Origin of the sequence: Bacillus cereus group sp. MYBK227-1, assembly GCF_051916325.1 — a bacterium.
GTDB classification, from domain to species: Bacteria; Bacillota; Bacilli; order Bacillales; family Bacillaceae_G; genus Bacillus_A; species Bacillus_A cereus.
In genome coordinates this window covers 1-461,373 of record NZ_JBQAGK010000002.1, presented here as the reverse complement: position 1 = coordinate 461,373, position 461,373 = coordinate 1, and the positions used below count along the sequence as shown (strand labels likewise).

Genomic DNA, 461,373 nt, shown 5'->3' with positions numbered 1-461,373 from the left:
GGGGTTAAAAATATAATAATAAAGTCGTTTGAATATCTAAATTTTATTCAACAAAAGCACCAACCTAAAACGGCAGTTAACGCTTTGATGGCCATGCCCCCTGCATTTTCCTTAATTGAATAATTTGGCCTGTATGATAAGCATCATGAAGCATGATGTCCAGTAATTTACCTTCAAGTGAATTTTGTTCAAGCTCTCTTTCAGAAATTGCACTTAATACCTGTCTTAAATTACGCTGAGCATTTTCAGAGCGTTCAACGACTTCCTTCCATTCCGTATCATTATTAGATTGCTTAGTCAGATAAAAGGTGTCATTACCGTCAAGATTATGTGTCCATTCACGTCCTTCCAAGTTTGCAGCAAGTCTTTCTTTGTAATAAGTGAGATGATTAACATTCTCCCAAATGGTATTCGTTGTCTCTCCAGCTGGTTTCCACATAGCCTGTTCAGCTGTAAGTCCTTCTATAGCATGTTTAAACGGTGCATACCAACTCTCTTTATCGAATGTTGAATCTAGTTTATTTAATAACAAGTCAATTCGTTTCAAAGTAATTTCCTCCCTACACAGTTCAAGTTTTAATACACTTCCTCTAACTCTGTAGAGATTCTACATTTTTAAATAAACTTCCTCCTAATCCCACTCCATAAACTCATCCGATTATGCAATTAAAATGACTCATATTTTTTCATTTTACACGTATACTAGCGACAAAAAAAGAAGAGGCTGTTCCCAAACAGCCTCTTTCATCTATTTAGGAAGTTCAACCCGAACAGTCGTCCCTTCCCCTTTCTTGCTATATACCGAAACGGTCCCTTTATGCAGTTCAACAATCTTCTGCACGATTGATAACCCTAAACCGCTACCTTCTACGTTTCTTGCTCTCGCTGTATCCACCTTATAAAAACGATCAAAAATACGATCCATTTCTTCTTTTTCCATACCGATTCCGTTGTCTGATATAGAAATTATAACGCTAGACTCTAACTCTTCCACGAAAAACTCAATCGTTCCACCATCGTTTGAAAACTTAATGCTATTCGTGAAAATGTTACTCCATACTTGATGAAGTAAGTTTTCATCACCTTGAATTGTAATGTCCGGCACATCAAATTCAACGGCGATATCTTTTTCCCGCCATTTCCATTCAAGCATAAAAATGACGTCTTTAATTTGTTTTTGTAAGGAAAAGTCTTTTATTTGTAAAACCTTTTCCTCCTTATCTAATGAAGCGAGCGTAAGCAACTGTTTACATAAACTAGACATTCGCTTACTTTCACCTTCAATAATTTGTAAGTAATGATTTCTTTCTTCCTCACTCATCTTTTCTGTTTGCAACGTTTTTGAAAAACCTTGTATGGAAGAAAGTGGTGATTGAAATTCATGTGAAACGTTCGAAACGAATTCTTGTCTCATTTCATCTAGTTCTTTAATACTTTTCGTCATCTTTTGGAAGCTTGTAGATAACGTTCCTATTTCATCTTTTCGTTTTACGTCTAATTCAATTTTATATTCCCCACTTGCAATTTTTTGCGTAGCCTTCGTAAATTTACGGATTGGGCGAACGATATAACCTGCTGCAATCGCTATAAAGATAATGCTTAATAGTACGATAAACCCAAGTAATACCGCTAAGAAAATTCGCATTTCGCCAAATTGGTTCTGAATGTCGGGGCGAATAAATAACGCGTACTGTTTATCACCGTGCTTTACCGGTACACCAACACTATTTATTAATTCATTATCGAAAAATCCTGTAATAAAAAGACGCGTTGGATACGTAGAAACACCATTAAACGTTTCTCCTTGCAATACTTTATGAACAGTAGCATCGCTAATAGACGTCTTACGAAACGCATTACCGATACGCTTTCCATTCTTTTGATCATCGACAATATAAATTTCATACCCTAACTTTGCAATAGAATGCAAATACGTCTCTTGATTTTCTTCACTTTGCTTTTCATATAACGATTTAACTTCTTCCGCATACTTTAAAATCTTTTCACTATTATACGGTTTTAACTTCACTTGATAATATACGTTCGTTAATAAAAAGCCGATAATACTACTAAGTAGCATAATGCCGACCGTCATAAATACAAATCTAGAATATAGTGATTTCATCTTATTTCAACTCCAACTTATACCCGAGGCCGCGCACCGTTGTAATTTGAAAATCATCCGTTCGTTTTGAGAAACGATCTCGGAGCCTTTTCACATGAACATCAACTGTTCGTTCATCTCCTTCAAAATCCATTCCCCATACTAATTCAATTAGCTCTTCTCTTGAAAATGTTCTCCCAGGATAACTAGCTAATTGTGATAATAATTCAAATTCCTTTAACGGAAGTAGAATCGTCTGTCCGTTACACTTCACCTCAACACCTTTACGATCAATTGTCGTTCCGTGGAGTGTAATAATGTCTGCACTCAGCATTTGATAACGGCGCAGCAATGCTTTCATACGGAAAATCACTTCAGCTGGTTCAAATGGTTTTACGATATAATCGTCTGTGCCAGAAATGAATCCTTTTTCTTTATCCACTAACTGGTCTTTCGCCGTTAATAAAATAACAGGAATATCATGATACTTCCGTATTTCTTCACATAACGTATAACCATCAACAAACGGCATCATAATGTCTACAATCGCAAGATGAATATTTTCCTTCTCTAATACTTCTTGCGCTACCTTTCCATCTTCTGCCTCAAAAACTTTAAACCCCTCTTTTTGTAAATGATAATGCAATAACTCTCTTATATGTTTATCGTCATCAGCTAATAAAATATGTATCATCTTCATTAAACCCTCTCTCGTTCATCCTTCTACATCACTACATTAAGAAACAATTGGATTTTTTGCAAGAAAAAGAAAAAGAATCTATTTTGAAAAAAGATTATTCAAAATAGATTCTCACGTTTTAGTATTAAGATTATTTTAATCAAAAACAATTTTTAAGCCTTCGAAATATCAACAAATCCTTCTCCGAACACATCACGAACATCGTGTATAGCGATGAAGGCAGCCGGATCTGTAGTTTGAACAATCCGCTTTAGCTTCACTACTTCTTGCTTATTAATAACAACATAAAGAATTTCCTTCGGAGTTTTCGTGTAATAGCCATGCCCTGAATATACAGTAACCCCTCTGCCCATTAAAGTAGTCACCTTCCCGGCAATTTCATCTGGTTTATCAGAAATAATTGTAATGGCCTTTTTCGGATTTAAACCTTCAATTACAAATTCCATTACTTTCGTTCCTACATATAGCATAATAATTGTCAGCATCAGTTTTTCTGCACCAATGATGAAATAAGATGAAAACGCAACGATTAAATCGAAGAACAGTAGACCATAGCTAATACTCCAGCCTAAATACTTATGCGTCATTCTTGCTAAAATCGTAGTACCTGCAGTTGTTCCACCAACGCGAATGATAAGACCAATACCACACCCGATAAATATTCCACCGAAAATGGCATTTACGAGCATTTCATCAGAAGCAATCGTCCAGCCTTCTGTTAAATGAAGAAATAGCGAGTTAGTCACTACAGCGATAATCGTATAAATCGTTGTAATCTTATTTAAAAATTTATAACCGACTATTAACAAAATCGCATTTAAAATTAAGTTAACTAAACCTGGTGACCACTCAAATAAATAGTACGTAATAATCGTGATACCTGTTACCCCGCCCTCACCAAACTCGTTCGGAATAACAAATAAATTGACACCTAACGCAAAAAGAAATGCACCGATAATAATAAAAATAATGTCTGTCGTTCTTTTTTTCATACAGTACCTCACTTCTTATGTAAATATTTATTCTGCCATAAACTCTCACTATTATATCGTGGAATATTCAAATCGAACAGTGGTTTGTTTTTATTTTAATATAAGATAAAAAATCAACATTATTTATTATGTACTGCAAATAAAGTTTTGATTTCACCCGTAATTTACTCTTAAAAAGAAATGCTGAACATTGACTTGCACAAATTTCAAATAAAAAAGTACCCATCTAATTGTCATACACAATGATAATTAGATGGGTACTGCATGATACATTTAGTTTTTACATGTATTGTTTGGAGAAAATTGCAAATAACGACTTATACTCGCCTTATTAAGACCAAATCCATACATCATCATTATTTTCAACGTTCGTCTTTGCTTCATGAACTTTTTCAATATGGTCAACTGTGTTCCAGTTAATAGAACTTCCGCCCCACCCTACATACTTCATATCAATTTTCACTTTCTCACCCACATTAAATACTTGTCCCTTTGTTAAGAAAACATCAATAATATCTTTCTTCCCATTTAACGATGGATACTCAACTACAACATATTTAGTAGCACCGTCTCCCTCATCTTCCATCGTTCCTACTTTTGATACTTCTCCAATTACATAATTAGGTGAGCCATCTTCTTTCATGTGCATACCTAACTTGTTTGTTGTATTTTCAACTGCAGTTGCAACCATATATTCTGTAAAATTACGCATCATAGATCCAGTAGCTTTTACTTCATCTCCTACTTTCACGTTTGAAAGTGAATCAATATACACACTAACAGGTTCCTCATATTGCTTAGATTTTACAACAATCACACCGTTATCTACTTCTACTACTCGTCCTTCTAACGTCGAGAAATTCGATTCAATAGAAGCTGCACTCGCTTTTGTTAGTTCTAATCCTGGTACATTTGTTCCTGATAATGCTGCGATCCCTAAAGCACCTGCTAAAATTATTTTTTTCATACCCATATGTAACATCTCCATTCATGATGATTTTATTTTTTTGATTGGTATCGACCAACCTGTAATCATTATAGTTACAGGTTATAAAAATAACAACCGTTTTCCTCATGCAATGATGCATACTGTGATTTTCAAATATAAATTTTAGCAAAAAATATTTGTAGATTATTCCTATATTCAGCACTAATACTAAATTCTCAAATTACAGCAGGTGAACTTATTGAAGGCGGAGAAACTAATGTCATGTACAATGTTCTTCAACTCTACGGTTTGTATAGCCGTAGTTCATTACATTATGTAGGAGCGGGATTCATATGTTAATAAAACCAAAGAGATTACAGCCAGGAGATATCGTAGCGACAGTAAGTCCTTCGTGGGGAGGAGCAGGTGATGCTGAAATAAGATGGCGATATGAGCAAGGAGTAAAAAGATTAGAAGAAGTTTTTAGTCTTACGGTTATCCCAATGCCAAATAGCTTAAAAGGTAGCGAATACCTTTATAACAATCCAGAGGCTCGTGCGGAAGATATAATGACAGCATTTAAAGATACACGCGTGAAAGCAATTATCGCGAATATTGGCGGTGAAGATAGCATCCGGTTACTTCCCTATATAGATTTTAATGTGATACGCGAAAACCCGAAAATTTTTATGGGGTACTCTGACGTTACTATTACACATTTATTTTGTCATAAAGCAGGGCTTTCCTCTTTATACGGTCCAGCAATTCTGACCGATTTTGCCGAAAATGTAGAAATGGATCCATACACAATTGAAATGGTAAATCGTACCCTCTTTTCAAATGAAACGATTGGCGAGATTCAACCAGCTCATGAATGGACAAGTGAGCATTTAGAATGGATTGAAATAAATAAGGATACAAGACGTACGATGCAGCAAAACAATGGATATGAGGTACTTCAAGGCTCTACCACTGTACAGGGGCGCTTAATTGGTGGTTGTATTGAAGTATTGGAATTTGCAAAAGGAACGGAACTTTGGCCTGAGAAAAAACATTGGGAGAATAGTATTCTCTTCTTTGAAACTTCTGAAGATCATCCAGAACCAAGTTATATAAAATATTGGTTACGAAATTATGCAGCACAAGGTATTCTGCAAAAAGCAAAAGGAATCATTTTTGGTAAACCGAAAGATGAACAATACTATGAAGAATATAAACAGGAAATATTGCAGGTTATGAAGGAACATAACTTAGAAGATTTGCCGATTCTTTATAATTTAAATTTTGGCCATACTGAACCGAAGTTTATTTTACCTTACGGTGCAATGGCAGAAATTGATTGTGAGAATGGATCTTTCTCTATTTTGGAGAGTGGTGTGGAATAAAGGAAAACTTTAAATAAGTTTAGCCATAAGTTTTATAATTTTTTTTCATTTTAGGGTGTATTTTATTTTGATGAGCTTGATAGCAATATGACAGGACTCAAATAAATAAAAACACTCCTATGAGATATGACAGTGAATTGGTACTTTTTAAATGATATGGAGATTACTTATCTAATGATAAAGGGGGATTTACGTGTATGGAAGTAACATTTACAGTAAGTAAGTGGGATGAAAAACCAATTGATGATAATAAAAAAGATTTCCCTATTAATATTGCTCATGTCGAATATGATATTGATGGGGAATTAAAAGGAAAGGCTTTTGTTGAATACTTATTATATTATTTAGACTCAAATATAAATGATGGTCACTTGGCTACGGCTAAAATTTCTGGATTTTTACACTTTGAAGGGATTTATAAGGGGCAACAAGGGACATTTACAGCTATAGAGCAAGGAATATTTGATAAAGGAAATTTAGATTCCCCAGGAACAATTATTAAAGCTACCGGTAACTTAGAAAACCTGAGAGGATCCTATAATTATCAGTTTACAGGTCAAACTAGTAAACTAATTTTAGAGTTTGAATTTTAGTAAAATATCCTATAATTTAGTGGAAAGGACATTTCTTGTAATACTAGGAATGTCCTTTTTGTTGACGAGCTTATTCAACTATTTTCTAATAGTTAAGAAAAGAACAGAGTATACGTTATGGAGGGAATTAAAACGCTAAGCCTGGGAGGCATCGGGGGCCCACTTATTCATTACTTTTCCTACCAATCAAAGAATAATGCCTGAAAAGCTCCCCTGCATTACTTCTTTTCCAAGTTGATTCATACATATAAACATCGTAATTATCTTTGGACGTTTTTTCATCAGGTTCTAATTGTTCAATGCTTACGTCACAACGAATGGTTACTATTAATTGGTGACTTTCTATTAAATGAAAATCGCCTCTTATAGAGCGCAGTTTTACTTATGTTCATTCTTATGCAAATTCTGAAGCATATTCTTCGTATGTCTTTAATGTATTAAGCAATCGAGCTGATTCAATCATGATTTCGTTCGAGGAATCAGTTACACAAATGACAATAAATCGATTATCATCTCTATCTCCAAACACCCCTTCTGATTCAAGTTCCATTAACACATTTAACGTTTCTTTCAACAGTGTATGTACTCGTATGTTAAAGTCATCTTCGACGATATTATGATATTTCTTAATAATTTTGTTCACTTCATCAAACGTTCCAAAATCGTTCCATTCGCTCCACTCAACAGCTCCGTATCTATAATAATTGTATATAGGGTCCGATTTATTAACTTTGATTAGTCTTTCTTTATTTGCCACTGGTCCAATGCTATTGACACAATCGTCTGTTAATATGGAGTACCCGTATATTGTGTCAACACCGCATCTTGTTAAAAGTTCGTTATAATGACAACGAATTGCATTTTTCAATTCAACATAAAAACTTTTTTGCAGCTGCATTTTCATCGTATTTCCTCCATTTTTTTGTAGCGACCTGTTGTTACATATTTCAATCTTAACATTAAAATCAACATTAAACGTTTACTGAGCCAAAATAAGAAAAACCGAAACTAAAAATCATTTCGGTTTTTCTAACTAAAGAAGTCTATTTATTTTAAAGAATGAACAAACAACCCACTACGCAGTTTCGGTTCAAACCACGTTGATTTTGGCGGCATGACTTCACCGGCATCTGCGATTGCTAATAAATCTTCCATAGATGTCGGATATAATGCGAATGCTGCTTTGTATTCGCCGCTGTTCACAAGTCGTTCTAGTTCTTCTAGCCCCCGTATTCCGCCAACAAAATCAATGCGTGAATCAGAACGCGGATCATGTATTTCAAGCACTTGGCTTAATAAATGGTCTTGCAGAATAGATACATCTAAACCTCTAACAAGATCATTCGCATCAAACGTTTCCTCTTTCACTGTGAGCTTATACCACTTCTCATTTACATACATACCAAATGATTTGGGCTCATTTGGTTTATACGGAGAAACAGGTGCTCCTTCTACATAAAAGTACTGCGTAATTTGATTTAAAAACTGTTCCTCTGATAAGCCATTTAAATCTTTCACAACTCGGTTATAGTCCCAAATCGATAATTCATCATGAGGGAATAGAACCGATAAGAAGAAATTAAATTCCTCTTCTCCTGTGTAATTTGGATATTGTTCTCTTCGCATAAGTCCTACTTTTGCAGCTGATGCAGAACGGTGATGCCCATCTGCAATATAAAGATTAGGAATATCTTCAAATGCGTTTACTAAAGTCGTAATTACATCTTCATCTGCAATCTTCCACGCAACATGCTTAACACCGTCTTCTGCTGTAAATGTATAAATTGGCGCATGTTCTTCTTTCCAGCTTCTAATTAAATGCTTTACTTCATCTTTTGTACGGTACGTTAAAAAAATCGGACCTGTATTTGCGTCACACACATCTACGTGGCGAATACGATCTAGCTCTTTTTCATGACGTGTTCTTTCATGTTTTTTAATTGTATCATCTTCATACTCATCAATAGATGTACAAACGACAAGGCCTGACTGCGTTCTTCCTTGCATCGTCAGTTCATAAATATATAGCGCTGGCTCTTCATCTTGTATGAACACTTCTTCTCGTATAAATTGCTTTAAATTGTCTCCCGCTTTTTCATACACGCGATCATCATACGGTGACAGTTCAGGATCTAAATCAATTTCTGCTTTATCAACATGCAAGAAAGAATATGGATTCCCTTTTACAACTTCCCTTGCCTCTTCACTATTTAATACGTCATACGGTAAAGCTGCCACTTGTGCCGCTTTTTCCTCTACTGGACGAATGGCCCGAAACGGTCGTATTTTTGCCACATTCCTCTCTCCTTTACACAATCATTCGAACGGCTACAACACCTGTAATTTTGCTTATATTTTCTACAATATTCTCTTTTATTATATCATCAATTCCGTTATCGATATCAATCATTGTGTATGCCCAAGAATGTTTACTACGATTAATCATATCGGCAATATTAATATGATGTTCCGCTAAGCATCCTGTAATTTGCCCTACCATATTCGGGACGTTTTGATGCATAATTGTAATGCGTTTCTTTCCGATATACGGCAGCTCAACATTTGGATAGTTGACTGAATTACGTATATTTCCTGTCTCTAAATATTCACGTAATTGACGTGCTGCCATTACTGCACAATTTTCTTCTGATTCAGACGTAGATGCACCAAGGTGAGGCGTCGCTGTTACATTTTTCATCTTTATTACATTTTCATTCGGGAAGTCCGTTACGTAATGTGTAATAATATCTTCTTCTAATGCTTTTTGAAGAACCTTTTCATCTACAAGTTCTCCTCTAGAGAAATTAAATAGACGCATCCCTCTTTTCATCTTCTCTACAGCGTGTTCCCCAATAATCCCCTTCGTTTGATTCGTAAGAGGAATATGCAATGTAATATAATCACATGTTGCAAAAATTTCATCAAGGCTAAATGCTCTTTGCACATGTGTAGAAAGACGCCAAGCTGTTTCAACTGAAATGTAAGGGTCATATCCGATAACATCCATCCCTAACGCTAACGCATCGTTCGCAACTAAAGCACCGATTGCGCCAAGTCCGATAACACCTAGACGTTTCCCTGCAATTTCTGATCCAACAAATTGTTTTTTTCCTGATTCAACAAGCTGTGGTACTTCTTCACCCTCTAAGTTTTTCGTCCAACTTACACCATTAATAATGTTACGTGAAGACATAATAAGACTGGCAATAATGAGTTCCTTTACAGCGTTTGCATTTGCCCCCGGCGTGTTAAATACTACAATTCCTTTTTCTGTACATCGCTCGACAGGAATATTATTTACACCAGCGCCAGCTCTTGCAATCGCCTTTAAGTCTTTTGAAAACTCTTCTTGATGTAAAGAGTAGCTACGAAGCAAAATTCCATCTGGATGATTGATTCTATCTCCTACTTCATAACGTTCTTCAGTAAAAACTTGCAAACCTTTTTCTGCAATTTGATTTAACGTTTGAACACGAAACATATCCCCATCTCCCTATCTATTCTCAAGCTCAAATTCCTTCATATAATTTACTAATTGCTGTACGCCTTGTACTGGCATCGCATTGTAAATACTAGCGCGCATACCACCGACTGATCGATGCCCTTTTAACGTAACAAGTCCTCGTTCTTTCGCTTTTTGTAAAAACTCATTGTTCAGCTCTTCTGACGGTGTTGTAAACGGAATGTTCATAAGTGATCGATACGTAGGATCAACTGGTGAAGTAAACAATTTTGATTCATCTAAGAAATTATAAAGAAGTGAAGATTTCATTCTATTTTGTTCTTCAATCGCAGATACTCCGCCTTGCTCTTTCAACCACTCTAGTACAAGTTTCGTTACGTAAATACTAAAGGACGGCGGTGTATTATATAAGGAGTTATTTTTACTGTAAGTTTCATAATTTAACATTGTCGGACAAGAGCCATCTGCTCCCCCAATTAAATCTCTTTTTATAATAGCAATCGTTAAGCCCGCAGGTCCTAAATTCTTTTGCGCCCCCGCATATATAAGACCAAACTTCGAAACATCATATCGCTCTGATAAAATATTTGAGGACATATCCGCAACGAGCGGCACTTTTTCTACATGTGGAATGTCCACATATTTTGTCCCCTCAATTGTATTATTCGTTGTAATATGTACATAATCTAGTTTTTCATCACTTAATAAACCGTCCAGTTTAGGAATCGTAGTAAACTTCTCTTGCTCGGAAGAAGCAATCACTTGTACTTCCCCAACTTTTTCGGCTTCTTGCAATGCCTTTTTAGACCATGAGCCAGTTAGTACGTATCCAGCTTTTTTATACGTATTCATTAAGTTCAACGGTATCATAGAGAATTGTAATGACGCACCGCCTTGTAAAAATAAAACTTCATACTCATCAGGGATGCTCATTAATTCACGAAGTAAGTTACTCGCTTCCTCTATAATACTTTGAAAATAAGAAGATCGATGACTCATTTCCATAATAGACATGCCTGTCCCGTTATAATTTAATAGCTCCTTTTGCACTTTCTCTAAAACTGGCAAAGGGAGTATTGATGGTCCTGCTGAAAAATTATAGACTCTCTCCATTACCCTCATAACCTCCCTATTTCTCATCGGATTATTTTTTAAACTTTCTGAATTATAACCTAAAATATAATATGCGGTCAATTTGTTTTCTATTATTAAGGCGCAAGACGCGATGGAATCGCTTGCAAGTGCAGACTTTTTTATGGACATATAAAAAAGTGTTAAGTACATAATCGTACTTAACACTCTAATAATGAAAGAATAATAGCTAATCGTTCGTAAAGAACCGATCAAAAATTTGATAAATAGCAGAGAGACCAATGAGCCAATAAATAGTGTCCACAAGCGCCGGCATAGAACCAAACCATTTCTCAACTACATTGTAATCTAACGCTACAAATAACCAATTCAAACCGCCAAGAATCACCAAAATTACTGTAAGGTAAGACAAAAATTTCATTATGATTGCCCCCTAGGTGATAAGATGGTGAAAGGCCTTTCACTAGAAATATATGTAGTAAACTTTAAAACTTACCTATTTTATAAAATTTATTTTCTGTACCACCCGTTAATAACTGCCTCTGCTTCTTTACTATGTATTTGATACGCATGTGTACTATCATTAGAGCCAATAAACCAAATTGAAAAACCTTTAAAATATGGTTTCGGTTCTAATACATCGCGGTAAGCACGCCATCCATTTAATTGCACATCCTTCGAAAACACATTTGAAACATCTGGATTCCATGGATTTTGTAATCCAAGTTCACGTGCTGGAACGTTAAATCCACCGAAGTAAACTGGCTTTCCTGTTGCATTATGTAATTGTTCCAATTGCTGAACAACATTTTGCCCACGATTATATACTGTTGTCGCAAATAAACTTTGCTTCACTTCTTCATATGTTGGATTTCTTTTTCCTGAAACTTCAAACCAACTGTCTATGCTAACAATATCCACCTTTTTTAAATACGGGCGATTGATTTTCTCTTTAAACTTCGCTTCATAAGAAGGGTCCCAGCTTGCTGTTAACCACCAGTTCATTTGATACAAAACATTTCCTTTATACTGATTACGAACAAAATCAATTGTATCGCTCCAGTATCCTTCTGCATACTCCATATTCACGAAATTAGAAGCAATCTTTAGTCCATACACATTGTATTTACTTGTAATGGAATTAAAAATATCTTGCAGAATAACCGTCTTCCAATTCCAGAAGAAATCATTAATGTTACTTGGGTTCCATTCTGTCTCTCCAACATTCCCCTGCTGAATATACGGGAACGGTTCCACTATAACTTGAATATTACGCTTTAATAATTCTTGAATTAAAATAATAGCTTGTTGCTTTTGCGCTTGATTAATTACCATGTTCGTAGAAGTCACATTTGGGATATCTACTTGAATCGGTACATTTACTGTATTTAAATTTAAGCGCTCTACATCAGCTAACACTTTCGCTACATTTCCAACTTCCCATACTGTTACGTTTCCTGATTTGATTTTTCCAGATTGAACAGTATTTACATCTGCCTGTACATTTCCTTGAAAACAAAAAGAAAACAACATAAGAAACACTCCTAAAAAACTTATTAAACTCTTATTTTTCTTCACAACTTTCCCCCTATAATTTTTGGCTTTCTTGATTATTTTATACAACGTTTCATATATATTCCACAAAAAACCCAATAAATTTTTATTGATAAAAATGCTATTCATCCTTTATTCACATCTTACTCATACTAAGCTCCTAAAAATAGTAAGATAAATAAAAAAGGAACGGATTTCCGCTCCTTTTTTATCTTTTTACAATTATCAATCCATTTCCCTTTTAGGCTCTACCAACATGATATGGGATTCCTTTTCAGTGAAAGGTTTATGCTCAACGCCTCTCGGGACAATAAACATCTCGCCTTTAGAAATTTTCACCTGTCCATCACGAAAATCGATGAACATCTCCCCTTCAAGCACAATAAATAGCTTATCTGTATTAGGATGCTCATGCCATATAAAATCTCCATTAGCTTTAAAAAGCTGAATTTGATCGTCATTCATTTCACCAATCACTTGTGGATACCAATAATCGTTAATTTTAGATAACTCGTCATTTAGTTTAATAGGTTGGTAATGGATAATAATCCCTCCTCACTTTCAAATTCCACTATATTACAGTAATATAAGTAAAAAAGTCGTTATTACGCTTAAAAAGAAAATGCTCCGGCCAGAACTTTTCATTCAGATAGTACAAAGGAGTGATTTCAATGAAAGTACTTTCAATCCAATGTTTCCTTTAACTCTCCATAAGTATAGAACAGTGATTTTCAAATAAGAATGGACCCCTGTTGACATTAGTATGGATTATTGATGAACTTCTCGCGATATTTAGTAGGCGAAATGCCAACTCGCTTCTTGAAAACTCTACTAAAATAAAAAGGGTCTGCGATTCCAACAGCCTGCGCAATTTGTTGTACAGGCACATCACTTGTACATAACATTTTTTGAGCCATCTTTATACGATAGTTCAATAAATATTCTGCTGCCCCCATACCTGCATGCTTTCTAAACACGTAAGAAAGACGGTTTCGATTAACATTATTTTGTTCTGTAAGTGTATGAATTGTAATATCTTTATAATAGTATTTACGAACGTAACTAGATATTCGTTCGAATAAAGTATGCGACTCATAATTGCTTTCTCTATTGAAAACACTTAATAAAGCTTCATTCAACGCTTCGCGAAACAGCATTTCGGTCTGAAACATCGAAATGCCTCCACGCTGATTATATACATCCCAAAGACGCATAAGTAATTCGACAAGACGAGGAGATTGTCCTGTTAATAATTCAAAATGCTGATGAGTAAAGCCAGAGTCTTCTCGTTCTGAATTGCTTATCCGATATAAAACAAGAATATATTCCCAGTTTATTTCACCAAGCATTTTATGGGCTAATGTCATTTTTGCACCCCCATGTATAACTTTTCCTGGGGAAAGAGTATACGGCGTACCATTAAATTGAAATTGCGTCTTCCCTGTAATTGGAAATACAAATCCTGGGAAAGAATCTGTAGACTCAGCAAAAGGCACACCTGGATTTTTAGCATAACGATATACTCCTTCTACTCGGAAAGGAGTATTGGCAAGATACTCTGCTAACTCATTCACGTCTAACTTCACAATACACGCCTCATTTCAATAATAGTTTTCTTGTAATTCGCGAGATTAATTGGTGTACATTCTGGGAAACGCTAAACTAAAAATAGTACATACAACTTAACAAGATCTGGTTATTAACCTATAAATATATTGTTTTTCATTTATTGACCAAAGTATCCTCCCTATATTATTGATAATGATTTTCATTGTAGTTTGATAAAAAAACATTTGTCAAGTTGGCTGGCCTAGAAAAATGATGAAACAAGGGGGATAGAGGAACAGTTCTGTTGCAAATAATACCTAGTCTTTGTTAACTAATTCCCCTCAAAACTGGAATGATCATGTTAATAGTTGTAATGACTTTATTAGTTACAGCACTTACAGCATGTGGAAATAATCGTAATCCTGAAGAAGTTGCTACAGCGTATTTCGAAGATGGAAACAGCCTACTATCAAATTAAATGATAGTAGGCTGGCTGTTAAAATTATTTAAGAACTGGGTTATGTTCTAAATGATAAGCTTTCATTATCAAAAAGAGTATTACTAGTTCCCTCCACAAACAAAAACACCCTATCACTTCGGTTCTAAATTTAGCACCTTCCCCTCTATCCCCTCCGTATTCAATGTAGTCGTATGATACGTGCCATTTACCCAACCATCTATTTGATCATGATACCAATCGCTTCTAAAATGGCCCCACTGTCCTGGCCCTACGATATGATAACCGTTTGACATATCTTTCGTATCAATAATGAATCTCCAAGACGCCCCGTGATTTACAATGCCGTTTTCGCCGTAACTCGCTGCTTGCACGGTAACTTGGCTCCCACCAATCGGAACTGGTTTCTCACGATTAAAAGCGAGTAATGCTAACATACTCGATGATTTCGAAATTGGATGTGTAAAAGCGAGTTGATGGTAATCGCCCCACCTCCACTCTCCAATATCGGGTCCATATTCCTTCTGCAATTTCTTCATTACATTCTCGTACGATGTATGCACAACTTTTGTGAAACCTCCGTACTTCGTAAACCAAACGCTATTTTCTCCCGCTACTTCTTTTCGAATCAATTCATCAACAACTTGTGACTTCCCTTCAAATAACTTCATTACATCTTTCGGTATTTCTTTTGAAAATAACGTATTTGAAATCTCTTTCATTAACAAATGGAATATTAATGGTGCCGCTTCATCTTTACTATCGTAAAAATTCCACTTTGTTAATTGGTCTACGCCTTCTTTCTCTACCTCATTTAAAGATGCTTTATTTAACTCTTTTAAAAATATAGGAGTAAACTCTTTCCCATATAAATTCTTTTGATCCATCTGTAACTCTTCTAAATCTTTCACCGTATACTTTTCCTTCTCTTGCAAAAATTCTTGAATACGCATTTGCCTATATGGCTGCGCCCACGTATTGCTAATATGATACGGATAATCATCATCAACAATTTTATTATTCGCAGTTGAAATAAACCCTTGTTTTGGATTAATTACTTTTGGAAGTTGATCAAACGGGATATACCCTTCCCATTCATATTCATCTGTCCATCCTGGAAGAGGTAAGCTACCATCACCTTTTTTACGCACTGGTATATTTCCATTCGCTTTATAAGCAATTGTGCCGTCGTTTGATGCAAACACAAAGTTTTGGGTTGGTGTATGAAAATCTTGAAGAGCGGTTTCAAACTCATTCCAGTCTTTTGCTTTGTTCATATTTAATACAGCTTTTAACTCAGCTGACGGTTCTAAAGCTGTCCACTTTAAAGAGAATACTGTTTTCGTTTTCTCCTTCCCCTTATCCGCAAACTCTGAAATTACTGGTCCATGCCTCGTAATCGTAACGTTATAAGGAATTGTCTTCCCGCCTTTTACTTTAATAGACTCGTCTACAACGGTAGCTTTCTCCCATTTATCGTTATACAGAAATTCATTTTCATTATTAGGATTTCTCTTCTCAATATATAAATCTTGCACATCAGGCCCTGTATTCGTAACACCCCACGCTATTTTGTCATTGTGTCCTAATATAACACCTGGTACTCCAGCGAAAATAACGCCACTCACATTTAAACCTTTCATTTCAAGTCTCGTTTGATACCAAATAGAAGGCGTCGCAAGAGATAAATGAGGATCATCTGCTAAAATCGGCTTACCTGACGCACTCTTCTCACCGCTCACAACCCAGTTATTACTACCGTTAAACTCCGGCGGAATTATTGTTTTTGAAAAACTTTGTGCTACGTCCACATTTGTATTTTTCAGTTCAGCTAGCAATCTAGGAGCATCTTTCGGATATGCAGGAAATAGCTCATTCGCTTGCTCTTTCGGAAGATTTTTCAGCGCCCAATATCGAAATGCCTGTCCGTGCCAATGTCCTCCTAAGTCAAACGCCATATACTTCCCAATCGTTAAAGTATCAACAATTGACCACTCAGCAGGTTCATAACCTAATATAGTAAACTCAACTGGTAATTTCTTTTCCTTTTTCGCCTCACGTATAAAAGCGTTCACCCCATCAGCAAATGACTGCAGGGCATATTTCGCTTCTCCATTATATTGACTAACTGAAGCTTCGGCCGCTCGCCGTAAACCGAGTGTTCGAAACAATTTATCTCGTTCAACAGCTGCTTCCCCAACAACTTCACTTAATATACCAGAAGCTTGTCTTCTACTTAAATCCATTTGAAACAACCGATCTTGCGCTTGTACATATCCTTGTGAAAAATATAAATCATGTGCATTTTCCGATTTAATATGCGGGACACCTTTACTATCACGCTTCACCGTAACAGCGTGTTGTAAATCCTCTAGCTTTATCGTTCCATCTATCTTTGGCATAGATTTCAGCGTATATATGTTCAAAAAAATCGCAGCGGAAATAACTAACAAAAAAACGATACTACTAGCCCAAATAAAAATTCTTTTTCCCCTTTTTCGTTTCTTCTTTATAACGACTTCCATATAACCACCCCTTTCTCACACTATTCGCTTCTATAGTAAAAGAACCTTTTAGACTAGAAAAAATCCTTATCCAAACTATGGATCATACGAACCAAATACTTCTCTCCTATGCATTCCTTCACTAAAATCTACTCGTCCTTTCTTACACCAATTCCTCAAAATCCCCTTCACATAAGCTAACGTTTTCTTATTATTTTCAAACGCAATTTTAAGTGCCTCTAACACTTTCTCTCCAGAAAGTCTTTGTATCCAATTCTTCAATTCCTTCACAATATATGGGGATAAACTACTAATATTTTGTTCATAAAACTTATAAACTTCACTATTTGGAACGTCCTCTTCTATGGTTTCCACCTCTATCTCTTCCGCTTCTTCTTTCTCTTCAATAACTACTTGTGAACTACTATTATCCTCTTCTTTTGGCATACCAAAATGCTGCAGTACTAATGGAATCTTGTATTCTTTTTCAAGGCATTTACGTAAAAATATATGTATGAACTCATTACTTTTTATAGTCTTTAACTCACGTAATACGCACTTCTCCACATTCGTATTTGAAATAGGGTTATAGTGTAACCAATTTATTATGAATACCTCTTTCGTTTCCGTATCATATAGAATCTTTCCATACTCAACAAACCTGTTTAGCAACTTCTCAACAGTCTCCATACTATAACCTGTTTCAAGCTCTGCCACACGCTTCGGTAATATGTAGATACCACATTGCTTCGTTTTCGTACCAGTTAACAAATATATGTAAAAATAACGCTCCTCTGGCGTTAAATCTAATATGAATTCATCTTGCCAAAAGTTCACCTGCACATTACGGTATACCGCCATATGTTTCCCTCCACTCTTTGCTAGTAAATAGGAAAATTTTAATCCTTCATTATAAAGATAGGAATGCAGGAATGGTTTTGGCATTCGAATTACAATTTTTTTTACTACTACAACACCGGTTTCATTTTTTCGCGCTTGTTTTGTTCTTGTAGTTGTTTTTGTTTTTGCTTTTGTTTTTTCTTAGTGATTTATTACTTGGTAGGGGCTTATGAGGGGCTTGGAAGGGCATTCTACATTACAATCTATCAAATACAATTGTTCTTCCTACTAAATAGGAGCTATTCCAAATTATTATTTTGGATAGCTCCTTTCAAATTCTTCTTATTTTTTACTTCTACCAATGTCAGCTTCTACATACAATTTCTTCTGCTATTTGCGGGCAGTAAAACTCTCATTTCAAAATTTGGTGAATAAACTGCTTGATGTAAGTGCGAGTGGCCCTCACTGATTAAAGTTTCCTTTTATTTTTGCATTGAATCTAACATCTTCACAATAAAGGCAGCCGCCTGACCACGAGTTGCTGTGCCTCGAGGATCAAACTCATTATTTCCAATACCATTAACTACCTTTAAGCTGTATAATCGTTGAACCGATTCTTTGTATGTTATTAAATGCTTATCTGTAAATGGTAATGCTACTAACTCACCTGTAATTCCTTTATATCGTAATGCTTTGTCAATCATAATAGATACTTCTTCACGAGTAATTGGTGAGTTAGGATCAAAAATCCCTTCACCACGACCATTAATAATTCCTGCACTTGCACAACGTTTAATACCGTCATGAAGTGATGGATGTGCCTCATTGATATCTACAAATGACTTATTTCCCTCTGGTAGTTTAAGAGCATTCGAGATTAATTTCGCAAACTCCGCTCTCGTTACATTTCGATATGGAGCAAATACACCATTGCCTTCGCCTTGCATAATACCTAGACTGTTTAATTTACGAATATGCCCTTCAAACCAGCCACCTGTAATATCATCTTTTGGTTTTTGTACTTCTTCCTTAGGCTTTTGTACTTCTTCCTTTGGTACATTGTAGTTAATTTTAATCCAACTTGGGTCATAGAAAATCCATTCTCCATTACCTACTTTATACCAACCATTTTTAACCGCTAATACTTTGTAACGATCTCCGTTTGAAGCTTTACGTACAACACGATGTTCAATGCCCGCATCACTACGTACATTGATGCCACTACCATTTACCACTAGTTCCATGCTAGGTTCAGCTGGATTATTTTCATTTGGATTAAATGAGTCATTTTTATCTTGTAAAGACGTATCAATCTGCGCATTTATATTTGCATACCACTGAATTCCTTGTACGAAACCAGCCCAATTACCTCGTGAAATTAAAATGTCAGGACATTTTTTCCCGCTCCATTGTTGATGCTTGTATATATGATCTGCACCAATTCCTTCTTTGTTCATTAAATAACCTGCAAGTCGTTTTGCATTTTCTAACGCTTTATTGTAATCACCGTCTTGGTTAACCGCAATCTCGATACCGATAGACTCCCTGTTTCCTGAACCATCTCCATCTCCTGCATGCCAACCATTTTCGTTTGTTGGTAAGTGTTGATAAATTTGTTTATCATCTACAGTAAAATGCCATGAAGCTGTTCGGAAAGTGCCTTCAGTTGCTTGCTTGTATAAATATTTCGCATGATTTTCAGCATTAGCACCAGCGGCTGTATTTGCGGTCTCATGGATTGTAATGTAACGTGCTTTCATCGGATTCGCAGGACGAATATCAGGATTTCCTGCTGGAACAATCCACTCCACAAATGGAACTCCTGCAAGTGTTCCATATTTCTTCGTACTCTGTGCACTATATTGAATACCTCTTGGCTTTGCAACAGGTTTCATTTGACGATCAGATCCATCATTTCGACCATCTACAGATTCAAATGCCTTTTCAATGTTTGAAATAGCTTCCTTTTCTGCTACTTGTCCCTTCTTAGCATCTTGCATTTTGTTTAATTCTTCTGTTTCATCATGTTTATGCTTATATTCTTCTAAAAGCATTTTTTCATTTTCAGATACTTCTGCTTCGTTAATTTGTACATGATCAGGAACTTCCAACTTGAAATTAGAATAATTTAATCCGCTCGTTCCGTGTTCTCCTTGGGCAATATTAAGTTGATCAGTTTGAGATTTGTTGATCTCTTCTGCTGATGCTGATAAAGGTACGCTCCCTAAAATCACTAGACTTGTTGATAGTGCGATTACTTGTTGTTTAATTGTCTTATTCATTATTATAATAAATACATACACATTCCCGCCGTGTATGTATCTCAACCTCCCTTTATTGTCACATTAATTTTTTAAAATATGAATCTACTATGTACTTTTAATTCGTTTTCTTTTTATTCATATATTTAAATTACCATATTTTATACCCATTAAGAAAATATTTATATGTCATCCCTACAGATGAATTTCATCTAACATACTTTTTATAAAATTCATCAACAAACATTATTTTACAACTAATTACAAATACCGTCAAAATAATCAATTTAAACTTAGACAAATAACTGGCATACAATTTCATAATAAGAGATCCTATACTATCGAAATACATCTATTACAAATTCCCTTTAACGTTTTCAACAATCTCATTTATCGTATTCCGATCAAACTTATCACTAATTTCATATGACTCACGATCTCCTACGAATTGCACGCCTACGATATCATTGCGATCCTTACCGTATTGCACTTCAATAATAGATCCTCGCTCTATTTGTTTCCAAATGAGACCTGCTTCATCTTTATTATCTAAAATAATGCAGTCTTCAATATTTTCATCAATCCCAATTAATTTATTATCATCCATATATCCAATCTCGTATTGTTGCCGTTCTTTCGCTTTGCCACTTACTAATATACCTTTGCTACCATATGAGTAATCCATATAGTCCTTTTTCTCCGTTTGTACCGCTTTCGGCTTTTGTGCTTCAGTTTTTTCAGCAGCCCCACAACCTGTAATAAGACTGATTGGGATAACCACTATTAATACTAATCTAGTAAATTTTTTTATCATTTGTAACCAACCTCATATATTTAATGCAAAACTCCATTTATTACTCTATTAAAGAATAACATGATACTAATTAAACAGAACGAAAGATAACATATTATTTACATACCCACACTTTAATGAAGGACCAGGCCATTTAAACCTAGTCCTACATAACTTTAACTTTGCTTCACATACTTAATTGTATGAAATGACGTCTCATTAAATAATTGCAAGTTTTCCCCATCATAATCTTGAACTTTATATGCTATTTTCTTTTTTTGAATTGTATCTTCTACACCGTCTACTAAACGTTTATTGAGATGTAAATAGATTGTAAAAGCTTCCTTATCATATTCCCAAGTGCCTTCAATATAATTCTTTTTATTTGGATACTCACCTTTACCATACGTTTCAAATGTCTTATCACCTTTTAGAATAAGTGACATAATGAAACCGTCTGTTCCTTTGAATCCCCAATTACCGATTAATTCCGTACCATCTTTCACATTCTTCATAACGTTATCCGTATTAATTCCTGCTTTCTTATCTAACTCTTTCAAATCTTTCACAGATACTGTACCGTCACCGATTTTAATATCCCCTTCAAGATCTTTGAATGCCTTAAGCCAGTAAATATCTCCTTCTTTCACTAACTTTTCGGATTTCTCCATTAACTCTTTATCAGTCTTATCGCCTTTTTCTCTTTTTTCTTTTCGGGTGAATACTTCATTTATTAAAGAAAAAGACTCTCTAAAATAACCAATTGCTTTTTCAAAATCCTTTTGTTGATTTACATACTCTGCAGGGGGATCTATCGACTCAAATTTATCTAACACTTTATTTAATTCTTTCACACTATCTACTATATCTGATTTCTTTTTCTTACCGTCAAAAACCTCTCTTGTAATATTGTTATGCTCCGCAAACAACTTATCAAACTCTACCCCTAATTTATACACTTTATTAGGATAGTCTTCCTTTGAAACTTTTTCTTTCTTACTATTAGACTTCGATTCTTTTACTTTAGACTCTTCCGTTTTCTCCTGTTTAGAAGTGTTCGTTTTCTCAGAAACTCCACAACCAAATAACAACATGACCGGAACTGCTACCCCTAGTAGTTTCTTTGCATTCATGACTGATTTCTCCTTCTACTTGAATAGATTACTCTTACTATACCCATCCTCTTTTTTTATCTTGTAATTAAAGTTACAACTGCAATAACTCCTAAAATTGGTCCCCAATATTCCATTTTTATAAAAAATAGCGAGTGTTTTTTGTTAAACATAACTTTTTCACCAGTTTCGGCATCTATATAAACTTTACCATCTGGCTTATTAATATATTTACCTAAATACCAAGACATAACCCCTGATATAATAAACATTACCGCCATTGGCCAACTATGGTCTTGAAAATATGTAGCGTCCCCCGTTATAGATCCAAAGATAGCCTTACCCAAAAGAGTATTAATAATTACAATAATTGCGACTAAAAAACCCCAACCAGACCAAATAATCATCTATTTCTCCTCCTAAAGCGTACAACTTTGTACTTTATGTTAATTTGAACTGCAAACGAAAATGTTTAAAAAACCGAATATTCAGACGTTGATAATTATATTTAGCTTACATTCGATTCTAACTTTAATGTCCTAAATGCAAATGAACCAGATATAATTTGTAAAATTGTCGGAATAAGTAAAAAGAATAATGACATAAACAACATAACTATAGGAATCACAATCATACAAACTCCATAAACTTTATTATTAACCTTGTTTACTAAACACGATAAAATGAACAATCCTATTTGAACCGTTAAAATAATAGAGTAATAAGCTAAAAGTTCGTAATCAACACCTTCCATAATATTAAACGCTACAACTATTAATATTATGAAAATAATAATTCCCAAAATGCCACCAATTAAACCTAATACAAATTCAGGTGTTCTTTTCAATTCAATCCCCCTTTTTTGAAAAACTAACAACTTGTATATTTTTCCCATTCACCATCATACCAAATATTTATTGGAAAAACTATACAAATCATTTTTATTCTACTGTACTTTACTTCTAACTATAGATAACTTGTAGCAGTTACAAAATTAAAACCTTCACAATTACTTACTGAATTGTCCTATTGAAAATTATAAATTAAAACGATAGAATTATAGGATTTATTTAATTTAACTACTTCCTTAATTCGAGAAAGTATTTTATCATCATATGAACATCCCGTTAATAACATAGAAATGTCATCACTCGCTTCTTCTAACACTTCCTTTTCAATAAAATCTTCATCTACATCAATCATATCAATATTAAAATCAACAAAAAATCTTGCTGGTATAGCGTCTCCTTCTTCATCATACGTAACATCTATATATGTATCCAACTGATCTTGCGTTTGCATATTACCGAACCATATTGAAACCATTCCGTGTACTTCCATTAATAGCGTCCTCCATTATGAATATATATTCTCATTCAACTTACGCTTTAAAATTCATGATTTTTATAAAAACCATTTCTTCTTTCCTTTCAGTCAAATAGGATTATTCGGAAATTCATTGTCATACTTATGAATTAGCGCTTTATCATTTTCATCAATTGGTACTTCACCTAAGTATTTATGTTTCCAAATAATCATTTGATCACTAAAACTATATTCTGTTTCGAGCCAATTGGTATAATCGAAATGCATGTTAAATTCCCCACTATGTTCCAGAGACATTGTAAAAGAGTACCAAAGCTCTTGCTGATTATCTTTGAAAACATTTCTTAATTCCTTACTCAATTTATATAAAAAATCTTCTTTCCTTTCAAACTCCTCTTCATCAACTTCGTATTTAAAAGGAATTTCTACACTATACTTATAATTTTCTTTATTTCTGAAGTTGTTATAGAAAAAGTAAGTTCCCCCCTCCAGCTTCTGATATTTGTGCATAAAAATAAAATTTCTCCCATTCTTCTGGAATCATGGCATGAACCGTTTCCGCTATCTCTCTATATAATCGATTCAATTTTATTTCCAATTGAATACCCCCTATTTGATTTTCATCATTCACTTTTTCTATATTATACCACCCTTTTAATTAGCTCTTTATTTCATCTAAAATTCAAACCAAGTTTCGATACTTTTAGAAAGTAGACATACCTCTTGAATACAATTAGTATTAAAATAAGAAATATGAAAGACTTAAAAAGGCTCTTACATGAAGGAAGGAAGTGCACAGCTATGGATTTTAAAACAGTTATGCAAGAACTTGAGGCTCTAGGTAAGGAACGAACGAAAAAAATATACATATCTAACGGTGCGCATGAGCCAGTATTCGGAGTAGCTACAGGTGCTATGAAACCAATCGCTAAAAAAATAAAATTAAATCAAGAGTTAGCTGAAGAGCTTTATGCCACAGGTAACTACGATGCTATGTACTTTGCAGGTATTATTGCCGATCCAAAAGCTATGAGTGAGTCTGATTTTGATCGCTGGATAGACGGGGCATATTTTTATATGCTATCCGATTATGTGGTGGCAGTAACTTTATCAGAGTCAAATATCGCACAAGATGTTGCTGATAAATGGATTGCAAGTGGGGACGAGCTTAAAATGTCTGCAGGCTGGAGTTGCTACTGTTGGCTATTAGGAAATCGCAAAGACAATGAGTTTTCCGAAAGTAAAATTTCCGATATGCTTGAAATGGTGAAAGATACAATTCATCATTCTCCAGAACGAACAAAATCCGCTATGAATAATTTCCTAAACACCGTGGCAATTTCATATGTACCACTACACGAAAAAGCAGTCGAGATTGCAAAAGAAGTTGGTATAGTTGAAGTCAAACATGATAATAAAAAAAGCAGTTTGCTAAATGCTACAGAGAGTATTCAGAAAGAACTTGATAGAGGAAGACTAGGTTTTAAGCGTAAGTATGTAAGGTGTTAAAAGTATGAAGGTGTCAATCTAGGAGAGATTGACACCTTTTTAGTGGACATTACTAGACTAACGGAGCTGCAAGTTAAAGGGAACCAATCATTCATCTCCCACTATACATCTCAAACTTCTTCTTTCAATTTATATACCCTATCTCTTTTCTCATCATCTTTGATAAAAATAAGTTTTCCTTCTGTAACAAAACCTTCTAATAGTAAACATACTTGTCCATATGCTTTAGGCTTATTCGTAGTGAATCTTTCATCGGGTATTTTACCAGATCGTATTAATCGTTCACATAGCTCAAGCGCACTTATTTCTTCAGAATCAATTAATTCTAAAATATCTTTTTCTAATGGTGATAAAGGGGCTGGTACCTTACATACCTCAGCTCCCTCCACCTTTTCTTTTTCTTCTTCAAATAAATCTTCAAATGAAATTTGATTCATTACATCTTTTCCTTTCTAACGATTGATTTGTATAACATGAACTGAATCCTATAGCGTATTTATTATTATGTATTACTTACCTTTTTTCATAAATCTCAAACTCATGTACATCGTTTCATATAGTATGTTTTGATTATACCAAATATACGTTCTGTCTTCTATTGTAGAATTTTTATAACAGAAATGAAAGTAATAGTGAACATTTTTCTTCTCTTTAGTTGTATAGAAAACTATGTAAAAAGTTTACATAATAAAATTATAGTTATTTGTTAAATTTCTACGCTAATACGCAAAAAAAACACTCGTTTCCTTTAATCGACAATCGAGTGCTTTAAGTTCATCTATTTTTAAGTACATAAATTTATAAATTTTGTAGTAACAGTATGACACCATTTATATGTCGTGACAACGACTATGTTAACACTTACGAGTTTGTATGAGTTCGTTAGTTTAATATACATTCCATATGTTTATATTCATCGCCAAATAAAATGATATTTTACTTTATTTTCCATTCTATCATTGCACACAGTACTCCATGATGGTACAACCATGATGGAGTACATACTTTCAAAAACCTTTTATTTTTTCTATCTACTTCACATATACTTTATTTTTTATTCATATATACTTATGCGTATTTAAATTTAGCACCACGAACTTTATTATATCCGTCCATAAAATATAATTTAGTATAGTAAGGTTTATAAAATCACTATAACTAAGCTCATTTATTTACTGTAATGAGTTTTTAATGTTTATTTATATTTTAGGAATATCAATTATATTTCCTGGTGACTCATTAATAAGAATATCTGAAATACTTGGGTTCCTTTTTTTTAACTTGAATATTTGAATTTTTGTTAATTCAGGGCTAAATGATATATTTTGTGTTTTAAACTCCAAATTCATAATTTTATTTTGAAGTTTTAATATAAAAACCTTCCATTCTTGTAATGGAGAATTCGAAACTTCCTCCGGACTTTCTAATAGTCGATATCCGTCTGCATAATGAAACATTAGTAATCCCGTTCCTAAGTCACAATCTTTATTTTCAAGAATTGCATTTGGTATATCAAATCCACTATTCCAATTATAATTTGCTGCAAAACAATGAAGGATTATTGGATTATCTATATTCTTTATTCGGCTAATTGTATCCTCGTTATTTGTATTATAAAGTAATTCTTCAAGCAAACTAATATCTTTATTTTCCATTACACCTTACCACCTTACTGATATTTACTTATTTTGTATTTCCAATTGTTTTAGCTTTCTTTCCCAAAGTTCCACTGTTGCACCTTGGCTTGGGTACAATGGTAAACCATTCCCCTGTAATTTCCTTAAATTTTTTTGCAAATCATATACCTGTTTTTGTAAACTAGCAATACTTTGGTTAATATCCATTTTATTTAATGCTCTTGCAACTACTTCATTGTAAACAGAATGATATCCTCTATGTCTAGCCATTGTACTTATATTATCATCTGGTACTCTTAGAAAAATACCGTTTGATAAGTCATCAAAGTTCATACCTATCTTTTTAATTACAAGATTATCTGCCATTTCAGAAGGAATAATATGCTGTGCTTGATATCCACTCCATTTAGTTGAACGTTTAAGCCCCATTTCTGTCATCATATTTTTTCCTAATTTAGTAGAATTCCCTCCTGTTACAATACCCGGAGTACCAGGAATAATCCTACTACCTTCACCCGCATCCTTAACCCCACCACTCTCCAAATTCGAGATCCTATTCTGAATACTCGCCTTTGAGGCATTATGGGCTTCTTGGAATTTCCCGCTATAGTTCGTTCCAGTTCTAGCGACACTTCCATCTGGCAGTATTTCTACACCTTTAACGAATGGGGTTACGGAGTACACACCTTTTGCTAATGTATTTTCAATTATATAATACTAGTAATTTCTGTTAACCTTAATTCATAAAAATAATTTTTAAACATTTATAACATGCCTATCTAATAAAAAAGCGCTTGTTGTCTTTCGTAGACAATCAAGCGCTTTAAGTTCATTTGTTTTTAAGCAGCATAAATTTATAAGTTTTGTAGTAACAATATGACACTTTTTATACTTCCTAACAAATACTATGTTAAAACTTACGAGTTTGTACGAGTTCATTAGTTTCATATACATTCCATGTGTTTATATTTATCGCCCGGTAAAATGTCATCTCGCCTAAGCTCGTACTTTATTTTCTATTCTATCATTGCACATAACACTCTATGATGGTACAACCATCATAGAGTATTTACTTTTTTAACAGTTTATTTTTTTCATCCATCTTCTGCTTTAAATATTCAGCAATTTCAGTTTGCCCAAATTCTCTAGCATATTCATATGCATCCAAATTCTTAATACTCTCTCCAGTATATCTAATTGAAATATCTATTCCTTTTTCAACTAGAAACTCAACTACTTCTTTATGCCCACCATAAATTGCTCCAAATAATGGATTTCTGTTCGCTAAGCTCACATCTAATTCTGCGCCGGTCTCTATTAAATACTTTACTATCTCCAAATCCCCCTCTCCTGCTGCCACTCTTAAAGGGGAATCATCAAATATATCACCTTTTGTATTAACATCGATTCCTTTATGGACTAAATATTCCACTATTCCAAAATATCCTTTCTTTGCTGCAACATGTAGCCATGTACCAAATAGCGTCATCGAATGTAAAATTCTGGATTATCTCCTGTTAAACGTTTTACTTCATTCTATAAAATTTAAAAGTTAATACAATTATAAAATTATAATTCTCTTTAAAATTTTCACGTTAAAACACAAAAAAGAACTCTGAAATGAACCCAAAAAGTGTCTAACTTTTTGGGTTCATTTCAGAGTCGCTGCACGACACCAGAAGAAGTAAAACCTTATCAAGATGAATCGATCAATTTACTCATGGCGATAAACCTTTCATGGCTCTACTTTGCGTTATTATGGTGTTTGTTATTTTCATGTCTGTTAAAGTTATGGGTATGTTCGAAGCGTTAGTGATAGTCACAAAGAGCAGGTTAGTTCCTTAACCAAAAACATAAAAGAAGAAAGAGGTATTCATTACAAACTACTAGTAGAAGAACGCAAACGTTCAGATAGACGAGAAAGAGAATTGTTCATAAACTTAGAAAAGAACACAGAACAATTAGAAGGTATTACTACTATCCTTAAAAAAGTTCAATTTAGTTATGCTAGCTTAGAGAATAAAATAATGCAAAACTTCAAGTATCTTGAAAGTGAAATTGAAAATGTAAAAATGCAAGTAACCAAAAAGGAAGGCCACGAATAATTCCTGGCCTTTTTGTTTTCTAAACCTAAAAATCTCTTTAAGTTTATAGACTTTGTATCAAAATTGTAAAAACCTTTTATTCAAAACCGATAACAATCCATTCATCTACAAAATTCCAAAAGTGAACATTATATTTAGGCTGACTCTTAGCTGACCAAAAAGTAGCATTGTTATTCTTACAATTTTCATAATCTATAGCTATGTAACTCCCCATACCATTACTAAAGAATCCAAAAGATGTTTTTAAATTAATCCTTATCGGTTCTTCCAATTCATCTATAATCCCCCACTCTAAGACATCATCCCCAAAGTAAGTTATAGCTTCTAATGGCATCAATCCCATCGATTCACTTGTGTAATCATAAAATCCATTATGAACATTTTCGTAAAAGTCCCTAATAGATTCAGGAATTTCTCTCCATGAAGATTCTAATTCCTCATTATTAAAACTATCTTTAGGATTTCTTCCTTCATAATATAAATCTTCTCCACCTTGATTTTTTATTGTATACAAGATTGAATAGGTGTCCTCACTTACCATCAGTTCAATATCCTCAAGGTATTCTGATAAGTAAGCAATAGTATTAGATAAATTATTATTCACATATTTTTTCCATATACTTAAAATTTTCTTGATTCTCTTTTCTCTATCATGTTTACTAAATACTTCCACCCATAAATCAGGAATTAAAGATGCGTTTATATTCTTAAATTCATTTGCATTAATCAATTGAATATCTTCATTATACTCTCTTAATATATCTAACTTAGAACTCATTTTTTTCCCATCCTTTTTAATATTATTTTATATTATTCTTTGTTAAAATCATCAATTTGTTTTTGCAATATTCTTTCAAGCTGTTTTTCTCTTGTAATCATCTTGCTCCTAAAGTCAGGACTAACTTCTATCTCATCTGGTGTTCTCTTTTTATAATGTGTCCATTCTTCATACGATTTAGATTGCTTTGAAGTGTTTGCAGATTTACTTAATCCTGTAAAGTTTTCTGGGTTATTTAATACTTCTAACTGTTGTTTTTCTGTTAAATTACCAAAACCATCCATATTTGCGATTCTGTCCATAGACACAATATGATCTGCTTCTAGTGAACCTATAAAAGTTTTTCCAGGAAGAGCTTGATCTTCCGTTTCTATCTTTTTATTGTGGCCTTTATTTACTTGTTTTCTTATTTTTGCCGTCGTTTTTTTTTCTTAATGCTTCATATTCTTCATCTGTAATCTTTCTCTCACCGTACCTAGGAGGAATTCCACTTTCACCCGTACCCTTAACCCCACCACTCTCCAAATTCGAGATCCTACTCTGAATACTCGCCTTTGAGGCATCATGGGCTTCTTGGAATTTCCCGCTATAGTTCGTTCCAGATCTAACGACACTTCCATCTCGCAGTATTTCTACACCTTTAAAGATTTGGGATACGGAGTCCGCACCTTTTGCTAATGAATTTTCAATTATATAATACTAATAATTTATGTTAGCCTGAATTCATAAAAAATATTTTCTAAAAATTTATAGCATGTCTATCTAATAAAAAAGCACTCGTTGCCTTTCGGAGACAATCAAGTGCTTTAAATTCATCTGTTTTAAGTAGCATTAAATTTGTAAATTTTGTAGTAACAGTAGTATGACACCTTTTATATGGTAACAAGTAATACATTAATACTTACGAGTTCATTATTATTGTGTCCTTTCCATGTCTTTTCAATAAAATATCATCTCGCCTAATTCTCACGCTTTTCTTTCTAATACAGTTGTAAAAATAAAAAATTCAATAGCCACTACGTTCTCCTAACGTTGCCATTGAATTCCTTTACTAAGCATGTACCTTTGTCAGCGTCCAAGTAACCAATAAAATAGGCACATTTCTCAATTTATTTTTCTATTATCAACCCTCCCAAATCCAAAACATTTTTATTATTTCGAATTCAGGAGGTGACAAGTTTAAATGCATTTGTAGTAACACATGGTGTTATTAAAATTGTACGTGGTCAAAAATAGCACATTCTAGATGGTTATGCAATCTTGATATTAACTTATAAGAAAATCTTGATCGGATTCAAGGGTGAAGGCATACAATCCTTAGGTCTATCTATAATATTTGATACACCTTTCTTGAAAAGGAATTCTATCATCAAGCAACACCTCTTCTTGCAGGATTTTTGTTATATTCTCTATTTTCCCAATGAATAATGCATAAAAGTCGCCTGAATTTGGATATAAAAACAGACCAAATCCCTTTGGTGACAGTATTTTGTTGGCCATCTTGATCTTATCGGGTAAAAATTCATAATTAAATGCTTCTAATCTCTCAAGTTCTTCTTGTGTTGCTAATTCAATTTGGTGGGCAAATTCGTAATCAAGAATAAAATTGACAATTTCTTGGTATTGCTCACCTTTATAGTCAACGTATAAAAACTGTTTCGTTGTCAATCCATATTTTAATAGGTCTTCATGTAAGTCATAACTTCCTTGTTCCTTCAAAAATGTTTCCAAATCCTTGCTATCAGGAAATATAATCTGCGCTATCCCTTGATCAGGCATCTTAGCTTCCTCCCTTTTATTGAAATAATTCTCCATGCTTGTTAGGAATATATTCCGGATAGTTTTCACGATAAAATTGATCGATCATCTGAAGTACGGGATCCCATTCAGGATATGACTCATGTTCCCCAAATACCATTCTAGCTTCTGGAGTATTCATCAGAAAATTATCGATTTGAGTAGGTACTGGCAACCCTAGTTGTTTCCTTACATGGATTAAAAATAATATTTCAAAAGGATAAAATCCGTATCTGAAATCACCAAATTCACCTAGCTGTCCGATTTCAGAAGCTAACGCAGAATGATACTGAGACATTATCGAAATTAGATATTCTATTTCTTCTAAGTCACGAGTCGACCAACGTCCTAACACTTCATCATATATATTTAGGTCTTCAGGGATTAAATCGCATCGCAGTTCAGTTTCTTTAAACTTATTTTTCACGACTAGATGCAATTTTTCATTTGTCCCCATGATGGTTTTATTTCTATACTGCAAGTATAGCTCTAGCAAAAACCAAATATGTCTATTCTCTTCATTAGCATCTATTAAATGTCCACCGAAGTGATGAACCATAAAATCATATAATATATTTTCTTCTTTCTCCCATCCATACATTGCAAAATGAACTAATGTGAGGACGACTTCTTTAAACGTATACCCCAAAATCATCTTTGGATATCTGATTTTATAAAGATCTTGTCCCATGCACTGGTAAAATAAGACTTTCTGCATGTTCTTTAATCCTTCTACATTGTTTCCACCGCTTATCAATACATCGTTTTTCCATAGTGACAAGTGATATGAGAAAATTTTGCTTAAATTTATTAGTAGGATATGATCTTTCTCTGTTTCATTTTGCTCAACAATTTTCTCAACCTTACTTCTACTGACATTATATTTATCTTTAACATCTTCAAATTTGATTCCATCCACAAAATTTTTGCTATATCTTTTAAAAGCCATTTCTAACTTTTTGGGGTTCATCATTGCATCCTCCCTATGAATTAATCTATTTTCTTATTCCAGTCCTTTACCTTTAACTCATCAACACCGAATCCAGTATCAGTAATCTTTATATCTGTTTCAACTCTAATAAAATCGAATTGTAGATCCGGACTCTCCTCCATCAGATTCTCTAAGTTATCTCTAAAATTAGCATACCTAGGATCATCGCTGTTAACCATGTCTTGAAAATAAGTATCTCCACCCTTTTTCTGTTTATCCGAGTAACTAAAACTAGCGGAATCTGATGCCTTTGATTCAATAATAGTTAACTTTGGCGGCGGCCCTTTCGATAGGAATGCTGCATCTATACCATTTCTCCCCACTTGGAACAGATCGGAAACATCTTTACCTAAATCACTGTCTCTAGCTACTATTTTTGTCACTTCTTCCCCAAAATCACCTTTATCATGAGAAAAATATTTAGAATTATCGATTTTTCTTTCATACTCCTTTGCAACCTTCAAGTCATAATGATCACTAATAACATCTTTCGTATCCAACTTGTTGGCCAATTTATTTTTTTCTCGCGTTAATCTTTTGACTTCTTTGTCATTTCCCTCTATTTTCAATCTATTTATTTCTTTATCTAACTCTTTAATTTCTTTTGAGATATTGTCTGAAATGTTACTGCCATAACCAACTTTACCCGTACCCTTAACCCCACCACTCTCCAAATTCGAGATCCTACTCTGAATACTCGCCTTTGAGGCATCATGGGCTTCTTGGAATTTTCCGCTATAGTTCGTTCCAGATCTAACGACACTTCCATCTGGCAGTATTTCTACACCTTTAACGAATGGAGTTACGGAGTCCACACCTTTTGCTACTAGACCTTTAATGAAATAGTCCGCATCATTAATCTTATCTACGGTTTTCCAGCCTTGTATTTTTAAATTTTTTAATAGATTATTTTCCTTAAGCGATTGTACCACATTTTTACTCAAATTTGGATTAAAACCAGGCATTCCTTCTTTGAATTTTAATAATTTCGCTAAATCAGCTAATTCACTTGTGCCTTTGAATGCTTTTACTCCTTTTCCTACTGCTCCAACAACTGGGATTGCATCTAATCCGCCAAAAATGATGTTTCCTACCCGCTCTTCTTGGCTCAATTTCCGGTGTGTTCCCCAGTCTTCTCCGTCGATACCGCTTTTTATTTGTACACCTCCGTATACTACTGCGGCAGCGGCCCCGAGTGGTGGACAAAGGATTGTTGTGATGATGATCCCTACGCCTATTCCTATGTCTCGCACCATTTCTAGTTTTTTCTGTTCATCTTCTATCGATTTGTATTCAAATCCTCGTGTGGATGGGACTACTTTCTTGTATTCTTCATAATTTAATTTTGCATCTGGATTTTGTTTTTTTAGTTCTTCGTACTCCGCTCTCAGTACGTTATCAAATGCAGGTGAATCTTTAAAAATATCTTCTACTGTTATTTTATCTTTCTTCTTCTGTATTGTTTGTGGTACACTTCCGTAGCCCGCATGCGCACCTGGTAATACTGTCGTTGTTGTAGAGCCAATTCGGTTATTTGTTTCAAAACTGAGAATAGATGTATCTCTCATTTTTTGAGCGAATTTATCCATTTCTACTAAAAAAGGTTTATCTATATGTTCAGACACCAATCGCCCTGCTTCTCCGCAATATTTTTGTAATGTCGTATAACTATCAAGTAATTCCCCGATTTTTTGCGATTGATCTTTAGGATTAAAATGTATACTACCATCCGAGTCTAAATCTCGTATTCTTCCATCAATTCTTTTTAATGATTCATTTGCTTCCCGTAATTTCATGAGTGCATCTTTTGTAATTCGATTCATACCATCCCCCATGTTTTGCCATGGTTCAGGTCTATATTTCACATCCATCTCGTTTTCATCCCCCCAGCCGTATGGTGATTTCTACAACTTACTTAATATTTCACGTAATTGTTCGTCCTTTTCAAGCATTTCTACACATACATTCCCTACAACTGTCGCTGACCTAGAATAGTGTTCAGCCAATTCTAGTGTTTTGTGTAATATATCAGGATATTTTTCAATTACTCTCATCGCTTCACCTTTTTGATAAAAATCACAGCTTAATAAACTCTCAATATTCGTTCCAATGACGTCTACATGGATTTTATATATATTTTCTAACTTCATTACTATATCTAGTAGTTCTTGAAAATTAACTAATACTTCTTCTCCACCACCAGAACCACTATCCCCCATTGATACTTGCATTATTGAATACCTCCTAACGAGAATTGTCTCGGGTCAATTAACTTTTTATATGGCATTTTTAACACGTCATACAATTTCTTATTAACCGCATAGAGGCTCACCCAGTCATATCGATTACGATCTACATCTATTTGAACGAAATCTTCTCCTTCAGTGAAATATAAGAAACATTCCCATTTTCCTCCTCTATTACTTCGAGGCCTCGTATACGTTTCTATCGCTATAACGTTTTTATTTGATAAATCTTTTTCCTCAAATGTTTGTTGTTCTTCTTCTGTCATTCTCTTTGAGAAAAATGTATCTTCTATTTCCCTCGGTTCTCTCAATAAGAAAGGGATGCGTGTTAATAAGGAAAAATATACGTCTGGCTTTGGTATGTAGTCGATCTCGTATTTTTTATTTGGTTCTATTTCCGTTAATACAGCCACTCGGTCTTTATCCTCTTTCAAAAAGCCAATTAATACATTATTCATTCTCGTGTATTCATGACAACTTTCATATTCCTTTAATAGTTCAATTATTTGAAAAGCTGCAGGGGTAATTCCATTTTCACTTGTAAGTAGGCCTTTTTCTTTTAAACTCGTAGTTGCTTTCGTGACACATTCTGCATCAAGTAAAATAATTGCGTCACGGTTTGGCAATCCAAATATATCGGTAACCCCAGCTGCACCTGCGAGAACATATAATTCAGCAGGTGCAAAACTCATTTCTTTCCCCATTCTTTTATCCCTCGTTTCTCCATCACAGTTGTTTTATCGCCCTTACTTCCGATTTATCTCCGTACGTTTGAATGCTTTTATCTAACTCTTTCAAAGCTTTCGTATGTCCTTCAAATGCCTCTACCATTTCTGAATTATATTGAATGATCAAATCAAGATAACTTAAAAATGCATCTCTCGTTTTTCCATTCCATTTCGCACCTGTGACATATGCTTTTAAGTCTTTCGCTTGGTTTAAAGAATCCTTCATACCATTTTCAATGTTTTGTGCGTAAGAAATGGCACTTGCAGTGTTACTTCCTATAATTTCAACCTCTTTACCACTCATGTTGGTTCCCTCCATTCTTTGTATGCTTAATGGATAAGTTTTTCAAATTCCTTTTTCTTTTCTTCAAAAGCCTTGGTCGCTGCAGCGTATGCTGACGCTTTCTCTGATTCTGCTTTCGCTTTATATTCCAAATACTTTGCATAAGCTGTACTTTTTGCAGATCCAACATCGCTTAATGCACTTTTAAAATAGGATAATACTGTATTTAAGTCTTCATCCTTTTCATGACGTTTTTGTTCAAATTCAACTGCCGGAATTTTATTAGCTTCTAAGCCATTACTTTTACTCTCATACTCTCTCTTCGCTGATTCAGCCTCTTGAATGAATTGCTTTAACTCTCTTTCTTTATCTTTTAAATAATCATGTAAATCATCATACCGATCTCGTTTCCTCGCACTTTCTGTAAAACCAGACGCATTTAAAAAAGCATTGTATAATTCATCTAACATCTTTCTCCCCCTTTAGCGCAATAACTATGTAGTTAAATTCGTATATTTAAACATGAATATTCATTACATTAAGAATTAACAAATAATTATTTTTACATATTGCTATTTTATCAAAGGGATTTTAACATTTCCATATTTTATGAATGGCTTTCGCATTTTTCTTCAATAAAGTGAAACTTTAATCAATATGACTATGTATTTATGTGCAAAAATAATAAAAAACACTGCCAGGCGCAGTGTTTTTTATTACTACCTTCTATCCAATTCATTCATATTAAATTCTTGCTTGAGAGTAAGACCCATTCTTTCTTATTTCATCAACAACTATTTCTGGATAATCCCAATGAAGCGTACGAGTAGACTCCCGGATTCGTTTTACTATTCCTTGGGCTGTTTTATTTTTATATTCATTCCAATATTTTGGCTCAGTCGCTCTTAAAAGAACGATAGAAAAAGGATCTGATATGAATATCAGATCCTTAACTTTAATTTCTTAATACATACATCTTTTTACACGATAACTGGTTCATACGTGCTCAAATTATCATACTCAGTTTTTACAATACTAGGCGGAAGGTTAACAGATCCTCAGATTCACCTTTTCCTGTAGCAGTGCATAATGTTTAATAAAATTAAAGCATATTTTTACTTACCAGACTTAATTTTTTCGTTATATTCTTCTAAAGTTAACCCTTTTTCTTTTAGATAAACAGCAACTTCTTTTCCTACATAACGATAGTGCCATGGCTCATACTTAATGCCAGTAATATTCTCTTTATCTTTTGGATAGCGGAGAGTAAATCCATATTCTGCAGCATTCTTATCTAACCATTTGAATGCATCGGTAGTTTCAAATTTTGCATTTAAATCTTCTACAGTATTCTGCCATTCAACTGAAATAATGTCTAACGCTAATCCAGTATGATGTTCACTTGCACCAGGATACTGAAGATATTCCAATGCCTTAGCACTAGCCTCTTTATCCGACAAGCCTTGAGATTTATAGCTTTTAACTGAAGCATCATAATAAGTTTGTTGTAATTTTATAGCTCGATAACCTGATCTTAAATAAAGATTGATTCCCTCTTTTTTTGCAGCTGCTACCATATCCTGATAGGAAGTTGCAATTCTACTATCTATTTTCATATTTGGCTTCGCATTTTGGGTGATACTTGTTAATTCAATTCCTAGTTCCTTTGATAACATATGCTCTCTATTTACAAGGATAATTCTCCAATCATTAACATCAGAGATAGGTAAAACATCTTTTTTCTTCGCATGTATTTCATTTTTATTTTTATCGTTATTATTAGTAGTTGCCTGAGATGTTTGCTTTCCACTACAAGCAGCAAGACTCCATCCCATTGCTAATACCAATGCTAAAATTATAAATTTTTTAATTGTATCTCATTCCCTTTTTGTTTATTAGTCTTTATACCAATTTCCCAACACGTCTCTAGGAATCTCCTTGAAATCCTTCAAAGAAACGGGGCCGACAAATTTTTTAATTCCATGTTTTTTAGAATTTTCATCCGAATAATCTTTTAAAAATTGAATTTTAAATTGTTTCTTACCATCAGCATAGTCGGTTACTGTCGGTACGATTGCCGCTTGTCGTATACCAAAAGTTTTATCTTCATACTTAACAAATTGTACATAAGATAATCCTCCAACTAATGTTTCTAATTTTTCTTGCGCAGAAATAAGATTTCCAAGAGAATAATAGATTAGCGTTTCATGTCCATCTTTATTTTGTTTCCACTCAATTGGTTGAATTACATGTGGATGATTTCCAATTACTACATCTACACCTAAATTTGTTAAATATTGAGCAACTTCTTTTTGTTGCTTTGAAGGTGTTGAGGTATATTCTACTCCCCAATGCACCATAACAATCACCATATCAGAGCTACTCTTTGCCTTTTCCACATCATTTTGTATCGCTTTTTTATCAATTAAATTTAAAGCCCAAGACTTATCAGCTGGAATTTTAATTCCATTCGTACCATATGTATAATTGAGTAACGCAAAACGAATACCATTTTTTGTAATCGTTTTTATTTCATTACGCTCGTTTTGACTCTCATTAATACCTACCGGGATAACATCCGGATATTTCTTCCAGTATTCTCTTGTATTCGCAACACCTTTAATACCCATATCCATAGCGTGATTTGTCGCTTGCGTCACTATATTGAATCCAGTGTCCACTAAAGATTGGCCTACTTCTTCAGGTGTATTGAAAGTCGGATATCCTTGTACTTTTAAATTATTTCCGGCAATCGGAGTCTCCTGGTTCACGATAGCAAGATCACTTGATTTAACAGCTTTTTTGATATTTTCATAAATATAATTATAATCATATGAACCGTCTTTTTGTTTGCCATCTTTAATTACTGCGTCATGATATAAATTATCACCCGTTGCTATTAAATTCACAACCGATTGTACTTTTTTATCTTCCGTAAAATTAGGAGACTGTTGGATAGGACTTTTATCTACCCAATTTGGTGCTTTTAATGATGTATCTATATTGGATTCAGCCGGTGGTAATGAAGCTTTAGATGTCTTAACATCAGTATTACCACAAGCGGTTAAAAGCACTAAAAAAATAAGACATACTAAAAAAAACTTTTTACTTCTCTGTAAAGTATCTAACATGTGATCCTCTTTTCTGTTTTATTCCTTATAACTAGTTCTAACAAATCATTCTTTACAACAACGTATTTGGGTTTTACCCTTAATTATGGAAGGACACTCTGTTACACCTGCTTCGGAATATACTAATAATTGTTTTCCGCTTTCTAGCAATCTATCGATTCCATCAGAAATGATAGATTGCTAGAAAGACATAATCCATCAGGATGTCGACTAGTTTGATATACCTGTTCCAATTGCAGTAACTCGTTTAATATTTAAACAAGATGGGAGAATCGTTCATATAGCCTCTTCTCTCGCTTTATGTTTAAAGTGCCTCCAAAAAAAGGGATCGTTGCTGTAACCCTTTACATAGTGCGAAATTTTTGCAACTAATTTCTTTCATTCAAGCGACAAACATTATACCGATAACAATAAGTAAGACCCAAGAACTTATTTTACCAATATACGAAAAAAGTAGCAATCTTTTGCCCCATATAAAGAAGCCAATTAGGAGAAATGAACGAGAGATTCATTCTATTCAATTCCTTCATTGATTAATAAAAAAACAAGCCACCCAACTATTGGATGGCTCTATACTATAAAAAGAATTTGTTATTGGATTACTTCAATTTCCCTTCAAAAACAATCTTCCTACCGCACGGCTCAACTACTGTTTTGCCGTCTTTCTTTACTTCATGAAAGATTGGCTCTTCCATACGACGAGACGGAGCGTAGCCTTCTTGCTCCATACGTGCTAAGCAGTCTGTAATTGTTTCATTTTCAAGTACTTCAAATTTCTTTTTATTAGGTTGTTTTGTCATGCCCTAACCTACTTTCTATTTTTCTTGATGCGAATTGATTTTTCATGTAGACCATATATAACATTGCGAGAATTCCCATTATAATCATAACCGCAATAAAAAAGCTTGTATACTGTATTTTTTCTATAAATACGCCACCTAATACAGGTCCCATAATACTTCCTAAACTAAAAGCGATTCCGGATAATATATTACCTGCTGGCAATAAGTGTCTCGGTAATAAGTCAGTCATAAATCCAAGCCCTAAAGAGAAGCACGATCCAATAACCATACCCGCTAAAAGCATGCAGACAAAGACGATCCAGTAATATTGATCAAATACGGCGGCAAGTAGAAAAATGCCCGTACTTATGCTAAACGTCCACGTTAATATACGGTCCCTTCCGTATTTGTCACTTAATATACCGAGCGGAATTTGTGTAATAATACCCCCAACTGCAAATGCTGGTAATAAGAAGGATACATCTGAAACAGACCACCCTTTACGAAGTGCGTATACTGGTAAGTTACTGTTTAACATTGCTTCAAGTACGCCATATGCAAGTGGTCCCAGCAGTGCAATCCATCCTAATCCAACAACTTGTTTATAACGAGAAAATGATGATTCACTCTTCACTTCTCTTTCATCTTGCGCTGGGAATGCATTTTTTGTTGGAAGTAGTAAAAGCCAACCTATTAAACAAAGTATAGTAGATATAATAAATGGTGTTGCAAGACCGTACTGCACAGTGCTTGCTAAATACGGACCAACGGCAAAACCAATTCCGAAGAATACACCGTATATCGATACTTGTCTCCCTATTTTACTTGGGTCTGATGTCGTCGTAATCCATGTTTGTGTTCCGACATGAAGCATATGATCTCCAACTCCAACTAGAAATCTAAGGATAAACCATACCCAAAATGAAAATGTTTGTGTAAAAAAGAATAATGAAATAATAACGAGAAACCCACCTATAACAATAATCGGCTTCATTCCAAACCTTTGCATCGGTTTTTCAAGAAACGGCGAAATAACTAATATCCCAATGTACAATGCCGTCGCATGAATACCATTAATACTTGAACTAACCCCTTCTTGTTCAAAAATCATTGCAATGGCCGGTAAGAGCATTCCTTGTGACAAACCCGAGATTGCTACAATCCCAACCATAATCCAAAAAGTAAAACGCATTGACATCCTCTGTCCCTCTCCTTCTCACGCTTCCACTTTTCATTATAAACTGTTTCTTCAAATGCGTGTACGAATATTCGCAATAAAAAACAAGCTAAAAGAATGAACCTTTTAGCTTGTTATCTTATCCTTCCCAAACTTGCGCTTTCACATTGTAATGAAAGTGTTTAAAATATGGATTTTCATAAAATGAAGGTCCATATAAGTAATGTTGCATATGAGCTGTTAGTGGCTGCTGCATTTGTAAAGGAACTACAGCTGGTGAAACTTGCATATACATCGGATCTATCATTATTTTTGTATAGATATGATGATTATATGGCGAATAAGCGATTAAGGATGGTTTATGCATTGATAATCTCCCCTTATACATACAAATGTTATAGTATATGCAACACTTCTCATTTCGGGGATTATTTCTGTTCTAACCAATCCTCTACATGTTTTATAAATACATCTAAACAATCAATAAACGGCGAGTGTCCGCAATCTTCTAATACCTTCAACTCTGCATTTGGCAAATGTTTCGCTAATTCCTCACCGACTACTTGCGGTACGACATAATCTCTATCACCTTGTATGACGAGTGTTGGCGCTTTAATACGATGAATTTGTTTACTTCCCTCTACAACCCCATTATGTTCATCTGAAATATTAAATGTAATGAGCGCATAATTCACATCTACGAAATTACGTTGCGTTAACATATCATCTAAATACTTTTCATAACGATCCGGTTCAGGTTGATTATGTGTATATATTAATAGATTCCATACTGTACGGTAATATAGTTTGTTCATATTTTTTATCGCATCTAATACTGGAGCGATTTGTACTGGATCTTGCGCAATTTCTTCTTTCGTCTTTACTAAACTTGATACAATCGGCTGCCCATTCGTATCTTTTTTAAAGATTGGGTATCCTTTCATTCCTACTGATTCTACTAAAATTAACTTTTCTACAAAAGTTGGGTGATTCGCTGTAAATTGCATCGCAACGCCACCACCCATTGACCAGCCCATTAATAAAAATTTCTCTAGCTTTAACTCGTCAATAAATAATTTTACATCGTCTGCAAAGTCTTGTAATGAATCTATCGACTGATTATACGTTGATTGTCCAAACCCTCTTAAATCAAGAGCGTAAATATGGTATTGATCTTGCAACTTTTCAATAACTAAATCCCAATGTTGTGACGATGTCATGTTCCCGTGAATGAGTACAAGAATATCTGTATTTCGCCTTCCAACTTCCTGATATGCAATCGTTTCTCCGTTCGATAGTGAAACAAACTCCATTGTTGCAGGCTTAATCATCACAAGTTCCCCCATTCTATTTAATAGAAAGAAAATTCTTTACTTAATTAAAGAATAGCACTTAGAATATACGTTCGCAACATAAAACCTATAAGAATTTTTTACATAAATCAACATGTCTATTACTAGACAATTATTATAAAAAAGTATATAGTTAGCTAGGTAACTAATTTGAAAGGATCAACATACATGGACGAAAAACAACATTTTTTTCACATCGTCAGCCAGACTTCTCGAAAGTTTACGAAGAAATTTAATGAACGTGTATCTCCAACAGGGTTATTTAGTGCGCAATGGGCTGTTATTTTCCGCATTAATCAAACTGGTTCTTGTACGCAAACAGAATTGTGCCAGTATTTAAATGTTGAATCACCAACGATGACTCGTACGTTAACACGTATGGAAACGATGGGATGGATTATTCGTACAGAAGGTAAAGATCGCCGCGAGAAGCTCATTTCTTTATCCGAAACAGCGATAAAGATGATTCCAGTATGGCAAGAAGAAGTTGATACTTTCGAAGAAAAAACGCTAGAAGGTATTAATGAAGATGATTTACATCAAGCATTTCAAGTGTTACAACAAATTATTAAAAATTTAGATTAAATTGGAGGGATGACGATGCAAAGTGAGAAACTTTGGACGAAGGATTTCCTCGGAACTTGTTTTAGTAGTCTATTTCTTTTCTTAACATTTTACATGCTTATGACTACTCTGCCTGTCTATGTCATAGACGGCCTAAAAGGAAAACCTGAGGAAATTGGTTTAGTTGCAACTGTGTTTCTTATTTCTTCTGTTTTATGTAGACCATTCACAGGAAAATGGCTCGATGATTTAGGAAGAAAGAAAATATTATTTATTTCACTTTCATTATTTTTAGCCGCTACTGTTATGTATTTCGGTGCGCAAAGTTTATTCTTATTACTTGCCCTTCGCTTCTTGCACGGTATTGGGTTCGGGATGGCAACGACAGCTACTGGTACGATTGTAACTGATGTTGCGCCAGCTCATCGACGAGGCGAAGCGCTTGCATATTTCGGCGTATTTATGAGTCTGCCGATGGTAATTGGTCCTTTTTTAGGTTTAACAATTATTTCTCATTTTTCGTTTACAGTATTATTTATCGTTTGTTCCGTATTTTCATTACTTGCATTTTTATTAGGACTACTTGTAGATATTCCGCACGAAGCACCTGTTAGCAAACAAAAACGTGAAAAAATGAAATGGAAAGACTTAATCGAACCATCTTCTATTCCGATTGCACTTACAGGATTTGTTTTAGCCTTTTCTTATAGTGGTATTTTATCCTTTATTCCTATTTATGCGAAAGAACTCGGTTTAAGTGAAATTGCAAGTTACTTCTTTATTTTATACGCACTTGTTGTTGTCATTTCTCGTCCATTTACAGGAAAGATTTTTGATCGCTTCGGTGAAAATGTACTCGTTTACCCTGCTATCATTATTTTCACAATCGGAATGTTCATATTAAGCCAAGCACAAACTTCATTTTGGTTCCTTGGCGCAGGTATGCTAATCGGTTTAGGTTACGGGACATTAATTCCGAGTTTCCAAACGATTGCGATTTCTGCCGCTCCAAACCATAGACGTGGTTCTGCGACAGCTACGTATTTCTCATTCTTTGATAGTGGTATTGGTTTTGGTTCTTTCATTTTAGGTATTGTCGCAGCGAAATCCAGTTATCATAATATGTATTTTATCGCAGCTATTATCGTTGCGTTCACTTTACTTTTATATTATGGATTACACGGACGAAAACAAAAATTCAAGAAACAACCTACAGACGGAAAAATTTCCGCTTAACGTTAATAAGGAAAGTAAACTTCCCCGTTTACTTTCCTTATTTTGTATTTCTTTCAAGACGAGCGTATACTTATAGTAGAAATAAAAAGGAGGGCCATATATGAAACTAAAAAAATCTCCCCTACTCTTACTTATACTAACATTCATATTTGTAATTACAGGGCTTGGGTTTACTTACTTCAAACAAAATAAAACGACCCCATCAAAACATAATGTGACAAAAGAAAACTGGTTAAATGACCCTTACTTACGTTGGTCGTACACACACATGAAAGAATTCACTTTAGTTAATGACGTAAAAAACAATCCTGACCAAATTGCTCACTTCCCTTCCGCATTGCAAAACTTAGACGATTTTGCTGTGGAGCGTAGATTCGGAAATACAACTCCTCTAAAAAAACTTTTAGATGATAACAAAACAGATGCTTTTGTCGTTGTACATAATGGACAACTTGTTTACGAACGATATTTCAATGGGTATAAACAGAATGAACCTCATGGTATGGCATCATTAGCAAAAGTCTTTACCGGGGCAATTATACAATCTCTCGCTGAAGAGAATCGTATCGATTTAGAGAAAACAGCTGACACTTACATAAAAGAATTAAAAAACACACCGTTCGGTAATGCCACACTTCAGCAATTAATGGACATGCAAGTTTCAGCTGAATATCCTACTCATGGATATGAGCAACCTGGGCTAGAAAATCAAGATGCACAATTATATTTAGCTAGCAATATTTTACCCCGCGGCAAAAATTACGACGGTCCGATGAAAATTTATGATATGTTACGGGAAGCCGAAGAAACTGCACCGCCTGGTTCTTCCTTTTCTTACAATAACGGATCAACAGAAACGCTCGCTTGGATTATTAGAACTATTACTGGTAAATCACTAGCTGAAAATGTAAGCGAACGAATTTGGTCTCAAATTGGTATGGAAGAAAACGCGTATTACGTTACAGATGAAACAAAAGTAGAACAAGCTAGTGCTGGATTAAATGCAACTGCTAGAGATATGGCGAGATTCGGGCAATTACTATTAAACAACGGGGAATATAACGGAAAACAAATTCTCCCTTCTTCTATTACAGAAAGTGTAAAAAATGTACAAGAAGATGAACTTGAAATTAGTAGTGGCGCTTCTATTTCTTATCATAATCAATGGTGGATTCCCCACAATGAACAAGGTGCTTTTGAAGTGTTAGGTAGTTACGGACAAACACTTTACATCGATCCGAAAGCAAATATGGTAATCGTTCATTTCTCTTCTAACGCAACGCCAAGTAATGAAATACATTCGACTTACTCAAATATGTATATTGATATTGCACATCATTTAGAAAAGCTTCCACAGTAGTGGAAGCTTTTTCTTATTTCGGTGTTTTATTTGAATCCATTATATTATTCCAGGTTTAAAAGCATTCGTAAATCTACTATACTCATCATGGTTATTCATCATTAAACTTTTTATTAGCAATCCAATAAAACGTTACGAAGAGTGTCAATAAAATCCATACTATAGTTAGTAATCCATTGATTATTGCGTTTGAATTTACTCCCCCCGTGACTAACATTTCCATTGCATACTTACTCATACTGGCTGGATTAAGCTGATCCATTATTGGATTCAAACCGACGATTACTCTACAAGCTAAAAGGAAAACAATTGAAATTAATGCAATCATACCTTGACTTTGAAAAATAGCACTTATCATTGTTGTGAAAGATACGATAAAAAGAACCCAAATTAAATAAAATAGTAATCCAGTAATTAGGTGTGCGAATGGAACAACAGTAAAAAGATAATTTACATATATATAAGAAGTAACGAATCCAATTGTTACACTAAACGCTACCATTAAATAGTTCGACACTATTTTCCCACCTACATATGAAGGAACAGTAACAGGCCTTGTTAAAATAAAGGCCAACATACCATTAGCTTTATCTGTTTGAATAGCACCCATCATAGAAATCACTAGAATCATAAGTCCAAGCTGATCAAACTGGGATCCCAAAGTACTCGCTAATACTTCGCCCCCTTTTTGCGTTGCCATACTCGAATCAATGGTAATTCCCTGTCCTCCACCTAACGCTTCTAAAATTGATGGCAAATAATGAGTTACTATCGGTTGTGTTGCGCCTAAAAATATAAAAACAATTGGTAGCCAAATAATCTTGAAATCACGTAACATTTGAACACATTCTTTTTTTATCAATACAATTGAGTTATTCATTTTTGCACCACCAATTTCAAGAAGATTTCTTCTAAAGTATCGTTGCTCATTTCAAATTTAACGATGTTCACTTTATGTTCGAGTGCATTTTGCAATAACATATTTTTATTTATTTCAATGCTTTCAACCTTCACTTTGATTTTAAGCCCAACCACTTCAACGTCCTTCACATACGGTAATTTTTTTACAATTTCAATCCACTTTTGATCTTTAGCTGTTATTTCAATCATTAATTTATTTTCACTATTACGATGTAAAAGTTCCGTAATCGTTGTATCTTCTATTTTTGTTCCATCTTTTATAATGACAAATCGTTCACAGATTTCTTCCGCATCGCCTAATATATGGGTTGATAATAAAATGGTTGTATCTTTTTTTATTTCTTCAATTAAATTCAATACTTCCCGTCGGCCGATTGGATCTAATGCGGATACCGGTTCATCCATGACAATAAGTGACGGTTTATGCAATAATGCTTGTGCAATACCAAGTCGTTGTTTCATTCCACCAGAAAATGTACTAACCTTTGCGTTTTCTTCGTCCTTTAGTCCAACTTTCTCCAAAATCTTTGGAATCGACTTTGACAATTCTTCTTTTTTCAATCCCGAAAGTTGGCCCATAAAGGTAAGCGTTTCTCTCGCTGTCATCCAATGAAAAAAATTAGGATATTGCGGTAAATAACCAATTTCACTTTTCATTTTTGATATTTTTATCCCATTCAATAAAACTTCACCAGCAGTTGGATGAATAATATCCGAAATTACTTTTATTAATGTGGATTTCCCTGCTCCGTTCGGTCCAATTAATCCGACGCATTCCCCCGCTTGCAGTTCCATCGAGAAATTATTAACCGCAATTTTTCTTTTAAATACTTTTGTTACATTTTTAATCTCTAATTTCATAATTTCTCACTATCCTTTCTCCCTATAACGAAGTAGAAAATAGGTCCCAATACATTAATGAAAAGAATAATGAACGTCCATACAAGTACATTTTTTCTTGTTTTTCTATGTCGGTATAAATCAATGAATGCAATGAAAACTAAAAGTACCCCCACTGCAATAACTGGCAATATAATGGGTAGAAAAGTCATAATATCAATGTCTTTAAGATCATTCAATCCATAATGTAGTTGCATTATTGTCATTCCTCCCTAAATTCATTCTCATTATTGATAATGATAAAACATAAACGAATGAATTGCAAACTTTATTCTCATTATTTATAATGAGAATAAAAATACATAATAAATAAGGTGAGCGAATGAATAATAAAGTTGAAATTTTAATGCATCCGGTAAGAATGAAAATTTGCCAAGTGTTAATGAGAAATAAGGAAGATGGGCTAACACCATTAGAAATGGTAAAAATCATTAAAAATGTACCACAAGCCACACTATATAGACAGCTACAAACTATGGTTGATTCTGGTATCGTCCATGTAATTAAAGAAAAAAAGGTGAAATCTGTTTCTGAAAAATATTACGCAATCAATGAAGAAGATGCAAAAATTGAAGGAAGTGAATGGAAAGGATTATCTGATGATGAAAAGTTAAACTACATTTCCTATTATCAGTTATCACTTATGACACAATATCAAAGTTACCTTAAGAAATTAGAGGAACAAAACAGTCAAGAAGATACTGCTACTTTTTCTGTAGTAGAATTAAAGCTAGATGAAGAACACTTTGGAAAATTTCAAAACGAACTTAACGAATTAATGATTAAATACTACAATAGCCAAAGTAAAGGCGACGAAATAGAGACTCCGGTTCGGACTGTCGCTATTACAATTATTCCAGAAACTTAAATTTACTCGATATAAAAATGCAAATCAATAATTTGAACTAAATCCTGAAAACAGGATACCTCTCAAAACACCTAAACCATCTGCTTCCTATATTCTCTTTAGGGGCTAGGTGGTTTAATTTTTCTTGAATTCACACACAAATGTAGTAATGAATGTATTACTTTTGTTATCTTTTATAAGTAAAAAGCTTCATCTTTTTAATGAAGCTTTCTATCACTTTATTAAAAAGATAATAAATTAATCGTTTCCTTTAAAACACTTCCCTTACAAAGATTGTCTGTTCATATTGGTCGAAAATTTCTTCTATAGATGAAAATAAAGTTTCTTCCGGGATGATGAACTTTATTTTTTGACCATTTTTTAACATGAAGGAAATCGTTCCATTATCATTAAAACCTGTATGAAACGTTCCTCGTTTATTTAATAGTACCTCTTCAATTATATTTATTTCAATTGAAAAGTTATTCTTTAATTGCAAGAGTTCATGTACATCGCCAGTATGTATTTTTGCATCTATTTCAGTTTCTAAGTTTAATTGTTTTTTCTCAATTTTTTTGAACCAAAACAAAAACAATAGCTCTGAAATACCAGGTAATTGTTTTTTATAAGCATGTCGGCTATGAAACTGTCCGCCAATCTTTATAAAATATATACAGTCACCTGTAATAAAAACTTTATAATATATATCTGCCGTAAACATTTTAGGCTTTAAAAGATAAAAACTTTTGATCATAATTCCCCCATCAATTTTAAATGTATTTGTATAAACATTTTTAGCTAGATTTGTGCTAAAACATATTTCTCATGTAATGCAACACTATTGTATTGAATCTCCTCTCCCTTTGCAACAGTTGCTTTGAAGCCAGCTAGTAACCTTTCTCTATACTATCCCTATAAGTGCTACCCCATTTCCAACCGTTTTTCTTCTAGTATATTAAAAGCAGAATTTGATACGAGGCTCTATATCAATCTATCAATAAATTACCACTCTGTAAATATCTGAATTTTCTTTACATTGAAGGTTATCTCCTAAACAACCTCGAATAATTGTAATACATATACATAAGGAGGTTGATCTATTTTGTTTCGTTCCTTTACAAATGGTTGCGTCGCCTTAGTGCAACGCTTCTTGCCAGAACCGTTTATTTTATCATGTTTACTAACTGTTTTCGTTATCTTCTTTGGTATGTTTGCGACTCACCAAACACCTGTAGAAATGATTAATCACTGGGGTAATGGAATTTGGGGACTCCTCGCCTTTTCTATGCAAATGGCACTTGTACTCGTGACTGGATCTGCTTTAGCAAATGCTCCTCTTATTAAAAAAGGATTAACGAAAGCTGCCAGACTACCAAAAACAACTGGACAAGGCATTATTGCCATTTCAATTGTAAGTTTACTCGGTGCATACATAAACTGGGGCTTTGGAATTGTTGTATCTGTTTTATACGCAAAAGAAGTGGCAAGGCAGCTGGACGGATTAGATTATAGACTAGCAATCGCCTCTTCTTACTCTGGATTTCTCATTTGGCATGCCGGTCTTTCTGCCTCTATTCCTCTTACGTTAGCAACAGGCGGTGAAACGTTAATTAAAACGACTGCTGGAAGTATTAAAGAGGCGATTCCAATAACAGAAACGTTATTCTCACCATACGCTCTCGTTCCAGTTATTATTTTTCTCATTACGATGCCTCTCATTAATAAAGCGATGCATCCAGATGAAAAACATACGATTACAGTAGATCCTAGCGTGTTCCATGAAGAAGCTGCTGCTCAAGAAGTAGAAAAAAATACGTTCGCTGAAAAGATGGAAAATAGCATTATTATTACACTTTGCGTTGGATTGTTAGGTCTCATTTATATTTTCAATTACTTTTATACGAAAGGTTTTAACCTTACTCTCGATATCGTGATTTTTATGTTATTAATTGCAGGTCTTATTTTCCACCGTACTCCGATTCAGTATATTCGTGCTTTTTCAGACTCTACGAAAAGTGCTTCTGGCATTTTACTTCAATTTCCGTTTTACGCAGGAATTATGGGCATGATGATTGGAGCAAATAGTGAAGGACTTTCACTTGGAGGAGCTATTTCTAATTTCTTTATTAGCATTTCAAATGAAACGACTTTTCCGCTCTTTACATTTTTAAGTGCTGGCATTGTTAACATTTTCGTTCCATCTGGCGGCGGTCAATGGGCTGTGCAAGCACCAATTATGATTCCAGCTGGCGCTGAACTTGGTGTACCTGCTGCAAAAACAGCAATGGCAATTGCATGGGGCGATGCTTGGACGAATTTAATTCAACCTTTCTGGGCATTACCAGCATTAGCGATAGCTGGTTTAGGTGCTCGTGACATTATGGGATTTTGTGTTGTGAACTTACTATATGCGGGTTTTATCATTAGTCTATGCTTCTTATTTATTTAAACGAAAAGCTAGTTTTATACTAGCTTTTTTACATAATAAATCACTTATTTCCCATGAAATTTATAATCTTCTCCCACTCTAACTCCGTAAGATGTAATGACTCAAATGCAAAAAAATCTTCGCACACTTTTTCAATTAGATGTGGATTTTCCCTCAAAAAATTCCACTGTAATACTTTAGGAAGAAAATGCATTTCATATTCTTTACTTCCCCGTACTACCTGATCAACTTCTCTTTCACAAATTCCTCTTATTAAATAATCATTTCTTAACTCTATTTGAATTTGCTGAAATGTTTCGCTGCATTTTTTCAATTGTAGTAAACACGTAACATACTTCCGAAAAAGTTCGCCATCATACTGAACACAGTTTATAATACGATCGACTTCATTCATAATGCACGAGCCTTTTCTTCTATTTGTAATAACCATTTCTCACGCTTTGATACTTTACTCGTTTTCACAGATTGAAACACTGACCGTTTTATATCGCGAATGCCACAAAAACGTAAAATACCTCTCTTCATCATAATCCAATCTGCTGATCGATATAACAATGCGACGTACCATAGAGGCGAGTCTAACGTATTAATAACCCATGCTTTTTTCCCTTGCAATAATCCTTTCGGCAGAGCCCCTTCATATTTATAAGCAAATCCAGCTACGAAAATACGATCGATAAATCCTTTTAAAATTGCTGGCATCCCCCACCACCATATTGGATAGATGAATAGAAGTGTATCTGCTTCTTCTACTAACGTTCTATACCGAGCTGTTTCCTCTTCATTTACTAAATCGCGTCTTTTCTTCTCTTCATTAAATACGAGGACTGGATCAAATTGTTCTTTGTATAAATCAAGTACGGTCACTGAATGATTTGTTTCCTGTAGTCCTTTTTGCACATGATTGAAAATCGCCGCGTTAAAACTTGAAGGGTTAGGATGAGCATATATAATTAGTACGTTCACTACAAAACAACTCCCTCTATACGTTAAAGTTTCCCCTTCTTTAATAACTTCTCTACAATTTGTACGTTTTTCGAACTTTGCAACAATCGATTTAATAATATAAGTAACTCTTCTTTTTCTAAATCTTTCAGTTTCTCTTTAACTGCACTCTCACCAGCACCTTGCATATCATAAACAACTGCCACCATATGTTTACAATAATTTTCATAGGGACACTCACAGTTACTTTCTGAAAAATCTTCGAGATCGATAACTACTTCATAATTTCCTGCATTTCCAGTAACGAAAGCAAACACTTTTTTATCTTGTATTTCAACATCTTCTACATGCCCATCTTCATAATATTCATATCCCTTATCTACAATGTACTTTGGGATCCATTTCGTTATATCTTTTAATAAGTAAGCGTACATAATTGTACCCCTTCCTTTAATTCCCTTTTGACTTCAAAAATCCTGCATGTTATTCTAATTACTGTTAAGTAGCAAGTCTACGTGACAAAACGACTGACACCTATTCGGCGAAGGTGTCTCTTTTCATTTGCAGCCGATATGAATTGCCTCTTTCAGGCACATTCAATTTTTGACACTACACACTCAACACCATTCCCTGTATCAGGCTGCTTTAGCAGTCTTTTACTCTACATACTCCGTTATTTTAAGAAAAAAAGAGAGCTTAGCTCCCTTTTCTCGCCTTATACAATACCCCTTTTTCAGCATAGAGATATTCATCAGCTAATGTAATTTTCCCATCCAGTTTTAGTTCGTCTAATAATCTTGATAAATAAAATTGATGCAACATCTTTTTCGTGAATTTTCCTTCATGATGCGAAACGATATGTTCTTGAATATCTAACAATGATATCGGCTTATCTTGCTCTATCATATATTCATAAACTGTACTACGCAGTTTTACGTATTTTTCGAGTGTCACAGTAATGCGCAACCCCTTTCTTCTTAATATAAATTTTCGTAATCGGTTTTTTTGCAATAAAAAAACCTCTCCGATAAGAAGAAGTTACGTATATATCTTCGTCTTATCTCCCAGAACAAATATGTTCTGCTGGAATTAGCACCTGCATCGCGGTTGCTGGGTTTCATCGGGCCAGTCCCTCCACCTCTCTGGATAAGAAAATATTCACTTAATTCTTACTATACGTAATTCCACTTTAATTGTCAAACAAATATAATAAATATAACAAATTATATTTTCTTCCTTACTGTTCATACTACCCATATACGAACATGCAAGGAGGATTATGAAATGCATCAAAATGCTCGCGGATATGTACAAGATTCTTTTCAATCATTACAAGAAGCTAAAAATTGTTTAGAAGAAGCGCTCGAAACAGTTGAAAAAGATTTTAATCGCGCTCGTATTGAACAATCACTTTATGCTGTTGAACAAGCTATTCAACGTTGCGAGTACACCGTTCACATTTTAGAAAAAGATTAAAAACTTCCCATCAATTGATGGGAAGTTTTTTCAAATGGCATACTTCATAATTATTGCCGTTATGATTAAAAAATATACAGAATTAGCAATTTCTAAAATTCCTACTTTTATAATAGAAATTTTTTTGCCATACAACACAATTGCTCGAATGACACTTGGTATAAAAATAAGAGAACACCACGGATTAATCACAAATATGATTATCGTTAATACGATATGATATCCCCAAGATATAAGACGATACTTCGGGTTATTTTTTTCACGAATCATCGTTTTCACATAGAACGTACTACCTAAAAAGTATAAAAATGAAATAAGCGCAATGAATAATGCTGTATGATCGATTTGCTTCATTGAAAAGGAATAACTAATTAACCCACCGATACAAAACACAATAATCGCACAAATATCATTTAATAGTGCTCTTTCATTTTTTTGACGAGCGTAATACATATTCACTATAAATAATGGAATCATTACTATTACGAATAAAAGAATTCGCCACTCATATAATAAAGAAATCATCCCAAATAGGAACGCAATAAGAAAATAAATAATGGCGACTTGTAAAAACTCTTTTTTTCGTCTTTGCTTTATGTACGTAAGAAATGGGTACGTAGCTAAATAGATAAAGAACCACGCTAAAAACAATGGAATATGATAAATAGTAGGTTTCCCAAGTATGACACTTAATAAAAAAGGAATAACAAGCATGGCCCATGCACCATGTTGCTTCGGAATAACTAACTTCATTAACTATACACCTCCCTTTTGAAAAAAGTTCTCACCTACAATTATACAAATAATTTTATATAATAGCGGATGCATATTGAATCGATTTTTTGACAAAAAAATGCTCCTTACATTATGTAAGAAGCATGAAAGAGGCAAACGAATATGTAAGTCGCGACCCTACCTTATATGAGTATGCTTTTCTATGTCACGTTATGCTCATCTAATATACCGTATTTCTTTTTAAATCTTGTAAGAATCGTAATCCATGAAGTACTAAATAGTAATAAGAAAATAACATTCGAAATCGCATGGCTCAAATCAAAGTAAAAACTTGCGATATAATACGAAATGACAGTTTCCCATGTTGCTTCTCGTATAAAACCGAGAAGGCCCCAGAAATTCATAATCCAGCCAAATAAAAAGCCAACAATTACTCCGTAAAGAAGTCTTCCCCATAGCTTTTTCATAAAAAATGTATTACGAAGTAAACCTGCTATAAAACCAATCATGCCCCACGAAAACATTTGCCACGGTGTCCATGGACCTTGTCCTAAAAAAATATTAGATACGATTGCTGCTGTAGCACCAATCATAAAACCAGTTTCACTTCCAAATACAATTGCAGAAACGATAATGACAAAAGAAGTTGGTTGTACACTTGGTAAAATAGAAAATGGCACCCGGCTTACTGCTGCAATTGCCGCTAATACAGCAACGAGAACAATTTCACGTGAAACAAACGCCTTTCTTTCAAAACGGATATAGAAAGGTAACATAATAACCGCTAATAGAAACAAACTACTTAACATGTAATAACCGTCCATAACAAGTGTCGTAAAGAGTAATGTGCCGATTATTACTGCAAAGATACATATTATGAATGCAACATATTGTTTGGACAAGCTTCGTACACATCCTCCCATGTTAATGCATATGGCAATTCGTTTCGAATGAATCGATTAATAGATGTTGTATAAAAGAAGTTGCCGCTAAAAAATTCTTTCGGTGCATCATTCATAATGACTGTTCCATCAAATAACATCATACATTGATCCACGTATTTCGCTGCAAACTCAATATCATGCGTTGCCATTACAATTGTTGTACCTTCTTTTTGCAGCTTCCTAAATAGTTCTCCTACTCTTTCTTTCTTCCATGGATCCAATCCCTTTGTCGGTTCATCAAGTAATAATAACGTTGGCTTTGATAATAACGTTGTACATAACGCAAGTAATTGTTGCTCTCCTCCGCTACAATCATGCGGATGGCGTTCTTTAAGCGAGTGCAACCAAAACTGTTTTAGCGTATCTTCTGCTATTTCTTTTCCTTGTTCTCCATATAATTCACGCGCACGTTCATAAACCTCGTCCCATACTGTATCAAATGTAAAATGGTAATACGGATGCTGCGATACATACCCAATACTTTTAAACCGTTCTTTCGAATCGATTTTATGTATCACTTTTCCGTTACACTTTACTTTTCCTCTTCTCGCTTTTTGTAATCCTGCTAAAATCGTTAACAGTGTAGACTTACCTGTACCGTTCTTCCCAACGAGCGCTACCCATTTTCCTTTTTCAATCGAAACTGATAAATCACGTAAAATAAGCGGACTATTTTTTTCATATTGGAACGAAATATGCTCTGCGCTTAAAATTACCTCTTGCTTTTCACTTTGTGCTATTAGGTCATTTACATATGATATCGCTGCAAAATCATTCATTTTCATTTGCGCCTCTCGCACTGTAAACGGAATATCTCTCACATTCCACTCTAAAAATAGCCTTGGAATTTGCGGAATAAATGGACGGAATGTTTCTACTCCCCACATATCCGTAATAACAATTTTAGGACTACCATCATACATAATACGGCCATTATCCATACAAACAACGCGTGTTGCAAGCGGGATAACTTCATCTAAACGATGTTCACTTAAAATAATCGTAATTCCAAGTTCTTCATTAATCCGTTTTAATAATCCTAAAAACTCTTTTGCAGCGATTGGATCTAACTGCGCTGTCGGTTCATCTAATAATAGCAATTTCGGCTGCATAACTAATACCGCAGCTAAATTGACAAGCTGCTTCTGCCCACCAGATAACGTGTGAACAGATTGATGCAATAAATCTTGAAATCCTAAAAAGCTAATAAGCTCTGCTATTCTTTTTTGAATAATATGTGATGGTAATCCGATATTTTCTAAAGAAAATGCTAATTCTTGAATCACTGTATCCATAACAATCTGGTTTTCTGGGTTTTGAAATACCATCCCAATTTCTTGGGCAGATAACAAATCAGCTACTTCCTCTATTAAAACACCCTCATAAAATATCTCTCCAGAACGCGTACCAATTGGAAGTAACTCCTTTTTAAAATGTTTTAATAACGTCGTCTTCCCAGATCCTGATCCTCCAGCAAGTGCAATAAACTCACCTTTTTGAACAGAAAGAGAAATATGCTGTAACGCTTTTTTATTTTCATCAGCATATACAAATGATAAATTGTTTATTTCTGCATGCGCCACCATATCCATTCCCTTCCTTCCATCATAATTGGTAAACTAATAAACAGTGTAAATAATACAAACATCATTCCATCGTATTGCTGGAATAAAATAGATTCGACTTTCGGATAAATAATCAATTTCCCTCCGCCATAATTACTACATACAATAGCAGCTATAAATAAAATGATTAAATAACTGAGCGTATACCAATCACGCCTTTCCATTCTATAGCGAATATACGTCGTACGCTTCGTTACACCAAATCCACGAGCTTGCATAGAATCTGCCGTCTGCAGTGCATCTTCTAATGAACAAATTAATAATACTTGCAGCAATTGCATACCATTTTTGACGCGTTCTATTATCGAACCTGAATCTACCTGCACACCTTTCGTTTTTTGGACGAGTGTGATTTTCTTTAATCGCCTTATAAACAAAGGAATAAATCTCACTGTAATCATCGTTAACAATGCAACTTTCGGTGAAATTCTTGAAAATAAATATAAAAATTTATGACTGGAAATAATATCATTGTATGACGCAAACGTAAACATAACTGCAACTAGTAATAACCCCATTACTATTCCAAACATAATCGCCTCAAGCTTAATACGGCTATCACCTAGCCAAAATAACGTAGTTCGACCTCTATGCGTTAATAACGAATTAAATAAAATCACCATAAAAAAGAAAACAATTGTGCTCGGTAACATCTTTCTTATCTTTTCGCTATTTCCTTGCATCACATTTAACATAATAATTAATACTATTGCTCCAATTAAAAAAAGAGGATGAAGACACATCGTACATAGTATCATCACCCCGATATAATAGAAAAAATTCACAAAAGGATGTAAAGAAGAAAAACTTATTTTCATAGCCCTTTACCGAATGCCTTTCTTATTGTAATACGTATACCCACTCAATTGTATCGCCTGGTTTTACCGTAGCTACACCAGCACTATGGTTTGGAAAAGCACCGTTCACACGATATTTCCAACCACTAGTATCCGAAATATCTTTTTCATATAAATCATTAATACCTTTTACATAAATACTATCTCTAGATCCGCTTGCATCAACATCTAATCCTGTACGTTGCAATACTTTATACACTGTATCGCCTTCTTGTACATCCATCTTTTTCGCACCCATTATATATCCGTTATTTCCTTTTACCGAGATTGTTACTTGTTTTGCTTGTGGTTTAGGCGGTTCTGGTTTCGGTGGTTCTGGTTTCGGTGGTGCTGGAAGAGTTACGTCTTTTCCACCTTTATTCGGATCTTCTTTTTGCTCCTGCTTCGGTGTTTCTTTCGGCTGATTCACAACCTTTGCTTCTTCTTTTACTTCTGGTGCTTTCGGTTGTTGTTTCTCTTCTTGTGCTTGTTGCTGCTCTGGTTGCTTATTTACAGCCGGCTGTTCTTTCGGTTGTTCCTGTTGTTTCTCTTCTTTCTTTACCTCTGGTTGTGCCTGCGACTTTTCCTCTTTCGGCTTCTCTTCTACTTTTTGTTCTTGTTTCTCTTTCTGTTCTTCTTGCTGCTTTTGCTCTGATTCAGCTTGCTTTTCTTCTGTTTTTTCTTCCGGCTTCGCTTCATCTTTTTGTTCTTCTTGTTTCGCTACCTCTTCTTGCTTCGGTTCTACCTTCTTCTCAGGCTTTACAGCTGCCTCTTCACATCCGGCAAGTAGCCCGAGCGAAAGCAGTAAAGAAATGAACCATTTCACCTTACTCATCCTATCTCTCACCTTTCATACGAAAATTAGGAGCAAATAATTGCTCCTAATTTTTTGTTAAGCTGCTTTACGTCTCCATAATACATATGCAGAAGCAATACATAATACACCCATACCTACTTCTGTTGCTGCACTATGAGAAGATGCTCCTGTTTTTGGTAGACTGTTATCGTTTCCGATTTTTTTATTCTTAACCGGTTCGTTATCTACAACTACTTTTAGATTTTCATCTTTTGTTTCTTGTTGTACTTGTTTTTGTTCTTTCGGTTCTTCAATAACTTCTTTTTCTACTACATTATTTTCTGGTTCAACGACCTTTTCTGGCTCTTCAATCGGTTTTGGCTTAATTACATCACCAGCGTCTACATTAGACCAATCATAAATAGATTTTCCCATTTCCTTAAATTGAAGTAATGCTAAAAGAGCCTGTTCTGTAGCCATTCCGTTACCATTTTGATCACTTGGTAACCATTTAAATTCACCATTTGAAAGTTGATATGATAATAGGTTTTGCATTGCCTTATGAAGACGATTTTGATCTACATCTTTAACAAGCGATAATCCAATAATTGCTTGCGCAGTACTATTTGAATTTTCTTGTCCATCAGCTGAAAAACCGCCATTTTGCAGCTGTTCGTTATATAAATACGCAACAGCTTTTTGTATAGCTGGTTTCACATCTGATCGCTCTTGATAAGGAGCTAATGCTGATAAAACCATACCTGTTACATCAACGCTACTAGCACTATCTTTACTACCTGAACTATTATAAGTCCATCCACCGTCTGTATGCTGATTATTTAACAGTGCTTCCACTAGAGCAACTCTGTTCCATTTTGATTCAACTGGAATCTCATACTTTTTCGTATCAAATGCAAGTAAAGCAAATGCATAACCTGTAACAGAATTCACTTTATCTGACTCATACAATTTTTGAACTAAATTATGTCCACCTACATTTTTAGGGTCTGCACTCATTGCATTCATCATAATAATTGTTCTAGCTAAATCTGTCGCTGAAAAACGATTAATGCGCTTTTCTACTTTTTCAGTTACTGACTTAACATAATTTAATTTTGCCTCAATTGGCACATTCTTTCCAGAACGAGAAAGCGCTACAGCTACCCAGTCACTTTCAATTCCATCTTGTAACATCTTATCTGATGTTTTAGAAATGGCTTCGTTTAATTGTGCACTTGGATCTTGAATGTTCTCTTGCTTTGGTTGTTCTGGTTTTTCATCATTTGTTTTTGTACCATCTGGTTTTTCTTGTTTTGAACCATCCGTCTTTGGTTCTTCTGGTTTTTCTTGTTTTGGATCATTCGTCTTTGGTTCTTCTGGTTTTTCTTGTTTTGGATCATCCGTCTTCGATTCTTCTGGTTTTTCTTGTTTTGGATCATCCGTCTTTGGTTCTTCTGGTTTGCCACCGTTAGTTTCTTCTGTTTTACACGTCCCGAACTTATCTAACGTTTCTTTCAATGTTTCCTGGCTTATATTGCTCCAGTCTGAAACAAAGCGAAAGACAACAACATCTCCAGATTTTAATTTATAACTATCTGCTCCGACTTCTGCAGACTTATCATTTACATCATATAGCCAAGCACTTGTAGCCCCGGCCATTAAACCATCGATTCCTTTTACATATGTTCCAAACGACATCGTTTCAGATTCTACTTTGTCCCCCATGACCTTTTGCAGCAAACTTAAAGCTGTTTCCCCATCTTTAATTTGCTCTTCTTTCGGACATAACATAATGCCCTTTTGTGATTCCCCAATAATTGCAAGTTTTGCTGTATTTTCTTCAGCAAACGTAATATGTACTGTATTCGCAAAAGAAACAAATACAAGTGTCACTGCCATTAACGACGTAAGCAGCCACTTTTTCAACATTGCCATCCCAAAATTTCCTCCCTTACTACCATTTACACAAAAAAAGGCCCTTCAAGGGCGTGCGATTGACACTCTCTTTTTGTAAGTGTCGAACAAAAATGTACAACACCTCCTACCCGCATTATTCGCGGCTATATTTGTATAGGAAAAATAATTTTGTTTATGAACGTATCATTGTGATAACATTCACTTTTCTTGGCACAACTTACTTCCATTTAAGTTATCGTAAAACGATAAACCTATACATTCTGTAAATTTTAAATTTCTGTATTATTTTACTATTGACAAAGAATTTTGTCCATGCTTTATCGGATTTATTTTCTAAGAATAATAACTTATTAACTCTTAACGATGTAAACTCTTTTCACTAATAATGACGCCATCTTCATCCGCATAGACATATTCATTTGGATTCCAATCCACTTGTCCAAAGTGCAATGAAATATTTCGTTCTCCTTTTCCTTCTTTCACACTTCTATTTGGCATCGTTCCTAACGCTAAAATACCAATATTAATATTCTTTAGTTCACTAGAATCACGAACATACCCATTCACAATAATTCCTGCTAGCTTTCTTTCTTCCGCAATAGCTGCCAAATTATCACCAAGTAACGCACAATTCGTAGACGCTCCGCCATCAACAACTAATACTGTTCCTTCTGGTAATGTTTGCAATCCTTCCTTCACTAGTACATTATCATCTTTCACTTTTACAGTTGCAATTTTCCCGTGGAATTGTTCTTTCTTCCCAAAAGACCGAAAAGACTGGCGACATATTTGTAATTCCTTTTCAAATTCATCACATAGATCAGTAGTTTTCCACATCTTGTTCCCTCTTTTCCTTTTTCTTTCTACATAACATATTCTTGGCTTATTATCGTTTCCCTGTCTAATATTGCAATAATTTGTACGTGCGGGAAAAGGATATAAAAACTATTGCCTTAAGAAGCTACCTTTATTATAATCTATTTCACAGATTAAATTCAGAATATTAAAAATTAACCAAGTGAAGAAGGAGGGATTTTATGCAAATACAAACTGAGGCAAAAAAACAACCTAGTAAACCAAAGTTTAAAATGCCTGATGCGTACGTACTGCTATTTTTTATTGCCTTACTTTGCGCCATTGCTACTTATTTCGTTCCTGCTGGAGAATTTAAAAGGGTTACAAACGGGACCGTTACAACGACAATACCAGGTAGCTACCATTCTGTTCCGCAATCACCTGTAGGATTTGTTTCTTTTTTTACCGCTATTGAAAAAGGAATGACACTTGCTGCTCCTATTATCTTTCTAATTTTATTTACAGGTGGAGCCATTGCAATTCTTGAAAAGACAGGTGCCCTTGACGGTTTAATCTATCATGTTATTAACAAATTTCGTAATCAGCAATTACTTTTCATATGTATTGTCGCCGCACTCTTTTCCATTCTCGGAACGACTGGCATTATCGTTAACTCAGTTATCGGCTTTATCCCTATCGGCATCATCGTTGCCCGCACATTAAAATGGGACGCTATCGTTGGCGTAGCAATTATTTATTTAGGCACTTATGCTGGTTTTAATGCTACTATTTTATCCCCCTCACCTTTAGGCATTTCACAAAAGATCGCAGAACTTCCGATGTTTTCGGGAATTGGTTTACGCACAGCAATTTATATATCTTTTTTACTTGCTACCATTCTATATATAAATTGGTATGTAAAGCGCTTGAAAAAATCGAATAAAGGAAGCATCCTTGGCGACAACTGGTTTCCAAGTAACGCTCTTTCAAGCGAAAAAGAAGCAGAGAAAAAGGAAGTTCCTTGGACGATACGTCATAAATTAATTTTACTCGTTTCAGCTTTATCATTAATTGCATTTTTAATAGGCGCTTTTCGTCTGCATTGGACGGACGCAGAAATGACCGCTACTTTTATTTTCATAGCAATTACAGCCGGAATAATAGGTGGCATGAAAGCAAACGATATCGCTTCTACTTTTCTAACTGGCTGCCAAAACCTTATCTATGGTGCTTTAATTGTCGGAATGGCTCGCTGTATTTCAGTCATTTTAGAACAGGGCAAATTACTTGATACTATCGTTAACCAGCTCGCACAGTCTCTTGAAGGACAAAGCCCTGTATTTGGCGTTATCGGTATGTACGTAAGTAGTGCTGCATTACATTTCCTTATTTCATCCGGGACAGGAGAATCGGTTATTTTTATTCCGATATTAGCTCCATTAGCTGATTTCATGCACATTACACGCCAAGTTACAGTACAGGCTGTTATGCTCGGAGAAGGTGTAGTAAACTGCTTAAATCCAACTTCCGGTGTTTTAATGGGCGTTCTCGCAGCAAGCGGGATTTCTTATGGAAAATGGATTCGTTTCATGGCTCCACTTGCACTCATTTGGTTTATCATTGGACTTGTTTTTCTTATTGTTGGGGTGAATATTGAGTGGGGACCTTACTAAATACTTAACTAGATAAATAAGTACTATCGTTCCATATAAATATCTATTCTATTTCCCTCACTAGTCCTATAAAAATCATTTATTCTAGTAAAAATATAAGAAGGGATTGATCATAATGATCAATCCCTTTTATCAAAATATAATACCTTTAAAAATCTTAGTTCCAGATTTTATTTATCCATTCTGGATGATCAATAAAAGGATTGCGGTTATGTTGATATTTTGTAAAAATCACTTCATTACGCTTTCGCTCTAAATCATCGACCGGGTCTTGTTCATTCCATTTTAATAAAACAGATAGTTTCCCCATGTATGGATCTTTATTGTTATTCACTTTTTCATTTAGTTCTAAATCTATTTCGCCGTTGTCCCCCTCGTAACGAACAGCCATATAAAACAGCATTCTAGCAATATCTCCTTTTACACTATCACGAGGTTCCCAAGAATCACTATCATATTTACATTCTGTCGCTTCAGAATGATTTACACCACCGTTATCAAAATCTAGATTTCCACGTGAACTATTTACAGATACATCCGTCGCTCTTAAATGATGTAGATCTGTTCCAGGTCCTGCAGTCGTTCCAAAGTCACCGTGAGATTTTGCCCAAACATGCTCTCGGTTCCAGTTATTTACTCCTGATCCATTCGTAAGTTTCCCTTGCGAACGACCAGTATATAAGAGTATCACATTATTTTTATTATTTGGATCTTCATCAGTATCTCTTAACGCTTCCCAAACCGCACTGTATGATAACTTTGTATGATTATCAATAATATTATGCAGTTCCTTCTTTAATTCTAACCCCGTTTTTCCTATTGCGTTATTATAATATGTATCGTCATAATTTTTTACAATAATCTCCTGTGCTGATGCAGGAACCACTTCACCGTGTATAGTATCTGTGAATGATAGAGATGCAGAACCTAAAATAAAAAATGAAGATAGTGTAACCATAGCGATCTTTGTATTTCGAAACTTCATATACCCATTCCCCTTTAAAATATAATTTAAAGCTATTAACTAAAAAGTGCTTTCTAACCCCCGAAACCTTTTAGAAACCCATACCCCTTTTCTGTTTATTTAATACAAGACTCTATCCAGTCTGTATCACTTCTAAACTTTTTGTTTATTCACATTCCAAACAATTTCACTTTTTACAAGGAATATCCTTTTCTTATAAAGATTATTAACATATTCTTTACAACTAAAAAGTAGTTTAATATTAACTTATAAATTTAAATTTATTTATGCAATAATGCATATTTGATAAATACTTTAAAAAACAGTTTGAATAAAATGCATTCAAAGAAAACCGTGCCACAAAACAGATACGGTCTAAGACAGAAATAATAAAAATTAAGATGATAGCTCGACTTTTCCCTTTTCCATAACTATCTTTATTTTTGTGTAAAACCTTTCTTTCTCTGAATAATACGTACAAAAATAGATTGGATACCATGTAGGCACCAATCTATTTTAATTAAAGAAACTGTGTCAATTCTGAGTTCACAACACGTTGTGCAGTAATAATAACATTTTCAGCTGTTAGTCCATAAACACTATATAGTCCACCAGGTTGATTAGGAACAATTTGAACTTCATATTCAAATGCTTGTCCAAGAGCAGGATGAACTAAACTTAGAGTTGCAAAAGTAGAAGCATTAGAATTCACATTGAAGTTTACCTGTTCAATTAATACTAATGAACCGTCAAGTCTAAAAACTCTAGCTACTCCAGTAAGTGGGCCCGCAGTACGGTTAAGGATCTTCACCCTAACTTTATTTGCATTAGCAGGTTGATTTCCTACGTTTTCAATTGGTCCTGTAGTAAGAGCCATATAACACCACCTCCATTATATTATTATTATATTCAATGATTAACATTAATGTTATAGTCTAATTACCTAATTTATTTAAAATAAAATAATGTTCGTTTTTATCTCGTTAATTAATAAAAACGAACATTTTATAATGAATGAATTCGCAAAAAAATAAATTCATATACTAAACTAAATCAACCTACAACAACCGTTTTTTTTACAGACAATTACTCTTCCTTCCGACTTCCTCACTTTCGCCTAATATTGAGCCGGGAATCTTACTACCCGCATGTTGCGAGTTAAAATGTGTATCCAGCCAATTCACAATTATTTCTTCCAACTCTGGATGAAGTGGCTTTCTTGCCCCTTCTTCATAATTCTTTTTAAAATCTAATGCTTTAAACTCACCTTCAAAAACTTTCAAACTATGATCCATATTTTTTATTACATGTACTTCAGAATCACCCTTCACATAATCACCGATCCGCTTCGCTCTTTCAGGATCAGCCTGAATATCTTTATCACCAGCGATTGCTAATACCGGGCACGTTACTTTCATTAAATCTTTATAAATGTCATGCTGAAAATGCTCTCTAAACCACTTTGCGTTCATCGGTTTAAAACCAACTTTAATCGTATCTTTTTCTGTATTCATCATTTTCTCTTTTATTTTTTCCATTTGCTTCTCTCCACGTTTCTCTACATTGAGAAGGCGCATTAGTTTTCCTTTTATTCCTTTCTGCGCTTTTAATTCTTTATAAGCAATCTCTCTTTGTCTTTTCGAAGCCTCTTCTAATGATTCCGCAGCTCCGGTAAGAAGGATGAGCCCATTAACTGGTGTTCTTGCATTGACTACTGTTGCCAACATACACCCTTCACTATGACCAGCTAAAATGATATTTTCTGGATTAACAAATGGTTGTTCTTTTAAATACGTAATCGTAGACTCTATATCACTAACTAAATCCCACATTCCAGTCTTCAGAAATTCTCCGTCACTCTTTCCTACTCCGCGCTTATCAAAACGGAGCGTCACTACACCCAGCCCCGCTATTACATGCGCTAAATCTTTATATATGTTCGCCTCAAGCTTTAGCGGTACGATCGTTCCATCACGATCAATCTCTCCAGATCCCGCGATAATGACAACAGCCGTATACTTCCCATCAGCTTTTGGCTTTGTAATCGTACCTTGTAAAGTACACTCACTATTGATCGCTACTTCATATTCATCAAAAGTCATCATTTTGTCCCCCTATTCTTTTATATCCAATTTAAATTTCAAACTCGTTATTATATTTTTATACTCTCTTACATCTTTCATTGGAGCGAAAACTGGATTCTCTGCAATACTTTGTAACATGCTTCGCTTTATAATCTCTTCATTTCTAACTGTTTTAGCGCCGAGCGGAAACTCTGCAAACCATCCATCAATCGCATCAAAATAGGAATCTCCATGTAAATGCAGGCTATTTACTGTAAAGCTAGCCGCACAAACCGCTACATATTTCCGTAACATTTCTAATGCTCTTTCAAAATTACCTTGCATACAATATACTTGCGCAGCAGCATAGTATACTTTTAAAGTCATATTAGGATGTAATGTTTCTATTTCATATATATCTATTAACATGAAAGCTCTATTTAAAATTACCTCTACCTTTTCAGTGCTTGAGGCATTTACTACTACATAATTCGGTATTGTCGCAACGAGTTGTATTAAATGTTGGTACATACTAATTTGCATTATTTCATTTGCCTTTTCAACATTTCCAAGCATTTGATACGCTTGTGCGATTAGATCTTCCGCTGGAACGTTAGGTCGTATCGTTCCGCCAAGTAATTGAAGCACCTCATTTGGTTTATTGAGTATAAGATAGCAAGTTGCTTGAAACGATACCGCCTCTTTCACAAGAGAAACATCGTCACTTTCTTCCTGTACCCTGCTAAAGAGAGACATTGCCTCTTCTAACATTTCAATTCTTTTATCCGTATCCTCTGTTAACATATGGTGATTAATAAAAAGTAGTCCCATTTGAAGTAATAACGGAAAACAAGAATAATATTTTTTGATTATTCCTCTGCACTCTATCATTACTTCATCAAATGGTTCTTCACTAAAAGCTTCCGCTAGTCTATGATATAAATCCTTAATATCTTCCTGCTCCATTTGTGGTGTATAACTAATTAGTTCATCAATACTTATGTTAAAGTACGATGCTAACAGTGGTAAAAATGTAATATCCGGATAACTCTGCCCTGTCTCCCATTTGGAAACAGACGCCTTCGTAATACCAATATACATCGCTAACTCTTCCTGCGTAATTCCCTTTTCTTTTCTCTTATCCGCAATTATTTTATGAATGTTTATCTCCTTCACATCATCACCTCATACTTTTATTATATGCTTTTATTTCACACAAAATATGGATTTAAAGTCGACTTTCGTTAACAAAATCAACTGTTAGGAAACATCTCTCTAAAATGAAAGGCAGGAACATATTTGATATGTTCCTGCCTTTTTATTGTGGGGTACCGATACTAGCACTCTAGTTAAGATTTTGAAGTGCTGCAAAATCAAAAATTTTATCTCACCACAGTTTTCTATGAGAATCTAGTGAACAGCTTATTTACATAACTTTCGTTAGCGGAAGTCATTTTAAAATTCTATGTGTCGATTTTTTCTTTGTCCTTACGGATAAACCACCATATTAAAGCTACAAATAGCACGAAAAGCGGTATTATTTGAATAAAGAAAAATCCTTTCCAAAAATAAAGTGGATTATTATATGTAAATTCTGTTGACGCCTCATGTGTATAAGAAACAAACGAACCTACCAAATAAGCCATTGGAATTGTAATTAGATTTATCCCTAGAAAGATCATTATTAATGATAAGTTTTTATCTTTAATTTTTGGTGAACCAGACTTGATAAATAAAAATGTTGCAGTGCCAAATATAAGAAAAAGTGGTATTACATAAAAAATTCCCATAACATCCCTCCGTGATTTTAATTGTACCATCAGGAAAGACAACTTTGTGCAAATTTGTATGAATAGGGTATTCATGCGGGGTTAACATAACGCATCATTATCAGGATTCAATATATCTGGAATCCTATAAAACTCCCCTCCAGTAAAGCAATCTGGAGGGGTTCATATTCACATAATCAGTGAAAACGGAAGTTATGAGGTAATTTAACTGTGCTAGTATTTACTTTATGTTTGGTGGTTTTTTATGGGACAATAGACTTTTAAAAATTTCTTTATGTTGAGGAACTAACTTTTTTGGTAGATTTTTGAGTGAAAAAAAGTGATTATTTAGGGATTCGCTACTCGATTCTAATAGTTCTCCTTCAAATTCATAACAAGTGAACAAAACTTTGAACACGGAAACTTGATCGCCATTTGAAAGTGTTCTTTCGTATTTAGGTCCAGAGTGGATATCGAAAAATTCCAGTTTCCCTAATTCAAGTCCTGTTTCCTCAAATACTTCTCTTCTTGCTGTATCTTGTATGGTTTCTCCTAACTCCATAAAACCACCTGGGTGACCCCAATATCCGTTATCTGTTCGTTTTTGTAGTAATATGCGATTTTCTCTATCGAATACAATTACTCCCGCGGAGACCATAATCACTTTTTCATGACCCACCATATTTCTTAAATAGTTAATGTAATCCATATATGTCCCTCCCTTACTTTTTTCTTTCATTTCTTTTTTCGGCAACATCTATGTAATAAATAGTAGTTTCTAAAGGCATTATTTAGAAACTACTATTTATTATTTTACTATTTAAAACAAGTAATTTATTGTTTGATTTTGGTTGTATATTCTATACATATCAGGTTAACATAACGTCTCATTATCAGTAGCATGGAAAAAGGAGAACCTTCTTTTTTAGTTCTATGAATCTATACATATTCTATACATTCCTATTCTGGTATTGTTTTATGGTTCTTGTTTGTTACTGGATTAGCTAAAAAACTGTATAAAATCTTGCATACTCTTATGCGTGGGTTTTTTTAAAAATACTAGCATCCCCAATATATGCTTTCTTATGGGTATTTTTTGAAACCTCATTAAAACACTCTCCAGACCTTTGGCTATCTTTAAGAGTAACTCTTGTTTATTTAAATTCCTTGTAAGGAGGCATTGTCCTCCTCCCAAAGCCAAACAAATGATTCATATTATAGTCTATTTCAAACTGAATATTCGATCTTTATCCATTTTAATATAGGTATGTAAATAAAAGGGATAATCAGCCCCATAATGGACTAACTATCCTATAACTTCTTATCTAAACTTAATAAAACTAAAACTTCTTTCCCTATGTATCATTACTTCGTTACCTCTCCAAACTGCGCTCTCGTCACTTTCGCCAAGTCATCTACTTTAAGCTCAATTTGTATACCAATTTTCCCGCCACTTACTATCATCGTTTCAAGTGATTGGGCACTTTCATCAATACATGTAGAAAATAACTTCTTCATTCCGACTGGTGAACAACCACCACGAATATATCCTGACACTTTCGTAATATCTTTAACAGGAATCATTTCAATTTTCTTTTCACTTACTGCTTTTGCGGCAGCTTTTAAATTTAGTTCCTCATCTACCGGAATAATAAACACATGATAATTTTTACTATTCCCTTGAGCGATTAACGTTTTATATACTTCTCTCACTTCTCGTCCAATTTTCTCGGCTACTGATACGCCATCAATTTTCCCATCGTCTGGATCATATGACATCATCGAATATTCAATTTTTTCTTTATCTAATATTCGCATCGCATTTGTTTTATCTTTTTTCATAGTGATCTCCTTAAAAGGTTATTTCATATTATTAAGTTTTATTATACACCCTTTTCCATTTCTCCTACATAACTTCACGTATATTTCAAAACTAAAAATATTGATAATTCAAAAATCATCTGATATAATTTGGAAAAACTTACGTTAAGGAGAGATTTGCAATGCTAAATTTTAATACTTCTTTCCAACTTCATCATCAAACGTAACGCCGTGTATCCGAAGAAAAATTTTTCTTCGTGGGTACAGGGCTTTTCCTGTTGACCCACGAAGCGTTCATAAAGCTATGTGGGTATTTTTATACCTGCATAGCTTTTTTTAATTTGAAAAAGGAGTGATTATGATGGAAATGAGAAATGTAAAAGGAACGAAAGACTATTTACCAGAGGAGCAAGTGCTGCGAAATAAAATTAAAAGAGCTTGTGAAGATACGTTTGAACGATACGGATGCAAACCTTTAGAAACGCCGACGTTAAATATGTATGAGCTTATGTCTTACAAGTACGGCGGTGGCGATGAAATATTAAAAGAAATATATACACTTCAGGATCAAGGAAAACGTGAGCTCGCCTTACGATACGATTTAACTATTCCATTCGCAAAGGTTGTGGCAATGAATCCGAACCTCCGCCTCCCTTTTAAACGTTATGAGATTGGGAAAGTATTTCGAGATGGGCCAATTAAACAAGGAAGATTTCGTGAATTTATACAATGCGACGTTGATATCATCGGTGTTGAGTCTGTCATGGCAGAAGCTGAACTTATGGCTATGGCGTTTGAGCTGTTCCGAACGTTAAACTTAGAGATAACGATTCAATATAATAACCGAAAATTGTTAAATGGTATTCTTCAGGCCATTAACATCCCTACTGAGTTAACGAGTGACGTCATTTTGTCATTAGATAAAATCGAAAAGATTGGGATTGATGGTGTACGAAAAGATGTATTAGAGCGCGGGATTTCTGAAGAAATGGCTGATACGATATGTAATACCGTATTATCTTGTCTAAAGCTTACTATCGCTGACTTTAAAGAAGCTTTCAATAATCCACTCGTTGCCGATGGAGTAAACGAATTACAACAATTACAGCAATATTTAATCGCTCTCGGAATAAATGAAAATACGATATTTAATCCGTTTTTAGCGCGAGGACTCACAATGTATACAGGTACCGTATATGAAATCTTTTTAAAAGATGGATCAATTACATCCAGCATCGGTAGCGGAGGGCGATACGATAATATTATTGGGGCATTCCGCGGTGATAATATGAACTATCCAACAGTCGGTATTTCATTCGGTTTAGACGTTATTTATACAGCACTGTCACAGAAAGAAACGATATCATCTACAGCGGATGTATTTATCATCCCGCTTGGGACAGAATTACAATGCTTACAAATTGCCCAGCAATTACGTTCTACCACTTCCTTAAAAGTCGAACTAGAACTAGCAGAACGCAAATTAAAACGTGCCCTTAATTATGCCAATAAAGAGAATATCCCTTATGTGCTTATTATTGGGGAAGACGAACTTAGTACAAACACTGTTGTGTTGCGGAATATGAAGGAAGGTAGTGAGGTGAAGGTTCCGATTTCTTCTTTAAGTAATTATTTATAATACGAACCACCCTCGTTTGGGTGGTTTTTCTATTTTATAGATACCTAACAATTAGTTTACATAAAATTATTATAATCTATTAAAAATACAAATAAACAATATCCAATTACCTATTATTTTTGGTAATATATAGATACGAATTGTTTTAGGAGGATTAACTTTGAAAACCTACATTCAAGCACTAAAGTGGACTACAGGGATCTATCATCTTTTATTACTTCCTTGTTATTATGTATTTCCAAGTCTTGTTAACCTATATGGGTTACCTTTACTACTATTGATTGTTTTACATATCAATACTATTTTATTAGCTAAAAAAGAAGGCATGAATACGTACCCTCATTATATCGGTATTATCGTTACTCTAGTTGCCTTCTTTCCTTATATAGACATCTTTCTACATATGATAGCAGCCATTTTCCTTTTATTAGATGCTGCTTCTACGAATGCAAAAGAAGTGTATGATTCATAACAGGATGAAATGAAACTTTAATCAGTAGAGTTTTGAAGTCGGTTAGCAAATTGCAAAACTTACACAATAACTTCATTGCTAACACCCAAAAAGGATTTACTTTTTAAGTAAATCCTTTTTTAAATTCCCCTCCTTACTCCAGAATAATAAAAGAATATTCTGTTTAATTTTTATAAATTTCTAAATATTTATAATACATTCGAATTAACATACATTTTAGTTATGTAAAAAATCTAAGTTTTAAGGAGATGAATCCATGCTTAAAAAGTTGGTAGCAGGTGCATTATTAACTGTTTCGTCGTTAACTGGAGGAATGGGATTAGTATCAGCTAGTACCGAAAAAGATTATACGATTTCCTCTTTCGAATATGTAACTGTAGATGAAAAGACTGTTGATTCGTTTAACAAATTGAGTGCTCCATCAAAGGAAGACGTAAAAATAACGTTAGTTCTACCGAAACAAAATCAAAATGGAGACTGGTTATCTTATGGATTTTCGAGCAAAGAAAGTTTAGAGTCTTTTATTGAAAAGGATAAACAAAGGTTGAATCATTCAATCACTCTCCTTGGTGTTGGAGGAAGCGGACCTGGTAGTACAGACTTCTATAAACTCACAAATCAAGGTAGCGAGTATTTTTCTCTAAGTAGCGGTTATAAAAACTTGTCTGCTAGTTGGCAAAATCAAATTGTTTCTGTACGTACAGCAGCTCCTACTGCTAGCTATTCAACAACACTATGGGAACATACTTCTACTGACGGATATGGAAAAGGTGTTGTTTTTAAACATGCTGATTGGTATGGTCAAACTGCAAACTTAAATAACTTTCCAACTTCAGCAGTTGAAGTTAAAAAGTAAAAAATATAGAAATAAAAGGTGTTTTCACGTATGGAAACACCTTTTATTTCTACAACTATTTCACATAACTCGTCTATATCAATTTCAACTCTTAACTATTATTTTTCGTATTCCTATTCTCCAAAACCTTCTCCATATTATGAGTTGCCCATTCCATCATTAATAGAATCACTGGACGTAGTGATTCACCAAGCTCAGTTAACGAATATTCAACTTTAGGTGGCACTTCACGGTATACTTCACGATGTATAATGCCATCAGCTTCAAGTTCTCTCAGCTGCAGCGTTAACATTCTTTGTGTGATATTTGGTTTTAATCTTTTTAATTCATTAAACCGCTTTGTACCATCTAATAAATGATACAAAATTACCCCTTTCCATTTCCCTCCAATCACCTCAACCATAGCTTCAACTGGACAAGAATATTTATTTAAAAATGGGTAATTTATATTATTTTCGTTTGGACAATCCATAATAAATCCCTTCCCTTAACATTAGTATCTTTTTTGATACTATACCACATAAATGTGCGTACTTGTATCTATGTTACTTTAAAAATATAATTTACTTACAAAAATAAATTCATGAAAAGAGGAACTTTTATGACAAATACAAACGAAATTACAAAAGAAAAGATTATGGAGGCTTTTCATTTCAGACATGCATGTAAAGAATTCGATCCTATGCACAAAATTTCAGAAGAGGATTTCAAATTCATTTTAGAAACAGGCAGATTATCTCCTTCTTCTTTTGGATATGAGCCTTGGAAATTTATTGTCGTACAAAATAAAGAATTAAGAGAAAAACTACAACCGTATTCATGGGGCGCTGGTGGGCAACTTGCAACAGCTAGTCATTTTGTTATTGTTCTTTCAAGAAACATTAAAGATATGCATTATGATGCAGAGTATATTAAATATATGATGAACGATATTATTGGATTGCCTGAAGACACTCAAAAAATTAGATATGAATTCTTCAAAAAGTTCCAGGAAACAGATTTTAACTTATTACAATCCGATCGTGCTGTATTTGATTGGGCATCCAAGCAATCTTATATCGCTTTAGGTAATATGATGACGAGCGCAGCTCAAATCGGTATTGATTCTTGTCCAATAGAAGGATTTGATAAAGAGGAAGTAGATTCTTTACTTCGTCAAGAAGGCATTATACAAGGCGATAATCTTGAAGTATCAGTTATGGTTGCCTTTGGTTACCGTAAAGAAGAGCCAAAGCGTGATAAAACAAGACAGACTATGGATACAATTGTTGAATGGATTAAGTAATATAGCACAGACAAATAATGCTCCTAATAGCTGTATACTCATACTAAAGAAGAATGAATTGTTTTCTTACGTATGAATTTGGTTTTTCATGGAAAGATATGTTAGTATGTATACAGTTTGAGTGCTCTATTTTTAGAGTCGAACAGGAGGAGAATGAATATGTCTGATATTGAAGTTGGCGAAGTGTTTACTCTTAGTGATGAGAATAACGAAGAGCAAGAAGTAGAAGTACTTGGAGCGATGGATGTCGAAGGTGCAGAATATATTGCAGTTGCCTTTGTTGAAGATATCCAAACAGAAACTGAGGAAGACATTGATATTTTCTTTTTAAAAGTAGAAGAAGATAATGAGTTTTCATACATTGAAAATGATGAAGAGTTTGATAAAGTATCTGCTGCGTTTGAAAAGATTTTGGATGAGCAAGAGCAAGAATAGTATGAATGAAAAACACGAGGGCGGATGCATATCCGCCCTCTTTTTATTTATTACTCATCCAGAGACTCACGCAGTAATTGCAGTACATCTTTCATCGCAAAAGGTCCATCTTTTTTAACATGCTCTGCAAATTCTGAAACGAGACGTAATGTTCTCACACTTTCGATTGGATGTTCTCCTGATGCACTTTCAGCTGAAAGCATAACTGCATTCGTCCCGTCCAGTACAGCTTGAAACACATCAGTCACCTCTGCTCTTGTTGGAATAGAATGATCTACCATAGATTGAAGCATTTGTGTTGCTGTAATGACATATGTATTCGTTCGATTACATTCCTGAATCATCATTTTCTGTAAAAGCGGAATGCATTGATACGGTAACTCTACTCCTAAATCGCCCCTTGCAATCATAATTCCATCTGCTTCTTTACATATATCTTGAAAATTCTCGATTGCTTCCATCGTTTCTATTTTTGCAATTACATTAGGTGACGTTTCTTTATACTGTTGTATAAAATCTCGTATTTCTTTTATATGACTAGGTTTTCTTACGAAAGAACACGCGATAAAATCAACATTCTCTTCTAAAAGAAACTGAATATCTTTTTTATCTTTCTCTGTAATAGCTGGTAAACGAACAGCCGCATCTGGTAAATTAACTCCTTTATGAGATGAGATATTGCCACCTGTTTTTACCTTCGTTTCTATTTTGTCCGTACTTATCTTTTCAACAATTAATTCAACTTCTCCATCATTAATTAAAATTCTACTGCCTACTTTCACATCATTCGCAATTCCTTCATAATCAACACTCGCTTCTGTATTACTCCCTGTAACTGGTTGTGTATGTAAAATAAAAGAATCTCCTGCCTGAAGTGTAATTTGCTCTCCCTTCACTTCACCTAATCTTATTTTAGGACCTTGTACATCACCCAAAAATTTAATAGAGTCATCTAATGATTTCACTAAACGAATGATGTCTTTATGACTTTCATGCGTGCCATGCGATAAATTCAGTCGAACAATTTTCATACCATTCTTTATTAACTGTGCTAATGTTTCTTTATTATTACTTGCGGGTCCAATTGTACAAATTCGATCGATTGTCATTTTTTTCACCATCCTTTTTTTAATAAGTTTCCCATATGAACTTAAAAATAACAGAGATTCTGACATGAATAGATTTAAATTTACATGAATTTCATAAAATTAAACCTGTATCCCTTGCTGGCTAAGCATTAGAAGATATATTCGCTTTTTTGCAAATGAAGACATGTTGAATCGAAAGTAAAAGAAACGTTAAGTATGGGATAAACCATTGAGAGTTTCGAAATTTTTATATATTGTATGAATTGAGTTCGAACTCAAAAATTTAAAAAGGTGGGAAAATTAGTGAATATGAAAAAATCTTTATCGGTGACAACTTTAGGGTTAGCGGTTTTAGGTTTTGGTTTTACTAATAACGCAAGTGCTTCAGAGGTCGATACTGTAGACAAGCAGCCCGTTTTAGTTGACTTTGATACAATTCAATCAACAAAAACATCTAGTGTTCCTAGTTTGACTATTGCAGCTGCACCTAAGAATGACTCTAACATTAGCGTATATACTCCCTTTTTTGGTAACCCATATGCAGTTGCTAAATCGAAATCAACTACGACCGAAGACTATGTTTATGCAAAAGCAAGAACTTTCAATGGCGATGGCTCATTAGTGAATACGAAAAGTAATAGTGCAAAAAAATCATCCTTTGTAAGTGCTACAGCGACCAACACAAGCATTTATTATGGAGATGATTACGCTATCGGTAATCATACCTATAAATTAAGTGGTTATAATGATGTGAATCACGAAACAAAAGCTTTCTGGTAAGAAAGAGAAAAAAGATATGCATCTTGCATATCTTTTTTCTATAATATTTTACATATATTGAGGTGCTATTTATGAAACAAATATATATTATTAGCGGTGTTTTACTTATTTCATTACTTACAATTTATATTTTGTTCAATACTTCATTCATACAACCTCATCCACCTTCCATAGAAAATAAACGAGAGCAACAAACCAATACTATTTCTTACGGATTGAAGGATAATCAAGGCCAACATATTAACAATGGTAGTACAATTACTAGTGAGGATAATAAAATTAATGTAACATTATCATTCGTACATACTATTAATGAAAACCGAAAATATGGATTAATTGTTCTAGAAGATTACGAACAAAAACCTTTTAAAATAGAAGATACTACTACTGAAATATCACACTATTTTTTTGATATGAAACCAAACAGTTCAATTACTACGAAAATCTCTTTACACACTTCTCCTAATGCAAGTGAATTAACCTTTTTAATAATTAAAAAACCTGAATACAAATTAAAAGATAATAACTTAAATAAAGCAGCTATTTTAGAAGATATTCTAAGTATGCGATATTCAATGCATCCTCTTCAGAAAGAAAACGAAAAAATAAAACTCTCCCTTATAGATCCAGATGCTATTCTAAAAGATGGTCTTTACGAACCATTATTTGTTACGAACCGTGAAGAGAACTTACAAACTGTCTTCTTTGAAAAGGAAGGCAAGCAATTAATTTTATCAAACGGTAATGAAACAAATGATGAAATGACTTACGCAATCGTGGCTTTTAAAGATTGGAAACAAGTTGAAATATTTAACAATAGAAAAGTCGTTTATACTAAGGTTGCACCTGAAACGAGGCAAATCTTTAATTTCACATTACCTTCAGTGGATCAGGAAAGTAATTTGCAACTCGTCGCTTTTCCATTTCCTTATAAAGTTAGCGAAGAAGATTATATCAGTCAACAAGCATTCAGTTCCTTTCGCATCGTAATTGAAAATAGAAATAAATAAGTTATACTATGCACATTACAACAACCTAAAAAAGGCCTACTCACACGAGTAGGCTTTTGAAACTATGAAAGTTTCGTCAATAACTGATTTAAATCTTTTTTCGTTTTCGTCGTTAATGATTTCATTTTATTAATATCGATTTTTTCTTTCTCCGCTCCTACAATTAACGGATACATACTTTGACCGATTGTTTTAGAATCCGTCGGATGTGATGCTTCTAGCTCTTTTTCAATCACATCCCACTTTTCATTAATTTGTTTGCCAAGCTTATTCACTGTTTCCAATTTTGGATTAGCAGCTAACTGCTTGTCCAAGCTATCAATTAATGCTACAACTTCTTTAACATTCGTTTTCACAGCAACACTTTTCTTCGGATCTTTCGTTGTCTTTCCGTTATTGTTTGTGCTTGTACTTGTGCTTTGATCTGTTGTTTTCCCGCTAGTCGTTTGATCATTCGTTTTTCCTGTCGTCTCTTTTTCTTTTGTTTTTACATTTTCGTTTTGAGTTGACGTTTTGCCGTTACTTTCTGTCCCTGATGATTCTTTCGTATTTTTTGCATCCTTATCTGTTTTTTCATTTGAAGAAGTATTTGTTTCTTTTTCAGTATCTTTCGTTGTTTTTGACGCTTCATCTGCACTTGTCGTTTTTGCTTCTCCATCATTTTGCGCAGTTACTTGCTCTTTCTTTTCCGTTTCTTTATCTGATGAAGGACTACAAGCTGCCATAGTAAGCATTGTACCAATTGTTATCGATGCGATAGCGACCTTTTTCATTTTCATATAAATCCCCCTATGTTTTACATAATTTATCCTCCCCTTTACGATTCGATTCCCCCTTAAAAAATCCCTTTTCATAGGAATTATCATCTTTCCGACAGTAATCTTCATAATAATACGTACAAAAACTGATAAACTCATTTTAATATTCGAGTTTCTTCTACTTCATTTTTCTACTCGCAAGTAAAAGAAAAAGAGTATATTGTCACATTAAGAATTACTATCTTCATATGACGATATACTCTTCTATCAAATTTTTATCTTTCTTGACATTTTATTTATACAAAAAAATAAAATTTTCTTTCGTTTTTTGTTTCTCAACATTTGTTAACATAATATTTTTATGAGTAACCACCATTCGAGTGAATGACTTGCCCAGTAACCCATTTCGCTTCTTCACTTACTAAAAAAGAAATTAAGCGCGCAGCATCCACCGGTTCTCCTACTTTACCTTGTGGGAACTTCCATACTAAATGATGCTTCAGCTCCTCTGTAATCCATCCTGTATTCGTCGGTCCTGGATCTACAGCATTCACTGTAATCCCCTTCTCCATCGCAACTGGTGCTACTGACTTTGTAAATGCTTCAATTGCCCCTTTCGTTGCTGCATATGCAAGTTCATCTGGCATTGGACCTACTGACTGTCCCGAAGTAAGATTAATAATACTCCCGCCCGTTTTAAGTGAATAATGTTTTATAAACAATGAACTTAATAGCATAGTAGCCCGAACATTAACTGTATAATGTTTATCCAACTGCTCTACATCTAATTCCTCAATCCTCGTATGAGTAGAATATACTGCATTATTAACTAGAATAGATGGATCACCTAACCGTTCTGATACCATATAAAACAAACGATTTGGCGAATAAGACTGCGATAAATTGATTTCTGCCATTTCACATCGAACATCGTAACTTTCAATTTCCTTTTTCAGCAAAAAGGGTTCTTGATCACTCATTCCCCATGGCATCGCTTTATCATACTTTGGCCAGTACGTGAAAAAAATGTCTATCCCTTTTTGAGCAAGCACCTTGCATACAGCTGCACCAATTCCATTCAGACGAGTTGCCCCTGTTACAATTGCTATTTTCTTCACCTTTTTCTCCTCCATCTATACACAGATCCCCTGCATGAATACAGAGGATCTATCTTCTTATTGAATATTTGACAGTATACGTTCAGCACCTAATTTTAACATTTTAATAAAGATATAATTTACAATCGTAAACATTACAAATAAAACGATAAACATAACCCACAGTCCGACATGAAGGAAGAAGTATAATACACTTACTCCCCCCACAATAATTAAAGCTATTAAAATATTAGCTAAAAAATTCCATAAAGTTGTATATCGACTTTTAAATAATTTCTGCTCTGTATCCCAATGAATATCTGCAGTTTGCGCGTCCCAGCGTGTTCCGATTAAATTAATTAATAACAACCCGTTCGCACTTAGTAAAAACCACAGTATCATAAAGACTGGAGAAATCCCAGCTACAACTGCCATCGTAATACCGAATACTGCTAAAATGATCACATTAATTAACCAAGCAGTGATTGCTTTCGCAAAAAAGATATCCGAAGCCTTTACTGGTAAATAACGATTCACAAACCAAGAGCTTCCATCTCGTGAAAATGACGTTGTTGCAATGACGTTACTCCCCATTAAAAATAACGATGCACAAAGGCCAACACCAATTGCAAATCCCGTTGTCTCTGGATTGTTAATATACTCTGTAATAAACTTTAAATTTCCATCTTGCACAAATAAAATAAAGAACAACATAATTGGCATAACGAAAGTTTGTACAATGCAATTTAAGAAAAATTGTGGTGTACGGAATAACGTTTTAAATTCTTTTTTCACATACGCTTTTAAATGCGAACTTTGTACTGTTGATTTCTGTAAACCTTCCGCCGAAATAACTTGTTTCTTTGCTGTACTCGTTGAAAGTCCAATAACCCCTTTTAAATATGTACGCTCTGCTATGTAATAAAACAACACAAAGAAGACAAATGAAATAACTGCAAAGATTATTACATATAAAGGTCCCTTCCAATTTGCATTTTCTACTAATGCTACTGCTCCAAAATATGTAGTTGGAAAATAGTTTGTCATTTGTACTAAAAGAGAAGACTGGTTGTTTGCAAGGTAATCCGCAATTGCATCTTCAGAAAACGAACTTTTATTTTTCCACTGCAAAAATACGTTAATTCCTACAATAAATAGTATACTTACGATTCCAATAAATATATTTCCTCGGTCTTTATTTTTCGCTATATTTGTATACCTCATAATAACTGTCATCAGTAACGAAGCTAGTACTAACGGCACAATTGGGAAGAGTAAGTAAATGAAAATCATATATATGTAATATGTAATAAATGCGCCACTTTTTAAACCGTACGTAATAAAGATCGGTAATAAAATAAATGAACTCATTACGTATTGTGTAATTAATACTGTTAAAAATTTGGCTGAAATAATTTGCGCTGGTTTTAATGGTAATGGTAATAACATTTCAATGTCATTGCTGTAGTAAAATACAGTTAAAATGTTCGTAATACTCATTAAAAATACCCATATACTCGCAATCGCAAGTCCCATTGCGATAATCATTCCTGGATCTTGCCCTAAATGTATCATTCCCTCATACATTGCATGCGTGATAGAACCAAACAGTAAAAAGCCGACAAATAAAATAGCTGCAAATGAAAATACATACGCCCATCGCTTCTTCTTATCTGTTATAAAATCTGCATAATTTAATTTCAATAATACTTTCGTTAACGTCCAAATTTTACTCATTGCCCGTCATCTCCAAGAACATTTTTTCAAGTGATTCATTGGATTTAAAATGATCTCTCATTTCATCTAAATTCCCTTTAAACTGAAGGTTTCCCTTATTAATAATCGCGACGCGGTCACATAATTTTTCTGCCACTTCTAATACGTGTGTAGAGAAGAATACAATCTTTCCTTTATCCGCATGTTCTCTCATCATTTCTTTTAAAATATATGCAGATTTCGGATCAAGCCCAGTTAATGGTTCATCTAAAATCCATACATCTGGCTCATGTACGAGCACACCAATAATAACGATTTTTTGTCTCATACCGTGCGAATAACTTTGAATTTGATCAGATAAAGCATTATAAAGATCAAACTTCTTCGCTAAAGACTCTATTCGTTCTTGTCGTACTTCTTTCGGCACTTCATACATATCGGCCATAAAGTTTAAATATTCAATTCCTTTTAATCGTAAAAACATATCTGGACTATCTGGTACATAACCAAACGTCTTCTTCGCTTCCATCGGCTCTTCCATAATATTTTTTCCGTTAATCGTAATAGTCCCTTTGTCCACCCCGTGAATACCAGTAATCATCTTAATTGTCGTTGATTTACCCGCACCATTCGGTCCTAAAAATCCAAAGATTTCGCCGCTAGGTACAGATAAACTTAAGTCTTTTACTGCATAGGTAGACCCATTATAACTTTTTGACACATTCGTAATTTCAATCATTCCATCCAATCCTTTCCTTAATTACCAAATAACTATATTGATATTATAGCATAGTTCTATTTTAAGATTTTTACATTTTTCAGTATATTTAACCTTTAAAATAAATATACACCCCTAATCCAACAACTAAAACGACAGCTAGTATAATATAAATCATTGTTAAGCGTTTAATATTCCCCTTTGTCGCTTTGCTATAATTTGCATCACCATTCCGCCCAATTAAAACCGTCGCAATGACAGTAATCACTACAAGTAATACAACGATCATGATCCAAGTTAGCATTTCTTCCTCCCCCTCCTTACAACCATTTTACAATATTATCCTCTTTATTTCGCAGCATATTTCCTCTTTTTACTATTATTATGAAGCAAACTGGAAAACTATTATTACCATTCCTATCCATATGTGATATATTTATAACATAACGTGATTTATTTCTAACACTATAAGGAGGAACTATCATGAAAACAACTTGGATAAAATATTTAGGATTTCTCGGTTTCTTCGGTTTCCTCGGATTTTTTTATGAAAAAGGATTGTTTACTATGTTCTGTTTCTTCTCCTTTTTCACATCGTATAGAACAGTTCAACACGATGAACTGTTTGAACAAATTGTCAATAAATCGTGTCGCAATGCATTTATCGTTACGTTACTAACTACCACAATCATTATGTTTATTGAAATGTTATTTCCAAACCCTACGCTACAAGAGATTGATATCGCTCTTATTTTCGGCACACTCATTCTTACATTCGGCTTTTCTATGTTCTTTTTCGATAAACCAATTGATGAAATGGAAGATGCACCATGGCGTTCGTAACGAGAATAAAAGAATACCGTGCCAAATTGAACATGACACAAGAAGATTTAGCGAAGAGCGTTGGTGTGCGACGTGAAACAATTAGTCATCTCGAAAAAGGTAAATACAATCCTTCCTTACAACTTGCTCACGATATAGCGAAGGCATTACATAGTACGATTGATGAGATTTTTATTTTTGAGGATAAATAAAAAATACCGTCATTCTTTCCAAGAAGAATGACGGTATTTCTTATTGATTATCCATATAAAACCGCATGAAATACGCCTAATAGTAAGTATTGATCCTCCATGTAATCTCCATCATATACATTCATCTCAATGTAATACATATCTTCCTCAAGACGAATATTCCAATCTGCAATTACATAGCCTTTTCGTAATAATTTTCCCATTCCAAATGAAGTTTTATGAACAACATATTCTTCTGCCTTATATGTAAAGGTAAATAAGAAATTTGCATCCAATAACTTTCCGTCACATACAAGTATTTCATGCTCTGCATCATGATTATCTTTGTACATTACTAAAATCCTTCTTTGGCGCTGCCTACTTACATCCTTTGCAATGACGCGAATATTGTCCTTGCTATCCTTTATTTCATAAATAATATTACTACCAATTTTCGGAATAAAATCCAGCACTCTCATCAGCGTATTTTTATAATAGCCCCTTACTACACCTACTTGCTCACTTCCATTATAAACCTCTATCGGTGTCGTATCTGCTTTGCTATCACACGGTCGTTTGTAAGAGAGCTGCATCATTCGCTCTCCTCTTAAGTACTGATCAAACGTCACAGGATATTCTATCATGCGCAGTTCTTTATTTAACTCATACAAATAGCGTTGAACACTCTCTATTAATGTTGTAGTAGCTATACGCTCTTGAAGTTCAAATTCTTGCCAGCTGGAAAAAACATTCCATTGATTATGATCCTCTTCATAGAAGAAACCAAGAATTACCTCTTCACGGTCAGCCGTTTCATATTTCATAGGCACGTTCTGCCCATGTTGAACTTGTTCCATCCACTGACCTAAATAAATCCCCAGCTCTGCAACCTTCATACATGATTTTTGAAAAAATACGCTGTCACTCGCGCAAATCGTTACATCTCCTTCGATAAAGCCCTTTGAATAAGCATCATACCGTGGCTCATCCTTCTGCGGGAGATTTTTGTCTAACTCAAATAAAAACGTTAACATCCTTTATTCACCTCTAGTTGTTACACTAATCATACATGACATCGCATCACGCTAGGAAACTATTTATATACGCATATTTAATTCACGCATTATAACACGTGAATGACCTTGTATAGTAGCTCTATTTTTTTGTTCTATATCTTAGTATATGAATTTATATGAGCGATTTTTCAAATATATCTATCGCAACTTACAATATATCAACGATTTTTCAAATATATCTATCACAACTTACAATATATCAACGATTTTTTCAATATATCTATCACAACTTACAATATATCAACGATTTTTTCAATATATCTATCACAACTTACAATATATCAACGATTTTTTCAATATATCGATTTTTCGACAAATATCAGCACAATTAAAATGAAGCTACCTTTTCTTCCGCCACTTCTACAATTTCTAAAATTTGTAGAAGACTCTCCATTTCATAAGTCGGATTAACACTCGTCTTATTCTCTTTCAAACTCGGATTATACCAACACGTATCAATGCCGTAATCTTCTCCGCCTTTCATATCAGAAGTTAACGAATCTCCAACCATGAGTACGCTTGATTTATCTGTAATCCCAAACTTTTCAAACGCATAATCAAAAATCTCACGTGCTGGTTTTTGATGACCAACTTCTTCAGAAATAATAATGTGATCAAAGAAATTACATAAAGGCGAATTTCCGATTCTTGATTGTTGCACCTTCGTATATCCATTCGTAATAATACCTAACTTGCAATCTTGTAGATTTTCACATAATTGTACTGCGCCTTCTATAAGATGTACTTCTTTCCCTAAGTTTTCAAGATATACATCACTAAATTGCTGTGCATCTACGTCTATATTATGAAGTGCAAATAATTGTCTAAATCGATCTACTGCTAATTCACTTAGCGTAATCATTTTATTTTCTAAATCTCTCCATAATCCATTACTAATCTCTTTATAGCTTGCAAGATAATCATTATACCCTGTAGACATACCAAACTGTACAAACGCATTATGTAATGCGTGTCTTTCCGTTTCAGGGAAATCTAATAATGTATCATCTACGTCGAATAATATAACTTTGTATTTCATGATGTTCTCCTCAATTCCTATTTTAAAAGCTTCGTTCTCATTGCTTATAAATTTTTATATATTTCGTGATGAAGCGCTTTAACCCGCTCTTTATAGAATACACCTTTATCTTTTATTTTCAAATGTGCTATAAATAAGTTTGCTAGCATGACTGCTGTATCTAGTCTATAAAATAAACTAACAATATGAGGAGTAACATTAAAGATACTATCATTCTTATATCCATCTTTAAATTCATCCCAACTAACCTCATTTGTTTCAGCTATTCTCATAAGCTCCAGCAATGGATGACCAATTAAAGCGTTATCCCAATCAACTATTGCTTTAACTTCTCCATTATACCCGATTAAATTGGCTGGTCGAATGTCCATATGTAATAAACATTTTACATGATCTGCTGTACTAAGAATATATTCAATTGTTTTTGTATTCGGAAGATTAATTTTACAGTCCGTGATTGTATTAAACCCTTCTATCCGTTTCACAATTCGTTCTGCTATATACTTACTAATGGGCTCTCTAATATTTTGTTTGTAATACAAACCATCAATTGGCATACTATGAAGCTTGCTTACTAACTCCCCTATTTTGCATGCGGAAATTGGCGTACGATCAGCATACACACAATCCGAAATTAAAAAATCAAGTTCGGTTGAAAGATGCAATCCGTGTATCCTTGGTACTGGAATACCTTTTGAATGACAATACTTAGACAGCTCCGCTTCCTTTTGCAACGAAATCCGACTGTTAAATAAGTCTTCATTTATATTTTCCACTTCTCTTTCCCACGGTACTCGAAATGCTAAAGACCCCTTTTCTGAATCTCCTTGAAAAACAATATTTTGCACTCCCGTTCCAATCACCTTTAAATCTTGAATAGCTAGTTCCTTATACTCTTGACTTAGTATTGTTGCCAGCTTTTCTCTTAACCCCTCTGCTTTTACACGTGTATGAATCATTTTATCCCCCGATTCTTAAGTTCTTTTCATCCATTTTCTCCTCGGTGCACAACATCCTCATTAACAAAATTATAGCAACAATAGTAAAAGGAGGCTAATCCGCTCAGCCTCCTTCTCATTATTAATCTTCTAGCAATAACTCTTTCATTTCCTCTAACGACTCTTTCGTAAAGCCAAGAGCCCTTTCAGCGTATGCTTCAACTGATCCGTATTGCTTTTGAATTTCACCAATCGCAGCTTGCAAGTATTCAGCACGTGCTTCAAACATTGCACCTAATATTGCTCTGCTCTCATCGTTTTGTAATTTCGCACCTAAAAAGGCCATCATTTTTTCATTTAACTTTTCACGGAATCCGTTACTTAATAAGTAATCTTCCATTACTGTTTTTTCCGGTATACCTAGTAAAAGTAATAATAATGCTGAACCAAATCCAGTACGATCTTTTCCAGCTGTACAGTGGTTTACTAACGGTAAGTTTTCCGGGTTTTGCGCTAAGTTTAAGAAGCTCACGAATGCCTCGTTGCCACTTACGAAATCTTGATTCATTTTCACAAGATACTCACCTGGTTTTCCTAACATAGAAAGGTCACCAACTTGGAAAAACTCATTTATATTTAAGTCTTTCGCTAAGTCTTGCATAACTGGTAAGCACACTTGACGAGCACCTGTAATTTCTGGATTCGGCTTATGCTTCACTTCAAAGTCTGTACGGTAATCACAAATTAACTTTAAGCCAGACTTTTGTAAATACGCAATATCCCATTCTGTTAGTCCTGCTAATTCTTCAGAACGGTATAATTTGCCCCATTTCACTTTACGTCCATCTGTCGTTTCATATCCTCCCATATCACGGAAGTTAAACGCGCCTTGTAATGGCAGTCTACGCTCAGCTACTGTTACTGCTTGTCCATTACTTCCTACTAATCTAAAATATGGACGTTCATTTTCACTCGGGTTTTCAATTGTATATGATAATTCTCCATTTACCGTTGCAAGTAATTCTCCAGTTTCTTCAATATGTTCTGGTGAAGTACTCCAATAAATACGAACTTCTTCTATATTATTTTCCCATTTTATTTGTAACGTATTATCTTCATTTCTCTCTACAGTTGCTTGTAGCCAATTTCTTTGCTGCTCCATTCTTTCACCAACGCTTTCTCTTATAATCGAATCTCACTCTATTGTATTATACAAATATCTACTTTGTCGTTCTCATTTTTCTTTTTATCTTACAAACAGGCAAAAAGTTCTTTTACTTGTTCAAAATTTGTACATGGATTACCGCGAAATACGTATGCGATTTGTTCATTACCTAAATCTTCGTATACAACTGTTCCGCGATTAGGGTGCGAATAAAACTCTAACCCGTTTATAATTTGTTTTGGGCCATAGTTCATTGTCCATGAAGAAATAGGATAATACGCTTTGTTTTTATGTCTACAAACCCAAAGTGCATATAGTTTATTAACTTCGTCCCAGTATACATACTGCGTTTCGTCATTTCCGAAACCGACCGATTCAAGTTTCCAATTTAGTTTTTCATGAATTAACAAATTTACATAGGATACGTCATCTGGAGCATTCCACTCTCTACATCTTCCTATCTCACCCATTTCACTTCTCTTCGCTTGAAAGCTTAATAAGTGAAATGATGTATGTAATATCGTTTTCCCAAGCTCCATATTTACTGGTTGTAATTCAAATAGAAATCGTTCCATTTCGTCTTGGTTTACATATCCATGATCAACAGAAATTTCAACTTGTGTTTTCCATATAGATGTAACGTAACTTTCTTTTCCTTTATAATTTACACCTTTCCAATACACAAGCCCTTTATATTGAAAACAATCTCCTTTTGCTTGAGAAATACAGCTATCCGGAAATACTGGTTCCATTATATCGAGAAAAAATTCCTTTACTCGAAACATCCCAGTTGGAGTAACAACCTGAAACCAAAAAGTTCCCCACTTTTCACCTTCATAACGTTCTGAAACTTTTTCAACATTCCAGCCTTCTAACAATACATTTGGATACAATAACACGAATGAATGCATGGATTGCTTTAACATATATAGTCCCCTCCCGCTATACGAGTTCGAGAGTATACATCATTCATCCTCCTAAAACTTTCTCACATATCTCTCAGTTGAACTAAGCAGCTGACATCCGTTCTTTTCAAAAACATCCTTCATCCACTCATTTTGCATATTTGTCTCACCAATATAATAAGATGCACCTATTTCCTTTAAGACAAACATCGCACCTGCAAATAATGCGGCTTCATATCCCTTATTACGCACATTTGGAGTAACTGCGAAGTACATAAGTTTTCCTTCTTCTAACGTACCTCTTTCAATATGCGGGATTACAATTCCTATCGGCTTTTCATCGACACTCGCTGTTAAGCAATGTTCTTTCCATTGCTCACCAATTTCTTCTAGCATCATATGCACAAATTGATCATGAGCGACTGGTTCTCCCGTTGCTTCATTCCACAGTGAATAAAAAGCCTCTTCTCCAACTTCTTCAATAAGCTTAAAATCAATTTCACTTTCTACATCTTCTACTTCGTATATATCTTTAAATACAATCATGTTTTCCGTAACATATTCAAATGAATACGTTTCAAAACATTTTTTATACACATCATAATTTGGACTTTTTGAAGAGATTTCAAAATGTAGTTTTTCTAATCCATCTTTTTTAGCTTCAGCAACGTAATATTGCACCATCTCTTCTAATTGCTCTTCTGTAAAAACCTCTGCATTATTTTCTTTTATCATAATAGAAGAAGCACTTCTTCTTATTTTAAAATGTTTTTCTAACTGTTCTATCGTCGTCATATTCTTCCCTCATCTATATCATACTCGAATTTCTAATCGTTCTCCTTGCATGAGCAGGATTGTCCTTGAATATATAGAATACTAGAAAAGATCGCATCTTTAAAGTGCGGAGGAGGTTCTCCATTGGATATTACAGCATTGCAACAACAGTTAGAGCTTATACAACAAAATGACTACACGCAACTGCAACATATAGACGTAAATGAGTTAACTTTGAACATGCTTCAGTATATCGGAACGACTGATAGCTACGTTCGTTACCAACTTATATATAAATGTTTTGCGCATTTCATTCATCATGAATTCCTTATGGACGATCAGCTGAAATTACTTCTGCAAACTTGTTTAAGTGATGAGTATTTATATTGTGACATTTACTCCCCACATACAGATGGGGTTTTCACACGTTCTTACACTGTTTCGTTAATTGCGTTAATACTCCAATTCGCTAATTCGCACTACTTTTGTACAGAGGAGGATATCGAAGAAATAAAAAATAAACTCATTACATACACAAACTTAGAAACGGATTTTCGGGGCTATATTGAAAATAAAGGATGGGCTCATTGTCTTGCTCATGTATCTGATGCCTTTACTGAAATTGTTCATAATACGTATACAACTTTTGAATGGTACGAAGAATTAATTCATTGTTTATTAAATAAAATCTTTATTCCATCTGACCTTTTTCATAATAACGAAGATGAACGCATTGTTACTCCATTACTAGCAATGCTGTATCATGATTTTCCTCAGAACGATTTAATTTCTATTATTCATAAAAAAATAAAAAGGCTTCCTCAAATTAGAAAACGCCTTTCGCTTAATGAGTATTGTATTTTATGTGCCAATATTAAAACCTTTTTACGCACATTATTTTTCAGAACGAAAGATGACCATAACTTAGCCTTTACAGCACGTAAAACAGAAAGAATGTTAAAAGAACTTCCTAACTATTATTAAATACAAGGAGCAATGACATGGGTTATATTGAAGATATGAGAAATCTAGTAGGAAATCATCCACTTATTCTAATAGGATCACACGCCATTATATTAAATGAAAAAGATGAAGTATTGCTGCAGCTCCGTACAGATTTTAACCGCTGGGGCATTATTGGCGGTGCCTTAGAATATAACGAAACGTTAGAAGATGCTTTAAAACGAGAAGTGTTTGAAGAAACTGGACTTATTATTAAAAATCCAGAACTATTCCGTACATACTCAGGACCAGATTTCTTTCAAATCTATCCAAATGGCGATCAAGTACACGGTGTACTCGTTGTTTATATTTGCCGCGAATTCCACGGTGAGCTTGTATGCGACCATACGGAATCGAAAGAACTACGCTTCTTTTCACTTGATGAATTACCTAATAATCTTCCTCCTGTTATCGAGAAGATTATTACAGATTATCTAAAAAAATAAGGGAACGCTTAACGTTCCCTCTCAAATCCAATCCGTTTTTTAATTTCTGCTAAATTTATCTTCGCAATAGCGCGTGCCTTCTCAGCACCGTTTTCTAATGCTTCATATAATAAATCCGGCTCATTCATATACATTGCGTACTTTTCACGAGGTCCAGCTAACTCACGATCTACAACGCGAAACAACTCTTTTTTCACATCGCCCCATCCGATTCCAGTCTCATATTTTTCACGTAATGACTGTACTTCGTCTTCTGTCGCAAACTCTTTATATATCATAAATAATGTTTCTAATTCTTTCGGTTCATTTGGAAGTGAAGAGTCTGTTTTGATTTTAAATATTAACTTTCGAAGTTTTTCTTGCTCTGCAAATAATGGGATTACATTTCCGTAACTTTTACTCATCTTCCTTCCATCAAGACCAGGTAAAATAGCTCCTTCTTCTTGTATGACATACTCCGGTAGTGTAAATGTCGTGCCAAATGTATGATTAAAATACGTCGCAATATCTCGCGCGATTTCAATATGTTGAATTTGGTCTTTTCCAACTGGTACATGAGTAGCTTGAAATAATAATATGTCAGCTGCCATTAAAATCGGGTACGTGTATAACCCCATATTCACTCCCGCATCGACCTCTAACCCTGCTTCTTTATTTTGCTCCACCTTCGCTTTATACGCATGTGCACGGTTCATAAGACCTTTCGGAGTTAGGCAAGCTAAAATCCAAGCTAATTCTAGAATTTCCGGTACTTCTGTTTGCCGATAAAAAACAACATCTTCCCCAAGTCCAAGCGATAACCAAGTAGCTGCTACCTCTTTCGTATAACTGCTGAACTTTTCTGAATCATGCACAGCATTTAATGCATGATAATCAGCTATAAAGTACAATGCTTTTCCTTCATTATTCTTTGACATTTGTAATGCAGGTTTAATCGCACCAATATAATTTCCTAAATGTGGATAACCTGTCGGCTTAATTCCTGTTAACATTATTTTTTCACTCACACTAACTCCTCCTTTCGCAAAATAAAAAGAGCCCCTCATCCTTAAAAAAGGACGAGAGACTCCCGCGGTACCACCTTAATTAGCTATCATTAGCTCACTTCATACTTCAATAACGTGAAGTAACCGTCTTTACCTACTCATTTCAGTTAGAAGCTCCAGAGTCCATTCCATATTCATCCCTTACTGATTTCCACCACACATCAGCTCTCTAAAAAGTTTCGAATATGTACTCTTCTCTTTCATTGCTTTTTCGTTATTTTTTACAGTTTATCACATTTCACTTCCAAACAAACCCTAATTTTCTATTTTATATAGCAGGAATTTCCACTTCAATTGTCTAATATTATATAGGTTTGTTGAAATATTCGAAACAACTTTGGAGGTTTTTTCATGGTAAAATATATATCAATTTTAGGTTCAACAGGATCCATCGGCACATCTGCATTAGATGTCGTTTCAGCTCATCCTGAACATTTTAAAATCGTCGGTTTAACCGCAAATTATAATATCGATCTTCTTGAGCAACAAATCAAAACGTTTCAACCTCGTATTGTAAGCGTTGCGACAAAAGACTTAGCAGACAAGCTTCGTACGCGTATTTCAGCAAATACAAAAATCACAAACGGGACTGATGGCTTCATTGCAGTAGCTACTCACCCTGATTCAAATCTTGTATTAAGCTCTGTTGTAGGTGTTTCAGGATTACTTCCAACAATTGAAGCATTAAAAGCGAAGAAAGATATCGCTATTGCTAATAAAGAAACTTTGGTTGCAGCTGGACATATCGTAACTGAACTAGCGAAACAAAACGGATGTCGCTTAATTCCAGTAGATAGTGAGCATTCAGCTATTTTCCAATGTTTAAAAGGAGAAAATAATAAAGAGATTGAGAAGTTAATTGTAACAGCTTCCGGTGGTGCTTTCCGTGATAAAACACGTGATGAAATGCAAACATTACAAGCAAAAGATGCTTTAAAGCACCCAAACTGGTTAATGGGCGCAAAACTAACGATTGATTCTGCCACATTAATGAATAAAGGGTTCGAAGTAATGGAAGCGAGATGGCTATTTGATATTCCATATGAAAAAATTAATGTAATGATTCATAAAGAAAGTATCATTCATTCTTTAGTAGAATTTATTGATGGATCAGTTATGGCACAGCTCGGTGCTCCTGATATGAGAATGCCGATTCAATATGCGTTTCACTATCCTACTCGGCTACCTTCTTCCTATGAAAAATTAAATTTATTAGAAATCGGTAGTTTACATTTTGAAAAACCAGATTTAGAGAAGTTCCCTTGTCTACAATACGCATATGAATGTGGCAAAATCGGTGGTACTACTCCCGCTGTATTAAATGCAGCAAATGAAATTGCGAATGCGCTATTCTTAAAAAATGAAATTGCCTTTTTCGATATTGAAAAAACAATTTACAAAACAGTTGAAGCTCATCATAACGTAAAAGATCCTTCACTAGATGCTATATTAGAAGCGGATCAATGGGCACGCCAATATGCAAATGAATTGTTAATAAAAAAGCGCTAAAACAGTTCCCACTGTTTTAGCGCTTTTTTTCACGTATTCAACTTAACAAATCTATAACCGTGTGTAACTAACACTTTTAATATCGCATATCCTGGAATGGCCAAAATAATGCCCATAATCCCGAATAAGTTTCCGGCAGTTAAAATGATAAAAATGATAGTAATCGGATGAATATCTAACTTTTTACCCATAACTTGCGGAGAAATAAATTTACCTTCTGCTAATTGTACAACCATCATAACGATAATTACTTTTAACACCATTGCTGGCGAGTCGATAAATGCGATAATTAACGCTGGTGTAATCGCGATAATTGGTCCTACGTACGGAACGATATTTACAATCATCGCTAAAATCGCAAGTAATACCGCATATTTAATACCAATAATAAGATAACCAATTAATAGCATAATACCGATAAATAAGCTGACGATAATTTGACCTCTAATATACGAGCTAATCGCATAATGCATATCATCTAGTATTCTCATTGCTGCTGGTTGTCTTTGCTCTGAAATAAACTTTAAAAAGTGATTCGGCAATTGCTCACCATCTTTTAAAAGATAGAACAATATAAATGGAACCATTACAAATGTCAAAACAACCTCTGTAACAGTACTCAAAAATCCAGTTACATTCCCAGTTACTGATGATAATGACTTTGTAAAATCAACTGTGTATTCTTTTACCATATTCGCAACATTAATATTTAAATTCTCCTGAATTTTACCGAGTAAATTACTTTCCCCGAATCTACGTGCTGCTTGTTCAATCTCATGGCCAAAATACGGTAAGTTATCAATTAATGCATCAATTTGATCTTTAATAATAGGGATAACCGTTACAACTAAAAATACAAATAATCCTAGTACGATTAAATATATGGAAGCTATCGATACGATTCTTGAAACACCTTTCTTTTCTAAAAGCGAAACGAATGGATGCAAAATATAAAATAGCACGCCTGCTAATAGTACTGGGAAGAAAATTGTTTTTAAAAATACGATAAACGGTGTAAAAACAAATGATATTTTTGTTAGCAATAAAATATTAATGAACAATAACGCAAATCCAAGTAATACCGCCAAATAATTTTGTTCTCTAAAAAACTTTCTTAACTTATCTCTTTTTCTTATATTTATTTTCTCCAATGAAACCACCTCTTCGAATGATGAAAAGCCCTTATTCAGGGCTCTTCATCATAATCTATATCTCTATTTCCTTGCAGCTTTCACTACAAATGATACAATAAGAATTAACACGATTGCACCTAATAATGCCGGCACGACATGAATCCCACCAAATGATGGCCCAAAGGATCCAAATAATCTACCACCTAACGAAGCACCTAATAAACCTGCGATAATATTTCCGAACATACCACCTGGGAAATTTTTACCTGTTATAGAACTAGCAATTGCACCTATAATAGCACCAACTATTAATGTGATAATCCATCCCATTTTTAGTCCTCCATTTCTATTATAGTTTGTATGATTCAATACAAACATATGTATTTATCATTGCTAATCATATTTCACTATAGAAATATATTTACTACTATTTTACATATGGAGATACATATATTATATGCAAAAAAGAAAAATATTGTCAAACTCACCCATAAAGCAATTATATTCATATACCATATTTAAAGGAGGCTTCATTGTCTATGATTCTTAAGTTAAATTCCACTTCTTTTGAAGTAGCAACATCCATTTTACAGGTTCAAATTCCAGCTTATAAAGTTGAAGCAGACTACTTAAATAGTACTGCCATACCTCGTTTATATGATACTGTAAACGATATTCAAAATTGCGTTGAAACATTCTATGGATATTTTTCTGAAAATAAACTTGTCGGTTTTATTTCTTTTGTACAAGAAAAAAAACTAATCGATATCCACAGGTTAGTTGTATCGCCCAATTTTTTTCAAAAAGGAATCGCAACGAAACTCCTAATTTATATATTTAACATGTTTCCCTCTTCAATGGCATACATTGTACAAACAGGTAAAGCGAATACCCCTGCTATTACTTTATATAAAAAACACGGATTCATTACAGTATCAGATACAATACTTCCTGACGGTATGATTCTTACGCAATTAAAAAAGACAGAATACACAAAATAATTTGACTTGTTCGCTCCTTTATGTTATTTTTTACTTTATAAAACCTTTTGCTGAGTCCAAATTTTGGAGCGGGGGAACCATTTTTGTAGCTATGCTACTTGGGGCGAATCTTTTTTAAGTAGGGAAACTCTCACTTCCCGAGTCCGACAGCTAACCTCGTAAGCGTAATGGGAGAGGAAGGTGCTTTTTGCCTATGTTACACATTTTGCCTCCTTAATTATAAATATGGGATCGATATCAAATAGTCACCTATATTTATAGAAAAGGAGAATGTATTATGTTACGTTTATCTGATCACGCAATAAAAATGATGGAGCAAAGACTCCGAATTGAAAAACAACGCACATATCAAGCAAATAAAGTTGTAGATAACTTACATCACAAATACTTCTTTCAGCATATTTTTCAACCGAAAAGATAAAGAAAATGTTTATTTAATATTAAAAAACACAAGGTGTGTCTTACAAAGACATTCCTTGTGTTTTTTATATTCTTTATAAAATTCTCACTACATTTAAGCTTGCTGTAATCGCACCTGCTATAGTAGTCACATGCCCTACACCTAACGGGCCATTTTGTAATATTAATGTTGAATTGGCACTCGTCACATTCACAAGAAGTGTATTTGAAATGGCTGGTTCGATTACTACAGTTGATGTCGTTACGTTTTGTATAAAACTCCCTGTTAGTTGCGTTCCATTTAATAGCAATCTAACAGATACTGTCTCATTCCCACCATTTGCATCCCCTTGAAAATAGTAGCTTACTAAATATATTCCTGGCGTCGTTACTGTGACTGTCGTAGCACTAGTTAAAGATACACCAGTTCCATATACAGTGGATCCAGAATTAATTGGGATGTTGGCATTTGCTGCAATTGTGCTTGTTGATGTAGAAAAGAAATATCCGCCACCTGTCGATATAGCAGATGATCCTGTTGCTCCAGTTAAGCCTGTTGGACCCGTGGCACCTGTTGGGCCCGTTATCCCCGTTACCCCTGTTGCTCCAGTTATTCCTTGTATGCCTTGTATTCCGGTCGGTCCTGTTGCACCAGTCACTCCAGTCGCTCCGGTTGCTCCGGTTGCTCCCGTCACACCTTGTGGACCTTGGATTCCTTGGATTCCTTGTGGACCTGTTGCTCCCGTAGGGCCGGTCGCTCCCGCCTGCCCCGTTACCCCTTGTGGACCTTGGATTCCTTGTGGACCTTGAGGACCCGTTGCTCCCGTCTGGCCGGTTGCTCCCGCCTGCCCCGTTGCTCCTTGTGGTCCTTGAATTCCTTGAGGACCTTGGGGACCCGTTGCACCAGTAGGTCCGGTTGCTCCTGTTGGACCAGTTGGGCCCGCCTGGCCAGTTATTCCTTGTAGACCTTGAGGGCCTGCCTGACCAGTTGGGCCTTGTGGACCTTGCACGCCTTGTATCCCCTGAATTCCTTGGGGGCCGGTTGGACCAATTGGACCTTGTATTCCCTGAATTCCTTGAGGACCCGTTGCTCCCGTCTGGCCGGTTGGGCCTTGTGGACCTTGCACTCCTTGTATTCCTTGAGGACCGGTTGGGCCTATACTTCCTTGTGGTCCCTGAATACCTTGTATTCCTTGAGGACCAGTTGGACCGGTTATGCCACTCGGACCTTGTACGCCTTGCACTCCTTGAGGACCGGTTGGACCACTCGAACCTTGGATTCCTTGTAGCCCCTGTAAACCAGTTGGACCGGTCGCTCCCCTTACTCCTTGCTCACCTTGTATGCCTTGTAGACCTTGAGGGCCGGTTGGACCGATTGGACCCTGTGCCCCTTGCACTCCTTGTGGACCAGTCGGACCGGTTGCTCCTACCGGTCCCTGGATTCCTTGTAGACCTTGCGGACCAGTCGGACCGGTTACTCCTTGTATCCCTTGTGGACCTTGAATGCCTTGATCACCCGTTGGACCCGTTGCCCCCATCGGTCCCTGTACTCCTTGCAAACCTGTTACACCAGTTGCTCCGGTCGGTCCCTGTATTCCTTGTACCCCTTGAATTCCAGTCGCTCCTGTTGCTCCGGTCGCTCCTGTTGCCCCTGTTGCTCCAGTCGGACCAGTTGGACCCCCTGGTGATCCTGCTGGACCGGTTGGACCAGTTGGACCTCCTGGTGGACCAGTTGGACCGGTTGCTCCAGTCGGGCCAGTTGCAGAACCTGTCGGACCAGTTATCCCAGTGGCTCCTGTTGGGCCGGTTGGACCTGGATCACCTTGTAAACCGGTTGGACCAGTCGGACCGATTACACCTTGCACTCCTTGTATTCCTTGTATTCCTGTTGGACCTACCTGCCCCATTTCTCCCTGGGGACCTTGTAAACCTTGAACACCAGTTTCCCCTTGTGGACCCATTGGTCCTTGCTCCCCTTGAATTCCTTGAGAACCAGTTGGCCCTGTTGGACCAATCGGACCCTGTATTCCTTGTATTCCGGTTACACCTTGTAAACCACTACCTCCTAAATTACCTTGCACACCTTGTATACCAGTATTTCCAGTTGGTCCAGTCGGACCAATTTCCCCTTGCACTCCTTGTATGCCTTGTATTCCTGTTGGGCCGGTTGGACCGATTTCTCCTTGCATTCCTTGTATGCCTTGTATTCCTGTTGGACCGGTCGGACCGATTGGGCCAGGAATTCCTTGTATCCCTTGAATACCAGTTGGACCAGTCGGACCTCTTTCTCCTTGTATTCCCTGTGGGCCTCGTTCTCCCATAGGTCCTTGATTACCTTGAGAACCTTGTGGTCCAGTTAAACCAGTTGGGCCGGTTGGACCATTTTCTCCTTGCACCCCTTGCACTCCTTGTATTCCTTGTGGGCCGGTTGGACCGATTGGACCTTGTACGCCTTGTATTCCTTGCGGTCCAGTTGGTCCACCTAAAGCACCAGTTGGACCAGTTGGACCAGTGGGCCCCGTAATACCTGGCGGTGGAAAAGGAATAGGTGCTTGAAACTTACTACACTTATCTTGATTCTTCACAAGCATCTCCCCCGTTATAACTAACGTATCAAACTATTTTTAATACATTTAAACTAGCTGTTATCACACCAGATAATGTCGTTACATGCCCGATAGCTAACGGACCATTTTGTAAAGACAAAGTTGCATTTGAAGAAGTAACTTCAATGACCATCGTATTCGAAACTGCTGGTTCTAATATAAAAGTACCTCCTGTAACATAAAAAATAAAACTCCCTGCGACTTGTGTTCCATTTAAAGTAAGCCTCACTGAAATTGTTTCATTTCCGGCCGTTGGATCACCTTGAAAATAATAGCTTACTAAATAAATTCCCGGCGTACTTAACGTTACAGTTGTTGCATTTGTTAAACTGACATCAGAACCAAAAACTGTAGATCCAGAATTAATTGGTATTAACGCATTCGCTGCAATTGTACTCGTTGAAGTAGAAAAGAAATAACCGCCCCCACTAGGTAAACCAGTCGCTCCTGTCGCTCCCGCTATTCCAAAGAAACCTATTGAACCTGCACTACCAGTTGCTCCTGTCGGTCCCACCACGCCACTTGGGCCCTGACTACCTTGTGCTCCAACTGGGCCTATACTACCACTAGCACCTGTCACCCCACTTGCTCCAGTTGGGCCTTGCAAACCTTGAACTCCTTGTATACCTTGTATTCCTTGCGAACCCGTTGCACCTGTATTACCTGCCGTTCCCGTTATTCCTTGTATTCCCGTAATCCCTTGAACTCCTTGCACACCTTGTGGTCCAGTTGCCCCGGTTGCTCCAGTTGCCCCAGTTTCACCCGTTGCACCTGTAATTCCAACATTTCCTTGTGGACCTTGGGGCCCTTGACTACCTTGCGCTCCTTGGACTCCTTGAGGTCCTGTTATACCAATTTCCCCTGTATTTCCTTGGGGGCCTCTAATTCCTTGTGCACCTGTTGGACCGATAATTCCTTGCACACCTTGTATTCCTTGCACTCCTTGCGCTCCTGTTGGACCCGTTATTCCTTGTAATCCTTGAGGACCTTGCAAACCGATAGCTCCAGTCGGTCCTATTATTCCTTGCACTCCTTGAGGACCTTGGGCACCTTGTGTACCTGTCAATCCGGTAGTCCCTTGTATCCCTTGAACACCTTGAGGACCTTGTGTTCCAGCTGCTCCTGTTTCCCCTTGAATTCCTTGTACGCCTTGGATTCCTTGTGCTCCAGCTGGGCCGGTTGCTCCTCGGATTCCTTGTGCTCCTTGAGCTCCTTCCGCTCCTGTAACACCAACTGGACCAGCTATCCCTTGTATTCCCACCATTCCTTGTGCACCTGTTGGACCTATCACACCTTGAATACCTTGAATACCTTTAGGACCTTCTGCACCAGTTGGACCAGTTACTCCCAGCGGACCTTGTATTCCTTGAGAACCTTCTGCACCCGTTGGACCTGTTATACCTTGGTTACCTTGAGGACCTTGTGCTCCTTGTACTCCAACTGCTCCAACTACACCTTGGGCACCTTGCGCTCCCCTTACACCTTGATGACCTGTTGGACCGGTTATACCTTGCACACCTTGCCCTCCAATTGGACCTATCCCTCCGCTTACACCTGTTGAACCGGTCGCACCCGTTGGACCTGTTGGACCTCCTGGTGGACCCGGTGGGCCAGCTGGTCCAGTCACCCCACTAGAAGGGCCAATTGGACCGGTCACTCCCGTCGGACCGCCCGGTGGTCCTTCTGAGCCTTGAGTACCAATACTACCTGTCGCTCCCGTTATACCTCTTATTCCTTTTATCCCTTGAAAACCCGTTGCTCCCGTTATACCTTGTATTCCTTGCACACCTTGTGGTCCTTGTAAACCTATTGCACCTGTTATCCCCTTTATTCCACTTATACCTTGGGCACCTTGCATTCCAGTAGAACCAGTTGGACCCACTTCCCCTTGTATTCCTTGAGCTCCTTGCGGGCCTTCCTCTCCAGTAATTCCTTGTATACCTTGGAAGCCGTCTTCTCCTTGTATACCAATAGCCCCTTGCTCTCCTTGTATTCCTTGAACACCTTGAGGGCCTTGTGGACCAGTTACACCCGAGACTCCAGTTACGCCTCTTTCTCCCTGCATTCCTTGTGCCCCTGTTTGTCCTCGCTCACCTATTTCCCCTTGTATTCCTTGTATACCTTGTATTCCTTGACTACCAGCAGGACCCGTAGCTCCTTGTATTCCTTCTAATCCTTGTACTCCAATATCACCAATTAGACCTTGGTTTCCGATTAATCCTTGAGCACCTTGGAGACCAGTTGGGCCAGTTATACCTTGCTCTCCTGTATCACCAATAACTCCTTGTATTCCTTGTGCTCCTGTTGTCCCTCGGGGACCTTGTATCCCCCTGATACCTTGAGGACCTTGGGGCCCAGTTGCTCCCGTCGGTCCAGTCACCCCTGTAGGACCAACAGGACCTTCATGCCCTCCAGTTGGACCGATTGGACCACTATTACCTGTCGGACCCGTTGCTCCTATAAGCGGAAGAGGCAGTGCCACTCCAAATTTTTTGCACTTTCTATGATGACGCACAACAATCCCCCTTCCCCAAAATAATTACACCTTTTATATGAAATGCATTTTTATAAGAAAAGTACACCTTTGACCTCATTTTTTTAAAATAAAGAAGCCTATCATTTCATCTATTTGAAATCATAGGCTTCTTTTATAAAAACACTTTACTTTCTAGCTTTAATAATAAAAGTAGTCGGCACCATTCTAGCTTTATATAAAGAATAATACTTCGTAGACGGCTCAGCTAGTTCTCCATCAAACGAGCTTGATGGTTCAGGCTCTTCTATTCTCTCAATTTTAAATCCCACTCTATTTAACTCATTTATGTATGTACTTATTTTTCTCTTATATAATGTCGCTTGTACATTTTCTCCTTTAAATGTTTCAAACGTAATGGGCGTTTCCTCATGATAAGAAGACTTTATAGCAACTTCTTCCGTACCATACTGTAAGTTTGAATATACCGGGTGCTCCCAACTAAAAATAAAACTTCCCCCTGGCTTTACATATGAATAAATCAGTTCCAACGTTTTTCTTAAATCCGAAGTCCAACCTAATGCATAAATGGAATATACAATATCAAAATATCCTTTCGGAATATCGCCTTCTTCTTCCATTGCTCCACATATTAACTTTGGATTCCACGACTGTAACGTTTCATGTGCCGTTTCAATTTGTGTTCTCGAAAAATCAAGTCCCCACAATTCTTCTGCGCCATGTTCCGCCATATACTGCAACGAATGTCCACTTCCACACCCAATATCAAGTACCTTTTTATCTTTAATTGAATCGAACAAATGAATCTCATCTTCAGATGCCGTATACGGTCCGTATTTCGGTAAACAATCCACTTGAAAAAATAAGGTGCAACTGTATCCCAACACTTTTTATTTAAAGCTAACATTTGCGTACCTTTCATATTTTACATTCCCCCATCCATTTTTCTTTCTCTAATATTAATTACATATCATAACCAGATCGCCCTTTTCTCTTCGCCCGGTAGTTTTTCACTTTCGCAATCGTACCGCATGCTCTTCCTCCTTCTTCTCCAGCATACATACCGCACCATCTTTTACTTCCATTTCGCGAATGATCATAAAATACCCAGCGACAATCTGGACATGCTTTTAACCTTCCCCATACATTTTCTTGAATTGACATTAACACAATGCTTAACACTTTTGTATACACATTCTCTTCATATACCGGTTCATATGTAATACCTTTCATATCATCCTTTATATGTACATGAAATGGGTATTTCTCTAACCATTTTTGCAATGATCCTTCGCCTTCAATTGTCATCCGAATATCTTCTCGAAAACCTCTTAATTCCTCTATCGAATGAAATGGAAACTCTTCATCAAAATATTCTTTCATAAAAAGCTTTATGTCTTCTTCTGTTTGCAGCAAATCAATTGGCTCTCTCGTATCGTTTGGTATTCTCCATGTATTTAAAAATTCCCGAATATATTCTAGTTCATTTGGAGCGTTTTGATTCAATTCGATCCACCTTCTTCTTAAAATTTACTTTTTTCTGACTTTATGTATAATTATAGTATAAAATAGTTAACCATCAAATGATTTTACTGGTTACATAATTAGGAGGATTTCTATGAAAAGTTTCTCAACACCGATACGTTTCATGCTTATTTCTTCATTTTTTATGTCTTTTGGGTATTTTGCAGTATACGCATTTTTAGCTATTTATCTATTAACCTTTCTTCATTTTTCTGCTGTCCAAGTAGGAACAGTGTTGACGGTTATGACAATTACATCACGAGTTATCCCATTATTCTCAGGGTTAATTGCTGACAAAATAGGCTATATCATTATGATGATAGCCGGTTTATTTTTGAGAGGAATCGGATTTATCGCTTTAGGAATATGCTCTGATTTCTATACAATTTCTATTTCTTCTGCACTTATTGGCTTCGGAACTGCATTTTACGAACCTGCTGCGCGCGCCATATTCGGTTCACAACCAGCTCATTTGAGAAAAAATTTATTTACATATTTAAACCTTAGCTTTAATTGCGGTGCAATAATCGGACCAATTGCAGGAGGGTTCATACTCTTACTTGATCCAATCTATGCCTTCTCTCTAACAGGATCACTTATGCTGTTATTTGCTTTTATCTTTTACTTACTTAAAAATCACTTCCAAGTCACTACTGAAAACACGTCTATTACATTAGGAATACAGGCCATCTTACAAAACAAGTATTTCCTTCTGTTTTCCTTTATCATGATTTTCTTCTATATTATGTTTACTCAACTTACTGTCGCACTTCCACTTCATATGAAAAACATTAGTAGTAGCAATCAACTTGCTACACTCGTTATTACGATAAATGCGATAACAGGCGTCATATTTATGGTATTATTCCGAAAATTATTCCACAAATACAACACACTTTCAATTATTAAATACGGTGTTTTATTAATGAGTATTTCCTTTTTACTCATTCCTTTATTTCAACACCCATATTGGCTCTTTATTTGTGTAATTTTATTTACAATCGGTGAAACACTCGTATTACCTAACGCTGATATCACTATTGCAAATTACAGTAATGAATCATATACAGCCACTTTCTTCGGATTTTATCAACTATCACTCGCATTTGGTTTTATCATTGGTAATTATACCGGTACATCTTTTACATCCAACTTAAGTGGAATGTATACACCATGGCTTATTTTTGGCGGAATAGGACTTATTGGTTTTATTTCACTACATATTTTGAATATAAAAAAAGTGGCCTCTAAAGAGGATATACACCTATGTAATACAAGCGACCTATAACGAAAAAGATTCGACCATCATCTTTGACAGTCGAATCTTTTTATTTTTCATATTCAAGGTGATTATGTCTTTTACAACCAAATAAATAGCAAGCCCCTATATAATCAGTTTCAAACTCTAATCCTGGAACGTATCCAGATTTGATACGTTCTACCATTGTTTTATAACAATTATTCTCTTCTGTATATTCCTCAATTAACTCTTTCTTATCATTTTCTGTCCAGTTTTCTTCTACTTCTTCATTCTGAACATCTTCTATTTCTGCTGTTTTCGCTTCGATACATTCCCGTATAACTTCATTTATACGGGAGAAATTATTCGTTTTATATAGAGCATACACAAATCTACCAATCCAATTAGGACTTTTCCAGCATTCTTTATATCCCTTTTCGAACCATTCAATTGCTTCTTTATAGCAATTCAACTCAACATATAAATCTGCTACATTAATTTCCCCTAAAAAATTATCAGATTCCCTGTTAAAAGTATCTAACTTCTCTTTTGCTTCTGTCGTTCGTTCTAAATCAATTAAACATTTTACATAGCTATACATGATATAGTCCGAATCCCCTGCAACTCGCAAGAAAAAGTCTGAAGCTTTTTCCAGCTCTCCAAGGTTATAATGCGCTACAGCTACATTATGATATGCTTCATCCGATGGTTGAATCGAAATAGATTTTTGTAATACTTCCTTCGCTTCTTCCCACTTTTTTTGTTTTATATAAATTTCCCCTAAGATGTTATAGGGAAAGTATGAAGAAGGATTCAACTTAACAACTTCTCTTATTAATTCAAGAGCTTTCTCATCATTCTCTTCCTCATAAAAGTACATCCAAGCCAGATTATTGAGAGATTGTACATCTCTAGATTTATGTACTGCTTGTTGAAATAGTTCCATTGCTTCCTCATATTTATTTTGTTCAAACATTTCAATTGCCTTCTCATTAATGTTCAAATAACTACCTCCGAAGTGAATGAATTCATCTATTCCCTATCATTATTGTAAAATGTAAAAATTGTAATTTCTATAAAAAAATTTCTTTCTCTCGTCTACATTTCGATTGAAATAGAAGCTAAAACACAAGAATTTACAACAATCAGTAAATTCTTCAATCTCCCTTAAATTGGATATACACCCTGTTTTAATTTACATATTATGGTACAATTAGGGGGGTACTAACTAAACATTTACGCTCCGCACTAGTAATCTAGCAATACCAAAATCAAAAAACACATAGAATCGGAGGGGATGTTATGAAAAAGAAATTACTTGTTCTTCTATTCACTGGAATCATATTATCAGAATGTTCAACTATAGCAGAGAATTCTTTAGAAAGCGGGAAAGGCAGTATGGAATTATTAACACCAACGATCACAGCAAAAGATAATGAATTAGAAATTAAAACTAAAGGCATTGATGAAAATAAAGTAACTTTTATTTATGTTGCTGATAAAAAAGTGTTGGAACAAAAACTAAAAAATGGTGAATCCTACAAACTTAACATTAAAGATATCGAACACGCTCATAGGACGGACTACAAACCAAAAGTTCAACTTTTACAAACGAAAGACGATGATGATGATGGAGAAATAGTAACCTTCAAACAAGTTAGATATACAGTTAAAAACTAATTTTAAAGTTGTTTCATTATAAATGTAACAAAAGAAAATATACTTTTAACAGTAGATAAATATAGGGGGTGCTAACATGAAAAAACGATGGATTTCTTGGTGGATTGGTAACCTATTTTGGATTATCGTTTTTGGAATATGGGCCGCTATTATTTGGTTACGAGAGGTTGATGGTGCTGGTGTTATTCAAACACCTGAAATTAAATCCATATCACTTATCGTTATATTAATCGCGTTTATCATACCGGTATTTTTTCAAGTTATATGGCTAATCATTAATTTGAGGATGAGTAGAAAAAATAATTATACGATTTAGTTTTTCAATTAACAATAAAAAAGAGAGGAATCTACATCAAAATAGATTCCTCCCTTTTACATTTGGACTTATACTGCACTTTTAATGCAGCACTACTCCTCTTTTTTACGATGCATGTTCATCTTTCTTCTTCATTAACGCTCTTTTCTTCATCGCCTTCGTTAAATATCCACCCTTAAACGAGCGAATTTCATACGAAGACATAAACGCTTTCGGTGCAATTTCATTAATGATTTCTAAAAGCTCTTTCTCTCTAGAACGCTTTGCGACGATATCTAAGCGATAACGTATAGAATTAATACCTTCGCCTTCAAATACTGTAACGCCAAATCCAGAGTGACGTAACTCATCTACTAATTCATTACAACGGTCTAGTAAACTAACTTGATACGTAATATAACCAATTGCTAATTTATTCTCTATATAACCGCCTAATAACAGTCCCGCACTAAAGCCAATGACATAGGCAACGATGTTCATCCAATTTGATAAATCTTGAAACACAATACCTAAACTGACAATGTAAATAGCTCCTTCTAACAATCCAACACCAGCAGCGGATCTTGTTTGATTCTTTACAAGCAAAATCGTACGGATTGTTAAAATTGGAACGTAAATAATTTGAAGCACAAAAATAAGTAGCGCTTGTAACATTGGTATCCACCTCTTTCAAAAAGTCTTTTGTCATAATAACATACATAACCTTTAGAAATCGATGGGTTTTTAATTTTTTTTTTATTATTTTTCATACTATTGAAAAACGCAAAAAAGAAGCGTATTATATTTGTCGTTAATTTGATTACTTGTATCATATCGCTAAACTAAAAAAGGAACCTGATTAGGTCCCTTTCATCATAGCTCTATGTTTTTTGAAGCATGTTCTCTTTGCTTCTCTTCTTCTTTCACTAACTGCATATTTGCATAAGCTAAATTTGCAATCATTAAAAAGTGACCACCTAAAATACCTGTACCGAATGCCCACATTTCCATTTCATGCTCAATTTCATACATGATGATAGCTCCTAAAATAGCAGCTGCAAATCGGTTTAAAACTCCTAATCCAGGAGCCTTTTTCTTCATTACGATACTTTTTCCGAGTTTCTCCACTCTGCGAGCTAATAACCAAAGACAATAGGCGCTTACTGCTAATCCAATACCGAACCCTGTCACTTGTTTTCCAAACGGAGTAATCGTCCACATAAGTAGTAAACCACTAAAGATCACATACAATTGTAATCGATATACACGTAAGGCTTCTTGAATCAAAATATCCGCTCCTAAGTTCTCATTTTTTGTACTTTAGAAGAAAAGCAGCAACTTACACAGTTGCTGCTTTCTCTTCTTCTTGTTCTTGTTCCATCTTACGAATTTCAACACGTTTAATTTGGTAAGCGTCTTTTTCTAACACTTTAAATTCATAACCTTCCGCCTCAACGTGTTGTCCTTCTTCGATTTCATGATTTTGCATCATAATCCATCCACCGATTGTATCCACATCATCTTCTTCGATGTGTAATCCAAATAAATCTTTCACTTCTGAGATAAGCACTTTTCCATCAACAATAATATGTTGCTCGTTCACATGTTGAATTGGTGGTGCTTCATCTTCATCATATTCGTCACGAATTTCGCCGACGATTTCCTCCAAGATATCTTCAAGCGTTACAATTCCAGCTGTTCCTCCGTACTCATCATATAAAACAGCCATCGGAATTCGCTTCTTCTGCATTTGAAGTAATAAATCGTGAATTGGAGTCGTTTCCATCACTTCAATAATCGGACGCATATACGAGCGAATAGATGATAAATCTTTTTGATCCTCGGTCATATATCGAATAAAGAAATCTTTTACGTTGACCATACCGATAATATCATCTTTATCTTCTCCAAAAATCGGATAACGTGTGTATCGCTCATTTTGGATTACTTTCATGTGTTCTTCTACTGAATCTTCCAGGTAGAAACCAACGATTTCTGTTCGCGGTACCATAATCTCTTTTGCAATACGATTATCAAATTCAAAAATATTATTTACATACTTGTATTCAGCTTGATTAATTTCGCCACTTTCATAGCTATCTGAAAGGATAAGACGTAATTCTTCTTCTGTATGAGCTACTTCATGTTCTGAAGCTGGCTTTAAACCAAATAAACCAGTTATCACACGAGCTGAACCGTTCAATACCCAAATAAATGGATACATCACTTTATAGAACATCATTAATGGACCTGCCAATAATAACGTTACCCTTTCAGCCTTTTGAATTGCCATCGTTTTTGGAGCTAATTCTCCTACTACAACGTGTAAATACGTCATAATCATAAAAGCAAGACCAAATGTTAATACTGATGAAATAGAAGGATTTAAGTTCCATTTCTCAAATAACGGGTGTAATAACTTTTCAATTGTCGGTTCACCTAACCAACCTAATCCCATAGCTGTAACTGTAATACCTAATTGACAAGCAGATAAATATTCATCTAAATTTGTTGTTACCTTTTTCGCTGCTAAAGCACCGCGTTTTCCTTCCGCAACAAGCTGATCGATACGGCTTGAACGTATCTTTACAATCGCAAACTCTGCTGCTACGAAAAATCCAGTAAATGCGATTAAAATCGCAACCATGACTAAATTAAATATTTCCAATGAATCCCCTTAGTTAAAAAACTAAGGTGTCCACCTCCTGTATACTATAATGTTTTCTTATTTGTTTGTTAGAAAACATAGCCCGATACAAAAATTAAAGAGGTCGGATTTCACTTATTCTATAATAATAGAGCAAGTGTCTGTATTAAAGCTGTCGTTTGACCTGATAAAGATTTCGATATTTTTTCACGTTGTGAATCAGTCAATTCATCTAAAAGCGGTTTTAACTCAGTAAGCTCCACTTCTAATCGATGAATATGGTCTGTCACTTCATTCACTTGTTTCGAAACGTGTTCATTGATACCGAGCAGCTTCTTCTTCTCCTCGATTTTCTCTTTAATCTCACAAAGCGGCATATGCATTTCTTTGCACTTCTCAATAAATTGTAATGTCTCAAATGCTGTTTCGTCGTAATAGCGATAATTAGATTGAGATCGCTCCGCTTTTAAGATACCTAGATTCGTATAATAATCAATCGTTCGTTTCGACACGTGAGCCATGAGAGCCAACTGTCCGATTCGATACACCTTCCCAACGATCTTCCCCCCTTGTTTATATTACTTACATCATACAATACATAAACTGTACAGTCAAACGTGACGGTTTATTATTCACAATTTATACAAAATTCCAATCTCCTCCTATGATGATTCAATACGAGTAATCTACACTTATACAATAAAATTACTAAACTACTACCTAATCACTACATTATCTGCCACTTTTAACCTTTCTTATTTAAAAGCATATCCTACTAATAATGATTGCTTGTATAGGAGGGAATTAATATGAAAAAGACAATCATTTCTCATTTTTATAATGAAGAATACCTACTTCCATGGTGGCTTATGCATCACACGAAAATATTCGATCACGGCATTTTAATTAATAGAGGGTCTACAGATCGTTCCGTAGAAATTTGTAAGCTATTAGCACCCCACTGGGAAGTACGAAATTCAAGATTTCTTGAGTTTGATCCAACTAATACTGATATTGAAGTGATGGAAATTGAAAGAGAAGTTTCAGGTTGGAAAATCGTTTTAAATACTACTGAATTCTTTTGTTGTAATAATACTGAAGAATTTTTTTCATCTCTTCATACACTAGGCCAAAACATGTATGCGATTAGAATGATTTTAATGATAGATAATCATAATTATAATTATTCAAAGCCTAGATATTCTATCCCCTTAGTAGAACAGCGATACCACGGTGTCTTCCCTTATAACCCAAATCTCGGATGTGCTTGGAGATTTATTCACAATCATCTAGACGGTGCATATTTACCTGGTAGACATCATTCGCGGCACGGATATATAATTTATGACTATCCTTCATTTATTTTAAAATTTTATTTTAGCCCTTGGAATGAACAATCAAAGGCAAGAAAATTACAAATTACACCTACCCTTTCAAAAAGGGGTGTTCAAATGGGACTTCAAACACATTACGGTCAATCTCCTGAAGTACTGGACATACGTTTTTTAGAGCTTAGTAACCTAACACAAGACCTCCGTCATAACCCTGAATATCAAGAATTATTTCCAAAATTCAAACCGTAATATTTTCTGCATCGTCATCACCTCAAACATTTTCATTCACTTAATCAAAAACAATCTCATTTGCATAAAACATGAATACTGTATAAATAATAAATTTTTATTTTAGGAGGAAAAAATGAAAGCTGTTATTCTTGCTGGTGGGTACGGTACAAGAATTGGGGAAGAAACACATTTAAAACCGAAACCTATGATTGAAATTGGAACAAAACCCATTCTATGGCACATTATGAGTTTGTATAGTCATTACGGGATTACTGAGTTTATTATTTGCTTAGGCTATAAAGGATATGCAATTAAAGAGTTCTTTCTAAATTACAACTTACACATGTCTGATTTCACAATACAGTTAAACGATAATACAATTACTAGCCATTCTCATCGTGTAGAACCATGGAAAGTTACACTAATCGATACTGGTGTAAATACCGAAACGGGTGGCCGAGTGAAAAAGATTCAAAATTATGTCGGAGACGAACCTTTCTGCCTCACTTATGGTGATGGATTAAGTAATGTAAATATAAAAGAACTTATTACATTCCATAAAAAACATGGAAAATTGGCTACTGTTACTGCCGTACAACCTCCTGGTAGATTTGGTTCTCTCATATTAGATAAACAGTCTGTAACATCTTTTCAAGAAAAACCATTAGGTGATGGCGGATGGGTTAACGGTGGATTTTTCGTTTTAAATCCTGAAGTTTTCAATTACATTAGTGGAGATAAGTCTGTTTTTGAAACAGACACTTTAGTTCAGTTAGTAAACAAAAATGAATTGGCCGCATATCAACATTCTGGTTTTTGGCATCCGATGGATACATTGCGCGATAAAAATAAATTAGTCGAGCTATGGGAAAGTAATAACGCTCCATGGAAGGTTTGGTAATATGGCTTCATCATCTTTTTGGAATAAGAAAAAAGTATTTATTACGGGACATACTGGATTTAAAGGCTCATGGCTCACCCTTTTCTTAACTTCTTTAGGTGCAGAAGTAGTAGGCTTTTCTTCTCATCCCCCATCCATTCCTAACATTTTTGAACAAAGTAACGTAGCAAAAGAGTGCACGACAATGAAAGGCGATATTACAGATTACCATTCTTTATTTCATGCCATGAAGCAGCATAAACCTGACATAATATTCCATTTAGCAGCTCAGCCAATCGTAACCGCTTCATACAAAAATCCTATCGATACATTCAAAACGAATGTTTTAGGTACTGTCCACGTGCTAGAAGCAGCAAAGTCCGTCGAAAGCGTACGTGCCATTATTAATGTGACAAGCGATAAATGTTATGAGAATGACGGTAGTGGCGACCGAGCGTTCGTGGAAAATGACCGACTAGGAGGTTTCGACCCTTATAGCGCTAGTAAAGCTTGCGCTGAATTAGTCGCAACATCTTATCACAAATCTTTTTTTCACACGAATACTACTTCGCTTGCCTCTGTAAGAGCAGGTAACGTTATTGGTGGTGGTGATTGGGCAGAAGATCGATTATTCCCTGATATCATTCGGGCATATTTGCACAATCATACTTTGTGTATTCGAAACAAATATGCCGTCCGTCCGTGGCAACATGTTTTAGATCCTCTACATGGCTATATCCTTTTAGCTGAGAAACTTTGGAATGATGATAAATATGCAGAAGCGTGGAATTTCGGCCCAATGAATGAACCTAACAGAACCGTTCATGATGTCATTGAATCTGTAATAAAATTATGGAATAACCCACTAACAATCATTTCCTCCTCTACAAATACTCCTTATGAATCACCTGTTTTAACACTCGACAGTACAAAAGCAGTAAATAAACTCGGCTGGACTCCTAAGTTATCAACAGATGATGCTATCGCTTGGACTGTTGATTGGTACAAAAAATATGCATCTGGTGAAAATATAGAATCTTTCACACGACAACAAATCGATGCATTCAAAAATTTATAAGGGGGCTATAAAATGGAACAGAAAAAATGCCGTTTTTGCCACTCATTACTAACCAACACTTTTTTAGATTTGGGCGTTTCCCCTCTTGCTAATTCATTTGTAGCTCCTGAAAGCTCATATAAAATGGAACCTTTTTATCCGCTGCACACATTTGTTTGTAACTCTTGTTTACTCGTACAACTAGATGAATTTGAATCCCCACAAAATATTTTTCATAACTATTTATACTTCAGCTCTTACTCCTCAAGTTGGCTACTACACGCTAAACAATACGTAGAAATGGCGATTAAGCGTTTCAACTTAACGAAACATTCAAAAGTGATTGAAATCGCAAGTAACGATGGGTACTTATTACAATACTTTAAAAAAGAATATATCGAGACATTGGGAATTGAACCCGCGAAAAACGTAGCAGAAATTGCTATCAAAAAAGGAATTCCTACTCATGTAAATTTTTTCAGTAATGACTTAGCAAAAAAATTGCCACAAGCTGATTTAATCGTCGCAAATAACGTATTAGCACACGTTCCGAACTTGCATGATTTTGTCGCTGGTTTAAAAACACTATTAAAACGTGATGGCACGATAACAATTGAATTCCCGCACTTATTAAACCTTATATCTTTTAACCAATTTGATACCATCTACCATGAACACTTCTCCTACTTCTCACTTATAAGCCTTCAAAAAGTTTTAAGTTATCATCATTTACAAATTGTTGATGTAGAAGAACTTTCAACGCATGGTGGTTCCTTACGGATTTTTGTAAACCATCTAAATGCCCAATCAACTATCCATTCCAATGTTACAAAATTAATTCAAAAAGAAGTCGACCACGGGTTAGATACTTTAGATTACTATCTCCTTTTTTCTAAACGCATCGAACAATTGAAAATAAATATTTTAAAGTTTTTTATTGAAGCGAAAGTTTTAAACAAACAAATTATCGGTTACGGTGCTCCAGCTAAAGGAAACACCCTTTTGAATTATTGCGGGATAGGTAAAGAATTTCTAGCTTATACAGTAGATAAAAATCCTCACAAACAAAATCTCCTTTTACCAGGAACTCGTATTCCAGTAAAATCTCCAGCAGAAATTAAACGTACAAAACCGGATTACATTTTCATACTTCCTTGGAATTTGAAAGACGAAATTATGAAAGAATGCTCTTTCATTCGTGAATGGGGCGGTAAATTTTTAGTGACGGTTCCAGAAGTTGAGGTGATCGAGCCATGAAGAAAGTTGTTGTAACAGGTGGTAGTGGCTGGATAGGTAAATATGTTGTACATTCACTTATACAAAAGGGATATGAAGTGCACGCCACGTATAATAAAAATAACCCCTCTCACCTCCCTTGCCATTGGCATAAAGTAAACTTGCTTCGCGATGACGAAGTAAAACAATTCATTTCGGATGTTCAGCCTAGCCATCTCATTCACCTTGCTTGGGAAGCAGTGCCACCAGCATGCTATGTATCTATTAATAATTACTATTGGCTAAAGTCTAGTATTTCATTGATTCAACACTTCACAACATGCGGCGGAAAGCGTGTTGTCGTTACAGGTACTGGCGCAGAGTACGAATGGTTTAACGGCGTATTATTTGAAGATTCATCGCTCCTTTCCTATAAAACCCCGTATTCTTTATGTAAAAATGCACTGCACTCCTGGCTAGAAACGTATGCACAACAAACAGGCCTCAGCATGTGTTGGGGCCGCATTTTTCATATGTATGGACCTCACGAACAAGGTAATCGGCTCGTTTCTAACATTATCACTTCCTTATTAAAAAATGAGGAAGCACTATGTACACATGGAAAACAATCGAGAGATTTCCTCCATGTGAGTGACGTCGCTGACGCTCTCGTAACAGTATTAGAACATGGCGTTACAGGCACCATCAATATCGCTTCAGGTCAATCTGTACAAATTAAAGAACTAGCTTCTATCATCGCTAAAAAGATAGGAAAAGAACATTTAATTAAACTAGACGCGATTCCTTTCTCTAAGGATGAACCTTTATTCGTCGGCGTTAGTGTAGAACGTTTAAAAACTGAAGTAAACTGGAAACCAACATACGATTTAAATACAGGAATAGAAGAAACAATTTTATGGTGGGAATCATTTATACAAAAACATAACGATATACGTCACTAAAACGTAAATCCTTCGTTCCTCTCGCTAATTCCTTATACCATTCTTCTAATCTTTCCGGCGTAATAATATGGTGCGTCCCCATTCCCCCATGCTTACTAGCTTCAGAAAGAGTCGGACCAATTTGTAACTTTCTCTTTCTCATCACATCGTTCCACGGACTAAATCCAAACCATAATATACAAGCAAGAGGTGGATAAATCATCGATTCATGCGCAGATAAATGTCTTCCAACCGTATAACTTCCATGCTCATGATTATGAATAAATCTACCTCTTCTCCATAACGGCCAATCTTCTGGTAAATAACCATGAAATCGCTGTTTCATTAAAGGTATTCCAAAGTTAAGGTCAGGATAGTTGTAGTTAGGATCATCAACCATAATAAGCCCGTCCAGCCAATACATCCTCCCCCCCAATTCATTTAGCGATTTCCAAAACTGATTTTTATCTTGCACGCAAAGAAACTCAGTCGTATTTAAAATCATTTTCCATCCTTGTACTTCTTGTTCTATCCTCATCACTTCATGATCTGTCGCATATGCATCAAACTCTGGATTTACAGAATCTCGCACCTCCCAATGCGGTGCGAATTTTTTACAAATCTCAACGGAACGATCTGTTGAACCTTTATTAATTAAAATACCATGATCAAAAAGTTTCGTATGATGCATAAGCCACCATGGCAATAAATACTCTTCATTGTAAAAATGTGAAATAACGGTTGTAGTTATAATAATCTCCTCCTCTTTCTCTATTAATCTACTTTTTATCCTACAACCAATATACTCATAAGCAAAAATATGTTTCCTAATTATTGATCAAATATTATTATTAATATTTTTGTAAGTTTTCCTTTGGTACCCAGCCCTTCTCACCATCTCTTCCTTCGCACCAAACCCATTCATTCAATTCTTCTAATCCGATCAATCTTTCTCCAATATTCACATTTAATTCTTTCGCAGTATATTGTTTTATAATAATTCCTGTTCCATTCATATCTTTTCTTATAATTTGCTCCGGAACCCATCCTTTCCGGTTATACTTCTCTTCGTGACAAAACATCCAGTTTTCCCAGTTTTCCGGACCAGCGTAACTCTCTATCATTTTCACTACATCCCCCTCTTCTAAGCGAATTGGATTAGGATAATTGCTAACATGTGATTTTATAACGATATATTTCATAACAACCTCCAATAATCAGAAAATTAAGTTATAATATCATTATAACTTAAAGAGGAGGAATGCACTCATGTACTACAACACTTCATTCGAAAACGATCAACCTGTAGGCCGTCTATAAACTAAGACGGGCTTATAACACATACACTATGCCTCGTCTTAGGGAACTCATATTACCCTAAAAATAGACGGAGGTACTTCAAATGAAACAAACAATTTTAGGAGCTATATGCTTATCACTAGCAGCAAGTATATGGGGCGGTATGTATGTTGTTAGCAAATACGTACTCGATTTCATTCCACCACTAACACTCGTTTGGCTACGCTTTATTATCGCTTTTGTTGTTTTATATGGCATTTTGAAACTAGCTGAGAAAAAGCAAAAGAAAAAAGTAACCATTCGCAAAAAAGATTGGCTCCTATTCGCTTGGATTGGATTTATCGGCTATTTCATTTCGATCACATGCCAATTTATCGGAACAAAATTATCCGACGCTCATACAGGCTCGTTAGTTACATCAGCTACACCTGCATTTATGATTATATTTGCAGCGCTCATTTTGAAAGAAAAACTAACTGCTCGTAGACTTTTATCTACTATAATAGCGACAATCGGTGTCATTATCGTAATCGGATGGGATATTGAAATTGGCTCCTATTTTATTGGAACAATCATTTTAGTTGGAGCCGCTATTACGTGGGCTTTACTATCTATTTATGTAAAAATCGCTTCAATCCAATTTTCATCCTTAGTTATTACAACGTACGCAATTTTCTTTTCACTCTTTTTTATTACACCTTTTATGATATGGGAGCTACAAGCGGCCTCTATCGGAACAGTAAATACGTACGTAATATTAGGCGTATTATACTTAGGAATCGCCTCAACAGCAGGTGCCTTTTCCTTTGGAATAAAGGATTAGAATTACTGGATGCAAGCATAGGTTCCTTATTTTTCTTCTTCCAACCTATCGTTGGATCGTTACTTGGTTGGCTCTTATTAAATGAAACATTAAATAGTAACTTTTTTATTGGTGGTATTCTTATTATATGTAGCGTTTTCATTACTACTTTTGAAAAGAAATAAAAAGCAGGCAGAGATTCTTAGTCTCTGCCTGTTCGCATTATTGGATCTTGGTCGTGAAAACCAATACAAATCGGTATATTATTTTGCACTTCACTACGTACACTTATAAAACTACACAGCGTTTTAGCAATTAAATATAAAGTGATACCAATTGCTTTTTCACTTGTGTCAAAGCCATTTTCATTATACATATCCGCTAATTCTACAGACTCCGGTCCCTCAACATCATATGTCCATTCAGAAGCCCAATCATCAGCCTCTTCTTCAAGTGGAGCATACTCCTCACAAATATAAAACTGACTAGTCCACTCGTTATCAAGGTCATACTCAAAATAAATCGCTTTTGCTTCTTCAGTAGTAGCCATTTCTACAGCTGCATCCAAACCTACTCGAATACTTACCTTATATGACTCTACATCAATTACTTTAATTCGTTCTGCATATTCTGTAGACGCCAACATGCAACAAATATCATAATACTTCGCTTCTATTTGCTCTACTGCTAACGAAAAGACATCCTCTTGCATCTCTTCTAAATACTGAAATATATCCACACTAAATACTCCTCACTCTTTACGCACTCCAATGCGATGGACGGGACAATAATTTCGGTAATTTCGTATGTTTGTCCCCTCTAGCAGCATTAACTTGAACTTGCGTCAGAAAAATACTATTAGTAAAATCAGCCCCGCGAATATCTGCATCTCGCAAATCTGCTCCGATGAGATCTGCTCCTCTTAAATCTGCACCATTTAAGTTAGCCGCAATTAAGTAAGCTCCTCTTAAATTTGCACCTTGTAAATTTTTCTTTTTCAGATTCGCTCCCATAAGGTCTGCTCCGCGGTGAATGATTCGTTTCTTACGCGCAGTATTCATTTCCTTCCATACTAATTCGCTCGTTTCTAAAAGAAGAATGTTCACCTCTGCCCTATGCATTGGAACATTTATTTTCATTAACTCATCTGGATTTAAATTCGAAAGTCGCTCTGTCTCCTCAATTGCGGTCTCCAGCTCTTTATGAATTGGCTGTGTTGCCTTTAAAAGAATCGCTTCATTCAAATACCAAAGCATTTCATGAAGTTGATGCATAACCGGAAAAGCATCGTACATTTTTCTTGCATGCTTTGCATCTTCCCTCCAATCAATCCCTTTAAACGTACCCTGAGAAATCTTCTGCCCAGCACCGAAACACTCAAATACTGTACAACCTTTATAACCTTTTCCTCTAAGATTTTTATGTATACTACATTTAAAATCTGATTGTAAGTTGGAACATGGTTTACCACCATCTTTATTCACTGCAAAATCTACCGATGCTGCAAACGGTAATGCAACGCAACATAGACCGAAACATTTTTCGCAGTTTGCTTTTAAATGATCGTTATGATTAGTCAAAATCTATACCCCCTGTTGTCTTTTGACTATTTCATAATATTCCAACTGTAATAAATAATCAATTTTAAAATAAACCAGCATCTTTCGTTTCAATTCATAAATTTATCATTCGATTTCCTTTCAATTGAAAAGGACTATTTCTATTTAATGAATTATAATTAAATTATAAATTTTCTAACTAAAAAGGAGACTTATTATGGCACTAGAAATGAAAACAAACTGTCAAATTTGCGATCAATCGCTCGAACAAGATTCTGAAGCATACATTTGTGTATATGAATGTACATTTTGCGCACCATGTACAGAAGAAAGACATAACGTTTGTCCAAACTGCGGCGGCGAATTAGTACGTAGACCGAAAAAGAAATAATAAAAAGCAAAGCGATATCGCTTTGCTTTTTATTATTTTCTGAGTTTATGAAATTATATCGAATACAACTTAAGCATTTACAAACTTCACACAAACAGGCTCTGGCACAACAACATCAGATTGTAAAAGTGTTAACTTACCTGTAGATTCATCTCTTGAAAATAACACAAGATTATGTGACTTTTCATTTGTAGCAACAAGGAACTTTTCAGTAGGATCTAATACAAAGTCTCTTGGCCAATTTCCTTCTGTAGATGTATGTTCAACAAATGTAAGCTGACCTGAATTTTGATCTACGCTATAAACAGCGATACTATTATGACCACGATTACCTGCATATACAAAACAGCCGTCAGAAGAAATATGAATCGCACTTCCTTGATTATTTTCATCAAACTCTTCTGGAACAGTAGAAATATACTGTAATTCTGTAAAGGATCCTTCTGCAGGATTATAGGTTAACACAATAACCTCTGAACTAAGCTCCGTCATCACATATGCATACTTTCCATTCGGATGAAAAGTAATATGTCTTGGACCACTTCCTGGATTTACAGATAAACGATTCACTTCTGTTAATGTACTATCTTTTACTTCATACGTAATTATTTTATCTATCCCTAAATCAACGCCCACTACATATTTTTCATCAGGAGTGTACCCCGCGTAATGTGCATGTGGTTTTTCTTGTCTTTCTTTATTCGGACCTGAACCTTCATGTGCCATAATAGATGAAGCAAGATTTACAGTTCCATTTTCTTCATTTATTTCAAAAGACTCAATCGTTCCTTTATGGTAATTCGCTGTAACTACTGTATGATTTCCCCTATCAACACTAATATGACAAGGAGAAGCACCTTCTACTACTTGTCTATTTTTCGCTTTTAGTTCTCCAGTATGACTATCAATGGAATACGCAGCTACACCGCCAGATTCGCCTTCCTTAACAACGGAATAGAGATATTCATTATTTCGGTTAATCGTTACATATGTAGGGTTATCCAGCTTAGCGGCAAGTGTTACATTACTAATTTTTTTTGCTTCTACATCTAGCGTAAATTTATATATTCCTTCGCTATTTTCTTTCGTGTAAGTTCCAACATATCCAATAAACTCTTTGTTATCCTTCATTTTCATAACCCTCTCTCCCTATATTTTTCGTTCATCATGCTTCTTAAAATATTTTATGTTGAAAGAGTATCCTAAAAAATCGGAGTACCTCTTTATACGTTACCATATTTTCTTGGTAAATAGCTTTTAAACCCACTTTTTTTGATACGCTGCTATACTTTCATATTCTTCTTCCAATTGACGGGACAGACGGATATAGATTGGCGTTAAATCTTTATATTTTTCCACACTTTCCATGTTTGGCTCATGATGGAAATCTGCACCTACCATTTCAGAAACTACAGATAATGTATCTATTTCACCTAAACTATATAAACCGAGGATTGCAGCTCCTAAGCAAGAGCTTTCGAAACTTTCCGGAACATATACGTCTTGATGGAAGATGTCCGCCATCATCTGTCTCCAAAGCTCCGACCTTGCAAAGCCGCCTGTCGCTTGAATTTTTTTCGGTTCGCCAATTAACTCTTTTAAAGCGAGAAGAACCGTATATAAATTATAAATTACTCCTTCTAAAACAGCACGGATAAGATGTTCTTTCTTATGATGCAATCCGAGTCCAAAGAAAGATCCTCGTGCATTTGCATTCCATAAAGGAGCTCTTTCCCCTGCTAAATACGGGTGAAACAATAAACCGTCAGATCCAGGATTCACTTTTGCTGCTATTTCAGTAAGTACTTCATATGGATCTTTCCCTAAACGCTTCGCAAGTTCAATCTCTGAAGTACCCAATTGGTCACGAGCCCATCTGAAAATCATACCGCCGTTATTCACTGGTCCACCGATTACCCAATGGTCTTCAGTTAACGCATAACAAAAAATTCTACCTTTTGGATCTGTTACAGGACGATTTGTTACAGCACGTATCGCACCGCTTGTACCAATTGTAACAGCCACAACGCCAGGATCTATTGCATTTACACCTAAATTAGATAGTACTCCATCACTCGCTCCTACTACAAAAGGCGTAGAAACAAGTACATTCATCTCTTTGGCAAGCTCTTCATCTAATCCTGTTAAACTGTGCGTTGTTGGAACAAGTTTAGAAAGCTTTTCATCTGTAATTCCCGCAACATGTAAAGCCTCTTCATCCCATTTTAAAGATTTCAAATTAAACATCCCTGTTGCTGACGCTATAGAATAATCAATTACATATTCTTTATATAACTTGTAAAAAACATATTCTTTAATAGAAATGAATTTATAACTTTTTGCGAATAACTCTGCCTGCTCATTCTGTAGCCAAACTAATTTCGAAAGTGGTGACATCGGATGAATTGGTGTCCCAGTACGAAGGTAAATTTCATGACCATTCATATCATTCTTTATTTTCTCCGCCCAGCTTGCACTTCTATTATCTGCCCAAGTAATACATCCCGTTAATGGATTCCCCTTTTCATCTACGGCAATGATACTATGCATTGCCGAACTAAAAGAGACACAAAGAATATCACTTGGCTGTACACTACTTAATCGTACAGTTTCTTTAATCGTATTTATTACTGCACGAAAAATTTCTTCTGGGTCTTGTTCCGCTGTTTCAGGCGTAGGAGAATATAAAGGATATTCAATTCCATGACTAGCAATAACAGATCCATCAGTAGAAAATAGAACTGATTTTGTACTAGTTGTCCCAATGTCTACACCAATCATATATTTTGAGCTCACCATTTCTTCCTCCTAACAAAAAATTGTTACAGTATCCCACCATAAAAATACATTCCTTTTATCTATTGATAACGTTGTATGCCACAATTATCTAAATAGAAACATCTTTATCTTAAACAAACATATCGAGTAGTAAAACTCCTCCAAAAGCGATAAATGAAAGTAACGTTTCTAATACTGTCCATGTTTTAAATGTTTCTTTCACTGTTAAACCTAGGTATTCTTTTACCATCCAAAAACCAGCATCGTTTACGTGTGAAAACATTAATGCTCCTGCACCTGTTGCAATAACGAGTAACTCTAAGTTCACACCTGTTGTATTTTCAACGATTGGCGAAACGATACCCGCTGCTGTTGTTAAAGCGACTGTCGCTGACCCTGTTGCAATTCGAATTAATCCTGCTACTATAAATGCTAATACAATTGGGGATAGAGCTAAATGCTCAGACATTTGAGCAATAGCATTGCCTACACCACTATCGATAAGAATTTGCTTAAATCCCCCGCCGGCACCAATAATCGCAACAATTGAACCGATTGGTAATAAGCTATCTTCTGTTACCTTCTTAATAGCCTTTTTATCGATACCTTGGCGAAATCCAAGAAAATAAAACGCTGCAAAACATGCAATCAATAGTGCAATGATAGGACTACCGATTAATGTGACAGTCTTCATCAAAGTAGTAGAAAGAGGCACATAAGGAGCTGCTGCAGCTAAAACCATTAACATAACAGGTAACAATATAACTAAAAATGAAACTCCTATTCCTGGTAATTTCGTTGATTTTGTATTTACACGAATCAATTCTGGCTCATTTTCAGGAATTACACGTTTGTGAATCCATTTCGCAAATATAGGACCTGCAATAATCGCTGCAAAAAATGTAATAATGAGTGAATACATTAGTACCTTCCCAAGATTCGCTTTATAAATACCAATTGCTACAATTGCCCCTGGATGCGGAGGAACAAGGCCGTGTACGACAGATAGCCCAGCAATTGCTGGTAATGCTATCAATAAAATATTTTGTTTCGTTGTTTTATGAATTGAAATTACTAACGGTAGTAATATTAAAATACCTACTTCAAAAAACACCGGGATTCCAATAATAAAACCTGCAATTAACATAGCCCATGGTAAGTTTTTTATCCCAAAGGATTTTATAAAGAACTCTGCCACCTGCATTCCAGCACCTGACTCTGCCATCATTTTCCCTAAAATTGTACCTAATACTAAAATACCTACTAAATGCCCGAGAACACTTCCGACTCCCGTTTCATAAGCACTCACTATTTTATCCATTGGCATTCCAGACATAATTGCTAAAAACAAACTTGCAACCGTTAAACTAATAAACGCATGCCATCTCCACCACGATACCCCTAAAATAACAATTACAATTGATAATAATGTAATAATTAAAAGGTACATATTCATACTCAATCCCCCTTTATGTAAACCCTTTCATAATTACTATATAATGAAAAGAACCTATATAGTTCTTACTTGAGTAAAAGATACCTTTACATATTGCTATACGTTTAAAAGCATCTTCACATTATAATGATTTATATAAAAAGAATCTCCCTTATTAGAGATACACTATAACTCATCTCTCTAATAAGGGGATTTCTCTTTCATAATTATAATGTTATTGTGATAAACGCTTCGCGCGATCAATTTTTCCTTTTTTAAAAGTGAATGACACTTTCATCTCTGCTTTTTTCACGTAGTAAGACTACAAAATCAGGATCCAGTTTAAACGATGAAGTTACTTAGGATTTGTCCTCTCATGAAAAGCAATTTTCGGAAAGCACCTTCACTTTCATGCATTATAATTTAGGAGCTTTCGCCCAATCCGCAGCAAATTTCTCAATACCTTGGTCTGTTAATGGGTGCATAGCAAGTTGCTCGATTACTTTATAAGGGATTGTTGCAATGTGAGCACCTGCCATCGCTACACGAGTTACATGATCTGGATGTCTGACAGAAGCCGCAATAATTTGTGTATCTAATTGATGAACATCGAATAATTCAGCAATTTTAGCAACTAATAGTACACCATCTTCAGAAATATCATCTAAACGTCCTAAAAATGGAGAAACGTACGTTGCACCTGCTCGAGCAGCTAAAAGTGCTTGGTTCACAGTGAAAATAAGTGTAACGTTCGTTTTCACACCTTTTTCAGTAAGATAGCGACAAGCTTCTAATCCTGCTAGCGTCATTGGAAGTTTTATCGTGACGTTTTTATCGCCACCGTTAATTTTAATTAATTCTTCTGCTTGAGCAATCATTTCTTCAGCTGTAACAGCATCTGGCGTTACTTCTGCCGAAACAGACTCAACTTTAGGTACTGCCTGACAAATTTCTGCGATACGGTCTTCAAACTTAACGCCCTCTTTTGCTACTAAAGAAGGATTCGTTGTAACACCAGCTAAAACTCCAAGTTTATATGCTTTTTTTATGTCCTCAAGATTTGCAGTATCAATAAAAAATTTCATGATCAATTCCCTCCAGTTTTTAAACGTTGATGAGTTACATGTTTAATATGCTTATCCCGTAAAAGCCCGATTGATGTGGAATAAAGCCCCTACTTATTAAAGTTTCACTTTATTTCTTTTCTACTGCATGTCCGCCAAATTCATTGCGCAGAGCTGCTACAACTTTTCCTGTAAATGTATCATTGTCTAATGAGCGGTAGCGCATTAATAGAGACATTGCGATAACAGGAGTTGCTGTTTGAAGGTCTAATGCTGTTTCTACTGTCCATTTTCCTTCACCAGAAGAATGCATAACACCCTTAATTTCATCCAGTTTTGCATCTTTAGAAAATGCATTTTCTGTTAATTCCATTAACCAAGAACGAATGACTGAACCGTTGTTCCATACTCTTGATACTTTTTCATAATCGTAGTCAAATTCACTTTTCTCTAGAATCTCAAATCCTTCACCAATAGCAGCCATCATACCGTATTCAATTCCGTTATGAACCATTTTTAAGAAGTGACCACTACCAGCTTTTCCAGCATATAAGAATCCATTTTCTACAGCAGTATCGCGGAAGATAGGTTCAACGATGTCCCAAGCTTCTTGATCTCCTCCGATCATGTAACAAGCACCATTACGAGCGCCTTCCATTCCACCAGAAGTTCCTGCATCCATAAAGTGAATGCCATCTTCCTTTAATTGCTCATATCGGCGGATAGACTCTTTATAATGTGAATTACCAGCTTCAATTAGAATATCTCCTTTTGATAAAAGTGGTGTAACCTCATCAATAACAGAATCAACAACAGCGTGTGGTACCATTACCCAAAGAATTCTTGGTGATTGTAATGACTGAACAAGTTCACTTAAACTAGATGTACCCGTTGCCCCGTACTCTTTCATTTCTTCTACTGCGCTCGTATTTAAATCAAATGCTACTACTTCATGTTTATGATCCATTAAATTTTTCCCTAAATTTAATCCCATTTTACCTAACCCAATTAATCCTACTTGCATAATATAATTCCTCCTCAAATCATCTTTTATTAAAAATCCATATCACTACAATCTGGAATACCTTTCAGCACTGAAATGTTAGTATGTACAGAAAGGTATTCACAGTCATAGCTTAAGAATTCAACACATTTTTTGTAATTTGAACAACATTTTCTGTCGTAAATCCAAATAGATTCATGACTTCAGTTCCAGTTCCTGAAGCTCCAAATGTTTCAATTGATAGTACTTTTCCTTCTTGTCCTACATAACGTTCCCACCCGAGAGATACACCCATCTCAAGAGATACTCGTTTCGTTATAGAAGACGGAAGAACGGATTCTTTATATTCGTTCGATTGGCGATCGAATAACTCCCAGCTCGGCATTGCAACGATGCGAACAGAAACTTGTTCTTCTTCTTCTAACTTTGCTTTCGCACTAGCAGCTAAGGATACTTCAGAACCTGTCGCAATTAAAATTACATCCGGATTTTCATTTGTTTGTGTTAATACGTAAGCTCCTTTAGAGAGATTCTCTATGTTCGCTTTCGTTTCATTAAACACCGGTAAATTTTGACGGCTCAGTACTAAAACGACTGGACCATCCGTTTGCTGTAAAGCATACGCCCAAGCACTTGCTGTTTCATTTGCATCTGACGGACGGATAACTGTTAAACCAGGAATTGCTCGAAGCGCTGCCAATTGTTCAATTGGTTCATGCGTTGGACCATCTTCTCCTACAGCAATCGAATCATGTGTAAATACGTAAGTAACAGGTAAATTTTGCAGTGCAGCCAGTCGAATCGATGGACGAAGGTAATCATTAAATACAAAGAATGTACTTACGAAAGGTTTTACTCCTCCGTGGAGAGCCAGTCCATTCGCTGCCGCGCCCATTGCATGTTCACGTACACCGAAGTATATATTTCGTCCAGCATATGATTCTACTGCATATACTGCTTCACCTTTTATATCTGTCATCGTAGAATGAGAAAGATCCGCACTTCCACCGAAAATAGAAGGAATCGATTTCACATAATGCTTAATAGCTTCCCCACTTGCAACACGAGTGGAAATCGTTTTTTCAGTATCAAAAGATAGAATGTCTTTCGCTTCAATTAAAACATCACCTGTAATCGCTTTTTCTAATTCATCTGCTAGTGCAGGATTCGACTCTCTGTATGAGTTGAACTGCTCATTCCAGTCATTTTCTTTTTCAATACCTTTTTGTTTCAGTTCATTAAAATGAGCTGTTACTTCTTCAGGCACAAAGAAGTCTTCCTCATAGTGCCAACCATACACTTGTTTTGTCGCTGTCGCTTCTTCTACTCCAAGCGGATTACCATGTGCTTTGTTCGTTCCAGCAACTTTTGGACTTCCATAACCTATAATGGTTCTAATTTCTATAAGAGTAGGTTGATCCGTATTTTCTTTCGCTGATTGAATAGCTTTTGTAATAGCATCGACATCGTTTCCATCTTCAACTCTTACATATTGCCAATGTACAGATTCTGCCCTTTTCTGAATATCTTCAGAGAAAGCAATGCCTAATTCACCATCAAGTGAAATTTCATTTGAATCATACAGTACAATTAACTTGCCAAGTTTCATATGTCCTGCCATTGACATCGCTTCATAAGCGACACCCTCCATTAAGTCACCATCTCCGACTAAAGCGTACGTATTGTGATCTATAATAGAGTGACCATCCTTATTGAACTTCGCTGCTAAATGCGCTTCTGCCATTGCCATTCCGACAGCATTAGCAATCCCTTGTCCTAACGGGCCTGTCGTCGCTTCAACTCCAGGAGTATGACCAAACTCAGGATGTCCTGGTGTTTTACTATTTAACTTTCTGAAGTTTTTCAAGTCATCAATTGAAACGTCATATCCAGCTAAATGAAGTAAGCTATACAGTAGGCTCGATCCGTGTCCCGCTGATAAAACGAATCGATCACGGTTAAACCATTTCGGATGATTAGGATTGTGATTTAAATGATTCGCCCATAATGCATAAGCCATCGGTGCTGCTCCCATCGGAAGACCTGGATGACCTGAATTTGCCGCATTAATAGCATCAATTGATAATGTACGAATTGTATTCACTGCTAATTGATTTATGTTTTGTGTCATAGTAATCGTCCCCCTACATGCTTTCATGAAAGAAAGTACTTATTTTTCCGTCTCTTGATCTAACCACCATTTAAATCCACTTTCTTGCAATAATTCATTAGACGCATCTGGACCATATGAACCAGACTCATATTCATGAAGTGGTAATAAGTTCTCCTCGAATGCTTCAAGAATTGGTTGTACCCATTCCCATGACAATTCAACTTCTCTCCAATGTGCAAAGAATGTAGCGTCTCCACTCACCGCATCATGAATGAGTCTTTCATACGCTTCAGGTACTCCCACATCCGCTTGCTCACAAGTAAAGTTAATACGCATCGGTTCAATTTCTCCATTTTTCAATGGATTTTTACTATTTAACTGTAATGAAACGTTCTCACCTGGACTAATTTCAATTATTAATAAGTTAGGTGCTGCATTTGGATTACTATCTTGATATTGCTGTTTTAACGTATTTTTAAATTCGATTACAATACGAGTAGACTTTTCTTTCATTCGTTTACCTGTTCGTATATAAAATGGAACGCCAGTCCAAAATGGATTATCGATCCACAGGCGAGCAGCAACAAATGTGTCTATGTTAGAAGAAGGATTTACTCCTGGCTCCTCTTTATACGCTACAACTTGTCCGCCTTTTATTTCTCCTGAAACGTATTGACCGCGAACGATATGGTTTTGAACGTCTTCTTTTTTCACTTTACGAAGCGTCTCCATTACCTTTCGCTTTTCCTCTCGAATTTCACATGCATTAACCTTTTCCGGCAGATTCATAGCAGTCATCATTAATATTTGTAACATATGATTTTGAACCATATCTCGAATGGCTCCTGCCTGGTCATAATATCCTGCCCTTTCTTCAACCCCAACTGTTTCACTAGCTGTGATTTGTACATTCGCTATATGTTCTTTATTCCAAATCGACTGGAGAACAGGATTTGCAAATTCTAGCGCTTCAAGGTTTTGAATCATCGGTTTACCTAAATAATGATCAATACGGTATATCTCGTCTTCTTCAAACGTGCGACTAAGCTTATCATTCAGCTCACGAGCAGATGCAAGGTCGTGCCCAAACGGTTTCTCAATCATCAGGCGTTTCCATCCATCTGTTTTATCAAGTCCGCTTTCCTTAATATTTAAAGCAATCGTCTCGAAAAATTCAGGAGCAACTGAAAGATAGAACATTCTATTACCTTTTATATGTAGTTCTTCTTCCCTTTCACGAACGACTTGTAATAATCTCTCATAGTCTTCCGGCTTACTCACATCTAATGGACAATAGCGAAAGTTATCTAAAAAAACTTCGAGTTCTGGAGTACCTTCTTCTCTATGACGGGAAAACGTCTCTATTGATTCTTTTATTCTTTCTTGAAAATCCACATGAGATACTTGACGTCTCCCAAGCCCGATAATGGATATTTGCTTTGGAAGCTTTTGATCTCTATATAAGTTATATAGTGCGGGGTAAATTTTGCGTTTCGCTAAGTCCCCTGTCGCTCCAAATAAAACAAAGGTCATTGATTCCAATTTCAGTCCCCCTCTTGTTGTATAATCCTTGTCAATATTTTAAAAATGAATTGTACAGAAGCCCCTGTTTTTATAAAAAAAACAAAGAGTTATCAAATTCCAATTCCTTTTATACCTTTCGCTTTCTAATTGTCCCCAATATTAATAGTGGCAATTCAAAGCACTTCTACCACAGATTACTTATTTATCGAACTCAACAAACAAATATATATCCGATTACTTTTAGTAATTAAATAATCTTATGTCTAGTATATTAACCATATAAATTATTATCGTCAATAAAAATGTCTTGCATTACATACTATTTATTTCGTAATGCTTTTCTAAGTGTATTCCTAATTACCATTCATTTTCAAAGATAATGATTGATATAACAAATGTCAGTTTCATCAAAATCTTCAATCATTTTTCCGTTAAACTCACGAGCAAACGTTACATGATAACCAAAAGGCTTCTCTATAATAAGACGGTTCAATCCTTTTGTAGCCCACAATCCACTTTCCTTAATATTTAAAGCAATGACATCAAATACTTCTGGTATAACAGATAGGTAAAACATTGCGGTTTTCAGGAATGTTTAATTCTGTTTCACGCCTCTTTACAAGACGCAACAAATCTTGATAGTCCTCTATATTCGCTGTATTTAATTGACAATAACGAAATGTGCTAATAAATTCTTCTACTCCTAATTCATCATCAGTAGATCTTCTAGAAAATGTAGCAAGGGATTGTTCTACCTTTGTTTGAAATTCCACATCTGACATTACCCTTCTGCCGATACCGATAATCGAAATAGATTGTGGTATATTTTGATTACTAAATAGCTTATATAAAGCAGGATAAATTTTGCGTTTCGCTAAATCCCCTGTCGCTCCGGATAAAGTGAAACTTTAATCAGTGGGGGTTTTGTTCATCCCCACTGATTATTAGTTGAACCAATCGGGCTTTTACAGGCAGTTGCCCCCACCTAACTTCTATGATATCGCTGAATTTTGAGGTGGGGGTCTTACTGCCTGTTAATGCGGGGTAAAAGAAATGTCATTGAATCCATTTGTTCTCTCCCTTTTAAAACAATTGCTAGAATAGAATATATAAGTTCATTCGCTACTTAGCACAATACTGTCTCTAAAACCTCATACTTTACCAATGTTTCTTCAATACAATTTTCCCAAGAGCACGTTCTGACTCACTTATGTGGTGTGCTTTTTTTACACCTTCTACATGTAAAGGCAACACATGCGTGACAACAGGTTTAATCTTCCCGCTCTCAATTAATTCTGTAATAAGAGAAAGTTCATATCCGTTAGGTTCAGTAAATATATGGTCACTCTCAATATTTTTCTCTCTTGATATCTCGGTTTGCGGAATTTTCATACCTTTCGGACCATAAATAGACGCTAACTTTCCATTTGGTGCAAGTACTTTATAACTATTCTTTAGTACATCCCCACCTAACACATCAAATACAATATTGTAATTATGCAAAAGCAAAGAAAAGTCTTCCGTTTTGTAATCGACGACAGTATCAGCGCCTAGATCCTTTACAAATTGCATGTTTTTCGTACTAGTCGTAGTTGCAACATATGCACCGAAGCTTTTTGCTAGTTGAATAGCAAACGTACCAATCCCGCCAGATCCAGCATGAATTAAAACCTTATTACCCTTTTGAACATTAGCGAATTTTACTAAACTTTGCCAACTTGTCAAACCTACTAGAGGGATTGATGCTGCTCCCTCAAAAGATAGATTTCTCGGTTTTTTCGCTACATACTTCTCATCTACAGCCACGTACTCTGCATAAGTACCATTTCGTTCAATATCTGGACGACTATATACTTCATCCCCCACTTTAAATGCGGTAACGTTTTTTCCTATAGCAGCAACTACACCTGCAACATCCCATCCTAAAACGAGCGGGAAGTCATAAGAAATTACGTCTTGAAGTAAACCCTCACGTATTTTCCAATCCACAGGATTTACACCAGCTGCATATACTTCAATCAGTACATCGTTGTCTCCCAATAGCGGTGTCTGCATTTCAATCTCTTGTAGTACACTTTTATCTCCATATTGCATAAGTCCTATTGCTTTCATTCTTTTCACTCCTTTACAAGGCTGGGAAATGCGGTAGCACTTCTTCTCCTAGCTCATCCAATACTTCGTCAGCTGGACGTTGACCATCAAATAGAGCAAGGAATAAATGATTCACACCAATACTTTTATATATATCAAGTAATTCAATTAGTGCCTTACGCCCTGTACGGTAACCTAAACGTATCGGTGTAGGACGTTCATATGGATCTTCAGATAAATCTAAATGCATCGGTTGTATAAATGGTTTGAATACATCTGGATGATAATCCTCTACTAGTTCTCTCCATTGTCCAATTGCTCCCGCCTGATGCACCGGACTACGTGGATAATACATCCATCCATCTCCATGTTCAGCAAACCATTCCATATTTTGCTGACTAAAACCTGTAATAAAGGTTGGAACACGTTTAGACGGTTTTGGAACTAAATTCGCACCATGAACTTCTCCTAGTGTCGACTGGATAGACGGGAAGTTTTTATACAAAATTTCTTCCAAGTAAGCAAATGCTTCTCTAAACTTTTCACCTCGTGTTTCATGACTAACACCTAACGCTTTGAAATCGGCACGTCTGTCACCGGATGAAACGCCAAGCATAATTCTTTCTGGAAATAGTTGATCTAATGTAGCAATTTCTTTTGCTACACGCAATGGATGACGAAGTGACAACACTGTTGCCGACGTTCCAAATGCGATTTTCTCTGTCTTGCTTGCTAAATACGTCAAATAAATCATCATATCGTAAATTTGACCTGTTGCAGGATCACCAAAATCAGGGTCTTGCAGCAATACATCGCGAAGCCATACACCTGTAAAACCGTATTGTTCCGCTTTTTGTACTAACTCTACTTGTTTTTCCATCGTTGGAGCATGAAACTGATAATTTTCAATCGGAATGTGAACTCCTAACGTAAGTTGATCTTTCGCAAACATACGATTATATCCAAAATGGTTCGCAAACTTTTCCATGTGTTTCACTCACTTTCCCTCATTCATATAAACCTATACTTTTCATATTTCTTCTCAAAATTTATAAGCAACACTGCAACACCACATTGTTGCCGATTGTAATCGTTATAACTTTCTTTGTGCTACGAGTGTTATTATAAATCGGCCATAACATGAATAACAGTACGTACTTTAAAGTGATGTAGGCACTTTAAAGTACCTATACTAAGTGAGTAGTAATAAACATAATGAATAAATCGTGCTGCAAAAATAACATCTATCCTTTCTTCAAAAAACTTTACAGTTGCTTTTGCAAGTACGTTACATGATCCCACGTACTTTCCTCTTCTTTATATAAAATGCTCAATATCCAAATTCAAAATATTATACTTATTTTTCGTACTTTGCTATGCTATAACCACAAACAGGAGGTATAAACTATGAAAGCACAAATTATCCATTCTTTTGGGGGTTCATCTGTATTTCAATTAGAAGAAGTTTCAAAACCAAAACTTTTACCAGGTCATGTTCTAATCGATGTAAAAGCAACAAGTGTAAATCCAATCGATACAAAAATGCGTAGTGGTGCCGTTTCAGCAGTCGCTCCTGAGTTTCCAGCTATATTACACGGCGATGTAGCTGGTATTGTTATTGAAGTAGGAGAAGGTGTTTCGAAATTTAAATGTGGGGATGAAGTATACGGATGTGCCGGAGGTTTTAAAGAAACTGGAGGTGCACTTGCAGAATTTATGCTTGCTGATGCACGATTAATCGCTCACAAACCTAAAAGTTTAACAATGGAAGCAGCAGCTGCTCTACCATTGGTTGCAATTACAGCTTGGGAATCTTTATTTGATCGTGCAAATATTAAATCAGGTCAAAATGTGCTCATTCATGGAGCTACTGGTGGCGTAGGACACGTAGCCATTCAATTAGCTAAATGGGCTGGTGCTAAAGTTTTTACAACTGCTTCTCAGCAGAACAAAATGGAAATAGCCCATCGTCTAGGAGCCGACATAGCAATTAACTATAAAGAAGAATCTGTTCAAGAATATGTGCAAAAACATACGAATGGCAACGGATTTGAAGTTATATTTGATACAGTAGGTGGCAAGAATCTCGATAACTCTTTCGAAGCTGCTGCAGTCAACGGAACTGTCGTAACAATTGCAGCTCGTTCAACCCATGACCTCTCTCCTTTACACGCAAAAGGACTCTCTCTGCACGTTACTTTTATGGCGTTAAAAATATTACATACAGATAAACGTGACGCTTGCCGGGAAATTTTAACTAAACTAACGCAAATAGTAGAAGAGGGACACCTTCGACCATTACTAGATTCGAAAACTTTTACGTTTGATGAAGTTGCACAAGCACATGAATATTTGGAATCAAATAAAGCAATTGGGAAAATAGTGTTGAAAAACGTTTGGTAACTTTCACTAAATAATACAAATAACAGCGGGATTGCTTCGTCTTATCTTTTTCTTAAGAAATGCCACAACGCTAAAAGCTTTCCATCCTTTACAACAAGTAAAAAAGAACAGCCGAATTTTTCTTATAGTAGAAAATCCGGCTGTTTTCTTATCACAATTTGCTTTTTGTATATTTCTATTAATGAGTAAAATACAACTTATTTGTCTTACCATCTTTACTTTCTACAGAATACTATGTTGTTTTTAATTTATTAAAATACACTACGTACTAATCCCCCGTCTATTCGCAACGCGGAACCATTAATCGCTGAAGAAAGTGGGCTGCTTAAGAAAGTGACAAGATTGGCAATTTCTTCTGGACGAATAAGTCTTTGAATAATAGAGGTTGGTCGATTCTCTTTCATAAATCGCTTCTCAGCTTCTTCTATTGTCAATTGCTCATTAGGATAAAGACTATTTAACATAGTCTCCACTCCTTCCGTTAAAGTCGAACCAGGCATGATAGTATTAACAGTCACATTCGTTCCTGTCGTCAGCTCAGCTAAACTGCGAGAAAGTGAAAGTTGCATCGTTTTAGTCGCACTATAGTGAGCCATTTCTTGAGATGGCATAATAGCTGCTTCGCTAGCAATAAAGATAACTCTTCCTTCTTTTCTTTCAATCATTTTTTTCAAGTACGAGCGAGTAAGTCGAACACCACTCATAATATTGACTTCAAACAATTTAAACCAATCTTCATCAGGGATATCAAAATATTCTACAGGTTCAAAAATTCCTAAGTTGTTAATAAGAATGTCTACTTCAGGGTACTTTTCAATCACGTTTTGGCACCCTTGTTCTGTTCCTAAATCAGCTACTACAGGTTGAAGGATAGCCTCCGGATACTGCGCTCGAATTTCGTTTATCGTTTGATTAACATTTTCTTCACGGCGTCCATTAATAAGTACAGTAGCTCCTTCCGCTACTAATGAAGTGGCAATTGCTTTTCCAATGCCTGCCGTAGATCCAGTAACCAGTGCTGTTTTCCCTTTTAATTGCATATGCATATAGATCCCTCCAAATTCATGTGCTACATGATTGACTTACGTTGGAATAAATAATTACGTTTATATTGTGGTTCACTTCTCTTATCTTTAACAGAAAATAAGCAGATCCACCCTTTTTTCGAAAGAGTATAAACGAAAATTATGTAGCTATTGCACTCTGTACTGAATTAAAAATCGAAATTATCATCATTTAGATCTACTCGATAATTCTGATTCTAATCATTGTCATGTTAAAAAATCACATCAACAGCAGAGTAAAGCTAAAACCAACCAGTAAATACCATTATGATCTATATTAACTAGAAAGAAAATTACGCACTTTAAAGTTCCATAGGAACAAAAAAGTGCCCTATATACTATAATTTCTAACTTTTTATATTTACTAACGTAGTATCCTTTTCTATCATAAAAAAGAGTGTAAAATTACACATTCTTACATACAGTTATAGGATTATTTTTTATCCTAATTAACTAAAAACCATATAACATAAAGTGAAACTTTAATCAGCCCGACCCCCACCTAACTTCTTTTCTTCCGCTGAATTTTAGGGCGGGGTCTTACTGCCCGGCAAATAGCGGGATAACATTCAAAAAAACCTTGCAGAAAAATTCTACAAGGTTTTTGTCTATATATACAAATTAATCACTATATTAAAATGAAAGAATTTATAATTCATCACAATAATATTAAATATAAGCTGCTTTAAAGGCTTGTTGGACAGCTTGTACTTCTAATGAGTCTTTACCATATAAGTTCGTTGCTACATGAATACAAGCTTCTTTTAATTCTTTAAAGTCAGAAGTCATATTTAATTCATCCGTATTTGCATAATAGAAAATATCAAACATTTTATCTTCTCCAATGCCATGTACGTTTACTCCATTATGGTTTCCACCACTAGCAATCAAGTAAGCTACTTTATTAATAATGCTAGAGTTCGTGTGTACACCACCATGATCGTGGTCAGCATCAATAGGTAAGTTATTATAATGTCTATAGTCCTCCGGATATCTAGAAGAGATAGATGATGGGTTTTTCATATCTCTAAAAATACGACCAGATTGTTCTCCCATTGTCCAATTGAACTTTCCGTTATTTGCATACTTTTCAACTGCTACTCCTAAAATATCAGATAACGCTTCATTAATTGCACCAGCTTCTCCTGCGTACTCAAGTCCAGACTCATTTCTTGTAACCGCGTGTGTAAATTCATGTCCTGCCACATCAAATGCTCTAACAATTGGATCTCCATATACCAGCATAGCCCCATTACTAAATGCATTAAACCACTGCTTAGGATTCCCTTTATTCGTACCATTTGTGTTCCAACCATGAACGACAGAAATTACTTTTTGTCCGTTATTATCAAAGCTGTTACGGCCATATTTTTCTTGATAAAAATCATATACTTTCGTTGCTAAATAATGGGCACTAACTGCTTTAGGATCTGTAAAATTTGTAGAATTACTTGTTACTAAATCATCGAGATAACCCCATACATTTCTTCTATAATTATTATAATCTTTATAATTAGCAGTATATGTTTCAATTCCCTTACCACGAGAATAATCTGCAAGCATGTACGTTCCATCACTTCGCTGCGTAATTCCAAACGTACGATTAATACCTAAGTCATCTTTTCCTGTACCTGTTAATTTTGAAGGATCTTGTGATTTATTTACTGTCGCAGATTGGACAATACTACTATCTACTTGTATACCTAATTTTTGAACGTGTTCTTTTAATAGATTACCACCAAAAGCATCAATTAATACTGTACCAGATACATATTCAGGTGTAGATGCACTAAAAGTAATTTGATATGCGTTTGTAGCTTTATTTGTATTTTCATCTACATATACTACTTGTTTAATTTCTGGTTCTTCAATAAATGTAAGATCATTTCCATAGATGTTAAAAAGCTGTTTCTTTGCATCCTCTTCTGATAAAGTAATAGGTTGTTTCAAATCTTCCTGTTGTTGTAGATCTTGGGCACTATCCCCCGAAACGCTCGTAAGTACACCATCATCATTAATATGTGCTGTTAGTTGATATCCGTATACATCACGTCCTTCATACGTTTGTTGAAGACGTACCAATGTAGTACCATCATAAGATTTACGACTTTGCGTAACATTATAATTAACTTTGGATTCCGTATTAACTTGCTTTGATGATAATGCTTGTTCTGTTTTTCCTTTTAGTGCATCCTTTGCTACATTTTCTGCCGAATTTTGAGAAGGTGCTGTTAAATTACCTGTTCGGAACGTATCCTCCTTTGTGTCCACTTTTAAATCTTCTGTTGCCGCATGTACTCCTCCATAAGGCATAATCGCCGATAACACCACTCCTGTAGTTAAACCTACCTTTACGAAATTATTCATATTCTTACTCCTTTATAATCTTATTATTAAGTTAAATAAATGTTTTTTTTCAAAATTGGAAACATAGATATTTCAAACTATCTATGTTTATCTACTGTTTATGAATTGTGATTCCTCATAATATAGATAGATTGCGTCTTTACTTTTAGATTCATTTCATTCCTCAAAAATTACTCATTATATAAGCTATCTTTATATTTATTTATATACGTTATTTTTTGTGGTTCTGATAACATATTTATCGCCATCCACACATTCTTTTTCATTTCTAATTTTTGCATTGGTATCTCTTTTAAAACCGGATTACTTATAATTTCTTCCATTTCTTCATCAATTCTTTTCATAAGATTTTCTTCTGGATTATTTTTTAAATAAGTATTTTTCAGTCCCCATTTTGTCATTATAAATTCATTTGTTTTATTCATAGGATTAATAATAGTAGCTTTACTAGTTAATCGTTTTTTTATTTCATCATGATAGATTTTAATTTTATATCCTTCTTTTAGTGGAATAGTATCTTTTACAATCGTTACATTTGTCCCTTCCATTTCCTTCGTATAAATTTTTTCACCTTTCTCATTAAACACCTCTATTGATGCGTATTTTTCATCTGTATAATAGCTATGAGGCGTTTTAGTAGTAACCGTAAAAACAGCCCGCTTTTGCTCTAAGTCTGTATTTAATTCGGCAAACTGATCATCTCCTAATCCTAGGAATTGAATCGTTTCATTTACCAAATTGCTCACTTTCATTTCGTTAACATCAATCGTTAGACTATTATCCTTTTCCTTTACATAGGCATAATACGAACGGAAATGATACATTCTATCCATTTTCTCACCTGAAATTTCAACCGTATAAACCCCATTTGGTACGTCTTGTAAATTGATATCTGCTGTTTCAATTGTTTTTTCTTGAACAACTGTATTCCCTTCTTTTAATTTAATCTTTCTTCCTTTCAATGTATCTATTTCATTTGTATTTAAATGGATATGCAAATTCCCTTTTAACCCAAGTGAAGCAATTTGCTGATTCGTAACTATTTCAAAGTTAGAGTTTATCGGAATATCAGGATCAACTAGAGCTCTCGCCTTAGCTAATTGTGATTCAGGCACTATATACGCTAAAGAAGTAATTGCCGGATAACCTTTCGCCCTATTCATCTCTATTTGTTTATGATTAAGCTTAAAGCCCCATCTTTCAAAAACGGGTGTAAAATCAACTTGTACATTCTCGCTATAATACTGATTCATTAAATCCGGTAAAGAATAATCCCCCTTTTTGAAAGCAGCATTGCTAGCTAGTTTTCGATAACCTTGATACATTTTTGCAAAAGCTTCATCGCCAGCTTTTTGTTTCGCCATCGTTAAAAGAATAAGTTTTTGTCGCAAATCTAAATCATCATAATTTTTATTTTCTTTCATTAAAGCATTGTATAAATTCCGTTCTACCTGTTCCTTCTTCCCAAAATTAAATAACCAACCAACTTGATCTGCTTTTTTGCCGTATTTACTATATTGATATTGAACACCAAATAGATTATTAGAAACTTCTCCTGTAAATATTCCTTGATTATCAAAACCAGCTTGGTATCCATGAGCGATTTCATGTAAAGTTCCCCAACTTAGTTTATCTAACCACATCTTTGTACTATCTGTACTATTGGCTGTCCAATTTGCGCCATAATAGGCACCGCCAGCACCAGATATATCTGCTTTTAAGAAATAACGATTTTGACTTTTTTTATTTTCAACCGTTGAGCCATCTAAACCAATAATTGAATCATACATCGCAAAAATATCTTCATAATATGCAATTAACTCATCCAACGATTGAAAATCTTTTAAAGATCTTACTAACTCTTTATCTTTTTTAGGTACAAATAATTGAAAACTCTCCCCTTGAATTAACGCATACTCTCCATCAAATTGATCCCATGTACTAAAAAATTGAGATACACTTCCTTGTTGTTTATAAATGGGAAGGGGTTTAGTAGCACTTTCATTCCCTAGTTGGTACTCAAGTACAGCGTGCTCTTCACCATACGGAGTATCTATGAAAGGAACTAAAGGCGTATCACCTTGAATGGTAATCCATTCATTTCCTACTTGTATGGATTTTTCATTTTTAGAGTCATTAGACAATAAACGTAATGTTAATTTGTCTTTAAAATTAGGATTCGTTTGTCTTACCTTTAATGGTGTATTTCTCTGCAAAATAAATCCTAAATCTTGTCGATCGTGATATTTACCCTTACTTATGCCCGCCTGAAATATCCAAGTAGGCTCTTCTAAACTAGTAATTTCTTTTACATTTGTTCGTTCATCAGCATGTAAGTGTATATTTCCTATGAGGAAAAACATTGTATACATGATGCCTATAACAAGTAGCCTTTTCATTTACATATCTCCTTTTCTATTTTTTATATACAAAATACAATAAAACCCTCCTTCTTTACTTATAACTGTCGTCAGTAAGTTACTTATTAGTGTAATTATTATAGTTACATTAGCTCATGATTATCAATCATTAAATATATGTAATTTTGCATATATGGATATAAAACCGAAATTTTTGAAATACCGTGAAATGATCCAATATTATTTCATACATTATTCAATAAAAAAACACACGAAGCCCCTTAAGTCTTCATGTGTTTTCATACATGTTATTACATTTGTAATTGAATAAATTATCTTATTCTGTAATATTAAATTTTGAAACCAGTTCCGTTAATTCTTCCACCTTTTCTTTCATTTTGTTAGATTGAATTGATATTTGTTCAATTGATACAGCTTGTGATTGAATTGATTTTACTGTTTGAAGAGTCTCTTTTTTTACATCCGTTGCAGTTTCAGAAACTAGCGAAAGAGAAGCATTTACTTCTTCTGTACCAGCAGACATCTCTTCTGTCGCTGCGGATACTTCTTGAATTTGACTTGTAATCTTATCAATATCTCTCATAATAGACAAGAAGGTTTGATTCGCTTTGTGGGCAGCTTCTTTTCCTTCTACTGCCTTCTGTTGGCCTTTTCGCATGACATTAACTGTATCTTGAGTATCTTGTTGAATGGATTTTATTAAATGATTCACTTCCTTTGCAGATTCTTTAGATTGCTCAGCCAAGTCTCGAACTTCTGCGGCAACCACTGCAAATCCTTTCCCATTCTCTCCAGCACGTGCCGCTTCAATAGCGGCATTTAAGGCAAGAAGATTCGTTTGTTCGGCAATATTAGTAATTGCAGCGAGAGCTGTATCAATCTGTTGTGTACGTGTAACAAGTTTATTTATTACTTTTGATGTTTCCTCGACAACATCATGCACACTATTCATTTGAAGAATAGAGTGATTTATCACTTCACTACCGATATTTATTCGTTCTGTAGTCGTTACTGCTACCTCAGCGACTACTGCTGAAGATTCAGCTACAGTTTGCACCCCTGTTGTAATTTCTTCCATTGAGGATGAGCTCTCCTGAATACTAGTTACCTGTCCTTCTATTTTTGTTTTTACTTCTAAAACAGTCTGTACAACCTCATTTGAAATACTAGACGCTCGATTTGTATCTTGTAATACGCCCTCCGTAGTAGAAATAACCTCTTGTGTTGTCATCTTAACATTCGCAATTAATTGTTGAAGGTTATCTAACATACTATTAAAAGACTGAACAATATGCCCTAATTCATTATTTGCTTTATAAGGAGTACGTGTTGTTAAATCTCCAGCTGCTACTTTTTCCATATCATTTTGTAGTAACACAAGTGGTTTTCGGATAGTTAATTTAATAATATATCCAATTAATATAATTATCAAAATTGCTAAAAGCGAAATACTAACAAACATTATCATTGTATTTTGAGCACTATTATTATTTTCCTTCTGTAAAAGCTCTGCATTATTACTATTATATAAAATTAATTCACGAATTGATTTTATTGATTTTTGCATATTAGGTTCAATCTCTTTTAGGTAATATGCATATGCTTCCTCATTATTAGATTTCCCTAATTCTTGCGCTTTCTTCATTTGAGTTCTTAATTTATTAAATGTTTCATAAAACGTGTTATATAATTCTTTTTCTTTAGTAGAAATAACTTTAGCCTCAAACTGCTTTAAAAGATAATCATTTTCCTGACGAATTCCGTCCATTTCTCTTATTAATTCATTCATTCTTTTTTCATCTTTTGATACCATAATTTCCATAAAGTTCATATTAACATGATAAAAATTAGATTCTACAATACCAATCCACTCAATTGGTAGTAAATTATCCTCATACATATTAGAGGAAGTACTTTTCCCTCTTTCTAATCCCCAAAACCCTATTAGGGATAATACTATACATGCAATACTTGATATAGTTATTAATATGTTTAGTTTTGTACCAACCTTACTGTTTCTTAATAATTCCAATTCACTTTCTCCATTCTAATATATAGTTTAAGTAATGTATTTTATACCAAGAATCCAAAAATTACGATGTTTATTTTGTAATATGCAATTTTGCATATCATCCACTACTGATTCAAAATAACCTAACATTGTAATTTTGGTTTTCCAAAAATTCATGATTATGAACACACCCTATTAATTCTTGAACTTCTCATCCAAAATATCCAAAAATATTGTGGCACTAGGGGAACCCATCATTGATGTATAAATTACACTACCATACAAGACTAGCTTAAAAATATTTTTCTTATTGCTCATTTTTCTATTTCCTCTCTATTAGAAGTACTCCTAGCACATCACACTAATAAAAACGATAGTATTAAAAAATAAGGAAAGACATAACACCTATGTCTTTCCTCTAAAATTGTAACACTCAATATACTCTTAGCTCTATTTGATTTGCCAGTTAAATCCTCACATTTCTTTCTTTATAATATCTCCTAACTCCGTCCAACTTGTAATCCGCGGGATATTGAGATGTTGATTGTAAGAAGTAGTTTTTGCATACACATTTATCGGTTTTCCTATTAACGTTTCTAAGACTGCCGGCTTATCATCAAAGAAATAGTTTAATTTTATTTCTTGTATGAAGTGTATTTTTTCTTCATCCTTCATTCCATAGAAAAAGCGATCTTCATGTACCGGAAAACCTTTTTCTATTAACCATTTTTTTGTTTGCTCTCCATGTTCTTTAGGCCGTGCTGTTATATAGTATATTTCATGTCCCTGTTTTTCTAATTCTTGTAATGTCTCTACTGCATATGGAAACGGTGAACAAGAAGTATAATAAATCTCATCCAGCAAACTATTCCACATATGACTGCCTTCCTCCGAAGTCATGCCAAATGCTTCATGAATTTCAATTGTTTTTAAAGAATGAAATACATCCAATCCTACTTTTTTGTTTAATTTCTTATTATATAAATGAAAAGCATGCTGCCTTAAATCAATTAATGTATCATCGATATCAAATCCAAACTTCACTCTTCATCGCTCCTTTCTGCAATCCATTTATCGGAACATATAAGTAGCTTTTATTCTCCTTATATGTTCCGATATTCTGGATAGCCAATAAATCTATAATCTTTTCCAACCTGGGTAAATGATACATCCTTAAATTCAATTGCATCTTGCATTTTAGTAATACCAGTCCCCTCTACAAAGCTAGGCGCCAATCTGCCCCCAATAATTTTTGGTGCGACATATAATATAAGTTTATCCATCAATTTATTTTCAATAAACGAAGCATTTACCTCTCCACCACCTTCAATAAGCAGGGAGGAAACTCCTTTTTGCCCTAAAACATCAAGCATTTCATGTAAGTTTATATGCTTTTCTCCGCTAGTAACAAATACTTTAACTCCTGCATTTTCTAATGCTATCTTTTTTTTCGCTGCATGATTACTTGTTGTAAATATCCAGGTAGGAGCTTCTCCATCTGTAACAACATTAGCTTCCATCGGTATGCGTAATGTCGAGTCCAATATTATTCGAATTGGATTTCGTCCATTTGGAATACGCGTTGTCAATGATGGATTATCCTTTTGAACAGTATTCGCTCCTACTAAAATAGCCGCATTTTCGTTTCGTATTTGGTGTACTTCTTGTCTTGCTTCTGTAGATGTAATCCACTTACTATCCGATGAAGACGTAGCGATTTTACCGTCTAATGTAACTCCTGATTTAATCGTTACAAATGGACGCTTTGTCAAAATATATTTATTAAAGACTTCATTCATTTTTTTAGATTCTTCTTCACACACTCCTACAAGTACTTCAATACCTGCATCTTGTAGAATTTTAATTCCACGTCCAGAAACAAGCGGGTTTGGATCAAGTGTAGCAACTACTACCTTCTTAATTCCTGCTTGTACAATTGCTTCAGCACAAGGCCCTGTTCTACCATGATGAGAACAAGGTTCAAGAGTTACATAGATTGTAGCACCACGTACCTGTTCTCCAGCCATACGTATCGCATGTATTTCGGCATGTGGTTCTCCGGCCTTCATATGTGCTCCGACCCCTACAATTCGATTATCATTTACAATTACAGATCCAACCAATGGATTTGGAGTCGTTTGTCCCTTCATAGCCTTGGCATTTTCTAGTGCTAGCTTCATATACAATTCATGCTCAAGCATGTAAGTGTCCCCCTTCAAAATGTCCAGAACGCTGAATCTTCGTTTGCAAATATTTCTCATTAAACTCTGAGATATCACCCCATAACGGTTCACGACTCGTAACATTTAATCCAGCTTTTTGTAACGCTTCTAATTTTTTTGGATTATTTGTAATAAGTTTTACAGGTTTTGAGCGTAGCGCTTTTAATACTTCAATTGTATCATCATAGTTTCGAACATCATCTTCAAAGCCTAGGTTCAGATTAGCTTCTACTGTATCTAACCCATTTTCTTGCAAGAGGTACGTCATTGCTTTACTAAACAAACCAATTCCTCTTCCTTCATGATTCGCTAAGTAAAATAAAGCACCTGAACCATGTTCTGTAATCATTTGTAAAGACTGCTTTAATTGGAATCCACAGTCACAACGTTTACTACCAAAGATATCACCGGTGTGACAAATACTATGCATACGAATTAGGGCATCTTCAGAATTCTCAAAATCACCATATACAAGCACACTAGATTGCTGCATATCAGCTAAATTAATAGATGAGAGTTTTTTGATAATTCCTTCTACACTATTTGTAACCTCACTACATTGTAACCAAGAATACCATTGGAAAATTTTAGTCTCCCCATATAAATTAATTGGCAATTTGATAGGTCCTACTAAATAAATATCCTTTCCATCTTGATGTATAAATTGAATTTTATCTTCTAACATATGAATTGTATCTGTTGTAACCATTAGGTACCTCCTAGTATTGAGAATCTCTAAAAATTCTCTTCCATTGTTATATTTTTTATTGTTTAACTTACACAACGTAAGTGTTTTTACAGATGCTATTCTTTTTTCTCTCAGCTTATATGCAATATGTATCATTACAACTTTGGCCATTTAAAGAAAAGAGTTTTAGTTACATAAAACAACTTAGTTACTTTATGTAAGTGAGTATACATTCGTAATTAATTTACGTCAAGTAATTAATTATAAAAACATTTGTTACTAATAGTAAGATGTTATATAATTTGTTTTAGGAGGTGAAGGAAAATGAATGATTCTACATTATGCCCTCGCTTTGAAAAAGGAATGAAATTTTTTAGCCAACGATGGACAGCACTAATTATTTACCAACTTTTTTCTGGATCTCAGCGCTTTTGTACGCTTGAATCTTCTCTTCCTGTTAGCGGAAGATTACTTTCAGAAAGATTGAAAGAATTAGAACTAGAAGGAATTGTCGAACGTAAAGTCTTTCCTGAGACACCAGTTCGTATAGAATATTCTTTAACTCAAAAAGGATTTGCTTTAGAAGCTATTATTCGCGGAATAGAAGAATGGTCACAGGAATGGATAGAACTTGAGGAATAACATAAAAGCTTTTTCGTATATAGTTTTAAGTAATCAAATTACAGATACCTATTATTAAAACGCTAGTTTTTCAAGCATTTATGAAAAGCTAGCGTTTTTTAATGAATAAAATAAAATAAAATAAAATTTAAGAAATGAAACAAGATGATCAAACCGATCACCTTGTTCCTTTAAAGATTAAAATAGTGATTTTAACAACTTTTATTAATACATACTCGATTAACAGAAATAATAAATAGAATTTTTGTAACTAAACAGTTTTATTTTCGCAATACAGTTAGCTTATCCCGCTATTTGCGGACAGTAAGACCACCACTAATTAAATTTCCATTTTATTGCATTTGAATATTACTTATGAAATTTCACACGCTCTTCAAGTGGTTGGAATTCTTTTTCACCTGGTGCAGCTGTTGGATTACCAAATGGCATTTGTGCAATTAGTTTCCAATTAGCAGGAACATTCCATTCTTGTTTTACCTCATCGTCAATTAATGGATTATAATGTTGTAAAGATGCCCCTAATCCCTCTGCTTCTAAACCTGTCCACACGACTAATTGGTGCATACCTGATGCTTGGTGTGACCAAATTGGGAAGTTTTCAGCATATGCAGCAAATTTTTCTTGAAGCGATTTAACGATAGCCTCATCTTCAAAGAATAGTACTGTTCCATAACCAGCTTTAAAAGAATCCATTTTTTGTTGCGTTCCTGAGAAATCTCCATCTCCAACTACTTTTCTTAATGTTTCAGTTGTAATATCCCATAATTTATCATGAGCTTCACCAAATAATACAACTAATCGCGCAGTTTGAGAATTGAAAGCTGATGGAGTATATTTCACAGCAAACTCCACAATTTCTTTAATTTTTTCATCCGATACTTGTACCTCTTTGTTAATTCCATAATAAGTACGTCTTTCTTTCAGTGCAGTATAGAAATCTTTTGTCATAATTCATTTCCTCCTAAGTTTTAATATTCTTCAAAATGATACATTGCGAAGATAATATGAGTTGAAATGAGTTCATTTTTGAACCATTGAACACCATAACACCAATTGCTAGTCATTCTGAATCTAAACCACTGCTTCTTGCTTCAGTTTCCCTAAAAAAACACTTATAGCATCATTGATACAATCTAGTGATCATTCGGTATTATTTTACCCATTCTCTATTCATGTATCCTGCTTGTTTCATATTTACACAAATATGAAAATAACCTTAAATTGCTGGTCAAAAAAGCCAGGTAGCATGAATAACACATTACCTGGCTTTTTACATTTTTAATTTAAATTCAACTAAACATTACCAATGAATAGTAGTAAAAACTATACCTGTCACTTATTTAATAATTAACATCTCATAAGGATGTTGTTCCATAAAACTATTCTCCCAAGGAATCTCTAATGATGTCCAATTTGAACCACCGTCTACTGACTGATACACTCCTTTATTGCTAAACAGATAAAACGTTCCATCACTTGTTGCCTTTAATACTGGTATGATTGTGCCTTTAGGAGTTGGTAAACCTACATTCATTTCTGCCCAAGACTGATTTTTTTCTTTCTTATAAATAAATGATTCACAATTTCCATTATTGTAATCATGCGCTACGTGTGGATTTGAAGATGTCGCGATGATAATATTTTCTGGATCATTTGGGTTAACTGCCATTTGATATGCGTAATGATGCTTTAGCCCACTACACATATAGTTCCACGTCTTACCTCCATCATTACTCTCCGCATACTCTTGACCTGGTTCTTTCAAGAATGAATCACCTAACACCCCGTATAAACGATTTGGGGCATTGCGATGTGATGTAAGAATGTGAATATCTTGAGGATAGTTCCCCTCTTTTTCCTCAGTCCATGTCTTACCTCCATCTACACTTTTAATTAATCCCCCAACCTCAATAGTCGTATAAATAGTTTCTGGATTATTAGCATCAATTTCAATATGTTTTACATGGTGTGTATATGTTCTTTGAGGAAAGAACCATGATGAATATGATGGCATTTGTCGATAATCAGTTAGCAGCTCAAAACTGTCTCCTCCATTTTTGGATACGAACATTGCGCTCGGTTCAGTTCCTACATATACAATCCCGTTACCGTCATCCCCCTTCTCTGGAGATACAGAAACTGCTGTAATAGCTCTCATATGAATAGCATTTGCTGGGAACACTTCACCAAAGGAAGGTAACGCACCAATCGCTTCCCATGAACTTCCTCCATCTTTACTTCTCCATAATCCCCTGTCAAAGGTACCACAATACATTCTTTCTGGATCGTATGGATCTGAAGCTAATGCAACCGGATTCGCACCTACAAACTGCGATTGGACGCTCCATGTTGAGTCTTTTTTTTCTGCAATTACAAGTTCTCTATCAAACGCTAATATGAATTTTTCCATTACTAAAATCTCCTCGCTTCATGAATTTTCTACTATGTTATTTAAATTTTGAACATTACAAGTTAAGAGGTGTATTTTGTATGCTATAGCATACAAAGGATAAATTTTATAAGCAATATGTGATTAAAAACTTACATTATATAATTTGTTAACTTCACATCCGTATGATGAACAAGATGTCCTGTTAACTCATATAAGTCCATATGCCACCTCTAAATAAATCGTAATTTACATGCTATAGCATATATAATATAGAATCCATTATTTTATGTCAAACTTTAATACTGTTAATCAGTTCTTTAGCTCGTCTAAAGTAATTTAAAAGTCATAATATAAACAGAAACATTTTATAGTCTATTCAATAAAAAAAGAGTGCAATTTTTGCACTCTTTTTACTCATTTCTATTAGAAATCAAAGTTATCAGGATCTGGACCAACGCGGTGATTTTGATTTAATGCATCGATTTTTTCCATATCTTCTTTCGTTAATTCAAAGTTAAATACATCTGCATTTGCAATAATGCGGTGCTCTTTCGTTGATTTTGGAATTGTGATCACTTCATTTTGAAGGTCCCAACGTAAAATCACTTGTGCTGTTGTTTTACCATGTTTCTCAGCAATAGCCTGTAATGTTTCATTATCTAATAATTGACCTTGCATAAGTGGTGACCATGCTTCCATTTGAATACCTTGTTCTTTACAGAAAGCTTGTAATTCTTTTTGTGTTAAACGAGGATGGTATTCTACTTGATTGATCATCGGCTTAATTTCTGCATCTTTTATTACATCTTGCAGATGGTGAATTTGGAAATTACTTACGCCAATTGCACGTACACGCTTTTCTTTATAAAGTGTTTCTAACGCTCTCCATGTATCTTTATATTTCCCTTCTACAGGCCAGTGAACAAGATATAAATCTAAATAATCTAGCTTTAATTTTTTTAAGCTCTCTTCGTATGCAGCAATCGTTTCTTCATATCCTTGATCTGCGTTCCATACTTTTGAAGTAATAAATAATTCTTCTCTTGAAATACCAGTTGTTTCAATACCGGCACGAATCCCCTCACCTACAGCTGCTTCATTTCCGTAAATTGCAGCTGTATCAATGCTGCGGTATCCTGCTTTAATTGCTGATTTAATCGCTTCTACAAGTTCTGGTCCTTCTTCTACTTTAAATACACCTAAACCAAACCAAGGCATTTCCACACCATTACTTAATACTGTTTTACTTTGTAAGTTTTTCATTTTATTTTCTCTCCTTTTATTTTACTTGATCTCTTTTTTCTAATGTCATGCTCCATGCTGTTAAAATAACAGCACCTACTACCATAATGCCGCCTACCCAAGCTGTATGAATTAACCCTAACGAGTTCGTTACAATACCGCCTAAATAAGCACCAAGAGCAATCCCAGCATTAAACGCCGCAATATTAATTGCCGATGCAACATCGACAGCACTCGGTACAAATCGTTCAGCTAACATTACGACATATACTTGTAACCCTGGAACATTCATAAATGCGAATAGCCCCATTAAAATAATTGTGATTAACCCAGCTACCTTAAATGGTGCCGTAAATGTTAAAACAAATAGTATAATCGCTTGAATAAAGAACATGTAGAATAGCGCTCGAATTGGATTATGATTCGATAATTTTCCGCCAATCACATTCCCTATCGCAATGGCGATTCCATACACTAATAAAATGATAGTAACCGTATTTGCTTTAAATCCTGTTACCTCTTGTAATAACGGAGATAAATACGTAAAAGTTACGAATGTTCCCCCATATCCTAATGCAGTAATAATGAAAACTAGTAACAGTCTTCCGTTCGTAATCAGTTTAAATTGATCGCGGAATGATACAGACGCACCTTTTTTCATATTAGATGGAATGAGAATACTATTTGCAATTAAGGCGATAATTCCAATTACTACAATTGCTAAAAATGATGTTCTCCAGCCAAATTGTTGACCAATAAATGTTCCAATTGGTGCACCTGTAATAGTTGCAACTGTTACACCAGTAAACATAATCGCAATCGCGCTAGCTCGTTTATTTTCTGGGACAAGTGCCGCAGCAATTGTTGAACCAATTGACATAAACACACCATGCGAAAGTGCAGAAATAATTCGCGCAATAAGTAATACAGTGAAGCTTGTTGCTACCGCTGCGATTCCGTTACCAATAATGAAAATAATCATAATCCACATTAATAACGTTTTTCGTGACATATTAGCTGTTAATGACGTTAATACTGGAGCCCCAAACGCTACGCCTAACGCATATAAAGAAACTGTTAAACCAGCCGTTGTAACCGACACATGTAAATCTTCCGAAATAGATGGTAATAAACCGACACTAACAAATTCAGTTGTCCCAATCCCGAACGCACTAATTGCTAACGCTAACAACGCAAATATACTTCTTCGATTCGTCTGAACTTCTGAAGACGATGCTGTATATGAATTCAATTGAGTTTCCCCTCTTCCCTATAATTCCTATCATAATAGTGCGATAAAAAGGCCCTTTTATCTTCTAAAAAACATATTTAATCTCTACAAACGCTATTATGAATGGTTTCATTCTTTTTTTAAAGAACGCACTTTAAAGTACTATAGGTACTTTTTAGTACCGTAAAGCTTGTCTCTCTCTTACATGTACTATTATGAAATATATTCAATACAATGAATAGTACGTACTTTAAAGTGCTGTAGGTACTAAAAAGTAACATAGTTAGTTACCAGTACCGTAAAGCTTGTTTCTCTCTTACATGTGCTATTATGAATGATAATCACCCTAATAAAAAGTACGTACTTTAAAGTACTATAGGTACTAAAAAGTAACATTTATATAACCTAGCTTATTTTGCTCAAAAATTGAAATCTACATTCCATGAAAAAGACTTTCAAATGAAGAAATACACTTTCCCGTAGAGGCAACTTTAGAGAATATTACTTAAACATATAAAGGATCATGTTCATTACCACAGACAAATAATAAAAAGGCAAAAACGAACAGAAATGTGTTCATTTTTGCCTTTTTTATTTAATGATTAAAATGTACGACTTTTAGAAAGGAAATCTGCATTAGCTCCTGTTACACCACTTTGTCCCCAGTTCCCTGGAATCATTTCACGAATAAGAATTAGCACTTTATCCAAAGGTGCATGAGTATATTTAGATGTTACTTGTGTAAGTTCGTTTACCCACTTATCCTTTGTCTCTTGATCAAATGTATTCCATATATCAACCTTAATAATAGCCATTCCATTAACGTTACGACCTAGTGTATCGTAAGACTCTTTTGTCTCCCAATCGGACACCCTACTTTTCACAGCAAAGGTAGCATCACTTGCTACAGCCCCAGCTTTCCCCCAGTTTTCTTTCTCAAGTTCCGTTATCAACACTTGAATTTTGTCAGGGACAATTTTTAATAGTTTTATTGTAAGTTCCGTTACACTATAAATAAATTCCTTCTTTTCTTCTGTTGACATGGTTGGCCAAGTATTTAGCTCGATTAATGGCATAGTATTGCCCCCTAAATTTAATTATCTATTGACTAGTTACAACTATTGGTTCAAATGATTTTTAACTGCTCTTACTACCAATTCGTGATCTTCTTCTGGTGGTAATCCTGAAACTGTTATCATTCCAATAACCCCTACGTTTTTTATCCTGATAGGAAAGCATCCACCAAACGCAGCATATTCCGAAGTATCTAAAAGATATTTTTCATTATATGAAATTCCAGTTATTTCACTTTGTATCTGCATATAATACGAGCTACGATCATGCAGGGAAACGACTCGTTTTTTACGCTCAATCCATTTCGTATTTTCCGCATTTGTCCCTGTCATCTTGAAATGAAATAATTGCACACCATTTTTCGTTATATCAACAGCAATCAATTTCCCCTCTCGCTTTGCTGTTTCAACGATAAATAAACCTAGTTGCAAGGCATCTTCATTTGTAAAAGAGGAAAATTGAAGCGTTTCCTCCTCTTTTAAAATTTGTTTACTTATTTCATTCAAATTTGAAGTGCTCATATCTTTAACCTCCATAATTGTTTTATGCCACACCGACATTTTTTCGAAATTATTAGGCCATATAGTACAACCCTTCAATCAATCTGATTCTAAATAAACTGCTGTAACATCGTTGGTAACTAGTAGTACCGTAAAGCTTGTTTTCTTCTTACTGGTGCTATTATGAATGATATTCAAAGTTATAAAAAGTACGCACTTTAAAGTGCTATAGGTACTTTAAAGTACTATTCTACTTATCCCTATCTTACAGAGACTATTATGAAATATATTTAACATCTTAAAAATGTATGTACTAAAGAATAATATTTTTAATCACTAACTTTTTTGCTCAATGGTTGTAATTCATCAGATACAGAAATAGACATACAAAAACGCCATCCTTTCCTATAATTTTAAAGAAAGAATAGCGTATTCTTTTCAAAAATGAGTTCTTTTATTGAGAAACTTTGATTCTATATCATACATAAAAGGGCAACCAGTGCTAAAACAGCTGGAAGTCCTTGTTTCACAATAATTGATTTATTAGATGTGAAACCTCCGAAAATAGCTGCTACCACCACACAAATCACGAAAAATAATTGGACCATATAACCAATTGGATTGATTCCAAGTACAAGTCCCCAAATGAGACCAGCCGCTAAAAATCCATTATATAAACCTTGGTTTGCAAACATAATGGCTACGTTTCGATCTCCTTCTAAATGCTTCGGTAATTTGAAAGCACGTTTCGCTACTTTTGAATTAATAAAAAACATTTCAAGGATCATGATAAACAAATGTTCTAATGCTACGATCCCGACTAAAATAGCTGCGATTATTTCCACACTATTCTGCCCCCTACACTCTCTATTCTTTAATATTCTCTACATTTTTTTGCATCTGTAATAGAACATGAATAAGTATTTTGCGTTCTTCTCCACTGATATTTACGAACATTTCCTTCATAAAATGTTCCTTTTCTTTCTTGTCAAAATATTAATTGATATATCAATTATTGATACATCAATTAATATACATCTCTCTTTTTATTTTTGCAAGTTTTTTTGCTCAATTGGTTTTATTTTGTTCTAGCAACTTTAAACCAATTCAAAACATCAGTTCGCATTTCTAGAAATCATAATTACTTTAAGTTCATTCTGACAATCATATTTAACTAAATATATAAAAGAATTGAGTTATATCTCCATCAATTTATAAAAATTAATTTTTTCTAAAAACAGATACTTTACGTTTTTTATAGTAATAAAAATCATTTTTTTGTTTCAGAGGCAATCCATTTTGTTAGCCTGATGGGCATAAGATAGCACCCATATGGAGAACCAATTATCTTTCAAGAAGATGGCTAGAAATCTGGAATTGGTACAGGAGTTGCCTACTTCCCCGATTCAGATGGTACTAATTTAGAGCTAATTGCTCCAAAAGGGCCATTTAGACGTGACTAATTAAAATATATTAATACTGAAAAACCACCTTTATGAGAGGTGGTTTTTTGTTGCTAATAGTGAAGGTTAATATTGAGGTCTGATTGATACCTATTCCTTTTCCACATCTTTCATCATACCATCGAAAGAATAGTCTTATAGCTATTTCAAATATTTCGGCAGTACTATATTGCTAGCAAGCTAAAATTTCATGGTACTCCCCAAAAACTCTGCTGAATCATAACCCAAAGTTCCTTTTATCATTTCAAGGTAATTCGAAATTCTTAAGTTGTTGGGCACGGGGTACAGCTGAAAAACAGTGTATATTCATTAACTTCAAACTAATTTTGATGTAACAAAATTGTATTTATACCTTTTTAACAAATTCAGATTTTAATTTCATAGCTCCAAAACCATCAATTTTACAATCAATATTATGATCTCCATCAACTAATCGGATACTCTTTACTTTTGTACCAATTTTTACAACTGATGAAGTTCCTTTTACTTTAAGATCTTTAATTACTGTTACAGAATCACCATCGTTTAAAATATTTCCATTTGCATCTTTAATTACCTTTGTATCTTCACTATTTTCAGCTTCTAATTCTAAAGTCCACTCATGAGCACATTCTGGACAAACAAAAAGATTCCCATCTTCGTAAGTGTATTCTGAATTACATTTTGGACAATTTGGTAAATTAGACATATTTTTATTTCCTCCACTCGTTTTCGTGTATTCTATTAAATAAATATTATTTTTAATTTCCCTTTTCCGTTTAAATATACGGAAAATATTCTCTTCTTACTGTTTGATACTTATTTGTTGAATGTATAAAAAAACTACTTGTTCACACCTTGTAAAAAATCTTCTCTACATTCTCCAAAGCAAACTTTCTTCTTCTCTATTTTTTAATAAAATGATGAAAAAGTAGATGAAATCAAACAAACTTTGTATGTGAAGTGAAATTTTTAAAAATCTAATGCATTTACTTTATTCTTTATTGTATTGATTTCCTGAGATTGCTGAGAAAGCCCTGTACACTCATGAAAAGCAAAATGCTTACACCCTATACATTTTTTTGTATTCAGATGTCCTAAAGCACAATTAATTGCTTCCCCGGTATGATCAAAAAAGTTTTCTTTCCCAATCTCAGCGTACAATCCATTCTTATCTAGATTGGCTTTTAGCTCTGATTGAATTCCAGAAATAAGAAGTACGCCACCTTGTTTTTTGAAGTGCTGAACAATATTCCTAAAGTAAGACTCTCCTGTGGTATCAATAAAAGGAACTTTTCCCATACGTAAAATTAAAACTTTAGGTTTATAATGAATAGTCGCTAAAATATTTTGTTCAAATGTTTGAGCAGCCCCAAAGAATAATGGGCCTTCTATTGTATAAATACTAATTTGTGGACAATCATGAGCTTTATTTACCACATGCGATAACAATTTTTCATTCTTTTTTGTATGATCAGGAAGCACTTTAGATATAACAAGCATATTACTCATACGTTTTGTAAACAAAATAACAGCTAAAATAAGACCGATCTCCACAGCTGTTGTTAAACTAGTAAATACAGTAAGTAAAAATGTTACTAGTAATACAAGGGAATCTCCTGTCTTCATTTTGAGTATGTGATAAAAATGTTTTTGTTCGCTCATATTCCAAGCTACCACCATTAAAATGGGAGCCATACTAGCAAGAGGAATATGTGAAGCATATGGAGCTAACAGTAAAAGTGTCAATAACACAAATCCCCCATGAATAATACCCGACATCGGAGATACAGCCCCACTCTTAATATTAGTCGCTGTACGAGCAATTGCTCCAGTTGCTGGAATCCCGCCAAATAACGGGGTAACAATATTTGCAATCCCCTGACCGACAAGCTCTTTGTTACTGTTGTGTTTACTATTTGTCATACCATCTGCCACGACAGCGGATAAAAGCGACTCAATTCCACCGAGCATCGCAATAACAAATGCAGGACCAATTAACTGTTTTATACGTTCTAATGTGATTTCTGGTATATCAAACTGAGGAAGTGTATTTGGAATCGTGCCATATGCTGTACCAATAGTAGGTACATGACCTGAGAAAAATACAGTTGCAATTACAGTTGAAATAACAACACCTACTAATGAACCAGGCACTTTTGGTAAAATCTTTGGTGTTATGAGTATAACAAAAAAGCAAATCAAAGCAGTTATAACACTATAAAAATTGGTAGTACTGATATGAGTGAAGAGTTCCTTCAAATTCGCTAGAAATTCCTCATGCTTTTTTATACCTGTTAAACCTAAAAAACTAGCAATTTGTCCCGTAAAGATAATAACAGCAATACCTGAAGTAAAGCCAATTGTTACAGGACGTGGAATAAACTTAATTAAAGAGCCTAGTTTGAAGATTCCCATAAGACATAAAATAATTCCAGCTAACAAACCCGCGAGTAGTAAATTTTCGTATCCATAGGTAATTACAACTCCTAAAAGAATCGGAACAAAAGCACCTGTAGGTCCTCCAATTTGATACTTCGAACCACCAAACAGTGAAATGAGTATTCCAGCAATACAGGTTGTATAAATCCCATACTCTGGCTTAACACCAGAGGCTATAGCAAAAGACATAGCAAGTGGAATCGCAACAACTCCAACAATCATTCCTGAAAGAAGATCCTTTTGAAAATGTGCTAATGAATATCCTTCAAACCTTCCTGTAAATAACTTTCTCATTACAAACCCTTCTTTTCTATTTTTAATAGATCTGGATTACAAATGTATTTCTCGGTCCCTTATACAGAAAATTGTCCTTTTCACAAAAATAAAAAACATCCTAATATTTACTATATGTTTTACTTAAATGACACTCCAATTCACCTATATCTCCACCTTGTTGTACATAGAATTTCAATCTTTCTGCTAAACGTTCTCCGGCTCGACTATCTAGCTTCTTCGTATCAATAAACGATCTAATCCTTACCTTATCTGGAGTAATATCTCTACGAAACATTTGTCCTGGAATTTCACTCCAAAAACGATTCCATTCATCCAGTAATCCTATTTGATCAAATAAAAAACCTTGAATTCCACATAACCAAGCTGTACAAGCAGTATTTCTTTTTCGACATCCAACTCCATCTTGTAAATGTTGGCATGAAAAACAACAAGAATTTCCACTTTTTATACAAACTTCACAAACGTAATGAGCTCCTAATGAGCGAAATGTTTCAATCCCATGTTGGATGATATCTTCTTTCTTAACCTCAATACTCAACCTATCCCTCCTTGGCCATCATTTCACTTTCTGCTTCATCTAGCTCTTCTAACATTGAAATCGTATCGATTAAATGGTTGTTGAAAATCTTCCGTGCAACCACCAATAAATCCACAATAATAGGGTCTCGTAAAGAATATAAAACTCTTTTTCCATCTTTCCTACCAACAACAATATTTTTTGAACGTAGTACACTTAATTGCTGAGAAACAGCTGAGCCTTCCTTATTTAAAATATCTTGAATTTCGTTTACGCTTTTTTCACCTTCTGACAATAATTCTAAAATACCTATTCGCAAAGGGTGTGCTAAGGCTTTAAAGAAATCTGCTTTAAATTGTTGCATTTCGTTTCCCATTGAAATCCCTCCGTTACTTTTCCTCAATTTCAAAAAGTATCATATACATCTTCAAATGTTTGAATATGTATATGATACTTTTAAAACCTCGAATTTTCAATACACATTTTACAATATTAAATAAGCATCAAATAGAGAAATATACTATTCAAATTCAGGTTCAAAATTTATTATCCAAAATAAAAGCGCCTAACATATTAGGGATATATAATACGTTAGGCGCTTGATATTTAAAATTTTTCGATTTAGGTCTTGATAACATTGGATGAGTATATGACCAAAACGCTAGATGACTAATATGAATAAACTTATTTGTAAAATTAATTCCTTAGAATATTTTAAGAGCAAGTTTTGAAAAAAACTATTCAAAACTTGCTCCTTATTTTCTCAGATCCAACTATTTTGATACTAAAACCAACAGTAGTGAATTAAAATAATGACTTAATACTTGCTAAAACTGTAAGTACACCTACAATAATAACAAATACGTTGCTCATTTTCCCTTTGTATTTAGCTAGTACTGGCACTTTTTGAATCGCATACATCGGTAATAGACATAAGATAGCAGCAACTAAAGGACCGCTTAGAGAATCAATAAGTCCAAGAATACTTGGATTTGTATAAGCAACAAACCAGCATGATAATACAACAAAAGTAAGAATTATTGTCTTAATTGTTTTTTCTTCAATATCTTTTCCACGTGATTTACCAAACTTAATAATCATGTCACGCATTACTTCAAATGCTCCTATATAATGGCCTAGGAAAGACTTTGTAATAGCCACAAAAGCAATAATTGGAGCTGCAATAGTGATTACAGGCGAATTAAGCTCATTAGCAAGATATGAAAGAATTGATAAGTTTTGTTCTTTTGCCATTTTTATATCATCTGGAGTCAAGCTCAATGCGCTACTCCAAACGAAGAACATAACAACAGCGAATGTCATGATATAACAAACCTTTTGTATTTGCGCACATTTAGCATCAGTGGCTTCGATTCCATACGTAGCTCTCTGTTTCACAACAAATGATGAAATCATAGGTGAATGATTAAATGAGAATACGATGATTGGTAGAATCATCAATATCGTCCCAAAATAGCCTGTTCCTGTTGAAGCAGTTGAAACAGCTGAAAAACTAAGCATTGACGTATTCCACTGTGGAATTAAAGATATTGCGATAAACAGTAGAGAAACTATGAAAGGATACACTAACATACTCATTACCTTTACAGTAATATCTTGACCAAAATTCAGTATAGCGATAAGACCAAGAACTAATACAAGTGATAAAATAGCTCTTGGAGGTTCTGGCATGTGCAATTGATGCACGATAAAACTACTTGCAGTGTTTGTAAGCGCAACCGAATACATTAGTACGATTGTATAAATTGAACCGAAATATACGATGTTAAAAATGATACTCGCTTTATTTCCGAAATACTCTCTAATTGTACCTGTGATCCCCTCATCAGCAGAATTAGAAGCGTATATCATTTTAGCAAGTGCCCTATGTGAGTAGTACATAACTGGATATGCAAGCAATGTAATTAGTAGTAAAGATAATAAACCACCTGAACCTGCATTAATCGGTAAAAAGAGCACCCCTGCTCCAATTGCAGTTCCAAATAGACTGAGTGCCCATGTAGTATCCTGCTTATGCCACTTTTTCGGATCTGCATATTGCTCATTTTTTAGTGCGGTATTTTCAGCTTGAACTTCTATTTTCTTTGCAGTATTCCCGTTCATATAATAACTCCCCCTTGTATCTATTCCTGCATCTCTCTTTGCACCTAACAAATATTCCCTTTTTGGAAAATGAATTCCTTACAAGTTGCCCCACATTGTATGTCCTTCATCATAATGAATCCAAATTGAAACATTCGCTAATTAGCGTCCTAATATAATTGTTAGCGTTCACAAAAAAGTTTACTCGTAATATCCGCTCTTTATATAAAGAACCCTTAAGAGAACAATATAGAATAGACTTCATAAATACGTTGCAACATTTCTAATAACAGTGTATTACTTTAATGGTTTCTCTTTTTTACTTTTAACAGTAATTTTAGCTAAACCGGCCTCTCTTCATTTGCGAGGCATTTCTTTCTCAATTCTATACATTACTTTCATAACTTCGGTAGCACTGATGATATTGCTCACACAAGCCACTGAAGCACATTACATACATTTCGCCTCTAATCACACACCTTTCTTACTAATAATCGCATTTTTTATATTTTCTCCAGAGATAATAAAATTTCTCTCGACGCCCTCATTATAACGTGTATATTTATAAAATTAATATTTTTATATTTTCAGAAATATTAAAGCGGAATAATTTTATATGGATAATATTTTACAGTTAGCATGTAGCCATTGTTTTTATCGCTTAAAGCTGAATTAGTTAGTAAAAAAATACAATAATACATTGTTTTTCTAGGTGACTTATTATAAAAATACTTATATCCCCTTTTATCAAAAAATTTTATTTTAAACATAAAAGATATTCTAATAAATAATTAATGTAGGTAAAAAGAAAAAAATCCCAAAATACAAAAACCAATTTTAGGATATATATTATTAATATTGAATTCATATACAATTTAAAAAGCTACACTGAGCAAAAAACAAAAAAGCTGCCCCATATGGACAGCTCATTTACATAATTCTCGTTATCAGGAATACACAAACAAATCACTTCAATATCATCTTAATTGTAGTTTGTTCGGCTCTTCTTCAGGGATATCTCTATGCTTGTAATGAATCGTTTTTACATCATTTCCTTTTATGCGAAAAGTAATTGTGTCCCATAAGGCGGATTGTGTGCACCCTCAAAAGTTTAAATTTTAAAATCCCTCATTAACTAGCTCTTTTATCGAGTTTAATTTTGAAGAAAGCTCGATAAACCATTCTTCATCCCCTGTTAATAATGCAAGATCTATAAGATAAAGGATTTGTTCCTTATTTATTACCTTTGATTCAGGGAGTTTGTTAACGTGTTTACTAAAGAGTAAAATCGCTTCGTTTATTGTGTACTGGCCGTCACGTTTCACAATACTAACTGTAACTATATCCTCTACATCATCAAGTGATACAATATAACCAACTATTAATTCACCTTCATTTGATATTCCACGAACCCAATCTCCTACTTTTAAAACATGATTATTATTTGACATCATACCGTTTCACCTTCCTATAAATATTTTTTGTGACGATAAAAAGATATAAAAAGATATAAAAACAAATTATACTGTAATATTTTTCATTACATTTAAGTGTTAAGAACTCACGGCTATATAATAATTAAGCCGCTTAACGCTCTTGATTGATAAGGTCAACAACTTCTTTCATTGTATAATTCTTTAAGTATTCACCTAGATGCTCTTCAGCACCTAAGAAAATAGCGAAAAGAACTTTTCGCATATTCGAACCTACAACACACTGATTGTTTGATTCTGGACACTTCGGCTGCAAAGCACCTTCAGAGGTTATCTGATAAATATGCCAAAGATTAATTTCATCTAAATCGCGAGCGAAAATAAAACCGCCACCAGTCCCCTCTTTCGATTGTATAAACTTATGTTTTTTTAACAAACTTAGTACTTTGCGAATGCGTACTGGATGAACACCTGCACTTTCTGAAATAGCATTACTTGTTGACATCCGGTCTGGCTGTAAAGCTAAATAAGTTAAACTGTGTATGGCCAAGGTAAAGTCGCTGTTCATGATTTTCCTCCTACGATTAAAAATATTGTTTCTCATATATTAACATACTGTAGCCATAAATATTACAGATTGGTTAGAACGTTAAAACATGTGGAATGCTTCTTGCCATAAAAAATTAATTCCCTTATATTCTATCCCGTCCCACCTATATCTGATAACTTCATTTAGCTTTTTAAGTTAAAAAGAAAATTAAACACTCCACTGTTTCTTCACTTGTTCTTCTGCCAACTGTTCAATTTTTGTCCAAATCGTATCTTTACTCACAATAACATTTGTTTGATAATTTCTATCATTATAATTAACTGTAACACATACTTCAATCATCTTCTGCTTCCTCCTTTCAAGAAAATTTCTTATTTATATTTAATACCTGAAAAATTTTGAATTTAGTTATAATCTCTAGCATATAACTTCATTTTTTTAAATAATTAAGTTTAAAAACCCCACTGTTTCTTCACTTGTTCTTCTGCCAACTGTTCAATTTTTGTCCAAATCGTATCTTTGTTCACAATGACATTTGTTTGATAGTTTCTATCTTTATAATTAACTGTAACGCATACTTCTATCACCTTCAGTTTCCTCCTTTCAAAAAATTTCTCTTTCATACTATTACTTATTAATTAGCCAACTTTTGCAGTTCAATGTTTAAAAATGTTCGGACACTACGTGGTAAAAATTTGCGAATTTCTTCTTCGTTAAAACCAATTTGCAATCTTTTTTCGTCCAGCATAATCGGGCGACGCAACATTAGTGGATGCTCAATTATTAATGTATAAAATTCATTTAGCGAGAGCTCATCAATATTTATATTTAAGTCCTGAAAAGTTTTGGATCTAGTTGAAATAATTTCAGTAGCCCCCTCTTCAGTTAAACGAAGAATCGATTTAAGCTCATCAACTGTCATAGAATTTGATACGATGTTTTTTTCAATATAATCAATTTGATGCTCTTCAAGCCATGCTTTCGCTTTTCGGCATGAAGCACAGCTTGCTGTTGTATATAGAATTACCATATTTAACTCACTCCTTTAATGTTATTAAACGTACATTTTAAATATCGCTTATTGAAATGTATTAAAAAAAATTACAGTTTAGAATCAAATTCACATAATGTTAATTATTCAGCAATGTTTCATTTATCTCTATTATTCATGCTACATTTTACAGACGTTAACAACTCACTTTTAAAAATCTTACTGTAATTTTAAACTTTACAGTTCAATTAATCAACTGTTAAGTCTTGGATTAATTTTAATAACACAACAAATTATTCTCATGTAAAATTCCCCATAGCATGATGGCTCCTTCAAAGCACATTTCACGCATTTCTTGCTTACAAGTGCTATTATGGATTATACTCATCCTAATAAAAAGTACGTACTTTAAAGTGTTATAGGTACTAAAAAGTAACATATGCCTTTTTAAGTGCCGTTCTGCTTATTTCTCTCTTACATCGGTTATTATGACCGATATTTAGCACAATAAATAGTACGCACTTTAAAGTGTTATAGGTACTAAAAAGAAATAATTTTAGTATTGCAACGGATGTAGGCTCACAACTGTAATCTAAATTCATCAAAGGAGTTTTTTTATGAAGACATACAATATTCCTGTAGAAGCGACTTTAGAAGTTATTGGCGGAAAGTGGAAAGTTGTTATCCTTTGTCATTTAAAAAAAGGAACAAAAAGAACGAGTGAATTAAAACGTTTAATGCCTGGTATTACGCAAAAAATGTTAACGCAACAATTACGGGAACTAGAAGAAGATGGTGTAATCCAAAGGAAAGTATATGACCAAGTACCACCAAAAGTAGAGTATTCTTTAACGGATTACGGTTCGTCTTTAGGAGCTATACTCGATTCCCTCTGTTCCTGGGGAGAAGTTCATCTTGAAAAAACCGGGAACACATCCATGCTGATTACAGCAGATGAATCATAACTGTAGAAGACATAAAATAGGTTGAGACAATGCTTGCCTCAACCTATTTTATGTCTCTTTATAATTTTTTTGCCGTAATGACTGTTTCAAACTCAAAGGTTTCCGGTAGATGATCTGCATAAGAATATTCAAAAGTTCGTCCATCCGTTAAGTAAGCTACTTGCTCAACTCGCATTAGGAAATCCTGATTTGTTAAGTTCATAAACTGCTTTTCCCTATCATCTGGACGAATCCCTTTAACCCTGACAACAGATGTCCCTACTTCAAGACCAAGTTTATTTTGAATATGTGAGTATATCGACTCCTCTAAAACAGAAGCTTCAACACCTGGGATAACCGAAATTGGCATCCATGTATGCTCCATAATCGTCGGAATGCTGTGAATGATGCGGAGGCGAATGATTTTATAGACGAAATCACCAATTGAAACTCCCAATTTCTCAGCAACTACTTCATCAGCACCTACAATCGCAAACTCGATAATTTTACTTTCTACCTCACTACCGTAAACAGCTTTCGTACCTGTTAAAGTTTGAATCATTCGTGCCTTTTCCTGCTGATGCCAATCTTGTACCACTGTTCCACTTCCACGCCGACGGATAATGTAGCCGTCTCTTACTAATAGATCCAGCGCTTTTTTAATCGTAAGTGCTGAAACATCGAATTCTTCAGCAAGGACGGAGCTACTCGGAATTTTTTCGTTGATTTTATATTCACCGTCTAAAATTTGCTGTTTAATCTTTTGATAAATGCCGAGGTATTTTACTTGTGTTGATCCGCTTGCCATTTCCATACCTCCTTTATACTGCAAACTCTCTTCTATTCATTCAAATGTAAAGCCTCAAGTTTGTAAACTGAAGGTGATGGGGCAGCAAATCCATTTTCCAAGATTTCAATATTCGTTACTGCTTCTTCATCTTTCACAAGTTTTGGTGCACCATTTACAATTGTGTCATACGCTGCATCATAGAAACGACCGTAATCACCAAGCGGCGTTTTAATTTGTTTTTCAATCCAGTCACCATTTGCATTACGATACTTAGCAATTCCATAATACATCGGCGAATCTTCACCAAATCCTGCACTCTCAGGCATAATACCCGCTTTCAAATCATTTTCCTGCTGATCTTCACCGTATTTAATAAAAGAGCCATTTGTTCCATGAACGATAAAGCGTGGATAATCTTTTGCTACGATATGGTTCGTTTTCAGCTTAATCTTCAACTGATTTCCATAATGTAGACCAACATCGAAATAGTTATCAACCGCACCTTCCACTTCATTATTACGAATATCGTATGTCACTGTATTTGGACGGCCGAATAGTGAAATCATGCGGTCCATCGTATGAATACCTAAACTGTAAAATGAACCTTCTTCTTTTGGAGCTTCATGAGTGATTGAACCAGGACGGAAATAATCAATATGTGATTCAATCTCAATAATATCACCAAGGAATCCTTGTTCAACTACTTGCTTTACAGCTAAAAAATCACCATCAAAACGGCGGTTTTGATAAGGCATAACGACTACACCTTTCTCTCGTCCTAATGCTAATAATTCTTTGGCGTGTTCTACTGTATCGCAAAATGGTTTTTCAACGATAACTGATTTTCCGGCTAGTATAACTTTTTTTGCTAATTCATAATGCGTATGTGCTGGCGTACAGATCGTCACGACTTGAATTTCTTTGTCATTCAACAATTCGTCCAAATCAGTAGTGAAGTAAACACCTTTTTCCTCATATGGAGCCGCTAATTCTTGATTTATTTGACGTACAAAAATCGTTTTTACTTTTATATTATTACGTGTCTTTAGATAAGGTAGGTGATAACGGTTAGCTGATTTTCCAAATCCAATAAAGCCCATTGTTAATGTCATGTTCTTCAACTTCCTTGCTCATAAATTTTCGTTTCTACATTTATTATATATTTTTTCTTTAAAAGTATATAGTTTTAATTTTAAAATTATATACTAAAAAGTCGAGATAGAAATCATTTTCTGATTCCCATCTCGACTTTACGTTATAGACTTATATCCTATCATCATTTTATTTATACTCAATGACTTGAGAGCTACTTGGTTACATGCTCTTATTCATACATATACGAACGTGTCATCGGAATTGTATCATTAATCCCTTTTGTAAATACAAATTGATGTAAATCAATATTACCTGTAAAGAACGAAGCTGCACATGCATTTAAATATAAACGCCACATGCGGATAAATCGCTCATCTTTCGTTTTACGAACTTCCTCTAGTACGTTTTCAAAATTTCGAGCCCAATGTTGTAATGTTTTTCCGTAATGTCTACGTAAGCTTTCTACATCCACAATAAAAAATTGTTCGTTTGTCATGTTCGTGATTAATTCATTCACAGCAGGAACATACCCACCAGGGAATATATATTTTTCAATCCAACCATTCGTAGCACCACCATTAGCCGGAGAAGTAATGCAATGCAGCAGAGAAATCCCGCCATCATTTAATAATTTGTTAACTGTTTCAAAGTATTGCGTAATGTTGTCTTTTCCTACATGTTCGATCATACCTACACTAACAATTTTATCAAATTTATGATTCTTAATATCGCGGTAATCAAGTAAAGATACTTCAACTAAATCCGTAAGTCCCTCTTGTTTAATTCGCTCAGAAGTCTTAGCATATTGTTCCTCACTTAACGTTACTCCCATCGCTTTCACACCGTACTGTTTAGCGGCAGCTGTAATGAGTTCACCCCACCCACAACCGATGTCTAATAGCGTATCACCTTTTTGAAGGTTCAACTTTTTCAAAATATGATTCACTTTATTATGCTGCGCTGTCGTTAAAGAATCTTGCTCATTTTGGAAATATGCACAAGAATATGTCATTGTTTCATCAAGCCATAATTTATAGAAATCGTTCCCAATATCATAATGATGAGCAATATCATCTTTATTTTTTTGTTTTGAGAAATTCCATTTACTTTTGAAATATTGCAACTTACTATCACCTAAAAAGCTATCCTGCCTTTTATAAATAGATTGAATTGCTTTTTCAAGGTTACCCTCTATTTCAAGATCCCCATTCATATATGCTTCACCGAATGCAATAGAAGGATCCTTAGCGATTTCTTTTTTTGAAAGTGGCTTATGGAATGTTATGTGAAATTGAGGTTCCCCTTCGCCATATTGGATTGTTTCTCCATTCCAAAGTGTAATTTGAACTGGATCTGAAAACAGATTTTTGAGTATTTTTTTATAAAAAAGTTCTTCAACCATAAAAACATCTCCTACTAAAAAATTGAACAAAAAACTATACTAGTTAATAAGTCTTTTTGAACATAGCTTAAAATCGTTATTGTACTGACTTCTTGCTACGAGTGTCATTATAAAACGGTTATATTATGAAGCATAGTACGTACTTTAAAGTGATGTAGGCACTTTTAAGTACCCATGACTGAAACAGGTCCTCAAAAATTTTACTTTTCATCATAACAACTTTCTAAAGTTTTAAAACGAAAAACACCACCTCGTCATTAGGTGGTGTTTTCAATATTACATATAGAGATTTCACTTAACTTCTGTGTTTTTTCTATCTATGCATCGTTCTCCCCATGCGGTTAATTGATTTAATACATTCTGTAAAGACCACCCATAATCGGTTAGGGAGTATTCTACTCGAGGGGGAATTTCTTTATAAATTTCACGTGTAATCACACCATCTTCTTCCAGCTCGCGTAGTTGCTGCGTTAACATTCTCACAGAAATTTCAGGAATCAAACGTTGCAACTCACTCGTTCGCTTCGTCCCTTTCGTTAAGTGACATAAAATAACGACCTTCCACTTTCCCCCGATAATTTCTAAAGTTGCCTCTATCGGTATATTGTATTGTTTCACACGATCTCCCTCCTTTTTTCTAAATTTCTTCTCTATTGTTGCGTAAAAACAAATAATTTTCTATACGGCACATTTTAGTTCCTACAGCACAAAAAAGTACCTATATTACAAAAAAGTAATTATGCTGCGTAAAAATCTCCCTCTATACAAAAAGAAAAAACGAACGTATTCTCGTTCGTTTTTTCTTTCTTTATTCAGCTGCTGTTATAAGCATAGATGTGTTCCCATTCTTTTCAAGATGATTTTCTCCCCAGTTACAAAGAGTATCGAGTATAGAATCTAAAGAATGACCGTAATCAGTTAAAGAGTACTCTACTTTTGGTGGCACTTGGTTATACACTTTTCTCTCGATTACACCATCTTCTTCTAATTCACGTAATTGTTGCGTTAACATCTTTTGTGTAATACCAGACATTAATTGTTTTAATTCGCACGTTCTCTTTTTGTCTTTCTTTAAATGACAAAGGATAACTACTTTCCACTTTCCACCGATAACCTCTAAAGTTGCCTCTACAGGAATATTGTATGTTTTCATATAAAAATCTCCTTTAATAATTTTATAAGACAAATAAGCTAAAATATTTAAATATTACTTTTAAGTATCTATAGCACCTTAAAGTACGTACTTTTTACCCTGTTAAACATGTTTCATAATAGCATACGTAAACAGCAGATGAGTAGTACGGCACCAAAAAGTACCTGTATTACTTTTTAGTATCTATATCACTTTAAAGTACGTACTTTTCATTATGTAAAATACATTTCATAATAGCATTTGTAAGAGTTGAGTGAGTCATGCAGTGTTAGAAATTACCTGTTAGTACCTTTACTTTAAAGTGAGTATTTTTCTCATACATTTTGTCAGACGATAAAATGACATGTTTTCATTTTCACATCCATTCACAATGAATAAATATTTTTCAAATACATTTTAGGAGGATATCTATAATGAGTAAATTACTAAAAGAAAAAATCGGATTTGGTACAGCACCACTAGGAAATATGTACCGTAATATCCCAGAGGAAGAAGCAATCGCTACAGTGGATGCTGCTTGGGAGAATGGCGTTCGTTACTTTGATACAGCTCCACTTTATGGATCTGGCTTAGCGGAGATTCGTCTTGGTGAAGCACTATCAAAAAGAAATCGTGATGATTACTTTTTAAGTACGAAAGTAGGTCGAACTATTTCGGATGAATTAGAAGATCCATCTGCACGTGATTTAGGTGAAAAAGGCGGGCTTTTCGAATTTGGTCGCAAAAATAAAATGATCAATGACTATAGCGCAGATGCAACACTTCGTTCTATCGAGCAAAGTTTGAAACGTTTAAAAACAGATCGTCTAGACTTTGTTTTCATTCATGATTTAGCACAAGACTTTTATGGTGATGCGTGGATTTCACAATTTGAAATTGCTCGAACAGGAGCATTCCGTGCGCTAACACGTTTACGTGAAGAAGGAGTCATTAAAGGCTGGGGGCTTGGAGTAAACAAAGTAGAATCAATTGAACTTATGCTTGATTTAGAAGAAGCGAAACCAAATATATCCTTATTAGCTGGTCGCTATTCATTATTAGACCACGAACGTGCATTGCAACGAGTAATGCCTGCATCTGTAAAGCATAATATGGATATTGTTGTTGGTGGCCCATATAGCTCAGGTATTCTTGCTGGAGGCGCTCACTTCGAATATCAAAAAGCATCGCCAGAAATTATTGCAAAGGTTGAGAAAATCAAAGCTCTTGCAGATCGTCACGAAATCAGCATCAAAGCTGCTGCACTACAATTTTCACTAGCCAATCCAGCAGTTGCTGCTGTTGTTCCTGGTGCAAGTAAACCGGAACGAATTGTAGAAGACCAAAAAGCCTTAAATACAGTAATTCCAGCAGCATTCTGGGAAGAAATGCGCGAACAAAAATTAGTAGCACCTAATGCACCACTACCAATCAACCTAAAATAATTTGAAACCTTAATCAGTGGGGTCATCCCCACTGATTATTTGCTCGCAAATATCGAGATAAAAAGGAGCGTAATGAACATGGCACATACTACTACATCTATGGAAATTTTCGGTTCACCTGAACAAGTATGGCAATTAATCGGAGGTTTCAACTCCCTTCCAGACTGGTTACCTTATATACCTAGCAGTAAATTAACGGAAGGCGGTCGTGTACGTCATCTAGCTAATCCAGATGGCGATACAATTATAGAACGCTTAGAAGTATTCAATGATAAAGAACGCTACTACACGTATTCAATCATGAATGCACCGTTCCCAGTCACTAATTATTTATCTACAATCCAGGTGAAAGAAGGTACTGAAAGTAACACATCGTTAGTAGAGTGGTCTGGTACATTCACTCCTGTTGAGGTTAGTGATGAAGAAGTAATAAATCTGTTTCATGGTATTTACAGCGATGGACTGAAAGCATTACAGCAAGCATTTCTAGATTAATTTACTAAAAACAATGAAAAGCAAAGCGATATCGCTTTGCTTTTTTTATAAAATCCCTTTTAACTTTTCACCAATTAACTTCGCTACATACTCATAACCTTCTGGCCCAAAGTGTAATCCATCTTTTTCATCATTTTCTACAAACCTTTTATAATTCAGTTCTTGAATCATTTCAGCATACAAATTTAGAAAATAGCTTCCTGTTTCTTTTGCCACTTCCTCTACCACGTCTGCATACTGACAGAGCACTTCATTTGTTCTATTATGCTGCCTCTCTTCATCAACTGGCGCAGGGCTAATAAGCAGCACTTTACCTGACGAAATATGGTTCACAATCTTCTCTAAATTTTCTTTGTATGCTTGTAATGACACTTGAGAAAAAGAAACTGCATCATTCGTACCAAGAAAAACTGTTACGAAATCTGGTTTATATGATATTACATCTTCTTCAATCCTATTTAACGCATCGAATGTATTATCACCTGGAACACCTGCATTCACTACTATCCAATTCGGAAACATCTCTTGCAAACGTGGTGTTAATCTCGGCATTCCATCAAAAAATGTTTCATCAGCTGTAATACTATCTCCAAAACATACTAACGTTTTCATTAAGCTACTCTCCTTTTACGTATGAAACAACTTTCCTTCTATTGCTTTTATATATCTGTCAGCAGAACGTTCAACTGCCTCATTTGCATTTTCTTTTACTACTCGATGAAAAGCGTTGTATAAACGATTAAACTGTAACGGCTTCACTCGATTCACCATTTCTTCCACTTTCCTCGCTGGTAGTGGAATTAAGTTTGGATAGCTGTACATGAAGCTTACCCACCGCTCATCTGCTACAACTTGAATAATATCACCTGTTAACAAAATCCCTTTTCCATCATTACCTTCTTCCCAATGCAATACAGAACCACCACTAAAATGTCCTCCAAGACGATGTACAGTAAGCCCATCAGCTAATTGTAAAGACTCACCAGACCAATAAATAATACGACTACTCGGACGCATCACCCACTCTTTATCATCTTCATGTATATAAATTGGTACATCAAATGTCTCTGCCCATTCTACTTGCGTTGAATAATAATGAGGATGAGACAATGCAATCGCATCTAATCCGCCAAGCTCTTTTATTTTCGTAATTGTCGTTTCATCTACATACGTAATACAGTCCCACAGTAAACGATATGACTCTGTTTTCACTACAAATGCCGTTTGACCGATCGCAAATCCTGGTTTTGTCGTAATACTATAAAGTCCATTTTCCTCTTTAATTATTTCATTTTTATATGTATCATCTGTTTGCAAATTTTCTAAAGTCGTCCAAGACTGCCCTTTCGGATTCACATACTGCCTTTCTTCATCACAAATATGACAACTCACTGGTTCTTCTACACTCGCTGCATACTGCACGCCACACGTTGTACAAACGAAATTTTTCATCATAATTCCCCCTATCCCTAAATTTTTATTAAGCTGCTTTTTTATGTTCAATTAATAAACTTATAAAAGTAAGTAAATAGACAAATGTAACCGATAATGGAATTACAGTAAATCCTTTTTCGCTTCTACAACATTCATCTCACCATCTCCCCTAAAAATATTTGTACTATAAAGTCACCTCAACCTCACCCATCCAATAACGCCAAGCTGCTAAATAATCTTCTAAATCTTTCGGGTGGTGCCGTAAACATGTATCTATACGCAAATATAATCCTATGACTATCTCTTCATATAAATCACGGTCATTTTTATGAAATACACATTGTTTCATCGCATAACCAATCGTTTCTTTTGTTAAATCTTCCGGAGTTGAACAGAACGCATAAATTAAATCATATATAGGATCTCCTAACATTGGTAAAGGATCAATTACACCGTGCAGTTTATTCTCTTGAAATATAAAATTATGAAATCCAAGATCACCATGCAATAAAAATGGCTGATTTATTCCAGTCCCCCTACTTGGACTATTTGCTAACTTAAAAACCGTTCTATACGCTTCCTCACTTATGTAACGTCTTACATTTTCATGAGCTTCCATCACATTTGTCGTTAAAAATTCATTCCAAGATTGAACTAGGTTTTCTTTCCATCCCCAGCCATCAATCTCTGTAGCTACTTCATACTTATTGATAACTTCCTTTACAAGTTTACAAAGAACGCTCCGTTTATGGCCTAGTTTGCAAAAAGTTGTGCCCTCAAGGAATGAGTAAACAATATAGCGATTTAAAGGTTCCTTATAAAAAAGCTTTGGAAATAATTCATCCTTTTTATAAAACTGAAGAAAATAAGCTTCTTCACGTATGACATCCGATTCATTCAACTTTACAACGTATTGTTCATCTAACAAATATATAGTACTTGTTGTTCCCCCGTTTAACACTTTTACACTATTTGGATAATGTGAAATCACTTTCTCCTTAACTAGTTGTGCAGTGATTATTGAAATATCCATTCTCTCACCCTTTAACTCCGAATATTCCCTTAATTCAAAAGACAACTTTACTATTATTTGACAAACATAAGGGAATTCCTCCTAAAAATCTTAATATAACAAAAGATAATTTTATCTCATTGCAACTGCGTCTTTCAATATTCCATCATATAGTTCATTCCATTGATGGTAATGCGATGTAATTTCTTCACTCCAAATGTTCTTCATTTAATCTAGTAATTTCTATTGAATTATCTCTTTCTTTTAACTTATGAGCCAAACTTTCTACACCAAACACTTCTGTAAACGTATGACTGCCTACAATTAAATTAATCCCTTTAAATTTCGCATGTTGCACTGTATATAATGTTTTTTCACCTGTTATGTACGTGTCACACCCTTTTTCTAATGCACGTTCAATCAAATTTGTATTGTTTCCTGCACCGGTTAAAATCGCAATCCGTTTTACTGGTTTATCGTGATTTCTCCAGCTCTTCACTTTCTCTTCCATTCTTTCTTCAAGTTTTCCAACTAAGTTTGAAAAAGGAATCGCTTCTTTATATTCTCCTATTCCCGGTAGTTCTTCTTCCTCATACGTGGAATATTCCAGTATTGTATCTATCCCAATTCCGTTAAATAACGATGTACATGTGCCAAACTTTACAAAATCTAACGGCAAATGAACCCAAAAATGATTTATTTCATATTGCTTCAATTTCTCAATACAAGCCTCTTCCATACCAAATAAAAAACTCCACGGCGCATGATGTGTAACTATCATATCGACTCCATTTCTATACGCTTCTTCAATAGTTTCTAACGTTAAATTTGTTGTGTAACCGATTTTGTGAAATTCATCTTTACTTATATGAGTAAAACCATATTCATCATCGCCGTATTTATGAAGATGCTCTCCAAATAGTGATGTTATATGTTCGTTAAACTGCTTTATATTCATTTTATTTCTCCTTTCATTTACTTTTATATTTCAAAAATAAGGAAATACTAAATAAAAACGTTACATACATATAGGAGGACACCATGAAACCTGAATTTTTAAAAGCTGTACATGATGCCATTGGAAACGTCGAACATATTCATATAGAAGAAAGCGGTGCTGACAGCTTACTTATCCATCATGATGATGCACAGCAATTACAACAAGTCGCTAAAACGCTAGAAAATAACAATTTTCGCTCTGCTTTAAGAACAACTGGAGATGCTTCGTATATTGAAGTGTTGAACAGATAATGAAAGTCCGGATGTATGCCGGGCTTTCTTTTTTATATTAAAACTTCAAACTCTTTCACATACACCGCTGTTCCAGCAATATCTATTTGTAACTTTTCGTTTTCTATCCCTTTCGTTACATAAACAGTTACACGACCATCTTTATTTATTTCCTGTCCTTGCTCAACGATTAAGTCCAATTCATGTTCAAAATCTTTCTCTAAATACTCCGCATAATACGCTCCCATTACACCTGAAGCTGTTCCTGTCACTGGATCTTCAATCGTCCCAGCATAAGCTGACGAGAAATGACGGCCATGCATTTGTGCTAGTTCATCATAAGTTTCTAGACAAATTGGGTGAATAGAAGCATTAGGTATTTCTTTTAATACCGATGGAAATGCAGCATTATTAGGTTTCATTCTCTCACACGCATCTAGATTTTTAATCGGCACAATTACAGTCCAGTTTCCTGTACTTCCATATACTATCGGTAAACTTACATCTAAATCATTTACTTCTAAACCAATACTATGAGCTAATTCTTCTTTTGAACCTGCAAAATCTTTAAACTGAGGTGCTGTCTGCCTCATTTTAATAAAGGTTTCTCCATTTTCATTTACACCTATTTGTATCGGTAAAATCCCTGCCTTCGTTTCAATCGTAAGGTTACTTTTCTCTTCTAATAAACCTTTTTCGCGCAAGGCATATATCGTCCCTACTGTCCCATGACCACATAAATCCATTTCAAAACCAGGTGTAAAATAGCGCATTCTTATATCTCCTACTTCTGAGGAAAGAACAAAAGTTGTTTCGTTATATCCAACTTTTTCAGCAATAATTTGCATTTCCTCTTCCGTTAATCCATCTGCTTCTAATACAATACCTGCTGGATTACCCTTATTTGGTTTATTCGTAAATGCGTCATAATGAAATACGTTTATAGTCTTCATTTTCTTTTCCCCTTATTTGTCCATTTCTTTATTTTTATAATCAATAAGAAAATTGATCTAACCAACTTTCATAATCATCATTTTGGAACGGACGGATCATCAGTCTCTCTGTCTCTACCTGTAATAGCGGCAGCTTCATTTATATCTCTTCCCTCAATTGTTTTTCGAATATTCTTTATTATCTTACACAAAATACAAAATCTAGTAAATCATTATGTTTTTAATACATAAAAACCCAGTCATGCCTTATACATAACTGGGTTCTCCATCGTTTTATAATTTTCTATTTCACAAGAACTACATCTCGTAATTCCCTCTTCAACACTTTTCCTAAAGCGTTTTTCGGTAACTCGTCTATGAATACTACTTCTGGTATTTTATAACTTGCTAACTTCTCCTTACAATACTGAATAATACTTTCTTCTGTTAATGTTGTTTCGCCATCCTTCACAATGTAAGCTCTTGGAACCTCTCCCCAAAAGTCATCTGGAACTCCAACTACTGCAACTTCTAAAACACCTTGTATTTCATGAATAACATCTTCTACTTGATCTGGATATACGTTGTCACCACCGCGTATAATAACGTCTTTATATCTTCCCATAATATGCAGGAATCCATCATCATCTATCATGCCAGCATCGCCCATGTTAAACCAGTTATCTTTTACTACCTTCTTTGTCGCCTTTTCATTATTCCAATACCCTTTAAACATGTATGGACTTTTCACATGAATCTCTCCAACTTCATTTGTTGTTAGTTCATGTCCTGTTTCCGGATGAACAATTTTCACCTCTACATTTTTCAAGGTCTTTCCTACAGAAGACATCTTTTCTTTTCCCATCATTGGATGCCATGAGGTTACAACCCAACCTTCTGTACTACCATAACCTTGCACCATATATATTCCTTTTTCCATATATTTTTGAATGAGTGTTTCTGGCACTTTTGTACCACCGCTTTGTGCTACTTTAAAGGTTGAAATATTACGTTCTTTTTTATTTAATTCATCAAGCATGTAACTATAAACAGCAGGGAACGCAAGCATCGTAGTAATTTTCTCTTCTTCAATCTTATCCCAAATAAGAGTAGGATTCGAATCAGCTAAGAAAATCATCGTAACGCCATGATAAATACAATTTAAAATAGAAAGCACGCCACTCATATGGAACAATGGATGCACAGATAAAAAGCGTTCACCTGCTTGGATTTCTCTTTGTCCCGCAATTTCAGCAAAATAGTGATGTAAGTTTTTATGTCCAATTACACATGCTTTCGCCTGTCCAGTCGTTCCTGAAGTAAATAAGTAAATGGCGTCGTCTTCTTCATGAACTTCTACGTTCGGTTCTGTCGTTGGCTGTTTTTGCAGCTCTAATTCAAATGAACCAAAACCTTCTTTTGTCGTTTGAATTACATAAGGAATTTCTTTAACAGCATCAACATTTAATAACACTTCACTAAATTCTTCATCAATAACTAACACTTTTAATTTCGCTTCTTTTACAATTGTTTCTAATTCATATACAGTAAGCTGATGATTTAGCGGAATAAATACCGCTCCAATTTTTAAACTTGCCATCATAACGCTTGGAAATGGGTGATTATTTTTGCATAGTATTCCTATACGATCTCCTCTTTGCACACCATTATGTAACAAATAATGTGCAAGCTGATTTACTCGTTCATTATATTGCTGAAACGAATATCTTTTCTTCCCTCCTACAAGCGCTTCCAAATTTGGTGACTGCATTGCTCTCTTTTGTAATAATTGTCGCATCGTTCTCAAGTAAAACTCCCCTTTATATATGTTAGTTTTTTTATTTTACCAGATTAACTATTAATTTACTAAAGATTACACTTAGTGAATATAAGAAGAATATAAAATAGCCATTTACTTCACAAGTAAATGGCTATTTTTCATTATATATTAGAATACTTCTTGTTCATTACATATTGCACATACTCAGGTGCACTTTTATCAATCTCTTCATCACTTAGTTTATATTCTGCACCATATAAATAAAAGGAAGGTATAAATTCCATACCTGTATATAGGCATGTAGCTTGGAATGGTTTCGTCAACTCATCCATTGTAATCCCACTATTTTCATAGTCTTTTTCTAATCCACCTATAGAAATAGCTACACCAAATTCTTTCCCCTTCACTTTATCTCCTTGTGATCCGTACGCAAATCCATATGTTAATACATCATCGAACCATTTTTTTAATAATGGTGGTGTGCTGTACCAGTAAAGCGGAAATTGAAATATATATCTGTCATGTTCTACTAATAACTTTTGCTCTTGTTCAATATTAAACTCCCAATTTGGTGCCACCTTATATAATTCATGCACCGTAATTTCACCTGAATGTTTCTCAAGTTCTTCTATCCATCTTTTATTAATTTTTGATTTTTCAATATGAGGGTGTGCTACAATTACAAGTGTTCTCATCATTTTCCAGCCCCTTTATAAATTAATCAATCCTTTACGTATTAGTATGAATGAGTTACATATAATTGAAAAGTACGTACTTTCAGGTACTATAGGAACCTTGAAGTACCTTTGGAGGTGTTATATGAATCAAAATGATAATTGCCCAATTGCAACAACACTCGATGTAATCGGTGGAAAATGGAAAGTTCATATTTTATGTATTTTGTCGGATGGAAAAATGCGAACAAATGAAATTAAACGAGAAATCCCAAACATTACACAAAAGGTTCTTACACAACAACTTCGGCAACTTGAAGCTGATGGGATTATCTATCGTACCGTATATCAAGAAGTACCACCAAAGGTTGAGTACACACTAAGTGAATACGGAAAATCTTTAATGCAAATAATGGATAATCTGTTTGAATGGGGAAAAGATCATCAAATTAAAAGATTACATGACTAAAAAAGCACTATATACTTTGTTTAATCCTCTACGTTCATATTTTTTATTTCTATAAAGTTTATTTTCATCATTTTTTAGCTAACTTGTTTTCTTAGATTGATGGACGTGACCCCACATCCATCAATCTAAAAAGATACAATTAGAAAAATGAGATTTCTATAAAGTTTCGCATATAAACACTACTTCCGCCTCATTAAGCGCTCGCTCTACTTTTTCTAATCTCAATTGTACGTAAGCTATAAAGAGGCACCCCTAAACCGAGAATTTTTTCATTATTAGACGCATTAGAACCTAAGGTAATAGTAGGTACATTTAAACCCATAAACCTTTCACTCCATTCTATAGGCATATAAAAAGATACTCCTTAAAAATAAAAAACGCTATTCTCTCTGTAAAATCATAGAAAAGAATAGCGTTTTTTATTTTGAAATAGAAGTCATTATTTAAACTAAACATGCTAATATTGATTTTGTGCGATTGTCAGTTACCTCATAATAAATTTCTAATCCTTTCCGAGTACCTGTAACCATTTTAGCAGCTTTTAGTTTAGATAAATGTTGACTAATTGTACTTTGAGGCATTTGTAAATCCCCATACATTGTTGTTACATTAGTAGGACCTTTTGCAAGCATTATTTTTACTAAAGATAGACGAACTGGATGCGCCAATACCTTTAACACCTCAGCGATTTCTTGAAACATTTCTTTTTTTTCTTTCATCTTATTTCTCCCCTTTTATATACATATTTATGTTATCCATATATATAATTCGAAGGTATATGCGTTTTTGTGTCCGTCATTTAAAAAAAATATAAAAAAACTTTAATCCGAAACTAAAGGATTAGTTTAACATAATGTCTCACTATTAATGATGAATAGGAATCTCGTTATAGAAGCAGCAGTTTTTATGCTACAACTCTACATTCAACTAACTAAAACTAATGAAAAAAAGAGCAGATAGTCCGCTCTTTTATGATGCCTCCTTATGTTCCGTGGAATGTTTAACACTCCCCAGTCTCTTTAGTTTATTCCACCCTACCGCTACTCCTCGAAGCGATGAGAATATAGATTTAATGACAACATAAGTCATAAATTGACGATAAATAAAACGTTGTAAAATTAACCATACTAATGGTTTCGGATTTTCTTCCTCTAATTTAAATGCGAACAGAGAAGCGAAAAGATCCATTAAAAAGAATACAAAATAAAATCCTAAAACTTTTACCGGATTACTACTAAATAGTCCTATAATCATTAATATATCTGCAAAAGGAGCAATGAATTGCAGAACATATTGGAATAACCACATGTTAGGCAGTGCAATAAACCCTAACGTTTTATGTTTTGAATTACACAACGCTTTTCGATGTTTCCAAAGACATTGAAGTGTACCGTATGACCAACGATATCGCTGTTTAATGAGACTTTTCACATCCTCAGGTGATTCCGTAAAAGCATGCGCTTTTTCTTCATATACAATTCTATGCCCTTGACGTAAAAATGTAATAGTAAGATCGGTATCTTCTGCTAATGTATCTTCGCTTAAATATCCAGATTCAACTACATTCTTCTTGCGCCACGCCCCAATAGCTCCTGGAACGACTGTAATACAATTTAACTCATCAAAAGCTCTACGTTCTAAATTAAACCCTGTAATATACTCAACATGTTGCCAAGTAGTTAACAAATTCCGTCTATTCCCCACTTTGACATTACCTGAAACTGCAGCTACATTCTGATCTTCAAAGTGTCTAACCATTAAAGAAATAGCGTCTTGCGCAATAATAGTATCCGCATCTAAAGTGACAATGATTTCTCCTCGCGATTGTTGAAACCCTAGGTTCATTGCCGATGATTTCCCGCCATTTTCTTTCTGAATGAAACGAACTTTAGGGTGTTTATAAAATGTTTCTTTCATTACTTTTGACGTACCATCTGTCGATCCGTCATCCACAACAATAACTTCAAATTCTCTATAATTACTATTCAAAATTGAGTGAATCGTCTTGGCTATCACCTTTTCTTCATTATATGCCGCTATGACAACACTAACAAAAGGTTGATAAGACGAATTAATATAGCGAGATAACGTTTTTCTTTTCTGCTTCCATGCAAAATAAATTAAGAATAAAAATCGAAAAATCCCTAATCCAATAGCAATATAAAAAATAGTAGTTAATATATGTTTAAAGTATCCCGCTCCTGAAAAGACAGCTTTATTGTAAAGTAAATATTGCTTCCCCTCAGAAGAAACAGGAGGCATAATTTCATCTCGTTCTTTATTCATTAAATCTGAAATTGTTACAAAACTATATCCATGCTTTTTTAGGTCTTTAATAATGATTGGGAGCGCCTCTACTGTATGTGTACGATTCCCTCCCGCATCATGGAGAAGAATAATATTTCCCTCTCCCTTATAAATGGGATTAAGAGCACGCTTTACTAATTCATTTGTTGATGGTGTTGCCCAGTCTTCGGGATCAACTTTTTCCGCTACCATTGTATAGTTCATATTTTGTGCACGTAAAATAGGCAATATTTCATTTGAGGAATCCGGGTTAGCATCCGCTTCATATGGCGGTCTAAATAAAACCGTAGAATGTCCAGTTACTTCCTGAATTAAACGTTGCGTCGTATTAAGTTCTACTTTCGTTCGTAGTAAAGACGTATCAGCTATGTTAGGATGCTTGAAAGTATGATTGCCAATTTCATGCCCTTCATCGTATATTCTTTTTACAATACTAGTATTTAGTTGTGCGTTTTCACCAAGTACAAAAAAAGCAGCTTTTATTTGATTCTCTTTTAATATATCTAAAATTTCTGGCGTATATTTCGGGTCTGGTCCATCATCAAATGTTAATACTACTTGTTTCCCATTTGGTTTTCCATATCGTTGCACTTCATATGCAGATGGTAAGGATTGATATACTTCATCTGTAAGGTAACCATCTTTGCCTACTTTAAAATCTCTCAATCCATTTTTTCTTTCATTCTCAATCTGTAAAATTTCACCTTGTCCAGAATAATTTACTTCATCTAAACTATTGATTTTATGTAATACATTAGGATTTTTTTGTACCTCAATCGGATTTTTTAAAACTTTCCATATTGTAGGATCTTCTGCTCCTAATCTCCATAGCGCAAATCCATTTGCATTATTGTCCATTGCGATTTTCACTTGATTATAGAGAGTAACGCCATCTAAGAACCAAGCAGTATGTTCTTTCTCTCCTGTTTTATATCTAAAATAAGGGTTCCCACTACTCTTATCCCATTGAATTTTCATATTTGAACCTTGAGCCATTGCCATAACTTCTGAAAAAGTTAATGATTTCACTGGTTCTTTACTATTCACTTCCCAATCATATCCATAGTTACCGAAAGCAACTATAAGTTTATTAGACGGAATATTCAGTTCTTTCAATGTATGTTGGAACCACTTATTTGAAGCAATTGGTCCTGGTTCCCCGGCTCCATAGTGCTCATCGTACATCATTACAATCATTCGATCTATTATTTTTGCTAACGCACTATAATCAAAAGCCTTATCATTAGCTGGAACATCTTGTGTAACGAGCAAATCATGTTGATGAAATTCCGTAGTAAGTTCTTTCATAAAATTTGTTAAGTTTTCTCTATCACTTTCAGGTACGGCCTCAAAGTCAATATTAATTCCTGAAAAATGATTCTTTTTAACTTGGCTTACTAAATCATTAATAAACTTTGTCTTTACATCATTTGAGGAATTCAGTAACTTATGAATTAGCCCACTATCAGGACCAGAAGCTTCCTCAGTATAATTAGTAAGCAAAGGCATAATCTTCACTTGATTTTTTTCTGCCAACTTTACTATCTCAGGTTTGATTTCACTTCTAATCGTTAAATCTGCTTTTAAATGATACCACTCTGGTACTAACGTAGTTAAGGAATCGATATTTTCTTTTAAAGAAGCGGTACTATTTTCATCCCAGTTTACATAAAAACCATACACTTCTTTAGGTTGTTTACTATCCTTCGGCGGATTCACCAAATTTTCATTATCCTTCGTTCCGGTATTTGGGTTAAATTCTTCCTTCTTTAACTGCTGATCACTAAGTTTTTGATTAATTGGTACAAGTTTAGTATCTTGTTGTACAGCGGTATTCATATTTGGAATTTCTGGTGTTGAAAAAATACTTTGAAAGAAAAAATAAAATACAACACCTACACTAACTATTGAGATACATAGAAACGAAATAAAGGCTATGTTTCTCCTTCCTTTCGGATCATAAAAAACAGGTTTTTCTTTATCTTTCTCTTGTTGAATGTTTTTCTCCATTATATTTTTCACATACTCCTTCTTAATAGAACTATAAAATAATAAAGTGCAACTTTAATCAGCCCTCACCAATTGGGCATTTACAAGCAGCCCAACTCCCACCTAACTTCTTTGCTCCAGCCAAATTTTGAGATGGGAGTTTTACTGCCCACAATAGCGAGAGAAATCCTTTTAGCTTTGAAATGAATCTCTCACTTCCATATTCTATTGATTCTTCTTCTCATTCCCTTGCTGGTGGCCTCTATTTTCTTGTTGAGACCCCCTACCGTTGTTCCCTTGCTCGTTTCCGTCATTTTCTTTCTGGGATCCTCTTCCATTGTTCCCTTGCTGATTCCCGTTATTTCCTTGTTGAGGATCTCTTCCATTATTCCCTTGCCCATTTCCATTATTCCCTTGTTGAGACCCTCTTCCGTTGTTCCCTTGCTCGTTCCCATTATTTCCTTGTTGAGACCCTCTTCCGTTGTTCCCTTGTCCATTTCCATTATTCCCTTGTTGAGACCCTCTTCCGTTGTTCCCTTGTCCATTTCCATTATTCCCTTGTTGTGATCCTCTTCCGTTGTTCCCTTGCCCATTTCCATTATTCCCTTGTTGTGATCCTCTTCCGTTGTTCCCTTGCCCATTTCCATTATTTCCTTGTTGAGATTCTCTACTGTTATTCTCCTGTTGATTCCCTCTATTTTCTTGCTGAGATCCTCTTCCATTGTTTTCTTTTATTTGCTTCGATGGCTGTCCCTCTGTTTTCTTTTGTTCTTTCTGCTCTTGCTTTTCATATTTTTTTTCTTTTACAGGAGATAAATCCATTGATGCATCAGGAGATGACTCCGGCTGTGATTGCACCTCTTCTTCATTTTCCACCGGATTAGGCGGCGTGGCAGGAGGAGTAAGCGATTTGTTTTTCTCATTCTCTTGCTTTATATAGACACCTGTGCCAATTCCAGCTTTTCTAGCATTCTCTCGTACTTGCATCGTGCTACTTTGATATTCAACTGTAATATGTTTTAACTCATATTCTTTCTTTAATTCTTTCATTGCCTTTTCCAAAAGTGGTTCTAGTGCCTTGTCCTTTGCAACAGCTGTTAGCATAACTTGCTTATCTTTCGTTAAATACTTATCCTCTTGACTTTGCTTTATAATAGTACGTATTACTTCTTGCAATTGTTTATTTTCCCAATGCTTCAATTCTTTTAAAATACGCCTTCCATCATCATTACAAGCCTGCAAATCTATAACACGAAAATCCTTTGTTACGCTCACCTCTAAACTTGGATTTATATCAACTGAGACGTAAGCAAATACTTTTTCTTCTGGTTGGTTGTAGAAAAACAGCACTGCAAATAGAAAACAAGCAACAAGTATTGATGCAGGTTTTAGAAAGGAAGGGATCGAAAAATACGATGCTTTTTGTTCTTGCTCATCAAATGAGATTTCCTCCCCGATCATGCAAGAATCCCCTTTTCTTTTACACGTAATAAACTCTCCATTTGGTGTTAAAACAACTACGCTATGCTTTTTTATATCCATCACAATTCCTTTATTCATCATGCTTTTCCCCTCTTATGTAATCCAGAATATATGTATAGTTGTTTGCAAAAATAATACACATTGCAATAATGTATTTTCTATGTCGTTCCAACGTTTTACGACTTACCCTAACACGCGGTTCAATATGTTTAAGCGGTAACTTTTTCTTTCGGAACAGCTCTTCCATCATTTCCTCTTCTTTTATAATAATTTTTACAATTTCTATTAAGTGCTCACGCGTATCACGATGCTTAGGAGATTCTTTAGCAAGCTCTGAGAATGTGATTTTAAACTCAGCTAGCACACTTTGAAAATGAAGAATTTCCTCCTTACGGTTACTATTTTCCATCTCTTTCATATACTCCGTAAGCGACACTTGCATTTCTAACATTTCCTCTTGCTCATCTTCTTTTAAAAAGACAAAGTTATGTTTAGACTCCTTACGTATATAGTCAATTACATCTCTTTTTATAAGAAGATCAGCAAACGCTAAAAAGGATTTTCCTTTTGTATAGGAATACTGTTCAATTGCTTCGTTAAATGCAAACAATCCAATGCTATATTCATCATCCTGTTCTGTAATATATCGGCGGCAGACAGATGAGATTGATTTTCTAATAAAAGGCTGATACTGTACGATAAACGCTTCTTTATCTTCTTCGTTGTTTTGTATGTTACATACGATATCTTCTATTTTCGGTTTTCTTAAGATCTTCATTACTAAACTCAACACTTGTAATCTCCCAGCCTCCTTCAAATAGCAAAATGGCCACTACACAAGTGACCATTTAACCAGATTTTCTTGGTACTTTTCTTCGGTCTTGTTTTCTTGCTGTTAGTTATATTTTTAGAGTCTAACGTTTTCTTAATGATTTTTCCTTTTCTCTCGGCACTACAGTTAGGTTTGTATTTTTATCTACTTTCTTATTTTCTACCGTTCGTTTTGCTTATTCTTTTTCTATTTTATCTGCAATCCTTGAATAACTCTCCTCTATACCATTGGTAATTTCATCCTTTTATTTTGGATGCCCACCTAATCTAGTAATTTTATTAATGCTTCTATATTCTTTCATAGTCATTTTTCTTCTATTTATTTTCTTCACTATACATATTCGGAGGAATACATAGTTTTATGGGGGTCAAAAAATATTTTTATAAAAAAATACATATTTATTTCAAAAATAAAAACCACCAATTTGAAAAAGGATAATCAAATTGGTGGTTTTCTTATAATATCTATTAAATTAAGTTGGATTCTCATTATATCTAAAAAAGTACTAGCTATCCTCTTCTGATTTTCTCCATTTTTATCTTTCTTGGTTATCATAATATGTCTTATCTGCGTATTTTCTATCATTTCCTTTTAGATAAGCTAAAATTACTTTCGGATTTTTAAGTAAAGTCCAGTCTCCATATGTATCAAATCTTCTGCATGAAGTTATCATTCCATTTTTAATAGTACCGAATTTCTTATTATTTTTCTTTCCCCACTCTTTTAAACGTTTAGCGAAATCTGCATCTTCTGCCATAAGCATGTTTTCATTAAATCCGTTGATTGCCATAAAGTCTTTTCTATAGCACCAAAAAATCCCTACAGATATAGCTCCGTACTTAAAAAGTAAGGGGATTATGATTAACATTGCGGAGAGAAATATTCCTAAAGATATTCTTTCAAACTTACCATTCACCCCACCACCAATGTATGTACCTGAAGCTAAATATTTATCTACATTAAACAACATAGACTCTGTCATTATCGTATCAGCGTCTATAGTAACGATTATTTCTCCACTAGCTATTTTAGCCCCTGCATTTCGAATTTTAGATAAGTTTTTATCGTTATTTTTCAATGTAACACAATTATAAGATTTTGCTATTTCCTCTGTTTTATCTGTACAACGATTTAAAACAACTATAACTTCCGTTTGCTCTTTATATGCCTCTGATGCCTTTGCAATTGAATCTAAACATTTTCTAATGTACTTTTCTTCATTATGCGCAGGAATTATAATAGAAAACTTCACATCTTTTTTCAAATTAACTCCTGAAGATTCGTTTGTCTCAGTCATAATATTACCCCCTTATTTTATAAGGTAAATATCTACTATACATAAATTATATTAATATTTATTAGGTTATATTATAGAAACTGACGGTAAAGAGGCTCTTACTGTCGACGTTCAAAAGCAAGACGTACAGCAAGCCCCGTTAAAACACTTGCCATAAGCCAACGCTGTACTCGTAGCCACGTCGGGCGTATGCCAAACCATTTTGCAATTTTACTTGCTGTACATACAATTACAAGGTTAACCATAAAGCTAACAGTGATTTGCGTAAGCCCCAAAACTGCACCTTGAAAAAGCAACGATCCCTTCTCTGGATCTTCAAATTGAGGTAGAAGTGATACATACAAAATAGCAATCTTTGGATTCAGAAGATTCGTCATGAGTCCCCTCAGAAATAATTTCCTTGGTGGCTCATTAGAAATCATACGAGGTTCCATAATAGATGTAGCACCCGGTTTAATCGAATTCCAGGCGAGCCAGAGCAAGTAAGCAGCACCTGCCCACTTTACTGCTTCATATACAGCGGGAACAGCAACGAATAGAACTGTAAGTCCAAACATAGTTGCGATTATATAGATTACAAATCCGAGCATGATGCCCAATAAAGAAATAAATCCCGCCATACGTCCTTGCGTAATGGAACGGGAAATGAGGTAAATCATATTAGACCCAGGTGAACAAACCATGCTAAGCGAAACAATTGCAAAAGCTACCAATGTACTCAAGCTGACCATAAACCTTCCCCCTTTATTTTACATAAAATTTCCTATTGTACATTTTATCATGATTGAGGAGAGAAAAGATTAATATAAAACGATGCAGCTAAGTAATATTATCGGATCGAATGTATTGTAATCACATACTTCTCATTCTCTTAAGTAAGGATCTAAGAGTACCCTATCCATAGAGCTACTAAAACCACTACAAATAAAGCAAAACAACATGTGGTATTTCGAATCCATTTTTGTATATCACCAAAATACCTTTCTATAAATATAGCGTTGGTAGTAAGCATAAGAAATAAAACAAAGAAAGGCAGCGAGGTATAGGTCCATTTTTATCTTCATGGCTGGAATTATACCCCTTACCAAACTTCTAAATAAAATGTATAGCTAAGTAGTTACCTTATTTTTCAAAAAATTCTGATTATTTCTTTTTCACTTCTTCTACAAATTCCCATGTCTCTCCGTTATCTTTTGATTGATAAAGTGCACTACTATCGCCATTGTAGTCTCCATCTGCCCCTTGTCCAACTAACATATTAAAAACCCCATCTTTCTCATATGGCATACTAGGTGAATCAAAAGGACTTATTGTGGACTGTGTATGATCTAATTTCACTTCATGCGGCGGATATTCTACCTTTTTAAAAGATACTCCCCCATCATCTGTGCGATATAACTCTCCTTCATTACCAGAAGGCCTAATTGCTCCTAAAAACCCAAGTTTATCATTTATAAAAGTGATTCCTGATACACTACCAATCCCCCCATTAAATGGGTCTGGATTGATAACCTCCCATGTTTTCCCTTCATCACTAGTCTTGCTTAATGAATAAAAGGCGCTCCCTAATGCTTTATCTGTCATATTTAGTTTATAACCAACTTCTTTCGATAGGAAAAACTGTTCTTTTTCATTCTTTAAATCTTGTTGTTTCTTCTCTTTAAGCATATCTTCTTTTGGAGGCGTCTTTGATTTACTCCAACTTGCGTCACTTATTAAATTATATCTAGCAGGGACTAGCTCTTGCTCTTTTCCAGGGACAAATATAGATACAGTATATCCAATGATATCAGAAGCTGCTTTTTTAAGACTCTGTCCCTTACCATCCTCAGTAATATTAATAATTCCCTCTGTATTGGATCCCCAATTTCTTTTTCCATAATAAATCAACCCATACTTACTTTCATTCCATTTTCTAACCGTTTGCTTAACTGGAATCGCCTTAACCGTTTCAATTAAAGGTTCTACTAATTTATCATCATTATAATCAGGCTTTGCGTATCCGTCTCGTATTATAGTAATATCTTCTGACTTCTTCTTATTATAAGAGATTAAATAAGTTTCTTCTTTCCCATCATCATTTTTCCCATAAACAAATGTATCAAACGCTGTGATTGTTCCATCTGAATGAAATGTAAGATCAAAATCAGTTGCCATATACAATTTCTTTGGCAAAGGATATTTTTTATTTATATCTTCAAAAATACCTTCTACTCCAGACTTATATATATTATTATGTTTAAGTTTAACTGACCTTTCATGTTTTAACTTTTCTATAAACCATGCCAATTTACCATTGTAATTTATTGCACTTTTATAAATCTGCATCCCATAAAATGATGTAATTGCAACAATAATGATAATAGAAATGGATCTCCATGCTATTGAATTTGTTAATTTTTTAGATTCATATTCTCTATTTTTTATCACCCGCATTGTAGTAAATGTAGTTATGGATATAAAAAGTACTATACATAATAACAAAATGTAAATATTATAATTCATTCTTCCGTACTTACAGTATAAGGCCAACTCATAACAAAAAATTCCGTATACAATTATTAGTATTGGATTTGTTACTAATGACAGAAGTATCCTTTTTGTATTTTCTCTAAATATAGAAACCACCCCTAATTACATGAATTACTGATATTAAGTATACTTTATTGTAAAGTAACAAAAAAGCTATTTAATCTTGCCGCAAAAAATACAATAGACATCTTTCTATTAAAGCCGTTTACAAATCTAGTTGTTTCATAGACAATGGATTTTTGAGTGAATACTAAAGTTGCTTCATTTATACGAATTACAAATCCAAGCATGATGCTCAATAAAAAAAATAAATCCTGCCATACGCACCTACGTAATGGAATGAGAAATAAGATAAATTAAAATAGGCTCACCATAAACCTTCCTTCTTTATGTTACATAAAATTTCCTATTGTACATTTTATCCTGATTGGGGAGAGAAAAAATTAATATAAACCGATGCAACTAAGTAATATTATCGAATGTAGTGTAATCACATATTTCTCATTCTCTTAGGTAAGGACTAAAAATAACCTATCCATAGAGCTACTAAAACCACTACGAATAAAGCAAAGCAACATGTAATATTTCGAATCCACTTTTGTATATCACCAAAATACCTTTCTATAAATATAGCGTTGATAGTAAGCATAAGAAATAAAACAATGTAAGTAAAAGATCCCAATTTATCGTTAAATTTTTCATTAGTAAATGTACTTACATGAAGGAATAGAAAAACAAACGTTACTATGAATAGCTCAAATAATCTTTTTTCATTCAATCTGCCACCACCTTACAGCAATTCCCTTTTATTCCATTTTATCAGAACATACTGTGTAGCAGCACATGAATATTATATTCATGTTAAAAAGGCCAACAATCCAAGATTGTTAGCCTCTACTTTCCATATTCGCACCTTTTATCACTTTACTTCCTAACAACAGGAATCCACATTTCACCAAATACTAAGCCATTTCTCTGCCCCATTTCAACCGTTGTATTCGGTCCACCAACATAGGCAAAATCCTTTGCTTCTGGTAAAGCTTGACCGAAGCCGATGCCAGTAAGCTTATTACTTAGCTCTTCAGCCGTTTTGTCTTCCCCTTTCACTACTAAGTATTCTCCCCTCGGAAACTGAATCACTCTAGATTCTTCTTCTATTTGTGCTTCTGTCATGACACCCGCATAATACATCATTTTGTTATTCACCGCTTCGCTCACGGAAAAAATGTATTCATTTGTAGCTAAAGCTTTTAAAGTGTCCAGCCTTCCATCTTCTTTAACAGCCGACCAAAAGTCTTCCTTTTCTTTATTTATTCCAGCAAAGTCTGTGTATTCACTCTTAATTTCAGTTCCAATACCTAACACAATAAAGCTATCTTTTTCTTCTATAGTATAATTTTTCATATTCAAAACCTGCCTCTTTTTTTATTAATCAAACGATTTATCTTTTCATCTGATACGTTTATAATACCTTTAAACCATGTCAAAAAATGATACTGTTTAGGAGACTAAAATGAAAAAAGTTGAACGGATTAATACAATTATGCGGTATATCAACAACCGCTCTCACTTTACAATTTCTGAAATTATACAAGAATTTAACATATCACGGTCGACAGCTATTAGAGACATTAGAGAAATTGAAGCTATGGGAATGCCACTTGTCACTGAAGTTGGGAGGACCGGGGGATATTTTGTTATGCACAACTCTATCCTGCCCGTTGTTCGCTTTACTGATAATGAAGTGAAAGCTCTTTTTATTGCCTTTATGGCTACGAGGAATCAACAACTTCCCTACCTAAAGAGTCGTCAATCTTTAGCCGAAAAACTACTAGGACTCATCTCAGAAACCCAGCAAGATGATCTCGTTCTTTTAAATCAACTCTTGCTTTTCCAAGGGACTAACCCTCATAATCCCGATCTACTTGAGCTTTCTGATCTCCCCCATCCTATGTTAGAAAAACTCATTCAAATCCTTCTTTTGGATAACCATTTATTAATTACTATGAAAGAAGATGAAGAAATCAAAACTTATCCAATTTATCTATTGCACCTTTATCAAGAAAAAAGCCATTGGATCATTGAAGGGTTTGACTTAAAAAAAGAAAAGAAGATGATGTTTCCTGTCGATGATCTCATTAATATCGAACCATACACGACGAACAAAAGGCTAAATAAGAAAAAGATTTTAGAAAAACTAAGTAAGAAGGACGAAATAATCAACTTGGTACTTGAACTTGGACCAAAAGCAATTGCCCAGTTCAAAAAATACCATCCTTTAAAAATTTCAATATCTTATACTAATCCTTACCAATCTACAGCTATTTTAAAAACTTTTATCAATGTTAACAATCCCGATGAAGTGACGGAAATAATAAATTGGCTGCTTTTTCTAGGGAAGGATATTAAAATCAAAGAAATACCCGATGAAGTATTAGCAGATTTACAAAAACGAGTGTGCTTATACATTCCATAAGCAGCGAGCCTCAAATATTAAGCTTTATCACTGGATAATTATCCTATTTTTAAATACCATTTCATTTACTACAATGAGAGCATGATAAATAATAAAAGCACGGAAAATCTCCCGTGCTTTTCTAAATATATATTATTCCTGAAGGTTTCGTTTATCACGTTTCTTACCCTAACTGACGTTTAAATGCTTTACTGGCGAAAAAGTAAGAGATGACCATTATACCTACGCACCAAGCGAGCGCAATCCAAATATCGTTTCCAACAGTTCCTTCATATAAAAGAGCACGAATCGCATTCACGATTGAAGTTACAGGCTGATTCTCTGCAAACGCACGAACAATTTTTGGCATCGTTTCGGTAGGCACAAAGGCCGAACTAATAAATGGAAGAAAAACTAGCGGGTACGAGTAAGCAGTCGCCCCTTCCATAGACCTCGCTTTCAATCCTGGAATGATAGCTAGCCATGTTAGCGCCAGCGTAAACATCCCAAGTATCCCAGCTACCGCGAGCCAATCTAGAATATTAGCACTGGAACGGAAACCCATTAAGAGTGCAACAAGAATAACCACCACGATAGTAAGTACATTAGCAACCAGAGAGGTTAGAACGTGAGCCCACAATATCGATGAGCGCTTAATAGGCATCGTAATGAAACGTGCCATCAGCCCACTCTTTACATCCGTAAAGAGTCGCACGGAAGTGTAAGCTACACCGGATGCGATAGCCATTAGCAAAATTCCCGGCAATAAATAATTAACGTAGTTTTCCGTTCCAGTTTTTATTGCGCCGCCAAACACGTAGACAAATAATAGCATCATCATAATCGGTGTAATCGCTACTGTAATAATTGTATCCGGACTGCGCATAATGTTACGCATTAAACGACCTAGTAATACACCTGTTTTACTTTTCATTTACATCTCCTCCTTTTTGCCAATGATCGAAAGGAATATTTCTTCCAATGTCGGTTGCTTCTCGATATACTCCACTTTTGCTGGCGGGAACATCTCTTTTAGTTCAGCAAGAGTACCTGTCGTAATAATTTTTCCGCCATGCAAAATAGCGATACGGTCTGCCAGTTGTTCTGCTTCCTCCAAGTACTGAGTCGTAAGCAAAATAGTTGTACCGCTACCAGCAAGTTCCTTGACTGTATCCCACACTTCGATTCGCGCTTCAGGATCAAGTCCAGTCGTTGGTTCGTCAAGAAAAATAACTGCTGGCGCCCCAATCAAACTCATCGCGATATCAAGCCGGCGCTTCATCCCGCCTGAATACTGATCTGTCCTTTGGTTTGCCGCATCAGTCAGGCTAAATCTTGCAAGTAGATTGTCAGCAACTTGAGCGGGATTAGAAACACCACGTAATTTGGCGATCATTATCAAGTTTTCCCTCCCTGTCAGCATACCGTCTAAAGCTGCAAACTGCCCTGTCAAACTGATACTTTGACGAACATGATCTGGTTGACTCTGTACATCAAATCCACAAATACTTACTTCACCGCTATCTTGCTTCATTAGTGTCGAAAGGATGTTGACCGTTGTCGTCTTTCCCGCTCCATTTGAGCCTAGCAGCGCGAAAATTTCTCCACGCTGCACCTCAAAATCTACCCCTTTTAAAACTTCCTTGTCTTTAAAGGATTTTTTCAAGCCTTTTACAGAAATCACTGCATGACTCATACTTTTTTCCTCCCTATAAAAATGTTTTGCGAAGACTATTTATTTACCTCTATCTATTTAGTATCACTGATATTCTGTATTACTTAGTACCGAGTTAAAAATATAACTGAATAGCTATGATGGCAATTCATATGTGTAACCAGCTAATCAGTCGGTACTACTTATTCCATTTATTTTTTTCTCAATTTCTTCATAATACTTTCATTCAAATCTTCACGATACTTGGAGACGTAAGTTTTAGCATTTGCCACTAGTTCGTCAGCAAAAGAAGCCACGTCATCCCCAGTAATGTCAAGCACTTGTCTTCCTTCCGCTGCACCCGCTTCGAACAAATCGATTAATTCATACTGTATGTGTAACATATCCATCCCGTTACCCGCTGAAAAATTCCACATGTAGTTTTGAATTTTCTTAAATACAAATTGGTAGTCCTCTGGCAGAGCCTCAACTCGTGCCATCATCATTTTGTACTCTTTTTTATCACCAATTAACTTTTTAAACATTTCTAACATCTTATTTTCCTCCTTTTTTATAAAACCGAACAAGAAATTCTCAAAATATCGGCCGAAACATTTTATCTTATGAACCTATTTTGACTTCAAGACGTTAATTTTTGACGATACAAAATCCCATTTTTCCCAAAACAATTCAAGCTCCTGGCGGCCTTCTTCATTTAATGAATAAAACTTACGAGGCGGTCCCATATCTGATGGTTTCTTTTCAATATTCACAAGCTTTTTCTTCTCTAATCGTACGAGGATGGTATACACCGTACCTTCCACAACTTCGGTAAACCCAAGATCATTCAGGTGGCGGGTAATCTCATAGCCATACGTTTCACGGCGACTAATGATTTCCAGTACACAGCCTTCCAGTGAACCTTTCAGCATTTCAGTTAAATTTTCCATGTCCTGCTCCTCCTTTACCCCCTATTCTGTCTGACTTATATTCAGTATCACAGAGTACTAAGGCGAATTTTTTACTGAACAGTTTTTGTGAATCCGAACTATTCAGTATCACTTATTACATCTACATTGTATGACTAAGTAGTTGTGGATGTCAACTTTATTTTCAAAAAAAATAAAAATCCGCTTTACCCTAACCGGATACAGCCTACTTTTTTTATTGTAAGGACCATCACACTAGCAAAACAGAACTGATTCAAAGTGTAATTTAAATCAGCTCTGTTTTATTGTTTTTATACCGATATATCTTGTTTTTTCACGATACAAATTGTTTCTCACTACCATTCCCATTGCATATAAAGCATAAAGGCAAGTGCGGTCAGAGAAAATTTCCAGAGATTATCCGTACATGATACGAGCCCCCAAAATACAATTCTGTTAGAAATCTGTTCTCTATATTCTCTTTTATTTTATTTCTGATAGTTGATTAGCAACACTATCTAAAAATTTTTCTACCTTTTCTTTTGATGTATCCGGCGCATGATAACCGATCGTAAATGTAAGCCTTCCATTATAAGAGCTTGCTCCCATTGAAAAGAATGGTGCATACATAATAGGTGATGCCATATACCCGTCCTCAGCTTGAATTTGACCAAACTGAATAGGTTCCTCAGCAATCACTCCCAAATTTGTCAGTAATGGCAACGCCATCCCCATCTGTACAGCCTGTTCATATTGCTGATTATACATTTCCTTCACTGTAGATAGCTTCATTTCTGCCAGTAACTCCATTCCTGCTGCTGAAGAAAGACCTGGATTTTGAGACTTTATTTTATCCATTGATTGTTTAACTCGAACAAGAGTCTGCTTAAATGTTTCATCGTCTTCCATTTTAATCACTGGCATTTCCATACCGGATAAGTTGCAAATAGCACCAGTTGTATTATTAGGCAGATATCGACGTAAATCAATTGTCAAACCAATCATTTTTTCTGCAGTACGAGGTTCTGCATACACAGTGAAATGTGATAAAACTCGGAAGTAAGCAGTCATGATTACATCATTCAAGGTAACCTGTTGTGCTTTTGTCCATTGGGTTAAACGTAGAGTTTGCTTATGGCTCAATCGCCGTACGGACATTTGGGGAAATTTATTTTTGTTAGGTTGAGATGGAAAAGACCATAACGATGCCTGTTGTTCTTGGTTAGGACGATACGCACTTTTTATGTCCGATATTCCAGCGTATTTGAATACATGTGATTGATCTCGACAACTCTCATTTCCCTCATCAAATTCCTTTATAATTTGCTTCTTAGACCGTCCCAATGAAAGGTGAGTATATATTGTTCCAAGCAATTTTATATATTCCTTGACTCCTGCACCATCTGAACATAGATGAGACAATTTCACAACTAACATATCTATTGTAGTGCCCCGTAATAATTTCGTTTGAACCATAGGCCCCTGAATACGATCACCAGGTTCCTTAATAAAATCTATTGCCATTATTTCAAGTTCTTGATTATTTCCTTCTGCAAAAAAGCAAATAGATGAGTTAGTGTCAGATGAATGTTCCTCCCAGTAAGGAATATCATTTTCTACAAACCGGCTGTTCAAAACTGGTTGCAATTGCAACGTTATCCTTACTGATTCTTCAAGTATTTCCTTGGATATACCTACAGGAAAATAAAGAACTGCATTAATTTGTTGATCTGCAGAATAAAGACCTAATACATAATTCATTCGATCTTGTGGTGTTACTGAATACTTTCTTTTCTCCATAATTCCGTCCCCCTTTAGGACTTTTTGTATAACCCTATTTTCCATATGCTTGTAATTTTTCTAGTCATTTTTCTTCAAGAGCTAATAACGCTTATTTTTCGAATTTTTAACGAAATCATCTTCTCCGTATTGGTTTCATTCTTTTTACAGGTGATATATTCATTATTTTATTGTTATCAACACTGCCTAACCTTACAATAAAACCAAACGAAAATAAATTAAGTTTACATATACATAAACATTTTATTATAACGTCTATAAATTATCAATACAGCAAATAAATCATTTTTATGTCTGTCAATAAAAAACAATATATTCAAGGTCCACTTCATAATAAAAGATTGATGTGCATGTAAATGTACCCATATCACTTTCAAAATAAGAATGAGAATTTTTTCAACAAAAATAAGATGCAGTTATTGATTTTACAGTAAAAAAAGCCCCTCCATTTTGAAAATGCGCAATCAAAATGAGTAGGGCTATTTCCAATTTAAATTTTATAAAAGAATGATTATCATAAATAATATTTTACTTTTTAGTCTACCTTATTATTTTCAATCCATTTTCCTAATAAATGAATGGATTTTATTCCTATAATTTGAGGTGGTATCGTTGGTTTTTAAAAATAGAAAGCTTATTTTCAAATCAAATGAAAAAGAGGTAAAATTATAGATATTCATGTAGAAATTTCGTTTTGGGGATACTTAAAATCTTAAGGTGATGGGCATGTGGTGTTATACTTTAAAAGCTCTATAAATTTTATAGATATAGCGATTTTCTTTATTAATAATCATTTGTATGTGTGTTTACTCACACACATACAAATGATTTATAAAGCCACAATTAAGTGAAAACATCTTTTCCGTTACGATAACATCATAGCCATGTCTTCTGCTGCATTTGTAATTAGTTTTAAACCAAATGTTTCTTGTAATACATCAAGCACGCCAGGTGAAATAAATTCAGGAGCCTTTGGACCGATGCGAATATCTTGAATTCCAAGACTAAATAGCCCGAGTAAAATGGCAACCGCTTTTTGTTCAAACCATGATAGCACAATACTTACTGGCAATTCATTCACTTCACATTGGAAAGCATCAGCTAATGCAGCTGCTATTTTCACTGTAGAAATGGAATTATTACATTGTCCTAAGTCGATGTAGCGCGGAATCTCGGTACCAGGTACAACACCGTAATCCACATCATTAAAGCGGAATTTCCCGCAAGAAGTTGTTAAAATAACTGTTTCTGGCGGAAGTGACGTTGCTAATTCACGATAATATTCTCCACCTTTTCCCGGTGCATCACAACCGGCAATAACAAAGAAACGCTTTATCTTCCCCTCTTTTACTGCATTAATAATTTCCGGAGCTAATGATAATACTGTATTATGATGAAACCCTGTTACTAACTGTTCATCCGACTCCATATGTACTTCTGAAAGTTCTAGTGCTTTTTGAATCAATGGTGTAAAATCATCATTTTCAATTTTTTGTACACCCTCTAAACCTGCAATGTCATATGAAAAGAATCGATCAGAGTATGATCCTTTAATTGGCATAACACAGTTCGTTGTAGCTAATATGGCACCAGTAAATTTTTCAAAAAGGCGTCTTTGATCATACCATGCCTTACCGATGTTTCCTTTTAAATGTTTATATTTTTTCAGTTGCGGGTATCCGTGTGCTGGTAGCATTTCAGAATGCGTATAAATATTAATGTCTTTTCCTTCTGTTTGCTTTAATAGTTCTTCTAATGCAAATAAATTATGGCCCGTAACTACAATTGCTTTACCTTCTACACGATTTTGTGTAATTTGTACAGGTTCTGGCACACCAAAATGATTCGTATGTGCCTCATCTAATAATTCCATCACCTGTAAAGCTGATTTCCCCACTTTCATAGCCATATCAATATGCTCTTGTTCGTTAAAATTAGAATTTGTTAATGTCATATATAAAGCTTCTTGTGTTGTAGCATCTACAAATCCATCCGTATACCCTAGCTGAGCAGCATGTGTGCGATAAGCTGCAATTCCTTTTAGCCCAAACACAATCGTATCTTGTAGACTCGCAATCGTTTCATTCTTGCCACAAACACCCATTACTTTACATCCGCCTGTTGGCGTTTGTTCACATTGATAACAAAACATATCATCCCACCCTCTCCCAATCATTCATTACACCTTAAGCATAATACCCATTGAAAAAAAGTGATGTGATATCAATCACAATAATATATAAAGATTTGTGACAGTTCATATTGTTGACATAATACTTTTATTGACATCCAAAAAATATACATTAGTGTGCACACATCTTTCGATACTTTTAAATAGCTAAATAATTAATTTGGAGAAATATATACAACAAAAAAATTTTTTTGAATCCCTTATACAAATAATTGCAATTCATCTCATATGAAAATAGCGTATTTTTTATTTTAAGGAACTATCATTTTTTTATTAAAGCCTTCATTGTAAACCTCTTTATTTACAATACATTTACACTATCTTAACATTACTTACATTATTTATATGATATATTTATATAGAAGCTACTTAAGAAATTTCATATACATTTTATCTTTATGATCTCTAATCTAATCAATAAAAAGATCATGTTATATTTTTATAACAGGGGTGAATTACGATGACTGAAACTTTAAAAACACTTATAATGCTTGATGCTACTTACGTTGTTATTGCAATTATGACAGTACTAGTATTTGTATACTTGGAATTAAAATCTCAGTAATATATGCTGACGTAATCGACAGATTCAGCATTTAAATATAGTTAGAAGAAAGAAAGGAGAAAATTATTTCTCCTTTCTTTTGTATTTCTACAATTTCTTATTTTAATAAATCCAATGTATGTAAAAGTAATCCCTTGTCTCCTACTTCTCCATGACCAGGTACTACCGAATTTATATTTCCATATCGCTTCAGCACATTCTCAATCGATGTAGACCATTCATTTACATACGCATCCGCAACATTTCCTAAATCTTTAGCTTCCGCAGATTTTACTAAACAGCCTCCAGCTAAAGTTTGATATTGTGGCAACCAAACAACAATATTATCTTCTGTATGTCCTTTCCCTGGATAGAACGTTTCTATTTTTGTATTGCCAAACTTCAAACTCGTAATTATTTGTAAATCTCCAAGCGGCTCTTCATATCCACTGTTCTTTGCTAGTTCTGCGGTTAATGCTGTACTATGCGCTTTAATTCCTCTTTCTTTCAACGTTTTTATTCCGCCAATTCGATCAGCGTGCGCATGTGTAATAATGACATCCGTTATGCGCTTCTGAAATTTCTTTTCTACCATTTCCATTAGTTCCTTCGTTAATTTGTTATCCCAAGAAGAATCAACAAGCACTAGTCCTTTAGTAGTATTAAGAACTAGACCGTTCGAAGGAACTGCTTCTCCATTAAAATAACCTAACTCCGTATGAACCCATACATTCTTGTTTAACTGAGATATTGAAATGGTTCCCGTCTCATTTTTTATTACTGTTTTCTCTACCTTTTGTGATGCTTGTACAGAAGAAATTGTGCTAACAAATTGAATTGTTCCTAGTAAACCTACACATAATCCTACTTTTAACAACGTATTCTTTTTCATGTTATCAACCCTTTCTTTCAAGCTAAATAGTTATTACCTATATTAGACAATTTATCTCAAATGTTTGTTCCATATAATTGGACACTTTATAATCGCGGCTTATGTAAATACACGCATGGTGCAGTAAAAAAGATCACCCAAATGGATGATCTTTTTTATAATTTATCAACATATTGCTTCGCTTCTAGTAAGGAAAAACTAAAAGCTTCTCTTACTCTCTTAACTGCTGTAATTTTTTTGCCTTCTTCTACAAGCTGGCGTAGTTCTTTATTAATTTCAGGTTCTCTTTCTATAATTCCCATTTCTTTCGTAATTAATTGTAATCTATCTTCAATTCTCTTTAAACGCGCATCATTTTTCTTTTCAATTGTAGTTAATTTTTCAGCGATATAAATGAAACCAACAGCTACTATCAGTATAACCATCCAGAATTCCATGAATGTTCCCCCCTTACTAACTTTCATTTACTTTATTCCACTAACTTATGTAAATTTTACCACAATACACATTTAATGTATAATATCACTATATCAAACTGTTAATAAAACCTATTATTTTAGGGGGACACTTTATGAAAAGATTTTTAAATACGTTACTTCAATTTGTAGTTCTTTCAATCGTGCTACATTTGTTATTTGATATAGTTGGTTGGCTTGTTTTCAATGCACCAATTAAAAACAAACAAATCATCATTTCTTTAATAACAATCTCATGGGTTATGTACATGTACCGAGACAAATTTTTTCAAAAGTTCACTTCAAACTAACTAAAAAAGAAAAATACTATTCTGTCTTTAAAGAAAGGAGTCACCATGAACTTAAAAAGTAGCAATATATACGAGAAAATGAACCAATATTCCGTTGCAGGTTTAAGCCTCGCTGTTATATGTAATGGCAAACTAGATGAAGCGACTGCCTTTGGAACACTTGAAGCTGGAACAACTAGAGCTGTTACTACAAATTCTCTCTTTAATTCTTGTTCTATCAGCAAATTCATCACTACAATGCTCGTACTAATGTTATCAGATCAAGAAATCTTGCATTTAGACGAAGACGTAAATGATAAACTCACATCTTGGAACATTCCTACTAATCTATTTACTTCACAAAAAAGCATCACTTTGAGAAACTTATTAAGCCATCAATCTGGACTCATTGATCCACCTAATAGTTTTGAACATTATACACCTGCAAAAGGCTTACCTAATATGTCTGAGCTCCTTTCCGGTAAAACACTATATTGCCCCGTACCTATAGAGGTAACTTATAAACCAGAAAGTGAATTTCACTACTCAGACGCAAACTTTTGTATAATCGAACTACTACTAGAAGATATTACAGGAAGATCATTTAGTCAGTTATTAGAAGAACACATCTTCCAGCCATTACAAATGAAAAATAGTACACTTTTTTCTCCAAAAGACATAGATAAAACCGATGTTTTTGCTTGCGGACATAATAAAGATAGAACTGTAACAAATGAGAAGTATCCATTTTATCCATTCGCAGCTGCTTCAGGTATTTGGACAACACCAACTGACTTATCAGCTTTAGTTATTGAAATCATTCATTCCTTACAAGGAAAGGGCAAACTAAAACTTTCTCAAAAATTAGTAATAGACATGATTTCTCCTCAAGGTTGCTCAAAATGGACTGGATTAGGTTTTTTTCTAGATGATTCTAATGAAGAATTACAGATTTATTCACTCGGATGGGGCGTTGGATTTCAATGTATGATGGTTTGTTATCCATACTGCGGGAATGGTGCTGTTATTATGACTAATTCCGATTTAGGTGTTCATCAAATGGAAGGGATCATTGGTGAGGTTGTAAAAACGTTATCCTTATAATGAAAATAAAGAAGCTGTTCCTTCCAGCTTCTTTATCTATATAACATTTTTCGCAACAATTTTTATATGTTCTGGTGCGATAATCTCCGTTATACTTTCTTGGAAATCTTCCCGCAACATTTCTTCCAAATGTTCTAACTGCACTTCAACATGAGTGCATTCTAAATTATGTATATTTAACAGTGCATAATGATCTTTTTTCTTAATTACTAAATATTGATTTTCCTCTGTCACAAGTACAGAACCTAATCGGACTCCTAGTAAGCGTTGATCATCAAACTTCATAATTACTTCTCCTTCCCTCATATAAACAAAATTACAATGAAAATAATTACATTTATGGAAAAACACACTTATTTAGACTATATCATAATTTACTAAAATAGAAATATCTTTTTCTGTTTTAATAAAAATCCCTATTTTTTCATATATTTCGATACAAAAAACTTTCTCAACATTAAATTTGAATTTTCAGTTTTTAATCCTATGAAAATCTATTATAATAAAGTTAATAAATGTTTGACCTCTCCTAATTCATGTACATATGGATGATCAGTAGTTATTGCTACTGATCTATTTTTTTGATTTCAGAAAGTACATACTCTGCATCCTTTCCTACACCACAAATAAGTGCGGAACCCCTTTGAGATTGCCATGGTAAACCGATATAATACAATCCTTTTACTGGACTGATTCCCTTTATATGATTAGGAAATCCTTTCTCATTCACTGCCTGTTCAATTTCAATCCAATTATAATTTTGAACAAAACCAGTTGACCATATAATGCTTTCTGCACTATAAGTATCACCATTCTGAAACATAATGTTATTTCTTGATGCACTTACTACTTTTTCTTGCAGTTTGATTGCTCCATTACGAATAAGTTTCTTACCTTCAAAACCGAAAATAGGGTCCTTTCTCTTCTGAAACCATCTTCCCCTCTTTGTATTTATTTCAGCGTACAATAAACCCACTTTTTCTAGCAGATTAAAAATACTTTTTCCAAAAAGTTGTAACGGTAAAAACGTTAAAGGATGACTAATAGACACCGTAACTTCATGAGTCTTTGCCAGTTCTACTGCAATTTGCATTCCTGAATTCCCACCACCTACTACTAGTACTTTTCCCTTAGGAATTTGTGATGGTGATTTATATTGTGATGAATGTATTTGAAAAATATGTGATGATAGATTTGCTGAAACTGAGGGAATAAACGGTTGCTGAAAAGCACCTGATGCGATAATAACTTTTTTCGTTTGTAAAATTTCTGTAGGAGTATGTAATTCAAATATTTCTTTTTCTTTCTTTATTTTTAGAACTTCCGTTTGTAATTGTACCGGTAATTGAAAATGTCTTGCATATTCTTCTAAATAAGTTGCAATTTCATCTTTATATGGAAATTCATTTTTTTCACCTATTAACGCCATACCCGGCAAGCTACTGTAAGACCTTGGGGTAAAAAGCTGCAAAGAATCATATCGATTTCTCCATGAATCACCAACTCGTTTTCCTGCCTCAAGTAATAAAAAATTATGCCCTTCTTGCTTCAAGTAATATCCCATTGTTAATCCAGCTTGACCCGCCCCAATAATAATTAGATCTTTCATTCTAATCCCTCCTCTTCTTAAACGCATGAATACTTGTTCATATATTCATACGTTTCCATAATCATAACATTTTCTTTTTATATGATTCAATATCTACTCAAAATAAAAAAGAGCAGTTCACTGCTCTATGAACTACTCTTCATTCCATTTCTACAATTTTTCCTCGTATAGTGTAATTCTATTTGAAAACGGATCAATTACGGTTAATTCAATTGTACCCCAAGGTGTTTTTTCTATATTCGGCTTCGAATAAGCATATTCTTTACTTAATACTACAGAATGATAATCCTTTACATCATCTATTTTGATCCGAATCGCACCACCTGGTGAGGCATCACCATGATGTTCTGATAAATGTATCACAGCATCCTGTAACGAAATTTGCAAATATAATGGCATATTTTCCTCATACCGATGTTCCCAATCCAGTTTAAATCCTAAAAAACCTAAGTAAAATAGTTTTGCTTTTTCAATATCAAAAATTCTAAATATAGGTGTTATCATTTATACTCTCCTCCTATTTATAAACATCTGCTGCCAATTCTCTCAAAACTTCCACGTTTACTACTTCAAAACAACCATCATTCTTCTTTATTATCTCTTTATCACAAAAAACATTTAATGTGCGCAACAAATGCCGATAGCTCGTTCCTAACAATTCCGCTGTTTCCGTTAAATTCCCACTAAATACAATTCTATTTCCGTGCTGTACTGCCCGTTCTCCTGCTGCTAACATGTAACTCGCAAGTCTATTTTCAAGAGGATATAGTAAATTAATTGTACTATTTTTTGAAAGCCGATTTAACTTATGCGCTAACGATCCGCAAATACATCGTAAAAATTTCGCATCATTAAATAGTTGATTTCTCACTTTCCCTAAAGGCAAACCAACACAATATGAATCTGCCATCACTTGTACGTTTGAAGTTGTCTTTTGAGAATGAATTAACTCCACATCTCCTAACAGCTGCAAGCTATCATAAAAGCATAATAATACAGATTTCCCGTTACTTAATGTATTAAACGCTTTCGCTTTTCCTTCAACGAAGAAAAATAAATAATCTATCTCTTCATTTTCTCTACAAATAAACTCATTCTTTTTAAAAAATATAAGTTTCATATATGGCTTCATATCATGACTAAAAAATGAATCAATATTATTTTTCTTCATATACTCTGCTAATTTAATAGAATTACATACTTTCTTCATAGTTCCCCACCTTTACAACTCATCCCCATTGTAATCAAAATTTTCTTCTTCCACTATGACATATGTCATAACAATACACAATTTCAGCATGATACAGTCATTACAAATATGAAATACAAAGGGGATATTACATTGTATAACTTTCTTTCTGTCTTTATTGGTGTGCTCATCGCCGTTATGCTTCCATTGAATGGAATTTTATCTGAGTTAATTGGCAAGTACACAGCAAGCGTGGTCATTCACCTTGTCGGTTTAATTGCAGTTATCTTCATTTTAATCATAAACAAAAATAAAATTCGTTTCGATAAAAGTATTCCACTTTTTTTATATAGCGCTGGAGCGATTGGAGTATTCACTGTTCTTTTTAACAATATAAGTTTCTCCGTCCTTGGTGCTTCTATTACGATCGCATTAAGTTTACTCGGTCAATCTATTGCTTCCATCGTTATTGATCATTTCGGCTTATTAGGAATGAAAGTTGCAAAGTTTGAAAAGAAAAAACTAATTGGATTATGTTTCATCTCTTCTGGAATTATAATCATGACAATTTATTAATGGGGGCAAGAAAATGTTATATATTACGATCGCTATTTTAGCTGGTGTTTCTATCGTTGTTGCTAGAATTATTAACGCGAATTTAGCAAAGGAAATTGGAAACTGGGAAGGCACGTTTTTCAATTATATTACTGGATTATTTTTCTCTATGTTATTTTTAATTTTCAGTTCAGATTCATTGTATATCCCTATTCATAAGTTGCAATCTATTCCTATCGCCGTATACTTAGGCGGATTAGTAGGAGTTATCGTTATTTCATTATCCAACTATATTACTCCTAAAATATCAGCCTTTTATTTAACATTACTCATCTTTATCGGACAATTATTTGCGGGGACTATTATTGATTTCTTCCTGACAAATGAACTCTCAATTGGTAAAGTTATCGGTGGCATTTTCGTATTAATTGGGCTCACTTACAATTTACTCATAGATCGCCCGATAAAAACTGTGAAGCATAACCAAGTTCAACTATAATACTTTACGCTTACCTATCATATATTAATAGAAAAGCTCTTCACACGAAGTAATAGAGAGGAGAAAATCCTATTAAAAAAATTATTTTATTGCTAGGTAGCGTATTAATTATTTCTGGAATTGCATGGTTTATAAACTCGGGAAAATCTATTCAAGATCTCTATACTGCAAATAAGCCGAAAAAGAAAGCTACTATTATTTCAAGCTCGCGAGATCCAAATGAGCCCTCTGTTTTTTTAGGTAAACAGGAATTAAAAGATATACATGTCGAATCAATTAAAACAAAACAGGATATCTTTCTCACAAAAACAGATGAATTAAAAACGTTTATTAACAGTATGAATACCGCAAAAAAAGGTAAATTAACATTAGATGAAGAAGGATCAGACTTAATAGATTGTGATATGTGGATTACTTTCGAGGATGGAACTTATAAAAAATATTTCATATGGGTAGTTGATCATCACAGCAGCGAAGTGATGATTGCTCAGCAAGATACTCCTGATGATGTAAACCTTACGTACTATCAGTTAAACGAAGATAGTTCAAAAAAAGTTTATAATTTATTTAAAAAAATTATTTAAACGAAAAAGTCATGAGCACGCGAACTCATGACTTTTTGCACTATATATACTCAGGGAACACTCTACAACCCTTTTCCTGCTCTATATCATGACCAAAGAAAACAATTGGTTTCTCTTTCGCCACAACTCCTTTTAAACGTTTAATTGAAGATAAAGCTAATTCTGGATCAAATCCTGCGAACGGCACTTCATCTTCAAAATTCTCTTTCGTGTACGATGCATCAATTGTTAATAAAACTGAACCGGATTGCTCCGTCTCAATGAATAGCGACTGATGGCCTGGAGAATGACCTGGCGTATACAATAATTGAACACCTGGTACCACTTCATAATCCCCTTCAATAATTTTGTAGTTCAAATGCGGTAATATACATTCTTTCATATATTCTTCTCTATGAAGTGCTGCCTCATATTCCGTTCGCTGCACAATAATCGGTGTATTTGTAAAAGCACCGTTTCCTCCTGCATGATCAAAATGTAAGTGAGAACTAATAATATATAAAAGGTCGTCCGGCTCATACCCTACACGCTTTAATATATTCACGATTCTATCTTCTTCAGTCATTTTCGGTAAAATCTGTCCTTCAACAAATGTACCGTTAAAAAGCCCTTCATTATTAACTGCACTTTCTGGCATACCTGTATCTACTAAAATAGGCCCCTCTTCTGTCTCCAAAAGATAACACCATACAGGTAAGTTCAATAAATTCCCCGGCGCGAGTGTACCATTAACAGAAGAATGATCTAACATACAACGACCTGCTGGGATGAAATAAAGCTTCTTTACTGTCATTATGTATCCACCTTTACATTTAGTTTGGGATAAAGTAATACAATAAAAAATTCTTCTTTTTAGAAATAAACTCCTTCTAGACTATCAGTACAGCTTACATAAAAATGAAACATTAACACCGATTAACGCTGAAAACTAAAAGAAAGCACATGCACTACTTGAAAGCGGGCACACCATTGGGAAAATCGTATTAGAGAGATTTTAATCATGATAGTGACAGATAGTATGTGAAACTATATTAACGATTTTTCGAATATATCTATCATAACGTACAATATATCAACGATTTTTCAAATATATCTATCATAAATCAAATTATATCAACGATTCGTCAAGCTATATCGATTTATCGACAAATAGCAACAATAAGAAAAGGCTGTTCCAGATGAACAGCCTTTTCTTTATTTACTTGAAATCTCTTTATTATTTTGAACGTCTAACGGAGCTCGCTTTCCTATTCCGAAAGCATAGAAACTAATTGTAACGATAGCTAAGAAAATAATACCTACAACTAATGAAATACGAGTATCATCGTTAAACCACATTCCGATTAATACCATAATTAAAAAGGCAATCGTTAAATAGTTTGTTACAGGAGCAAATGGCATTTTGAATGGATGATCTTTCATCTCTGCTCCCTTTTCTTTTCTAAAATTAATTTGACTAATTAGAATGACAAACCATGGTACCATACCAGGAAGTACACTCGCACTATATACATATACGAATAAGTTTTTCGGTGCGATGTAACTTAAAACAACACCAACCGCCAGACCGATAATTACGCCAACTGTACCAAATAAAGGTACACCATTTCCAGAAAGTTTCGTAAAATATTTCGGTGCTTGTCCATTTACACCTAACGTATAAAGCATACGACCAGCACTATAAATACCACTATTACAACCAGACATTGCTGCTGTAATAACAACAAAGTTAATAAGTCCAGCTGCTGCCGTAATACCAACTTTCGCAAAAGTCGCTACGAACGGGCTACCAATTGTACTTAATTGATCCCACGGATACACAGTTACAATAACGAAAATAGCACCGATGTAGAAAATTAAAATACGCCAAATTGTACTTTGAATCGCTCTTGTAAGTGTCTTCTTTGGATCCTTCGCTTCACCAGCAGTAATACCGATTAATTCCACACCTTGATACGCTCCAACTACAAGTGATAATGCAAAGAAGAATCCTGAAAAACCACCTGTAAAGAAACCGCCATTTGACCAAAGATTAGATATGCCAATCGCTTCTCCGCCGTTACCAATTCCAAAGAAAATAAGGCCAAATCCCGCAATAATCATTAATAGAATCGTAACGATTTTAATCATCGCAAACCAAAATTCAAATTCACCAAATGACTTAACTGAAATTAAGTTAGCTGCACCAAGAATAACCATTGCGATTATACCTGGTATCCAAGCTGGTAAATCCGGGAACCAATATTGCATATATGCTCCAACCGCGATAATTTCTGACATCCCAACGATAACCCACTGGAACCAGTTACTCCACGCTGTCATATAACCAGCTAACGGGTGAATATACTTATGACCGAACGTCGCAAATGAGCCTGTACTTGGCTCCATATACAACATTTCTCCCATGGCACGCATGATGAAGAAGATAAAAATACCTGCAATGGCATAAGCAAGCATTACTGACGGACCTGTCCATTTAATTGTGCTGGCTGACCCCATAAACAAACCAACACCAATCGTTCCGCCTAAAGCAATCATTTGAATATGACGTGCTTCTAAACCTCTTTTCAATTCTTTGTTTGCCACTTCACTTCCCCCTCTTAGATGATTCATAGCCGCATTTTAACACAAGATGCTTTCCCCTAATTCCTTTCGGCCCTGAAAATGATGAAGCAAACGTCATTTTACACTAGCTTTAAAGCTATCCTAAAATCGTTTTGCGCTCCTAATAAAATTCTCAAAACCTTTCATCTTCCAATATTCTATAAATCTTAAAATTACTTACCTTATATTAATTCATTAATCTGAAAAATTCAATTATTTTTTCAATAAATTATTATACATAAGTCTGATTAATTTTTAACTAAATTAACAATAAAATACATCTATTCAATATGATTCCGGCATGAATATTATTACAATATAAATAACCGAGGAAAGTATATCTTCCTCGGTTTCATATGTCAAATACTTCAACCTTTATAGTTAATAACGTAATTTCCCACACATTCGATTTATATACCAATGAGAAATTTAATATATTAATAAACTACTAACTTCTTTACACCAGCCAAAATATAAAAGAGTCTCATTAAAAAATGAGACTCTTTTACAATTTCATATTTAAATCGATTTCGAAGTTTGCTTACCAAAGATAAATACCCTAGTAAACACTACCATTATAACTACAATAACCAGAAAATAAAGTGGCATCACTAGTAACGAGCCTGTATGCAGCTGACTCATTCCCAAAATTGTCATCGTTACAATTACATAGTACCCTAAACTAAACAATGCACCTGCTGTACCAATGACATCTTGAAAATCTACTAACGCTAAACTTAAACAGTTAGGTAACGCTACTCCAATCCCTAATAACAATATAAACATTGCTATTAAAAATACAACCATATATATTACATTCGGATTTAATCCAATAAACGTAATAACAGATAAAAGGATAGCTCCCCCTGTCATTACGAGACAACCGATATATATAATTTTCTCTGGTTTATAAGTAGCAAGTAAACGTTTTGAAATTTTCGCTCCAACAATAGAAGCAGATGCAACAACAATTCCTAGAAATCCATACATACTAGGCGATAATTGAAAATATTCAATAAAGATAAACGGCGCTTCTGCATAATAGCTAAATAAAACACCATTTGCTCCTCCAATTAACAGCCCATATGTTACCACTTTCGGATTTGTAATTAACCTCTTCGAGACTGAAAATACATTTATTTTATTCGTTACTGAGACCGTTTTTGTTTCAGGGAGAGAAACAAACGTATACAGAAAAATACCGATACTCATAACTACTAAACTTAAAAATACTATTTTAAATCCAAACATTTGATCAAGAAAGCCACCAATTAACGGTCCTATCGCTGGTGTAAAAGCAATGACTGCCGAGATTTGAGCAAACATAACATGCCGCTTATGCCCTTCTACACTTTCCCGAAGAATCGTTTGTGTAACCACGGATCCTGCACTTGCTCCAAACGCTTGAATAAAACGACTTATCAATAAAACTTCAATGGAACTTGCAATATAGCATAAGAAACTCCCAGCGCCATATACGACAATTCCAAGTAACATCGCCCGGCGACGACCAATTATATCTGATAACCACCCAATAAAAAATACACCTAACGCAAAACCAGCAAAATACACACTAAGTGTTAACTGCACCTCATTATTACTTACATGTAACGCCTTTGAAATGTCTGGTAAAGACGGTGTGTAAATCGTTTCACTAATTTGCGGAAATGCGACAAGAACAATCATTAACAAAAGTGATGGTACTGAGACTTTTTTCATTTTTCATACCCTCCTATAACTTTGAAAATCTCAGAAATAAAAAGACTTTCCTTAGCTACGGAACAGGAGGGGCCATTATAGAAATCCGTTCATAAAACAACAAAGAAAACACCTCAATTACGTATGTTAATACTTATAGGAGGGTAATATTAACATCGATTTTTAAATATACTTTTTCAATTATATTACATACTGCGTTTCTTTTACTAGTGCTCGGCCTTGGAGGATTGTTAAAAAGATAACTTGATGCAGTCACCTTTTTATGGAATAATTAGAAATAGTTTGAATTCGTAAGTTTAATTATTAAACGATAGACTAGCATATTTTAATGTCACAAGCTTACAAACTGGAGGCCTTTCGTAATGATTGAAATTTTAAGGACAGTAGTAAACTTTCTAATTTCTCTATTCTCAGGAGAATTACCATTTGTATATTATGTATGGATTATTACCCTATTCCTAATTCAAATAACCCAATCTACTCTAAACTATAAACTCTTTAACAAGAAAGGCAATTTCAGCACTTATATATCGGAAGGATTACTTGCTTTTATTATTTTATTGTTTGGAGGAATATTAGTATCTAAGTTACTTGCTTACATAATAGACGATCCTACTATTAGTATGACGAATTTAACACATTATTTTGTTTCTCTTATCATATTAACTATATTTGTCGTAATAACCTGTGTTAAAGACTTTATAGAGACATCTATAAAGAATAAAAATATATCTCTTTTGAGCTTTTTAGTAATTTCCTTAATAACAAGCATACTTTCATTCAAGTTTTTATCACCTTTAATTGAAGGTTCTTTTTCTCTTTCTAAATCTTTTATAACTACTTTAATCATTCTTGTAACTATATCAATCCCTCTATTAATTTCCTTAGAGGATAAGTATGCAGATGAAGGGGAAACGGAAAATTTATAGCTTCTCATTTACATAAAAGAAAGAGGGAGCTCCCCTCTTTCTTTTAAATCATCCCTTTTAATATTAATCCTAAAACTGACATTATTATCGCACTAATAATAATTCGCAAAATCCAAGTTGTGTTTGTACTTATTTTTTCTAATTGCTTATTGATTGTTGCTATATCTTTCTCATTAATAGTAGTACGCGTTTCTAAAGCACGAATGTCTCTCATAATTTCTTTTTGCTCCGCCTTGAGACTGTCAATTTTAGCGTAAACATCTTCCATATATTCACACCCTCTGTTCATCTTAATAGAAAAATCTATATATATTATGAGACAACCCTCTTACCTGTGAATACATTGCGTACATCCGCGTACCAAATTATTTGTACAATCTAATTGAATTATTCATATGTTTCCTATCTTCTATATAAATCAGCGTTAAGATAAATTAAAAAAGGAATCCCTTGTTTATTTAACAACAAACAAGGTGCAATCCAACATTCGGGAGCACCTACGATAATTTCTATTGTTTTCATATTTACAACTCCATATAATCAGTATGATTTTCTGAAGAAGCCACTTTTTGAACTGTTTAAAGTATACTAATATGAATACGAAATAGCTGTATTGATAAACTCTCTAGAACAATAAATATACTGGCTGAAACGGATCTATATCCAATATTTTTTCCAGTAACATGAATGGTTATTTCTGATAAATACGTTTGTATATCATTGTTTTCAAAAATTTCATCCTCAACCTTTACAATATCTGCTTCACAATCTACTTCTTTAAAAGTTTTCAATAATTTTGTTTCCAATAAACTACAATCAAAATTCTCATCTTTTATTACGGCAAATTTAACCTTCATATCGATTTCCCCATTTTTAACAAACTAAAATCATTAAATCAATATAAATATATATTATTCTATTAAATAATTCAAAATATACGCTTCTCATATACATTATTAAAAATCAGTTCTAAAGAATTAAATGCAAAAAGAAATTACATATACAAATCCCCTATTTCAACTTAACTTTGTGTAATAATGCATATTTCAAATACATTATTTCCTTTCACTCATACTTTTATCATTGAGTTTTTATTCACAAATTCGTAACACATATATATGAGTTATTATGCTAAAATTAGTTTATTCACAAGAAGAAGTTATTCTTAATAAATCAATCATTTTTAATACCCTGTTTAAAGCCTTGCCCCCCTGCAAGGCTTTTTCCTATTTAACTAGAGTAGTAGTTTTCGTTATGCATCTCTCCCCTTTGTTCCTTACCCTACAAATAATACTGAATGTTTATTTTACTTTTTCAACATCCTTACTCGCTCTGTTCGAGAGCTCTTTACCAAATATTCAATCTAATGATAAAATTGACCAAATTAATATTTTCGTCCATAACTGTATCAAAAAGTACACTAAAGAAAAAATAGCACTCTCACGATTAAGTAAACGCGAGCTTTTTTCTTCTATCTACTTACTATTTAAGGTTAATAGTTTAGTAACAAGATTTAAAAATTCGACTTAAATTTATTAATGAATGGAGAGGTTTATATGAAATTAAAAGACAAAGTAGCAATCATAACTGGTGGTGCAAGTGGAATTGGCGAATCTACTGTTCGTCTTTTTATCGAAGAAGGTGCAAAAGTAGTTATTGCTGACTTTTCTGAACGTGGAAAAGAACTATCAGATGAATTGAATGCACATGGATATAATACATTATTTATTAAAACCGATGTAACAAAAGAGGCAGATATTAAACAGCTAATTCATGAGACAGTAAGTACATACGGTAAATTAGATATTATGTATGCCAATGCCGGCGTTGCTGATGATGCACCGGCAAACGAATTATCCTATGAAAAGTGGAAAAGAACTATTGATATTAATTTGTCTGGGGTATTCCTTTCTGATAAATATTCGATTGAACAATTTCTTAAACAAGGTACAGGTGGTGTCATCGTTAACGCTGGTTCGATTCATAGTTTTGTTTCATTACCTACACCAACAGCATACTCCTCTGCAAAAGGTGGTGTGAAACTATTAACTCAAAATTTATGTACTGCCTACGCTAAATATGGAATACGTATTAACGCGGTGTGCCCTGGTTATATTGACACCCCTTTACTAGGTAGTGTTAATCCTCAACAGAAAGAATATTTAGCTTCACTTCATCCACAAGGCAGACTTGGAACACCAGAAGAAGTCGCTAAAGCTGTCTTATTTTTAGCAAGTGATGATGCTAGTTTTGTTAACGGCACAACACTTCTTGTTGATGGAGGCTACACTGCACGTTAATTTAAAAATTTTGAAGCACCCTAAAAAATATATAGTCTTCAACAAGAAAAAGCGCCATCACAAGTGACGGCGCTTTTTCTATGTAAGAGCAACTAGAAGATATCCTTCTAGCCTACTCCCATTTATAAGTCCAAAACTGTTCAAGTTGCAGCCATTTTAATGTTGCTGCATCTTTGTTTTTTATTTTTGCATGCGTGTCTTCAAGCATTGCTTCTGTTTGTGAACGGTGCGCACCTAATGCAGTTAATTTATGATCAAATACTTCACTAATGTTATTTACAACATCCGGTTCTCCTAATACTGCTTCACGATTTTTCGTAATCGCAACAGCATGAATAACTGGGCGCTCTTCTTTTGGCATACGTGATACAGCGCGAACGACAGCGCGGCCAAATGCATTATGATCTGGATGTACACCGTGCTCTGGATAAAATGTAATAATTCGAGATGGATTTACTTCTTGAATGATTGCTTGAATTTTGTCAGCAACGAAATCAACATCTTCAAATTCTAACGTTTTATCATGGAAGCCAAGCATTCTTAAATCTTTAATACCCATCGCTTCACAAGCATCTTTCAATTCTTTCTTACGGATATGTGGAATCGTTTCACGGTTAGCGAATACGTTCTTACCCATGTTACGTCCCATTTGTCCTAGAGTACCACATGCATATGTTACAGGTACTCCTTGATCTGTTAATAAGCGAATTGTCCCTCCCGCAGCATATGCTTCATCATCTGGATGCGGAAATACAACAAGTACATGTCTCTCCATAAGTTTCCCTCCTTCTTACTTAAATGGTGTTAAGCTTAACTCAAGTGCAACTGCTAGACGACCTAAATTATCATGTCCAGCTAATAATAAACGCTCTTGATCGTCTACTTCCCAGTGCGTAATACCTTCAGCATATACCCAACCGTGATCCATTTTCAGACCAACTCGGTATGGATTTGTTCCAGTTATCTTCCCGCGTTCAAAACGGATAATCGCATTTCGAATGAAAGCACCAACTGTCATCATCTTTTCATTTATGTGTGATGCATACGCTCCGTTTGTCGTTTCTAAATGAATATATACATCTTTATTTACAAAACGTTCAATTTCATTTTGAATAAGAGAACTATCTTTTACTATTTCCATCGGAATTCACCTCTTTAAACCATTTTACGCAAAAACAATGTAAATTGCTATCTCTATATTAGAGGACAACGCTCACTTTTCCTAATAATTTGCACTGTGTTTTTTATATTTTTTATATGATATGTAAAAAATAAATTTTTTCCTTCACTTTGTTAAATAGTTTTCTTTCTTTTTTGAATTTGCTACAATATATTTTATCCCGTATTATTGCAGCGAGATACATTTCGACAATTGAATACATAATTTAAAGAAGGTGACATGATTGGAACAGTCAGCACATGAAGTAGCAAATTGGCAATATTATTTTACAATTGCCGTATTTTTAATCACGTACGGATTTATTATTTCTGAGAAATTGAATCGTGCTGTAATCGCACTATTCGGTGCTGCTATTATGATTATTTTTGGAGTTGTAGATTTACATACTGCTTTCACATCACATATTCAATGGGAAACGATTACCCTTTTAATTGGGATGATGATTCTCGTACATATTACGAGTCAATCGGGCGTCTTTGAATTTGTGGCCATTAAAGCGGCAAAAGCAGCTGGTGGAAAACCGATTCGCATTTTATTATTACTATCCCTATTAACTGCTGTCGGATCAGCATTTTTGGACAATGTAACGACTGTTTTATTAATCGTTCCTGTTACATTATCCATTACACGTATTTTAAAAGTAAATCCTGTGCCTTATTTGATTTCAGAAGTGCTGTTTTCAAATATAGGCGGAACAGCAACATTAATCGGTGATCCACCTAATATTATGATTGGATCAGCAAACAAGCATTTAGACTTTAACGCCTTTTTACTTAACTTAGCTCCAATCGTAATTATTATTTCTATCGTGACACTTGGCATTATTTACTTCATGTATCGTAACAAACTAAAAACAACACCTGAACAAATCGAAAAACTAATGGCATTAAACGAAAAAGATTACATTAAAGATCAAAGCCTCCTTTTAAAATCTATTTCGATTTTAGGACTAACTATTTTAGGCTTCGTACTTCATTCGATTATTCATGTAGACGCTGCCGTTATAGCGATGACAGGCGCTACACTTCTTATGTTAATCGGCGTGAAAGAACATGATATTGAAGATGTATTTGCCCACGTTGAATGGGTAACCATTTTCTTCTTCGCCGGACTATTCGTTCTCGTTGGCGGGTTAATTGATATCGGACTTATCTCTTCACTTGCAAAAGAAGTAATCGGCGTAACAAACGGTGACATCGGATTCGCAGCTATACTTATTTTATGGGTATCTGGCATCGCATCTGCGACAATCGACAACATCCCTTTTGTCGCTACGATGATTCCTCTTATTCAAGACTTAGCTACAGGACTCGGACTATCTGTCGATTCTCCGCAAATCGAAGTACTATGGTGGGCGTTATCTCTTGGAGCTTGCTTAGGAGGAAATGGAACGCTAATCGGAGCATCTGCAAACGTAGTCGTTGCTGGTATTGCAAAACGTGAAGGACATGCTTTCTCTTATATGGACTTCTTAAAAATTGGTTTACCATTAACTATTGTTGCACTCTTGTTATCACATGCTTATATATATTTACGTTATTTAATGTAAAAGTTGTATTGCATGAAATTATATCGTCAAATCCAAAAGGTTTGCAGCATCGTGCTGCAAACCTTTTTTCATCACCAAAATATACCGATAATTGCTAACCCACCTAAAATCATACCACCAATTTGTCCGACAATTGTTGGTGATAATTGAACACCTTTTCTCACTTCAACAACTGGTCTTTCGTGCCTTAGTTGCTGCACTTCGCTTTGCAGTTGATGTACACTTCCGTGTAACTCTTTAATTAGTTCCTTTAATTCAGCGACCTCTTCATTTACTGGTTTTGCTTTTTCTAAATTCATTTTACATAACTCCTTATAAATTCAATCAGTTCACTGTAAATTTTCGCCAATTATCATTATATCTCCTGCATACTACATATATAATATTGAATGTATTCGCTAATCTTGCAACCCTATCCATTCATCCCGCAATATCCCCATAATGATACGATCAAAACACTTCCCATCTCTTTGAACCGCTTCTCTCATACACCCTTCCATCTGAAAACCTATCTTTTTATACAACGCAATGGCTGCTTTATTATAAGAAATTACATCCAGACCGACGCGGTGTAAATTCAATTCATAGAAAGCATACTTTAAAATAAGATGTATTGCTTCTTTCCCATATCCTTTTCCTCTATCATTCGCATCTCCTATACCAATGGCTAATAAACCTGTTCTGTTATTCCACTCTATACCATGAATCGCCACAAAACCAATTAAGCGATCTTCTTGAACTGCCCTTACCATGAAAGAAACACTATTCGATCTTCGTCCTTTTAATAACCCATCACTTGCTATTTCATTTAAAGATTGCGGGAATGCTACATCTGTATCAACATTTCTTAAATACTCACTATCTTCTTGCCACATAGCCATTACTTCAGCATCTGTTTCTCTCATAGCTGATAATTTAATCGTTTTATTTCGAAAAAGATTCATTGTCATTTCAAACTCCCCCTTTTTTAATAACGGGGATACTTATTTTAGCCTATTTATCCCCTTGTTCCATAAACTGTTTCATAAACGGGATACTTACAATAAGCACTGACATTGGCACATCTCCTCCATATTGAATTAACTTCATTGTATAATTTTTTATTTATTCTAACAATAACAGAAAGGCCCTCCAAATTTTGAGGGCCTTTCCTAATAGCAAAACTATATTATTTCGTAAACATTTTCTCCGCTTCATCCATTGCCATTTTGTTTCCTAAAGCAGAATAGTCAAGCCATGGTTGATCATTGATAATGTATACGTGCTTGCCTTTAACTGCTTTTAAGTCTTTCCAAATTGGTGTTTCTTGAAGTTGTTTAAATGCTGCTTTTGCTTTATCATCTCTATTTACAACAACGAAAATCGCATCTGCATCAAAGTCAGGTAATACTTCTTGTGAAATGACTTCGAAAGGACGGTTTCCATCAATTTTCTCTACACCATTTGCAGGCTGTAACTCTAAGTCTTGGAATAAAATTGGTCCCATCGGTCTTTTCGTACTAAATACACGCAATTCTTTTGCAGTAACGCGAATTGCCATTACTTTTTCATTATTACCTAGCTCTTTATCTATTAAACCTTTTACTCGTTTTGATTGCTCTTCGTAATCTTGAATATATTTATCTGCTTCTTTCTCACGGTTTACAAGTTTACCAACTTGTTTTAAATGCTCTCTCCACGTACCTTCATCTAAATTGAAAGAATGTGTTTTTGCAATTTTTTCGTATTTCGCTACATCTTTACCAGCATATTTTTCATCAACATAAATGTCAGTTGGCTTTAATTGAAGTAACGCTTCCATATTCGGATCTGTTACAACACCAAGCTTCTTCGTATCTTTCAACTTCTCTTTAGCGTGCGGTAAGAAATCTTTTAAATCTCCACCAATAACAGAACCTACTGGTGTAATTCCTAATGCAAGTAAATCATTTGTTAAATGAATAGACATTGAAGCAATTTTTGGGTCATTACTTTTTTCCGTTTTTTTCGTTGCCTCTTCATTAGCTTTCGTTTGACCACATGCTGCTAATACTAAAATACACATCATGCTAAATAAAATAGTAAGTTTCTTTTTCATATGTTCTCCTCTTTGAAGTATTTATTTTGTTTTTGTAAGTAAATAAAGAAAATACGGTGCTCCTAAAGCTGCCACTACTACACCAGCTGGAATAGAGTTTGGCTCAAATATAGAACGACCTATCGTATCTGCTAGCACTAAAATAATCATTCCGATAATGCCAGCTAAAGGAAGAAAGTGTTGATATGTAGTACCTACTAACTTCCTTGCGATATGCGGAGCAACTAAACCGATAAAACCAATTCCTCCTGCCATCGATACACTTGTGCAAGATAATCCAACCGCTGTAGCTAAAAGTAATAACCGTTCTTTTTGAACAGAAACACCAAGCCCTGCTGCTACACTATCACCTAGTGACAATGCATTTAACGTTTTAGATTTTATCCATGTATACGGGGTTAGTATGAAAATCCAAGGTAATAATGCAAGGACATGAATCCAATCCCTTCCCCACACGTTACCAACTAACCATCTAGAAGCGAATGTATACGTCTCATCATTTAACTTGAGAGAGAAAAATAACGAAATCGCACTAAATCCAGCTGAAACAGCAATACCAACGAGAATAAGTCTAATAGGAAGTAAACCTTTTGACCGATCACTCGCCAGTATAATAATTAAAAATGCAGCTAGTACTCCCCCGCCAAATGTAAATAACGGTATTAAAATCGATGCATTCTCATTAATAGAATGAAAGAAAGTAACGAATATAATTAGCCCGAAAGATGCACCTGCATGTAATCCTAAAATACCAGGGTCTGCAAGTGCATTACGTGATAACCCTTGCAAAATCGCACCGGAAATCCCAAGGCCAATACCGGCTAACATCGTGATTATTATTCTTGGCATACGATAATCATATAGCACGGTTGCACTCTCAAAATCACCATAACCCAAAAGTGTTTCAATTACTCTAAGTGGTGCTATACTCAGTGTCCCTGTATTTAAACTAATTAAAATTACAGCGATACTTATACATCCGAAGATTGTAGTTACAGTAATAGCTCTCTTTTTATCCGTGTTAAAAAGATCTTTCACTTATAACTCCCTCCCAACTTTACGTGCTATATAGAGGAAGAACGGAACTCCAACAAGAGCTACCATAATCCCTATCGCAAGTTCCTTAGGAGGATTTACTGTTCTTGCCCCTAAATCAGCTACAACTAATAACATAGCTCCTAATAATGCTGCCATAGGAATAATGAGTCTATAATTAACACCAACTAATTTTCTAGCAATGTGTGGGATAACTAGTCCCACACATCCAATAGAACCAACAGCTGAAACAGAAACACCTGCCAGAATAACTACTATAATCATCCCTAGTATTCTCGTTCGGTTCGTTTTCACTCCTAAATTTGTAGCAACATCATCCCCCATTGATATGAGTGAAATAGATTTCCCTAACACTATTGCAAAAATAATCGTTATAAGAATAATAGGGACTAAAAATTTCAAGTGTTCCCACTTAACCCCTGCAACACCACCAGCATACCAAAACGCTAAATCTTGGCTTAAATCATAATAAATCGCAACACCTGAACTTAATGAATGTAAAAGCGCTGCCATAACAGCTCCAGCAATCGTTAACCTCATTGGTGTTAACCCACCTGATGTTGCTGATCCAATAACAAAAATAAGTACTGTACTTAAGACTGCTCCAATAAAAGAAACAATCATTAAATAGGAATACGGCATATGCGGAAAAAAAGCAAAACTAAGTGCTACTACAAACATCGCACCTGCATTTATTCCGAGTACACCTGCATCAGCTAAAGGGTTTCGTGTTACACCTTGCATAACAGCACCAGCAACCGCAAAAGCTGCCCCTACAACTGCTGCTCCAATTACTCTCGGGAGCCTTAATTCATAAATAATTTGGTGCTGTGTTAATTTCGGATCGTAATTCAAAACCGCTGCCCACACCGTTTGTAAATGAATATCCTTTGCACCAAATGAAATGGCTAAAAATATAGATCCAATTAAACATAAAATTGTTAAGCTCATGAAACATATGAACTTAATATGTATCCAGCGGTTACTACCAGCATGTACAGTAGACTTATGTAACATGTTTCATTTCATCCTTTATATTCAGTTGTTTTTTATAATTATTTTTTATTTGTAATTATTATTGATAATAATTATCATTTTCATTTAGATATTATATCCCCACTTTTTTTAAATAGCAAACTATTTTTTCACTTCGCTAAATATTAAAATACTCATTACAATTCCCTTCCAAGACTTACAAATACACGCAAAATAGACTACTGAATTATTTTTTAAATTATAGTATACTTATTAATTATTTTGATTTTTCTAATAAAAATTCCAAAGGTGACACAATGTTCTATATAAAACAACTACTACACTTCACTTACGAGCAAGCTTTATCTTGCTTATTCCCAGTCGTTATTTTCTTAACACTAGCCCTTTCAAAAATCGTTTCTATTCCAGGGTTATATCGCTATGATTTCATACTCATCGCATGTCTTCTTATGCAGTGGATTATATACAAGACTGGACTTGAGACGAAAGACGAATTAAAAGTAATTACTGTCTTTCACCTCATCGGCCTTTTACTAGAAATATATAAAGTTCATTTCGGTTCATGGAGTTATCCTGAAGAGGCGTATTCAAAGATTTTTGGAGTTCCGCTTTACAGCGGCTTTATGTACGCAAGTGTCGCAAGTTACATATGCCAAGCGTGGAGAAGGTTACATTTACAAATGCATCATTGGCCGAAAGCTATTTTTACCGTGCCATTAGGAGCAATGATTTACTTCAATTTTTTCACGCATCATTTTCTATACGATTTTAGATGGTTCTTAACTTTACTTCTATTCATCGTTTTCTTTCGGACATTTGTGGAATTTTCATTACGAGGCTTTACATATAAAATACCACTCGTTCTCTCCTTTTTCCTTATCGGTTTCTTCATTTGGATTGCAGAGAACATCGCAACATTTTTCGGAGCATGGCAATATCCAAATCAACGGGAAGCATGGAATCTCGTTCACTTAAGCAAAATTAGTTCATGGTTTTTACTCGTTGTTATTAGCATTATGATTGTCACGCAGCTCAGACATTTGAAGGAATCAAAAAGATAATGCTGATTATGTAAAAACAGTTAGCCCATCACTCATTAGAGAGTGATGGGCTAACTGTTTTTAGTAATATTTTTTAAACCGTCCTTATCAAGGGAGTTATAATTTACAAGAGTATAAGCAATTACACATTATGAACTGCTACTAGCAGAAGATGTTGCTACAGATGAAGCGGCAATCGTTGCCATCATGGCTGCCTGTTGTGCTTGTATGAGGACTTCTATCATTGTTTGTAAACCTGTGTTAGTAGCTTTACTTTCCTCACCTTTCTGACTTACGAACAGTTGAATAGCAATAAGAATAGTTGTATCTGTATGCCAACGGAACAATTTATCCCCCTGCAATTTTTCAATAAATGCTCGAATAGAATGAATCTCTTTTTCTCCGTCCTCGAGTAACGCTAGTAGCCCGATAGCTGGGTAATGCATCTGTTTTACTTTTACCTTTTCTTGCTTTAACAAATTCCATATATTTGTGCATTTTGCAACTAATAGTTCTTCCCTGACCTCCTTCTTTAATGAAAGAATATGACTCAAAAATTGAAGATCATTCCCTTTACGCAAACCAGCTGTCGCTAGTTTCTGATAAAGACGTTCCACTCGGTCCATAAGTGTTTCTACATGCTCTGATTGTCCTGCTAATAAAACTGCGAGCGGATAATCATTTGTACTTGTAAGAAAGAGATGATCCTTTTTCATGCGTTTATATACTTGCATCGAACGCTGAATGTGCGCGCCATGCTGTTCATCTTCTTCTGTCAAAAGCACAGCTGCTGCGAGATAAGTAAATATACTCCGGCTAAAGCCACCAGTGACCAATTGTTCATATAAATCTAAAAACGTCCGAAAAGCTTTCTTATAATCTGTAAAGTGAATATCTAATGTTGCGGCCACTACAAAACGATGATAAGACTTTAAGTATGAAAACATCCCTACCTGATTCTTAATATAACTACTAATTTCTAAAAAACGTCCGAGATTAAACAATTTATCACTACCTGCATACATAGCAGCAATCATCATTCCTGTTCGAGAATCACTCGTTTTCCATTTTAGTTCTCCCTTTAACTGTACATATGTATGTTTATATTGCTCCAACTTTTGCTCTAATGTAATCATAGTATTCACTCCTATTTCTAGTTCTTCTCTATCATTATACGTATATTCCATATTTAGGAATACTATAATTAATAATCACAACATAAAAAATTATAAAATTCTCTAATCCTTCAAGAAGTTATACAAAAAAGGTAGATAATAATTTATCTACCTTTTTTGTATATATTATTTAACATTACAACTGTATTGCTTGTTATATGCAATTAAGACTAAAGAGCTTTAATAATACGTTCCATCGCCTTCATTTGCCCAATATGATCAGCTTCATGATAAAGCATCATACCGTAAAGCTCCCCTACTGTTTCCAATCCTAGGAATGGCTCTGGCAGTTTATTTTCAAATGCTTCTGCTGGAATTTCGTTAATACGTTTTGCTTGTTCTTTTAATTGAGCCGTTAACACTTCTAACGATGGTCCTTCTGTCGTCCATTTAGATGGTCTTGATCCATATCCAAACATACCTGGATATTCAGTTGGCAATTGTTTAAATTCTCTTCCGAACATGAAAGTCTCTGCTGCTGTTAACACGTGACCGATATGCCAACGAATTGTATTGTTAAAACCCTCTGGCTGCGTATCCACAGTTTTATCATCTAACGTTTCCATAAATTTAAGTAACGCCCCGCGCGTTATTTCAAATTGTTTTAAACCCACTAGTCTATTCATTTTATCGTTCCCCTTCTTGATGTACAATTTATTATGAACTAAGAATGTTCAATTTATTAAAGTTTCACCTTGTTTAATCTATCAGAAACAAATAAGAAATACATCTAATATGCTTATTAAAAATAATAAAAAGGTTCACTCCTCGTAAATATAGAATTACTTACTATGTTAATAAAAGAGGAGTGTACTTGCATGTTACATATTTTAAAACAACAATATAATCTTATTAGCTCTACAAGAGAAACTCTATTTTCGTTTTTGGAAGAAATCCCAGTAGAAAAATTACATAGCACAGTTTCTAATTTCGGAAGCGGTAGCATTATAAAGACTCATATTCATGTAGCCGATTGCTATCGATACTGGCTTGGATCATTCGCATTCAAGCAAAAAAGAGCAGATTTTTCATTTGCTAGCGATTACGAAATTGAGCATGCAAATGTGGAAAAAGTTCGCGCTAGATTTAAGTTAGTAGATGAGACTGTACAACGTTTTTTAGATGAATACAATGACCGTTGGCTCGAAAATATAGCAAATGAAGTGAAATGGCAAAAAGAACCTTGGAGCACAACTCCGCTATGGCTTTTAACTCATACGGAGACGCATGAATTTCACCATAAAGGACAAATTGTATCTATGGCTCGTCACCTTGGATATACTCCTCCTGATACAGACCTTAGTTAATACATTCGTGTTCATTTAAAAGCGGAATGAGCAGCAAGAATAATAGTATGATCAAAAAACTCGTTGATACATTTTGTTGTGTATAAAACATTTATTATTTGTTTTAGGTATACCATGCCATTATAAAATTCATGTAACATCGAATTAAGATTCATATTTTTTATGTAACTCATTGAAGAAAGTTAAGTATTTATACATTCAATTACTAACTAAAGGAGAAAATTATAATGAGATTAGAGAGCGAGAGAATTTATTTAAGGCCTCTTTGTCAGCTAGATGCTCCTATTATATTAGAAAGTACAATGGATGATGAAATAAGATATATGACTGGAACTAAGTCCACTTTTTCATTGGAGCAAATTACGAAACATATAGATCATATAAATAATGATTCAAGTCGCTATGATTTCGCTATTTGTTTACAAAGTACTGACAAGATGATTGGAGAGTTGTCGATTTTAGATATCGATGAGGAGAACAAAAGAGCAGGATTCAGAATATCAATGCTTTCAATAGCATTAACAGGACAAGGCTATGGAACGGAAGCTATTAAAATAGTTTTAAGATTTGTTTTTGAACAACTATCATTAAATCGTTTACAGTTAGAAGTATTTAGCCATAATTTACGCGGAATTAAAGCTTATGAAAAAGTTGGTTTTGTAAAAGAAGGAACCTTACGTCAATCTTTATTTTATAACGATACATACTCAGATGAAATTAGTATGGCCATACTTAAAAGCGATTATATAGAGAGACCTTTGTAAATGGATGCACTTAATCTATTAAACAAATTTAAAGAACCTTACCACAATAAAATGCAGTAAGGCTCTTTCATTTTTATATCAAATAACAGCTCTTAAAACATGTATAATCGTATTAATACCAAATAGTCTCCGCATAATTATATGCATCACTATTCGGAATTGCATGTTTCCCCTGCGCTTGCGCCTTTCTTGGATCTAAATCATATACCATTGGCGTATAGCATGATGTTTGCCCTTTATTTACAACACCATTTCCTCCAGCACTTCCGCAAGTGTAGGCCTTTCCATCTGTTTTTCTAACAATCCTTGCATCAGCTTCGTTATTATAAACTGCCGAGCGGGTTACAGTAACTTTTGCCCACGCTGTTTTACACGTCGTGCTAAATTTTAATTCTACATAAGAATTTGAATCAATCCACTTCTTTTCTTTCGTTACTGCAGATTGATCACAGCTGTTATAGTAAGGACTTTTCCCATCATATGAATGATCTTCTGCGTATACTTTATCGCTATTAGTCGTGCTAAACATACTAGTTACAATGAGTAAAGATAGCAATAAACATGCACTCGTCTTTTTTAAAAGTTTCATATCATTTCACTCCTTTCTTAATAACGTGCTGTTTTTCCGTAACCGTTATTAAACGTAACTGCTTCAGCATCTGCTGTGTATCCGAAATCAGCAGTTAAATCAAATACCATTCCTGTATAAGTGCTCGTTTGACCTGTTTTTATTGTGCCGTTCCCCTGATTAGAAGTAACTGATTTTTGGAATACACCATTTTTGTATTTATTCACAACAGCGTACGCGTACACTCCTCCCGAAACAGCTGGTGCTGGTTGATCTAAAACAAACTTAGCCCATGCTGCATGACATTTATTACTGTAACGTAAATACACTGTCCCTACTTTTTTACTACCTTCATATACAGCTGTAGATTTTGCATTAAATCCATCTGCATCACACGTCGTACTTCCCCCGTATACTTTCGTTGTTGCTGGATTTTTCCCGTCATAATAACTGCTTAAATCAGTAGCTGCAAATGTACTTCCTTGGAAACTAAATAATACCCCTACACTCGCTGCACTTAACACACATACTTTCATTAGCTTTTTAAACATTGTAAATCTCCTCCCTCAAAATAAGTACGTTTATCTATCCCCTATGTACGCCCCTCCTTTCATGCTGCCTAGAGGCATCTTACAGAAACGAATAAAAGTTGTAAATTCCCTTACGATTATTGGAATATACAAAGAAATTTACTTATCCTTTTAAGAAAAAAAATTGAGAAATACAAATTTGAAGACATCCTTTATTTCAAACATAAAAGAACCGATACTTGTTACATGCAAGCATCAGTTCTTTATACAAAATTGCCATTTTTTCTTTTTATAAAATAAATATTTCTCCACTTAATCCGTTGTAAAGAACTCCCTCATTACATCAATAAATTGCTGCAGTGGCACTGTCATCCATTTGTCTTTATGCCAAGCGATTTGCGTATAAATCGGAGAGATTGTATTTTCTAAATGTAACTCTTTTATCGTCCCCTCTCGTATATCTTTTTCTACTACTATTGCTGGTAAAACGGCTATGCCTAAATCTGCAATAACACATTGTTTAATTGCTTCAACACTAACAAACTCAATTTTATTTGCTGGATATACATCTTCCCAGCGAAATAGCTCTTCAAATAAAGTCCGATACGAGCAGCCTAATTCTGTTAGTAACAGAGTTTCACTCTCTAAATCTTTTATAGAAGCAGTAGTCTGTTCAAGTAAACGATGTGTAGGAGCAGCTACTACTTTTAATTCTTCTTTCATAAGCGGTTCCACATGTAAAACATCTTCTGTTTTACACTCATCCAAAATAAATGCAAGATCTACTTTTCCCTCCATCAATTGTTCCTTCGCATCTTTATTGGAATGTGCTGGTTTAAATATAAGTTTTATTTTTGGGAATTGTATTTTAAACCTCTTTAATATAGACGGCAGTCTGTATGTACATTGACTTTCTTGTGCACCAATTATTAACGTACCTGCTATTTCTTCATCATCTTTCACAGCCATTTTCGCTTCGTTACTGAGTGCAATCATCTTGTCGGCATATAGTTGAAACTTCCTACCTGCTTCAGTTAAGAAAAGACGTTTTCCTAATCTTTCAAATAAAGGTGTACCAAGCTCAGCTTCTAACGTTTTAATTTGCGCTGTCACGCTCGATTGAGCAAAGTTTAATTTCTTCGCAGTTTGTGTAAAGTTCAAAGTATGTGCCGCTACTTTAAATGTAATTAACTGTTTTATTTCCATTTATCATCCCTCTTTTCAATCGATATTTCCGATTGATTCCATCGAAATAATCCTCTTTGTCTATTGATATTTGTATTGTATGATAAAGAACATCTATAAACAATATAAATGGAGGTATTCCATATGAAAGCACTTTGTTTCGAAACATTCGGAGACGCTAATGTTCTACACTATAAAGAAATACACGATCCAATCATAAGTCCAAATGAAATTCTTGTCCGCACGAAAGCAATCGGATTAAACTTCGCTGATATTTATAGACGCCGCGGCGATTATCATCTTGCTGGCAATCCGCCTTATGTATTAGGTTATGAAGGAGCTGGAATTGTTGAAAAAGTAGGAGCTGACGTTACTACTATCAACCTAGGAGACCGTATTGCATTTGCGGACGTCCCATTTGCAAATGCAGAACTAGTTGCCGTTCCATCTGAAAAAGTAATCCCACTACCAGATTCTATTTCTTTTGAAACAGCCGCTTCTGTCTTATTACAAGGATTAACTGCACATTATTTAACGCAAGATAGCTATCAACTAAAACAAGGTGATATAGCTTTAGTACACGCTGCAGCTGGTGGCGTCGGTCAACTTCTTATTCAAATGATTAAACTACAGGGCGGAACAGTAATTGGTCTTACATCATCAAAAGAAAAAGCAAAGATAGCTACATTAGCTGGTGCCGATCACGTATTTTTATATACCGAAGCATGGCATATGAAAGTACTTGAAATGACTAATGGAACTGGAGTAAATGTTGTGTATGAATCAGTAGGTTCTACATTAGGGGAAAGTTTTAACGCTACTAAAATTGGCGGTACTGTCGTATTTTACGGAATGGCTGGTGGTAATCCTGCGCCAGTTGATCCGCGTATGCTTATGGATACTTCAAAAACTTTAACTGGTGGAGACCTTTGGAACGTGCTTACCACTTATGAAGAACGTAAAAAACGATCTACTCAATTATTCGATTGGATCGCAACTGGAAAATTAAACATTTCAAATCCTACTACATTCTCTTTACAAGACGGTGCTCTTGCTCATGAATTATTAGAGAGCCGTAAAAGCACAGGGAAGATTTTATTAATCCCATAATTCACAAAATGAAAAGGAAGCTAGATTTCTCTACCTTCCTTTTCTTATTTCTATTTGAGATTTAATTATATTTCCACACTTTCTTTCCCTTTTGCAACATAACTCATATCTCCAACCGACTCGACTGTGTATGTTCCATCTTGATATACAATTTTCGTCACACTAGCATTTTCCACTCCAAGTTTTGTTTTGCTACTGTCTAACATTTCTATTAAGGTAGTAATCAAAAGCCCATGAACGACAACTAAAACGTTACCGCCACCATTTCCAGCAGCTTCTTCACTAATTTTATCTATCTCAGCTTTTATGCGAGTAGAAAATAATTCCCAATCTTCCGCCTGTTTTGTAGGATCTGCTACTCTAATAAGATTAATCACTTCTTGAATAGAAAACTTCATAAGTTCTTCTGGTGATGCAACGCCTGCAGCTTTTCCAACAACATCCCACATATTCTCAAGTTTTTCACCTTCAAAAATACCGAAATTTAATTCTCGCAAATCTTTTCTTTGCTCAAGTTTTAATTTTGATTGCTCACTATATTTTAATACTAAATTAGCAGTTTCAATTGCGCGGCCGCTATCACTACTATATGCATTCATAAAATGAATATCTTTTAATCCTGTCCCTAAATTTGTGACAACTTCAACACCTTTTTCTACTAATGGAGAATCAGCCCAACCTTGCGCGCGATGATTCGTATTTAATATTGTTTTACCGTGTCTTGTAACATATAACGTAACTGCATTCTCATTGCTATCTGTTTCTCGCTTATTCATTTCATTCTCTCCCTTTACGTTTCTATATCAATTTTACCACCTCAATTATTCATTGAGCAAAATATACGTCAGTAGATCCGCTTAATAAAAAAAGCTATCTTTCTGTATATCCATACAAAAAGATAGCATCTTTTATGATTACATTTCTTAACCGTTACTCCTACTCAGCAAAAGCACTCGAATATTGTACAATTCCTTTTACACCTCGAAGAGCATTTTCTGTTAATTCCATTATCATAAATACCTCTTCAGGCACTTCAAACGGTGCTTTTATATTCCACTCACTTGCTTTCTTAAAACCAAATTTCGGGTAGTACTCTGGATGTCCCAATACTACAACTGATCCGTATCCAAGTTCTTTCGCTTTTTCTAATGCAGCTACAATCAGTTTTCCACCAATTCCTTTTTTCTGATGACCCCTAGCAACTGAAACTGGTGCAAGCGCTAACGATTCTACAGAAGTTCCATCTTGTTCTATTGTAATTTTCGATAACATAATGTGACCAACTATATCTTCATCTACCGCAACAATTGATAACTCTGGAACAAACGCGTCACATTCTCTAATACGTTTTACAAGTTCATGTTCTGTTTTATCACTAAATTCTTCCTTTAAAAATGCTTCTTTTACGACTTCTTCTGTTTTTCTATAATCATTTTTTTGTTCTTGTCTAATCGTTACCATTTTAACTTATCCTCTATTCTTTCTTATCTCTTTTTGAATTTTACGCAGTGCTTTTTTCGATCCGCGCTCAATATCGTGTTGCATTTTTCTTTCTTTATAATCAACAAATAGTGTATTTAAATCGTATCCTTCTGGATATAACTCCTTCGCTGCTACTTCTAAAGTAATACGTTTTACATTTACTTCAACGAATTCACCGTTATAATATACAACAACGTTATAAAAATTATCTTTTTCCTTATAGATGATACCAAAATCATCATGATCCAATAAATTAACACGATCGCCGATTTTGTACTCATAATGAGATTCTCTTTTTTCTTGTACGAATTTCGGTTTTCTAATTTTACTTTCATTCACTTTTTCTAAAGCGTACTCTTTATTTCCCATGTACTCTTTCGCCCTTTTCAGTACATGTTCTTTTACGTTCATTTTATTCGCAATCCAAAGTGCATTACTTTCTCCTGATTTTCCGATAACTAATTTATAAAGCGGCTCTAACGTTTCACTATTAAACTGCATCGCTGCATTCATAAAGTCATCATGCATTTCTGAGAATCGTTTAATTTCTCCGTAATGCGTACTCGCAACGGTAATACATCCCGCAAAGTACAACTCTTCTAAAATAGAAATTGCAAGTGCTGCACCTTCATTTGGCTCTGTACCGCTCCCTATTTCATCAAATAAAAGTAACGTATTATTATTTGACATCCTCATAATCTCAGAAAGATTTTTCATATGAGATGAAAATGTACTTAGTGCGTTTTCGATACTTTGATTATCACCAATATCTACAAATACATTTTCAAAAATAGCGATTTCTGTCCCTTTATCTCCTGCAATATGAAGACCTGACATTGTAGCTAATGTTAACAATCCAATCGTTTTTAACACAATTGTCTTTCCGCCCGCATTCGGCCCTGTAATAATTAAACTACGATACTCTTGACCAATTTTAAAATTCAAGGGTACAACTTGCCCTGTTAAAAGCGGATGCTTACAATTCACTAAATGAATGTAGCCATGATCATTTAACTTCGGTTCTATTCCATCAATCGATTTACTAAACTTCGCTTTCGCAAATACCATATCATACTGACTAATTAGCTCCATGTTAATCTTTATACTATAAATATTTTCTAATACCATCCCTGATAAAGTCGCTAAAATTTGATATTCTTCAACCGCTTCTTCTGCTTTCAAACCTGCTAGTTCTGCATTCAATTTCGTAACCGTATGCGGTTCTATAAATACAGTAGAACCTTTTGCCGAGGCTTCAATAATACTTCCGGCAACTTGGTTTTTATAGGAAGATTTAATTGGAATCGTATAACGGTCATCCTTTTTACTAATAAAGAATTCCTGAATGAATTTCTTATTTGCACTACTATTTAAAAACTTCGTTAAACGTTCTTTTATTTTCCCATCTACAGAATCGATATTATTTCGAATTCGTTTTAACTCTTTACTTGCAGCTACATCAATACTATTTCCTTTAATTGAAAAGTTAATTTCCTCTTCAATACTTTTATATTCAGTCATTGAATTTGCATAAGAAGCTAATACTGGTGCAAAAAATTCTTTATCTAACATAAACTTTTTAATCTTTCTACACCCACGTAAAAAGTCTGAAACACTCACTAATTCTTCTGGATCTAAAATCATCCCTTTTTCTAATTTTTGAATTGTACTAGCAATATTAGAAATGCCGAAGAAAGGAACATGCCCTTCTGCATCTAATATAGCTCGTGCTTCTGTCGTTTCATTCAACCGATTTCTCACTACTTTTATACTCGTACTCGGCTCTAATTTGTTTAATAATTCCTTACCTAATCCACTTACACAATAAGATTTCACTATATCCTTTAATTCGTTATATTGTAACTTTTCAAAAGTCATCGTATTCATTTTGTTTCTCCTCACTATGATTGATTTTTATCATAAATGAAGATACCTACTCATTAGATTCCAATGAGTCATATATAAAATTCCATAATTATACAATAAAAACATATACAAAAAAGCTGCGGGGATACCGCAGCTTTTACATTTACAAGGCATGTGTAATAACGTATGAGGAAATAAGCCATAAAAAATAGATGGCAGTCCCTTATTACACGCTTTATAAAGTATTGTAGGTATCTTCATAGGTTTTGAAATAAATGCATGACAAAATTAGGGGTATGATGTACATAAAAATCCCCTGGTCTTATCCGATTTATTTCATTAAATTTTTCCTATTTAATACCTACCGCACTCACAAAAAGCACCTCTCATTAATTTATATTATAGTCATTGAAATCTAATTTATTGAAATCATCATACTATATGTTACGTGAGAAGTAAAGGTGTCATACTTTAGTAGTACGTAACTATAAATTTCAATATTGCTTAAATTAGGTCTATATTCGCTGAAGAGAAATTATAAGAAGCGCCTCCGCTATTGCGAATGTCATTTACTTCCCCAAATACATTTAATAATTATGACAAGCAATGATAGGAGGTTTACTATATGAATGAAGAGTATAGTATTTTACACGGACCTGCTCTGGAACCAAATTTAATCGGTCCCACACTACCATCAATTCCACCATTTACATTCCCCACCGGACCTACTGGAATCACAGGACCTACCGGCGCGACAGGTTTTACCGGAATTGGAATAACTGGTCCTACCGGGGTTACAGGTCCTACCGGAATCGGAATAACTGGTCCTACTGGGGCTACAGGTCCTACCGGAATCGGAATAACTGGTCCTACTGGGGCTACAGGTCCTACCGGAATCGGAATAACTGGTCCTACTGGGGTTACAGGTCCTACCGGAATCGGAATAACTGGTCCTACTGGGGTTACAGGTCCTACCGGAATCGGAATAACTGGTCCTACTGGCGCAACCGGTTTAGGGATTCTTCCCATATTTGGAACAATAACTTCTCAAGTAGGAATCGGTTTTTCAGCAGTAGTTAATACAAATATTAATTTTACCATTCCAGGACCTGCTAGTGGAACTACCCTAAATCCATTAAATAATTCTATTACAATTGATACCACTGGCGTGTACTCTGTATCCTTTTCAATTGTATTTGTAATACAAGCTATATCGTCTAGTATATTAAATCTTACAATAAACGATTCCATTCAATTCGCAATTGAAACGCGAGTTGGTGGTGCTTCTGGGGTGAGAGCTACATCCGCCAGAACTGATTTACTACCTTTAAATCAAGGGGATGTTCTTCGAGTACGAATAAGAGAAGCCACGGGTGACATTATATATTCCAATGCCTCTCTTGTTGTTATAAAGGTCGACTAGCTCTTTTATTACAATAAAGATTTATGAAAAATAAAGTGAAACTTTAATAAGCCCTCACCAATCGGGCTTCCCACAAATAGCGGGATAAATATGCACAATATAAAAAGAAGAGGAAAACTTATATTTCAGTCTACCTCTTCTTTTTCATCACCAAATTATTGTTGAACATATATGGAAACTGATCCTCCACTTACTTGGAACTGCCCCCATCCGTCCTTATTAATTGTTACAGTATTTGTTTGATTACCCGTAATATCGTACCATACTTCCCCTGCGTTATTCTTTCCAACATCCATCCACTTCGCCCCTCCTGGTCCATCAGAGATTAATGTTGCTAAACCAGAATTAGCATGTACACTATCACCTTCTCTTGTCCAGCCAATCACATCCGGATGATCAAAATAATCACGCTGCGTACCATATGCAAAGTTTTTTCGTGCCGTCAAAATCGGATCAATTTTGTCCTTTAACGCTGGAATTTCATAGTTACTATTTCCTTTTGTACCATAGTAATCACCATAGAAAACAGAAGGATACCCCTCTGCACGCGTTAAAATAAATGCATATGCCAGCGGTTTGAACCAAGGGCTCACTACAGATTCCAATGACTGACCAGGCTGTGAATCATGATTTTCAACTAGAGTAACCGCAAGTGTAGGATGATTCGCAACTACCGTTCCTTTTAAAATATTTCTCATATCATAATTTCCATTTCCTGTTGAAGCATAATGAAAATTATAATGAAGTGGTGCATCGAACACAGATTGATTATAATTAACCTTCGCTAAATAATTATTTAAAGTCTGGATATCATTTTGCCAATATTCAGCTACTGTAAACATTTCTTTCCCTGTTTGCTGTCTAACGTGATTTACCCAATCGCGCAAATATTCATGATCAATATGTTTAACAGCATCTAAACGAAAACCATCTAAATTTAATTCATTCGCATACCACGTTCCCCATTTTTTCATTTCATTCGCAACATCTGGATGATCAAAATCAAGATCCGCATACATCAAATAATCATAATTCCCATTCTCGCTAGACACTTCCCAGTCCCATGCTTTACCTATGCCCCTAAATTTATAAATTCGGTTTAATTTCCTTCCTTCATCCCAATCCGTTCCATCAAAATGATACCATTTCCATTTGAAATTAGAATAAGAATCTCCACGCCCTGGAAAGTTAAATCCCGTCCACGCACTAATTTCATAATCACCTGATACTTCATTATTTCGATTGTTCGGGTCTACCTCAACTGCTGTGACAGTTTCTGTATAATCAGCCCCACCTTTATGATTCATAACTACATCACCGTATACATCGATGTTTTTCTTATGTAAAGCGTCAATTGCAGATTTCAATTGTGCTTTCGTCCCATATTTCGTCCGCACTGTTCCCTTTTGATTGAATTCCCCCAAATCATATAAATCATATGCTCCATATCCTACGTCATTTTGCGTAGTTCCTTTATATGCAGGTGGTATCCAAACAGATGTAATTCCTTTTTCCGCTAAATTTTCAGCATCAGTACGCAAACGATTCCAATGGTTTCCATCATTCGGAGCATACCACTCAAAATACTGCATTAACGTTCCATTGTTAACTGTGTCTGCATATGCTTTACTCCCCTCATATATACTAGGTAAAAACATAACAACCGACAATCCGACTATTGTTATTCTTTTAAACATCTGTACACCATCCCCTTCCAAGAAAGCGTTTGCGTATTTTATCAGAATTATTATAATATTCGTCCCACCGTTAGTAAAGTAGCAATCTCTCACTCTCCCATATTATTTTTAATCTAATTTCAAATATTCAACGTAGTTTTAATTTCACATCCTATTCAAGATTGTTTACAATTTACCTATAAAAGCATAACGGAGGGATTTCGATGACAGACTTTCAAAAACAATTTTTCGCACGATTACATATAGAAGAAAAAGACACAGTTTTATTTGAAGATTTATCTAACATTATGTACGCAATGGCACAAACTGTTCCTTTTGAAAACTTAAATATTCTCGAAAAGAATTTTAAAGAAATATCAAAAGAAAATTTGAAAGAGAAAATTTTAGTAAATAACCGTGGCGGTCTTTGTTATGAACTCAATCCTACTATGTATTACTTCCTGAAAGATTCTGGATTCGATGTTCATCTCGTTTCAGGAACAGTTTATAACGCTGCAAACTCCATATGGGCTGTTGATTCTGGCCATATCGCAACCGTTTTAACCCATCATAATGAACTTTATTTAATTGAAGTAGGATTCGGATCATACTTACCTCTTGCCCCTGTCCCTTTCTCAGGTGAAGTCATTCACTCTGCTACAGGAGATTATCGTATTCGTAAAGAAATGACCGAAAAGGGAAACTACATTTTAGAGATGCGGAAAAACAATGAGTTCTTGGATCAATCTGCTGCTGATGATTGGACGTTAGGCTATGCATTTTATATAGAAGAAGTGGATGAAGAAAAAGCAAATACAGCACAAAAAATTATCGTTGAACATGAAGGATCACCCTTTAATAAAGTACCTCTTATTGTAAAACTAACTGAAGATGGGCATGCCTCTTTAACGAAAGATAGCCTTACAGTAGCGAAAAATGGTAAAAAAACGAAAGAAACCGTTACAGACATGCAATATACAAACCTTTTACATTCAAAATTTGGAATTACACTATAAGTATGTAAGCCTTGTTATTTTAGCAAGGCTTTTCAATTTTCAGCAGGGATTTTTTGCAATTTGTTGTATTTCATAGTTATATAGAAATATAACTACATGTTTAGAAAGGAAATGATTATGACAGAACTTAAAGATCGATTACAAGTAGCTGATATAGAAAAATGGGATTTAACAGACATTTACCATACAATTGAAGATTGGGAAAGTGATTTTCATAAAATTGAAGTATTAACGAAGGAATTACACGAGTTTAATGGCAATATTCACGATGGCAATAGTTTATTAGCTTATTTAACGAAGAGTGAAGAAATTTCTAGCATAATATCTTTAATGTTCGCTTATGCACGATTACAATCTGACCTTGATACACGCGATACTGACGCACAATCTCTTGTCGATAAAGTATCACAATTACACGTGAAAGTAAGTGCAGCTAAATCTTTCTTTTCCCCCTTCTTACTTAGCATAGACGAAAGCACATTACATTCTTACATAGAAGAAACAGAAGGCTTACAATATTATAAAGAAGACTTATTTGAATTATATCGTTATAAAAAACACGTATTGAATAAGGACCAAGAAGCAATTTTATCACAGATGGGTGAAGCTCTTTCTTCTCCACAGCACACATTTGGTATGTTAAACAATGCAGATATATTATTTGGTGAAGTGACGACTGACGATGGAGAAAAAGTGAACTTAACACGCGGAATGTATGCAAAGTTAATAGAAGATACGAATCGTGAAAAGCGTAAAGAAGCTTATAAAGCATATTACAAACCATATGTTCAGTTAAAGAATTCCATCGCATCTACTTTATCCGCTGCTATTAAAAATAATGTTACTGTTTCGAAGCTAAGAAACTATCCATCAGCGCTAGAGAAATCATTATTTGGCGATATGGTTCCGAAAGAAGTATATGAAAACCTAATTGATACAACGAAAAAAAACATTCAAACATTACATACATACAATGAAATTCGAAAAGAAAAATTAAACGTAGATGAACTAAGACAATACGACTTAGGCGTCGATTTAGTAGAAGGTGCAAAACAAGACATTCCATATAGTGAAGCATTTGACATTATGATTGCATCACTAGCTCCTTTAGGAGAAGAATATATTGAAACATTAAAAAGTTTTAAAGATAAAAGATATATAGACGTAAGGGAAACACCAGGAAAACGTTCTGGTGCTTATAACTTTGGTGTATATGGTGTTCACCCTTTCATTCTTTTAAATCATCACGATGATTTAAACAGCCTGTTCACTCTTACTCATGAATGCGGACACGGTATGCATACGCACTATTCACATGGATACCAACCAAGAATTTCTGCACATTATTCTATCTTTGTCGCAGAAGTCGCTTCAACAGTAAATGAAGTGTTATTAATTCACTATTTATTAAAAGAAGCAAAAGAAACGAACGTACGTAACCATTTAGTTAACCATTTTATTGAGAAATTTAAAGGTACTTTCTTTACACAAATTATGTTTGCAGAATTTGAAAAAATCACACATGAAATGGCTGAACAAGGTAAACCATTAAATGCACAAGTATTCAGTGAAATTTATGAAAAGCTATTTAAAGAATATAACGGTGATTCACTTGTATTTGATGAAGAAGTAAAATACGGATGGGCTAGAATCCCTCATTTCTATCGCCCGTTTTACGTATACAAATATGCAACTGGATTCGCATCTGCCATTCAAATCGCTGATAAACTATTAAGCGGTGATCCGAATGCTCAGAAAAATTATATTGAATTCCTGAAAGGTGGAAGTTCTGATTATCCACTAAACCTATTGAAAAAAGCTGGTGTTGATTTAACTACGCCAGAACCGATTGAAAGTGCATTGAAACAATTCACTCAACTTGTTGAGGAGTTTTCAGCATTATAAAAAGCATGCAGAGTATATGCTCTGCATGCTTTTTCATTTGAATTACTCTATTCTATATGCTGCTGCGTCACACAGTGAATCATACCACCATACGCATACAATTCATTCACATAAATACCGACAATTCTTCTTCCTGGAAACTGACCTTCAATAATTTGCAGCCCTAACTTGTCATGTTCATCACCATATACAGGAACTAATACAACTTCATTACCAATATAAAAATTCAAATATGAACCCTTACAGTCTGCTTCTTTTACCACTTTTCTTGTTACTGGTACTGGAATGAGCTGAAATGGCTTTCCATCTATATTTTTCGCTTGTCGTAATTCTTGATAATGCTTTTCGTACGCCTCCAAAAGGTATGGCTCTCCTTCACCGAAAGGATCATATTCATACAGTATCGTATTTTCATTTACAAACCGTGCCGCGCCATCAATATGATAATCCGTATCTTCATCATAATTATCTTCTCCGCGTATACCAGTTATCCATATAAAATTCGTTACTCCTAAATATTTCGTTAATTCCATTTCAATTTCTTTCTGACTTAGTGTGGGATTTCGATTTTCATTTATAATAGACGTTTTCGCCGCCATTAAGGTCGCGTTTCCGTTTATCTCAATTCCCCCGCCCTCTAGACAGACACTAGATTCAACTTTTGGAATGCGATACATTTCACTTATTTTATTCGGAATATTAGCGTCTTTTTCGTACGGATATTTATTTCCCCAACCATTAAATATCCAGTGCGTTAGGCAGCGATTCCCTTCCTTATCCGTTACAAAGATTGGTCCGTTATCTCTTATCCAAATATCATCAGTTTCTTGAATTAAGAAATCAATTTTATCCATATTTACATTAGCTTCCATTAACTTCGATTGGACATGTATTTTCTCTTCTTCATCACATACAACAATATGGACATTTTCTCCATAGTGAAGCTCCTTTGCCATCGATATCCAAATATCATCTAACTTAGCTCTATAACCTTCACCTCTATGTGCTTTATCATGTGGCCATTGGAGCCATGTACCTTCATGTTTCTCCCATTCCGCAGGCATATAAAACAAACTATTTTCTATATTTCTCATACGTGTTCACCCCTTATATGAATGTACGTACAGTCTATACTTTGACATCGTGTTAAGGTCAACAGGAATATCTTCATTTACTTGTAGCAACTTTATAAGGTGACTCTTTATTTCGCCTTTTTATTATGATAAATTGCTTTCGTACGTAGAATAAGGATTGACATAATGTTAATGTCAATCCTTATTCTCATTCTATTTTCGTAACTAAAAAACAAATTTGTGTCACATACTCTTCTGCTAAATAATCACATTCAGGTCCCTTTATATAAACCTCATATGGCGAATTAACTATTACATACCCATTTTTTTCAACCCATTCTTCTAACGCTATATAAGCGTAACCTATATAGTCGTAACTTCCATAATGCATAGTAGTAACGATTTGATGTGGACTTAGTTTTTTCATTTCATATTCTTGTACTACATCTTCATCATTCCCCTGCATAACCGGGATTCTTAATTCAATATCACTGTTACTTGGAATATATTCTTCATCATAAAAGACTGCAGATGGCGAACCGACTATTTGAAAGTTATTTTTTTGTACCTCTTCATATAAGTCATAAAAATAATCATCTATATCATCTATATCTATTTTTACTCTTTGAGTAATTATCGTTACTTCGTTCCTCATTCCCATTAATATATCGTAACTTCTATGGCGAGCAATATTTAGACTACTATTCACCATTACCATTTCATTCATTTCTGAAATAACCTGTAAATTTTGCTTCACTTCATGAGACAACTCGATAATTTGTGATTGTATATGTTGAACAAACGAATCTTGATCCGATGACTGCAAAACAATTTTAATTTTTGGAAGAGGAAATTTATACTCCCTTAACTTTTTTATTTTCAATGCTACTTCCAGCTGCTCTTGTTCATAATACCTATACCCATTAACCGGATTCACATATGCCGGTTTTAATATCTCCTCTTTGTCATAATGTCTTAACATCCGCGTACTCATTTTACAAATCCGAGAAAACTCAGCGATGGTATACATATCAATACTCCTTGAATATATTTTCTTTTCATTACTTATTTATTAAAACCAATCAAAAATCTTCTTCATTGAAAAATCTTCATTCTGATTTTTCAATCTTCTCATTTTCGAAGGTAACAAATGGCTTGGACAATACCACGTTAAACAATTCATTGCACCTCCCATTGTTGATATTTCTCCTACATGAATTTGAATAACTTGCTTCTCCGTATACTGTTGAATATATCGTAAAACTTCCTCATCTTTGGCTAGTCCAAACTTAGGAACATAAAGAGCATCACATGATTCTAACATATTTATATACAACCCTTTTGCTGATGCTATCTCTTGATCATATTGTCCTTTCTCTGTATATGATGAAGGAACAACTATAAATTCAGCTTCTGGCATTTGTTCTTGAATAATCTCTTGAACACTATATCTAAATTCATGATCTCCTAAAAAATCACTAATAAACATTGTATGTTCATCAATAAATTTAACCATTCCGTCTGCGTGTGCTAGTACATCCCCTTCTTCAGCAGGAATAATAATAACTCGACTCACATCTAAATCCCATTCTAACTGCTCAATAATTTCCTCTTCTGTCCAATCATCGTTATCATCAAATATACGTTCTGTTAATATTACGGTATCTTTTTATTCCAAATAAGATTACCACCATCTAATATTAATGGGGATTTCACATATTCAAAGTCATTCTTTTTCAACCATTTATTAAACTGTTGATCTAAATATCGCCCTTGATCATCTGGCAAATAATTTGGTCGATATTTAAATTTAACTAGATGATTTGTGACAACCGGTGCAACATCTCTTAGCCAAATATCATCATACTCAAAACAGCTCGTATGAAAGTCTTGTTCTTCAACAGATAAAGATATAAGTTGATCCGCAATTGATTTCTTTTCATTTAAACATTCATTAAAGTAAATCAAGTCTTCATAAAATGGTTGATAATATTCATTCGATTCGTCTGGTATTGCAGTAAAAATAATCCCATTATGTTTTTGTTCCATATTATTTACCTCGCTTTTTAATAGTAGTTACATAACTGATTTCACAAAGCCAACTATTCCTCAATTCATTTCTCTTTTCATTACAACTCATGAACCGCGTATATTTCATGAATGGATTATAGCATGGAGAAATATTATATATTTATATAAAAAATATAAAGCTGACGTTAAGCCTTAAATTGACTCTTGACAAGTTTTTTAAATAACCTATTTTAAAACAACAATAAATGATTAAATGATTTTTGTATCAAGATTCAAACCCATTACTTCTAATAGATCGTTTTGATTATATAAATTCACTAAATGCGCTTCTACTCCTATACAAATTCCTTCTAGCGGAAGATCATTTGGATCCTGACCAAAGGGATCTTCAATTTCAACCCCTATTGCTTCAATACCTATGAATGCAAAACTTATAAATGTAAACTATTTTGATTATTGTAATGAATCATATTTACAAAAACCTCTTTCTCTATTAACCTTTTATTCTTTTAAATCATGAAAGTATACAATTAAATAATAGAATCATAAACCCTATCATTATGAGGCTGGTTAAGATTATTTCTTTCAATACCGTTACTCCTTTTTTGCAAAAAGATAAAATATCTTATTTAATTCAACAACAAATGTTTACTATTCTAAATCCCGACGCATCATTTTAGAATTCGCAATGAACAATGCACTAATTAATACAAAGATTGCACAGGCATATAACAATAAATCTAACGGACTATCGTGATCTATAATGATGAGACGCACAATAGCTGTTATACCTATATATATAAAATATCGTAATGGAAAATGAAAATTCATTTGAAAATACTTTATAATCATTACGATGAATTCAAAGTACAAAAAGAATACGACGATACTATCAATTAAATGATAACTAGATTCATTACCATCCAATTTCAGTTCTTGTATAAACTGAATGACTTCTTTCATAAGAAACACACTTAGAACAACCCCTAAGCAAATTAAAGCTACATTTAAAATGTACTGTAAAACGATAGGGAAATACGAAAACACTATTTTAAAATTCTTTAACACAAACATTTTTCTCCTTTACCATATAAAACGAAAAGCGAATATACACTACAATTCATTCATCATTATATTTAAATTTATTTTTATAAATAATAAGGAATGACAAAATAGGTAATAAGATTCCACCTATTTTGTCTATATAGCAGCACAACGAAATTACAATTAATTACTTCAATGCAATTGGTTGTTGTTGTGTCACACAATGTATCATACCGCCGTTTTTATACAACTCCCTCACATCAATACCGACTACTTTACGATCTGGGTATAACTTCTGAATCGTATCGTTTGCGATTTTATCATTCGGATCATTATAATTAGGCACTAATACAACTGTATTCCCAATATAATAATTGATATACGATCCCTTATAATCGAGAGTTTTTCCATTCTCTAAAGCAACCTTTTCTTTACTAAGCGGCAAGTATTCATACTTATATTTCTGTCCTGAAGCATTTTTGGCATCTAACAATGTATCCATATCTTTATTAGATAAACCCCATTCAGCTAGGTCATCTTCTTTCATCGTTACAATGGTAGATTTATTATGGAATTTAGCAAATCCATCAATATGAAAGTCCGTAATATCTAAATTAGGTACTCCGTCTAACCAAATAAAGTTTGATACCCCAAGGTCACTTATATATTTTTCAATTTCCTTTTCTGATAAATCAGGATTTCTATTTTTATTCGTTACCGCACTTCGAGTTAATAAAGCAGTCCCATTGCTGTCTAATTCAATTGCGCCGCCTTCAAGGACAAATTTCCCCCAATCAATTCTTTCAATTCCTGATTGTTTACTAACATTCTTACGTATTTGAGCATCATTTTTATAAGGTGTCTTCTTCCCCCAACCATTAAATGCTGGATCTAATATTTTGAGATTTTTGTTGCTGTCATAAACAAAAATTGGTCCACTATCCCTTGCCCATACATCATCAGTAGGCGCGATAAAGAAATCAATCTTCTCCATATTTAACCCTTCATCTGTTAAAAGCTTATTGATTCTCTCCTTTTCTTCCTGGTCATATGCAACAATGTGAACTTTCTCACCCTCAGTTAAAGCACTTGCCATCTTAACCCAAATAGGTTCAACTTCCTGCTTATACTCTTCACCATATGTGTATTCATGTGGCCATTGCAGCCATGTACCTTCATGTTTATCTTTTTCATCTGGCATCGTATATTTCCCAGCATTTTTCTGTACCTCTACTTTTTCTCCTTCTTTCCCTTTAACATTTTCATTGTTACCCTCAAAAGAGCATCCACTAATAATCGTTGTAGATAATGTAGCTATTAAACAAAACTTTATTGCTTTTTTCATTTTTCCAACCTCCTGTTCTTGTCTCCAATACTGTAAAGCTTCACATAGTGTGAAGCTCAAGCTTTTTTATCAATGTAAAAATTACCAATTGTTCTTTGCATTACTTATCATTTAACTACCTATTTAGATTTATTCAAATGCCAATCACCTTTTTTACCTATTTATCCCGCCATTTGTGGGCAGTAAGACCCCCACCTCAAAATTCAGCGAAAGCAAAGAAGTTAGGTGGGGCCCTGCTGATTAAAGTTTCACTTTATTCAGTAAGTAAAACTTTACAAAATAAAAAAATCGGTATTGATAATTACATATCAATACCGATTTTTTTATAATTACTTTCCTTCTATTAAATCATTCGCCATTTTCCTAAATTCTTGATTAAATGCGTCATTCATACCATTTTGGACGTTAGAAAATAATATGACAAACGTTCGTTTATCCCAGTTAAAATTATTAAAAGTGTTCCAGCCAGCTAATACACCGTGGTTATGATAATAATCTGGGTAAATATAGAAACTAAATCCATATTTTCTTGCAGGTGATGCAGAAAACATATCTGATACACTTTGTTTAGAAAGTAGTTTACCATCCATAATAGCTTCATCTAATTTTTTCATATCTTCAACAGTCGTATACATTTCACCACAACCATACAGCCAGTTCATTTTTAAGCGCGGCGTGGCTATTAACTTATTATCTTTTTTCGTATACCCTTCTGCTAAGAAAATATCTTCTGGAAGTGTTGCGCCCATTCCAGATTCATTCATTTCAACGGGAGTCAAAATATTTTCTTTCACATATTCAGCAAGTGGTTTATTCGATATTTTTTCTACAATATATGCAAGCACCATATAATTATAATCTGTATATTTCCATCCTGTCCCTGCTGGAAATTGTAACGTTTGTGCCCCAATCCACGTTACTAGTTTTAACCGTGATGCTGCGTCAACACTACCTTGTCCCTGTTCTGGTAATCCAGACGTATGTGTTAACAAGTTTCGTAACGTAATGTTTTTATCTGCCGGAAACGATGGGATATATTTATTTACATTGTCTTCAATGTTCAACTTCCCTTTTTCTTTTAGTTGCATAATAGATATTGCAACTACTGTTTTCGTAATAGACCCAATGCGATATTTCGTTCTTGGCGTTGTTAATACTTGATCTTTCACATTCGCATAACCGTAGCCTTTTCGTAAAATTACATGACCTTTACTTGCTACAAGAACACTCCCATTAAATCCTTTATCTTTTAAGTACTGATCTAGTTTTCCAGCTGCAATTTCATAACGCTTTTTCTCATTCGCATCAACTTCCTGCTTAACATCTTTTTGCTTACTATTTACATTAGAAAATGCCTTTGTATCATATTTTTTTCCTTTATTTGCATGTATTAGTGTAACAACACTTCCACAAAAAACAGCAAAAATAAAGAAAACGATTAACCATTTCTTTAACATACTAGGAACCCTCTTTTATCTAGTTTCACTTAACGTACATCCATTCTATTTTATATCTTTTAATTATCAAGTATATTATAATATTATTTAATATTCACTCTGTTAAAACTAGATTCCTTTTTCTCATTTTCAATTTTGACTACTCTCTATTGTATTTCTTTCTTGCAAAATTTCCAACATACAATCGGATGCATTACACTATAATTTCAAATTCTTTTGTAACATTTGTTACATACTAAAAAGAATGGAGATGTAATATGAAAAACACCGATAAACGCAATCGTTTAGATGATAAGATGTTTCATTATCGGATAACAAAAAATAACATGGTATTAATTGAATATTACAGAAAACAGATTATGGTATTAAAAGGAAATGATGCTGAAAAATTTTTAAATAAAATAAATCATGCAAATAACGATAAAGAAAAACAGCTAATTATGGCTAAAATTACAGGTAATTTCAAAAGAGGTAATGAACGAAATTGAAAACGAATCTCATTTACATTTTGATTATACAACAAATAAAAAAGAAATGTCGCTCATTCAACATTTCTTTAGACTTTCTTCATAAAAAATTTACATTGCTAACATTCCTTCATTTTCTATACTTCCTATATAAGCTAACCGCTGAAATAGTTAGTAATACAACTATGCATAACCACGCATACGTATATCCCTTCTTATCTACAATATAACCAAATAAAGCAGGCGCAGCAATAATGGCAATTTGATTTAATGTAAGTGCAAAACTCACTGTCATCCCTACCGATTCTTCACTTGCTGATTCCGCAACTTCAGTTATGAAAAGGCTAAACCATCCAATTGCAAAGAACCCTAACAATGCACTTACACCATACAATACATTCGTTATTGTATGTATGCTCATTACTAATATTAGAATGAAGAAAATAGAAATACAAACAGTTATAAATAAGAGGGTACGCCTATTCCCCTTATAAAATAAATCACTAGTAGCTGCTAATATAACCCTACCAACCATTCCAGAAAAGAACATAACGGAAAATACTTTTCCAGCTAAAATTGGCGTGATTGATTGTTCCAATACTAAAAATTTTATAAAGTGCGCAACTAACACCATTTGCAATGAAATCATACAAATGCCAGTTATATAAATTGCATATAACTCTTTTTTACACATCACTTCTTTTAACTGCATCCAAAAAGAAAGTTTACTACGTTCTTGTTTAACTTTCTCTTGAATATATGGTTCCTTATAAAATATAAAAAATAAAAACCCTCCAATTATACAAATACATGCAATACTATTTACCGCATAGGCCATATTATATTTTATTGTAAGAAACGGGATCAATACTCCCGCTAATGTACCACCAATCGGTATACCGACTTGTCTAATCCCCATCGCTAACCCGCGATTTTCTTTTGAGAACCACTTCATTATCACCTTACTTCCTCCTGGCTGCGAAACACTATAAAACGTTCCTACTAATAAAAGTACAAAGAGTAACCCATTAAATCCATTGACCATATTAGTGAGTAAAAACGAACCTCCTAGTAAAAATGAACTTATCGAAATTAACAACTTTTCATTGTATTGATCAAGTAGCCGCCCGACAAAAAGCATACAAAATAGCGGTCCTATATTTACAACACTTACTAACAATCCAATCTCCGTATTCGTAAGTGCATATTCTTCTTTCCAAAATAAAGCAAACGCTCCAACACCATACGTTATAAGTGTCGCTGTTGTTTGAGCAACCGTCGCAAAAATTAACATAACCCACTTATAAGTACTATTCACCCTTTCTTCCATTAACACAATAATCCCTCCATCCCCTTCCATTGTATGAAAGTTCTGATATCATATAAAATAAAGATTTATCATGTAATTCATCAAAAAAAATGATACCTTTTCTGGAGGGATGATACTTGGATATAAAAGATTTAACTGTATTTTACGAAGTTGCGAAAGAAAAAAACATATCTCACGCAGCTAAAAATTTAAACTATGTACAGTCTGGCGTAACAATGCGTATGAAACAACTAGAAAACGAATTAGGTGTGCCTTTATTTTACCGAAACGGAAAAGGTGTAACTTTAACTTCTAACGGTGAGATTTTATTAACATACGCCAAACAAATTATCTACTTAATGGATCAATCTGTTAAAGCAGTTCAAAGTAATGGGATCGAACCAAGAGGCACTTTAAAAATTGGATGTACAGAATCTACAACCGCTGTAAGACTTCCATCTATATTAACAGCCTATTATGAGAAATACTCAAAAGTCGAATTGATTTTAGAATCAAATACGACGGAACAATTGATTAGGCTTGTACTAGAACGAAAACTGGACGGAGCGTTTATAGCTGGCTCTACTCAGCATGCTGAACTTCATACAAATATATTTCGTGAAGAAGAATTAGTTCTCATTAGCAAAAAGCCTTTATCTTCCTTTAAAGACATAGGAGACATGAATTTACTTGCATTTAGTCATGGGTGCTATTATAGAAATTTATTAGAAGATTGGCTTCAAGAAGAAGGAATTTCACCTAAGCGAGTATTAGAGTTTGGAACAATTGAAGAGATTCTCGCATGTGTAAAATCAGGTATGGGCATAGCAATTATGATGAAGTCTATTTTAAGTGGTCATAAACATGACGTATCATTCAATCCTTTACCAAATAGCTTCAAAAAAGTTCCTACTACTTTTATTACTAGAAAAGATATATATCACTCTGCTGCATTACAAAAATTTATGGAGATGACTCACAATGCGTGAAAAGAAAATACGTGGTATGAACCGAAAAACAAACACTATGATACAGCGAATTGAGGAACATACAAAAACGTTCCCTTCTACTTTCTATAACGATGAATATTGGAATATGCTATTGCCAGTTTCGCAAGCTTTTATTGACTCTCGTAAAACACCTAGAAAAGTAAAACGGTTATGTATTCAAACCTTATTAAATCAAGCAAATCATTTAATAAATATGAAACCGAGCGATACACATACATATCGAGTTGTTGTTTTGATTTCTATAAATAATTTGTGGGATTCGCAAATCATTATATTTAAAAATGAGGACTATTTTCATAATTTCTTTAATAGAAATAGTGAATTTCAAAAATGGATTCTTCTTTCAAATGAAATTGATTTTTGGGAGACATGGGAAATGTCAGTTTGTCATTCCTTCAAAACGCTTCACTTTCAAGAAATTATTTATGATGCAGATGAATGCTATGAAAAAGAGATTCTGTTTATTGGAGAGTTAGATTAAAAAGGGTATACCTAAAACACTGGTATACCCTTTTCCACTTATTTTTCCTTCAATACACTATGTAATCGATCCGGATAATTTGTAAACATTCCTGTAGCACCCCATTTGATTAACAGTCTCATATCTGGTTTCTCATTAATTGTATAAGGGTGAATTAACAGTCCATTTTTCCTAGCCATTTTCATATATGACTCATCAATAATTAGTTCCCCGTTATCATTACGTAAGTTTGGTCCAATACCAGCTGCATACTTTTTAATTTCTTGAAAATCATCATTTGTTACACTTTTCGGTTCATGTGTAATGCCAGACCATTCAACAATTTCATTGTTTTCATTTGGATAATACCAAAGCAATTGAACTAACGGAATATTTTCATTCATACTATGAATCTTTTTCAAACTATCTTTACTAAATGATTGAATCATAACACGGCTAGAAGACATGTTTTGGCCTACTAAATTATATTTTTGTAACAACGCCAACAATTTCTCTTCCATTCCTGGATACACATCTGGTGATTTTGTTTCAATATAATACTTCATACTTCTTCCATACTTTTGGAAGATTTCTTCAAGAGTTGGAACCTTTTGCCCAACATACTCTTGCTTAGCCTTTTCTGGATACGCTTTATTAAACCATGATCCAGCATCTAAACTCTTTATTTCACTTAACGTTTTATCGCGTACTTCGCCTGTTCCATTTGTAGTGCGATCAACTGCTGTATCATGCATTGCAATTAATTGGCCATCCTTTGTTAATTGGATATCTAACTCTAAATAATCCGCTTTCATTTTTTTCACTAGATTATAAGAAGCAAAAGTATGCTCAGGTGCATGTCCACTTGCTCCGCGATGTGCAATATTTAAAAACTTATTCGCATTCCCCTCATGCTTTCCTTCTGCCTTTGCATGAACAGCTCCCCCAGCAAAGATGCTTCCCGTCATAAAGAAAATAACTAAAACGCTAATAATCTTTCTCATCCTTCTAACCCTTCCTACGTTGCAAATTTCAACAAGCTAATGAGATTTACACGAAATAGAAGACACACTTTCATTATTTTTATAAACCTATATTAAAATTCCACTCTTATAAATATACTTTCTCTATATTATTAATATAAAAAACTAGTATTATCCTATTTAATTCCTATAGCCCTCCTTTTCACATGTAACTCCCTATTTTGTACGGTTCATTCAATAAAAAAAGCCATAAATTATTTAGGCTACACTCCTGTATCCCTAAATAAATTTATGGCTTTTCTCAAATATCTCCGGCCTCTATTAACTTGTCGAATTTAATCATATCAAACCTATTGAAATTTGTGAATATTTTTTTCAGTAGAGTGAAGCACATAAAACAATATTTCTGTAGTTACTTAAAAATCACATAATAAATTTCTCATTACCTCTTCCGATACTATATCTGGATTTACTACCGTTTTTTCCGAACGCCATCCGATAAAGCCATCTGGTCTAATTAATACAGCACCTCCATTCTCTATACCATATAATTTGCTAAAAATATCTTCTGGAACAACAAAGTCTCCACTTAAGCCAACACGATACCCTTTTATATTTATTCCTAATTTAGCTGAAACAGCATGTGCTGCCTCAGCCCAAGAACTATTTTCTACTCCTGTAAGTAATACAAAACTGTTACCGAATAAGTCTAATGTAGAAACTTTCTTCCCTTCATACGTTCCCCATAAATGTGGCGCTCGCGTTCCAGGTCTTCCGTTCAACTCTATGCTATCCATTCTATGCGGAGTGACTGAATCATCTATAATTGCCTCTGAACAATACTGATATCCAACTGTAACAGCTAAACCATCCATATTATTCAAACTGCCTTCCTCTCTATTCGCAGCACGAAACAGTAAACTACTTGCATAAGCTGTCGTTAATTTTGCAACAGAGTGTCTCTCTTCATGATATGTTTCTAACAATTTTGGTTTTGCCTTCCCTTTTATAACAGCCGCTAATTTCCAAGCTAAGTTATGCGCATCTTGTATTCCTGTATTTGAACCAAATCCGCCTGTTGGCGGCATAATATGTGCTGAATCTCCAACTAGAAAGACTCGATTTCCTTGAAATTTCATTGCTGTACTTTCGGCCGCTTCCCACGGTAAAACACTTAATATTTCTGACTCAACATTTGTACTTCCAATTGCTATTTCAATAATTTGTTTACAACGTTCCATCGTGAAATCCTCTGGTCCCTCTCCTTTTAATGGATCGTAGGCTACATGGTAAATCCATTTTTTCACGTTATCTACTGGGATCAGTGTACCAAGAACCTCTGGATGAAGTACCATAGAAAAACCGAATGCGTCTCCTTGTATAAACTCACTTAAGTCTGCTTCAAAATAAATATTCATATAATAGCCACCAATGGTTCCACGCCCCTCAGTTTTAATCCCTAACTGCTCACGTATTTTACTTTTCACTCCATCTGCTGCAATTACATAGTCACAATGTATGACACTTTCTTTTTCTGTTTCACGATTTCGAATCTTTGCTTTTACCCCGTTTTTATTTTGTTCAAATGAAACTAATTCATGATAAAAAGATAGTTGCCCGCCTAATGTTTTCGCTTCTTGTAACATCATCTCTTCTAAAATAATTTGATAACACGCAGTTTGTTTTGATGGACTAATCTTTTCTATTTTTTGAAGTAACTCTTCATCGTTTCCGTATTGTGTCGCTCTCATTTGTTCCAATTCTTCTTTATTCGCCTCAGCTATTGTATAAACCGCTATTCTTCCTCGGCAGTTCTCTAATGCTTTACCTGCCAATTTAATTCTTTTTTCCAAGCCTAATTCTCGAAATAACTCCATTGTACGTAAAGTAAGACCGCCTGCTTTCGGATGAATGGCAGTAGACGGATGCCTTTCAATAAGTAAGTACTCAATGTTATGTTTTGCAAGAAATAACGCAGACGCTAACCCAGATAATCCCCCTCCAACAATTAAAACTGGTACATAATTCGATTTCATATATTTCCCCTCCAAATCATTGTTCTGAGCTCAGTGACATAAATATAATCAAAAAAAACATTAAAATATAGACTTATATTTCATTTTGAATTATCATATAGATAGATTACGCCCCAAAATTCCTTTTACCTTTTCATACATCTATAATCCACCTGAATTGTGTCTGTATGAAAGTGTAAAACAAAAGAACGTACTTTACGTTGAACCATGTTCTATCGTAAAATTCAAAAATAATACAAACATTATAAGCGGTCGTAACCTTATGGATTATACAAGGTTACGACCGCTTATTTTATTGTTACATCATTTTTTGTTTTTAAAACCTCATCTATTGTGTTATGTAGTCCTTCCAATCCCTTTTCTATCTCCCTATAATTTTCAACAATAAAAAATTCATTCGTCTCGATTTTCTTTCTCAATATTGCACCTCATACAACAATCATGTAGCATTACCGTATCGAAGTAATGGTTCATCATCTTAAACCTTTCGACTAATTACCTGGAGGCAAAGTGATTGAAATGAATAAACAAGAACAATTAAATATTATAAAAAAAGATTTTATTGATTCTCAAAAAGTATTATTGGCAATTGGTGATGAAACGCGTCAAGCTATTTTATTAGTGCTAATGGAAACGGAATGTCAAACAGGATTACGTGTAGGAGAAATCACGAAGCAAACACACCTTTCCCGTCCAGCAGTATCACATCACCTTAAGATTTTACGAGAAGCTGGCATTATTTTAATGAGAAAAGAAGGTACAAAGAATTTTTATTATATTGATATACGTACAAAATTAGGTTTATTAAAAAATCTTGTATTAGATATTGAGAAGCTATTGCAAAACTTTTATTAAAACTTGGAGGTATAAGAAATGAAAGCAATGATAATTGATAGATATGGAAAAGTCCCAATGCGTATGGCAGAGGTACCTACTCCTGAAATAAATGAGTATGAAGTGCTCGCAGAAATTCATGCAGCTAGCATTAACCCAATTGATTTTAAAATACGCGACGGAAAAGTAAAAATGTTACTGAAATATGAAATGCCCCTAATCCTTGGTAACGACTTTGCCGGTGTCATCACGAAGGTTGGATCAAAAGTAACTCGTTTTAAAGTTGGTGATGAAATATATGCTCGTCCAAGAAAAAATAAGATTGGTACTTTCGCGGAGTATATAGCCATTCATGAAGATGATATAGCTTTAAAACCGAAAAATTTAAGTTTTGAGGAAGCTGCTTCGATTCCACTCGTTGGCTTAACATCATATCAAGCATTACATGACATCATGCAATTACAAAAAGGACAAAAGATTTTAATTCACGCCGGATCCGGTGGTGTTGGTACTTTCGCTATTCAGCTAGCAAAAATAATGGGTGCCATTGTTACAACGACTGCTAGTGAAGCTGGTGCGAATTTAGTAACGTCTCTTGGCGCAGATGAAATTATTAATTACAAAACAGAGAAATTTGAAGATATACTAAAAAATTATGATGCCGTATTTGATACAATCGGCGGTGCAACACTTGAAAAATCATTCAATATTATAAAAAGGGGAGGAAACATTGTTTCCGTTTCAGGCATGCCGAATGCTCGCTTCGGTAAAGAATTTGGTTCAGGATTCTTTAAAACTCTCTTATTTTCATTAGCCAGCAAAAAACTTACTGCACTTGAAAAAAAGCATAATGCTCAATATTCATTTTTATTTATGAAGCCAAGCGGGGATCAATTACGTACTATTGCAAACTATATTGAAGCCGGAAAAATTAAACCGGTAATCGATCGAGTTTTCCCTTTTGAAGATGCACAAAAAGCAATGGAATATTCAGAGTCTGGAAGAGCAAAAGGAAAAATAATTGTAAAAATTAAATAATAATAAAACCTCCATTTTCTTAAAATGGAGGTTTTAAATTTGCTGTTAAATAGACATAGTGCAATGAAGTCCTTACAATAGATTGCAAGGGGAAATATTATATTATACTTTTAGTTAACTTTACAAAGAATACATACGTACAAATACATAACTTAAAATACAAAAAGGAGGAGATACAATGACTAAAAATAATGAAACAGGTTGGAATTTAGATAATAGTTATACGACTTTACCACAATCATTTTATACAGAAATCCCCCCTACTCCCGTAAGTTCACCGGAGTTAGTTAAACTAAACCATTCATTAGCGATATCTCTTGGCTTGACCCCTGAAGAACTGAAAAAGGAAGCTGAAATTGCTATTTTCGCTGGTAATGCACTCCCAGAAGGAGCTCATCCATTAGCTCAAGCATATGCTGGTCATCAATTCGGACATTTTAATATGTTAGGCGACGGTCGTGCTCTTTTAATTGGCGAACAAATTACTCCTTCAGGTGAGCGTTTCGATATTCAACTGAAAGGTTCTGGCCCTACTCCCTATTCACGCCGAGGAGATGGCCGTGCTGCACTCGGTCCGATGCTACGTGAATATATTATTAGCGAAGCAATGTATGCACTCGATATTCCAACTACCCGCAGTTTAGCAGTTGTCACAACCGGTGAACCAACCTATCGTGAAACAAAGTTACCTGGAGCAATTTTAACTAGAGTAGCTAGTAGCCATATTCGCGTCGGTACATTTCAATATGCTGCAGCTCGTGGTTCAATAGAGGACCTGAAATCACTAGCTGACTATACGATAAAAAGGCATTACCGAGAAATTGAATCTCATGAAAACCGATATACTGCATTACTACAAGAAGTCATTAAAAGACAAGCCAGTCTTATCGCAAAATGGCAACTTGTTGGATTTATTCACGGCGTAATGAACACTGACAATATAACGATCAGTGGCGAAACAATTGATTACGGTCCTTGTGCATTTATGGACAATTACGACCAAGGAACTGTATTTAGCTCTATTGACACACAAGGTCGTTATGCATATGGAAATCAACCATATATGGCCGCATGGGATCTAGCACGACTAGCTGAATCTTTAATACCAATTCTGCACGAAGATGAAGAAGAAGCATTAAAAATCGCTCAAGACGAAATTTCGAAATTTAGCGTACAGTATGAAAAACAGTGGTTCCTTGGAATGAAAAAGAAATTAGGACTATTTAGCAACGAAGAACAAGATCACTCACTTATTAAGCAACTTTTAAAAATGATGGAGAAATATAAAGCGGATTACACAAATACATTCCGTTCATTAACTCTTGATGCTATCGAAAATACAGCTCTATTTGAAAGTCCTGAATTTAAAGAATGGTACAAACTGTGGCAATCTCGATTAGACAGACAAGAACAATCGAAAGAAAACGCCTACGAGATGATGAAAAATAATAACCCATCAATCATCCCGAGGAACCACCGTGTAGAAGAAGCATTAGAAGCAGCTGTTACAAATGACGACTATAGCGTAATGGAGAAACTTCTTGAAGCTTTATCAAACCCTTATGCGTATTCTACAGATCAAGAAGAATACTGCGCTCCGCCTGCACCGACGAATCGCCCTTATCGTACTTTTTGTGGCACTTGATTAAAAATTTGTTTTTATTTTAACCCAAAAATTTATTAAGTTAACTATTAATCACAAACTTAAAAGTTGCTTTCAATATTGAAAGCAACACATTTAGTATCCAACCTTAAACAAGTCACAAATTATAATTTGTGACTTGTTTAATTACCCACGTTCAATAGAAGATTTGTTTTGCAGGCATCGTTGTATCTTCAGAGACAGCATATGGATTTTCATTAGGTTTTATAATTATAAACGTTCCACCATATCCACTTTGAGCTAATTTATTACAAAGACCTTCTACCATAAAACCCCATAACTCCAGCTGCTATTCCCATTATAGATAATCCAAGTTTTTTCTTTATTTCAATGCTTCTTTTTCAAATATTCTCTTTTTTATTTCATAACTCATAAAAAAATACTTTTCTGCTTTTTCTATATTACCTACTTTATGAAACTCTAATGCCAGACTTTCAGTATATTCGTGAATATACTCCGATAAATTCTTTCTTTCAAAGTAAGAAAAACCTTCGAGAATAATTTTTTCTATTTTTTCTACCTCTAAATGCTGACAAAATCCCTTTAGAATTAAAAAGTGATATCTATATTCATCATTTTTTAATTCCTCACAAACCTTCAATCCACTTTCAATTAATTCCTTCGCTTTTTCTATTTCACCTAATTTATAATATTCTCTTGCCTCTAAAAAGATTGCCTTATAATGAGTAGGCATTTTTTTAGAAACCTCAGATAAGTGTCTAATTGCTAAAACTGAAAGATTTTGACTCGCATACAATAAACCTAAATTATGTCTGATTCTTAATACTAACATTTCAGCATCATTTTTTTGTAAAATGTTTATTGCTGACGCAATATATTCCTCACCTTTATCATGCTGCTTTAATTCCGAAAAAGATAATCCTAATATATTTTCGCACAGCGCTATGTTCACTTCATACCCTGCTTGTTTAACAAAGATATCTCTTGCTTTTGAAGCGTATTCAATAGCTGAATATGCGTAATGCAAGTGGTATTTTAATATAGCAACTCTATAATTAAACTCTGCATATTCAATTTCATCTGAAATATGCTCTAATAACCCTTCAGCTTTTTCAAAATAGTTGCTAGCTTCACTATAATTAGTAAGAATTGTATAATGAATGGCTTTGAATAAATAATAATAATAATTAGAATATTCATCATTTGGTTTAGGCAATGCATCTATTTTATCAAAAGCTTTTTTCAAATTACCTAAACCATCTATTAACACTTTATATCGAAATTCTAACAGATAATAGTGAAATAAAACCTTTACATCTGATTCGATAATATAAAGCTTTTTATCGATCTCCCCTTTTAATTTTTTTGCTTCACTTATACGTTGAGCTCTAATATCTCGATACCAATCATTCAGCATCTTAGTAATTAATTCATTGCCAGTGATTTGTATATTCATCAAATCCACTCTCCTTCTTTTAATTATCATAAAAATAACATAATTCGATTATTTATATCTATCTATATATATATTCCTCAACAATTGAACGAAATTCATTCACTGAATTTCGTTCAATATTTTAATAAATCCGCTGTAAATATGAATACTTTTTCTTATAACCTCTGAATATGAGTATCCTTAAAATCCGTCTCATATTTCAATCCATATCCAAACATTCGATCCATTCCAATATGTGCTGTCCATATTAAGCCAATCATTATAACGGTATCTATCTTAAAATAGACACCTATTAGAACAATTAATATGGATATGATATATGTGTGACATACATTATATATTTTCGCACCAACGTGATTATTAATCCCATATGCTAACATTGATAGATCCGGCGCTAAAAGGAATACAAAAAATATAATCCAACTAAACTCATATATCGAATACATATAAATCGTGGCTAAAAATACAACCATTCCTTCAAAATGTACAATACGTTTTTGCATTATTTATCATTCCTATTTTTCTATATTTATTGATACATTTTCATCGCTGAAAGTGTTCTTTGCATTTTTTGACCAGATGGTTGCTAATATTGGCCCTGCAATGTTATGCCATACTGCCGCTAATACACTTGGGAGTGCAGCAGCCGGTCCAAAATGCAAAATACTTTCCAGCTACATTACTTATCGCTTCTAGTACTTTCATCCACTCAGCCCCTATCTTTTAATTGAAACACCTTATTCGGATTCAAAATATTTTGCGGATCAAGAGCTTTCTTTATTTTCTCCATTACAAATAATGCTGCCCCATGCTCTTCTTCTTGATACTTTCGTTTTCCGATTCCAACGCCATGTTCTCCTGTACACGTTCCTCCTCGTTTAAGAGCATACTGAACGATACTTTCATTTATTTCGTCTGCCTTCTTCACTTCCTCTTTATCATTTGTATCAATCATTAAAAGTACATGGAAATTCCCATCCCCAACATGACCGAGAATACCGCCAATAAGCCCTACTTTATCTAATACCTCTTTCGCATGTTGAATCGCTCCAGCTAATTCCGAAATTGGCACACATACGTCTGTACTCATTAGCTTTTTACCAGGATAACTATGCACGTAAGAGTACGCTAAGTTATGTCTTGCATCCCACAGTTTATTTCTCGCTGCTGTTTCCATCTCAAACGCAATTTCTATACATTTATGATCAAGAACGATTTCTTTCGTAAATTCAATATCTTGCTTTAACCCTGCTTCATTGCCGTGAAACTCTAAAAACAGTGTCGGTTCTTCTCTGTAACTTGTTTCATTGTAATGATTTACTTGTTTCATAGATAATTCATCAACGAGTTCAATTCTCGCGATTGGAATACCTGCCTGTAATATGTTAATTACAGCTTCTACTGCATCATTTATAGTTGGAAACGATGCCCTCGCAGCCATAACATGTTCTGGTATACCGTATACTTTTAAAGTTAACTCCGTGAAACATCCAAGTGTTCCTTCTGAGCCTACGAAAATACCATTTAAATGATAACCTGATGATGACTTTGCCGCTAAATTCCCGGTATGTATTACTACTCCATCAGCAAGAACGACTTCTAAATCTCGGACTTGATCACGCATTACCCCATACTTTACCGCTGTCGTTCCGCTCGCATTTGTAGCAGCCATTCCTCCTAACGTTGCATCAGCTCCTGGGTCTACACTAAAAAATAATCCATACTTTTTCAATTCTTTATTAAGTTGAGAGCGCGTCACCCCTGGCTGTACTCTCACAAGAAAATCCTTTTCTCTTATTTCAAGTATTTTGTTCATAAGAGAAAAGTCCATTGTAATTCCTTTTTCGTAAGGAATTACATGTCCCTCTAAACTGGACCCTACTCCAAATGGAACGACAGCTGTTCCGTGCTGACTCGCTATTTTCATTATCGCGCTAACTTCTTCGGTCGTTTTTGGAAAAACAACTACATCAGGTAAACTACTAACATGGTAAGATTCATCTTTACTATGTAACTCTCGTACTGTCATATTTATTACTACTCGATCTTCAGGAAGTATGCCTTTTAATTCATTTACTACATGTTCAATTATTATTTCCATAATCAACTCTCCTTTTTAAATTTAAAACAAGTATACCATCTTTATACAAAATAATTAGAAAAATGAGTTTTTTAAACCTAAACATACAAAAAAGAACCTGCAGCACACGCTACAAGTTCTTTTTCACTACATTTTAAACGATTTCTTTACTAACAACATAAACCAAATTAAAGTAACTGCCATCAACGAATGAGAAAACCCTACAATATAAGTTAACCCTTTAAAGTCAGCTCCATTTAACTGAAGAAGCCCTCTCGCTGCTAGCGAACCTAACATTAATGTTAATGCAATGTTATGTAAAACAAACCACTTATTAAACCCTTTCACTTCATGAAACGCGAATACTTTTGCTAATCCTAAAGCAATTAAAAAGAAGAAAAAGCCAAGTACAAGTGTATGTGTATGCAAAAGATTTAACAAAGTAGATCCTAAAATCCCTTTATACTTACCATACTCCCTAGCGAAAATCCCTGATAATAAACCGATAATCAAATACGTAAACGATGCATTATATAATTTCTTCATTATGTACCTCCTTGAGTAGAATGTGTAGTGTGTCATATTTAGTAATAATGATAGTTATATAGTAAAAACTCCTAGTCACCTAGGAGTCATTGTATAAGTATCTCACTCTTTACAATCAATCCTAATTATAAAATATCTCTCTATACAAAACAAACGAACTTTATGTGAACAAACACCCCCATTAAAATATGTTGCATTTTTGTTTTACACAATCCATACTAATTGTTATAACTTTTTAAAGGTGGTGTAATAATTGATAGTTCTTGAAACCGAACGTCTAAATCTTCGTTGGTTTGATATAAAAGACGCTTCTTTTATTCTTGAGTTAGTAAACGATCCTGCATGGATTCAGTTTATCGGTGACAAAGGGGTTAGAAACTTAGAAGATGCAAAAAATTATATTGTAAACGGTCCCATCGATATGTATAACAAACTCGGATTTGGCCTTTACTTAGTAGAACGAAAAGAAGATCTCACTCCACTTGGTATGTGTGGCCTTATTAAAAGAGATTCATTAGAAGACGTTGATATCGGATTTGCCTTTTTAGAAACATTCCGTTCAAAAGGATATGGCTACGAGTCAGCTTCTGCGATAATCGAATACGGTGTACAAAAGCTCGGCATGAAACGAATTGTAGCAATTACTTCTATAGATAACATTGCCTCAGGAAAGCTTTTAGAAAAAGTAGGATTACGATTTGAGAAAATCATTTCAGATTCAGGAGAAGATTTAAAATTATTTGGGTATAACGCATAGTAAAGAAGGTCGCCTTGAATGGCGACCTTTTTTACTACTTTACTGATCTCGTAATAATACTTTTAGTTACATTATAGTTTTGCAGTAATTCTTGTGATTACCACTATCCCTTTCATATCACATTTTTGGAAATTCATAGAAATAAAACTTTCACTTCTAAATAAATTATATTAATATATTAAACAAAGGAAGTGAAAATAAATGGGACAACCGCTATTTTTATTAGTTCTTCAATTCATTGCATTTATATTAATTATTTGTATCGTATATGGAATCTTGTACAATACCGTATTGAAATTAAATATGCCCAAATGGACTGCACATATAGTAGCTACGGTATTTTCACTTGGTATCGCCTATCAAGCTTTTATAAATTTCATTTGAATAACCTTTTTAGCAATTACTTCTATTGTTGATGCAGTAAAGCTTTTAGAAAAGCAGGATTGCAATTTGAGAGGGTTATTTCAAGATCAGAAAACGTAACCATTTTTTATAAAGTCTTTCCAGCGCAAAATAGTGAAGAAGTTAGTTCCGCTGAAAGTGTGTTTGCATAAAAAGAAATGAATTTAATTGATGCTACAAAAATTTTATTTTAATTCTGGTTCTATTGTTTGGAAGCGTTCTAGGGTACCATTTGTGTGGACTTTAAAAATTTTCATTTGCGCACCAAAATGTTGCGTTAAGTAAAATGTATCACCAGTTATTAAATTTCCAATCTTCCAATCAGGTTGATATGTACTTTCCATGGAACTTTCTAAATCCCCAATCATTATTAAATTGATATATAATGAAGATGAACTACTCAACATTTTCGTTAAAGATAGTCTATCAACCTCTAACTACCTAATGAACTCAAGTAAACACATCTTCAGTCATTTTAAGAGGTACAAAAGGCAACCTTTCGGGTGATTTTTGTATAAAAATTCTATTTTTTTATATTCGATACCAACCACGAACCTTTTTAAAATAATAGTATCATTATGTCTCCTTTTTAGAGATTATTTTTAATTACCTTGAATTTTTGCACCAGAACCGGAAAATCCCTGACTACTCGAAATATCAACTATCAGGTGCTAATATTCAATAACGCGTACTGAAAATGATTAAACATTTTTATAAACCAGTGGAACATTTAAGAAATCAATTTTTCTCTTATCGAAATTTAATTAGCTTACAGTAATACAGTGGTCATATATTTTTAAGAATAACGGAAGAATATATAGAAATTGCTACAGAAATGTGAAGTTTAATTAATTTAGGAGGAACAAACTTGTTTAATCAGCTTGTAAAAGTTATACCGAATTTATTTACGATTGGAAATTTATTGTGCGGTGTTTTCTCAATCACCTTGAATATGAGTGAATATTTAGGAGCAGCCTCCATTCTCATTTTCTTTTCAGCTGTTTTAGATTTTCTTGATGGAAGAATTGCAAGAAAATTAAAAGTGAACAGTGAGTTTGGCGTAGAATTGGATTCCTTAGCTGATATTGTTAGTTTCGGCGTCGCTCCTGCGCTTTTATTTCATACGATAGCAACACCTTCTATTTTAACTTCTTTGGCATTTATCCTATTCCCAACAATGGGTGCTTTAAGATTAGCAAAATTTAGTATTAAACCAACTATTGGATATTTTAAGGGATTACCTATTCCAGCTGCAGGATTATCATTGGCTGGTATGGCATTGTTTTCATATGGTAATGCATGGATTACTTTAATCCTCGCCCTCTTAATGGTAAGTCCCATTAGGTTTAAAAAATTTTAATGAAGGTCACGCCCAACGCCATTAAGGAGCATTTTAAATGGATTTAACGCGTCAATAAGTATAAAAAAGCGGGACAATAATATTAAATTAGGTGCCCTTCGAAAAATTAAACCCTTGTATTTATGGCTATTGGGTTAATCCATCGATATGTTATTCTGAAACGTCAGTCCACTTTTAACAGGAGCTCCCTTTATCAAGAGAGCTCCTGTTCTTATTTCTTCTTCTTTTCTGTCGGTTGGCTTTGTTTAGCAAAATTAGATGAATCATCAAAATTCGGTTGCTTTTTACCAGCATTATTACTTCTACCTTTTCCCATATGTAATGCACCTCCCCTCCCCCTTACTATTCCCAATAAAAAAATTCTCTTGCATCCAAGAGAATTTTAAATTGGGTTCTTATTGATAATACCTAAGTACTTCCAACACTGCCATTCCATAAAAGATGGATCCAATGTTAAATTATTTAATGCTAAAACAAATATTACATTTTCATATTTAACTGGATAATCAATTAATAATCCTAATGTATTTCCTGAATCTGCGCCAATTATGATTCCCTTTTCTAACACGTCATCTATAACTTCTTTTAATTATTCTTACCTAGCATATAATATTTTCCTACACATTGAGATTGCATGTTGTATAAGGAAGCCCTTCTTCTTTCCATGCAAGAAATCCTCCCTTTAAATTCACTACTTCCTTTATACCAGCTCTTTGTAAAATACTAGCTGCTATAGCGGAACGTAATCCGGTTCGACATTGCAAAACTATTGGAAAATCTTTCGGTATATAATCTAGTTGTTCAAATAGATTACCTAAAGTGATATGTATTGCATCATGAAGGTGTCCTTCCTCCCACTCTTTTTTACTACGCACATCGATAACCTTAACGCTTCCACCTTTTATATGCGGATATAATTCAATCGATGTTTTTTCTTTGTAACTTTCAAATCTATCAAGTCTTTGTATTACTTTTAAGGGTGCAAAAGCAATAATATTATCTAACCCAATAGATTCAAATTCTCTAATAACTGCCTCTACTTTAACCTTTTCCTCATCTAGAATTATTAAAGTTTCTTTTTTATAATCTAATAACCATCCACACCAAGTTGTGAAAGAATTGTTATAAGGTATGTTAATTGACTTCTCGATATGACCTGCAGCAAAACTCTCTACATCCCTTATATCAACTATTTGATAAACGCTCTTCAAAATTTCTTGAAGTTCTTCTACTGTATTAATAGCAGTACTTTTTCTCTTCTTACGAATTGGCGGACCATACTTATTTAAATTCTTCATTAATGAAAAATACTTTGGAGGCTCTGGCTGTCCCGTCAATAAAGTCGATATAAAATCACTTTCTTCATTACACCGAAATGCCCAATTGAACATCTTTTCATAACCTAATGTAGAAGTTGGAATTGCTCCTAATGCTTTTCCACATGCGCTTCCCGCACCATGTGATGGCCATATTTGCAAATAATCAGGAAGTATTTTTATTTTTTGTATAGAATCAAATAATTGTTTCGCTCCTATTTTTGCAGTATCTTTAATACCGACTGCAGTTTCTAATAAATCCGGTCTTCCTATATCTCCTACAAATATAAAATCACCTGTGAATATTCCTATCGGTTTATCATTCGTATAATTATTTTGACTTGTATCAGTTACTAAAAAAGAAATACTTTCAGGCGTATGCCCTGGGGTGTGAATTACATTAAATTTTATATGACCTACTTTAAACTCTGTGTCCTCTCTAACCAATTTGTATCGACCTTCGTTAAGATATTGATATTTCCAATCACAATCTCCTTCATCAGATACATATAAATTTGCATGGTAAAGATTAGAAAGTTCTCTAGAACCAGAAAGAAAATCAGCATGAATATGAGTCTCAGCCGCAGCAATTACTTCCATCCCCTCTTTCTTAGCAAATTCTATATATTGTTCTATATAGCGACTAGGATCAATAACGATTGCTACGCCTTCTTTCTGACAACCGACTAAATAGGAAGCATGTGCTAATTTTTCATCATAAAAATATTTTAAAAGCATAGCTATTCCCTCCAATTAGTTATTTCAAATTAATTTTCAATTTTTGTAACCACTTTTTATCTTCTCCTATAGAATCCCTTTCAACATTAAATTCCAATACATATATGGCAACATATATCTTTTAAGTAAAAACATACTATACCGTTCTTTCGCTTGATTAAATGGAAACGTTTCTTGAGGCTTATGTTCATAGTTAAATTCAGCAAGTATAAGACTTTTATATCCTGTAACAATCGGACATGATGTATATCCATCATATTTAGCCTGTAAATCTCTTCCGCTAAGTACGTCCATAATATTTTGTTTTAAGACGGGTATTTGTTTTCGAATTGCTGCTCCAGTTTTAGAGGTAGGTAAATTGGTACAATCTCCAAGTCCAAAAATATTTTTATATTGCACATGCTGCAAAGTATAAGGGCTTATATCTACCCACCCCTGATGATCACTTATCTCACTCTCTTTAATAAAATTAGGTGGCCCCATTGGCGGAACAACATGTATCATACTATATGGTACGGTTTCTCTTTTTAGTGTTTGCGTATCTTCAAAAATTGCCTCTCTCTTTTCGGCGATAATTTCCACTAGATTTTTATTATAATTCGTTATAATTTGCTTTCTTTCTAGTACTTGTTCTAAAGTATTTGCATATCGTGGAACCTGAAATATGTTATTGTTTGCAGAATAAAATATTACTTTACTTCTGTTTCTTACACCACTATTACAAAAATACTCCTCTGCTAAGTACATAATTTTTTGTGAAGCACCACCGCATTTAATAGGAGTATTAGGGTGGGTAAAAAGCGCATTTCCTCCTTTAAATTTTTCGATTTCTCTCCAAGTAGAATCAACATATGTATAAGAATAATTGCTACATACCCCATTAGTGCCAATAGACTCTTTTAAGCCTTTAATACTGTCCCAATTTATTTGGATACCAGCTGCTACAATAAGAATTTCATACTCAAGTAGCAGTCCGTCATCTAAAAGTATCTTATTTTCAGATGGAAATAACTCAACAACACTTTTAGGGATCCACGTTGCCCCTTTTGGAATAAGCGATTCCTGATTACGCATCGTACTTTCCTTTGAAACAATTCCTCCCCCCACTAAACTCCATAGTGGCTGAAAGTAATGTTTTTTTGATGGATCAATAATTGCTATACTTTCTTTCAATAGGGGTACATTTCGTAATAAATGTGCAGTAGAAGATAGTCCTGCTGTCCCAGCACCAATTACAATAATTTTATAACTATCTCTGGTCTTCATTATCCTCTTCCTATCTAAAATTGATTTTTAAATTAACTAATTAGTAGCCATTTTTTCATCGTAGTAACATGATTATAAGTTAAAAACACCATAGTTTTATCTGATTTAAATGAAAATTTTGTTAATTTTACCATCAACATTACTATATGCGTAAATCCCCTATGTTACTTCCATATTTTAGTTTTAATATTAAAACTATATATTGTTACATAAAATAAAAATAATGCATTAAAATACTTTTCATGAATCGGGATAAGTAATGTTTAAAAAATAACATCTAACATCTTAGATGTTACAATAAACAAATTCACATACTTCACAAATATGAAAAGTATTAAATATCACTTAAGTTTCGTTACCTTTTTTCTATATATATTGATAAAAACTTGTGAAATTTTATCGCATTATGCAAGACATTTAATATCAAATATATTACTTTTACTATGAACTAAATGGTTTATAGGACTTTTCTAAATAAACAAGGTGCTAAATTAATTTTTAAGAAGCCATTATCATTACATTTATCTAAAAATTAAAAAATATATGTGGATTGATATCATCTTAAATACATATATAATTACATTTAATTTTCTGACACGATTTCACATAATTCTTAAACTGATTTTTTTACGTGCATTATGAAAAAAAATGCACCGTGTCAGTCTTTAAAAGATTATATATCATAACTTTAAGAGAGGAAGGAAAACTATGAAGATGAAAAGAAAAATCTACTGGTTAAATGCTAAACAATAGATTTTTCTTTTTTATCTAAGGATTGTTTTAAAAGAACAACAATTTTACTACAGTAATCAAGAACAGTTTTCTAAATTAAGTCACTGGAGAAAATATAACTCTGGCGCAATATCCCTACCAGCTTTCATTCCAATAGTAACTCCATGATATAACGTCAAAGATGAAATCCCTCAACTTAGGTATTTAACTTTTTAAATTTATACAAATGTCTTAGCTCTATGTACTGTGATATATAGGTCCACATCAATATGTTATTGTATCATATACTGAACAGATAATTTAAATTACTTTTATAAAGGATGATGAGGATGAACCTAGAAGATATACAAAAATCCTATGGCGTAATTGTAAGTTTAGGAGGATTGTGTCAAGTCACCAACCAAATCAAAAGACACAATTTAAGAACATTTTCTGGACCTTTAGATTGGTTTTATTATCCATCACTTTCAGATGTAAACAGATTACTTCAAAATCGATTTAAAAAATTTATGAAGTTGGAAAATATGGTTATAGAAGGTTCAGAAAGTTACGGTCTTATTGAATCAGAATTTGATAATCAAATTAAATGGGCAGAACGAATTACCTACTGTATAAAGGACACTTATTATAATTGTTTTTCAATGCATGATTTTCCTATTAATTCAGAAAAGGATTTGAAATCAACCTATCCTTCTTTTAAAGCTAAATTAGACACTAGAATTAACCGATTCCTTGAAAAAATAAATAGTAGTGAATCCATTTTATTCATTAGAATTTGGGGAAATCGAGATGAAGCGGTTGAATTACAAAACGTATTATCTAAAATTACAAATAAGGATTTTAATATTCTTATTGTTAATTTCAAGGAGGGTATATCTAATATTGTTGAACAAAATTGGGGAATATCGAGGGTTTGTTCAATTGAACTCCCACGTTATCAGGATAGATGGGAAGGTGATGATTCCGATTGGGATGTTATTTTAAACAAAATAACATTAACTTAATAATTTTCTTCTTACTTTTAACATGATTTGGCCCGTAAAATAAAATAGGTGTAGAGAAATAAAACTCCTGTCTAATTGATACACACTTAATTAACAAAACGTTCATATAATAATTAGTAAGTCCTTCTTTATTGAATAAATAGTTCTTTACAAAATTAGTTCCATCACTAGAGCACCTTTATGCGGTGCTCTTTTTTGAATTTATAAAATGTAAAAATAGTTGTTCCATTTTCCTTCAAATGGTTAATTCCTTTTGTTATTCTTCTGTTGATTTCTGTAAAATCATTTATGCGATCAGCATATTCTGCTTATGTAGTGCATTCACAACTACTTACTTCCATACTTTATCTTATATTTTGTCTTCTTGGATATTTCATTATAAGCTTCTTCAATTCCCTTGATTTTCTTCCCCTTCTTTTATCTTAAGAACAAACAATTTCTTTCATTAATATTAAATAAACTAAAGCATAGATTTTAAAAGAACCTAATTTACATATAATTAATGATAAACTACAATGTGTATTCTCCACGTTTAATCAGCATCTGAATTATAAATCTAACATATTTTTTTAGTTGATTGTCATTATGGTACAACCGTGTATACATTTACCAAACAAACTACATAGTTTAAATTAGTAAAACATATAGAGAGGAAGGAAATAAATCTATGAAAGTCATAATTTTGTGTGGCGGAAAAGGGCTTCGGATGCAAGGAATTTTAGAGGACATTCCCAAACCATTAGTTCGAGTTCAAGGAAAGCCTCTCCTCTTGCATATAATGAATTGGTATAGAAAATATGGACATTCTGATTTCATTTTGCCCTTAGGATATAAAGGTGAGAAAATTAAGGAATATTTTATGGACTTTAGCTGGAAAGAGAATGACTTTAGTTTGAATTTTAAAACCAGTCAATATACGCTACTTCAGAAATTAGAAAATTGGAATATACACTTTATAGATACAGGAATTGATACAATGACCGGGGCAAGACTAAAAAAACTTGAATCCTTTGTACAGGGTGAAACCTTTTTATTAACTTATGGTGACGGATTAGCTAATATAGATATTGATCAACTAATAGCATTCCATAAAGAAAAAGGAAAAATTGCTACATTAACTGGAATTAAAAAAAATAGTCAATACGGCCTATTGGCGGTCGAAGATGGAATTGCTATTGATTTTAAAGAAAAACCATTACTTGATGAAGTAATTAATGGTGGTTTTTTTGTATTTAACAAAGAAATATTCAATTATTTAAGTAATAATGATGATTGTGTTCTAGAAGAAGATCCTCTTCGAAATTTAATAAAAGACAATGAGCTCGCCGTCTATGAACACAATGACTTTTGGGCTAGTGTCGATACACCTAAAGATTTAAAAACTGTAAATGAAAGTTGGAATCCAAATAAATTTTAGTGGAGAGGACTGAATAAATATTGAACTCTAATGATAAAAAAATAAGTTTACCTCGATTGTACATCCCCTCTAATGAGAAAATAGTTAACCCACTTTCAACAGGAATTAAAGCTTCAAATCTCTCCAAAAAAAATACCCAAAAAAGAATTAATCCCCAATTCTATAATCAACAACATGATCTAAATAATCATTTCTGCGTCATTGTAGGTAGTGAGTATGTCTTGAAAATTATTGCTTTACAGCAATCATTAATGCAGTACTCAGAAAAATTCACATTGTGGATTTGTTGTATAGACCCTTTTGCATATTCACTATTAAAAGAAATGAGTTTAATTAATGTAAACCTTTTACAAGTTGAAGAATTAGAAGATCGTGAACTAAAAGCAATTAAGAGAAAAAGAAAAGTAAATGAATATTGTTGGACTTTAAAATCTGTCTTAATAGAATATTTATTGGTCAATTATGATTTACCATCTATTCTATATTGTGATGGTGATTTATGTTTTTTCTCTGACCCTAATATTATTTTTGAGGAATGGGGTGACCATTCTATTTTCCTAACCCCCCAAAGAGATCGGGATTGGGTAGAAAAAATGTATGGAAAATATCAGGCTGGTCTAATTGGATTTAAGAATGATCTCTATGGACTAAAAAGTGTAAGATGGTGGAAAAATAAATGTATAGATTGGTGCAGTGCCGAGGCTGAGGAGGGAAAATTTGGCGACCAAAAGTATTTAGATTATATCCCTATTTATTTTCCAAAAGTAAAAATTTCAAATAACTTAGGTATAAATGCTGCGCCTTGGAACTGTATATATAATAACGATTATAAAATTGACAAGACTAAAAATGATATATTTATTGAAAACGACAAACTAGTTGTTTACCATTTTGCATGTATTACTATCTTTACTGAAAATGATTTTGATCTTTGGTCTTTGGGAGAAATTTCAATACCCAATAATATATTAAACCATATTTACACTCCGTATTTAGAGAGAATTCAATTTGTTTTAAAGCAATTAAAGGATAAATTCAATAAAGATACTAAACAATTTTTAAGTAAAAAAGATATAAATAAAGCTCAAACTTTATATAAAGATTCACAATTAAGAAGAAAAATGAATCAATCCAATCATTTTATGAACTTTTCCATGATTATAAGTAAAGAACGATTAATTCAAGGATTGACCTCTTATTATTCCTTAGAAAATTTCAACGCTAAATTTACTGTATGGATCTGTTGTATGGATGATCTAACTTATCAAATATTAGAGAAATTAAAATTAAAGCACGCCATACTAATTCCGGTAAAAGAAATTGAAAATCATGAACTCCTCAGTATAAAAAATGATAGAAGTTTACAAGAGTATTGTTGGACATTAAAAGCGCCCCTATGTCTACATGTCCTTAGTCTTTATCCGGAAGTTGATCACATTATATATTGTGATGCTGATATGTATTTCTTTACAGCACCTAATATCATTCTTGATGAGTGGTGGAAATACTCTGTATTCCTTTGCCCTCAAAGAAGCTCTACTGAAATTGAAAGCATACACGGTATATACCAAGCTGGTTTAGTAGGCTTCAAAAACGATCAAAATAGTAAAGAAATTTTAACATGGTGGAAAGATAAATGCCTCGAATATTGTAATAATCATTATGATGTTGAAATGGATAGATGGGGTGATCAAAAATATTTAAATCACATTCCTAACATCTTTTCTAATATAAAAATCATGACTCATAGAGGTATTGATGCAGCACCTTGGAATGTCATTTTAAATAGCAGTTCTATATCCAAAACAGATAATAAAGTTTTTATTGATCAAGATGAATTAATAGCTTTTCATTTTGGAAGTATGCAAATTATTAATCCAAATGAGTTCGATTTATGGAAACACGCAACTTTAGAATTACCTCCAGCAGTTTTAGATTATATATACATTCCTTATATTGAACAATTGAATAAGACATGTCATACCCTTCATAATACTTTTCAAAAACCTTCCTCCTCTTTATTTGCTGATCAAATTGATACAACAACAATAAAAAATTATTTTAAATACCCCTCCCCTCATCACAATTAAGACTGATACTTTCCTTATTTAAAAATAAATCTATTTATTTCAGCAACTAAAAATACATCTTAATAAAGGATAGATTATCACTATGATTGCTTCATTTAAAAATAAAACTTTCCTTATTACTGGTGGATACGGTTTTATTGGTTCTCACTTGGCACGAAGACTTTTAAATTTACAAGCAAAAATTGTTCTTTTCATAAGAACACCATCAAACTCTTGGAGACTAAAGGATATTCTAAAATATATTGAAACCTATGAAATAGATATACGAGATAAAAAACAAGTACAAGATGCAATAAAGAAAATTAATCCCGATTATATCTTTCACCTGGCAGCCTATGGTGTAAATTCTGCCCATACAGATTACATCCATGCTATAGAAACAAATGTTATAGGGACTTGTAACATTATTCAAGCAGCAAAATTGGTGAATTGTAAAAAAATCATCAATTTTGGGAGTAGTTCTGAATACGGTAACAAGATGGAACCTATTCATGAAAATATGTTACTAACTCCTGTGGATATCTATGGAAGTACCAAAGCTGCTGCTACTATACTCGCCCATCAAATTGCTAGCGAAAACAATATTAATCTTATAACATTAAGACCTTTTGGCATATTCGGAGAAGGCGAAGAGCCGCATAAAATTTTTAGCTATATAATCTTGCGAGTATTACAAAACAAAGATGTAAATTTAACTTTATGTAATCAATTAAGAGATTATTGTTATATAGAAAATGTAATAGATGCCTGTATCCTAGCAGTAGAAAATACTACTGTACAAAATGAAATTTTTAATATTGGGAGCGGCACTATTCACCCCTTGAAACATTATGTAGAATTATTATTCAAACATTTGAAAACCAATTCCAGACCAAATTACGGTGCAATTTCCTCTAGAACAAATGAAAGATGGGTTCCTGAAGCGGATGTGCAAAAAATAAAAAACTCTCTTTCCTGGGAACCTAGAATTAATATTGAAGAAGGAATTATAAAAACTGTTAATTGGTATAAAAATAATAAACATTTATACCTAACCCCCTAAAAATAGGGTACTAAAGGAGGTGGACTAATTGTTAAACCAAAACTTTAATAATGCTTTTTACGGAAAAACAATTTTAATTACTGGACATACTGGTTTTAAAGGTTCTTGGTTATCCCTATGGTTGAATGAATTAGGTGCTACTGTAATAGGATATTCATTAGATCCTAAAAATAAGAATGATAACTTTAACATTACTAACCTTCAAAATAATATAATTGATATTCGTGGAGACATTAGAGATTTTAATAAATTAAATAAGGTTTTTACAGATTATAAACCTGAAATTGTATTCCATTTAGCTGCCCAACCTCTAGTTAATTATTCATATGAATATCCTAGAGAAACATACGAGGTAAACGTTGTAGGGACTATGAATGTACTAGAGGCAATTCGATTACATGAATCAGCTAAAATAGGAATTATGGTGACAAGTGACAAGTGCTATGAAAATAAAGAATGGCCTTGGGGTTATCGTGAAATTGACCCTATGGGCGGCCATGACATATATAGCTCAAGCAAAGGATGCTGTGAACTTTTAATTTCTTCCTATCGAAATTCTTACTTTTCAGAAGAAAACTTTTCTCAACACAAGAAAATAATTGCAAGCGTTCGAGCTGGTAATGTAATTGGTGGTGGTGATTGGTCAATAGATAGAATTATTCCTGATTGTATACGAGCATTAGAATCAAACAAAAACATTATTATTAGAAACCCTACTGCTATTAGACCCTGGCAACATGTACTAGAACCTTTAAGCGGGTATTTACTCCTTACAGAAAAAATTATAAATAATGGTATCCTTTATTCAGGAGCATGGAACTTCGGGCCATCCCTAAGCAATATTGTTCCAGTAGAAAAATTAGTGACCAGTTTACTAGATATTTGGGGCTGCGGGGATTGGACAGCAGAAAATATAGGTCCAATAAATTTTCATGAAGCAAATTTACTAAATCTTGACATTAGCAAAGCAAAATTCAATCTTAATTGGCAGCCAAAATGGTCCCTACAACAGACTTTAGAAAATACAATAGAATGGTATAAACATTATAATTCTTACACCAGTTCTGAGATGATAAATCTATGTATTAGCCAAATCAAACAATATTGCATGCTTTGAACTACTCCCACTTACCCATACTTGCTGTGAGTTCCTTATGGAGGGAGTCTTCTTGGTTAAAATAATAAAAGATACATTAATTTTTATAGTCTAAATTATAAACCTACTATACCTAAAATTATGTGATTGTCCATTAACAAAGATTTTATTTCTTCGGTTATTTCAAATCAACTATTGACATTATACTTAAGAATAAAGGAATCACATATTTTTCTAGTGATTCCCTTGTTCTGAGAAAATAATGTCTTGCTTTAACGACAATACAGTATATGCGATTATTAATTTATTTGTTCTAGTTATGAAAAAATCTATTCCTGTCAAAAGAGCTTTCTTCAAAGAAAAACTTCCTATTTTCTTCTACTTATCCTACCCGAAAAGTAACCAAGATGAAAATTTTGATAATTATATCTACTATTATAGAATTATCCCCTTCTTGTAGCTATTCCACTAAAGTTCATGCTTATATATTGATTCTCTGATTTATTTTCACCAATGTTGATGAATTCATGCATTGCTTATTCTATACACAAATTGCTTTTTGAATTATCTTTTCAGAATAAGTAAAGAAGGCTTTCTCTTTTATGCACTTCTTTCCTACCAGTCTTTAATTTGCCTTTAATCAACAATAAGAACAAATCTTCAATATAGTACATCTTCTATAAAACAAAACCATAAGTAAGATAATTTCACTATTACAAATAATGAGATGTTCTGTTTCACCTTTTTACATTATCTAAAAAAGAACTTGTAGGAATTCTTACAAGTTCTTTTTTTGTTTTCTTTATTCTCTTCTTATTTACATACGCAAGATTTATATATTTGGTGTTGATACATATTATATGTATCCGATAAAATAATTTAAAAATTAATACGTAATTGATCCGTTTTAAGAAAAGGAAATTTCATAAATCTTCAATCACAGTTTCTAAGTTCACCTAATAGAACGTACAAAGACTCATATCATCTTTTGATAATTTTTGGATGTTTTATTCTAAGTATATTCGACACGAATTGATTATTTTTTATGAATTTTCTTGAAAAACATTGTAATATCACTCCATTTTTTCTTCTATTTTGTTATGATGTTTATAATTAAATTGGATTAGGATTTTTTTAGAAAATGGGGGCGTATATTATGAGTGTCTCAGTAAAAGGAAATGAGCAATTAACCTCTCTATTGAACGACTGGTATCGATCTATGCTATCTCAGCAAGTTATAAAAGCTACTAATCTAAAAAAGAAAATTGATGAAAAAATTAATAAGTTAAGCATTGAACCGAATCAAGAGCATCAGGATCAAAATTTGTTACTATACTATTCACTACTCGAATTTCGTTACAAGGTCTTAACAGATAGCCTTGGTATTCAACAAAATAGTTTTGATACTATTAGCGATTATGATATGCCTACAGATCAATTTCTACAATTCTATTATCATTTTTTCAAATCCATTCATTCCACTTTTATATCAAATTATACTGAGGCAGAGGAACATTATAAACTAGCAGAAAAAATATTGGTAGCTATACCAGATGAAATTGAACACGCCGAATTTTACTATAGAATTGCTACTTTCTATCACCATACCTATAACAATCTCGCTTCTATCGAATACGCAAATAAATCGAGAGCAATCTTTTCAAAGTACGAAGGTTATGAAGTAAAAACAGCCTTTTGTAATAGTTTGCTAGGTGGTTGCTGCATCTATTTAAAACAGTACGAACAAGCAGAAGAATATCTACATTGCGCAATTGATTTACTACAAAAAAATAGGGAAGAAGATTCCTTGTTATACGTAAAAAATACTATGGGGTGGCTGTATTCTGATCAAAGTATGTCTACTTTAGCTATTCGTCACCTTTCAGAAGTAACAGAGAAAATCCCTACACACTTCAAGGCCATCTTCCTACAAGCTAAGGAACATTATAAGTTAGGAGAACAATCAACGGCCAGCCAACTCATTGATAAGGGACTACAGATTTGTAGAGAAATTCATAACGAAGAATACACACACCACTTCTCTATTTTAAAAAAATTAAACGAAAATATTCCATTGGAAGAATTAGAAAAAATCATTCAAGAAGGAATCTTATACTTTGAGGAAGAAGAATTATGGGAATATGTTGTCGAATACGCCGAATTATTTGCCACAAAATGTAGACAATTAGAGAACCACCAAAAAGTAAGTGACTATTTCCATATTTGTTATCAAGCAAGACAAAAATCAATCGCAAAAGGAGTGTTAAAATAATGAAAAAAATTAGCTTATTATTATCAGGCATTGCTTTTATTGGGGTATTAACGGTGGGAATTTTTCAGTTTTCTAAAACAGATCAGCTTGCTACTCATGGGCATTATCCTGCTCCTTCATATAGTGTTGGCGATTATGGTGGTGCACCACCACAAATTTAATGTACATGTATTTAAAACCCTCCAAATGGAGGGTTTTTAAATGGCTTATCTGCTTGTTCAATACGCATAGAGAGTACAATACTTATTTACTATGTTATAAGATTTTTCATTTCCACTCTGTAACAAGATTCTAGCATTCTCTCCTAGAATCTCAACTTAAATCTTAAATCCACCAATTAACTCTTGAAGTTCTTCCGCCATCTGTGCTAATTGTATTGCTGAAGAATTTATCTCTTCCATAGAAGCATGTTGTTCCTCAGATGAACCAGCTATCGTTTGCATACTTGAAGAATTTTCTTTTACAGCCATAGCTATTTGATCAATCGATGTATCAACTTTCATTGCATCAGTTGTCATTTTATTTGATAGTTCTACCATACCATGCACTTTTGATACAATATCATTTGCAGATTTTGAAATCTCATAAAAACTTTGTTTTGTATCGTTCGCAACTTTAATTCCCGACTGTACTTCTACTCCCACTTCATTCATAGCTTTTACAGTCTCATGTACGTCTGCTTGTATTTCCTTAATTAAGCTTCCAATTTCCATCGAAGATTCGGATGATTGCTCTGCTAGCTTCCTAACTTCATCGGCAACAATTGCAAACCCTCTCCCCTGTTCCCCAGCTCTTGCTGCTTCAATCGCTGCATTTAATGCTAATAAATTTGTTTGTTCCGCAATATTTTGAATCGCTTCTAATATACTGCCAATTTGCTGTGATTTCTTATCTAATAATTTTATGACATTATCTGATTGAGAAACAGAGTGATGGATAGACTGCATTTGTGTTACAGTTTGTTCTACTAATTGTTCACCTTCATTTGCTTTTTGTTTAGTGTATATGGAGGAAGTCGATACTTCAGAAGCATTCTCAGCTACGTATTGAATATTTCGTGTTACCTCACCAATTAATTCAGCTCCAGACTCAACTTCATTATTTTGAACCTCTGCACTGTTCGAGATTTCTTCCATCTCTTTTGTAATTTGTTCTGTCGCAACACTTGCTTGCTCTACACTAGCAGTTAGTTCCTCAGAAGACGCAGCTACATGTCCTGCAGATGTGTTAATTTGAGAAATAATATTACGTAACGACTCTGCCATTGTATTGAAACTACCACCTAATTGACCAAGTTCATCCTTTGAACGAATATCTATTTTCTCGGTTAAATCTCCTTGACTAATTCTTTGAGCTGAAATGACTAATTGTCTTAGTGGAGTAATTATAGATTTGAGTATGAATAGAATTACAATTCCACCTAACAATAATGAAGCACCTATTATAGTGAGCGTTTTATAAAAAATAGGATTGGTAGCTTCTTCAATTTCTTTCGTAGGCATTACGCCAGCTATTTTCCAACCTGTTTTTTTATTTGTCTTAAAGCTTATGTTTCGATCTTCACCATTGAGGCTATAAGTAATTTCTCCATCTTCTGTCTTGTACAATTCATCCACTAAAGTTTTATCTAATTTCTCTCCAGGTTTTAGTGATGGATGAACAACTATAGTTTTATCTTGACTAACTATAGATACAAATCCTTGCTTCCCAATTTTTATCATTTTGGATGTTTTTACGATATCTTTAATATTCAAATCTACGCCAATGACACCACTTTTATCTGCATTCTGCTTTGCAATTGCAATTACCATATTTCCTGTAGACTTTGATTTATATGGAGATGAAACAATAATCTCTCCATCTGCTTTTACTGCATCCTTATACCAACTGCTTTCTAGCGGATTAAACCCTTCTGGTATTTTTCCAACAGGTGCATGAATAAATTGATTGTTACTGGATGCCGTATAAATCGTTTCTATCTCTGGATGTAACTGTATATATTGATCAAATTTATTCTGTACATTTTGCGATTGTTCAGGATTATAATCCCCTTGTGTGAGTACCTTTGCAAAATGAGTGATATCTGTATGCTTATTTTCTAATTCATCATCAACAATCTTATCTAAAATACTTATATTATCTTTTGCTGATTGTAGAATTGTTTCATTAAGATCTGTTTTTGATTTATTATAAGATGATACTCCTACGATAAGGCTTGGTATAATTAATATTGCTATAAATGCCATAGACAACTTCGTTTTAAGCTTTATTTGCCCCAATCTTTCTTTTATATTAAACACTAGCTACTTCTCCTTTTCATTTTTACCACTTATATAGTTTATTTAAATTTTTCTCCTTTACTTTTCCACATTCATTTATGGTACCATTCGAAATGAAACCACAATTACATCCTATTATCCACACTTTATAATTTAGAGATTTAATTTTCACAGACAGAGTTTTATCTTTCCTCCTTTCGAATATGTTATTTTTCTAGATTCAGCAATTATTAGACTACGAATTATTCCAAATAAACTTGATGCAACATATACTTCATTTAAAAAATAATTATTGGATTTGTTTGGATAAAAATCTAGTTTAGCGCTAATCCAATCGGATGAAATTCTTACCATAATACATTCACTAAACATAAATAAGTAAATTTATTTCTTTTAATACTTATATTTAACTGCCTTTTAACCATTCTAACTGTATTATTTCATCGTTTTATCTATTTATTACAACCACTTTTGTTTTATTGAATCACTAAACTATAAATTCTAAATAGGAGAATAAAATAAATTAGAGAATTACATTGTAACACATATATATAAGTTGTTAATATTAAAATTTAAAACTTTACTATTTTTCATATGCAATATTACATGCGAAAAGCCATAATTTTTTTGTTATACTATGCATGTGGATTTTTCATCCAAAATCCACCCAAACGCATATTTATGTATATGCCACCCTAATTGATGAAAGTGAGAAGAGTGTTTATCATTTTTCTCACTTTTTTATTTAGGCTCTGTTAATATTGATTATTGATAAAAAGTATTAAATAAGGGAAGACACCTTAGAGTTGGTGCTTCCCTTATTTGTTGATTATTCAAATCTAAAATAGGTATTTTCTAAACCTATTCTTTGCTTTAATGTTCTGCCCAAAGCATAATTATTTGGTAATTCTTTTTCAATGACACAAATAATATAATCTGCTTTTCCTGTTGTTAAATTAGTTAGTTGTAAGTAGTTAGTGTTGTCGTAGATATAAGAAATAATATATTCATAGAAATTATTTTCTTTATCTTCTCTATTCATACCAACATTGTACAACCTAACTCTTGCTCCTACCCAAATTTCCTCATCATCATCAACATTACTTAAAGGCATCCATTTCGAGTTATCCAATATTTCACCCTTTTCTTAATTCATTCGTTTATACACGAATGTTGCTAGACACAAACTATCATAAGCATCCGTCATTTCATTGATTAGACGACCACCAACAGAGAAAAAAGACTCAACATAGCTTTTTACCCATTGAAACACTTGCTCTTTTAGTTATTTTTACATTTTGAATCTACGAAAATGAATTCCCTTATAAAAACTCTAACAGAGAATGTTCCCTCCAAATTTCACCTAGGGAATTATTTGTTTTCCAAAAAACCTACCAACATCTTTATCAACTCATTTTAGAATATTTAAACAATAATTCCATATACATTACCTGCATAAATTATTCATTTTCTTTTATATAAGACCTACCTTTTTACTTTTGGTAGATTATTAGACATTGGATTATTATACATAAACCCCAAAAACATGCGGTATTTTGTAGAATTTTGTCTATCAATATGTATGTACACCCTTTTGTAGTGGATATAGACTGTGAGGTGTAAGGAGATACCTTACAAAATAATAAAAAGGAGATTATAGAATGAGTAGATTAACAAAATTCTCAAAGTTAGTATTTGCAACTTTAATCGCGGGAAGTAGTCTAAGCACCTTTGTTTCGTCACACAGTGTACAAGCTGACACCTTAGATCCTAATTACCAAGACAATGTAAAATTCATACCACCTTCTAGTGCTAGGCCAAAATTGGAACAAAAAAACACTATTGTTCCAGAAGCAAAAGTTGTTAAAAACCATTATGTAAAGTACTCTAAAGCACATTTCCAAACTAAAGAAAGTATACCAAAAGAGATTTATTATTCTTCAGAAGGCTTTAAGGGCTATATACAGGCAAGTACCGTTTGGGATATGGGAGATCATTTCGCAACACTATATTCCGGAACCGTTATTCGATGTTAGACTTTTAATTCATTCTCCCCTAATGCTTAAAATGATTAATAACTCACTGCCAATACTTTAATATCTATTGTTCATAAAATAAACCACAAAATCTTTCGATTTCATGGTTTATCAAATATAAAGATAATGCTAAACGAATACTCTAACATTACCTTCCCCAAAGTTAATTATAGAGTATTTTCAAAAAAAAGACACTCTTGTAGTGTCTTTTTTATAGTATTTTAAAAAGAATTCCACCTACTAACACCTTTTTGTTGCGCCTATTCGTTTATTTCAATATGATATTTTTCCATCTCGTATATGCAATAGACAATGATAGCTAAACTCCAACTGACACTATAATAATTATGTGTGTAGAAGTCATAGCCCGCTTTAATACCTTTCTCTATTACAACTAATGTAAATCCTAAAGCCACCCATCTGTTAATTTTCATCTTTATAAACGTTAAAGAGATAATTATTAAAAATAAAATATTTGTAAGATGATTTATCATTAGCTCATATTTTTGAATGTATACTGCCATTATACAAGCAACGATATTAGTCGCAATGCCAAAGGCAATCACCGCTCCCCAAACCCTGTCCGAAAGTCCCACTCCTGAGTCAGTCCCTTCCTAAACAAATATCCCTTTCTTTAATTCGTTCCTACACCCTATTCAAGATATGCTAAATTATCCTTGTCTGATGAATATCTATTTATCTTTTCATATAGAGCAAACAAAATTTCTACTCATAATTTTTTCTTTATTAGACAAACTATGTCTAAGCCGTTTGAACTAGCGGCTTCACTCTTCTGGTAATGGGATAGCACAATTTATTGAATTGACTAACTCATTCAACCCACTGGCACCGGCAGGCAACAAAATAGTTGTCTGCCATTTTCATGTATACTTTTTCTAATTTCATTTCAAACCAAGTGTGTGCTGTACTGATTTCAAAAGGACAGAATTTCATTTTTTAAAATGTAAAAAAGATAAGGTCCTGTCTACTTTTGGTATAGGACTTTTTCTTTTCACACATACTATTTTTGAACCTGTTTACCAATACGTGTCCTAATGGTGTCTTGAATTCCTCCTAAAAAGGGTTGCAGATACGACTGCATGCCCTTTTATTTACGTTGCTTCTCTATATTGAATAAAATAATTAAAAACTAAAAATGTAATATTACATATTTTTTCTGTTCAGATTATGTTAGGATTTACTTCGTAGTCGAATTATAGTTTCGTATCTAATTCAGCAATATGTGAACTGTTTACTTAAAGAAAAGACACCCAAAAGGTGTCTTTTCTTCTTTTAATCTAAAAAACATTTTTTCTTTTCAGTAAGATCCAATTATCCCTCTAACCTAAACCTCATAATTAAAGGCAATTTAATCATGGTACTCAAGAGTTTTCATACATTTCAATATACCTATATCTTAATTTAAAATCACATTTCCAGCACTATATTTGCTTTCCTACAGATTTTCTGTCTTGTTCTTAATTCTGTCAAAATCCTCATGTAGCTATACAAAGAATATATGCTACTATGATATTAAGAAACTATGCGTTCCCTTAACCCTGTATCCGGCCCTGTATTTATTACAGGGTCTTTGTTTATTTTATTTACTTTTATTGGCTTATAAGGGTTAATACACAACCAATTTCAATTAAAATTGTTTAAATGTTAGTTAGAATTTGAAATAATATATCTATTAACTTTTTTAACAAATGTAATCTAATATTAAATTTCTAAATCTATACTGTACTATACACCAGTTAACACTATATAAATAGTATTAACTATCTTAATTGAATATTAGTAATAGTAAGTATAAATATTATCAATTTACTACATCTTACATTTATGTAAAAATAAATACATGTTAAGCTTTTTCAAAATCTTTCCCCTAATAAAGATTTGAAGTAGCATTTCATGATTCTCCTTACTGTTAATATGCCTTGAAAAAGAACCCTATAGGGTTCTTTTTCTTCTCATTATAACCTCAGTAAGTCCATGCAAAAAGGACTGCTAGTTATTAGAACATTGCTTCATTTTCAAAGAAACAAAAAAGGAATCCTTTACGGATTCCTTTTTGCAATGCACTCTTTTTCAAATGGTACATTTTGTACCTACTTTTAGTATACCTTATAATCCCTATAAGATAAATAAGATTAAATTGAATTTACTTCATTTATTTTCATAAAAGTATATAAATCTATAAATTAATACTACTAGGTTCACTTCCAAAAGGTTTGTATTTTTTCAATAAAAAGAATACATTATACTTCTTTATAATTTTACACTTTAGGTTTATCTGTTAATGCAGTAACAATCCTATCCACTAAGTCTTCTGGCATCCATTCATGATTTATATCATTCGTTTCATTTGTCCCTAAAGAATCAATAAACTTTTTAAACTTTGGAAATAAAACAATAGAAGTGATCCAATGTATCGTATGATTTATGGAGAAGAAATGAAAAGCTCCTTGCTTTTCACCCTCCTGTAATATTTCTTTTAACTGTTCAAAATTACCTATGAAATACGGTTTAATCTTTTCTAATCGTGCACTTTCCTTAATAATCTCCTCATATGCCAATGATCCAATTTCAGGGTTCTCTTTTATATGTGTAGTAAAAACCGTTAAATAGTCTCTAAGGGCATTGATAGGATCAAATTGATTCTTCTCAAGAAAATTGGGTAGCTCATTAGCAAGACCATATTTCTTAAATACCTCATAATATAGGTTTTCTTTCCCGTTAAAATAGTAAGAGGCCATAGCAACATTCACTTTCGCTTCTTTTGCAATTTCTTGTATGCTCGTACCTTCGTAGCCACGCTCTCCAAATTTTTTCTTAGCAGCCTTTAAAATATTTTCCATTGTCTGCTCTCGAGATTTCCCCATTTCACACACCTCAAATAGTATATATTTCACTTCAAAAACCCAATAAGGACTTTGAATAGAGTATCTTTTTAATGAAATTTAATTATATATTTAAAGTGGTAACTTAACAACCGATGAAGTTCTGATTACTTTAAACAATATCCCCTTGCGTAATATCAATAGCTTTCAAATACTTTACGCTCTTTTCTAATCGAGTGAAAGTCTGGACAAAAAACATCTAATATTATCTTAACTTCGTGTGCAAACAAAAAAATAATAAGGACCAAAGTTTATCTATTTTATAGATAAACTTTAGTCCTTTCATTACATTATACAGATTTAAAATAAACTCGTATATTGATGAGATAATTATCCATCAATCGGCCATCATTTACTGACTAGATCTGTTTAATCTCGATATAAGGTCCTTTAATGTTTAATTTGTTAATATCATTAGAGATATTGCCTACAGTTGATTTTTCATTAAAAGTATAGACCTTTTCACCATTTACAAAGATACCCCAATTTTTATCTTCGTAACTGATACCATAACCAGCATTGCTAGATGTAGCTTTAAGTTGATTTCCATTCATTGAAAGAGATAATTTCCCTTTTCCTTTGTTAAGTTTATCATTCACGCTGTTGATACTATTCATTTGTTCTTCAAGGGCTTTTTGGTTATCAAGAGTAACTTGATGGTTTTTCCAGTCTAATTTATAGTGGTTCGTAAAGAATTCATTATATGTATCTTTATTATTTGTTCCCCACCATTTTGAACTTACCCATTCGATATTGTACTGATCTGAAATTCTACGATTTGTTATTTTTAAATCTGATGTAGTTTCTGTTTTATCAGCAGTAATAACCGCTACTACGTTTGGAGAAAAACCATATCCTGTTAAAGCTGGTACTGTATCTTTTGAAACAAAATTATTCGTTCCTTCATTATAACTACGTGATTTCATAAATAGTTGATTACCATAGAAAGTATTGAATGAATCACGATTATAAATTCCCCACTCTGGGAAGTTAAATGATTGGAATCCTACTTTCCAATTTAATTTTTTATCTGTGTGGGTCTCTAATACCGTTTTATAATCTACTTGATCATAAGATACACTTTCTTTCCAAGCAAAGCTACCTGTGATACTTGCATCGGCATTTGGCCCTTTATCATTTACTCCTACTTTAACACTTCCACCAAGTGTATACCCTACCTCCGAAGTGACCTTTGCTGAAGTCATTGTATTAACTGGGGCAGCTTTATGGAATTGAGCACTATCACCACTTGTTATTTCTGCTTCAGTATGATAGGCTGATGGCCATTTTAAACCTGCGTTATAGTATCCGCTATTAATTGTATATTTAGCATCTATGTTACTACCATCAGTGGTAACAATTGCAATCTTTTTATCTGCGTAAGGATCCTCAATAAAAGAAACCTTTATTGAATTTTTGATATTTTGCTTCATGTCATAAGTAGTTTTAAAACTATTATAGACCTTCCCACCATTTTGAAGATTTTCTACAGTTCCTTTAGAATCTGCAAATGCAGATGTTGCTTGTAAACCAAATGATCCAGACATAATAACGGACGCTACCGCAACGCATTTAGCTATTTCTTTTGCTTTTTTCATACAGACAGCCACTCCTTCTTAAACATTTAAAAGATATAAATATATTATTTCTAGTTCACAAAAATAGAGATAGATTCATAGCCATACAATATAGAAATTCATTAACTTTTATGACACTAACTAAAAACACATATTTCACTAATCTTCCTCTCACTATTATTGATAACTATTATCAACATTATTAAAACATAAAATAACGATTTAAACAACAATTTTAAATACAAATTTAAAATTGTTGTTTAAAAAAATTAAAAAAATTATAGAATTCTTCATTTCGAGAATTACTATATTTTCAATTACTTATTACAGCCTATATTCAGATACATTATTTCCTTTCCATTCATAATAATCTAAAATTCCTTCATAAATGGCTTCTGCTGCAATTTGTCTGCCATTTTCCGTAGATAATTTACTGTAATCAATACCATTATCTATAAATGCCAGTTCCGTCAACACAGCTGGCATGTCATTTTCCCTTATAACATGAAGGTCTCCATGTTTAACTCCTCTGTCTCGTGTTTGAAGTGCCTCTATTAAACGTGTTTGAATTTTTTCCGCTAAAACACGACTTTCTTCCACATGAGGATTTGTTTTTTCAGATTTAGAAGATTTATAGTAATATGTTTCTGTCCCTTTTGCATTACCATTAAAAGCATTTGCATGTACGCTTATAAAGATATCACCCCGATTTTTCTTAGCAAATTTAACACGTTCCTGTAAAGAACTTTTTTGATCATGTCCTGGTCTATTATCAGATTGACGAGTTAATAAAACTGTAAATGGTGTATGCTTTTCAAGTAATTGTTGTAGACGTAAAGAAGTGTCTAGTACAATCTTACTTTCAGGTAATCCCTTTGTGGATTTCCCAGGATCTTCGCCACCATGTCCAGGATCAATAATAATTGTTTTGCTTTCTAATGGGTTTTTTTGACGATGTTGCATCATATCTGTTTTTGCAGTAAGTTGAGCAGCTTCAGCACGTGTTATAAATCTATTTGGTTGCCAACCGTTCTCAGTACCATTGGAAATTTTCAAACCGATTAAAATATTGGCATATTTTTCTCCCCAATGCCCTTTTAAATCTTCAAATTTAACCTGCTCATTATGATTTGGTGTGCTTTGTAGTTTATATGCATTTACTAGCATCGTAGCCATAGCAGCGCGAGTTACTTTTCCGGATGGATTGAAGATTCCATTACCCTCACCTTTAACAATACCAGCTTTTTCAGCAGCAGCAATATACGGAGTCGCCCAGTGGTTTTGTGAATCTGTAAATGATGGTTTTGCATTAGAGTCAATTTGTAGACCTAAAACTTTTGTCATAATTTTTGTAGCCGAAGCTCTGTCTAATGAGTCATTTGAACCGAAAGTTCCGTCTGGATAGCCATTCAATACCCGTTTATCAACTAAATAATTAACGGATTTGTCCGCCCATGCAGGAACATCTGGGAACTTATGAGTATTTGCAAATGTATTAGATGAGTAGGATAATAGACTTCCAGCAAGAATTCCTGTAGCAATTAATTTGTATTTCAAAATGTAACACCTCTATCAAGTTATTACAATTTGGTAAATATATCATTTATAATTAATCTTTAAATAATACGACCTTGAATAAAGAATAGATTAAGTTCTTTGCATTACTATATAGCAGATAATGAATTTAAAATCGAACTATTACTCCAAAAATAATCCTCGGACATACACTTATAGATAGAGATTATTAAATATAATTACCAACATTGTGTAACCAGTATAGTTACTCATATATATGAGTGTCAATTAAAATAACCTTACACTTTTGTAAGATAATCACCTTAATAGTAAACCAAGTAATTATTAAATAATATAAATAGTTACTACATATAATAAAATAATAATCTTAAATTTTGAACAAAAGCTAATTATTTTGATAGAAAAACAACTTATAATAACCACATTTTTAACAATGCTTTTGAATCCTACTTTACTCTATAATTCTCTGTTATATCCCAACGTGAATGCTCCTATACTATAGTCAATTGCTGCAATGAATACTACAACTTATAATATTGTATTCCCTCAAAAAACATCTCTAGAAGCCACCTAAAGTAGCCTTTATTAATACACCCACACAATCCATCTTTTCACTCCCTTAAGACATCCTCAAATTTTACAAGGAATGAAAAAAGAAGAGGGATACCTTCCCTCTTCACCAAAAAAATTAAAAAACACCTTAATTTATATCCCCTGCCCTTTACAATCTCACGTCTATTGATAGCCAGTTTAATTCTTCAATTCTATTTTCGTAGATCCATATATTCTTCTAAAGTCTGTTTTTGTTTATATATAGTTCTTAACAGAAAGACTGTATATCCTTCTATTTGTTTGACATCATTAAAATGCTCACAGATATAAATAAATTCTATTCCTACATATAGATAAAAAATCTAAAAATTTATATAATAAGATTAGAAGTGTAGCATATTATTATTGAAGGGTCTTGGTATAATGCTAGGCATTAATGTAAAAAAAACAAATGAAGAGTTAATTATTTCATGGCAATTGGCGGAGATTACAATTCCATTACGTGATGTGATTGAGGTTACCGAAGATGCTACCTATGCTGGTGTTGAAGAAGTAGATGTAATACGTATTGGAACAGCTTATGGGACAACAGACCGTATTTTAATTAAAACAGTAAAACAAAATTATGTATTATTTACTACAAATAAAGTTGCTATTTTAAATGCCATTCACGCTTAAATATAGGAGTCTTCTTGGCTAAAATGATAAAAATAAGCACATCTTGTTATAAAAACAGATGTGCTTATTTTTTAATTTCTATGCATTTTTACGTTTTAAGAAAATCACTCCACCAACAATTAACAGTAATGCTCCTGCAGCCATAGAGATCCAACTTGTAAGATTAGTACCTGTTTGCGGTAACCATCCAATTTTAGATTGAATTTCTTTCTTAAGTTGTGGTTGTTCTTTTACTTGCTCGTTAGGTTGCTCTGGTGTTGTCGTATTTTTACCTGAATTTGGCTGTTCTGGTTTTGGTTGTTCCGATTTTCCCTCTTTAAATTTCACTGTTTGTCCCTTATCTTCAATTTCAGCGTGAATAGCTACTAATATATTATCTTGATACAGTTCTTCAAATACTACTACTTCTTTACCTTGTAATGCAGAAGCATTGAAAGTGAAATCTAATGTGATAGAACCATTCTTCTCTTTAGCAGTAAACTTAGATTCTACTGTTACTTCTTTACCATCAACTAATAATGGCTTGTTTGTTGCTTTATCCACTAGTTTACCTTTTACTACGTACTCTTTACCCACGATTAAGTCTTTGTATTCCACTTTATCTTGGATTGTTACAGATTTAGAAGCATCTAACTCTTTAGAACCATCAGCTTTGTTTGTTGCTGTCGTTTTTACTGATGGCTTAACGAACTTAACTGTTTGACCTTTATCATTGATATCAGCATGTGTCGTAACAACTTTTCCGTCTTTCAATAACTCTTCGAATACTACTACTTCTTTTTCTTCTAAACCAGTTGCATCAAAAGTGAAATCTAGTGTAATAGAACCATTTGCTTCTTTTGGTGTAAACTTCGTTTCAGCAGTTACTTCTTTACCATTTACAACTAATGGTTTATTAGTCTCTTTATTCATTAATTTACCTTTTAAAGTATACTCTTTGCCTACTTGTAGGTCTTTGTATTCCACTTTATCTTGGATTGTTACAGACTTAGACGTGTGCATTTCTTTTGTACCATCTGTTTTATCAGTAGCTTTTGTTTTTATTGAAGGAATCTTTTCATCTTTGACAATGTGTTTAATGATTTGACCATTCTCTTTAATTTCAAAAGAGAACGTTTCTTCATTTAATACATAACCTTTTGGTGCAACAGTTTCTTTATATGTGTATTTTCCAAATGGTAACTTTTCAAATTTAGCGATTCCTTTATCGTCTGTTTTTCCTTTTACTACTTCTTTTCCTGCTTCGTTATAAATCGTAAATTCTGCATTTGGAAGCTTGTTATTTCCATCAGCTACATCTACCTTTGTAATTTCTAGATCACCTTTGATAAGATGATTAACTGCCAATAGCTCAATAATCTTTCCATGTTCCTTTATTTCGAACATAATCGGTTCTTTAACAAGAACGTAACCATTTGGAGAAGCCTTTTCTACAAATGAATATTTACCATACGCTAAATCTTTGACGTTAATCTCACCATTTTTATCTGTCTTATATTCCCCAACTACTTTTCCACTTGCATCTTTTAGCTCGAATGCTGCACCTTCTAATTTTTTACTAATATCTTCATTATCTACTTTTAGTAATTTTACACTACCTTTCACTTCGGTATTTTCCACTGTAAAAGTAAGTGTTTTATTGTGCTCTTTAATTTCAAAAGGATACTTTGTTTTATTTCCAATATATCCATTAGGTGTTTTTGTCTCTAAGAAATAATATTTACCATACGTAAGACCTTCAACGTTTGCAATTCCATTTTCTTTTGTTACTACTTTTTTCACTTCTTTTCCATCTTCAGTGAAGACTGTGAATTCAACATTTGGTAAAATCTTTCCTGAATCACTAAGCTTTTTAATTTCGATGCTACCTTTTACTTTGTTATTTACTATTTGGACAGCTCCTGTTTCTCCTGTCTTAACTTCAATAGTTTGTGGTTTATCATCTGAAACATAGCCTGTTGGTGCTTTAATTTCTTTTAATGTGTAAGTACCAATTGGTAAGTTGTTTAATTCTGCCATACCATCAGCACCAGTCGTGATTTTTCCGACTGATTCATTATTTACATTAAAGACCTCAAATACTGCACCAGCTAAAACTTCTCCATTTTCTCCAACCTTTTTAATTTTTAAAGAACCAGCTGCTTCCCAATTTACTGCAAGATCACTACTAAGCTTTTCTTCATTTCTCTCTAATAGTACTGTAGCATTCTGAACAGTATCCGTACCACGGTAAGCAATTGCTTGAACTTTAGTTAAATTAGCAGCAACACTTAAATTAAATTCACCCGTTTTTGTATTCTTAGGAATTTGGATACGAAATTTTTCTCCAACTGAAAGCTGATCTTTCACTTCTCCATTTTCACTTACAATTCTAACTCCATTAGGTGCATTTTTCGCTACTACCTTATAAGAACCACTCTTAGCATTTGTTTGTACTGAATATAGATTTGTTTCGAAGAATTCACCCTTTAATTCTGCTTTTTGCTTTTCAGCAGGAATCACATTCATAAAAACATCTTGAGTCTCTTCACTATTATTAGCATTACTAATAATAGCCTTAGCTGCTTTTTCAACATTTTTATTCTCATGTTTTAATTCATTTACATCGAGTTGACCTAATGCATTCCAAACCGCAAGTTGCGTTGCATAATGCGCTTCATTTTTATTAGCTACTCCCAGCTGTTCAGCACTTTTTTGCGGGAAACCATTTAATAAGACTCTATATACTACATTATCTGTTTTCCCCATTTCAGGAAGATCTTCACCATTTGGTGATTTTAATCCAAGGGTTAAGCAATAAGCAATTTGACCACTTGAATTTTTAATCATTTCAGTGCGAATGTACTTACCTAGACTATTACTATAACTCCAGTCCATTGAATATTTCTCATGCGTCATAACCTCTGCACTAGCCCTAGGTAAAAATACATTAAGGAATAATGCCAGTACTGATAATAATGTAAAAACTCTTATAATGACTTTCTTACCCAATTTTGTAACCTCCCTAGAATAAATTAATCCGAGTATATATCGCAATATCTAAAACATTCACGATCGACCCATTTATCATTATAAAACAATAAATTACAAATATTAAATAATTTTAATGAAATAGTCAAAAAATTTACACATTTTATTATTTATCAAGTTTTTTAACGAATTTACTATATACAAATTCTAAAACACGCCTACAATTTAAAAGACAAATATGTATGTTAAATATATAAATAGCAATTCCTTTACTCCAGTTATTAAGCTTTCCCCTATTAAAAATATCCTCTTCATTTTCTTGTTAACCTGAGTAACTTATACACCTCTTCTAATCTATTACACTCCTCCATTTAAATATAAAGGTGACTTCTCGTTCAAAGAATAAAGTGAAACTTTAATCCTCCCGATTCCCATCTAACTTCTTTGCTTTCATTGAATTTTTGGGCAGGAGTCTTACTGCCCCAAAATAGCGGGATACATTATGCAATATTGCATTTGATAATCATTTTCATTGTAACTATAATGATTACAGGATTACTATTAATCCAATATTCTACATGGAGGTTTTATTATGTTTAAAAAAATTATTGTATCTTCTATGGCGCTTACTATGTTCGGTGGAGCTGCAACTATGCTAGAGGCACCTACTGCTCAAGCAGCTTCTTATAACTCAACGTCATCCTCTTACTTTGATGTCACTCCTGAAGAGGCCGTGGCTTTCTATCAATCTCAAGACTATAAAAAATTAAAAGTATTTTTGGATGACTTTGAAGCAAGAAACCCTTATACTCCAGGTGGAGGCTACGCTCAAGGGAGTGTACGTATGCAAAAATTTAACGATGCTCTTAGAGATGCAAAATTAACAAATGTCTACCAAGAATTTATTAGAATCTCATACTACAATCATTATCCAGAACCAAAATAATAACAACGGATTAAATGTTTATTATTTCTATAACTTAGCCTAATTTTAAATGTATAACCTAAAAATAATTACTAAAACCACTCATATAAGGGTGGTTTTTCTATTTCCCCATATAATTTAGCGGAATGTTACATCATCTTTATTTTAATATGTTTTATAGTAGACATTCTCTAGTTGACACAATCTAGTAGGTTAGCAATGGGAATATCAAAATATATTTATAATTATTTTCTGTTTAATAGCAAAAAACGAACACCCTCTCCCAATTAGATAAGGTGCTCGTTTTCATTTTTATCGGTAATTCTCAATTCAATTTAGCTTCTTTCCAATAAGTAAAGATTAAATTAACTTAAAAACAAAGCGTTTTAAATTTAATTCATAGATCTTACTGAAACTTGGAATTGCCCCTTAGAACCATCATCATTTGAAACGTAAATTTTATATGTTCCATTCGGTAATGGAGATAAAGCATTCCGTACATTTGTAACATTAATTTGTTGTTCTCCAGGTTTTATATAACCACCAACAATTAGCTCTGTATTTGGACCTTTTACACTATATCCCATTGTATTTTGACCATTATTTTTCATAGAGAAGCTTAAGTCAGTACTCCCATCATATACGAAAGAAGTTACAGCCTCACCACTATAATCCATTGTTTGAGTTAATAATAAGTCTGCAGAAACATGTTCAACTACATGAATTGGATCATTCGTTTTGTGCACTTCTTCAGCATAAGTATTATTCCCTAACACAACAAGTGTTAATGCTGAAACTACTCCACAACTAAGCACTAGTTTATTTAACTTCATTTTAAGTTCCCCCTTGATGTTTGTATTCTATTACCATCATACATCCTTTTCCAAGTGCGTTTTTATGTAATAATTCATATCTATAAACCTATATATCTTAACTTTTAACCTTAATAGTTATTGAGAAACCCACATAGATAAAACTACAATATTACGCTTCATAAAAAACTTATAAATTTTAAAGTCTTTTTCTAACAAAGTTTTATACGATTAAGTACCAAAATACTCACATAAATAGCATTTCTATTTCAGATAAAATGTACTAATAAAATTTTTCTAAAATTTCACTTTGTAATTTGATATATTCCATGTTAATATAACGAAGGCTACAAAACAGGAGTCACCACACATATCATTTTTACAGAATATTCATACTTAAAGAACCTTATTTTATCAGTAACTCAATCCAAATTTTACCTATAAAAAACAGTTTATAATTTCATATGTACATAAATTCAAATAGACTTTTTCTATTTTCCTTATCAATTTTAATACGAGTAATATACCAGCATGTTTTTCAATTACTCTTCCTTTTTTAAATAAAAAGTCTACTAATACTAAACATCTATGTCCAACTCATACATAATTCTACTTACAAACTATCGGAGATGCAAAACTATGGGAATTTCTACTCTTTTATTAAATACCTTTATTATAATAATTTGTATCCTTAGCTATCACGTATTCTGGCTAGAGTTTAAAGAAAAAATAACATGTAATAATATGTTATTTTCTATCCTTTCCTCCATTGCTATTATTTTTTGTATGACTTTTCCTTTTCATTTACATGTGGGATTTATTTATGATTTACGTTTTATTCCTATAATATTAGTTTTTCTATATGGAAATACAAAAAACATTGTTTTTATAGGAATTTTATATCTTTCTTATCGGTTTTACTTAGGCGGAAATGGCGTTCTTCCATCATTTATTATCTTCACTATTATTTTTGGTATAACAATGCTCTTTCGTTACTTATTACCTATGTATGTTAAAGAAAAAAAAGTATTATTAAGCTTACTCCTTATTTTAGTATGTACAACTTCACTTTCTATTTGCGGTATTGTAACTCAAATACATACAGGAGGGAAAATAGACTCTACTCTCATAGAATTTTTATTAAATTACATAATCATTAATATTTTCACAGTATTATTATCAGTTTATTTAATAGAGGGAATGATTGAGAAATATAAAATGAAAGAAAAGCTACAACGAGCTGAAAAATTTTATATAGCTAGCGAACTAGCAGCGTCAATTGCACACGAAATCCACAATCCACTAACCACGGTACATGGATTCACTCAATTATTAAATGAAAAACATGCCTCTAAGCTATCTCAGGATCAATACTTAGAAATCATGTTAATTGAAATGCAGCAAATACAATCTACTATTAATAACTATTTATCTTTAACCAAACCACAGAACACCCTAAAAGAGAAAATAGATATTAATCACATTTTAAATCAAGTGAAAGATACTATTTCACCACTCGCTCTATCATACAAAGTTGAAATCAAACAAAATAGTACAGATTCCTTTTATATAAATGGGGACCCCGAAAAATTCAAACTCTGTCTAAACAACATCATCCAAAACGGAATTGAGGCTATGAAAAATGGTGGATTATTACAAATAAATATACAAAAAGTAAAAGGAAATATCATAATTGATATTATTGATTCAGGAATTGGGATGTCATCTCAACAAATAAAACGAATTGCTTTGCCATTCTATTCAACAACAGAAAAAGGAACTGGGCTTGGTACTATGATTGCTTATAGTATTATTAAAGAATTAAACGGAGATATAGAGATAGAGAGTAACTTAGGTAAAGGGACACGCTTTTCTATTAGTATCCCCTGCTAATGCGACAAAAATTTTCTGTTTAGTTAATTAAAAATAATAAGGATCAGAGCTTATCTATTGTTACAGATACACTCTGATCCTTTAGTTTAACTACATTAAACGCACTTAATATTTATAACTTTTCTTACATCGTGATGAAATACTAGTTCATCGATTTTATCTCATTTACTGATTAGATTTGTTTAATGTAAATATAATATCTCGCGATACTTAATTTGTTATTATCATTAGGGACATTTCCTACAATTGTTTTTCCAATAAAGTACAGACCTTATGCCATTCATTGAAAAAGACAACTCCCTTTTTACTACTTTACTTCCACCGTATAATTCCCTGTTCCACCACTATACTGATACACATGTAAATAATACTTCCCTGGATACGTGTAGTAACTACCTACTAGTTTATTCCCTTGTTGCTGAGCATACGTAACATAATTATTTAAATCTGCTTCAGAATAAAGTACCCAGTTCATTCCGATATTATTTTCATTCGTTACGTTAATTTGAAGGTTTTTAGCAGTCTCCACATTAATTTCAAAGAAGTCACTTGTATCGCCATTTCCTAAACTAGCACGTAAAACTTGATTTAACTGCAGTTTGTTTGCTGTTTGGAATGAGTTATTCGGTTCTTTTTCTACACTGTTATCTTCTTTCTTTTGAACAGTTACAGTCGCTGTAGCAGTATTAGTTGCTCCTTTATCGTCTGTTACCGTTAATTTCGTTGTATACGTTCCTTCTTTTGTATATACGTGAGTTGGATTTTGCTCATTACTTACTGCTCCATCACCAAACTCCCATTTATACGAAGTAATTTTCCCGTCTTCATCTTTTGATCCGTCGCTTTTAAATGAAATTGCTTCATTTACATTTCCACTATACGGACCGTTTATAACTGCAACTGGTGCTTTATTCTCTGCACCTTCTTCTGTATTAATACCGTGGAACACAACATCATATTCAAATTGTCCTGATGCATTCACGCGATAATTTACGAAGTATGCTGTTACTGTTTTATAGCCTGTCCATTCCTTTGCACTTAAACGTTTTAAAGTATCATTAACGTTTTGTGTAATTGTTTTCCAATCTTCATATTCTCCTTTTGCTGCAGTTCCTGTATATGTTCCTTGTAGTGTGAATGTATTAAAGAACTGTGATTTATTTTTCTTCACTGATACATTTTTCAATTTTGCTTCCGCCGTTATTTCTGCCGCAATATCTGAAACTGGTTTCGGTGCATGATTTGCTAAATAATCGTCTGATACTAATGGCACGTTATATTTCTCACGATTATCAACTAGCATTTGCATATAGTCTTGATATTCTTTATTTAAATTCGCATCTTTACTTAATGTAGAGCGATATGCATCATATGCTGTTACATCATTTTTCCTAATAAGATCATGTATTTTATCGAACATATCATATCTCTTATTGTACATATACGATTGTAAAACAAAGGAATAATTATAGAAATCCCACGTTCCATACTTTGCATTTAACGTTCGCTCTGCCGTATAACGCTCTGCTGGATTTGAAGATAATCCTCCTATAATACTCTTTCTCGGTACAACATTATCCGTTCTCGTTGCCCCTGCAAAAAATTCAGCATTTCCTTCTTCAAACCAAGATAATCTTTCATTTTCATATATTTTTCCTTGTCCCCATAACCCTGGTACTTCATATCTACCTTGTAAATAATGCGTGAACTCGTGCCGGAATAATTCTTCTAAACTATAAATACTTTCTTCTGGCGTACGCTCATAAGTAAAGAACGTACCTGTTCCTTCTATATAAAGACCACCGTTATTCGTTTCATAACCGTACAATTGACGATTAAATTGATATTCTGCTGGGCTATTATAAATAACCATCGTTAGTATATCATCAGGATTTCCATTTTCTAAAGGTTGATCACTTTCAACCGTACGATGGAATTGTGCCTTCACTTCTTTTGCCGCCCAATATAAACGTTTTACTTTTTCTTCTGTCACTTTATCTCCAGCTTTTAAAACAATTGCCCCATCATCAAACGTATACGTTTTTGGCAAATATTTTTTCTTTCCATCTTCTCTTATTTGATCTAAATTCACCACTTTACCATTTGCATCTTTTCCGCCATAATTCGTTGCGATTTGCTCAGCAGCTACGAAATATTGCTCCCCTAAATACGGATAAATTTTCATCGCATCTGTTACAACTTGTAACCCTTTCGTTCCTGTACTATGGAATGTACCGAGTCTACCTGTATAATAAATGCCATTATTAATAAGCCAACCGTTTTTTGCTGTAATCGTTCCCATTAATGCAAAACGACTTAGTTCATTAATATAACTATCTATTTTCTGATACCATACTGTATCTTTCGGTGCTTTCCTCGTATCGTACAAATACGATTGAATGTCGTAATCAACACCTTGCATAATATCGTAAATAGCATTTCCAGCTGAAAGATTATCTACTAATGTAGAAAAATTATCATTATATTGTTTGAAAATTTTTGCAGCTGATGTTATCGTTTCCACATCACTCGAAGCGTTTCCTATTAACTTTCCGTATGATGATACCACTCTATTTTGCTCTAATGTACTCAGCTTGAAATTTGAATTGTTAGCTATCGCTTTTAATGCAGGTAAGCATTTATCATGATAACTCCGTTCATTTAATTTACTAAGTTCCGAATTATAAAATCCTAAATAAAATCCTGAACGCAATACCTCCACTAATGTCTCAATCCCTTTTGAATCATCCTTCGTATAGGCTTGTCCTTGCTGCTTCAATTTATCAATAATCGCCTGCATCCTACTATCATTTTGATAGAATGCTAGACTGTCTGTATTAAACTGAAATAGCCCCGTAATTTGCTCCCAATCAATTGTTACAAGTAAATCTACTAACTGCTGATTGCTTAATTGATTTAATTCAGCAATTGTATAAGTTTTCGCTACAGCTAATTGCTTACTTTCTTTTTTCACCTCAGGTGGTCTTTGTGATAAATCGGCAAATTGTAACCTTTTCTCAAAAGACTTGCTTTCGAGCACTTTCGATGAATGAGCTAATTCTTGTACTGGTAGTTGTACACCGACTGGCTCCATTTTGAGCACATTTCGATAAGAAACTTGCTCTCCCTTGGTATCTTCTGCCAAACTGACCCCTTGAAAACTCCCTAACATTAAACTAGCAAAACTTACCCCTACTAACATTTTCTTTGAATAGCCTTTCATGCTCTCCCCTACCTTACATTTATAGTGTCCCGCTCCATTATTTTACTATTTTCACTTTTTGTCCTGTATTGAGAAAAAATAAGGTAACGTTCACACATGTATCCATTCCATGTAAAATTAACGCTTGACTTTCCGTGCATTTTATATCAAAAAAGATAGATAATAGCAAAATTTCTGCTACATCTATCCTCGTTTTCAACACTATGATTTTAACTTTATAAACGTAACTTCCGGTAATGTTTGCATATGCTGAATAAACTCATTCTTTTCTTCTGACGATATATTTTTCAGCTGCATTCCTACCTTATAAACAGTTTCTGTACCTTGCTGTGAAGCTTCCACCTCATATGAGAGTATTGGGATGCCTTTCACTTGTAGTGTTTCTAATATTTGTTGTATCGCTTCATGTTTATTTACAAACATTTGCACTGTTATATTTTGTGGAAATAGAAATTGCACCTTAAAAATACGACTTACAATTTCTAAACCAATTAAAACGAGAATCGTCGCTCCAATGCCTACTACATACATTCCCGCTCCAATTGCTAATCCTATACCGGCAGTAGCCCATAAACCAGCCGCGGTAGTTAATCCTTTCACCGCCTGCTTTTGAATAATAATTGTGCCTGCACCTAAAAAACCAACTCCACTAACGACTTGTGCTGCAATCCGACTTGGGTCTAGAGACGTATGCTCTTCATACACAATATCTGAAAAGGCATATTTCGAAACAACCATTATTAACGCACTTCCTACCGCTACGAGGAAATGAGTCTTTAATCCAGCTTCTTTCGATCGAATTTCTCTTTCAATACCAATCATTGCTCCTAACAAGCCAGCAACACCGATTCGTATAATAAAATCAAAATCTACACTCACGGGCACTTCCCCCTTTCATTCATTATAGATAGATAAAACAAAAATTATCACAAACATCCATTTATCACCATGAAAGAATACCACTAAAATACACTTAATACTCCGACTGTTTTATGTTAATATTTTAAATATTAACATAAAACAAATAACTCCTGATTTTAAACCTTCACTAATTTTCTAAAAAACCAAAGGTGGATTGCATGAAATTAGGTTGAGAAATTCCAGAAAACGCTTTCATTTTGTTTCATAATTTTTTATAAAAAATACATAAATAAAGGAGCTTACTAACAATGAACGTCTCGTTACTTACACCTACTACTGATTTACAAGAAGAATACTTAGATTTCTATAACGAATGGAAAGATAGCGGTGAAACAATGATCCCGTGGGTTATCTCAAAAAATCCTGCCAACTTCCCAGCTATGGTTCAAGAACTTCTCGATGCGCATAACGGAATAAATATCCCTGAAACTTGGGTACCAGACTCTACATATTGGCTTGTTACAGATGAAAATAAAATTGTGGGAGCTGTTAATATACGTCATAGTTTAACCGAACATTTATTTAACGCTGGCGGTCATATTGGTTATGGCATTCGCCCTTCTGAAAGAAGAAAAGGTTATGCTACGAAGTTACTAGCATTATCATTAGAAAAAACGAAGGAATTAGACATCACGAAAGTACTTGTCGTTTGCGACGCAGTGAATACCGCTTCTGAAAAAACGATTTTACATAACGGCGGGCTTCGTGATGATGATTTCACTGAGGAAGATGGGAATGTAGTAAGAAGATATTGGATTGAGCTATGAATGATCACAAATAAGCGAGAAAGTGATTATACACTTTCTCGCTTATTTTACACTGCTTCTATTTCAAACTGCACTGTAATACCACTTGGATCTACCACCACAAACCCATTTGTAGTTTCATTTATTTCATGTTGTTTTTCTATTAATCTTTCTTTCACTTCATCTAACGCTTCTTTATACGGTAGTACAATCGTATACACCTTTAGCCCAGTTGCATGTACTGGTGGGTGTGGATTGTTTACTCCGTTCCACGTATTTGCACCAATATGGTGATGATATCCCCCTGCTGAAATAAATAAGCAATCCTCTTCACGCTGTTGTACTTCAAAACCTACTGTTTCCACATAAAATTCATGTGATTTCTCTACATCAGCTATTCGTAAATGTACGTGCCCAACGACAGTATTAGCAGGCAAACCATCAAACTCATAATCAACGAGTGTTGCCAATTCTTTTAAATCAAGTGGTGTACTTCCTCCTGGCCCTTCTCCCCATTGATCACGCGGACGGTCTGCATAAATTTCAATACCATTCCCCTCTAAATCTTGCAAATAAAAAGCTTCGCTATATGTATGATCACTTGCACTATTAAACCTTGAAATTGGTAAAATTTCATTTGAATATGTATAACGCCCTTCTTGCTCATCCGGGCTGTCAATTACATTCTTATTACGAAGAACCCCAAATAGCGCAGAAGCAAAAGCTTCACGAGTCGGAACTAAAAAGGCTACATGATATATACCAGTCGTACGCGGTTCTTGCAGTACCCCGTCCTCTAACCTTTCAAGAACAAGTAACGCGTTCTTTCCACCTTTTCCAGATAAATATGCTTTATTCCCCTCTCGCTTAATTACCTCTAATCCTACAACATTCTCATAAAAAGCAATTTGACGCTCTAAATCTTTCACTTTAAATTCAACATGACCAATACGTGTTTTCGGATGAATTTTTACCATGAATAACTTCATCTCCTTATCCCTATATTTTCCCATTACATATAACCGTTACTATGAAGGATACAACTAAAATCATCCTATGTAAATAAGAAAAGTCAGAATTCACATACATTTTTATTTTCATAATAAAAAGCCATCTTTTCTAACTTTTAGAAAAGATGGCTTTTTAACTCTTATCTCATTTTATGTACTTCAGCAACTAGCTTTCCACCCTGAATGCCCATATAAAGCTTCACAGGTGCATCATTCGTATTTTCAAATACTAAATCTAAGTATGGATATGCAATTGTAGCATCTCTTCCTTGTGGAACATAACCTACCGTTTTAGAATGTGTAGTTCTCTCCACCATTTTCAGACCAGCTTGATCTGCTGCATTGTATAAAGTTGAAGATGTTTGACAAACACCACCGCCATATCCATCTACTAATTTACCATCAACTATTTCTTTCCCTAATTGATATCCTTTATCTGGTGTTGTATCACCGATTAATGAATTAAAAGAGAAACGGTCTCCTTTTGCTAACACAACTCCATTTATGCTCGCTGCTGACAAACGAATATTCTCAATACGGCCACCTGTTGAACCACCTAAGTTCGTTTCATATCTACCAATTACCGTACCATTTCCTTGCGCATCACTTAATGTTGCGACTGGTTTTTTCTCCACGATCGGCAACTGATACGTAGCATCCCACATACCAACATTTAACAATTTATCTACTAATTCTTTTTCCATTAATTCATAAGAAGGTTTTCCTTCTTGCCAACTTCCATCAGGTGCTATACGTGAAGGAACCATTTTTTTGTCGACGCTTTTTCCAACCTCACCAACAACCTTTGTTACAGACTTTTTAAATTTCGCTTCATCATCAAAATAGCCTAAACTAGATAAATCTAATTTTTTCACTTCAGTACCAGTTCGACCATCAACTAAACTAATAGTATCCTGCACTTCTGCTTTAGCCTCTACAGTATGCCCACCAATATCACTTACCAATGCAACATCACTTACTTTTGCACCACAGCCACTCATTATAGCTACACATAACACCCCAACCAATATACCCTTTACTTTACGGAACAATATACTCTCTCCCTTTCCCCAACATCACTATTATGTATTTATTTCATTTTTATGTATGTTTTGTTACAATCATTTTACAATATGTTTATAAAATGTTACAAGTTATTTTTCACTCTATATAAATTACTCTTTTCTTTTATAAATGTCTATACATATTTACATAAAAGTTTGAGTTTGATAGAATTGTAACTTTTATGTAAACTCTCTCTTTTATCCAGTATATACCATTAAGCAAAAGAAATACAAATCAAAAACCCTCAAGCTATTTTTTATAAAGTGAAACTGTAATCAGTGGGGGTTTTACGGGCATCCCGACCTTCTTTGTTTCTGCTGAATTTTGACATGGGGGTCTTATTGCCCAGCAAATAGCGGGATAAAGAGAAATCCCGTCAACATAAATAGGTATTTGCCGTGCCACCACTCCGCTTTTGCACATACATTATGGTGAATTCAACCTATTTTAAAGAAATGGAGGATGTTATTATGTATCCCTACAATCCATATGATCCATATAATCAATATGCGTACCAACAACCACAGTATGACTTACAAACACAATATCAATCTTATATAGATCAAGCAGAGCACACGAATCCATATGACCAAAATAGACAATTCCAACTTCCAATCTCTTTTCCTGGCACTGGAAATCGTCAATTAGAAAGACGCGTAAATGAGCTTGAACAAAGAGTTCGTCAACTAGAAAATACAGTTGAGCGCCATACACGTAGACTAAACCGCTTAAACCAACGTTTACGCACAGTAGAAAACAGACTAAACATTCCATTCGCAGCATTAGAAGACGGATTTTAATCGAGAAAATAAAGATTATATAAAGGAAGGGGCTTCCCCTTCCTTATATAAATTGACGAAAGTTTTTTCCATCTCTATACTGATAAGAGTTAATGAAATGAAACAAGGTGATAAATATGGATTTTGAAATAAATTATCTTTCCTTTTATGTTGTACAAGTAGAAGGAAAAGGTGAAGCAGTTGATAAACGCTACAAACATTTTCAAACTTTAGACGCTGAAGAATATGAAGATAGTTCCTTAAAAGAATTTTTGAATGGTGAGTTATTAAAAATATCGAAGCGAAAAGTAGAACGTCATGCAAAAACAGAACAAGCCCCAACAAAAATTGGTCGCTTTATTGTAGAAGAAGGGCACGAACTTGATTCAAACCCTCATTACAACCTTTTTAATCGTATTCGCTTTGCAGAAACAAAGGACAATTTTAAAGATATGAGCGAACCTCTCGTTTATACATATCTTGACACAAGCGCTGTACGTGGTGGTGTATTTTTAATTGCTCAGGCAAAACTACGCAAATACTTTGATGATCCATTCGTATTCGTAATGAAATGCGACTTTGAACCAAAGGTTGCTTCTATTTCTGATGAATCAACACTGATTCGTAACGTTGAAATGGCCATCACAACAAAGAATATGAAATCTATCCAATATCCGTACATGCCTGAAGAAGGTATGGTTGAAGTAGGCGAACTAAAAATACACCAAGCATCACATGCCCGCTACTTTGAAGACTTCTTAAAATTCGTCGAATACGAACGCTCTATGCCTGAAATTATGAAAACACAAGTAATGGACATGGTATACGACCAAATTGAAGATGTATTTGAAGAAGGTACGGAAGAACGCGAACAATTCGACCAAGCGATGGAAGTATGGGCTGCCAGTCCGAAACGCGAAATTATGGAACAATTTTCAACCGAAGAAGTAATGGAAGCAACTGCTCAAATCGTCGAGCATGCTCCTGAAGTCGAATTAAAACTAAAAGCAGATCATATCTCTGTGAAGGCCCTGCTTGCTGATTTCGGGGATCAAATACATATTGCGAAGGTAAATGATCGATATGTACTTATGATTGAAGCAGACACACTTACATTTGAAAAAGGCTTCTCTCCTATTGAGTTTCTGAAGCCAGATGAGCTGCAAGATGTGATTGAGCGGATTGAGAATAAGCAGCAGTATTCGTTTGATCCGAGCGGTATTGAATAAAGTGAAACTTTAATCAGTGGGGTTTTGTTCATCCCCCACTAATTATTAACCCTCACCAATCGGGCTTTTACGGGATAAATACTTCCATATAACTGTTGTTACTGGGCGCTTATAATAAGCGCTCTTTTGTTTATATTAAAAACCGATTCTACTAAGAATCGATTTTTCTGCTTTATAATAAAACATGTTTATTTTCAAATTTTTTTGATGCAAGATGACATTTGTTGCAGAATCAAATACATCCCTTCCTTGTTATACAAGCTTATTTCCATTAGAAATATCTACTTCAATATTTCTATTTGACCAAGTCCTTCTATAAGTTGTTAAGATGCAAATTTCACTTTACTACCTCAAATTTATTGTACTCGTAAAAAGATAATTGAAAACGATATTCCGGATGTTCTCTCACCCAATCGTAGGCTTCTTCTAAAATTTCCATTTTGTTTTGCAAGTCATTAAGTTCACTACATTCGTCCCTTTTCTGTTTGCACAGAGGGCAGAATCCATTCACTATTTCCGCACTCGTCGCCCTAATAGTTTTACTTTCTAAATCAACTACTAGACGAAGAATAACAGAATGCTCTTCTTTTGTAGTCACCTTCATTTCAGCAATCCGATCCTCATTCCAAAAGACACCGTTTAATTCCATCTTTACTGTGACATCTTTAATATCCAAGTCTACCACTATCACACCTCCCTTGTACAAAGCTCAATCTTACTCTTCTATTTTAAACTTTAATACACCACAACTTAAAGAGATATTAAGTTTTTTCCAATTCTTCTTTACTATGAAAGAAAGTGTAGTTAATGCTAATTGTGTGGTAAATATTATCCCAAAAACTAAAACAGTTAAAATGTTAAAGATTGTTTCCATTAAACTACACTCTTTTCTTTATATATATATTTATTTTATTAATACGGTTTAAAGCTCTTATTACGTCTTAACACTCCCAAAGCAATTATAATGCACAATCACAACAACAAGTTGATGCCTATTTAATATCAATACGCTGTTATTACATGTATGTAGTTAGAGGCGGAGGAGAAATTCATTTAACCTCTGTATTCTCCTCCATCTCAGCCAAATACCTAATCTGCCGTTCCGCTTTTCTCACTGCTGTACGAAAATGTTTTTTCAGGAGTTCTACTGTATTTTCACTTATATAATATCTTTCCGTTATACTTTCCCACGTGTCACTACTTTCAAATGTACTCCATTCAAAAGGGCGTTCTGTATTTTTCTTTAGTTCTTTAAATACCCATTTTCGCATCTTTTTTTTCGCTTTTTCTGTTAGTTTTCCGTTTTTTACAAGTTCAAGTTCACCATGTCTTTTGTATCGCTTATTAATATCTCTCTCGCTATATACTTTAAGAAGTATATTTGCTGTATTTTCAGCATCTGCTAAAGCACGGTGCTGTTTTCCTTCCCACGTTAAAGCGAGCTGTTCTACCGCAAAGTGTAAACTTGGCGTATGTTCAAACAATTCCTCATATGCTTGGAAAACAAATTTTTGCAAATCAATTCTATTTTCTTTTTCTATACTTGGGCATTCAACACCATATAATGTACAATCATGAGATAGAAAGCGATAATCTTCTTTTCCCCATGAAACAAATATAGAACCTTCGCCGATGAACTGAATAAATTTCTCTATAATTTGAGGGAATTTTTCTACACCCATTAAATCTTTTTTCGTAATACCGGTTAATTTTGTTGTATGACGAGTTAATCGTGCACTTGGTTTTACTAACTCCGAAAATTCTTCAATTATCTTCATTGTACCTATTTCTATTTTTACAGCTCCGATATCAACTATTTCTGATGGATCTTCTGATTTATACGGTCTGAAATTCCTTTCAATATCAAACACAATGAAATGTGTAGCGTTTTTCAATTTATTTACCTCTTTCTAAATTCCTTTTCACACAAACACTTTATTTTCAGTATTTATTTATTCATGTACTTTATACAAAAATACTCCGAATAAATAAATGAAAATTCAGTCTTGTTATGATATGTAAGTAGGAGGACATCTATAAAAATGCAAAAAAAAGAAGGGCGAGCCCTTCTTTTTTCAAAAATTACTTCTTGTTTACGTTAGTAGCTTGAGGTCCACGGTTACCTTGTTCTACTTCGAAAGTAACTTCTTGACCTTCTTCTAAAGTTTTGAAGCCTTCGCCTTGGATAGCTGAGAAATGAACGAATACGTCTTCTCCGCCTTCAACTTCGATGAAACCGAAACCTTTTTCTGAGTTAAACCATTTTACTTTACCGTTTTGCATGAAAAAAATCCTCCTACAATGTACCTATATGTACATATTCATTTTCAACCACCTTACAATAATAAGCCAGATATTAAAAAACTGCAACCCCTGAGGAGATTTAACATTGCTATCCTCCTCGGAAGTTACAGCTCATTTAAATCTCTATATTATTAAAAGTAAAATGGTTTAAATATACTATATCATATCAATATAATAAAAGTAAAGTTTTTTTCTTAAATTATTTTTTGTTCCCACTGCATTGCTTTTAATTCACCTGATCCGGCTACTACATAACCATCTTTTTGATTAACAATGCGCCATCCGTGCCCTTTAACTGAATCACATACTGTAACAATACCTTCTTCAAGAAGCACACGGCACACACTACTAATCCCCGCCTTATTTTGCGTTGAAGTTGTATATAAAACATGTTGATCTACACTTAAGTCTAAATAACTACTTGCTTTCTGCTCACTTTGACATGTATGCCAATATATTTTTTCACTTGCAATACTTTCATCTATTTTACAATAAGAAATATTTCCGCTAACTCCCTTGCACGATCCACTTGCCGCTACTAAATAAGAATTGTGTAAAGTCAACGCAGAGATCATTTGATTCATCGCAATTTTAATCCTCTTTAATTTACGTGTCTTCAAATCAAAGAGCCAAACACCACCATATTTAGCATGTATTTTCGTACCAATAAATAAGTAATGTTTATATAAAAATAATGATCGAATAGACGGTGCCGCACTGCCATACTCAAGAAACGGATGAATAGTTTCCCATGTCAAACCGAAATTATTAGAAAGATACAGCGTTTTTTCTCCATGAGCAACAACAGTTCCTTGTACATTGCTACATACATTCCAACTCGTTGCTTTTGTTGGAAAACGCTGAATTGTCCAGTTCTCTCCACCATTCATACTGCGAATAAAAATCCCTTCGTCACCTACACCATAAACTACATTATCTTCGCTATGTAAATCCCTAATTCGTTTTTGAAAACCATTTAAAATTCGTTTCCATTCTCCGTCTTGTTCAACAAATAAGCCATTATATGTAGTAGCTAACAGCAGTTTTCCATCTCTTAACTTTGTAATAGCAGTTGCACTTAACATTGTCTCCACGTTGACACTCCCATTCTTAGAACTTCTCAGCAAATGCAATTGCAAAATTACTGCATTTTTCAACATCCTCTTCATCTTCTGGAGCTAATTCAATTTTCAGCCCTTCTTGTACAAGCTCTGCACCGCGTTCCACAAGACGTTCTTCAAATATCGTTACCGCTTCACAAAACAGTTCATACGCTGTATCACCCGATCCGAATACCGCTACCTTTTTCCCAGCTAAATCTATATTTTCTAAGTCATCATGAAAATCTTCCGCTTCAAATGGTAATTCACCATCGCCCCACGTATAAGATCCTAAAATGATTCCATCATAAGCTAATAATTCTTCAGCGTCCATGCCTTCCATTTCTTGCAATACTACTTCATGATCAAAAGCATCTAAACTAACTTTAATTAAATCAGCAATACTCTCTGTATTTCCTGACATACTTGCATAAGCTATTAAAATTTTTGCCACTTTGGCATCCCCCTCTAACAATAAATGATTCTCATTCTCATTATATTAATAATGATAATCAATTTCAATTGATTTTTTCTACTTTTATTTACATTTCACATTACTTATTTCAAATAAGGTGAAACTTTAATCAGTGAGGGTATTCATCCCCCACCTAACTTCTTTGTTTCCGCTGAATTTTGAGGCGGGGGGCTTACTGCCCGGCAAATAGCGGGATAAAGTGAAAGTTTAATGAGTCCTCACCAATCAGGCTTTTTCAGACAACCCACAAAGAGCGGAATAAATAAAAAAGCACAGATGACTATACAATCATCTGTGCTTTTTTATTATTTTTTAAAAATACCAAAAGGCTTTCCTACTGGTAAAACAACTTTTCCGAAGTGTGTATTTAACACTGCTGCAGCTGAACCGTAGAAAGATAATAATGAAATAAGAAGTTCAGAATATGCTGCTAAATTATGCATTGCATGCGGCATAACACCTAAAGTACTTAATGAAAGACCGATAAATAAGAAATCAATAAGGACGAAAATCATAAATAATACTTTATGTGTTTCCATTGCACCAATTGTCATAAAGATTGTGAAAATCAAATATCCGATAAAGGCTACACCAAGCTGTTTTGAATCTGCAGCTTGTGCTAATTTTTCGCCAAATACTCCAAGTTGAATTAACCAAGTCATTCCAACACCTAGCCAAAATAGACCGTACGCACCGAATGCTGTTGTACCGAATGTATTGTTATGCTTTGCATCATGAATGCAAGCAAAGATTTGTGCAAATCCTCCTAAAAAGATTGCCCACGGTAATACAAGTGAAACGCCATCTGTTAAGCCTAACTTTTGAGATGATGCTACAAGTGTTACCATCGCTAATCCAAATAGACCAATTCCAGATGGATCCGCTGTTGTCATTTTCACATGATGTGTAGTAGTTTGATTGCTCATATAAACCTCCTGATTATAAACATACTCGAATACAATACTTAAATCAGAAGACTATGTCAATGGTTTTTTTTGTATGTTGTCAGACGTTATATTTTATAATGATTAAATATATTTCTGACCACTTCATAAGGTTTTATATTCACTTTTCCAACTCGTTTATCGGTAGCCATAACGGAATATAATTTCCCCTACCTTCCAGCTGAAATTCCTCAGCTGTTCCGCTTCCGAACACTCCGCCTGTAATATAGGCAGCATAATAATATTCATTTCCTTTATATTTTACCTTTGCAATAAGGTGCTCCACTTGTATATGTACCCCTAATTCTTCGTATACCTCTCTTTTCGTTGCCTCTTCAGGCGTTTCACCTTCCTCAATCCCTCCGCCAGGAAAAACATAATATCTTTCCTCTTCTCGAATACGTTTTATAAGAGCGATTTTTCCTTCCTGTACAATGATAGCGGCTCCGCGATTTCTTATCATTTTATTACCTCAATACGAATCGCAACTGTTCCCCACTCTTTTTCTTGTTCTTTCGTATATATTTTGTATGTACTTTCTAACATTTCCTCTAAACTATCATTTTCACAATCCAATAATTTTTTATCGATTTGTTCATATATAGCTTTAAAGCTCTCGTATCGCTTTATTTCCGTTACTTTTACCGTCATCATTTCTGTTGTCTTAAGATTCGTAAATACGATTTCATCGTCTTTGTTTATTAGTTGACGTTTTTTATCGTATAGGCGTACTTCATATACTTTTTTCCCTGATCGAATTGACTGAAACGGTTTATTATATAAACCCATTTCGTATCGCATACATCCCACTCCCTTTTGTTCATTTCACCTATTAATACAGTTCACATTACTACATCTTGCATATAATATTCCATACGTATCACTTAATTGAGAAAGGAGGCTGAAGAAGCATGTTATATTTAAATCAAAAACCTGAATATAATAAATATGATATTGGTGATTATACTTATAGTAAAGTAGGGCCAACCATTTTTTCTTGGAACGATGAAACAAAATTGAAAATAGGTAAGTTTTGTTCATTAGCAGAAGAAGTCGTTTTCATACTTGGCGGTGAACATCGCGCAGACTGGATAACAACTTATCCATTTAATGCACTTTTTGATGAAGGAGCACATATTACTGGTCACCCTTCTTCAAAAGGTGATATCGTAGTTGGCAATGATGTATGGATTGGTTATCAATCCTGCATTTTATCTGGTGTTACAATTGGTAACGGTGCCATTATTGGTGCAAAAAGTGTTGTTACAAAAGACGTCCCTCCATATGCAATTGTGGCTGGTAATCCAGCAAAATTTATTCGATATCGTTTCCCGCAAGAAACAATTGACAAACTAGAGAATCTTGCATGGTGGGACTGGGACATTTCTGTTATAAAAGGAGCTATTCCATTACTACTTTCCGACAAAATCGACGAATTTTTCACCTCGCCCGAAAAAGAATCTACATGATTAATGAAGAAAGAGCATCCTTCTCTTACAGGATGCTCTTTCTTCATTTATTTTTTCTTTATTTGCAAATGATCACACGGAGAACATTGAAAAGGAATTTTCCCTAAGCAATTAAGATTCGTTTCGCAAATTTGTTCAATCGTTGGAACAAATGGAATGACAACTATGTTACTTTCTACTATTTGTGTAACAGGTGGCAATACTGTGCCTACTTGATGTTCAAAACGAATACTCGCTTGATTTATATAATTTCCTGAACCATTTGGCGCGCTCTGTACTGCTACTTGGAACGAAACTGTCCTTGCTTCACCAGGATTTAAACTTCCGATAAGAAATCCTACTGCCGGGCTTACATTCGGCACTGGCGTATTATCAACCGTTACACTTCCAGGAACAAATCGAACACTACTATCTAACATATCTTGAAAACGAATATTTTGCATTACAGTATCACCCGTATTTGTGATGACTGTCGTAAACGTAATGACATCTCCAATTGTTGCTACCTGTAAATCTGCCGTTTTTACGACTGTCGTTGAGACATTTTGAGGAATAAACGGGATAACAACTGTATTACTATCACCTTCAACTACTACTGGCGGCTCATTCGGATTTACAGTTGCAAGCCCATTCGCTGTAGCAGTATTTGTAACTAAATTATTTACTTGCCCTCCTATTATTACAACTTGGAAATTAATAATTGCTGCATCATTTGGCTGAAAATCACCTAACGGAATACCAGTATTCGGATTAGCAAATGGAAGAGGTACATCATTTACCGTTACCGTACCATTTATAAATAGCGTATTCGGATCAATGATATCTGTTAACACAATATTGGTCACAGGAACTGTACTATCATTTATAACAGCGATTCCGTAAGTGACAACATCCCCTATCATTGCTACTTCAAAGTTTGCTCCTTTTGCAACAAATAAGATTGCAGTATTTACCGTCACTATAACTGTATTGCTTGTATCCATCACTGTAACTGGCGGCTCCCCTGGTACTAAAATATATTCTGCTAACGCCCCAGCAACGTTCACTACTGTACCACCATCCGGAAAACTTGTAATCGTAGCTTCATATGTTACAAGTGACGTCTCACCAACTGGTATGTCAGGTATCGTAAATCCAATCTGCGGATTTAACCCCGGTTGCGGAACCCCATTTATCGTTACACTATTTGGAACGAAATCAGCTTCCTGAGATAGCACATCGATAAATTGAACATTCATTGCATCAGCAGTACCAGTATTTAATATACGAACAGTATACGTTACCGTTTCTCCTACACCAACAACTGAATGGTCTACTTCTTTTAGCATATCTAAGCTACCTCTATTTACCGGCGTAACCGTCGTATTACTTGAATTTGTAATTGTAGACGGAGGTTCTCCTGGAATCAATTCGAAATCACCCGTTACTCTTGCTGTATTCATAATGCTACTAGAAGGCGGAACTGCGATTACATTTACTTCAAATGTAATTAATACACTATCCCCTACTGCAAGATCAGGCAATGCAAAGCCTACAAATGGATCTAAACCTACTTGCGGAATCCCATTTATTTGTACACTTCCAGGAACGAATTCTAAACTAGGTGATGGAACATCGATAAACTGAACATTCGTTGCTGTTACCGTTCCCGTATTTGTAACTTGCACACTATACGTTAACGTATCTCCTAATCGTGTCGCTTCTTTATTTACAGATTTTATAACGCTGAATCGTCCTCTATTCACTCTAGTTATCGTCGTATTACTCGGCTCTGTTACTACAACTGGTGGTTCTCCTGGCACTAAAGTAAAGCTTCCTGTTATATTTGCAACGTTCGTAATTGTTCCTGATGACGGGATGTTTGTAACTGTCGCTTGAAACGTCACTATAACTGTTTCACCAACTGGGATATCTCCAACTCCAAATCCAGTAATCGGATTTAAGTTTGGTTGCGGGGCTCCATTTATCGTTACACTATTTGGTACAAATGACGCTCCTGCTGAAATGGTATCAACAAACTGAACAGCATTAGCTGTTACTGTTCCTGTATTTGTTATTTGAACCGTATACGTTAATATATCTCCAACGAGAGTAGCAACCCTATTTACTTGTTTAATAACATTAAATTGCCCTCTATTTACAGTTGTAAGTGTTGTATTGCTCGGCTCTGTTACTATAACTGGTGGTTCTCCTGGTACTAATACAAAACTTCCAGTTACATTTGCCGTATTGGCAATTGTTCCGTTTGATGGCGCACTAACAACGGTTACTTGGAAGATGACTTCTACACTTTCACCTGGATTTATATCTGGAAGCGGGAATCCGTTATTCGGATTGAATCCAGGTTGTAACACACCATCTATCGTTACACTGTTCGGCACGAATGCTATAGAGGAAGGTAATACATCACTATATTGAACATTCGTTGCTGGCACTGTTCCTGTATTTTGAACTACTGTTGTATATGTGATTGTATCGCCTACTGCAACAACCGGCTGACTCACTGATTTTAAAACATTCAAACCAGGCTCATTGATTTCTGTTAATGTCGTATTACTTGTCGTTGTTTCCGTAATAGGCGGTTCTGTTTCACTTACAGCAAATGTAGCTGTAACGTCTACAAAATTAACAATCGTTCCACCTTCTGGTATGCTTGTAACCACTTCCTGATATGTGACAAGTACAAAATCATCGACAGGTATATCTGGAACTGTAAAACCAATGAAAGGATCTAATCCTGGTGCTGGTACCCCGTTTATGCTCACACTTCCTGGTACAAATGCTACACCCGCGGAAGTAGTATCGATAAATTGAACATTCGTCGCTGGCACTGTTCCGAAATTAAAAATCAATACATCATACGTTAATATTTCTCCTACCGTCGCTACTTCTTTATCTACTAGTTTCAATGGAAAAATAAACGCTATATTAATTGTCGTAACGACTAAATTTGTTAATATCGTTTCCGTAATCGGTGGTTCCTGCGGATTTGGTTGTGAAGTAAATGTAACATCTGCATCATTTAATATGACTTCATTATCTGGAATTTCTGTAATCGTCACTTGGAATGTGACCTCAATACTTCCACCAGCGATTAATAATGGAGTAACTGTAAATCCTATTTCTGGATTTAAACCAAGTTGCTGCACTCCACCTATCGTTACACTATTGTCAACAAACGTCGTTCCTTCTGGTATGACATCTTGGAAGAACACATCTGTAACAGGGATAATTCCTACGTTTGAAATGAGCACAGTATACGTTAATACATCCCCAACGGCCCCAGTTGCAACATCAACTGTTTTTGTTGCAGTTACTTCACCAGGAGGAGGTAACGGTATTGTAACTACCGTTGTATTACTTGAATTCGTTGTTGTTACAGGTGGCTGTAAAGGATTTAATAAGAAAGTGGCTGTAGCAGATGCTGTATTTAATACTGCTCCACGTGTAGACGGTGCAACTACCGTAACTTGGAACGTTACTGTCAATGATGTTCCAGCTGCAATATTAGGAAGCGGGAAACCAACATTTGGGTCAAATCCAGGTTGTGGCGTTCCATTTATCGTTACACTATTTGCTACAAAAGTTGTTTCTAAAGCAATTGGATCAAGGAAAGAGACATTCGTTGCTGTTACTGTACCGTTATTTCGAATAACAACAGAATACGTGTAAGTTTCTCCAAGTGCTGCTTGTTGTACAGATGAAGATTTTTGTATATTTAACTGTGCTGTGTTTACTTGCGTCACTACAAAATTACTATTTGTAACAGTCGTTATTGGAGGGTTTGCTGGATTTATAAGAAAACTTGCAGTAACGTTCGATTGGTTTCTTATATTTCCACCGCTCGGAACACTCGTCACTGTAACTTGAAACGTAATCGTAGCCGTTTGCCCGACCGGAATATTTGGTACCGGGAAACCTAGCATAGGATCCGCGCCTTGCTGTACGACTCCATTTATCGTCACACTATTTGCTACAAAGGCAGTACCAGACGGAATTGGATCTTGAAAAACAATATTCGTTGCAGGAACAGTTCCTGTATTTTGAATAAGAATCGTATACGTTAACGTATCTCCTACACCGGCTTGTAGTGTATTTACACTCTTCATTACATTAAGTGATCCTACATTCACTCGCGTCACAACAATATTACTAATCGTTACAATTGTAATTGGTGGCTGGAGAGGACTTACTTGGAAATCAGCAGTGACATTCGCATTATTCGGAAGAACTCTATTTGGTGGTACACTCGTGATTGTCACTTGAAAAGTGACCGTCACCATTCCTCCTACTGGAATATTAGCAAGTGGAAATCCAGTTGTCGGGTTTAAACCTGGTTGAGGCGTCCCGTTTATTGTTACACTATTCGCTACAAAAGTGGTTCCAACTGGAATCGGATCAAGGAATGATACATTTGTCGCTGTCACCGTTCCACTATTTTGTATACGAACTGTATACGTTAACGTATCTCCTACACCGGCTTCAGTAGCACTTACACTTTTCATTACATTTAACCCTGAAGAATTCACGATCGTCATAACAGTATTACTTGGTACTGTTACAGTAATCGGCGGCTCTGTTGGATTTACAAGGAAATCTCCAGTTACATTCGCATTATTTACAACATTATTCCCTTGGGGAATTTCATCAATTAATACTTCAAATGTAACAATAACACTGGCGCCAGTAGGCAAATTATTTAATGGGAATCCAAGTTCTGGATCTGCCCCTTCTTGTAAAACACCATTCACAACTACACTATTTTCAATAAATAATGTCCCTTGGGGAATTGAATCTTGGAAAAATACATTCGTAGCTGGTACACTACCTGCATTTATGACTTCTATTGTATATACTAAAATATCCCCTACTGTTGCAACATCCGTATTGACTGCTTTCACAACTTCAAAGTTTCCTGATTGTACTGTCGTATTCACAACATTACTCGGTACATTGATTGTTACTGGTGGTTCATTCGGATTCACTTGAAAGCTTGCTGTTACATTTGCTTGATTTAAAATATCTTCATTTTCTGGATTCTGTACAATTACTACGTCAAATGTGACTACAACCGTTTGAGCCGCAGGAATATTCGGAAGAGAGAATCCTGTATTCGGATTTAGTCCACTTTGCTGTACTCCATTAATTGTTACAGAATTTGCAACAAATGAAACAGCAGAAGAAATAGGGTCTTGGAAAAATACATTTGTTAACGGAACATTCCCTGTATTTTGAACGGCAATTGTGTATGTTAAAGTGTCTCCTACTGCCGCTTGCGTTGTATTCACTTCTTTTATTACATTTAAACCGCCTGTATTAACTTGTGTCACAACTGTATTCGTTTGTCTATTAATCGTTATTGGTGGCTGATTTGGAATAACGACGAAATTAGCAGTTACATTTCCGCGATTCGCAATTGTGCCTCCTGATGGCGTTGATGTCACTCGTACTTGAAAAGTCACTGTCCTACTTCCGCCGGGAGATATATTTGCTACTGTAAACCCAGTCGCTGGATTTACCCCAGGTTGTGAAACCCCATCCACAGTCACACTATTTGCTATAAATGTCGTTCCAATTGGTATTGGATCTTGAAAAATAACGTTCGTTGCAAGTACATTTCCTGTATTTTGAATTGTTACCGTGTACGTAAGAACATCGTTAACCGTTGCAAAAGCTCTATCCACTGTTTTTCTCGTTGTTATATCAGCTATATTAATTGTCGTAACTACAGTATTACTTGTCGCTTGCCCTGAAACTGGTTGTTGACCAGGCACTGGAGTAAAGGTAAATGTTGCACTTGCACGGTTTGGAATTGGATTGACAAGAGGGTTCGATGTTACTCGAACTTGAAAGCGCACTACAGTCGTTTGCGAAGCATTAATACTTCCTAGATTAATACTACTTGCTGGATTCGCTCCTGGACGCGCTACTCCATTTACCGTAACGCTATTTGCGACAAATGTTGTTCCAGCAGGGATACTATCAACAAAAATAACATTGCTCGCAGTGACATTTCCATTATTTGTGATATTAACTGTGTACGTTAATACATCATTAAGCGTTGCCGTCTGTAAATCTACAGATTTCTGCATACTTATAGTTGCTTGATTCACTGTCGTTTGTACTGTGTTTGAAGAAGACGTACTTGTAATAGGAGGACTACCAACGAAAGGACGAAATTGATATGACACCATTGCACGATTTAAAATAGGATTGGGATTCGGGAATGATATTATTCGAACTTGAAATGTAACAATTCTTTGCGTGTTATTTGGGATTGTACCTAAATTAATTCCATTAGAAGGGTTTGCATTCGGCTGTGTTACTCCCCCTACCGTAACACTACCTGCAACAAACGTCGTTCCGTTCGGAATACTATCACGTAATACAACGTTTTCTGCACTTCCTGTTCCTGTATTTGGGACCGTAATCGTATAAGTGAGAATATCCCCTACCCCTGCGACTGTTCTATTAACTGATTTAACAGGATTAATAATTGGACCTGTTGCATCAATTTGAACACCAAAACCAGCTGCTGCGTATCCATCTCCATTTGTAACAAATCGAACCGTTGCTGATGTTTGACTGTTTACTAAAGATGAGGAGGCATCTACATTCGTAATATCCCACCCTTGTCTTCGGACGGCCAAAGCTACCCCTAACGGCTGATTCAAATCTCCAAACGTGCCGCTCGTATCTAAATTTCCACTATCATTACAAATTTGTGACTGAAAGAAATTATTCGCAGGATTTCTCGGTCCGAATAATGCAACTGTAGCATTTGCATTCGGCCCAAAGCGAAGTTGATCTCCAACAATGTTAGAATCACCTTCTTGAGCAGTTACGAGCACTCTTCCTGTAACAGCTCCTGTTGCCGGCGTAGCAAAACCTGAAATTGTAGCATCAACTGGCGGGGATGAAGCATCGATAATTTCTTGACCTGCATATACTGACAAATTTCGAAGTGGTAAACTTGCATTTTGATACACAACCTCAAGCGTCCATCCAGCTGAACGACTGATTGTCGGGTCGGCTGAAGTTCTTGCAGCTGGCACAGCACCCGTTGTATATGTGCCTGCTCCACCTGCACTAACAAGATTTGTTACATTGGCAGAGCGAGCATAATAAAACTGATTTCCTACTGAACCTTGCTGCGCGGTAGCAGGATCTGGCGTAACAGAAAACGTCCCTGCTGGCGTTGTAAATGTAATGTTATCATTTAAAAATGGTAACACATCTTCCGTATCAGTCCGGAAAGTACCAGCCCAAACTAATTCTGCATATAATACACTGCTTCCCGCTGGAAGATTTAAAATTGCACTTGAAGAATTCAATTGCCATTCATCTGTTGTCCCTGCTGGGAACCCTGGTACTTGCAATGCTGTATTTACTGTCGTAAACACAGCAAGTGTACCAAAAATATTACCTGGTGCAGGTGATGTAGGGCTAAGTCCCAGCGTATTCCCAGTAAACGTGACGGCACCAGGTACTGTTGTCGTAAACCTATTTATAAAAGGCACACAATCATCTCATTTCAATTATAGTAAAAAGTGCTCTATACTATAAAATGTAGACAAACTATACAATGTACGTTGTCCAACAAAATTCCGCACATATGAGAGGGGTTTATAAAACTATGCGCTACGTTATCATAACAGGAACTTCACAAGGTTTAGGTGAGGCAATCGCTACGCAATTATTAGAAAAAAATACAACTGTCATCTCTATTTCTAGAAGAGAAAATCAAGAGCTTACAAAACTTGCAGAGCAATATAACAGCAATTGCATTTTTCATTCCCTAGATCTTCAAGATGTACATAACTTAGAAACTAACTTTAAAGAGATCATTTCATCTATTAAAAAAGACAATGTATCCTCTATTCATTTAATTAATAATGCGGGTACAGTTGCACCTATGAAGCCAATTGAAAAAGCTGAAAGTGAACAATTCATTACGAACGTTCACATTAATTTACTTGCACCTATGATTCTTACATCTACATTTATGAAACATACGAAAGACTGGAAAGTAGATAAACGCGTTATTAACATTTCATCTGGTGCAGGAAAAAACCCTTACTTTGGCTGGGGCGCTTATTGTACAACGAAAGCTGGTGTAAATATGTTTACACAGTGCGTAGCAACTGAAGAAGCGGAAAAAGAATATCCAGTAAAAATCGTCGCTTTTGCACCTGGCGTTGTTGATACAAATATGCAATCACAAATTCGCGAAACAAATAAAGAAGATTTCATAAATTTGGACCGCTTCATTGCATTAAAAGAAGAAGGAAAACTATTATCACCTGAATATGTTGCGAAAGCTATTCGTAACTTACTAGAAACTGAGGACTTCCCTCAAGGCGAGGTTATTAGAATCGATGAATAACAAAAAGGCGTGCTAAAATAGCACGCCTTTTTGTTCTACTTCTCTAAAAATATAAGCACAGACTCCGCAATTTGCTCATAACCAATTTCTTGATAAATTTTATTCGATGTCGGATTCGCTAAATCAGTATATAACGTAGTCGTCTTGTACCCTTCATCTAACATATGTTGACTAAGTGCCGCTACACACTTAGATGCGTATCCCTTTTTCCTTGCTTCTTTCGGCGTATATACAAAATTAACTGTTATATTATTTTTAGTTGGTCTCGTTTTTGCAGCTACAGAAACGAGTTTCCCATCCACTTCCAAACCAAACAGTCGATTTGTAGTTATTAATGTATATGCAGTTTGTTTTGCTTCTTCTTTCGTAGTAGGAAGCTTTACATCTTCACAAAATTGATATATCCACTGTTCTATTAATGGTAATTCATCATTATTTACCGCTCGAAAAAGTCCATTCGCATTACACTTCTTCTTTACTCTGTTCAACTCATACACACCTTGCTCCATTGCAACATTCATTTTCTTATTTTCTAATACCGCAATCTCTTCCGCTAATTTCTGTACAATTTTCTTATTACCGATCAATCCAGGAATATCCGGATATACTTTCGTTAACTCTTTTGCAAGTTCCTCAATAGCTACTCCCGAAATTTCAGAAGTTGCAACAATGATTTGTTTCTTCTCTTCTGTTTGCAGAAATACAACCGCAATGTCTTCTCCTTGTTTCGCTATCCCCATAAATATCGGTTCTTGAACCATTTGTAATACACCTAATATGAGATTGTTTTCCTGCTCATTCTTTTCTAGAAATGGTGTAACATCTTCTTTAAAATGAAAAATCTCTTCATATACATGTAATTGAATCATCGACAATCTCTTCTCTCTATTTATATTTTAATTAAGTATTGGCGATTAATTCATTAAATCCCTCTTTTACGATTCAATAATATTCAAAGCTAATGTATTCAAGGCATTTTCAGCTTGTAAAATTCTCTGTTTTTCCTTTTCAAATACATCTTCTTCTTTTCGAAAGGACTCTTTTCGATTTTTAATCATACGCTTCATTTCTTTTTTACTCGGTCCACCGTATACATTTCTTTTTTGAATAAAAGCTTCTGGCGATATAATTTCTTTCCACTCTTTTTCTAATAAATTTATTTTAAAATGTTCTTGCAAATACATATTTACATCTTTGAAGTGTAATTCATGTAGTTCTTTTTTCTGCTCCAATGACATATTTGCAATAGCACTTGCTGCATGATGAGCATGCCGAAATGGAATTTCATAATTTTTCGTTAAAACATCAGCGAAATCCGTTATCGTTATTGCATGTTTATAGGAACGACTTTTTAACGTTTCTTCTTCTACTTTCATCGTTAGGATCACTGCATTCATCATACAAAAAACACGAATCGCCTTTTCAATCCCTTTATATAAATATGGCTGCAAGTCATCTTCCGTATCGACAATATCACCAAATGGTGTATTATGAATCATTTGAAATACTGTAAATGCTTCTCCTAAAGCACTACTCGTAATTGCACGAGCGTGTTCAATTGAAACCGGATTTCGTTTTTGCGGCATAATACTACTAATTTGTACATATGGCTTTGCAACAGTAATACCGTCATATTCTTTCGTTGCTAACAACAAAAAGTCATGAATCCATCTACTCGTATTCGTCATCATTACCATAAGTAGCGAGCTAACTTCTAATAAATAATCCGCTCCGGCAACAGCATCATATGAGTTCTCAATTACAGTTGTAAATCCAAGTAGATGAGCAACTCGTTCTCGTTTAATCGGGAAACTTGTTGTAGAGAGTGCAGCCGCCCCCATTGGAGACTGATTTAAAAGCTGGTACGTTTTTTTCATTCGTTCTAAATCTCTTTGCATCGTATCATAAATTGCTAACGTATAATGACCAAATGTTGTTGGCTGTGCCGGTTGTGTATGTGTATAAGCTGGCATGATCGTTTCCTTATGATCATCAGCAAGTTGCAGTACACTTTCTTGCAATAGCAAATAATGTTCCATTAATCGTAATATATACCGCCTTAAACTCATGCGATACATCGTTACACCCATATCATTTCTACTTCTACCAATATGCATATTACTTACAAAATCGCATTTCGCTTCTTGAGAAATTAAATGTTCGATTAAAAAAAAGAGGTCTTCATGCTGCTCTGTATATACCAATTTATCTTTTGGTATTCGCTCTACTTTTCTAAGTGCGTTTAATATAACTTTAGCTTCTTCTATTTTTATTAAACTTTCTTCAGTCAGCATCGTAATATGTGCTTTATGCACTTGAAACATATCTTTCAATAAGTAATTTCGTTGAAAATCAAATACATGTTGCAATACACAATCCACATATGTTTTTCCAGGGAAATCAGCGCCTTCACTCTTTATAAACTCTTCCTTACTCTGTTTCATCACCTTTTCCCCTCTCACCTAAGTATTACTACCCATCATACCCATTGATAGAAAAAAAGTGCCTGTACATCAAAATAAACTCGGTGCTCTCTGCACCGAGTTTATTTAATAAAAGTCGCATCATACTTATCACTTTGCAACACTTGGAAATGTAAGTTTGCTAAATGTTTCCGTATTTCTGCACTATCGTCTTCATTTAAATTATTCGCCAAAAACACAATCTCCGTACAGTTTCCACGTTTATCCATAGCGTAAACTGCTTTTGTAACCGTCCATGGTGTATAACCATTCTTTTGCCCAGCATGTCTAAATGTTTTACGGTATTTCTTGGCACTCATGTCTGTTTCAACGATATTTGCCCACACTTTTTCTTCAGCTTCTGTCAAGCCACCTTTATGGTTTGCCTTTTGAAGTAATACCATATAATCATTTGCAGAAGCTGCTGGTAATCTATCTGACCAAATTTTGTCGTAACGTTCCTCTAAATAAAGCGGAATTTCCTTCTGTAATAATGGTCCCTTCTTCTTTAAGCGTTCATGAATAATCATCGCATATTCACGATATTGCTCTTGAGACATTTCTTTTAACTTTTTCTCTATTTTATATTTTGGAACATGTAATTCTTTATGCAAATATCCCGGGATATACAAAGATGAAACGATTGGAAATAGTGGTTGATGTGCAGGAAGTGATAAACTTTGTAAATTTCGATTGATGTTATCTAATCCTAACAATTCCATTAAGTATTCAGCATTTGCATTCGAACTAAACTTAACCATTCCTTTTGCCACTTCTTCTAAAGAAACCGCTCCTTCAGTTATCTTGCCCGTTTTCTCCAAATACTTTTGCCATCTATCTTGTGCACCACCATCTGTATTCGGCACATAATAGCGATTCACATCATTAATCGACACGAAACTAGAAGAATCAATTTTCCCTTCAGTAACTTGTTTCGTATATTCAAGCGCCACAATTAATTTCATCGTACTAGCAACTGGCAATACAACATTTGGGTTTACAGAATAAACAACTTTATCATTTCTCTTTACTAGAAGCGCACTATTTTTTTCATCTTTATGTTCTTCAATAAAAGATGCAATATACTGTGCATCATCATTATTTGAACTCCACACTTTTTTCACTAAAAAGTTACCCGATATTAGCAAAACAAAAATACCCACAATTACTGCGCATACTATAGTTTTTTTCAAGTAAAATTCCTCTCCTATTGTGTAACTCTTCTCTATTTATCATTTAAAAACAAAATAATGGAGATGGTCATTTACATAACCATCTCCATTATTTTAACTTGTATGCTCCTATTATGTCTACGTCATAAATTTCACAAAATCCTCAAGAAACTTTTTATAATGTAACGACCAACCAATTCGCACCCAATTTTTTAATGCTTTTGCATCAGGTTGAGGCCGAAAATCAGCAATACTCTCTCCTTTTGCAATTCCAGCTGTATCTACATCGACACGACGATATACATAATCTAAAAGGGATGGATTTGCCGCAACCATCATTGTAACGACGTCATGTACTGGACTTCCTTTTATTTTCGGATTTAACTTTCTATAAGCTTTATAATAGTACGTAAATATCGGCTCGATTAACTTATTAAAACTCGTTTTAGAGTGTTTCGTAATATATTTTACCATTTCCGGTGTAATAATTGCTTCAGATGTAACGTTAAGTGGCACTAATGTCACATTTTTGGCATTTTGCATAACTAATTGTGACGCAATGGGATCACCATGAAAATTCGCCTCTGCGACTGGTGTTACATTGCCAGGCATTAAGAAAGCACCGCCCATTATATAATATTCTTTCACATACTTCATCATCGGCTTTTCTAAAATAAATGCTGTCGCTAATGTTGTTGATCTACCAGCATCGACTATTATTAATTCTCCTTTATATTTTTCAAGAAGATCAAAAAATGTACAAAAAGGCTTTATATTTGGTGAAAAAGTTTTTGGAGGTTTAATTGGCCCTAAACCGTCTGTCCCATGAATTTCTGGATAATACGTCGTAATATCTCCGGATAAAGGAATTTTCGCACCATTAATAACAGGTATATCTTCCCGTCCTGCCATTTGCAATAAATATGCGGCATTACTTGTCGCCTTTTCTTGTGTTACATTTCCATATCCCGTTACTACACCAACAATATCAATATCAGGATGCAACAATCCATACATAATTGCTAAAGAGTCATCAATTCCTGGGTCTCCTAAAAATAACACTTTTTTCATCGACCTCAACTCCATCCCCTCAGTTGTTATTAATTTATGAATAACCGTGGATATACAGAATAAAAAAAGAACAAATTCATACGAAAAAACGCAGTCTTATAAGGACTACGTTCTTCAGCTAACCTATACTGTTTTTTTTACAGCACTCATACTTCCAATAACATAAGCGATAAACGCAAAACAAATCGGGAAGACAACTGTATGTATACCGAACGGATTTGGATAGAAAAGATGAATACACATATATGAGCCTACCCCAACTAAAATAGACGCAAGCGCTCCTGTAGCATTTCCTTTCCTCCAATATAACCCTAATACGATTGGCCAAATGAATGCTGCTTCTAATCCACCGAAAGAAAATAAATTTAGCCATATTAAAAAATCTGGTGGTTTAATCGCCGCTGCATAAACGAGTAGTCCTACAATACCAGTAATCCACAAACTTCCTTTTTTTATCGTACTGTCTGCTGCATCTTTATTTATGTAATTTACATATATATCTTTAATAATTGACGAGCTTACAAGTAATAATAAAGAGTTTACTGTAGACATAATCGCTGCCATCGGTGCAGCTAAGAAAACTCCAGCTAACCAAGGAGGTAACACTTCCATCGCAAGTAGCGGCATTACTTTATCTGGTACCGTTATACCTGGAAGTACTACTCTTGCAAATACACCAGTTAAATGCATACCGATCATAATTGTGCCAACGACAACGGTTCCAATTATTAAAGCTTGATGCATCGCTTTTGAATTTTTATAAGACATGGCACGCACGCTAATTTGCGGTAAGCCGACAACGCCAATTCCAATTAAAATCCAAAATGATGTAACATATGATTTCGTTAAACTGCCATCTGCTCCGAATGGTGTAATTAACTTTGGATTAATTTGAACAAGTTCCTGCATAATCTTTTCAATTCCACCACCAGCAATGACAGTAGCAATTAAAATGATTGTCGTTCCAACTAACATAATGATTCCTAATAATGTATCTGATAGAGCAACTGCACGAAATCCACCAATTAATACGTACACAAGTACAGAAAAAGTAAATAAAAATAGTGCTGTTGTATACGATAGACCAGTTAGTGACTCGATTAATCGTCCACCACCGACCCACTGGGCTACTGTCGCTGAAAATAAAAAGATAATAATACATAACGCAGAAAGTATAACAACTGCTTTATTATTGTATCTCCCTTTTAAATAATCGATAAGAGTAATTGCTTCCATCTTCCTAGCGATAATTGCAAACTTTTTACCGATAACCGTTAAAACGATATAGCCTGTTACAACTTGAATCGCAGATAACAGTACCCATCCAAGACCCATATTGTAAGCAATACCAGGGCCACCAATAAAGCTACTTGCACTACCGTACGTAGCAATCATTGTCATCGCTAATAATAAACCGCCTAGCTCACGCCCACCAAGAAAATATTCTTGTAAAAATTTATTATGAGCAGTTGCTTGCACACGTCTTGAAGCATATACACCAATTAAAAATACAACGATAAACGAAATTATCATTGGAATGATTACATACCAATTCATCTATTATTCCTCACTTTTTTCTTCCTCATCGAGTGAAATATCTTGAAATACAAAACGAACAACTAAACTAAGTAAAATAACCATAACGATAAATCCAACGATACAGCTATAAAAAAACCATGCGGGAAAACCTAATACATATGTATATTCATTCGGATTTTTACTACCAAGCCCATAAGCAAATCCGTACCAAATTATAAAATTAATAATAGCAAGTCCAAGACCAATTAACGCTTCTCTATGGGCTATTCGAAAGCGTGGATCATCATGATAATCTTTCATTTTTACCCCTCCTCTCACGATGTATTATTGTACCATTGTTCTTCTAGTTTTTCCTACTAGAAAGCAAAAACAAGCAGGATTTTTTATAATCATATAGAAGATTCTCTTACATTACATATTTTTTACAATTGTAACACAAATGAAATTTGAATTTTCAGTATTTATTAATTATGATTTTAATTAGAGGCTTTCCATCTAGTTTCCACATCCTTGATTTCGGAATAAGCGCCGTCTCGTACTGCGTTTACATTATATTTTCAAGGGGGTTATACAATGAGTCAACTAGCTGTAAATCTTCATGAAAAGGTAGAGAAATTTCTTCAAGGTACAAAAAAGTTATATGTGAATGGATCTTTCATTGAAAGCGCTTCCGGTAAAACGTTTAAAACACCTAACCCAGCAACTGGTGAAACACTTGCCGTCGTTTCTGAAGCTGGTCGCGAAGATATTCATAAAGCTGTAGTCGCAGCTCGTATGGCTTTTGACGAAGGTCCTTGGTCTCGTATGAGCACCGCTGAGCGAAGCCGTCTCATGTACAAGTTAGCTGATTTAATGGAAGAACATAAAGAAGAGCTTGCACAGCTCGAAACATTAGATAACGGAAAGCCAATCCGTGAAACAATGGCAGCAGACATACCACTTGCAATTGAGCATATGCGCTATTACGCTGGATGGGCTACGAAAATCGTTGGTCAAACAATTCCTGTTTCCGGTGATTACTTTAACTATACACGCCATGAAGCTGTTGGTGTCGTTGGTCAAATTATCCCTTGGAACTTCCCGCTTCTTATGGCAATGTGGAAAATGGGAGCAGCGCTTGCTACAGGATGTACAATCGTTTTAAAACCTGCAGAACAAACTCCACTATCTGCTCTATACTTAGCTGAATTAATTGAAGAAGCTGGATTCCCGAAAGGTGTTATTAATATCGTACCTGGATTCGGTGAATCAGCTGGACAAGCTCTCGTTAATCATCCACTCGTTGATAAAATTGCATTTACCGGTTCTACTCCTGTCGGTAAACAAATTATGCGACAAGCATCCGAAACATTAAAACGCGTTACACTTGAATTAGGCGGTAAATCACCAAATATCATATTGCCAGATGCTGATTTATCTCGCGCGATTCCTGGTGCACTTTCTGGTGTTATGTTTAACCAAGGACAAGTATGCTCTGCTGGATCACGCTTATTTGTTCCGAAGAAAATGTATGATAATGTCATGGCTGATCTCGTCCTCTATTCTAAAAAACTAAATCAAGGTGTCGGTCTTAACCCTGAAACAACAATTGGCCCTCTCGTTTCCGAAGAACAACAAAAACGTGTAATGGGCTACATTGAAAAAGGGATTGAAGAAGGCGCTGAAGTACTTTGCGGAGGAAGTAATCCATTCGATCAAGGCTACTTCGTTTCTCCTACAGTATTCGCTGACGTAAATGATGAAATGACGATCGCAAAAGAAGAAATTTTCGGTCCAGTTATTTCTGCAATACCGTTTAACGATATTGACGAAGTAATTGAACGTGCAAATAAATCACAATTCGGCTTAGCGGCTGGTGTGTGGACAGAAAATGTTAAAACAGCACACTATGTTGCAAGTAAAGTACGTGCAGGTACAGTATGGGTAAACTGCTATAACGTCTTTGATGCAGCATCTCCATTTGGAGGATTTAAACAATCTGGTCTTGGCCGTGAAATGGGATCTTACGCATTAAATAACTATACAGAAGTAAAGAGCGTTTGGCTTAACTTAAATTAATGAGAAAGAACCTGACCTACCTGGTCAGGTTCTTTTCATTATGTATTCCTTTAAACTTGCAGTCCTCCGCTCACATTTAATACTTCACCTGTAATATAAGATGCGTATTCTGATGCTAAAAAGGCTGCTGCGTTCGCAATATCTTCTGGCGTTCCAATTCTACCAACTGGAATAGCGCCAACCATCTTTTCTTTCACTTTATTTGGTATCGTTTTGGTCATATCTGTATCCATAAACCCCGGACAAATCGCATTACAAGTAATACCGAAACTTCCAACTTCTTTCGCTGCTGTTTTCGTTAATCCTACAACTCCTGCCTTTGTAGCCGCATAATTTGCTTGACCTATGTTTCCTTCTCTACTAATTGAAGATATATTAATAATGCGTCCATACCCTTGTTGTCTCATGTAAAGAAGCGCGGGTTGCATACAATAAAAAACTCCAGTTAAATTCACTTGTAATACTTGTTCCCAAGCAGATTTCTCCATTTTATGTAACATTGCGTCTCTTGTAATTCCAGCATTATTCACCAAAATATGTAATGTACCAAATTTTTGAACCGCATATTCAATTAACGACTTTGCTTCATTTTGATTACTCACATCACATCGATATGAGCACACTTCATATCCTTCATCTGATAACTCACGTGTCGTTTTTTGTAGATTCTCTTCATTTACATCGCTAATTAATACTTTCGCCCCTAGTTTTGCATAAACCCTTGCAATCTCTTTTCCAATTCCCTGTGCAGCTCCTGTTACAACAGCTGTTTTCCCATTTAAAAACTCCATTCCTATCCCCCATTTCTATTACTTATACTGTATATTTCGGCTCCTTGCTTTCCAATTCCTCTTTGTATAAAAAAGTCTATTTGTGTCAAACTAACTTTGCAACGTCGCATAAACGCAAGGAGATTGTGTCGAATGAACAAAAAGAATTTCAAACAAAGCAAAGCAACTGATGGCATTGATGTTGAGTTCTCTCGCGAACTCGCTGACCACAATGACTTAGAAGCAAACGCACGTGCAAATGCCGCTGATGCACGTCAAAAGCGCCAATCAACCGAAAAATAAGGTACATCACAACCTTATTCTTTTCAAAAGGGACCTACTACCCAACAAAATAAACCGAGAGACATCTCTCGGTTTATTTTCTATATTTTTTTGCATAATGAGCCAAAGTAAGCAATGGATATATATGAGCATAACTATGATAACGAATATAAAACCCACCTGGTAAACCTGTTCCAGTAGGATATTTTTCATTTATATAAGAGTTGGAGAGCAAATATGAAATACCTTTTCGAATGACTGGCGTTTCTTTATCATAGTAAGAAATGAGGGCATCTAACGCCCATGCTGTTTGGGATGGTGTACTAAATGGCAAAGTAACAAATCTTTTTTCCACACTACTTTGGCAAGATTCTCCCCAGCCACCATCTTCATGCTGTATATGTTCAAGCCATAAAGCTGCTCGTTTCACTGATGGATCGCTAGATGGTATTCCTAGTGACCGTAAACCAGTCAACACTGCCCACGTACCATATATATAACAAATTCCCCATTTCCCATACCACGATCCATTTTCCTCTTGTACATTCATTAACCAATTTATCGCACTTTGTTTTTGTTTCTCGGGCAATTCATTTTGCGTATACGTTCCGAAAAATTCTAATACTCTTCCTGTAATATCTGGTGTAGAAGGATCTGTAATCATATCACTTGCATTTTCGATTGGTAAATTTGCTAATATACGGCTCGTTACCCCTTTTTCAAAAGCCCCCCAACCACCATCATTATTTTGCAATCCTTTAACCCAATTAACCGCTCGCTTCCAAGCAGTGTCTACATTTTCGTTCCCTCTACTTCGCGCCAATGCTCTTAACGCAGCAGTTGTATCATCAATATCTGGAATCGTCGTATTCACATCCGAAAAGCCCCAACCACCCGGGAAGAGATCCGGTGCATGTACACTCCAATCTACTTTCTTCGTTTGCTGTTTTCTTAGTAAATATGCTGATGCATTGTGAATCACTTTACTTGCTTTCGGAACTTGAGCTTCTTGCAAAGCATAACTGAGTAAAGCTGTATCCCATACAGTTGATGGAGAGTTTTGCAAATGGCTCCCTCTCTCCATCTTCCATATATAAGATGTGATTCCCGTTATAGCTTTTTGAATAATTGGTGATTGAATAGAATGTCCTAATGCAAGTAAAGCATAAATCATATAAAACGAGGCAGTTGCGTAGCTATATAATGTTCCATTTTCATCAATACGCTCTTTCATAAAACGTTCTACTTCCTCATATCCTTTATGATGCAAAGAAAGTGGATACGTTATAATTTTCTTCACGTCACTTACTAACGTTTGAAAAACTGGAGACCGATCCTCCCGAAACCATTCTCCGCCCCCGCCTGCAATGTGATTTAAATTTGGCAATAACTTTTTCCCTACTCGAAATCTTTTATTTAAACACAACATCATCGGAATTAAATGAATACGTGCTGAGCTACTCAGTTCAAAAATACTGAGAGGGGAATCATTCTGCAGAAACATAATTGGTGTTGGCAAATGAAAGAGAGAAGGATATTCATATTCTCCATGAATCGCTAATAAAAACTTCGTCATAAAATGAGCACGCGCTACCCCACCGCGCTCATTTATAAACATTTCCGCTCGCTTCATATTCACATCTTCTTTTGTATATTTTTCCGATGCAAGTAAGGCAGCATAAGATTGAATTGTAGCAGATAAATTACCACCCACTTCATCTTCATACAATTTCCATGTTCCTTCATTTGTTTGGAGTGATGCTAATCTTTTTACAAACGGTTCTATCTCTTTATCTTTACCTAATAATTTTAATAAAAAAATCATATGACAATCTGTTAGTGGCGCTCCTTCAAAACAAAACCGCCACGTACCATCTTGCCGTTGCATTGTTTGAAGTGCAGTTGTTCTTCTCGCTATTTCTTCATGCACTTTTTCATATAATAACAAGTTGCTCACCCACCCTTTCGAAATCCGTATAACGATATTCAAAAAGGTAGCTGAATATGTATAAAAACAAAGAAAAGCAGAACATATAAAATGTTCTGCTCATAAACAATACCCTACTCCGACAATAATCCCTAATAAAGCACCGACTACTACTTCATACGGTGTATGCCCAACAAGTTCATTTAACTTCTTATATTCTGTTTCTCTACCGTGAAAAAAGTCATTCAATATTTTTGCTTGTTTACTTACTGCAAGCCTTACTCCTGAAGCATCATACATAACAATAATGGCAAAAATTGTAGCAACCGCAAACATCGAGCTTTCCACACCTTCCACTACTCCAACTCCTGTAGCAAGCGCTGTAACTGTTGAAGCATGAGAACTTGGCATCCCACCTGAAGCAAAAAACTTTGCAAAATCAAATTCACCTGTTTTAACTAATTTGAAGACTACTTTCGTTAATTGTGCTAAAAACCATGAAATTACAGCTGCCATAAGCGGATCATTATGTAAAATTGTTTCCATGTTCTCAGCTCCTTACTGACTATAATGGAAATTCTATATAATATAAGTATAAAGAAAAATGCGTAGAAAATACTACGCATTATGATACTTTTGCTGATTTATTTTTTATAAATTTCGGTTGTTTCTGCACTAAAAACTTAGTCTTCGCTACCGAGAATACAAATAATGCAACCCATATACAGAAAAATGCAATCATATGAGTAGATGTGAAATGTTCACCAAATACGAATACACCTAAAATTAAGCTAATTGTTGGTGCAATATATTGTAAAAAACCTACCATATAAAGCGGAATAAGTTGGGCTCCTTTTGCAAAATAAAAAAGTGGTAGAGCTGTAACAATACCTGCTCCTATTAATAGTAATGTCGATAACATTGAAATAGATCCAAATGAGCCGAAACCATGGGCGCCTGTCATAACAAGGTAAATGATTGCAAGCGGTGTCACTAACATCGTTTCCATCGTAAGTCCAATTGTAGCATCATAGTTTAACAGTTTTTTCGTTAATCCGTATAATCCAAATGAAAAGGCAAGTGAAAGAGAAACCCACGGAATAGATCCGAAACGCACTGTTAAAATGATAACCCCCACTCCAGCTAAACCAACTGCAACATATTGCCAGAAGTTTAACTTTTCCTTTAAAACGACTGTACCAAGTAAAATACTAATAAGCGGATTAATATAATAGCCAAGACTCGCTTCAATAACATGATTATGATTAACGGCCCATATGTAAACAAACCAGTTTCCGCTAATCAAGACTGAAGCTATTGTTAATGACATTAATAATTTAGGTCGTTTAAAAAGATTCACAAATTCCCCAATAAACTGACGAAACCTCTTCGTAACACCTAATACGAGTAACATAAAAACAAATGCCCAAACGATGCGGTGTGCTAATATTTCATCTGCTGGAACTTCCTCAACCCATTTCCAATAAATCGGTAGGATTCCCCACATCGTGTAAGCACCAGCCGCGTATAGTATCCCTTTTTTTTGCTCTGCTGATTGACTCCCCATCTTCCTTTTTCTCCTCTTCTCATTTTTTCTCCATTATACGGTCTCACATGCTCACTTTACCAATAATCAATCTGCATTTCTTTCGACATTTCTCATACAACGAATAATAAACATACCGTTATTACAACAAGTAACGGTATGCCGAAAACAAATTTCTTTTTATGAGTTTTATGATGAAACATATACATGCCGATCCAAGCTCCAACTGCTCCTCCAGCTGCCGCCGATAAAAACAACGTACTTTCTGGCGTTCTCCACTGTTTCTTCTTTGCTTTTCGTTTATCAAGCCCCATAAGGCTAAAAGCTATAACGTTAATAATAAGAAAATAAATCCATTTCATCGCTTTCTCTCCTTATGAAAAATTCGATTAATAGTAACACGAAAAAACGACGGAAACAACTGAAGAACTCTTTTTATCCAACTAGTTTCATTCCTTTTTCTTAATTAGTTACCTTCATATTTACATAACCAACTAAAATCGCAGTTAAAGCATTTAATATAGAAAAATGTTATGAGTAGAATCTTATATTTCATTACATTCATCCACTACCATATCATCAAAAAAATTGCTCTCAATCACTTTCTCATCAAAACGAAGAACTACAATTAGCCCTACATATAAAGAAACAAAATTTAGAAACCATTCCCCATTCTCATCTTTCTTAGCTAAGCATTTAAATATCTCTTGAAATTGCATACGCTCGTCTGCAGCAACAATGGGACGTACACCAAAATATTTCAATACAAGATTCAGCTTCAGCTGTACGGATAATGATAAAATATATTTTAATAGCTTCGTATACTCTGCACTATCTTTTTGACTATACAACTTCACAAGCTTTGGATGTAAATTCGAAATCGATAATTCCTCGTCAGTCACTCTAGTTACTTCTATCGTTTCAATCATCTTTTTCATATCCATCACATTCACCCCTTCTGAAAAAATTCTAAAGCCAAAGAGTACTTAATTCAAAATGTACAACAATTGTGCGTTTCTCGTCTCTCGTTCTTCCTCACTGACTAAATCATACTTTTTTAGGAGGTGAAAAACATCATTTAATAATTTCTGTGAATGAATACCTTGCAAAAAACTCTTTAACTCTTTAAAGATCCCTTCAGGTAAAAAATTCTTTTGACTTTCAAGCTTATTCATCACATCTTCAATAGAATGATCAATGTTACATACCATACTAAACTTCCCTCTCTATCCTCTATAAATAATATCCTCAGCTAACGATGTAAACACTTCTCCAACAAGAGAATCTTCATCATATACAGATGAACCATTATTTTCTTCACGTTTCGCAAAAGGTATTTTGGCAATTACTTCTGTTTGCAATTGTTCTGCAAGCATTTCGCCGCCGCCTTTTCCGAAGAGATAATTTTTCGATCCATCTTCTTCTTCATAATAAGCCATATTTTCCACAATACCTAAAATCTCATGCTTCGTATGTTTTGCCATTACACCAACTCTTGAAGCAACGAATGAAGCTATATTGTGCGGAGTTGTAACAATTATTTCTTTCGCTTGCGGAATCATCGCTGCAACATCAATCGCAACATCTCCTGTACCTGGTGGTAAATCAAGTAATAAATAATCTAATTCTCCCCAGTGCGTATTCGCAAGGAAATTTTGAATCCATTTATTTAGCATCGGTCCGCGCCACATCACTGGGTTATTTCCTTCTGTAAAGAATCCCATCGACATGATTTTAACACCGTGACTAATGACTGGAATTGCCGTTTGATCAATCATCGTTGGTTTCTTATTCGTTTCCATCATAGCTGGAATACTAAAACCATATATATCTGCATCTAATATCCCCACTTTTTTGCCCATACGAGCTAGTGCAGTTGCAAGATTAATTGTCACCGTTGATTTTCCAACTCCGCCTTTTCCGCTCGTTACAGTAATAAAACGTACTCCTGAATCCGGGCGAAGCATGCTCGGCATACCAGTTTCTGTTCTAGTATTTCGCTTTAACTTCTCTGTTAAAGCTGCACGTTCTTCTTGTGTCATAGAACCAAATGTTACCTCCACTTTAGAGGCACCAATTGCGTGAAGCGATTCTTCAATATCTTGTTGAATTTTTGCTTTTAACGGACAACCTTGGATTGTTAGTACTACTTCAAGTTTAACCTCTGTTCCGTTCATTTGTATATTTCTAACCATATTTAATTCTACAACACTTTTGTGTAACTCTGGATCCTCTACATGTTTTAATGCATTCATTATTTGTTCTTGAGTAAGCATAGAACTCATCCCTTCTCTTATTCTAATTTATATACAACATTTTCTTGGCACTTCATCTGGTGAAAAAGCTTATTATCCCCCGCTAACGGGTGGGATTAATGCGACTATATCTCCGGCTTTTATCATCTCTTCATTTATTACAAACTCTTCATTAACAGCCACCATCACTTTATCCAGCGATTGTAAACAATAGCTGGCTTTGAGCCATTCTTTTAATTGCTGCACTGTCATTTCTTGCTTTTCTGAAATTACTAATCGATCCGATCCAACTTCCTCACGCAAATTTGCAAACAGTAAAATTGTAATCATTTTTTCATTCTTCCTTCTTTGGTTTTCCTTCTGGATAAGGTGTGTTTTCAAGTTGATCTCCAACCCACATCGTTCCATCTTCCCAAAATTCTTTTTTCCAAATTGGAACGATTCGTTTTATACGTTCAATCGCGTACTCATTCGCTTCATAAGCTACTTTACGATGCGGTGATGAAACTGCAATGACTACCGCAATATCCATTATTTCTAGCCGCCCTACACGGTGCGTAATTGCTACTTTTGCATCCAGCCATCTTTCACTAATTTCTTCACCAATTCTCATAAGTTGTTTTACTGCCATCGGTTTATATGCTTCATACTCTAAATGTAGCGTTCGTTTTCCTTTTGTTAATTCTCTCACCGTACCAATAAATGTTGTAATCGCACCTGCTTCCCTTCTTGCGACTTTATTCGTTACTTCTTCAACTAAAATCGGTTTATCTACAATCTCAAATAGCACTTGTCCCATTAAAACCACCTCTCACTTTATGAAATGTCCAAGGCCATTCACTACCTTCGTTATCTTCTAATAAAAGAACATCGACAAACATATCTTTTTTATATCCTCTTGTCCCGCCCGGCAATACGATAAACGCGTTGGATTCTGCCAATGAAGAAACTGAGCTAGATTTATCAAACCCTGATGGATAAGCGATTAATTTCCCCTCATCATATTGCAATTTTGCTCGTACAAATCTTGTAAATGGATTCGGTTTTAGAAAATCTTCTCCTAATAACGCTTTTTCTCTTTTTAAATGTACTTTTTCACTAAACATATACGTCCGAATACACGGTCTTACGAATAATTCAAACCCTACGTAACAAGCTGATGGATTCCCTGATAAACCAAATAATAACTTGCCATTTAATTGTGCTACAGTCGTAACACTTCCTGGTCGCATTGCAACTTTATTAAAAAGAACAGATGCACCTAACTTTTCGTAAATAGCTGGTAAATAATCATAATCTCCTACTGATACACCGCCCGTTGTAATTAACATATCTACTTGGCCAAGCGCTTCTTTCACAGCTGTAAAACACGTATTAAAATCATCACTAAACTTCCCAAAATATTTTACTCTTCCGCCCGCTCTTCGAATTTGAGACAATATCATGTACGTATTACTGTTTCGGATTTTCCCTGGCTGTAATGAATCATTGACATCCAGTAATTCACTCCCAGTCGCTAACAGTCCAATTACAGGCTTTCTCGCAACTGGTACTTCACTATAACCGAATGTAGCAAGAAGAGCTGAAATACCTGGATTAATGTACGATCCCTTCTTTGCAAGAACTGTTCCTTTACGAGCATCTTCACCTTGAAAAGAAATATTGTCGCCCGTTTTGAATGATCGCTTCACTTCCATATAATTGTTGCCATTCTTCTCATATTAACGAGTCAGCTCTAACATAACAACCGCATCACACCCATTCGGAATTTGTGCTCCTGTCATAATTCGAACTGCTTGAAATGGACCTACTTTCTCATGGAATAGCGATCCTGCACCAATTTCACCCACTACTTCAAATACAATTGGCGTTTCATAACTTGCTAAATTAGTATCTTCTGCTCGAATAGCAAATCCGTCATACGGCGAACGATTAAATGACGGTACATCATGGTCAGCTACTAAATCCTCTGCTAATATACGTCCATAAGCTAATTCAATTGGTAATAGCTCCTTTAAGCCCTTATCAGCAAATCCCATCACTTTACGAACAGCTTCTTCAACCGTAATTGGCACTCTTCTTTCCATTGTTGACATCCTCTCTATTAACCGAATACGCGATAATATAGTTGTTTCGCTTTCGAAATATCATTTGTACCATGAATAAAAACACGACCATCCCGAAAAAAAACGATGCGGTAATCATCGAATTGGCAAGATAGTAAATACGGATTCCGATCTACTTTTCCCAGTTTTTTTAATACTTTTTCTATATCATCAAAATTGTATTTCCTATTGTCTACTGTTCTAATTTGAACTGTATTTCTTCCGCATAAAACAGCTGCTTTCGTTTGATTTTCGTATGATAAATAAGGATAAGTTCGATTCAAACCGCATGAGAGACAAGCGTCTGTTTTTATTTTCCCTAATTTTATAAAATGATTTTGATTACTCCATATATCAAACATGAAAAATGTTTTTCTAATTGCTGAGAAATCTTCCACTAAAATTTTGAGCGCTTCTGCCACTTGATATGCTGCGACGATTTGAACAGTCGGGCTAATAATCCCAGCAGTATCACACGTCACACCTGTAACAGGGATATTTTTCAGCATACAATGTAAACACGGTGTCTCTTGCGGAATAATTATATAACTCATACCATATGATCCAACGCAAGAACCATATACCCACGGAATATTATGTTTTTGTGATAAATCATTTATTACAAATCGAATATCAAAATTATCTGTTGCATCAATGATTACATCTACATTTTTTAATAGACCTTCCATATTTTCTGAAGTTGCATCCATTACGAAAGCATGTATTTGTACTTCCGAATTAATTTGTTCTAGCCGATTTTTTGCAGCAATTGCTTTCGGCATTTTCTCTCTCGCATCTTGTTCAGAGTACAATTGTTGCCTTTGTAAATTACTCCATTCAACGTAGTCACGATCGATAATCGTCAACTTACCAACACCTGCACGTACGAAACTTTCGGCACTTGCACTTCCTAATGCGCCTGCCCCTACAATTAACACATGTTTATTTCGAATTTTTTCTTGTCCTTTACTCCCAATTGGTTTGAACAACTGTTGTCGTGAATACCGATCAGCCATTACATACCCTTCCTCTCAAGAACTCTATTTCATATTAGAATGTTGTTTCTGATAACAAGCAAAGTAAGCAAAACCAACAAACCCAGCTCCTCCAATTACATTTCCGATAAAAACAGGAACAAAATTTTTAGCCAGATCCATCCACGTTAGATGACCAGCAAAAATAACAGCGGAAATGACAAACATATTTGCTACTACTTGCTGAAATCCAATCACTACAAATGCCATAATTGGAATCCAAATTCCGATGATTTTCCCGACAAAATCACTCGTCCCGTAAGCGAGCCAAAGAGCAAGACAAACGAGCCAATTACAACCAATTGCTAAAATCAAAGTTCTCCCAAATGATTCATGTAACTTCCCTTCCGCTATCGCTACCGTTTTATTTAAATACTCTCCCTCTGTTAATCCGCCAAGATGTCCAAAGCAATACGCAACGAAAATTGCCCCAATAAAGTTCATGAGAGTAATCCAAACCCAGTTATTCAGTACACTTATCAATGTAATTTTCTTTGCATAAAGCGCCATAGACAGTGACATCATATTTCCCGTAATTAATTCTCCTCCTGCTAATACTACGAGCATGAGTCCAACAGGAAATACTGCTCCTCCTAAAACATTCACTAGACTTCCCCAGCGCTCAGGTAAATTCCCTAAAACTCGAATGTTAAGTAAAAAACCTATCGCAATAAACGCTCCTCCTAAAAAACCGAGAATAAGCATCGCTGGCAATGTCTGTCTTACTTTTTGAACACCGGCCTCAATGACAAGCTCAGCAATTTGTTCCGGCTTATGAAATGCCATTACCCATTCCTCCATTTTCTCCAAATAAAAAAGCAGCTTCAAAAAACCTCCTCAAAATAAAGGTTTTTGAATGCTGCTTAATTTCTCTGCACATCTTTTACAGAGATATCAATCATCACTTTTACTATAAAATAGAAAATCCACAACTCTTGTAAATTTTCCATTTTTCACTATGACGCTAGCTATATATATTAACCACCGATATGTGACATTTCAATTTTAGGTATTGTTTTCTTATTTGTATGATTTAAGCGTTCATCTGAATAACGATCTTCCCTATTATTCCATATATCGCGTACTACATCTGTAATGTCCTCATCTGTATGTTCAGAACGAAGCAATTCTCTTAAATCATTTCCTTTAGAAGCAAATAAGCAAGTATATAATTTTCCTTCTGCAGAAATACGAGCTCTCGTACATGATGAGCAAAAAGAATCTGTTACTGATGAAATAATACCTATTTCCTCATCGCTTCCTATATAACGATACCTAGTAGCCACTTCACCAGAATAATTTGCTTCTATCCGTTCTAACGGCATAACTTGATGAATCGTATCTACTATTTCTTGTTTAGAGACGACCTCTTTTAAATCCCAACCATTATAATTTCCAACATCCATATACTCAATAAAACGAAGAATATGCTTATTTTCCTTAAAATATTGCGCCATCTGCAAAATGTCCTGTTCGTTTTTTCCCTTTTGAACGACCATGTTTATTTTAATTTTCATTCCAACTTCAGCTGCAGCCTGTATTCCTTCCAGAACCCTTTGCACTTTGCTCCTATTACCATTTAAATAGAAAAACCGCTCTTCTTCTAAGGAATCTAAGCTAACTGTTACACGTGATAGTCCCGCCTTATATAAATCAGGAGCAAACTTTTTAAGTAACGATCCATTGGTTGTTAAACCGATATCTTCTACACCATCAATTTTATTAAGGCGCTCAATAAGCTTTGGAAGCCCTCTTCGAAGTAACGGTTCTCCGCCTGTAATCCGTAATTTTCTCACACCTAAAGAAACGAAAATACGTGTTATCCTTTCAATTTCATCAAAAGATAAAATTTTATCATTAGACAAAAACGAGTAATCAGGACCAAATATTTCTTCTGGCATACAATATCGGCAGCGAAAATTACAGCGATCAGTAACTGAAATACGTAAATCCTTTAACGGACGTTGCAACTTGTCTAATGTAACTGATTTCATCTTCATTGCCTCACTTTTATTTTATATTTAAAACACGTTCTGGATGGGTATATACATTTAAGGAGTGATTACGAATAAATCCTATTGTCGTAATACCTAAATCTTCCGCTAGTTGCAAAGCTAACTCAGTTGGAGCTGATTTTGATAGTATAATTTCACAACCGATTTTTGCAACTTTCAATAATATTTCCGAAGAAATACGACCACTAAAAACAATGATTTTATCTTTTATAGAAATATCGTTTCTTAAACAATAACCGTAAATTTTGTCTAGTGCATTATGCCTACCAATATCCATTCGGCTTAAAATAATACCATTAACATCACATAAAGCTGCATTATGAACCCCACCAGTACGATGAAACGTATCCGCAGATTGCTGCATTTCTTTCATTAACCGAAAACAATCATCGGCAGCAACCTGTACATGGACACCCTTCATTTTTTTTGCACTTAGTGCATCATTTGCAAAAACAAACCCTTGCCTACTCATACCACAACAAGACGTAATATAGCGTTTATTTTGCATTTGTTCATAATACGGATTTACTTTTGTCGTTGTTATATGCACAAATCCTTCTTTCTCCTGCACCCATACACTATCAATGTCTTCATACTTCCGAATGATTCCTTCAGACGCCAAGAAGCCTATTACCATATCTTCTATATATTCTGGAGTACTAACCATTGTAACAAACTCCTGTCCGTTCATTTTAATGGTGACAGGAAACTCTGTTACAATGCTGTCCTCTATATGTATAAATGCTCCTTGTTCATAACGAAAGATTTCTCTTTCTACCTGTATCGGTTTCACGATCAGTATCCTTCTCTCACGTTATATTTTTATCAAAAACAAATACAGAAACTGCAATATCTTCTTCTACTTTCATATCTGAAAACAAATTCACTAATTTCGCTCCAACAAGTTCCTCCAAATGTTCACGGGAATTCGCAGCATACACTTCTTGAATCATTTTCGTTCTAGCCATATGAACCATTTCCGCACCGTCCATCGTACTTGAAATAAATTTTTCAGTAGGTGTTAAGTTTCCATAAAGAGTCGCTATAGCCATATTTTCCGCAAAAACAGTATGAATTCGTTCTGGTCCTTTTCCGAAAAGTTCCTTTCGAAGTTTTCGTATCATATCATTAAATTCATGTACTTTTTTTGACATACAATTATACCTCCCAAAAGCCTCATTTTACTCTATTATATATTTTACCAAAATGAGCCTTCCGCCCAAACTATTTCCTACAAATATTTGGGCGGAAAGGTTCACTTCATGAAGTTTATTCGTCTTTTAACCCTTTCCCCATACCTTTTAAGAAATGAAGCCCAAACCCGATAGCACGGTTAATATCTGGGTCTTTCAATACTTTCATAAGATCGAATACCCCTACTTTTTTATTACTTTCTAGATGTTCATTACCTTCTTCTAGCCCGACTAATAAACTACCTATAAGCTTTTTCGTAAGTTCTGGGTCAAGTTCAGTTAACGCACCTGCAGCGCCCATCATATTATTAATTAAATTTGTAACAGGCTCACGAGTTACTTGACCTAGAACAATTTTCGCAATTGGTTCTTTCGCTTTTAGCATTGAATTTGCAGCTTCTAGCATTCCAATGTCATTTAATTCCCCTACTATATTAAACATCTGATTTAGAGCTTCTTCATTATTAGTTAGAAGCTCTTTTAAATCATCTAACTTTTGCTGTTTTATTTCTTCCTCAGTTAATTCTTGTTTTTGAATCATTTTTATAGGTGCAGCCATAGTTTTCTCCTCCTACTTATCCGTTAAATGCACATACCCTGGACGTGCCCACTTACGATGTACCTCAATTCCAGCTTGAGGGTGACGTTTTTTATTGCGTGGGTTCGCTTTTGGCATCGGATTTTCGCCATCAACTTCTAATACTTCCATACGTACTTTTGTTTGTTTATACGCAGGTGTATTCGTACGTACATCCACAGCAGGACCTGTTAAGAAATTAATTGCCGTTTCGTTATCTGTAGAGTTCATCGGTAAATATAACTCATTCGCTTTTACACGATCTGTAACGAGTGCACGTAATTTTAATGCTCCAAAAGGAGAGACAAGACGAACTAACGAACCTGTTTTTACGCCACGTTCTTTTGCAAGGTCTGGAGAGATTTCAACGAAAACACCAGGTACTTTCGTTTGAATACCTGTTGATTTATTTGTCATATTCCCTTCATGGAAATGCTCAAGCATACGACCGTTGTTAATGTGAAGGTCAAACTCAGCTGGAAATTCAACTGGACGTACCCAGTCAGCAATCGCAAAACGAGCCTTTTTATCTGGGAAGTTAAATCCGTCTTGGAACAGAAGTGGTGTATTCGTTCCATCAAAACTTCCCCAATGGAAACTGTTCCATCCTTCAAGCACTTCATAGTTCGCTTGCGAGAACAATGGTGATAAACTTGCCATCTCAGCAAAGATTTCACTTGGGTGGCTATAATTCCAGTTTGCACCTAGTTTATTCGCAACTTCCTGGACGATCCACCAGTCTGGTTTCGCATCTCCTAGCGTAGGAAGAACTTGATATAATCTTTGGACACGGCGCTCTGTATTTGTGAAAGTACCTTCTTTCTCAAGAGATGGCGCTGCTGGTAATACAACATCTGCATATTGAGCAGTTTTAGAAAGGAAAACATCTTGCACAACGAAGAAATCAAGGCTCGATAACACTTCATGTACATGATTTGCATTAGAATCTACAAGAGCCATATCTTCTCCGACAAGATACATTGCTTTCATTTTTCCTTCGTCAATTGCGTGAAGCATTTCGATATTATTAAGACCTGGTTCACTATCAATTTTCACTCCGTAAGCAGTTTCAAATTTCGCACGTTCCATTTCGTTAGTAACGTGCTGATATCCTGGAAGCCATCCTGGTAAAGTACCCATATCACAAGCACCTTGTACGTTATTGTGGCCTCGAAGTGGGTATGCGCCTGCTCCTGGACGACGGTAGTTCCCTGTTGCAAGAAGTAAGTTTGAAATTGCAGCGGAAGTATCAGAACCACCTGTATTTTGCGTTACCCCCATACCCCAAAGGATACATGTACCATCTGCATCACGAATCATTCCAGCCATTTGAATAAGCGTTTCTTTTGAAATGCCTGTTACTTCTTCTGCATATTCAAGTGTATATTCCTCTAGGCTTTCTTTGAAATCTTCAAAGAAGTTTACATTCTCATTAATGAATTCCTGATCATGCCAACCTTGATCAATCATATATTTCGTAACAGCCATTAACCAAACTTGATCTGTTCCTTGTTTTGGACTAATAAAGACATCTGATCGCTCTGCCATTTCGGTTTTACGAAGATCAGCTACAATTAACTTTTGTCCGTGTAATTTATGTGCACGTTTAATACGTGTAGCTAGAACAGGATGACCTTCTGTCGGATTACATCCTACAATAATAACAAGACCAGATTGCGCAATATCTTTAATCGTTCCGGCATCACCGCCCATACCAATTGTACGGAACAAACCATCCGTTGCTGGTGATTGGCAATAACGTGAGCAGTTATCAATATTATTCGTTCCAAATACTTGTCGAGCTAATTTTTGAATTACATAATTGTCTTCATTTGTAATTTTAGAGGAAGAAATAAATCCGATAGAACCTTTACCGTACTCTTCTTTAATAGCGCCTAATTTATTTGCAACTACATTCAGTGCTTCTTCCCATGTAGATTCAACAAACGTTCCATTTTTACGAATTAAAGGTTTTGTTATTCGTTCTTTAGAATTTACGAAATCCCAACCAAATTTCCCTTTTACACAAGTGGAAATTGCGTTAACTGGTGCATCTGAAGATGGCTGTACTTTAAGAATTTTACGCCCCTTCGTCCACACTTCAAACGAACAACCTACACCACAAAATGTACATACTGTTTTCGTTTTCTTCGTACGAGTATCACGCATGGCCGCTTCCACTTCTGATACCGCAAAAATACCGCTATATCCAGGCTCAACTTCTTTAATTAAATCTACCATCGGTTCAAGAATATCTGGTTTTAATCCCGTCATAAATCCAGCTTCACCGAGCATCGTTTTCTCCATTAAAGCGTTACAAGGACAAATCGTTACACATTGACCACAGCTAACGCATGAAGAATCATTAATATTTACTCCTTCATCCCAAATAACTCGTGGGCGTTCCGCTTCCCAGTCTATCGATAACGTTTCATTTACTTGTAAGTTTTGACACACCTCAACGCATTGACCGCATGCAATACATTGATTAGGATCATAGCGATAAAACGGATGCGTCATATCAACTTCACTTACATCTACTTTCGGTTCATACGGATATTTTTGATGTTCAATTTCCATTAATTCTGCTGTATTATGCAGTTTACAGTTCCCATTGTTGTTGTCACATACTGTACAGTATAATAAATGATTTTCTAGTAACCGATCCATCGCCTCTGTTTGTGCTTCTTTTGCGCGAACAGAAGCACGTTCAATGTTCATACCTTCCGTTGCTATCGTCGAACAAGAACGCATTAACTTTCCGTCAACTTCTACAATACAAGTGTCACATGTTTGAATAGGATCTACTTCTGGCACGTAACAAATTTGCGGATGTTCAATCCCGTTCTCATTAATAACACCCAATATCGTTGAACCGGGCTCCGCTGTATACTTTTTTCCGTCAATTGTAATATGAACCATGTTGTTATTCATGGTCTTTCCCCCTTTTTGAGAATAAAAAAACTCCACCACGAAAATATACGCACCACATTTCGGCACGTTATTATCATGGTGGAGTAGTTTATTAGCACATCTTGCTAAAATACCAATCCATTTATTCATAAATAAAACGATAGAGTCATAACAGGTCATATCACGATTCCATCTTTAACACTATAATTATAGCGTTAAAGTTAAAAATATACAATATAAAATTTAAACTACGCATATGTCAGCTTGTAACTATCCATAATAACCCATATAAAGTGAAACTTTAATCAGTGGGGGGTTTTCTTCATCCCCCACTGATTATCAGCCCTCACCAATCGGGATAAAACATAACAAGGAGTAAGCGAACAAATGGGGTCTTTTAATAAATGGATTCGTGGTGAAAAATCTCTTTCTACCCAAGAGCAAGCTGATTACGCATTAAATAAATCTATCTCTTCTTCCCTTTCCCTTAATTTAAAGCACTTGTCCAAACTGTTTAGCGGTATTCCAGAATTAATAACACGCACTTTTCCATTAAAAAACGGACAGGAAGCTGCACTCATATATATGGAAGGACTTGTAGACAAAACTGTTATTAACGTAAACATTCTTCGTCCTCTCTTATTTAAAGAGTGGAATGAAGACGATTTTTGGAAAGCCTCTGTTTCTATCGGAAATATTAAAAAAGTTCAACAGTGGACAGACATTGAACAATCTCTTTTACACGGCAAAAGTATTTTATTTATAAACGGACAACTATCCGCTTTAGAGCTCGATACACAAGCGGCACCAAAAAGGAGTATTGAAGAACCTACAACAGAGAGCTCCATAAAAAGCTCACACGAAGGATTTAATGAAGTAGCGAGCGACAGCCTTGCACTTATTCGTCGATATATTCCAAATCGCGAACTGAAAGTGAAGGAATTCACTGTTGGTGAACGAGCTACTTCAAAGGTTTTTTTGCTTTATCTAGCAGATGTTGCGAACGAAAATGTCGTAAAAGAAATGGCATCCCGTATCGAGTCAGTAAAAGTTGATGCGATTCTTACTACTGGTGAATTAGAGGGGTTTGTTGAAGATAATTCATTTACTCTCTTTCCGCAATTATCAATAACTGAACGCCCCGACACAACAGCACATCATATTCTTGATGGGCGAATTGCCGTTGTTGTAGATCGCTCACCAGGCGTATTAATAGGACCTATGACCTTTTCATCCTTTTTTCAGACGATAGATGATTACAGCTTCAGACCTATGATTCCATCTTTTATACGACTCCTTCGTTTCACTGGGCTATTTATTGCAATATTTGCTCCTGCTCTTTATATTGCTATGATTTCCTTCCATTATGAAGTGATTCCGCTCAAATTGTTGTTAACGATTGGAGAATCTCGAGCCAAAATTCCTTTTCCTCCCATATTAGAAGCTTTATTAATGGAATTAGTTCTCGAAATGCTCCGAGAAGCAGCGATTCGGCTTCCTGGACCTGTTGGGCAAACAATCGGCGTCGTAGGAGGAATTGTAATTGGACAAGCTGCCGTTCAAGCTGGGATTGTTAGTAACGTTATGGTTATCGTCGTATCAATTACTGCGGTTGCCTCCTTCATTATTCCTAACTTAGAAATGTCAGCAGGAATTCGGCTTCTTCGATTCCCAATGATGATAGCCGCCTCTTTATTTGGCGTCATTGGAATTATGGTTGGGATGGCGATCATTATTATTCATATACTTTCTATGGAATCTCTCGGTGTTCCTTATGGTAGTCCTTTTTCTCCGTTATTTGCTTCGGATTTAAAAGATACCCTTGTACGTTTCCCATGGAAAATTATGAAGAAACGGCCACTATCTCTACAATTAAAACAAGATAACCGGCAAAGAGATGTTGAGGAAAAGGAGGATAATAAGTGACAAAACGTGCAAAGAGGGAGATTAGTTTATTTCAATACATTTTAACGATTAGTGGTGTTCAAGTAGGATTCGGTGTCCTTACACTTCCGCGTGAAGTTGCACAAGGGGCAAATACAGATGGCTGGATGTCTATTATTATTGGATGTGCTCTCACTACTTTAGTCAGTTTATGTATTGTGAAAATTATGGAAAATCATCCTGGATATACTTTACTCGATGTGCTAACTCGTTATCTTGGGAAGTGGCTAGGAAGAGTAGGAATGATTTTTTGGATTTTATATGCTGTCCTTGCAGCTATTTCCTTAATTTTTTCCCTCTTATACGTTATTCACATTTGGATTTTACCTAGAACTCCAATGTTTTTAATTATGATTTTACTATCTATTCCAATGTTAATGCTAGCATGTAAAGGCGTTCTTATTATAAGTCGCTATGCTGTTTTCACTGTATTTTTCACACTATGGATGCCTTTTCTATTGTTTATTCCGCTTAAAGATGGGCATTGGATTTATCTTCTTCCTCTTCTTAAAGAAGGCTGGATACCAGTTTTAAACACAGTAAAATCAACTATCATTGCGTTTCTCGGATTTGAGTTTGCATTTGTCCTTTATCCTTATCTCAGTAATAAATCATCTGCAAAAAAAGGAATTGTTCTTGCGAATTTGATTACGCTATTTATTTATCTTCAAGTCACCTTTGTCTCTTTTGTTTATTTTAGTCCAGATGGTATAACAAAGTTTTTATGGCCGACTCTTTCTCTTGTTACACCGTTTCACTTCTCATTTCTTGAGCGATTTGAAATTATCTTTTTGTCATTTTATCTCTTTATTATTTTTGATTCCTGTATTCCTTATATTTTCACTGCTTCAGATGGAATTAATCAATTTCTTAACAAAAAAGGCAGTTCATTACCTATTTATGTTTTATTATTCGGGTGTATTTTCATCTTATTCTTTTATATCCCTTCTTCTTATCAGATAAGTGCGTTGCGGGAATTTTGGGGAACTGCTAGTTATTTTATCGTTTTTCTATTCCCAGTCGTATTTCTCTTATACATGACACTTTATCAGCATTGGAAAAGGAGAAGAGTTTAAATGAGGCGCTTTATTCATTTCACTATACTTTACTTTCTCATAACCTTTTTAACAGGCTGTGGAGATCGACTCGACTTAGAAAAACAATCGATTTCATTAATTTACGGCTTTGACGCAAAAGCAAAAGGAAAATTAATTGTGTACCACGTGAATCCTATTTTTAATGAAGACGTAGAAAAAAAGTACGAAACACATGAAGCGAAAGTACGTACACCTCGAGAAGCAAAAGCAACGTTTAATAGCTCAAGTGGCGGTTTAGTATCTACAGAAAAGTTACAGCTCATTTTATTTAGCACAAATTTTTTAAAACAAGAAGGGGCTATGCCTTACCTTGATGTTTGGTATCGTGATCCTAAAAACACTGGAAACATGCGCATGGTTGCAGTAGACGGTCCAATTTCTTCAGTTATATATAATAACTTTAAAGATAAGCCTGCCCTTCCCGAGTATTTAACAGATTTAATTAATACGAACAAACTGTACAATCGGACCGTTTTTACGACATTCCATGAATTTCACAGGCAAACGTTTAATAAAGGTATAACACCTGCTATTTCAGAAATAAAAAAAGGTAAAAAGGATGTTATCGTTACTGGTTCCGCGCTATTAACTTCTCGCGGAATTTATAAAATGTCATTAAATCGTTATGAAAGCGCCCTTCTTCTTTTGTTACAAAAGAAAGCGAATACACCGGTTTCGCTTACATTGAAAATCCCTTCTACTTCAGTTGAAAGTAATAGTGATTTAAAAGATACCGATGGCGGCGATTTCGTAACAATAAATGTTCTTAGCATGAATCGTGATATCCATACAGATTATAGCGATAACCACTTCAAATTTCATGTTAAAATGGATTTAAAAATTGCTGTCTCTGAACTTACATTCAATATGGATATAGACAAAGATAGAAAGAAATTAACTTCTCTTATTACAAAACAACTAAACAAAGATTTGAACGATTTAATCCACAACATTCAAAAACAGCAACTTGATCCATTCGGATTTGGTGATTATGCGAGAGCGTTTCAATATAAAGAATGGAAACAAGTTGAAGATGATTGGCCGAGTGCCTTTTCAAAAGCTAATGTGAAAGTGGCACCAACTATTAAAATTTTAGAAAATGGGATTATTAAATAGAAAAAACACGCTACTTGTTCTTATATGAATAAGTAGCGTGTTTTCATTTCCATTACAAGTATTATTTCAATGGACTATACTTTATTTCTATTTCTAACATTACTATGTTTTTTAGCATATACAAAATATATGAAAACACCTACTATAATCCATGCAACAAAACTAATTAAAGTAAGCTTAGAAAGGTTCAAAGCTAAATATATACAACTTACTATCGAAACGATAGGTAAAAAAGGTACTAGAGGAGCACGGAATGGCCTCTTCATATTAGGATGTGTCTTTCTTAATACAATGACAGCTATAGATACAAACACAAACGCTGTTATCGTTCCCATATTCACTAAATTAGCTAATAAATTCAAATCCACTAATCCCGCTAATAAAGCTGCTAGTATACCTGTAACCCATGTATTAAAAAATGGAGTTTGTAAACGTTTATGAACACTTGAAAGTCTTTTTGGTAACAATCCATCTCGACTCATCGAGTAAGATACACGAACAAATGCAAACATAGCTACTAACAGAACTGTTGTTAGCCCTGCTATCGCTCCGACCGATAACAACCCAGCAATTCTATCTTCTCCTACAGTGCGCAACGCATATGCAACCGGATCAGCAACATTTAATTCCGTAAACGGAACCATTCCAGTTAACACGAATGAAACACCTACATATAGAACCGTACAAATGAACAAGGAAACAAGTAGCCCAATTGGCACGTTACGTTGTGGACGCTTCACTTCTTCTGCGGCTGTTGCAACTGCATCAAATCCTAAAAAAGCAAAAAATACAGTAGCAGCGCCTCCTACCACACCGTGAAAACCAAACGGTAGAAATGGTTGCCAATTCTCTGGTCTTACATATTGTGTCCCTACAACAATAAATCCTACAATAACAGCCAGTTTAATAATAACCATTATATTATTTATTCGTGCACTTTCTTTTGCACCACGGCTTAATAAAAATGTAACAACTAAAATAATAAGAACTGCTGGTAAATCAATGATTCCACCCTTCCCCATTCCTGGTGCCGAAGCAAAAATCGTAGGAATGTGAATATTAAAACCTAGTAGCAATGACTGAAAATATGCTGACCAGCCTGCTGCAACCGCAGAAGTCGCTAATAAATACTCCAGCATAACACACCAGCCAACTATAAATGCAAAAATCTCACCTAGTGTCATATATGTATATGAATATACACTTCCCGAAACTGGAACTGTAGATGCAAATTCAGCATAACAGAAAGCTACACATGCACATATAATTGCCGCTAATACAAAAGATAATACAATCGCTGGACCAGCATGTTTCGCTGCTACAATACCAGTTAATACGAAAATACCTGTACCAATAATTGCTCCAATTCCTAAAAGAGTTAGATCAATCGCTCCTAAAGTTTGATTCAATACTTTTTTCTTTTCTTCATCCATTGCTTTCTTTATGAAAAGACTCATTCTTTGAAACCTCTTTTTCAAGTTTATCTCTTACTTGTTACATTCTTTATTACTGTTCTATTTTAAAAATAAAAATATACATAGTTCACTTCCCCTATAGACTTAGTAACCCACCTAAAAAAACAGAAAAATCAATCTCCTTATGACATATTGAATTTTCAAAATATTAATGGTACAAAAAAACCATTAAGAATGCTGATTGAATTTATCATACAATTAATTATATTGTCAATAATAAATCAATCAAAAATAATCGGTTGATTATGTATCAAATGTTATTTTTATACATAATTATTTTCTCAAAAACATTGTTGTTTTCCACCTTAATATTCATACACATTTTATTACATTGATTTTCATACAATTTTCATTGCATACAATGCAATGAAAATCATAATAACCTCAAATGAATTATTATTTAAAAATAATAATTCATTTGAGGTTATTTTACCATTTTAATACTAACAAAAAAGTGCAGATTTTCATCTGCACTTTTTTTATTCTTCCGCTTCAGCTTCTGCACTACTAGTTTCAAGATGCTCCTTCTGAGCTTCCTCTTGCAGCTCCGCTGAAATCATCCCATAATAAAGTTCCGGATATAACCCAAATATTTGATATACACTTCCTAAAAACGGCATCAGAATCCCTCTTTTCTAAAGTTGTCTTGCCACTTTTAAGGATTCCCTTTTCATTCATTATACATTCGTTTTTGACATTTCTTCTTCATCTTGAACACCTAATAAATTTTGCCATTTTTTATACGGAGCGCTATTTGGATCTACATATCCTTTTGCATGCGAGCGATCCCACAATTGTTTAATAAACATTTCTTTCTCTTTCTTTGCCACCATATCGGCACCTGTACCGTAATAGTTCTGGAAATACAACTCGATTTCATCAAGGAATAGTCTTAATAATTCATCTGATGTTTCTTCTAACGTCGGATCATACTTCGCTTCACGGTCATACATTAAAATCATATCTAAAAGATTGTGGACATGTTCTTTTCTAAGCCATCTTACATCTTGGGCTCCTAATACGAACGGATGTGTATATAAATGTCCACCTTGTATCATCGCCTTTTCTTGCTCTTCTTCAAATCGTGACAAGATGTTTTCATAAATAAACGGATTATGAAGCAACGCTCTGTGTAATTTATAACTTTCGCTTGAAATATTTTTCCCCATCGACTGAATTAAAAAGCTACGGCCTACACCGTTATATTGATACACAAACTGTCCATCAACAGCAACTAAACTAATCCAGCGATACATATATGCGTATAGTAATGCACGATTACATTTATCATAATCTAATTTTGTTTGAGTCGCGTTTAAATCTGGCATAAAGGCTGGTAAGTGCCAATACTTATCTAAATGCGGCGTTAAACTAGATTTTTTACTATTTAATTTGTTTACACGGCGATAATACGATTGGAAATAGTCACCTTTATCATTCATAAATCCATTTGAAATATGTCCTGATGATAATTTAGGAAAGTCTTGCAGCGATAAGCCGTAATGCGCTCGATAACAGATCACTTCAAATGGCGAAAAGGCTTCATGTACTGTATCTTTTTCTTTAAACATTTCTTGAATTAATTCCTCTTGCAACTCTTTCTTTAAAGAAGGATGTATACCCCAATATTGTAATTCCCTATGATGAGCAACTTTCGGAACGAATGGACTCGCTAAATGGAACAGGTCTTCAATTTTTTCACGAACGTATTCATCGCGATCACTTTTCTTATAATCTGCTTCTTTTCGCAACGCTTCAATAATATTCAGTTCTAATTTATCACGATAGCGTACTTGCAGTTCGTCATAACAATAGCTCAGTATATGTTCTCGGTAGAAATCCTCTACCTTTTTCGACTGAATCTCTTCTGTTTTCGCATCACGACAATATTCCCCGTACAAACTCATATAAATTTCCGCTGATATATCTTTCGGTAGTACACCTAAATTTAAATGTTGCTGCATATCTTGCCATATCTTTTCTTGCAGCTGTTCCTCAGCTAATACATATACATTCGTCGGGTTTGTTTTCCCTTCAAATTCCTTACTGCGCTTTTGGATTTCAAACAGTAAATTTTCACGTGTTTCATGTAAATTATCAAAAAATCTTTCCCAATATTGAATCATTTTATTAACTGCTTGATATAGCGATTGATATACAAGTTCTAATAGCATTTCTTTTCGATATTCATTTAATTTGTGTACATATTGCGTTACGATGTCTTCAAATTCTCTTTTGAATAAACGTTGCTGATTATTAATCATTTTTCCGAACCAGCCTTGTTGTTGAGCAATTTCTACTCGGCGTACAGCCGTTACCGTTCCATCAATATTACCCACATTAAATTTTTTATCGTAATTTTGAATTACATTACGCTTTTGTTCATTATTTTCATGTAGTCGATTCATTTTTTCTACTAACTGCTTTCGAATTTCATATAACATAAAACGTGCTGCTACTGGGTGAACGGGATCTGTTTTCTTTAAAAACCATGTATTTAATTGATAGGACTGCCCTTCAGAACCACTTGGTGAAAAGCGGTCTGATTCAATCATGTCATATAAAAGTGTCGTTACATGTTCATGTACCCGGCTCGGAATCGCATACGCATATAAACGAACCGCATGATCCACTCTTGCCACTTCACCCTTCATTTGTTCCATCATTTTCAGTTTCGTAGCTGAAATTTTACACTCATGTTGCAGACGATTTAATTCCTCATCTTTTTGCACCGTTCGTTGTACATAACTTTCTACAGCTTCTAAAAACAGTTTTGATTTCGCAACTCCGAGCTTACCACCCTCTGCTCCTTCACGTGTTTCATTGTACATTTGTCTATAGAAAATATGAGCTTGCTCTGGACGGGTAGCAAGATGCTCCAAGTCCTCTAAATAACTTTTACCTCTCTCCGGCTTTTCACGTTGCATCCCACGTTTTACATCTTGATCGTATCTTTGCTTCTTCTCTTGAAACAGTTGATCTAAATGAAGCCACGATTCATCTAAACCTTGCACAGCCCATTTTAAAGCACAATATTTTAACACATGTTCATATGGATAAATGAGTTTTGCTGTTCCTGCCCCGCAATATCGTCCTTTTCCGCTTGATTCTGCTAATTGCTGAATTTGATTGTCTTCCTGTGCAAAATGACTTGTGGACATCGGGCTAAATAACTGTAAATAAATTGTATTTGCCATCTGTTCCATATAGTCTGATAAATTGTGTAAATGGTGTCCATGTAGGTTTTCGTAATCGTATAAGAAACAATAATTGTACGGTAAATGATGTTGTTTAATTGTATGATTCGTTCTTCCGTCTTCATCTACTTGATCAGGGCGATACTCTAATTCAATTGTTACACCGCCGCGTTTTGATAATTCTCCAGTAGACCCGAGCGTAATAGCATGTAATTCTTTTAACGATGCATAGCCATTTGCTTGCACCGTTTCAAATTCTTTCGCGCTAACCGTTCTCGTCTTTACTAAAACATCCGGCATTAAAAACGCACCGCGTATTAAAATGTTATGATGCTGTAATTTCTTCCGAAGCATTTCACGTAAATATAAAGCAATTTGCAGAAACATCCCTGAACCTGTTCCGCCTGCTAGTGATGTTACTATAATGACACGCACACCATATTCCGTTTGATCACTTGTAACCGGAAAAATTTTCTCGATTTCTTGCCAAAAAGACGTCAATTTATCTTCTTTCATCGCAGCACGTAACGCTAAACGTGAAATGACGCGTAACTGTCCTGCTCCTTCTGTTAATGGTTTATCAAGTATAGTCGGATCCATCGGAAACCACTCTGGGATCGTTGGATCTCCCGCAATATACTCCCTAGGCGTTTTACTAGAACTTGTTTGTGTCTTAAACTTTCGAATATGATCGAATTTACTTAATGTATTCACATCTGTATCAAATACGTGCATTGCTACCTTTTTCCGGCGCTCTTCAGGCAGTTTTTCATATATTTGATGCGTCACAGTACTACCGATTCCACCTAAACCAATTAATATTGTTGGAACTTGTAATGTCATGTGAACCACCTTCCTATTCTTGCTTGTTGGAAAAAAGGGAAAGAGGATTAATACTCCATCCCCTTCTTATCCCTACCTACTATTCACATTCGTACTTGTAAATCTCTTTACCATATCCCCTATCAATTAGTAAAAGTTCATTTGGATATAGTGTCTTATGTTCCATTCCTACTTCATCCTCTGCTATAAACATTCCATCAATAATCATTCCAACTACTTGTGATTCTTTCGCTACAAAGACAGATTTCGAACCTTTCTTCGCTATAAACGTAACGGATTGCACGGTTTTTCTTTCTGCTCTAAATGGGATACCAAAATAATGGTTCCACCATTTATTTCGAAGTAATTCTGGTTCAGATTGATATAGCCAATCTTTCGCTACCTCTTGATCCCATTCATAATACAGTAGTGCTTTCCGGTGAAATCTTGGCCGAACAATCCATCCTAAAACAATGATTCCTACTACTAGCAGTAATAAAGTGATAGGAATGACAAACTTAAAAATAAGCGCATATTTTTCATAAAACGGAGCATCTTGAATATGGAATGTTATGTTTTTCTTTACTTCTTGTAACTTTGAATCCTGCATTACGATGGTAGCTTCTACGGTGCCGGTATCTGTAAAATTAAATGTGTCGGAGTAATAGGGACGAGGATAAACATAGATTTGATTTCCATGTTGCTTTATTTCATAATTGATTGATTGTTTAGATGTGACACCAGTAGATTTTAATAGTTTTTTTACAGCTTCTTCTGTCATTAACTTACCATCTAACTGTGGTTGTAAAACAAATGGTTTACTATTCTCTAAATTTGTCACTTTTTCTTCATAATCTTTTGTAACAGTTTGAAGTGATAATTTCGGTTTCTCAGCTGTTTCAATTTTAAATTCTTTCGTCTGTCTATAAAACCCCTTTATATTCATATGAACTTTCCCGCGTACTAATCCTTTACCAAGCTTCGTTTCGTAATAAAACACATGCCTTTTATCGTTCCACTTCATTGCATATTGTTTTCCATCTATTTCTACTTCTGCCTGAAAGTAAGAAGACTGAACTGGCAACTCCGTAGGCTTTGCTTCAATAACAGCAGTAACACCTTCGTACATTTTCTCTACATTTTTTTGACTACTATCATCTTTGTCATAAGTAGAAACCGTATAATTAAGCGCTGGTTCAACTAATACTTGTAGTCCTTCTTTCTCAATGTCCTGATCCACTTCTATCGTATAAGTTCCTGGTTTAATAACTTCCTCATTTTCCGTACTTATATGAACTATATTTCCGAACAATTTTGCTTCTCCTGGTGCATGTATGGAAAAAGAAGATTGTAATTGTAATGGTTTAGAAATTTGTGTGACCTGATAATCGGGCAGAGAAGGCGATTGTCGTACAAGCGTCATACGCTTTAACGGAAATGGTGTTGTAATTTCTACTCTTTTCCCCACTACTTTCGTTTTTACAATCGATTCAACAGAGGAGAATGGATCACGATTTGCAACTAATGCTGCCACTTGATTTACACTTTTTACAATGCCATCTTCTCCGCTTGACGGCATCGTAACACCATTTATCTCTTTCTTCCATATTTCCTTGAACGTATTTAGTTGTTCTTTTTCTTGTTGTCCTAAATCTTCTTCCATCGTAATTAAGACTGGATGTAACGATATCTTTTTTGTATCCATTTCTTTCTTAAACTGGGCTAATTTCTGCAAAATTTGTTCTTTTCCGCCAACCTTATCTTTCTCTAAATCATTAAATGCCCCGTCAGTTAATACAATAAGCCAAAATTCACGTTTTCCATCTATATCTGCTTCCTTTTTTATAGATTGCATCGCCGTTTTTACCGCGCTAAATGGAGTATTTAAATACGTTTTCCATGCTCCAATTCCCTCAATTTCTGTTTGCCTTTTATCCTTCGTTAACGAAATGTTTAATGGATCATTCGGCTTACTCATTGGAACGTAAGAAAATTTATCTTTTTCATCCAATAGCGCAACTAAACTTTGCAAAGCATAATTGGCATATTTCCAGCGATCGTTATTTCTCATGCTGCCCGAATCATCATATACAAGTGAAACGACCCTTTCCTTTGCCTCCTCTCCTTTTGCAAAAGTCCAAAAAGGATGTAACCATATAAATAGAAACAACATGAATGTGGCACAAATTCGAATTTTCATGATGAGGCTTCGCCACCTTTGTAGACAAATTCCTATGTTTAAATTTATGAGAGGAAACAAGATATATGACTTGTATTTTAGGACAACTAACCCACCATAACTTTATTATGTAAACAGATCATACACTTGGTAATATTCCTTCTAGCATTCTCTATCCAATTATATAAGTAAAAAAGCCTGTTTAAGCTCCACGCTTAAAACAGACTTTTCCTACTTTTTATTTTAAAAACACATGACAAAAAGTTTGATTTTTAACTTAACACATCACTTCTATTGTAAATCCACCAGGTGCTTCAACGTAAAACGTATACGCATGGGCATGCTTAGGAGGCTCGACCAAAAATCCATCTTCCTTCAATCTTTGATTTATCTTATCTACTTGTTCTTCACTTTCTTGTGGAAATCCTACATGAAATGTTTTTGGATACTGAACTTCTTTTCCTTTCATTAACGTTAGTATAAATCCATCATTATCACGCATAACTGCAAAGGCATTCCCCCTTGTTCCACTACAAGTTAAGCCAAAATACTTTTCTAAAAACTCTCTTGCAGCTACTACATCTGCAACTGTTAAATTAAGATGTTTAATTCCCAATTCATCACCTTCTTTCTTAATTTTCTAACATTTTATCATACAATTAAAAAACACGCCTTTCACAGCGTGTTTCCTTGCTTTACATACACTTCAACAATCGGATTCTCTTTATGATCCGCATGCAAGCGTATATTCTCTTCACTTGTATTATAAATACTAGCTAATAACATTATCGTTAACACATTAGGTGTCTTCGCATCACTTCCGTATTTTCTCTCAAGCGCTTCCTTATATTCAAAATCTAAATCCCCCTGCACATATGTATACACTTCAAAACCATCTTCTAAATTGCAAACTACTGTATCAATAATATCTGCCCCTACTTGCTTCTTCATTTCCTCTCGCAACGCTTCAATAAATTCTTCCCACGGTACTTCGTATGTCTGAAACTGATCTGTAGATTTCATGCCTTTTCCTCCTTATATATCCTCTTCTTATATTTCCCCTTTCCTATAACAATTATGATAGATAGGGCATTCGTACAAGCCGCACTTGTCCCCCTTACATATCGTATTACTGTAATGCGGAAGGAGGAAAGAACATGCATAGACAAAAATGTTATGATACATGCCGACGTTACTTCGGAAAAGTTGTTCGGATTGAAGACCGTGATGGCCGTATACATTTAGGGAAAATAATCGATGTGACACAAAGCTCTGTATGGATTGAACCGGTGCAACAGCGCTCATCTTTTGATTCAGGATTCGGCTACTATGACGCTTATGCAAACGGTGGTTGTGACCTTTGTGGAGGCCTTAGCAGGTGTGATAGTTGTGGATTCGGATGCGGTGGTGGATTCAGCAGCTGCGGATGTGGTGGTCGTGGTTGTAGTAGTTGTGGTTGCGGCGGCTGGGGAGGCGGCAGTTGTGGCTGGGGTGTTGAACTCGGATTTGGTTTCATCTTCGGAATTACATTAGCTGCATTATTTTTCATTTAACATAGTAAAGAGTTGGCTACCTTTAGCCAACTCTTTTTCTTTATTTTTCACATATAAAAATACGATGCCCTAAAATGTGTTGGTACATAAGCCGTATATTTTCATGCTGTACCCACGCCTCATATAACTCATTCGGAATATGTGAGGATACATTCCATTCTGGCTCTTCTACATAGCCAGAGATCGTTTCTGCAATCGTGCCACCGCCAGCAATTGTAATTCTTTTAAAATTTGCTTTCTGAAATAATTGTACCCACTCATTCTCCGTTAATAATTCTTTCATACCATATAATTGGGCGATTTTTTCTTCCTCACCCTTATCAATGTGCCTATCAATAATCATTTCAATGACAACAAGCTTACCGTCCTGCTGTAATACACGATAACACTCCGAGATAACCCTTTCTTTGTCTGTAAAAGCGATGATTGATTCTCCAAGTACGAACTCAAATGAGTTATTCAAACACGGTAAATGCTCCACATTTCCTTCAATTAATTGTATAGCTAACCCTTCAAACAACCATCTATCTTTTGCCTTTTGAATCATAATTTCATTCTTTTCAACCGTTGTTACTTTATAACCAAATTCCCTTGTCATATATGCCGCTGTTTTCCCCGTACCGCAACCTATCTCAAGGACATTCGCTCCATATTTAAAAGGCAGTTGTGCTAACAATTGTTTTGTTAACGTAAAGCCACCAGGATGAGCGCTTCCTATTCCGTAATAAGCTAGGAAATCGATGTATGTGTTTCGCTTCATGGGATTCTCCCTTTTTTATTTTATATATTCGAGCAAGGAAGAAAAGTGCATAGAAAAAAGGGCGTATTGTACGCCCCTCATCTTACTTATCCTCTGTAATATATGCCCATTTATAGCTGTAGTCTCCACCAACTGGATGGTGAACAATACCTTTTACTTTAGGTCTTTGAACGATAGCATCACCACGTTGATATAATGGTGCAATTGCTGCATCTTCCAATAACATTTTCTCCGCTTTCAGTAAGCTATCCCAACGCTCTTTCGTTTTCGTTAATAGCTCACCTTTACCTTTTTGTACAATCTCATCATATTTAGGATTTGAATATCCTGTTTGGTTATGAGGGCCATTTGTAACAAACATATCAATGAATGTCATTGGATCTAAGTAGTCAGGCCCCCAACCAGCGTAAGATAAATCATAATCTAGATCTGATTCTAATTTTAACTTTTGTTTAAATGGCTGGTTTTTCAAATTCACCGTTAAACCTGGTAGGTTTTTCTCAAGTTCTCCTTTTAAGAATTCTCCTACTTTTTTCGCACCATCACCATCATAGTTTAATAGTTCTACTGTAATTGCATCTTTTCCAAGCTCTTTTTTCGCTTTTTCCCAATGCTCTTTTGCTTTTTTCACATCTGTTTTTAAAATATCTCCATTTTCTTTACGGAAGTCTTTTCCATCTGGGCTCTTAGCAAATTCTTTTGGCACTAAATAATCTGCAGGTGTAGAACCATCATTTAAAATTACATTCGTTAAGCCTTTTTTATCGTACGCTTGTGCAATCGCTAAACGTAGATCTTTGCTCTTTAACACTGTATCTTGCCCACCACGTTTTTGGTTTAAGCGTAAGAAATATGTTGACGGTGTTTTTTGTGTAAAGAAGTCGGGGTTTGATTTATATTTGTCAACAAATTCAGATGTAAGTCCTGAACGATCGATTTGTCCACTTTCATATAAGTTAACACGTGTACCGCTATCTTTTACTACGTCAAAGTTGATTTCATCTAACTTAACTGTTTTATTATCCCAATATTGTGCATTTTTCTTTAACTTCCAACCTTCTTCATGTTTCCAGTCTGTTAATGTAAACGGTCCGTTGTATAACGTCGTATCTGATTCTAAACCGTACTTTTCTCCTTTTTCTTTTACAAATTTCTCGTTTAATGGATAAAATGTTCCAAATGAAGTTAATTCTACAAAGTAAGGAACTGGATTTTCTAATTCTACTTCTAACGTATAGTCATCTACAGCTTTTACTCCTAACGTATCTAGTTCAGCTTTTCCTTCATTAATCGCTTGTGCATTTTTCAAATCAAACATAATGTATGCATATTCTGCTGCTGTATTTTTATCTACCGCACGTTTCCAAGCAAACACGAAATCCTTCGCTGTTACAGGCTCTCCATTTGACCATTTTGCATTTTTATTTAATGTAAATGTGTATTTTTTACCATCATCACTCTTTTTATATGATTCAGCAACTCCTGGTGTTGCTTTATTATCTTTATCAAGTCGATATAAACCTTCCATTACGTTATTTAAAGCAAGAAACGATACTTGGTCTGTCGCTTTCGAAGAATCCATAGATGGAATTTCTTGGGATTCTGTTAAATTCAATACTTGCTTAGCTGCTAATTTTCCACCTTCTTTTTCACCACTTTTCGGTGTTGTGCTTGCCTTCTCTTTATCTCCTGATCCAGAGCAAGCTGTTAATGCCATACTCATTACTAAAACTGGTGCTACGACGGCTGTCAATTTTTTCATCTTTTTTCTCTTCATTTTTTTGTACCCTCCCCAATTATATGTACGATATTAACATTTAGAAATTCTCTACTAACTTTCGTTATCAGAAAATTCTTATTAATTAATATTCTACTATTTTTTTAGATTTTGTAAAGTATTTTTGTAAATTTTCTAAATATTTATTTTTTTATTATAGTAACTTGTTGTTTTAACTACTATATGAATTATCCCCCGTCTACTATATGTAAACATCCCTCCCCTTATTCCAATCTATTACTACGTTCTATATTTTTCTTATTAGCATGAGGTCTCTTACTATCATTCATCTGTCTTACTACTTACTGACCTCTCTATTTTCCTCCGATAGAACCTTCCTAATTACCTACCCGATTCTCAATAGGCTAACGAGATTTATTCCCTTATGCATACTAAAAAGCATTTCAAAAGCAGCTCAGCCACTTTTGAAATGCTTTCACTTTATTTTTTTCCGCCATCCTCAGTTACATACGCCCACTTAAAGCTATATTCTGGACTGATGTTATGTTTCACAATTCCTTTTACATTCGGTTTCATTACGTACGATCTTCCTGTTTGATATAAAGGAACTAACCCTGCATCTTCTTCAAGGAATAACTTTTCAGCTTTCCCTAACGTTTCCCAACGTTTTTTCGCATCACTCATTAATTCATTACCTGCTTTTCCTACCATTTCATCGTATTTTGGATTTGAATAACTCATTTGGTTGTACGGGCTCTTCGATTCAAACATATCAATAAATGTCATTGGATCCGCATAGTCTGGACTCCAACCTGCATAAGAAATTTCATAATCTTGCGCAGTTTCTAATTTTAATTTTTGTTTGAACGGCTGAATTTTTGTATTAATCGTTACACCTTTTAAATTTTTCTCAATTTGATCTTTTACATAGTCAGCAATCTTTTTCGCAGTTCCATCATCATAGCTTAGCAATTCAATTGTAACTTGATCTTTTCCAAGTTCTTTTTTCGCTTCTTCCCACGCTGCTGCTCCTTTTTTCGGATTATATTTCAGACCATTTTTAAATGTATCTTGATAATCTTTACCATCTGGCCCTGTCGCAAGCCCTTTTGGAACCAATTGATCTGTTGCTTTTGATCCATTATTTAAAATTACATTTGCCAATCCTTTTTTATCAACTGATAATGCAATTGCTTCACGTAGTTTTTTGCTCTTTAAAGGCGTATCTTGTCCGTTACGTTTTTGATTTAACCGTAAGAAGAATGTACTTGATTCCGCATACTCACCATATTCTTCTTTGTTCGATTTATATTTATCTACAAACTCTCCTGATAGTAATGTAAAATCAATTGATCCTGTATCATATAAGTTTACTTTCGTTGCAACCTCTTTTACTACACTATAGTTAATTTCTTCTAATTTCACAGTCTTTTTATCCCAGTACTTATCATTTTTCTTCAGCTGCCAACCTTGTTCATGTTTCCATGAAGACATAACGAATGGACCGTTATACACAGTTGTATCTGCTTCTAAACCGTACTTATCACCTTTTTCTTTTACGAATTTTTCATTTAATGGATAGTATGATGGGAATGCTAATAAATTTAAGAAATAAGGTACCGGTTTTTCTAATTCTACTTCTAGCGTGTAATCATCTACCGCCTTCGCTCCTAATTCAGTTACAGGTTTTTCTCCTTTATTAATCGCTTCTGCATTTTTAATATAGTAAGCAATAAATGCATATTCTGCCGCAGTATTCTTATCAAGTAAGCGCTGCCATGCGAAAACGAAATCTTTCGCTGTTACAGGATCACCATTTGACCATTTTGCATCTTTTCGCAGTTTAAACGTATACTTTTTACCATCTTCACTTTTCGTACTAGACTCTGCAGCAGCAGGAATTGGCTTATTATCTTTATCAAGGCGATATAGGCCTTCCATCGTGTTCCCTAAAATTTGCGCACCTAATGTATCAGTAGATTTAGAAGTATCCATCGTCGGAATTTCTTGGTTTTCCGTACGATTTAATACTTGTTTCGCTGCATATTTAATATCAGATTTTTTTTCTTCCCCACTATTTGATGTAGTAGTCGTTTTCTTTTCCCCACCTGACCCAGAACATGCTGTCAATGCAACACTCATCGCTAAAACTGGTACCACAACTGCCGTTAACTTTTTCATCTTTTTTCTCTTCATTTTTGTACCCTCCCTAATTATATGTACATTACCAACCCTTGAGAGACCCCTTACTAAAGATTCATTTTTTCAGAAAATTACAACTAATGTTATTCTACTCTTTTTTTCGCATTTGTAAATAGTTTTATTTTAAATATTCTGACTTTTTTATTTTAGTAGGATTTATCCCCCATCTACTATATGTACATACTATACACCTTATTCTCCTCTATTTAACCATACTAAAAATTAGTATTTTAAGCTCACAAAAAAAGCATTTAAAGGTAGCTAAGCCACTTTTAAATGCTTTTTCAACTCTATTATTTTTCAGTCACATATGCCCACTTAAAGCTAAATTCTGGACTGATATTATGTTTTACTACTCCCTTTACATTTGGTTGTAAAACATAAGAATCTCCACGTTGATATAAAGGTACAATCGCTACATCTTCTTCAAGTAATGTTTTTTCAGCTTTTCCTAACTCTTCCCAACGTTTTTTCGCATCGCTCATTAATTCCGTTCCAGCTTTTTTCACCATGCCATCATATTTAGGGTCAGAGAAGCTCATTTGGTTATGAGAATGTCCAGTCTCAAACATATCTAAGAACGTCATTGGATCTGCATAATCCGGATTCCATCCGCCATACGAAATATCATATTGTTGTTCAGTTTCTAATTTTAGTTTTTGCTTAAATGGTTGAAGTTTAATATTAACTGTTACACCTTTTAGGTTTTTCTCAATCTGATCTTTAATATATTCGCCAACTTTTTTCGCATTACCAGTATCGTAGTTTAAGAATTCAATCGTAACTTGATCTTTTCCAAGTTCTTTTTTCGCTTCTTCCCAAGCTGCAGCAGCTTTTTTAGGATTTGGTTTCAAACCGTTTTTAAATGTTTCTTGGAAATCTTTACCGTCCGGTCCAGTTGCTAACCCTTTTGGTACTAAGAAGTCAGCTTCTTTTGATCCATCATTTAAAATTACATTTGCTAAATTCTTTTTATCAATTGATAGCGCAATTGCTTCACGTAATTTTTTGCTCTTTAATGGCGTGTCTTGTCCATCACGTTTTTGGTTCATACGAATGAAATACGTACTCACTTGTGAATATGTGCCAAATTCATCTTTCTTGCTTCTATATTTATCAACGAACTCTCCATTTAATAAAGCAAAGTCAACTTGACCGCTATCATATAGATTGACTAAAGTCGCAGCCTCTTTAACAACACTAAAGTTAACTTCTTCCAGTTTCACAGTCTTTTTATCCCAATATTGATCATTTTTCTTTAATTGCCATCCTTGTTCATGCTTCCAATCTTTAAGAACGAACGGTCCGTTATAGACAGTTGTATCAGACTCTAAACCGAACTTCTCGCCCTTTTCTTTTACGAACTTTTCATTTAATGGATAATATGATGGGAATGCTACTAAGTTTAAGAAGTACGGTACTGCTTGCTCTAACTCAACTTCAAGCGTAAGATCATCTACTGCTTTTACTCCTAATTCAGTTACAGGTTTTTCTCCTTTATTTACTACTTCTGCATTTTTAATCGGGAATGCGATAAATGCATACTCAGCAGCTGTTTTTGGATCTAATAGACGTTGCCAAGCGTATACGAAATCTTTCGCAGTTACTGGATCTCCATTTGACCATTTTGCATCTTTGCGTAGTTTGAACGTATATTTTTTACCATCTTCACTTTTCGTGCTAGATTCTGCTGCTGCTGGAATCGGCTTATTGTCTTTATCAAGACGATATAACCCTTCCATCGTATTACCTAGCATTTGTGAAGATACTGTATCAGTTGATTTTGAAGAGTCCATCGTCGGAATCTCTTGTGTTACTGTTCGATTTAACACTTGTTTTGCTGCTAATTTTTCCCCTGACTTACTATCTCCACTAGAGCTAGAATTTGTGCTTGTCTTCTTATCTCCACCTGATGTAGAACATGCTGTTAACGCCATGCTCATTGCTAAAACCGGTGCTACAACTGCTGTTAGTTTTTTCATTTGTTTCTTTTTCATTTTGTACCCTCCCTAATTCTTAACGATAGCTATTAAAGAATTTTCTGATAATTCTGTTTTTCTCTATATATTTATCAGACGATTCTTACTAATTCTTATTCTACTAATTTTTTAATTTTTGTAAAGTATTATTATTGAAAATTTTTAAAAAATTATTTTTTTACAGTAATATTCATAAAAATTCCATATTTTGTTCAAACCTTATTTCGCATTCATACACATTCGTTGTTTTAATCACTTTCATCTCATTTACCACTTGAATACTTGTTAATTATTGCTAATAAATAATGCATATATCTAAAAACATCTTTTCTACAAAAATAAAAAAGTCAGCAAAACTGACTTTTTACCCGACCATTTTTTCTCTTTTCATTTCCTCTACTACTCTCGTATACTTTTCATCATCAAATTCATTTTCACTTTTCGCAACAACTACAGTTGCAATACCGTTACCAATTAAATTAACGATAGCACGTGCTTCTGACATGAAACGATCTACACCAAGTAATAGCGCTAACCCTTCTAGTGGGATAACATTCATTGCTGACAAAGTAGAGGCTAATACAATAAATCCCCCGCCTGTTACTGCCGCCGCTCCTTTAGATGTAACTAATAAAATAGCTATTATAGTTAATTGTTGACCTAGTGAAAGATCGACGTGAAAAACTTGAGCTAAAAATATAGTTGCCATTGATAAATAAATCGTTGTTCCATCTAAGTTAAAAGAATAGCCTGTTGGAATGACTAAACCTACTACCGGTTTCGAACACCCGAAGTCTTCCATCTTTGTCATCATTCGCGGCAGTACTGATTCTGACGATGATGTCCCGAGAACAATAAGTAATTCTTCTTTAATATACGCTAAATATTTCCACAAACTAAATTTATACAATTTACAAATAAAATTTAAAACAATAAAAACAAATAATGCCATTGTCGCATATACACAAATCATTAATTTACCAAGTGGTATGAGCGTGCTTAAACCATACTTCCCAATTGTAAATGCCATCCCACCGAATGCTCCAACTGGTGCTAATTTCATTACAATTGATAAAATGTTAAAAAATACTTTCGATAATCTTTCAAAAAAGTCAATAACCGGTTGTCCATTTTTTCCTAACATCGTTAACCCTGCTCCGAATAAAATGGAGAAGAACAGAACTTGTAAAATATCACCTTTGGCAAATGCTTCAAACATGTTAGACGGCACGATATGTAAAAAGAAATCCATCCATTTCATTTCTTGCCCACTTTGTACATATTGTGAAACATCTCCGCCTTTTAGTTTTGAGGGATCTAATCCATCTCCTGGACGTACAACATTCGCTACGATGATACCAATAATTAAAGCCGCTGTTGTAACAATTTCAAAATATAATAGTGCCTTCCCACCAACACGGCCTACCTTTTTCATACTTCCCATACTTGCAATACCGAGCACAATTGTTAAAAAGACAATCGGTGCAATAACCATTTTAATCATATTGATGAATGTTTCACCAATTGGCTTCATTTGTTGTCCAACACTCGGCCAAATTGCCCCTACTGCAATACCACAAATAATGGCCACAATAACTTGGAATGTTAAATTCTTTACGATTCTCATTTTTGATACTCCCCTGTATTTTCATTTCTCCCATACTATTTCAATAATTGCTAATGATATATTCTATGTAATAGCCCCCTGTTATTTAACTTAAACTATAACTTTATGTTACACTATTATCTTAAACTTTAAAATAGCATATAACATTCACAAATAAAAGACATACTATTTAACATAATAAAAAAGCAGACATTACATCTGCTTTAATTCTCCTCAATCTGTTTTTCACTTAATCCTAGATGTGTTCTAAGAGTATTACTCAAACTCTGTAGATCTTTTTTATTAGGATTATAATAATATACACGTTGCCCGTTTGGGCCATTAGGTAAGTATAAATCATCACCAGCTAATTGTATTTTTTCAACTGAACCGTTTAAACCGTATTTATAAAAAGATAAAATATCATCCATTACTAAATTTGTTTTAAAATCACCATCAACCGCCTCAACTATTTTTTCTAGCTTCGTAATCGATCCTACACTTTTTAATTTACTTAAAATCGCTTCAATAACAAGTTGTTGGCGCTGTCCTCTCATTGCATCACTATCAATATGGCGCGTTCTTGCTAGTGCAAGTGCTTCTTCCCCATTTAATTTTTGTAATCCTTTTTTCAAATGAATCGCATCAGGTTCATCTTTACTATTTTGCTCCGTAAATTCAACTGGGACATCCACTTCAATACCATCTAACCCATCAACAATTTTAGTAAAGGAACCAAAATTAAATTTCACAAAATAATCAACAGGCACCTGTAACAATTTTTCTACCGCTTCCACAGAAGCTTGCGGTCCTCCATCTTTACCATTTTTAACGAAACCACTTCCATATGCATGGGTTATTTTATCTTTTTTCTTTTCAACTGGAACATATGTATATGTATCACGCGGTATGCTCGTTAATTTCACTGTTTTATCGTCTTTATTAAAAGTCGCTAACAATAATGCATCTGTATGAAATGCACCATTATATTCCTTTTGTCGTTCTTGATTTTCATCAATTCCCATAATTAAAAGTGAAACATGATTTGCAATTGGCTTTACAGATTTCTCACGTAAATTGGATTTTTCACCTCGTGCTAAATTCAAATTAGATTTTTGTACAAGACTAGAAGTTTTCATATATACATAGGCTCCATAGCCAATTCCACCAAATAGTAATACCGCCAGTAGTAAACTTATTATCTTTTTCTTTTTATATTTTTGCTTATTTTTCTCTTCTCTTAAAGATGAATGATTCCCCATTTACTCTCCTCCTGTTTCTATTCATCCAATATGTTTTTCATTTTTTCATATTTAGCGCTATCCTTTTGAAACATACTTTCTTTCAATCCCTTATCTATTTGTATCCATTCAGTCGTAACTGAATATTGAATCAAGCCTTCTTGAAAACTAAGAAATTTCAACATAATCCCTGTATTTTTCTCCACAACCATTTCGAATTTCCCTCTTAAATCTTCAGAGGTGCTAACAGGCATCTCTATGTTTATAACTCCTTCAATTTTGTAACAATCTAATCCAAGATATTTCGTTTCTTTATAATTCCAATCTTTATATCGAATTAATAAATCTGCGAATTCTGATTGAATACTATATTTAGCTAGCCCTACATATTCATCATCATATCTCTTTTTCTCATCTGATTTTCTCACTAACCTTTCCGTAGGATTTAATTTTAATAGTTCATTGTTTCTTTCTTTCGGGTTCCATTTTGTCTCTTTATAGGTATACTTCTCATCATCAAACTCTTTTTTCTTCCCCTCGTTATATATAATTGTTCGTTTTTTGGCTAGTTTATCTTCTTTCGAAGAGATACCTCTTTGTTTCTCCGTATCAATCGCATACTTATATGTTGTAGCAATTCTTGATGAGCTAGAATATTCCTCAAATTGTCCTGAAATATTTTTAAAATAATCAATAGAATCTAGCATTTTTTGATGAATCTTTTCTTTATCTGGATAATGTACATTTGATTTTATTTCTTCTTCATTTTCATAATCAGAAAACGCTTTTTTCTTTACATATTCAAATACTCCACCATTTTGCGCAAAACTTTGTATAGAAAACTCAGACATAGATACCACTGAAAGTATACAAACCGCTGCACTAATTATCATCATATGAATTTTGTAACTCTTCTTTTTTACCTTAAGATTATGTAGCGTGCCATTAATCTTTTCATTTAACTCTGGAGGTACTATAACATTTTCATCTTTTATTCTCTTTTTTAATTTCTCATCAAATAATTTTTCATTATCCATCCTTTACACCCCCTATTCCATCTTTAATCGTTTTTGTAGTTGTTCCCTCGCACGTGACAATCTTGATTTCACTGTTCCTTTCGGTATTTCTAACAGCTTTGCTATACTCTCTTGATGCATGTCTTCATAGTAATAAAGCACCGTAACAGCTCTTAATTCTTCATGTAACGATTGAATCGCATTACACAAATCTATATCTTCATACTGATCACAAGCACTCATATTGTAATCATTCTCTTCTGTCACAATTACATTTTTATACGCTCTAATAATATTGTTACACTCATTTATTAGTATTCGAATTAACCAAGTTTGAAAAAATTCTTCTTTTTTTAATTTTTTTATATTTTCATAGGCTTTTAAAATTGTTGTCTGTATCGCATCCTCTATATTTGTCTCATCACGTAACATCGCCTTTGCTATTCGATACATCTTCGCTTTTTCTGTATGTATAAGCGCTATAAAGGCTTCATGATCACCTTTTTTCGCTAAAGAAACATCCGTTTCTTCTTTTACAATCATTTTATATAAAGGGATTACTTTCACAATTGCTCCTCCTGTTTCATCCTCACTTCATCACTTCCAATTTAACTTTACATGTATTAGACGTATGAACCTAGAAAAAGGTTCACTTTTTTGAATATTTCTGTAATTAAAAAGATAAATATCCTTTATAAGGATGCAATAAACATACTAGTTTAAATTTACAAATAAAAAAAGCCCACTTTCTCAGTGGACTTTCTACTCTATAACGGTAAATCCCTCTTCCTAAATACTACAATTGCTACGATAAAAATACAAAGTGCTACAGTAGTTAAACCTATACTTACCGGCCATATATTATATGATCCTTCAGCAATTTCTTTCGGACGAAACAGCGTGAATAATGATAGGTTTTTCATCCATTCTAACTTATCACTTAACTTCCCTACCATATCCAATACGAAAAATAAAATAGTTAAACTCGCTGAATAACTTAGTGCTTTTCTTTCGTCATTACATATACAAGAAAAGAAAAATGAATACGCACTAACGACTAAAAATATGAGCCCTCCGACTACATTTATCTTCAAAAATAATTCTTTATTTAAGTTATTATCTTGTAAAAACCATTCTGCACCTACTAACCCAGCTACATACGTAACAGATACAATAATTAGAAGTCCCAATATGAGAACAGCAGCTTGTGTAATCGCAATTTGCACTCTAGATACAGGTGTTGCTAGCAAGTATGCCATTGCTCCTTTATCTACATGACAAGCAATTAAATGTGTCGCAACTGTTACGCAAAAAATTGTTAAAATGATAATAAACAATAGACTATAGTATTCGCCCGCTAGAAAATCCATTACGTTTTGAATCGGACTTTCCATACCAACGATTTTTTTCACGCTATCAGGCATGGCAGCTATTAATTCATTTAGCCCTTTCGCTGATACCATTGACGGGAATATCCAAATTAATAACCACAGATATAAAGCTGCACCAGACGCATAACTCAAAATATTTTTTTGTGTTTCTTTCAAACTAGCTAAAAATAATTGCTTATTCATGCGTTATCCCTTCTTTCTTATCGTAATAATGCATAAATAAATGTTCTAAATCCATCGCTCTCGTTTGAAGTGCCGTTACATTATAGTTTGAAAGTGTTTGTAAAACAGTTTGATAGTTTCCTTGTACAATGATAGATGCCTCTCTGCCTTTTACCGCTTCAAATTGCAAATTACACTTTGTAAGGGACTCAATCTCTTCTTCTGATGATACTGTTACATCTATCACCTGTCTTCTCATACTTTGTAAATCGTGAATATTTTCAACCGTTACGAGTCGACCATCTTTAATAATAGCTACTCTATCACAAGTTCTCTCAATTTCAGTAAAAATATGTGATGACATTAGGATTGTTTTTCCTCTTTGCTTTTCCTCTAATATTAAATCTATAAATACTTGCTGCATAAGTGGATCAAGTCCAGATGTTGGTTCATCTAAAATTAACACCTCTGGATCGTGCATAAATGCAGCGACTATCCCTACTTTTTGCTTCATTCCTTTAGACATTTTGCGAATCGGTGTTTTCACATCAAATTGCAGACGCTCTATCAATTCATCTCGTCTTTTCGTATCCTTTAATCCACGCATTCCTTGCATTAATTTTAAAAACTCTAATCCGTTCAGTCCTTCAATAAAAGAAATTTCACCCGGTAAGTAACCAACTTCCCTTTGAATTTTCGCCGCTTCATTCCAACAATCTAATCCAAAAATTGTCGCTTTACCAGTTGTCGGTTTTATAAATCCCATTAAATTACGAATCGTCGTTGATTTCCCGGCACCATTCGGTCCTAAATAACCAAATACTTCTCCCTCTTTTACATCAAATGTAATATGAAACAAACCTTTTCCATTCGAAAACTGTTTTGTGACATCTTGAACTGAAATCATAATTCCACCTCATTTTTTGAAATATTTAATGTTTGATATTTCAAAATTATTGTACTCCTCATCTTCCATATTCTCAACAACTTTTTGAAATATTTATTAGTCCATATTTCAAAATTATTGTTTTTCATTATTTTTTCTTGTATATTTTAAGTGAGGTGATTGCATTGAACGGCTTTGAAAGAGTAAAAGAAAAGAAAAAGCGTGCCATTAAAGAAGCAGCATTCGTATTATTTTCAGAACGTGGATTTAATGAAGTGAAAATAGAACATATCGCAAAAGAAGCAAACGTTTCTCAAGTTACAATTTATAATCATTTCGGAAGTAAAGATGCGTTATTTAGGGAGCTTATACAAGAATTTATCATATCTGAATTTCAATATTATAAAGAGCTTGCAGAAGAAAAATTACCTTTTCATGATATGATGCAAAAAATGATTGTAAGAAAAATGAATACTGGCGGATTATTTCAACCTGATATGTTACTACAAATGATGCAAAGGGACGAAGAACTCCGTAAGTTTATTTATAGTTATCAAAATGAAAAAATCCTACCCTGGTATTTAGAAATATTAGAACAAGCTCAGCGCAAAAACGAAATTAATCCACACCTTACTAAAGAAATGATGTTACTTTACATTCAAATGTTTACAAAATTAGGTGATGAATTTGGAGCACAACTTCTTGAAGGAGATCGGGAAAAACATATAAAAGATATCGTTACGATGTTCTTTTATGGACTGTCCGTCCCAGAAAAATAATTGTTTCTAAAAAACAAATACAATCACCAAAAAGCCCTTTGGATATTTAAATCTCAAGGGCTTTTTCATATCAAATAAATAGCTAAAACTAACTTTATCTTAAAGAAGTTAAATGCTGCTTTATAGATAACACCTTATTATAGATTAACTCTTTTAGCATAACAGGCTGAATTGAAATAATCGTTTCACCGAAATTCAGAAAATAATTTGAAATAAAATCAGATTCTTGCTTGTTAAAATAGCCTGTTATAATGTAATTTTCATTTTCCTTTTGCAACCTCATGGAAGGGTAATTCTCTTTATCAAAAATGTCTTTTCCTTTTTGATTAACAATGACGCTAAAATCAATTGCATCAGACTTTCTGTGAAAGGTAGTAAGATAACTTAATAATTCTTCAAGATTTTTTGGATGAACATTGCTTGTTTCCACAATAGAAAGAATTTTATCACATCTAATTATTTGAACATGATTTGTCTCAAAATTAAAGATTTTAGCATACCACTGGCCAAATTTAGATTCTATTCGAATAAATTGGGCAACCAATGCTTTCTCCTCACCTTTTTTTAAATATGTTAAATGATAAACTTGCTCAGCAAAAATTCCCTGTAAAATTTCTTTTAAGAACGGACTAAAATTACTATGATTTGTTACTTCAAAGGAAAGCGTTCGTTCCATAATTGAAATATTTTTACTCACATTATCAGGTAATACATGTTTAAATTTATTTTCAAGCGCAATACTTTCTACATTAAATGGTTTTGTCTTGTATCCATTTAGCGTAAGAATTGAAAAGTATAACGCATACATTTCATCCACACTAAAATAAATTGGCGATAACACACTATTTTCTATAATTTTATAACTTCCATTTCTACCTAATTCAGAATATATGGGTACACCTATTTCTTCCAATGATTGAATATCTCGCAACGCAGTACTTTTAGAAATATCATATCTAGCCATTAAATCTTTTAAATTAAAATATCTTTTATTATTTAAGAAAATAAGCATGTCATTTATTCGTTCAGTTTTTTTCATATTTCCCTCCCAAAAAGGTATCATGTATTGAAACCTTTTTAATCTATATTATAATTATCAACTAATAAAGGAGTTATATATTTATGACATTAGAGATAGCTATTTTTCTTTCAATGAACGGGCAAGCAAAGGAGGCGATTAACTTTTATACACGTAATTTAGAAGCCAAAAAATTAATGATTGTTACGTATGAAGAACTGGCGAAAAGAGATAGTTCTTTTAAAATTACAAGTGAAAATAAAGATCATATTGCTCACTCTGTTTTACAAATTGGGAATACAAAGCTAATGATAGCAGAAGATACAATGAAGCATAATGAACGTTATAACGTTGGAAATAACATGTCACTTTGCATTCAAAGCGCTAATTTAGAAGAAATACAACGGTTTTATAATAATTTAATTTCCGATAAGCATGTGAAAATAATCTCTCCGCTAGAAAAAAATATATTTAGTGAAGCATATGGTATTATTGAAGATCCTTATGGCATACAAATCCAATTAATGTATGATAAACGACTAAACTAATTAATTAATCATATTCACATATTCCTAATAAAAAAGACACGAATTTCGTGTCTTTTTATTTTATAGAAATGACTCTACCCTTTTCACTACTTTCAATCGCTAATTGAATCATTTTAATAACATCTAAACCTTCTTTTGCTGTTACAGGTAGTTCCTCACCATTTAATATACTATCTCGTACACCTTTATAATAATTGTCATAACAACCGACTTCTGTTGGAATACGCTCTAAGCTTTCTTCTGTTTCTAAAGTAGCAAAATTCTCTTCATCGTCTATTCCATAACCGTTATCACCTGGCTTCATTCCATTTTTTAATTGCTCTTCCTGCGAATCCATACCGTACTTCACGATAGAACCTTTCTCTCCATGCACTATAAAATGTGGTCCAGCTTTTTTCACATAACTGCTACTACGTAAAATGACACGTTTAACTCCGTAATGAAGTACTATGTGGAAATAATCATCCACCTCTGCACCTGGTCGTTGTTTTATTACATCTGCACTTATCGCATCTGGTTTCCCGAATATTGATAACGCTTGGTCAATTAAATGCGATCCTAAATCGTATAATATACCGGAGCCTGGTAGATTTTTTTCTCTCCATCGATCACGTACATGTGGACGGAAACGATCAAAATTCGATTCATATGCGTATACATTCCCTACTCTGTTTTCTCCTAACAATTTCTTAATTGTTAAGAAATCATTATCAAAACGACGATTATGATATACGCTTAACATTACATTGTGCTGCTCTGCTAATGAAATAAGCTCTTCCCCTTCTTCAATTGAGACAACAAATGGTTTTTCTACAACAACATGCTTACCTTTTAAAATTGCTTCTTTTACATATGGAAAATGAGTTGTATTAGGTGATGTAATAACAACTAAGTCAACATCAGCTCGCTTCACCAATTCATCAATTGTACTAACAACATTAGCGTTTGGTAATGTGTCTTTTACTACCTCTTCTTTTGAGGATAATACAGCACGAATATCATATTCTTCTATTGTTTGTAATAGTGGGATATGAAATGTCGTACTAGAAAAACCAAATCCTACAATCCCTACACCTATTTTTTTCATGTTGCCCCTCCATTTGTGCCGCTTTAACGAGCAGTAAGATTCCTAACCCAAAATTCAGTGAAAGCTAAGGCATTAGGTGAGGAATCAACTGCTTGTTAAAGCCCGATTAGTTGAACTTTATGAGAACGATTTCATTCAGTTATTATAACAAGATTATTATTATTTACATAATAAATTGCCTAGAAAAAAGCATCTTGCTACTATTCATAGCAAGATGCCCTCTTTATTCTGGTCTTTTCTTCGTCCACGTTTCTACTACTTCACCAGTATCATTAACATCTAGCACAAGGCTACCATTACTATACCGGTCTTTATTTCGATACGCTTTCGGATCAATTTCTTCTACAATGTTTTTCTCTGTCTTCATGTAAACTAATTCATCGTCCCGAACGATTTCAATACCGACAATGCGGTACGGATTACGTTTTAATTCTTTGAAAATAACAAGACCTCGCTTCGCCCTCGTTGATTTCTCAATTTCTGATGCTTTTAGGCGTTTTACAGCACCGCGCTGTGTTACGAGAATAAGTTGATCTTTGTCACCATTTAATGGTTTACCAGAAGCGACATAGTCATCTTCTTTTAAATTAATTGCTTTCACTCCAGCAGCTCTTACACCGACTGGACTTACTTCCTCTTCATGGAAAATAAGTGCATATGCACCGTGTGTAGCAAGAACGATATCACTCGTTCCATCTGTCGCAAATATATCGACAACTTCATCATCTTTTTTCAAGTTTACAGCAACGAATGCTCTTGAATAACGCTGAACTTTATATTGATTTAATTCTGTTTTCTTTATCATACCATTTCTTGTTACAAATACGATAAATCGTTTTTCTTCCTCAAAGTTCGGTACAACCGTTGCCCAAATGATTGTTTCATCCCGGTCGAGTGAAACGATATTAGCAACGTGCTGACCTAAATCTTTCCAACGAATATCTGGCATTTCGTATACTGGCAGATATATATAGTTTCCTTTATTCGTAAATAAGAGGACTGTCTCTGTCGTATTCGTATCGAATCGTTCAAGTAAGATGTCACCCTCTTTCATACCGAAGTCTTTGCCGTTTGAGGCATTATGTGAGCGCCATCCAGTACGTTTCACATATCCTTCTTTCGTTACAGTAACGATGACATCTTCTTGTGGGATCATCACTTCTACATCGATTTTAATTTCCTCGATTTGATCTTCAATAATCGCGCGTCGATCATCACTATACGTTTTCTTAACTCTCTTTAAATCAGTTTTAATTACTTGAAGTAATCTTTTTTCACTTTGTAAAATTGCCTGTAGCTCAATAATTTTCTTATTAAGCTCATCTGCTTCTTCTTGTAACGCCGTAATGTCTGTATTCGTTAAGCGATATAATTGCAAGGAAACAATTGCTTCTGCCTGTGCTTCTGTAAAGCCAAATTTTGCACTTAAATTATCTTTCGCGTTACGTTTATCTTTTGAAGCTCGAATTGTCTCAATTACTTGGTCTAAAATCGATAATGCTTTCTTTAAACCTTCTACAATATGTTGACGATTTTCTGCTTTTCTTAATTCATATTGCGAACGTCTCGTAATAACCTCTTTTTGATGTCCAATATAAGCATCTAAAATTTTCGGTAATGTCATAAGTGTTGGACGACGATTATTGATCGCTACCATATTAAAGTTATATGGAATTTGCAAATCTGTATTTTTATATAAATAATTTAAAATACCTTCGGCGTTTGCTTCTTTCTTTAATTCAACAACAATTCGTAAACCAGTACGATCTGTCTCATCACGCACTTCAGCAATACCATCTAACTTTTTATCTAGACGTAATTCATCCATTTTCTTTACAAGGTTTGCCTTATTCACTTCGTAAGGAATTTCAGTGATTACAATTTGTTGTTTCCCACCACGCACTGTTTCAACTTCTGCTTTTCCGCGAATAATAATTTTACCTTTACCTGTTTCATACGCCTTTTTAATACCATCAATCCCCTGAATAATACCGCCTGTTGGGAAATCTGGTCCTTTCATAACTGTTAATAAATCATCAACAGTACTATTTGGCTTATCAATACGCATCATTGTAGCATCAATAACTTCTCCAAGATGATGCGGAGGAATTTCTGTTGCATAACCAGCGGAAATCCCTGTAGATCCGTTCACTAATAAATTCGGGAACGCTGCTGGTAATACAACCGGTTCTTCACTCGTATCATCAAAGTTTGATACGAATTCTACTGTTTCTTTATCAAGATCACGTAATAACTCAGATGCAATTGGTGATAAACGAGCTTCCGTATAACGCATTGCTGCTGCTGGATCCCCGTCAACACTACCGTTATTACCATGCATTTCAACTAAAACTTTACGTACTTTCCAAGTTTGGCTTAAACGTACCATCGCCTCATATACAGAGGAATCACCATGTGGATGATAATTACCAATAACGTTACCGACTGTTTTAGCTGACTTACGGAACGCTTTATCATGTACATTACCTTCTACATACATAGAATATAAAATACGTCTTTGTACTGGCTTTAAGCCGTCACGCGCATCTGGAAGTGCACGATCTTGAATAATATATTTACTATAACGTGCAAAGCGATCACCTAACACGTCTTCAAGCGGGAGGTCATGAAACTTCTCTGCTTGCATGTTATTCCACCTCCGTCTCCATAATCATTTCATTTTCTAAAATATTTCCTTCTTCTTGCATACCAAACTGTACATTACGTTCAATCCATTTACGGCGCGGTTCTACTTTATCGCCCATTAACGTTGTAACGCGGCGCTCTGCCCTAGCTGCATCATCAATTTTCACGCGAATTAATGTACGCGTTTCAGGATTCATTGTTGTTTCCCATAATTGATCCGCATTCATTTCACCAAGTCCTTTATAACGTTGTAACATATAGCCTTTTCCAACTTTTTTCGTTACACCGTCTAATTCCTCATCTGACCAAGCGTATTCAATTACCTCACTCTTACCTTTTCCTTTACTTACTTTGTATAAAGGGGGAAGTGCGATAAATACTTTACCAGCTTCGATAAGTGGCTTCATATATCTGTAGAAGAACGTTAATAACAATACTTGAATATGAGCCCCATCCGTATCGGCATCGGTCATAATTACAACTTTATCGTAGTTAATATCTTCAACATCAAATTCATTTCCTACACCGCCGCCAATCGCATAAATGATTGTATTAATCTCTTCATTCTTAAAGATATCAGCAAGCTTTGCTTTTTCTGTATTAATTACTTTACCACGTAACGGTAATACGGCCTGGAAACGTCGGTCTCGTCCTTGTTTTGCAGAACCACCGGCAGAGTCACCCTCTACTAGGTATAGTTCATTTTTTTGCGGGTTACGTGATTGTGCAGGTGTTAATTTCCCGCTTAACGTACCTTCTGATTTTTTCTTTTTCTTACCACTACGCGCTTCTTCTCTTGCTTTACGGGCTGCTTCACGTGCTTGTGCTGCTTTAATTGCTTTTCTCACAAGAAGTGTAGCTACATCAGGATTTTCTTCTAAAAAGTATGCTAAATGCTCAGATACAATGGCATCAATTGAAGAACGCGCTTCACTTGTACCTAGTTTCCCCTTCGTTTGCCCTTCAAACTGAAGCACTTCTTCTGGTACACGTACCGAAACGATAGCCGCTACACCTTCACGAATATCTGTACCTTCTAAGTTTTTATCTTTTTCTTTTAATAGTGCTACTTTACGAGCATACTCGTTAAACACACGCGTCATCGCTGTTTTAAATCCAGCTTCGTGTGTTCCACCATCTTTTGTACGTACGTTATTTACAAACGATAAAATGTTTTCTGAGTAGCCATCGTTAAATTGAAATGCTAGTTCTGCTTCAATTCCATTTTGTTCACCAGTGAAATATACAACTGGATGAATGGAATCTTTTTCTTCGTTTAAATAGGAAACGAAAGCTTCAATTCCCGTTTCATAATGAAATACATCCTCTAAATCATTTCGTTCATCTTTTATTGAGATTTTCATCCCTTTTAATAAGAATGCAGATTCACGTAATCTCTCACATAATGTTTCATAATTATAATTTGTTGTGCTGAAAATCGTTGTATCTGGTTTGAAATGCATCGTAGTACCAGACTCTTTCGTCTTCCCGATTTTCTCAAGCGTCGTTACAGGAACACCGCCATTTTCAAAGCGTTGTTCGTAAATATTTCCGTCACGCTTAATCGTTACGACTAACCATTCTGATAAGGCGTTTACAACCGATGCCCCAACACCGTGTAAACCACCACTCGTTTTGTAACCACCTTGACCAAACTTACCACCGGCATGAAGTACAGTTAAAATAACTTCAGGTGTAGGTTTCCCAAGTTTATGCATTCCCGTAGGCATTCCTCGCCCTTTATCTATAACGCTAATACTATTATCTTTATGTATTACGACTGAAATTTCGTCGCCAAATCCCGCTAACGCTTCGTCAACGGAGTTATCTACTATTTCATATACTAAATGATGCAATCCACGGCTGTCCGTGCTCCCGATATACATACCCGGGCGTTTTCGAACGGCTTCAAGTCCTTCTAACACTTGAATCGCATCTTCATTATATTGGAACTGATGCTTCGCCAAACTCCTTGCCCCTTTCCTAATCCAAAATCAGAACATATGTTTCTATTATAGAATAACGCCTCGACTATCGTTTTGGCAAGTTATCTTATCTCTTTTATATACCATTTTCAATAGAAAAATCCTTGTTTTCTCACAAGGATTCCTCTAGGCTACTATTTCAGAAAAATAATCGTTTGTCAACGAGAAATGGATATGTATTCCAAGATTACACATTCCAAACCTTTATTATGATCCAAATGATCAAGATCCAAAATGGGATTACAAGTAACAATCCCCAAAAACAGCCTTTAAAAAATCTCATGATGAAAACCTCGTTCATCGGCCCTACTTATCTATAATGAGGGCTGAATCAATCTTTCTACCTTTAAATCTATACTATTTTGTCATCGCATGTTCTACTTTAATACAACGATCCATTATTACAGTATAGTCTTTTTCTTTTAAAAGTTTATATGTATCCTCATCTTGTACTCCTAATTGTGCCCAAAAAACATCTGCATCAATCTCTACAAATTCTTTTGCAACATCCATTAAAAACTCTGAGCGACGAAATACATTTACAATGTCAACGTGTTCCTTAATATCCTTTAGTGAAGAAACTGCCTTTTCTCCGAGCACCTCATCTACTGTTGGATTAACTGGAATAATGCGGTATCCAGCATCTTGCATTGCTTTTGAAACCATATACGATGTACGTTCTGGCTTATCTGATAATCCAACAACCGCAATTGTTTTGCTTTTCTTTAACACTTCACCAATTTCCGTACGAGTTGGGTTTTCAATTGTCATAATTAATCCCTCCTATTCCTTTAGTATAGCCGATAAAGAAAGTCTCTTTCAATATGAAAGAGACTTTCTTTTATTTCGATTATTGATTCTTTGTAGCTGAATTATCTGCTAAAGTAGCCGATTTCGTCATTTTTTGACCGTTACGGTAGAATGTAACTTCTACTTTCTCGCCTACTTTTTTCTTTTCATATAAATATTTACGGAATTGAAGAGCATTCTCTACTTTTTGATTATCTAATGCTACTACAATATCATATTGCTCTAAACCAGCTTTTTCAGCTGGTGATATTGGGTAAATTTTACCTAATACAACGCCGTTTGTTACTTCTTTCGGTACTTTCAATTGATTGACTGCATAAGCTTGCACATCTTCTAGTGAAACAACACCTACTCCAAGAGCTGGACGTTTTACTACTCCATCTTTTTCAAGAGATTCAATAACTGGTTTTGCGATGTTAATTGGAATAGCAAATCCAATTCCTTCAACTTCTTGTTGTGCAATTTTACTTGAATTAATCCCAATTATTTCACCATTTTGGTTAAATAATGCACCACCACTATTACCTGGATTAATCGCTGCATCCGTTTGAATAACTTGTGCTTGCCAATCTGGTCGTTTATCCCCATCAATATCAACCGGAATTTCGCGTTCTTTACTACTGATTATACCTTCCGTTACACTTCCATCAAATCCAAGTGGATTACCGATTGCAATGGCTTTTTCACCCGCACGAAGTTTACTTGAATCACCTAAAGTGGCAACTTTATTTACATTAGATCCATCAATTTCAACAACCGCTAAGTCTAACCAAGGGTCCTTACCAACTAATTTCGCATCAACTTGCTTTCCGTCGCTCAGCTTCACAGCAAGTTTATTTGCTCCATCTACTACGTGGTTGTTTGTTACAATATATGCTTTATTTCCTGCTTTTTTATAAATAACACCTGATCCTGAACCGGCTTGTTGTTCTTGACCTGTCGGTTGCATTGCAAATGGATCAACACTTTGTTGCATATTAATAACACCTACAACAACATCTTTCGCCCCTTCAATCATACCAGGTAAATCAGTTTCATTTTTCGCTTTATTTACAACAGGAACTACAGTACCTTCTACTTTTGAATCCGAACTAAATGATGATACTGGCGCTCCATTATTTTGAGCCCATGGCATATATGGTGCTGCAAAACTAATCGAAACCGCTCCGACTACAGCTCCCACTAAACCTGTGAAGAAATAGCCTTTTTTACTACCTGATTTTCTCACTTCTCTCGTTTCACTATGCTCTTCATTTAAATTTGGTCCGTCGTAATATCCCATGTTTTATTTCCCCTCTCTGGTGAATTCGTATTTTCAGTATAGTCACGTTTTGTGTCCTTCTTGTGAACTCATCGTGAAATCCAATTAAAAAAATACACTTATCTAACATTGTAGACAAAAAAAGTATTTTTTGTACATTTTACCTTCAAAAGAGAGTATAAAATTACCATTTCCCTAGGCTAAATTACACAAATCGTTCTAGATTATTCTTCAAATTTATAACCAACTCGAATAACAGTACCGATATGCTTCGCTTTATCTCCTAGCTTATTTCGAAGTTTTTTAATATGGGTATCAACCGTTCGGTCATCACCGTAATAGTCATATCCCCATAACTGGTCTAATAAATGTTGACGTGATAACACAATTCCTTTGTTCTCCATTAAATACACAAGAAGTTCAAATTCTTTATGTGTCAATATAATTTCTTCTCCATCTACTAAAACAGTTCTAGATAGACGATTCACTTCTATTCCAGCTAAAGACATAGCATTTTCTTCCGCTACTCCTACCGCACCATCCGCACGTTTCAATAACGTCTTTGCACGAGCTACTAATACTTTCGGGCTAAATGGTTTCGTTACATACTCGTCTGCACCTAATTCGAAACCTAGCAATGTATCATCCTCATCCGAACGTGCTGTCAACATAATAATTGGTACTGCTGATTCTTTTCTAATTCTTCTACAAACAGACCACCCATCTATTTCCGGTAACATAATATCTAACATAATTAAATCAATTTCATGCTCTGCAAATAACTCTAGCGCTTTTTTTCCATCTTCTGCTTCGATTACTTCAAAGCCTTCATTACGAAAATAATCACTAACAATTTCACGTAATCTTCTTTCATCTTCAACAAGCAATACCGTTTTGTTCATATAATCTATCCCGCCTTTTTACTCTTTCAATCGAATAATACGTTGATTGGAGCTTCCGCGAAATGGAAGTGTTAAATCTTTTTCCTCAATTTCAAACCTTCCATCGACTAAAACATCCCCATAATGTAACAACTCTATCATATCATTATTTTGAGAACTCTGTATCTCTTCTAACGTATAACCTGTATACATCCATAGGTTTTTTTTCAAATCTTTCACGATTTTTGCTACCTTTTTCACTTCAGCAGCTTGAAAAAATGGATCTCCACCTGAAAATGTTACATCAGTTAATGGATTACTTGCAATCTCTTTCACAATTTCTTCTACTGTCATTTCCGTTCCGTTGCAAATATTCCACGATTTCGGATTATGGCAACCAACGCAACGATGCGGACAGCCCGCAAAAAACACGACTGTCCGCAATCCTTCTCCATCTACTACACTATCATGAATAATATTCATCACTTTCATTTATGTTTCACCCGATCTATCTCTTCACTACGTTTCGCACTATTCCACTTTGACATATCTCCTACAAGATAGCCTGTTATACGGCGAATTCTTTCTATATTAGCCTCATCTTCATTCCCGCAACTTGGACATTCATTCCCAATAACCCCGTGATAACTACAGCACTTACAACGGTCAACAGGATGATTAATTGAACCGTATCCAACGCCATGTTCTGCCATGGCTTGTACAATTTGTTTTAATGCCTTTTTGTTATGCATTGCTGCTCCGTCTAGTTCAATATAAGTAATGTGTCCTCCATTACAGAGAGCATGGAACGGGCCTTCTAAACGGATTTTATTTATCGCTTGAATGTTATAATAAACTGGAATATGGAATGAATTCGTATAGTAATTATGGTTCGTTATGCCGCCAATCACGCCAAATTCTTCTCTATCTTTTTTCACAAACTTCCCTGATAATCCTTCTGCTGGAGTTGCAATTACTGAGAAATTCAGTTGATGTTCTTCTGTCGCTTTATCCATTCTATCTCTCATAAAGGAAATAATTTCATACCCAAGTTTCCATGATTCTTCATCTTCCCCATGATGCTTTCCTGTTAAAGCTACTAAACATTCCGCAAGACCGATAAAACCAATACTTAACGTCCCTTGTTTTAAAATCGAGGCTACGGAGTCTTCAGGCTGCAACGTTTCTCCACCACGCCATACACCTTGTGAATATAAAAACTGAAAATCTCTTGCTCGCTTCGTACATTGATACGCATATCTTTCTAATAGCTGCTTAATTCCTAAATCTAAATAATAGTTTAGCGCTTCAAAAAACGCTTCTTTTGAACCACTAATTAACGCTAATTTCACTAAATTAATAGACGTAAATGATAAATTCCCTCTACCAATCGCTGTTTCTTCTCCATGTATATTAGACATAACACGGGTACGACATCCCATGTAACATACTTCACTTTCTGGTCTTCCATCATAATGCACTGCATTAAACGGAGCATCTAAAAATGAAAAGTTAGGGAATAATCGCTCTGCGGTTGTCTCTAATGCTAATTCAAATAAATCGTAGTTCGGATCACTTTCTTCAAAATTCACACCTTTTTTCATCTTGAAAATTTGAATCGGAAAAATCGGTGTCTCTCCTTTACCAAGTCCAGCTTGTGTCGCTTTTAAAAGTTGTTTAATTAACATTCTTCCTTCTTTTGATGTATCTGTTCCGTAATTAATAGAAATAAACGGTACTTGTCCTCCGCCCCTACTATGCATACTATTCGAATTATGAACGAAAGCCTCACACGCTTGATACGTATCATTTTCCGTTTCTTTCCATGCAAATTCTTCTATTTGTTCTTTCGTAAGCGGATATGATTGTAATCGTTTTTTATGTCTCTCAATTGTTTTTCGTACATAAGGTGCTAAATCAATATCAAAGAGTGCAAACGATTGACCACCATGCTGCATATTTTGATTCGCTTGAAAAATAATAGACGAAAGAGCCAATGCACTTTTAATGTCTTGCGGTTGTCTCATATGTCCATGTCCAGTATGAAAACCGTTAGCAAGCATTTGCGCTAACGGAATTTGTGAACAAGTCGTCGTTCCTGTTGCATAAAAATCTAAATCATGTGGATATAATATATTTTCATTTATCGCTTTTTTCACTTGATCTGACAATAAATTCTCAACAGCATAATATTTTGCACTCTCAGATGCGAACGTTCCCATTACGCCCATTGGAGAGCGGCCGTCTACATTTGCATTTTCTTGCATCAAATCTTGTTCATTGCCGTGGACTATTGTCTCAAACACTTTCATTAATTCTTCTTCTCCACGTGTATTATTTTGTAACATTTATAACCCTCCACCAATATGTTGTTATCTTTTGATTAAAATGTTACTACATATAGTCTTACTGTTTCTGTGAGAAATGTAACATTACTGTGAAATTTTTTTCACGAAATAATGAATTTTTCATTTACAAAAAAGAAATGTGCTCTTTACAAATGTATGGTACAATATACGGGAAAAACTCTTTTTACCCTTTATCAACACATTTGAATAAAGGAGACTGAACTTATGGTTACTACATATCTTTTATTTATCGTTGCCTACTTACTTGGCTCGATTCCATTTGCACTAGTTGTTGGAAAAATCGGCTACGGAATCGATATTCGTGAGCACGGGAGCGGTAATCTAGGCGGAACAAACACATTCCGCACATTAGGGAAAAAAGCAGGTTTTACCGTTACAATTGCTGACATTTTAAAAGGGACATTAGCAACAAGTCTACCAATGATTTTCGGATTAGATATTCATCCACTATGGTTCGGGTTAGCGGCTGTTCTTGGACATGTCTATCCAATCTTCGCGAAATTCCGCGGTGGTAAAGCAGTTGCAACTTCTGCTGGGGTGCTATTATGCTATTCACCAGTTGTTTTTGCAATATTGGCTGTTGTATTTTTCACCCTTTTATTTACAACAAGATACGTATCACTTTCTTCTATGGTAACAGCAGTTGTTGCTGTTATTGCATCCATTGTTAGCGGGGATAAAATCTTCATTATTGCGATGTGTTTATTAGCAGGTATGGTTATTTATAAACACCGTGCAAATATCGGACGAATTATAAATAAAACTGAACCAAAAGCAAACTTTTCAAAAAAGCAAAAATAAGATCGTAACCCACATAACGCAAAAAGAAAACGTGAAGCATATTAATAGCGTCTTTTTGCGTTATTTTTTATACTAAAGAAAAAGCAACATAATTTGGAGGAACTATACATGAATCTTTCCGTAACAAAAGAAGCAGCACAATGGTATAAAAATGAATTAAACTTACAATCAAATGAAACACTACGCTTTTTCGTACAATACGGTGGTTGCAGTACTGTGCAAAAAGGACTTTCTTTAGGTATTCGTAAAGATGACCCTGCACATCCTGCTGTTCAAATTCAAGAAGAAGGTATTAACTTCTTTATTGAAGGCGATGATGAATGGTTCTTCGATGGACATAATTTATCTGTTACACTTAACGAAGGTGACGACTTCCCACAATTTAATTATGAAAAATAAAAAAACGTGGCTTCTGCCACGCTTTTTTATTTTTTCTTAATTTCCTCATATTTCGCATACCACTCAGGATATAACTTTTTAAATGATACAGGGCGGAACCCTTCTTTTTTCGCACAAATATTCGTCGTACTTGCAGTAATACAAAGTTCACCATCACCATTATATATTTCATATCCATATACAACGCGAAGTGGGCTCACAGTATCTACCCATGTTTTTACGATTGCTTTTTCTCCGTAACGCATCGCTTTACGGTATGAAATTTGTAAATCTAACACAGGAGAAATAATTCCTTCTTTCTCCATTTCAACATATGAAAAACCTAAATCTTGTATAAGTTTCGTGCGACCTAACTCAAGCCACACTAAGTAGTTTGAATGGTAAACAACACCCATTTGATCTGTTTCCGCATAACGGATTTCAACTTCATGTTCTGCTACAAACATATGTATATTCGCCTTCTTTCACTTCTGCTACCTTGCATACATTTAATCATAATACAGTAACATCAAAAATAAAATAAAAACAGTGAATCTTTTACTGAAAGGAGCCAGCATATGATTCAAATTGTAACTGTTCGTAGTGGTGATAGCGTATATAGCTTGGCATCAAAATATGGATCAACACCTGACGAAATAGTAAAAGACAATGGATTAAATCCAGCTGAAACGCTCGTGGTTGGTCAGGCACTTATCGTTAATACGAAAGGGAATAATTATTATGTACAGCCTGGTGACAGCCTATATCGAATTTCTCAAACATATAATGTCCCCCTCGCTAGTTTAGCTAAAGTTAATAATTTATCTTTAAAATCTATTCTCCATGTCGGACAACAATTATACGTACCAAAAGGTACAAAACGAGCTGTAGAATCCATCGCTTATTTACAACCTTCCACTATACCGATTAAAGAGAGTTTAGTTAATGCTACACGTGCCATCAATCCATTTTTAACATACTTAGCTTATTTTAGTTTTGAGGCAAAAAGAGATGGCACATTAAAAGAACCTACTGAAACAGCTAAAATCGCTAATATTGCAACGCAGGGTAAAACAATCCCTATGCTCGTTATTACAAATATTGAAAATGGTAATTTCAGTGCCGATCTAACATCAGTTATTTTACGCGACGCAACGATTCAAAACAAATTTATTACAAACATTTTGCAAACAGCTGAGAAATATGGCATGCGAGACATTCATTTCGATTTCGAGAGTGTAGCACCTGAAGACCGCGAAGCGTATAATCGTTTTTTACGAAATGTAAAAACACGCTTACCTAGCGGGTACACATTGAGCACAACTCTCGTACCGAAAACAAGTTCAAATCAAAAGGGAAAATTTTTCGAAGCTCACGATTATAAAGCGCAAGGGCAAATTGTTGATTTCGTCGTCATTATGACATATGACTGGGGATGGCAGGGCGGGCCACCGATGGCAATTTCTCCTATCGGTCCGGTGAAAGAAGTACTTCAATATGCAAAATCTCAAATGCCTCCCCAAAAAATTATGATGGGGCAAAATTTATACGGGTTTGATTGGAAGCTTCCATTTAAACAAGGAAACCCACCCGCAAAAGCAATTAGCTCTGTCGCAGCTGTTGCACTAGCTCGTAAATATAATGTCCCTATTCGTTATGATTTCACAGCCCAAGCTCCTCATTTTAATTATTTTGATGAAAACGGCGTGCAACACGAAGTTTGGTTTGAAGATTCACGGTCTGTTCAAAGTAAATTCAATTTAATGAAAGAACAAGGTATAGGTGGTATTAGTTACTGGAAAATCGGTTTACCATTCCCACAAAATTGGCGTTTACTCGTTGAAAATTTTACGATTACGAAAAAGGGCTGACAAAAGTCAGCCCTTTTTGTACATTTTGTTAAGATTCATCTTTGATTTCACTTTTTAATGAGTCAATACTTTCTAAACGTCTTTGATTTTTTGCTTCAATAGCAGCACGATCTTTTTCATTAGAAAGTTCCGCTGTTTCTTTTGCTTCATTAAAGTTATCAACTGTATTTTGCACCATTTCTTGTAACTTTTCAGCGTTGTCACTTCGATTATCTGGATTTGGCATGTACTTCCCTCCTAATATTGTATATACACACCATCTTAAATTACCTATCTTTCCTCAAATTTATACATAAAAAAGGAGAATGTAATATTCTCCTTTTCTTTAACCATTATCAACAATCGGTTGTTTACCTGTTTGATCTTGCATTTGCTTTCCTTTATTTCCACCAGCTTTTTTCGATTGTGTTCCAATATGATTTGGTGCAAAGTCTTTTGAATTTTTTTTCGGATTACCCATTACTATCGCCTCCTTAACACTAGTATCGTACTAGTGTTAAGAATTATTCAGCTTGCTTAAAAAGTTTCATTTCATAACGTTTTTCAATGCGCTCTTCAATGCGATCAATTGCATCACGATCGCTTAATAATTGTTGTTTATTTTCATTTACAAGTTCTTCAAACGATTTACGGCGACTTCTTCTCATGTTGTTCACCCTCTCTCCTTCGCTTTCTTATTACATAGTATGAGCAAACAAAAAACTCTTTAATCAGATTTGCAAGAAAATTTTATGTTTTAGTACTCCTAAAAAAACTCCGTGTACAATATATTGCACACGGAGTTTTTTATACCATAATATTTAAATACTCTTTCAACTTTTCATCTGCATTCATTTCATTTTCTTTATAATCATGAAGCGCCTGTAATACAAAATCATACTGCTCTAAAATATAACTTTCTAATTTCATAACATCCTCTAAGCTATTAAGCATAATTCTCGTATTACCAACTTCACTTTTTAACGCCGGTTCACATTTTAAACTTGTACATATTTCTTTCACATCTTCTTCTAATATCTCTGTTAATACATATTTCTTTCGTCCTTTTACCTTTAATCTCATAACTGGATAAAAAGCTTTTATATCTAAATAACTTCCTACGTTCATACAACGTAGCCATTCTACATTACGTTTATTACATGCAAGTATTTCTTTCACCGCTTCATATACCGCAGTTTCATCAAGCATAGCCTTATTTACTTTTCGTTTCCCTTCTTCTTCAATAGCTGCACACTTTTGATAAACAGCAGCACACGTAATGCAATCGTCAAATGCATTATGAGAGCTTAAACGAATTCCAAGCATTCGTTTTAACGTTTCAAGTTTATGATTAGGCGCATGCTTCATGTATTTCTTCGCTAAAAATACAGTATCAATTACTTTATTTTTAGGTTCAGGCAACCCAAGCATATTTACATTACTTTTCAAAAAGCGCATATCAAAAGAAGCATTATGAGCCACAATAACATTTGTATGTAAAAATGCTAAAAATAAAGGTAACACTTCTTCAATCGTCGGTGCATCTGAAACGCGATAATTGGTAATACCTGTTAAACTCGTTATTCGGTCCGGAATTGGCCGCTCTGGATTCACGTATGAAACAAATTGATCTACCAGTTCATGATTACGATATTTCACCGCTGCAACTTGAATAATTTTATCATTATAAGGGTTAAATCCTGTTGTTTCAAAATCAATTACAACATAATCTAACGGTAAGGATACATTCCCCACTCCATACACTCCTTTATCTCTAAACGTTTATATTTCTTACATCATATCATGAAGTTATTACTACTTGAAAAAGAAAAGGCAGAAATGGGAACTCTCCACCTCTACCTTTTCACCATTATTTTAATTTAGCAACCCTTTTCTCCATCTCTTTTTGCGTCATCGGCCCAATAAACTTATCTTGAATGACACCTTTTGTATCTATAAAATACGAAGTTGGAATCGTAATTACTTTATACGCTGTTGTCACATCAATGTTCTTGTCCAATAAAACAGGAAAAGTAATTCCTTTTTCTTTAATAAAATTGCTTACCTTTTCTTCCCCCCCACCTTTTTCTGAAGGCGTATAATTGATTGCTAAAATTTCTACGTTTTCTTTATGTTCTTTATAGAAAGCCTCCATATCAGGCATTTCTTGCTGACATGGTCCACACCACGTAGCCCAAAAGTTTAAAATTACTTTCTTTCCTTTTAAATCCGATAACTTTACATTTGTCCCATCTAACTTAGTTAATTCAAAGTCTGGTGCGCTCTTCCCTATCTCAATACCATTCCTTGCGATAATCTCTTTCATCACAGCTTCACTTTTTTCTTGCTTCACTTTTACCGCCTGCTCTTTATTACCAAACTGTTCATAAGCTGCATATCCCGCTAAACAAAGTAACACTACAATAATCGTAAGCTTCCGCCACATTTTATATCACCCTAACGTATTATCTTCTTTTAACACATTCATCAAAATACTATATATCTTATTTTAGCTTATACAGACAAGCTTGGAAATATTCACATTCTAAATAATCAGAATTTTTATAACTGTGATGAAATATTTACCTTTCCATCATATAATTAGAAATAAATAGAATATTTTACAATGAAAGGAGCTCTCATGAATTTATTTGAAAAAATACTTCTATATATTCTTAGTTTTATATTTTCCCCAATCGGAATTATCACATGGATTATCTCACTATTTAGTAAAGACCCTGAAAAAAAACAAGTTGGACGTATTTGTCTCTATATCGCATTAATCTCATTTATCCTTTGGGCAGGCCTCGGCATTATTACTTTTTTCACGATGACTACCATTACTACTATAGAATAGTTATAGAAAGGATGATTATTTTGGGAGAACACCCTATCACCAAAGAGCTACGCTATATACGAATATGCTTAGTTATTTTAGTAATCGTTCTTTTATTTTTCAACAGTGAAAAAGTCGTTGAAATTTCTACAAATCATGATTCCATAGAAAATGTTCCCACCAGTAATATGACACAAATTGCGGAAAATACATTCGCTATTCAAGAATATAATCCATTACTAAGTAGCGAACATACAATTAAGATTTTCAAATATAATCCATATACAAATCAACTTACTCTCGTCAAAGAAGTTAATTCTAGTGATCCGAATTCTTATACTTATCAACTTAATGAGAACGAATAAAGTGAAACTTTAATCAGCCCTCACCAATCGGGCTGCCCGGCAAATAGCTGAATAAAGATAAGGGCATTACATATCTCTTATCTTTTTGTTTGCAACTCTTTGTACAATGAGTTGCAATTTAATAATTCTCTAGGATTCCCACATTCCACAATAGTCCCATTCTTTATGACAACAACACAATCTGCTATCATCGCTCTCTCTACATCATGTGTTGCCACAATTCTCGTTACATTTCTCCCTATCCCTTCAATTATATTCCAAACCAGTTCTTGATTGCCTGGATCTAACCCAGCCGTCGGTTCATCTAAAATAATAAGAGTTGGATTTGATACAATCGCTCGCAATAATGCGAGACGTTTTCTTTCGCCTCCTGAAAGCTCTTCACCGCTTTTATGTAGCACAGTTTGACTCCCTTCAGGTAACCCTCTAATAATCGGCGTTACATTTATAAGTTCACTATTTTTTTCTAACTGATTTTCTAAACACTCTTCCCCGAAATACATATTCTCTGTTACCGTCGTTCGGAAAAAACGTGGTTCTTGCCAAACTGTAGTCATACGAGCTTCATTACCATAATAAGCAATGCTACCGTTAGATGGTTTATACAAGCCCGTTATTAACTTTAAAAGCGTTGTTTTTCCTGCACCGCTTTCTCCCACAATAATAACGAGTTCACCAGGACGAATTTGCAAATCAATATTACGAATTCTGCATTTCTCTTCGTCATTCTCCTGAAATGAAACATTTGTTATCCTGATACCCATCGCTCTTTCTACATTGTTATCTGCTGCTCGTTTATTTAAAAAGCAAAAAGTTCTATTTGCCGAAGCGACTGCAACTTGTGTCATTATTAATAAATCGCCCACATAACGGACAGGGAAAAAGAGCATCTCAATTGTCGCTAACACTGCAATGAGTGAACCAACTTCTATTTCTCCCCTCATTATTTTTTGTGCACCTATAATGAGAACAAGGATATATGCTCCTGTTTCAATCACCGTTCCAACTACTCCAATACAATGTTGCATCATCGTCTTCTTTACTTCCGATTTATACGATTGTGCCGTTACTCTTTTAAATAAGCGAATTGCCCATTTTTCTTTTTGCAAACTACGTAAATCTTGTACTCCTTTTACAAACTGTGACACCATCTCTACGACACTTGACTGATTTTTTTGAGCAATGCTTGCGATATTTCTTACCTTTTCCCCAAACAACATCGGAACCGTTGCACTTAAAAATAAAAACGGAGTTATCCACAATATGAACTGTATATCTATATGTTGTAGTGCTATGAACGCACCTATAAATTGCGCAATGGCATGTATATATTCTATTAATATAGAACTATATAACCTAATCCAATTCGGAATATCAGATACAACTAGCGTCTCTAACTCTCCTTGTTTAATTTTCTCACTCTCTTCAAACGGTAATAGGAAAAAATGGCGCAATACATCTATACGCTTCTCTCGTAATATTCGCTGACTCGCTTTTGAGCTTATATAATCAAATGAGAGGTTGTTCACCCACATCAACAAGCGGCAAACTGTAAACAAAGTAATGTAAAAATATGCTCCCTTCAACTCCCGTTGAATCAAATTATCTACAATTAGTCCCATGAATAGTAGCCGAGATAAATTTAAAATCGCTGCAAAAAGCCCACTACATACAGCTGCTATTACTAATATTTTTTCTTTCTGTAACGGTAACAAAATTCTTTTATATTCTTTCATGACGTTTCCTCCATTTTTTCACAGTAAAAAGAAAGGGATGAAACCAAATGGTTTCATCCCTTTCCATAAAATAAGGAAGCTAACAGTTGTTAGCTTCCTTCTCGTTCATTTCAATTATTTAGTTTGACACTTTTGACTCTTCAATTTTCTCACGAAGAACCATTTGCAGAATACCACCGTGACGGTAGTAATCAATTTCAACTTCACTATCGAAACGAGCTACTACTTCAAATTGTTTTTCGTTGCCATCTAAATCAGTTGCAACTACTTTTACAAGATCACGTGGTCTAACTGATTTGTCGATTTGAATTTCAAATGACTCGTTACCAACAAGACCTAACGTTTCAGCACTTTCGCCATCTTTAAATTGAAGTGGTAATACACCCATTAACACTAAGTTACTGCGGTGAATACGTTCGAAGCTTTCTGCGATTACTGCTTTAATACCTAATAAGTTAGTACCTTTCGCAGCCCAGTCACGAGAACTTCCCATACCATAATCTTTACCAGCAACAACTAGAAGACCTGTGCCATCTTCTTTATATTTCATAGCAGCATCATAGATTGATGTTACTTCACCAGTCGGCCAGTATGTTGTATATCCGCCTTCTGTTCCTGGTGCAATTTGGTTTTTAATACGGATGTTCGCGAATGTACCACGCATCATAACTTCATGGTTACCACGACGAGAACCGTAAGAGTTAAAGTCAACTGGTTGTACGCCGTTTTCTAATAAGTAGCGTCCAGCTGGTGTGTGCTTACCGATTGAACCTGCTGGTGAAATGTGGTCTGTCGTTACAGAGTCACCAAATTTACCAACTACGCGTAAGCCTGATAACGTTTCAACTTCACCTGGTTCTTTAGATAAACCTTCAAAGAATGGTGGGTTTTGAATGTATGTTGAATCATTATCCCAAGTATATAAAGCTTCGTTTGAAGTTTGGATTTCATTCCAACGCTCATTGCTGTTAAATACTTGTGCATATTCTTTCTTGAACAGTTCAGATGTAACAACGCTTTGAACTACATCTTCAATTTCTTTAGCTGATGGCCAAATATCGTTGAAGTAAACAGCATTGCCATTTGCATCTTTACCGATTTCATCATTTTTCAGGTCAATATCAACAGTACCTGCAAGTGCATATGCCACAACAAGTGGTGGTGATGCTAAGTAGTTTGCTTTTACAAGTGGATGAATACGACCTTCAAAGTTACGGTTACCAGATAAAACAGATGTTACTAGTAAGTCGTTTGCTGCGATTGCTTCTTCTAATTCTGGCGCTAATGGACCAGAGTTACCGATACAAGTCGTACAGCCGTAACCAACTGTTTGGAAACCTAATTGATCTAAATATGTTGTTAAACCAGACTTATCTAAGTACTCTGTAACAACTTTAGATCCTGGTGCTAATGATGTTTTTACATACTCAGGTACTACAAGTCCTTTTTCAATTGCTTTCTTCGCAACTAGACCTGCTCCAATTAATACGTATGGGTTTGATGTATTTGTACAGCTTGTAATTGCTGCGATTGCAATTGCACCTGTTTTCATCGTTACTTCTTTATCTTCTAATGTAACCTTCACTTCTTTATCGAACTCTTGCTCATTAAATCCAAGTCCTTGTGTTCCAACTGGTGCTACAACAGCTTTGTGGAACGCATCTTTCATATCTGAAAGTGGAATTAAATCTTGTGGGCGTTTCGGTCCAGAAAGGTTAGATTCAATTGTATTTAAATCAATTTCAACAAGATCAGTATAGATTGGATCTTTACTGTCTGCTGTATAGAATAAACCGTTCGCTTTACAGTATTCTTCAACAACGCGAATTTGTTCTTCATCTCTACCTGTTAAACGTAAGTATTCTAATGAAATATCATCGATTGGGAAGAATCCACAAGTTGCGCCGTATTCTGGTGCCATATTTGAAATTGTTGCACGGTCAGCTAAAGGCATGCTCTTTAGTCCATTACCGAAGAACTCAACAAATTTACCAACTACACCTTTTTGACGTAATACTTGTGTTACTTTTAATGCAACGTCTGTCGCTGTAGTACCACTTGGAAGTGTACCAGTTAATTTCACACCGATTACTTCAGGTACTGGGAAGTATGAGGGCTGTCCAAGCATTCCTGCTTCTGCTTCAATACCACCAACGCCCCATCCAAGAACGCCGATACCGTTAATCATTGTTGTATGTGAGTCTGTTCCAACTAATGAATCTGGGTATGCAACTAAGTCACCTTCAGCATTTTTCACAGCATGAACAACTGGTGCTAAATATTCAAGGTTTACTTGGTGTACAATACCTGTAGCTGGTGGAACCGCACGGTAGTTATCAAATGATTTTTGTGCCCAGCTTAAAAATTTATAACGTTCTTCATTACGTTTAAACTCTAAGTCCATGTTGAATGCAAGCGCGTCTGCCGTACCCGCTCTATCAACCTGTACAGAGTGGTCAATTACAAGGTCTACAGTAATTTCAGGATTAATTTTGTCAGGATCTCCGCCCATGTCTGCCATTGCTTTACGAAGCGAAGCCAAATCAACAACAGCTGGAACACCAGTGAAATCTTGTAAAATTACACGAGATGGTTTAAATGGAACATCGATATCTTGCACATCTTTCGTTCCCCATTTCGCTAAATTTGTAACATGCTCTTCTGTGATTACACGTCCGTCTACTTGACGAAGTACTGATTCAAGTAAAACTTTCACGGAATATGGTAATTGAGATACGTTGCCAACCCCTGCATTTTCAAGCGCTTTCAAATCATAATAATGATACGTTTTTCCATCTACTTCAAAAGTTGCACGTGATTGAAATGGATTATGTTTGACCATTATGTTTCCCCCCTGTTAAACGTGACTAAGTTGTCTGAATATAAAATGTAGACAAACTTTTCAATACCTTACGATAATATCTTATTACAACTTTCTAAATAAGTAAATAATAAGAAACTTATAGATTATCATAAGTTTTCTTTATGTTTCTAAATTTGAATAGCTTTCATACTCCTTATGAATACTATTATCATAAAGTAAAGTGCTCTATCAGCGGTTTACTTACAGTTCATACATACTATGAACTGCTCATCATTCAACATACAAAAAATGTTATAGAGGTGAAATAAAATGGGTAAAAGAAAAGCAAATCATACTATTTCAGGAATGAATGCTGCATCTGCACAAGGACAAGGAACTGGTTACAATGAAGAATTTGCAAACGAGCCTTTAACTCCAGCAGAGCGACAAAATAATAAGAAACGTAAAAAGAACCAGTAAAGAAAAATCCCAAAAGGTCTATTTTCCTTTTGGGATTTTTTCTAATGTTTATAACGTAGTAATTCCGAAACCGTTACAAATCGATAGCCCTGCTTTTTCAGCTCAGGTAAAATTTTTGCTAGTGCCGCTACCGTTTGACTACGATCATTTCCTCCATCATGTAACAATACAATATCGCCACTTTTAGCATTTTTCACTACATGATTTACAATGGATTCAACCCCTGGATTTGCCCAATCACGTGGATCTTGATGCCACGACCATAGAACAGTTTGATAACCAGCTTCTTTCGCTGTTTTAAATACAGCGTCGTTAATATATCCGCCAGGAGGACGGAATAACAAAGGTTCTTTCACCCATTTTTCAAAAAATTTCTTTCCATCTAAAATATCATTTTCTAATTTTTCATCTGATGAATTACTCGCATACAAATGATTCATCGTATGATTTCCAATTTCATGTCCCTCTTTTAACACTTGTTTCACTAAATATGGATTGCGCTGAACTCGAAATCCAATCATAAAAAATGTCGCTTCAGCCTTATATTGACGTAATAAATCTAAAACTTGTGGTGTATACGTTGGATCTGGTCCATCATCAAATGTAATTGCAATAATTTTTTCATTATTAGGTACTTCCCATGTTACATAACCAGTTGGTTCTAACTCTTTTCTGAGCAACATTTTCGCTTCCACTTTTTCCACTTGAAATATATGTACTGCACATAGCAAAGAAAAAACTAATAGAAAAATTTTCTGTTTTAGCATAACGTTTACTAAAGCAGCAAGGTTGTCGAATAAACAACAACCTCATTTACTTTTCTAATCGATCTACATTTCGCATTATATTTTGGAGATTATTTTCATATTGCTCAAGTTGTGGACGTTGTGTTTCTGAAGCTACCTCTAGTGCATTTTGAATTTGTTCATATGCTTCCTGAACCTCTTGGCGTAATTCTTTTAAATCATGACCGTAGTTTGGATCATTTTTCACAATGTTGTTAAATGCATTTTCTGCTTGTGTAACGCCTTGCTGCGCTGCTTGAAACGCTTGTTGTTTATCTTTATGATATGGCATTATATAATCCCCTTTCTGTAATAGTTAGTCCTAATTATCTTTACCTTTTTTTCTAAAAACATTCTCGTATAAATTTGCAAACTTCTCTCATTCTAAAGAGGAAGAGGAGGTGTCACATACAATGGGAAAAAACAATCGTGAAGCGAAAGAAAAAAAAGGACAACCTGAACCATTAAGCGGATCTCATAAAGTAAAAAACCGTAACCATTCACGCCAAAAACATCATGCGCATCATGATATGTAAAACAAAAAGTGCACACTAGCTATCTTTTCCACATACAATGTTTATATTTTTCCATTTATTCTTCACCCCTAATTCATTCATGCATAACATAGTATGAATTGAGATTTTACGGAGGGTGTCTTACATGGGCAAGAAAAAGAAGGATTGTCTTTTTCATGTTGATGGTTTCGAAGAATGGATGGATCAATTTTGTTCTGACTCTTGTAGTAACTTTAGTTTCCCAAATCAAATTCATATTGACCTTTGCGAAACGGAACAAGAATACATTTTGGAAACAGATGTACCAAATGTAACTGAACAAAATGTAGTCATTAAAAAGATGAAGACAGGCCTAACCATTTGCATACTTCATAATAATATTTCTTTACAGCGGATCATTCCTTTACCCGATAATATTATTTATAAGAAGATGCTAGCCTGCTTAGAAAATGGATATTTAGCCATTCATATTTCCAAAAATGAAGTTGCTGATAAGCATGAAAAGAAAGTTCTTTTTTCAAATTAAGAGTTAATATAATACGCACTAAGCCCCAGTTGGTTACTGGGGCTTATGTTATTTCGCATGCATTTCTATATTAGAATTTCTATCATATCTTTTTTTCGATAAACCTTTTGTAACTAAAAGCACAGGAAATGCCACAGTTGAAAATATAGCTAGTGCTGAAAATATTGCAAACCCATTTTGGTACCCGTAGTAATCGAGAAGTACTCCTCCAAACCACGGACCTATTACTGCTCCAATTCCCGAAAAACCCATCGCACCGAAGTATGTTCCTTTTAGATGCGCAACAGCAATATCATCAATAAATACATCCGTCATTGAAAACATTAAGACTTCTCCAATTGTAAAAATAATTGTACAGACGGCAGCACCTAGCATAGATTCTACTACTCCAAATCCAAACAATCCTCCGCTCACAAATAAAGTTCCAACCATAATGGATGCTAATGGTGTGTATTTTTTGCACATTTGAATAACAGGGTATTGGATAATCACTACAACAATTGCATTTAAAGCGAGCATATATGAGAATAGCTTCACTCCATCCTCAAATATATGTGCATTTGCAAAATATTGAGATACTGTCGTCGTTAAATGTGAAAAACCGCAATTACTCAAAATAATACCGACTAAAGCAACTAAAAATACTATATCTTTTCGCAATATACGCATTGCATTTAACATTGTAACAGGTTTTTCTGTACTCACTTTCTTTTTTTCCATTGGATACTTCTTAAATTGGAACGCTAATATAGCTGTATATAGAATATATACCCCAGCTGCTACTAAAAAAGGAATTGTTGATTTTGCACTTCCAATCTGTAATCCAACAATTGGTCCAATAGCAACTCCAACATTTATTGCACCGTATCGTAAGTTATAGACGAGTAACCGATACTCAGGCTTTGTTAAATCTGATAATAATGCTCTTGATGTTGGCTCAAAAAACGACCTACATAATCCATTTAAAGCGTTTAATAAAAAGAAACTTAAAACATGATCCGCAAGTGAAAAACCTATAAACACAAAAATCCAAACGATCATGGACCAGAGCATAATCGTTTTCCGGCCAAATCGATCTGATAAATTCCCTCCGATAAAGCTAGCAAAAACACCAACAAGTGCACTCGTTCCGATAATAGCACCAGTCATTCCAGCTGATACACCTTTAACAGTCGTTAAATAAATCGCTAAAAAAGGGATACTCATTGAAGTTGCAAACCTAGCAAACAATGTCCCTAAAATAATACTCATTCCAAGCGGATGAATATGCTGTAACTTCCCCTTCATCGTTAAACCTACTCTCTCTATTTTCACAAAAAAAAGAAAGCAAAGGATCTGCTTTCTTTTCCTTTTTCTATACTTGAGCTGTTGATACCCGAGTTGTTCTCGTTATGTCCATATCAATTCCATATGTGAACTGTAATTCTTTACACACATCTTTAATTAAGATTGCGACATTATACTTTTCATTAAATTGTAAAACTATGTTTTCTACTTCTTCATATGTATACTTATATTCCCCTGTAATGACACTTTTTAGATCAAAGCATTCGTTAATACAAAGTTGTACAAGTAGCTGGTCATATTTCTCTATTACATCTTCTTTCTTCCAAAGTAACTCTTTTACATATAACCGATCAAACTTCACACTTTCTCGATTACAATCCGTTAAAATCCGGGTCATTTCATTTAATTCTCGATATAATTCAGAAATATTTCTGCTTAAACTAAGCAGTTTATCTACGCCGTTTTCATATAACATATTCATTCCACCCCCGCATTTTCTTTTTCTTATTATAGCAAGAAAATTCTAAAAATAGTTTCTTTCTTCTGAAATATTAGGAAACTAATTTCAATTGCTTTACAATGAAACTAGTTAATGCGAGAGGAGAAAGAAAATTGGAGCACAAATTATATTACACTGACGCTTATAAGCAAGACTTTACTACTAAAATTATAAAGCAAGATTATGATAAAGACGGTAACTTATACGTTGTTTTGAATGAAACAGCATTTTATCCGACAGGTGGCGGACAACCATATGATACTGGTACATTAAATGATATCAATGTAATCAATGTAGAAGAGATAAACGGAGAAATTCGTCATTACATTGCAGAACAATTACATACAGAAGACGTAGAAGGTAAAATCAATTGGGAGCGCCGTTTTGATCATATGCAGCAACATGCGGCTCAGCACATTTTATCTGCTGCCTTTTGGGACCATTTTAACATGCCTACAATTGGATTCCATCTTGGTAAAGAAACAGTAACAATTGATTTAGAAACAGAAAATCTTCATGCAGAAACGGTTGAAAAAGCAATACAAATTGCAAACAAAATTGTTTTTGAAAACCATCCAATCCGCATCCAGTGGATGAACTTAGAAGAAGCGAAAACGTTGCCCCTTCGTAAAGAACCGACTATGACAGAAAATATACGCGTTGTTATGATCGAAAACTTTGATTATAACGGCTGTGGCGGAACACACCCGAAACGTACTGGTGAAGTAGGTCCTATTCAAGTTCTTAGCTGGGAACGCAATAAAGGTGGCATACGACTAACGTTTATCGCTGGCTGGCGCACACTTAAATTAATAGGGCAGCAACAACAAATTATGAAGAATGTTTCCAAACAATTAAACAGTAGCGAAACTGATATTCCAACAAAAGTGGCGCAACTGCTTACTTCTCAAAAAGAAAACGAAAAAGCAATACAAACAATGAATGAAAAATTATTATTTGCAGAGGCAAATGAACTACTTCAACACCCTACGGAAATACATGCCAGCATACTTATTTCTAAAGTATTTACAAATCGTTCTATGCAAGAAATCGCAAAGCTTTCCGCTATTATTACAGAACAACAAGAGCATGCAATTACGTATTTCGTCATCGAAAATGATGACAAACTACAATGTATTCTCGCTTGCGGAAAATCAGTATCACTCGATATGAATGCTCTTTTAAAAGACGCTCTTCCTACAATCGAAGGAAAAGGTGGCGGAAATAAGAAGAGTGCTCGCGGTGGCGGGAAAGCAATTATGAGCGGAGATGAATTTTTAAATCAGCTTGTTTCTTCTTTACAGTCAGCAGTTTAAAACATGTTATGAAGGATAGCGAACGGCTATCCTTCCCCTATATTTACAGACCTATATTTTGTTTCAAACCTTGATAACTCCCTGCATTTACAAAACCTTCACTTATAAGATTGATAAAAGTTTCCGAAAAACCATAATGACTTAAATCTTTAATCGGCACCATTTGCACATCATGAATTGGATTATGATCAAACTCGTTAGAAGGTAGCATAATTTCACCTTCAATCCTTTTAAGCAAAAACGTTATATGTAATAAAGACGGGCGAGCATCTGGTTTATCACAAACATAGAGTAGCTTCTGAATGTTAACTTCTAACCCTGTCTCTTCTCTCATTTCTCGAATCATTGCTTCCTCTAACGTTTCGCCATTCTCTGCTCTTCCTCCAGGTAAAGACCAATTTCGATTAGCCACTTTTTGCTTTACTAGCAATACCTTTTCATCTTCAATTAAAATTCCTGTAACACGAACTTGCATTACATTTTCCATATGCAATCTCCTCTTCCCATTATATTTACAAATTAACCCTTCCATAAAAAGAACATATGTTTTATAATTAAAGAAAATTATGGAAGAAAGTAGTTGTTACATTCATGCGTCCACCTTTAACAAAGTCTATATCACTTGAAGATTTCCAAAACTATTATTGGTTAAAAGCAGAACTCCAAACATTTTGTCGTGAGAATGAGTTGCCAGCTAGTGGCTCTAAGATCGAAATAACCGAGCGTATCTCACATTATTTAACTACTGGTAAAATATTAAAAAACAGCTCTGTTCAAAAGGTGAGTAAAGCTTCCCTATCCTATAAAGACCTTTCTCTTCAAACGATTATTACTAACAATCACCGCTGTAGCGAAGATGTTCGTGCTTTTTTCAAAGAAAAAATCGGAACAAACTTTCGCTTTACAGTAGCTCTTCAAAAATTTTTCAAAGAGAATGTTGGAAAAACATATGAAGACGCGATAGCTTTTTGGCATGAAGAAAACGAACGAAAAAAAGACCCTACATACAAAACAACTATCGGTACACAATTTGAATACAATCGCTTTACTCGTGACTTTTTCGAAGATCCAAATAATAAAGGGAAAGCAAAAGCTGATGCGATTGCTGCTTGGAACGAAATGAAAGCGAAGCCTGGTAGCAATATTTATGTTCCTCAAAAAGTAGAAAACTAATTACCTCGCTAGTCTTCTACTTTCTCAAATAATAGCGCAATCCCTATCCCGCCTCCAATTCCTAATGTAGCAATTCCATATTTCATAGACTCTCTTTGTGCCTGATAAAACAAACGTGTTACAAGCATAGCACCAGATGCACCGTACGGATGACCGAGCGCAATTGCTCCACCATTTACATTTACTTTTTCGTACGGAATTTGTAACTCTTTTGCGCAAGCAACAACTTTTGAGGCGAATGCTTCATTTATTTCAAAATAATCGATGTCCTCTACTTTTACATTCATTTCGTTTAATAATTTGTTCACCGCAAATATCGGACCAGTCCCTGGAAGCTTGGGATCCACTCCCACTACAGCACTACGAACGAAACGAAGTACAGGCTTGTATCCTAATTTTCGGGCTTGCCCCTCTTCCATTACAAGAACGGCACATGCTCCATCATTTACACCACATGAATTCCCCGCCGTTACTGTACCATTTTGTAAAAATGCAGGTTTTGTTCTTTTAATCATTCGTTCATAATTCATTTCTAGCTTTATAGATTCATCTAATACTCCATTAAAAGACAATATTTCATCATATATAAATCCTTTTTCTAATGCTTGCAGTGTTCGTCTGTAACTGAGGCAAGCATACTCGTCTTGCATTTCTCTCGTGATGTTATAACGTTCTGCAACATATTCAGCCGCTACTCCCATGTCAGGATCACCAATTGTTTCAGGTGAAAATCGTGCTCTTTTTTGAAAAGGTGACGTACTTGTACTCTCTACTCCCCCAGCGATATAACACTTACCTGCCCCGCCTTGAATGAGATAACACGCAGTTCGAATTGCTTCTAAACCAGCACCACATTGCCGATCAATCGTTACACCAGGAATATGATAGCCAAGTCCCGCCTCTAAAGCAGATAGTCTCGCAACATTCCCTCCTGGCCCAACAACATTACCTAATATGACATCATCTATTTCCCTCTCAATCCCTTTACTTAAAAACGTAAGAAGCGGCGTTGTTAATTGCTGAACTTCATACTCTTTTAACATCCCATTCTTCTTACCAATAGGTGTTCTTTTCGCCTCTACAATGACTGCTCTATTCATATATTTTCTCCAGGTTTTCAATCATACTTTTTGCTTCCATACGAGCGATTTTCCCACTATTTGTATAAGGTATTCCATCTACAAAATGCCATTCTTTCGGTATTTTAAAAGAGGATAATCTCTGTAAGCAAAAACTCTTTAATTGTTGTTTCGTAGCACTTCCTTTTACGATCGCGACGGGCTTTTCACCCCAGTAACTATCTTTCACACCAATTACAACTATTTCATCAACAGCTGGGTGTTCATGTAATACACTTTCTATTTCTTCTGGATAAATATTGATTCCTCCAAATAAAATCATATTCTTCTCTCTACCAACAATATATATAAAGCCTTCTTCATCTTCATAGCCTACATCTCGCACTGTCATCCAACCTTCTGCATTCAACTCCCGTGTTAAAACCCCATCTATTATGTATCCCATAAAAAACTGATCACTTTTCACATAAACAGTTCCTATTTCACCTTTTTGTACTTCTTCGCCTGCTTCATTACATATTCGAACTTGCACATTATGACAAGGTTTTCCTACTGAATTTGGCCTTCTTTCGCTTTCTGCATCGACTAGTGCTGTTACAAAACTTAACTCTGATGCACCATAAAATTCATATCTTTTCGCATAAGGAAATATATTCTTTATTTTTTCTTTCGCTTCAGCTTCCCATTTCGCTCCTGACGAAATAATTTTCACTTTATTTTCTATTAATCTACTTTCTTTATATAAAGATTCAAGCATTGTCGGAACTGTATACATAACTGATATATTTTCAGTTTCTAACTTATCTAATACTTGATTTGGAAAGAACTTTCTCATAATGTGCACTGTTTGTCCTACATATAATGCACTTATTGCCCCGTATAAGAAAAGAGAATGAACGAGCGTCCCAGCTATTAAAATTGAATCCTCCCTTTTCATATGAAAGTCATGTACATTACAATCAAAACTATGAACCCACGATTGCTGTGCACGTAAAAATGCTTTTGCTGTTCCTGTTGATCCTGATGTAAATCCCATATAAAAAGGAGCATGTTGTACACTTTCTACAGTGGAATATGTAGGAAGATATTTCTCTATCATTCTTTTCCACTCATCAATTTCAATTACTCTTCCTTCTTCATCCAATAGATCATTCACCTTATATCGTTCTGTCACAATCATATCCGGATTACTAATTTCAATTCTTTCTCTGAGCTCATCTTGTTTCCACTTTATATCTAACGGAACACAAACCCACCCGGCCATAGCGGCACCAGAAAATAGTTGTAAAAACTCTATATGATTTTCTAATAGGATTGCTATCGTTTTATTCTTCGATTTTTTTTCATTTAACCAGCTTGCTACTTTACAAACTGATTCAAACCACTCTTTATATGTTAAAACTCTATCATTTTCCTTTATCGCTATTTTATTTGGTTGTAAAGAGGCATGCTTTTTATATTCTTTTGTAATCCCCATATGAGACGTCCTTTCTTTACAATAATAATAAAAAGAAACACGCAATTAACGTGTTTCTTCCCTTTATCATCCCGCATTTGTATATTTTCCATTCTTTAAAGCGGGCGTAATAATATGTTTCAATGAACGATGTAATTTTGTTACGAGAACTGCCGCAATAATTGCTTTTATACAATCCCCTGGTAAAAACACAGCACTCACTTTCATTGTCTCCCATACAGAAACATCCATTAAGAACGCTTGTACAGTAATACCAAATACATAAACTACGAAAATACCACCAATTATATTAATACATAATACTTTTATAATAGAAACTTCACGTAAACGCTCAATTAAATAACCAATAACAAACGCCCCAATGATGTAACCAAGTAAATATCCTGCACTTGGTCCAACAAATACACCAAGGCCACCGCGTCCACCAGCAAGCAATGGTGCTCCAACTCCTACAATAAGTAAGAAAATAAGCTGACTTAACGCACCTAGACGTGATCCTAACAACCCACCCGCAAGCATAACACCGAGTGATTGCAATGTAATTGGAACTGGTGTAATAGAAAGAGCAATCGGAGGTATTAACCCTAACACTCCCATAATAGAACTAAATAAAGCGACAAAAACTAAGTTTTTTGTATTCATATTTGCTTCTCCTATTTGTAAACTTAAAATTTATTTTAGGTAACATATCACAAAAATCATATTATCTTTCCATTCTTCTTTTGTCAACCATTAATGTATTAGAGTTTACAAATAGAAGTTCACTTATTTCTCTCTATGCAAATGCTCCAGTTCTTTCCGAAGCGCCTGTTTTAAAAACTTCCCAACAGATGTTTTCGGTATTTCTTCCATAAAGACAATATCGTCTGGCAACCACCACTTCGCAAACTGTGGTTTTAAAAACTCATATATTTCTTCTTTTGTAACCGTACTATTTTTCTTTTGAACAACGCAGGCAATTGGTCGCTCTTGCCACTGAGGGTGAGGAACTGCAACGACAGCCGCTTCAAATATAGCATCATGTGCCATTAAAGCATTTTCAAGATCGACCGAAGAAATCCATTCTCCCCCGCTTTTAATAACATCCTTCGTACGGTCAACAATTTTCACGCAACCTTCCTCATCCACTGTGACAACATCACCAGTATATAACCATCCATCGCGAAAACCTTCGACAGTACGATCATCGTTATAATAGCTTTCAGCGATCCAAGGTGCTCGTAAACATAGTTCTCCCATCTCCGTACCGTCCCACTTCACTTCACCATTTGTACCGACTACTTTCATCTCTACACCAGGGACAAGATACCCTTGCTTTGATCTAATTTCTAATTGCTCTTCATACGATAATTCTGTTTCATAACTTTTTAAACGTGCAAGTGTTACGAGTGGGCTTGTTTCGGTCATACCATATGCATGGATGAAAGGAACATTGTGTTTCTGTTCAAATGCTTTAATAACACTTTTCGGTGCGGCTGCACCACCACATAGTATTCTCGTCATACTAGATAAATCATAACTATTATTTTCTAACTCTTGTAATACACCGAGCCAAATTGTCGGCACACCGGCAGCTAACGTCACTTTTTCAGATTGGATCATTTCTAATAAAATTTTCGGCGTAAACATCGGTCCTGGAAGAACTTGTTTTGATCCAAACCAAGTAGCAGCGAAAGGAAGTCCCCAAGCATTCACATGGAACATCGGTACAATTGCCATCGCCGCGTCACTTTCCGATAAAGCAGCTGTATCCGCTAAACCGAGTGCCATGCAATGCAGTACAGTACTACGATGCGTATATACAACACCTTTCGGATTTCCTGTAGTCGCTGACGTATAACACATACCAGCTGGTGTATTTTCATCAATATCTTTTACAAATTGGAAATTGGGATCGCCTTCTTCTAATAGCTTTTCATAATGATATACAGGCTTCAGCGTAGTGTTTGGGAGTTCATCTTTATCAGTCATAATAATGTAAGCTTGTACAGTTGATAATTGTGATTGAATATTTTCAACAAGCGGTACGAGATCTTCATCTATAAGTAGAATTCGGTCTTCTGCGTGCTGAATAATGTATGAAATATGTTGAGGAGATAAACGAATATTAATTGTGTGTAAAACGGAAGCAATACCAGGAATAGCAAAATACGCCTCCACATGTCGATGATGATTCCACGCTAACGTTCCTACACGTTCGCCTTCCTTAATCCCAAGCTTTTTTAACGCACTAGAAAGTCTTCTCGTCCTTTCTCCTAGCTGCTTATACGTTAATGTCGTAATGGTATCATGTGTACGAGAAACAATTTCTTTCTTTGAGAATAACTTTTCTGCTCTTTCCATCATAGAACTAATTGTTAGCGGTACATTCATCATCATATTGGTTACATCCCCCTTTAAAGCGTTTTCATTTTTTCGTTTATTATAACAGACTTCCGCAAATGATTACGACATTTTTCTGTATTTTCCGAATTATTTCTTTGGAAATAATTCAGAACGATAAACTATCTACCTTTTTTCTTACTTTCTTTTTCAGTTTAAAAATAAAACGATTACTGTATTCCTTATTTTCTACTAAAATTCGATATATCTCCCATACTCCTAACACACGAACAAAAAGATAAACTCCGATTTGTTGTTATCAAAATAAAAAAACTCCTTGATTTATTTAAAGGAGTTTTTCAATGTAAGATATTTCATTGATTCATATATCCTTCTCTAGATATACAATATCTTTTTGTATCGCGATTCTTACCTTTAATAAACATATCCTTCTGAATTGTATATTTGTACTCCATATTCAAACGTTTCATTAATTTTTCAGATGCTTCATTTTCTGAATCACATCCCGCTTCAATACTATTAAGATGCAACTCATGAAAACCATAGTAGAAAAAAGCTAATGCAGCCTCCGTGGCTAATCCTCTTCCCCAATATTTTCGAGATAAGGCGTATGCAATTTCTGCTGTATGTGTGACCAAATCATATTTTATAAATCCACACGTGCCTATAAGTTTTTTCTCCTCTTTTAATACAATTCCAAGAGGTGCTACTTGCCCTTCATTATATTGCCCCACAATCTCTTCTACATAGTTATATGTGTCACATAACGATCGATGAGCATCCCATACAGTAAAAGTTGTCATCTCTTTATCTGTAGCATACTCATATATATGTAAACTATCACTCATATTCATTTTCCTTAACATAAGTCGTTTCGTATACAACGTTGGATATGACCATTTCTCAATGATCATAACGGCTTCTGCTTAAACTTTTCATAATGTCGTACTTTTAATAGAAGGATATTCCCACAATCTGTACAAATATACGCATCCACCGGTGAAGATGTGAACATCGTTTCCTTTTTCCGTATTTGTGCATATCCGACAAACTCACCTTCTCCTATGTTTTGAGAACCACAATTAGAGCATGTCTGCACGGTTTTTTGTTTCATGAGAGCACCACCTTTAATCTGTTTCCACTCCCTTCGACAGCTCACTTCCATTTCCCTTCCAAAAAAACTCTTATTCTCTCACATTTCAACAGGAATCTCAAAACAAAAATCGTATATGTACTATGAAATATATTTATTAACGGAGGAATTTTATGACTACTGTTATGACACTCGATATAGCAACAGAAATTGAAAATGCAGAAATTGACATGCTCTCTTCTAGATTAGAGAGACTACAAACAATAAGCGGAAACCCAATGCAAGTGCAAATGAAAAAATTCGGTAGCGCCACTGCCTTTTCATCAAAAATAATTGCTGGTCCTGCTTTTAATACAGTAAAAGGTATTACAAATGCAGATGCGATTGATGCAATCATTTCTTATTATGAATCACTACAAATCCCTTGTCGTTTTGAAATTACCCCAGCACAAGGTACAACTGAATTATTTCAATACTTATCTCAAAAAGGGTTTTATCAATCTAGCTTCCATACTGCTTTGTATAGTATACCGAGAGAGGGTTCATCACTTCTTCCTTCTAATATTACAATACGAAAACTAAAGGAAAATGAGTTTGATATTTTTGCAGACATTTATGTACGTGGATTTAATATGCCATCCTTTACAAAAGATAGCGTGCGCCAAAATAATGAAATTCTTTACAATGAACCAGGGTGGCATTTTTTCATAGCTGAAGTTCAAAATATCCCTGCTGGTATTGGTGTCCTGTATATAAATAAGGGTGTCGCATCATTAGCTGCTTCTGCTACTTTGCCAGAATTTCAGCGTAAAGGCTGTCATACTGCATTAATTCAAAAACGAATTAAGACAGCTATTGAATCCAATTGTACTTTAATAGTTGGACAAGCAAGGTTCGGTAGCGGCAGTCAAAATAACATGGAACGTGCTCACATGAAAATCGCTTATACAAAATCAATATGGACCGCAAAAGACATATTATAATTTACTTTATTTCTCCTTCCGTTACATTTTTAAACATTTTATGACAATTCCTTTTCTATCCTATTAATCATTTGAATATTCAAACTAGATTTGTTACGCTATTACTAGATACATCATTCAACTTGCAATATGAAAAGAGAATTCTAGTCAAACTACAAGGAGGAGAAATGTATGACTAAACATGATCATGGTTTAAAAGAAAAAGTAGAAGGTGCCATTGATAAGGTAAAAGGTGAAGTAAAAGAAGTTGTTGGGAAAGTAACTGACAATAAGAAATTACAAGCTGAAGGAAAATGGGATAAGGTGAAAGGCACTGCTAAAGATACAGTTGGTAATGTGAAAGAAAAAGTACATGAATATAAGGAACATAAGAAAGAAAAATAAAAAAGAGCCCATCGGCTCTTTTTTTATTTCCCTTCATTTTTCTCTAACACGTATAAATCTTCTTCCATATTCGTTAATTTCTCACTTACAAGCTTTCTTGCATCTCCAATTGCTTGATTGTATGCAAATGGTCCAACTAATTTAATCATTTCTTCTATTAAACGCTCTGCTTGGAAACGTCCAATTTCATCTAGATCTTCTTCCATGAAAAATTGCTGAATTTGTGCTACAAGCTCTTCTTTTTTATCATTTGGTATTTTTATATTCATCATCGTTGTTACTCCTCTATATTTAAGATAATATCTTCCTTAACTCTACCATAGAAAAACGATTACCAGGACAGCTTTTTGTAACTCCTTCTAACTCCCTATGACCTAGTATATTTTCTTTCTTTATAGCAAATTGCTTCATAAACATTTTGCATAAAGAATATAATGCATTCACTTGCGGGGGAGTGGGATCGTATTTATCGAAATTTCCCGTCATACATATTCCAATTGTATGACGGTTATGGTCTTTCGCGTGCGCTCCAATATGTAAACCTCGCCCTTCCACTACAGTTCCATCCTTTTCGATAAAATAGTTGTAACCAATTCCGCTCCACCCCCTTACAGTTTGATGAAATTCATGCGTTTTATACACGTCCCATCCATCTTCAGCTGTATGGTGAATAATCAGTTTGTTTACTTTTTCTAAAGGAACTAATTCATCTTGAAATGTTAGATTGACACGTTTAATTTCCATTTGAACTGCCTCCTCTTAAAAATCAATCATAATAATCGTTTTATCATCTGGCCTTATTCTCTTTTCCGCTTCTAGCTCTTCAATAATTGCTATATATTCGTTTATACTATTCTTTCTTATATATGCAACAGTTTGTTCTAATGACCAATCTGGGTGAAATAACCCGTCTGAACAAATAAAAATCCCACTCACTTCATCTGTATGTAATTCACCATGTTGTAAATAATGTATCGCTTCTTTCATTCCATTTGCAACTGAATAACCATTTGGCATATTTGCAAGATAACGATTGTATTTTAACTGTTCTCGAACATCTTGAAAAACATATTCTTCTGGTACAGATAACCCTTTTTTACGATCTTCTTCCCTCTTCTTTTTTGCTCTTTTACTAATTCCTTCAACTGTGTCTTTCGTTAATACTTGCATCGTTCCATTTTGAAAAGTTGTGACAATCATACAGTCCCCAAGCTGCGCATATTCAATTTTCTCACCAACTATTTGGACTGCCGCGATACATGTGCACCACAAATGCTCTTTTTTTCTCGTGTCTACTTCATATTCTAACATTTTGCTTTGCAATGCTTCATTTGCTTTGGCAACTGCAAATTGTAAACTATGATTCTCTCGTAATGCAGTAAAATAACTTGCAAATAAATGCGAAGCGATGTATGCTCCATTATGTCCCTTTTCATCACGAAACGGGACAAGTGGTGTTGCACCGTCACATACACCATAAATCTTTTTTTCTTTATTACAAAAATAAGAATCCTCACATTCTTGCTTCAACGGGCTTTTCTGTTGATATGTTTTTATCTTCACAACTGTATCCCCTTTCAAATGATAAAATACTCAAATTCTTTTGATTAATCTAATTTACCTAAATAAACTGTTTTTACCCAAAACTTTCAATATCATATATAATCTTGAAATAATATGAATTTTTCAGTGAAGGACGGGAAAGAAATGGTCAGATTCCTTGGTGTTATTATCGGTTCTATTATTATTGCGGTTGCCTTTAATCTTTTCCTTATCCCCCACAAAATTTTAAGTAGTGGAATTGGCGGAATTGCTATTATTTTAGGGATTGTAACCCCTGTAAACACAGGCATTATTAACTTTGTATTAAACTTACCTATCCTTATTTTAGGGTACATAGGTCTTGGAAAAAAAGTAATTTTTAACACAGTTGTCTCTGTAGTTGTATTATCTGTTGCATTATACTACGTTCCAGTAAAAGTCGTAGCAACAGATCCATTGTTATCTTCTATCTTCGGAGGTGTAATCGCTGGAGCTGGTATTGGTCTTGTTTTTAACTGTAATGGATCCACTGGTGGATTTGATATTATCGGTATGCTTTTATCCCGCAAGCGAGACATTAAACTTGGCGGATTCCTTATTATTTTAAATGCAGTCGTTGTAATAATCGCAGGATTCTTCTTCACCTGGGATGTTGCACTTACAAGCTTACTTTCAATTTATGTAACTGGTAAAGTAATTGATGCTGTTCATACAAAACATCGTAAAGTTACACTTATGATTGTAACAAATGAAGCAGAAAAAATGAAAAAACAACTTCTTTCAACTGTTGTACGTGGAATAACGTTACTTGATGGCGAAGGTGCTTATTCAAGCGAGAAAAAGCGTGTACTTATGACCGTCGTTTCTCGTGAAGAATTAGCAAGTATGAAACTAACAATTTCTGAAATCGACCCGAATGCATTCGTTAATATTACAGAAACTGTAGAAGTGTTAGGACTTTTCAGAAGAAGTTAAAGACTAGGTGGGAATCCACCTAGTCTTTATTTTGCATAAATTCAATTCGGTTTCCAAATGGATCTGACACGTAAAATCGAATTACATCTGGCCGTGCATAATCATCAATCACTTTAACACCTTGCTCTATAAGTGTTTGCTTAAATTCATTAATTTCATTCACATAAAAAGCTGGATGAGCCTTTTTAGCTGGTGTAAAGTTCCGCTCGACACCAATATGGATTTCTTGATTTCCGCATTTAAACCAACATCCACCTCGTTTTTTCAACTCTTCTGGCTTTGGAATTTCTTCCATACCAATCGTATTCCCATAAAAATCACGCGCCTCTTCTTCACACCCTACAGGTGCAGCTACTTGCACGTGATCAATCCCTTGAATATAATTTTTCATTTTCTCTCCCCCTCCTCTACCCTAATGTTATACGGAAAACAGCCGTCTGTAACTTACAAAAGGTTTATAAAACAATATAAGCTCCCCTTATTACCATCCTGCATTCACCTTGCAAAAAATAAAAAAAACAAAATTTATTCTATAACTTCCATTTTTTATAGAAATACACATTACATCTATATTATAGTTATGAATAGACAAATCTTTTTAGATGCTATTTGTACGGAGGAACTATTATGAGTCGTAAAAAATATTCACCAACTCAAAACAAACGTCATCCGAACATTTCTAGACGTTTGCGAAACCATATACAAGATCGTTCATTAACAGAAATGTACGCATCTCTGTTCGAACACAATCCTGATAGTATTATTTCATTAAATTTAGAAGGAGTTATTCTACATATAAATCCTTCTGCCGAAAGAATATTAGGTTACACTTCTTTAGAATTAGAACAGAAAAATATTACCTCTATTTTAGAAGCCCATATTTCTGAGCAAGTATTACAAAATATAAAGAATACTGAAGCGGATAATCAACAAGAGTATATCTTATCTATTTATCATAAAAATGGATTCTTATTAGATGTTGTGACAAAACTAGTTCCTATTTTTGTTCAAAATCGTCTTACTGGCGTATATGCTATTATGAAGCCGCTTGAAAAATCAGAAAGAATTGAGAATATGCTAAAAGAAAGTGAGAAGAGATTACGTACATTAGTAAACTCCATGCCTGCGTTTGTTATTTTTAAAGATCATGAAGGGCGCTGGCTTGAGGCAAATGATTACGCACTTTCTTGCTTCAATTTCCATCATGTACCTTACCACGGGAAAAAAGATAGCGAACTCATTCAATATAATGAAGCATACCGAGAAGCTTTTTTACATTGTGAAGAAATCGATGAACTAGCATGGCAACAAAGACAAATTCTTCATGGCGAGGAATTTATTATACATAGAGATGATTTCGATCTAATCTTAAGTATATCAAAAGTTCCGCTTTATCATCCTGATGGTTCTCGCAAAGGTCTTATCGTGATGGGGAGAGATGTTACTGAGCTAAAAGAAACTGAAAAGTTACTACGAAAATCAGAGAAGCTCGCAGTAGTCGGACAACTGACAGCTGGAATTGCCCATGAAATTCGAAATCCACTCACTTCTCTAAAAGGTTTTCTAACGTTGCTCCTCCCTGAAATAAGTGAGGAGCAGAAATGGTATATCGATGTTATGTTAAGTGAGATTTCACAAATGGAATCCATCACGAGTCAATTTATGGCGATGTCTAAGCCACAAGTATTATCTATCCAAACTTGTAACATACAAACTTTAATTGAAGAGGTAGTTACATTTATTTTACCGACTGCAATTATGCATAGCGTTCATATCATCATGGATCATTTTGATTACGTATATGATATTCAATGTGACGGTAACCAATTAAAACAAGTTTTTATAAACATATTAAAAAATGCGATAGAAGCAATGCCAAATGGCGGAAATATTTTCATCCAAACAAAACCATTAGAGGATAATTTCATCTTAATACGAATTATCGATGAAGGTTGCGGCATTCCTGAAGATCGTATCTCCCGTCTAGGCGAACCTTTTTATAGTTTAAAAGAAAAAGGCACAGGACTAGGATTAATGATGTGTTACAAAATAATTGAAGAACATCATGGTAGATTACACATTTCAAGCGAATTAAATAAAGGTACGATTGTTGATATTGAGTTACCACTTTCTTCATCTCATCTTGCAATCCAGTCTTAAATAAAAAAGAAGCATCTGCTAATCGTTAGCAGATGCTTCTTTTTTAAAATGCTTTGTCATACCACTCTTTTGCTTTTTCTACTTCACCCATCGTTAATTGATGCCCTCGATTTTCCCAATGCATTGTTACATTCGCATTTGCATTTTCTAATAGTACCTTCAATTCCTCTGACTCTGCTGATGAACAAATTGGGTCATTTGTCCCAGCAGCAATAAACACAGATTTCCCTGCTAAATTTGCTAATTGAATTCCTCTTCTTGGTACCATTGGGTGATGAAGCACAGCACCTTTCAATGCATTTTCGTAATGGAATAATAAGCTTGCTGCGATATTTGCCCCATTCGAATAACCGATAGCTACAATGTTATTTCTATCGAATTTATATTCTTTAGCCGCTTCATCTAAAAATTCATTTAATTCCTTCGTACGGAAAATTAAATCCTCTTCATCAAAAATGCCCTCTGCTAATCGGCGGAAGAAACGCGGCATCCCATTCTCTAACACATTTCCCCTAACGCTTAATACCGACGCTTCCGGATCAATTATTTCTGCAAGTGGTAGTAAATCTAATTCATTACCACCTGTGCCATGAAGTAATAACAACACTGGTTTTGACGTATCTTTTCCTTTTTGAAAAACATGTTTCATCATAATCCTGTTCCCCCTCCAATCACTTTAATCTAAATTTCTCACTTCAAATGGTAAAAGCGTTTGTTCAATCTGTTTTCTATGTTGTTCATATTGTTCCGGTAACTTTAATTCCTCACCCATCGTCTCTAACGATTCATCATGAGCGAAACCAGGAGGATCTGTTGCAATTTCAAATAAGATTTCACCATGTTCTCTAAAATAAATCGCGTTAAAATAATTTCGATCTTGTACAGGAGTTACGTGATATCCAAAACGCGACACATACTCTTTCCAGTCTAGCTGATCAGCATCATCACTCGCTCTCCAGGCAATATGATGAACTGTGCCAACGCCCATTTGGCCACGACCGATTGTTGATAATTTCAAATCAATAATATTTCCAATGTCAGCAGAAGAACGGAATCGAACAAATTCGCCCTCTTCTCCAATTTTTTCAAGACCCATAATATGTTCTAACAATTCAGCTGTTTTTTGAGGCTGTGCAGATAAAAGAACAGCACCTCCAAACCCTTTAATTGCTACTTCTGGTGTAACTTCTCCAAAACTCCAATTGTTTAATTCGCCTGCTTCTCTTTCAACTAATTCTATATGCAAACCATGCGGATCATCAAATTCTAAATACTGCTCTCCAAAACGAGTCATTTTTGTATACGAAACATCGAATTTTTCTAATCTATTTTCCCAAAACTCCATTGTACCTTTTGGTACAACGTAAGACGTAATTCCTACTTGACCGTCCCCAATAATACCTTGACGAGCACCTGCCCATGGGAAAAACGTAATAATTGTTCCAGGCTTTCCTCCTTCATTTCCAAAATAAAGATGGTACGTACCTGGATCATCAAAATTCACTGTTTGTTTCACTAAACGTAACCCTAATACACCAGCATAAAAGTCTACATTTTCTTGTGGATGCCCTACAATCGCTGTAATGTGATGGATTCCCATTGTTTTCTTTTCCATTTCTTCCACTCCTTTTTTATTTCATTATAAAAATTCTTTTACATTTAAATTCATTATTCATTTTGTCCATGCTACAAAGTAAAATCCGTTATAATAATTTTATCTCGAATTCGAGATATTAATTACAAAATTACACATTAGCGTCTAACTTATCGGGATTATCTCGATTTCAAGATAGTTTCCAAAAAACATTTACTCACTCTAAAATCATAATAAAACTTGATTTAGAATGTCATTTATCTCAACCTCAATACTTATTATAAGTTACTTACTTTTCTTTGTCAATAAGTTACTTATTTCATTTAAAAAGAAAAGAGAGTAAACGTTATTCACCGTCTACTCTCTTTTCAAATCATTTCGTTTCTTCTTCCAGTACTGCTTCCATCTCATTAAATTCACGATGAACTGCCTTAACGGGTTCTTTCGTTAATAAACTTACAACGATAACAGTTAATAAACTACAGAAGAATCCAGGTACCATTTCATACATAATTGCTTTTAAACTTGGAATTTGTACCCATGCTATAACAACTACTGCACCGACAATCATACCAGCAAGAACGCCCCATTTGTTCGTTCTCTTCCAATATAAACTTAATAAAATAGCGGGTCCAAATGCTGAACCAAATCCTGCCCAAGCATAACCTACAAGTGTTAAAATTGTATCACTTGGATGATACGCTAAAACAACTGCTATCATAGCCACTACTAATACTGATAATCTACCGATAAATACAAGTTCTTTGTCACTTGCGTTACGACGGAAAAATGTTTTATAAAAGTCTTCCGTTACTGCACTTGAAATAACAAGTAATTGTGAGGAAATACTACTCATAATCGAAGCCAAAATAGCTGATAATAAAAATCCTGTAATGTATGGATGGAATAAAATATTTGAGAATGTTACAAAGACCATTTCTGGGTCTTGTAATATCGCATTATTTTTAGCATAATAGGCGATACCAATTAGACCAGTAAGCATTGCACCTATAATTGAAATCGTCATCCAACCGATACCGATTCTACGAGAAGTTTTTAAATCTTTAATAGAGGTAATTGCCATAAAGCGGACAATAATATGTGGTTGACCAAAATATCCAAGGCCCCATGCTAAAAAGGAAATAATCCCTAATACTGTAGTCCCTTTAAACATATCCAAATGCGATGCATCGACTTGCTTAATCGTATTAAATGTTTCTGTTACACCACCGACATCCGTAAAAGCAACAATTGGCACTAATACAAGCGCAATAAACATAATACAACCTTGCACAAAGTCCGTCCAACTTACGGCTAGAAAGCCACCGAATAGTGTATACGCAACAACGACACCCACTGTTACAAATAAACCAATTTTATAATCAAGGTTAAAAGAATTTTCAAACAAACGTCCACCTGAAACTAAACCAGCCGACGCATAAAATGTGAAAAATACTAAAATGACGATAGCAGAGACAAAACGAAGTATTTTCGTACGATCTTTAAACCGATTTTCTAAAAAGTCTGGAATCGTAATTGAATCATTTGCCACTTCTGTATACGTTCGTAAACGCGGGGCAATGATTAAATAGTTTGCATACGCACCTATTAATAAACCTATCGCAATCCATACACTTGATAATCCTGTTGCATACATCGCACCAGGTAATCCCATTAGCATCCAGCCACTCATGTCAGAAGCACCAGCTGATAAAGCTGTAACTGCTGGACCAAGTCCCCTTCCACCTAACATATAATCTGATAAATCGGATGTCTTCTTATAAGACCAATATCCGATATACAACATACCTGCCATATAAATAGCAAGCGAAACCATAATTTCAATCTTCACCAAATCTCTCCCTTAGTCCATAAGCCATTCAAAATTTCGAAAAATGACTTTTTCTATTTTCTTGTTTTCGCTTATGGTTCCCTACCTTAACAAACATTTTTTGTTCTTTCAAGTGAACGAGCACTTTTTATTACATGTGAAAACCTTTATAAACGCCTTTATCCCAGTGGATTACAATGATTTTTTAAGGAATTAAAGTAATAATATTCAGAAAATTAAACGGTGTTTTTTCACACCTTATTTTCATTCGTTTACCCGATAAATTTTAAAAGAAAAAAGCCATACAAATGTATGACTTTTAGCTTATTGACGTCTCAATTTTCTCTTTCTCTACATATACTTTACGAAATTTCATATAACATCCAATACGCCAAGGTACTATATAACAAACCGCAAGAGTGTAGAAAAGAATGCCGATTGACTTTGGATCTAGACCTTGTAAATGTCTTCTAAAATAAGCACGTAAAAGAACGATAACTAAAAATGTAGCAATAAAAGCGATACTTTTTTTTGCATAAATTTGACCATCTTCTCTGACTTCATACCCACTTAAAATAATAAGTGGAATTGACAATAGCAGTCCGATCCCAGCAGCTATACAAATTTGCCAACCAGCAAGTTGTATCGGTGCTGCGTATAAAGAAAAACCTGGTAATAAGAAAAATAATGGCAATAGTAGTCGTCTTCCTTTATTATTAATTGGTCGATTCATAGAGCGCATGCGTCTAAATATAACGAGCCCTATGACGAGTAAAAAAATTGTAATACTGTAAGAACCTTATTGCAAGTGAATCTCTCCCTAAAAATAGTCATTTTTAAAAATACTTCCCTATTATACTCCTAATTTTTCCAAAAATATGATTATTCCTTAAAAAAATCTTACATATCAAATATACTTTTAGGTTTGATTTACTATAGGAAACAATTCCGAAAGAGGAACTACTCTCCCCACCTCGTCTTTAAACACAATATGCTCTCTAGTTAAATGGCGCGGGCTCTTCACTCCCGCCGCTGCCGCTAATGAAAATAAACTATATCTCATACTAATAATATAATTCATGACTCGCCACTTCTTCTCATACGGATCTAACGCTTTTTGATAATGCGGATTCGTCGTGGCTACACCAGATGGACATTGGCCAGAATTACATTGAAGGGCCATAATACAGCCGCTTGCCATCATAAATCCGCGGGCTGAACTTACAGCATCCGCCCCAATCGCTAAAGCAATCGCTACTTTATCTGGTGTGATTAATTTACCCGATGCAAATACTTTAAACTTGTTACGAACACCATAATGGTTTGCTGTATCAATAAATGTAAGTAATGCTGGAATAAGCGGCAGTCCCATACAATCTGCCATCGATTTATACGTTGCCCCTGACCCGCCTTCTGAACCGTCTATTGTAATAAAATCTGGATAAATGTTTAGTTCTTTCATTGTTTTTATTAAATCTTCCAAAGGCTTCTGCTGACCAATTACAATTTTCATTCCAACTGGTTTACCGCCGCTTTCTTGCAACTGTTGAATAAAATAAAGTGTATCCGCTGCATTCTTTAAAAATGAAAATCGATTCGGTGAATTAATCGTCTCTCCCTTTCGGACGTTGCGAACAAACGCAATTTTCTCATTTACTTTTTGCCCCTCTAAATGACCACCACGTATTTTAGCACCTTGCCCAAATTTCAATTCGAATGCTCTAATATTACTTTCTTTCACTTTCTCCATGAATTTTCCCATTGAAAAATTACCGTCTTCATCACGGTATCCAAATAACCCTGGACCAATTTGCGCAACGATATTCGCTCCTGTATGTAAATGTTCTGGAATAACGCCACCTTCACCCGTATTAATCCACGACCCGCCTGCCATTTTTGCTCCAAGACCACTCGCTAAAATATAATTTTCTCCAATCGCACCATAAGAAGTCGCAGATGCACCAAACATGCCATGTAGCTTCCACGGATATTTACGGTTCTCACCGACTATAATTGCATCATCTTCTTCGTACAGCCAAAGATTCGTTGTATCCGCTGTCAATTTTTCTCTTCTTGAAAATAACCCTTCTTTATGAATCACGTACTTTTTACCTTCTCGCTCTTGCGTGAGATTCACACTTAATTCCTCCGTTAATATCGGAAATAATGTATTAGCAATATAATATCCAGAAGCTTCAAAATCTCGTTTTGATCCAAAACCAAGTATTTCAGAGCGATATTTCGCTAAAAACATAACACTTTGAAAATCATAACGTGAGAAAGGCTTTCCATCCGTATCATGATCAAACCAATATTGTCGAAATTCAGGCCCTATCTTTTCCAGTAAGTAGCGCATTCTTCCTAAGTACGGATGTAATTTTAAAATAGAATGATGTGTTCGTTTTTTTATAAAAAATGTAATGATAAAAAAGACGATTAAAAGCAACATTAAAAATAGTAATATACTAATAATAACGAGTAGCGTTTCACTCATCCCGCTTCCCCCTATGAAATTCCATAATAAAAAGAGAACACTAGATGTGTTCTCCTTTTATCTTTATTCATACTAACGTAACAAGATGCTCTTTCGCGTCATATTCAACTAAACTTTCAGCGTGTTTAATTCGATGAACAAAGTCTGGATTAGCAATTAACGGTCTTCCGAATGCCGCTACATCAATCGTTCCTTCTTGCAACGCTTCTTCGGCCTCTTTCGGATTTAAATTACCAACCCCAACAATCGTACCATCCCAATATTTTCTTACTAGTTGATGAAAATTCTTTCCGTCAGCAATCTCTTGGGTATAATTCATCGTTGAAGGATGGATCATCGTTAATCCAACCTCTTTAAACATATTTATGAACGTTTCAATTGCAAACTCAGGGTTTTCCCACATATAAGTAGGATTATCACCTTTGAAAGCAGAGAAACGAAGAAGTGTTTTATTAGCTCCAACAGCTTCTATTACAGCTGCCGTTACTTCTTTCATAAACGTTAACCTTTGTTTTAAATCACCGCCATATTTATCTGTTCGCTTATTCGCAAACTCATACGTAAATTGATCGATTAAATATCCGTGTGCACCGTGAATTTCTACTCCATCAAATCCAGCTTCGATCGCATTTTTCGCAGCTTGTGCGTATTGATCGATCACTTCTTGTATTTCTTCTAACGTCATTGCTTCTGGCATATCAAACGGTTTACGAAAGCGTGGAACATTTCCCTCTGCAGCGATAGCCGACGGCGCTTGTGGCATTTGACCACCAATTATTTCATGATGACTCATACGCCCAACATGCCATATTTGAGCAATAATCGTCCCGCCTTCTTTATGTACTGCCTCTGTAACAGGTTTCCAAGAATCGATTTGTTCTTGTGTATAAATACCTGGTACTCCTGGGTTTCCTTTTGCTCTCGGACTAATGACAATTCCTTCTGTAATAATTAGTCCAATTCCATCCGCAGCACGTTTTCTGTAGTACTCCACTACATCCGCACCAACTACTCCAGTCTCATTATCTGCAAAGCATCTTGTCATCGGTGCCATCGCTATACGATTACGAAGAGACCAAGCTCCAACTTGAATTGGATCAAACAACTTTGTTTCTTCAACGTTTTCAAAAAATCCCCCAGCATTTACATTTGTTCCTTCATAAATACTCGCTGCTTTATTACTTGAACTTGTCATTTTTCTTCCCCCTAAAAAATCTTACTATAATCGCATCATACTTACTTTTAGATAGTAACGTCAATTTTTACGACTTTAAAATAAAAAATTCGAATATTCAAAAAACAAAACGCTATAAATAATATTAAAAAGGTTTCCTTAGGAGGAAACCTTTTTTGTTGACCATATATGGCTGTCAATTCGTTTATCTCTTTAATAAAAAAACACCTTATCAATAGAAGTGAAAATGGTTCAGTATTCTTCTAAAAATAATAACTTATATACCTAAAACAATGAAAGCCCTACCTCTCTTTCATCCTTACGGCTCCTCGTCCGTGCCAGTGTGAATCAGGATTGCAAAAATCAAGTAACTATTTTATCGAAGTATTCAATTAAACTTCGAACATTCATAAATGAAATTAAAAAATAAAAATGGATTTGATTGTAGTAATAACAATAGAGGTAATGCTCTAAAAGTGGTTTGAAAGAGTTGAATGTCTTTGAAATGATAAATTTTCTATAATTATGTTCCCAAAAAATTCAAGATCTTTTTTGGGATATAATACATTATTTGTAATGAACCTTAACAAAAGCTTTTTATCTGATTTTCTGTGATACCTTCAATTAATCCCAGTTCACTAATCAAAAATTCATATGCGTTATCTAACATCTTCTTTTCGCTTGCATTAAGTGCTTTTTCTTTCTGTATACGCATTAAATCACGCACAACTTCAGCACCTTCTTGCATTTTACCCGTCTTTATTTTATCAGTGTTCAATTTATACCTTTGTTTCCACGTAAGTAATCTATCTGATTCCCCATGTTGAAAAATATCCATTATGTGTGCTAATGCGGTTATATCCGTAACTGGACGTATATTCGAATTCAATATTCTCCCTGCTGGAATCATTAGTTCCATATTACTAGCCGACATTTTTATAACATAATACTGTTGTTTTTCTCCTGAGATTTCCTTCTCTTCTATGGCTTTAATTATACCTGCTCCCTGCATTGGATAAACAATGTTATCGCCAATTTGAAACAAATAATCCACCTCCATATATGGTAACCTTCTCAAGCTTAACATACTTTTAGTTTTTTAGCAAAATGTTTATTTTATCATAAAATTATTTTACACGTCAACACTTCAGAAGCAAGAAATTAAATTTACACAATAAACTATAAAAATCGCAATTCCATTAACGGTTCCACACACATTCATTCTCTTTTAATACAAAAACACATCACTACATTTAAGTAGTGATGTGTTTTTGTTAAGGCATAAATAAAGATCTACTTTTCCGTCTATATACTAACTTGCTTACTAACCGTTTCCCTCGCTAAAAGAAAACTCATAATCACTTGCGCTGCTACTCTACTCGTCATATCTCTGAAATCAAGAGTTGGATCAATCTCTACTATATCCATCCCTTGAACGAGCGGTTCTTTACCAAGGAATTCAATCGCATCTAGTAAAGTCGTACTATCCATTCCACCAGGCCCAATTGCTGGACAACCTGGTGCAAACGCTTGGTCTAGCACATCCATATCAAGAGAAATATAAATAGAAGTCACACCTTGATTTCTTAATAATTCAATACTTTCCGTGATAATATCTTTTATTTCTCGCTCTCGTACGTCTTTCATTGTATACACTGTTACACCATGCTCTATTGCATATTCATGGTACGCACGTGCATTAGAAAAATTACGAATTCCAATTTGAACAAGTTGTTTCCCTGTAATGACATCATTTTCTAGTAAACTACGGAATGGTGTACCATTTGACGGGCCTCCATCATCTAAATTACGTAAATCATGATGAGCATCAAATTGAATAATCCCGACCTTTCCTTTACTGTTTGCAAAGCCTGTTATACTCGGAAAACTAATCGAGTGGTCACCACCAAGAACGATTGGTATCATGTTCGGATTTACTTTCGTTACATGACCAACTGTTTTCGCAATTCGGTTATGACTTTCTTTTATATCCGTCACATGCATCGTAATATCGCCGCAATCATATAAGACACTTTCTTTCATATCGTGTTCTTCTGTAATTGCATATGTGCTGTATGCATCTAACATCGCACGAATTGTCTTTGGAGCAAAACTCGCTCCTGAATGACTAATAGATGGTTTAGAAAGGGGTGCTCCAATTAAGGCAGCACCGAATATTTCTACACCTTCCTCCCAATCTTTAATCATCTCACTCCATTTTGTCACTTCACGATCAATAAACTTTGCGTTTTTCTTTAAATAGTGGCCGTGCTCCACGATTGTTCACCTCTTGTATATGCAATATTACCATTCTTCCATACTGTATTCACATGACTTACGCCGTAATGATACGGTACGTAAGCATAATTGTAAGCATCCCATAAAACTAAATCTGCCTTACGACCAACTCTAATTTTCCCAGCTACATCACCACGGTTAATGGCATATGATGAGTTAACCGTTACGGCATTCCAAACTTCTTCTGGTGTCATTTTCAGTTTTAGCATCGCAATGCTCATAATAAGCTGAATATTTTCAGTTGGACAGCTACCTGGGTTAAAGTCTGTAGCTAACGCAACTGCAACACCTTCATCAATCATTTTACGACCACGAGCAAAGCTTTCTTTATTTAAATAGAAAGTTGTTCCTGGTAATAATGTTGCTACTGTATTCGAGTTTGCAAGCATTTCAATCCCTTTATCAGAAGCGCCAACTAGATGGTCTGCTGATGCTGCACCGATTTCTGCCGCTGCTTCCGCACCACCAAGAGGGTCGATTTCATCTGCATGAATTTTCACATCAAAGCCAAGCTCTTTCGCTTTTAATAAAAATTCTTTTGATTCTTCTACTGAGAACACACCTGTTTCACAGAAAATATCAACGAATTCCGCCAATTGTTTCTCTTTCATTTCTGGTAATAGGTCTAACATCCATTGTAAAAATTCTTTCGATCTACCTTTATATTCTTTCGGAACTGCATGAGCACCTAAAAATGTGGAAACTAAATCGATTGAATGCTCTTTTTGTAATTGTGCAGTTGCCTCTAATTGTTTCCATTCCGTCTCATCATCTAATCCGTAACCACTCTTCGCTTCTACAGTTGTAACGCCGAAAGATAGCATACGGTCTAAATGGAATTTCGCTTTTTGAACAAGTTCTTCTTTCGACGCCTGTTTCGTTGCATTTACAGTTGAAAGAATACCTCCGCCTTGTTCTAAAATTTCTAAGTACGGAACTCCTTGTAATTTTAGCGCAATTTCATTTTCACGAGATCCACCAAATACAAGATGGGTATGCGGATCAACAAGACCAGGAGAAACCATTTTCCCCCCGCAATCAATAACTTCTTTCGCTTGTAATCCTTTCGCTTCTTCCGCTGTTCCAACGAAAGTGATTACACCATTTTCAATTCCAACCGCACCGTTTTCGATAACAGGAAGCGTGTTCATCGCTTCTCGTCTTAACAAGCCATCTTCTTGATCCATTGTTAGTAATTGACCGATATTTATTAGTAAAGTGTCCAGCATGTTTTCTCCTCCTTATTTCATCATTGGAATGTTAACGCCTTTTTCTTTCGCAGTTTCCACAGCTAAGTCATATCCAGCATCCACGTGACGAACAACACCCATACCAGGGTCAGAAGTTAATACGCGCTCAATACGTTTTGCTGCTGCTTCTGTTCCATCTGCAACAATAACCATTCCAGCGTGAAGTGAATAACCCATACCAACGCCACCACCGTGGTGAACAGATACCCAGCTCGCACCGTTTACACTATTAATTAATGCATTTAAAATTGGCCAGTCAGCTACTGCATCACTACCGTCTTTCATCGCTTCTGTTTCACGGTTTGGAGATGCTACTGATCCGCAATCTAAATGGTCACGACCAATAACAATCGGTGCTGATAATTCACCATTTGCAACCATTTCATTAATGATGCGACCAAATTTCGCACGCTCACCGTAACCTAACCAACAAATACGTGATGGAAGTCCTTGGAACTCAACTTGTTGACGTGCCATACGAATCCAGTTACATAAATGTTCATTATCAGCGAACTCACGTAAAATTACTTCGTCTGTTTTATAAATATCTTCTGGATCACCAGAAAGTGCTACCCAGCGGAATGGCCCTTTTCCTTCACAGAATAATGGACGAATAAATGCTGGAACGAATCCTGGGAAATCGAAAGCATTTTTCAAACCTTCATCGAAAGCAACTTGGCGAATGTTATTTCCATAATCAAATGTAATTGCACCTTTTTCTTGCATCGCAAGCATCGCTTCCACATGTTTTGTCATACTTTCTTTTGATAATTGTACGTAACGTTCTGGATCTTTTTCACGAAGTTTCGCTGCTTCTTCTAATGTGTAACCTACTGGAATATAACCGTTTAATGGATCATGAGCAGATGTTTGATCTGTAACTAAATCTGGCGTAATATCACGCTTCACTAGTTCTGGTAAAATCTCTGCCGCATTTCCTAGCAAGCCAATTGAAATTGGTTCTTTCTTCTCTTTATACTCGTTCGCAACAGTTAATGCTTCTTCTAATGATTCTGTATACATGTCACAATATCTCTTTTCAATACGACGATCGATGCTACGCTTATCAACATCAATAGCAATGACAACACCGCCGTTCATCGTTACAGCAAGAGGTTGTGCACCACCCATACCACCTAAACCAGCAGTAAGTGTTAATGTACCTTTTAATGAACCGTCGAAATGTTGACGAGCTGCTTCACCAAATGTTTCATATGTTCCTTGTAGAATCCCTTGTGTTCCAATGTAAATCCAGCTACCAGCTGTCATTTGTCCGTACATCATAAGACCTTTTTTCTCTAGTTCTCGGAAGTGATCCCAGTTTGCCCATTTTGGTACTAAGTTTGAGTTCGCTAACAGAACGCGAGGTGCATCTTCATGTGATTTAAAAATGGCAACTGGTTTTCCTGATTGAACAAGTAACGTTTCATCGCTTTCTAACGTTTTTAATGAATCTACAATCGCCTGATAGCTTTCCCAGTTACGAGCTGCACGGCCAATTCCGCCATACACAACTAATTCTTCTGGTTTTTCAGCAACTTCCGGATCTAAATTGTTCATTAGCATACGAAGTGCAGCTTCTTGCACCCACCCTTTCGTTTGTAACTCTGTACCTCTTGGCGCGCGAATTGTTTGTTGTACTTTTTCCATTTCAATCTCTCCCTTTTCTCATTTTATAGTGCTGCGTTTACATCCAATCTTTCTTTTATCGAATAATTCGTTTTTAACCAATGTGCAATATTTTCAATATCCGTTGAGAAGATGCGATCATTTGTAATAGATGGTACTTGCTGACGCCCTTGATGGTAGAAGCTCTTCGTCACTGTACTCATGTTTTCAATTCCACGATATTCTGCCGCTTGCATCGCACAAATCATTTCAATTGAAAGAACACGTCTTACATTTTGAATAATTTGATGTGCATGACGTGAAGCGATTGTTCCCATACTTACGTGATCTTCTTGGTTAGCTGATGACGGGATTGAATCAACACTCGCTGGATGTGCTAACGTTTTATTTTCAGAAACTAGTGACGCTGCAGCATATTGCATAATCATTGCACCAGACTGAAGTCCTGGTTCTGGACTTAAAAATGGCGGTAAATCGTTTAACTGCGGATTTACTAAACGCTCAATACGACGCTCTGAAATGTTTGCAAGTTCCGCCATTCCTACTTTTAAGAAGTCCATCGCAAATGCAATCGGTTGACCATGGAAATTACCACCTGAAATTACTTTTTCCCCGCCATCAAAGATTAGCGGATTATCTGTTGCGGCATTCATTTCAATTTCTAATTTTTCTTTCACATAATTCAAAACTTGCCAAGAAGCACCGTGTACTTGCGGGATACAACGAAGTGAATAGGCATCCTGTACACGTAGTTCTCCTTGTTTTGTTGTTAACTTACTATCATGAAGAATGTCACGAATTCTGCTTGCTACATCCACTTGCTCTTTATAGCCACGTGCTTTATGAACATTTTCATCAAATGCATCAATAATGCCTTGTAACCCTTCAATTGTCATCGAAGCAATTAGTTCAGCTTGATACGCCGTTGCTTCTGCTTCTATATAAGAAAGAACTCCTTGTGCTGTCATCGCCTGCGTACCATTAATTAACGCAAGACCTTCTTTCGCTTCAAGTTCAATTGGCTCAAGCCCTTCTTCTGTAAGAGCAACCATTGCATGAACGCGTTTCCCTTTATAGAACACTTCACCTTCGCCTAATAATACGAGCGCAAGATGAGATAAAGGTGCTAAATCTCCACTTGCACCAAGTGAACCTTGTTGCGGAACGACTGGATGAATTTTACGATTTACAAACTCAAGAAGCATATTTACAACAAGCGGCCTTACGCCTGATACTCCTTTAAGCATCGTGTTCGCTCGTAAAATTAACATTCCGCGCGATACTTCTTCCGGGAATGGATCACCTATCCCACATGCATGTGACTGAATTAAATTATGTTGAAGTGCCTTTACATCATCTTTTTGGATAAGCACATCACTAAACTTTCCAAATCCAGTTGTAATACCGTAAACGACTTTTCCGTCCTCTACAATTTTCTCAACTACTTCGCGGCACTCCGCTACCTTTTGCATACTAGTTGGACAAGCTGTTACACCTTCTCCTTCCAGTAATAACCTCTTCATTTCTTCAACTGTCAATGTATGTCCTGTTAACGTAATCATCATTTTTCCTCCTTAAAAAGGCAAAAGGGAACCTTATCTTTTTAAGACAGACTTCTGTCCTAAAAAAGTAAGGCCCCCTTCTAACTAATAGACTATGGGCAAATCATATGTGATTAATTCCTAAACCAATCGCCTCATGCTCAGATCCTTTTACAGGTGCACCAATCGTTCCATATAATGCAACAGCAACCCATTCGCCTTCTTTTTTCCTGTCGTATGGTGTACCGCGCACAATCGCAAAACGAAGTCCTACTGTACGAAGAACGTCTGCTAACTGAATTTGACCTCTCGTTACTCCGTACAAAGCTTCCATAATTGCATGATAAAGTGCATGTGTTTCTCTGTAAACGTCTGTTTCAATAACTTGGTTGCTTTTAGCCGCTGTTTCCATTGCTGCGACAACCTTTTGCGAATTCATCGAACCCACTTTCCCCGTACAATACTTCCAACCTTTTGGAATGGATAATACAGGACTTTCATTCTCATCCGCAAGTGCCAACAGCATGGCCATACGACCAATTCGATGTGTTCCTTGAAGAAGCATGTGACTCTCTCATTTCTTTTGAATTATTTGAATATTACTTAATTTAAGAATATATGAAAACGGTTAAATCGTCAATAGTTTAAAATCATATTCAAACATTTTTTTCATCCCCCTAATTTTGTGTACACAAATGATTTACACAAAATTTCCAGACGTGCTATAGTCTCACTAACAGATGCAAAGGGGCGAAATTTCAGTGACAAAACGAAAAGATATTCATTTTCGAATTGAAGAGAAATTACTTGAAAGGTTTGAATCAGCACTCCATTACGAAGGTTTAAAGAAAACAGATGTATTAACACATGCAATCCAACAATTTTGCACAAAGGTGGAATGTGACAAAATGAATGATGTAAAACGACAATATAACGTTAGCAACCATTTACAAACACGCATCGACACACATACACATTACGAAGAAAAACACGTAGATTTAGATAAGATCGTCATTGAACATTTACACCTTCAAGGGGATGAAAACATATTAGAGGTTGGGTGCGCTAGTGGAAAATTCCTTTCCCTTTTACAAACAAATGGTCATAAAGGCCCATTAACCGGGTTTGATCAATCCGAAGCTATGCTTGCTGAAGCTGCTAAAATAAATAACTTAATAGAATGGAAACGAGGGGACGCTAGTAAACTTCCTTTCGAAACAAATTGTTATGACCTAATAATTGCAAGACATATGTTATACCATGTGAAAGATGTTGAAAAAACAATTCAAGGCTTTTATAAAGTCATTCGTTCTGGAGGAACACTTTTAGCTACAACAAATTCTAAAGTTTCATTACCTCGTATAGTTGAAATGTGTAACAACATGCTTGACGCATTTGATCTACCGAAAACATCACCAGCAGTCTCTCCATTTTGTTTAGAAAATGGTAAAGAGATAGTAGCATCTGCTTTTCCAACGGTTGAAGAAACAGTTATTCATAATGCGCTCGTTTTTCATCATGCTACCCCAATAGTAAACTATATTTCCAGCATGTTTCCATCGTTAAATATACCCGATAATATGTATCTTCAAGCCGAGATGAAAGAATGGCTAACAGAAGAAATCAACAAGGAATTATCGCTCCATAACGGTATATGGCGCGATCCAAAAACGTTAGTAATTTATCGGTGTAAAAAAGCTAGCATTTGCTAGCTTTTACACGTTTTCTCGTAAAAGTTTCTCCATTACTACATTGCCTTTACCACAATAAAAATCTGTATTATGTTCGTCTGCCACTCCAAAATAAGAGGCAATCGCTATTCCAAATGGTACAAATGCATGCCCTTGTGCTGTAATGATATTTGAGTGTTGCACAACTTCTTCATACACGAAATTTTCTACTGGAAAACAATCAAATTTTTGATAATCTATAGTCGCAGTATAAGAAATCCCTTTAAATAACCCTGCTTTTGCTAGCGCATACGGTCCAGCACAAATTGCCGCCACTAATTTTTCTTGTTCGTGAAATTGACGAATGACTGAAAAAAGAGATTTCGCATCTTTCAACTGTACTTCTTCTCCACCTGGAATAAGTACCCCCTCATACTCATCTACACGTACTTCACTTACTTCTATATGTGGTTGCACTTGCAAACCTGTTTCACTTATAATCAATTCTTTTGTTAAGCCCGCTGTAATGATTTCAAATTTATTTTTCAGCAACGCCGTCGCTACTGTTATTTCAAACTCCGCAAATGTTGGGTATACAAATAAAAGTATTTTTTTCATAGCCCTCTCTCCTTTAACCAGTCCATAAAATATACCTCTAAATCGTCAACTGTTAATCTATTTGTGTCCACATAAGTTACAGGAAATTGTTTATACCAGTCTTTTTCAGTTTCTGCTAATTTAAATTGCTCCTCAAATGTACTTCTGTTTCTTGTTCTATCATTATTTTTTCTATCATATACATTCTTTTTCGTAACATCTAAGTAAAAAATCACATCCGAACGGCATTCTCTTAATTTATATAATTCATCTTTCAATTCAGTTTCTATATCCCACTCTTCTCCTATAATCGTTGGATAAAAGAGTGTAAAAAACTCAATGTCTTCTGGTCCGCGATCAAAAATTACGACTGAATCTTTCACATTTTGAAACTCCTTTATTTTTGCTTCCATAAACACTTTTTGATTCATAATAAACCCTACTTTTGAATTCATATCTAAATTCAATTTTTTTCGCTTCTCTACAATTGGATATGGATTTTCATATATAACTCGAAACCCTCTCTTTTCTAACCTTTTTGCTAATGTTGTTTTTCCGCTAGCCATCGGCCCTTGCAGTGAAATTACGTATGTCACACCTCTCATTCCCTTACACTTTAGTACACCTATAATATACAGAATCTTGAAAACTCTCAACATTATATATATCATCTTGTTTCTTATTCTTATCTAACTTATAATGAAAAATAGAGATTATGACGGACGCATCAATAATGTAAGCTTGGAAATCCAAGCTTACATTATTTTTTGCTTTCCCTTTTCTAATAAAAAGAGTATACTAAATTAGAACGTATGTTCTTAATAATTACATACAGTAAGGAGATAGAACAATGGTATACGACACAAAAGCAATTTCTTGGAATGAATCTTTAAAACAACTTCAACGCCGCTATACAAACAAACAAGTTGACCGAAAAGAATTTGAGGATATTGAACTGATGGAATTCTTCCGCGATAACGACTACATTTCTTTACCTACACACATAAGCGGCCTATCAAAAACACGTTTTACTTCTTACTCTATTTTCACAACTGAAGATAAAGATCGTAAAGTTGGCACATTAATCATTGAATATGTAGAAGATGATAATAATAATTTACATGTGGAACAACTATACTTTGTTTAAATGATAACGCTTGGTCAAAATGACCAAGCGTTCTTGCTTTCTATGAATCTCACTGTATATAATATGAATAAAAGAAAACCGCTATCATTAAGGGGGGATATGCTTGCTCGAAGGATGGTTCAGTTGGTTCATTGTATTATGGACGGTTATTTTATTAGGGCTTATGTCTATCGGTGGATACTTTATGTTCAGAAAATTTTTAAAACGTTTACCAAAAGAAGACGGCATGTCCATTTTGGATTGGGAAGAACACTACATAAATAAAACGAGACATTTATGGGCTGACGAACAAAAACAATTGTTAGAAGAGCTTGTAAGTCCTGTTCCAGAACTATTTCGCGATGTTGCAAAATCAAAGATTGCTGGAAAAATCGGGGAACTTGCATTACAAGAAAATGCCTCTCAAATTACACAAGACTTAATTATTAAAGGATATATCATTGCCACACCAAAGCGTGATCATAAATTTTTAATTAAAAAACTACAAGAAAAAAAGATTGATTATTCTAACTATCGATCTTTACTCGTAAAGTAACTTCATATTATTTTCGATAAAAAAGACAGCGCCTTTGACGCTGTCTTTTTTATTTGGTACATATACAGTTTTTAAGTTAGCTTCATATCTTTTTCATTATAAAAACCATCTTCTTTTTCCATTTCCTTTTGTAATTTCGTAAAGGAACGGTACATGGCAATTCTCCATGACACAATCATCGCGAACGCCAGTAAGAAGAACATGCCACTAAGTTGTCCTAAATCAAGAGATTGGCTTAAGTATGTTTTAAATACAATCCGCACGACAAGTAATCCAATTAATATAAAAACAAAGGCTTTTGAACGCTTCAAATAAATCTCTTGTCCTCTAATTTCAAATTTAGATGTTTTAATAAGAAAAATAGAGAAAAACAAACCGACGCCAATTGCTTCTAACATTTCCGCTGGAGTTAATCGAAATTCAGGAAAAACATACATCAATGCTCCCGTGCTCATAAAAAATGGCGGAAGTATAATTTTTTTCAATGTTGCAGGTTTCTTAGCTGCTTTTAAACGAATAAACATCGCACCGACAGCCATACAAACAGCAACGATACTTGATAAAAGAACTATGTTCATATTTTCTCATCCTTTTTTGTGGCTATATGCAAAATATACTTTCATTATATGCTTTTCCGTTAGTATTTCCAACATTTTCGCAGAATAATACTAAAAACCGGTAAAACCACCAAATAAACTTGAGAAATATACGATAATTTTCGTCATCCAGTTAAAGTATAGGAAGACCCCCATAACAATCATAATATATCCTCCGACTTTCATGAAGGCCATACTATTTCTTTTAATCCAAGACATTTTCGTAATAAAGAATGACAGTACGAAAAACGGGATAGCAAATCCAAGTATGTAAGCAATCATGTAAATCATTGCTGATTCTGGGTTTGTTGCTGCTAATCCAATTACGGACACTAGAATTGGTCCGGTACATGGCGTCCACCCTGCTGCAAAGGCTAATCCAATTAGTACTGATCCAAAATAGCCACTTGGACGATTTTTAAATGTAAATTTACGGTCTTGCATTAAAAATTTCGGCTTAAACACCCCGACAATAATTAAGCCGAACACGATGATAAATATACCACCTAACTGTCTGATTAAATCTTTATAGTCAGTAAAGATTCCTCCAATAAAACTTGTACCAAATCCAATTGCAATAAATATAATTGAAAATCCAAGTAAGAAAAACGCTGTATGTATCATACTTCTTTTGCGAAGCATTGCATTTTCTTCTTTCAATTCAGAAACCGACATACCTGTTATGTACGATAAAAATGCCGGATAAAGCGGTAAGCAACATGGGGAAATAAATGATAAGAACCCGGCGCCAAACGCTAAAAAAATACTAATATCTTGCATCATTCCACTCCTCTCCCTAAATATTGTAACAAAAACACATAAAAATACTATGAACAATTCGTGAAATCACTTTTACAACGTGGCAATAAGAAAAACCGTACTTCCTCACAGTTTCTAATAAAACGTTTTCATTTCCTTCTATTATATAGAAAAAACTCAAATGGATTATGAAAACTTCTTTAATTGTCATTACCATAACAAAGGTAACATAGTTTCTCAAATAATTAGCACGTTACTAGTACGTCTATATACATATTGGTTTAAAAAATATTTTTTTCAAATGCTGGCTCTATACAATGCAAAGTTGATTTTATAATACTTCTACTATTAATAATTTCAAGATTATGCATAAATATCATACTTTTATTATTATTCTATAAAATGTCATACTTTTCTTTCATTTGACCCTTTATTTCTAATTTTGTATACTTCCCTCTAGTTATATATTTTCGATACGGAACAACTTCATATAGATGGGAGGAATTTTTCATGCTTCGTTATTCTCTTTTAGTTTTATTAGGAGCGTGTAGTTATGGAATTTTAGCTATTTTTGTTAAGCTTGCATATGCAGAAGGATTTTCACTTGGAGAGGTAATTGGCAGCCAATATTTGTTCGGTTGGATTATTTTGCTTGCTATTACACTTCTATTTTCTAGACATCGCGTTCCTTTAAAGCAAGCATTACTTTTATTCGTTGCAGGAACATCTGCAAGTTTTACCGGAATTTTTTATTATGCTTCATTAAAAACTGTACCAGCTTCTATTGCAATTATTCTTTTATTCCAATTTGTTTGGGTCGGAATTATCATTGAAGCAGTCGCAACAAAAACATTACCTTCAAGAGAAAAAGTTATTTCTGTTATTTTCTTACTTGTAGGGACATTTTTATCAAGTGGTTTACTTGAACAATCAGCAGGTGCTTTCGATACGACTGGGATCATTTTAGGTTTATTATCTGCTGTTACATTCGCAACATACATTTTCGTGAGCGGAAAAGTTGCTGTTGAAGTACCTTCATTACCGCGCGGTGTTCTCTTAATGACTGGTGCTTTAACTTTAGTCATGATTGTATTCCCACCAACATTTATTTTTAATGGTGCCATTTCTCAAGGTCTTTGGAAATACGGTTTAGGATTAGGAACATTTAGTATCGTAATTCCATCTATTGCCTTTACAATCGGTATTCCAAAAATCGGTTCTGGCTTAGCAACTATTCTTGGTGCAGCGGAACTACCAGTTACAACAATTATGTCCGTATTCGTTTTAAAAGAGGCTGTACTATCTTCACAATGGTTCGGTGTATCACTTATTTTAATCGGGATTGCAATCCCGCAAATTGCATACGCAATGCGTGGACGTTATCGTAAACATCATACGCATAAAAAAGTCGCAGCATAAAGCGAAACTTTAATTAGTTGAACCAATCGGACTGCCCATTAATACGGGATAAACGAGAGAGGATTTTCATTTGAGAATCCTCTCTTTTATTGTTGTATACTTATGATAAATATTTTGCTGAAGAAAGAAGGCATACTACATGGTATCTATTTCAAATCAACTAAAAGAAAAACTTATTTCCATCCGTCGACATTTACATGAGTATCCAGAACTATCATATGAAGAGTTCGAAACAACAAAAGCAATAAAAAATTGGTTAGAAGAAAAAAACATTACTATCATTGACTCCAATTTAGAAACAGGAATTATCGCTGAAGTGTCTGGTAATAAAAACGGGCCAATTGTAGCAGTTCGTGCTGATATTGATGCCCTTCCTATTCAAGAAGAAACACATTTGTCCTATGCATCTAAAGTACGAGGAAAAATGCATGCTTGTGGACACGATTTTCATACAGCTGCCATTTTAGGTACTGCTTTCTTATTAAAAGAAAGAGAATCTTCCCTAAATGGAACGGTTCGCTTCATATTCCAACCAGCTGAAGAAAGTAGTAATGGCGCTTGCAAAGTTATTGATGCTGGACATTTACGTAATGTGCAAGCGATTTTCGGCATGCATAATAAACCTGATTTACCAGTAGGTACAATTGGCATTAAAGATGGTCCACTGATGGCTGGAGTTGATCGATTTGAAATTGAAATTCACGGAGTTGGTACACACGCGGCTGTACCAGATGCTGGCGTAGATCCTATTGTCGCATCCTCTCAAATTGTGATGGCACTGCAAACAATTGTAAGCCGAAATATAAGTTCATCTCATAATGCGGTTGTTAGTGTTACAAATATTCACGCAGGAAATACGTGGAACGTAATTCCTGAAAAAGCTACGTTAGAAGGAACGATTCGCACGTTCCAAGCTGAAACACGTGAAAAGATTCCAGCACTCATGGAGCGTATTATTAAAGGTGTATCTGATGCATTAGGTGTAAAAACGAAATTCCGTTTTTATTCAGGTCCTCCTGCTGTTCACAACGATAAAGCTCTTTCAGACTTATCTACTCAAGTTGCCACAAAGATGAATCTTAATATCATCTCGCCTAGTCTATCAATGGCTGGAGAAGATTTCTCATTTTACCAACAGGAAATACCAGGTTCATTCGTCTTTATGGGAACGAGCGGTACACATGAATGGCATCATCCTGCTTTTACAATTAATGAAGAGGCACTGCCTATAAGTGCAGAATACTTTGCTTTACTAGCCGAAAGAGCACTTAAACAATTCTCATAAAAAAAGCCGTTCAAAGTGCATCTCAGCACCCTGAACGGCTTTTCTTATTAAGTTAAATCACGTTTTAAAAACACAGTATATGAAATACATAAAAATACGAACAAATAAAGTAGCAACATACATGATGCAAACGGGAATGTTACTCCATCAATAAAACTTCCGTTCTTTGAAATACTATATAAATCTGTGTTTGCTGGCAATAAATATTTCGCCCAGTTATATCTAGTGGCTGCTAATAACGCAATATTGCCTGATAAAGCAAGGAATAGTGAAATACCAATTGCACCTCCACTAGATCTCGTTAACACAGAAATCATAAATGCAAACGATGCGTACACAACCGTTGGTAACCACGATAAAACATAATATTTACTTGCTTCTACAAAAATGTTTTGTTTTATTATATTTCCATCTTGGAAAATAAACTCACTCCATGCAGGCTGTTGGAATTTATAAATAACAAGTCCACATAAAGCGGAGAAGATCATATTAAATATAAATAATAAAGCTGCAAATATAACGATTGCTAAAAATTTTGCTGTTAAAATTTTAAAGCGACTCGCTGGTCGTATCGTTAAAAATTTATATGTTCCCCAGCTATATTCATTCGCAAAAATTGTACTTGCATACACGAGGATAAATGGGAGCAAAATTGGAAATACGATAAAACCTGTATCTCTCATGAAAGAAAGTGGAGAACTGCTTGCCGGTGCTGTATCCGTATCTAAATGCTTCATCTTAAGCTGGTATTCTTTTACAAGCTCATCCCCTGATTTTTCTGCTAAAATAGCTTCTTTTTTCATGCCAAGCTTTTTCTCAATTTCTACAGTTCGTTCTGTATAATCTACTTTCCATCCTTTTGTTTCCGGTTCAAAATACTTTACCGTAACCCATCCTAATCCGATTATTAATACTGCAATAACTGCAAATGGAATAATCGTTCGCTTCCGCTTAAATATTTTATACAGTTCGTTATATACTAAATTAAACAATATCTTTTCCCCCTGTTAATTCTAAAAATTGCTCTTCTAACGTTTTTCTTTCTTCATATACACGATACACTTGAATATTTTTCTCAAGCAATGTACGAATAACATTTGGGATTTCTTCATCTTTTACATTAATAAGTAATTCATTATCTTTTACTAAAACATCATGCCCTAATATTTCTGCTGCTTTATTCGCATCATCTACACGTATACGGATCGTCTCCATCTCTTCGCTTTGGCTATGCTGAATATTTTGCGTAGCCACATATTCCCCGTGCTGAATAATGATAACTCTGTCACACATTAATTCAACTTCTGAAAGTAAGTGACTTGATACAAGTACAGCTTTTCCTTGTTCATGTGCAATTTTTTTTATGTACATTCTCATTTCATGTATTCCACTAGGGTCTAATCCATTTGTCGGTTCATCTAGTATCAACACGTCTGGATCGTGAATAAGTGCCTGAGCGATTCCTAAACGTTGTCTCATGCCGAGTGAATACGCTTTTACTTTGCGATCAATTACTTGTCCCATCCCTAACAATTTCACTACTTCATCGATACGTTCTTCGGTCACATTACCATTCATTCGTCCGAAATATGTTAAATTTTCATAGCCGCTCAAAAAAGGATAAAATTCAGGTGTCTCAATTACCGCTCCAATTTTCGCAGCTGTTTTTTCGAATTGCTGTTTCACAGATTGACCATCAATCCATACTTCACCTTCTGTCATACGGATCATACCAACCATCATTCTCATTAAAGTCGTTTTTCCAGCACCGTTTGGTCCGAGTAAACCGACAACCTCGCCTTTTTTCACTTCAAAACTAATATTTTGTACAAGTGTCTTTGATCCGATTCGCTTCGTTAACCGATCGACTTTTACAATTGATTGTTCATTTGTCATTCTATACAACCTTTCCTTCCCATTCTTTGTCAGGTCTTTTCACTGTAACATGATTATTTTTATGTGTAAAATGGAAAAAGGCATGATTTCTCATGCCTTTTTCTTGAAATGCAACGAATTTTTATCTTGTAAACTTTGAACAAATCGAAAACATTGCACCATCGATAATAGAAGGATAACAATCATAATTATACTCACTACTACTATTGCATATATTGTAATCGGTGCACTATTTATCCCTTGTATTCCTGCTATTCTTATAAAGATAATCGTAAATAATTTTAAAAATAACATCCCATTAACTAATCCAAAAACAAACGCTGCTCCATAAATGAATAATTGCTCCTGACATAATAAACATAGTACTTCTTTTCTTTTTATATTTTCTGCTACATAAGATGTAAACTCCTCTCTCCTCACTAGCAAAAGGGAGTACATCATTTTATATGTAGTAAAAATACATATGAAAATTAGTACAATAAACAGTGTGTAAAAATACATTTGAAATACAAATGCATCCCCTACTTTCAAAATAGCTCCTTCATTAAATTGTAACGATATCATAAAAAACAAAATCATAATACTCATAGCAATCCACATAAATTGCTTCATCCTTTTGGTAGCAAATGTTCTAATATTTTTTCTCGCTAACCGACATAAAGACATAAAATTCTTCCCCTACCTTATTACATACGCATTCTATACTACTAGTGTATAAAAATATGACATTTTAAACATCGCACTACAATCGGAATTTCTTCTAAGTCTTTAGTCCTAGAAAACGAAATGATAAAAAATCACATTTAGAATATAATTGTAAAAAGGAGGAGATTGCATGCGTATAAAATTACTATCAATCTTGTTTTTATTATTACTCACAAGTTGTAGCAAAATAAAAAACAATGAAGTTGCCATTGTTGAGCCATACAAATTAACAAAAGAGCAAGCTTCTATTTTACAAATGACTCCTTTTCAAGAAGGAAATAGCATGTTTTATAACGTTACGCTTAAAAATGATAAAGATGAAATAAATGCTACAATTGATTATTATAACAATGGTAAAAAAACAAAAGAAATTGCTAATATAGCTACCTCACATTTTTCAAAAAAGAAAGTAAAGCTTTCTTTTTTACCACCACATTTCCAATTCGATAAAGATATACAAGAAAAAAGGCAGTGGTATATGAATATTGAAGGTGCTTCAACGCTTGTTCATGAAGAAGCACCACCAAGCGTAAATAGCTCCGCAACTACTACAATCCAATCTATAAAAAATTTAAAATACAATCAAAAAACAATTTTAGCTGCTGTAATCCAAACAAGTAAAGAAACTGTAAGCGTCCCTACAATTGACGAAGACAAAGGTATTGATTTACTCTTAAAAGAAAATGAACACGTTTATCTATTTAGTATCGAGCTAAAAAAAGAACAATAAAGCGGAAATGCAACTTAAGTTGCATTTCCGCTTTATTGTTTAACAAGGTGTACTTTTATAAATCTGAATTAACTTCATTTTCTGTTACTACTATTACTCATCTTCTACTTCTATTCTTTTCTTCTCTCTTGCAATTTTTAAAAACTCTAGCAACTCTGGATTACTATTCATTTTTTTGTAAGCCACTGACATTTCTGCCACAAAATTAGAATCATATAATTCTTTATATACAACTTCTGTTTTATATAACTTATTTGCCGATACGGGTATTACTGTAATTCCAATCCCTGCCGCTACAAGCCCCATAACTGTTTGATACTCTGTTGCTTCTTGTACAATACGTGGACTAAATCCAACTTCTCTGCAAAGAGATAAAATTGTATCATACAAAGCTGGCCATACTGGTCTCGTAATAAATACAAACGGCTCATCTCGTAAATCTTCTATATGTATTTCATCTTTCTCTGCAAGTGGATGTGCCTTTGGTAAACATAAGGTACAAGATAACCTTTGAATTGGCTCTAATTCTAATAATTGTGTTGGAATTGGTGGACGTAAAAAGCCAATATCAATACGGTTATCATGAAGTGCATGAACTTGATCTGGTGTTGACAATTCATGTAATGCAACAGACACTCTCGGAAATTTCTTTCTATATTCCCTAACAATTGATGGTAAAATATCATATATCGCCGCACCTACAAAACCAATTGAAAGTGATCCTACTTCTCCCCTTTGCGCACTTTGTGCAACTTCTACTGCTTTTTCAATTTGTTCAAACGCTTTTTTTACTTCTTTTAAAAACATTTCTCCTGCTTCTGTTAGTTCAACCTTTCTTTTCGTTCTTGAAAATAATGTAACTCCCATTTCTTTTTCTAATTGCTGTATTTGTTGACTAAGTGGTGGTTGTGTCATTTGTAAACGAGCAGCTGCCCGTCCAAAGTGTAACTCTTCTGCCACAACAACAAAATATTGCAAATGCCGTAATTCCATTTTTGGACACCCTTTTCACTTTCGATTAATATGTCTAATATATTAATAACATATAATTTATATATTAGACAAATATTTTGAATGAACGTATAGTAGAAATTGTTAATTCTTTTTTACAATTTTTATGTAAAAAAAGAAAGAGGTGGTTACTGTATGAAATGGTGGAAGTTAAGCGGACAAATTTTGTTACTATTTTGTTTCGCTTGGACAGGTGAATGGATTGCAAAACAGGCACACCTCCCAGTTCCAGGAAGTATAATCGGTATTTTTTTATTATTAATTTCGTTAAAATTTAACCTAGTTAAGAAAGAATGGATACAGGACGGAGCAGATTTTTTATTAAAAGAACTTATTTTATTTTTCATCCCTTCTGCAGTCGCTGTCATACGTTACAGAGATACACTAACACAATATGGAATCGATCTCATTTTAATTATTATGATTAGCACTCTTTGCGTTACCTTAGTTACAGGACTTTTAACAGAATTGCTACTAAAGCGGAAAGGATCAACTCAATGATCGGATTTCTTTGTTTACTATTAACACTATTCACATATTGGATATCAAAAAAAATGTATCAACGTTGGAATTGGAGTCTACTTTCTCCTCTTCTCGTCTGTCCCATTATTTTAATTGCTTTATTGCTCGGATTAGATACACCTTATGAAACATATGAATCTGGTGGTCACTGGTTAACTGAATTATTAAAGCCCGCAACAGTTGCTTTTGCATGGCCAATCTATAAATATTTTGATTTGTTAAAGAAACATGGAATGGCTATCTTACTTAATGTCATTGTCGGTTCGTTTTTATCAGTCATTACTTCAGCACTACTAGCAAATTATTTTCAAATTGATTCATCACTAGAACATAGTTTAGCGCCACATATCGTAACAACACCAATCGCAATGGCTATTTCAGAAATGATTGGTGGTATGTCACAATTAACTGCTGTATTTGTCGTTTTAACTGCCTTAACAGGAGCATTGCTCGGTCCTTCTCTCATACGCATTTGCCGCATTAAAACAGCAATCGCAAAAGGTATTATGTTAGGAACGAGCGCAAATGGAACCGGTACATCAAAAGCATTCGAAATCGGTCCTGTGGAAGGAACAATTGCAAGTTTATCCATGCTTTTAACAGCAGGCGCTAGTTTAGTTATCGTTCCGCTTTTCTTGTCTTGGATACATTAAAGAAGCAAGTATTTACATACTTGCTTCTTTATCTATATATTGGCACAGCAATTCATAATCCTCTGGAAAAGCTAAACACAATTGTTCAATTTCATGTATCCCTTTCCAAGCAATTTCATGTATTAACTCATCAGGATCTTGGATTTTCATATTACCGCCTATTTGTTTAACAAAATAATAATGGACATACACTGGAACACCGTATGTAATACCCTCTTTTTCATATATTTTATTTACCACTTCCACATTGTAACCTGTTTCTTCCCAAACTTCCCTGATACAACATTCTTCTAGTGTCTCTCCCTTTTCAAGTCCTCCACTTGGGACAGACCATCTTTTTTCTTCTCCCTCTTTGCCCTGCAGTACCATTAAAACTTCATTTCTTTCATTTACACATACCGCTGCACTACCTATCCATCTCTCCATAAACATCCCTCCCCTACTAAAATTCGCCCTCTTTTTTATTTTCCCCTTGAAAAAAAGAGGAAAATAATAAAACAATGACGAAAAATTATATCAACTTCATAGACAATCCTTTTTTAGAAATTAAAACTGGAAGGATGAAAATATGATTTCTAATTATGTTGTGGAATGTGTCTTTTGTGAAGAAAATCGAAAGGCTCGCCAAGCTATTGTCACAGTTCCCGCGACTACTCAGCTACTAGCCATTGAAAAAGTGCGTGCGGAATGCAAACGTCGCTTCGGAAAAACTGTATTATTACAAACAGAAATTAAAGAAAAAATTGTTTTTGAACAAAAAGAAAGCCGACCATAAATTGGTCAGCTTTCTTATCCGATCATATTTTCACATGAAGATTAGGGGCATCCTCTTTAAGGATCGGGATTTTCCCATTATGTACGTTCCATAATGGTCATCGAACAATATATTTCTATGCAATTAACTATTGAATAGAATAGGGCAAAACTTGTTCGCATTTTTAGAAAAGGGATAGGGATATAATTCAAGTAGTACTTCGAATACTCGAACTTTACACTCATAATATTAAAACAAATCCTTTTATATGGGAAATATGAATTACCTACATAATTCATTCGTAAAATATATTAATAGTTTGCTATATTAATTTTATCCCGCTATTTGTAAGCAGTAACCCCCTACTTATTATAATTTCACCTTACTCCATCAATAGCATACATCCAGCTAAAACCGGTGTCATAATCATCGAAAACCTCAAAAGCATTCGCGGTGCATAATTTGTAAACTTCGCGCCAATATATGCCCCTAACATGGTCCCAATTAATACTTGCAATAACAATATATAATCTAAATATCCTTCCGAACTATATCCTAGACCGCCTCCAATTGCAATCGGTAATATAACAAGCATTGTTGTCCCTACAGATTGCTGAATCGTTAATCCCAATAGAACCATTAATCCAAGCTGAATAAACGGTGCAGAACCAATCCCAAATGAACCAGCCATCATTCCAGTAACTAATCCAAGGCATATACATTTCAACAAGTAGTTCATGGAAAACTCTTTATGCTTATATAAAGATGACTGTTCTTTGTTTTGGAACATAATTAATTTAATAAACATAAAAATTGCCGATAAAAATAACATCCCAGCTGTAAACCAATGAAGAAGATGTGCTGGTATAAGTGAACCAAATTTAGAACCAATATAAGAGCCAATTGCGCCAAATCCCCCAACAATCCCGCCTATAATAAGTGCTACATTACCTTCACGGTAATGACTGACAACACCTGATAATGTCGTAAACGCCATTGCAGTTAAAGATGTTGCAAGAGCAACATGAATAGGAATATGAAATACTAAAGTGAGTATCGCGATAATAAACCCAGCTCCTCCAGCTCCAACAAATCCTAATAAAATACCCATTACTAACATTGTTATAATAATTGCCACAGACTTTCCCTCCAGTAACACAATTATCCATCATATTTATCCTTACATACAAATAAAAAGCATCCTAGATGGATGCTTTTTATTTCAATGATATGTACTTAATCTTGATTAATCAAAATAACCGCTGGACCAGCTACTACTACTCCAGCTACTTCTATTTTTTCAAATTCCTTTACTGTAATAGATATAACTCCTTCTCTTTCCATCAATTCTTTACTCAGGACATCAGTCGGGATTGCTTTCACCGTCTTACCTCCTTTTCATTTATACAATATGATAAAGTGAAACTTTCATCAGTGGGGTTTTGGTCCGTACTTATTGATTATTAACCCTCACCAATCGGGCGAATAATCGCCCAATGCATCTATATATATGCATCACCTCCGCTTTCATTCCTTATTCCACTCAAAAACCTTCTCCCCCTTCCTTGACATATTGAAAAATAAAAAAGAAGCTATAACATATAGCTTCCCTCCACGTTTCTTTAATCTTTATGCACCGTATATTCCATGACTTTACCATCTCTATCAAATTGTAAAATAAGCTGTTCGCTATCTATTGGGATAAAGCCACGTTCAGTCCCAAGATAATACAAAGTGATAACTCCTTCTCCCCCACTTCTCGTTTCCGTTGGGGCTCCTAACAATTGTGTAATTTCTTCATTTGATTTCCCTATTAATTTATATTTTTGTAATAGATCATCTACCATATGTACCCGCTTATCTGCATGATTTAACCATCTATTTTGATTAAACTTTGATGTATATTCATTTACACTTAGTTGTACAGTGCACACTATTAATGGTATGAGTGCTACTATTAACCCCCCCAACATTTGCTTCTTTTCTTCATTACGATTTTTAGAAACATATAAAATAGCCCTTTGAATCATGACTAATAAAACAAATGGTATGAATACTACAAAAATGCTCCTTACACTTAAGGGTATATGGACCATATCAATGACGAATATAAATACAATGTACATTACTATATACAAACAAAAATAGACATACAAAATGCCACGTAGCATAGTGTTCAGAAAGATCTCCCCTTTTAACTCACTATATAATTCATCCGGCTAATCATTTCTCGAATCTGTTCTAATTCTTGCACTGTATATACTATTTTTCCTGCTAAGATTTCATTTCTGAAGAACGTTACAATTTGCTCCCGATCTTTTAATCTAGGTGTTTCCTCACTTGAAAGATCTATTATTTCTTTTCCATTTTCATTATAAAAATATACAACTGGTTTTACCTTTTCTTTTATACTATTAGCCTGCATTTCTTTCAAACAATTGTATAAAATTTGAGATAGTTTCTTCGCCTTATATACTGGATTCCCTTCATTTTTCACTTGTATAGTTGCCGAATCTTTACCTACTATATATTCAAATGTCTCTTCTTTTTCAAGTTCTTGTTGATACTTACCCATTTCATCAATCATAAATGAATATATACCAGCATTTTCTTTCGTTAAACCATGAATTAATTTCTCTTCCCATTCTTTCGTCTCAAGTAGATAAATACCAGTTTTGCACAAAATGAGATGATGGATTCGATTATCGTTTATTTCACTATTATTTTTAATAAAAACATTCGGCATGATTTCAATTTCAGCATCTAATATGATGCCTTGCTCTATGAATCCTCGCTTCATATAATGTAATGTTTCGTACGTATTCATTTCAGCGCCGTTTTTAGTATATTCTCGTAAATTTGCAATTAATTTTTGAAACATATGTATTTCGTTATTATGTTTATTTTGTATTTCACCACGTTCTTTACTATGTTGCATAGCTAATTGATTCTTCATCATACGCATATTTTCAATTTCTCTATTTGCACTTACTTGTAAATCATTGTATTTTTTCTGTTCCATATTTTTTAAATTATTTTGTTGTTCTTTATGCTCTATCACCGTAGCTGCAATTTCGTTTTCATACGTTTCAATTGCTTGTTTCTTTTCAAATTCTACTTGCTGACTCTCTGATTCTAACTGTTTATTTTTATAAAACAGCACAAATACTACAGCTAATAATATTAAAACCGCACCTATTAGCACATAATTCATATTTTTACCCCTTTATTTCATTTTCGATTATTTTTTATAAATATATCTATTATAGTATACTATGGTTTCGATATAGACTTTGTAAAAGTTGTATATTTTTAATAAAAGGCACCTCTGACGGGGCACCTTTTATTTTCACTCTATTGTACACCATACTGAATATAACTTGGATCATAGTATATCCATTGATTTGTCCCTAAGCAAAGCCATCCATCTTGCTTACTCCATACTCGATACGATTCACCATGATGTAACTGTCTTATAACATTTCCATTTAATGATGGAGCATCACGCAAATTTACATTATCACCAGTAATAGTCGCCACATAATGTTTATACTGAATATAACTCGGATCATTATATACCCACTGATTTGTCCCTAAACAAAGCCATCCATCTTGTTCTCCCCAAACTTCATATGTTTCGCCACGATTCAATTGGCGAATTACACTAGACTGCAAAGATGGTCCACTTCTCAAATTCACATTATCTCCATTAATTATAGCAACCCCGTACACTGGAGTTGCATTATTAGGCGGGGAAACATTACCTCCACCACTTGCTCCATTCCCTTTTAAAGCTTCTAATGAAACTGCAGCTGATACATCACAATTTCCTACGCCTGAAATTTGTCCAGAATCTGTGTACTGCCACGCTGTCCACGTTGTCCATCCACCAGCATCAGCAGGCGGTGTACTCGAGTATTTAGCAATCCAAAGCGGTATATCACTTAATCCGCTAATTCCGAACTCATTAATATACCAAACTCCTGTATATAACATTACATCTTTTCCAGTAGCCTGTTTCACATAATTTATGAAGCTTCTTGCCCAATTCGATATAGCGTTACCAGTTAAATTACTGTTACTCGGATCTATTGGTGATTCTAAATCCAGAACTGGCATTAAGTCTGTCTGGTTATTTTGTAATATACTCACAAAATATTTTGCCTCTGAAATTGCATCATTTTGTTCTGGGCGTGCAAAATGGTATGCACCAATTAATACATTCGCATTTCGTGCTGCTTGTACATTCTTAGTAAAAGTAGGATCAATGTAGTTTACACCTTCTGTCGCTTTTGCATACGCTGCTGGAATTCCAGATGCCTTCACTGCATTCCAATCAATATTCCCTTCCCAATGAGACACATCAATAAACGTAACATTTGAACTTGATCTGTTTTGCATATAAAATCTCCTATCATTTTTTTACTTCGTATACATACAATATGTACAAGTTTCATAAGAGGACACGACATTTATGCTATAGAAACAAAGAGTAAACATATTTTGTATACAAAATAAAAAAGACCTTGTATTACAAGGCCTTTTGCAAACTCACTTTATTTTGTAGCAAATACATATTATAATACAAACCTTGCTCACTTAATAATTCTTGATGTGTCCCTCTCTCTACTATCTCTCCATCATGCATCACAAAAATTTGATCCGCATCTTGAATTGTAGATAACCTATGCGCAATGGCTATCGTCGTTCTACCTTTTCGCATTTGTTGCAACGCTGTTTGAATAGCCTCTTCTGTTTCTGTATCGATATTAGCTGTTGCTTCATCTAATACTAATACTTTCGGATTCGTTGCTATCGTTCTAGCAAAAGCAATTAATTGTCGTTGACCGCTTGAAAATGCTGCACCTCTTTCTACTACTTCTGTTTCATACTGTTTTGGTAACTTTTCAATAAACGTATTCGCTTGCACAAATCGAGCAGCTTCTTTTACTTCTTCATCCGTAATTTCTTCATTATACATACGAATATTTTGCTTTACATTTCCAGCAAATAAAAATGCATCTTGCAATACGAGTCCTATTTTCTTTCTAATTTCTCGTTCTTCAAATTTTTCTAAATCTACACCGTCTATTACAATATTTCCTGACTTAATATTATAAAATCGCATTAACAAATTCATAATCGTACTTTTTCCGCTACCAGTATGCCCAACAAAAGCAACCGTTTGCCCTTGTTTCACGTGAAATGATACATTTTTTAAAACGTCACGCTTTCCATCATATGAAAAAGTAACATTTTTAAATTCAATATCTCCATCCACGATTTGAGGATTCTCATTGCCTTTTTGAACCGGTGCTAAATCTTTCTCGTCCATTAAATGAAATACACGTGATGACGAAACAAGTGCCTGTTGGAAGAAGGACAATTTCATCATCATCTCATTTACAGGTTGGAAGAAACGATGTATATAGTTAACAAAAGCATATAAAACTCCTACTTCAACAGGGCTCTTTAAAGCATCAATCCCAAATAAACCTAGTACTAACGCAATAGCTACAATATGTACTAAATCCGTAGCTGGTCGTAAAAGTAATGCGTCTAACTTCAAAGTACGTCGCCCTGCACTATAATGTTTATTATTCACTTCTTCAAACTCTTTTCTCATACGTTTTTCTTGTCTGAACACTTGAACAATATTCATTCCTTGTATGGACTCGTTCAACTTTGCATTTAACACGCTTAGTTGATTACGTACTTCTAAATAAAAAGCTGCACTTTTCCGGCGATATAATACCATAATCGCAAACATTATCGGAATTAATACGAGAGAAAATAGCGCTAATTTTACATCTAATAAAAACATCGCTACTAAAATACCTACTAAAAAGACTACATTTTTTACAAATGTTGATAATACACTGACATAAAAATCTTTAATCGCTTCCGTATCATTTGTTATACGCGATACAAGTGTACCAATCGGCGTACGATCAAAGAAACTTAATGACAGCTTTTGAACATGTTCATATACTTCAACTCGCATATCTTGAACAATCTTAAAAGCAATGTTCTGAAAGTACAATAGATTTAAATACGTAAATAGTACTTTTAATAAATGAGCAACTATGTAAATTACAAATAAAGTAACGAGCGCTGATCGTTCAAAATCCCGCGGTACTAGGTGTTCATCGAGGAATTGTTTAATTAAAAAAGGACCCATCATTTCCGTTACTGTCGCACCAACTAAAAAGATAAATGCTAAAGATAGTAACCCTTTATATGGCTTCATATAGGAAAGCAATCTACTTAAATCACTTCGCTTCTTCTCTACCATCATACGCCTCCTTTCTCGACTAAAGCTTCTAATTGCTGGCTTTCATACATTTCCTTATACCAGCCGTTTTCCTTCATTAATTCCTCATGTGTACCTCTTTGTACAATTCTACCTTCATCAACAACAAGAATAAGATTGGCATGCTGAATTGCACTTAATCGGTGTGCAGTAATAATCGTCGTTTTCCCTGCTCTCTCCCTCTTTAAGGCACTTAAAATCGTCTCTTCTGTTTTTGCATCTACCGCTGATAAACAATCATCCAAAATTAAAATTTCAGCATTTGTTAATAAAGCACGAGCAATAGAGATTCGCTGTTTTTGACCACCAGATAACGAAACACCTCTTTCCCCTACTACTGTTTCATATCCTTCTGAAAATTGGAGGATGTCATTATGAATACAAGCAATCTCTGCTGCTTGGGTAATTTCATTATATGTAGCATCCGCCTTTCCAAAGGCAATATTCTCGCCAATACTTGCTGAAAATAAAAAATGATCTTGCGGCACGTATGAAATGGCAGAACGGACACCATGAAGTGTTATATCTCGAATATCTCGCTCCCCAATTTTTAATTCACCATTAAAATGATCATACTCACGGATTAAACATTTTAATAAAGTCGTTTTCCCTGCGCCTGTACGTCCTACAACTCCTAGCGTTTCGCCCTTCTTCAAATCAAAGTGAATATCGTTTAAATGTAACAATTCATTTTTCTTATACGAAAATGAATCAACGGCAAACGAAACATTACCGCTCGCTATTGTATGTACAGCATTTTCGCTATTTACTACATCTGATTTTTGTGAAAGAATTTTTTCTACACGGTCATATGAAGCACGCCCACGCTCCATAATATTGAATAACCATCCAAACGCTAACATTGGCCAAACGAGGGTACCTAAATATGTCGTAAATGTAACGAGATCACCTACTGTTAATTCACCTCTTACAACTAATACCGATCCGTAACATACTGCGATTAAAAAAGAAAATCCAACGATAAGAGAGATTGTCGGATCAAATAACGAATCAATACGTGCAACTAACACATTTTTATGTACAACATCTTCTGATTTTCTTCGAAACGCCTGTAAATCTTCTTTCTCTTGTCCAAGCGAGCGAATCACTTTCATTCCACTCATACTCTCTTGCACTTTATCATTGATTTCCGAAAACGATTGCTGTGCTTTATGAAACCTTTTATGTAATAAAGTTCCATAATAATTTGTCGAAATAGCTACAATCGGCATTGGAATTAAACTTAATAATGTTAACTTCCAACTAATTGTAAAACCCATCGCTACGAGTACACATCCTCCGACAGCTAATGAGTCAACAAGCGTCAAAACACCTGCTCCAGCAGTTTGCTGGATCGCTTGAATATCATTGGTCGCATGTGCCATTAAATCACCTGTCCGATTTGACTGATAGAAAGATGGACTCATCTTTGTAAAATGTTCATACAAATTTTTTCGTAATTGGCGAGCTAATTTTAATGAAGACCCGAAAATCATAATACGCCATATGTAACGTAATATGTACATCGTAATACCTACAATTACTAATAGTACAACCCATTTTAGTAACTTATCGGTCGTCAATGTTCCATCATTAATTTCATCTACAACGATTCCAATTACTTTTGGTGCTACAAGTTCTAAAAGTGCAACGCCAAACAATAAAATAATTCCAGTTATGTACGCTCGTTTTTCTTGTTTAAAAAACCACGCTAAATTCATAAACACTTTCATTTTTTTCCTCCTCCCTTAAAATGAGCGATGTTTTCAGTTTACCAAAAATACAGAATTTTTAAAAGTTTTAAAAACTATAACTAACAAAAAGAAAGACACTCTTAGCGAGTGTCTTTTAGCGCTTATTTCATTTGTTGCTTGTTCATTGCGCTCATCATTTGATTGATTTTCTTTTGGGAAGGTTTTTGTCCCATTTGCATCATCATCATTTTTAACATTTGTTCGTTAATTGGTGGATTTTTTTGTAAGTAATTCATCATGTATTTGCGGGCAATGAAAAATCCTAACGCCACGCCTGCTACTAGTGCTACTACGCCCACTAGAATACCTAACCAAATTGGCATATATTTTCCTCCTTCATGTTGTCTACCTTACAGTGTACTAAAACCTTTTCAATAAGACAAGATACAATTCGACATTTTTTACACATATGTTCGTACTTGTTTTAGAGGATTCAGCCATCCGTACTTTGTATTTTCATAATCCATAGCTAAAAATGTTAATTCACACTTTCTTAACACCTCAAAGAACGTCGTTTCCATAGAGACATTTCCAGAGGTATTCATACGAATATAGTGCGGTTTCACCATTATTTCGCCGTACTCCGCTCCCGTATAAATTGTATGTGTATGATGTGTTCTATCATATTTACCAAGAACGCGCAAAGCTTGTTCTAATTTATGATGAATTTTCATTACTTGCAATGGCATCGTTATATACATCATTTGCTTATATAACACTTTTTTCTCCGAAAGGGACCCAGATTCTGAAAATCGAGCAAATAAATCAAAAAACAAATATTCACGACCAAAATAAGCTTTCGCAATATCCTCTTGAATTAAATACAATTCATACGTTTTCATTTTTCCACTCCCAATCTGGACAACCTTTTCTCTTCATTATATATAAGAAAATTTGCAATGATTGTCTGACTGCGGAGAGATAAAAAACTTTTTCTGTCGAAAAAACTCATTTACATAGAAAAACCTCTCCATGCCGGAGAGATTTTTCTGAAATCATTAAAGCATTTCTTTTACTTTACGAACAACGTTCTCTACAGTAAATCCATACTCTTCCATAATCTTCTCACCAGGAGCAGAAGCACCGAATGTATCGATACCTAACACATCTCCTTCAAGACCTACGTAACGGTGCCATCCGAATGTAGCACCCATTTCGATTGCGAAACGTTTTGTTACTGCTTTTGGTAATACAGATTCTTTGTACTCTGCAGTTTGAGCTTCGAAGCGATCCATAGATGGCATGCTGACAACAGCTGCGTCAACGCCGTCTACTGCTAATGCTTTTTGAGCTTCAACAGCTAGGCTTACTTCAGATCCAGTTGCAAGTAAGATTACGTCAGCCGTTTCTTTCTTGCTTGCAGAAACTACATATGCACCTTTTGCTACTTTTTCATACGTATCATCTTTTGCACCTTCTAATGTTGGAAGGTCTTGACGAGTTAATACTAAAGCAGTTGGTTTGTTTGTAGATTCTAAAGCTAGTCTCCAAGCTGCAACAGATTCGTTACCATCAGCAGGACGGATAACAGAAACGTTTGGCATTGCACGAAGCGCTGCTAATTGCTCGATTGGTTCATGTGTTGGACCATCTTCACCAACAGCGATACTGTCATGTGTGAATACATACGTTACTGGCAATTGCATTAATGCTGCAAGGCGAATTGCTGGACGTAAGTAATCAGAGAATACGAAGAACGTACCACCGTAAGTTTTTAAACCACCATGTAGTGCAATACCGTTCATTGCTGCACCCATTGCGAACTCACGTACACCGTACCAAATGTTTTTACCGCTGTAATCATCTCTTGTAAAGTCTTTTTCGTTATTCATGTATGTTTTGTTAGAACCAGCAAGGTCAGCAGATCCACCGAAGAATGATGGTACAGACTCTGCAATTGCATTAATTACAGCACCAGAAGAATTACGAGTTGCTGCTTTTGATCCTAATTCATAAGTTGGTAAGTTTTGCTCCCAACCTTCTGGAAGTTGACCGTTCATTGCTGCTTGGAATTCGTTTGCTAATTCTGGGTATGCTTGTGCATATTCACCTAGCATCGTGTTCCACTCAGCTTGCGCAGTTTCACCAACATCTTGTACTGTTTTACGGAAGTTGTCATATACTTCTTCTGCTACGTGGAAGTCTTGCTCAGCAGTCCAAGCATATGCTTCTTTCGTTAATTTTGTTTCTTCTACACCAAGTGGAGAACCATGTGAAGCTGATTTTCCTGATTTGTTTGGAGAACCGAAACCAATTGTCGTTCTTACTTCAATTAGCGTTGGGCGTTTTTCGTCAGCTTTCGCTTCTTCAATTGCTTTCGCGATTGCTTCAATATCGTTTCCATCCTCAACACGGATTACTTGCCATCCGTATGCTTTGTAACGATCTTCTACACTTTCAGAGAATGAACGATTTAAATCGCCATCTAATGAAATATCGTTTGAATCGTAAAGCACAACAAGACGACCTAATTGTAAATGAGCAGCTAATGAAGATGCTTCAGCAGAAACGCCCTCCATTAAATCTCCATCACCACAAATAGCGTATGTATAATGATCTACTACATTATACGCATCACGGTTATATTTAGCAGCTAAATGTCTTTCAGCCATTGCCATACCTACAGCAGTTGCAATACCTTGTCCAAGTGGACCAGTCGTTGCATCTACACCAGCTGTATGACCATACTCAGGATGTCCTGGAGTTTTGCTTCCCCATTGACGGAAGTTCTTTAAGTCATCCATTGTTACATCATAACCAGATAGGTGAAGTAGGCTGTATAATAACATTGAACCATGACCTGCAGATAATACGAAACGATCACGGTTAAACCACGTTGGGTTATTTGGATTGTGTTTCATAAATTGAGTCCATAATGTATAAGCCATTGGTGCTGCACCCATTGGCATTCCTGGGTGACCAGAGTTTGCTTTTTCAATCGCATCGATGGATAATGTGCGAATCGTGTTGATAGAAAGTTGTTCGATTGAATGTGACATGCTATTCTTCCCTTCGCTTATATTAGTAAACGTTTTATACATTTATATGATAGCTTCCCACGCAAGATTATACAACATGTATCGACAAATATGTTGATATTTTTTTGATTTTTTATAAAAAAATCAATGTTTCCGGGAATGTATGGGCATTCAATATGACATACTTTTTCATTATTTTTATTTTAAAAAGAAAGGGAATTATCTGTATATTTATACAAATTTCTTCTATACTTACTTTTTCAAATACGTTTTTAAAAACATAAAAAAGCATCTAACTTCGATGCTTTTCAAATAAGTTAAACAATCCGTTTCCGAATCGAGCTTGAAATCAAATCAATTATAATTACCATTAAAATAATACCTAATAAAATAATACCAACACGAGACCAATTCCGTGAACTCAGCGCAAAAATTAAAGGTGTACCAATCCCTCCTGCTCCGATAACTCCTAAAATCGCAGCGGATCGTACATTAATTTCAAATCTGTATAGCGTATACGATAGAAAATCTGGTAATACTTGCGGTAACACCGCATACCAAAGTATTTGAAAACGATTTGCTCCTGTTGCTAGTAACGCTTCCGTCGGTCCTTTATCTATGTTTTCAATTCCTTCTGAATATAGTTTTCCTAACATTCCAATAGAATGCAATCCTAAGGCTAATACTCCTGCAAAAGAGCCTGGACCAACAGCTTTTATAAATAAAAGAGCCATAACTAATTCAGGAAACGTACGAACAAAACTAAGTACAAATTTCCCAAATCCTGAAGTTAATTTTCCACTACTCATATTCGTTGCCGCCCAAAAAGCAAACGGAACAGATAAAAATGCAGAAATAAATGTACCTAATATCGCAATTGCCAACGTATCAATTAATCCATGTAATAAATCTTCACCATCTGGCAAAGATACATACGACCAGTCTGGAGTCAATATCCCTGTCATAATTGCTTTTGTAATTTCTCCCGCCGTTTCCTTTATTCCCTCTAGCGGTACTCCTGAAAAAGCCCATATATAAACAAATGTAAGTGCTATAAAAATAAACGAGCGATACACACTCGGTTTCTTCGGTTTTGGTACAATTATCGTCGTTTTACTCATTATAATTTCTCCCGCAACAATGTACTTACATAATCAATTACCAATACAACAACAAGAGTATAGATGATAATAGATGCAGTTTGTTGATATTGTAAAAATCCAAGTGTACGATCATAATATAGTCCAATACCACCTGCTCCTACTAAACCTAGGACAGCCGCTGCCCGTACATTCACCTCAAATGTATATAGTACATAGGAAACAAAGTGTGCTTTTACTTGTGGAATGACTCCATAAACAATCCATTGCACCTTATTAGCCCCTACAGCTGTCATCGCTTCTAGTGGGCCAGGGTCAATTGATTCAATTGATTCATACAACAATTTCGCCACGAGCCCAATTGAGAAAAAAGTAAGAGCTAAAATACCCGGAAGTGGTCCTATTCCAAAAATAGCTACGAAAATTGCCGCTAATAATAAATCTGGTATCGTTCGAATAAAATTTAAAATCAATCGAGCTGGACTGTATAAAAATGTACTAGTAAACACATTACTTGCCGCAAACAGTGCAAGTGGAATAGCTAAAATCGCTCCTAAAGTCGTCCCAATAATCGCCATACGTATTGTATCTAACATTGCTGTTGTAATAACTTGAAAATAACTCCAATCTGGCGGCACCATTTCTTTTAACAAATCCATTATATTAGGAAAACCAACTACTAGCTTTGAAAATGATGCGTCGACCTGTATACTACTTCCCCACAACAGTAAAATGAATAGAATAAACGTTAACATATGTTTTAACTTACTCGGCGGCTTCGGTATCGACTTCGAATATATCGTCACATCATTCATTTAGCTGCCACCTCTAACAATTCACTTTTCTGTGCTACGTCACCATAAATTTCAGCAAACTTTTCATCCGTTGCTGCTTCTACTAAACCATCAAAAACAATTTCACCTGCATGTAATCCAATAATACGCGTCGCATATTGCCTAGCTAAAGCAATAGAATGTAAGTTTACAATTGTTGTAATTCCAAAATCTTCATTAATTTTCTTTAAATCATCTAATACTTGCTTTGTTGTTAGCGGATCTAACGACGCAACAGGTTCATCTGCCAATATGATTTTTGCTTCTTGCGCCAATGCTCTAGCTATCGATACACGTTGTTGTTGTCCTCCTGATAATTCATCAGCACGTGCATATGCTTTTTCTAAAATATTCACTCTTTTTAACGCTTGAAATGCGAGCTCCACATCCTCTTTCGGAAACAAACCTAACGTTGTACGCAATGTCGAATGATATCCAACACGGCCAGCTAATACATTCTTCAATACTGTTGATCGCTTTACAAGGTTAAAACTTTGAAAGATCATACCAATATCCCGGCGCATACGTCGTAAATCTTTTCCTTTTGCAGCAGTAATAGACTCACATTCAATCATGATTTCGCCTTCTGTAATCTCATGAAGACGATTTACCGATTTTAGAAGTGTAGACTTTCCAGCTCCGGACAGCCCTACCATTACAACAAACTCACCTTTTTGAATTTTCAAGTTTATATTATTCAATCCTTTTGTACCATTTGGATACACTTTGGAGACATTTCGAAATTCTATCACACATCTTACCTACCTTCTATGTATTCAAAACGGCAAACTAACTGAAAACATTCCCTTTCAGCTAGCTGCCATTTCCATATGTATTATTGCGTTTTTACTTTCTTCCCATATTCACGAACGATGTCAAATTTACTATCATCAGATTTAACATATCCTTCATGTGAATATACTTCTTTAATGATTTTGTGACCTTCCTCATTTTTTCCAATTTCAATGAAAGCATCCTGTAATTTCTTGCTCCACTCTTCATCTAAATCAGAACGTACCGAAATCGTATCGTTTGGAATTTTCTCCGTAAATTTCACTATTTTCGTTTGCTCGAATATATTCGGATAATCTTTTTTTACAATATTACGAGCATCTTGGAATACAACAGCTGCATCTACGTCACCATTTAAAAGAGCAATAAGCGACTGATCGTGACCTTTTAATGTAACAGGTTTCACATCTTTTAACGGATCAATTCCCTCTTTTAATAGAACAGCTGCAGGCCATACATACCCTGCTGATGATGTTACATCTTGATAACCAATCTTTTTACCTTTTAAATCTTTTACACTATTTATATTAGAGTCTTTTTTAACAACAAACTCAGATTTATAATAATCTACTAAATCTTTTGTAGGAGCTCCTGTTTCATCCTCTACTCCAAAACGTTGTGCTTGTAAAATTACATTTGCAGCCTTCTTTTCATGTGCTAATACGTACGCTGTTGGCGGTAAAAATCCTACATCTACTTGTTTAGATGCCATCGCTTCTACAATTGTATTGTAGTTCGTTGAAATACTAACTTTTACTGGAATATTTAACTTATCACTTAATAGCTTCTCAAGCGGTTTTGCCTTCGCCTCTAACGTATCTGCATTTTGAGAAGGAACAAATTGAACATTTAAAGTCTTCGGTACATACCCTTTTTTCGTATCTTCATTTTTACTTGCACTTGATTCCTTCGTTCCACAGCCACTTAATAATCCCGCTGCTAGTACAACTGTTGTGCTCATTGCAAAAACTTTTTTCAACATATTAATGCCTCCATTTTTCATTGTTATAAAATAACCTTTCATAAACATGAAGAAATATATCACATATTTTTACAAATAATTGATTATTTACAGAATCTTTACACATTCTATACACTCACATTAAAATTCTCTTCACATATTTGATATGATGAATTGGAAGATAACAATAGAAAAGGTGAGTCATATTGGAACAAAATCAAACTGTAACTTTAAACATCTTATTAACAAGCGATATACATGGCACTGTTTATCCTATTCACTACCAAGATAACTCCCCAGCAGAACTTGGTTTAGCTAAAATTTCTACTCTTATAAAAAAAGAACGTTCCCAAAATACAAACGTTCTTTTAATTGATAATGGCGACTTTATTCAAGGAACACCATTTACTTATCATTATGTTACATACGAAAAAAACAAAAAAAACCCAATGTCCTTATTAGCGAATTACTTACAGTATGACGCTGCAATTATCGGCAATCATGAGTTTAATTACGGGATGGGTATATTAAATAACGCTGTGACTACTGCGAACTTCCCGTACCTATCAGCAAACATTTTAGATAAAAACATAAAGAAACCTTATTTCGGAAAACCTTATATAATCAAACAGATTGAATCCAATATAAAAATCGCTATTTTAGGGGTGACAACGCACTACATTACCAATTGGGAACAACCCCATCACATTAAAGACTTACAATTTGAAGATGCATTAGAAACAACGAAAAAGTGGGTTTCTTACATTCGCAAACATGAGAAACCAGATTTACTAGTCGTAGCGTATCACGGGGGAGTTGAACGAGATTTACAAACCGGGGTACCGACTGAAGTTTTAACAGGAGAAAACCAAGGATATGCAATGTGCCATGAAATTGAAGACATAGATATTTTATTAACAGGTCACCAACACCGGGAAATTGCTCACACAATGGCTAACGGTGTAACAATTTTACAGACCGGATGTAATGGAAACTCAGTTGGAAAAGTAAAAATAACATTCGAAAAAACAAAACATAAATGGGTTAAAAAAGAGAGTTCTTCTGAATTATTATCTGTACAAGGAGTTGAGGCTGACCAAGATGTACTTTCATTGGTAGCCGATTACGAAGAGAAAACACAAAAGTGGCTTGATCAACCTATTGGAATCATTCAGGGGGATATGCAAATTTCAGATGCTATGCAAACTCGTTTGCATGATCATCCTTTTATCGAATTCATAAATAAAATACAGATGGATATAGCTAATGTATCAATTTCTTGTACAAGTTTGTTCCATAATACATCTCCAGGTTTCCCGGAACATGTAACAATGCGTGACATCGTTTCTAATTATATTTATCCAAACACATTAAAAGTAATTAGAATAACTGGAGCGGATATAAAAAATGCTCTTGAACTCTCTGCTTCTTATTTCACATTAAAAACAGATGGATCCATCACCGTAAGTCCTACCTACATAGAACCAAAGCCACAACATTATAATTATGATATGTGGGAAGGGATTTCATACGTATTAAACATTTCAAAACCAATTGGTGAAAGAGTAGAATCTTTACAGCATAACAGTGCTCCTCTTAATATGAATGAAGAATATGACGTTGTAATGAATAATTATCGTGCAAGTGGCGGGGGAAATTTCTTTATGTTTCAAAACAAACCGGTAGTAAAAGATATACCCACAGATATGTCTGAACTTATCGCTAATTATATATTGGAACATAAAACGATAGAAGCAACAGTTAATAACAACTGGAAAGTTATTAAATAACGATTTTTACATATAAAAAAGATGGGCTTCGCCCATCTTTTAATTTAATTTTGCATTATCTTGCTTTTTTAAAGCTTTTAATTTCGTCGGTGTAACATCTGTACCTTCTTCGTTAACAACTTTAATACCTTTAAGTTCGTTTAACATATTTTGACGAAATCCTTTTAAATATTGTTCACGTAGCGATTGACGCTCACGTTGCTCTTCTTCAGTTAAACCTTCAGCTTTTGCTTTTTTCGCTAAGAAGTTAATGCGTTCAACGAGTTCGTGATTAATCATCTCGAATCCCCCTTCTAATCAAAACTGATTATTATCATACAATAGTTACTCTTCTTTATCAAGCAATTGCTTCGTATACTCTACATATCTACGATGTACAGTCGCCTTTGAAACATTATGACCAAATCCACGTAATGTTGCTGCAATTTCTTCAAACGTGAGTTCACTTTTTCGCAAACGTACAATTTCCTCAATTGGCACTTCTTTTTTCTCTCTTCCTATACTTAAATGACGATTTTTTAAATTTTTTTCTGGACGATAACCTTTTTCTACTGCACGTTGCATACCTCGTTTAATTTTCAAATTATGAATCTTTCTTTGATATTCTTCAACAATACCAATAATATCTAATACCATTGAATCAGAATCCGACAATTGTAATTCACCATTATGTGTATGCGTATATACTTTTATGCCTTCTTTATGTAAACAATGCATTAACGCGATCTTCGCATTTCCTCTACCAAGACGCGTTTCATCTTGTATAAGTAACACATCAATTTGTTCGTCTCGAATTGTATCCAACACCTCTAATATACCGTCACGTTCAATTGTATATCCACTAGCCTGCTCTTCAATCACCTTAGTAACATTCATTTGATAGCGCTCAGCTAAATGCAATAATTCATCTTTTTGACGTAATAATGATGTTTCTTGCGCTTCTTTCGTTGTACTCACACGTGCATAAATAATTGCATTCATTTTGAACCCCTCTTTCTCCCTATTATTTCCCTATAGTGTAACATAAATCCGCCATTTGTTCGAACTTATGTTTGTAGAATGTTTTTTCACATGTTATACTTATTAATAAGAAAAATGAAAGAAAACGAGGTGTTAGAAAACATGGAAAAGTTAACGAAACGCCAGCAAGACATTCTCGACTTTATTAAGCTAAAAGTACAAGAAAAAGGATATCCACCTTCCGTACGTGAAATTGGTCAAGCAGTCGGCCTCGCTTCTAGTTCTACAGTGCACGGACATTTATCACGATTAGAAGAAAAAGGATACATTCGACGCGATCCAACAAAACCACGTGCCATTGAAATTTTAGGTGAAGACCGAATGGATACGGAAACACAATCTGTTATTCAAGTTCCAATTGTCGGAAAAGTCACTGCTGGTTTACCAATTACAGCGGTCGAAAGCGTAGAAGAACATTTCCCACTTCCAGCTAGTATTGTTGCTGGAGCAGACCAAGTGTTCATGTTACGTATTTCTGGAGATAGTATGATTGAAGCTGGTATTTTCGATGGAGATTTAGTTGTTGTTCGCCAACAGCAGTCTGCATATAATGGTGAAATTGTAGTCGCTTTAACAGAGGATAACGAAGCAACAGTTAAACGTTTCTATAAAGAAAAAGACCATTTCCGTCTACAACCAGAAAACTCTTCATTAGAACCTATCATTTTAAAACAAGTGTCAGTTATCGGGAAAGTAATTGGCGTATATCGTGATTTACATTAAAAATAACAAAAAGAAGATAATTACCTTATTTATATACGGTAATTATCTTCTTTTTGTATTTTGATAGATTTCCATGCATTCTATTTCTTATTAACGAGTTTCAATCGTCACATCTCCCGCAGCCGTTTTACCGCTAATCTTTTTACTACCATTTCCAATTGTTACATTTTTATTTTCTTCATTAAAAATTGTTACATCTCCAGCAGCACTTTGCCCAGTAATTACCGCATCTTGTGGTTTTTCCGATAAAGTAATATCTATATCTCCCGCAGTTGAACTTGCTTCTAGATTATACTTAGAATCATGATCTTGAATATTTATTTCCCCACTTGTTGTTTTTGCGGTCACTTTCCCTAATACCTTCTTAAAGTTCACCTCACCAGCTTTTGTCGATCCCTCCACATTCTTAGCCGTTACTTGTTTCAACTCTACTTCTCCAGCAAGTGTCCTAACACTTATGCTATGACTTTTCACATCACTCATTTCGATTTGTCCAGCAGATGAATTTACTTTTACATCTTGGTAAGAGCGTTCGGGCACAAGGAGAGTCAATTTAGACGTTTGAAACCTAAAATCGTAAAAAGAAAAATCAAATGAAGCACCTTTTTCTCTTTCCCCAATAATTTTTAATGTGTCACCATCTTCTGCGATACGAATCTCTTGTTTACGTACATCTCCCGATTGCTTTACATAAAAAGAAGAGTCAGGAGATTTTTGGACAATAATATCCCCGGCATCTAACTTAACTTCTATATTTTTTAATGTTTCGTTTTTAATTACATTTTCTTTATCGCCTTTTTCAGCAGTTTGTACTGCTTTTTCATATGTTTGGGAAATTCCTATTACTCCAATAATGATACAAGCGATAGCGATTAAAAATAGTTTTTTCATCATTTACTCTCCTTTTATCATTTTAAAGTTCCATATTACATATCGTACACACAATCTCTTAAACCACTTTGTACTATAAAAAGCGATAATACATAACAATAAACCTACCCCAACAAACGTTATACTAACGAAAAGATCCAACCATATAAAAGTACCCATAAATACTTTTCCAATAACGAAAAATGGTGTTACTACACTAGCAATACCACCGATCCAAAAAGAAAATATAAAAGCAATAATTGCGACTAACGGGCCTAACACAATAATAAAATTAAACAAACTAAGTCCAATCGCTGCCATAACAGCTCTTGTCACATTTGAAGTCGATGGATTTTTTTTCATTTCATCGAAGCGATACATCGCAAGTAATTCTTTCGCGATTACTTTCGGAGAACCAAGGCCCTGTATTATTTCCGATTCAGTTTTCCCCTCTTCTAGTCCAAACTGAAAGTGCTCTTCATAATCCAATAAAATATCTTGCCTCTCTTCCTCTGGTAACTTTCTAAGATAACTTGATAATTCTTTGAGAAACCCTTCTTTACTCATCCCATTCCACCCCTTCAATAATTTCTTGTACCCCTTTCGCAAAATCACGCCATTCTGTTACTAACAAATGAAATTGCGTCTCCCCTTGCTCTGTTAATTGATAATATTTACGAGGTGGCCCTTCCGTAGATTCCTTTAAATACGTTTGAAAATACCCTTCTTTCGTCAAACGACGTAATAAAGGGTATACTGACCCTTCCGATATTAAAAATTTATTAGAAATTTGCTGAACAAGTTCATAACCGTAACTATCTTTACGTTTTACAAGTGCTAATACACAAAGTTCAAGCACACCTTTTTTAAACTGAACGTTCAAGTGCCATCCTCCTTTCCTATCTTAGTACTGTTCAATACACGGTACCTGTTTTATCCATAATATACCACTTAGTATTGTTTATTGCAAGGTACTAAACTATATTTATTCCCTAAATTTAGAAAATGAACTAACGAAATCCTGAATAAGACTGTGTTATAACTAAGCATCATTACGTTAATATCATTGAGTGATAATCTGATTCACAAGCCACAAACTTATAGCCTTGCAGATGAGGACATAAAAATCATCGCTCGCGTTGTACAGGCAGTAAAGAATTATTAAGTTATAGCACAAGTGATTTAAAAAAGATAAAATCAATTCTTTTGAAAAGATTTTCTTAGTAACATGATTCAAAATAACCAAAAACAATCCATTATCTAGTAGTTAATATATCCAATAACTTCACTAAAAAAGCCCTGATACCGTAGTATCAAGGCTTTTTTAGTTCATAAATTATATAAAACTTACGTTTATCTGATAATGTTTTTCTATGATATCACTACTTGTTATTAATTATTGGCTTTTATGTGGTTGTTTTTCATTTTGCAACCACATAAAATTGTAATAATAGGGAATTAAAAAACCCTTGATACTAGTTGTATCAAGGGTTCAAGCCTCTTAGTATAGAGACATATATTGATCGCGTTCCCATTGGTGAACTTGTGTTCTAAAGATATCCCACTCAATCTCTTTCGCTTCGATGAAGTGCTCAAGTAAGTGTTCTCCTAGTGCACCGCATACTACTTCATTAGATTGTAATGTAACTAACGCTTGCGCTAATGTTGCTGGTAAGTCAACGATACCTGCTTCTTCGCGCTCTTCTTTTGTCATTACATAGATGTTACGGTCTACTGCAGCTGGTGGAGTTAATTTGTTTTTAATTCCATCAAGACCTGCAGCTAATAATGTAGCCATTACTAAATATGGGTTTGCAGCTGGGTCAACACTACGTACTTCTACGCGTGTACTAATACCACGAGATGCAGGGATACGTACTAACGGGCTACGGTTTTGTGCAGACCATGCTACGTAACAAGGTGCTTCATATCCAGGTACTAGACGTTTGTATGAGTTTACAGTTGGGTTTGCTATCGCTGTAAATGCTGGTGCATGTTTTAAAATACCTGCGATGAAGTGACGAGCATCATCACTTAATTGTAAGTCACCGTTTGCATCAAAGAATACGTTCTCACCATTTTTAAATAATGATAAGTTACAATGCATACCCGAACCGTTCACACCGTATAGTGGTTTTGGCATAAACGTTGCGTGTAAACCATGTTTACGAGCAATTGTTTTTACAACAAGTTTGAATGTTTGAATGTCATCACATGAGCGAATTGCATTTGCATATTTAAAGTCAATTTCGTGCTGCCCTGGAGCAACCTCATGGTGAGATGCTTCAATTTCAAATCCCATTTCTTCAAGTTCAAGAACGATATCACGACGACAGTTTTCCCCTAGATCCATCGGCGCAAGGTCGAAGTATCCACCGTTATCGTTTAGTTCTAATGTTGGATTTCCTTTTTCATCAACCTTAAATAGGAAGAATTCTGGCTCTGGTCCAAGATTGAAGTCTGAAAATCCTAAAGCTTCCATTTCTTTTAACACACGTTTTAAGTTGTTACGTGGGTCTCCATCAAATGGAGTGCCATCTGCATTGTAAATATCACAGATTAGTCGAGCTACTTTACCTTTTTCAGCTGTCCAAGGGAAAATTACCCAAGTGTCTAAATCAGGATATAAATACATATCAGACTCTTCAATACGTACGAAACCTTCAATCGAAGATCCATCAAACATCATTTTGTTATCAAGAGCTTTCGTTAATTGTCTCACTGGAATCTCTACGTTTTTAATTACCCCTAAAAGGTCCGTAAATTGTAAACGGATATACTTTACATTCTCTTCTTTCGCCAAACGGAAAATATCTTCTTTTGTGTATCTAGACATTATAAATTCCTCCTTAGTCCCTCTAATCGCCTTCAGAATCAGTTATCTTTAGTGAAAAAATCTTGAAATGTCACCTTGTCGCAATGAAGTTCGATTGAATCTACCTGTATGTTGTAGTTCATCTCGAAGTATTTTGCGAAGCTCAGTTTTTGAAATTTCTTTCGTTTCTTCTTTTACTTTCACTGCTTCTGTTTGATTTTCTTTCATTAGTAACACTTGTTTAATACCAGCCATATTCAGGCCTTGATCTAACAAATCTTTAATTTCTAACAACTTATCTACATCGTTAAATGAAAACAATCTACGATTCCCCTTTGTACGGGTTGGAGAAACAAGATTATGCTCTTCATAGTAGCGAATTTGACGTGCAGACAATTGTGTTAAATCCATAACAATACCAATTGGAAACAGCGGGGCAGAACGTCTATCTTCTTTCATTTTTCAGTTCCTCCTTCGCCTTAACTGCTTCTCATTTTATAACATGTTATGTTTAGTGTCAATAGATGTTAGCTTTTCTTACATGATTTTTTTATAAATTTTTTCATTCTTTTTTCTAATCGCATAAATCGTTACTTTTATACGAAAAAAGCTGCCGATATCGACAGCTCCCCTTTAAGAAATTGTTAATAAATTCTTTTCAATCAATTCATCAATTGCAGAACAAATCGCAATTTTAACATGCGAATACGTTAATCCACCTTGCACATATGCAACATACGGTGGTCTAATCGGACCATCAGCAGACAATTCAATACTTGCACCTTGAATAAATGTTCCCGCCGCCATAATTACATCATCTTCATAACCTGGCATATAGTTTGCATACGGAGTAAAATGCGAATTAATTGGAGATGCATATTGAATCGCTTGGCAGAAGGCAATCATACGGTCTTTATCATCAAATTGAACAGATTGAATTAAGTCTGTTCTTGGCGCATTCCACGCTGGTGACGTGTTCATTCCTAACTTTTCTAAAAACGCAGCTGTAAAAATTGCACCTTTCAGCGCTTGTCCTGCAACATGTGGCGCTAAGAAGAACCCTTGATACATTTCTTGCAGACTGTATAAAGACGCTCCAGCTTCCGCACCAATTCCCGGAGACGTTAAACGATATGCACACGCTTCAACATACTGTTCTTTCCCGACAATATAACCACCAGTTTTAACAATTCCGCCGCCCGGGTTTTTAATAAGCGAACCCGCCATTAAATCTGCACCAACATGACATGGCTCTTGCTCTTCAATAAACTCACCATAACAGTTATCTACAAACACAACAACATCAGGTTTAATTTCTTTAACAAACGCGATCATCTCTTTAATTTGAGAAATAGTAAACGATGGACGAGTAGCATAACCTTTCGAACGCTGAATACCGATCATTTTCGTATTACTATGAATCGCTGCTGCAACAGCTTCAAAATCAACAAGCCCACCTTCAGTTAGCGGAACTGCATTGTAACCAATATTATATTCTTTAAATGAACCTACACCTTTCCCACGCACGCCAACGATTTCCTCTAACGTATCATACGGTTTTCCAGTGATGTACAATAACTCATCTCCTGGACGTAAAATACCGAATAACGCTGTAGAAATAGCGTGAGTACCTGAAATAATTTGCGGACGAACAAGTCCAGCTTCCGCTCCAAACACATCAGCATACACTTTTTCTAACGTATCACGGCCAATATCATCATAACCATAACCTGTCGTCGGGATAAAATGCGAGTCACTAATTTTATGTTTACGAAAACTTTCTAATACACGAAACTGATTACTTTCAATTACTTCATCCGCACGTTTATGTACTTCTGTAATCTGACTCTCTACTTCTTTTACGATTGGAGCAATTTTTTCTCCATTTTTCAAACGATCAAACATTTTTATTTTCTCCTTCTTCCACTAAAAATCTCTTTAATTGCACATTAAGCGATGAATGAGTAAAAATATACCCTGCACAATCATATACAAATTTATCTTCCAGAAACTCCATCTTTGCTAATAGCGTTTCCGTCTTTAAAAGCGTTAATAACTTACCTTCACTCGGAGGGATTTCTACTCGATAACGATCCATTTCTTTCTTCATTTTCATTTCTATCGCTTCTTTTATACGCAATACATCACTTTCTTCAAAAGCACTAGTCATTAAGAAATCACTTTTCGGAAACGGAATAAAGTTTTGATGTAATTCATCTTTTTTATTATATAACGTAATAATAGGAATATGATTAATTTCAAGTTCTGATAATAATCGTTTTACTGTTTTTTCATGCCCTATGTAGTTAGGATCCGCAGAATCAACTACATGTAAAATGACATCTGCTTCCCCCGCTTCTTCCAGTGTCGAACGAAAAGCAGCGATTAATGAAGTGGGTAAATCTTGTATAAAACCAACAGTATCGGTTAGTAATACTGTATAACCAGAAGGTAACGGCATCTTCCTCGTCGTTGGGTCTAATGTTGCAAACAGAAGGTTTTCTTCAAACGTATCAGCTTCCGTTAATCTATTAAACAGTGTCGATTTCCCTGCATTTGTATACCCTATTAACGAAACTTGAAATACTTTATTATCTTTTCTTCTCTCACGATATCTTTTTCGATGTTCCACAACAACTGCAAGTTGTTTCTTTATTTCATCAATACGGGATCGAATATGACGACGATCCGTCTCTAATTTCGTCTCACCCGGTCCTCTCGTTCCAATACCACCACCAAGACGCGATAAGGACAATCCTTGCCCCATAAGACGCGGCATTGTATATTGCAACTGAGCTAATTCTACTTGAAGCTTACCTTCCCTCGACTTCGCACGTTGCGCAAAAATATCCAGTATTAGTTGCGTTCGATCAATTACTCTCGCATCTAATACTGAGGATAAATTCCGAATTTGACTCGGCGTTAATTCATTATTAAATACAATAACATCCGGCTCTAATTCTTCAGTTAACATTGTAAGCTCTTCTAATTTCCCTTTACCTATGTAAGTTGCCGGATGAAACTTTGGTCGTTTTTGCGTTGTTGACACTAACAATTCTGCTCGTGCAGTCTTCGCTAGTGATGCAAGCTCTTTCATGGAATGCATAAATTTTTCATCATCATCTTGTGGCAATTGACAGCCTACTAATATGACTTTTTCTTTTTCTTCCATCAAATATGTTCACTCATCCTTTTCGAAATTTAAACCTTCTAATATAATAGCAGAGGAAGCACATTTCATCTAGTTAGCGGGGGAGAAAATTCATGGCATGGGAGATTTTTAGCATCATAGGCACAATCGCTTTCGCACTAAGCGGAGCCATTGTTGCAATGGAAGAGGATTATGATATTTTCGGGGTGTATATTTTAGGAATGGCAACCGCATTTGGGGGAGGTGCCCTTCGTAATTTATTAATCGGTTATCCGATTGTCGCGTTTTGGCAACAAGACATGTTATTCCAAATCGCACTTTTATCAATGACTATTATTTTTCTTTTTCCAAATAAGTTAATTAGACATTGGAAAAAGTGGGAAAATATCACTGACGCTATCGGCTTATCAGCATTTGCTGTACAAGGAGCATTATATGCCCAAAAATTAAATTTACCAATTAGCGCCACAATTGTAGCAGCTGTTTTAACTGGTATCGGCGGCGGTATCATTCGCGATCTTTTAGCCCGCAGAAAACCTCTCGTTCTTCGAGCTGAAGTATATGCCTTTTGGACAATTTTAGCAGGTTTCTTAATTGGCGCTCAAATTATTGTTAGCGATTGGGCTCTTTACATTTTATTCATTTTAATTGTTTGCTTCCGCATGGTTTCTATTCATTACAAATGGCATTTACCGCACAGACGTATCGAAACGAAAGAACGTTCAATGCATAAATAGCAATCTAACCTCTTTACATATCGTAAAGAGGTTTTTCTTTTCTAACGATTTTTTCTTTATATAATGTTTATACTAATTTTTAAAGTGAGGTGAATACACATGACAAACCACGTTAATAAAGGAGCTCAAAAAAGCTCAGTAAATCAATTCGGGCACGATCCTAATTCAGCACACGAAAAGAGCGCTAAAATGGAACACTTCCATAAAGCACACCAAGAAAAAGCAAAAAAAGAGTAAACGAACTTATACACAAAAATCGACGCACAGTTTATGTACTGTGCGTCTCCTCTTCGAGCATCAAATCCATACTCGATATTCCAATTAAATCATTTTTATCATAGGCATCTTCTTGCAACAACCGCATCGCCTGTGTACGAATTGATTTTTCAACAATATTCCGTACATACCGCCCATTACTAAACGATGTAATTTGCGACGAATACTTTACAGCATGTAAATGATCCCTAAATTTCCATTCAGCCTCTTTCGATAACTGATATTCACGCTCTTCATACATTCTTTTCCCAATTTCCAACAACTGATTTACCGAGTAATCCGCAAATTCAATAATAAATGGAAAACGAGATTGCAGCCCTGGATTTAATGAAAGAAAGTGATTCATCTCTCTTGAATATCCAGCTAAAATCAATACAAAACCATGTTGTTTATCTTCCATATGTTTTACAAGCGTATCAATTGCTTCTTTTCCAAAGTCCTTCTCTCCTCCTCGAGCTAAAGAATACGCCTCATCAATAAACAAAATACCTCCCATTGCTTTTTTTATTAAGTCTCTTGTTTTTTGGGCTGTATGGCCGATGTACTCTCCTACAAGATCAGCACGTTCAGCTTCAACCAAGTGGCCTTTCGATAGAATATTCATCTCAAACAGCAATTTTCCTATCATTCTAGCAACTGTTGTCTTCCCTGTACCTGGATTCCCTTTAAACAGCATATGAAGTACTTGCTTCTCTGACTTCAATCCCTTCTCTTGTCTTTTTTTATTCACATAAATCCAAGCATATATTTCTTTTATTATCTTTTTTATATCATCCATCCCAACAAGCTTCCCCATCTCTTCTTCAATTCTCTGCAGCATTTCATGTTTAATTGTAGTTTCATTTGAAATTACCGTTTTATTTTCTGCGGCTGGCAAAGAAATTTTCTTTCGATGGTTTAACACAATATTAATTTGATTATTGTTTTTCTTTCGCATCGATTGTTCCATACAATCACCTCATTTTATCCACTCACCAAATATTATTATTCCTGTCCCCCTTGTAAATGCCTATTTTCAGAAAAGTTTGCTATAATATAAGAAATAATTAAGGTGGTGGGACTATGGAGACAACGGAATTCCATGATACAATACAAGCCTTTTCTATTTTTTTATTGAATAAAGGCCGAAAACCCTCAACTATTAAACGTTATGTTTATGACGTTGAAGACTTCGGACATTGGTTAGAAAAAAACAAAAAGCTCCCTTCCAGTAATATATGGGCTACACTTTGTACAAAAGACTACGAAGATTACTTTTCCGATTTAAAAACGAATCGACATTACTCAGAAAAAACGATGCATCGTGTATTTATTGTACTAAATAGAATGCATCATTTTCTAAACATTCCTAATCCATTGAAAAATATGGAGATATCTATTCAACCAGACCGTACACTTCGTAACGAAGATTTCATTTCACCTGATGAAGAAAAAAGGTTAAAGTATATAGTCACTTCATTAGAAGGACTTTCAGAAAAACAACTTCCTGTGCGCCCCTTATTAATGGATCGCAATATTGCTATTTTAAATCTATTGATTGACTACGGTTTATCCTTACAGGAACTTACAGCATTAACAATGCATCACGTTCACTTTGAAACTAACACATTATCAATCCCAGCAACCGCAGGTGTAGAAAGAACAATTACATTAGCAAAAGAAGACAAAAAACAACTATATAATTATTACAAAAGCATCCCGGAACCAGTTCGCCCCAAATACCATAGTGATGATCCATTATTTGTCGCATTCGATTTTAACCGTGGAACATACAGATGGGTATATGAAAATGATGCACCAAAGGCATTAACGGAAATTGCTATACAAAAAATGATTCGCCTCGAAGTGGCTAGAGCCAATTTACGTAAAGGAATTTCAGGACAACATTTTCGTAACACCTATATTTTAAACTTAATAAAAAAAGAAACTCCTGAATCAGAAATTATAAAACTCGCTGGATTCAAATCAAAAATTTCATTAAAGCGATATTATCAATACGCAGAAAATAGAAAAAACGCCTTATTGTAAGGCGTTTTTTCTATTTTTTCTTTAAACAAACGATTTTACTATGACCATTTAACTAATTTCTGCATCTACTATGATGAGTTTCGTTCACATTTTCGTGAGAAAGGAGAGATTTAATGTCTCGTTATAACGACAATCAAAACAAATTCTCCAAACCATGCTTTCCAAGTAGCGCCGGACGAATCCCAAATACTCCATCAATCCCAATTACTAAAGCTCAACTTAGAACATTTCGTGCGATTATTATTGATTTAACAAAAATAATCCCAACACTTTTCGCAAATCCATCTCCCCAAAATATTGAAGATCTAATCGATACATTGAACCTACTAAGTAAATTTATTTGTTCACTAGACGCTACTTCCTCCCTGAAAGCACAAGGGTTAGCTATTATTAAAAACTTAATAACTATATTAAGAAATCCAACCTTTGTAGCAAGCGCTGTATTTATTGAGCTTCAAAATCTCATTAACTATTTACTATACATTACAAAATTATTCCGAATTGACCCTTGCACACTTCAAGAGCTCCTTAAATTAATAGCAGCATTACAAACTGCTCTAGTTAATTCTGCTTCGTTCATTCAAGGACCTACCGGACCTACTGGACCAGCAGGCGCTACTGGTGCTACCGGACCTCGAGGTAACACGGGTGCTACTGGCGCTACCGGTGCCACTGGACCTCGAGGTAACACGGGCGCTACCGGTGCCACTGGACCTCAAGGTAACACGGGTGCTACTGGCGCTACCGGTGCCACTGGACCTCAAGGTGCTCAAGGTAACACAGGTGCTACTGGTGCTACCGGCGCTACTGGTGCTACTGGACCTCAAGGTATTCAAGGTAACACAGGTGCTACCGGTGCCACTGGCGCTACTGGTATAGGAGTTACCGGACCTACCGGACCTTCTGGCGGGCCTCCTGGACCTACTGGACCTCAGGGACCTCAAGGTAACACAGGTGCTACTGGTGCTACCGGCGCTACTGGACCTCAAGGTGCTCAAGGTAACACAGGTGCTACTGGTGCTACCGGCGCTACTGGTGCTACCGGCGCTACTGGTGCTACCGGCGCTACTGGACCTCAGGGTGTTCAAGGTAACACAGGTGCTACTGGTGCTACTGGACCTCAAGGTGTTCAAGGTAACACAGGTGCTACCGGCGCTACTGGACCTCAAGGCGTTCAAGGTAACACAGGTGCTACCGGCGCTACTGGACCTCA

General features: G+C 34.7%; 454 protein-coding genes, 18 pseudogenes, 2 riboswitches and 1 other annotated feature. Of the genes and pseudogenes, 122 read left to right on the top strand and 350 right to left on the bottom strand.

Annotation, left to right across the window (positions count from 1 at the left end):
• Window positions 1-76 precede the first annotated feature (76 nt).
• The 5 genes from ACTFRM_RS09485 to ACTFRM_RS09465 all read right to left on the bottom strand — a co-directional run bounded on the left by ACTFRM_RS09485 (window position 77) and on the right by ACTFRM_RS09465 (window position 4,769).
• Window positions 77-547: a DinB family protein gene (locus ACTFRM_RS09485; RefSeq protein WP_000820996.1), complete on the bottom strand. Its 471-nt coding sequence runs from the start codon at window positions 545-547 to the stop codon at window positions 77-79.
• 201 nt (window positions 548-748) lie between these two features.
• Entirely contained in the window at window positions 749-2,125 is a 1,377-nt protein-coding gene (locus ACTFRM_RS09480) for a sensor histidine kinase (protein WP_000839518.1), read from the bottom strand.
• 1 nt (window position 2,126) lies between these two features.
• Window positions 2,127-2,804, bottom strand: a complete 678-nt coding sequence (locus tag ACTFRM_RS09475) for a response regulator transcription factor (RefSeq protein WP_000781966.1) — start codon at window positions 2,802-2,804, stop codon at window positions 2,127-2,129.
• A 152-nt stretch (window positions 2,805-2,956) separates the two neighbouring features.
• Complete coding sequence (locus ACTFRM_RS09470; protein WP_000747497.1) at window positions 2,957-3,796, bottom strand: YitT family protein; 840 nt, start codon at window positions 3,794-3,796, stop codon at window positions 2,957-2,959.
• Window positions 3,797-4,127: 331 nt separating this feature from the next.
• Entirely contained in the window at window positions 4,128-4,769 is a 642-nt protein-coding gene (locus tag ACTFRM_RS09465; RefSeq protein ID WP_000525486.1) for a F0F1 ATP synthase subunit alpha, read from the bottom strand.
• A gap of 308 nt (window positions 4,770-5,077) precedes the next feature.
• Between ACTFRM_RS09465 and ACTFRM_RS09460 the strand changes: the two genes are divergently transcribed.
• Both ACTFRM_RS09460 and ACTFRM_RS09455 read left to right on the top strand, forming a co-directional pair.
• The gene (locus ACTFRM_RS09460; RefSeq protein WP_000905874.1) at window positions 5,078-6,109 is read left to right on the top strand and encodes a S66 family peptidase; all 1,032 of its coding nucleotides are present in this window, start codon (window positions 5,078-5,080) and stop codon (window positions 6,107-6,109) included.
• Window positions 6,110-6,306: 197 nt separating this feature from the next.
• Entirely contained in the window at window positions 6,307-6,702 is a 396-nt protein-coding gene (locus tag ACTFRM_RS09455; protein WP_000454089.1) for a DUF3224 domain-containing protein, read from the top strand.
• Window positions 6,703-7,096: 394 nt separating this feature from the next.
• Here ACTFRM_RS09455 and ACTFRM_RS09450 read toward each other — a convergent pair whose 3' ends face one another.
• From ACTFRM_RS09450 to ACTFRM_RS09370, 17 genes and pseudogenes are all read right to left on the bottom strand, one after another.
• The gene (locus ACTFRM_RS09450) at window positions 7,097-7,606 is read right to left on the bottom strand and encodes a DUF4303 domain-containing protein (protein ID WP_440043254.1); all 510 of its coding nucleotides are present in this window, start codon (window positions 7,604-7,606) and stop codon (window positions 7,097-7,099) included.
• A 143-nt stretch (window positions 7,607-7,749) separates the two neighbouring features.
• On the bottom strand, window positions 7,750-8,997 hold the full coding sequence (locus ACTFRM_RS09445) for a DUF1015 domain-containing protein (protein WP_001063074.1): 1,248 nt from the start codon (window positions 8,995-8,997) through the stop codon (window positions 7,750-7,752).
• A 13-nt stretch (window positions 8,998-9,010) separates the two neighbouring features.
• Window positions 9,011-10,183 carry a 3-phosphoglycerate dehydrogenase family protein gene (locus ACTFRM_RS09440; protein ID WP_000490228.1) on the bottom strand — a complete coding sequence of 391 codons (1,173 nt, stop codon included), beginning with the start codon at window positions 10,181-10,183 and terminating at the stop codon, window positions 9,011-9,013.
• Between the two features lie 12 nt (window positions 10,184-10,195).
• A complete protein-coding gene (gene serC / locus ACTFRM_RS09435; protein ID WP_341076845.1) occupies window positions 10,196-11,278 on the bottom strand; it encodes a 3-phosphoserine/phosphohydroxythreonine transaminase in 1,083 nt (360 codons plus the stop codon).
• Between the two features lie 208 nt (window positions 11,279-11,486).
• Complete coding sequence (locus tag ACTFRM_RS09430; protein ID WP_000670804.1) at window positions 11,487-11,678, bottom strand: DUF378 domain-containing protein; 192 nt, start codon at window positions 11,676-11,678, stop codon at window positions 11,487-11,489.
• A gap of 89 nt (window positions 11,679-11,767) precedes the next feature.
• Entirely contained in the window at window positions 11,768-12,835 is a 1,068-nt protein-coding gene (locus ACTFRM_RS09425; RefSeq protein WP_000739788.1) for a glycoside hydrolase family 113, read from the bottom strand.
• A 201-nt stretch (window positions 12,836-13,036) separates the two neighbouring features.
• Window positions 13,037-13,276 carry a cupin domain-containing protein gene (locus tag ACTFRM_RS09420; RefSeq protein ID WP_000997182.1) on the bottom strand — a complete coding sequence of 80 codons (240 nt, stop codon included), beginning with the start codon at window positions 13,274-13,276 and terminating at the stop codon, window positions 13,037-13,039.
• Between the two features lie 293 nt (window positions 13,277-13,569).
• Entirely contained in the window at window positions 13,570-14,397 is an 828-nt protein-coding gene (locus tag ACTFRM_RS09415; protein ID WP_000762815.1) for a helix-turn-helix transcriptional regulator, read from the bottom strand.
• A gap of 553 nt (window positions 14,398-14,950) precedes the next feature.
• A complete protein-coding gene (locus ACTFRM_RS09410) occupies window positions 14,951-17,341 on the bottom strand; it encodes a penicillin acylase family protein (protein WP_440043252.1) in 2,391 nt (796 codons plus the stop codon).
• Between the two features lie 75 nt (window positions 17,342-17,416).
• Window positions 17,417-18,265, bottom strand: coding sequence for a DnaD domain-containing protein (locus ACTFRM_RS09405; protein WP_410979620.1), 849 nt, complete (start codon window positions 18,263-18,265; stop codon window positions 17,417-17,419).
• A 377-nt stretch (window positions 18,266-18,642) separates the two neighbouring features.
• Complete coding sequence (locus ACTFRM_RS09400) at window positions 18,643-20,442, bottom strand: S-layer homology domain-containing protein (protein ID WP_440043251.1); 1,800 nt, start codon at window positions 20,440-20,442, stop codon at window positions 18,643-18,645.
• Between the two features lie 334 nt (window positions 20,443-20,776).
• Complete coding sequence (locus ACTFRM_RS09395; protein ID WP_000591634.1) at window positions 20,777-21,235, bottom strand: hypothetical protein; 459 nt, start codon at window positions 21,233-21,235, stop codon at window positions 20,777-20,779.
• Window positions 21,236-21,390: 155 nt separating this feature from the next.
• Window positions 21,391-22,347, bottom strand: coding sequence for a DUF3994 domain-containing protein (locus ACTFRM_RS09390; RefSeq protein ID WP_000992202.1), 957 nt, complete (start codon window positions 22,345-22,347; stop codon window positions 21,391-21,393).
• A 56-nt stretch (window positions 22,348-22,403) separates the two neighbouring features.
• Window positions 22,404-22,733, bottom strand: a complete 330-nt coding sequence (locus ACTFRM_RS09385; RefSeq protein WP_000587854.1) for a hypothetical protein — start codon at window positions 22,731-22,733, stop codon at window positions 22,404-22,406.
• A gap of 101 nt (window positions 22,734-22,834) precedes the next feature.
• Complete coding sequence (locus ACTFRM_RS09380; RefSeq protein ID WP_088322346.1) at window positions 22,835-23,173, bottom strand: DUF4064 domain-containing protein; 339 nt, start codon at window positions 23,171-23,173, stop codon at window positions 22,835-22,837.
• 179 nt (window positions 23,174-23,352) lie between these two features.
• Complete coding sequence (locus ACTFRM_RS09375) at window positions 23,353-23,667, bottom strand: immunity 22 family protein (RefSeq protein ID WP_088322345.1); 315 nt, start codon at window positions 23,665-23,667, stop codon at window positions 23,353-23,355.
• A gap of 93 nt (window positions 23,668-23,760) precedes the next feature.
• Window positions 23,761-24,250 (bottom strand): annotated as a pseudogene (locus ACTFRM_RS09370) (antitoxin YezG family protein).
• 203 nt (window positions 24,251-24,453) lie between these two features.
• On the opposite strand from ACTFRM_RS09370, the gene ACTFRM_RS09365 reads away from it, so the two are divergent.
• Window positions 24,454-25,161, top strand: a complete 708-nt coding sequence (locus ACTFRM_RS09365) for a DNA alkylation repair protein (RefSeq protein ID WP_440043250.1) — start codon at window positions 24,454-24,456, stop codon at window positions 25,159-25,161.
• 110 nt (window positions 25,162-25,271) lie between these two features.
• Here the strand turns inward: ACTFRM_RS09365 and ACTFRM_RS09360 are convergent, their stop codons facing one another.
• From ACTFRM_RS09360 to phaZ, 21 genes and pseudogenes are all read right to left on the bottom strand, one after another.
• Window positions 25,272-25,598 carry a DUF3895 domain-containing protein gene (locus ACTFRM_RS09360; protein WP_001071900.1) on the bottom strand — a complete coding sequence of 109 codons (327 nt, stop codon included), beginning with the start codon at window positions 25,596-25,598 and terminating at the stop codon, window positions 25,272-25,274.
• 762 nt (window positions 25,599-26,360) lie between these two features.
• Window positions 26,361-26,816: a DUF4274 domain-containing protein gene (locus ACTFRM_RS09355; RefSeq protein WP_000428105.1), complete on the bottom strand. Its 456-nt coding sequence runs from the start codon at window positions 26,814-26,816 to the stop codon at window positions 26,361-26,363.
• A gap of 24 nt (window positions 26,817-26,840) precedes the next feature.
• On the bottom strand, window positions 26,841-27,482 hold the full coding sequence (locus tag ACTFRM_RS09350) for an AHH domain-containing protein (RefSeq protein ID WP_088322343.1): 642 nt from the start codon (window positions 27,480-27,482) through the stop codon (window positions 26,841-26,843).
• 72 nt (window positions 27,483-27,554) lie between these two features.
• Window positions 27,555-27,746: a hypothetical protein gene (locus ACTFRM_RS09345; RefSeq protein ID WP_033689828.1), complete on the bottom strand. Its 192-nt coding sequence runs from the start codon at window positions 27,744-27,746 to the stop codon at window positions 27,555-27,557.
• 121 nt (window positions 27,747-27,867) lie between these two features.
• A pseudogene (locus ACTFRM_RS09340) lies at window positions 27,868-28,334 on the bottom strand (ankyrin repeat domain-containing protein); the annotation flags it as partial.
• Between the two features lie 645 nt (window positions 28,335-28,979).
• Entirely contained in the window at window positions 28,980-29,681 is a 702-nt protein-coding gene (locus ACTFRM_RS09335) for an SMI1/KNR4 family protein (RefSeq protein ID WP_088322341.1), read from the bottom strand.
• A 32-nt stretch (window positions 29,682-29,713) separates the two neighbouring features.
• The gene (locus ACTFRM_RS09330; RefSeq protein ID WP_002182897.1) at window positions 29,714-29,983 is read right to left on the bottom strand and encodes a hypothetical protein; all 270 of its coding nucleotides are present in this window, start codon (window positions 29,981-29,983) and stop codon (window positions 29,714-29,716) included.
• 88 nt (window positions 29,984-30,071) lie between these two features.
• Window positions 30,072-30,308: a hypothetical protein gene (locus ACTFRM_RS09325; RefSeq protein ID WP_217362677.1), complete on the bottom strand. Its 237-nt coding sequence runs from the start codon at window positions 30,306-30,308 to the stop codon at window positions 30,072-30,074.
• 696 nt (window positions 30,309-31,004) lie between these two features.
• Window positions 31,005-31,460, bottom strand: coding sequence for a hypothetical protein (locus ACTFRM_RS09320; protein WP_001113308.1), 456 nt, complete (start codon window positions 31,458-31,460; stop codon window positions 31,005-31,007).
• Between the two features lie 16 nt (window positions 31,461-31,476).
• Entirely contained in the window at window positions 31,477-32,451 is a 975-nt protein-coding gene (locus ACTFRM_RS09315; protein WP_400154468.1) for a hypothetical protein, read from the bottom strand.
• A gap of 17 nt (window positions 32,452-32,468) precedes the next feature.
• The gene (locus ACTFRM_RS09310) at window positions 32,469-34,340 is read right to left on the bottom strand and encodes an ADP-ribosyltransferase (RefSeq protein ID WP_426865986.1); all 1,872 of its coding nucleotides are present in this window, start codon (window positions 34,338-34,340) and stop codon (window positions 32,469-32,471) included.
• Between the two features lie 33 nt (window positions 34,341-34,373).
• On the bottom strand, window positions 34,374-34,700 hold the full coding sequence (locus ACTFRM_RS09305) for a hypothetical protein (RefSeq protein ID WP_001198201.1): 327 nt from the start codon (window positions 34,698-34,700) through the stop codon (window positions 34,374-34,376).
• Window positions 34,700-35,419, bottom strand: a complete 720-nt coding sequence (locus ACTFRM_RS09300) for a DUF5081 family protein (RefSeq protein ID WP_000514125.1) — start codon at window positions 35,417-35,419, stop codon at window positions 34,700-34,702. The genes ACTFRM_RS09305 and ACTFRM_RS09300 overlap by 1 nt, the downstream gene beginning before the upstream one ends.
• A gap of 22 nt (window positions 35,420-35,441) precedes the next feature.
• Window positions 35,442-35,747 (bottom strand): WXG100 family type VII secretion target, encoded by a 306-nt coding sequence (locus tag ACTFRM_RS09295; protein ID WP_000014535.1) that lies wholly within the window; start codon window positions 35,745-35,747, stop codon window positions 35,442-35,444.
• Between the two features lie 26 nt (window positions 35,748-35,773).
• The gene (locus ACTFRM_RS09290) at window positions 35,774-36,196 is read right to left on the bottom strand and encodes a hypothetical protein (protein WP_000883465.1); all 423 of its coding nucleotides are present in this window, start codon (window positions 36,194-36,196) and stop codon (window positions 35,774-35,776) included.
• A gap of 645 nt (window positions 36,197-36,841) precedes the next feature.
• Window positions 36,842-37,573, bottom strand: coding sequence for a M15 family metallopeptidase (locus ACTFRM_RS09285; protein WP_000241986.1), 732 nt, complete (start codon window positions 37,571-37,573; stop codon window positions 36,842-36,844).
• Window positions 37,574-37,621: 48 nt separating this feature from the next.
• Window positions 37,622-38,857: a CapA family protein gene (locus ACTFRM_RS09280; protein ID WP_426865982.1), complete on the bottom strand. Its 1,236-nt coding sequence runs from the start codon at window positions 38,855-38,857 to the stop codon at window positions 37,622-37,624.
• A 599-nt stretch (window positions 38,858-39,456) separates the two neighbouring features.
• Window positions 39,457-39,657, bottom strand: a complete 201-nt coding sequence (locus ACTFRM_RS09275) for an NETI motif-containing protein (RefSeq protein ID WP_000166303.1) — start codon at window positions 39,655-39,657, stop codon at window positions 39,457-39,459.
• Window positions 39,641-40,837 (bottom strand): MFS transporter, encoded by a 1,197-nt coding sequence (locus ACTFRM_RS09270; RefSeq protein ID WP_134208337.1) that lies wholly within the window; start codon window positions 40,835-40,837, stop codon window positions 39,641-39,643. The genes ACTFRM_RS09275 and ACTFRM_RS09270 overlap by 17 nt, the downstream gene beginning before the upstream one ends.
• A 118-nt stretch (window positions 40,838-40,955) precedes the next feature.
• Entirely contained in the window at window positions 40,956-41,183 is a 228-nt protein-coding gene (locus tag ACTFRM_RS09265; RefSeq protein ID WP_000549500.1) for a hypothetical protein, read from the bottom strand.
• A 61-nt stretch (window positions 41,184-41,244) separates the two neighbouring features.
• Window positions 41,245-42,147, bottom strand: coding sequence for an intracellular short-chain-length polyhydroxyalkanoate depolymerase (gene phaZ / locus ACTFRM_RS09260; RefSeq protein WP_440043249.1), 903 nt, complete (start codon window positions 42,145-42,147; stop codon window positions 41,245-41,247).
• 189 nt (window positions 42,148-42,336) lie between these two features.
• On the opposite strand from phaZ, the gene ACTFRM_RS09255 reads away from it, so the two are divergent.
• From ACTFRM_RS09255 to ACTFRM_RS09245, 3 genes are all read left to right on the top strand, one after another.
• Window positions 42,337-42,753 carry a MarR family winged helix-turn-helix transcriptional regulator gene (locus ACTFRM_RS09255; RefSeq protein WP_000343680.1) on the top strand — a complete coding sequence of 139 codons (417 nt, stop codon included), beginning with the start codon at window positions 42,337-42,339 and terminating at the stop codon, window positions 42,751-42,753.
• 15 nt (window positions 42,754-42,768) lie between these two features.
• Window positions 42,769-43,968 carry an MFS transporter gene (locus tag ACTFRM_RS09250; protein WP_001190318.1) on the top strand — a complete coding sequence of 400 codons (1,200 nt, stop codon included), beginning with the start codon at window positions 42,769-42,771 and terminating at the stop codon, window positions 43,966-43,968.
• Window positions 43,969-44,068: 100 nt separating this feature from the next.
• Window positions 44,069-45,328: a serine hydrolase domain-containing protein gene (locus tag ACTFRM_RS09245; protein ID WP_440043248.1), complete on the top strand. Its 1,260-nt coding sequence runs from the start codon at window positions 44,069-44,071 to the stop codon at window positions 45,326-45,328.
• Between the two features lie 91 nt (window positions 45,329-45,419).
• On the opposite strand, the gene ACTFRM_RS09240 is transcribed toward ACTFRM_RS09245, so the two are convergent.
• Genes ACTFRM_RS09240 through ACTFRM_RS09230 form a run of 3 tightly spaced genes read right to left on the bottom strand, consistent with a single transcriptional unit; the run spans window position 45,420 to window position 47,346 of the window.
• The gene (locus ACTFRM_RS09240) at window positions 45,420-46,208 is read right to left on the bottom strand and encodes an ABC transporter permease subunit (RefSeq protein WP_001065773.1); all 789 of its coding nucleotides are present in this window, start codon (window positions 46,206-46,208) and stop codon (window positions 45,420-45,422) included.
• Window positions 46,205-47,110 (bottom strand): ABC transporter ATP-binding protein, encoded by a 906-nt coding sequence (locus ACTFRM_RS09235; RefSeq protein WP_000764116.1) that lies wholly within the window; start codon window positions 47,108-47,110, stop codon window positions 46,205-46,207. Before ACTFRM_RS09235 ends, ACTFRM_RS09240 begins: the two co-directional genes overlap by 4 nt.
• Window positions 47,107-47,346 carry a PLD nuclease N-terminal domain-containing protein gene (locus ACTFRM_RS09230; protein WP_001175971.1) on the bottom strand — a complete coding sequence of 80 codons (240 nt, stop codon included), beginning with the start codon at window positions 47,344-47,346 and terminating at the stop codon, window positions 47,107-47,109. The genes ACTFRM_RS09235 and ACTFRM_RS09230 overlap by 4 nt, the downstream gene beginning before the upstream one ends.
• Window positions 47,347-47,471: 125 nt before the next feature.
• Between ACTFRM_RS09230 and ACTFRM_RS09225 the strand changes: the two genes are divergently transcribed.
• Window positions 47,472-48,017 (top strand): transcriptional regulator, encoded by a 546-nt coding sequence (locus tag ACTFRM_RS09225; RefSeq protein ID WP_001060889.1) that lies wholly within the window; start codon window positions 47,472-47,474, stop codon window positions 48,015-48,017.
• Between the two features lie 250 nt (window positions 48,018-48,267).
• Here the strand turns inward: ACTFRM_RS09225 and ACTFRM_RS09220 are convergent, their stop codons facing one another.
• Entirely contained in the window at window positions 48,268-48,750 is a 483-nt protein-coding gene (locus tag ACTFRM_RS09220; protein ID WP_000597307.1) for a hypothetical protein, read from the bottom strand.
• Between the two features lie 348 nt (window positions 48,751-49,098).
• On the opposite strand from ACTFRM_RS09220, the gene ACTFRM_RS09215 reads away from it, so the two are divergent.
• Window positions 49,099-50,445 carry a short-chain fatty acid transporter gene (locus ACTFRM_RS09215; RefSeq protein ID WP_000490030.1) on the top strand — a complete coding sequence of 449 codons (1,347 nt, stop codon included), beginning with the start codon at window positions 49,099-49,101 and terminating at the stop codon, window positions 50,443-50,445.
• 40 nt (window positions 50,446-50,485) lie between these two features.
• Here ACTFRM_RS09215 and ACTFRM_RS09210 read toward each other — a convergent pair whose 3' ends face one another.
• The 4 genes from ACTFRM_RS09210 to ACTFRM_RS09195 form a co-directional block, all read right to left on the bottom strand.
• Window positions 50,486-50,839 (bottom strand): hypothetical protein, encoded by a 354-nt coding sequence (locus ACTFRM_RS09210; RefSeq protein WP_001006475.1) that lies wholly within the window; start codon window positions 50,837-50,839, stop codon window positions 50,486-50,488.
• The gene (locus ACTFRM_RS09205) at window positions 50,836-51,411 is read right to left on the bottom strand and encodes an NAD(P)H-dependent oxidoreductase (RefSeq protein WP_001101572.1); all 576 of its coding nucleotides are present in this window, start codon (window positions 51,409-51,411) and stop codon (window positions 50,836-50,838) included. Before ACTFRM_RS09205 ends, ACTFRM_RS09210 begins: the two co-directional genes overlap by 4 nt.
• A gap of 23 nt (window positions 51,412-51,434) precedes the next feature.
• Window positions 51,435-51,824 (bottom strand): SWIM zinc finger family protein, encoded by a 390-nt coding sequence (locus ACTFRM_RS09200; RefSeq protein WP_017673897.1) that lies wholly within the window; start codon window positions 51,822-51,824, stop codon window positions 51,435-51,437.
• A 262-nt stretch (window positions 51,825-52,086) separates the two neighbouring features.
• Complete coding sequence (locus ACTFRM_RS09195; RefSeq protein WP_000171476.1) at window positions 52,087-52,344, bottom strand: hypothetical protein; 258 nt, start codon at window positions 52,342-52,344, stop codon at window positions 52,087-52,089.
• 100 nt (window positions 52,345-52,444) lie between these two features.
• A riboswitch (SAM riboswitch) is annotated at window positions 52,445-52,543 on the bottom strand.
• A 131-nt stretch (window positions 52,544-52,674) separates the two neighbouring features.
• Between ACTFRM_RS09195 and ACTFRM_RS09190 the strand changes: the two genes are divergently transcribed.
• Window positions 52,675-52,866: a hypothetical protein gene (locus ACTFRM_RS09190; RefSeq protein ID WP_000554032.1), complete on the top strand. Its 192-nt coding sequence runs from the start codon at window positions 52,675-52,677 to the stop codon at window positions 52,864-52,866.
• Window positions 52,867-52,896: 30 nt separating this feature from the next.
• On the opposite strand, the gene ACTFRM_RS09185 is transcribed toward ACTFRM_RS09190, so the two are convergent.
• The 7 genes from ACTFRM_RS09185 to rraA all read right to left on the bottom strand — a co-directional run bounded on the left by ACTFRM_RS09185 (window position 52,897) and on the right by rraA (window position 60,556).
• The gene (locus ACTFRM_RS09185) at window positions 52,897-53,619 is read right to left on the bottom strand and encodes a YwiC-like family protein (RefSeq protein ID WP_000779986.1); all 723 of its coding nucleotides are present in this window, start codon (window positions 53,617-53,619) and stop codon (window positions 52,897-52,899) included.
• 182 nt (window positions 53,620-53,801) lie between these two features.
• A complete protein-coding gene (locus ACTFRM_RS09180; RefSeq protein ID WP_000043896.1) occupies window positions 53,802-54,503 on the bottom strand; it encodes an ECF transporter S component in 702 nt (233 codons plus the stop codon).
• Window positions 54,476-56,137, bottom strand: a complete 1,662-nt coding sequence (locus ACTFRM_RS09175; protein ID WP_426865974.1) for an ABC transporter ATP-binding protein — start codon at window positions 56,135-56,137, stop codon at window positions 54,476-54,478. Before ACTFRM_RS09175 ends, ACTFRM_RS09180 begins: the two co-directional genes overlap by 28 nt.
• A complete protein-coding gene (locus tag ACTFRM_RS09170; RefSeq protein ID WP_078386288.1) occupies window positions 56,110-56,988 on the bottom strand; it encodes an energy-coupling factor transporter transmembrane component T in 879 nt (292 codons plus the stop codon). Before ACTFRM_RS09170 ends, ACTFRM_RS09175 begins: the two co-directional genes overlap by 28 nt.
• Before the next feature lie 22 nt (window positions 56,989-57,010).
• Window positions 57,011-57,841, bottom strand: coding sequence for a DUF4430 domain-containing protein (locus ACTFRM_RS09165; RefSeq protein ID WP_071740826.1), 831 nt, complete (start codon window positions 57,839-57,841; stop codon window positions 57,011-57,013).
• Window positions 57,842-57,898: 57 nt separating this feature from the next.
• Window positions 57,899-59,737, bottom strand: coding sequence for a DUF4430 domain-containing protein (locus ACTFRM_RS09160; RefSeq protein WP_440043246.1), 1,839 nt, complete (start codon window positions 59,735-59,737; stop codon window positions 57,899-57,901).
• A 339-nt stretch (window positions 59,738-60,076) separates the two neighbouring features.
• The gene (gene rraA, locus ACTFRM_RS09155; RefSeq protein ID WP_000266037.1) at window positions 60,077-60,556 is read right to left on the bottom strand and encodes a ribonuclease E activity regulator RraA; all 480 of its coding nucleotides are present in this window, start codon (window positions 60,554-60,556) and stop codon (window positions 60,077-60,079) included.
• Between the two features lie 200 nt (window positions 60,557-60,756).
• Between rraA and ACTFRM_RS09150 the strand changes: the two genes are divergently transcribed.
• Window positions 60,757-62,187: a YfcC family protein gene (locus ACTFRM_RS09150; RefSeq protein WP_001166966.1), complete on the top strand. Its 1,431-nt coding sequence runs from the start codon at window positions 60,757-60,759 to the stop codon at window positions 62,185-62,187.
• 157 nt (window positions 62,188-62,344) lie between these two features.
• Here ACTFRM_RS09150 and ACTFRM_RS09145 read toward each other — a convergent pair whose 3' ends face one another.
• From ACTFRM_RS09145 to ybaK, 7 genes are all read right to left on the bottom strand, one after another.
• Window positions 62,345-63,172, bottom strand: coding sequence for an endonuclease I family protein (locus ACTFRM_RS09145; protein ID WP_410979629.1), 828 nt, complete (start codon window positions 63,170-63,172; stop codon window positions 62,345-62,347).
• Window positions 63,173-63,671: 499 nt separating this feature from the next.
• Window positions 63,672-64,028: a hypothetical protein gene (locus tag ACTFRM_RS09140; RefSeq protein ID WP_001229415.1), complete on the bottom strand. Its 357-nt coding sequence runs from the start codon at window positions 64,026-64,028 to the stop codon at window positions 63,672-63,674.
• A 199-nt stretch (window positions 64,029-64,227) separates the two neighbouring features.
• Window positions 64,228-65,253 (bottom strand): alpha/beta hydrolase family protein, encoded by a 1,026-nt coding sequence (locus ACTFRM_RS09135; RefSeq protein ID WP_410979630.1) that lies wholly within the window; start codon window positions 65,251-65,253, stop codon window positions 64,228-64,230.
• Window positions 65,254-65,265: 12 nt separating this feature from the next.
• Complete coding sequence (locus ACTFRM_RS09130) at window positions 65,266-66,390, bottom strand: helix-turn-helix domain-containing protein (RefSeq protein ID WP_440043245.1); 1,125 nt, start codon at window positions 66,388-66,390, stop codon at window positions 65,266-65,268.
• Window positions 66,391-66,677: 287 nt separating this feature from the next.
• Window positions 66,678-67,004 (bottom strand): hypothetical protein, encoded by a 327-nt coding sequence (locus ACTFRM_RS09125; RefSeq protein ID WP_139895180.1) that lies wholly within the window; start codon window positions 67,002-67,004, stop codon window positions 66,678-66,680.
• A gap of 220 nt (window positions 67,005-67,224) precedes the next feature.
• On the bottom strand, window positions 67,225-67,692 hold the full coding sequence (locus ACTFRM_RS09120) for an NUDIX hydrolase (RefSeq protein ID WP_114555585.1): 468 nt from the start codon (window positions 67,690-67,692) through the stop codon (window positions 67,225-67,227).
• 656 nt (window positions 67,693-68,348) lie between these two features.
• Complete coding sequence (gene ybaK, locus ACTFRM_RS09115; protein ID WP_000710860.1) at window positions 68,349-68,825, bottom strand: Cys-tRNA(Pro) deacylase; 477 nt, start codon at window positions 68,823-68,825, stop codon at window positions 68,349-68,351.
• A gap of 340 nt (window positions 68,826-69,165) precedes the next feature.
• On the opposite strand from ybaK, the gene ACTFRM_RS09110 reads away from it, so the two are divergent.
• From ACTFRM_RS09110 to ACTFRM_RS09100, 3 genes are all read left to right on the top strand, one after another.
• A complete protein-coding gene (locus ACTFRM_RS09110) occupies window positions 69,166-70,443 on the top strand; it encodes a histidine--tRNA ligase (protein WP_440043244.1) in 1,278 nt (425 codons plus the stop codon).
• 160 nt (window positions 70,444-70,603) lie between these two features.
• Window positions 70,604-70,915 (top strand): hypothetical protein, encoded by a 312-nt coding sequence (locus ACTFRM_RS09105; protein ID WP_000860725.1) that lies wholly within the window; start codon window positions 70,604-70,606, stop codon window positions 70,913-70,915.
• Window positions 70,916-71,171: 256 nt separating this feature from the next.
• Window positions 71,172-71,771 carry a hypothetical protein gene (locus ACTFRM_RS09100; protein ID WP_017657569.1) on the top strand — a complete coding sequence of 200 codons (600 nt, stop codon included), beginning with the start codon at window positions 71,172-71,174 and terminating at the stop codon, window positions 71,769-71,771.
• A gap of 91 nt (window positions 71,772-71,862) precedes the next feature.
• Here the strand turns inward: ACTFRM_RS09100 and ACTFRM_RS09095 are convergent, their stop codons facing one another.
• On the bottom strand, window positions 71,863-72,243 hold the full coding sequence (locus tag ACTFRM_RS09095) for a winged helix-turn-helix transcriptional regulator (protein ID WP_016124938.1): 381 nt from the start codon (window positions 72,241-72,243) through the stop codon (window positions 71,863-71,865).
• Between the two features lie 129 nt (window positions 72,244-72,372).
• On the opposite strand from ACTFRM_RS09095, the gene ACTFRM_RS09090 reads away from it, so the two are divergent.
• Complete coding sequence (locus tag ACTFRM_RS09090) at window positions 72,373-73,056, top strand: NAD(P)H-dependent oxidoreductase (protein ID WP_000185712.1); 684 nt, start codon at window positions 72,373-72,375, stop codon at window positions 73,054-73,056.
• Window positions 73,057-73,209: 153 nt separating this feature from the next.
• Entirely contained in the window at window positions 73,210-73,491 is a 282-nt protein-coding gene (locus tag ACTFRM_RS09085; RefSeq protein ID WP_002005464.1) for a DUF1292 domain-containing protein, read from the top strand.
• Window positions 73,492-73,541: 50 nt separating this feature from the next.
• Here the strand turns inward: ACTFRM_RS09085 and ACTFRM_RS09080 are convergent, their stop codons facing one another.
• Window positions 73,542-74,600, bottom strand: coding sequence for a pyruvate kinase (locus ACTFRM_RS09080; protein WP_000151079.1), 1,059 nt, complete (start codon window positions 74,598-74,600; stop codon window positions 73,542-73,544).
• 282 nt (window positions 74,601-74,882) lie between these two features.
• Between ACTFRM_RS09080 and ACTFRM_RS09075 the strand changes: the two genes are divergently transcribed.
• Window positions 74,883-75,359 (top strand): hypothetical protein, encoded by a 477-nt coding sequence (locus ACTFRM_RS09075; RefSeq protein WP_001056353.1) that lies wholly within the window; start codon window positions 74,883-74,885, stop codon window positions 75,357-75,359.
• A gap of 71 nt (window positions 75,360-75,430) precedes the next feature.
• On the top strand, window positions 75,431-76,369 hold the full coding sequence (locus ACTFRM_RS09070) for a hypothetical protein (RefSeq protein WP_079004641.1): 939 nt from the start codon (window positions 75,431-75,433) through the stop codon (window positions 76,367-76,369).
• 62 nt (window positions 76,370-76,431) lie between these two features.
• Here ACTFRM_RS09070 and ACTFRM_RS09065 read toward each other — a convergent pair whose 3' ends face one another.
• The 5 genes from ACTFRM_RS09065 to ACTFRM_RS09045 all read right to left on the bottom strand — a co-directional run bounded on the left by ACTFRM_RS09065 (window position 76,432) and on the right by ACTFRM_RS09045 (window position 80,962).
• A complete protein-coding gene (locus ACTFRM_RS09065; RefSeq protein ID WP_079004640.1) occupies window positions 76,432-77,148 on the bottom strand; it encodes a hypothetical protein in 717 nt (238 codons plus the stop codon).
• A 338-nt stretch (window positions 77,149-77,486) separates the two neighbouring features.
• Window positions 77,487-78,245, bottom strand: a complete 759-nt coding sequence (locus tag ACTFRM_RS09060; RefSeq protein WP_000716965.1) for an SDR family oxidoreductase — start codon at window positions 78,243-78,245, stop codon at window positions 77,487-77,489.
• 57 nt (window positions 78,246-78,302) lie between these two features.
• Window positions 78,303-79,961: a putative ABC transporter permease subunit gene (locus tag ACTFRM_RS09055; RefSeq protein ID WP_000036884.1), complete on the bottom strand. Its 1,659-nt coding sequence runs from the start codon at window positions 79,959-79,961 to the stop codon at window positions 78,303-78,305.
• A complete protein-coding gene (locus ACTFRM_RS09050) occupies window positions 79,954-80,679 on the bottom strand; it encodes an ABC transporter ATP-binding protein (RefSeq protein WP_000570206.1) in 726 nt (241 codons plus the stop codon). Before ACTFRM_RS09050 ends, ACTFRM_RS09055 begins: the two co-directional genes overlap by 8 nt.
• Before the next feature lie 88 nt (window positions 80,680-80,767).
• Complete coding sequence (locus tag ACTFRM_RS09045) at window positions 80,768-80,962, bottom strand: hypothetical protein (RefSeq protein WP_000958863.1); 195 nt, start codon at window positions 80,960-80,962, stop codon at window positions 80,768-80,770.
• A gap of 179 nt (window positions 80,963-81,141) precedes the next feature.
• Here ACTFRM_RS09045 and ACTFRM_RS09040 point away from each other — a divergent pair, with 179 nt between their 5' ends.
• The gene (locus tag ACTFRM_RS09040) at window positions 81,142-81,501 is read left to right on the top strand and encodes a DUF3796 domain-containing protein (RefSeq protein WP_000859225.1); all 360 of its coding nucleotides are present in this window, start codon (window positions 81,142-81,144) and stop codon (window positions 81,499-81,501) included.
• Window positions 81,489-81,692: a helix-turn-helix transcriptional regulator gene (locus tag ACTFRM_RS09035; protein WP_016122876.1), complete on the top strand. Its 204-nt coding sequence runs from the start codon at window positions 81,489-81,491 to the stop codon at window positions 81,690-81,692. Before ACTFRM_RS09040 ends, ACTFRM_RS09035 begins: the two co-directional genes overlap by 13 nt.
• A gap of 47 nt (window positions 81,693-81,739) precedes the next feature.
• Here the strand turns inward: ACTFRM_RS09035 and ACTFRM_RS09030 are convergent, their stop codons facing one another.
• From ACTFRM_RS09030 to ACTFRM_RS09005, 6 genes are all read right to left on the bottom strand, one after another.
• Entirely contained in the window at window positions 81,740-82,705 is a 966-nt protein-coding gene (locus ACTFRM_RS09030) for a tubby C-terminal domain-like protein (protein ID WP_000955100.1), read from the bottom strand.
• A gap of 370 nt (window positions 82,706-83,075) precedes the next feature.
• Entirely contained in the window at window positions 83,076-83,786 is a 711-nt protein-coding gene (locus ACTFRM_RS09025; RefSeq protein ID WP_410979636.1) for a YjjG family noncanonical pyrimidine nucleotidase, read from the bottom strand.
• A gap of 44 nt (window positions 83,787-83,830) precedes the next feature.
• Window positions 83,831-84,745 carry a phosphotransferase family protein gene (locus ACTFRM_RS09020; protein WP_366987203.1) on the bottom strand — a complete coding sequence of 305 codons (915 nt, stop codon included), beginning with the start codon at window positions 84,743-84,745 and terminating at the stop codon, window positions 83,831-83,833.
• A 121-nt stretch (window positions 84,746-84,866) separates the two neighbouring features.
• Complete coding sequence (locus ACTFRM_RS09015; RefSeq protein WP_134265992.1) at window positions 84,867-85,886, bottom strand: tyrosine-protein phosphatase; 1,020 nt, start codon at window positions 85,884-85,886, stop codon at window positions 84,867-84,869.
• Between the two features lie 89 nt (window positions 85,887-85,975).
• Window positions 85,976-86,815: a hypothetical protein gene (locus ACTFRM_RS09010; RefSeq protein WP_002198007.1), complete on the bottom strand. Its 840-nt coding sequence runs from the start codon at window positions 86,813-86,815 to the stop codon at window positions 85,976-85,978.
• Window positions 86,816-86,866: 51 nt separating this feature from the next.
• Window positions 86,867-87,589, bottom strand: coding sequence for a GNAT family N-acetyltransferase (locus ACTFRM_RS09005; RefSeq protein ID WP_000207419.1), 723 nt, complete (start codon window positions 87,587-87,589; stop codon window positions 86,867-86,869).
• A 123-nt stretch (window positions 87,590-87,712) separates the two neighbouring features.
• On the opposite strand from ACTFRM_RS09005, the gene ACTFRM_RS09000 reads away from it, so the two are divergent.
• Window positions 87,713-88,552 (top strand): DUF2785 domain-containing protein, encoded by an 840-nt coding sequence (locus ACTFRM_RS09000; RefSeq protein ID WP_000355451.1) that lies wholly within the window; start codon window positions 87,713-87,715, stop codon window positions 88,550-88,552.
• A 17-nt stretch (window positions 88,553-88,569) separates the two neighbouring features.
• Window positions 88,570-89,016: an NUDIX hydrolase gene (locus ACTFRM_RS08995; protein ID WP_000540457.1), complete on the top strand. Its 447-nt coding sequence runs from the start codon at window positions 88,570-88,572 to the stop codon at window positions 89,014-89,016.
• Between the two features lie 8 nt (window positions 89,017-89,024).
• On the opposite strand, the gene ACTFRM_RS08990 is transcribed toward ACTFRM_RS08995, so the two are convergent.
• Complete coding sequence (locus ACTFRM_RS08990) at window positions 89,025-90,023, bottom strand: tryptophan--tRNA ligase (protein ID WP_410979638.1); 999 nt, start codon at window positions 90,021-90,023, stop codon at window positions 89,025-89,027.
• 44 nt (window positions 90,024-90,067) lie between these two features.
• Window positions 90,068-90,275: a binding site (T-box leader), on the bottom strand.
• Between the two features lie 138 nt (window positions 90,276-90,413).
• On the opposite strand from ACTFRM_RS08990, the gene ACTFRM_RS08985 reads away from it, so the two are divergent.
• The gene (locus tag ACTFRM_RS08985) at window positions 90,414-91,571 is read left to right on the top strand and encodes a 1-deoxy-D-xylulose-5-phosphate reductoisomerase (RefSeq protein WP_440043241.1); all 1,158 of its coding nucleotides are present in this window, start codon (window positions 90,414-90,416) and stop codon (window positions 91,569-91,571) included.
• A gap of 29 nt (window positions 91,572-91,600) precedes the next feature.
• On the opposite strand, the gene ACTFRM_RS08980 is transcribed toward ACTFRM_RS08985, so the two are convergent.
• A complete protein-coding gene (locus tag ACTFRM_RS08980) occupies window positions 91,601-92,722 on the bottom strand; it encodes an AI-2E family transporter (RefSeq protein ID WP_000411484.1) in 1,122 nt (373 codons plus the stop codon).
• Between the two features lie 63 nt (window positions 92,723-92,785).
• Window positions 92,786-93,034, bottom strand: coding sequence for a GlsB/YeaQ/YmgE family stress response membrane protein (locus ACTFRM_RS08975; RefSeq protein WP_000539733.1), 249 nt, complete (start codon window positions 93,032-93,034; stop codon window positions 92,786-92,788).
• A 209-nt stretch (window positions 93,035-93,243) separates the two neighbouring features.
• Here ACTFRM_RS08975 and ACTFRM_RS08970 point away from each other — a divergent pair, with 209 nt between their 5' ends.
• The gene (locus tag ACTFRM_RS08970; RefSeq protein ID WP_410979639.1) at window positions 93,244-93,705 is read left to right on the top strand and encodes a GNAT family N-acetyltransferase; all 462 of its coding nucleotides are present in this window, start codon (window positions 93,244-93,246) and stop codon (window positions 93,703-93,705) included.
• A gap of 38 nt (window positions 93,706-93,743) precedes the next feature.
• Window positions 93,744-93,886, top strand: a riboswitch (cyclic di-AMP (ydaO/yuaA leader).
• 96 nt (window positions 93,887-93,982) lie between these two features.
• Complete coding sequence (locus ACTFRM_RS08965) at window positions 93,983-94,126, top strand: hypothetical protein (protein ID WP_000945243.1); 144 nt, start codon at window positions 93,983-93,985, stop codon at window positions 94,124-94,126.
• A gap of 73 nt (window positions 94,127-94,199) precedes the next feature.
• Here the strand turns inward: ACTFRM_RS08965 and ACTFRM_RS08960 are convergent, their stop codons facing one another.
• From ACTFRM_RS08960 to ACTFRM_RS08945, 4 genes and pseudogenes are all read right to left on the bottom strand, one after another.
• A complete protein-coding gene (locus ACTFRM_RS08960) occupies window positions 94,200-96,695 on the bottom strand; it encodes a BC_3345 family exosporium-associated protein (RefSeq protein WP_440043239.1) in 2,496 nt (831 codons plus the stop codon).
• A gap of 22 nt (window positions 96,696-96,717) precedes the next feature.
• The gene (locus ACTFRM_RS08955) at window positions 96,718-99,225 is read right to left on the bottom strand and encodes a collagen-like protein (RefSeq protein ID WP_440043238.1); all 2,508 of its coding nucleotides are present in this window, start codon (window positions 99,223-99,225) and stop codon (window positions 96,718-96,720) included.
• Window positions 99,226-99,371: 146 nt separating this feature from the next.
• Window positions 99,372-100,126 (bottom strand): annotated as a pseudogene (locus tag ACTFRM_RS08950) (class I SAM-dependent methyltransferase).
• Between the two features lie 41 nt (window positions 100,127-100,167).
• Window positions 100,168-100,710 (bottom strand): CGNR zinc finger domain-containing protein, encoded by a 543-nt coding sequence (locus tag ACTFRM_RS08945; protein WP_440043236.1) that lies wholly within the window; start codon window positions 100,708-100,710, stop codon window positions 100,168-100,170.
• A gap of 112 nt (window positions 100,711-100,822) precedes the next feature.
• Here ACTFRM_RS08945 and ACTFRM_RS08940 point away from each other — a divergent pair, with 112 nt between their 5' ends.
• Entirely contained in the window at window positions 100,823-102,016 is a 1,194-nt protein-coding gene (locus ACTFRM_RS08940; protein ID WP_440043234.1) for an MDR family MFS transporter, read from the top strand.
• A 40-nt stretch (window positions 102,017-102,056) separates the two neighbouring features.
• Here ACTFRM_RS08940 and ACTFRM_RS08935 read toward each other — a convergent pair whose 3' ends face one another.
• Window positions 102,057-102,971 (bottom strand): tetratricopeptide repeat protein, encoded by a 915-nt coding sequence (locus ACTFRM_RS08935; protein ID WP_001024472.1) that lies wholly within the window; start codon window positions 102,969-102,971, stop codon window positions 102,057-102,059.
• Between the two features lie 299 nt (window positions 102,972-103,270).
• On the opposite strand from ACTFRM_RS08935, the gene ACTFRM_RS08930 reads away from it, so the two are divergent.
• The gene (locus ACTFRM_RS08930; protein ID WP_440043232.1) at window positions 103,271-103,648 is read left to right on the top strand and encodes a hypothetical protein; all 378 of its coding nucleotides are present in this window, start codon (window positions 103,271-103,273) and stop codon (window positions 103,646-103,648) included.
• A gap of 76 nt (window positions 103,649-103,724) precedes the next feature.
• The gene (locus ACTFRM_RS08925; protein WP_000747695.1) at window positions 103,725-103,964 is read left to right on the top strand and encodes a DUF3923 family protein; all 240 of its coding nucleotides are present in this window, start codon (window positions 103,725-103,727) and stop codon (window positions 103,962-103,964) included.
• A gap of 105 nt (window positions 103,965-104,069) precedes the next feature.
• On the opposite strand, the gene ACTFRM_RS08920 is transcribed toward ACTFRM_RS08925, so the two are convergent.
• The 4 genes from ACTFRM_RS08920 to ACTFRM_RS08905 form a co-directional block, all read right to left on the bottom strand.
• Window positions 104,070-104,618, bottom strand: a complete 549-nt coding sequence (locus tag ACTFRM_RS08920) for a DUF2179 domain-containing protein (RefSeq protein ID WP_000938438.1) — start codon at window positions 104,616-104,618, stop codon at window positions 104,070-104,072.
• Window positions 104,619-104,816: 198 nt separating this feature from the next.
• On the bottom strand, window positions 104,817-105,230 hold the full coding sequence (locus ACTFRM_RS08915) for an ATP synthase subunit I (RefSeq protein ID WP_000613883.1): 414 nt from the start codon (window positions 105,228-105,230) through the stop codon (window positions 104,817-104,819).
• 52 nt (window positions 105,231-105,282) lie between these two features.
• Window positions 105,283-106,611, bottom strand: coding sequence for a hemolysin family protein (locus ACTFRM_RS08910; RefSeq protein WP_000402258.1), 1,329 nt, complete (start codon window positions 106,609-106,611; stop codon window positions 105,283-105,285).
• A 119-nt stretch (window positions 106,612-106,730) separates the two neighbouring features.
• Window positions 106,731-107,138 carry a MerR family transcriptional regulator gene (locus ACTFRM_RS08905; RefSeq protein WP_000285639.1) on the bottom strand — a complete coding sequence of 136 codons (408 nt, stop codon included), beginning with the start codon at window positions 107,136-107,138 and terminating at the stop codon, window positions 106,731-106,733.
• Between the two features lie 261 nt (window positions 107,139-107,399).
• On the opposite strand from ACTFRM_RS08905, the gene ACTFRM_RS08900 reads away from it, so the two are divergent.
• The 5 genes from ACTFRM_RS08900 (at window position 107,400) to ACTFRM_RS08880 (ending at window position 112,269) form a co-directional block, all read left to right on the top strand.
• Window positions 107,400-108,173 carry a glycosyltransferase family 2 protein gene (locus tag ACTFRM_RS08900; RefSeq protein WP_000750973.1) on the top strand — a complete coding sequence of 258 codons (774 nt, stop codon included), beginning with the start codon at window positions 107,400-107,402 and terminating at the stop codon, window positions 108,171-108,173.
• A 115-nt stretch (window positions 108,174-108,288) separates the two neighbouring features.
• On the top strand, window positions 108,289-109,056 hold the full coding sequence (rfbF, locus tag ACTFRM_RS08895; RefSeq protein ID WP_000648804.1) for a glucose-1-phosphate cytidylyltransferase: 768 nt from the start codon (window positions 108,289-108,291) through the stop codon (window positions 109,054-109,056).
• Window position 109,057: 1 nt separating this feature from the next.
• Window positions 109,058-110,113, top strand: a complete 1,056-nt coding sequence (gene rfbG, locus ACTFRM_RS08890; protein WP_000168672.1) for a CDP-glucose 4,6-dehydratase — start codon at window positions 109,058-109,060, stop codon at window positions 110,111-110,113.
• 12 nt (window positions 110,114-110,125) lie between these two features.
• Complete coding sequence (locus ACTFRM_RS08885; protein ID WP_440043230.1) at window positions 110,126-111,349, top strand: methyltransferase domain-containing protein; 1,224 nt, start codon at window positions 110,126-110,128, stop codon at window positions 111,347-111,349.
• The gene (locus ACTFRM_RS08880; RefSeq protein WP_440043228.1) at window positions 111,346-112,269 is read left to right on the top strand and encodes an NAD-dependent epimerase/dehydratase family protein; all 924 of its coding nucleotides are present in this window, start codon (window positions 111,346-111,348) and stop codon (window positions 112,267-112,269) included. The genes ACTFRM_RS08885 and ACTFRM_RS08880 overlap by 4 nt, the downstream gene beginning before the upstream one ends.
• On the opposite strand, the gene ACTFRM_RS08875 is transcribed toward ACTFRM_RS08880, so the two are convergent.
• Both ACTFRM_RS08875 and ACTFRM_RS08870 read right to left on the bottom strand, forming a co-directional pair.
• Window positions 112,238-113,038, bottom strand: a complete 801-nt coding sequence (locus tag ACTFRM_RS08875) for a glycosyltransferase family 2 protein (protein ID WP_075678122.1) — start codon at window positions 113,036-113,038, stop codon at window positions 112,238-112,240. The two genes, ACTFRM_RS08880 and ACTFRM_RS08875, sit on opposite strands and share 32 nt — an antisense overlap.
• 61 nt (window positions 113,039-113,099) lie before the next feature.
• Window positions 113,100-113,450 carry an SH3 domain-containing protein gene (locus ACTFRM_RS08870; RefSeq protein ID WP_000875287.1) on the bottom strand — a complete coding sequence of 117 codons (351 nt, stop codon included), beginning with the start codon at window positions 113,448-113,450 and terminating at the stop codon, window positions 113,100-113,102.
• 200 nt (window positions 113,451-113,650) lie between these two features.
• Here ACTFRM_RS08870 and ACTFRM_RS08865 point away from each other — a divergent pair.
• Both ACTFRM_RS08865 and ACTFRM_RS08860 read left to right on the top strand, forming a co-directional pair.
• A pseudogene (locus ACTFRM_RS08865) lies at window positions 113,651-114,019 on the top strand (DMT family transporter); the annotation flags it as partial.
• 125 nt (window positions 114,020-114,144) lie between these two features.
• Window positions 114,145-114,534 (top strand): EamA family transporter, encoded by a 390-nt coding sequence (locus ACTFRM_RS08860; RefSeq protein ID WP_440043227.1) that lies wholly within the window; start codon window positions 114,145-114,147, stop codon window positions 114,532-114,534.
• 17 nt (window positions 114,535-114,551) lie between these two features.
• Here the strand turns inward: ACTFRM_RS08860 and ACTFRM_RS08855 are convergent, their stop codons facing one another.
• Both ACTFRM_RS08855 and ACTFRM_RS08850 read right to left on the bottom strand, forming a co-directional pair.
• Window positions 114,552-115,088 carry a hypothetical protein gene (locus ACTFRM_RS08855; RefSeq protein WP_322369069.1) on the bottom strand — a complete coding sequence of 179 codons (537 nt, stop codon included), beginning with the start codon at window positions 115,086-115,088 and terminating at the stop codon, window positions 114,552-114,554.
• Window positions 115,089-115,107: 19 nt separating this feature from the next.
• Window positions 115,108-115,929: a pentapeptide repeat-containing protein gene (locus ACTFRM_RS08850; RefSeq protein ID WP_000181423.1), complete on the bottom strand. Its 822-nt coding sequence runs from the start codon at window positions 115,927-115,929 to the stop codon at window positions 115,108-115,110.
• Window positions 115,930-116,125: 196 nt separating this feature from the next.
• Here ACTFRM_RS08850 and ACTFRM_RS08845 point away from each other — a divergent pair, with 196 nt between their 5' ends.
• On the top strand, window positions 116,126-116,299 hold the full coding sequence (locus tag ACTFRM_RS08845; protein ID WP_001162788.1) for a DUF1272 domain-containing protein: 174 nt from the start codon (window positions 116,126-116,128) through the stop codon (window positions 116,297-116,299).
• 69 nt (window positions 116,300-116,368) lie between these two features.
• On the opposite strand, the gene ACTFRM_RS08840 is transcribed toward ACTFRM_RS08845, so the two are convergent.
• The 11 genes and pseudogenes from ACTFRM_RS08840 to ACTFRM_RS08790 form a co-directional block, all read right to left on the bottom strand.
• Window positions 116,369-117,436 carry a lactonase family protein gene (locus ACTFRM_RS08840; RefSeq protein ID WP_426865931.1) on the bottom strand — a complete coding sequence of 356 codons (1,068 nt, stop codon included), beginning with the start codon at window positions 117,434-117,436 and terminating at the stop codon, window positions 116,369-116,371.
• Window positions 117,437-117,556: 120 nt separating this feature from the next.
• Window positions 117,557-119,098 carry a gluconokinase gene (gene gntK, locus ACTFRM_RS08835; protein WP_086404028.1) on the bottom strand — a complete coding sequence of 514 codons (1,542 nt, stop codon included), beginning with the start codon at window positions 119,096-119,098 and terminating at the stop codon, window positions 117,557-117,559.
• Window positions 119,099-119,207: 109 nt separating this feature from the next.
• Window positions 119,208-120,533 carry a gluconate permease GntP gene (gene gntP / locus ACTFRM_RS08830; protein ID WP_001057602.1) on the bottom strand — a complete coding sequence of 442 codons (1,326 nt, stop codon included), beginning with the start codon at window positions 120,531-120,533 and terminating at the stop codon, window positions 119,208-119,210.
• A gap of 395 nt (window positions 120,534-120,928) precedes the next feature.
• Window positions 120,929-121,597, bottom strand: a complete 669-nt coding sequence (fsa, locus tag ACTFRM_RS08825) for a fructose-6-phosphate aldolase (protein WP_000667692.1) — start codon at window positions 121,595-121,597, stop codon at window positions 120,929-120,931.
• A gap of 109 nt (window positions 121,598-121,706) precedes the next feature.
• Window positions 121,707-122,600, bottom strand: coding sequence for a phosphogluconate dehydrogenase (NAD(+)-dependent, decarboxylating) (gene gnd, locus ACTFRM_RS08820; RefSeq protein ID WP_001195924.1), 894 nt, complete (start codon window positions 122,598-122,600; stop codon window positions 121,707-121,709).
• A 112-nt stretch (window positions 122,601-122,712) separates the two neighbouring features.
• Entirely contained in the window at window positions 122,713-124,710 is a 1,998-nt protein-coding gene (tkt, locus tag ACTFRM_RS08815; protein ID WP_440043223.1) for a transketolase, read from the bottom strand.
• 39 nt (window positions 124,711-124,749) lie between these two features.
• A complete protein-coding gene (gene zwf / locus ACTFRM_RS08810) occupies window positions 124,750-126,234 on the bottom strand; it encodes a glucose-6-phosphate dehydrogenase (RefSeq protein ID WP_440043221.1) in 1,485 nt (494 codons plus the stop codon).
• A 352-nt stretch (window positions 126,235-126,586) separates the two neighbouring features.
• Window positions 126,587-127,079 (bottom strand): annotated as a pseudogene (locus tag ACTFRM_RS08805) (glucose-6-phosphate dehydrogenase).
• Window positions 127,080-127,374: 295 nt separating this feature from the next.
• Window positions 127,375-128,328 carry an NADP-dependent oxidoreductase gene (locus ACTFRM_RS08800; RefSeq protein WP_440043219.1) on the bottom strand — a complete coding sequence of 318 codons (954 nt, stop codon included), beginning with the start codon at window positions 128,326-128,328 and terminating at the stop codon, window positions 127,375-127,377.
• 13 nt (window positions 128,329-128,341) lie between these two features.
• On the bottom strand, window positions 128,342-129,295 hold the full coding sequence (locus tag ACTFRM_RS08795; RefSeq protein ID WP_227077963.1) for an LLM class oxidoreductase: 954 nt from the start codon (window positions 129,293-129,295) through the stop codon (window positions 128,342-128,344).
• A gap of 134 nt (window positions 129,296-129,429) precedes the next feature.
• Complete coding sequence (locus ACTFRM_RS08790) at window positions 129,430-129,609, bottom strand: hypothetical protein (protein ID WP_000534222.1); 180 nt, start codon at window positions 129,607-129,609, stop codon at window positions 129,430-129,432.
• Window positions 129,610-129,714: 105 nt separating this feature from the next.
• Between ACTFRM_RS08790 and ACTFRM_RS08785 the strand changes: the two genes are divergently transcribed.
• On the top strand, window positions 129,715-130,710 hold the full coding sequence (locus ACTFRM_RS08785) for a zinc-dependent alcohol dehydrogenase family protein (protein WP_000647271.1): 996 nt from the start codon (window positions 129,715-129,717) through the stop codon (window positions 130,708-130,710).
• Between the two features lie 251 nt (window positions 130,711-130,961).
• On the opposite strand, the gene ACTFRM_RS08780 is transcribed toward ACTFRM_RS08785, so the two are convergent.
• The 7 genes from ACTFRM_RS08780 to ACTFRM_RS08750 form a co-directional block, all read right to left on the bottom strand.
• On the bottom strand, window positions 130,962-131,756 hold the full coding sequence (locus ACTFRM_RS08780) for an SDR family NAD(P)-dependent oxidoreductase (protein WP_000551097.1): 795 nt from the start codon (window positions 131,754-131,756) through the stop codon (window positions 130,962-130,964).
• A 687-nt stretch (window positions 131,757-132,443) separates the two neighbouring features.
• A complete protein-coding gene (locus ACTFRM_RS08775; RefSeq protein WP_440043217.1) occupies window positions 132,444-134,141 on the bottom strand; it encodes a M4 family metallopeptidase in 1,698 nt (565 codons plus the stop codon).
• Between the two features lie 170 nt (window positions 134,142-134,311).
• Window positions 134,312-136,540 (bottom strand): putative mucin/carbohydrate-binding domain-containing protein, encoded by a 2,229-nt coding sequence (locus ACTFRM_RS08770; protein ID WP_440037150.1) that lies wholly within the window; start codon window positions 136,538-136,540, stop codon window positions 134,312-134,314.
• A 298-nt stretch (window positions 136,541-136,838) separates the two neighbouring features.
• Complete coding sequence (locus ACTFRM_RS08765; RefSeq protein ID WP_000422016.1) at window positions 136,839-138,554, bottom strand: methyl-accepting chemotaxis protein; 1,716 nt, start codon at window positions 138,552-138,554, stop codon at window positions 136,839-136,841.
• A 453-nt stretch (window positions 138,555-139,007) separates the two neighbouring features.
• A complete protein-coding gene (locus tag ACTFRM_RS08760; RefSeq protein ID WP_000668224.1) occupies window positions 139,008-139,577 on the bottom strand; it encodes a 5' nucleotidase, NT5C type in 570 nt (189 codons plus the stop codon).
• Window positions 139,578-139,636: 59 nt separating this feature from the next.
• Complete coding sequence (gene ribD / locus ACTFRM_RS08755; protein WP_000889436.1) at window positions 139,637-140,734, bottom strand: bifunctional diaminohydroxyphosphoribosylaminopyrimidine deaminase/5-amino-6-(5-phosphoribosylamino)uracil reductase RibD; 1,098 nt, start codon at window positions 140,732-140,734, stop codon at window positions 139,637-139,639.
• Window positions 140,727-141,464, bottom strand: a complete 738-nt coding sequence (locus tag ACTFRM_RS08750) for a GTP cyclohydrolase II (RefSeq protein ID WP_000258858.1) — start codon at window positions 141,462-141,464, stop codon at window positions 140,727-140,729. Before ACTFRM_RS08750 ends, ribD begins: the two co-directional genes overlap by 8 nt.
• Before the next feature lie 303 nt (window positions 141,465-141,767).
• On the opposite strand from ACTFRM_RS08750, the gene ACTFRM_RS08745 reads away from it, so the two are divergent.
• Window positions 141,768-142,085 (top strand): winged helix-turn-helix transcriptional regulator, encoded by a 318-nt coding sequence (locus tag ACTFRM_RS08745; RefSeq protein ID WP_001000104.1) that lies wholly within the window; start codon window positions 141,768-141,770, stop codon window positions 142,083-142,085.
• Between the two features lie 348 nt (window positions 142,086-142,433).
• On the opposite strand, the gene ACTFRM_RS08740 is transcribed toward ACTFRM_RS08745, so the two are convergent.
• The 7 genes from ACTFRM_RS08740 to ACTFRM_RS08710 form a co-directional block, all read right to left on the bottom strand.
• The gene (locus ACTFRM_RS08740; RefSeq protein WP_000158938.1) at window positions 142,434-143,033 is read right to left on the bottom strand and encodes a nitroreductase family protein; all 600 of its coding nucleotides are present in this window, start codon (window positions 143,031-143,033) and stop codon (window positions 142,434-142,436) included.
• A 388-nt stretch (window positions 143,034-143,421) separates the two neighbouring features.
• Window positions 143,422-144,495, bottom strand: coding sequence for a WD40/YVTN/BNR-like repeat-containing protein (locus tag ACTFRM_RS08735; RefSeq protein ID WP_048518753.1), 1,074 nt, complete (start codon window positions 144,493-144,495; stop codon window positions 143,422-143,424).
• 405 nt (window positions 144,496-144,900) lie between these two features.
• Window positions 144,901-145,740, bottom strand: coding sequence for an aldo/keto reductase (locus ACTFRM_RS08730; RefSeq protein ID WP_000793565.1), 840 nt, complete (start codon window positions 145,738-145,740; stop codon window positions 144,901-144,903).
• A gap of 16 nt (window positions 145,741-145,756) precedes the next feature.
• Window positions 145,757-146,971 carry an MFS transporter gene (locus tag ACTFRM_RS08725; RefSeq protein ID WP_001089891.1) on the bottom strand — a complete coding sequence of 405 codons (1,215 nt, stop codon included), beginning with the start codon at window positions 146,969-146,971 and terminating at the stop codon, window positions 145,757-145,759.
• Between the two features lie 581 nt (window positions 146,972-147,552).
• A complete protein-coding gene (locus tag ACTFRM_RS08720; RefSeq protein WP_001128308.1) occupies window positions 147,553-148,026 on the bottom strand; it encodes a tautomerase family protein in 474 nt (157 codons plus the stop codon).
• A 42-nt stretch (window positions 148,027-148,068) separates the two neighbouring features.
• Window positions 148,069-148,584, bottom strand: coding sequence for a heme-degrading domain-containing protein (locus ACTFRM_RS08715; protein WP_105559683.1), 516 nt, complete (start codon window positions 148,582-148,584; stop codon window positions 148,069-148,071).
• 413 nt (window positions 148,585-148,997) lie between these two features.
• Window positions 148,998-149,369: a DUF1304 domain-containing protein gene (locus tag ACTFRM_RS08710; RefSeq protein ID WP_426865918.1), complete on the bottom strand. Its 372-nt coding sequence runs from the start codon at window positions 149,367-149,369 to the stop codon at window positions 148,998-149,000.
• A gap of 483 nt (window positions 149,370-149,852) precedes the next feature.
• Between ACTFRM_RS08710 and ACTFRM_RS08705 the strand changes: the two are divergent.
• Window positions 149,853-149,987 (top strand): annotated as a pseudogene (locus tag ACTFRM_RS08705) (VOC family protein); the annotation flags it as partial.
• A 346-nt stretch (window positions 149,988-150,333) separates the two neighbouring features.
• Here the strand turns inward: ACTFRM_RS08705 and ACTFRM_RS08700 are convergent.
• The 11 genes and pseudogenes from ACTFRM_RS08700 to spxA all read right to left on the bottom strand — a co-directional run bounded on the left by ACTFRM_RS08700 (window position 150,334) and on the right by spxA (window position 158,338).
• Entirely contained in the window at window positions 150,334-150,675 is a 342-nt protein-coding gene (locus ACTFRM_RS08700) for a zinc ribbon domain-containing protein YjdM (RefSeq protein WP_000067659.1), read from the bottom strand.
• Window positions 150,676-150,938: 263 nt separating this feature from the next.
• Window positions 150,939-152,702, bottom strand: a complete 1,764-nt coding sequence (locus ACTFRM_RS08695) for a SulP family inorganic anion transporter (RefSeq protein ID WP_001228485.1) — start codon at window positions 152,700-152,702, stop codon at window positions 150,939-150,941.
• 100 nt (window positions 152,703-152,802) lie between these two features.
• Window positions 152,803-153,243 carry a hypothetical protein gene (locus ACTFRM_RS08690; protein WP_000021460.1) on the bottom strand — a complete coding sequence of 147 codons (441 nt, stop codon included), beginning with the start codon at window positions 153,241-153,243 and terminating at the stop codon, window positions 152,803-152,805.
• A 1-nt stretch (window position 153,244) separates the two neighbouring features.
• Window positions 153,245-153,598 carry an ArsR/SmtB family transcription factor gene (locus tag ACTFRM_RS08685; RefSeq protein WP_000526187.1) on the bottom strand — a complete coding sequence of 118 codons (354 nt, stop codon included), beginning with the start codon at window positions 153,596-153,598 and terminating at the stop codon, window positions 153,245-153,247.
• Between the two features lie 428 nt (window positions 153,599-154,026).
• The gene (locus ACTFRM_RS08680) at window positions 154,027-155,346 is read right to left on the bottom strand and encodes an aromatic amino acid transport family protein (protein WP_001014168.1); all 1,320 of its coding nucleotides are present in this window, start codon (window positions 155,344-155,346) and stop codon (window positions 154,027-154,029) included.
• Between the two features lie 956 nt (window positions 155,347-156,302).
• Window positions 156,303-156,436 (bottom strand): annotated as a pseudogene (locus ACTFRM_RS08675) (DUF3888 domain-containing protein); the annotation flags it as partial.
• 7 nt (window positions 156,437-156,443) lie between these two features.
• Window positions 156,444-156,779 (bottom strand): IDEAL domain-containing protein, encoded by a 336-nt coding sequence (locus tag ACTFRM_RS08670; RefSeq protein ID WP_000987462.1) that lies wholly within the window; start codon window positions 156,777-156,779, stop codon window positions 156,444-156,446.
• 133 nt (window positions 156,780-156,912) lie between these two features.
• Complete coding sequence (saiR, locus tag ACTFRM_RS08665; protein WP_001083465.1) at window positions 156,913-157,326, bottom strand: Rrf2-family transcriptional regulator SaiR; 414 nt, start codon at window positions 157,324-157,326, stop codon at window positions 156,913-156,915.
• Window positions 157,327-157,515: 189 nt separating this feature from the next.
• On the bottom strand, window positions 157,516-157,650 hold the full coding sequence (locus ACTFRM_RS08660; RefSeq protein ID WP_000573530.1) for a BA3454 family stress response protein: 135 nt from the start codon (window positions 157,648-157,650) through the stop codon (window positions 157,516-157,518).
• A 110-nt stretch (window positions 157,651-157,760) separates the two neighbouring features.
• A complete protein-coding gene (locus ACTFRM_RS08655) occupies window positions 157,761-157,895 on the bottom strand; it encodes a BA3454 family stress response protein (RefSeq protein ID WP_000573515.1) in 135 nt (44 codons plus the stop codon).
• Between the two features lie 47 nt (window positions 157,896-157,942).
• Window positions 157,943-158,338: a transcriptional regulator SpxA gene (gene spxA / locus ACTFRM_RS08650; RefSeq protein WP_000236189.1), complete on the bottom strand. Its 396-nt coding sequence runs from the start codon at window positions 158,336-158,338 to the stop codon at window positions 157,943-157,945.
• Window positions 158,339-158,916: 578 nt separating this feature from the next.
• Here spxA and ACTFRM_RS08645 point away from each other — a divergent pair.
• Window positions 158,917-159,264 (top strand): winged helix-turn-helix transcriptional regulator, encoded by a 348-nt coding sequence (locus ACTFRM_RS08645; RefSeq protein ID WP_000860832.1) that lies wholly within the window; start codon window positions 158,917-158,919, stop codon window positions 159,262-159,264.
• Window positions 159,265-159,312: 48 nt separating this feature from the next.
• Here ACTFRM_RS08645 and ACTFRM_RS08640 read toward each other — a convergent pair.
• The 5 genes and pseudogenes from ACTFRM_RS08640 to ACTFRM_RS08620 form a co-directional block, all read right to left on the bottom strand.
• Window positions 159,313-160,051, bottom strand: a pseudogene (locus ACTFRM_RS08640) (GntR family transcriptional regulator).
• A 32-nt stretch (window positions 160,052-160,083) separates the two neighbouring features.
• Window positions 160,084-161,145: an oxidoreductase gene (locus ACTFRM_RS08635; protein ID WP_059303568.1), complete on the bottom strand. Its 1,062-nt coding sequence runs from the start codon at window positions 161,143-161,145 to the stop codon at window positions 160,084-160,086.
• 212 nt (window positions 161,146-161,357) lie between these two features.
• Complete coding sequence (locus ACTFRM_RS08630; RefSeq protein ID WP_000229037.1) at window positions 161,358-162,530, bottom strand: cyclopropane-fatty-acyl-phospholipid synthase; 1,173 nt, start codon at window positions 162,528-162,530, stop codon at window positions 161,358-161,360.
• A gap of 291 nt (window positions 162,531-162,821) precedes the next feature.
• Window positions 162,822-163,148 (bottom strand): winged helix-turn-helix transcriptional regulator, encoded by a 327-nt coding sequence (locus ACTFRM_RS08625; RefSeq protein WP_000816339.1) that lies wholly within the window; start codon window positions 163,146-163,148, stop codon window positions 162,822-162,824.
• Window positions 163,149-163,338: 190 nt separating this feature from the next.
• Complete coding sequence (locus ACTFRM_RS08620; protein ID WP_000860820.1) at window positions 163,339-163,683, bottom strand: winged helix-turn-helix transcriptional regulator; 345 nt, start codon at window positions 163,681-163,683, stop codon at window positions 163,339-163,341.
• Window positions 163,684-164,096: 413 nt separating this feature from the next.
• Between ACTFRM_RS08620 and ACTFRM_RS08615 the strand changes: the two genes are divergently transcribed.
• Window positions 164,097-165,107, top strand: a complete 1,011-nt coding sequence (locus ACTFRM_RS08615; RefSeq protein ID WP_440043213.1) for an aldo/keto reductase — start codon at window positions 164,097-164,099, stop codon at window positions 165,105-165,107.
• A gap of 78 nt (window positions 165,108-165,185) precedes the next feature.
• Window positions 165,186-165,602, top strand: a complete 417-nt coding sequence (locus ACTFRM_RS08610; RefSeq protein WP_000951522.1) for an SRPBCC family protein — start codon at window positions 165,186-165,188, stop codon at window positions 165,600-165,602.
• 45 nt (window positions 165,603-165,647) lie between these two features.
• Here the strand turns inward: ACTFRM_RS08610 and ACTFRM_RS08605 are convergent, their stop codons facing one another.
• The 5 genes and pseudogenes from ACTFRM_RS08605 to ACTFRM_RS08585 form a co-directional block, all read right to left on the bottom strand.
• On the bottom strand, window positions 165,648-166,214 hold the full coding sequence (locus ACTFRM_RS08605) for an SGNH/GDSL hydrolase family protein (RefSeq protein ID WP_000855206.1): 567 nt from the start codon (window positions 166,212-166,214) through the stop codon (window positions 165,648-165,650).
• Between the two features lie 15 nt (window positions 166,215-166,229).
• Window positions 166,230-167,057, bottom strand: coding sequence for a hypothetical protein (locus tag ACTFRM_RS08600; RefSeq protein ID WP_440043211.1), 828 nt, complete (start codon window positions 167,055-167,057; stop codon window positions 166,230-166,232).
• A 25-nt stretch (window positions 167,058-167,082) separates the two neighbouring features.
• Window positions 167,083-167,178 (bottom strand): annotated as a pseudogene (locus tag ACTFRM_RS08595) (DUF7010 family protein); the annotation flags it as partial.
• 42 nt (window positions 167,179-167,220) lie between these two features.
• Window positions 167,221-168,069: a phosphotransferase gene (locus ACTFRM_RS08590; RefSeq protein WP_440043210.1), complete on the bottom strand. Its 849-nt coding sequence runs from the start codon at window positions 168,067-168,069 to the stop codon at window positions 167,221-167,223.
• 187 nt (window positions 168,070-168,256) lie between these two features.
• Complete coding sequence (locus ACTFRM_RS08585; RefSeq protein WP_426865905.1) at window positions 168,257-169,006, bottom strand: Nif3-like dinuclear metal center hexameric protein; 750 nt, start codon at window positions 169,004-169,006, stop codon at window positions 168,257-168,259.
• Window positions 169,007-169,089: 83 nt separating this feature from the next.
• On the opposite strand from ACTFRM_RS08585, the gene ACTFRM_RS08580 reads away from it, so the two are divergent.
• A complete protein-coding gene (locus tag ACTFRM_RS08580) occupies window positions 169,090-169,299 on the top strand; it encodes a hypothetical protein (RefSeq protein ID WP_000801653.1) in 210 nt (69 codons plus the stop codon).
• Window positions 169,300-169,331: 32 nt separating this feature from the next.
• On the opposite strand, the gene ACTFRM_RS08575 is transcribed toward ACTFRM_RS08580, so the two are convergent.
• The 4 genes and pseudogenes from ACTFRM_RS08575 to ACTFRM_RS08560 all read right to left on the bottom strand — a co-directional run bounded on the left by ACTFRM_RS08575 (window position 169,332) and on the right by ACTFRM_RS08560 (window position 172,685).
• Window positions 169,332-170,231 (bottom strand): PhzF family phenazine biosynthesis isomerase, encoded by a 900-nt coding sequence (locus tag ACTFRM_RS08575; protein WP_000849321.1) that lies wholly within the window; start codon window positions 170,229-170,231, stop codon window positions 169,332-169,334.
• 46 nt (window positions 170,232-170,277) lie between these two features.
• Window positions 170,278-170,370, bottom strand: a pseudogene (locus tag ACTFRM_RS08570) (GNAT family N-acetyltransferase); the annotation flags it as partial.
• Window positions 170,371-170,514: 144 nt separating this feature from the next.
• A complete protein-coding gene (locus tag ACTFRM_RS08565) occupies window positions 170,515-172,008 on the bottom strand; it encodes a class I adenylate-forming enzyme family protein (RefSeq protein WP_229175247.1) in 1,494 nt (497 codons plus the stop codon).
• A 143-nt stretch (window positions 172,009-172,151) separates the two neighbouring features.
• On the bottom strand, window positions 172,152-172,685 hold the full coding sequence (locus tag ACTFRM_RS08560; protein ID WP_426866062.1) for an NAD(P)H-dependent oxidoreductase: 534 nt from the start codon (window positions 172,683-172,685) through the stop codon (window positions 172,152-172,154).
• Between the two features lie 124 nt (window positions 172,686-172,809).
• On the opposite strand from ACTFRM_RS08560, the gene ACTFRM_RS08555 reads away from it, so the two are divergent.
• A complete protein-coding gene (locus ACTFRM_RS08555) occupies window positions 172,810-173,133 on the top strand; it encodes a winged helix-turn-helix transcriptional regulator (protein WP_001072981.1) in 324 nt (107 codons plus the stop codon).
• 193 nt (window positions 173,134-173,326) lie between these two features.
• On the opposite strand, the gene ACTFRM_RS08550 is transcribed toward ACTFRM_RS08555, so the two are convergent.
• From ACTFRM_RS08550 to ACTFRM_RS08500, 11 genes and pseudogenes are all read right to left on the bottom strand, one after another.
• On the bottom strand, window positions 173,327-173,482 hold the full coding sequence (locus ACTFRM_RS08550; protein ID WP_033666297.1) for a hypothetical protein: 156 nt from the start codon (window positions 173,480-173,482) through the stop codon (window positions 173,327-173,329).
• A gap of 94 nt (window positions 173,483-173,576) precedes the next feature.
• Window positions 173,577-173,852 carry an ArsR/SmtB family transcription factor gene (locus ACTFRM_RS08545; RefSeq protein ID WP_000660066.1) on the bottom strand — a complete coding sequence of 92 codons (276 nt, stop codon included), beginning with the start codon at window positions 173,850-173,852 and terminating at the stop codon, window positions 173,577-173,579.
• Between the two features lie 250 nt (window positions 173,853-174,102).
• Complete coding sequence (locus ACTFRM_RS08540) at window positions 174,103-177,450, bottom strand: glycosyltransferase (RefSeq protein ID WP_440043207.1); 3,348 nt, start codon at window positions 177,448-177,450, stop codon at window positions 174,103-174,105.
• 204 nt (window positions 177,451-177,654) lie between these two features.
• Complete coding sequence (locus ACTFRM_RS08535; protein ID WP_059303564.1) at window positions 177,655-178,992, bottom strand: anti-sigma factor domain-containing protein; 1,338 nt, start codon at window positions 178,990-178,992, stop codon at window positions 177,655-177,657.
• Window positions 178,982-179,704: an RNA polymerase sigma factor SigI gene (gene sigI / locus ACTFRM_RS08530; protein ID WP_002082432.1), complete on the bottom strand. Its 723-nt coding sequence runs from the start codon at window positions 179,702-179,704 to the stop codon at window positions 178,982-178,984. Before sigI ends, ACTFRM_RS08535 begins: the two co-directional genes overlap by 11 nt.
• Window positions 179,705-180,278: 574 nt before the next feature.
• A complete protein-coding gene (locus tag ACTFRM_RS08525; protein WP_000141007.1) occupies window positions 180,279-181,040 on the bottom strand; it encodes a glycosyltransferase in 762 nt (253 codons plus the stop codon).
• A gap of 98 nt (window positions 181,041-181,138) precedes the next feature.
• Complete coding sequence (locus tag ACTFRM_RS08520) at window positions 181,139-181,771, bottom strand: LysE family translocator (protein WP_440043206.1); 633 nt, start codon at window positions 181,769-181,771, stop codon at window positions 181,139-181,141.
• A 152-nt stretch (window positions 181,772-181,923) separates the two neighbouring features.
• A pseudogene (locus tag ACTFRM_RS08515) lies at window positions 181,924-182,079 on the bottom strand (DUF3963 domain-containing protein); the annotation flags it as partial.
• Window positions 182,080-182,183: 104 nt separating this feature from the next.
• On the bottom strand, window positions 182,184-183,668 hold the full coding sequence (locus tag ACTFRM_RS08510) for a WD40/YVTN/BNR-like repeat-containing protein (RefSeq protein WP_074048016.1): 1,485 nt from the start codon (window positions 183,666-183,668) through the stop codon (window positions 182,184-182,186).
• A gap of 424 nt (window positions 183,669-184,092) precedes the next feature.
• Window positions 184,093-184,350: a DUF3963 domain-containing protein gene (locus ACTFRM_RS08505; RefSeq protein WP_440043205.1), complete on the bottom strand. Its 258-nt coding sequence runs from the start codon at window positions 184,348-184,350 to the stop codon at window positions 184,093-184,095.
• A 146-nt stretch (window positions 184,351-184,496) separates the two neighbouring features.
• Window positions 184,497-184,976 carry a GyrI-like domain-containing protein gene (locus ACTFRM_RS08500; RefSeq protein ID WP_000801041.1) on the bottom strand — a complete coding sequence of 160 codons (480 nt, stop codon included), beginning with the start codon at window positions 184,974-184,976 and terminating at the stop codon, window positions 184,497-184,499.
• Between the two features lie 109 nt (window positions 184,977-185,085).
• Here ACTFRM_RS08500 and ACTFRM_RS08495 point away from each other — a divergent pair, with 109 nt between their 5' ends.
• The gene (locus ACTFRM_RS08495; RefSeq protein WP_098771312.1) at window positions 185,086-186,048 is read left to right on the top strand and encodes a helix-turn-helix transcriptional regulator; all 963 of its coding nucleotides are present in this window, start codon (window positions 185,086-185,088) and stop codon (window positions 186,046-186,048) included.
• Window positions 186,049-186,211: 163 nt separating this feature from the next.
• On the opposite strand, the gene ACTFRM_RS08490 is transcribed toward ACTFRM_RS08495, so the two are convergent.
• The 8 genes from ACTFRM_RS08490 to ACTFRM_RS08455 form a co-directional block, all read right to left on the bottom strand.
• The gene (locus tag ACTFRM_RS08490; RefSeq protein ID WP_000837816.1) at window positions 186,212-186,961 is read right to left on the bottom strand and encodes an ABC transporter permease; all 750 of its coding nucleotides are present in this window, start codon (window positions 186,959-186,961) and stop codon (window positions 186,212-186,214) included.
• On the bottom strand, window positions 186,962-187,723 hold the full coding sequence (locus ACTFRM_RS08485) for an ABC transporter ATP-binding protein (RefSeq protein ID WP_016124979.1): 762 nt from the start codon (window positions 187,721-187,723) through the stop codon (window positions 186,962-186,964).
• Window positions 187,724-187,893: 170 nt separating this feature from the next.
• Window positions 187,894-188,235: a DUF1048 domain-containing protein gene (locus tag ACTFRM_RS08480; RefSeq protein ID WP_000891986.1), complete on the bottom strand. Its 342-nt coding sequence runs from the start codon at window positions 188,233-188,235 to the stop codon at window positions 187,894-187,896.
• 75 nt (window positions 188,236-188,310) lie between these two features.
• Window positions 188,311-188,631 (bottom strand): PadR family transcriptional regulator, encoded by a 321-nt coding sequence (locus ACTFRM_RS08475; protein WP_000429487.1) that lies wholly within the window; start codon window positions 188,629-188,631, stop codon window positions 188,311-188,313.
• 462 nt (window positions 188,632-189,093) lie between these two features.
• A complete protein-coding gene (locus tag ACTFRM_RS08470) occupies window positions 189,094-190,410 on the bottom strand; it encodes a condensation domain-containing protein (protein ID WP_000415478.1) in 1,317 nt (438 codons plus the stop codon).
• An 865-nt stretch (window positions 190,411-191,275) separates the two neighbouring features.
• Complete coding sequence (gene hcp, locus ACTFRM_RS08465) at window positions 191,276-192,562, bottom strand: hydroxylamine reductase (protein ID WP_002164474.1); 1,287 nt, start codon at window positions 192,560-192,562, stop codon at window positions 191,276-191,278.
• Between the two features lie 701 nt (window positions 192,563-193,263).
• A complete protein-coding gene (gene bla2, locus ACTFRM_RS08460; RefSeq protein ID WP_440043203.1) occupies window positions 193,264-194,037 on the bottom strand; it encodes a BcII family subclass B1 metallo-beta-lactamase in 774 nt (257 codons plus the stop codon).
• Between the two features lie 155 nt (window positions 194,038-194,192).
• On the bottom strand, window positions 194,193-194,474 hold the full coding sequence (locus ACTFRM_RS08455) for a hypothetical protein (RefSeq protein WP_000397725.1): 282 nt from the start codon (window positions 194,472-194,474) through the stop codon (window positions 194,193-194,195).
• 134 nt (window positions 194,475-194,608) lie between these two features.
• On the opposite strand from ACTFRM_RS08455, the gene ACTFRM_RS08450 reads away from it, so the two are divergent.
• A complete protein-coding gene (locus ACTFRM_RS08450) occupies window positions 194,609-194,803 on the top strand; it encodes a hypothetical protein (RefSeq protein ID WP_000819660.1) in 195 nt (64 codons plus the stop codon).
• Window positions 194,804-194,848: 45 nt separating this feature from the next.
• The gene (locus ACTFRM_RS08445; RefSeq protein ID WP_001050186.1) at window positions 194,849-195,886 is read left to right on the top strand and encodes a serine hydrolase domain-containing protein; all 1,038 of its coding nucleotides are present in this window, start codon (window positions 194,849-194,851) and stop codon (window positions 195,884-195,886) included.
• A gap of 36 nt (window positions 195,887-195,922) precedes the next feature.
• Here ACTFRM_RS08445 and ACTFRM_RS08440 read toward each other — a convergent pair whose 3' ends face one another.
• From ACTFRM_RS08440 to yeiL, 4 genes are all read right to left on the bottom strand, one after another.
• Window positions 195,923-196,171, bottom strand: a complete 249-nt coding sequence (locus tag ACTFRM_RS08440) for a hypothetical protein (RefSeq protein WP_000666948.1) — start codon at window positions 196,169-196,171, stop codon at window positions 195,923-195,925.
• A 280-nt stretch (window positions 196,172-196,451) separates the two neighbouring features.
• Window positions 196,452-197,495 (bottom strand): flavin-containing monooxygenase, encoded by a 1,044-nt coding sequence (locus ACTFRM_RS08435; protein ID WP_000653862.1) that lies wholly within the window; start codon window positions 197,493-197,495, stop codon window positions 196,452-196,454.
• Window positions 197,496-197,645: 150 nt separating this feature from the next.
• The gene (locus tag ACTFRM_RS08430) at window positions 197,646-197,999 is read right to left on the bottom strand and encodes a glyoxalase superfamily protein (protein ID WP_000632406.1); all 354 of its coding nucleotides are present in this window, start codon (window positions 197,997-197,999) and stop codon (window positions 197,646-197,648) included.
• A gap of 13 nt (window positions 198,000-198,012) precedes the next feature.
• Window positions 198,013-198,705 (bottom strand): transcriptional regulator YeiL, encoded by a 693-nt coding sequence (gene yeiL, locus ACTFRM_RS08425; RefSeq protein WP_000754835.1) that lies wholly within the window; start codon window positions 198,703-198,705, stop codon window positions 198,013-198,015.
• A 108-nt stretch (window positions 198,706-198,813) separates the two neighbouring features.
• Between yeiL and ACTFRM_RS08420 the strand changes: the two genes are divergently transcribed.
• From ACTFRM_RS08420 to ACTFRM_RS08410, 3 genes are all read left to right on the top strand, one after another.
• Window positions 198,814-199,260, top strand: a complete 447-nt coding sequence (locus tag ACTFRM_RS08420; RefSeq protein ID WP_002039063.1) for a DMT family transporter — start codon at window positions 198,814-198,816, stop codon at window positions 199,258-199,260.
• Between the two features lie 13 nt (window positions 199,261-199,273).
• Window positions 199,274-199,738 carry a DMT family transporter gene (locus ACTFRM_RS08415; RefSeq protein WP_000965811.1) on the top strand — a complete coding sequence of 155 codons (465 nt, stop codon included), beginning with the start codon at window positions 199,274-199,276 and terminating at the stop codon, window positions 199,736-199,738.
• An 89-nt stretch (window positions 199,739-199,827) separates the two neighbouring features.
• Window positions 199,828-200,322, top strand: coding sequence for a hypothetical protein (locus tag ACTFRM_RS08410; RefSeq protein ID WP_440043201.1), 495 nt, complete (start codon window positions 199,828-199,830; stop codon window positions 200,320-200,322).
• Between the two features lie 40 nt (window positions 200,323-200,362).
• Here the strand turns inward: ACTFRM_RS08410 and aiiA are convergent, their stop codons facing one another.
• From aiiA to ACTFRM_RS08395, 3 genes are all read right to left on the bottom strand, one after another.
• Window positions 200,363-201,115, bottom strand: coding sequence for a quorum-quenching N-acyl homoserine lactonase AiiA (gene aiiA, locus ACTFRM_RS08405; RefSeq protein WP_000216574.1), 753 nt, complete (start codon window positions 201,113-201,115; stop codon window positions 200,363-200,365).
• A gap of 401 nt (window positions 201,116-201,516) precedes the next feature.
• The gene (locus ACTFRM_RS08400; RefSeq protein ID WP_001284404.1) at window positions 201,517-202,908 is read right to left on the bottom strand and encodes an amino acid permease; all 1,392 of its coding nucleotides are present in this window, start codon (window positions 202,906-202,908) and stop codon (window positions 201,517-201,519) included.
• Between the two features lie 537 nt (window positions 202,909-203,445).
• The gene (locus ACTFRM_RS08395) at window positions 203,446-204,645 is read right to left on the bottom strand and encodes a multidrug effflux MFS transporter (RefSeq protein WP_000758017.1); all 1,200 of its coding nucleotides are present in this window, start codon (window positions 204,643-204,645) and stop codon (window positions 203,446-203,448) included.
• Between the two features lie 362 nt (window positions 204,646-205,007).
• Here ACTFRM_RS08395 and ACTFRM_RS08390 point away from each other — a divergent pair, with 362 nt between their 5' ends.
• On the top strand, window positions 205,008-205,574 hold the full coding sequence (locus ACTFRM_RS08390) for a DUF5823 family protein (RefSeq protein ID WP_000570045.1): 567 nt from the start codon (window positions 205,008-205,010) through the stop codon (window positions 205,572-205,574).
• Between the two features lie 43 nt (window positions 205,575-205,617).
• Here ACTFRM_RS08390 and ACTFRM_RS08385 read toward each other — a convergent pair whose 3' ends face one another.
• Both ACTFRM_RS08385 and ACTFRM_RS08380 read right to left on the bottom strand, forming a co-directional pair.
• On the bottom strand, window positions 205,618-205,842 hold the full coding sequence (locus tag ACTFRM_RS08385; protein WP_000390461.1) for a hemolysin XhlA family protein: 225 nt from the start codon (window positions 205,840-205,842) through the stop codon (window positions 205,618-205,620).
• 310 nt (window positions 205,843-206,152) lie between these two features.
• Window positions 206,153-206,431: a hypothetical protein gene (locus tag ACTFRM_RS08380; protein WP_000865005.1), complete on the bottom strand. Its 279-nt coding sequence runs from the start codon at window positions 206,429-206,431 to the stop codon at window positions 206,153-206,155.
• Window positions 206,432-207,130: 699 nt separating this feature from the next.
• Here ACTFRM_RS08380 and ACTFRM_RS08375 point away from each other — a divergent pair.
• Window positions 207,131-207,874 (top strand): SDR family NAD(P)-dependent oxidoreductase, encoded by a 744-nt coding sequence (locus tag ACTFRM_RS08375; RefSeq protein ID WP_000768018.1) that lies wholly within the window; start codon window positions 207,131-207,133, stop codon window positions 207,872-207,874.
• Window positions 207,875-207,986: 112 nt separating this feature from the next.
• Here the strand turns inward: ACTFRM_RS08375 and bshB2 are convergent, their stop codons facing one another.
• Window positions 207,987-208,649, bottom strand: a complete 663-nt coding sequence (gene bshB2 / locus ACTFRM_RS08370; protein WP_000439485.1) for a bacillithiol biosynthesis deacetylase BshB2 — start codon at window positions 208,647-208,649, stop codon at window positions 207,987-207,989.
• Between the two features lie 15 nt (window positions 208,650-208,664).
• The gene (locus ACTFRM_RS08365) at window positions 208,665-209,015 is read right to left on the bottom strand and encodes a YojF family protein (protein WP_000407045.1); all 351 of its coding nucleotides are present in this window, start codon (window positions 209,013-209,015) and stop codon (window positions 208,665-208,667) included.
• A 262-nt stretch (window positions 209,016-209,277) separates the two neighbouring features.
• On the opposite strand from ACTFRM_RS08365, the gene ACTFRM_RS08360 reads away from it, so the two are divergent.
• Window positions 209,278-210,603 carry an ArsB/NhaD family transporter gene (locus ACTFRM_RS08360; RefSeq protein WP_063225561.1) on the top strand — a complete coding sequence of 442 codons (1,326 nt, stop codon included), beginning with the start codon at window positions 209,278-209,280 and terminating at the stop codon, window positions 210,601-210,603.
• 71 nt (window positions 210,604-210,674) lie between these two features.
• Here the strand turns inward: ACTFRM_RS08360 and ACTFRM_RS08355 are convergent, their stop codons facing one another.
• The 5 genes from ACTFRM_RS08355 to ACTFRM_RS08335 form a co-directional block, all read right to left on the bottom strand.
• Window positions 210,675-210,902 (bottom strand): hypothetical protein, encoded by a 228-nt coding sequence (locus tag ACTFRM_RS08355; protein WP_001047304.1) that lies wholly within the window; start codon window positions 210,900-210,902, stop codon window positions 210,675-210,677.
• Window positions 210,903-211,001: 99 nt separating this feature from the next.
• Complete coding sequence (locus tag ACTFRM_RS08350; protein WP_440043200.1) at window positions 211,002-211,553, bottom strand: GNAT family N-acetyltransferase; 552 nt, start codon at window positions 211,551-211,553, stop codon at window positions 211,002-211,004.
• Window positions 211,554-211,771: 218 nt separating this feature from the next.
• Entirely contained in the window at window positions 211,772-212,680 is a 909-nt protein-coding gene (locus tag ACTFRM_RS08345; RefSeq protein ID WP_000728217.1) for an iron-hydroxamate ABC transporter substrate-binding protein, read from the bottom strand.
• A gap of 21 nt (window positions 212,681-212,701) precedes the next feature.
• A complete protein-coding gene (locus tag ACTFRM_RS08340) occupies window positions 212,702-213,718 on the bottom strand; it encodes a FecCD family ABC transporter permease (protein WP_440043198.1) in 1,017 nt (338 codons plus the stop codon).
• Entirely contained in the window at window positions 213,719-214,753 is a 1,035-nt protein-coding gene (locus tag ACTFRM_RS08335; RefSeq protein ID WP_440043196.1) for a FecCD family ABC transporter permease, read from the bottom strand.
• 275 nt (window positions 214,754-215,028) lie between these two features.
• Here ACTFRM_RS08335 and ACTFRM_RS08330 point away from each other — a divergent pair, with 275 nt between their 5' ends.
• On the top strand, window positions 215,029-215,793 hold the full coding sequence (locus tag ACTFRM_RS08330) for a DUF817 domain-containing protein (RefSeq protein ID WP_440043194.1): 765 nt from the start codon (window positions 215,029-215,031) through the stop codon (window positions 215,791-215,793).
• A gap of 128 nt (window positions 215,794-215,921) precedes the next feature.
• Here ACTFRM_RS08330 and ACTFRM_RS08325 read toward each other — a convergent pair whose 3' ends face one another.
• Both ACTFRM_RS08325 and ACTFRM_RS08320 read right to left on the bottom strand, forming a co-directional pair.
• On the bottom strand, window positions 215,922-216,959 hold the full coding sequence (locus ACTFRM_RS08325; protein ID WP_440043193.1) for a DUF4003 domain-containing protein: 1,038 nt from the start codon (window positions 216,957-216,959) through the stop codon (window positions 215,922-215,924).
• 158 nt (window positions 216,960-217,117) lie between these two features.
• A complete protein-coding gene (locus ACTFRM_RS08320) occupies window positions 217,118-217,573 on the bottom strand; it encodes a DinB family protein (protein ID WP_001081123.1) in 456 nt (151 codons plus the stop codon).
• A gap of 192 nt (window positions 217,574-217,765) precedes the next feature.
• Between ACTFRM_RS08320 and ACTFRM_RS08315 the strand changes: the two genes are divergently transcribed.
• Complete coding sequence (locus tag ACTFRM_RS08315) at window positions 217,766-218,254, top strand: DinB family protein (protein ID WP_000902410.1); 489 nt, start codon at window positions 217,766-217,768, stop codon at window positions 218,252-218,254.
• Window positions 218,255-218,481: 227 nt separating this feature from the next.
• Window positions 218,482-219,018 carry a GNAT family N-acetyltransferase gene (locus ACTFRM_RS08310; RefSeq protein WP_001235429.1) on the top strand — a complete coding sequence of 179 codons (537 nt, stop codon included), beginning with the start codon at window positions 218,482-218,484 and terminating at the stop codon, window positions 219,016-219,018.
• A gap of 112 nt (window positions 219,019-219,130) precedes the next feature.
• On the opposite strand, the gene ACTFRM_RS08305 is transcribed toward ACTFRM_RS08310, so the two are convergent.
• The 3 genes from ACTFRM_RS08305 to ACTFRM_RS08295 all read right to left on the bottom strand — a co-directional run bounded on the left by ACTFRM_RS08305 (window position 219,131) and on the right by ACTFRM_RS08295 (window position 221,322).
• Window positions 219,131-219,607, bottom strand: coding sequence for a DUF2690 domain-containing protein (locus ACTFRM_RS08305; RefSeq protein WP_000771158.1), 477 nt, complete (start codon window positions 219,605-219,607; stop codon window positions 219,131-219,133).
• A gap of 17 nt (window positions 219,608-219,624) precedes the next feature.
• Window positions 219,625-220,137 carry a YjfA family protein gene (locus tag ACTFRM_RS08300; protein ID WP_000473741.1) on the bottom strand — a complete coding sequence of 171 codons (513 nt, stop codon included), beginning with the start codon at window positions 220,135-220,137 and terminating at the stop codon, window positions 219,625-219,627.
• A gap of 291 nt (window positions 220,138-220,428) precedes the next feature.
• Entirely contained in the window at window positions 220,429-221,322 is an 894-nt protein-coding gene (locus ACTFRM_RS08295) for a LysR family transcriptional regulator (protein WP_440043191.1), read from the bottom strand.
• A 123-nt stretch (window positions 221,323-221,445) separates the two neighbouring features.
• On the opposite strand from ACTFRM_RS08295, the gene ACTFRM_RS08290 reads away from it, so the two are divergent.
• The gene (locus tag ACTFRM_RS08290; RefSeq protein ID WP_098033828.1) at window positions 221,446-222,411 is read left to right on the top strand and encodes a quinone oxidoreductase family protein; all 966 of its coding nucleotides are present in this window, start codon (window positions 221,446-221,448) and stop codon (window positions 222,409-222,411) included.
• 65 nt (window positions 222,412-222,476) lie between these two features.
• On the opposite strand, the gene ACTFRM_RS08285 is transcribed toward ACTFRM_RS08290, so the two are convergent.
• The 3 genes from ACTFRM_RS08285 to ACTFRM_RS08275 form a co-directional block, all read right to left on the bottom strand.
• Window positions 222,477-223,187 (bottom strand): histidine phosphatase family protein, encoded by a 711-nt coding sequence (locus tag ACTFRM_RS08285; RefSeq protein WP_440043190.1) that lies wholly within the window; start codon window positions 223,185-223,187, stop codon window positions 222,477-222,479.
• A 160-nt stretch (window positions 223,188-223,347) separates the two neighbouring features.
• Window positions 223,348-223,872, bottom strand: a complete 525-nt coding sequence (locus tag ACTFRM_RS08280) for a GNAT family N-acetyltransferase (protein WP_000256469.1) — start codon at window positions 223,870-223,872, stop codon at window positions 223,348-223,350.
• 6 nt (window positions 223,873-223,878) lie between these two features.
• Entirely contained in the window at window positions 223,879-225,780 is a 1,902-nt protein-coding gene (locus ACTFRM_RS08275; protein ID WP_440043188.1) for an endonuclease MutS2, read from the bottom strand.
• 604 nt (window positions 225,781-226,384) lie between these two features.
• Between ACTFRM_RS08275 and ACTFRM_RS08270 the strand changes: the two genes are divergently transcribed.
• Window positions 226,385-227,182, top strand: coding sequence for an exosporium leader peptide-containing protein (locus ACTFRM_RS08270; protein WP_440043186.1), 798 nt, complete (start codon window positions 226,385-226,387; stop codon window positions 227,180-227,182).
• Between the two features lie 155 nt (window positions 227,183-227,337).
• Here ACTFRM_RS08270 and amyS read toward each other — a convergent pair whose 3' ends face one another.
• Window positions 227,338-228,879: an alpha-amylase gene (amyS, locus tag ACTFRM_RS08265; protein ID WP_000476405.1), complete on the bottom strand. Its 1,542-nt coding sequence runs from the start codon at window positions 228,877-228,879 to the stop codon at window positions 227,338-227,340.
• A gap of 203 nt (window positions 228,880-229,082) precedes the next feature.
• On the opposite strand from amyS, the gene ACTFRM_RS08260 reads away from it, so the two are divergent.
• Both ACTFRM_RS08260 and pepF read left to right on the top strand, forming a co-directional pair.
• Window positions 229,083-229,874, top strand: coding sequence for an arylamine N-acetyltransferase family protein (locus tag ACTFRM_RS08260; RefSeq protein WP_000129185.1), 792 nt, complete (start codon window positions 229,083-229,085; stop codon window positions 229,872-229,874).
• Window positions 229,875-229,991: 117 nt separating this feature from the next.
• Window positions 229,992-231,779, top strand: a complete 1,788-nt coding sequence (gene pepF / locus ACTFRM_RS08255) for an oligoendopeptidase F (RefSeq protein WP_000137534.1) — start codon at window positions 229,992-229,994, stop codon at window positions 231,777-231,779.
• Between the two features lie 47 nt (window positions 231,780-231,826).
• Here pepF and ACTFRM_RS08250 read toward each other — a convergent pair whose 3' ends face one another.
• The 7 genes and pseudogenes from ACTFRM_RS08250 to ACTFRM_RS08220 all read right to left on the bottom strand — a co-directional run bounded on the left by ACTFRM_RS08250 (window position 231,827) and on the right by ACTFRM_RS08220 (window position 238,729).
• The gene (locus tag ACTFRM_RS08250) at window positions 231,827-232,873 is read right to left on the bottom strand and encodes an agmatine deiminase family protein (RefSeq protein ID WP_078386501.1); all 1,047 of its coding nucleotides are present in this window, start codon (window positions 232,871-232,873) and stop codon (window positions 231,827-231,829) included.
• Between the two features lie 187 nt (window positions 232,874-233,060).
• Window positions 233,061-233,882 carry a MerR family transcriptional regulator gene (locus tag ACTFRM_RS08245; protein WP_440043185.1) on the bottom strand — a complete coding sequence of 274 codons (822 nt, stop codon included), beginning with the start codon at window positions 233,880-233,882 and terminating at the stop codon, window positions 233,061-233,063.
• A 42-nt stretch (window positions 233,883-233,924) separates the two neighbouring features.
• Window positions 233,925-234,901, bottom strand: a pseudogene (locus ACTFRM_RS08240) (agmatine deiminase family protein).
• A gap of 231 nt (window positions 234,902-235,132) precedes the next feature.
• Window positions 235,133-235,324 (bottom strand): annotated as a pseudogene (locus ACTFRM_RS08235) (bestrophin family ion channel); the annotation flags it as partial.
• 210 nt (window positions 235,325-235,534) lie between these two features.
• The gene (psiE, locus tag ACTFRM_RS08230) at window positions 235,535-235,951 is read right to left on the bottom strand and encodes a phosphate-starvation-inducible protein PsiE (protein WP_000916570.1); all 417 of its coding nucleotides are present in this window, start codon (window positions 235,949-235,951) and stop codon (window positions 235,535-235,537) included.
• Window positions 235,952-236,114: 163 nt separating this feature from the next.
• Window positions 236,115-237,272 carry an agmatine deiminase family protein gene (locus ACTFRM_RS08225; protein WP_016080772.1) on the bottom strand — a complete coding sequence of 386 codons (1,158 nt, stop codon included), beginning with the start codon at window positions 237,270-237,272 and terminating at the stop codon, window positions 236,115-236,117.
• 329 nt (window positions 237,273-237,601) lie between these two features.
• The gene (locus ACTFRM_RS08220; protein WP_134207868.1) at window positions 237,602-238,729 is read right to left on the bottom strand and encodes a serine hydrolase domain-containing protein; all 1,128 of its coding nucleotides are present in this window, start codon (window positions 238,727-238,729) and stop codon (window positions 237,602-237,604) included.
• Between the two features lie 257 nt (window positions 238,730-238,986).
• Between ACTFRM_RS08220 and ACTFRM_RS08215 the strand changes: the two genes are divergently transcribed.
• Window positions 238,987-239,217, top strand: coding sequence for a hypothetical protein (locus ACTFRM_RS08215; RefSeq protein WP_006923428.1), 231 nt, complete (start codon window positions 238,987-238,989; stop codon window positions 239,215-239,217).
• A gap of 109 nt (window positions 239,218-239,326) precedes the next feature.
• On the opposite strand, the gene ACTFRM_RS08210 is transcribed toward ACTFRM_RS08215, so the two are convergent.
• Window positions 239,327-240,556, bottom strand: a complete 1,230-nt coding sequence (locus ACTFRM_RS08210; RefSeq protein WP_440043182.1) for an MFS transporter — start codon at window positions 240,554-240,556, stop codon at window positions 239,327-239,329.
• Window positions 240,557-240,642: 86 nt separating this feature from the next.
• Here ACTFRM_RS08210 and ACTFRM_RS08205 point away from each other — a divergent pair, with 86 nt between their 5' ends.
• Together ACTFRM_RS08205 and ACTFRM_RS08200 are read left to right on the top strand one after the other, a co-directional pair.
• On the top strand, window positions 240,643-241,494 hold the full coding sequence (locus ACTFRM_RS08205) for a LysR family transcriptional regulator (RefSeq protein WP_440043180.1): 852 nt from the start codon (window positions 240,643-240,645) through the stop codon (window positions 241,492-241,494).
• Entirely contained in the window at window positions 241,487-241,996 is a 510-nt protein-coding gene (locus ACTFRM_RS08200; protein ID WP_440043179.1) for a DUF3916 domain-containing protein, read from the top strand. Before ACTFRM_RS08205 ends, ACTFRM_RS08200 begins: the two co-directional genes overlap by 8 nt.
• 38 nt (window positions 241,997-242,034) lie before the next feature.
• Here ACTFRM_RS08200 and ACTFRM_RS08195 read toward each other — a convergent pair whose 3' ends face one another.
• The 3 genes from ACTFRM_RS08195 to ACTFRM_RS08185 form a co-directional block, all read right to left on the bottom strand.
• Window positions 242,035-242,979: a glycerophosphodiester phosphodiesterase gene (locus ACTFRM_RS08195; protein WP_098400787.1), complete on the bottom strand. Its 945-nt coding sequence runs from the start codon at window positions 242,977-242,979 to the stop codon at window positions 242,035-242,037.
• 395 nt (window positions 242,980-243,374) lie between these two features.
• Entirely contained in the window at window positions 243,375-244,994 is a 1,620-nt protein-coding gene (locus ACTFRM_RS08190; protein WP_440043178.1) for an FAD-dependent oxidoreductase, read from the bottom strand.
• A 287-nt stretch (window positions 244,995-245,281) separates the two neighbouring features.
• Complete coding sequence (locus tag ACTFRM_RS08185; protein WP_001227549.1) at window positions 245,282-245,413, bottom strand: hypothetical protein; 132 nt, start codon at window positions 245,411-245,413, stop codon at window positions 245,282-245,284.
• Window positions 245,414-245,504: 91 nt separating this feature from the next.
• On the opposite strand from ACTFRM_RS08185, the gene ACTFRM_RS08180 reads away from it, so the two are divergent.
• The 3 genes from ACTFRM_RS08180 to ACTFRM_RS08170 all read left to right on the top strand — a co-directional run bounded on the left by ACTFRM_RS08180 (window position 245,505) and on the right by ACTFRM_RS08170 (window position 248,511).
• Entirely contained in the window at window positions 245,505-245,849 is a 345-nt protein-coding gene (locus ACTFRM_RS08180) for an ArsR/SmtB family transcription factor (protein WP_000571870.1), read from the top strand.
• An 18-nt stretch (window positions 245,850-245,867) separates the two neighbouring features.
• Window positions 245,868-246,866: an NADP-dependent oxidoreductase gene (locus ACTFRM_RS08175; protein WP_000646438.1), complete on the top strand. Its 999-nt coding sequence runs from the start codon at window positions 245,868-245,870 to the stop codon at window positions 246,864-246,866.
• 178 nt (window positions 246,867-247,044) lie between these two features.
• Complete coding sequence (locus ACTFRM_RS08170) at window positions 247,045-248,511, top strand: protein adenylyltransferase SelO (protein WP_440043177.1); 1,467 nt, start codon at window positions 247,045-247,047, stop codon at window positions 248,509-248,511.
• 154 nt (window positions 248,512-248,665) lie between these two features.
• Here ACTFRM_RS08170 and ACTFRM_RS08165 read toward each other — a convergent pair whose 3' ends face one another.
• From ACTFRM_RS08165 to ACTFRM_RS08140, 6 genes and pseudogenes are all read right to left on the bottom strand, one after another.
• Window positions 248,666-248,797, bottom strand: a complete 132-nt coding sequence (locus tag ACTFRM_RS08165) for a hypothetical protein (protein WP_000229167.1) — start codon at window positions 248,795-248,797, stop codon at window positions 248,666-248,668.
• Window positions 248,798-248,851: 54 nt separating this feature from the next.
• Complete coding sequence (locus ACTFRM_RS08160; RefSeq protein WP_048519228.1) at window positions 248,852-249,946, bottom strand: histidine kinase; 1,095 nt, start codon at window positions 249,944-249,946, stop codon at window positions 248,852-248,854.
• Between the two features lie 155 nt (window positions 249,947-250,101).
• Window positions 250,102-250,449 carry a DUF4260 domain-containing protein gene (locus ACTFRM_RS08155; protein ID WP_001172063.1) on the bottom strand — a complete coding sequence of 116 codons (348 nt, stop codon included), beginning with the start codon at window positions 250,447-250,449 and terminating at the stop codon, window positions 250,102-250,104.
• 12 nt (window positions 250,450-250,461) lie between these two features.
• Window positions 250,462-250,605: pseudogene (locus tag ACTFRM_RS08150) on the bottom strand (bile acid:sodium symporter family protein); the annotation flags it as partial.
• A 50-nt stretch (window positions 250,606-250,655) separates the two neighbouring features.
• Window positions 250,656-252,047, bottom strand: coding sequence for an FAD-binding oxidoreductase (locus ACTFRM_RS08145; protein WP_440043176.1), 1,392 nt, complete (start codon window positions 252,045-252,047; stop codon window positions 250,656-250,658).
• A 126-nt stretch (window positions 252,048-252,173) separates the two neighbouring features.
• Entirely contained in the window at window positions 252,174-252,572 is a 399-nt protein-coding gene (locus ACTFRM_RS08140; protein WP_000737893.1) for a DUF2871 family protein, read from the bottom strand.
• Between the two features lie 253 nt (window positions 252,573-252,825).
• Here ACTFRM_RS08140 and ACTFRM_RS08135 point away from each other — a divergent pair, with 253 nt between their 5' ends.
• Entirely contained in the window at window positions 252,826-253,329 is a 504-nt protein-coding gene (locus tag ACTFRM_RS08135) for a GNAT family N-acetyltransferase (protein WP_000636213.1), read from the top strand.
• Window positions 253,330-253,530: 201 nt separating this feature from the next.
• Window positions 253,531-253,713 (top strand): hypothetical protein, encoded by a 183-nt coding sequence (locus ACTFRM_RS08130; RefSeq protein ID WP_000531430.1) that lies wholly within the window; start codon window positions 253,531-253,533, stop codon window positions 253,711-253,713.
• A 203-nt stretch (window positions 253,714-253,916) separates the two neighbouring features.
• Here the strand turns inward: ACTFRM_RS08130 and ACTFRM_RS08125 are convergent, their stop codons facing one another.
• Window positions 253,917-254,099, bottom strand: coding sequence for a DUF5065 family protein (locus ACTFRM_RS08125; protein WP_002000399.1), 183 nt, complete (start codon window positions 254,097-254,099; stop codon window positions 253,917-253,919).
• 500 nt (window positions 254,100-254,599) lie between these two features.
• Between ACTFRM_RS08125 and pssA the strand changes: the two genes are divergently transcribed.
• The gene (pssA, locus tag ACTFRM_RS08120) at window positions 254,600-255,091 is read left to right on the top strand and encodes a CDP-diacylglycerol--serine O-phosphatidyltransferase (protein WP_071741076.1); all 492 of its coding nucleotides are present in this window, start codon (window positions 254,600-254,602) and stop codon (window positions 255,089-255,091) included.
• Between the two features lie 382 nt (window positions 255,092-255,473).
• Here the strand turns inward: pssA and ACTFRM_RS08115 are convergent, their stop codons facing one another.
• The 3 genes from ACTFRM_RS08115 to ACTFRM_RS08105 all read right to left on the bottom strand — a co-directional run bounded on the left by ACTFRM_RS08115 (window position 255,474) and on the right by ACTFRM_RS08105 (window position 258,411).
• On the bottom strand, window positions 255,474-255,659 hold the full coding sequence (locus tag ACTFRM_RS08115) for a hypothetical protein (RefSeq protein ID WP_000890297.1): 186 nt from the start codon (window positions 255,657-255,659) through the stop codon (window positions 255,474-255,476).
• Between the two features lie 49 nt (window positions 255,660-255,708).
• Window positions 255,709-257,145, bottom strand: a complete 1,437-nt coding sequence (locus ACTFRM_RS08110) for an MBL fold metallo-hydrolase (protein ID WP_257115602.1) — start codon at window positions 257,143-257,145, stop codon at window positions 255,709-255,711.
• Window positions 257,146-257,211: 66 nt separating this feature from the next.
• Window positions 257,212-258,411: an FAD/NAD(P)-binding oxidoreductase gene (locus tag ACTFRM_RS08105; RefSeq protein ID WP_440043174.1), complete on the bottom strand. Its 1,200-nt coding sequence runs from the start codon at window positions 258,409-258,411 to the stop codon at window positions 257,212-257,214.
• Window positions 258,412-259,472: 1,061 nt separating this feature from the next.
• Here ACTFRM_RS08105 and ACTFRM_RS08100 point away from each other — a divergent pair.
• From ACTFRM_RS08100 to ACTFRM_RS08070, 7 genes are all read left to right on the top strand, one after another.
• On the top strand, window positions 259,473-260,147 hold the full coding sequence (locus tag ACTFRM_RS08100) for a papain-like cysteine peptidase (protein ID WP_001047153.1): 675 nt from the start codon (window positions 259,473-259,475) through the stop codon (window positions 260,145-260,147).
• A 667-nt stretch (window positions 260,148-260,814) separates the two neighbouring features.
• Window positions 260,815-261,564: a sugar phosphate nucleotidyltransferase gene (locus tag ACTFRM_RS08095; RefSeq protein WP_000864434.1), complete on the top strand. Its 750-nt coding sequence runs from the start codon at window positions 260,815-260,817 to the stop codon at window positions 261,562-261,564.
• A gap of 20 nt (window positions 261,565-261,584) precedes the next feature.
• A complete protein-coding gene (locus ACTFRM_RS08090) occupies window positions 261,585-263,654 on the top strand; it encodes a glycosyl transferase (protein ID WP_440043173.1) in 2,070 nt (689 codons plus the stop codon).
• An 82-nt stretch (window positions 263,655-263,736) separates the two neighbouring features.
• Window positions 263,737-264,696 (top strand): NAD-dependent epimerase/dehydratase family protein, encoded by a 960-nt coding sequence (locus ACTFRM_RS08085; protein WP_000561952.1) that lies wholly within the window; start codon window positions 263,737-263,739, stop codon window positions 264,694-264,696.
• 28 nt (window positions 264,697-264,724) lie between these two features.
• Window positions 264,725-265,813 (top strand): CDP-glucose 4,6-dehydratase, encoded by a 1,089-nt coding sequence (gene rfbG, locus ACTFRM_RS08080; RefSeq protein WP_000934347.1) that lies wholly within the window; start codon window positions 264,725-264,727, stop codon window positions 265,811-265,813.
• Between the two features lie 1,135 nt (window positions 265,814-266,948).
• Window positions 266,949-268,064 (top strand): Rap family tetratricopeptide repeat protein, encoded by a 1,116-nt coding sequence (locus ACTFRM_RS08075; RefSeq protein ID WP_000116962.1) that lies wholly within the window; start codon window positions 266,949-266,951, stop codon window positions 268,062-268,064.
• The gene (locus ACTFRM_RS08070) at window positions 268,064-268,225 is read left to right on the top strand and encodes a hypothetical protein (RefSeq protein ID WP_000724107.1); all 162 of its coding nucleotides are present in this window, start codon (window positions 268,064-268,066) and stop codon (window positions 268,223-268,225) included. Before ACTFRM_RS08075 ends, ACTFRM_RS08070 begins: the two co-directional genes overlap by 1 nt.
• A gap of 156 nt (window positions 268,226-268,381) precedes the next feature.
• Here the strand turns inward: ACTFRM_RS08070 and ACTFRM_RS08065 are convergent, their stop codons facing one another.
• The 3 genes from ACTFRM_RS08065 to ACTFRM_RS08055 form a co-directional block, all read right to left on the bottom strand.
• The gene (locus tag ACTFRM_RS08065) at window positions 268,382-270,364 is read right to left on the bottom strand and encodes a methyl-accepting chemotaxis protein (RefSeq protein ID WP_440043172.1); all 1,983 of its coding nucleotides are present in this window, start codon (window positions 270,362-270,364) and stop codon (window positions 268,382-268,384) included.
• Window positions 270,365-271,172: 808 nt separating this feature from the next.
• Complete coding sequence (locus ACTFRM_RS08060) at window positions 271,173-271,457, bottom strand: hypothetical protein (RefSeq protein ID WP_440043379.1); 285 nt, start codon at window positions 271,455-271,457, stop codon at window positions 271,173-271,175.
• Between the two features lie 33 nt (window positions 271,458-271,490).
• Entirely contained in the window at window positions 271,491-271,616 is a 126-nt protein-coding gene (locus tag ACTFRM_RS08055; protein WP_002026153.1) for a hypothetical protein, read from the bottom strand.
• Window positions 271,617-272,004: 388 nt separating this feature from the next.
• Here ACTFRM_RS08055 and ACTFRM_RS08050 point away from each other — a divergent pair, with 388 nt between their 5' ends.
• Complete coding sequence (locus ACTFRM_RS08050; protein WP_000088960.1) at window positions 272,005-272,379, top strand: hypothetical protein; 375 nt, start codon at window positions 272,005-272,007, stop codon at window positions 272,377-272,379.
• A 260-nt stretch (window positions 272,380-272,639) separates the two neighbouring features.
• On the opposite strand, the gene ACTFRM_RS08045 is transcribed toward ACTFRM_RS08050, so the two are convergent.
• From ACTFRM_RS08045 to ACTFRM_RS08030, 4 genes are all read right to left on the bottom strand, one after another.
• On the bottom strand, window positions 272,640-272,975 hold the full coding sequence (locus ACTFRM_RS08045) for a hypothetical protein (RefSeq protein ID WP_000524431.1): 336 nt from the start codon (window positions 272,973-272,975) through the stop codon (window positions 272,640-272,642).
• A 1,683-nt stretch (window positions 272,976-274,658) separates the two neighbouring features.
• A complete protein-coding gene (hlyIIR, locus tag ACTFRM_RS08040; RefSeq protein ID WP_000520483.1) occupies window positions 274,659-275,264 on the bottom strand; it encodes a hemolysin II regulator HlyIIR in 606 nt (201 codons plus the stop codon).
• A 377-nt stretch (window positions 275,265-275,641) separates the two neighbouring features.
• Entirely contained in the window at window positions 275,642-276,880 is a 1,239-nt protein-coding gene (hlyII, locus tag ACTFRM_RS08035; protein WP_000709367.1) for a hemolysin II HlyII, read from the bottom strand.
• A gap of 303 nt (window positions 276,881-277,183) precedes the next feature.
• Window positions 277,184-278,416: an N-acetylmuramoyl-L-alanine amidase gene (locus tag ACTFRM_RS08030; RefSeq protein ID WP_440043171.1), complete on the bottom strand. Its 1,233-nt coding sequence runs from the start codon at window positions 278,414-278,416 to the stop codon at window positions 277,184-277,186.
• 954 nt (window positions 278,417-279,370) lie between these two features.
• Between ACTFRM_RS08030 and ACTFRM_RS08025 the strand changes: the two genes are divergently transcribed.
• Window positions 279,371-279,625 (top strand): SunI/YnzG family protein, encoded by a 255-nt coding sequence (locus ACTFRM_RS08025; RefSeq protein ID WP_000900695.1) that lies wholly within the window; start codon window positions 279,371-279,373, stop codon window positions 279,623-279,625.
• Between the two features lie 78 nt (window positions 279,626-279,703).
• On the opposite strand, the gene ACTFRM_RS08020 is transcribed toward ACTFRM_RS08025, so the two are convergent.
• Window positions 279,704-282,616: a SpaA isopeptide-forming pilin-related protein gene (locus ACTFRM_RS08020; protein ID WP_440043170.1), complete on the bottom strand. Its 2,913-nt coding sequence runs from the start codon at window positions 282,614-282,616 to the stop codon at window positions 279,704-279,706.
• A 571-nt stretch (window positions 282,617-283,187) separates the two neighbouring features.
• On the opposite strand from ACTFRM_RS08020, the gene ACTFRM_RS08015 reads away from it, so the two are divergent.
• Complete coding sequence (locus tag ACTFRM_RS08015) at window positions 283,188-283,541, top strand: hypothetical protein (RefSeq protein WP_000473483.1); 354 nt, start codon at window positions 283,188-283,190, stop codon at window positions 283,539-283,541.
• Between the two features lie 371 nt (window positions 283,542-283,912).
• Here ACTFRM_RS08015 and ACTFRM_RS08010 read toward each other — a convergent pair whose 3' ends face one another.
• The gene (locus ACTFRM_RS08010) at window positions 283,913-284,353 is read right to left on the bottom strand and encodes a hypothetical protein (RefSeq protein WP_440043169.1); all 441 of its coding nucleotides are present in this window, start codon (window positions 284,351-284,353) and stop codon (window positions 283,913-283,915) included.
• A 618-nt stretch (window positions 284,354-284,971) separates the two neighbouring features.
• Here ACTFRM_RS08010 and ACTFRM_RS08005 point away from each other — a divergent pair.
• Window positions 284,972-286,225, top strand: coding sequence for an ATP-binding protein (locus tag ACTFRM_RS08005; protein WP_440043167.1), 1,254 nt, complete (start codon window positions 284,972-284,974; stop codon window positions 286,223-286,225).
• A 307-nt stretch (window positions 286,226-286,532) separates the two neighbouring features.
• On the opposite strand, the gene colA is transcribed toward ACTFRM_RS08005, so the two are convergent.
• Both colA and ACTFRM_RS07995 read right to left on the bottom strand, forming a co-directional pair.
• The gene (gene colA, locus ACTFRM_RS08000; RefSeq protein WP_440043166.1) at window positions 286,533-289,448 is read right to left on the bottom strand and encodes a collagenase ColA; all 2,916 of its coding nucleotides are present in this window, start codon (window positions 289,446-289,448) and stop codon (window positions 286,533-286,535) included.
• Between the two features lie 201 nt (window positions 289,449-289,649).
• Entirely contained in the window at window positions 289,650-290,327 is a 678-nt protein-coding gene (locus ACTFRM_RS07995) for an MgtC/SapB family protein (RefSeq protein WP_000109728.1), read from the bottom strand.
• Between the two features lie 290 nt (window positions 290,328-290,617).
• On the opposite strand from ACTFRM_RS07995, the gene ACTFRM_RS07990 reads away from it, so the two are divergent.
• Complete coding sequence (locus ACTFRM_RS07990) at window positions 290,618-291,136, top strand: GNAT family N-acetyltransferase (RefSeq protein WP_001103118.1); 519 nt, start codon at window positions 290,618-290,620, stop codon at window positions 291,134-291,136.
• A 47-nt stretch (window positions 291,137-291,183) separates the two neighbouring features.
• Here ACTFRM_RS07990 and ACTFRM_RS07985 read toward each other — a convergent pair whose 3' ends face one another.
• Together ACTFRM_RS07985 and ACTFRM_RS07980 are read right to left on the bottom strand one after the other, a co-directional pair.
• Window positions 291,184-292,128: a VOC family protein gene (locus ACTFRM_RS07985; RefSeq protein WP_121868208.1), complete on the bottom strand. Its 945-nt coding sequence runs from the start codon at window positions 292,126-292,128 to the stop codon at window positions 291,184-291,186.
• Window positions 292,129-292,265: 137 nt separating this feature from the next.
• Window positions 292,266-293,177 (bottom strand): VanW family protein, encoded by a 912-nt coding sequence (locus tag ACTFRM_RS07980; protein WP_440043165.1) that lies wholly within the window; start codon window positions 293,175-293,177, stop codon window positions 292,266-292,268.
• Between the two features lie 483 nt (window positions 293,178-293,660).
• Between ACTFRM_RS07980 and ACTFRM_RS07975 the strand changes: the two genes are divergently transcribed.
• Window positions 293,661-293,990: a hypothetical protein gene (locus tag ACTFRM_RS07975; RefSeq protein ID WP_000283715.1), complete on the top strand. Its 330-nt coding sequence runs from the start codon at window positions 293,661-293,663 to the stop codon at window positions 293,988-293,990.
• A 116-nt stretch (window positions 293,991-294,106) separates the two neighbouring features.
• Entirely contained in the window at window positions 294,107-295,198 is a 1,092-nt protein-coding gene (locus ACTFRM_RS07970; protein WP_000345034.1) for a DUF3900 domain-containing protein, read from the top strand.
• 337 nt (window positions 295,199-295,535) lie between these two features.
• Here the strand turns inward: ACTFRM_RS07970 and ACTFRM_RS07965 are convergent, their stop codons facing one another.
• The 8 genes and pseudogenes from ACTFRM_RS07965 to ACTFRM_RS07930 all read right to left on the bottom strand — a co-directional run bounded on the left by ACTFRM_RS07965 (window position 295,536) and on the right by ACTFRM_RS07930 (window position 300,822).
• Window positions 295,536-295,883 carry a hypothetical protein gene (locus ACTFRM_RS07965; RefSeq protein WP_000227983.1) on the bottom strand — a complete coding sequence of 116 codons (348 nt, stop codon included), beginning with the start codon at window positions 295,881-295,883 and terminating at the stop codon, window positions 295,536-295,538.
• Window positions 295,884-296,247: 364 nt separating this feature from the next.
• Window positions 296,248-297,093: an exonuclease gene (locus ACTFRM_RS07960; RefSeq protein WP_000786414.1), complete on the bottom strand. Its 846-nt coding sequence runs from the start codon at window positions 297,091-297,093 to the stop codon at window positions 296,248-296,250.
• Between the two features lie 187 nt (window positions 297,094-297,280).
• Window positions 297,281-297,481: a cold shock-like protein CspB gene (gene cspB / locus ACTFRM_RS07955; protein WP_001179150.1), complete on the bottom strand. Its 201-nt coding sequence runs from the start codon at window positions 297,479-297,481 to the stop codon at window positions 297,281-297,283.
• Between the two features lie 215 nt (window positions 297,482-297,696).
• The gene (locus ACTFRM_RS07950) at window positions 297,697-298,596 is read right to left on the bottom strand and encodes a WD40/YVTN/BNR-like repeat-containing protein (RefSeq protein ID WP_000449496.1); all 900 of its coding nucleotides are present in this window, start codon (window positions 298,594-298,596) and stop codon (window positions 297,697-297,699) included.
• Window positions 298,597-298,612: 16 nt separating this feature from the next.
• A complete protein-coding gene (locus ACTFRM_RS07945; RefSeq protein ID WP_001062752.1) occupies window positions 298,613-299,056 on the bottom strand; it encodes a flavodoxin in 444 nt (147 codons plus the stop codon).
• A gap of 326 nt (window positions 299,057-299,382) precedes the next feature.
• The gene (locus ACTFRM_RS07940; RefSeq protein WP_000070938.1) at window positions 299,383-300,003 is read right to left on the bottom strand and encodes an acetate uptake transporter; all 621 of its coding nucleotides are present in this window, start codon (window positions 300,001-300,003) and stop codon (window positions 299,383-299,385) included.
• A gap of 86 nt (window positions 300,004-300,089) precedes the next feature.
• Window positions 300,090-300,484 (bottom strand): annotated as a pseudogene (locus ACTFRM_RS07935) (NUDIX hydrolase).
• Window positions 300,481-300,822 carry an ASCH domain-containing protein gene (locus ACTFRM_RS07930; RefSeq protein ID WP_001268367.1) on the bottom strand — a complete coding sequence of 114 codons (342 nt, stop codon included), beginning with the start codon at window positions 300,820-300,822 and terminating at the stop codon, window positions 300,481-300,483. Before ACTFRM_RS07930 ends, ACTFRM_RS07935 begins: the two are co-directional and overlap by 4 nt.
• A gap of 110 nt (window positions 300,823-300,932) precedes the next feature.
• Here ACTFRM_RS07930 and ACTFRM_RS07925 point away from each other — a divergent pair, with 110 nt between their 5' ends.
• Window positions 300,933-301,490 carry a CatB-related O-acetyltransferase gene (locus ACTFRM_RS07925; protein WP_000966302.1) on the top strand — a complete coding sequence of 186 codons (558 nt, stop codon included), beginning with the start codon at window positions 300,933-300,935 and terminating at the stop codon, window positions 301,488-301,490.
• Window positions 301,491-301,537: 47 nt separating this feature from the next.
• Here ACTFRM_RS07925 and ACTFRM_RS07920 read toward each other — a convergent pair whose 3' ends face one another.
• On the bottom strand, window positions 301,538-309,010 hold the full coding sequence (locus tag ACTFRM_RS07920) for a DUF7507 domain-containing protein (RefSeq protein ID WP_088322462.1): 7,473 nt from the start codon (window positions 309,008-309,010) through the stop codon (window positions 301,538-301,540).
• Between the two features lie 116 nt (window positions 309,011-309,126).
• On the opposite strand from ACTFRM_RS07920, the gene ACTFRM_RS07915 reads away from it, so the two are divergent.
• Window positions 309,127-309,876, top strand: coding sequence for a (S)-benzoin forming benzil reductase (locus ACTFRM_RS07915; RefSeq protein WP_001271069.1), 750 nt, complete (start codon window positions 309,127-309,129; stop codon window positions 309,874-309,876).
• Between the two features lie 35 nt (window positions 309,877-309,911).
• On the opposite strand, the gene ACTFRM_RS07910 is transcribed toward ACTFRM_RS07915, so the two are convergent.
• The 6 genes from ACTFRM_RS07910 to ACTFRM_RS07885 all read right to left on the bottom strand — a co-directional run bounded on the left by ACTFRM_RS07910 (window position 309,912) and on the right by ACTFRM_RS07885 (window position 316,420).
• Window positions 309,912-310,745, bottom strand: coding sequence for a GNAT family N-acetyltransferase (locus ACTFRM_RS07910; protein WP_000615372.1), 834 nt, complete (start codon window positions 310,743-310,745; stop codon window positions 309,912-309,914).
• 66 nt (window positions 310,746-310,811) lie between these two features.
• Window positions 310,812-312,320 (bottom strand): argininosuccinate lyase, encoded by a 1,509-nt coding sequence (argH, locus tag ACTFRM_RS07905; protein ID WP_025687003.1) that lies wholly within the window; start codon window positions 312,318-312,320, stop codon window positions 310,812-310,814.
• A 101-nt stretch (window positions 312,321-312,421) separates the two neighbouring features.
• The gene (locus tag ACTFRM_RS07900; RefSeq protein ID WP_000751366.1) at window positions 312,422-313,531 is read right to left on the bottom strand and encodes a serine hydrolase; all 1,110 of its coding nucleotides are present in this window, start codon (window positions 313,529-313,531) and stop codon (window positions 312,422-312,424) included.
• A gap of 117 nt (window positions 313,532-313,648) precedes the next feature.
• Window positions 313,649-314,581 (bottom strand): nucleoside hydrolase, encoded by a 933-nt coding sequence (locus ACTFRM_RS07895; protein ID WP_000756458.1) that lies wholly within the window; start codon window positions 314,579-314,581, stop codon window positions 313,649-313,651.
• 123 nt (window positions 314,582-314,704) lie between these two features.
• Window positions 314,705-316,138, bottom strand: a complete 1,434-nt coding sequence (gene panF / locus ACTFRM_RS07890; RefSeq protein ID WP_001104820.1) for a sodium/pantothenate symporter — start codon at window positions 316,136-316,138, stop codon at window positions 314,705-314,707.
• Between the two features lie 3 nt (window positions 316,139-316,141).
• On the bottom strand, window positions 316,142-316,420 hold the full coding sequence (locus ACTFRM_RS07885; RefSeq protein WP_000656239.1) for a YhdT family protein: 279 nt from the start codon (window positions 316,418-316,420) through the stop codon (window positions 316,142-316,144).
• A 273-nt stretch (window positions 316,421-316,693) separates the two neighbouring features.
• On the opposite strand from ACTFRM_RS07885, the gene dhaS reads away from it, so the two are divergent.
• Window positions 316,694-318,178: an aldehyde dehydrogenase DhaS gene (gene dhaS / locus ACTFRM_RS07880; RefSeq protein WP_000080281.1), complete on the top strand. Its 1,485-nt coding sequence runs from the start codon at window positions 316,694-316,696 to the stop codon at window positions 318,176-318,178.
• A 50-nt stretch (window positions 318,179-318,228) separates the two neighbouring features.
• Here the strand turns inward: dhaS and fabG are convergent, their stop codons facing one another.
• Window positions 318,229-318,969 (bottom strand): 3-oxoacyl-ACP reductase FabG, encoded by a 741-nt coding sequence (fabG, locus tag ACTFRM_RS07875; RefSeq protein ID WP_088322464.1) that lies wholly within the window; start codon window positions 318,967-318,969, stop codon window positions 318,229-318,231.
• 132 nt (window positions 318,970-319,101) lie between these two features.
• Between fabG and ACTFRM_RS07870 the strand changes: the two genes are divergently transcribed.
• The gene (locus tag ACTFRM_RS07870; protein WP_001035815.1) at window positions 319,102-319,251 is read left to right on the top strand and encodes a YfhD family protein; all 150 of its coding nucleotides are present in this window, start codon (window positions 319,102-319,104) and stop codon (window positions 319,249-319,251) included.
• 73 nt (window positions 319,252-319,324) lie between these two features.
• Here ACTFRM_RS07870 and ACTFRM_RS07865 read toward each other — a convergent pair whose 3' ends face one another.
• From ACTFRM_RS07865 to fdhF, 17 genes and pseudogenes are all read right to left on the bottom strand, one after another.
• A complete protein-coding gene (locus ACTFRM_RS07865; protein ID WP_000928145.1) occupies window positions 319,325-321,178 on the bottom strand; it encodes a terpene cyclase/mutase family protein in 1,854 nt (617 codons plus the stop codon).
• A gap of 99 nt (window positions 321,179-321,277) precedes the next feature.
• A complete protein-coding gene (locus ACTFRM_RS07860; protein ID WP_000447820.1) occupies window positions 321,278-321,703 on the bottom strand; it encodes a divergent PAP2 family protein in 426 nt (141 codons plus the stop codon).
• Window positions 321,704-321,782: 79 nt separating this feature from the next.
• The gene (gene rarD, locus ACTFRM_RS07855; RefSeq protein ID WP_000535539.1) at window positions 321,783-322,724 is read right to left on the bottom strand and encodes an EamA family transporter RarD; all 942 of its coding nucleotides are present in this window, start codon (window positions 322,722-322,724) and stop codon (window positions 321,783-321,785) included.
• A gap of 92 nt (window positions 322,725-322,816) precedes the next feature.
• The gene (locus ACTFRM_RS07850) at window positions 322,817-323,065 is read right to left on the bottom strand and encodes a DUF1294 domain-containing protein (protein WP_000871349.1); all 249 of its coding nucleotides are present in this window, start codon (window positions 323,063-323,065) and stop codon (window positions 322,817-322,819) included.
• A 183-nt stretch (window positions 323,066-323,248) separates the two neighbouring features.
• The gene (locus ACTFRM_RS07845; RefSeq protein ID WP_000367297.1) at window positions 323,249-323,647 is read right to left on the bottom strand and encodes a hypothetical protein; all 399 of its coding nucleotides are present in this window, start codon (window positions 323,645-323,647) and stop codon (window positions 323,249-323,251) included.
• Window positions 323,648-323,689: 42 nt separating this feature from the next.
• The gene (locus tag ACTFRM_RS07840; protein WP_000227056.1) at window positions 323,690-323,914 is read right to left on the bottom strand and encodes a hypothetical protein; all 225 of its coding nucleotides are present in this window, start codon (window positions 323,912-323,914) and stop codon (window positions 323,690-323,692) included.
• A 15-nt stretch (window positions 323,915-323,929) separates the two neighbouring features.
• On the bottom strand, window positions 323,930-324,979 hold the full coding sequence (locus ACTFRM_RS07835; RefSeq protein ID WP_000957507.1) for a P-loop NTPase: 1,050 nt from the start codon (window positions 324,977-324,979) through the stop codon (window positions 323,930-323,932).
• 72 nt (window positions 324,980-325,051) lie between these two features.
• Window positions 325,052-325,288, bottom strand: coding sequence for a molybdopterin converting factor subunit 1 (moaD, locus tag ACTFRM_RS07830; protein ID WP_000628499.1), 237 nt, complete (start codon window positions 325,286-325,288; stop codon window positions 325,052-325,054).
• A gap of 4 nt (window positions 325,289-325,292) precedes the next feature.
• Window positions 325,293-325,757 (bottom strand): molybdopterin synthase catalytic subunit MoaE, encoded by a 465-nt coding sequence (gene moaE, locus ACTFRM_RS07825; protein ID WP_000531881.1) that lies wholly within the window; start codon window positions 325,755-325,757, stop codon window positions 325,293-325,295.
• Window positions 325,738-327,045: pseudogene (locus ACTFRM_RS07820) on the bottom strand (molybdopterin molybdotransferase MoeA). Before ACTFRM_RS07820 ends, moaE begins: the two are co-directional and overlap by 20 nt.
• Before the next feature lie 17 nt (window positions 327,046-327,062).
• Window positions 327,063-328,079, bottom strand: coding sequence for a molybdopterin-synthase adenylyltransferase MoeB (locus tag ACTFRM_RS07815; protein ID WP_000785259.1), 1,017 nt, complete (start codon window positions 328,077-328,079; stop codon window positions 327,063-327,065).
• A 24-nt stretch (window positions 328,080-328,103) separates the two neighbouring features.
• On the bottom strand, window positions 328,104-328,883 hold the full coding sequence (locus tag ACTFRM_RS07810; RefSeq protein ID WP_000863998.1) for a formate/nitrite transporter family protein: 780 nt from the start codon (window positions 328,881-328,883) through the stop codon (window positions 328,104-328,106).
• A gap of 191 nt (window positions 328,884-329,074) precedes the next feature.
• Window positions 329,075-330,091 carry a GTP 3',8-cyclase MoaA gene (gene moaA, locus ACTFRM_RS07805; protein WP_000844124.1) on the bottom strand — a complete coding sequence of 339 codons (1,017 nt, stop codon included), beginning with the start codon at window positions 330,089-330,091 and terminating at the stop codon, window positions 329,075-329,077.
• A 16-nt stretch (window positions 330,092-330,107) separates the two neighbouring features.
• Complete coding sequence (gene fdhD / locus ACTFRM_RS07800) at window positions 330,108-330,905, bottom strand: formate dehydrogenase accessory sulfurtransferase FdhD (RefSeq protein ID WP_440043164.1); 798 nt, start codon at window positions 330,903-330,905, stop codon at window positions 330,108-330,110.
• 16 nt (window positions 330,906-330,921) lie between these two features.
• A complete protein-coding gene (locus ACTFRM_RS07795; RefSeq protein WP_000039582.1) occupies window positions 330,922-331,266 on the bottom strand; it encodes a DUF2294 domain-containing protein in 345 nt (114 codons plus the stop codon).
• A 115-nt stretch (window positions 331,267-331,381) separates the two neighbouring features.
• A complete protein-coding gene (locus tag ACTFRM_RS07790) occupies window positions 331,382-331,864 on the bottom strand; it encodes a DUF1641 domain-containing protein (protein ID WP_000729897.1) in 483 nt (160 codons plus the stop codon).
• A gap of 12 nt (window positions 331,865-331,876) precedes the next feature.
• Window positions 331,877-334,816, bottom strand: a complete 2,940-nt coding sequence (gene fdhF / locus ACTFRM_RS07785) for a formate dehydrogenase subunit alpha (RefSeq protein ID WP_440043163.1) — start codon at window positions 334,814-334,816, stop codon at window positions 331,877-331,879.
• Between the two features lie 366 nt (window positions 334,817-335,182).
• Between fdhF and ACTFRM_RS07780 the strand changes: the two genes are divergently transcribed.
• The 3 genes from ACTFRM_RS07780 to gerSC are packed head-to-tail and all read left to right on the top strand — an operon-like array spanning window position 335,183 to window position 338,952.
• Window positions 335,183-336,721: a spore germination protein gene (locus tag ACTFRM_RS07780; RefSeq protein WP_000534526.1), complete on the top strand. Its 1,539-nt coding sequence runs from the start codon at window positions 335,183-335,185 to the stop codon at window positions 336,719-336,721.
• Window positions 336,718-337,815, top strand: coding sequence for an endospore germination permease (locus tag ACTFRM_RS07775; RefSeq protein ID WP_071739326.1), 1,098 nt, complete (start codon window positions 336,718-336,720; stop codon window positions 337,813-337,815). Before ACTFRM_RS07780 ends, ACTFRM_RS07775 begins: the two co-directional genes overlap by 4 nt.
• Window positions 337,816-338,952, top strand: a complete 1,137-nt coding sequence (gene gerSC, locus ACTFRM_RS07770) for a spore germination protein GerSC (RefSeq protein WP_001252213.1) — start codon at window positions 337,816-337,818, stop codon at window positions 338,950-338,952.
• Between the two features lie 74 nt (window positions 338,953-339,026).
• Here the strand turns inward: gerSC and ACTFRM_RS07765 are convergent, their stop codons facing one another.
• From ACTFRM_RS07765 to ACTFRM_RS07740, 6 genes are all read right to left on the bottom strand, one after another.
• Complete coding sequence (locus ACTFRM_RS07765; protein ID WP_000051656.1) at window positions 339,027-340,409, bottom strand: APC family permease; 1,383 nt, start codon at window positions 340,407-340,409, stop codon at window positions 339,027-339,029.
• Between the two features lie 497 nt (window positions 340,410-340,906).
• A complete protein-coding gene (locus tag ACTFRM_RS07760) occupies window positions 340,907-341,047 on the bottom strand; it encodes a hypothetical protein (protein WP_001116194.1) in 141 nt (46 codons plus the stop codon).
• Between the two features lie 57 nt (window positions 341,048-341,104).
• Window positions 341,105-344,467, bottom strand: a complete 3,363-nt coding sequence (locus ACTFRM_RS07755; protein WP_440043162.1) for a tubulin-like doman-containing protein — start codon at window positions 344,465-344,467, stop codon at window positions 341,105-341,107.
• 79 nt (window positions 344,468-344,546) lie between these two features.
• Complete coding sequence (locus ACTFRM_RS07750) at window positions 344,547-346,646, bottom strand: vWA domain-containing protein (protein ID WP_440043161.1); 2,100 nt, start codon at window positions 346,644-346,646, stop codon at window positions 344,547-344,549.
• A gap of 256 nt (window positions 346,647-346,902) precedes the next feature.
• Window positions 346,903-347,241, bottom strand: a complete 339-nt coding sequence (locus ACTFRM_RS07745) for a VOC family protein (protein WP_000511515.1) — start codon at window positions 347,239-347,241, stop codon at window positions 346,903-346,905.
• Between the two features lie 59 nt (window positions 347,242-347,300).
• Entirely contained in the window at window positions 347,301-347,648 is a 348-nt protein-coding gene (locus ACTFRM_RS07740; RefSeq protein WP_000842902.1) for a hypothetical protein, read from the bottom strand.
• Window positions 347,649-347,782: 134 nt separating this feature from the next.
• Between ACTFRM_RS07740 and ACTFRM_RS07735 the strand changes: the two genes are divergently transcribed.
• Complete coding sequence (locus ACTFRM_RS07735; RefSeq protein ID WP_033695952.1) at window positions 347,783-348,178, top strand: hypothetical protein; 396 nt, start codon at window positions 347,783-347,785, stop codon at window positions 348,176-348,178.
• Window positions 348,179-348,218: 40 nt separating this feature from the next.
• Here the strand turns inward: ACTFRM_RS07735 and ACTFRM_RS07730 are convergent, their stop codons facing one another.
• From ACTFRM_RS07730 to ACTFRM_RS07685, 10 genes are all read right to left on the bottom strand, one after another.
• Window positions 348,219-348,938: a class I SAM-dependent methyltransferase gene (locus tag ACTFRM_RS07730; protein WP_000828243.1), complete on the bottom strand. Its 720-nt coding sequence runs from the start codon at window positions 348,936-348,938 to the stop codon at window positions 348,219-348,221.
• A gap of 82 nt (window positions 348,939-349,020) precedes the next feature.
• Entirely contained in the window at window positions 349,021-350,715 is a 1,695-nt protein-coding gene (locus tag ACTFRM_RS07725) for a peptide ABC transporter substrate-binding protein (RefSeq protein ID WP_440043160.1), read from the bottom strand.
• Between the two features lie 441 nt (window positions 350,716-351,156).
• Window positions 351,157-352,872, bottom strand: a complete 1,716-nt coding sequence (locus tag ACTFRM_RS07720; RefSeq protein ID WP_000823467.1) for a peptide ABC transporter substrate-binding protein — start codon at window positions 352,870-352,872, stop codon at window positions 351,157-351,159.
• Window positions 352,873-353,171: 299 nt separating this feature from the next.
• On the bottom strand, window positions 353,172-354,875 hold the full coding sequence (locus ACTFRM_RS07715) for a peptide ABC transporter substrate-binding protein (RefSeq protein WP_000730167.1): 1,704 nt from the start codon (window positions 354,873-354,875) through the stop codon (window positions 353,172-353,174).
• Between the two features lie 346 nt (window positions 354,876-355,221).
• A complete protein-coding gene (locus ACTFRM_RS07710) occupies window positions 355,222-356,484 on the bottom strand; it encodes a dicarboxylate/amino acid:cation symporter (RefSeq protein ID WP_074555542.1) in 1,263 nt (420 codons plus the stop codon).
• 203 nt (window positions 356,485-356,687) lie between these two features.
• Window positions 356,688-357,725: an LCP family protein gene (locus tag ACTFRM_RS07705; protein WP_000526726.1), complete on the bottom strand. Its 1,038-nt coding sequence runs from the start codon at window positions 357,723-357,725 to the stop codon at window positions 356,688-356,690.
• Between the two features lie 17 nt (window positions 357,726-357,742).
• On the bottom strand, window positions 357,743-358,741 hold the full coding sequence (locus tag ACTFRM_RS07700; RefSeq protein WP_000368242.1) for a hypothetical protein: 999 nt from the start codon (window positions 358,739-358,741) through the stop codon (window positions 357,743-357,745).
• A 12-nt stretch (window positions 358,742-358,753) separates the two neighbouring features.
• Window positions 358,754-359,287: a sigma-70 family RNA polymerase sigma factor gene (locus ACTFRM_RS07695; protein ID WP_000864731.1), complete on the bottom strand. Its 534-nt coding sequence runs from the start codon at window positions 359,285-359,287 to the stop codon at window positions 358,754-358,756.
• Window positions 359,288-359,487: 200 nt separating this feature from the next.
• Window positions 359,488-360,294: an ABC transporter permease subunit gene (locus ACTFRM_RS07690; RefSeq protein ID WP_001041418.1), complete on the bottom strand. Its 807-nt coding sequence runs from the start codon at window positions 360,292-360,294 to the stop codon at window positions 359,488-359,490.
• Window positions 360,287-361,180, bottom strand: a complete 894-nt coding sequence (locus ACTFRM_RS07685; RefSeq protein WP_440043159.1) for an ABC transporter ATP-binding protein — start codon at window positions 361,178-361,180, stop codon at window positions 360,287-360,289. The genes ACTFRM_RS07690 and ACTFRM_RS07685 overlap by 8 nt, the downstream gene beginning before the upstream one ends.
• Before the next feature lie 155 nt (window positions 361,181-361,335).
• Here ACTFRM_RS07685 and ACTFRM_RS07680 point away from each other — a divergent pair, with 155 nt between their 5' ends.
• Window positions 361,336-361,938 carry a TetR/AcrR family transcriptional regulator gene (locus tag ACTFRM_RS07680; protein WP_002041614.1) on the top strand — a complete coding sequence of 201 codons (603 nt, stop codon included), beginning with the start codon at window positions 361,336-361,338 and terminating at the stop codon, window positions 361,936-361,938.
• A 94-nt stretch (window positions 361,939-362,032) separates the two neighbouring features.
• On the opposite strand, the gene ACTFRM_RS07675 is transcribed toward ACTFRM_RS07680, so the two are convergent.
• Complete coding sequence (locus ACTFRM_RS07675; RefSeq protein WP_002041615.1) at window positions 362,033-363,001, bottom strand: helix-turn-helix transcriptional regulator; 969 nt, start codon at window positions 362,999-363,001, stop codon at window positions 362,033-362,035.
• Window positions 363,002-363,060: 59 nt separating this feature from the next.
• Between ACTFRM_RS07675 and ACTFRM_RS07670 the strand changes: the two genes are divergently transcribed.
• Window positions 363,061-363,504, top strand: coding sequence for a VOC family protein (locus ACTFRM_RS07670; RefSeq protein WP_000171342.1), 444 nt, complete (start codon window positions 363,061-363,063; stop codon window positions 363,502-363,504).
• A gap of 55 nt (window positions 363,505-363,559) precedes the next feature.
• Here ACTFRM_RS07670 and ACTFRM_RS07665 read toward each other — a convergent pair whose 3' ends face one another.
• The 8 genes from ACTFRM_RS07665 to ACTFRM_RS07630 all read right to left on the bottom strand — a co-directional run bounded on the left by ACTFRM_RS07665 (window position 363,560) and on the right by ACTFRM_RS07630 (window position 374,522).
• On the bottom strand, window positions 363,560-364,591 hold the full coding sequence (locus ACTFRM_RS07665) for an oxidoreductase (protein ID WP_440043158.1): 1,032 nt from the start codon (window positions 364,589-364,591) through the stop codon (window positions 363,560-363,562).
• A 223-nt stretch (window positions 364,592-364,814) separates the two neighbouring features.
• The gene (parC, locus tag ACTFRM_RS07660) at window positions 364,815-367,238 is read right to left on the bottom strand and encodes a DNA topoisomerase IV subunit A (RefSeq protein WP_088322427.1); all 2,424 of its coding nucleotides are present in this window, start codon (window positions 367,236-367,238) and stop codon (window positions 364,815-364,817) included.
• A 1-nt stretch (window position 367,239) separates the two neighbouring features.
• On the bottom strand, window positions 367,240-369,204 hold the full coding sequence (parE, locus tag ACTFRM_RS07655; RefSeq protein ID WP_001062202.1) for a DNA topoisomerase IV subunit B: 1,965 nt from the start codon (window positions 369,202-369,204) through the stop codon (window positions 367,240-367,242).
• Between the two features lie 375 nt (window positions 369,205-369,579).
• Window positions 369,580-369,993 (bottom strand): CoA-binding protein, encoded by a 414-nt coding sequence (locus ACTFRM_RS07650; RefSeq protein ID WP_000151390.1) that lies wholly within the window; start codon window positions 369,991-369,993, stop codon window positions 369,580-369,582.
• 79 nt (window positions 369,994-370,072) lie between these two features.
• Complete coding sequence (locus ACTFRM_RS07645; RefSeq protein ID WP_000542646.1) at window positions 370,073-371,314, bottom strand: S1C family serine protease; 1,242 nt, start codon at window positions 371,312-371,314, stop codon at window positions 370,073-370,075.
• A 203-nt stretch (window positions 371,315-371,517) separates the two neighbouring features.
• Window positions 371,518-372,195, bottom strand: a complete 678-nt coding sequence (locus tag ACTFRM_RS07640; RefSeq protein WP_001044679.1) for a response regulator transcription factor — start codon at window positions 372,193-372,195, stop codon at window positions 371,518-371,520.
• A gap of 18 nt (window positions 372,196-372,213) precedes the next feature.
• Window positions 372,214-372,666: an anaerobic ribonucleoside-triphosphate reductase activating protein gene (nrdG, locus tag ACTFRM_RS07635; protein WP_000867076.1), complete on the bottom strand. Its 453-nt coding sequence runs from the start codon at window positions 372,664-372,666 to the stop codon at window positions 372,214-372,216.
• Complete coding sequence (locus tag ACTFRM_RS07630; RefSeq protein WP_000940069.1) at window positions 372,663-374,522, bottom strand: anaerobic ribonucleoside triphosphate reductase; 1,860 nt, start codon at window positions 374,520-374,522, stop codon at window positions 372,663-372,665. The genes nrdG and ACTFRM_RS07630 overlap by 4 nt, the downstream gene beginning before the upstream one ends.
• Before the next feature lie 225 nt (window positions 374,523-374,747).
• On the opposite strand from ACTFRM_RS07630, the gene plsY reads away from it, so the two are divergent.
• Both plsY and ACTFRM_RS07620 read left to right on the top strand, forming a co-directional pair.
• On the top strand, window positions 374,748-375,344 hold the full coding sequence (gene plsY, locus ACTFRM_RS07625; protein ID WP_000258974.1) for a glycerol-3-phosphate 1-O-acyltransferase PlsY: 597 nt from the start codon (window positions 374,748-374,750) through the stop codon (window positions 375,342-375,344).
• Window positions 375,345-375,452: 108 nt separating this feature from the next.
• Window positions 375,453-375,743, top strand: coding sequence for a HesB/YadR/YfhF family protein (locus ACTFRM_RS07620; protein ID WP_001054453.1), 291 nt, complete (start codon window positions 375,453-375,455; stop codon window positions 375,741-375,743).
• A gap of 26 nt (window positions 375,744-375,769) precedes the next feature.
• On the opposite strand, the gene ACTFRM_RS07615 is transcribed toward ACTFRM_RS07620, so the two are convergent.
• Window positions 375,770-376,189: an acyl-CoA thioesterase gene (locus tag ACTFRM_RS07615; RefSeq protein WP_000495812.1), complete on the bottom strand. Its 420-nt coding sequence runs from the start codon at window positions 376,187-376,189 to the stop codon at window positions 375,770-375,772.
• A gap of 111 nt (window positions 376,190-376,300) precedes the next feature.
• Here ACTFRM_RS07615 and ACTFRM_RS07610 point away from each other — a divergent pair, with 111 nt between their 5' ends.
• Window positions 376,301-377,593: a glycosyl hydrolase family 18 protein gene (locus ACTFRM_RS07610; RefSeq protein WP_000614855.1), complete on the top strand. Its 1,293-nt coding sequence runs from the start codon at window positions 376,301-376,303 to the stop codon at window positions 377,591-377,593.
• Window positions 377,594-377,621: 28 nt separating this feature from the next.
• On the opposite strand, the gene tlp is transcribed toward ACTFRM_RS07610, so the two are convergent.
• The 5 genes from tlp to ACTFRM_RS07585 all read right to left on the bottom strand — a co-directional run bounded on the left by tlp (window position 377,622) and on the right by ACTFRM_RS07585 (window position 380,018).
• A complete protein-coding gene (tlp, locus tag ACTFRM_RS07605) occupies window positions 377,622-377,819 on the bottom strand; it encodes a small acid-soluble spore protein Tlp (protein ID WP_001133511.1) in 198 nt (65 codons plus the stop codon).
• A gap of 99 nt (window positions 377,820-377,918) precedes the next feature.
• Entirely contained in the window at window positions 377,919-378,053 is a 135-nt protein-coding gene (gene sspN / locus ACTFRM_RS07600; protein ID WP_000527987.1) for an acid-soluble spore protein SspN, read from the bottom strand.
• 43 nt (window positions 378,054-378,096) lie between these two features.
• Entirely contained in the window at window positions 378,097-378,240 is a 144-nt protein-coding gene (locus ACTFRM_RS07595; RefSeq protein WP_001254699.1) for an FbpB family small basic protein, read from the bottom strand.
• Window positions 378,241-378,379: 139 nt separating this feature from the next.
• Window positions 378,380-379,327, bottom strand: coding sequence for a 3'-5' exonuclease (locus ACTFRM_RS07590; protein ID WP_000528755.1), 948 nt, complete (start codon window positions 379,325-379,327; stop codon window positions 378,380-378,382).
• A 115-nt stretch (window positions 379,328-379,442) separates the two neighbouring features.
• A complete protein-coding gene (locus ACTFRM_RS07585; RefSeq protein WP_006917475.1) occupies window positions 379,443-380,018 on the bottom strand; it encodes a redoxin domain-containing protein in 576 nt (191 codons plus the stop codon).
• Window positions 380,019-380,213: 195 nt separating this feature from the next.
• Here ACTFRM_RS07585 and ACTFRM_RS07580 point away from each other — a divergent pair, with 195 nt between their 5' ends.
• Together ACTFRM_RS07580 and ACTFRM_RS07575 are read left to right on the top strand one after the other, a co-directional pair.
• The gene (locus ACTFRM_RS07580) at window positions 380,214-380,429 is read left to right on the top strand and encodes a hypothetical protein (RefSeq protein WP_001047912.1); all 216 of its coding nucleotides are present in this window, start codon (window positions 380,214-380,216) and stop codon (window positions 380,427-380,429) included.
• A gap of 11 nt (window positions 380,430-380,440) precedes the next feature.
• Window positions 380,441-380,773: a YmzC family protein gene (locus ACTFRM_RS07575; RefSeq protein WP_080016357.1), complete on the top strand. Its 333-nt coding sequence runs from the start codon at window positions 380,441-380,443 to the stop codon at window positions 380,771-380,773.
• A gap of 77 nt (window positions 380,774-380,850) precedes the next feature.
• Here ACTFRM_RS07575 and ACTFRM_RS07570 read toward each other — a convergent pair whose 3' ends face one another.
• Both ACTFRM_RS07570 and acnA read right to left on the bottom strand, forming a co-directional pair.
• On the bottom strand, window positions 380,851-382,509 hold the full coding sequence (locus tag ACTFRM_RS07570) for an ABC transporter ATP-binding protein (RefSeq protein WP_088322426.1): 1,659 nt from the start codon (window positions 382,507-382,509) through the stop codon (window positions 380,851-380,853).
• 118 nt (window positions 382,510-382,627) lie between these two features.
• Window positions 382,628-385,351 (bottom strand): aconitate hydratase AcnA, encoded by a 2,724-nt coding sequence (acnA, locus tag ACTFRM_RS07565; RefSeq protein WP_000238564.1) that lies wholly within the window; start codon window positions 385,349-385,351, stop codon window positions 382,628-382,630.
• Between the two features lie 291 nt (window positions 385,352-385,642).
• Between acnA and sspO the strand changes: the two genes are divergently transcribed.
• Window positions 385,643-385,792, top strand: a complete 150-nt coding sequence (gene sspO, locus ACTFRM_RS07560) for an acid-soluble spore protein SspO (RefSeq protein WP_000518057.1) — start codon at window positions 385,643-385,645, stop codon at window positions 385,790-385,792.
• A gap of 41 nt (window positions 385,793-385,833) precedes the next feature.
• Here sspO and pdaB read toward each other — a convergent pair whose 3' ends face one another.
• Together pdaB and ACTFRM_RS07550 are read right to left on the bottom strand one after the other, a co-directional pair.
• The gene (pdaB, locus tag ACTFRM_RS07555) at window positions 385,834-386,559 is read right to left on the bottom strand and encodes a polysaccharide deacetylase family sporulation protein PdaB (RefSeq protein WP_061665781.1); all 726 of its coding nucleotides are present in this window, start codon (window positions 386,557-386,559) and stop codon (window positions 385,834-385,836) included.
• A gap of 46 nt (window positions 386,560-386,605) precedes the next feature.
• Window positions 386,606-386,869 (bottom strand): hypothetical protein, encoded by a 264-nt coding sequence (locus ACTFRM_RS07550; protein ID WP_001146296.1) that lies wholly within the window; start codon window positions 386,867-386,869, stop codon window positions 386,606-386,608.
• A gap of 121 nt (window positions 386,870-386,990) precedes the next feature.
• On the opposite strand from ACTFRM_RS07550, the gene ACTFRM_RS07545 reads away from it, so the two are divergent.
• Together ACTFRM_RS07545 and ACTFRM_RS07540 are read left to right on the top strand one after the other, a co-directional pair.
• Window positions 386,991-387,113: a small acid-soluble spore protein P gene (locus ACTFRM_RS07545; RefSeq protein WP_000517649.1), complete on the top strand. Its 123-nt coding sequence runs from the start codon at window positions 386,991-386,993 to the stop codon at window positions 387,111-387,113.
• 124 nt (window positions 387,114-387,237) lie between these two features.
• Window positions 387,238-387,618, top strand: coding sequence for an Hsp20 family protein (locus ACTFRM_RS07540; protein ID WP_000516748.1), 381 nt, complete (start codon window positions 387,238-387,240; stop codon window positions 387,616-387,618).
• Between the two features lie 48 nt (window positions 387,619-387,666).
• Here the strand turns inward: ACTFRM_RS07540 and ACTFRM_RS07535 are convergent, their stop codons facing one another.
• The gene (locus ACTFRM_RS07535; RefSeq protein WP_000676811.1) at window positions 387,667-388,905 is read right to left on the bottom strand and encodes an MDR family MFS transporter; all 1,239 of its coding nucleotides are present in this window, start codon (window positions 388,903-388,905) and stop codon (window positions 387,667-387,669) included.
• 67 nt (window positions 388,906-388,972) lie between these two features.
• Window positions 388,973-389,380, bottom strand: coding sequence for a hypothetical protein (locus ACTFRM_RS07530; protein WP_000965149.1), 408 nt, complete (start codon window positions 389,378-389,380; stop codon window positions 388,973-388,975).
• Window positions 389,381-389,517: 137 nt separating this feature from the next.
• On the opposite strand from ACTFRM_RS07530, the gene ACTFRM_RS07525 reads away from it, so the two are divergent.
• Entirely contained in the window at window positions 389,518-390,720 is a 1,203-nt protein-coding gene (locus tag ACTFRM_RS07525) for an alanyl-tRNA editing protein (RefSeq protein WP_173600408.1), read from the top strand.
• Between the two features lie 43 nt (window positions 390,721-390,763).
• On the opposite strand, the gene ACTFRM_RS07520 is transcribed toward ACTFRM_RS07525, so the two are convergent.
• On the bottom strand, window positions 390,764-391,207 hold the full coding sequence (locus ACTFRM_RS07520) for an NUDIX hydrolase (RefSeq protein WP_000432568.1): 444 nt from the start codon (window positions 391,205-391,207) through the stop codon (window positions 390,764-390,766).
• 104 nt (window positions 391,208-391,311) lie between these two features.
• Here ACTFRM_RS07520 and ACTFRM_RS07515 point away from each other — a divergent pair, with 104 nt between their 5' ends.
• On the top strand, window positions 391,312-391,893 hold the full coding sequence (locus ACTFRM_RS07515) for a DUF6434 domain-containing protein (RefSeq protein ID WP_001247746.1): 582 nt from the start codon (window positions 391,312-391,314) through the stop codon (window positions 391,891-391,893).
• A gap of 8 nt (window positions 391,894-391,901) precedes the next feature.
• On the opposite strand, the gene ACTFRM_RS07510 is transcribed toward ACTFRM_RS07515, so the two are convergent.
• The 7 genes and pseudogenes from ACTFRM_RS07510 to ACTFRM_RS07480 all read right to left on the bottom strand — a co-directional run bounded on the left by ACTFRM_RS07510 (window position 391,902) and on the right by ACTFRM_RS07480 (window position 397,906).
• Window positions 391,902-392,993, bottom strand: coding sequence for an acetyl-CoA C-acyltransferase (locus ACTFRM_RS07510; RefSeq protein ID WP_001078009.1), 1,092 nt, complete (start codon window positions 392,991-392,993; stop codon window positions 391,902-391,904).
• The gene (locus tag ACTFRM_RS07505) at window positions 392,986-394,449 is read right to left on the bottom strand and encodes an acyl-CoA synthetase (RefSeq protein ID WP_088322424.1); all 1,464 of its coding nucleotides are present in this window, start codon (window positions 394,447-394,449) and stop codon (window positions 392,986-392,988) included. The genes ACTFRM_RS07510 and ACTFRM_RS07505 overlap by 8 nt, the downstream gene beginning before the upstream one ends.
• Window positions 394,450-394,515: 66 nt before the next feature.
• Window positions 394,516-395,091 (bottom strand): biotin transporter BioY, encoded by a 576-nt coding sequence (locus ACTFRM_RS07500; protein ID WP_001093334.1) that lies wholly within the window; start codon window positions 395,089-395,091, stop codon window positions 394,516-394,518.
• A gap of 123 nt (window positions 395,092-395,214) precedes the next feature.
• Window positions 395,215-396,828: a long-chain fatty acid--CoA ligase gene (locus ACTFRM_RS07495; protein ID WP_000980172.1), complete on the bottom strand. Its 1,614-nt coding sequence runs from the start codon at window positions 396,826-396,828 to the stop codon at window positions 395,215-395,217.
• A gap of 112 nt (window positions 396,829-396,940) precedes the next feature.
• Window positions 396,941-397,081 (bottom strand): annotated as a pseudogene (locus tag ACTFRM_RS07490) (helix-turn-helix domain-containing protein); the annotation flags it as partial.
• 64 nt (window positions 397,082-397,145) lie between these two features.
• Complete coding sequence (locus ACTFRM_RS07485; protein WP_000582845.1) at window positions 397,146-397,706, bottom strand: GNAT family N-acetyltransferase; 561 nt, start codon at window positions 397,704-397,706, stop codon at window positions 397,146-397,148.
• Entirely contained in the window at window positions 397,703-397,906 is a 204-nt protein-coding gene (locus ACTFRM_RS07480) for a hypothetical protein (protein WP_000810948.1), read from the bottom strand. Before ACTFRM_RS07480 ends, ACTFRM_RS07485 begins: the two co-directional genes overlap by 4 nt.
• Window positions 397,907-398,058: 152 nt before the next feature.
• Here ACTFRM_RS07480 and ACTFRM_RS07475 point away from each other — a divergent pair, with 152 nt between their 5' ends.
• Together ACTFRM_RS07475 and ACTFRM_RS07470 are read left to right on the top strand one after the other, a co-directional pair.
• The gene (locus tag ACTFRM_RS07475) at window positions 398,059-398,868 is read left to right on the top strand and encodes a GNAT family N-acetyltransferase (RefSeq protein ID WP_000214343.1); all 810 of its coding nucleotides are present in this window, start codon (window positions 398,059-398,061) and stop codon (window positions 398,866-398,868) included.
• A gap of 171 nt (window positions 398,869-399,039) precedes the next feature.
• Complete coding sequence (locus ACTFRM_RS07470; protein WP_000160410.1) at window positions 399,040-399,252, top strand: CsbD family protein; 213 nt, start codon at window positions 399,040-399,042, stop codon at window positions 399,250-399,252.
• 23 nt (window positions 399,253-399,275) lie between these two features.
• On the opposite strand, the gene ACTFRM_RS07465 is transcribed toward ACTFRM_RS07470, so the two are convergent.
• From ACTFRM_RS07465 to ACTFRM_RS07455, 3 genes are read right to left on the bottom strand one after another with little or no spacing between them, the layout of a single operon-like run.
• A complete protein-coding gene (locus ACTFRM_RS07465) occupies window positions 399,276-399,524 on the bottom strand; it encodes a DUF2164 domain-containing protein (RefSeq protein ID WP_000981066.1) in 249 nt (82 codons plus the stop codon).
• A 19-nt stretch (window positions 399,525-399,543) separates the two neighbouring features.
• Window positions 399,544-399,996, bottom strand: a complete 453-nt coding sequence (locus ACTFRM_RS07460; protein ID WP_000404002.1) for a peptidoglycan recognition protein family protein — start codon at window positions 399,994-399,996, stop codon at window positions 399,544-399,546.
• A 15-nt stretch (window positions 399,997-400,011) separates the two neighbouring features.
• Window positions 400,012-400,833: a protein phosphatase 2C domain-containing protein gene (locus ACTFRM_RS07455; RefSeq protein WP_141096699.1), complete on the bottom strand. Its 822-nt coding sequence runs from the start codon at window positions 400,831-400,833 to the stop codon at window positions 400,012-400,014.
• Between the two features lie 126 nt (window positions 400,834-400,959).
• Between ACTFRM_RS07455 and ACTFRM_RS07450 the strand changes: the two genes are divergently transcribed.
• Window positions 400,960-401,769 carry a YitT family protein gene (locus tag ACTFRM_RS07450; protein WP_000251344.1) on the top strand — a complete coding sequence of 270 codons (810 nt, stop codon included), beginning with the start codon at window positions 400,960-400,962 and terminating at the stop codon, window positions 401,767-401,769.
• A 19-nt stretch (window positions 401,770-401,788) separates the two neighbouring features.
• On the opposite strand, the gene ACTFRM_RS07445 is transcribed toward ACTFRM_RS07450, so the two are convergent.
• Window positions 401,789-402,160, bottom strand: coding sequence for a VOC family protein (locus ACTFRM_RS07445; protein ID WP_000800772.1), 372 nt, complete (start codon window positions 402,158-402,160; stop codon window positions 401,789-401,791).
• A 236-nt stretch (window positions 402,161-402,396) separates the two neighbouring features.
• Between ACTFRM_RS07445 and ACTFRM_RS07440 the strand changes: the two genes are divergently transcribed.
• Window positions 402,397-403,929, top strand: a complete 1,533-nt coding sequence (locus tag ACTFRM_RS07440; protein ID WP_000087662.1) for a BA3702 family sensor histidine kinase — start codon at window positions 402,397-402,399, stop codon at window positions 403,927-403,929.
• A 43-nt stretch (window positions 403,930-403,972) separates the two neighbouring features.
• On the opposite strand, the gene ACTFRM_RS07435 is transcribed toward ACTFRM_RS07440, so the two are convergent.
• The 12 genes from ACTFRM_RS07435 to hutP form a co-directional block, all read right to left on the bottom strand.
• Window positions 403,973-404,581: an alpha/beta hydrolase gene (locus tag ACTFRM_RS07435; protein ID WP_000975454.1), complete on the bottom strand. Its 609-nt coding sequence runs from the start codon at window positions 404,579-404,581 to the stop codon at window positions 403,973-403,975.
• A 24-nt stretch (window positions 404,582-404,605) separates the two neighbouring features.
• On the bottom strand, window positions 404,606-405,544 hold the full coding sequence (locus tag ACTFRM_RS07430) for a ring-cleaving dioxygenase (protein WP_000412739.1): 939 nt from the start codon (window positions 405,542-405,544) through the stop codon (window positions 404,606-404,608).
• A gap of 352 nt (window positions 405,545-405,896) precedes the next feature.
• A complete protein-coding gene (gene putP, locus ACTFRM_RS07425) occupies window positions 405,897-407,375 on the bottom strand; it encodes a sodium/proline symporter PutP (RefSeq protein WP_000687595.1) in 1,479 nt (492 codons plus the stop codon).
• 298 nt (window positions 407,376-407,673) lie between these two features.
• Window positions 407,674-408,141, bottom strand: coding sequence for a cytochrome c biogenesis protein CcdC (locus ACTFRM_RS07420; protein ID WP_173600444.1), 468 nt, complete (start codon window positions 408,139-408,141; stop codon window positions 407,674-407,676).
• A gap of 132 nt (window positions 408,142-408,273) precedes the next feature.
• Window positions 408,274-409,848, bottom strand: coding sequence for an FMN-binding glutamate synthase family protein (locus ACTFRM_RS07415; protein WP_000005167.1), 1,575 nt, complete (start codon window positions 409,846-409,848; stop codon window positions 408,274-408,276).
• A gap of 67 nt (window positions 409,849-409,915) precedes the next feature.
• Window positions 409,916-411,043 carry an alkene reductase gene (locus ACTFRM_RS07410; RefSeq protein ID WP_000204580.1) on the bottom strand — a complete coding sequence of 376 codons (1,128 nt, stop codon included), beginning with the start codon at window positions 411,041-411,043 and terminating at the stop codon, window positions 409,916-409,918.
• Between the two features lie 562 nt (window positions 411,044-411,605).
• Window positions 411,606-412,067 carry a CarD family transcriptional regulator gene (locus tag ACTFRM_RS07405; protein ID WP_170317877.1) on the bottom strand — a complete coding sequence of 154 codons (462 nt, stop codon included), beginning with the start codon at window positions 412,065-412,067 and terminating at the stop codon, window positions 411,606-411,608.
• 260 nt (window positions 412,068-412,327) lie between these two features.
• Window positions 412,328-413,299, bottom strand: a complete 972-nt coding sequence (gene hutG / locus ACTFRM_RS07400) for a formimidoylglutamase (protein WP_000399838.1) — start codon at window positions 413,297-413,299, stop codon at window positions 412,328-412,330.
• The gene (gene hutI / locus ACTFRM_RS07395) at window positions 413,278-414,549 is read right to left on the bottom strand and encodes an imidazolonepropionase (RefSeq protein WP_000887531.1); all 1,272 of its coding nucleotides are present in this window, start codon (window positions 414,547-414,549) and stop codon (window positions 413,278-413,280) included. Before hutI ends, hutG begins: the two co-directional genes overlap by 22 nt.
• A gap of 12 nt (window positions 414,550-414,561) precedes the next feature.
• Complete coding sequence (hutU, locus tag ACTFRM_RS07390) at window positions 414,562-416,220, bottom strand: urocanate hydratase (RefSeq protein WP_000416944.1); 1,659 nt, start codon at window positions 416,218-416,220, stop codon at window positions 414,562-414,564.
• Between the two features lie 23 nt (window positions 416,221-416,243).
• Entirely contained in the window at window positions 416,244-417,761 is a 1,518-nt protein-coding gene (gene hutH / locus ACTFRM_RS07385) for a histidine ammonia-lyase (RefSeq protein ID WP_000631874.1), read from the bottom strand.
• A gap of 103 nt (window positions 417,762-417,864) precedes the next feature.
• Entirely contained in the window at window positions 417,865-418,305 is a 441-nt protein-coding gene (gene hutP / locus ACTFRM_RS07380; RefSeq protein ID WP_000926517.1) for a hut operon transcriptional regulator HutP, read from the bottom strand.
• A 196-nt stretch (window positions 418,306-418,501) separates the two neighbouring features.
• On the opposite strand from hutP, the gene ACTFRM_RS07375 reads away from it, so the two are divergent.
• Complete coding sequence (locus ACTFRM_RS07375) at window positions 418,502-419,452, top strand: class I SAM-dependent methyltransferase (RefSeq protein WP_000166759.1); 951 nt, start codon at window positions 418,502-418,504, stop codon at window positions 419,450-419,452.
• A gap of 3 nt (window positions 419,453-419,455) precedes the next feature.
• Here ACTFRM_RS07375 and ACTFRM_RS07370 read toward each other — a convergent pair whose 3' ends face one another.
• Entirely contained in the window at window positions 419,456-420,028 is a 573-nt protein-coding gene (locus ACTFRM_RS07370) for a DJ-1/PfpI family protein (protein WP_000722200.1), read from the bottom strand.
• Window positions 420,025-420,612, bottom strand: coding sequence for an AAA family ATPase (locus tag ACTFRM_RS07365; protein WP_141096698.1), 588 nt, complete (start codon window positions 420,610-420,612; stop codon window positions 420,025-420,027). Before ACTFRM_RS07365 ends, ACTFRM_RS07370 begins: the two co-directional genes overlap by 4 nt.
• A gap of 245 nt (window positions 420,613-420,857) precedes the next feature.
• Here ACTFRM_RS07365 and ACTFRM_RS07360 point away from each other — a divergent pair, with 245 nt between their 5' ends.
• Both ACTFRM_RS07360 and ACTFRM_RS07355 read left to right on the top strand, forming a co-directional pair.
• A complete protein-coding gene (locus ACTFRM_RS07360) occupies window positions 420,858-421,154 on the top strand; it encodes a hypothetical protein (RefSeq protein ID WP_000262401.1) in 297 nt (98 codons plus the stop codon).
• Window positions 421,155-421,257: 103 nt separating this feature from the next.
• Complete coding sequence (locus tag ACTFRM_RS07355) at window positions 421,258-421,689, top strand: DUF2621 domain-containing protein (protein ID WP_088322419.1); 432 nt, start codon at window positions 421,258-421,260, stop codon at window positions 421,687-421,689.
• Between the two features lie 71 nt (window positions 421,690-421,760).
• Here ACTFRM_RS07355 and ACTFRM_RS07350 read toward each other — a convergent pair whose 3' ends face one another.
• From ACTFRM_RS07350 to ACTFRM_RS07340, 3 genes are all read right to left on the bottom strand, one after another.
• Window positions 421,761-422,267 carry a CcdC family protein gene (locus ACTFRM_RS07350; RefSeq protein WP_001028439.1) on the bottom strand — a complete coding sequence of 169 codons (507 nt, stop codon included), beginning with the start codon at window positions 422,265-422,267 and terminating at the stop codon, window positions 421,761-421,763.
• A 90-nt stretch (window positions 422,268-422,357) separates the two neighbouring features.
• Window positions 422,358-423,065, bottom strand: a complete 708-nt coding sequence (ccdA, locus tag ACTFRM_RS07345; RefSeq protein ID WP_001152676.1) for a cytochrome c-type biogenesis protein CcdA — start codon at window positions 423,063-423,065, stop codon at window positions 422,358-422,360.
• Between the two features lie 16 nt (window positions 423,066-423,081).
• The gene (locus ACTFRM_RS07340; RefSeq protein WP_071732505.1) at window positions 423,082-423,231 is read right to left on the bottom strand and encodes a peptidase T; all 150 of its coding nucleotides are present in this window, start codon (window positions 423,229-423,231) and stop codon (window positions 423,082-423,084) included.
• Window positions 423,232-423,554: 323 nt separating this feature from the next.
• Between ACTFRM_RS07340 and ACTFRM_RS07335 the strand changes: the two genes are divergently transcribed.
• Window positions 423,555-424,463 carry an EamA family transporter gene (locus tag ACTFRM_RS07335; protein WP_000947043.1) on the top strand — a complete coding sequence of 303 codons (909 nt, stop codon included), beginning with the start codon at window positions 423,555-423,557 and terminating at the stop codon, window positions 424,461-424,463.
• Window positions 424,464-424,602: 139 nt separating this feature from the next.
• On the top strand, window positions 424,603-425,748 hold the full coding sequence (locus ACTFRM_RS07330; protein WP_000253674.1) for a M20 peptidase aminoacylase family protein: 1,146 nt from the start codon (window positions 424,603-424,605) through the stop codon (window positions 425,746-425,748).
• Between the two features lie 47 nt (window positions 425,749-425,795).
• On the opposite strand, the gene ACTFRM_RS07325 is transcribed toward ACTFRM_RS07330, so the two are convergent.
• From ACTFRM_RS07325 to ACTFRM_RS07315, 3 genes are all read right to left on the bottom strand, one after another.
• Window positions 425,796-426,740: an ABC transporter permease gene (locus tag ACTFRM_RS07325; RefSeq protein WP_000482759.1), complete on the bottom strand. Its 945-nt coding sequence runs from the start codon at window positions 426,738-426,740 to the stop codon at window positions 425,796-425,798.
• Window positions 426,733-427,644, bottom strand: coding sequence for an ABC transporter ATP-binding protein (locus tag ACTFRM_RS07320; protein ID WP_000180622.1), 912 nt, complete (start codon window positions 427,642-427,644; stop codon window positions 426,733-426,735). Before ACTFRM_RS07320 ends, ACTFRM_RS07325 begins: the two co-directional genes overlap by 8 nt.
• Window positions 427,645-427,734: 90 nt before the next feature.
• Complete coding sequence (locus tag ACTFRM_RS07315; RefSeq protein ID WP_000050617.1) at window positions 427,735-428,310, bottom strand: ABC transporter permease; 576 nt, start codon at window positions 428,308-428,310, stop codon at window positions 427,735-427,737.
• A 169-nt stretch (window positions 428,311-428,479) separates the two neighbouring features.
• Here ACTFRM_RS07315 and ACTFRM_RS07310 point away from each other — a divergent pair, with 169 nt between their 5' ends.
• Entirely contained in the window at window positions 428,480-429,079 is a 600-nt protein-coding gene (locus ACTFRM_RS07310) for a hypothetical protein (RefSeq protein WP_001220612.1), read from the top strand.
• Between the two features lie 93 nt (window positions 429,080-429,172).
• On the opposite strand, the gene alsR is transcribed toward ACTFRM_RS07310, so the two are convergent.
• On the bottom strand, window positions 429,173-430,072 hold the full coding sequence (alsR, locus tag ACTFRM_RS07305) for an acetoin biosynthesis transcriptional regulator AlsR (protein WP_000423234.1): 900 nt from the start codon (window positions 430,070-430,072) through the stop codon (window positions 429,173-429,175).
• 153 nt (window positions 430,073-430,225) lie between these two features.
• Here alsR and ACTFRM_RS07300 point away from each other — a divergent pair, with 153 nt between their 5' ends.
• Both ACTFRM_RS07300 and ACTFRM_RS07295 read left to right on the top strand, forming a co-directional pair.
• Window positions 430,226-430,591, top strand: a complete 366-nt coding sequence (locus ACTFRM_RS07300) for a CidA/LrgA family holin-like protein (protein WP_000872365.1) — start codon at window positions 430,226-430,228, stop codon at window positions 430,589-430,591.
• Window positions 430,588-431,265, top strand: a complete 678-nt coding sequence (locus ACTFRM_RS07295; RefSeq protein WP_000578954.1) for an LrgB family protein — start codon at window positions 430,588-430,590, stop codon at window positions 431,263-431,265. The genes ACTFRM_RS07300 and ACTFRM_RS07295 overlap by 4 nt, the downstream gene beginning before the upstream one ends.
• Window positions 431,266-431,277: 12 nt before the next feature.
• On the opposite strand, the gene ACTFRM_RS07290 is transcribed toward ACTFRM_RS07295, so the two are convergent.
• Window positions 431,278-431,691 carry an NUDIX hydrolase gene (locus tag ACTFRM_RS07290; protein WP_000442981.1) on the bottom strand — a complete coding sequence of 138 codons (414 nt, stop codon included), beginning with the start codon at window positions 431,689-431,691 and terminating at the stop codon, window positions 431,278-431,280.
• Window positions 431,692-431,833: 142 nt separating this feature from the next.
• On the opposite strand from ACTFRM_RS07290, the gene ACTFRM_RS07285 reads away from it, so the two are divergent.
• A complete protein-coding gene (locus tag ACTFRM_RS07285) occupies window positions 431,834-432,040 on the top strand; it encodes a DUF3903 domain-containing protein (protein WP_000625222.1) in 207 nt (68 codons plus the stop codon).
• Window positions 432,041-432,401: 361 nt separating this feature from the next.
• Here ACTFRM_RS07285 and ACTFRM_RS07280 read toward each other — a convergent pair whose 3' ends face one another.
• From ACTFRM_RS07280 to ACTFRM_RS07215, 14 genes are all read right to left on the bottom strand, one after another.
• Window positions 432,402-433,157 (bottom strand): sulfite exporter TauE/SafE family protein, encoded by a 756-nt coding sequence (locus ACTFRM_RS07280; RefSeq protein WP_000974659.1) that lies wholly within the window; start codon window positions 433,155-433,157, stop codon window positions 432,402-432,404.
• Between the two features lie 98 nt (window positions 433,158-433,255).
• Window positions 433,256-433,402 carry a BC1881 family protein gene (locus ACTFRM_RS07275; protein ID WP_000644411.1) on the bottom strand — a complete coding sequence of 49 codons (147 nt, stop codon included), beginning with the start codon at window positions 433,400-433,402 and terminating at the stop codon, window positions 433,256-433,258.
• A 239-nt stretch (window positions 433,403-433,641) separates the two neighbouring features.
• On the bottom strand, window positions 433,642-434,190 hold the full coding sequence (locus ACTFRM_RS07270) for a hypothetical protein (RefSeq protein WP_000943753.1): 549 nt from the start codon (window positions 434,188-434,190) through the stop codon (window positions 433,642-433,644).
• Window positions 434,191-434,213: 23 nt separating this feature from the next.
• Complete coding sequence (locus tag ACTFRM_RS07265) at window positions 434,214-435,233, bottom strand: NERD domain-containing protein (RefSeq protein ID WP_025689692.1); 1,020 nt, start codon at window positions 435,231-435,233, stop codon at window positions 434,214-434,216.
• Window positions 435,234-435,373: 140 nt separating this feature from the next.
• Window positions 435,374-436,420, bottom strand: a complete 1,047-nt coding sequence (locus ACTFRM_RS07260) for a GH25 family lysozyme (RefSeq protein ID WP_001181393.1) — start codon at window positions 436,418-436,420, stop codon at window positions 435,374-435,376.
• A 130-nt stretch (window positions 436,421-436,550) separates the two neighbouring features.
• A complete protein-coding gene (locus tag ACTFRM_RS07255; RefSeq protein ID WP_000229520.1) occupies window positions 436,551-438,314 on the bottom strand; it encodes an ABC transporter ATP-binding protein in 1,764 nt (587 codons plus the stop codon).
• On the bottom strand, window positions 438,314-440,065 hold the full coding sequence (locus ACTFRM_RS07250) for an ABC transporter ATP-binding protein (protein ID WP_000862455.1): 1,752 nt from the start codon (window positions 440,063-440,065) through the stop codon (window positions 438,314-438,316). The genes ACTFRM_RS07255 and ACTFRM_RS07250 overlap by 1 nt, the downstream gene beginning before the upstream one ends.
• 122 nt (window positions 440,066-440,187) lie before the next feature.
• Window positions 440,188-440,409, bottom strand: a complete 222-nt coding sequence (locus tag ACTFRM_RS07245) for a YneF family protein (RefSeq protein WP_001123317.1) — start codon at window positions 440,407-440,409, stop codon at window positions 440,188-440,190.
• A gap of 78 nt (window positions 440,410-440,487) precedes the next feature.
• Window positions 440,488-440,928, bottom strand: coding sequence for a sporulation inhibitor of replication protein SirA (sirA, locus tag ACTFRM_RS07240; protein WP_000860636.1), 441 nt, complete (start codon window positions 440,926-440,928; stop codon window positions 440,488-440,490).
• Window positions 440,929-441,084: 156 nt separating this feature from the next.
• The gene (gene tkt / locus ACTFRM_RS07235) at window positions 441,085-443,085 is read right to left on the bottom strand and encodes a transketolase (RefSeq protein ID WP_000019766.1); all 2,001 of its coding nucleotides are present in this window, start codon (window positions 443,083-443,085) and stop codon (window positions 441,085-441,087) included.
• A gap of 296 nt (window positions 443,086-443,381) precedes the next feature.
• Window positions 443,382-444,185: a phosphonate ABC transporter, permease protein PhnE gene (gene phnE / locus ACTFRM_RS07230; RefSeq protein ID WP_000047897.1), complete on the bottom strand. Its 804-nt coding sequence runs from the start codon at window positions 444,183-444,185 to the stop codon at window positions 443,382-443,384.
• Window positions 444,185-444,979, bottom strand: coding sequence for a phosphonate ABC transporter, permease protein PhnE (phnE, locus tag ACTFRM_RS07225; protein ID WP_001000763.1), 795 nt, complete (start codon window positions 444,977-444,979; stop codon window positions 444,185-444,187). Before phnE (ACTFRM_RS07225) ends, phnE (ACTFRM_RS07230) begins: the two co-directional genes overlap by 1 nt.
• Window positions 444,976-445,749 (bottom strand): phosphonate ABC transporter ATP-binding protein, encoded by a 774-nt coding sequence (gene phnC / locus ACTFRM_RS07220; protein ID WP_000569244.1) that lies wholly within the window; start codon window positions 445,747-445,749, stop codon window positions 444,976-444,978. The genes phnE (ACTFRM_RS07225) and phnC overlap by 4 nt, the downstream gene beginning before the upstream one ends.
• 83 nt (window positions 445,750-445,832) lie before the next feature.
• Window positions 445,833-446,771, bottom strand: a complete 939-nt coding sequence (locus tag ACTFRM_RS07215; protein ID WP_000915065.1) for a phosphate/phosphite/phosphonate ABC transporter substrate-binding protein — start codon at window positions 446,769-446,771, stop codon at window positions 445,833-445,835.
• Window positions 446,772-446,956: 185 nt separating this feature from the next.
• Between ACTFRM_RS07215 and ACTFRM_RS07210 the strand changes: the two genes are divergently transcribed.
• Complete coding sequence (locus ACTFRM_RS07210) at window positions 446,957-448,540, top strand: bifunctional metallophosphatase/5'-nucleotidase (protein WP_000437456.1); 1,584 nt, start codon at window positions 446,957-446,959, stop codon at window positions 448,538-448,540.
• A gap of 39 nt (window positions 448,541-448,579) precedes the next feature.
• On the opposite strand, the gene ACTFRM_RS07205 is transcribed toward ACTFRM_RS07210, so the two are convergent.
• Window positions 448,580-448,819: a DUF896 domain-containing protein gene (locus tag ACTFRM_RS07205; RefSeq protein ID WP_000607015.1), complete on the bottom strand. Its 240-nt coding sequence runs from the start codon at window positions 448,817-448,819 to the stop codon at window positions 448,580-448,582.
• Between the two features lie 45 nt (window positions 448,820-448,864).
• The gene (locus tag ACTFRM_RS07200) at window positions 448,865-449,521 is read right to left on the bottom strand and encodes a YneB family resolvase-like protein (protein WP_173600403.1); all 657 of its coding nucleotides are present in this window, start codon (window positions 449,519-449,521) and stop codon (window positions 448,865-448,867) included.
• Between the two features lie 141 nt (window positions 449,522-449,662).
• Here ACTFRM_RS07200 and lexA point away from each other — a divergent pair, with 141 nt between their 5' ends.
• Window positions 449,663-450,283, top strand: coding sequence for a transcriptional repressor LexA (gene lexA / locus ACTFRM_RS07195; RefSeq protein ID WP_000413738.1), 621 nt, complete (start codon window positions 449,663-449,665; stop codon window positions 450,281-450,283).
• Between the two features lie 90 nt (window positions 450,284-450,373).
• On the opposite strand, the gene ACTFRM_RS07190 is transcribed toward lexA, so the two are convergent.
• The 3 genes from ACTFRM_RS07190 to ACTFRM_RS07180 are packed head-to-tail and all read right to left on the bottom strand — an operon-like array spanning window position 450,374 to window position 452,036.
• On the bottom strand, window positions 450,374-451,177 hold the full coding sequence (locus tag ACTFRM_RS07190) for a DUF4097 family beta strand repeat-containing protein (RefSeq protein WP_173600402.1): 804 nt from the start codon (window positions 451,175-451,177) through the stop codon (window positions 450,374-450,376).
• On the bottom strand, window positions 451,178-451,720 hold the full coding sequence (locus ACTFRM_RS07185; protein ID WP_000031383.1) for a DUF1700 domain-containing protein: 543 nt from the start codon (window positions 451,718-451,720) through the stop codon (window positions 451,178-451,180).
• Entirely contained in the window at window positions 451,713-452,036 is a 324-nt protein-coding gene (locus ACTFRM_RS07180) for a PadR family transcriptional regulator (protein ID WP_001102628.1), read from the bottom strand. Before ACTFRM_RS07180 ends, ACTFRM_RS07185 begins: the two co-directional genes overlap by 8 nt.
• Window positions 452,037-452,198: 162 nt before the next feature.
• On the opposite strand from ACTFRM_RS07180, the pseudogene ACTFRM_RS07175 reads away from it, so the two are divergent.
• Window positions 452,199-452,318, top strand: a pseudogene (locus tag ACTFRM_RS07175) (LexA family protein); the annotation flags it as partial.
• A gap of 336 nt (window positions 452,319-452,654) precedes the next feature.
• Here ACTFRM_RS07175 and glnA read toward each other — a convergent pair.
• The 4 genes from glnA to hflX form a co-directional block, all read right to left on the bottom strand.
• Entirely contained in the window at window positions 452,655-453,989 is a 1,335-nt protein-coding gene (gene glnA / locus ACTFRM_RS07170; protein ID WP_000092763.1) for a type I glutamate--ammonia ligase, read from the bottom strand.
• A gap of 48 nt (window positions 453,990-454,037) precedes the next feature.
• Complete coding sequence (gene glnR / locus ACTFRM_RS07165; protein ID WP_000656783.1) at window positions 454,038-454,427, bottom strand: transcriptional repressor GlnR; 390 nt, start codon at window positions 454,425-454,427, stop codon at window positions 454,038-454,040.
• A 174-nt stretch (window positions 454,428-454,601) separates the two neighbouring features.
• Window positions 454,602-455,873: a methionine gamma-lyase family protein gene (locus tag ACTFRM_RS07160; RefSeq protein WP_000460302.1), complete on the bottom strand. Its 1,272-nt coding sequence runs from the start codon at window positions 455,871-455,873 to the stop codon at window positions 454,602-454,604.
• A complete protein-coding gene (gene hflX / locus ACTFRM_RS07155; RefSeq protein WP_000391393.1) occupies window positions 455,866-457,140 on the bottom strand; it encodes a GTPase HflX in 1,275 nt (424 codons plus the stop codon). The genes ACTFRM_RS07160 and hflX overlap by 8 nt, the downstream gene beginning before the upstream one ends.
• A gap of 92 nt (window positions 457,141-457,232) precedes the next feature.
• On the opposite strand from hflX, the gene ACTFRM_RS07150 reads away from it, so the two are divergent.
• Window positions 457,233-457,856, top strand: coding sequence for a trimeric intracellular cation channel family protein (locus ACTFRM_RS07150; protein ID WP_000312267.1), 624 nt, complete (start codon window positions 457,233-457,235; stop codon window positions 457,854-457,856).
• Between the two features lie 99 nt (window positions 457,857-457,955).
• Complete coding sequence (locus ACTFRM_RS07145) at window positions 457,956-458,093, top strand: hypothetical protein (protein ID WP_000181500.1); 138 nt, start codon at window positions 457,956-457,958, stop codon at window positions 458,091-458,093.
• A 31-nt stretch (window positions 458,094-458,124) separates the two neighbouring features.
• Here the strand turns inward: ACTFRM_RS07145 and spoVK are convergent, their stop codons facing one another.
• Window positions 458,125-459,081 carry a stage V sporulation protein K gene (spoVK, locus tag ACTFRM_RS07140; RefSeq protein WP_000438178.1) on the bottom strand — a complete coding sequence of 319 codons (957 nt, stop codon included), beginning with the start codon at window positions 459,079-459,081 and terminating at the stop codon, window positions 458,125-458,127.
• A gap of 113 nt (window positions 459,082-459,194) precedes the next feature.
• Between spoVK and ACTFRM_RS07135 the strand changes: the two genes are divergently transcribed.
• Window positions 459,195-460,160 (top strand): tyrosine-type recombinase/integrase, encoded by a 966-nt coding sequence (locus ACTFRM_RS07135; RefSeq protein ID WP_000450326.1) that lies wholly within the window; start codon window positions 459,195-459,197, stop codon window positions 460,158-460,160.
• Between the two features lie 113 nt (window positions 460,161-460,273).
• A partial coding sequence (locus ACTFRM_RS07130) for a collagen-like repeat preface domain-containing protein (RefSeq protein WP_440043157.1) occupies window positions 460,274-461,373 on the top strand: 1,100 nt, incomplete at its 3' end.

What these genes read in the sequence shown, in the direction of transcription:
- ACTFRM_RS09480 (WP_000839518.1), bottom strand. Translation starts at nt 2,125, where the DNA reads ATGAAATCACTATATTCTAGATTTGTATTTATGACGGTCGGCATTATG.
- ACTFRM_RS09475 (WP_000781966.1), bottom strand. Translation starts at nt 2,804, where the DNA reads ATGAAGATGATACATATTTTATTAGCTGATGACGATAAACATATAAGA.
- ACTFRM_RS09470 (WP_000747497.1), bottom strand. Translation starts at nt 3,796, where the DNA reads ATGAAAAAAAGAACGACAGACATTATTTTTATTATTATCGGTGCATTT.
- ACTFRM_RS09465 (WP_000525486.1), bottom strand. Translation starts at nt 4,769, where the DNA reads ATGGGTATGAAAAAAATAATTTTAGCAGGTGCTTTAGGGATCGCAGCA.
- ACTFRM_RS09460 (WP_000905874.1), top strand. Translation starts at nt 5,078, where the DNA reads ATGTTAATAAAACCAAAGAGATTACAGCCAGGAGATATCGTAGCGACA.
- ACTFRM_RS09455 (WP_000454089.1), top strand. Translation starts at nt 6,307, where the DNA reads ATGGAAGTAACATTTACAGTAAGTAAGTGGGATGAAAAACCAATTGAT.
- ACTFRM_RS09450 (WP_440043254.1), bottom strand. Translation starts at nt 7,606, where the DNA reads ATGAAAATGCAGCTGCAAAAAAGTTTTTATGTTGAATTGAAAAATGCA.
- ACTFRM_RS09440 (WP_000490228.1), bottom strand. Translation starts at nt 10,183, where the DNA reads ATGTTTCGTGTTCAAACGTTAAATCAAATTGCAGAAAAAGGTTTGCAA.
- serC (WP_341076845.1), bottom strand. Translation starts at nt 11,278, where the DNA reads ATGGAGAGAGTCTATAATTTTTCAGCAGGACCATCAATACTCCCTTTG.
- ACTFRM_RS09430 (WP_000670804.1), bottom strand. Translation starts at nt 11,678, where the DNA reads ATGAAATTTTTGTCTTACCTTACAGTAATTTTGGTGATTCTTGGCGGT.
- ACTFRM_RS09420 (WP_000997182.1), bottom strand. Translation starts at nt 13,276, where the DNA reads ATGAATGACGATCAAATTCAGCTTTTTAAAGCTAATGGAGATTTTATA.
- ACTFRM_RS09410 (WP_440043252.1), bottom strand. Translation starts at nt 17,341, where the DNA reads ATGGAAGTCGTTATAAAGAAGAAACGAAAAAGGGGAAAAAGAATTTTT.
- ACTFRM_RS09405 (WP_410979620.1), bottom strand. Translation starts at nt 18,265, where the DNA reads ATGCCAAAACCATTCCTGCATTCCTATCTTTATAATGAAGGATTAAAA.
- ACTFRM_RS09400 (WP_440043251.1), bottom strand. Translation starts at nt 20,442, where the DNA reads ATGAATAAGACAATTAAACAACAAGTAATCGCACTATCAACAAGTCTA.
- ACTFRM_RS09395 (WP_000591634.1), bottom strand. Translation starts at nt 21,235, where the DNA reads ATGATAAAAAAATTTACTAGATTAGTATTAATAGTGGTTATCCCAATC.
- ACTFRM_RS09390 (WP_000992202.1), bottom strand. Translation starts at nt 22,347, where the DNA reads ATGAATGCAAAGAAACTACTAGGGGTAGCAGTTCCGGTCATGTTGTTA.
- ACTFRM_RS09385 (WP_000587854.1), bottom strand. Translation starts at nt 22,733, where the DNA reads ATGATTATTTGGTCTGGTTGGGGTTTTTTAGTCGCAATTATTGTAATT.
- ACTFRM_RS09375 (WP_088322345.1), bottom strand. Translation starts at nt 23,667, where the DNA reads ATGGAAGTACACGGAATGGTTTCAATATGGTTCGGTAATATGCAAACG.
- ACTFRM_RS09365 (WP_440043250.1), top strand. Translation starts at nt 24,454, where the DNA reads ATGGATTTTAAAACAGTTATGCAAGAACTTGAGGCTCTAGGTAAGGAA.
- ACTFRM_RS09360 (WP_001071900.1), bottom strand. Translation starts at nt 25,598, where the DNA reads ATGAATCAAATTTCATTTGAAGATTTATTTGAAGAAGAAAAAGAAAAG.
- ACTFRM_RS09355 (WP_000428105.1), bottom strand. Translation starts at nt 26,816, where the DNA reads ATGGAAAATAAAGATATTAGTTTGCTTGAAGAATTACTTTATAATACA.
- ACTFRM_RS09345 (WP_033689828.1), bottom strand. Translation starts at nt 27,746, where the DNA reads ATGAAACTAATGAACTCGTACAAACTCGTAAGTTTTAACATAGTATTT.
- ACTFRM_RS09335 (WP_088322341.1), bottom strand. Translation starts at nt 29,681, where the DNA reads ATGAGTTCTAAGTTAGATATATTAAGAGAGTATAATGAAGATATTCAA.
- ACTFRM_RS09330 (WP_002182897.1), bottom strand. Translation starts at nt 29,983, where the DNA reads ATGGACAGAATCGCAAATATGGATGGTTTTGGTAATTTAACAGAAAAA.
- ACTFRM_RS09320 (WP_001113308.1), bottom strand. Translation starts at nt 31,460, where the DNA reads ATGCCTGATCAAGGGATAGCGCAGATTATATTTCCTGATAGCAAGGAT.
- ACTFRM_RS09315 (WP_400154468.1), bottom strand. Translation starts at nt 32,451, where the DNA reads ATGATGAACCCCAAAAAGTTAGAAATGGCTTTTAAAAGATATAGCAAA.
- ACTFRM_RS09310 (WP_426865986.1), bottom strand. Translation starts at nt 34,340, where the DNA reads ATGGATGTGAAATATAGACCTGAACCATGGCAAAACATGGGGGATGGT.
- ACTFRM_RS09305 (WP_001198201.1), bottom strand. Translation starts at nt 34,700, where the DNA reads ATGCAAGTATCAATGGGGGATAGTGGTTCTGGTGGTGGAGAAGAAGTA.
- ACTFRM_RS09300 (WP_000514125.1), bottom strand. Translation starts at nt 35,419, where the DNA reads ATGGGGAAAGAAATGAGTTTTGCACCTGCTGAATTATATGTTCTCGCA.
- ACTFRM_RS09295 (WP_000014535.1), bottom strand. Translation starts at nt 35,747, where the DNA reads ATGAGTGGTAAAGAGGTTGAAATTATAGGAAGTAACACTGCAAGTGCC.
- ACTFRM_RS09290 (WP_000883465.1), bottom strand. Translation starts at nt 36,196, where the DNA reads ATGTTAGATGAATTATACAATGCTTTTTTAAATGCGTCTGGTTTTACA.
- ACTFRM_RS09280 (WP_426865982.1), bottom strand. Translation starts at nt 38,857, where the DNA reads ATGTTAGATACTTTACAGAGAAGTAAAAAGTTTTTTTTAGTATGTCTT.
- ACTFRM_RS09275 (WP_000166303.1), bottom strand. Translation starts at nt 39,657, where the DNA reads ATGACAAAACAACCTAATAAAAAGAAATTTGAAGTACTTGAAAATGAA.
- ACTFRM_RS09270 (WP_134208337.1), bottom strand. Translation starts at nt 40,837, where the DNA reads ATGTCAATGCGTTTTACTTTTTGGATTATGGTTGGGATTGTAGCAATC.
- ACTFRM_RS09265 (WP_000549500.1), bottom strand. Translation starts at nt 41,183, where the DNA reads ATGCATAAACCATCCTTAATCGCTTATTCGCCATATAATCATCATATC.
- phaZ (WP_440043249.1), bottom strand. Translation starts at nt 42,147, where the DNA reads ATGATTAAGCCTGCAACAATGGAGTTTGTTTCACTATCGAACGGAGAA.
- ACTFRM_RS09255 (WP_000343680.1), top strand. Translation starts at nt 42,337, where the DNA reads ATGGACGAAAAACAACATTTTTTTCACATCGTCAGCCAGACTTCTCGA.
- ACTFRM_RS09250 (WP_001190318.1), top strand. Translation starts at nt 42,769, where the DNA reads ATGCAAAGTGAGAAACTTTGGACGAAGGATTTCCTCGGAACTTGTTTT.
- ACTFRM_RS09245 (WP_440043248.1), top strand. Translation starts at nt 44,069, where the DNA reads ATGAAACTAAAAAAATCTCCCCTACTCTTACTTATACTAACATTCATA.
- ACTFRM_RS09240 (WP_001065773.1), bottom strand. Translation starts at nt 46,208, where the DNA reads ATGAATAACTCAATTGTATTGATAAAAAAAGAATGTGTTCAAATGTTA.
- ACTFRM_RS09235 (WP_000764116.1), bottom strand. Translation starts at nt 47,110, where the DNA reads ATGAAATTAGAGATTAAAAATGTAACAAAAGTATTTAAAAGAAAAATT.
- ACTFRM_RS09230 (WP_001175971.1), bottom strand. Translation starts at nt 47,346, where the DNA reads ATGCAACTACATTATGGATTGAATGATCTTAAAGACATTGATATTATG.
- ACTFRM_RS09225 (WP_001060889.1), top strand. Translation starts at nt 47,472, where the DNA reads ATGAATAATAAAGTTGAAATTTTAATGCATCCGGTAAGAATGAAAATT.
- ACTFRM_RS09220 (WP_000597307.1), bottom strand. Translation starts at nt 48,750, where the DNA reads ATGATCAAAAGTTTTTATCTTTTAAAGCCTAAAATGTTTACGGCAGAT.
- ACTFRM_RS09210 (WP_001006475.1), bottom strand. Translation starts at nt 50,839, where the DNA reads ATGAATGAAGTCGATCGTATTATAAACTGTGTTCAGTATGATGGCGAA.
- ACTFRM_RS09200 (WP_017673897.1), bottom strand. Translation starts at nt 51,824, where the DNA reads ATGTACGCTTACTTATTAAAAGATATAACGAAATGGATCCCAAAGTAC.
- ACTFRM_RS09190 (WP_000554032.1), top strand. Translation starts at nt 52,675, where the DNA reads ATGCATCAAAATGCTCGCGGATATGTACAAGATTCTTTTCAATCATTA.
- ACTFRM_RS09185 (WP_000779986.1), bottom strand. Translation starts at nt 53,619, where the DNA reads ATGAAGTTAGTTATTCCGAAGCAACATGGTGCATGGGCCATGCTTGTT.
- ACTFRM_RS09175 (WP_426865974.1), bottom strand. Translation starts at nt 56,137, where the DNA reads ATGGATATGGTGGCGCATGCAGAAATAAACAATTTATCATTTGTATAT.
- ACTFRM_RS09170 (WP_078386288.1), bottom strand. Translation starts at nt 56,988, where the DNA reads ATGAAAATAAGTTTTTCTTCTTTACATCCTTTTGTGAATTTTTTCTAT.
- ACTFRM_RS09165 (WP_071740826.1), bottom strand. Translation starts at nt 57,841, where the DNA reads ATGAGTAAGGTGAAATGGTTCATTTCTTTACTGCTTTCGCTCGGGCTA.
- ACTFRM_RS09160 (WP_440043246.1), bottom strand. Translation starts at nt 59,737, where the DNA reads ATGGCAATGTTGAAAAAGTGGCTGCTTACGTCGTTAATGGCAGTGACA.
- rraA (WP_000266037.1), bottom strand. Translation starts at nt 60,556, where the DNA reads ATGTGGAAAACTACTGATCTATGTGATGAATTTGAAAAGGAATTACAA.
- ACTFRM_RS09150 (WP_001166966.1), top strand. Translation starts at nt 60,757, where the DNA reads ATGCAAATACAAACTGAGGCAAAAAAACAACCTAGTAAACCAAAGTTT.
- ACTFRM_RS09145 (WP_410979629.1), bottom strand. Translation starts at nt 63,172, where the DNA reads ATGAAGTTTCGAAATACAAAGATCGCTATGGTTACACTATCTTCATTT.
- ACTFRM_RS09140 (WP_001229415.1), bottom strand. Translation starts at nt 64,028, where the DNA reads ATGGCTCTTACTACAGGACCAATTGAAAACGTAGGAAATCAACCTGCT.
- ACTFRM_RS09135 (WP_410979630.1), bottom strand. Translation starts at nt 65,253, where the DNA reads ATGACTTTTGATGAATATGAAGTAGCGATCAATAGTGAGTGTACTTTA.
- ACTFRM_RS09125 (WP_139895180.1), bottom strand. Translation starts at nt 67,004, where the DNA reads ATGGGAATTTTTTATGTAATACCACTTTTTCTTATATTTGGCACTGCA.
- ACTFRM_RS09120 (WP_114555585.1), bottom strand. Translation starts at nt 67,692, where the DNA reads ATGGATTACATTAACTATTTAAGAAATATGGTGGGTCATGAAAAAGTG.
- ybaK (WP_000710860.1), bottom strand. Translation starts at nt 68,825, where the DNA reads ATGAAAAAAGATAAAACAAATGCGATGCGAATATTAGATAAAGAAAAA.
- ACTFRM_RS09110 (WP_440043244.1), top strand. Translation starts at nt 69,166, where the DNA reads ATGGAAATGAGAAATGTAAAAGGAACGAAAGACTATTTACCAGAGGAG.
- ACTFRM_RS09100 (WP_017657569.1), top strand. Translation starts at nt 71,172, where the DNA reads ATGCTTAAAAAGTTGGTAGCAGGTGCATTATTAACTGTTTCGTCGTTA.
- ACTFRM_RS09095 (WP_016124938.1), bottom strand. Translation starts at nt 72,243, where the DNA reads ATGGATTGTCCAAACGAAAATAATATAAATTACCCATTTTTAAATAAA.
- ACTFRM_RS09090 (WP_000185712.1), top strand. Translation starts at nt 72,373, where the DNA reads ATGACAAATACAAACGAAATTACAAAAGAAAAGATTATGGAGGCTTTT.
- ACTFRM_RS09085 (WP_002005464.1), top strand. Translation starts at nt 73,210, where the DNA reads ATGAATATGTCTGATATTGAAGTTGGCGAAGTGTTTACTCTTAGTGAT.
- ACTFRM_RS09080 (WP_000151079.1), bottom strand. Translation starts at nt 74,600, where the DNA reads ATGACAATCGATCGAATTTGTACAATTGGACCCGCAAGTAATAATAAA.
- ACTFRM_RS09070 (WP_079004641.1), top strand. Translation starts at nt 75,431, where the DNA reads ATGAAACAAATATATATTATTAGCGGTGTTTTACTTATTTCATTACTT.
- ACTFRM_RS09065 (WP_079004640.1), bottom strand. Translation starts at nt 77,148, where the DNA reads ATGAAAATGAAAAAGGTCGCTATCGCATCGATAACAATTGGTACAATG.
- ACTFRM_RS09055 (WP_000036884.1), bottom strand. Translation starts at nt 79,961, where the DNA reads ATGAGTAAAATTTGGACGTTAACGAAAGTATTATTGAAATTAAATTAT.
- ACTFRM_RS09050 (WP_000570206.1), bottom strand. Translation starts at nt 80,679, where the DNA reads ATGATTGAAATTACGAATGTGTCAAAAAGTTATAATGGGTCTACCTAT.
- ACTFRM_RS09045 (WP_000958863.1), bottom strand. Translation starts at nt 80,962, where the DNA reads ATGCTAACTTGGATCATGATCGTTGTATTACTTGTAGTGATTACTGTC.
- ACTFRM_RS09040 (WP_000859225.1), top strand. Translation starts at nt 81,142, where the DNA reads ATGAAAACAACTTGGATAAAATATTTAGGATTTCTCGGTTTCTTCGGT.
- ACTFRM_RS09035 (WP_016122876.1), top strand. Translation starts at nt 81,489, where the DNA reads ATGGCGTTCGTAACGAGAATAAAAGAATACCGTGCCAAATTGAACATG.
- ACTFRM_RS09030 (WP_000955100.1), bottom strand. Translation starts at nt 82,705, where the DNA reads ATGTTAACGTTTTTATTTGAGTTAGACAAAAATCTCCCGCAGAAGGAT.
- ACTFRM_RS09025 (WP_410979636.1), bottom strand. Translation starts at nt 83,786, where the DNA reads ATGAAATACAAAGTTATATTATTCGACGTAGATGATACATTATTAGAT.
- ACTFRM_RS09020 (WP_366987203.1), bottom strand. Translation starts at nt 84,745, where the DNA reads ATGATTCATACACGTGTAAAAGCAGAGGGGTTAAGAGAAAAGCTGGCA.
- ACTFRM_RS09015 (WP_134265992.1), bottom strand. Translation starts at nt 85,886, where the DNA reads ATGGAGCAGCAAAGAAATTGGCTACAAGCAACTGTAGAGAGAAATGAA.
- ACTFRM_RS09010 (WP_002198007.1), bottom strand. Translation starts at nt 86,815, where the DNA reads ATGTTAAAGCAATCCATGCATTCATTCGTGTTATTGTATCCAAATGTA.
- ACTFRM_RS09005 (WP_000207419.1), bottom strand. Translation starts at nt 87,589, where the DNA reads ATGACGACGATAGAACAGTTAGAAAAACATTTTAAAATAAGAAGAAGT.
- ACTFRM_RS08995 (WP_000540457.1), top strand. Translation starts at nt 88,570, where the DNA reads ATGGGTTATATTGAAGATATGAGAAATCTAGTAGGAAATCATCCACTT.
- ACTFRM_RS08985 (WP_440043241.1), top strand. Translation starts at nt 90,414, where the DNA reads ATGGTAAAATATATATCAATTTTAGGTTCAACAGGATCCATCGGCACA.
- ACTFRM_RS08975 (WP_000539733.1), bottom strand. Translation starts at nt 93,034, where the DNA reads ATGGGATGGATTATCACATTAATAGTTGGTGCTATTATAGGTGCAATT.
- ACTFRM_RS08970 (WP_410979639.1), top strand. Translation starts at nt 93,244, where the DNA reads ATGATTCTTAAGTTAAATTCCACTTCTTTTGAAGTAGCAACATCCATT.
- ACTFRM_RS08965 (WP_000945243.1), top strand. Translation starts at nt 93,983, where the DNA reads ATGTTACGTTTATCTGATCACGCAATAAAAATGATGGAGCAAAGACTC.
- ACTFRM_RS08960 (WP_440043239.1), bottom strand. Translation starts at nt 96,695, where the DNA reads ATGCTTGTGAAGAATCAAGATAAGTGTAGTAAGTTTCAAGCACCTATT.
- ACTFRM_RS08940 (WP_440043234.1), top strand. Translation starts at nt 100,823, where the DNA reads ATGAAAAGTTTCTCAACACCGATACGTTTCATGCTTATTTCTTCATTT.
- ACTFRM_RS08930 (WP_440043232.1), top strand. Translation starts at nt 103,271, where the DNA reads ATGAAAAAGAAATTACTTGTTCTTCTATTCACTGGAATCATATTATCA.
- ACTFRM_RS08925 (WP_000747695.1), top strand. Translation starts at nt 103,725, where the DNA reads ATGAAAAAACGATGGATTTCTTGGTGGATTGGTAACCTATTTTGGATT.
- ACTFRM_RS08920 (WP_000938438.1), bottom strand. Translation starts at nt 104,618, where the DNA reads ATGTTACAAGCGCTACTTATTTTTGTGCTTCAAATTATTTACGTTCCA.
- ACTFRM_RS08900 (WP_000750973.1), top strand. Translation starts at nt 107,400, where the DNA reads ATGAAAAAGACAATCATTTCTCATTTTTATAATGAAGAATACCTACTT.
- rfbF (WP_000648804.1), top strand. Translation starts at nt 108,289, where the DNA reads ATGAAAGCTGTTATTCTTGCTGGTGGGTACGGTACAAGAATTGGGGAA.
- rfbG (WP_000168672.1), top strand. Translation starts at nt 109,058, where the DNA reads ATGGCTTCATCATCTTTTTGGAATAAGAAAAAAGTATTTATTACGGGA.
- ACTFRM_RS08885 (WP_440043230.1), top strand. Translation starts at nt 110,126, where the DNA reads ATGGAACAGAAAAAATGCCGTTTTTGCCACTCATTACTAACCAACACT.
- ACTFRM_RS08880 (WP_440043228.1), top strand. Translation starts at nt 111,346, where the DNA reads ATGAAGAAAGTTGTTGTAACAGGTGGTAGTGGCTGGATAGGTAAATAT.
- ACTFRM_RS08870 (WP_000875287.1), bottom strand. Translation starts at nt 113,450, where the DNA reads ATGAAATATATCGTTATAAAATCACATGTTAGCAATTATCCTAATCCA.
- ACTFRM_RS08845 (WP_001162788.1), top strand. Translation starts at nt 116,126, where the DNA reads ATGGCACTAGAAATGAAAACAAACTGTCAAATTTGCGATCAATCGCTC.
- ACTFRM_RS08840 (WP_426865931.1), bottom strand. Translation starts at nt 117,436, where the DNA reads ATGAAAATGAAGGATAACAAAGAGTTTATTGGATATGTTGGAACTTAC.
- gntK (WP_086404028.1), bottom strand. Translation starts at nt 119,098, where the DNA reads ATGGTGAGCTCAAAATATATGATTGGTGTAGACATTGGGACAACTAGT.
- gntP (WP_001057602.1), bottom strand. Translation starts at nt 120,533, where the DNA reads ATGAATATGTACCTTTTAATTATTACATTATTATCAATTGTAATTGTT.
- fsa (WP_000667692.1), bottom strand. Translation starts at nt 121,597, where the DNA reads ATGAAATTTTTTATTGATACTGCAAATCTTGAGGACATAAAAAAAGCA.
- gnd (WP_001195924.1), bottom strand. Translation starts at nt 122,600, where the DNA reads ATGCAAGTAGGATTAATTGGGTTAGGTAAAATGGGATTAAATTTAGGG.
- tkt (WP_440043223.1), bottom strand. Translation starts at nt 124,710, where the DNA reads ATGACACAAAACATAAATCAATTAGCAGTGAATACAATTCGTACATTA.
- ACTFRM_RS08800 (WP_440043219.1), bottom strand. Translation starts at nt 128,328, where the DNA reads ATGAAAGCAATAGGACTTATGCAATATGGAGATAAAAGTGTACTACAA.
- ACTFRM_RS08795 (WP_227077963.1), bottom strand. Translation starts at nt 129,295, where the DNA reads ATGGAAAAGTTTGCGAACCATTTTGGATATAATCGTATGTTTGCGAAA.
- ACTFRM_RS08785 (WP_000647271.1), top strand. Translation starts at nt 129,715, where the DNA reads ATGAAAGCACAAATTATCCATTCTTTTGGGGGTTCATCTGTATTTCAA.
- ACTFRM_RS08780 (WP_000551097.1), bottom strand. Translation starts at nt 131,756, where the DNA reads ATGCATATGCAATTAAAAGGGAAAACAGCACTGGTTACTGGATCTACG.
- ACTFRM_RS08775 (WP_440043217.1), bottom strand. Translation starts at nt 134,141, where the DNA reads ATGAATAATTTCGTAAAGGTAGGTTTAACTACAGGAGTGGTGTTATCG.
- ACTFRM_RS08770 (WP_440037150.1), bottom strand. Translation starts at nt 136,540, where the DNA reads ATGAAAAGGCTACTTGTTATAGGCATCATGTATACAATGTTTTTCCTC.
- ribD (WP_000889436.1), bottom strand. Translation starts at nt 140,734, where the DNA reads ATGCTTGAGCATGAATTGTATATGAAGCTAGCACTAGAAAATGCCAAG.
- ACTFRM_RS08750 (WP_000258858.1), bottom strand. Translation starts at nt 141,464, where the DNA reads ATGGTTACAACAGATACAATTCATATGTTAGAAGATAAAATTCAATTT.
- ACTFRM_RS08745 (WP_001000104.1), top strand. Translation starts at nt 141,768, where the DNA reads ATGAATGATTCTACATTATGCCCTCGCTTTGAAAAAGGAATGAAATTT.
- ACTFRM_RS08740 (WP_000158938.1), bottom strand. Translation starts at nt 143,033, where the DNA reads ATGACAAAAGATTTCTATACTGCACTGAAAGAAAGACGTACTTATTAT.
- ACTFRM_RS08735 (WP_048518753.1), bottom strand. Translation starts at nt 144,495, where the DNA reads ATGGAAAAATTCATATTAGCGTTTGATAGAGAACTTGTAATTGCAGAA.
- ACTFRM_RS08730 (WP_000793565.1), bottom strand. Translation starts at nt 145,740, where the DNA reads ATGAAAAACTTACAAAGTAAAACAGTATTAAGTAATGGTGTGGAAATG.
- ACTFRM_RS08720 (WP_001128308.1), bottom strand. Translation starts at nt 148,026, where the DNA reads ATGCCATTAATCGAGCTAAATACTTGGCCAACCATGTCAACAGAAGAA.
- ACTFRM_RS08715 (WP_105559683.1), bottom strand. Translation starts at nt 148,584, where the DNA reads ATGTCGGTGTGGCATAAAACAATTATGGAGGTTAAAGATATGAGCACT.
- ACTFRM_RS08700 (WP_000067659.1), bottom strand. Translation starts at nt 150,675, where the DNA reads ATGTCTAATTTACCAAATTGTCCAAAATGTAATTCAGAATACACTTAC.
- ACTFRM_RS08695 (WP_001228485.1), bottom strand. Translation starts at nt 152,702, where the DNA reads ATGAGAAAGTTATTTACAGGAAGGTTTGAAGGATATTCATTAGCACAT.
- ACTFRM_RS08685 (WP_000526187.1), bottom strand. Translation starts at nt 153,598, where the DNA reads ATGGGAAACGAAATGCAACAATTTAAAGCAGATTTCTTTAAAGCCTTA.
- ACTFRM_RS08680 (WP_001014168.1), bottom strand. Translation starts at nt 155,346, where the DNA reads ATGAACGGGAATACTGCAAAGAAAATAGAAGTTCAAGCTGAAAATACC.
- ACTFRM_RS08670 (WP_000987462.1), bottom strand. Translation starts at nt 156,779, where the DNA reads ATGATGTCAAATAATAATCATGTTTTAAAAGTAGGAGATTGGGTTCGT.
- saiR (WP_001083465.1), bottom strand. Translation starts at nt 157,326, where the DNA reads ATGAACAGCGACTTTACCTTGGCCATACACAGTTTAACTTATTTAGCT.
- ACTFRM_RS08660 (WP_000573530.1), bottom strand. Translation starts at nt 157,650, where the DNA reads ATGATTGAAGTATGTGTTACAGTTAATTATAATGATAGAAATTATCAA.
- spxA (WP_000236189.1), bottom strand. Translation starts at nt 158,338, where the DNA reads ATGGTAATTCTATATACAACAGCAAGCTGTGCTTCATGCCGAAAAGCG.
- ACTFRM_RS08645 (WP_000860832.1), top strand. Translation starts at nt 158,917, where the DNA reads ATGAAGACATACAATATTCCTGTAGAAGCGACTTTAGAAGTTATTGGC.
- ACTFRM_RS08635 (WP_059303568.1), bottom strand. Translation starts at nt 161,145, where the DNA reads ATGACATTAACAATGGGCTTTATTGGATTTGGAAAATCAGCTAACCGT.
- ACTFRM_RS08630 (WP_000229037.1), bottom strand. Translation starts at nt 162,530, where the DNA reads ATGGTTGAAGAACTTTTTTATAAAAAAATACTCAAAAATCTGTTTTCA.
- ACTFRM_RS08620 (WP_000860820.1), bottom strand. Translation starts at nt 163,683, where the DNA reads ATGAAAACATACAATATTCCTGTAGAGGCAACTTTAGAGGTTATCGGT.
- ACTFRM_RS08615 (WP_440043213.1), top strand. Translation starts at nt 164,097, where the DNA reads ATGAGTAAATTACTAAAAGAAAAAATCGGATTTGGTACAGCACCACTA.
- ACTFRM_RS08610 (WP_000951522.1), top strand. Translation starts at nt 165,186, where the DNA reads ATGGCACATACTACTACATCTATGGAAATTTTCGGTTCACCTGAACAA.
- ACTFRM_RS08605 (WP_000855206.1), bottom strand. Translation starts at nt 166,214, where the DNA reads ATGAAAACGTTAGTATGTTTTGGAGATAGTATTACAGCTGATGAAACA.
- ACTFRM_RS08600 (WP_440043211.1), bottom strand. Translation starts at nt 167,057, where the DNA reads ATGATGAAAAATTTCGTTTGTACAACGTGTGGCGTGCAGTATGCAGCG.
- ACTFRM_RS08590 (WP_440043210.1), bottom strand. Translation starts at nt 168,069, where the DNA reads ATGGATATTTCAATAATCACTGCACAACTAGTTAAGGAGAAAGTGATT.
- ACTFRM_RS08585 (WP_426865905.1), bottom strand. Translation starts at nt 169,006, where the DNA reads ATGAATATAAAGCAGTTTAACGAACATATAACATCACTATTTGGAGAG.
- ACTFRM_RS08580 (WP_000801653.1), top strand. Translation starts at nt 169,090, where the DNA reads ATGAAACCTGAATTTTTAAAAGCTGTACATGATGCCATTGGAAACGTC.
- ACTFRM_RS08575 (WP_000849321.1), bottom strand. Translation starts at nt 170,231, where the DNA reads ATGAAGACTATAAACGTATTTCATTATGACGCATTTACGAATAAACCA.
- ACTFRM_RS08565 (WP_229175247.1), bottom strand. Translation starts at nt 172,008, where the DNA reads ATGCGACAATTATTACAAAAGAGAGCAATGCAGTCACCAAATTTGGAA.
- ACTFRM_RS08560 (WP_426866062.1), bottom strand. Translation starts at nt 172,685, where the DNA reads ATGAGAACACTTGTAATTGTAGCACACCCTCATATTGAAAAATCAAAA.
- ACTFRM_RS08555 (WP_001072981.1), top strand. Translation starts at nt 172,810, where the DNA reads ATGAATCAAAATGATAATTGCCCAATTGCAACAACACTCGATGTAATC.
- ACTFRM_RS08550 (WP_033666297.1), bottom strand. Translation starts at nt 173,482, where the DNA reads ATGCCTATAGAATGGAGTGAAAGGTTTATGGGTTTAAATGTACCTACT.
- ACTFRM_RS08545 (WP_000660066.1), bottom strand. Translation starts at nt 173,852, where the DNA reads ATGAAAGAAAAAAAAGAAATGTTTCAAGAAATCGCTGAGGTGTTAAAG.
- ACTFRM_RS08540 (WP_440043207.1), bottom strand. Translation starts at nt 177,450, where the DNA reads ATGGAGAAAAACATTCAACAAGAGAAAGATAAAGAAAAACCTGTTTTT.
- ACTFRM_RS08535 (WP_059303564.1), bottom strand. Translation starts at nt 178,992, where the DNA reads ATGATGAATAAAGGAATTGTGATGGATATAAAAAAGCATAGCGTAGTT.
- ACTFRM_RS08525 (WP_000141007.1), bottom strand. Translation starts at nt 181,040, where the DNA reads ATGACTGAGACAAACGAATCTTCAGGAGTTAATTTGAAAAAAGATGTG.
- ACTFRM_RS08520 (WP_440043206.1), bottom strand. Translation starts at nt 181,771, where the DNA reads ATGGTCAGCTTGAGTACATTGGTAGCTTTTGCAATTGTTTCGCTTAGC.
- ACTFRM_RS08500 (WP_000801041.1), bottom strand. Translation starts at nt 184,976, where the DNA reads ATGAAAAATTATACTATAGAAGAAAAAGATAGCTTTATTGTGTTAGGT.
- ACTFRM_RS08495 (WP_098771312.1), top strand. Translation starts at nt 185,086, where the DNA reads ATGAAAAAAGTTGAACGGATTAATACAATTATGCGGTATATCAACAAC.
- ACTFRM_RS08490 (WP_000837816.1), bottom strand. Translation starts at nt 186,961, where the DNA reads ATGAAAAGTAAAACAGGTGTATTACTAGGTCGTTTAATGCGTAACATT.
- ACTFRM_RS08485 (WP_016124979.1), bottom strand. Translation starts at nt 187,723, where the DNA reads ATGAGTCATGCAGTGATTTCTGTAAAAGGCTTGAAAAAATCCTTTAAA.
- ACTFRM_RS08480 (WP_000891986.1), bottom strand. Translation starts at nt 188,235, where the DNA reads ATGTTAGAAATGTTTAAAAAGTTAATTGGTGATAAAAAAGAGTACAAA.
- ACTFRM_RS08475 (WP_000429487.1), bottom strand. Translation starts at nt 188,631, where the DNA reads ATGGAAAATTTAACTGAAATGCTGAAAGGTTCACTGGAAGGCTGTGTA.
- ACTFRM_RS08470 (WP_000415478.1), bottom strand. Translation starts at nt 190,410, where the DNA reads ATGGAGAAAAGAAAGTATTCAGTAACACCACAAGATCGAATGAATTAT.
- hcp (WP_002164474.1), bottom strand. Translation starts at nt 192,562, where the DNA reads ATGTTTTGTTATCAATGTGAACAAACGCCAACAGGCGGATGTAAAGTA.
- bla2 (WP_440043203.1), bottom strand. Translation starts at nt 194,037, where the DNA reads ATGAAAAAGAATACGTTGTTAAAAGTAGGATTATGTGTAGGTTTACTA.
- ACTFRM_RS08455 (WP_000397725.1), bottom strand. Translation starts at nt 194,474, where the DNA reads ATGGAATTCTGGATGGTTATACTGATAGTAGCTGTTGGTTTCATTTAT.
- ACTFRM_RS08450 (WP_000819660.1), top strand. Translation starts at nt 194,609, where the DNA reads ATGAAAAGATTTTTAAATACGTTACTTCAATTTGTAGTTCTTTCAATC.
- ACTFRM_RS08445 (WP_001050186.1), top strand. Translation starts at nt 194,849, where the DNA reads ATGAACTTAAAAAGTAGCAATATATACGAGAAAATGAACCAATATTCC.
- ACTFRM_RS08440 (WP_000666948.1), bottom strand. Translation starts at nt 196,171, where the DNA reads ATGAAGTTTGATGATCAACGCTTACTAGGAGTCCGATTAGGTTCTGTA.
- ACTFRM_RS08435 (WP_000653862.1), bottom strand. Translation starts at nt 197,495, where the DNA reads ATGAAAGATCTAATTATTATTGGGGCGGGTCAAGCTGGATTAACAATG.
- ACTFRM_RS08430 (WP_000632406.1), bottom strand. Translation starts at nt 197,999, where the DNA reads ATGATAACACCTATATTTAGAATTTTTGATATTGAAAAAGCAAAACTA.
- yeiL (WP_000754835.1), bottom strand. Translation starts at nt 198,705, where the DNA reads ATGAAGAAAGTATGTAATTCTATTAAATTAGCAGAGTATATGAAGAAA.
- ACTFRM_RS08420 (WP_002039063.1), top strand. Translation starts at nt 198,814, where the DNA reads ATGAAATACAAAGGGGATATTACATTGTATAACTTTCTTTCTGTCTTT.
- ACTFRM_RS08415 (WP_000965811.1), top strand. Translation starts at nt 199,274, where the DNA reads ATGTTATATATTACGATCGCTATTTTAGCTGGTGTTTCTATCGTTGTT.
- aiiA (WP_000216574.1), bottom strand. Translation starts at nt 201,115, where the DNA reads ATGACAGTAAAGAAGCTTTATTTCATCCCAGCAGGTCGTTGTATGTTA.
- ACTFRM_RS08395 (WP_000758017.1), bottom strand. Translation starts at nt 204,645, where the DNA reads ATGAAAAAAGTCTCAGTACCATCACTTTTGTTAATGATTGTTCTTGTC.
- ACTFRM_RS08390 (WP_000570045.1), top strand. Translation starts at nt 205,008, where the DNA reads ATGATTGAAATTTTAAGGACAGTAGTAAACTTTCTAATTTCTCTATTC.
- ACTFRM_RS08385 (WP_000390461.1), bottom strand. Translation starts at nt 205,842, where the DNA reads ATGGAAGATGTTTACGCTAAAATTGACAGTCTCAAGGCGGAGCAAAAA.
- ACTFRM_RS08380 (WP_000865005.1), bottom strand. Translation starts at nt 206,431, where the DNA reads ATGAAGGTTAAATTTGCCGTAATAAAAGATGAGAATTTTGATTGTAGT.
- ACTFRM_RS08375 (WP_000768018.1), top strand. Translation starts at nt 207,131, where the DNA reads ATGAAATTAAAAGACAAAGTAGCAATCATAACTGGTGGTGCAAGTGGA.
- bshB2 (WP_000439485.1), bottom strand. Translation starts at nt 208,649, where the DNA reads ATGGAGAGACATGTACTTGTTGTATTTCCGCATCCAGATGATGAAGCA.
- ACTFRM_RS08365 (WP_000407045.1), bottom strand. Translation starts at nt 209,015, where the DNA reads ATGGAAATAGTAAAAGATAGTTCTCTTATTCAAAATGAAATTGAACGT.
- ACTFRM_RS08355 (WP_001047304.1), bottom strand. Translation starts at nt 210,902, where the DNA reads ATGAATTTAGAAAAAGCAAAACCAGTAAATGAAGAGGTCGCTGAATTA.
- ACTFRM_RS08350 (WP_440043200.1), bottom strand. Translation starts at nt 211,553, where the DNA reads ATGACAATGAATCTTTTTCGAAATAAAACGATTAAATTATCAGCTATG.
- ACTFRM_RS08345 (WP_000728217.1), bottom strand. Translation starts at nt 212,680, where the DNA reads ATGAAAAAGAAACTTACTATTTTATTTAGCATGATGTGTATTTTAGTA.
- ACTFRM_RS08335 (WP_440043196.1), bottom strand. Translation starts at nt 214,753, where the DNA reads ATGTTACATAAGTCTACTGTACATGCTGGTAGTAACCGCTGGATACAT.
- ACTFRM_RS08330 (WP_440043194.1), top strand. Translation starts at nt 215,029, where the DNA reads ATGTTCTATATAAAACAACTACTACACTTCACTTACGAGCAAGCTTTA.
- ACTFRM_RS08325 (WP_440043193.1), bottom strand. Translation starts at nt 216,959, where the DNA reads ATGGAATATACGTATAATGATAGAGAAGAACTAGAAATAGGAGTGAAT.
- ACTFRM_RS08320 (WP_001081123.1), bottom strand. Translation starts at nt 217,573, where the DNA reads ATGAATAGACTAGTGGGTTTAAAACAATTTGAAATAACGCGCGGGGCG.
- ACTFRM_RS08315 (WP_000902410.1), top strand. Translation starts at nt 217,766, where the DNA reads ATGTTACATATTTTAAAACAACAATATAATCTTATTAGCTCTACAAGA.
- ACTFRM_RS08310 (WP_001235429.1), top strand. Translation starts at nt 218,482, where the DNA reads ATGAGATTAGAGAGCGAGAGAATTTATTTAAGGCCTCTTTGTCAGCTA.
- ACTFRM_RS08305 (WP_000771158.1), bottom strand. Translation starts at nt 219,607, where the DNA reads ATGAAACTTTTAAAAAAGACGAGTGCATGTTTATTGCTATCTTTACTC.
- ACTFRM_RS08300 (WP_000473741.1), bottom strand. Translation starts at nt 220,137, where the DNA reads ATGTTTAAAAAGCTAATGAAAGTATGTGTGTTAAGTGCAGCGAGTGTA.
- ACTFRM_RS08295 (WP_440043191.1), bottom strand. Translation starts at nt 221,322, where the DNA reads ATGGAAATAAAACAGTTAATTACATTTAAAGTAGCGGCACATACTTTG.
- ACTFRM_RS08290 (WP_098033828.1), top strand. Translation starts at nt 221,446, where the DNA reads ATGAAAGCACTTTGTTTCGAAACATTCGGAGACGCTAATGTTCTACAC.
- ACTFRM_RS08285 (WP_440043190.1), bottom strand. Translation starts at nt 223,187, where the DNA reads ATGAATAAGCGAGAAACAGATAGCAATGAGAATGCAGTTACGTTATAT.
- ACTFRM_RS08280 (WP_000256469.1), bottom strand. Translation starts at nt 223,872, where the DNA reads ATGGTAACGATTAGACAAGAACAAAAAAATGATTATAGAAAAACAGAA.
- ACTFRM_RS08275 (WP_440043188.1), bottom strand. Translation starts at nt 225,780, where the DNA reads ATGAATACGATGACTTTTGAAAAGTTACAATATAACGAATTAAAGGAT.
- ACTFRM_RS08270 (WP_440043186.1), top strand. Translation starts at nt 226,385, where the DNA reads ATGAATGAAGAGTATAGTATTTTACACGGACCTGCTCTGGAACCAAAT.
- amyS (WP_000476405.1), bottom strand. Translation starts at nt 228,879, where the DNA reads ATGTTTAAAAGAATAACAATAGTCGGATTGTCGGTTGTTATGTTTTTA.
- ACTFRM_RS08260 (WP_000129185.1), top strand. Translation starts at nt 229,083, where the DNA reads ATGACAGACTTTCAAAAACAATTTTTCGCACGATTACATATAGAAGAA.
- pepF (WP_000137534.1), top strand. Translation starts at nt 229,992, where the DNA reads ATGACAGAACTTAAAGATCGATTACAAGTAGCTGATATAGAAAAATGG.
- ACTFRM_RS08250 (WP_078386501.1), bottom strand. Translation starts at nt 232,873, where the DNA reads ATGAGAAATATAGAAAATAGTTTGTTTTATATGCCTGCGGAATGGGAG.
- ACTFRM_RS08245 (WP_440043185.1), bottom strand. Translation starts at nt 233,882, where the DNA reads ATGTATACCATCGCTGAGTTTTCTCGGATTTGTAAAATGAGTACGCGG.
- ACTFRM_RS08225 (WP_016080772.1), bottom strand. Translation starts at nt 237,272, where the DNA reads ATGAAAAAAGCAATAAAGTTTTGTTTAATAGCTACATTATCTACAACG.
- ACTFRM_RS08220 (WP_134207868.1), bottom strand. Translation starts at nt 238,729, where the DNA reads ATGTTAAAGAAATGGTTAATCGTTTTCTTTATTTTTGCTGTTTTTTGT.
- ACTFRM_RS08215 (WP_006923428.1), top strand. Translation starts at nt 238,987, where the DNA reads ATGAAAAACACCGATAAACGCAATCGTTTAGATGATAAGATGTTTCAT.
- ACTFRM_RS08210 (WP_440043182.1), bottom strand. Translation starts at nt 240,556, where the DNA reads ATGGAAGGGGATGGAGGGATTATTGTGTTAATGGAAGAAAGGGTGAAT.
- ACTFRM_RS08200 (WP_440043179.1), top strand. Translation starts at nt 241,487, where the DNA reads ATGCGTGAAAAGAAAATACGTGGTATGAACCGAAAAACAAACACTATG.
- ACTFRM_RS08195 (WP_098400787.1), bottom strand. Translation starts at nt 242,979, where the DNA reads ATGAGAAAGATTATTAGCGTTTTAGTTATTTTCTTTATGACGGGAAGC.
- ACTFRM_RS08190 (WP_440043178.1), bottom strand. Translation starts at nt 244,994, where the DNA reads ATGAAATCGAATTATGTACCAGTTTTAATTGTTGGAGGGGGATTATCT.
- ACTFRM_RS08175 (WP_000646438.1), top strand. Translation starts at nt 245,868, where the DNA reads ATGAAAGCAATGATAATTGATAGATATGGAAAAGTCCCAATGCGTATG.
- ACTFRM_RS08170 (WP_440043177.1), top strand. Translation starts at nt 247,045, where the DNA reads ATGACTAAAAATAATGAAACAGGTTGGAATTTAGATAATAGTTATACG.
- ACTFRM_RS08165 (WP_000229167.1), bottom strand. Translation starts at nt 248,797, where the DNA reads ATGGTAGAAGGTCTTTGTAATAAATTAGCTCAAAGTGGATATGGTGGA.
- ACTFRM_RS08160 (WP_048519228.1), bottom strand. Translation starts at nt 249,946, where the DNA reads ATGAATATACAAATCACTGGCAATGAATTAATTACTAAGATGCTGAAT.
- ACTFRM_RS08155 (WP_001172063.1), bottom strand. Translation starts at nt 250,449, where the DNA reads ATGCAAAAACGTATTGTACATTTTGAAGGAATGGTTGTATTTTTAGCC.
- ACTFRM_RS08145 (WP_440043176.1), bottom strand. Translation starts at nt 252,047, where the DNA reads ATGGAAATAATAATTGAACATGTAGTAAATGAATTAAAAGGCATACTT.
- ACTFRM_RS08140 (WP_000737893.1), bottom strand. Translation starts at nt 252,572, where the DNA reads ATGAAGAAATTATATAATGCATCGTTTACGTATTTGATTATCGGTTTA.
- ACTFRM_RS08130 (WP_000531430.1), top strand. Translation starts at nt 253,531, where the DNA reads ATGGGACAACCGCTATTTTTATTAGTTCTTCAATTCATTGCATTTATA.
- ACTFRM_RS08125 (WP_002000399.1), bottom strand. Translation starts at nt 254,099, where the DNA reads ATGATTGGGGATTTAGAAAGTTCCATGGAAAGTACATATCAACCTGAT.
- ACTFRM_RS08110 (WP_257115602.1), bottom strand. Translation starts at nt 257,145, where the DNA reads ATGCTTTTAAAATATTTTTATGATGAAAAATTAGCACATGCTTCCTAT.
- ACTFRM_RS08105 (WP_440043174.1), bottom strand. Translation starts at nt 258,411, where the DNA reads ATGAAGACCAGAGATAGTTATAAAATTATTGTAATTGGTGCTGGGACA.
- ACTFRM_RS08100 (WP_001047153.1), top strand. Translation starts at nt 259,473, where the DNA reads ATGAACCTAGAAGATATACAAAAATCCTATGGCGTAATTGTAAGTTTA.
- ACTFRM_RS08095 (WP_000864434.1), top strand. Translation starts at nt 260,815, where the DNA reads ATGAAAGTCATAATTTTGTGTGGCGGAAAAGGGCTTCGGATGCAAGGA.
- ACTFRM_RS08085 (WP_000561952.1), top strand. Translation starts at nt 263,737, where the DNA reads ATGATTGCTTCATTTAAAAATAAAACTTTCCTTATTACTGGTGGATAC.
- ACTFRM_RS08075 (WP_000116962.1), top strand. Translation starts at nt 266,949, where the DNA reads ATGAGTGTCTCAGTAAAAGGAAATGAGCAATTAACCTCTCTATTGAAC.
- ACTFRM_RS08070 (WP_000724107.1), top strand. Translation starts at nt 268,064, where the DNA reads ATGAAAAAAATTAGCTTATTATTATCAGGCATTGCTTTTATTGGGGTA.
- ACTFRM_RS08060 (WP_440043379.1), bottom strand. Translation starts at nt 271,457, where the DNA reads ATGCCTTTAAGTAATGTTGATGATGATGAGGAAATTTGGGTAGGAGCA.
- ACTFRM_RS08050 (WP_000088960.1), top strand. Translation starts at nt 272,005, where the DNA reads ATGAGTAGATTAACAAAATTCTCAAAGTTAGTATTTGCAACTTTAATC.
- hlyIIR (WP_000520483.1), bottom strand. Translation starts at nt 275,264, where the DNA reads ATGGGGAAATCTCGAGAGCAGACAATGGAAAATATTTTAAAGGCTGCT.
- hlyII (WP_000709367.1), bottom strand. Translation starts at nt 276,880, where the DNA reads ATGAAAAAAGCAAAAGAAATAGCTAAATGCGTTGCGGTAGCGTCCGTT.
- ACTFRM_RS08025 (WP_000900695.1), top strand. Translation starts at nt 279,371, where the DNA reads ATGCTAGGCATTAATGTAAAAAAAACAAATGAAGAGTTAATTATTTCA.
- ACTFRM_RS08015 (WP_000473483.1), top strand. Translation starts at nt 283,188, where the DNA reads ATGTTTAAAAAAATTATTGTATCTTCTATGGCGCTTACTATGTTCGGT.
- ACTFRM_RS08010 (WP_440043169.1), bottom strand. Translation starts at nt 284,353, where the DNA reads ATGAAGTTAAATAAACTAGTGCTTAGTTGTGGAGTAGTTTCAGCATTA.
- ACTFRM_RS08005 (WP_440043167.1), top strand. Translation starts at nt 284,972, where the DNA reads ATGGGAATTTCTACTCTTTTATTAAATACCTTTATTATAATAATTTGT.
- colA (WP_440043166.1), bottom strand. Translation starts at nt 289,448, where the DNA reads ATGAAAGGCTATTCAAAGAAAATGTTAGTAGGGGTAAGTTTTGCTAGT.
- ACTFRM_RS07990 (WP_001103118.1), top strand. Translation starts at nt 290,618, where the DNA reads ATGAACGTCTCGTTACTTACACCTACTACTGATTTACAAGAAGAATAC.
- ACTFRM_RS07985 (WP_121868208.1), bottom strand. Translation starts at nt 292,128, where the DNA reads ATGGGAAAATATAGGGATAAGGAGATGAAGTTATTCATGGTAAAAATT.
- ACTFRM_RS07975 (WP_000283715.1), top strand. Translation starts at nt 293,661, where the DNA reads ATGTATCCCTACAATCCATATGATCCATATAATCAATATGCGTACCAA.
- ACTFRM_RS07970 (WP_000345034.1), top strand. Translation starts at nt 294,107, where the DNA reads ATGGATTTTGAAATAAATTATCTTTCCTTTTATGTTGTACAAGTAGAA.
- cspB (WP_001179150.1), bottom strand. Translation starts at nt 297,481, where the DNA reads ATGCAAAACGGTAAAGTAAAATGGTTTAACTCAGAAAAAGGTTTCGGT.
- ACTFRM_RS07940 (WP_000070938.1), bottom strand. Translation starts at nt 300,003, where the DNA reads ATGAGCAATCAAACTACTACACATCATGTGAAAATGACAACAGCGGAT.
- ACTFRM_RS07930 (WP_001268367.1), bottom strand. Translation starts at nt 300,822, where the DNA reads ATGCGATACGAAATGGGTTTATATAATAAACCGTTTCAGTCAATTCGA.
- ACTFRM_RS07925 (WP_000966302.1), top strand. Translation starts at nt 300,933, where the DNA reads ATGTTATATTTAAATCAAAAACCTGAATATAATAAATATGATATTGGT.
- ACTFRM_RS07915 (WP_001271069.1), top strand. Translation starts at nt 309,127, where the DNA reads ATGCGCTACGTTATCATAACAGGAACTTCACAAGGTTTAGGTGAGGCA.
- ACTFRM_RS07910 (WP_000615372.1), bottom strand. Translation starts at nt 310,745, where the DNA reads ATGATTCAATTACATGTATATGAAGAGATTTTTCATTTTAAAGAAGAT.
- argH (WP_025687003.1), bottom strand. Translation starts at nt 312,320, where the DNA reads ATGAAACAGAGTAAGGAAGAGTTTATAAAGAGTGAAGGCGCTGATTTC.
- ACTFRM_RS07895 (WP_000756458.1), bottom strand. Translation starts at nt 314,581, where the DNA reads ATGAAAAAAGTGTTATTTTTAGGAGACCCAGGAATTGATGACTCTTTA.
- panF (WP_001104820.1), bottom strand. Translation starts at nt 316,138, where the DNA reads ATGAATTGGTATGTAATCATTCCAATGATAATTTCGTTTATCGTTGTA.
- ACTFRM_RS07885 (WP_000656239.1), bottom strand. Translation starts at nt 316,420, where the DNA reads ATGAAAGATTATCATGATGATCCACGCTTTCGAATAGCCCATAGAGAA.
- dhaS (WP_000080281.1), top strand. Translation starts at nt 316,694, where the DNA reads ATGAGTCAACTAGCTGTAAATCTTCATGAAAAGGTAGAGAAATTTCTT.
- fabG (WP_088322464.1), bottom strand. Translation starts at nt 318,969, where the DNA reads ATGGAGTTTTTAAATGGGAAAACAGCTGTTGTAACAGGAGCTGCACAG.
- ACTFRM_RS07870 (WP_001035815.1), top strand. Translation starts at nt 319,102, where the DNA reads ATGAACAAAAAGAATTTCAAACAAAGCAAAGCAACTGATGGCATTGAT.
- ACTFRM_RS07860 (WP_000447820.1), bottom strand. Translation starts at nt 321,703, where the DNA reads ATGGAAACAATTTTACATAATGATCCGCTTATGGCAGCTGTAATTTCA.
- rarD (WP_000535539.1), bottom strand. Translation starts at nt 322,724, where the DNA reads ATGGGGAGTCAATCAGCAGAGCAAAAAAAAGGGATACTATACGCGGCT.
- ACTFRM_RS07850 (WP_000871349.1), bottom strand. Translation starts at nt 323,065, where the DNA reads ATGAAATGGATTTATTTTCTTATTATTAACGTTATAGCTTTTAGCCTT.
- ACTFRM_RS07845 (WP_000367297.1), bottom strand. Translation starts at nt 323,647, where the DNA reads ATGGATATGAAAAAGATGATTGAAACGATAGAAGTAACTAGAGTGACT.
- ACTFRM_RS07840 (WP_000227056.1), bottom strand. Translation starts at nt 323,914, where the DNA reads ATGGTATGTAACATTGATCATTCTATTGAAGATGTGATGAATAAGCTT.
- ACTFRM_RS07835 (WP_000957507.1), bottom strand. Translation starts at nt 324,979, where the DNA reads ATGCTTACTCAAGAACAAATAATGAATGCATTAAAACATGTAGAGGAT.
- moaD (WP_000628499.1), bottom strand. Translation starts at nt 325,288, where the DNA reads ATGATTACAATTTTACTGTTTGCAAATTTGCGTGAGGAAGTTGGATCG.
- moaE (WP_000531881.1), bottom strand. Translation starts at nt 325,757, where the DNA reads ATGGGACAAGTGCTATTTGAGATTGTAGATAAACCGATTTTAGTTGAA.
- ACTFRM_RS07815 (WP_000785259.1), bottom strand. Translation starts at nt 328,079, where the DNA reads ATGGCTGATCGGTATTCACGACAACAGTTGTTCAAACCAATTGGGAGT.
- ACTFRM_RS07810 (WP_000863998.1), bottom strand. Translation starts at nt 328,883, where the DNA reads ATGGCATTTCATAAGCCGGAACAAATTGCTGAGCTTGTCATTGAGGCC.
- moaA (WP_000844124.1), bottom strand. Translation starts at nt 330,091, where the DNA reads ATGAAATCAGTTACATTAGACAAGTTGCAACGTCCGTTAAAGGATTTA.
- ACTFRM_RS07795 (WP_000039582.1), bottom strand. Translation starts at nt 331,266, where the DNA reads ATGTCAAAAAAAGTACATGAATTTAATGATATGATACGAAAACTTCGA.
- ACTFRM_RS07790 (WP_000729897.1), bottom strand. Translation starts at nt 331,864, where the DNA reads ATGGCTGCACCTATAAAAATGATTCAAAAACAAGAATTAACTGAGGAA.
- fdhF (WP_440043163.1), bottom strand. Translation starts at nt 334,816, where the DNA reads ATGAATAACAACATGGTTCATATTACAATTGACGGAAAAAAGTATACA.
- ACTFRM_RS07780 (WP_000534526.1), top strand. Translation starts at nt 335,183, where the DNA reads ATGGGGTCTTTTAATAAATGGATTCGTGGTGAAAAATCTCTTTCTACC.
- gerSC (WP_001252213.1), top strand. Translation starts at nt 337,816, where the DNA reads ATGAGGCGCTTTATTCATTTCACTATACTTTACTTTCTCATAACCTTT.
- ACTFRM_RS07765 (WP_000051656.1), bottom strand. Translation starts at nt 340,409, where the DNA reads ATGAGTCTTTTCATAAAGAAAGCAATGGATGAAGAAAAGAAAAAAGTA.
- ACTFRM_RS07760 (WP_001116194.1), bottom strand. Translation starts at nt 341,047, where the DNA reads ATGCCGTTTTTAGGAAGTGTATATCAAATATTTGGGTTATATCCGGAA.
- ACTFRM_RS07755 (WP_440043162.1), bottom strand. Translation starts at nt 344,467, where the DNA reads ATGACATTACAAGTTCCAACAATATTAATTGGTTTAGGTGGAATCGGT.
- ACTFRM_RS07750 (WP_440043161.1), bottom strand. Translation starts at nt 346,646, where the DNA reads ATGAAAATTCGAATTTGTGCCACATTCATGTTGTTTCTATTTATATGG.
- ACTFRM_RS07740 (WP_000842902.1), bottom strand. Translation starts at nt 347,648, where the DNA reads ATGAAATCTACAGATCAGTTTCAGACATACGAAGTACCGTGGGAAGAA.
- ACTFRM_RS07735 (WP_033695952.1), top strand. Translation starts at nt 347,783, where the DNA reads ATGCATAGACAAAAATGTTATGATACATGCCGACGTTACTTCGGAAAA.
- ACTFRM_RS07730 (WP_000828243.1), bottom strand. Translation starts at nt 348,938, where the DNA reads ATGAAGCGAAACACATACATCGATTTCCTAGCTTATTACGGAATAGGA.
- ACTFRM_RS07725 (WP_440043160.1), bottom strand. Translation starts at nt 350,715, where the DNA reads ATGAAGAGAAAAAAGATGAAAAAATTGACAGCCGTCGTAGCACCAGTT.
- ACTFRM_RS07720 (WP_000823467.1), bottom strand. Translation starts at nt 352,872, where the DNA reads ATGAAGAGAAAAAAGATGAAAAAGTTAACGGCAGTTGTGGTACCAGTT.
- ACTFRM_RS07715 (WP_000730167.1), bottom strand. Translation starts at nt 354,875, where the DNA reads ATGAAAAAGAAACAAATGAAAAAACTAACAGCAGTTGTAGCACCGGTT.
- ACTFRM_RS07710 (WP_074555542.1), bottom strand. Translation starts at nt 356,484, where the DNA reads ATGAGAATCGTAAAGAATTTAACATTCCAAGTTATTGTGGCCATTATT.
- ACTFRM_RS07705 (WP_000526726.1), bottom strand. Translation starts at nt 357,725, where the DNA reads ATGGGGAATCATTCATCTTTAAGAGAAGAGAAAAATAAGCAAAAATAT.
- ACTFRM_RS07700 (WP_000368242.1), bottom strand. Translation starts at nt 358,741, where the DNA reads ATGGATAATGAAAAATTATTTGATGAGAAATTAAAAAAGAGAATAAAA.
- ACTFRM_RS07690 (WP_001041418.1), bottom strand. Translation starts at nt 360,294, where the DNA reads ATGAATAAGCAATTATTTTTAGCTAGTTTGAAAGAAACACAAAAAAAT.
- ACTFRM_RS07685 (WP_440043159.1), bottom strand. Translation starts at nt 361,180, where the DNA reads ATGATTTCAGTTCAAGATGTCACAAAACAGTTTTCGAATGGAAAAGGT.
- ACTFRM_RS07675 (WP_002041615.1), bottom strand. Translation starts at nt 363,001, where the DNA reads ATGATACCTTTTTGGGAGGGAAATATGAAAAAAACTGAACGAATAAAT.
- ACTFRM_RS07670 (WP_000171342.1), top strand. Translation starts at nt 363,061, where the DNA reads ATGACATTAGAGATAGCTATTTTTCTTTCAATGAACGGGCAAGCAAAG.
- ACTFRM_RS07665 (WP_440043158.1), bottom strand. Translation starts at nt 364,591, where the DNA reads ATGAAAAAAATAGGTGTAGGGATTGTAGGATTTGGTTTTTCTAGTACG.
- parC (WP_088322427.1), bottom strand. Translation starts at nt 367,238, where the DNA reads ATGCAAGCAGAGAAGTTTCATGACCTCCCGCTTGAAGACGTGTTAGGT.
- ACTFRM_RS07650 (WP_000151390.1), bottom strand. Translation starts at nt 369,993, where the DNA reads ATGACAATTGAAAACCCAACTCGTACGGAAATTGGTGAAGTGTTAAAG.
- ACTFRM_RS07645 (WP_000542646.1), bottom strand. Translation starts at nt 371,314, where the DNA reads ATGGGATATTACGACGGACCAAATTTAAATGAAGAGCATAGTGAAACG.
- ACTFRM_RS07640 (WP_001044679.1), bottom strand. Translation starts at nt 372,195, where the DNA reads ATGAACAAAACGGTATTGCTTGTTGAAGATGAAAGAAGATTACGTGAA.
- nrdG (WP_000867076.1), bottom strand. Translation starts at nt 372,666, where the DNA reads ATGAAAGTGATGAATATTATTCATGATAGTGTAGTAGATGGAGAAGGA.
- ACTFRM_RS07630 (WP_000940069.1), bottom strand. Translation starts at nt 374,522, where the DNA reads ATGTTACAAAATAATACACGTGGAGAAGAAGAATTAATGAAAGTGTTT.
- plsY (WP_000258974.1), top strand. Translation starts at nt 374,748, where the DNA reads ATGGTTACTACATATCTTTTATTTATCGTTGCCTACTTACTTGGCTCG.
- ACTFRM_RS07620 (WP_001054453.1), top strand. Translation starts at nt 375,453, where the DNA reads ATGAATCTTTCCGTAACAAAAGAAGCAGCACAATGGTATAAAAATGAA.
- ACTFRM_RS07615 (WP_000495812.1), bottom strand. Translation starts at nt 376,189, where the DNA reads ATGTTTGTAGCAGAACATGAAGTTGAAATCCGTTATGCGGAAACAGAT.
- ACTFRM_RS07610 (WP_000614855.1), top strand. Translation starts at nt 376,301, where the DNA reads ATGATTCAAATTGTAACTGTTCGTAGTGGTGATAGCGTATATAGCTTG.
- tlp (WP_001133511.1), bottom strand. Translation starts at nt 377,819, where the DNA reads ATGCCAAATCCAGATAATCGAAGTGACAACGCTGAAAAGTTACAAGAA.
- sspN (WP_000527987.1), bottom strand. Translation starts at nt 378,053, where the DNA reads ATGGGTAATCCGAAAAAAAATTCAAAAGACTTTGCACCAAATCATATT.
- ACTFRM_RS07595 (WP_001254699.1), bottom strand. Translation starts at nt 378,240, where the DNA reads ATGAGAAGAAGTCGCCGTAAATCGTTTGAAGAACTTGTAAATGAAAAT.
- ACTFRM_RS07585 (WP_006917475.1), bottom strand. Translation starts at nt 380,018, where the DNA reads ATGTGGCGGAAGCTTACGATTATTGTAGTGTTACTTTGTTTAGCGGGA.
- ACTFRM_RS07580 (WP_001047912.1), top strand. Translation starts at nt 380,214, where the DNA reads ATGAATTTATTTGAAAAAATACTTCTATATATTCTTAGTTTTATATTT.
- ACTFRM_RS07575 (WP_080016357.1), top strand. Translation starts at nt 380,441, where the DNA reads ATGATTATTTTGGGAGAACACCCTATCACCAAAGAGCTACGCTATATA.
- ACTFRM_RS07570 (WP_088322426.1), bottom strand. Translation starts at nt 382,509, where the DNA reads ATGAAAGAATATAAAAGAATTTTGTTACCGTTACAGAAAGAAAAAATA.
- acnA (WP_000238564.1), bottom strand. Translation starts at nt 385,351, where the DNA reads ATGGTCAAACATAATCCATTTCAATCACGTGCAACTTTTGAAGTAGAT.
- sspO (WP_000518057.1), top strand. Translation starts at nt 385,643, where the DNA reads ATGGGTAAAAGAAAAGCAAATCATACTATTTCAGGAATGAATGCTGCA.
- pdaB (WP_061665781.1), bottom strand. Translation starts at nt 386,559, where the DNA reads ATGCTAAAACAGAAAATTTTTCTATTAGTTTTTTCTTTGCTATGTGCA.
- ACTFRM_RS07550 (WP_001146296.1), bottom strand. Translation starts at nt 386,869, where the DNA reads ATGCCATATCATAAAGATAAACAACAAGCGTTTCAAGCAGCGCAGCAA.
- ACTFRM_RS07545 (WP_000517649.1), top strand. Translation starts at nt 386,991, where the DNA reads ATGGGAAAAAACAATCGTGAAGCGAAAGAAAAAAAAGGACAACCTGAA.
- ACTFRM_RS07540 (WP_000516748.1), top strand. Translation starts at nt 387,238, where the DNA reads ATGGGCAAGAAAAAGAAGGATTGTCTTTTTCATGTTGATGGTTTCGAA.
- ACTFRM_RS07535 (WP_000676811.1), bottom strand. Translation starts at nt 388,905, where the DNA reads ATGAAGGGGAAGTTACAGCATATTCATCCGCTTGGAATGAGTATTATT.
- ACTFRM_RS07530 (WP_000965149.1), bottom strand. Translation starts at nt 389,380, where the DNA reads ATGTTATATGAAAACGGCGTAGATAAACTGCTTAGTTTAAGCAGAAAT.
- ACTFRM_RS07520 (WP_000432568.1), bottom strand. Translation starts at nt 391,207, where the DNA reads ATGGAAAATGTAATGCAAGTTCGTGTTACAGGAATTTTAATTGAAGAT.
- ACTFRM_RS07515 (WP_001247746.1), top strand. Translation starts at nt 391,312, where the DNA reads ATGCGTCCACCTTTAACAAAGTCTATATCACTTGAAGATTTCCAAAAC.
- ACTFRM_RS07510 (WP_001078009.1), bottom strand. Translation starts at nt 392,993, where the DNA reads ATGAATAGAGCAGTCATTGTAGAGGCGAAAAGAACACCTATTGGTAAG.
- ACTFRM_RS07505 (WP_088322424.1), bottom strand. Translation starts at nt 394,449, where the DNA reads ATGGGGATTACAAAAGAATATAAAAAGCATGCCTCTTTACAACCAAAT.
- ACTFRM_RS07500 (WP_001093334.1), bottom strand. Translation starts at nt 395,091, where the DNA reads ATGAATACAAAAAACTTAGTTTTTGTCGCTTTATTTAGTTCTATTATG.
- ACTFRM_RS07495 (WP_000980172.1), bottom strand. Translation starts at nt 396,828, where the DNA reads ATGATGATGAATGTACCGCTAACAATTAGTTCTATGATGGAAAGAGCA.
- ACTFRM_RS07485 (WP_000582845.1), bottom strand. Translation starts at nt 397,706, where the DNA reads ATGATCATTGAGAAATGGTCATATCCAACGTTGTATACGAAACGACTT.
- ACTFRM_RS07480 (WP_000810948.1), bottom strand. Translation starts at nt 397,906, where the DNA reads ATGAAACAAAAAACCGTGCAGACATGCTCTAATTGTGGTTCTCAAAAC.
- ACTFRM_RS07475 (WP_000214343.1), top strand. Translation starts at nt 398,059, where the DNA reads ATGACTACTGTTATGACACTCGATATAGCAACAGAAATTGAAAATGCA.
- ACTFRM_RS07470 (WP_000160410.1), top strand. Translation starts at nt 399,040, where the DNA reads ATGACTAAACATGATCATGGTTTAAAAGAAAAAGTAGAAGGTGCCATT.
- ACTFRM_RS07465 (WP_000981066.1), bottom strand. Translation starts at nt 399,524, where the DNA reads ATGATGAATATAAAAATACCAAATGATAAAAAAGAAGAGCTTGTAGCA.
- ACTFRM_RS07460 (WP_000404002.1), bottom strand. Translation starts at nt 399,996, where the DNA reads ATGGAAATTAAACGTGTCAATCTAACATTTCAAGATGAATTAGTTCCT.
- ACTFRM_RS07450 (WP_000251344.1), top strand. Translation starts at nt 400,960, where the DNA reads ATGGTCAGATTCCTTGGTGTTATTATCGGTTCTATTATTATTGCGGTT.
- ACTFRM_RS07445 (WP_000800772.1), bottom strand. Translation starts at nt 402,160, where the DNA reads ATGAAAAATTATATTCAAGGGATTGATCACGTGCAAGTAGCTGCACCT.
- ACTFRM_RS07440 (WP_000087662.1), top strand. Translation starts at nt 402,397, where the DNA reads ATGAGTCGTAAAAAATATTCACCAACTCAAAACAAACGTCATCCGAAC.
- ACTFRM_RS07435 (WP_000975454.1), bottom strand. Translation starts at nt 404,581, where the DNA reads ATGATGAAACATGTTTTTCAAAAAGGAAAAGATACGTCAAAACCAGTG.
- ACTFRM_RS07430 (WP_000412739.1), bottom strand. Translation starts at nt 405,544, where the DNA reads ATGGAAAAGAAAACAATGGGAATCCATCACATTACAGCGATTGTAGGG.
- ACTFRM_RS07415 (WP_000005167.1), bottom strand. Translation starts at nt 409,848, where the DNA reads ATGAGTGAAACGCTACTCGTTATTATTAGTATATTACTATTTTTAATG.
- ACTFRM_RS07410 (WP_000204580.1), bottom strand. Translation starts at nt 411,043, where the DNA reads ATGACAAGTTCAAGTAATAAAGCAGCGAGTATTTATGAAGGAACAAAT.
- hutI (WP_000887531.1), bottom strand. Translation starts at nt 414,549, where the DNA reads ATGCTGGACACTTTACTAATAAATATCGGTCAATTACTAACAATGGAT.
- hutU (WP_000416944.1), bottom strand. Translation starts at nt 416,220, where the DNA reads ATGGAAAAAGTACAACAAACAATTCGCGCGCCAAGAGGTACAGAGTTA.
- hutH (WP_000631874.1), bottom strand. Translation starts at nt 417,761, where the DNA reads ATGATTACGTTAACAGGACATACATTGACAGTTGAAGAAATGAAGAGG.
- hutP (WP_000926517.1), bottom strand. Translation starts at nt 418,305, where the DNA reads ATGCTTCTTCAAGGAACACATCGAATTGGTCGTATGGCCATGCTGTTG.
- ACTFRM_RS07370 (WP_000722200.1), bottom strand. Translation starts at nt 420,028, where the DNA reads ATGAAAAAAATACTTTTATTTGTATACCCAACATTTGCGGAGTTTGAA.
- ACTFRM_RS07365 (WP_141096698.1), bottom strand. Translation starts at nt 420,612, where the DNA reads ATGAGAGGTGTGACATACGTAATTTCACTGCAAGGGCCGATGGCTAGC.
- ACTFRM_RS07360 (WP_000262401.1), top strand. Translation starts at nt 420,858, where the DNA reads ATGGTATACGACACAAAAGCAATTTCTTGGAATGAATCTTTAAAACAA.
- ACTFRM_RS07350 (WP_001028439.1), bottom strand. Translation starts at nt 422,267, where the DNA reads ATGAACATAGTTCTTTTATCAAGTATCGTTGCTGTTTGTATGGCTGTC.
- ccdA (WP_001152676.1), bottom strand. Translation starts at nt 423,065, where the DNA reads ATGCAAGATATTAGTATTTTTTTAGCGTTTGGCGCCGGGTTCTTATCA.
- ACTFRM_RS07335 (WP_000947043.1), top strand. Translation starts at nt 423,555, where the DNA reads ATGCTTCGTTATTCTCTTTTAGTTTTATTAGGAGCGTGTAGTTATGGA.
- ACTFRM_RS07330 (WP_000253674.1), top strand. Translation starts at nt 424,603, where the DNA reads ATGGTATCTATTTCAAATCAACTAAAAGAAAAACTTATTTCCATCCGT.
- ACTFRM_RS07320 (WP_000180622.1), bottom strand. Translation starts at nt 427,644, where the DNA reads ATGACAAATGAACAATCAATTGTAAAAGTCGATCGGTTAACGAAGCGA.
- ACTFRM_RS07315 (WP_000050617.1), bottom strand. Translation starts at nt 428,310, where the DNA reads ATGTCTTTATGTCGGTTAGCGAGAAAAAATATTAGAACATTTGCTACC.
- ACTFRM_RS07310 (WP_001220612.1), top strand. Translation starts at nt 428,480, where the DNA reads ATGCGTATAAAATTACTATCAATCTTGTTTTTATTATTACTCACAAGT.
- alsR (WP_000423234.1), bottom strand. Translation starts at nt 430,072, where the DNA reads ATGGAATTACGGCATTTGCAATATTTTGTTGTTGTGGCAGAAGAGTTA.
- ACTFRM_RS07300 (WP_000872365.1), top strand. Translation starts at nt 430,226, where the DNA reads ATGAAATGGTGGAAGTTAAGCGGACAAATTTTGTTACTATTTTGTTTC.
- ACTFRM_RS07295 (WP_000578954.1), top strand. Translation starts at nt 430,588, where the DNA reads ATGATCGGATTTCTTTGTTTACTATTAACACTATTCACATATTGGATA.
- ACTFRM_RS07290 (WP_000442981.1), bottom strand. Translation starts at nt 431,691, where the DNA reads ATGGAGAGATGGATAGGTAGTGCAGCGGTATGTGTAAATGAAAGAAAT.
- ACTFRM_RS07285 (WP_000625222.1), top strand. Translation starts at nt 431,834, where the DNA reads ATGATTTCTAATTATGTTGTGGAATGTGTCTTTTGTGAAGAAAATCGA.
- ACTFRM_RS07270 (WP_000943753.1), bottom strand. Translation starts at nt 434,190, where the DNA reads ATGCTACGTGGCATTTTGTATGTCTATTTTTGTTTGTATATAGTAATG.
- ACTFRM_RS07265 (WP_025689692.1), bottom strand. Translation starts at nt 435,233, where the DNA reads ATGAATTATGTGCTAATAGGTGCGGTTTTAATATTATTAGCTGTAGTA.
- ACTFRM_RS07260 (WP_001181393.1), bottom strand. Translation starts at nt 436,420, where the DNA reads ATGCAAAACAGATCAAGTTCAAATGTTACGTTTATTGATGTGTCTCAT.
- ACTFRM_RS07255 (WP_000229520.1), bottom strand. Translation starts at nt 438,314, where the DNA reads ATGGTAGAGAAGAAGCGAAGTGATTTAAGTAGATTGCTTTCCTATATG.
- ACTFRM_RS07250 (WP_000862455.1), bottom strand. Translation starts at nt 440,065, where the DNA reads ATGAAAGTGTTTATGAATTTAGCGTGGTTTTTTAAACAAGAAAAACGA.
- ACTFRM_RS07245 (WP_001123317.1), bottom strand. Translation starts at nt 440,409, where the DNA reads ATGCCAATTTGGTTAGGTATTCTAGTGGGCGTAGTAGCACTAGTAGCA.
- sirA (WP_000860636.1), bottom strand. Translation starts at nt 440,928, where the DNA reads ATGAAAACGTATGAATTGTATTTAATTCAAGAGGATATTGCGAAAGCT.
- tkt (WP_000019766.1), bottom strand. Translation starts at nt 443,085, where the DNA reads ATGTCACATTCAATCGAACAACTTTCTATCAACACGATTCGCACATTA.
- phnE (WP_000047897.1), bottom strand. Translation starts at nt 444,185, where the DNA reads ATGAGTAAAACGACGATAATTGTACCAAAACCGAAGAAACCGAGTGTG.
- phnE (WP_001000763.1), bottom strand. Translation starts at nt 444,979, where the DNA reads ATGAATGATGTGACGATATATTCGAAGTCGATACCGAAGCCGCCGAGT.
- ACTFRM_RS07215 (WP_000915065.1), bottom strand. Translation starts at nt 446,771, where the DNA reads ATGTTGAAAAAAGTTTTTGCAATGAGCACAACAGTTGTACTAGCAGCG.
- ACTFRM_RS07205 (WP_000607015.1), bottom strand. Translation starts at nt 448,819, where the DNA reads ATGATTAATCACGAACTCGTTGAACGCATTAACTTCTTAGCGAAAAAA.
- ACTFRM_RS07200 (WP_173600403.1), bottom strand. Translation starts at nt 449,521, where the DNA reads ATGAATGCAATTATTTATGCACGTGTGAGTACAACGAAAGAAGCGCAA.
- lexA (WP_000413738.1), top strand. Translation starts at nt 449,663, where the DNA reads ATGGAAAAGTTAACGAAACGCCAGCAAGACATTCTCGACTTTATTAAG.
- ACTFRM_RS07190 (WP_173600402.1), bottom strand. Translation starts at nt 451,177, where the DNA reads ATGATGAAAAAACTATTTTTAATCGCTATCGCTTGTATCATTATTGGA.
- ACTFRM_RS07185 (WP_000031383.1), bottom strand. Translation starts at nt 451,720, where the DNA reads ATGAGTAAAGAAGGGTTTCTCAAAGAATTATCAAGTTATCTTAGAAAG.
- glnA (WP_000092763.1), bottom strand. Translation starts at nt 453,989, where the DNA reads ATGTCTAGATACACAAAAGAAGATATTTTCCGTTTGGCGAAAGAAGAG.
- glnR (WP_000656783.1), bottom strand. Translation starts at nt 454,427, where the DNA reads ATGAAAGAAGATAGACGTTCTGCCCCGCTGTTTCCAATTGGTATTGTT.
- ACTFRM_RS07160 (WP_000460302.1), bottom strand. Translation starts at nt 455,873, where the DNA reads ATGTTTGATCGTTTGAAAAATGGAGAAAAAATTGCTCCAATCGTAAAA.
- hflX (WP_000391393.1), bottom strand. Translation starts at nt 457,140, where the DNA reads ATGGAAGAAAAAGAAAAAGTCATATTAGTAGGCTGTCAATTGCCACAA.
- ACTFRM_RS07150 (WP_000312267.1), top strand. Translation starts at nt 457,233, where the DNA reads ATGGCATGGGAGATTTTTAGCATCATAGGCACAATCGCTTTCGCACTA.
- ACTFRM_RS07145 (WP_000181500.1), top strand. Translation starts at nt 457,956, where the DNA reads ATGACAAACCACGTTAATAAAGGAGCTCAAAAAAGCTCAGTAAATCAA.
- spoVK (WP_000438178.1), bottom strand. Translation starts at nt 459,081, where the DNA reads ATGGAACAATCGATGCGAAAGAAAAACAATAATCAAATTAATATTGTG.
- ACTFRM_RS07135 (WP_000450326.1), top strand. Translation starts at nt 459,195, where the DNA reads ATGGAGACAACGGAATTCCATGATACAATACAAGCCTTTTCTATTTTT.